We start from the raw sequence: 461,373 nt of genomic DNA, 5'->3' as shown, positions 1-461,373 counted from the left end.
CGGTCGCAACCCGCTCGGCGCCAGCATCCAGCCGAGCCGCCAGCCGGTCATCGAGAAGTATTTCGAGACCGAACCGATGACGACGGATGCGCGCGAGGTCTCCCAGGCCGATGACGTCCGGCCGACGCTGACGCCCTGGTAGGTGATGCCGTGGTAGATCTCGTCGGAGATCAACAGGGTGCCGTGTGCATCGCACCAGCGGGCCAGCGCGGCGAGCTCGTCCGGATCGATCATGGTGCCGGTCGGGTTGGCCGGACTGGCCACGATCAGGCCCGCGGGCGGTTGCGGCAGCGCCTCCATCATGGCGACCGTCGGCTGGAATCGGGTTTCCGCACCGCAATCGAGTTCGATGACACGACACCCCAGCGCGACCAGGGAGTTGCGGTAGGCCGGATAGCCAGGCCGGGCCACCACGACGGTATCCCCGGCGTCGAATGCGGCCAGGAAGATGAGGGTGAATGCACCGGAGGACCCGGTCGTCACCACGACATCGTCGGGTTCGACGGGGTATCCGTAGGTATCGCGGTGGTGTTCGGCAATCGCAGCGCGCAGCGGCAGAATGCCGAATGTCTCTGTGTAGCCGAGCAATTCGGAATCGATCGCCGCCTTCGTCGCGCGCAGCACCGGTGCGGGTGCGGGCGTCGAGGGCTGCCCGGCCGCCAGCACCAGCACATCGCCGTGCGTCCTGGCCCGTTGCGCGGCGGCTTTCCACACATCCATCACGTAGAAAGGTGCAATGGTGGACCGGCGAGATTCTGTTGACACCCGAGGTACGGTAGACGGTCCCGCATCTCGGGTGGACGGCGATCCTCAGCTTTGTCAGGTATCGAAATGCGACTGGCCGCGCGGTTCGGCAGGTGCGCGGGGTCGGGCTCGGGTTATCGTCGACCTCAATGCTTGACAGGGCTCGCCGCGTGCGGCTGGACCGAGTACCCGGGGTGGGTGACATCGGTGTCATACCCCCCGATTGGCGTGCCAAGTTACCGGAACGCCGCGAGTCCGAGTTACGCGCGCGGGCGCGCGAGGTGCTCGGCGAGTGCCGGGACGGCCTGATCTGGCTGCGGCGGCAACCGGCACCCGACCTGCGCGCGCTCTGGGAGGACCGACCCCGACCCGACTACCGCGCACTATTGCGCCAGCACCGGATCCTGATCGCCGGTGTCTGTGTCACCGCCGTCCTCGCGACCGCCGATTCCCCCTCCACCTGGGGTTTCACCGACCGCACGCCCGGCCCGGACGAGGCGCAACGCGTCGTCTTCGCCTATCCACAGCAAATGCAGTCGACGCCGCCGTCGGTGAAGCGCTATCTGAATGCCATCGCCAACGGTGAGCTCATCCGTGAGCAGGCGGTGGTCGCGGCCGCGGCCCGCGCGACGCTGGAACGCGCCAAGGCCGAGGCGGCCGCGGCCGTCTCCGGTGCGTACCAACCGTGGATAGCGGGCAGTGCACCGGTCACCACTGGGTCGGTGCTGCCCGGCATCACTGCCATGGTTCTGCCGACCCACGGCACCTTCACCTCTGGATTCGGTTCGCGCTGGGGCACTTTCCACAACGGCATCGATATCGCGGGTCCGATCGGCACCCCGATCTATGCCGTCGCCAGTGGCACCGTCATCGATGCGGGCCCCGCGCAGGGCTTCGGGCTCTGGGTGCGCATCCGGCACGACGACGGCACTATCACCGTCTACGGCCATATGTACGACTTCTTCGTTTCCGCAGGCGAGCGCGTACCGGCGGGTATGCAGATCGCCCGCATGGGCAACCGCGGTGACTCCACCGGACCGCATCTGCACTTCGAGGTCATCGTCAACGGACAGCACGTCGACCCGCAGCAGTGGTTGGCGATGCACGGACTCAGCTTGGGCTGAGTCTAATTTGCCGCGCCTTCGGCGCGGCGGGTTCGCGGCCCCCTGGTGTCTCGCGTCCGAGCCGTCGAGACTCGCGCCTGCGGCGCATGCGCTTCGACGACTCGGACGCGAGACGGGCCGCGAACGTCGCTCGTAAGACTCGCTCCATGCTGGTCGCGGATGGGCGTGCGGCACTGATGCGCGCGGGTCGGGACTCGCTCCGTGCTGGTCGCTGGTGCCGGTTTGTCCGGTCAGACCGAAATGCGGTCCTCGACGGCGGCGAGGCCGATATCGGTGCGAAAGTGGCTGCCCGGCAACTTGATCGAGGCAATGCGGTCGTAGGCGTGGGCGCGCGCCTCGGCCAGATCCGCGCCGATGCCCACGACACTGAGCACCCGGCCGCCTGCGGAGACCAGGGTCGCGTCCTCGCGCAACGCGGTTCCCGCGTGCAATACGGCGGACGAGTCGTCGATATTGCCTTCACCCGCTCCGATGATCACATCCCCGACGCGAGGTCGACCCGGATAGTTCTCGGCGGCGATCACGACCGTGACGGCCGAACCGTCTCGCCACCGCGGAGCGGCGACCTCGGCGAGGGTGCCGGTCGCGGTGGCGTTCAGCAATTCCCCGAGCGGACTCTCCAGCAGTGCGAGCACCGCCTGGGTCTCCGGATCGCCGAAGCGACAATTGAATTCGACGACGGCGGGTCCGTCCGCACCGATCGCCAGACCCGCGTAGAGCAGTCCGGAGAAGCCGCAGCCACGCCGCACCAGCTCCGCGGCGACCGGCTGCACGACATCCTCGACGATCGCGGTGACCGTCTGCGCCGGCAGCCACGGCAGCGGCGTATACGCACCCATACCGCCGGTATTCGGCCCGGTATCGCCGTCGCCGACGCGCTTGTGATCCTGCGCGGGCAGCAGCGGCACCACAGTCTCACCGTCGACCAGACAGAACAGCGAAACCTCCGGTCCATCCAGGAAGGATTCCAACAGCACCGGATGGCCCTGCTCGAGCAGTTCGGCACCGTGATCGCGCGCCGCATGCCGGTCGGCGGTCACCACTACACCCTTGCCCGCGGCCAGGCCGTCGTCCTTGACCACCCAGGTCGGACCGAACCGATCCAGCGCGGCATCGAGTTCAGCCGGGTTGTCAACGATCTCGCTGTGCGCGGTGCGGACTCCGGCCGCGGTCATGACGTCCTTGGCGAAGGCCTTCGACCCCTCGATGCGCGCGGCCGCGGCCGACGGACCGAAGCAGCCGATCCCGGCGGCCCGGACCGCATCGGCGACACCGAGCACCAGCGGCACCTCGGGTCCGATCACCACCAGGTCCACGTCCAACTCGGTCGCGAGGGCGACCACCGCCTCCGCGGAGCACGGATCGACCGCCTTGACCTGCGCATGCTGGGCGATCCCGGCATTGCCGGGCGCCGCGAACAGCGCGGTCACCGCGGGGTCCCGGCGCAGGGCCAGGACGAGGGCATGTTCACGGGCTCCGGCACCAATGACGAGTACTCGCACGGGCAACAGCTTAGGTCGTCGCCAATGGTGGCTGACCAGCAGTCCGAAGACCCGCCACCGGTGGTTCATCACCCGTACATCGACCCGCGCCGACCCGGTGGCAAATCGACTTCCGCGCCTCCCCCCGCGGCAGCGACCGGCGTGGATGATTGATGGGAGGGGGCGCGACGCCCGACCTCCAACGCGCGAAGGACGTGCTGACGATGAGTCTGATCGACGGACTGATGGGCAATGCCGGGCGAATCGATCCCGGTAAGGCGCACGAGGAATACGCGAAACTGATGGGCGGCGGCGAGCAGGTCTATGCCGCGTATCTGCTTGTCCGCGATGCGATTCTTTTCACAAACCGGCGTCTCATCCTGGTCGACAAGCAGGGTGTCACCGGCCGCAAGGTGAGCTACCACAGCATCCCCTACCGCGCCATCACCCACTTCTCGGTGGAGACCGCGGGCACCTTCGACCTCGATGCCGAACTCTGCATCTGGATCTCCGGCACACACGAACCGATACAGAAGCGATTCAACCGGCAGGTCGACATCTACGAAGTGCAGAGCATCCTGTCGCACTACGTCGCCTGATTCACCGGACCTGCGCTGCGGTTCACCGCGGGCATCCGGTCGTACCCGAACAACCGATCCGGAGCTGTCGGCGTAGCCTGCGGACATGGCTTCTGTTTTCAGCGCGATCATCGAGGGCCAGCTGCCGGGCCGATTCGTCTGGGAGGACGACGAATTCGTCGCATTCCTCACCATTGCCCCGGTGACGCAAGGGCATACGCTGGTGGTTCCCCGCAAGGAGATCGATCAGTGGCAGGACGTCGACGCCGACACCTTCGCGCGGCTCAACGGCGTCGCGCAGAAGATCGGCCAGGCGGTCCGCCACGCCTGGGACGCCCCCCGCGCCGGCCTACTCATCGCCGGCCTCGAAGTCCCCCACCTGCACGTCCACGTGTTCCCCGCCTTCACCATGGGCAACTTCGACATATCCGGCGCCAACCCGCACCCCACCCCCGAATCCCTCGACGAAGCCCAATCCAAAATCAAGTCCGCCCTGCGCACCCTCGGCCACGGAGCCAACGTTCCCGACTGAGCTGCCCGACCCCGGCGCGTCGCACCGATGCCGTGATCACGGGCGCGTCCCGCACCGCCACCGTGGCGTTCGACAGCGCGGGGGGGTTCCACAATTCCCCGCGCTCACGGTCACGTAGCCGAGGCGACAGTGGGCAAGCCGGTCCGGGTCGCGAGACTCCTTCGCCAGGCTCAGCGATTTTCGCGGGGGAGGCGGACGATGAAGGTCGTGCCTTCACCCTCGGTGCTTTCGACGCTCACGGTGCCGTTGTGCGCGTCGACGAGGGCTTGGACGATCGACAGGCCCAGGCCGGTGCCGCCGCTGGCGCGGGTGCGGGAAGTGTCGGTGCGGTAGAAGCGTTCGAAGACGCGCTCGGCCTCCTCGGGCGGTAGGCCCTGACCGGTATCGGCGACTTCCAGCAGGACCTCGTCGTCGGTGGGGGTCAGCCGGACCGTGACGTCGGCATCCGGGGGCGTATGCGTGAGTGCGTTGTTCAGCAGATTGGCCAGTACCTGACGCAGCCGCGCCTCATCGCCGATTACTTCCAATGTTCCTGTGCCCGAACGGATTTCCAGTTCGACGTTGCGCTTCGGCCCATCGTCGGCGGTGGCGGCGGTGACGGCTCGGGCATTGTGCACGGCGTCGCTGGCGACGGCGAGCAGGTCGACCGGACCCAGTTCCAACGGACGCTGCGCGTCCAATCGCGCCAGCATCAACAGGTCCCCGACCAAAAGCCCCATGCGCTGGGCCTCGTGCTCGATGCGGTCCATCAACATGGTCGGATCCGCCGTCGCGCCTTGCCGATACAGTTCGGCGAAGCCGCTGATGGTCGTGAGCGGCGTACGCAGTTCGTGGCTCGCGTCGGCGACGAAGCGGCGCATCTTCGCCTCGGAGCGCCGGGCCGCCGACTCGGAGGCCTCGGTCGCGGCGAAGGCCCGTTGGATCTGGGCCAGCATCCCATTGAGGGATTGAGACAGCCGGTCGACCTCGGTGTTGGTGCCGCGCACCGGAACTCGGCGATACAGATCACCGTCGGCAATCGCGGCGGCGGTCTTCTCGACCGCACGCAACGGCCGCAGACTGCGTCTGATCACGAAGTAGGCCAGCACCGCCAGTGCGGCGAGGACGGCCACACCGACCAAGAACTGCAGCATGATCAGTCGATTGACGGTATCGATATTCTCGGTGAGCGGTATCGCGACGGTTGTCGTCGTATCGGGCGATACCGCCGTCATGGTTCGCCATTCGACCGTCGAACCGTTCTTGGAGCCGATGGTTACCGGTTTGGTGAGGACCTTGCTGCCCGGCGCATCCGTGGTCGGCCGCACCTCGGGCGCGCGCGGCAGATCCGGTTCGGCTTCCTCATTGAACGGCCTGGTCTCGAGGTAAGTGGTGCTGTTGCCGCCCGGGGTCGGCTCGATATGGACGAAGAAGGTGCTGGATGGATGCGGCGGATTCGACTGAGTCGGCGGCCGCGGCCGCGACCACGCCATCACCGCATCGCGAAGCTGCTGATCGGTGCGGTGCAGCAGCGAATTCTCCAGTGCCGAAGTGACGACCATGCCGGATGCGAACAGGCCGAGGGCGGAGAGCAGCACGAGCGCGACTACCAGCGTGACCCGCAGCGGAACCGCCGAAGAAGCACGTGCCAGTGCACGACGGGTCTGTGCGATCCAGGCTGTGCTCATTTCTCCGACTGGCGTGTGCGATTCGGCGCGCGCATCACGTAGCCCACGCCACGAAGCGTGTGAATCAAGCGCTGATCGCCCGTGTCGACCTTCTTGCGCAGATACGAGACATACGTTTCGACAACGCCGACCTCACCCCCGAAGTCGTAGCGCCACACGTGATCCAGGATGCGCGGCTTACTCAACACCGTGCCCGCGTTGACCATGAAATACCGCAGCAGGGTGAATTCGGTGGGCGACAACGCAACCGGCTCGCCCGCCTTCCACACCTCGTGCGTATCGTCGTCGAGTTCGATGTCCTCGAATCGAATTCGCGAACTCTCACGCTGCGGTGCGGTATGCCCGAAGCGGCGCAGTACAACGCGCAGCCGGGCCACCACTTCCTCGAGGCTGAACGGTTTGGTGATGTAGTCGTCGGCGCCGAGGGTGAGTCCGGCGACCTTGTCCTGGACGTCGTCGCGCGCGGTCAGGAACAGCACCGGCGCGTCGATGCCGTCGGCGCGCAGCCGGCGCAGCAGCCCGAAGCCATCCATGCCGGGCATCATCACATCGACGATCAATGCCTGCGGCCGGAAGCTGCGCGCCTTGTCCAGCGCCTGCGCCCCGTCGACGGCAGTATCGACCGCGAACCCCTGATAGCGCAGGCTCACCGACAGCAGCTCCACGATCATGGGCTCGTCGTCCACCACCAGCACCCGAGCCTCGGGTGTGGACTCCGCAAGCGCACCACTCATTGCTTCATAGTCCGGCAATCGGCTGGGATCTGTCTGGACCTTAGCTGGGTGATTCCTGTGAGTCACCGCGAACTCCTCGCTCGTAGGACTCGCTCCGTCGGGGTCGCGTCAGCGACGGGGGGCTCGCGACTCCGGGTATACATCGTCGTCGGTGAGCAGCGCACTCCCCGCGACCTGGTCCTGAGCCAGTGCCTCCAGGAACGCCCGCGCCCAGCGGTCCACATCGTGTGCGAGCACCTGGCGCCGCAGGGAGCGCATTCGGCGGCGGCGCGTATCGCGGTCGTCCTCCAGTGCGGAGATGACGGCATCCTCCACGCTGTTCAGGTCGTGCGGGTTGCACAGATACGCCTGACGCAATTCGGCTGCGGCGCCGGTGAATTCGCTCAATACCAGCGCCCCGTTGAGACCGCTGTGACAGGCGACGTATTCCTTGGCGACCAGATTCATCCCGTCGCGCAGCGGCGTCACCAGCATAACGTCGGCGGCCACGAAGAAGGCGATGAGTTCGTCGCGCGGAATCGGGCGGTGCAGATAGTGCACGACCGGATAACCGACCCTGGCGAATTCGCCATTGATCCGGCCGACCTGACGCTCGATATCGCCGCGCATCTGGATATAGCTGTCCACCCGCTCCCGGCTCGGGGTGGCCAGCTGCACCATGACGGTATCGGCCGGATCCAGTCTGCCCTCCAGCAGCAACTCCTCCAGCGCGGCCAGCCGGATATCGATGCCTTTGGTGTAGTCCAAGCGGTCGACACCGAGCAGGATATTTTTCGGATTGCCGAGTTCGGACCGGATTTTCGCGGCCCGCTCGCGAACCGAGCGACGGCGCGAATGTTCGTCGAGTTCGGCCGAGGCGATCGAAATCGGGAACGCCCCGACTCGGACCGTGCGGAAGCCCACCTGCACCACGCCCAGCTTGGACCGCACACCGACACTGCCACGCGAAGTGGGCTGTCCGGCCAATCGGCGGGCCAGGTAGAGGAAGTTCTGTGCGCCACCGGGCAGATGGAAGCCGATCAGGTCGGCGCCGAGCAGCCCCTCGATGATCTCGGTCCGCCACGGCATCTGCATGAACAGTTCGACCGGCGGGAACGGAATATGCAGGAAAAATCCGATGGTGAGGTCGGGCCGCAGCATCCGCAGCATTTTCGGCACCAATTGCAGTTGGTAGTCCTGCACCCAGACGGTCGCGCCCTCGGCGGCGACCTTCGCGGTGGCCTCGGCGAAGCGCCGGTTCACCGTGACATAGGCGGCCCACCAGGCCCGATCGTAGACCGGGCGCACGATCACATCGTGGTACAGCGGCCACAGCGTTCCGTTGGAGAACCCCTCGTAGTAATCGGCGACCTCGTCCGCGGACAGCGGCACCGGATGCAGTTCGAGGCCATCCTCGATGATCGGTTCGATATCGACATCGGGAACGCCCGCCCAGCCGATCCACGCCCCCTTGTTATTACGGAGTACCGGCTCCAGTGCGGTGACCAAACCACCCGGACTGCGCTTCCAACGGGTGGAACCGTCGGGCAGTTTCTCCAGGTCGACCGGCAGCCGGTTGGCGACGACGACAAAGCCGGAACCTGCCGCGTTCACCTCGGCTGGGGTGGAGGGGACCACCGCGGCGCCGGGTTCGGATGGAGGCTCTGGAAGGGCGTGTTCGGAGTCCTCGGACGGCTGTTGGGTCATCTGGTCCACTCACGCATCCTTTGCGCATCGCTGTTCGGCGTTGAAGTTGTGAGATAGTCGACGGCCCCGTTGACGTCGAGGTGGTTAGTCGCCTCGTGAGTTGGGCCCGATGCCCAGCATCGACAGCAGCATCCGGCATTCGTCCGCGTCCTCGGCGTAGGCCGCGACGACGCGCTGCGCCTGACGGGCGGTCTCGTCGGCGAGTGGTTCCAGATCGTCGTCCGCGATGTCGTTCGCGCTGCTTTTCGCGGCCATCTTCTTGTCCTCCCGGCTCAGTACGCTCGTACGTGCGAATAGTCAATGGTATCTGGCCACCATGGCTGCGTGCCGCGATGGTGGCGTGCCGCAACCGCATCCTGGCGACCACGGACGCGTTCGGCGTCATACCCCTTCGCTTGTTCGCCGAGAGTGGGCGCACTATACCGTGGGACGGCCCCACCAACTCCACGAAAGGGTCGATATGCCGCTGGCCACGGTGAACGGAATTTCGCTCAACTACGAGGTGAAGGGCGACCGGACCAAAGGCACGCAAGCCAAGGGCGCGGGTCCGCTGGTCGTGATGATCATGGGCACCGGCAGTCCGGGCCGGGTCTGGGATCTGCACCAGGTTCCGGCGCTGGTCAAGGCGGGCTATCGGGTCTGCACCTTCGACAATCGCGGCATCAAACCGTCCTATGAGGCGGCCGACGGTATGACCATAGATCAGTTGGTCGGCGATACCGCCGGACTCATCGAACTACTCGACGAGGGCCCCGCACTGGTGGTCGGCACCTCGATGGGCGCGCGGGTGGCGCAGGAACTCGCGCTGGCGCGGCCGGAACTGGTGCGCAAAGCGGTATTCATGGCCGGGCACGGCCGCCTCGACCAGTTCCAGAAGACGCTCTCGCTCGGCGAGCACGAACTCGACGCCAGCGGCGTCAGCCTGCCCCCGAAGTACGAGGCCGCCATGACCGCGGTGATGAATATGTCGCCCGCGACCATGGCCGATCCGAACGCCGCCCGCGACTGGCTCGACCTGTTCGAATTCACCGGTGGCCCGGTCACGCCCGGCATTCGCGCCCAACGCCGGATGGATCACGATTTCGACCGGGTCCAGGCCTACCGTGGCATCAAGGTGCCGTGTCTGGCCGTCGGATTCGCCGACGATCGGATGATTCCGCCGTATCTGTCCCGGGAGGTTGCCGAGGCCATCCCCGGTGCGCGCTACCTGGAAGTTCCGGATGCGGGGCACTACGGCTATCTCGAGCGTCCAGAAGCGGTGAACAAGATCCTGCTCGATTTCTTCGCGGCTTGAGGTAACCGCCAACGCGTAACGTCTGCCTTGCTAGGGTCGAAACAACGCTCGTGGAGCTTCCGGCGCTCGGACAGCGCTGGATGAGCCAAGGACAGTCCCGTACACGCGCCAGTATCCAGTGAGGTGAAATTGAGCACCAACCCCTTCGATGACGAAGACGGTCGCTTCTTCGTTCTGGTCAACGATGAGGAACAGCATTCGCTGTGGCCGGCCTTTGCGGAGGTTCCGGCCGGATGGCGAGTCGTTTTCGGCGAGGAAAGCCGCGCCGCGTGCGTGGAATACGTCGAAAAGAACTGGACCGATATGCGTCCGAAGAGCCTGCGTGACGCGATGGCCGCCGACGATGCGGCCCGTCAGGGCGCCCAGTCCTGACCCGCGGTATCCGATACTGCGCCGGGCTCACTGAACCGTCACTGCGTGGCACCGCAAAGCCGGTGTCACGCAGCTGACGCGTCCGGTTATGATTAGCACCGTTTTGTTGAGCAAGACTCAGTCCGCCTCCTTAGCTCAGTGGTAGAGCACTCGCCTTGTAAGCGAGCGGTCGTCAGTTCAATCCTGACAGGGGGCTCCCTTTCAAAGGGCCTCTGACCAGACTGAAACCCTGGTCAGAGGCCCCTTTTCGTTGCGGGGTCGCCGCACTCGAACGCGTGCTGAAGAAACTCGAGGCCGAGCCGAAGAAAGCGCGCCGCGCCCGCGGTATGGCATGGTGCCCGATGACATGCCGGCGTACATGGCGAAGCCGGAGCCGATTATTCATCCCGCCGAGCGCGGCAAAGCCGGTGCGCTGTGGCTCGAAATCACCTGGGAGGTATAGACAATGCCTGATCACCCAGTCTCAGCCAGCCCACCAGCGTGCTCAGGGAAGACGATCGTGGAGGTCGTCGAAGCGTTTCAACGGAACTGGCCACACCTCAGGCCGCCGATCTTCCGCGCCGCCGATGTTCTGCCGCTGCTTCACGGCGACGACCGGGAATTCGCGGCCGCATCGGCCCTCATCGACAGCGGGCGCGTCCACTACCCGGACGGAGCCCCCGAATGAGCGAAACCCCCTGCGTCGCATGCGAACGCCCCGTGGGATCGACTCGACCGAGCTGACCGTGGATGACTGATGGTTGTTCGATGACGCGGTGCTGGCGTACACGATCTTCGAGCTGTCAGGCCGTTGGGCCGGTGGCGCAGTCACGACCGATCCTCGGCTGGTCGAGTACTGCCGAACCGTGAAAGAGCGTGTCTGGGCGCTCGCTACCCCTGGGCATGCGAGAGCCCGATCCGGAAGGGGACCGGATCGGGCTCCCAACTGGAGGTTACGCGCTCACTCCGGGATCAATGTCCATGTCTCGCAGCGTTTCGTCGAGAACGCCTTGGCTCCCGCCGCGATGCTGCGATCTGCTGTCCCCTGCCGTTCTCGCTGGCGGTGATCGCGCCCAGGCCGCCGGTCAATGCCGATAGTCGTTCCCTGTAGCAGCCGTTCCCGCCGTCAGCGCGACCTGGACCGACCGGACCGTCATCGGCGAGGACGTGGTCTCGATACTGGCGGCAACCACGGCGGTGCAGCCGACGAACAGCAGGACCAGGATCGCGAGGCCAGTCAGCACCCACGGCCACAGCGGCGGCTTTTTGCGGGGCGGCCACGGCTGCGGCGGAATCAGATAGCTCACGGGGTGATCTCCTAGCGGGAAGTCGAATAGCTCTGGTTCGGGCTTCCCCATGCGTCCCACGAGAAAACACGGCGTGCGCCAGAACACCCGCGCCGGACCGGCCAATGGCAACGCGGCCGAGACTGCCACGGCCAGCATGGGAACACTCCACCGCACGCAGCGGAGTTCAGGCGAGAGTGCCGGGCGAGGGCGGCCGACTAGATCGGGGTGACTGCGGAGACGAGCCAGTGGTCGTCGGTTTTGTCGAGGGTTACTCGGACTCGGCTGGTGCTGATGCTGGCTTGGGGTGCGTCTTTGCCGGTACTTACCTGGTTCAGGTACAGCAGGACTACTGCGTGGGCGGGTTCGGCGGAGACTACGCCGGCGGCCTGGGTGGTGGCCCGGACGTCGAGTTCCTTTTCCTTGGCGCCGGGGGCGATGGCGTCCCTGATCAGTTTCAGGTAGTCGTCGCGGAAGCTGCCACTGAGATTGTCAGCGGCCTTGGGAAGTTCGGCGTCCACCGTTGTGAAGTTGTAAGTGAACATCGCTTCGACGGTGCGTTGGGCCGCGGGAACGGCCTGGCTGCGCGCTTGTTCGCGCTCGCGGTCGTTCCAGTACTCGTATCCGGTGACTCCGCACAAGGCTGCCAGCGCGATGATGACGAGGGCGACTGCTGACGCCACCGGAATCAGACGCCTGCTCATGCGACGAACTCCACTTGTGATGCGGTGATTCCGTTATCGCCACGGGTGACGGTGACCCGGAATCGGTAGTACCGCGTCTGCGGCTCCGTCATACCCGCATTGGTCAGGGTCTGTTTGGCGGCGACCAGCACGCGGGCCGAATCTCCGTCCTCGCTTTCGATGGCGGATTCGATGATCGCACCGGTGGCTTTCACCTTGGCCTGTTCGACCACGCTCGCGTAGGCATCCTTGCGCTGGGCATATTCGGCCTTCAGTTCGCCGGAGGCCACTGCGAGGACGCGGTCGATATCGGCCTTGGCGGTATCGTCCTTGATGGTGGTGAGATTGAGAATCGCCTGCTTGGCGGTCTGCACATAGTCCGCGCGCCGAGCATCGCGGTCGGCTGCGGTGTGCAGGTTGTAGGCGAAGAATCCGGTGCTCACGACGAGCGCGATCACCACGAGTGCGGCCGCGGCGGCACCGGCGATGAGGACCCAGCGCGGTGGACCGGACTTCGGCGTGTCTTCGACGACATCCTCGACGCTGGGTATCTCCAGTGTCGTCACGGGTTCGACGTCCTCGGCCGGGCTGGGACCATGCGCCGATTCCGACTTGGTCACCGTGACCGTGACATCGACCGCGACGGCCTTGGACAGCTCGACACCTTCGGTCTCGAGCGGGAGGGTGTCTGCCAGCGGCGGACCCGCCGAGCGCACCGCTCGTCGCCTGGGTCGAGGCTCGACCACCGTGGATTCACGCTGTGACATGGTTCGTTCGCTGCGCTCGCTCACTGCTGCTCCAGAAGCATCGCCTGCCAACTCGACGGAATCGTGCCCGATCCGTCCGTTCCGATATCCCCCTGACGGTATGTGCGTCCGTCCGGTCCCATGAATGTCCGACTACTGGGATCCAATGTCGTACTGTGTGCGGCCGGGTGGGTCGAGCCCTGATCGTCGATCGGGTCACCCGAGGGTGTCACCGGCTGCGGTGCACCGAACGGCGGGTTATTGCCTTCGGGCACATAGCCGTTCGGGTCGCGGCACAGCTGCGGCGTCGGCGCGCGCTTACCCGGCACCTCCATACACGGCGTATTGCGGATACCGCGCACGGCTTCCTTGGCGTTCTGCGCGACCTTGCAGTACAGCCCGGACGGCGTATCGGGGGTGTCGAACTGGGCGGGCGAGCGACGCTGTTGCGGCGTGAGGAAACCGGTGGTGCAGCCGGGCGGATCGTTGAGTTCCAGATGGAAGTCCACGATGGCACCGTATTCGACGGGGCCGCGGATAGCGGTCAGGAACGCGGCGGTGAGCGGCGGATAAATCACCAGGATCTGTTCCAGACCGGAGTGGTAGATCACCGCAACCTGCCCAACGCTGACCAGGTTCGACAGCAGGATCGGCAGGGTCGGGCGCAGGTCTTGGAACAGCGAACTCACCTGCTGCGCCGCACTCGGCGTCTTCTCGATGACATTGCGCAAGGCCGGATCATGTGCGCGCAGTTGGTCGGTGACTGTTGCCAGGTCCCGGGTCCACGACCGGATCGCCGCATCGGACCGATTCTGGGTATCCAGCAGCGGCCCGATCTTTTCCAGCAGATCCTTGGTCGGCTCCGCATTCGCCTGGGCCTCCTGCACCAGCAGCGATGCGGAATCGATGAACTTCTGCAGATCCGGGCCGGCTCCGTTGAAGGCCTTGAACGCGTCGTCGATCACCTGCCGCAGCTTGGTATCGGCGATGCTGGCCAGCAGGCGATCGGACTGATCGAGCACCGAGCCGATGTCCTGGGGCAGCCTGGTGCGCTCCACCGGAACCACCGAACCGTCGGAAAGGTTGCCACCCTCGGCATTCGGAGCCGGTACCAGATCGACGTACTGCTCACCGATGGCCGAGACGCTGCGCACCCACGCGTCGACATCGGCGGGAATCTTGTAGTCGCTATCGATGGAGAGCTTCGCGTCCACACCGGTCGGGGTGAGTCGAACCTCTCGCACCTTGCCGACATTCGTGCCGCGGTAAGCGACATTGGCCGTCGGATACAGCCCGCCGGTGGCCTTCAGCTCGACCGTCACCTCATAGCGGCCGATGCCGAACATGGCGGGCAGCCGCGCATAGGTACTGGCCATCACCACCAGCCCGATCACCGTCAGTACCGAGAAGATGGCCAACTGGATCCTGACGAACCGCGTGAGTTTCATCGACCCGCCCCTTCCTGCCCATCGGGCGCAACCGTGCGGCCGGGAATCGCGGGCAGACCCGGAATTGGCGGCAGCCCAGGCATATTCGTCGTCGGTGCGGGCGGCGGCTGTAGCGGTGCCGTCGCCGGATCGCTATTGCCCTCCGCCGAACCGGCCAGGCTGCCGAGTGCGCCCTCGACCCCGCCGAACCGACCACCGAGCGGGGTGCCGGTCAGGAAATTCGAATCCAACCGCTTGCCCGTGAGATCGACGGTCATGATCAGGTTCATGTAATCGCCCTTGACCGCGTGATCGAGATTCTTCATCGGGAACGGGAAGGTGAAGATCAGCTTCATAACCTCGACCAAGCTGTTCCCGGTGCTGGCCAGCGTCTGCAGTACAGGTGCCAGATTCGCCAGATTCGCCTTCAGATTGTCCCCGCCCTGCGCCAGAATCCGCTGCACCACATCGCCCAGATCACCGAGGGCGGTAATGGTATGGGTGATGTTCTCGCGCCGATCGGCGAGCACGGTCAGCGCCGGATGAATCTGTTCGATCGCCGCGGCCACCCGATCCTTCTGCTTGGCCAGCGTCCCGGCGAACCGATCCAGTCCGCCCATCGCATCGATGATGTCGTTGGTCTGTGAATCCAGGGTGGCGGTCAGCTCGGTCAGCTGCGGCAGCAGATCCCGGATGGCATCCTCGCGGCCGTCGAAGACGGCGTTGAGTTCGTGGGTAATGGTTTCGAGCTGACTGATGCCGCCGCCGTTGAGCACCACCGACAGCGATGACAGGGTCTGCTCGGTGGTCGGATAGACGCCAGCGCGATCCAGCGGGATCAGATCACCATTTTTCAGCTCGCCTTGGGCCGGAACATCTTTCGGCGCGGCGAGTTCGAGATGATTGCTGCCGAGCAGACTGGTCTGCCCGATCCGGGCGGTCGCATTGGCGGGCAGCCGCACATCATGGTTCAACGACACAGTGACCAGTGCGTGCCAGCCCTGCACCTCGATCTTCGACACCGTGCCGACCGTGACATCGTTCACGCGGACCGGCGAATTCCGGGTCAGCGTGGTGACATTGGGCATCTGGATCTCGACTTCGTAAGCGTTCGGGCCACTTCCGGCCGTACCGGGCATGGGCAGCGAATTGAGCCCGTCCCACTCGCAGCCGCTGATGCCGAGTACGAAGGCCAATCCGAGTGCCGCACCCGCCATTCGCGTGTCGCGTCGACGCATCATCACCCTCCGCCCGGAATAGCCAACCCGGCAACGCCGTTCGGCACGGTCACCGGATTCGATTGCGGCGCGGAATCACTCGGCCCGCGGGCCGCCAGACTCGGCGGACTGTAGACGAGCTGGTGCGGGAACGCGGTCTGGTTGGAAACCGGATTGGCGAGCAGCGGTGGATAATTCATCATGAGCTGCTGGATCACCGGCGCCAGATATTGTCGGCACAGCGCGGCGCTGCGATCGGAACCGTTCGCGTCGTTCGCTTCGACAGCGCCGCACAGGAAGGCAAACGGATTCGCGAAGTTCGGCACAACGACGGCACCGGTAAGACTACCCTGCGCGGGATCGTAGATCTGATAGAAGTTCGCCAGAGCCGTTGGCCCGGCATGCAAGACCTGCTCGAGCTGCGGCCGCTTATCCGCGAGGAGTTGGGTGACCTCGGCCAGCCGCTGCACCCCCTCGGTCAGTGCCCCGCCGCGCTCTTCGATGAACCGATGCACATCACCGACGGCGAGGTCGAGATTGTCGAGTCCGGCACCGAGATCACCGGAAACATTGGCGAGCACCGACGAGACCGAGGCGAGCCGTCCGCCGAACTGCACGATCTGATCGTTACTCTTGGACAGCACATCCACGAATTGCTGCAGATTGCGGATGGTGCCGAACAGATCGGTGCGCCCGTCCGACAGCGTGCTCAGCGTGTGCGACAGCTCGCGCAAGGTATCGCGCAGCGCTTGCGCATTGCCATTGCCGAGATTGTCCGCCGCGGTATCGACGAACCGACCGAACGAACCCTGCTTATCGTCGCCGACGGGCCCCAATGTTGTTGCCAGCTTGGACAATTCGGCCTTGATGTCATCCCATTCGACCGGCACCGCGGTGTGTTCGATCGCAATCATGCTGCCGTCGTGCATCTTCGGCCCACCGGTGTAGGCCGGGGCCAATTGGACGAACCGCGCCGAGACCAGCGACGGCGAAATGATGACCGCCTTGGCATCCGCGGGGATGTCGATACCGCGATCGAGTGTCATCGCGACCCGCACCTGGTCCTTACCGGGATAGATGGAGTCGATCCGGCCGACCTGCACCCCGAGCACCCGCACCTCGTCACCGGCATACAGGCCATTGGTGGACGGGAAATAGGCGGTGATCGAGGTCTTTCCGATCCGCGATATCAGTGTCCACGCACCCGCGATCAGCAGCGCGGCGACGACGACCAGCGCGAGCATCCGCACCCACGGTGGTGCCGAACGAACTGTGCGCAATGCATTCATCGCGGCGGCTCCTGAATCGCGGGCTCGATCGACGGCGGCGCCGGATCGGTCAGATACGCGCGGAAGGAGTCCGGCAGATGCTCTGGCCAGACCAGCGCGTCGACCAGCATCTGCAAGGTCCGTGTGCTCGCGTTCGAGACATACGCCTGGAAGTACGGGCCGCTGCCAACCTGTTCACCGAGCGCGGCCGAGAACGGACCGAGTCCATCGAGCGCCTTCGACAGGTTGTCCTTGTTGGACTGGAGCAGGGCCAGCACCGAATTCAACCGGTCCAGGGTGGGTTTCAGCTGCGCCTCATTGTCATTGACGAAGCCGCTCAGCTGCTGGGACAGCCCGTTGACATACACGATCAACTGACTGAGCGCGCTGCGCCGCCGATCCAATTCACCGAGCAACTCGTTGCCGTCGACCAGCAGCGCGTTGATCTGATTGCCGCGATCGGCGAGCACCTTCGTGACATTCTGTGCCCGGCCGAGCAATTCGGTCAGCGCCTTGTCCCTGGCGTTCAGGCTGCGCGAAAGCCGCGTCACACCGTCGAGCGCCGAGCGCAGCGGTGCCGGGGTATTGGCGAAGGTCGCCGACAATGCGTCCAGTGTCTTGTCGACCTTGTCCATATCCAGGTCCTTGACGGTATTCGTCAGATCACCGAGCGCGTCGGTGAGCGAATACGGCGAGGTGGTGCGGTCCAGCGGAATCGTGTCGTCCGGTCGGGTCGAACCGCTGCCCGCCGGGGTCACCTCGAGCGATTTGCGGCCGAGCACCGTATTGGTCTTGATGGCGGCGCTGGTCTTATTGCCCAGCACGATTCGCTCGTCCAGGGTGAACCGTACGTAGACCTTCGCACCGTCGAGCCGCACCTGCTCGACGCGTCCCGAGCGCACCCCCGCGACCTGAACCTGGTCACCGGGGATCAGCCCGCCCGCATCGGCGAAGTACGCGGTATAGGTCGCACCGGATCGAATGAACGGCAGCCGGTCGACCTGCAATGCGGACAGCGAGACCGCGGTCGCCACGACGATGCCGATAATGCCGAGCGAGACTGCGCGTGATCGGGTTTCGGTCATGGTGTCTTCGCACACCTTCCCGTTGTCTGCATACCGGGCAGGGTGATGTGCATCGGCTTACCGTCCGGCCCATCGACAATGAAGTTCGTGCCGCACACATACATATTCAGAAACGATCCGTAGGAACCGATCCGGACCAGCTTCCTATAGGTTTCGGGCAGCCGGTCCAGCACCCACTGGATAGTGTCGGAGCCGTCGTCCAGCGTGGCGGCGAGGGTTCCGGTCTGCTCGATGGTCGTCTTCAGATCCGGTCTGGCCTGCCGCAGCAGATCGGTCAGATCCCCTGTCGCACCGGCGATCCGCGGTAGTGCCGCGCCGATCGGATCCTTATCGGCGGCCAGACCGCTGATCAGCCTCTGCAATTCCGCGAGTGTGGTGCTGAACTGTTGGTCGCGGTCATCGATCGTGGCGAGTACGGTTTTCAGATTCTCGATTACGCTGCCGATCAACGCATCTCGATCGGCGAGGGTTTTGGCGAACGATCCGGAACTGTTCAGCAGCGCGACGAGCGTACCGCCCTGCCCTTGGAAAACCTGCAGCAGCGCCTCGGTCAAATCGTTGATCTGCACCGGATCGAGGCCGCGCAGCAGCGGTTTGAAGCCACCGAGCAACATATCGAGATCGAGTGCGGGCGAGCTGCGATCGAGTCCGATGGTGCCGCCCTTGGACATCACCTGCGCGGTGCCCGGCCCTTCCAGCAGTTCGAGATACCGGTCCCCGACCAGGTTTTCGTAGCGAATGGTCGCCTTGGTGCTGGTGTAGAGCCGGTACTTGCTGTCCACGTCGAAATCGACATGCGCGAGATTGTCCTTGCCGACGCGTACCCCGGTCACCGAACCCACCGGCACACCGGCGATTCGGACCTTGGCGCCGTCCAACATGCCGGAGGAGTTGGTGAAGACCGCGTGATAGCCAGTCTCCCTGGCGAAGCGAATCTGACCGAAAACCACCACCAATCCGGCCAGCACCAGCGCCATCACCAGCGTGAAGATCGTCAGTTTGACCGTGGTCGCGCGCGGTGTGAAACTCACGACACCTCGCTGGCGCTCGGCTGCGTCGCGTGTTTCGACACGCTGTGTCTTTGGTTCACTCCCGGACGCTCCCTCACAATTGCCCCACCCCCGGCAATCCAGCGAACAACAGCTGGAACACCTTGGGCCCGTTGAGATGTGTCGTTGTCGACGGCGTCCACACATGCCCCTGAGAGGTATCGGTGACCACGAAGTTCGCATGGCTGTCGGGCACCCGGTCCAGCACGCCCTCGCAGTGCGGCCCGCCGGTGGCGTTCACTTTGGGCAGATCCTGGGGATACTCGTAGGGATCGGCGCCCGGCATGAAACCCGCGTTCAACGGCACCGCGTCGAACCGTCCGCCGAAGATGTCCTCACCGATCGGGAGCACCTTGGCCAGACCGACGACCAGGCAGTACAGCGCGGGCTTATAGTCGTTGAGCAGCTGGGTCGTCGGGCGCAGCAGATCCAGCGCCGTCACCAGCGGCCGTTCGTTCGCGCGCAGGACCGAGCCGGTGGTATCGGCCAATCCGATGAGGTTGGCCAGCATCGTATCGACATTCTCCTGCTCCTCGACGATCGTTGCGGCCGTCACCGTCGCGTTATCGGTGGTGCGCAGCAGATCCGGCACGGTATCGGCATACAGGTTGGTGACACCGGTCGTGGCATCCAGGTCCCGTTGCAGCGCAGGCAGACTCGGATTGATATCGCGCAAATAGGCATCGCTGCGGGCGAGTAGATCGCCGAGCTTCGCACCACGTCCCTGCAGTGCGGTGCCCAGCGCCGACAGGGTGGCATTGAGCTTTTCGGGCTCGATCTGCTGCAGCACCTCGGTCAGATGCTGGAACAGCGTGTTGAATTCGACGGTCACGTCTTCGGCCCGCACGGTCGCGCCCGGCTTCAGCGGGGTCGGCGAAGCCTGTTCCGGCACCGTGAAATTGACATACTTGGCGCCGAATACCGTGGTGGACTTGATATCCACGGTCGCATTGGACGGAACCATCTTCAGCAGTTCGGGATCCATCGCCAGGGTGAGCCTCGCACCGTCGGCGGTCTGCTCGAGCTCGGAGACCCGGCCGATCTCCACACCGCGGATCTTCACTTTGGCGTCGGGATCGAGGACCAGGCCGCTGCGCGGCGCGTCCAGAGTGACGGTCACCGTCTTGGTGAATCCGCCGACGAACATGACCATCGCGACGGACACGATCGCGACCAATGCGATCACCATACCGAGCCCAGCGAGCTTCAGCCCGACCCCGCCGCGCAGTGCCGCGCCGAAGCCTTTTTCCGATTGCTTGGTTGCCATACCGCGCTACCCGGAGAGATGGAAGTTGCCGGAGGTGCCGTAGATGGCCAGCGAGATCAGCAGTGTCACCGTGACCACCGCGACCAATGAGGCCCGCACCGCATTGCCGACCGCGATCCCCACACCGACCGGTCCGCCCGCGGCGTTGTAGCCGTAGTAGGTGTGAATCATCATGACCGCCAAGGCCATGAAGATCGCCTGAGCGAAGGACCAGAGGATATCGCTCGGGATCAGGAACGTGGAGAAGTAGTGGTCATAGACCCCCGCCGACTGCCCGTAGATGACCACGGTGGCGAATCGGCTGGCGAGGAACGAACAGATGACCGCGAGCGCATACAGCGGCACGATCGCGATCATGCCCGCGAGCACCCGGGTACCGACCAGATATGGCACCGGCCGGATCGCCATGGACTCCAGCGCATCGATCTCCTCGGCCACTCGCATGGCGCCGAGCTGCGCGGTCGAACCCGCGCCGATGGTTGCCGCCAAACCGATTCCGGAGATCACCGGTGCCGCGATGCGCACATTGATGAATGCCGCGAAGAAGCCCGTCAGCGCCTCGACGCCGATATTGCCGAGCGAACTGTAACCCTGCACGGCGATGGTGCCGCCGGTGAACAGGGTGAGAAATCCGACGATGACGACAGTGCCGCCGATAACGGCCAAAGCGCCTGTGCCCATACTGATTTCGGCGATCAGTCGAATGGTTTCGGTTCGATAGTGCAGCAGTGCCCGTGGGATGGAACCTAGTGTCTGCGCGTAGAACACCGCATGTTTGCCGAGCGAATCGAGCGAGTTCGACAAGCGACGCACTCGCCGCACGGTACGCGGGAAGCGGGATTGGATGACGAATGCCATCGCCTCACCGCACCGCGAACTCGAGGCCGACCGCGGTGACCACGACATTCACCACGAACAGGGCCATAAAGGCGAAGACAACGGTCTGATTCACCGCATCACCGACACTCTTGGGACCACCTTTGACATTCAGGCCGAGATAACAGGCGACCAGTCCGGCGATCAGCCCGAACAAACCGGCCTTCACTTCGGATATCACCAGCTCAGGCAGGTGGGTGAGCAGTGTGATGCCATTGACGAAAGCGCCCGGATTCACATCTTGCAGCAGCACCGAGAACAGGAAGCCGCCGACGATGCCGATGGTGCACACCAGGCCGTTCAACATCAATGCCACGAACATCGAGGCCAGCACCCGCGGTAGCACCAGTCGGTGCACCGGGTCGATACCGAGTACACGCATCGCATCGATCTCTTCGCGAATGGTTCGCGCCCCGAGGTCCGCGCAGATCGCGGTAGCGCCCGCGCCCGCCACGATCAATACGGTGACGATCGGCCCGACCTGGGTTACCGAGCCGAATGCCGCACCGGCGCCGCTGAGATCGGCGGCGCCGATTTCACGCAGCAGGATGTTGAGCGTGAAGCTCACCAGTACCGTGAACGGAATCGCCACCAGCAGAGTCGGAATGATCGAAACGCGCGCGATGAACCAAGCCTGACCAATGAACTCGCGCCCTTGGAACGGTCGTCGAATGCCGGCCCGCGCGACGTCGGCAACGAGTTCGAAGAATCCGCCGACCGCCCGCAAGGGCACAGCAAGGACCTCGTTCATGCACGATCCTCCTTGCTCATCCTGCTGATTCCGCACATCGCACGATGGCCCGCCGCAGCGACGTCAACCTAACGATTAGAACACGTTCATATCGCCACAGGAAGCTGTTTGACACATTTGAGCTGCCATTCTTCTGAAATTCGGCGCACTAATTTGTAACAGGTGTCATTTGAACACGACCCAGTCCTTATGGGGCGCCACACGCATCTACTCCCATGTCTACCAAGCAGCGCATCGGTGATCAACAACCAGCGATGGCACCTGCCATCGCAGAGCAGCCCGAGCGGCTTGGAGCGGGCCCTCGAACCGCGTCAGTTAGCGAGATCTTTCAATGCGGACGCTGAAAACGTACGCCCCGACGACCGCCGCGCGAAGTAACCGCCGAGCGTGGCGGCGAGATCATTTACCGACCAGTGATCATCGGCGGCATCGAAGCGCTGCTCGACCACCGGCGCCGCCATCAGGGCGACCATCGGCCCGTACACCACGAACAGCTGCCCGTTGACCGCATCGGCGGCGGGCGAGGCGAGGTATGCGACCAAGCGGGCCACATGATCCGGTGAAAGCGGATCGGCGCCGTGCTCCGGTGCCACACGGAAGACCGCCTCGGTCATCGCGGTGCGCGCCCGCGGCGCAATGACATTGGCGCGTACACCGAATCGGGACAGGGCGCGCGCCGCGGAGAGCGTCAGCGCCGTAATACCGGCCTTGGCCGCGCCATAGTTGGCCTGCCCCGCCGGACCCAGCAGTCCCGCCTCGGAAGAGGTGTTGACGAGCCTGCCGTATACCGGCGCGCCCGCGGCCTTGGACTTGGCCCGCCAGTAGGCGCCCGCGTTGCGGGTCAAGAGGAAATGGCCGCGCAGATGCACGGCGAGCACTGCGTCGAAGTCCTCGTCGGACATGTTGAACAGCATGCGGTCGCGGGTGATCCCCGCGTTGTTCACCACGATGTCGACGCTGCCGAAGGCCTGCTCGGCGGTGCCGATGAGCGCATCGGCGGTCGCACGCTCGGCAATGCTGCCCGCGACGAACTCGGCCTTGGCGCCCAGCGCACGGATATCGGCGAGGGTTTGGGCCACCGCATCCGACTCCGCCAGGTCGTTGACCACCACCGACGCGCCCGCTCCCGCCAAGGCCAGCGCCTCGGCGCGCCCCAGTCCGGCGCCGCCACCGGTAACGATGGCAACCCGTCCCGCAAGGCCCACATCCGTAATGTCCACATCACTCACGGCTGCATCTCGCTGTGCTCAGTTCCGCCGTGCGCGATCCACTCTGTATTTCCGGTTCGTTCGCTGCGCTCACCCACGGGCCGACTCTAGAACGTGTTCTTATCGACGGCAAGCATGGGTCACAGCAATTTCAGCGCCGCCTTCGGACACTGGGCGACCGCGTCCTCGACATCGGCGAGCCGGTCGTCGGGCACGTCGGCCGCCGCGATGTGCAGCACGTCCTCGTCATCGAGTTCGAAGACGTCGGGGGCGATTCCTACACAGATTCCGTTGGCTTCGCACTGATCCGGATCGACCGTTACCTTCATAGGAACTCCTTCCGTGCGACTCTGGTCGAAGCGTAACAACACCAGGTCGAATCGGGTACCGCCATGGTGCGAATTCAGCAGTAATACTGGAACGCGTTTTAGTTTATATGCAATGATCGGTTGACCGACATCGAACGAAGGCTTCGCTCTTCCCACCCCCGCCGACTGCGCAAGCTCCGTCGGCGATAGCCGTCCCCGAAGAGGTACCGCGATGCGCATTGCGTACACGCCGCAACAGGAACAGCTCCGCGCGCAGCTGCGTGACTACTTCGCGCGGCTGATCACCCCGCAGCGCCGAGCCGCGCTGAGCGCGACCACCGGCGAGTACGGCCACGGCAACGTCTACCGCGAGGTGGTCCAGGAAATGGGCCATGATGGCTGGCTCACCCTGGCCTGGCCCAAGGAGTTCGGCGGCCAGGACCGACCGACCATGGACCAGCTGATCTTCACCGATGAGGCGGCTATCGCGGGCGCGCCGGTGCCCTTCCTCACCATCAATTCGGTGGCGCCGACGATCATGCATTACGGCAGTACGGAGCAGAAGAAGTTCTTCCTGCCCAAGATCGCCGCGGGCGAGCTGCACTTCGCCATCGGCTACTCGGAACCGGGCGCGGGCACCGACCTGGCCAGCCTGCGCACCACCGCCGTGCGCGACGGCGAGGACTACGTGATCAACGGCCAGAAGATGTGGACCAGCCTGATCGCGTACGCCGACTATGTCTGGCTCGCGGTGCGCACCGATCCGAATGCGAAAAAGCACAAGGGCATCAGCATGCTCATCGTGCCGACCGCCGCCGAGGGCTTCTCCTGGACCCCGGTGCACACCATGGCCGGGCCGGACACCAGCGCCACCTACTACCAGGACGTACGGGTGCCGACCAGTTCGCTCGTCGGTCAGGAGAACGGCGGCTGGGCGCTGATCACCAATCAGCTCAATCATGAGCGCGTCGCACTGACCTCGGCCGGACCGCTCATGGTCGCGCTGAACCAGACCACCGAATGGGCACGCAACACCAAGGCGGGCGACGGTTCCCGGGTCATCGACCAGGAATGGGTGCGGCTCAATCTGGCCAGGGTGCATGCCAAGGTCGAATATCTGAAGCTGCTGAACTGGGAGATCGCCAGCCGGGCCGATGCGGGCGGCGATGCCACACCGCGGCCGTGGGATGCCTCGACCTGCAAGGTCTACGGCACCGAACTGTCCACCGAGGCCTACCGGCTGCTGATGGAAATCCTCGGCCCGCAGGCCTACCTGCGTCAGGACTCCCCCGGCGCCGAGCTGCGCGGACGGTTGGAGCGGTGCCACCGCGCCGCACTGATCCTCACCTTCGGTGGCGGCACCAACGAGGTCCAGCGCGACATCATCGCCATGACCGCACTGCAACAGCCGGCCGCGGCGCGCTGAATCTATGGCGGTGTTGCTCGGGGCCCTACGTGATTACGCAAGCTTCCGCCTCCGGGCCCGTCGCGCACACCGCAGAAAGCAGGTAGATCACCATGGATTTCACTCCCACCGAAGCCCAACGCGACCTGACCCGCCTGACCGCCGAGATCTGCGCCAAATTGGTCACCGCGGACCGGATCCGCGAACTCGATACCGAGGGCCGCTTCGACGAGCCGCTGTGGCGATCCCTCGCCGAGACCGGTGTATTGGCCGCCGCACTACCGGAAGCGGTGGGCGGCGGCGATTTCGGCGTGCTCGAGCAGAGCGCCGTACTGCGTGAACTCGGCAAACATGTCGCCGCGGTGCCGTACCTGTGGTCGATCGTGGTCGGTGCGGGTGCGCTGGCGCGCTTCGGCTCTGCCGCGCAACAGGATTGGGCGCGTCAGGCCGGTGCGGGTGGTGTCATTCTGACGGCCGGGCTCGCCGAGGAGCACAACTGGGAGCCGACCAAGCCGACCACCGTGGCCTATGAGGCCGACGGCGCCTGGCGACTCACCGGCACGAAGACCACAGTGCCCTACGCCGATCGTGCGGCTCGAATCCTGGTCTCGGCCAAGGTTTCCGGTGCTCCCGCACTGTTCCTGGTCGACCCTGCCGACGCGACCGTCACTGTGACCGCGCAGCGCGTGGTCGACTTCGGCGCCGAGTTCGGAGTCGAATTCCATGACACCCCAGGCGAATTGGTCGCGACCGTGGCCGAGGGCGCCGAAATCCTGGACTGGATCCTTACCCGCGCCTGGCTCGGCCTGAGCGCGCAGCAGCTCGGCACCTTGGAGCGCGCGCTCGAGCTGGTCGCCGAATATGCCAGGGAGCGTGAACAATTCGGCAAGGCCGTCGGCGGCTTCCAAGCCGTGGCCCAGCGCTTAGCCGACGCGTACATCGACGTCCAGGGCTTGCGACTGACTGTCACCCAAGCAGCATGGCGAGTCTCCGCGGAACTGGCGAGCGCCGAAGCAGTACACACAGCCAAGTTCTGGGCCGCCGACGCGGGACATCGCGTGGCACACACCGTGGTTCACGTACACGGCGGCGTCGGCATCGACCGAGACCACATCGTGCACAACTACTTCACCGCCGCGAAGCACAACGAATTCGCACTCGGCGGGGCGACCGACCATTTGCGGGCCATCGGCTCGCTCCTCGCGGAAACTCCTGCCTGACCCAGGATTGCGGCTGCTATATCGGCCCCGCCGGACCTCGCGATTGGTGTGCAGACGCGGCCGTTCTACTCATCCTATTCGCGCACAGCGCAAGCCGAATCCGCAGTATCGCTCCCGTTCGCAGAATCCCCAGCGCCCGAGTGGAACCGTTCGGGCGATTCATGCGTCCAGTACATTAGACGGACGATCAGAGCGGAGGGGGTCTGTCGATGGACGTGGGCCAGTCGACGGCGAACGCGCTATACCAACAGGCCATGAAGGGGACGTTCCGGATGGAGGCCGACGCCGCCCGACGGTGTGCCGAGGTGTACACCATGCTCATCGATACGACCTTGAATCCACAGATCGAGGAATCGAAACGCCTCCGCAAGCACGAAGGATTCGCCCGGAATTTCCCTGCCCCCACATCGGAACGCCTGACCTGGTTCGACATCGACGGCGACGGCCGCTACCCCTACCGGCACCGGCCCAACGAACTATGCCAGACAGTGTGGTGGCGTCTGCCTTATGGCGGAGCTAGCGCAAATGGGGGTTCGATGCAGATACCAGAGAAGACAACGCTGTCCGCGCCGACGGCCAGCGGTTACCGCGAGGTGCGATGATGGCCGGAGGCTACTACAACCACTACGACGACCCTGACGAATTTTGGGACGAAGAACCCCTTGAACCGGAGCCCAAAACCTTCCCTGCGGTGCAAAATCCACACCATCCCCTAAGCCCGCCTCCTTCGTTGAGTCCGGCTCCACCGGCAACGCCCGCTCATCCCGTGCCCCCACCTCGCCCATTCAACCCGCCCCCGATCGCCGCTCCTGCAGATCCCGACCTTTCGCAGACATCGAGTTTGCGAGGGTCGCCTTTTTCAACCTCCGGCACCACGCCTTCTCAAACACCAGATTCAGAAGGTCTCGACAAGCTACTTAACGACCTTGCCCAGTTCCACGGGTATACCCAGGCAATATCAGGTCTAATGCAGGAGGTCTTCGCCGCCGGGCCGTCCCACGTCACAGGTCGCGACCGCACGGGGGCAGTGGAGGTCTTTCTTACGGGCACAGGAGAACTCGCTCGAATTATCGTTTCAGACAACTGGCGACGTTACCTCGATCCAAGTGGTATCGGTACAGCCGTTGTCAATGCTGTCAAGGATGCCGAGCGAACGCGCTTCGAATCGGCCTGTACCACCGCAGTCGAAAACGGCACTATCGATAGACTCGAAACACTGAGTATGAACGATGTCGCACCGACCAAGTTCACCCCACCAGAACCCACCCCCTCCCCGGCAGTCGGCACTGAGCAACTGCTGGAGGAGACACTTCAACTGCTGAACAGTAATCCCGATGAAGCGACACTCGGCGAATTCGTGGGCACGGCCGGTTCGGAGGACGACCTCTATGCATCGATCACGTTGAGCCAAAACAGTATTGCCGACTGCGTCGTCCGCATTCCTTGGGGAATGGAGGCCGCAGGCAGCTCGATTGCGTGGGCAGTCAAGGAATCATATGACCAGGCCCACCATCGTCGGCTCGCAACTGGAAATGACAGTGCCGCAAGCACCTTCGGCACGTTGGCCAACGACGCGATCCAAACCCTTGTCAACATGCAGATTCGATCACCCGAGGAGAAATGGTGAGCACCACTGCACAGAAGTTCAAGGTTGCCCGACACCGCGCGAGCCGACTCAGATGTTCAGGTAGACAAATCAACTCGACAATAAATGGTTATATACCTTGACAAATATTTACTTCGGCCAGCGGTTCTAAACACAGTCAGGGATGGGGCTCTACTGAACATGCAAAATCAATCGACGGGAGAACCCGGTGGGTGCTGATCCGCAGAAACTCAAGGTTGCCACTGGCTCACTGCGTACCGACGCAGGTGTCTGGGAGGGCAAGTCAACGACCATGTCGGATATCAAGACAAAGATACAGAAACTGACGTTTACCCACCTTGAAGCGGGATTGTTCCAGGTAATCGTCAGCGCGAACGACAAACTCGTCACCGACTTGTCCAGCCGATCAGACGAAGCTTCCCAACGCTTCACAGAGGTGGCCAACGTTCTGCGCTTTTGCGCAGATACTTATGAGGCCGAGGACGCAGCTGGTAAGCATCGCATCGATAATATCTGGTAAACCAGGAAGCTGATAATGAGTTTTGATATTTCTCAATACAATTCAGTTCTAGATGGGTTGGAAAAGTTTTTCGACAAGGTTGACAGCGCAATTGTCAATGATGTCCCAAGCGCCAAGGATGACGCTCTCGATCTCCCCTATGTGAGATTGCTTCCCTCGCTTCAGCGGGTCATAAAGGCTTGCGCAGACAAAATCGTCGAGATTTGCAAATGGATATGGGAAAAGATTAAAGAAATATATCACGGAGTACGCGCACCGTACGAAATGTACTTGCGAAGCAAGGACTGGGCAGAAGTGCGGGATGCTGCAACCGCGGTCAAGCAGGGGCTCGACCCCAACAATGTACAAGCACTTCGAAACTGGGAAGGTGCTGCGCGACTGTCGTACATGCAGACGTGCACCAGCCAGAGTACCGCTGCAGGAACATTTTCCGACATCGCCGAGAAAGCAAGGAGCGCGATGATGGATTCCGCAGTGGGGGGCCTCGCCTTTTATGCCGGGATACTGGCGATATGTGCTGAATTCCTGCTCGGTCTCGCCAGGGCAATCGGCGAGCTACTCTCCGGTGTTGGCGCGGGTATCAGCATCGCCGATATTGCTGCGACAGCCGGTATCTCCACAGCAGCGATTTGGTCAGCAGTCACCCTGTTGACCACCTTTGCCGGAACACAGGCAAAAGCTTTTGGCGAGCTCGATAGGGCCTTCCCCGCCGGGAAATGGCCGGACTCGCAGGCATCGAGTTTTAGTGATGCATCAGTTGACGGGGACAACAAATCTGGCTGGAAGATCGCGTAATCGTGTCTAATGAAGAAATCCAGAGCCGGACCAGGTGGGAACGGCGGGTTCGCCTGTTCGGGCTCGTTGCCGTAGCTGCCCCGCCCACCCTGATCGGGTGTGGACTCATGTTCACGTTCGTCGGCGATTGGGCGGGAGTCGGTCTCGTCCAGCGATTTGCGATCGGTTCAGCATTGGCAGTTATACCGCTTGCGATCGCAATCAGCCGACGAGAGCCCCCCGAGGGGCGACTCCTGGTCGCAGTTCGCAGCGCGTTTTTCACTATATATGCGGGGATGGCGGTAGCAGCGGTTTTCGTGGCCCTGGATGAGAACGGACAATTATTGGCCATCCCGATCTACCTAGCGCTGGTCTTTTCTCTCCACGCTCTATATGAGCGCTGCGTCCAACGGTTTGAAGCGTTCGGCAAATATTGATCGCCCGGTCACGGAAAGCAAATGTCGACGACGAATCAAATCGGAGGCTCCACTGAATGACGATCCACCCAGGATTATTAACGAACGGAAGCGGCGTTCGAACCAGTTTTCGGTGCTACTGCCGTTCTTGGTTCTGAGCGGCCTTATGGCATTCACCGGTCTTCGAGACACTTTGGGTGTAGGGAGTATCGGGGCTGTCATACTGACGGCCGTCCTCTTCGTACAGATTATAGGCATCGCCATCGGTTGGCGTACCGCACCAACCAGGCAAACGCTTATAGCGATATGCAGCGCCTTCGCAGCTGCCAGTTCGGCGGTTACAGGATTGCTCGTAGCAGGCCTCTTCAGCCGGACCGATAATGGCGTGTTGTGGGTCTTTTATGCAGTCCTCATCTTCGGACTCGGCCTACAGGGCTACCACTACCTCTGGCGTGGCCGCGCCTAACTTATGCCTACGCCGATCACGCTGGGCCTGCGGCCTAGCGTGATCGTGTTCACATCAGATTGGGCATCCACTGCTGGTTGGCCGGCAAGCTCGGGTGGCTCGACCGTCGAGCGGTCGGCGAGTACCGCTATCGACCGGGTCCATGTCGACCCGCCGGACCTGCCGCCGGCGGGCCGCGATCGGTGTGCGGACGCGGCTGTCCTGCTCAGCCTATTCACGCTAGTATTACGTAATACGCGTATTACATATACCTAGGAGGCTGGCATGCTGCTCAACAGCAAAGGGCAGGTGACAATCCCGGCGCAGCTGCGTGCCAAGCACAATCTGCGCGAGGGCGACGACGTCGAAATTATCGAGGTCGATGACACCCTCCGGATCGTACGTACCGAGGGTGCCCCCACTCGTGGGCAACGACTCGTGCGGCGGCTGCGTGGGACCGCGGACAGCCGAGACATCGAAGGTATGAGCACGAACGAGATCATGGACCTACTCCGTGGTGAGTAGTCCAACTCCGATAGGCGGACCTGCGGTCCTGATCGATTCGTGTGTCCTACTCGATGTCATGACCAATGACGAACGCTGGGCGGTGTGGTCGATGGACCGAATCACTGAGGCTCTCGATTCCGGTCGAGTGGTCATCAACCCGATCATCTACGCGGAGATCTCCGTCGGATACGACACCGTCGAAGATTTGGACGATTTGCTGCCCGCCGACGAGTTCGAGCGTGAGGCCCTACCGTTCCGAGCTGGCTTCCTGGCGGGCAAGGCCTTTCAACGCTATCGCCGTAACAGCGGCGAGAAGCGCTCCCCGATGCCCGACTTCTACATCGGTGCCCACGCCGCAGTCGCCGGATATCGACTGCTGACGCGTTTCGCCACCCGGTATCGCGGCTATTTTCCGACCGTAGAACTGATCGCACCCGGGCCCTGAAACGGGGTCGCTGGTTGAACTCCACACTCGCCTGCGGCGTGCGGGCGGCCGCCTGGTGAACCCCGCCGTCGAATATCCGTCCGAGTTGATCAGGGGAGGTCGGCTCGCTCCTCATGGAAGCTCCCCGCGCGGCCATCCTGGAGCCCGCCCGTGCCCGCTTCGCCGCCGAGGGGTTTAGCAAGGTCGTCGAATGTCGCGAAAAACGCAAGGGGCCTTGCCAATTCGATGTCCTATCGCCGCAGGACCAACGACAAATGGCTAGATTTCGATGCCAGCCGGACTACTTGCTACTCGCCTCAATGCGTTCATCAGCCGGGCGCTCCTCGGTTTGTGCCTTCGCCCAACGGTAATCGGGCTTGCCCGCCGGATTGCGCTTGATCTGATCCACAAACCACACACTGCGCGGCAGCTTGTAGGGCGCGATCTCCTGCGTGAGCACAGGACGTAACTCTTCGAGCGTGGGGCGTTTATCGCCGCGACACTGCACGACCGCCGCCACCCGCTGTCCCCAGCGCTCATCGGGCACACCGACCACGAGCGCGTCGAAGACCTCGGGATGTATCTTGAGCGCGCCCTCGACCTCCTCCGGGTAGATCTTCTCGCCGCCGCTGTTGATGCTCACCGAACCACGGCCGAGCATGGTGACGGTGCCGTCCTGCTCGACCCGGGCGTAATCGCCGGGAATGGCGTAGCGAATTCCGTTGAACTCCTTGAACGTCGCCCTGGTCTTGGCCTCGTCCTTGTAGTAGCCGACCGGAATGTGGCCGCTGCGCGCAAGGAAACCAACCTGCCCGGAGCCCGGCTCCACCGGATTGCCCTGGTCGTCGAGCACCTGAGTGGCCGCATCGATCTTCACCCGCGGGCCGCCGGTGTGGTTGGCGCCTTTGGCGACAACGGCGAGACCGCCGAAACCGGTTTCGGAGGAGCCGATGGAATCGGTGATCATCCGGTTCGGCAGACGTTCCAGGAACTGGTCTTTGAGCGTCGGCGAGAACAGCGCCGCACTGCTCGCGATCAGGTAGAGGCTCGAAAGGTCGTACGGCTCACCGGTTTCCGGATTGCCCTCGGCGAGCGCGTCCATCATCGGCCGGGCCATGGCGTCACCGGTGATGAAGATGAGGTTGATCTGGTGCCGGTCGATGTGCTGCCACACGCCGTGTCCGGTGAACTCCGGAATCATCACGGCTTTACCGCCGTCGAACAGACTGTGGAAGGTCGCGGTTTGTGAGCCGCCGTGAATCATGGGCGGAATCGGGAACCGCACCATCTGCGGATTGCCCGCACCGGTTTTGGCCTGATGCCATTCGTCCTCGACGTATTCGCCGGTAAGGAAGTTGATGCCGCCGCCGAGCACCCGCCACCAGTCCTCGTGCCGCCACAGCACGCCCTTGGGCAGACCGGTGGTGCCGCCGGTGTAGAGCATGAAGATGTCATCGGCCGAACGCTCGCCGAAGTCGCGCGCACCGGAGGGCTCGGCCAGCACCGCCTCGTATTCCACCGAATCGGCTGCGGTCGCGATGGTGCCGGTCGTATCGTCGTCCACGACGATGACCGTCTTCAGCAGGGGCGTATTCGGGCGAACCCCGGCCACCCGGTCGCTGTAGCGGCGCTCGTGGATCAGCGCGACCATATCCGAATTGTCGACGATGTACTGCAACTCGTTCTCGACGTATCGGAAATTCACGTTGATCATCACGGCGCGGGCCTTGAAGACCGCGACCATGGCCTCGACGGCCTCGATCGTATTACGTGAGTAGATGCCCACCTTGTCGCCCGGTTGGACGCCCTGTTGCCGCAGGTAGTTGGCGAGTTTATTGGCTCGCTGCTCTAGTTGCGCGTAAGTCACCTCGCGGCCGTCGTCGGCCAGCGCCACGCGGTCGGGCATCAGATCGATGGCATGTTCGACCAGGTCCGCTATGTTGTAGCTCACAGAGCTAAAAATAGAACGTGTTACTGTTTATGGCAAGGATGAATGCGCCCGCCCGGCCGGCTCCGCCGACCTGCCATCCCCTGGAAAGTCAGGAGAATCTCCCCATGCCAGATTGCCTCGTCGACAAGCGCGACCACGTCCTCATCATCACCATGAATCGGCCCGAGGCGCGCAATGCCCTTTCGGCCGAGATGATGGCGATCATGCGCGCCGCCTGGGACCAGGTGGACAGCGATCCCGATATCCGGGTCGCGATCCTGACCGGTGCGGGCGGTGCGTTCTGTGCGGGCATGGACCTCAAGGCGATGACCGCGCAGCACCCCGGTGACAATGCGGGCAGCTTCGATCCGACCAAACTGGGGGCGCTGCTCAAGGGCCGCCGACTCACCAAACCGCTCATCGCCGCGGTCGAGGGCCCGGCGATCGCCGGTGGTACCGAAATCCTGCAGGGCACCGATATCCGAGTGGCCGCCGAAGGCGCGAAATTCGGTGTGTCCGAGGCGCGTTGGGGTCTGTTCCCGCTCGGCGGCTCGGCCGTTCGGCTGGTCCGCCAGATTCCCTACACCGTCGCCGCCGACCTTCTGCTGACCGGCAGGCACATCACCGCGGCCGAGGCCAAGGAAATCGGGCTGATCGGGCATGTGGTCCCGGACGGCACCGCATTGGACAAGGCACTCGAACTCGCCGCGCAGATCTCGGCCAACGGCCCCCTGGCGGTGCAGGCGATTCTGCGCACCATTCGGGAGACCGAGGCCATGCCGGAAGAAGACGCCTTCCAGATCGAGGCGAAACTCGGCATGTCGGTCTTCCGGTCGGCCGATGCCAAGGAGGGCCCGAGGGCCTTCGCCGAGAAGCGCAAGCCCACCTTCACCGGCAGCTGACGACGTTTCGCGCCGCGACGAGTGGTGGCACCCGGGTCAGTCGGCCACCATTCGACCGGCCTCGGCGTGAATCAGTCGCCGGGGTAGTCCATCCAGAAGAGCTCCCACTGGTGGCCGTCCGGATCGATGAAAGTGCGGCCGAACATGCCGACCTGGGCCTCCTGGGCCCTGCGGTCCTCGTTGATTTCCTCGGTGGCGCCCGCGGCCAGTGCGGCATTGGTGAGTACATCGACCTCGTGGGCGCTGGCCAGGGACAACGCGTAGGCGCCGCCGGTGGACGCGACCGTGTCGGCGATCGGACGCTTGCTGAATGTCGTGAAGAAGTCCCTGGTCAGCAGCATGACGCAGATATTGTCGTCGATGACGATGCAGGCAACATTGTCATCGGTGAATTCCTGATCGACCTTCCAGCCGATCGCCTCGTAGAAAGCCTTGGACCGGCCAAGATCCGCGACGGGAAGGTTGATGAAGATCATCTTGCTGGGCATGCGCGATCCCTTGCGTCGGCTGCGGCGGTCTCTATGTAGCGACGGATCGAGTGCGCGAAATTCATCGTTCCGGACGCGGTGTAGCCGGACGCATCCGGTGATGATCTCGAGCCGCAGGTGGGCGGTGGTCTCACCTTCGCTCGCCCTAGCGCACGGGACCAATGACGGACTACGTCCGGCTGCGCTCGATTGTGGCGATTCGGGTCTCGAATGTGTCGGTGGGCTGTGGCAGGGTGACCCCATGAACGACTCCGCCGGCCGCACCCCGGAGGTCCTCGAATCATTCGAAGGACACCGGCGCGAACTGTGCGCCTACGCCTATCGCATGCTCGGCTCCTCCTTCGAAGCGGAGGACGCGGTGCAGGAGACCTTCACCCGCGCGTGGAAGTCCTATAACTCGTTCGAGGGTCGCGCCAGCCTACGGTCCTGGCTGTACAAGATCACCACCAATGTCTGCCTCGATATGCTCGACGGCCCGCAGCGCCGGGCCCGGCCGATGGATCTGTCCGGTCCGTCGCGGCCGGATTCGCCGCTGCCCATGCCGCAACCGGATTACGTGTGGATCGAACCGATCCCGAATGCGCTGGCCTTCGGATCCGATCCGGCCGAGCACGCCTCGGCCAAAGACACCCTGCGGCTGGCATTCGTCGCGGCCTGTCAGCATCTACCCGCGACCCAGCGCGCCATCCTGATCATGCGCGAGGTGCTGCGGTTCTCGGCCAGCGAAACCGCCGAGGCGCTCACCATGTCCCCCGCCTCGGTGAACAGCGCACTGCAGCGGGCCAGGGCCACCATGTCGAAGGTGCAGCCGACCGAGACCGACACCTATGACGAAACCGATAGCGACCAGCGCAAACTCGTCGACGATTTCGTGCAGGCCTTCGAGGCCTACGATATGGACACGCTGACCGCCCTGCTGAAAACCGATGTGGCACTGTCCATGCCGCCGATCGAACTGTGGGTCTCGGGCCCGGAGCACGTGGCCGCCTTCATGCTCGGCCATGGCAAGGGCTGCCGCGATTCCCGCATGATTCGCTTGGAAGGCGCCAACGGCCTGCCCGCCTTCGGTCACTACAAGCCGAGCGGAACCGAACCCGGCGTCTGGCTCCCCTGGTCAATCACGGTCCTGGAGCTGGACGGCGACGCAATCGCCGGCCTCAATTTCTTCCTCGACACCGAAAAGCTGTTCCCGATCTTCGGTTTGGCACCGGAGCTGCGCGAAACGGTTGCGTAGGAGCGCTGCTCGTCCCGGTCCAGGCGCAAAGGGGCCGGGAGGGACGGGTAGGCCGGGCCAGGCGACGCGCAGACGGGTATGCGACAGCCGCCGACTATGCCGGGATGTAGCGGTCGCGGAGTTTGCGTTTGTAGAGTTTGCCGTTGGGGTCGCGGGGGAGTTCGTCGAGGTAGTCGATGGTGCGGGGCATTTTGTATTTCGCCAATTGGGTTGCGGCGAAGGACAGTAGTTCGGCGGTTAGTTCGTCGTTGCCTTCGATTCCGGCGGCAGGCTGCACGACGGCCTTGACCTCCTGGCCCCAATCCGGGTGAGGCAGGCCGAAGACCGCGACGTCTTCGACCTTCGGGTGGATGGTGAGGACGTTCTCGATTTCCGCCGGGTAGATGTTCACCCCGCCGGACAGGATCAGGTCGGAGCGGCGGTCGTGCAGGTAGAGGTAGCCGTCCTCGTCGAGGTGGCCGATATCGCCGACCGTGAAAAGGTCACCGACCCTTGACTGTTCGGTTTTCTCCTTGGCGTGGTGGTATTCGAAGCTGGACGCGCCCATCTTCATATAGACCAGACCGGGCTCCCCTGCGGGCAGTTCGGAGCCGTCCTCCGCGCTGAGCACCTTGATCACCGACCACGGCCAGGCCTTGCCCACCGAGCCCGGCTTCTTCAGCCAGTCGGTGCCGTTGATCACCGTGCCGCCCCCCTCGGTGGCCGCGTAGTACTCGGTGACCGTCGGCCCCCACCACTCCAGCATGCGCCGCTTGGTCTCGGCGGGGCAGGGGGCCGCGCCGTGCACCATGCTGCGCAGCGATGACACGTCGTATTTGGCGCGCACGTCCGCGGGCAGCGCGAGCAGACGGTGGAACTGGGTCGGCACCATATGGCTGTGGGTCACCCGATACTTGTCGATGAGCCGCAGCATCTCCTCGGGGTCCCAGCGATCCATCAGAACAAGCTTGTGCCCCAGCTGAATCGAGATGGTCGCGAAGTTCAGCACGGCCGTGTGATACAGCGGCGAACCGCAGATGTGCACGTGATCGTCATAGGGCTTCAGATCGAACAGACCGAAGAACGCGGTCGAATGCACCGCAACGACATCCGGGTCGGTGCCGGTGAGTGGACGCCGAACACCCTTGGGCCGCCCCGTGGTTCCGGAGGTGTAGAGCATCGGCGCACCGGTGGTCCGGTTATCGGGGCGACCGGTGTCGACCGCACCCAGCCACGACACCGGTTTGAAGCCTTCGATCTCGCCGACCGCGAAGCGCGCGGTGGCGGGCAGGCCGGCCGCATCGGCGGCGGCGACCGCGGCGGCGGCGAACCGATCACTGGCTATGAATGCCTTGGCCTCGCTGTCGGCGAGGATGTAGGCGACTTCCGGGCCGGTCAGATGCCAGTTCACCGCGACGATGTACAGCCCGGCTTGATAGGCCGCGAAATAGGCGGCGACCGCCTCGACGCAGTTGTGCACCATAGTGACCAGCACGTCGCCGGGCTGCAGGCCGAGCGACCGCAGTCCGGTGCCGTAACGGTTTGCGAGGGTGGCCAATTTGCGATAGGTCACTTCGCGGCCCGATGGATCCACCAGTGCGATCCGGTCGGGTTCCGCGTTCGCGATGTTCCAGAGACCGAGAATTTCTGCCGACTCTATCGGGGGATGGTGTGGAGGCGGAGCCGACGGGGCGGGTGCATCAGTCACCCCTAAAAATCTAGAACGTGTTCTACATATGTACAAGGGGTGCGAGCCGATGCAATTGCTCGACATCTGGAACCGACACCAGCATCTCGGTGATACCCGCGGCTTCCCATACCCCGAGTTGCTTACGCACCTGCTCCTCGTCGCCGATGATCGCGGTATCCACAATCAGCTCATCGGGGACCATGGCGGCGGCCTCGACTTTCTTCCCGGATTGGAACAGCCTGCCGATCTCGTCGACCTCGCGGGCATAGCCCATGCGCCGGAAGACCTGGGCATGGAAATTCAGTTCCGGTGCGCCCATGCCGCCGATGTAGAGCGCCATGATCCAGCGCATCCGCTCCAGCTCGCTCTCGGGATCGTCGGTGATCACCACCTGACAGCTCGCGGCGATCTCGAAATCATCGCGCGAACGCCGCGCGCCCGCCCTGGCGAAGCCCTCGTCGAGCCAGTCGTTGTACATCTCGGCCAGCCGCGGTGCAAAGTAGATCGCCAGCCAGCCGTCGGCGATCTCGGCCGTCAGCGCCACATTCTTCGGCCCCTCCGCACCCAGCCAGATCGGCATATCCGCTCGTAGCGGGTGCACGATCGGCGCGAGCGCCTTACCGAGTCCGGTCGAACCCGGCCCGGTGTAGGGCAGTGGGTACTGCGGCCCGTCATTGGTGACCGGCGCCTGCCGCTCCAGAATGCGGCGAATGATGCCGACGTACTCCCTGGTGCGTTGCAGCGGTTTGGCGAACGGTTGCCCGTACCAGCCCTCGACCACCTGCGGCCCGGAAACGCCGAGCCCGAGGATGGCCCGGCCGCCACTGAGATGGTCGAGCGTCAGCGCGTGCATGGCCGTCGCGGCGGGGGTGCGTGCCGACAGCTGCGCCACCGAGGTGCCCAGCCGCACCCGATTCGTCGACGAACCCCACCACATCAGCGGCCCGAAGGCATCCGACCCCCAGGATTCGGCGGTGAAGACCGCGTCGAACCCGGCCGCCTCGGCGGCGACCACCAATTCACCGGCATGCTGCGGCGGTTGCGCCATCCAGTACCCGAGTTGCAATCCGAACTTCATGGCCGACCTCTTTCTATCGCTAGCGACTGCTTGCCGGTCGCTCGAAAGAACCGGCAACTTCTTGCCACCAGAATAAGAACCTGTTCTACTCGATTTCGTGGCTGAAGAAAATACTGCGTCGCGCGGCGACTCGATGAGGGGTGGCGGTCGGGGCGCAGGCGGGCACGCCGGACCCGATGTACTCAGCGCACCCCTGCGGGTGCAATTCGACTACACGCGATCGGTCGGACCGATCATCGGCACCTTCCTGACCGAGCTGCGCGCCCGCCGGATCGTCGGTGTGCGCGGTTCGGACGGGCGGGTGCTGGTGCCGCCGCCGGAATACGATCCGGTCACCTCCGCACCGCTGACCGAATTCGTCGATGTGGCCGATACCGGCACCGTCCAGTCGTGGACCTTCGTGCGTGGGCCGCTGCCCGGTCAGCCGTTCGACCGCCCATTCGCCTGGGCCCTGATCAAGCTCGACGGGGCGGACACCACGCTGCTGCACGCCGTCGATGTCGCCGCGCCCGGGGATATCCACACCGGACTGCGCGTGGTCGCGCGCTGGGCCGACGAGACCATCGGCAGCATCAAGGACATCGCCTGCTTCGAACCGGGCGAGACCTCCACCGCACCGGCGGAATCCGGTGCGGACGGCGAGCCGATCGAGGTGATCACCACCCCGGTCGACCTGCACTACATGCACAGTGCCTCGCCGCAGGAGACGATCTACCTGCGCGGTCTGGCCGAGGGCAAACTGCTCGGCGGGCGCACCGATGCCGCGGGCAAGGTGTACTTCCCGCCACGCGGCGCCAATCCGACCGATGGCAGGCCGACCGACGAAATCATCGAACTGCCCGACCGCGGCATCGTCACCACCTTCTGCATCGTGAATGTGCCGTTCATGGGCCAGCGGATCGAGCCGCCGTACGTCGCGGCGTATGTGCTGCTCGACGGCGCGGATATCCCGGTGCTGCACCTTGTGCTCGGGTGCGACGCGAGCGAAGTGCGGATGGGCATGCGGGTGGAGGCGGTGTGGAAACCGCGCGAGGAGTGGGGCTTCGGGCTCAGCAATGTGGACCACTTCCGACCTACCGGCGAGCCGGATGCCGACTACGAGACCTATAAGCACCACCTCTGAGAGGCCACGTTGACGAACAACGCTCTGCCTACCCAGTCCGCCGTCTTCGCAGGCTCCGACGGCTACGGTCCCCCTGGCGACATCGCGGTTGTGGGCTTCGCCCACGCGCCACATGTGCCGCAGACCTTCGGCACCACCAATGGTGTCGAGATGCTGGTGCCCATTTTCCAGCAGCTCTACGCCCGGCTCGGCATCACCAAGTCCGATATCGACTTCTGGTGCTCCGGCTCCTCGGATTACCTTGCGGGCCGTGCCTTCTCGTTCATCTCGGCGATCGACGCCATCGGCGCGGTGCCCCCGATCAACGAATCGCATGTCGAAATGGACGCCGCGTGGGCGCTCTACGAGGCATTCGTCAAACTCCGTTCCGGCCAGGCGCAGACGGCACTGGTGTACGGGTTCGGCAAATCCTCCGCGGGTACGTTGCGCCAGGTTCTGACCATGCAGCTCGATCCGTATCTGGTCACTCCGCTGTGGCCGGACGCACTGTCCATCGCGGGTCTGCAGGCACAGGCCGGACTGGATGCGGGACGCTGGACCGAGCGCGATATGGCGGCGGTGGCCGCCGGTGATTGCGGCGATATCGAAAGTCTGCTCACCACACCGTATGTCGCCGATCCGCTGCGCGCCCACGATGTCGCACCGGTTACGGATGGCGCGGCCGCGATTGTGCTCGCGGTCGGCGATCGAGCGCGCGAACTGTGCCAGCGTCCAGCCTGGATCACCGGCATGGCGCATCGGGTGGACACCCCCAATCTCGGCGCCCGTGATCTGACCGTCTCCCCGTCGACCGCGGCTGCCGCACAGTCGGTTACCGGCGGCGATACCAGCGGCTTCGATATCGCCGAACTGCATGCGCAGTTCAGCCATCAGCAGCTGATCCTCACCGAGGCCATCGGCCTGCGGCCCGAGACCAAGGTGAATCCGTCGGGCGGCGCGCTCGCCGCCAATCCGATGTTCGCCGCGGGTCTGGAGCGCATCGGCTTCGCGGCCGAGGCGATTATCGCGGGTACCGCCAATCGCGCGCTCGCCCATGCCAGCAGCGGTCCAGCCCTGCAACAGAACCTGGTAGCCGTTCTGGATTCGGAGGCGAGATGAGCACAGTATCGCGCGGCGATTCGATCAGGGATGGTGGTCCGGCGACAGGCGGGCGTTTCCCCGCCGCGGTGCTCGGCACCGGACAAACCCATCACGTGACGAAACGAACCGATGTGTCCATGGCGGGCATGTGTCGCGAGGCCATCGATCGCGCACTCGTCGATGCCGGAATCACCATCGCCGATATCGATGCGGTGGTGGTCGGTAAGGCGCCGGACTTCTTCGAGGGCGTGATGATGCCCGAGCTGTATCTGGCGGATGCCTTGGGCGCCACCGGAAAACCGCTGCTCCGCGTACACACCGCCGGATCCGTCGGCGGCTCCACCGGCATCGTCGCCGCCAACCTGGTGCAGGCGGGTGTGCACAAGCGCGTACTGGCCGTTGCCTGGGAGAAGCAGTCGGAATCGAATGCCATGTGGGCGTTGTCGTTTCCGGTGCCCTTCACCATGCCGGTCGGCGCGGGCGCGGGCGGCTACTTCGCTCCGCACGTGCGTTCCTACATCCGTCGGTCGAACGCGCCGGGCCATATCGGCGCGATGGTGGCGGTGAAGGACCGCCGCAACGGGGCGAAGAATCCGCTGGCACATCTGCACCAGCCCGATATCACGCTGGAGAAGGTGCTCTCCTCTCAAATGCTGTGGGATCCGATCCGATTCGACGAAACCTGCCCGTCCTCGGACGGTGCGTGCGCACTGGTGATCGGTGACAAGGATGCCGCGAAGGCCATCGAGGCCACCGGTAAGAAGGTCGCGTGGGTGCACGGCACCGCCATGCGCACCGAGCCGACCACCTTCGCCGGACGCGATCAGGTCAATCCACAGGCCGGACAGGATGCCGCGGCCGCGCTGTGGCAGGCCGCCGGAATCACCGACCCGCTCAACGAAATCGATGTCGCCGAGATCTACGTGCCCTTCTCCTGGTTCGAGCCGATGTGGCTGGAAAACCTGGGTTTCGTCCCGCAGGGCGACGGCTGGAAGCTCACCGATAAGGGCGAGACCGAGATCAGCGGCACTCTGCCGGTCAATCCGTCCGGCGGCGTGCTCTCCTCGAATCCGATCGGCGCCTCTGGGCTGATCCGATTCGCCGAGGCCGCCAAACAGGTCATGGACCGGGCCGGGGACTACCAGGTCGCCAACGCGAAGAAGGCACTCGGGCACGCGTATGGCGGTGGGTCGCAGTACTTCTCGATGTGGGTGGTCGGCTCGGAGCAGCCCAGCTGATGACCCCGCTGAAGTTCACCGTCGGTATCGCGCCGAGCGCGCTGGAGTAGCTGCCGGAATCGGCGAAAACCGTTGAGAAATGCGACTTTTCGTCGATTATCTGGCCGGATTCGCTGTTCTACATGAAGTCGGCCTGGTCAAGATGGGCAGACATCGGATCGATGCCGAGGGCGTCTTCACGCACACGGTCGACGACTCGGGCAAAATCACCACGCTGCGCGCCTTCTGCGAAGTCGCGCGCACCATGGCGACGGCGAGACCGAGCACCTGAGCACGCTGCCTCTCCCCTCCGGGCGGCACAACAAGGGCCCCGCACCGGCTTTGGGTAAACCGGTACGGCGCCGTTGCCTGTCACCGAAGGCCGGGGACCCAGGCCGCCGACACAAGCCTGGGTCCCCCGCGCTTCAGTGCGCGACCGGGCAACTCGAGGTCTTGTAGTCGACCTGGAATTCCTTGATCCCGTTGAGCCAGCCGGAACGCAGCCGCTTGGGATCATCGAGCTTGGCGATGTCCGGCATGGCGTCGGCAATGGCGTTGAAGATCAGATCGACCTCCATGCGCGCCAGATTCGCGCCGATGCAGAAGTGCGCGCCGGTACCGCCGAAGGACAAGTGCTGGTTGTCCTTTCGCATGATGTCGAACTTCTCCGGGTGTTCGAAGACGTCCTCGTCGAAGTTGGCCGAGCGGTAGAGCATGACCACCCGCTGCCCCTTCTTGATCTGCACGCCACCGAGTTCGGTGTCCGCCAGTGCGGTCCGCTGGAATGAGGTGACCGGGGTGGCCCAGCGGATGATCTCGTCGGCGGCGGTGGCCGGACGCTCCTTCTTGAACCGCTCCCACTGGTCCGGATGCTCGAGGAAGGCCGTCATACCGTGGGTGATCGCATTGCGGGTCGTCTCATTGCCCGCGACGGCGAGCACGATCACAAAGAAGCCGAACTCCTCCGGGGTCAGCTCATCGCCATCGACATCGGCCTCGATCAGTTTGGTGACGATATCGTCGGCCGGACATTCCTTACGCGCAGCGGCCATTTGGTAGGCGTAGCCGAGTACCTCGGCGGTGGCGGCGACCGGATCGGCGGTGGTATCCGGATCATCGTAGCCGGTCATATCGTTCGACCAGGTGAAGACCTTCCTGCGGTCCTCCTGCGGGATGCCGATCAGTTCGGCGATCGTCTGCAGCGGTAGTTCGGAGGCGACCTGGGTGACAAAATCGCCGGTGCCGTTCGCCATGGCCTCCTGCACGATGGCCTCGGCCCTGGTCTCGAGTTCGGCCTCGAGGCCATTGATCACGCGCGGGGTGAAACCGCGTGAGATGATCTTGCGCAGTTTGGTGTGCTGGGGCGCGTCCATGTTCAACAGAACGAAGCGCTGTAGTTCGATCTGCTCGCGGGTGATGTCGTCGTTGAAGCGCGGGATAGCGGTGTTCTCGAACGTGGAGAACACATCGCTGCGGCGCGAGACCTCCTTGACGTCCGCGTGCTTGCTGACCACCCAGAAGCCCTCGTCATGGAAGCCGCCAACCTCGGCGGGCTGTGGATTCCACCAGATCGGTGCGGTGCGGCGCAGTTCGGCGTACTCCTCGACCGGTACACGCTCGGCATAAACGTCCGGGTCCGTGACATCGAATCCATCGGGCAGATTCGGCCGGGCATCGCGCTGGTCTACCACCAGATGTCTCCTTCGAAAAACTGAAACACGTTCTATAAACATTCAAGCATAGGTTGCATAATGAAGGAAGAATCAGGACAGATTCCATTCATAAATCCGCGAATACACGTTTCAGTTTCTGTCCCAGAGGAAAGGTTGGACATGGGCACACCCGTCATCGTCGAGGCCGCTCGCACCCCCATCGGCAAGCGCAACGGCTGGCTCGCCGGACTGCACGCGGCCGAACTACTCGGCCTCGCCCAGCGCGGACTGCTCGAGAAGGCGCATCTGGATCCCGCAGCGGTGGAGCAGGTCATCGGCGGCTGCGTCACCCAGGCCGGTGAACAGTCCAATAACGTGACCCGCGTCGCCTGGCTGCACGCCGGACTGCCGTGGCAGGTCGGCGCCACCACCATCGACGCGCAATGCGGATCGGCGCAGCAGGCCAATCATCTGATCGCCGGACTGATCGCGACCGACGCCATCGATATCGGTATGGCCTGCGGCGTGGAGGCGATGAGCCGAGTTCCCTTGGGCGCCAACGTCGGCGAGCACGCGGGCCCGCGCCGTCCAGCCTCCTGGAATATCGATCTGCCGAACCAATTCGAGGCAGCCGAGCGTATTGCCAAGCGGCGCGGCTTTACTCGTGACGATCTCGACGAACTCGGCGTCCGCTCGCAGCGGCTGGCCGCCCAAGCCTGGGCCGAGGGCCGCTTCGACCGCGAGGTGCTCGCCGTGACGGCGCCCGCCATCGACAAGGAAGGCAACCTCACCGGCGAAAAGCTGGATATAGCAAGGGATCAGGGCCTACGCGACACCACGCCCGAGGGGCTGGCCGAGCTGAAGCCGGTATTGGAGGGCGGAATCCACACCGCGGGCACCTCCTCGCAGATTTCCGACGGCGCGGCCGCCGTACTGCTGATGGACGAAAAGGCCGCGCAGCGAACGGGTTTGCGCCCACGCGCCCGGATCGTGACCCAGGCCCTCGTCGGCACGGAGCCCGAGTTCCATCTCGACGGTCCAGTGCAGGCATGCACCCGACTGCTCGAACGCTCCGGGATGGATATCGACGATATCGACCTTTTCGAAATCAATGAGGCCTTTGCGGCAGTTGCGCTTTCATGGGCCGCGGTGCACAAACCAGACATGGACCGCGTAAATGTGAACGGTGGTGCGATCGCCCTCGGACATCCGGTGGGGTCGACCGGATCTCGGCTCATCACAACGGCTTTGCACGAACTCGAGCGTTCCGGCGGTGGCACCGCGATGGTGCTCATGTGTGCAGGTGGCGCATTGGCGACAGGCACGATCATCGAGAGGTTGTAGCGGATTCAACCAATTCCGCCCCAAAGGTTGAACGTTCATCTCAGCGGGGCAAAAACGTGTCGTACGCCACACGAAGATCGACACAGACACGTAGGTGGCCGATCAGCTACCCTATCGCTACCGTGGACCCGACGGGGAAGACCCCCGCGACGGGCCAGAACCTGTTCACACCACGTTTTCTCAAGAGCCGTTGGCGCGACCCGCAAACGCAACCATCGCAGCACCTTCCTCGAAGCGGCACCTAGAAGCTTCAAGGAAATCCTGAATCAGGCGTAGGTTTTCAGTTACTGAGCCGCTAATATCAATGATACGTATCCGAGATAACGACTGTTAGTACAGCGAAGGGAATTGGGCGGCTCACAATGGCTGATTTCGCGGCGCGGCTGAACAAGCTGTTCGAAACCGTGCATCCCCCGGGGCGCAAGCCGCACACCAACGCGGAGGTTGCGGCTGCGCTGACGGCCTCCGGGCATCCGATCTCGAAACCGTACCTCTCGCAGTTGAGGTCGGGACAGCGGACCAACCCGTCGGACGAAACGGTGGCTGCACTGGCCAAGTTCTTCAAGGTCAAGCCGGACTACTTCTTCAACGACATCTATGCCGCCAAGATCGATCACGATCTGGAGTTACTGTCCCAGCTGCAGGGCTACGGACTGCGACGGTTGTCGAGTAGGGCGTTCGATCTGTCCGAAGAATCACAGAACCTCCTCACCTCCATGGCGGAGAAGTTGCGGGCCAGCGAAGGACTGCCCGAAATTCCTCCGGACGGTACCGAATAGGTTCTCCCACAGCGCAGTACGGTGCGGCCTTCCACGTCGCACCGTACTGCGTCATGGGTATGGATGCTTCTGGACTCGCATCACCCATGCATTCATGGGCTTGGCAACGAGCCCGGGTCGTGACAAAGCACGCCGCGGTAGCCGGGTTCCGATGAAATCAGTTGTGCGGATACGCCGGTAGACACATGGAATCCGGCACGGGCCATCAGCCTTCCCGGATTCGTGGCTATGTCAACCATATTGAATACCCGGAGCGAGCCCTCCGGAATGCTTCGGACTGATCGGTTTCGAAGTTGCTCGATTAATTCCGGGCAGCGGCTCCGGCACCCGCATCGTAGGCACGCGCGATTGCGTGGACCCAGCCGCGGGGACTAATGCCCTCGCGCGGAGCAATCCACCGGGCGTCGGCAACTGCATCGCCCAATGGGTTTCTCGTGCCCACTGCGCAACCCGGTCGGCACGCGTCGATACCAGGGGCGTTGGCGGCCCTGCGGCGACCAATCGACGCCGCCGCCGGATCGCAGATACAGCGCATCCGTGATCTGCGCGACCTGATCGGATGTCTCTGCGTCGAGGTGCCGCGCTGACCGTCGGCGACCGACCCGGGGCACCGGCCGATCGCGAGATGCAGAAACTCGATCTGCCGCAACAGAATTCGCGTACGAAACCACGACTACCCAACCGAAGCTAGTGGACCAGAACAGATTCACCGCCACTGCGAGCACACGCGAGGCCGTAGCTGACGAAGGCGATCTGGTGCAGATCGCGGCGCGAGACGACCGACCATGCGGCCGCGGCGACCACCGAAGTCGCGGTCGCGGTCGCGAAAGGAATCCACGCCGAAACGACGACTCCGTCGGACAGCGTGCCCGGATGCAGACCGCGCGGTAGTAGATTGTCCAGCGCCAGCGCGGTTTCGGGAACCGCGACGGTGGCCGCGAGTGCGACCGCCGCGAAACCGACGGCAGCCGAACCTACTGCGGCAGAGCTGGCATCCGCCGCCGAACCAGCGGAACCGACTGCGGCAGAACGAGTTCCGAGCACAGCCGAACCGGTCCCGACGGCCGCGGAGCCGACCGCGACGGCGCCGGTCCCGAGAATGGTGGCGACACTGGCCGAGCCCGTGCCGATGATCGCTGCGACGGTCGTTCGGCGCTACCGCGATTATTCGGCGGATCGGTCGGCGCTCAGGCGCCGTACACCGGCTCCGGCGGGACGGACGTGGCGATCAGATCGGCGACCACCGGACCGAGTTCGGCCGGATGCCAGCGGGCGCCGCGGTCCACAGCGGTGCCGTGGCGCCAGCCATCGCCCAGTGCGACCTTGCCGCCCTCGACCTCGAACATCCGGCCCGTGACCGCCGCGGACTGCGAACTGCCGAGCCAGACGACGATCGGCGAGACATTCTCCGGCGCCATGGCGTCGAAGCCGTCCTCGGGGGCGGCCATCGTCTCGGCAAAGACGGTTTCGGTCATGCGTGTGCGGGCGGACGGGGCAATGGCATTGACGGTGACGCCGTAGCGCGCGAATTCGGCGGCCGCGGTGATGGTCAGGCCCGCGATACCCGCCTTGGCGGCGCCGTAATTGCTCTGGCCGACACTGCCCTGCAGGCCCGCGCCGGAACTCGTATTGATGATGCGGGCATCGACCAGGCGGCCCGCCTTGGACTCACCCCGCCAGTACTCGATCGCATGGCGCATGGTCGCGAAGTGACCCTTGAGATGGACCCGGATCACCGCATCCCATTCGTCCTCACCCAGGTTCACCAGCATGCGGTCGCGCACGAAACCGGCGTTGTTGACCAGCACATCCAGGCCGCCGAAGGTATCGATGGCCTGGTGGATGAGATTGCGGGCGCCGTTCCAGTCCGCGACGTCGTCGCTATTGGCCACGGCCTCGCCGCCGAGCGCCTTGATCTCGGCCACGACCTGTTCGGCGGGGGTCTCACTGGTCGCCGCGCCGTCCAGCGCGGCGCCGAGGTCATTGACGACCACCCGGGCTCCGGCGCCGGCGAAGGCGAGCGCGTGCGCCCGGCCGAGACCGCGGCCGGCACCGGTAACGATGACAGTGCGCCCCGCGCAGATCTGCTCGGTGTCCATAACCTGTTGTGTCCTCTTCGTTTTCGGGTTCGATTGTTCAGGCCTGAGCGGACTGCTCGGCTGATCTTTCGAGCGACCGGCAAGCAGTGGCTAGCGGCCGTTCGCATTCGACGCCGCGAGGAATGCCGGACGCTCGCCACCACCGTGCACCAGCAGCGTCGCGCCGCTGACATAGGCGGCCAGTGATGAGGTCAGGAAGGCGGCACAGCGGCCGATGTCCTCGGGGCGGGCCATCCGACCGAGCGGGATGGTCGCGCCGACGGCGTCGACACCGTCTTGATCGCCATAGTGCAATTCGCTCAGTTCGGTCACGACCGGGCCCACGACCAGCGAATTCACCCGGACCTTCGGCGCCCATTCGACGGCGAGCGAGGAGGTCAGGCTGTCTATGCCCGCCTTGGCCGCGCCGTAGGCAGCGGTACCCGGCGACGGTCGGTGACCGCTGACGCTGGACACCATCACAATGGCGCCGCCACCCGGCTGCCGCTGCATCACCGCATTGGCGGCCTGTGAGACCAGCAGGGGCGCAAGCAGATTCAGTTCGACGATCTTGCTGTGGAAGTTCCTGCTGGCCTCGGCGGCCAGGGCGAACGGGGCACCGCCCGCATTGTTGATCAGGTGATCGAGGCGGCCGTGGCGCGCGACGATCACGTCGACCAACCCCTGTACAGCATCCGCATCGCGGATATCGCAGGGCAGGTATTCGATCGCCCGGCCCTCATGCTCCACCGGCTCGTAGCCAGGGCGTCGCGCGCAGGCCACGACAGTCGCGCCCGCGGCCAGGAAGGCCCGGCTGACGCCCGCACCTACCCCGCGCACACCGCCGGTAACCAGGACGACGTTGCCGGTGAGGTCTATTTCGAGTGCCATCATGCTAACCTACCAAGCAACTGCTTGCTTTGCCATATCGCAGCGACTGCTTGCGGGTCGCTCGACAGGGTCGGCAGCGACTGCTTGCGGGTCGCTCGACAGGGTCAGCGCTGGGGCTGTCGGACCACCTCGGCACACACGATGGGACATGCGATGGGGATCAACCGTCACGCCGATTCGACCGGCATCACCGTGGTCACGGTCGACTACCCGCCGGTCAATGCCATTCCGTCCGACGGCTGGTTCACGCTGGCGGATGAGATCCGCGCGGCCGGGCGCGATCCGGAAACGAAGGTGGTCGTGTTGCGCGCCGAGAACCGCGGCTTCAATGCCGGTGTCGATATCAAGCAGATGCAGCGCACCCAGGGACATCAAGCGCTGATCGATGCGAATCACGGCTGTTTCGAGGCCTTCGCGGCCGTTTACGACTGCCCAGTGCCGGTGATCGCCGCGGTGCAGGGCTTCTGCCTCGGCGGCGGCATCGGTCTGGTCGGCAATGCCGATGTCGTAATCGCCTCGGATGACGCGACTTTCGGGCTCCCCGAGGTCGATCGCGGCGCGCTCGGTGCCGCCACCCATCTGTCCCGGCTGGTGCCGCAGCACCTCATGCGCGCGCTGTTCTATACCGCGAGCACCATCACCGCACAGCAGTTGCAGCACTTCGGTTCGGTGTACCGGGTGGTTGCGCGCACCGAACTCGACGCCGCCGCACTGAAGGTCGCCAAGAACATCGCGGCCAAGGACGGCCGGGTCATCCGGGCAGCCAAGCGGGCGCTCAATGGCATCGACGTGCAGGACGTGCACCGCAGCTACCGCTACGAGCAGGGCTTCACCTTCGAACTGAATCTGGCCGGTGTCGCGGACGAGATCCGTGCGCGGTTCGACGACGATCTGGCCGCGCGCAGGGAAGAAGAGAGCAAGGAAAACTGATGCGGGACAAGCGAATGTCGCTCGACGAGGTTATCGGCGAACTGCGCAGCGGTATGACCATCGGCATCGGCGGCTGGGGCTCGCGGCGCAAGCCGATGGCGCTGGTGCGGGCCATCCTGCGCTCGGATATCACCGATCTGACCGTGGTCAGTTACGGCGGACCGGATCTCGGCCTGCTGTGTTCGGCGGACAAGGTGCGCAAGGCCTACTACGGCTTCGTCTCGCTGGATTCGCCGCCGTTCTACGATCCGTGGTTCGCCAAGGCTCGCACCTGCGGTGCCTTGGTGGCGCGGGAGATGGACGAAGGCATGTTGACGTGTGGACTGGAGGCGGCCGCCGCGCGACTGCCGTTCCTGCCGATCCGCGCCGGACTCGGATCCGATGTCGTGAATTTCTGGGATGGCGAGTTGAAGACCGTCACATCGCCGTATCCAGACCGGGACGGACGAACCGAAACGCTGATCGCGATGCCCGCACTGAATCTCGATGCGGCGCTGGTGCATTTGAATATCGGCGATAAGCACGGCAATGCCGCCTACACGGGTGTCGATCCCTACTTCGACGACCTGTACTGCCTGGCCGCCGAGCGTCGCTATGTATCGGTGGAGCAGGTGGTCGAGACCGAGGAGCTGGTGAAAGCTGTTCCGCTGCAGTCGCTATTGCTCAACCGAATGCTTGTCGACGGTGTGGTCGAGGCACCCGGAGGCGCGCACTTCACTCTCGCCGCCGACAGCTACGGTCGCGACGAGAAGTTCCAGAAGCACTATGTGGAGTCGGCCGAGAAGCCGGAGTCCTGGCAGCAGTTCGTCGACAAGTATCTGGCCGTCTCCGAAGACGAATACCAGGCCGCCGTTCGCGAGTTCGCACAGGAGGTGCAGAAATGACAGCGTCGCGAAGCGATTCCGCGGGGGGTCGTGCTCGAGTGACGGGTGCGTCCTCGACGGAAACTGTTACCCGCGCCGAGGTCTGCGCGATCGCCTGCGCCGAGATCTTCCGCGGCGCAGGGGAAATCATGGCCTCGCCGATGTCGCCCATGACGATCATCGGTGCGCGGCTGGCCAAGTTGACCACCGAACCGGATCTGCTGCTCTCCGATGGCGAGGCGCTGTTCATCGCCGACACTCCCCCGCTGGGCGGCAAAGCGCCGATCGAGGGGTGGATTCCGTTCCGGAAGGTGTTCGATGTGGTGGCCTCCGGTCGGCGCCATGTGGTGATGGGGGCCAATCAGCTCGATCGGTTCGGCAATCAGAATCTATCGGCCTTCGGTCCGTTGCAGCAGCCGAACCGGCAGATGTTCGGTGTGCGCGGTGCGCCGGGCAACACCATCAATCACCCGACCAGCTACTGGGTTTCGCGGCATACCCGTCGGGTGTTCGTCGATCGGGTCGATATCGTCTGCGGCGTCGGCTACGACAAAGTCGATCCGGCCGATCCGGCGTATCGGTTCCACCACCTGCACCGGGTGGTCACCAATCTTGGTGTCTTCGATTTCGAGGGACCCGGCCACACGATGCGGGCGCGTAGTCTGCATCCGGGCGTCACCGCCGACGAAGTCTGCGAGAACACCTCGTTCGAGATCACCGGACTGGCCGAGGCGGGTCAGACCCAGCTGCCGACCCCCGAAGAGCTGCGGTTGATCCGGGATGTGCTCGACCCAAAGAAGGTTCGGGAATCGGAGGTGCCGTCATGAACGCGCTGCGGACACCGCTGACCGAACTCGTCGGCATCGAACATCCGATCGTGCAGACCGGTATGGGTTGGGTGGCCGGGCCGAGTCTGGTGTCGGCGACCGCCGAGGCCGGCGGACTCGGAATTCTGGCCTCGGCCACCATGACATTCGCCGAACTGGAAGCCGCGATCGCGAAGACCAGGGCGCAGACCGATAAGCCGTTCGGGGTGAATATCCGCGCGGACGCCACAGACGCGCCCGCACGGATCGATCTGCTCATCCGCGAGAAGGTGGCCGTCGCGTCATTCGCGTTGGCGCCCGAGCAGGAACTCATCGCCAAGCTGAAAGCTGCCGGTGTGGTGGTGATTCCGTCGATCGGCGCGGCCAAACACGCGGTGAAGGTCGCGTCCTGGGGTGCCGATGCGGTGATCGTGCAGGGCGGCGAAGGTGGCGGGCATACCGGTCCGATCGCAACCACGCTGCTGCTGCCGTCGGTGCTGGACGCGGTCGATATTCCGGTGGTCGCGGCGGGCGGATTCTTCGACGGACGTGGTCTGGCGGCCGCATTGGCCTATGGCGCGGCGGGTGTCGCGATGGGTACCCGCTTCCTGCTGACCAAGGAAAGCACCGTGCCCGACGCGGTCAAACAGGAGTATCTGCGGCGTCAACTGCAGGACACCGTGGTCTCGCTCCAGATCGACGGCATGCCGCACCGGGTGCTGAATACCGAACTCGTCGATCGCTTGGAACATTCGGGGCGTCGGCGCGCTCTGGTCGCCGCGGTCTCGAATGCGGCGAAATTCAAGGGTATGACCGGCATGAAGTGGTCGACCATGGTCCGCGACGGTCTGGCCATGCGAAAGGCCAAGGACCTCAGCTGGTCTCAGGTCGTCATGGCCGCCAATACCCCGATGCTGTTGCGCGCCGGACTCGTCGAGGGCAATACGCACGCGGGCGTACTCGCGGCGGGCCAGGTCACCGGCATCATCGACGACCTGCCGACCTGTAAGGAACTCATCGACCGCATCGTCGCCGATGCCGTCGCGCGCATCGACACCATTGCCGCACTTGCCGCCGATCACAAGGCACCGCCGAACGCGACCTGACCCGAGAACCCAAGCGCCGCCCCAGTCCGGCTCTCGACCGTGGCGGCCTTTTGATTCGTGGTGCCGGCTGATCACGCGAGTACTCGGGTAACTCGTCGGGCACGCCCAACAGTCTCCCCAGCGCCCGACGCATGACCTGTCGAAAAGCCTTGCGGCTCTTACTTGTACGGACTGAGTATCGGGAGGCGGACGAGCCTGTCAGCCGAGACGTTCGATGATTGTGGCGTTGGCGGTGCCACCGCCCTCACAGATGGTGAGCAGGCCGTAGCGGCCGTTGCGGCGCTCCAGCGCGTTGAGCAGGGTGGCGAAAAGCTTTGCGCCGGTAGCGCCGAGCGGGTGGCCGAGGGCGATCGCGCCGCCGTTGACGTTCACCTTCTCCGGATCGGCGCCGGTCTCCCGCAGCCAGGCCAGCACGACCGGGGCGAAGGCCTCGTTGATCTCCACCAGATCGATATCGTCGATGGTCAGACCGGTCTTCTCCAGCGCCCACTTGGTGGCCGGAATCGGGCCGGTGAGCATCATGATCGGGTCGGCGCCACGGGCACTCACGTGGTGGATGCGGGCACGCGGGACCAATCGGTATTCCTCGACGGCCCATTCGGAGGCGAGCAGGGTGGCGCTCGCGCCGTCGGAGATCTGGCTGGCCACTGCGGCGGTCAGCGTGCTGCCCTCGGCGAGCACCGGCAGCGATGCCATTTTCTCGAGTGAGGTCTCGCGCGGACCCTGGTCGATCCAGAAATCACCGACCGGCACGATTTCGCCGTCGAAGCGGCCGTTCTTGATGGCATCGCGGGCGCGCTCATGGCTGCGCAATGCCCAGCGCTCCATCTCTTCCCGGCTGATATTCCACTTGTCGGCGATCATCTGCGCCCCGTTGAACTGCGAAACCTGGGCGGTGCCATAGCGATGGTCCCAGCCCTGCGCACCGACGAACGGTGCGTCGAATCCATATTCCTTGCCCGCCGACATGGCCGCCGAGATCGGGATGGCGCTCATGTTCTGCACACCACCCGCGACGATTACCTCGGCGGTGCCGCTCATAATGGCCTGCGCGCCGAAATTGATGGCCTGCTGGGAAGATCCGCACTGCCGGTCGACGGTGACGCCGGGAACTTCCTCCGGATACCCGGCGGCCAGCCACATGGTGCGGCCGATATTGCCCGCCTGCGGACCGACGTTGTCGACGCAGCCGACGATCACATCGTCGACCACCGCCGGATCGATCGGGCTGCGGTCCAGCAAACCACGCAGTGCGGCCGCACCGAGATCGGCTGGATGCACCGTGGCCAGCGCGCCGTTGCGCTTGCCGACCGGCGTGCGCACCGCATCGATGACAAAGGCGTCCCGCAGCGGGGCATAGGGACGGCGAGCCGATGGTGCTGACATGTGGAACTCCTACTCGGTGTTGCCCGGTGGCGCGTAGGCGACAGCTCGCGAACCCACGCGGGGCCCGCGTCGCCGATATGGCTATGGCACGGTGAGTCCGTCGAGCACGATGGTCAGGTACTGCTTGGCGAGGTTCTCGACGGTGATCGAGCCGCCGGGCTCATACCACCGCACCGCAACCCACACCGTGTCCCGCAGGAATCGGTAGGCCAATTCGACGTCGAGTTCCGGCCGGAAGCTGCCTTCCTCGACGCCATTGATCAAGACCCGGTGCCACAGCTCGCGGAATTCGCGGTTGTAATCCGCGATATAGGTGAACCGCTCCGAATCGCGCAGGCGCTTGGCCTCAGCTTGATAGATCGCCACCGCGGCGTGCGAGCGGTCGAAGGATTCGTAGGACGCGGTCACCAAGGCTTCCAAGGTATCTCGCGAACTGAGCCCGGCGGCCACGATCTCGCGATACCTCCCGAACAGATCGTCGAGGAAGCCACGCAGAATCTCATCGACCATCGACTCCTTGGAATCGAAGTGATGATAGAGGCTCCCCGAGAGAATCCCGGCCGCATCTGCGATATCACGCACAGTGGTCGCGCGGAGTCCACGGTCGGCGAACAGTTGGGCCGCGAGTGCGAGCAGTTCATTGCGCCGTGCTGATTTCGAGGCGTCTGGTGCGGTCACACGGCTCATAGTACAACCAAGCATTTGCTTGGGAAACTCACCGCATCGAATACCGCAAGGGCGAGGACACCGACAAGTCGGCCAGCAGTCGGTCGCAGATGACGACCGGGGAAATACCCGCCCGCGCCATCCGCGCCACCAGCGCGAGTCTGCGCTCACAGCTGTCCCATTCGACGGTCAGCGGGCCGCGATCCGGGCCCGCGTCGACGGTGGCCATGACGCGTGGTGGGCCGAACGGGACCGGCTCCTCGATGAGTTTCAGGATCATGCCACGCTGCCAGGCTCGATAGGTTTCCATATCCGCGCCGATAACGAGTTTGTCGGTAGCGTCGCACAGGCCCTGGGCGATCCCGTCGGCGAAGGCCACGCGATCGAAGCGGAATTTGCGGCATTTGCGAATAACGTCGAGCAGATCCGCTCGCACCTCACACAACAGTGCCGTCTGCCGCCGCCGCCTGCGGTCCTGTTCGGATCCGCTCGCTGCGGCATCGAGCCCCATGCGGCAGGAGCGTTCGTGATCGCGCGCCATATCGGCACGCAACGCACCGCGCGGATCGCGGTCGACCTCGGTCTCGTCGATCGCGTACCGCTCGAGAATCTGAGCGGCGCGAGTCGCGGTCGCATGCTCGGACGCGTGGTCCATGAGTTCGGCACCGAGGGTGAGCGCCGCGAGCACCGTGCTGTCCAGCCGTCGCCTGGCCAGCACAACCTCGCGCACCAATTCGAGTTCCAGTTGTTCGCGGGCATGTGGGCGATCCAGCCCCATAGCCATCGCCCCTTAGGGGAGTGCGGGATTCGACCACACCCAGCATGGCACACCCGGATATGCCGCGTCTCGGCCTTTTATGCCTGATCAGGCAGTTTCTGATTTGCCGCAACTGGCGGCGGCGTGTTCGCGGCCCCGAATATCGCCCATCGCGGAGCCACTCGATGAGCCGTGGTGATCGGGCGACGGGTGAGCCTCGTGTCCGAGCCATCGAGACTCGCCCCGTCGGCGTCGGCAGCGGGGCCGTTCGAACGGTGTTGGCTCGCTCAGGCGCGCTGACTGCTGATCGATACGACTTCGCCGGTGAGGTAGGTGGTGTAGTCACTGGCCAGCATGGCGATGGTGGCGGCGACTTCCCAGGGTTCGGCGGCGCGACCGAAGGCTTCACGTTCGCAGAGGCGGTCGAGCAATTCGGTCGAGCTGACCTTATCCAGGAAGGCGTGCCTGGCGATGCTCGGGGCGACGGCATTGATGCGGACGCCGAGTTCGGCGGCCTCGATGGCGCTGCAGCGGGTCAGAGCCATGACGCCGGCCTTGGCGGCGGCGTAGTGGGCCTGGCCGTATTGTGCGCGCCAGCCGAGCACGCTGGCGTTATTGACGATGACACCGCCGTGGCCCGCATCGCGGAAGTAGCCGAGGGCGGCACGGGTACAGCGGAAGGTGCCGTTGAGGCTGATGTCCAAGACGCGGTCCCACTGCTCGTCGGTCATATCGATGACCGGGGTCTCACCGCCGAGTCCGGCATTGTTGACCAGGATGTCGATGCGGCCCACTGCGGTCGCGGCACCGCGGATCAGCTCGTTGACCTGTTCGGTGCTCTGCACATCGCACACGATCGAGGCGACCCGGCGCTGCGGGAATTCGGCCTTCAGTTCGACCTCGGTTTCGGCGAGGCGGCGCTGGTGCCAGTCGGATACGACGACATCGGCGCCCTCGGCGAGCAGTCGGCGCGCGGTGGCCGAGCCGATCCCGGTGCCCGCCGCGGCAGTAACCACGGCATTGCGTCCGGTCAGCAGGGCGTGGCCCGCAATGGGCTGCGGCGCAATCGAAAACGGCCCGGCCCCACCCGTCACCCGACCACCACCGCCCATCGAATCGCTACGCGATGCGGTATTCATCGAGCCTCCCGCGGCAGGCCGAGCACACGCTCGGAGATGATATTGCGCTGCACTTCGTTCGAACCTCCGTAGATCGTGTCGGCGCGAGTGAACAGATACAGCCGCTGCCATTCGTCGAGATCGTGCTCACCGGCCACCAGACCGGCGGGACCGAGCACGGTCATGGCCAATTCGCCGAGGCCACGATGCCAATTGGCCCACAGCAGCTTCGAGACCGAGGCCTGGCCCCCGTCGGCGGCGGTGGTGGTGCTGTCGTGCATGGTGCGCAGCGCGTGGGCGCGCAGGACGCGCAGACCGACCCAGGCCTTATCGATGCGATCGGCGATCAATGGGTCCTCGGCCGCACCGGTCCGCCGGGCCAATGCCTCGATATCGGCCAGCTCGCGGGCGAAGCGGATTTGCTGGCCGAGGGTGGAGATACCGCGCTCGAAGGTGAGCGTGCCCATGGCGATGCGCCAACCGTCACCGGCTTCGCCGACGACCAGGTTCGCGGCGGTGCGGGCATTGTCGAAGAAGACCTCGTTGAATTCCGAGGTGCCGGTCAGCTGAATGATCGGGCGCACCTCGATACCCGGCTGATCCATGGGAACCAGCAGGTAGGACAGGCCCTTGTGGCGGGTCGACCCCTTTTCGGTGCGCGCGAGGACGAAGCACCAGTCCGCCACATGGGCCAGCGAGGTCCAGATCTTCTGGCCATTGATCGCCCACTCGTCGCCGTCGAGCCGGGCACTGGTGCTGATGGCCGCCAGGTCCGAGCCCGCGCCGGGTTCGGAGTAGCCCTGGCACCACAGCTCGGTCACACTCCGGACACCCGGCAGGAACCGCTGCTTCTGCGCCTGGGTACCGAAGGCCAATATCGTCGGACCGAGCAGTTCCTCACCGATATGGGAAACCCGTGCGGGCGCATTCGCTTTGGCGTATTCCGCATGGAAGATCACCTGCTGGCGCACCGGGGCCGCGCGCCCGCCCCACTGCGTGGGCCAGCCGAGGCAGGTCCACCCGGCGGCGGCCAAATGCCGGTCCCAGGCGAGACGTTCCTCGAAGGCCTCGTGTTCGCGGCCGGGCCCGCCGAGTCCGCGCAACCCGCGGAACTCGCCGTCGAGGTTCTCGGCCAACCACTCGCGCACTTCTACGGCAAATCGCGCGTCCTGCGCGGCAGTATTGCCACCCCCCTGGCCCTCGGGCCCACCCCCCGTGGGGCCGCCTTTGCCGGAATCCGACGCCTGGATCGCAACCACGTCGGTAGAATAACCTACCAAGCACTTGCTTTGTTAGAGCCCGACCGCTTTTATCGAGCGAGAGCAGCACAAGACCCCGCCGACGGTGAGGACAACCGTGACACCCCCTGCGCAAACGACACCCATGGCACTGCACGATGCCGCGCGCACCTTCGGCACCACGCCCGCCCTCGGCGACGGCGAGGTGCGGCTGGACTGGGCACAGTTGCTGCGGGCGGTGCAGCAGGTGGCGCGGGCACTGATCGCCCGCGGCGTGCGGTCGGGTGACCGGGTCGCCATATGGGCGCCGAATACCTACCACTGGGTGGTCGCCGCGTTGGGCGCCCACTACACGGGCGCGGCCCTGGTGCCGTTGAATACTCGATACGTCGCGGATGAGGCCGCCGACGTGCTGGAACGGGTCGAGGCCAAGGCACTGTTCATCGCCGGAACCTTCCTCGGCCGCGACCGGTTGGCCGAATTGCGTTCCACCGCACCGGAATTGCACATCGATACGGTGGTGGTCATTCCGATCGAGTCGGATACCGCCGATCCCAGCGCGCTGAACTGGTCGCAGCTGGCGGAAATAGCCGAATCCATCCCGTCGGCCGATGCCGTGAAACGCGCCGAAGCCGTTGACCCCGAGGATATTTCCGACATCCTGTTCACCTCCGGCACCACCGGACGCAGCAAGGGCACCCTGGTCGCGCATCGGCAGGCACTGTCGGTGGTGCGGGCGTGGGCCGAATGCACCACGCTGACCGGCTCCGATCGCTATCTGGTGGTCAGCCCGTTCTTCCACAACTTCGGATACAAAGCGGGTATTCTCGCGTGCCTGGTGACCGGCGCGATGATCATTCCGCAGGCCAGCTTCGATGTGCCGGTGACCATGCGATTGGTCGGCGAGGAGAAAGTCACGGTACTGCCCGGACCGCCGACCGTCTACCAGACGATCCTGGACTTCCCGGACCGCGACAACTACGACCTGAGCACCCTGCGGGTGGCCGTCACCGGCGCCGCGACCGTACCGGTAGTGCTGGTCGAGCGCATGCGCTCGGAACTCGATTTCGATGTCGTCATCACCGGCTACGGGCTGTCCGAGGCCGCCGGATTCGGCACCATGTGCCGGGCCGACGACGACGCCGAAACCGTCGCGGGCACCTGCGGCCGGCCGATCGCCGAATTCGAACTGCGGCTGAGTCCGGAGGGTGAGGTGCTGTTGCGCGGCACGAACGTCATGCTCGGCTACCTCGACGATCCGCAGAGCACCGCGGAAGCCATCGATACCGAGGGCTGGCTGCACACCGGCGATATCGGCACGATCGACGAGCGCGGTTATCTGAGGATCACCGATCGGCTCAAGGATATGTATATCTGCGGCGGATTCAATGTGTATCCGGCGGAGGTGGAACAGGCGCTGGCCCGGCTCGACGGGATCGCCGAATCCGCGGTCATCGGGGTGCCCGATACCCGGATGGGCGAGGTGGGCAAGGCATTCGTGGTTCGCAAGCCCGGTACGGCGCTCACCGAGGAGCAGGTGCGCGCACATGCGAGCGCCGTGCTGGCGAATTTCAAGGTGCCGCGGTTCATCGAATTCCGAAACCAATTGCCCTACAGCGCGGCCGGGAAAGTGCTGAAACGTGAACTACGTGAGGAGAAGTCGTAATGTCGGACGAAGCCGGCCCCCAGTCGAATGATTCACTGCCCTACGAGCCGGACGTCGTCACGTATGAGCGGCGCGGGCGGGTCGCCATCGTGACGCTCAACCGCCCCGACTACCGCAATGCGCAGAATTCGGTGATGACCTACGCCCTCGACGCCGCGTTCGAGCGCGCGGTCGAGGACGCCGAGGTGGGCGTAATCGTGCTGGCGGGCAACGGAAAGCACTTCAGCGCCGGGCACGATATCGGCACTCCAGGCCGTGATCACCATGTGCGCTACCAGAACAAGGCCGCACTCTGGTGGGATCACGTCGACAAGGTCGGTGGCGACCAGCGTTTCGCACGCGAGCTCGAGGTGTACCTCGGCATGTGCCGACGCTGGCGGGAAATCCCCAAGCCGACCATCGCCATGGTGCAGGGTGCCTGCATCGCGGGTGGGCTCATGCTGGCCTGGGTCTGCGATCTGATCATCGCCTCCGAAGACGCGTTCTTCTCCGATCCCGTTGTGCGCATGGGCATTCCCGGCGTGGAGTACTTCGCGCATCCGTGGGTGATGGGACCGCGCGCGGCCAAGGAATTCCTGTTCACCGGTGACCTCTTCGATGCGGCGCAGGCCAAGCAATGGGGCATGGTCAATCGCGTCGTACCGCGCGACCAGCTCGAGACCGAAACCCTGGCACTGGCCGAAAAGATCGCCACCATGCCGCGATTCGGGCTCGCGCTGACCAAAAAGGCGGTCAACCAGGCCGAGGATCTGATGGGCATGCGGGCGGGTATGGATTCGGTATTCGGCCTGCACCACTTCGCGCATGCGCACAATGCCGAGGTCGGCGCGGATTCGCTCGCTGGTATGAGCGCCGAGTCGATGAAGGCTGCCGCGACGGCGGCCACCCGATCGACCTCCGAGCAGAACGGAACAACGTAGTGGATCTGGATCTCGATCGGGCGACGCAGCAATTCCAGCGGGAAGCTCGCGAATTTCTCGCCGCCAACAAGCCCGCGAAACCGCTGCCATCAATGAATACCAAGGCCGGGTTCGAGGCGCATCGCGAATGGGAGCGCACGCTCGCCGAGGCGCTGCTGTCGGTCGTCTCCTGGCCGCGGGAGTACGGCGGACGCGACGCCTCGCTGCTGCAGTGGGTGCTCTTCGAGCAGGAGTACTACGCCGCGGCCGCGCCGGGGCGGGTCAGCCAGAACGGCATCTTCCTTTTGGCACCGACACTTTTCGAGCACGGCACGCCCGAGCAGCTCGAACGGATCATGCCGCGGATGGCGCGCGGTGACGATATCTGGGCCCAGGCCTGGTCCGAGCCGGAGGCGGGCAGCGATCTGGCCGGTATCCGCTCGACCGCGCGGCGCACCACCGGTGGCTGGCTGTTGCGCGGTCAGAAGACCTGGAGTTCGCGAGCAGCGTTCGCGGACTGGGCATTCGGGCTGTTCCGCAGCGATCCCGAGACTGTCTCCGATGCGGCCGATGCGGGGCTCTCCGTGGTCACGCAGGCTGCCGCCTCCGGGCCTGATCGCAGCCGCCGGGAGCGGCACCGCGGACTCACCTATGTGATGTTCCCGCTGTCCGCGGATGGAGTTTCGGTACGGCCGATTCCGCAGTTGGACGGGGAGCCCGGATTCGCCGAAATCTTCCTCGACGATGTCTTCGTGCCGGATCACGATGTGATCGGCGCGCCCGGCGAGGGCTGGCGGGTCGCGATGAGCACGTCCAGCAATGAGCGCGGCCTGTCGCTACGTTCCCCCGGCCGCTTCAGCGCGACCGCGCGGCGACTCATCGATCTGTGGCTCGACAGCGGCGACTCCACCAATACCGCACAGCGCAATGCCGTGGTGGACGCCTGGATCGGCAGCGAGGCCTATCGGCTGCACACCTTCGCCACAGTCACCCGGTTGAACGAGGGCGGCAAGCTCGGCGCGGAATCCTCGATCACCAAGGTGTTCTGGTCCGAACTGGATATCGCCATGCACGAGACCGCGCTGGAAGTACTCGGCGGTGCGGCCGAGCGGTCCGGGCCGTGGACCGACGGCTACCTGTTCTCACTGTCCGGCCCGATCTATGCCGGTACCAATGAGATTCAGCGCAATATCATCGCCGAGCGGCTGCTCGGACTACCGCGGGGGAGCAGCCGATGAGATTCGCCCTCAGCCCGGAACAAATCGACTTCGGCACCAGCCTGCGCAAATTGCTCGACGCCGGACGGACTCCCGCCGCCGTACGCAACTGGGCCGCGGGCGATCCGCGACCCGGCCGCACGCTCATCCGACAGTTGGCCGGTGCGGGTGCGCTGGGTCTCGCAATCGAGGAGCAGCACAGCGGGAGCGGCGCGGAGCCGATCGATCTGGTCGTCGCCTTCCAGGAGATCGGCCGGGCCGCCGCGCCCGGACCGCTGGTCGAGACGGCGGCCGCGATACCCGCACTGCTACAAGCTCTCCCGGATACCGAACCGGCCGCGCGCTGGCTGCCCGGATTCGCGGAGGGAGCGGCGCTCGGCACGCTGGCGTTCACCTCACCTGAGCACGGCTGGGTCGCATTGGATGCGGACTCCGCCGAGGTGGTGCTGATCGCGGATGGTAATCGGCTCAGCATCGGACATCGGGCGGGGCTGGTGCGATCGGTGGATCCCGCGCGGCGGCTGTTCGTCGTCGACTCCGATGCCGTTGTCGCCGAGAGCGAGCAGGTGCTCGAGGCCGTCGCGGCCGCCTTCGATACCGGTGCGCTGGCCAATGCGGCACAGTTACTCGGCGCGGGACGGGCACTGCTGGCCGCGGCGACCGAATATGCCAAGCAGCGCAAGCAGTTCGGTAAGCCGATCGGCGAATTCCAGGCCGTCGAACAGAAGTTGGCCGATGTGCTGATCGGGCTGGATCTGGCCGAGCCGCTGCTGCACCGTGCGGCCTTGACATTGAGTGCGGCCACGCGCGGCCGCGACGTTTCGGCGGCGGTGATCGCCTGCGGTGATGCGGCGTATCGGGCGGCACGGGCGGCGCTGCAAGTGCACGGTGCGATCGGGTACACCGCCGAGTGCGACTTGTCACTGTGGTTGACCAGGGTGACCGCGCTGCGGTCGGCCTGGGGCACACCGGATCTGCATCGTTGCCGGATTGCCCGCGCACTGCGCGATGAGGCGGTTCGGGACCGTGCGCTGCGGGGTACGAAATGACTGGATCTCGTAGCGATTCGATGCACAGTAGCGGTCGGGCGACGACTGGGCCCAGTACGGAGCATCAGGAATTCGTCGCCTCGGTCCGGGCGCTGCTCACCAAGCATGCCGGATCCGCCGCGGTGCGCGCGGCAATGGCTACCGAACTCGGCTATGACGAGAACCTGTGGCGGCTGCTGTGCGAACAGGTCGGCGTCGCCGCGCTCGCGATTCCGGAGGAATACGGCGGATTCGGTGCCGGCCTGGTCGAATCCCTGCTGGTGGTAACGGAATTGGGGCGCACACTCGCCGGAGTGCCGATGCTGGGTTCGGCCGTGCTCGGTGTGCAGGCAGTGCTGTTGTCCGGTGACAACGCGGCGTGTGAGCGGCTGCTGCCCGAGGCTGCCGAAGGCGCGCGCACGATCGCGGTGTGCTGGGCGGGCACCAGCGGCTGGGACGCGCCGGGTGTACAGTCCGAAGACGGGATACTGTCCGGCACAGCGCATTACGTGCTCGATGGATTGCACGCCGACACTCTTGTCGTCGTGACTTCGAACGGCCTGTTCGAGGTCGATTCGAATGCCGTGGACGTCACCCGGCGTGCCGTCCCCACCATGGACCCCACCCGCAAGCTCGCCGCAATCACGTTCACAGCGGTTCCGGCGCGACGGCTCGGTTCGGCGGATCCGGCACTCATCGCCCGCCTACGTGAAATCGCTTGGGCCGCAGTGGCAGCCGAGCAGGTGGGGGCCGCGCAACGGTGTCTGGAACTGACGGTCGAGTACACCAAATCGCGCGTGCAGTTCGGACGGCCGATCGGCAGTTTCCAAGCCCTCAAGCACCGCATGGCGGATATGTATGTGCTGGCGGAATCGGCCGAATCCGCTTCGTATATGGCGACGGTGGCCGTGGCCGAGCACAGTTCTTCGGCCGCGGAGGATGTCTGGGTGGCGCGGACGCACTGTTCGGCGGCGTTCACGACCATCGTGGCCGAGATGGTGCAGATGCACGGCGGTATCGCCATTACCTGGGAACACGACGCGCATTTGTTCTTCAAGCGCGCACACGGTGACGCGCAGTTGTTCGGACAGCCCCGCAGGCCGCTCACGCAAACCTCCTGAGAGTCGCGCACCCCGGTGGGGTCCGGCTCCCCGGTCGCTATCGTTTGCGCTGGTGACGCCCTGGCCATAAATAGTTAGCATATGTAATAATATTGTGTGCAGCAGGCTCAGGTGGCAACAGCAGATGACATCGTGGTCGACCTTCTGGTCACCGCGGGCCGGCTGGCCCGGCTGGCCGGGGTGATCAGCGGCGACGATCTGCCGCGAGCCGTGATGCGCGCACTCTCGGTGCTCGACGAACACGGCGCGGTCCGCGTCAGCGAATTCGCTCGCATCGATCGCTGTTCGCAGCCGGCGGCAACGGCGCTGATCGGTAAGCTCGTCGCGGACGGATACGCCTCCCGATGCAAGGATCCGGATGATTCCCGGGCCGTCGTCGTCGAACTCACCCCGGCCGGACGCACCCGCTTGACGCGCGCCCGCGGCGCCTTCGGCGCGGCACTGGCGGCGGGGCTCACCGGTTTCGATATCGAACGGCTGGCCCGGATGGAACGCGATATGAAGGAACTGCTGGACGCGCTGAAGAAGTCGGTGCCGCGGCATCTACCCACATCGCGATAGGCGATTCGGCTGGTCGGATCGTGCGGCGGAGTACGGTCGGAGAGTATGACCGATGAGAAGCGTGGCCGAGTCAAGGTAGCGACCAGCCAGAAGCGAGTCCGGGTCTACCTCGGCGGCCAGTTGGTCGCCGATACGGTCCGACCGGTCCTGGTATGGGAGAGTCCGCACTACCCGACCTACTATCTGCCCGTCGCGGATCTGCACGCGAAACTGGAGCCGAACGGCACCAGCGCGAAATCCCCGAGCCGTGGCACCGCGACCGGATACGACGTAGTCGTCGACGGCACCACCGCCGCCGGGGCCGCGGTGCGCTATCACGACTCACCCTTCACCGAACTGAACGACCTGGTACGTCTGGACTGGAATGCCATGGACGAATGGTTCGAAGAGGACGAGCCCGTCTATGTCCACCCGCGCGATCCGTATACTCGCGTCGACATCCTCGGCAGCTCCCGCCATATCCGCGTAGCAATCGACGGCACCACCGTCGCCGACTCGCACTCACCCCGCATCCTGTTCGAAACCGGCCTCCCCGCAAGGTATTACCTCCCCTTGACCGATGTTCGCATGGACCTACTGCAGCCGTCGCGGACCCACACCAGCTGCCCCTACAAAGGCACCGCCGACTACTGGACCGTCCATCTCGACGGCAAGGATTATCCGGACATCGTCTGGGGCTACCGCACCCCACTGCCGGAAAGCCAGAAGATCGCGGGCCTGGTCTGCTTCTACAACGAAAAGGTCGACATCTATCTCGACGGCGAACTCCAGGACCGCCCCACAACCCCCTTCAGCTGACGCCTCGAGGTCGGCTCACCGAGGATCGCTGTGCGCGACCAGCCGATCGTGGCCGACCTCGACTACCGCACACATGTCGAGCAGTCGCACGATCTCGGCCAGATGTTCGCTGAATATTTGGAGCAGAACAGCATTGGCGATGTTGCCGGTCGACACGATCAGCAGCGACCGTGGCGACTGGTCGAGTATGTGTCCGATCCAGAAGTCGCGATCCTTGGTGATGACGACTCGGCCTTCTCGATCAGCGATCGCCGCGATCTCATCGTCCGTTGTCCGGTTTCCTTGCGCGATCGTGGAGGTGTGCACGACGTCGTGCCCAGCGTTCTTCAGCAGGAGCGCCAGCTTGCGAGGCAGCTGGGCGTCGACGAGGAATTTCACGCTGCGTTGAATGGGATCGTCGACCGGCGGGCAGTCACGATCGCGGCGTATTCGAGCACCGCGAGTAGGTCGTCGGTCTCCAGATCCGGGTAGTCGGCCAGGATCTCATCGATACTCATGCCCGCTGCCAGGAGTTCTAGCAGCATCTCCACCGGATAACGCAGTCCGCGCACCACCGGCTTGCCATGGCAGATGGCGGGGTTCGAAGTGATGCGATCTAGGCGCGACATGACGACTACTCTACCTCAGTACGAGGGCCACTACCTGCGGCGATGTTCGAATTCGAGCATCTGCCGCACACCGGCGCAGCTAGGGCGCGAGGGAACAGATATCGAGGACGCCGAAAGCCGGTTCGTCATCGACGGGATTCCCATGCGTCGTCGCCGCCGATGCGGTCCTCGGTGCCGAAGAACTCATCGGCTTCCTGCCGCATCCGAGCGCCGTCTACTCGCGGCAGCCCGCGATGCCGTGCCACGAACTGGTCGTCGGCGCGGCGGTATCGGCCCGGGGCCTGGCCGTATTCGCGTTTGAAGGCCTTGGCGAAGGCGAATTCGGAGGTGTAGCCGACCTTTCGGGCGATGGCGGCGAGTGGGCTGTCGGTGTCGCGGAGCAGGCGGGCGGGCGGGCGGTGAGCATGCACCAGCGCGTGACGTAGGCCAAGGGTGGTTCACCGACAGTGACGGTGAAGCGGCGCGCCAGGGTGGCCCGGGAGACGCCCGCGATATCGCTGAGATCGGGAACCGTCCAGGTCCGGGCGGGCTCCTCGTGCACGGCGCGCAGTGCGGCCGCGACCGCCGGATCGGCGAAGACGCCCGCCCAGCCGGTGGCGGTTTCGCCGACGGCCCCTCGCCGACTTCGACATCACCTGGTACATCACGGATTAACCCCGCCGGAGGACTCTCCGCGCATCAGCGCGCCGAGGGATTCGCGATCGGTGACGTCCATCTTGATGCAGGCGCGGTAGAGGTGACCCTCCACAGTGCGCACCGAGACAGTGAGGCGGTCGGCGATCTGACGGTTGGACAACCCTGCCGCAACAAGATTCGCGATTTCCCGTTCACGGGCGGTCAGCGGCAGGGGCTGGGCCGCCTGACGCAGGGCGGGGGTGCTCGCACCGCCACAGGCCGCGGCGAGACGGTTTGCGGTGGCGGCGGATTCGAGGAGGCGGCGGCGGTCACCGGCGCGTTCGTGGGCGGATGCGGCCTGGGCGGCGGCATCGGCTGCCGAGAGCAGGGCACCGATGCGCTCGAATTCGGCTGCGGCCGCGTCGAGCCCGGGTCCGTCGTGGGCGGCGAGAGCCACCGCGTGGCGGGCCTGGACCTGCACCAGACCACCGTCGACCCGAGCAGCGAGATCGGCGAGTCGGCCGGCCACGGAATGGTCACCGAAGCGGGCGGCCGCATGCAGCGCCATAGCCTCGATGGCGTGCTGATGTGCGCGCGCCGCCGCGTCGGCGGCGCCAATAGCCAGTCGGATGGCGGGGGTTACGGTGCCTTCCGCGGCGGCGGCACAGGCGCGCGCGAGCTCCAACTGCGGGTCGTAGACCGCGCTGTGCGTGCCACCACGCGCGGCCGCCTCGGCAATGGACTCGGCCGCCTCCGCAGCCCGGCCGAGTGCCGAATACGCCTCGGCCAGACGAATTCGCGCCGGAATATGCCACGCGGCGGCACCCTCGGCGGTGAGCGCGGCCAATGCCTGTTCGAGATGTTCGATCCCGTCCAGAAAGCGACCCTGCGCCACATCGACGGTGCCCTGCAGGATCTTCGACATGCCCCACGCCAGATACTGGCCCGGCGCGGAATAGCCGAAATACCCTGAGGCGCAACGGCGGGCGGAGCCGAGATCACCGGTCCAGATCAGTGCGAGGACCTCGGCGTGCGTCGAGATGAACCGGTTGAGCCCGTCGATATACGACTCCACCTGATGTCCGCGCGCCGCGTACTGCCGCGCCGCCTCACCCTTACCCATCAGCGCCAGCGCCAAGCCGCCGCCGAAGGCGGCCCACCAAACCGCCCACGGTGGTGCGCCTTCGGCCTCCATCACCGCCTCCGCGCCGGCAAACGCGTCATCGAGCCGATTTTCATTGACGGCACACGCCGAAGCCAATCCATCGAAGGTCGCGATGATCTTCGGATGGTGCACCTTGCTCCGCAGCACCGTGAGCACCTCGTCGGCGCGCTCGGCATCGCCCATGGCCCAGAACAGATTCGACACCCGGGTAGTGCCCCAGCGGGCCAGCTGCACCTCGTTCATCTGATCCGGATCGAAGCTGGCGAGGGTGCGTTCGGCCTCGATGCGATGGCCCTGCCACAGCAGCGCGCGGGCCAGCAGATCGGCGGCCTCCACCCCGCCGCGGCGTTCCACCGCGGCCCGGGCGAACCGCTCACCGAGCGGCAGATTGGCCAGTCCGATCGCATCGGCGGCGGCCGCCTCGAAGAGTTCGAGATCGGCGGATTTGTCACTGTCCAAGGCCAATTCGGCCAGCCGGATGCGGTCCGGCGCGGAATTGACCGGCCGTTGCTTGAGCGAGGAGTACAACCGTCCGCGCAGCCGCCGGGCCGAGGCGATGCCGAGCCGACGCCGGATGACCTCGCCGAACAGCGGATGGTTGTAGCGCACGGTCAGCTGGTGGGTGTTCTCGACAACCCTGATGAGACCACGGGTTTCGGCCGCCTCCACGGCCTCCTCGCCCGCCAGTCCGGCGAGCACGTCGAGATCTATGGGCTCGCAGAAGGTGAGCAGTTCGAGCACCCGCAGCACCGGTTCGGGCAACTGCTCGACCCGATCCTCCAGTAGCGCAGCCAATTCCGAGGTCACCGCGGCCCGGCCGCGCAACTGCCAGACGCCGTTCACCTGCCGCAGCGCGCCCGCCTCCAGCGCGCCCTCCACCAAATGCCTGAGGAACAGGGCGTTCCCGCCGGAGGACTCCCACATCAGGTTGGCCGTAAAGCCTTCCAACTGGCCGCCGAGCATCGACTCCACCAGATCGACGCTCTGCTGCTGCGTGAACGGAGTGAGATCGATGCGCAGCAGATGGCCGTCTTTCCATAACGAGGTGACCGCGTCGGGCACCGGCACCCCACTGCGCACGGTCGCGACGATATGCGCGGCCTTATCGATGGCCAGCTGCAACAGCAGTGTGGCCGAGAGCTGGTCGAGCAGATGCGCGTCGTCGACACCGATGATCGCGTGCCCGTCGGCGAGCAGCGCCTCGCGTGCGGCGGACATGAACGTCACCGGATCGTGCGCCGTGTAAACGCCGACCATATGGGCGAATACGCCCAATGGGATGCTGCGGGCCGATTCCGTGCCCGCCACCCACCGGATATTGCCGCCGACGGCGACCGTCGCTTGTCTGGCCAGCGTCGTCTTCCCGACTCCGGCGTCGCCCGTCAATACCGCACCGACATATTCAGTTCCGGTGAGTGCCGCGCGGATCGCTTCGAACTCGGTCTCGCGCTCGATCATCGGCCAGTTCCGAGCCATAGCTCTTACTCTAGTTCGTCACCGATCATGATCGACGACAACGAACGATGAACGGGCGCACCGGTTCAGCTGTTTCGCCGCTCAGCCGAGCACATCGTGGCGGACAATGGTCTGGTCGCGGCCCGGTCCGACGCCGATGCAGGAGATGCGGGCACCGGAGAGCTCCTCCAGGCGCAAGACATATGCCTGGGCGTTGGCGGGCAGTTCCTCGAACGTCTTGACATGTGAAATGTCCTCCCACCAACCGGGCATCTCGTCGTAAATCGGCTTGGCGTGGTGGAATTCGGTCTGTGTGGTCGGCATCTGCTCGACCCGCTTGCCGTCGATCTCGTAGGCGACGCAGATCGGCACCCGCTCCAGACTCGATAGGACGTCCAGTTTGGTGAGGAAGTAGTCGGTGATGCCATTGACTCGGGTCGCGTAGCGCGCGATGACCGCATCGAACCAGCCGCAACGGCGGGCCCGGCCGGTGGTCACACCGACCTCACCGCCCTGCTTGGCGAGGAATTCGCCGAAGCTGTCGAATAGTTCGGTCGGGAACGGACCGGAACCGACGCGGGTGGTGTAGCACTTCAGGATGCCGAGCACCGTGGTGATCTTGTTGGGACCGACACCGGCGCCGACCGCCGCGCCACCCGAGGTCGGGTTGGACGAGGTCACATACGGGTAGGTGCCGTGGTCCACATCGAGCAGGGTGCCCTGCGAACCCTCGAGAAGTACGGTCTCGCCGCGCTCGAGCGCCAGATTCAGTTCCAGACGGGTGTCGGCGATACGGTGCTTGAAGCTGTCGGCCTGCCCGAGTACCTCATCCACCACCTGCTGCGGATCCAGTGCGCGACGGTTGTAGATCTTCACCAGGACCTGATTCTTGAACTCCAGGGCCGCCTCGACCTTCTGGGTCAAGATCTTCTCGTCGAGCACATCGGCGACGCGCACACCCACCCGGGCAACCTTGTCCTGATAGCACGGACCGATGCCGCGACCGGTGGTGCCGATCTTCTTATTGCCGAGGAAGCGTTCAGTGACCTTATCGATGGCGACGTGGTACGGCATGATCAAGTGCGCGTCGGCCGACAGCAGCAGTCCGGAGGTGTCGACGCCGCGCTCCTCCAGTCCGGCGAGCTCGGCGAGCAGGACTCCGGGGTCCACCACGACACCATTGCCGATGACGTTCGTCACGCCCGGGGTGAGGATGCCGGACGGAATCAGATGCAGTGCGAACTTGTCGCCATTGGGCAGGACGACCGTGTGACCGGCGTTATTGCCGCCTTGGTACCGGACCACCCACTGCAATCTGCCACCGAGCAGATCGGTTGCTTTGCCCTTACCCTCGTCGCCCCACTGGGCGCCGATCAGGACGATTGCCGGCATGGTCGTGTCTCCTACGGTTCGACGCGCAACAGCCATCTGTTGCAGCTACCTGCCGTATCGAGGCGGTGGCCGGAAACACAGTCTACCCAATGCCCAGTTGCGTTCCGGCGTCCGTCCGGATCGCAGGCGACAGTCGATGTTACGCACCCATATCGGAGTAAGTCTCACGAGCGACAGTTCACAGCGCGCAGGCGCTGCCAATCAAACACAGCTATGGTTGCGGGGCACTGGCAGACCAGCTGGGGTTCTGCCGACAGGTGACGAGGGTGACCGACGGGTTGTCGGCCGAACCGAGGAAGGTGTACGGCAGTTTGAGTACCCACGTTCTCCGTTGCGACGGCGCACCGGTACCCATCGCCCTCGCGTCGCTACCGCTCTCGCAGACGACCGCCATACCGGAAAACAGCGGCATCGATGAACTATTGCCCATTCTCGCCGCCGACAGCCTGCCCCGGCTGATCGTGCTCGGCGACGATGCCGCCCTGGCTTCCGTACTGACCCATCTGATGCGGACCGAGCGACTGCATGTGGAGATCGGGTACGTGCCCGTCGACAAAACCTACGGCTCAGGCGCCTACCAGACCGGCACCGGCAACGCCGCCGCCAAACGAGCGGTGAAGGGCCGGGCCGTCGCAACCCCGCTGATTCGTGACGACACCGGAACCGTGCTGGTCGGACGGGCCGAGATCACCGGCCCCGGTGGCGAGAAACTCGAGGGCGAGGCCTATGTGGATGACGCCCTGTTGTTCTCCGGCAAGGTCGACGCGATGGTCGTCTCCCCCACGTTGGATATGCCGGGGGTGCGGGCGAGCGTGCGGAAGAACATCATCCGCAGGCGCCGCTGGCTGGAAGGGCGGGCCGCGCAGCTCGGCACGCCAGGGGCCGTGGTGACCAGGGACGGCATCGCCAACGATCGGGTGCTGCCGCGGTCGTCGTTCTATCGACATCACGAAAACTGGCTGCTGGTGCGTTGACGATGCGTTTTCCGAGAGACAGCCGCCCCGGACTGGGTGTTTCGCGGCGACCGAGCCCGATATTCCTGCTGGTGATCGCGATCGCGGTGGCCGGTGGCGTGCTCGCATGGGATGCCGATGTGCAGTCGACGCGGGCGAAGGTCGGTGTATTCCTGCTCGTCGTATTCGGCTGGATCGTCACGCTGTGTCTGCACGAATTCGCGCATGCGTATACCGCGTGGCGGGCGGGCGATCGTGAGGTGGAGTTACGGGGCTATCTCACGCTGAATCCGCTGAAATACAGCCATCCGCTGCTGTCGATCGTGTTGCCGATGGTATTCATCGCGCTCGGTGGCATCGGCTTGCCGGGCGGTGCGGTGTACGTGCACACGCACAATGTCGGCGCGCGCATGCAGCGGATCATCAGCGGTGCCGGACCCTCGGTGAATGCGGTCTGCGCGGTGCTGTTGTTGGTGGTCGTGCGGTACTTCGGCAGCGACACTTCGCACCGCGCGTTCTGGTACGGCCTGAGCTTTCTGGCGTTTCTGCAAATCACCGCAACGCTTTTGAATATCCTGCCGCTGCCCGGGTTGGACGGGTACGGCGTGGTCGAGCCGTCGCTGAGCTATCAGACCCGGCGGGCGCTCGATCAGTTCAAGCCGTTCGGCATGCTGAGCCTGTTCGCGCTGCTGTTCACACCGTCGATCAACAAGGTGTTCTTCGACGCGGTGTACTCGCTGTACGGGTTATCCGGGGTGGATGCGAACTGGTCGCGCTACGGCAGCTGGCTGACGCGGTTCTGGGCCTAGCCGATCTGCCGGTCGCAGTCGGGGCGAAGCGTCCCCAACCGCGCTACCCCTCGAAACCGGGGTTGCCTCTCGAGGCTGTGACCGCTCGCGGGAACGAACACGAGTAGCGGACTACGTGAAGATCACGAACCGGGTGCCGGAGGCCGCGTTTGCTGACCCGCACCGCCGAGAAATGTCCGAAATCCGCTGAATAGTGCGACTCATACCGCCGGCGGCACATGCGGATTCGGGACCGTCGGAGGCAGCAGAGCCATCGCCGAGATGCGCTGCATACCGCAGACCTGCATGAGATCGACCAGCATGGAGCGCATCTGGGCGAAGACCACGTGGGCCGAAAGTCCCGCGCCCACAACGAGTTCCGGTCGCGCACCCTTGGCGACACCGCGCAGCACCCGGGCAGCCTCGGCCTGATCCGGCTGCTGGCCCGGATCGGCGAGCATCATCCGGCGCACCACCTCGACGGCCTGGGCCAGGCGTTCCAGTTCCTCGATCATTCGCAGATCGAGGATTTCGTCGTCCTGGACCAGCGTGAGCGAACGACGCAGCAGCACCCTCGTATTGCGGACGGCATTGTCGAGCGGGTCGGCGGTGGCGCGAATGCGGTCGAGGCGCTGGCGCGAATTCCAATAGAGCGGGGAGATCCGGCTGATCTCGCGGCCGCCCTCCAGGCTGGAGCGCAGTCCGTCGATATGGGGCTGAGTCGCACGGGCCGCGGTCAGGGAGGTGCGGATTTTCTCCATATCCTGTTCGAGGAGACCGTCGGCGCAGTCGTGCAGCGATTTCGCCATCACCGCAAGCACTTCCGCGGCTTGCTCGCGGGCCCGGCGCACCGGATGCAGCGGTATGGATGCGACCACCACAACGCCGACCAATCCGCCGACGAGTGCGTCGATCATGCGCGAGAAGCCACCGCCCGCCGACGGCGGCAGCAGCGTCGCGACCAGGACCGCCGAACCGGCGGCCTGCATGGTGATGATCGAGCCACCGTCCAGGAATACCGCGAGCGCCATGGCCACCGCGACGACCAGGGCGATCTGCCAGACGCCGGTGCCCGCGCGGGTGATGAACAGATCGCCGATGCCGATTCCGACCGCGACACCGACGACCAATTCCACCGACCTGCGCAGCCGGGCGCCGAACGAAATACCGATCGAGACCACGGCAGCGGTCGGTGCGAAAAACGGCACCGAATGCCCGACTATCTTGTGCGCGATCAACCAGGCCAGCGCCGCGCCGATCGCGCACTGCAGAATCGGCAGCGCGGACAGCCGCAATCGCGCCCATGAACCGCGCAGCTTCTCCATGCTGCTGGTGCGGGCAATGCCAATCGGGGAGTTCGGATCGAACCCACCCGTCGCCCGACCACCACCCTTCATCGAATCGCTACGCGGTGCTGCGGTCACTCAGTCGAGGCCCAACTCACCCGCGGCGCGTGGGTCGCAGTCTTCCAGCAGGTCGAGGCAGCGTGCGTATTCCTCGGTCTCGCCGACCGCTCTGGCCGCCCTGGCCAATGCGGCCACACTGCGTAGGAAGCCGCGATTGGGTTCGTGGCTCCACGGCACCGGCCCGAAACCCTTCCAGCCATTGCGCCGCAGCAGGTCCAGGCCACGGTGGTAGCCGGTGCGCGCGAACGCGTATGCGGCGACGATGTCGTGGTTGACCACCTGTGTATCGCCCTCGGCCCCGCCGCGCTCCAACGCGGCCTCCGCGAGGTATGCCCAGCCGATCGAAGCCGCCGGATGCGCGGCCGCGACCTGCACCGGATCGGCTTTGTTCAGCAGCGCCTCCTCCGCATCGGAGTCTTCGGGTAGGAGTACCGGTTGCGGTCCGAGCAAGTCACCGAACGAGGTCATGCGGTTCATTGTGCACTGCACGCGGATACCGCGCCGACACGGCGTTCCCGTAGCTAGTGCCCCGGCCCGGCTCGCCCGCCCGCCGTCATCGAGCCGAACGAGGCGGAGCACAGCGCAGGGGAATCCTCACAGTTGACCGCATTGCTGGCTAGGCTGGCCGTCGAGTTCAACTGTTCCGCCTGAGCGAGGGGTTAATTGGTGTCCGACCCGAACGACGAGAAGAGCCCGGCACAAAATCCCGGCCGCCCCGCCGAAGCGGGCGACCCGCGCCCCGCCGCGCCCACGGACCGGACACCCACATCGCCCCCCAACCCTCCCGAACCGGGTAAGTCCCCCGAGTCGGGCGCGCCCGCGCGACCTGGCCCCGCCGCAAGCTCCGGTACCGCTTCGGACCCCGATGCCGATGCGACGCTACGGATCCCCGCCTCATCCGGTCCCAACGCGCCCACCCGCCGTGGCCCAGCCGCAGGCTCCAGCACACCTTCGCGACCGGGCACCTCCTCGGGACCTGCTGCTGCGGGGGGTGACGCAGGCTCGGTCGCCGCGACCCGACCGGCGTCCGCCTCGTCGAACCCGAACGTATCGTCCGGGTCGAACACGCCGCCGGGCTCCGGAAAAGCCGCGCAAGCGCGCGGGGCAGCCGCTCCGACTCGGCCGATTCCGGCACCATCGAAGCCGATGCGGTCGTCGACCAGCGCCGGGCAACCGGGCGGGTCGGGTGTATCGACCGGTGATATCGCCGCACTCGGCAAGTCCGCCTCCCCCGGCCAGTCGGGCCGAGCAGCCGATACACCGTCATCGGCACCGGCCCCGAGCAGCGCAGCCCAGCGAAATCGCGGCACCGCCTCGCCTGTTCCCACGCCGGGCAACCCAGCCGAGCCGGGCGACGCGGCTCCACGAAATAGCGGCACATCCCAATCTGCTCCCGACCCCGGTAACGCAACCAGGCCAGGCGGCGCAACCGGACCGGGCGGCACAGGACAACGCGACAGCAGCGCGACCTCGCCCGCTCCCGCGCCAAGCGGTGCAGCCAAGCCGGGCAGCACAATTGCACCGGGCAGCGGTGGCCAACAAGATGGCGGGGCAACCTCGTCTGCGCCCGCGCCGAGCGGCCCAACCAGGCCTGGCAACGCCGGGCAACGCGATAGCGGCGCAGCCACGCCCACAGCGAGCGGCGGTGACAAGCCCGGCAACGCAACCACGCCGGGCAACGTAGCGCAGCGCAATGGCGGCGCGGCCTCGCCTGCTTCCACGACGGGCGGCGTAACCGAGCCAGGCAAGGCGACTGCGCCTGGCAGCGCTGACGAGCGAGGTAGTGGCTCGACCTCGCCTGCTCCTGGCGCGACAGCCAACAAGAGCAATGCAAGCGCGTCGGGGGGTGCTGACCGGCGGGGAGGTGACGCAGCCACGTCGGCGCCGGGGCCCGCGAAACCGGGCGCGGCGGCAGGGGCGCGGTCCGGAGGTTCCGCGGAGATCTCACGTAGAGACGTCGAGAGCAAAGACAAGTCGGACCCAGTGAAGGCGCCGGGTACTGCGACTGCGGGTAATGCGACGACCGCTACTGGGTCCCCATCCGGCGGAGCGGCCGATATTGCGTCCGGGTCGAATGCACCGACCGCCGTGATCAAACGGGAAGGTCCCGCCGCCAACTCTTCCGGTGGTGCGGCGAAGTCCGCCCCGGCTACTGGGGCCGATGGAGCTGCCACCGCGGCTGCTGCTGCGGGTGGCGCTACCGCAGCCGGAGGGGCCGCCGAAGGATCCGGCGCCCCGGCCAAAGCGGTAGGCGACAAATCCGCACCCACGGCAGGGGCGGGCGCGCCAACAGGTGCCGAATCGACGGAAGCTACACCATCGTCCGAAGGCGCTGTCCCGGTGGCAGGTGGCGCTTCCGGCTCCACAGCGGAAACCGTTGTGATAAAGCGGGATTCGGGTGCGGCCAAGGCAGCGGCGCCAGCCGAGGACAGCGCCGAAGTCGACGCTGGCGCTGGTGCGGATGCGGCGACGATGGTGATGCGGCGGGTCGATCCGAAGGCCGAGTCGACGGGCGGCAAGGGGTCGACTGTCGCTGCGAAGCAGCCGGATGAGACGGATTTGGCGGGCGCGGACGACAAGACCGTCGCCATGCCGGTGGTTTCGAAGCTGGATGCCGAGCAGACCGTCGCATTGCCGATTCAGAGGCCGGTCGACAAGGACGCCACGCACCGGATGCGGACCGATGCCGGGACCAAGCCCGGTACCGACCGGGTTGTCCCGCCCGCGGCGCGGCCCGGGCCGCTCACCAAGCCGCCGAGCACGCCACGCCCGGCCGCCGGTCCGAAACAGGCTGGCGCGCAAGGGCCTTCGCCGAGTGGGCCGGCAGTGGAGGAGACCGCGCCGTCGGCACCGCGTGGGCCCGGCCGACCGCGCCAGGTCGCGTCGGCCCCGTCACCTGCCGATTCGCAGAAGACTCGCCCCGCCCAGTCGGTCACTGGGTCGCCACAGTCGATGGCCCAGCCGCAGCGATACACGCCGCCGCCGCAACAACCGGAGGCCGCCGAGGCACCGGCCAGACCCTCGAAGCGCTGGCTGTTGCTCGGGGCGGCCGCGGCGGCGCTCGTCGCGGTTATCGGGCTCGCCGTCGTGCTCGTCGGGAACCGGGGCGACAACTCCCCGGAGGCCAAGGTGCGCGCCACGATCACCGATTACACCCAGGCTTTGAAATCCGGTGATCTCGCGGCACTGCGCAATACCACCTGCGGTCAGCTGCACGACTTCTATCAGGGCATTCCGGCGGACCAGTTCGCGAGCGTGCACCAGCTGTCGACGGATCGGAAGAACATTCCGGTGGTGGCGAGCGTCGACACGATCAAGATCACCGATAAGAAGGCGATCGCGCAGGCCACTGTGTACACCGACACGGATCCGACGAAACGCTCAGCGCGGACCTTCGATCTCGAGCAGACCGCCGATGGCTGGAAGGTCTGCGACCCGCCGAGCGCCGGTAAATCCTGACCGAAAGGGTGGCACCGAGTCCCGGAAGGACATATCCAAAACGTGAGCGCTCCAGCCGGTCGCGAACGTCACACTTACCTGGTCATTGGACCGATTCGCCAGTAGCATGGCCCGGATCATGGTCAGGGAGCAGACAATCGAAAAACCGGATGTCGAAGTGGTCGAGCAAACAGCCACGGCGGCGCGACGCCGGTTCCGGGTGCGCGAAGACTATTCGGTCGGCCGGGAGAAAGTGCGCGAATTCGCTCGTGCGACGCAGAGTCGGCACAGCGCGCACTACTCCGAACCCGATGCGCGCGAGCTCGGCTACGACGGCATCGTCGCACCGCCGACATTCGCGTCGGTCGTCGGCAGCAATGGGACCAGGGCCTTGCTGGATTCGGTACTCACCGAATACGACCTGTCCCAGATCCTGCAGACCGACCAGGTCCTCGAGCTGACTCGCCCGATCGTGGCGGGCGACCGACTCAGCACCGAGATCGTGATCGACTCGATCCGCCAGTTCGGCGAGAACGATTTCATCCTGGTGACGTTTTCGCTGATCAACCAACACGGCGAAATCGTGCAATCGGGTTCGACCACCATCGTGGCGCGCCGCGGTGTCGAGGTGGATCCGAATATCGCGGCCGAGGTCGAGAACATCATGATGCACACGCGTCCGGTCAGCGTCGGCGATATCACGGTGCCGGATCGCGGCCCGCTGGTCGCGGTGCCCGCGGATGCCCCGGCCGCCGGCCGGCCCGCGGTGCGCAGCGCATCCGTGCGCTCCCGCCCGGACTTCGACCGACTCTCCGTCGGCGATCAGCTCCCGACCGAGATCGCCCAGGTGACGCGCGGTGATCTGGCCAACTACGCGGGAGTTTCCGGCGACCCCAACCCGATTCATTTCAGCGAACGCGCGGCCCAGCTGGCCGGATTGCCGACCGTGGTGGCGCACGGCATGCTGACCATGAGTCTGGCCGGTGACTATCTGACCTGCTGGCTCGGTGATCCGACGGCCATCGAGAAGTTCAGTGTGCGGTTCGCCGGATTCGTTCCGGTGACCACCGAAGCGCCGAGCGTCGTCGAATTCAGCGGGAAGATCAAATCGCTCGATCCGCGCAATCGGACCGCGACCATTCTGCTCGCGGGTAGTTCGGAGGGCCGCAAACTCTTCGGCCGGGCCATCGCGCAGGTTCGCTTCGCCTGACGGCGCAACCTCATTCGATGGTCGCGTGCATCAGATAGACGTTGTAGTCGCTCCAGGTCGAAATATTGAAGTACAGGTCCGAGCCCGAGGACCAGGGGTGGATGAATCCCCCGTAGAGCTCCGGATACTCGCGCACCGTCACCGTCGGTGTGCTATCCGACCACACCCCTTGCGGGGAATCCGATTCGCGCACGACCAGCGCCGCCTTCGCGGTGTCCAAATAGCTCATCTGCCATACGTTTCGGGAGGTGTCGAAGCGCACCGACAACTCACCGACGGGCGCGTCGACGACCGTGCTCGCGGAACCGAATCCGCCTACCGGAGTCCAGTTTCCGTCCCGCCAGTACTGATAGGCGGTGGGGTTGAGGAGCTGATCCTTCGGTACTCGCGCGAGTCCGACCGAGCCGAGCCGGGTATTGGGCGTGCCGAACATGTACACGTAGTCGCCCTGCGGAACCATCGCGCTCACTTGGAAATTCGCGAGTCCGAAGATATTGTCCCAGCGCGCGTAGGGATCCTTGGTCCAGGTCTGACCGTGATCATCGGAATAGGCGATGCCGCCGTAATTGGTGAAGAATGTGCCCGGCATGCTGGTCCAGGTGCGAATCGACATATAGCTCAGGTACTGCCGGTCGCCGAGTGCGAATCCGGAGGTCGGAATCGTGGTGACCTCGACATTGTCGAGTTTTCGGCTGGAGAGCACCTCGGCCGCGTGGCAGCGGTCGTCGGTCACCATGCGGTCGTAGGTCATCCCGTCGGTGAGATCGCGATCGGTGCTGAATGCGAGCACATTGCTGCGCCAATCCAGGCCCGCCGCGCCCGGCGGATGGAAACCGCGTCCAACGGTGTCCCCGAAGACGGTCGCGATCTCCCCCGGCGCACTCTCCCACATGATGCCGAGATCGGTGCCGTCCACCTGCCAGCGCTTATCGGTGCGATTGATCGAATTCGCGCCGGTCTGCTTGGCCACCTCGGTGACCGCGCTGATGCGTGGCTTCGGGCGAACCGCGGATACCGGGGCGGGTTCGGTCGGCGGATCGACGCGCGGCGGAGGCGGCGGCACCTCACCGGGATCCGGGCCCGGTCCCGGAATCGCGAAGTGGAAAGGCTTGGGGCTCAGCAGTATTTCCGGAATGCCGAGTTGGTGCAACGGATTCGGGGGCGATGCGGGCGCGTCGGTCAGATCCGGACACGGATTGACGCACGGATCCGATGGCAACTCCATCTGTGTCCGAACCGGCGCGGGTTCGGGCCGATCCGGCGGCAGCACAGTGATAACGGGGTAAGGAATCGGTACGTCGAGAGTCTTCGGCACCAGCCCCTCATGCGTCGCGGGCGGATCCGTCACACACGGACCGGTTCCCGGCCCGTCCGCCTCCGGCGCGGCATCGGCCGGGCGCGCCGCGGACGTCAACGCCCCAGCCGCACATACGATCGCGCCGAATACCGCCAGCCACCGCCGAGTCATCCGCAACCCCTCGATATCTCGCGCACAATGGACACCCGTCTCCCGGCCACCACGCGGCATCGAAGCTCGACGCGATGCCGTACACCAGCGCCCGACCCTACCTGTTCCGCCCTGATTGCCCACGTAATGACCAACCGAGCCACTGATGTGCCGCCCAGACATCCCGAATCAACAGGACACTCCCACTCCGTTTTCGCAGACCGCATCCCGGCCGCCTGAAAAGCGCACTGACATCGGCGCGGAGGGCGGAGCAGGATGGATGATGTGAAAGCTTCATCGATTTATCGCCGCGCTGTACCCGCGTTCGGTGTCGCCTGTTTGATGGTCGGCGGTATCGCGACCGCGGCCGCCGATTCGTCCACTGACCAATTCGTTTCCGGGCCGGATAGTTCGCTTCCGGTGCCGAGCTATCGGCCGGGGCCGAAGGGGTCGAATGTGCCGCCACCGGAGCAGCCGAAGGAGAAATCGCCCCGGTATTACACCGATTGCGATCAGGTTCGGGCCGAAGGGAAGCTGCCGCTCTATCGTGGGCAACCCGGATACGCGCCGTATCTGGATCCGGACGGGGACGGCATCGCCTGTGACTGAGCGGTTACCGGACGGCCTGGAACACCAGATTCGTTGCGCCGATGCGGATATTGTCGCCGTCGGCGAGCAGCGCACCGCTTTCGATCGGCTCGTCATTGACGTAGACGCCGTTGGCCGAATGTAGATCCTTGATCAGCAGACCGGCCCGGCTCGGCATGATATGCGCGTGGTAGCGGCTGGCCTTCGGATCGTCGAGGACCAGATCGTTATCGGTCATGCGGCCGATTCGCATGCCGCCCTGCGCGATTGTGGTGACCCGACCGTCCGGCATGCGCAGCTGACCGCTGCGAACCGCACGCGGCATCTCGGTAACCGTCTCGGTCATCGCCGCGGCGAGCCGCTCGGTGCGCTTGAGCTCCACGGTGTTCAGCGGTTCCTGCCGCAGCACCCGCTGTTCGAGATCGACCAGGGCCGGGCCCGGATCGATACCGAGTTCATCGGCGAGCACGGTGCGCACCCGACGACACGCGTCCAGCGCATCGGCCTGCCGCCCGGATAGATACAGCGCGGTGATCAGCTGACCCCACAGCGGTTCGCGCAGCGGATGTTCGTTGGTCATCGAGACCAACTCGCCGATCACCGCCGACGCACGCCCACAGGCGATTTCGGCATCGATACGAGCGGATGCGGCCTGCAACCGCTCCTCGTCCATCGCGGTGGCGAAACCGTCGGCGAACTGCAGTCCGGCCAGATCGGCCAGTGCCCGACCGCTCCACTCGCGCAACGCATTTCCGAACAGCTGCGATGCGCCCATATGGTCGCCGACCTCGGCGGCACGCGTGCCCGCATCCCTGGCCGCCTCGAAACGGCCGACATCGCAGGCATCCTCGGAGATCTCGAGTCGATAGCCGGACGACTCGGTGCGCAGCACCAGGGCCGGATCAACACCCGAATTACGCAGTGCCTTACGGATATTCGAGACGAATACCTGCAGGCTGGCGGCGTAGGAATCGGGTGGATCCTCGTTCCAGACCATATCGGCCAGCGCAGCCGAAGCCACCGCGCGCCGACGATTGACGGTCAACGCGGCGAGCAAGGCTCGCGGCTTGGGTCCGCCGACCGCCACCGGTTCACCACCGACCAGCAGTCGCACGGGCCCGAGCACGCGCACATCCAGACTCATGTACTAAAAGCCCCTGTATCCATTTGCGCTGTACGCGGGCGCTGTATCCAATTCGCGACGCTCCCGGCGCCCTCCGTGGTTACGCTCCGCTACCTCCCCCGGGCGCGTCGCCGCGTGGTTACGCAAGCTACCGCCTCCGGGCCTGACGCGTACACCGCCGGGGAAAGGGTCAGGCGCTGATCGAGCGACCCGCGGACTTCAGATCATTGCACGCCTCGACGACACGTGCCGCCATGGCCGATTCGGCCTTCTTGAGGTAGCTGCGGGGATCGTAGGTCTTCTTGTTACCGACCTCGCCGTCGATCTTGAGCACACCGTCGTAATTGCTGAACATATGCGCGGCGACCGGCCGGGTGAACGCGTACTGGGTGTCGGTGTCGACGTTCATCTTCACCACACCGAAGCGCAGCGAATCATCGATCTCCGACTTCAGCGAACCCGAACCCCCGTGGAAGACGAAATCGAACGGCTGCGCATCCGCCGCCAGACCCAGCTTGGCCGCGGCGACCCGCTGGCCCTCGGCCAGCACCTCGGGCTTGAGCACCACATTGCCCGGCTTGTACACGCCATGCACATTGCCGAAGGTCGCTGCGAGCAGGTACCTGCCATTTTCGCCCGAGCCGAGCGCATCGATGGTCTTCTCGAAGTCCTCGGGGGAGGTGTAGAGCTTCTCGTTGATCTCGGCCTCGACACCGTCCTCTTCACCGCCGACGACGCCGATCTCCACCTCGAGGATGATGTTCGCGGCGTTGGTCGCCTTGAGCAACTCCTTGGCGATCTCCAGGTTCTCGTCGATCGGGATCGCCGAGCCGTCCCACATATGCGACTGGAACAGCGGGTTCTTGCCCGCATTCACTCGCTCCTGGGAGATGGCGAGCAGCGGCCGCACGAAGGTGTCCAGCTTGTCCTTGGGGCAGTGGTCGGTGTGCAGCGCGATGGTCACGTCATAGCGCGCGGCGACCACGTGCGCGAATTCGGCCAGCGCGACCGCGCCGACGACCATATCCTTCACACCCTGGCCCGAGCCGAACTCCGCGCCGCCGGTGGAGAACTGGATGATGCCATCGCTGCCCGCGTCGGCGAAGCCCTTGATGGCCGCATTGATGGTTTCCGAGGAGGTGCAGTTGATGGCCGGGAAGGCGAAGGAGTTCGCTTTGGCCCGACCGAGCATCTCGGCGTAGACCTCCGGAGTCGCGATGGGCACTGTGAAGACCTCCGTGTTGTGGGGCAAAAGACAATTCTGTCAGCCAATAGCGTAGGCCAGCGGGCTTTCACCCGATGTGCGGGGACTGCACCGTGCGGCGGGGCGACAATACGATCGGCCGGTCGGACGAAGCGAACTTTTCCCACAGCACGAGGTTTCTCAGTTGGACCCGGTACTGTTGGCCGCGTAATTGCGCTGGCAGCTTCCGATGCGGTGGCAAGCAATGTAGGCCAGCCGTACCCGGGACAGGAGGCCGCGTGATTCTGCTGGCAGCGACCGAATCGGTGACGAGCAACGTCGCATTGACCCAATTACTGGACCCAATGCACCTGCTCACCGAGACATGGCTCGCGAACGCGGTACTCCCCGCGATCCTGGTGATCGTCTTCATCGAGACCGGCCTGCTCTTCCCACTCCTGCCCGGCGATTCGCTGCTGTTCACCGGCGGCCTGCTGTCCGCGACGGACAATCCGCCGGTTTCGATCTGGCTGCTGTTGCCCGCCGTCATGGTGACCGCCTTCGCCGGTGATCAATGCGCGTATTGGATCGGCAGGGCGATCGGGCCCGCGCTGTTCCACAAGGAAGACACCCGGCTGTTCAAGAAGCATTACGTCACCGAGACGCACGCCTTCTTCGAAAAGCACGGTCCGAAGACGATCATCCTGGCCCGTTTCGTGCCGATCGTGCGCACATTCATGCCGGTGCTGGCCGGTGTGTCCAAAATGGACTACCGCAAGTTCGTCACTTTCGACATCGTCGGCGCCGTCCTGTGGGGCGGCGGTGTCACGGTGCTCGGCTACTTCCTCGGCAATATCGAATTCATTCGCAAGAACATCGAGCCGATCTTCCTGCTCATTGTCCTGATTTCGATCCTGCCCGGCATCATCACGGTCGCTAAGAAGGTGCTCAACCGCGGCCGCGAATCAGACACCGACGAGGCCGGTCAGCACGACGCCGCGCTGACCGCCTCGACGAACGAGCCGACCCACTGAGCCGGTGTCCACAGCGCAGTTGCCCCTAGCAGTGGGCAGTTTCGATCCGCTGACCTCGGCGGGGCCCGCGCTCGTCTGGACAGTGGTGCTGACCTTCGTCTTCCTCGAATGCGCGTTGATCATCGGGTTGTTCCTGCCCGGTGATTCGATGCTGATCACGGCGGGCATCGTGATGGCGTCCAACGCCACGGGCGAGGCCCATGTCTGGGCGCTGTCCATCGGTGCGATGCTCGCGGCCATCGCGGGCAACCAGGTCGGATACGTCGTCGGGCACCGCACCGGCCATCACCTGGTGGCCAGGAAAAACGGCCGCTACATCAACACCCGCAACCTGGCGCGCGTCACCGAACTGCTGCAGCGGCACGGTTTCCTCGCGGTGCTCGTTTCGCGCTGGATTCCCTGGGTGCGCACCCTGTGTCCGATGGTCGCGGGCGCGGCGCGGATGGATCACCGCAAGTACACCGTGGCCAGCAGCATCGGCGCCGTCATCTGGGCACCCGTGCTACTGCTCATCGGCTACTACGCGGGCAGTTTCCTGGATCGCGTGCCCTGGCTGATGCCGGGCGTCATCGGCACCCTGGTGGTCGGCCTGATCATCGGAACCGCCGTCGGCATCCGCCACTACCGCCAGGAGATCGCCAAACCCGCCGAAGATTTCGATCTCGAAACCGCACCCACGGCCATGCTGGAACCCGAATGCTGATGCCTACAGTCCGGCGGCGCTGACCTGGTAGGCCGCCTCCATCAGCAGCCAGCCCGACAGTTGCACCGACATATCACGTTCGGGCACCCGCGACGGGGTTACCGAACCGCCCGCGCTGAGATGTCCGGCGCCGGACCGGCCGCCGGGTAATTGGGCGGGTTTGCTCCAGTCGTGCCCGAACAGCGGCTCGCCCTCGACCTCGAGCCGATTCGCCCAAGCCGCCTCGGCGCTGGCGCGGACAACGGCCGCCGCGGTCTGTCGATCGGCCACCTGGTCACGCTCATCGCCGGGCAGCATCAGCGCGACCACCGCGAGATAGCGGGCCAGGATTCCGTTGAACAGGCCGCCGTCGCCGCCACCGCCGCCATTGATCACCCCATCGGTGGTCATCCGCTCCTCGACAGCGGTGAGCAGCCGGTGCACCCGTTCGCTGTGGCGCGCTTCGCCGGTGTGCACCGCGAGCTCGGTCTCCAAACCGAGCACCACGCCCTGGCAGTAGGTAAAGGCCGGGCTCTCGATCTCGCCTGAGGGCAGGTGGATGCCGTCCAGGATCAGGCCGGACTCCTTGTCGCACAACGTCGTATCGATCCAATCCGCCATTTCCTGGGCGCGGACGGGGTGGCCGAGGCGCAGCAGCGCGATCGCGGCCGGTCCGTTGGCGGGGGCATTGAAATAGTCGCAGCCGACCCGCCACGGCACGCCGCCGCCACGCGCCGGATCCCAGGCGCCGTACAGCGCTTTCTCGAGTGCGATCAGACCGCCGCGCGCCTCGGTGATGCCCTGGGTTCGCTCGGCCCGCTCCAAAGCGATTGCCAGCCAGGCCATATCGTCGTAGTAGCTATTGGTCCACCCGGTGATATTGCGCAGCCGATGTGCCCGCGCGATGTCGGCGATGCGCTTGCGGCGCATCGGCGTCGACATCCGGTTGGCGGCATCGACCGCGCAGTCGATCAGGTGCGCCTGCCACCAGTAGTGCCAGGTTGTGAAGGCCCGCTCAGGATGGGTCGCCGGCCAGCCGACGACACCCAATTCGGTTCCTGGCACCCCCCATAGCGCGCGTAGGTGCCGAGAGACGATCGCGGATTCGGCCATATCCGCGCGCTCGGACCACAGCACGGGTGTGGGGGCTGCACCGCGCCCGGTATCCGGGCTCCGCGAGGTCATGGCTCAATAGTGCCAGTTTCAACCCGATAAATACCGATCTTTTCGTTACCAAGCTGACGTCAAATCGGCATGTTGCCGGATCCATGCGTGCATCGCGATGCCGGCCGCGACTCCGGCATTGATACTGCGGGTCGAACCGAACTGCGCGATCGAAACCGTCAGCGCGGCCGCACCTTTGGCATGTTCGGTGACGCCGGGCCCCTCCTGCCCGAACAGCAGCAGGCAACGGCGTGGCAACTCGACGGTTTCCAGCGGAACCGAACCGGGCACATTGTCCACCGCGACCACGGTCAGATTTTCCCGTTCGGCGAAGGCGACCAGCGCGCCGATATCGGAGTGATGTTCGATGTGCTGGTAGCGGTCGGTGACCATGGCGCCCCGGCGATTCCAGCGCCGCCTGCCGACGATGTGCACGGCGGCCGCGGCGAAGGCGTTGGCCGTACGCACCACGGTGCCGATATTCGCATCGTGACCGAAGTTCTCGATCGCGACGTGGAACGGATGTCTGCGGCAGTCGATATCGGCGATGATCGCCTCGCGCTTCCAGTAGCGGTAGGCATCGACAACATTGCGGCGGTCACCGCTCGCGAGCAGTTCCGGGTCGTAGCGGGGATCCTCGGGCGGTGCTTCCCCGTGCTCTTGCGTCCATGGTCCGACACCGTGGGGATGCTCGCCCCATTCGGTGGGTCCTGGCTGTTCGGCCGTATCCGGCGCGGGGTGGTTCACTCCGACGATGCTAATTACGGCCGAATCCGCCACCATCGGGTGGCCGGAATCCGGCGATTTCCAGTAGGTCGAGGACGAGGACCCGAGGACGCCGATTGCGGCGAAGACCCCCATGAATGATGAACGCAGATGTCGGCGAGCACGCTATCGGCAGCCCCCGCACCGCTTCCGACTTCGCTAGCTAGTCGATGAACTGGCCGATGATCGCACCGACCGCACAGCCGATGATGGCACCCACCAGGAAGAACCAGATCCCGATGAGAATGCCGATGACACAACCGACTATCTCGCCGACCTCGCCGACGGCGAAGAATCCCTGTACCCGGTGCAGCCCGGGCACGGGGGCCGACGCCGGGGTCAGCGTCAATTCCGTGCCGGTGTTGTCCAGCACCGGCGTGAGGTTGAACGTCTGCCCGGTCTGGGCCTGCAATGTCGTCGCAATGGTGCCGACGACGGTGCCGTCGTCCGCGGTCACGGTGACCGCGTCGGGGCCGAGCGTGAATCTGCCGGATGCCAGCCGGACCAGCGCGCTGCTGTGATCGGCGGCGAGGGTGGTGGTGTAGGCGACGGGGCCGGCGTTCGCGCTGACGGTGACATCCGCGGCCACCCCGGCCTGACCGTTGGCCATGACGGTGGTTGTACCGGTGGCCGCGATGGCCAAGATCGCAGTCGCCAAGAGCTTCTTGATCTTCACCACACTTCCATTCGTTCCGATTTTCGACGTGCCCAGACGAACGGCACTGAACAGGGCCACTCCCGGCTATCTAATTGCGTACGGACAATATCTCAGATCAGAGCGAATTCTTGGCTCACATGCCGATTGATAGCAATTTTATCGCAATCATTTTCCGGTATGCGACGGCCAGGCAAGCCGGGCTACCGGCGTGAAACCGTCCCCCCACTCACGGCCATCGACGTCGGCGCCGACACCGCCTGCTCGTCGACCTTCTCATCTGTCGCAAGTGCATCCATTTTGCTCAGGAGTTACACCGCTGACCGTGCTGTCCCGGGCCGGGTGCGGCGGAAACGGGCAGGTCACGGTTGCGGTCAAGGCGCGTTCGTGCCGGAGTGGCCGGACCTATTCTTGAGGTGCAGGCACTCGGGTGGAGGCTGGCATGGACCACGCACGCATTCTGCGCACAGTGCTCGGGGTGAGCGCCGGGTATTTGATCGTGCTCGGATTCTGGCTGGGCTGGCTACTACCGTATACGCCGCCGGGAACCGAGGCATTCCAGATCGTCGCGCTGGTCGGCCTGTTCGGATCGTGTGTGGGCGTGGGCATGCTGCTGGCCGCTCGGCCGTCGCGCGCGGATCGGCGGTTGTGGCGACACGGGCTGGAGGGGTGGGCGACCATCGAGGGCGCGCATCCGCTCGAGCGCACCGATCATTACACCGAGCTGACCGAATTCGATCTGGAGCTCGTTGTGCCTGGATCCGAAAGTTACCGTGGCACTATCGTTTTCGATGTCACCCCGGCCGATAAGCCGCGGCTCGCAGTCGGCGAGACCATCTCCATCCGGGTCGATCCGGAAAACCGCGATCGGATCATTCTCGTTCTGGGACAATAGCTTTCGACCACATAAGCACCCCGGGTCGACACGCGCCGATCCCGCATTTCACCGAATCGACTGGCGCGAGATCAGTCCCGCGCATGCGCTCGCGGGTCCACGAGCAGATATTGCGCGGCCGCGTACGTAGCCAGGATGATCCCCTCGGTGACCCGCCGAGAATGCTCACTGCGCGCGAACAGCCGCCGCAGCACGATCAATCCGTCGGAAACGGTGAACAGCAAAGCACCAAGGCCGAGCCGACTACGCGGATCGGTGCTCGGAATATTAAGTCCGGCAAGTTTTTTCGCGCCCGGAGCCAATCCGGGATCGGAGGCGAGCACCGCCGCACTGCCCAGCGTCGCACCGTAGGCGGTCAGCGCAGCCGCGACCGTTGGTGCCTCGAGCCGCATCAACGCCGCGGCAGCGAGCCAAGCCAGCACCCGGGGAACCGCGATCTGCGCACGAGGCCGTCCACCGCGGCGCCACCACAGCACCGAATATCCGGTCTGCATCACCGCGAACGAGGATGCGCCCGCGATCAGGCGCCGATCCTTGTCGGGCTCGATCAGCAGCACATCACCGATGGTCGCGGCACCGAGGGAACCCAGCAGCACCATCCGATCGACCGGATCCGATACCGCTCGATCGGTCGCCACATCAGCCGCCAACAGCGGCATCAGCAGCGGCTTCGCCACCCATTGCACCCTGTCGCGGCCGGTGACCGCACCGTACACGGTCACCGCTGCGGCCGCCAGGAACGCGGCTCGCAACGGACGCCGCAGCGTGCGCGACGGGCCCGGAGGCCGAATTCGGGGCCGTCGACACAGTGCTCGAGGCGGTATACGCGCCCAGGTAGGGACCCGAGAGCGCCGCACATCAGGCACCGTCAAAAGCTCGGCTCTTTCGGGGCGGGCGGCAGCGTGACCACCTGGCCGGCATAGCTCAGACCCGCACCGAAGCCGAGCAGTAGGGCCACCTGGCCGCCCTTGGCCTTACCGGTCACCAACATCTCCTCCATCGCCAGCGGGATGGAGGCGGCGGAGGTATTGCCGGCGTTCTCGATGTCATTCGCCACCGGGACGTCATCGGCCAGCCCGAGGTTCTTCTTCATCAACTCGTTGATGCGCGCATTGGCCTGATGTGGAATGAAGACCTCGATATCGTCCTTGGAGACACCGGAAACCTCGAGAGCCGAGGCCAATGCGCGCGGCAAAGTCACCGCCGCCCAACGGAATACCCGCGGCCCCTCCATCCGCAGCGACATCCGGCCGATGGGTTCGACGGCCGGATCGGTGCCCTGCAGCCGCTGCGCCTTCTCCATGTATTCGAGGAAGTTGACGTCCTGTTCGATCGCCGAGGCATTCTCGCCGTCACTGCCCCACACCGTCGGGGAGATGCCGTTCTCCTCGCTGGGGCCGATCACCACCGCGCCCGCACCGTCGCCGAAGATCATGGCGGTGCCGCGATCGGTCGGATCGAGTCCGACCGTCATCGTCTCGGCACCGATGAGCAGCACGTATTCGGCCGATCCGGAACGGATCAGATCGGCGGCGACGCCGAGGCCGTAGCCGAAACCGCCGCAGCCGGAGGTCAGATCGAAGGCCGCGATCCCGTTCATGCCCAGGTCGTTGGCGACCTTGGGGGCACCGTGCGGGGTCAACGTCAACCAGCTCGAGGTGGCCAGGATCAGCGCATCGATCTTGGACCGGTCGATACCGCTATTGACGATCGCCCGCTCACCGGCAGCCGCTGAGATCGACTGCAGCGTTTCGTCACCGCTGATCCACCGACGATTGCGCACACCGGTGCGCTCGTAGATCCACTCCGGGGTCGAGTCGAGAACTTCGCACACCTCTTCATTGCTGACCAGGCGTTTCGGACGGTAAGCACCGATACCGAGCATCGCGACATTCGCACGGCTTCTATTGACTGCAATGCTCACCACAGGTAACTCACACGACCCTTCACTGTCTCGGACGCCTCAATGCGCCCGAAGTACGCGTCGTCCCTTTATCGGGTCGCACCGCTGTCGGCGTTTCAGCGCAAGGCAAAACGCCGACCCGGCGATTTCGGCCCCGGGACCGCATTCGCAGCTTAGTCGAGGGCCAGATCCTTCAATCCCAGGATGGACCGGTACTCCAGGCCCTCGGCGGCGATCACCTGATCCGCGCCGGTCTCCCGGTCTACCACGGTCGCGACGCCGACGACGGTCGCACCGGCCGCACGCAGTGCGCGCACGGCGGTCAGCGGCGAATTTCCGGTGGTCGTGGTGTCCTCGACGACGAGCACTCGCTTGCCGACGATATCCGGGCCCTCGATCTGGCGCTGCATACCGTGGGTCTTGGCGGCTTTACGCACCACGAAGGCGTCGATCGGACGGCCGGGTGCGTGCATGACGGCCAGCGCGACCGGATCCGCGCCCATGGTGAGCCCGCCGACTGCCTCGAAATCCCAGTCCGCCACCAGTTCGCGCAGCAGTTTGCCGATCAGCGGTCCGGCACTGTGGTGCAAGGTGGCGCGGCGCAGGTCGACGTAGTAGTCGGCCTCCTTGCCCGAGGACAGCGTGACCCGGCCGTGCACGACGGCGAGCTCGCGCACGAGAGCAGCCAACCTATCCCGGTCGTCGGTCGAAACGGCTGCCTTGTTCGCCTGGTCGATCATGTCTGTCAAGTCCTTCCCCGTGCATTGAATAGGCCGCGATTGAGTCGGGCCGCCAGGGCTCGCGGGATCATCCCGGCGGCGGTGGTGAGCACTTTGTACTGCACACCGGGCACGCTGAGCACCCGGTCCTTCTCCAGATCACGTAGCGAACCGGCGACCACCTGGTCGACGCTCAGCCACAGCTGTTTCGGCAGCGAAGACATCTCGATGCCGGCCCGCTCGTGGAATTCGGTATGTACGAATCCGGGACATAGCGCCTGGACCCGCACTCCGGTTCCGGCCAGTCCGCCCGCCAGCCCTTCGGTGAAGGATACGACGTAGGCCTTGGAGGCCGAATAGGTCGAGCCGCGTCCGGGGATCAGACCCGCGACGCTGGCCACATTGATGATCGAACCCTTCGCGGCCGCGATCATCGACGGCAGCGCGGCCCTGGTGAGCTGCACCACCGACGTGACATTGACATCGAGTTGCGCCTGGACCGCGGCCGGTGGCTGCGTCCAGAACTCCCCCGATTGGCCGAATCCTGCATTGTTGACCAGGAATTCGACGCCGTCGGCGGCGCGTGCCAGCACCCGATCCCGATCCTCGGTCTCGGCCAGATCGGCGACGAGCACCTCCGAACGAGTCGCGAACTTCCGCTCCATTTCCGCGGCCAGCGCGTTCAGCCGGTCCTTGTCGCGAGCGACGAGCACCAGATCATAGCCGAGTGTGGCCAAGCGCACGGCGAATCCGTGCCCGATACCGGAGGTCGGTCCGGTGATCAGCGCGACCGGACGGGTGGCACCGGGCAGGCGCTCAGGAGTGTTGGTCATGACAAAATCCAGGTCGAGAGGTCGCCATGCCCGCTCACTGCGGCACGGGTCCCTGATACGGGCGGAATCCCGGGTGGAACGGGCCACCCGGCGGTTGCGATGCGTGCTCGGCCGACGGCGACTCGTCCGCATCCGGCTCGGGGTCGGCGGGTTCGCGCTGGGCCGGGCGGTCCGGCGAGGGCCAGTCGTCCTCCGGTTCCGGCGCCCAACGCTCGTCGCGGGCCCGCGAGCGGGAATCTGGGACGACGGCGAGACTGGGTCGGCGCGGCGGCTCCGGATCAGCGGCCGGTTCATCCTCGTCGTAGTCGTCGTCGGAGTACTCCCGGTACTTCGGCCGGTCGAAATCGTCTTCGTCATAAGACGATTCGTCGTAGGTGGGATCCTCGTCGTCGAAATCGGCACCCTTGCGCAAATCCGACGACGCGACCCGCGCCGCGACCGGACTCTCCGACTCTTCCCGATCATCCGAGCGCGACTTGCGCGGATGCGGTCGCCCCGGATCGTGACCACCGGAATCTACCCCGCGCACATCGCTCTCCGGCGGCAGCACGTGCAGCAGACCGGACAGGCGCAGCACGGCATCGATGGCGGACTCCCAATCCTTGGCCGCCGTCCCGACATTCAGCATGCCGAGGGTCCAATTGCCCTCGCTCCACAGCATCTGCACGGTATCGGACAACGATTCGATGAAGGCGACCATGCGCTGGTCGACGGCGTGCCTGGCGATCTCCGGATTGGTCGCGAACACCACCCGATCACCGATCGCCCCGAGCAGTTCCAGATCGGCATCCTTGGGCGGGGACGCGGTCTTGAGCCGCATATCCACATCGATATCGGAACCGATCTGTCTGCGCACCGCGACCAGCGTCGCCGCGTCTTCCAGATCGAAGAGGACGAATTTCTCGCCCTTGCGGATGCCGGACACCACATCCATCGCGGATAGGTAGCCGAGCTTGGCCAACGCACCCCGGCGCCAGGTCGAGGCCAGCGCCGGTTCCACCGACACATATGTATAGCCCTGCGCCTTCGCCCACACCTGGCGCGCATGACCGGTCCGCTGTCGCTGGGCCCGATCGAAATACAGCAGCACGATCGCACCAACGAGCGCGACCGCCGCCAACCCGAACCATATTGCCGTCATCGTCGCCTACCCTATCGAGCCGATGGGGCGATTGCGCATCACTGCCCGCCGATATTTCACCGCGTGCCGCCGGGCAGTGCGGTGCTGATGATGATCTTCGCGTCGATCGAACCGTCCGCGGCCTTGTCGCCCTGCACCAGGACCGTGTCACCGACCCTGAGATCGGACGTCTTGGTCCCGGTCAACGAGATCACCTGGGTCTTATCGGTGGTGCGCACCGTGACGGGGGATCCACCCATGGTGTCGAGAGTCAATTGGCCACCAGCGTTGGCGGTGACGGTGCCCATTGTCGCGCCGAGACCATCGATGCCGCCGAGTCCCGGAATGCTCGGCAGGACGTGGGGAGACGATGGATCACCCGAGGGCGGGGTGCCGGTGGCTCGGCCCGCGGTCGGAAAGACCGAGGTGCTCGCGGCGGAGCTCGACGAGCTGTCCCTACCACCGAGGACTGCGCCCGCGACCACACTGACCGCGCCGATCAACAGGAGCACCCCGAGTCCGAGGGCGATCCACAGGCCGGTATTGCGCTTGCGCGATGGCCGCTGTTCCGGGGGTAGTGGCGCACCGGGCGGTCCGGGCGGATAGTGCGCGCCGGCCTGGGGGTACGCACCGAACTGGGTCGGCTCCTGCCAGGTGCCACCGTCCGGACCGCCCCACTGGACCTGGCTGTCGTACGGCGGGAACTCCTTGGTGGCATCGACCGGCGGCGGACCCCACCGCGCGAACTGTTCGTTGGACGGATAGACCGAGGTCGCATCGTTGTGGCCATACGCATCGGTGTATTCCGCCGTTTGCGCGGGCTGCTGAAATCCCGACTTACCCGGCGGACCGATATGTTCCGTCGGCGCATCCTCCGGTCGCTGAGCCCAGGGATCGTTGGGAGTCATGGCCTCCAGGGTAGGCTCTGTTGGTTTTGCCGCGCCTGCGGCGCGGCGCGTTCGCGGCCCCCTGGTGTCTCTCGTAAGACTCGCTCCGCCGTAGTCACCGGGCGGCCCGGCTGCGAATTGATCGCATCCGGGCCACCGAGGTCAGCCGCGGCCGACGATGAGGCCCTCACCGTTCGGGGTCACATTGACCGCGACGGTGTCGCCATCGGTGACTTCGCCCGCGAGCAGTTCCTTGGCGAGGGAGTCGCCGATGGACTGCTGGATCAGCCTGCGCAGCGGGCGGGCGCCGTAGATCGGGTCGTAGCCGCGCACGGCGAGCCAGAACCGGGCCGAATCGCTGACGTCCAGCTTCAGCCTGCGCTGCGACAGCCGCTTCTGCAGCTGGTCGAGCTGGATATCGACGATGGATTCCAGCTGCTCCTCGTCGAGGGCATGGAACATGACCACATCGTCGAGGCGGTTGAGGAACTCCGGCTTGAAGGCCGAGCGCACCGCGTTCATGACCACCTCCCGATCGCCACCCGCACCCAGATTCGAGGTCAGGATGAGGATGGTGTTGCGGAAGTCGACCGTGCGGCCCTGGCCGTCGGTCAGGCGCCCCTCGTCGAGCACGGCGAGCAGGATGTCGAAGACATCCGGATGCGCCTTCTCGATCTCGTCGAACAGCACGACCGTGTACGGCCGACGCCGCACCGCCTCGGTCAGCTGACCGCCCTGGTCGTAACCGACGTAGCCGGGCGGAGCACCGACGAGTCGTGCGACGGAGTGCTTTTCGCTGTACTCGCTCATATCGATGCGAACCATGGCGCGTTCGTCGTCGAACAGGAAGTCCGCCAATGCCTTTGCCAGCTCGGTCTTACCGACACCGGTCGGGCCGACGAACATGAACGAACCCGTCGGCCGGTTCGGGTCGGCGACACCGGCGCGTGCCCGGCGCACCGCATCGGAAACCGCTTGCACCGCCTCGGTCTGACCGACCACGCGCCTGCCCAGCTCCTGCTCCATCCGCAACAGCTTCTGGGTTTCGCCCTCCATCATGCGGCCGACCGGAATACCGGTCCAGGACGAGACCACCTCGGCGATATCGTCGGGGCCGACCTCCTCCTTGAGCATGACTTCGCCGTCACCGGCTGTCGCGGAGGTCTTTTCGGCCTCGGCGAGTTGCTTTTCCAGTGCTGGAATGCGCCCGTAGCGCAGTTCGGCGGCCTTGCCCAGATCACCGTCGCGCTCGGCACGTTCGGATGCACCACGCAGGGATTCCAACTCCTCCTTGAGGACCCGGACCTGATCGATGGCGCTCTTCTCGTTCTGCCAGCGGGTCATCAGCTGGTTGAGCTTCTCACGGTCGTCGGCGAGTTCCTGGCGCAACTTGTCCAGACGCTGCTTGGATGCCGCGTCGGTCTCCTTCTCCAGCGCGACCTCTTCGATCTCGAGCCTGCGCACCGCGCGCTCGACCTCGTCGATTTCCACCGGGCGCGAATCTATTTCCATGCGCAGTCGCGACGCCGACTCGTCGACCAGGTCGATCGCCTTATCCGGCAGGAACCGCGAGGTGATGTAGCGGTCACTCAGGGTAGCGGCGGCGACCAGTGCCGAGTCGGTGATGCGCACACCGTGGTGCACCTCGTAGCGCTCCTTGATACCGCGCAGGATGCCGATGGTGTCTTCCACCGACGGCTCGCCGACCAGCACCTGCTGGAAGCGGCGCTCCAAGGCGGCATCCTTCTCGATGAATTTGCGATATTCCTCCAGCGTGGTGGCACCGACCAGGCGCAGCTCACCGCGGGCGAGCATCGGCTTGATCATATTGCCGGCATCCATCGCCGATTCACCGGTCGCACCGGCGCCGACAATGGTGTGCAGCTCATCGATGAATGTGATGATCTGTCCCGCACTGCTTTTGATCTCCTCGAGGACAGCTTTGAGCCGCTCCTCGAATTCGCCGCGATACTTCGCACCGGCCACCATCGCGCCCAGGTCGAGCGAGACAACGGACTTGCCGCGCAACGACTCCGGCACGTCACCGGCCACGATGCGCTGGGCCAAACCCTCGACGATCGCGGTCTTGCCGACGCCGGGTTCACCGATGAGCACCGGGTTGTTCTTGGTGCGCCGACTCAAAACCTGTACGACACGGCGAATTTCGGTATCACGCCCGATGACCGGGTCGAGTTTGCCGGAGCGGGCCGCCGCGGTGAGATCGGTCGAATACTTCTCCAGCGCTTGGTAGCTGCCCTCTGGATCCGGACTGGTGACACGCGCGCTGCCGCGCACAGCGGTGAATGCCTCGCGCAGTGCGTCGGGGGTCGCGCCGTACTTGATCAGCAGCATGGTCACGTCCGAATCGCCCTCGGCCAGGCCGACCATGACGTGTTCGGTCGAGACGTATTCGTCACCGAGTTCGGTGGCCAGGCGCTGGGCGGCGGTGATCGCGGCCAGGGCCTCCCGGCCGAGTTGGGGTGTGGTGGTCGCACCGGTCGCTCGCGGCAGCCGGTCCACGATGTTCTGTGCCTCGCTGCGAATCGTCGCCGGATCTACCGCGACGGCCTTGAGCAACGGAGCGGCGATGCCGTCGGTTTGATCCAGCAACGCCACCAGCAAGTGCGCCGGACGGATCTCCGGGTTGCCCGCGGCCGAGGCGGCCTGCAGGGCGGCGGTCAGGGCCGCCTGGGTCTTGGTGGTGGGATTGAACGAGTCCACAAGTCACCTTCCTACTAGTCGATTCGTACCATCCAACGTCCGAAAGGTTGAGTCTGTTCCACTCAACTTTGATTTCTTCGGCACCTGAACAGACTCGGCTCGAACGCTACGCCGCGACACTGCCGAATGGCATCAATCGCCGGGTCTATGGCACCGCGATGCCTACGATGGCCTTGGCCGTTGGTTGATGCAGCACAATCCAGCCCGACTCGAGGAGCGATGGATGCGCGCGATCGTGGTACGAAGCTTCGGAGCAACACCTGAACTAGCCGAGATGCCGACCCCCGAGCCGGGCGTGGGCGCGGTCCGGGTCCAGGTCGAGGCGGCCGGTGTCAATCCCTTCGACCAGAAGATGGCCCGCGGCATGCTGGATGGCAAGCTGCCGCACGATTTTCCGATGATCCTGGGCGTCGACGGTGCGGGCACGGTGGCCGCGGTCGGCCCGGGCGTCACCAAATTCGCTGTCGGCGACCGCGTCGTCGGCAAGTTCCTGGTCCCGCCCGTCGGCCACGGCAGCTTCGCGCAGTACTCGGTACTGCCCGAGGACGCCACCCTGGTCCCGATCCCGGACCGGATACCCACTATCGCGGCGGCGGCCCTGCCGACCGCGGGTATGACCGCGCAGGACATCGTGGACGCCACCAAGATCGAACCGGGCCAGCGGGTATTGATCGTCGGCGCCACCGGCGGTGTCGGCTCCTTCCTGGTGCAATTGGCGAATATCGCCGGCGCGCACGTCATCGCGACGGCGCGCGGAGCGGCCGCGGACCAGATAACCAGGCTCGGCGCGGCCGAGACCGTCGATTACACCCGGGGACCGATCGTCGAACAGGTCGGCGCCGCACATCCCGACGGTATCGATGCGCTGTTCGATCTGGTGAGTCCACCCGAGGTACTGTCCGAACTGACCGCGTTGGTCCGCGACGGCGGCACGGTTTACTCCACAATTTTCTCCGCCGATCCGGATGCGTTGCGCGATCGCGGCATTCGGGGCGGCAATATCGAATCCTTCGGGCGCGGACCGGAATTGGCCCGCCTGCTCGATCGGGTCGCCGTCGGCGATGTGGTCGTGCCGATCGACGCGACCGTTCCGCTGAGCGAGGGACCGTCGGTCATCGGCGCGCGGGGTGCGCGCGGCAAAACCGTAATAGCCATCTGAGCAGACCCGCGTGAGTGAGCGTAGCGAGTACCGTCTGCTGGCCGGATTCGCCCACGGATTACCGTTGGCGCGGGCGTGATCGGCCATACTCACACGACCACGTGATTTTCAGGGATACTTGTCGGCGGAGGACCGCCGGTTACGGACATGTCCCTGGGCAGATTTTGAGGGAAAGGAAGCTCCACGTCGTGGATGCGCGTTCGGCAGCGCTGGTCCGCGCCAACTTCCGATCGGTGATCGAGTCGCCGAACGGAGCCGAGCGGTTGATCAGTGCATTTTATGGTCATCTGTTCGCGGAGAAGCCACAGCTGCGGGAATTGTTCCCGCCGGCGATGGAAATGCAGGCGAAGCGGGTGGTGACCGCCATCCATTACGTGCTCGACAATCTCGAGGACTGGGACCGCGCCCAGAAGTTCCTGGAACAGCTCGCGCGCGATCACCGCAAATACGGCGTCATCGCCGCGCACTACGACATGGCGGGCCGGGCGCTGCTGGCCGCCTTCCGGGTCTTCAACGGTCCGATGTGGAATCGCGCGCTCGAGGAGGGCTGGCGCGATATCACCATCCTCATTTCCGCCTCCATGGCCATCGGCGCCAATTCCGACAAATCGCGGCCGTACTGGGATGCGACCGTGGTCGGCCATCGCCGGGTACTCGAGGATCTGGCCATTGTGCGGCTGCAGTCCGACAGCCCGATTCCGTATCAGGCCGGACAGTACGTGCCGGTCTCGCTGCCACAGCGCCCCAAAATGTGGCGCTATCTCTCGCCCGCGATTCCAGCCAATCCGTATGGCGAGATCGAATTCCATGTCCGCAAGATCCGCGGCGGTTGGGTGAGCCCGGCCGTCGTCAACGAGACCAGCGTCGGCGACCGGTGGATGATCGCGGGTCCGCTTGGTGGTCTGCACATCGATCGCGACAGCGGCCGTGACGTGCTGTTGATCGGTGCGGGCACCGGCATCGCCCCGCTGCGCGCCCAGCTGATCGAGATGGGGCAGCGCGGCATCAATCCGCGGGTGCACTTCTTCATCGGCGGCCGCTACCCCTGCGATCTCTACGACGTGGAGAATATGTGGCAGCTCTCGCAGAGCAATCCGTGGCTCACGGTGGTCCCGGTCTGTGAACAGAAGACCAACCCGTGGTGGTATCCGCATCCACCGCAGGACGAGCCGTACGGCATGCACCGCCGCCTGATCGGAAATCTGGGCGCGGTTGTCGCCAGCTTCGGCTCATGGGCCGACCGGCAGATCCAGATCGCCGGTTCGGCCCGCATGATCGCCGAAACCCGCCGCGCCCTCATGGCGGTGGGGACCCCCGAGTCGGTAATCAGCTCAGATCCAGTGTGAGAGATGTAATGACAATTGATCCGAGCCCGCATGGCAACGGTGCGGCGCCCGAATGGAAGTCGACGGTGGTCGGTCACCACCGGCTGCGCCACGACCTCGCGGTGATCCGCCTGATCGGCGAGTACGTCCCGTTTCTCGCGGGTCAATCGGTCGAGGTCCGGGTGCCGCAGCATCCGGGTATGCGCCGCCGGCTCTCCCCCGCGTTGCCGCCATCGCTGGACGGCAAATTGGAATTCCACGTGCGCACGGTGCCGGGCGGCTGGTGCAGCGGCAGTATCGTCGCCGATACCCAACCCGGCGACGAATGGCAGATCAGCGCTCCCCGCGGCACTTTCGCGGTCGACCCGTACGGCGACGAGGTGGTGATGATCGCGGGCGGCACCGGGCTGGCCCCGATGCGTTCGCAGATTCTCGATCTGGCCCGGCACGACGATCCGCCGCCCACCTACCTGTTCGTCGGCGGCCGTTCCCCGCGCGAGCTGTACGCCGATGACATGCTGTTCCTCCTATCGAGCGAATTGCCTTGGCTCACAGTGATTCCCGTGGTCGAGAGCCCGGAGGATCCGAGCTGGGTCGACGAATGGTACGAGCAATCGCGCGTGGATATCGGCTTTCCGCTCGACGATATGCTGTTCGGTACGCTCGCCGATGTCGTCGGTTCACACGGCGCATTCGACCACCATCAGGTGCTGGTCTGCGGTTCACCGAATATGGTTCGCATGACATTGGATAGAATCGTCGAAGCCGGAACTCCCGCCGCGCGAATCCAATTCGAGGGACTGTAAGCAGCGGAGGCAGCCGCGACCGAGCGAGTCCGACGAGCGAGGAGTTCGCGGCCGTCGCACATCCGAGTCGTCGAAGCACATGCGCGGCGGGCGCGGCACATCAGACACAGCTCAGAAGAGCGGATCGTGGCGAATGTTATCGGTCTGCGTCCCGGCGGCCATCAACCGGAACTTGGTGGTCTGCACCATCGCGGGTGATCCGACGATCTGCACATCCCGGTCGGCCCAGGAGCCGTAGCTCGCGACGACTTTGCCGATCTGGCCGGTCATGCGAGCTTCCAGGCCCGGCCAGATGTGCTGCGGTTCACCGGAATCCGGGTACCACCAAGGGTTTTCATCGCTCTCGGTGACCGGTGTGACGGTAAGCCAGTTATTGGCGGTGGCCAGTTGGCTCAGGATCTCCAGATCGTAGAGGTCGCAGGGATGGTGGCCGCCGACGAATAGATGCACCTGCGGATTGACGCGCCGCTGCGCCATCGCCATGATTTGGGCGCGTAGGGGTGCGATGCCGGTACCGCAGCCGACCATCAGCATTTTGCGTTTCACATTGCGCGGAATGCCGAGTCCGCCGAGCGGTGAGCCGAGCAGCCACTGGTCACCGACATTGGTGTGGCCGACAATGGCCGGGCTGACCCAGCCGCCGAGCACCCCGCGGATGTGGAATTCGATCTCCCCGTTCGCATTCGCGGGCACCGCGGGAGACAAATAGCGCCACATGCGGGGCCGGGCCGGGATCTGCACGCTGAGGTATTGACCCGCGGCGTACTGCATCGGCTGATCCAATTGCAGCCGCACGATGGCCAGATTGCGCAGCACCTCGCAGCACTCGACGACGACCCCGGACCAGACCGGCGGCGTCGATTCCTGTTCGGCCGCGCCGATCATGGTGTCGCCGATGATCTTCAGGCCCTCATCCCAGGCCCGATCGACTTCATCGGTCCACATCTCGGTGCCCGCGAAGAGCCGCATCGCGGTCTTCAACGAGGTGGCCACAGCGGTGTAATGCGCGGCCTGCACCCCGTACTTGCGGTGATCGCGCCCGAGTTGGGCGAGGAATGGCAATAGCTTATTCGGCTCTTCCAGCCGATCCAGCGCATAGGAAATGGCCTTGACCAATCGGTCACGCTGGGAGTCCATGGCTGCGGGGAAGAAATCCCGGACGGCGGGATAGTCCGTGAACAAGATCGCATAGAACGAACGGGCTAGCTTGGCCGGACCATCCTCCTCCGCAGCAACCGCCTTGAACGTTGTTCTGATCAAAGCGACGGTCCGCGAATCCATTTGTGTCACAACCCCTTTTTGCACTCGAACACAAACCCGTGCCGGCGAGTGAAGTGCTGCGGGACACTCGACAGCAGCCGATGCGAACGAGTGTAAGCGAGGTTTGCCAGCTTCGGAATCACTCGCATAAACATCATGGATGTAATTCCTGTGAAACGAGGACCCGAACCACGAAAGCCCTTGAAAACAAACCGAAAGAACGAAAACGGCGGCGAAATCCGTCGCATACCTACCGAATTCGCAAGGCGCGGATTGCGGGATTCATCCGATTCCGACTCCGGGAGCGATCACATAGCAACCCTCGATCCGAGATCGCCCATCCGCCTCGGGCAACCGCGGACACCGGGCGACCCGGTGACCGAAGGAATCGTTAGCCCGATCCATCGCATTGTTTGCTGCGCGTAGGACATCAGCAAACTCCACATCTCGGCACACCATCGGCAACCCTGCTGGATCATATGACGACACCCGTGAGCAGTCGAACCGATTGCCGGGTAACGAAACCCGGATCCAGAGTTTTCTCGAGCACTGCGAGCAGTTATTCGGCCCAACGCCCGATTCGGCGCTGCGACCTTACGCATTCGCTTATCGACACGAAACGACAAAATGCTCCGGGTTCGGTCGAAAACCGATTCCCGGAGCCTTTGTGTTATCCGCGCTTATCGGCGCCTATTGCGCGGCTGCCACACCACCAGTGCGGTACTACGTTGCGGCGGTGCGAGATCGGGGCGATACCCCGCGCGCAGCCGGTCCAGCTCGGCCGACATCTCGGCGACGCGCTGTTGCAGTTCCTCGACCTGATTGGTGAGTTCGATGATGCGCTTGATGCCCGCCAGGTTGACGCCCTCGTCCTGGGATAGCCGCTGCACCTCGCGGAGCAGTTCGACGTCCCGTGCCGAATAACGTCGACCGCCACCCGAAGTCCGTTGCGGCGTAACCAGTCCGAGGCGGTCATACGTGCGCAGTGTCTGCGCGTGCATACCCGCCAATTGGGCCGCCACGGAGATCATGAAGAACTCCGCTCGCGACGACCCGCTAGCTGCCTGCTTCGGATTATCGGACATCACGCACCTGCCCATCCCGCCCGTGGATCGAACCCGCTGGTCTTCTCCGCCTCCGCATAGCGCTTGAGCGCTTCAGCGGCATTGTCGTCCAGCTTCTGCGGCACGGCCACCTTGACGGTGACGAGCAGATCACCCGCACCGCCGCCGGGGCCACGCTTGGGCACGCCACGGCCGCGCACCCGCAGGATGCGACCGTCCGCGGTACCCGGGGGCACCTTGACGCCGACGCGCCCTTCCAGGGTGGGCACGGAAACCGTTGTGCCCAAAACCAATTCACTGTAACTGACCGGCAGTACCAGGGTCAGATCGTCGCCGTTGCGGCCGAAGACCTTGTCCTGGCTGACGTGCACGGTCACGTAGAGATCACCCGAGGGCGCACCACGCAGTCCGGCCTCGCCCTGTCCGGCCAACCGGATCTTCTGCCCATCGCTGACACCGGGAGGAATCCGCACCGTAATGGTGCGGGTCCGGTTCTGGATGCCGCTGCCGTGGCAGTCGACGCACGGATCGTCGATGATCGAACCGGTACCACGGCATTCGTCGCACGGCTCGCTGAAGCCGAACGCGCCCTGGTTGCGGCTGATCACGCCGTTGCCATTACAGACGGGGCAGACTCGCGGACTGGTCCCCGGCTTGGCGCCGCTGCCGTGACAGGTCGTACACGGCGACGGACTCGTCATCCGCAATGGAACCGTGACGCCCTGTGCGGCCTCGCGGAAGCCGAGGGTCGTCTCGGTCTCCACATCGGCGCCGCGGCGCGGGCGGCTCGCGGTACGCGTGCCGCCCCGGTTGAACAGGCCGCCGAGCAGGTCACCGAGACCACCGTCGCCGGCATTGGCCTGGCCGAAGATGTCCCCGATATTGAAGTCCTGCGAGAAGCCCCCACCCGCACCGGGAGTGAAGCCACCACGCCCGTATCCGCCACCGGCGAACAGCTTTCGGGTCTCGTCGTATTCCTTGCGCTTGGCCGGATCCGACAGCACGGCATGCGCCTCACTGACGGATTTGAACCGCTCCTCGGCCTTGGTATCGCCGGGATTGGCATCCGGATGCAGGTCACGGGCGAGCTTGCGGTACGCCTTCTTGATCTCGTCCTGCGAGGCACTGGAGGAGACACCCAGCTCCTTGTAGAAGTCCTTTTCGATCCACTCCCGTTGGCTCACCGGGTATCTCCTCCTCTCGGGTTCCTATTGGTTGTTCGCATTGGCATCAGCATCCGATGCCTCTTCTTCGACCAGATCGGCCACGCCATCGGTTACCCCGACGAGCGCGTGCCGAAGTACCCGATCGCCGAACCGATAGCCCTTGCGCATGACAAGGCCGATCACCGGATCGTGTCCGGAGCCCTCATGCTGCACGGCCTCGTGCAGGGTCGGGTCGAAAGGCTCACCCTCCGTACCGAATTCCTGCAGACCCTGCTTGAGCAGCGCGTCGGCGAGCTTGTCCGCGACCGACTTGAGCGGTCCCGATTCGAGATCGCCGTGCGCCCGCGCACGATCGAGATCGTCGAGGACACCGAGCAATTCGGAGACCACGGCGGCCTTGGCCGAATCGATGGTGGCCTGCCGGTCCCGCTCGACCCGACGCCGGTAGTTGGCGTATTCGGCGGTCAGCCGCTGCAGATCGGCGGTGCGCTCGGCCAATTCCTTGGTGATGGTCTCGGCCAGGATCTCGGCGCCCTCATCGTTGGCGATGACAGGTTCGGTGCCGTTCCCGGCCTCCGGGCCGGGCCCGGCGGCGGATTGCGCCGCCGCCCGTTCCCGGATTTCACCTGTCTCCGGATCGATCTTGCGATTGTCGACGAAGGTGATCGGCTCCTGTTCGGAGTTTGCCTCGCTCACTTCTTCTCCGTGTCGACCGGCTCATCCACAACTTCGGCATCCACGACCTGGTCATCGCCCGCGGAGCTGGACGCGCCGTTACCGGACGCGGCCTGCTCGGCGGCCGATGCCTCGTAGATCGCCTGACCCAGCGCCTGCGATTCGGTCGCGAGCTTCTCCACCGCGGACTTCACGGCCGCGATATCGGTGCCCTTGAGCGCCTCGTTGGCCTCGGCGATGGCCGCCTCGACCTTGGTCTTGACGTCCGCGGGGACCTTGTCCTCGTTCTCCTTGATGAACTTCTCGGTCTGGTGCACCAGCGACTCGGCCTGGTTGCGGGTCTCGGCCTCCTCGCGGCGGGCCTTGTCCTCGGCGGCGTGCGCCTCGGCATCCCTGACCATCCGGTCGATCTCCTCCTTGGACAGGCCGGAGCCGTCCTGGATCTTGATCGTGTTCTCCTTGCCGGTGCCCTTGTCCTTCGCGGTCACGTGCACGATGCCGTTGGCGTCGATATCGAAGGTGACCTCGATCTGCGGCACGCCACGCGGGGCCGGTGGGATGCCGGTCAGCTCGAAGGAACCGAGCAGCTTGTTGTGCGAGGCGATCTCGCGCTCACCCTGGAACACCTGGATCTGCACCGACGGCTGGTTGTCGTCGGCGGTGGTGAAGGTCTCCGAGCGCTTGGTCGGGATGGTGGTGTTGCGCTCGATGAGCTTGGTCATCACACCGCCCTTGGTCTCGATACCCAGCGACAGCGGGGTGACATCGAGCAGCAGAACGTCCTTGACCTCGCCCTTGAGCACACCGGCCTGCAGCGCGGCGCCGACGGCGACGACCTCGTCCGGGTTCACGCCCTTGTTGGGCTCCTTGCCGCCGGTCAGCTCGCGGACCAGGTCCGAGACGGCGGGCATCCGGGTCGAGCCGCCGACGAGCACGACGTGGTCGATGTCGGCCACGTTGATGCCCGCGTCCTTGATCACGGACTGGAACGGCGCACGGGTGCGGTCGAGCAGGTCCGAGGTGATCTTCTGGAATTCGGCGCGGGTCAGCTGCTCGTCGAGGAACAGCGGGTTCTTGTCGGCGTCGACGGTGATGTAGGGCAGGTTGATCGAGGTGCTCTGCGAGGAGCTCAGTTCGATCTTGGCCTTCTCCGACGCCTCACGCAGGCGCTGCATGGCCATCTTGTCCTTGGTCAGGTCGATGCCGGCACTGGCCTTGAACTTGTCGACCAGCCAGGTCACGACGCGCTCGTCCCAGTCGTCACCACCGAGGTGGTTGTCGCCGGAGGTGGCGCGGACCTCGACGACGCCCTCGCCGATTTCCAGCAGCGAGACGTCGAAGGTACCGCCACCGAGGTCGAAGACCAGGATGGTCTGTTCCTTGTCGCCCTTGTCCAGGCCGTACGCGAGTGCGGCCGCGGTGGGCTCGTTGACGATGCGCAGCACGTTCAGACCGGCGATCTGGCCGGCTTCCTTGGTGGCCTGGCGCTGCGAGTCCTCGAAGTACGCGGGCACGGTGATGACCGCGTCGGTGATCTCCTCACCCAGGTACGCCTCGGCGTCGCGCTTGAGCTTCATCAGCACGCGGGCGCTGATTTCCTGCGCGGTGTACTTCTTGTCGTCGATGGCCACGGACCAATCGGTGCCGATGTGGCGCTTGACCGAGCGGATGGTGCGGTCGACGTTGGTGACCGCCTGGTTCTTGGCGGGCTGGCCGACCAGAACCTCGCCGTTCTTGGCGAACGCGACGATCGAGGGGGTGGTGCGCGATCCTTCAGAGTTCGCGACGACGACCGGCTCGCCGCCTTCGAGAACGGCGACGACCGAGTTCGTGGTCCCGAGGTCGATTCCGACCGCACGAGCCATGGTGGTTCCTCCTAGTTGACGTAACTACATGTGTCGGTGCTGGGGTTTCAGGCGATCTACCCGCCCTGCGACATCCGCCCGGGCCTGCCGGGTCGGGTGCCGCGAGACCTCGCCCCAAGCACCTCACGGAGCACGGTCCCAGCAACGCTGAGCGTGGTCGGCTCAATCCTGCACCCATTCGACACCGGGCGTCAACTGAAACTTGAGCCGAATACACTCAACGTTGTCGATCAGCTCAACCGATGACCCCACACGGTCTATTCCCGATCCGGGAAGAAAGGGCCGTCACCCGCCATTCTCCTCAGGTCCGAGAGCCGAGCCGGCACCGGTGACCTCTGGTGATCGGCAGTCGCTCGATCCACCCGGTTTCGCGACGACGCCCTGACGCTCAGCCGAGGTGCCGGTCGCGGTCCGGCTGCCGATCGAGCCACGAAGGCGCGACCGCCGCGGTATCCGGGTAGCCGAGCGCGGGTAGGCCGTGCTCGAGGTAAACGGCGTGGCCCTCCAGGCGGGCTCGGAAGGCCTGCCAGATGCGGCGGGCCGGCTCCGGTGCGGCGACGGTGTCCACGGTATCGACGCGGACCCACTGCCAGCGGTCCAGTTCGCCCTCCCGCAGTCGGATGGCCGATTCGTCGCCGAGTTCGCCGCAGTCGAAGATGTAGACGATCTTATCGCCCGCGAGTTTCTGCGCCCAGTCGTGCACGAGCAGCCGGTGCGGTGCGCGGTCGAGGCCGAGTTCATCGCGGATCGCGCGGCGACATGCCGCGGCTGGAGATTCGCCGGGCCCGACAGTGCAGCCCGGAATGTACCAATCACAACGCTCGGCCGAATGAACCAGCAGCACGTCCTCGTCGTGCACGAATAAGGCTCCTGCGGCCAGGCTCACCTGGGCGAATGGTTGCGTGTCACGGTCCGACATCACCTCACGACCTTCCTTCGCCGGGACCGGGAATACGCGGATTCGGCGGAGTTGCCACCGTTTGACCGTACCTGCTGCGACGATGGGCACGGTCTCTCCACTTGTACAGCAGCGCACATACGTCCTCGAACAGCTCGAGAAGGTGGGCTAAGCATGGCCGAGAAGATCTTCGACATCGTGTGGGATGCGATCGACGACATCCGCTGCGACGTCGAGAATATGCGGCTGCGGTCGCAGTTGATATTCGAACTGACCGACCGGATCGCATGCGAAGGTTGGAGTCCGGAGATCGCCGCCGAGCAGCTGGGCGTGAGCGCCGCGCGGATCTCCGATCTGCTCGGCGGCCGCACGCGGCTGTTCAGCCTGGACGCGCTGGTCAATATGATCGCCGCGGCCGGTCTTCGGGTGCGGGTGCAGATCACCTGATCCTCAGGTAGTGGCGAGCACCTGATCGGCGATCTCGCGGTCCAGTGCGACCCGGACCAATGCGGCGGCCAGGTCGGCGGTGTGGTTTTCCGGGGCCAGCTCGGCCAAGCGGTCCGGATCGGCCGGGAGTCGGACGCGTTCGGCGCCGCGCAGCGCCCGTTCGTCGAAGTGCGGTCGGACCCACGTCCATACATCCTGGACTTCGCGCAGGAAAATATCGCTGCCGGTCGGGCCGATGCCTTGGAACTGTTGCAGCAGTTCGGCGGCGCGGGCCGGGTCGTGTTCGGCTTCGTCGGCGAGTTTGCGCAGATCGCCGCCGTAGCGATCCAGCACGCGAGACGCGTTCGCACCCAAGCGCGACGCCGTACTTTCGTCATAGCGCTTGTAATGGGCACGTCCGAGTGCGTCGACGAGTTCTTGCCAATCGGCGTCCGCGACCCGGTTCGGGGTGCGATATCCGGTGCTCACCAATTCCTTGGCCGCGGCGACGGCGATATCGGCGGAGATTCGGGTGCTGAGCAATTCGGCGAGCATGAGGAGTTGGAACAGCGGAGCGGGTTTATCGGCCAAGTCGATACCGGCCTCGGCCGCATAGCCGCTGCCCGCCCGGTCCAGCAAAGCATTCACCACATCTTTTTGAGTCATCGCCTGCTCCTGGGTTCGATATCCGGGACTTACCCAAGGGCCGGGGGTCCACACCCGCGGCGGGACCTACGCGGTGTAATCCTTGGCGGCGACCGTGCGAGCGACCTGCTGCGGCTCCGCGCCGATGAGACCCCGCCACGGCAGATACGGCAGCAGCCGGACATTGAGATTGCGCATGCGGATCATCGAATTGCTCGGCGGTGCATACCATTTGCCGACACCCTCGGCGAAGGTCTGGCAGGCCCGCACCATCGGCAGCATTTTCCGCGCGGTAACGGGCGAAGGCGATGGTGTGGCTGATCGATTCGGACCACGCGCCGTCCGGTAAGGAGTTGACCGACGTGTTGCGCCGGATCACCGGATAACCGTTGTTGGCTCGCGCCGCATCACCCGATGACCACTACTGCCTCGCACCACGCCACCCGAGGACCACCGCTGCCCGTGCCACGTCATCGGTGGGCGGGGATCACTCCGGCAGGAGGCTGAGGGTGCCTTCGGCGCTGCGAGCCGCGGTGAGGCAGGCGGTGGTGGTGAACTGGTCGGCCAGGGGGTGGCGGGCACGGGCACGCCATTTCCGCACGGCGGCGAGAGCTTGGGCGCGCTGTATCGCCGGGTCGGTGCCCAAGGGCAGGCCGAGTCGCAGGTTCGGGGCCACGCCGGAGCCGCCGATCAGCCGGTGCAATTCGGCGAGATCGGCTGCGGGCAGGGCCAATTCATCGGTGCGCAGGCGACCGAGGAGGCGCAGTTCGGCGAAGCCGTGAACGTCCGCGAGCAAGGTGCGGACTCGGGGCAGCAACTGGTCGGCGGAGGTGCCCGGATAGACGGTGAGGACCCGGGCCAAGGCGGTCAGCGCCGAATGCGCCTTGAGTTGGTCGGCGCGCTGACCGAATTGGACGTCGAGTACCGAACGAAGCTCGTCCACGCCGCTGCGGTTGGTCAATTCCGCTGCCAGCGTGGCGGAGTCGCGCACGCCGAGTCGGATCAGGGTGACCGCCATGCGAATTCCGAACAGACCGAAACGTGCCGCGAGCTGGGCGCGGAGTTCGGGCGGGACCGGGAGCTGAATATCGGGACGCGCGAACCGATCCGCCGAGAGCAGTGCCGCGCTCAGCTCGTCGACCGACACCCGGGCCAGCGCCTCGAAGGCGGTGAATTCCTGCTGACGCAGGGTTGCCGCGGCGAAGGCGAGCAGACCGGCGACCGGAATAACGGCCTGGCACAGTCCCGTTCGCTCCAACTCGCCCGCGAAACGCGCCGCGACCTCACGAGCGGAGTGCAGTGCGTCTATTCGGCCCGCGCCGATCTCATCGGCGCGCGAGACCACACCGATTACTCCGAGTGGACCCGAAATACCCTGTGCGCCAGCGGTTCCGGTGCCGACCCGTTCGAGAAAACCGACATCGGCATCGTCGAGGCGGCGCAGCAGATAGACCACCGCATCCGCACCCGGAATAGATAGCGCCATACCGCGGTCGCCGTCCGCGTCAGCGGGTGTGAGCAGTCGCGCGGTCCGCAATGACACCTCCCGCGACAGCGACGATGTCCCCGGGGTGTCGATGATGGTGGTGTTCGCCAAAGCGGCGGCGGGCCACTCGACCTCGAGATGGTCGACCTCGCGCGGGCCCGGCGCGTTCCAGTTCAGTCGTTCCAGATCGAAGGTGAGTCCGTGCGTGCCGCTGCCGCGGCGCACCACCACATTCGCCGTCGAGCCATCCGGTGCGTAAGCAGTGACACTCGGGGTCGAGCCGTTGCGGTACCAGGTGACCACGCGCGTGCATTCGGTCGCGTCGGTCGGCGCGATATCCTGGCCGACCAGGGAGTTGAGCAGGGTCGACTTACCCGCCTTCAACGAACCCGCCAGCGCAACCCGCAGCGGTTGATCCAGGCGGCGGGCACAGTCGGCAAGCAGCGCACGCGGTCGCGGTTCGCGCGGAAATGCCTGCCTGGCCGCGGCGACCAGTTGATGCGCCTCGGCGACAATGCCGGGCGCCCGCCGAGCATCATGCCGGGTCACGTCTCTTCTCACGGGGTTACCGTACCGGCGCCCCCTTTCCCCGGCGCGGTGATGGCAGGCTGCATAGCGTCCGCATAGCGTCGCAGTTCCGCGACCATGTGCAACTGCCGGTCGAGTACCGCGCAGCGCTCGGTCCGGCGGGCCGTTTCCATATTCGCCGCCTCCTGCGCTGCGCGCAGTGAATCGTCGATGGAGCGCAGGCTGCGCTCGGCGACACCGGTGTAGTGATCGCGCAATGCGCGATGGATGCGGTGCAGGCGGTCCTTGGATTCCTTGCCCGCTTGGAAGGCGACATCGTCGATGAAGCGCCGGATCGCAACCTTGGCCTCGTTGCGGCGCCGGGCCAGCCTGGCCTGCTTGTCATCGCGGAATGCCTTGCCGCCCACCAGGACACCGGCACCGATGGAGATCGGATTGAGCATCGCGAGTCCGGCGAAGGTGGTCGCGAGCCCCACCATCAGCACACCACCGTAGGAGCCGCGCATGCCGACCAGAATTTTGCTACCGAAGCTGATATCGGGTTCCAGATCGGCGAGGGTGCCGCCGCCGGCGCGGCTGTCCTCGGCGTGCAGGCCGGAACTCACATCGGGCAGTTCGACCGTGCCGATCTCGGTGAAGTGCTCGGCCACCCGCTCGGCGAGTTCCACGGCCCGGGTATGCGTCCAGAGGAGGTTGTCGCCGAGCGCGGAGTCGATATCGCCGGTAAGCCATTCGGCGATCCGGTCCCAATGGCGGCCCGGATCGTGTGTATCGATCCACTCCTCACCGGTTCTGGCGATCTCGCGCAGGCGTTCGCGCAGATCGTGATCGACGTCGCCGGCCAGATCGGTAATGCCGTCGGAGAGGGTCAGCTGCCAGGCCGAAGTCCGCCGGTGCAGATCCTCGGCGGTGGTCTTCGCCAATTGCAGTTCGCGGACCGCCATCGCGCCCTGTCGGGGATCACGCAGCGCGACCAGTTCACTGCCGAGCGCCAGCGCCAAATGCTCTGCGGCGGACTGGATGTCGGCGGCCACCGCGAGCCGGGTCGCCGCCTGGTCACGGGCCACGACTTGCTCGCGGAGGAACTGGTACAGCACACCGAAGCCGGATTCGGCGCCCAACTGCTGGTCCTGCAGCAGCATCGCGTGCCGGCGCAACACCGCGGAAACCGGGATGATCGGCACCTCGACCCGCGCCCGGCTCAGATGGCCCTGATCGGCCTCGTGCACCTGGCGCCAATGCGGATACAGGTCGGTCTTGGTGAGCAACAGTGCGGTGGTCGGGCACAGTTCGCGAACCTGCCGCAGGAAGACCAATTCCGGTTCGGTGAGTTCGGTGGAGGCATCCGAAAGCACCAGAACCGCGTCGGCGGTGGCGACCAAGCCGAGCACGCCTGCCGCATAAGAACTTCCGTGCCCGCCGACACCGGGGGTGTCCACCAGGACGATGCCATCGGCGAGCAGCGGATTCGGCAGCTGGATCTCGATGCGCAGCACCCGGCGGCCGTGCGCCTGCGGGGTGCGGACGTTGATCACGCCGATCTCGTCGATCGGCATAGGAACTCGCGCCTCCTCGGCTCCGCTCGGACCGGCCAGCACGAGTCCGGCGTGTGGTTCGGGACCATGGGTGAGCAAGGTGGGGACCGCGGTGGTCGCGTCATCGCCGACGGGGCAGATCTCGAGATTCAACAGCGCGTTGATGAAACAGCTCTTGCCCTGACCGAGCTGTCCGACGATCACGATACGGCGCCGCGGATCGCGGACCCGATCGGCCGCGATTTCCAGGCGACCGACCAGATCACTGCGCCCCGCGGCGCGCGCCGCGGCGATGGTTTCACCCAATACCGTCAGCAGCGGTACCGCGGGCGGTTGAGCATTCACGGCCGGTGTCCCCATCGAACCTCTTTCGTACGAATATCCGCTGACGCAGATACCTCTTAGTGCAGGAAGGCGTCGCCGCCGAGATCGGTGCCGGCATGTCCGGCCAGATCGGTACCCGCATGAGTATCGGTGAAGAGGCTGGAATCGCTGTGTCCGGTGACCGACGTGTCCAGATGCGAACCGGCCGAACTGTCGAGTCCGGAACCGAAGGCATTCGAAACGTCCAGCGACGACCAGGTATGCGCGGTCGACCCGACGGTCGAGGCGGCGCCGCCGGTCACTGCCGAACCGGCGTGACCGCCCAGATCCGCCGTGCCGTACGCCGCGCCACCGGCACTGGAGTGCACCGTGGAATCGACGCTCGACGAGAGCCCGCCGCCGAGCCCGGCATCCGCCGAACCACCCGTGGAAAGCCCCGTCGCCAAACCGGTTCCAGCATGCGCGCCACCATCGATGGCACCGCCGAGGCTGGTTTCCAGTCCACTGCCGGCCTGGACGCCGCTGCTGATTCCACTGGAAAGACCAGTCTCCAGACCTGTTCCGAGATGCGTTCCGGCATCGACCCCACCCTGCGCCCCGCTGGACACACTGCCACCGAGCCCGGTGGCCGCGCCGACTCCGGTGGACAGCCCGGTCTCCAGACCGGTAGCGGCGTGGCCCCCGGCATCAACCGCACCACCCAGACCCGACGACAGACCCGCACCAAGATCCGAACCGACATGCGCACCAGCGCCAACCGCACCACCCAGACCCGACGACAGACCCGCACCAAGATCCGAACCGACATACGCACCAGCGCCAACCGCACCACCCAGACCCGACGACAGACCCGCACCAAGATCCGAACCGGCATGCGCACCAGCGCCAACCGCACCACCCAGACCAGATGCCAGGCTGCCGCCGAGCCCGGCAGCGGCCTGTGCACCGCCGCTGACACCTGTGGACAGACCCGCACCGGCCTGCGTTCCGGCGCCGACCGCACCCCCCAGACCGGTGGACAAACCACCGCCCAGATCACCCGCGCCACCGAAGGCACTGGAGAACCCGCCCGTGGCCTGCGTACCAGTGTCCACAGCACCACCCAGACCCGATCCGACCGACGCACCGCCACCGAGCGCCCCGCCCAGACCGCTCGACAACCCACCACCGAGCTGAGCACCAGCACCGAGCGCCGCACCGGTAGCCAAACTCGACTCCAGCCCCGTCGTCACCTGAGCACCGGTACCGATCGCCGACGAAGCCCCACTCGACACCCCACCACCGAGCCCGGCACCGGTCTCGAGCGCACCGCCCAAACCGGACTCCAGCCCACCACCGAGCTCACTACCCGTATGCGCCCCCGCATGGAAGGCCCCTTCGATCCCCGAAGTCGCCTGTGCCCCAGCATCAACAACACCATTCACCCCTGTGGACACTGCACCCCCCAGCGCCGCACCGGTCTGGGCACCAGCACCCGCCGCACCCTCGAGACCGGTCGACAAGCCAGCACCGAGTTCCGATCCCAACTGCGCACCGCCGCCGACCGCACCACCGATTCCGGAGGACAGCCCGGTTTCCAAACCACCGGCCGCCTGCGAACCAGCGTCAACGGCACCACCGAGACCAGTGGACAGATCGCCACCCAGATCGGCACCCGCCTGCGCGCCGCCTCCGACCGCGCCAGTCACACCTGTGGACAGATCCGCACCGGCCTGTGCACCGGCACCTGCCGCACCACTCAGACCGGTAGACAAGCTGCCACCCAGGTCAGCACCCGTATGCGCACCGGCATCAACAGCGCCGCCGAGACCTGTGGACAGTCCGGCACCGAGATCGGTCCCCAGATCCGCGCCGCCACCGACCGCGCCACCCACAGCTGCGGACAGACCAGCGCCCGCCTGGGCACCGGCACCCGCCGCACCACCCAGACCAGTCGGCAGACTGCCACCGAGACCGGCACCCGCGTCGACAGCACCGCCGAGACCGGTCTCCAAACCCGAAATCGCTTGTGTCCCTGCGCCGATCGTGCCACCGAGATCCCCACCAACCTGACCACCGGCACCAACGGCACCACCGAGGCCGGTAGCAGCTTGGGTACCCGCATCGAGAGCACCACCCAGACCAGCACCGAGATCCACACCGACCTGTCCGCCGGTACCAACAGCACCACCGAGGCCCGCCTCCAGACCCGTTGCGGCCTGGGTACCCGCACCGACAGCAGCGCTCAGACCGGTCGAAAGGCTCGCGCCCAGATCGGCGCCCGCTTGCGCGCCGGCACCGACGGCGCCGCCGAGGTCGGCTCCTAGTTGGGTGCCCGCTCCGATGACGCCGTTCAGCCCGGCGCCGAGGTCGGCGCCAGTGTCGACCGCGCCGCCGAGGCTTGTCTCCAAGCCCGAAATCATCTGTGTACCGCCGTTCAGGCCCGTACCGAAGGCGGTGTCCAGACCCGCGCCGACCTGTGCTCCGGAGCCGAGCACGCCTTCCAGACCACTGGCCAGATCGGCACCGGACTGCACACCGAGCGCACCACCCAACGCACCACCGAAACCTGTGACGGCCTGCACACCGGCGCCGATGGCGCCGCCGAGGCCGGCGGTCAGATCCGCGCCCGCGCCGGCGATGCTGCCGAGACCGGCGCCGAGGTCGGTGCCGGCCTGCAGGCCGGCACCGATCGCGCTGTCGAGCCCGGCACCCAGATCGAGTCCGGTGCCGACACCGAGGCCGAGGTCCGCGCCGAGGTCGGCACCCGTGTCGGCGGCCGCACCGAGTCCGACCGCGGCGGCGGTATTGGCGCTGGTGGCGGCTGCGGCATTGGCATCGGCAGCGCCCGCACCACCGCCCGCACCACCGGCCGCGACAATCGCCGACAGCTGTGAGCCGCCCGCGATCAGGGCAGATTCGGCGACCATGGGGGCGACGGCGGCGATATCCTCCGGCGTCACGGCGGGCAAACCGGCCGCTGCCAGCGCCTGTCCGGGGTTCGCGCAATAACCCACTGCGGCCTCGTGGTCGCGCAGCAGGTTGAGAATGAACTCGAGAATCGCGTTGGGTGTCATCGAAATCATCTCCTGGATGAGCGGACCCTGGCGATCCGCAGTCGTTGGAATGCATTTCACGCTAGGGAGGCCCGGCGTTACTTCGAAACGGGGCGCATCCCTAGTACGCACCACCGGTTCCGGTTAGGGGCACCCGAATCATTAGGGGAATTCCCCCGCACCGTCCCCGACTGAGTAACGGCGGATCCCCAGCAACCGACAGAAGTGTTGCGGCTGGCAGGCCCACTCCGGCTGCCCGTCTATACAGCAGCGACTACCGGGCCATACAGTTTTCGAACGGGGTTCTCGAATGACAGAGCGTCTGGCGCTCGGCATCACTGTCGGAGCGTCGAATTCGGTCGCCGTGGCGACTCCGGGGGACGGCAGCGACTACGACAGGGGCCACTCCGGCGACACGGTCATCACCCATCCGAGTGTGTTGCGCCTCGCCCCGCAGGTGCCGCCCGCATTCGGGAGCGGTGCCCGCCACACCGGCAGGCACTCGGGTGACGTAGTTCTCGACGGCTTCCTCGCCCGGGTCGGCGATCCGGTCGACATCCTCGCCGAGGATGGAACCGCCCACTCCGCAGCGGATCTCGTCGCTACAGCTGTCGGTTGCCTGATCGATGAGATCGGCGCGGGCGCCGCGTCCGCCATGGTCACCTGCCATCCGGCGTGGTGGTCGCGACACACTGTCGATGTGCAGCGGGCCGCATTGGATCGGGCCGGCCTGCGCGAGGTGACCTTGGTTCCCGAGCCCACCGCGTCGGTGCGTTGGCTGGAGGCCGCGCACGGCCCGCTCGGCGACGGCACGGTTGTCGTTTACGACCTCGGCGCATCCGGCCTCACCGTCTCGGTTGTCCGCACCGGCGCACAGGCGGCCGTGCTCGGCGCCCCATTGCGCACCACCGATGTCGCCGGCGCCGAATTCGATCTGTTGACCATTCGCTATGTCCTGGCTAATGCCCTGCGTGGAAATGATTTCGATCCGTTCGATCCGGTGGTCGAACAGGAATTGTCGGCATTGCGCGATCGCTGCCGATATGCGAAAGAAGAGCTTTCCACAAATACCGCGACAGTTGTCCCGGTCCGTTTGAACCCGGCCGATCACCATCCCGAAAACATCCGACTGGTTCGCGGCGAACTCGAAGACCTACTGCGTGCCCCGCTGCTGACCTCACTCGAGCTCATCCGCGACGCGGTACATCGCGCCGGACTCGATATCGGCGATATCGGACGCGTGCTGCTCACCGGCGGCGGCGGAGCCATTCCGCTGGTAGCCGAGTTGATCTCCACCGAATTCGGACTCCCTGTGGTCGCCGCGCCGCAGCCGCGGCTGACCAGTGCGCTCGGCGCCGCCGAACTGGCCGCGGACCTGCTGTCCGTCACCGTGGATCGCACACCGGTGGCGGCCATGGGCAGCAACGCGAAAACCGAGGAGCTGCCCACTGTGCCGCGGCCGGTCGAAAAGGCCGCGAACAGCGCCAGTGTGACCAGCAGTGCCGCGGCGAGCAGCGGCCGGTCGCGCGAGTCCGCGACCGGCAAGAGCCTGCCCGGCCCGAACAACCGACCCCGCCGCAGACTCAGCGGCCGCCAGCGCGCCGCCATCATCGCGGGCGCGGCACTGGTGCTCGGCGCACTCGCGACCGGCACGGTCGCCATCGGCACCGGCGCGCAGCCCGGCCCGAACTCACCGGCGAGCAGCGATCCGACGACCGCACCGGGCGCATCGGTCGTCGCGGCGACCAACGACGGCACGTCAACCGGCTCGGCGTCGACCTCCGCGAAGGGGTCGCCCGTCGGCAGCCCGAGACCGAAACCCGCTGCGGGACAACCCGGTTCCGCCGGATCGAGCACCACCGCGGTGGTGAGCAGCGAACCCGCGGCCGGCCAGACCGCCGACGGTCAGCCCACCCAGAGCCAATCGGTTTCCGGCCAACCGGCCACCCAGCCGTCGGCGGAATCCCCAGCACCGCAAACACAGCCCGCGCCACAAACGCAATCACAAACACAGCCCGCCCCGCAGACCCCGGTGCAGGTCCCGATCCCGACAGTGACGCTGCCGACCAATAACCCTTTCAGCGACCCCGTCGTATCCGGACTGCCCAAGATCCCCGGAGGCAGATAATGGGTGATATCGCCTTCGACACGCTGCCCTGCGCGCGTGAGATCTTCCGCGAATTGGACTCCGCGGACCGGGAACCTGTCGTCTATCTGATCCGGGGCCGCTCCGGCTCCGGCAAATCCACCCTCCTCTCGGTGATCCGGACCCGCCTGCGCGCCAACGGTATCCCGTTCCGGGACGATCCCGTGCTGCCCGAACACCTTGTGCCGCAAGCCGACTCGCTCGACCGGGCATACGCGATGACGGAGGGCCACCCGGTCGACGGGCAGCAACTCGGCCTCGGCGATCCGCGCACCAACCGAAGGCCAGCCAACGGCGCGGACCACGCGTGCGGCAACGGACACGCAACCCGAACCGCCGAGAAAGCGCACACCATCCATCGCCTCGACAACGCGACCGCAGACCGAACGATCCACCGTCCCGACGGCGTGCACCCACGCACCCCGCGCCCGGCCCTGATCATCGACAACGCGCACACCCTGAGCGAATCGGATCTCCAATCCCTCTGCGCGACTATCGAATCCGGCCGCTACACGGTCATTGTCGCGACCCAGCCGCGCCCACACGATCCGCGGCTGCGCACCCTCGCCGACGCCGTCGCCCGTCGCGGCCGGGTGGCCGATCTGCGTGCGCTCGGCGTCTCCGATATCGCACCGTTCGCCCGCGAACTTGGCATGGCGGTGCCGCGCCCGGTCGCCCAGCACATCCACCGCCAGACCGCGGGCAGCCGCGGTGGTGTGGTCGCCGCGCTGACCGCCGCCTGTTCGGCCCGCCTCGATGCCGGCATGTGCGCCGTCGATGACTCGGTCGCCGCCTGGGCCCGTGCCCTGCTGGACGATCTCGAGCCGGACCTGCTGGAAACCCTGGTCGTGGCGACCACTGGCACCGGCCTGGACTCCACCGAACTCACCGAGGTCCTCGGCGTGGATACCGCCGCGGCCCAAGACCTGATCGACCGGGCCCGGGCCAGCGCGCTGGTCACCGATGCCGATCTGCTGCTCGAGCCCGCGATCGCACCGCTGCGCACGCTGCTCGGCGATCGACGCTTCGTAGCCGTGCAGCGCCGCCTGCTCAACGCGCGACTGGACGCGGGCCTGCTGCGCGACCACACCGCGCTGCTGCTCGCCGAATCCGGCGTCCGCGATCAGAGCCTGGCCGAATTCCTCTGCGCCGCAGCCGAAAAGGCGGGAGGCGAGGCTGTGCGCTACTACGCCGCCGCGGCGGCGGCCGGTGCCGATCCCGAGGTCATCGCGCTGCGCTGGGCGGAAGCCTCGGCGCGCACCGGCGACGGCGATACGGCCATGCGATTGGCCGAGCCGTTGCTGGCCCGTCCGGGTGTCACCGGTGCGGAACTCGCTGCGGCCGTGCGGATCTGCGCGGCGGTGCTGACCCGCCGCGGTCTGGTCGGGCGTGCCGCCCAGTTGTATTCCTGGCTCGGCGCCCACCGTGTCGGGGCGGATTGGGCGGTCGGCGCGACCGTGCAATACCTCGCCGGTGCGGTGACCGCCGCTGCCGAGTTGTCCGAATCGGCGACGCAGTGGCCGCCTACCGAAGCCAACGCGCACGCCCGCCTGATCGCAACGGCACTCTCGCGCACCATTGTCGAATACGAAACTGGTACCGCCGCAGCCGTATCCGCGCTCATCCAGGCCGCGCAGGCCGATGCGAGCACCGATCGGTTCCTGCCGTGCACCGCGGTCTCCATCGCGACACTGCTGTGCCTGAGCACCGGCGAACCGCGCCGCGCCGGTGAGGCGCTGCGCCGGGCCACTACCAGCGGACTGCGCAGCCACCAGTTGCCGGTGCTCACCGCGTGGGCCGCGATGCTCGGCGGCGACGAACAGGCGGCCGCCAGCACCATCGCCGCGCTGCACATGGACTCACTCGATATCCGCGACCGCCTGCTCGCACACGGTGTCGCGGTCGGTCTGGCCCGCCGTGGCGGCGACCATGCCGTACTCACCCGCGCCTGGCAGGCGGCCTATCCGCTCTTCGACGATGTGGACGCCGATCTGCTGACCCTGCTGCCGGTCGGCGAACTGTGGCTCGCCGGCATTCGGCTACGCGACGAGCGTCGGATCACACCGCTGGTCGATGCCTGCCTCGCGCTGCTGCGCCGGCTCGACCAGCCGCCCGCCTGGGCCAACGCCTTCCACTGGTATGGCGTGCAGGCCGCGATCGCACACGAGAGCCCGCAGGAGCTGCTTCCGCACGCCCGGCTGCTCAAGACCGCGGCCGAGGCCGGTGACCGGCATGCCGCGATCCTCGCCGACGCGGGCCGCACCTGGGTGCTGGTGCTACGCGGTCAGGTCGCCGCGGCCCCGGTGCAGTCGGCGGTGGCCGGACTCACCGAGATCGGCCTGACCTGGGATGCCGCCCGGCTCGCCAGCGAGGCCGCGCTGGCCGCCGCCGATTCCGCGACCGCGACCGCACTGCTGAAGTTGGCCAGAACCGTCCGGGCCGAGGCCCGTCCGCAGGAGTCCGCGGTCCGGCCGCCCGCACCCGCCGCGGCCACCGGCGACGGGCAGGGCGCCGCCCCGGAACCGACCGCCGGCGCGGCGATTCTCAGCGATCGCGAACGCGAGGTCGCCGAACTCGTCCTACTCGGTTTGACGTACCGGGAAATCGGCGCTCGCCTCTATATTTCCGCCAAGACAGTGGAGCATCATGTCGCGCGTATCCGACGCCGGATCGGTGCTCGTTCCCGTTCGGAGTTATTGTCGATGCTCCGCGCCATGGGACACGGCTCGCTGCTGGTGTGATCTGGGTGCGGGCCGATCCGTGACGCCGAAGCGAGGTAATTGAGGATGGCCACTGGGGTGGGCCTGCACATCGCCGAGGACAACTGCACAGCGGCCATAATCGCCGATAACGGCGAACCGACGTTCATAGTGCGCGAGTCGATCCTGCACATGTCCGACGACGGCGACACCGCCCTCGGTGGACCGGTCCCGGACGGTCACACGCATTCGATCACCGGTTTCGCGGCGGCGGTCGGCGATCCGGCCGGCATCTCCGTCGACGACGGCCCGGCTTACCGGGCCGAGGACCTGGTCGCGACCGCACTGTTCTGCCTGATCAACCTGACCGCCGAACATCTGAACGGCGCCGCCGAGTTCTACGCGACCTACCCCGCGGGCTGGCCGTCGCAGTATGTGCTCTCGCTCCGCGATGCGCTGGACTACCTCGGCCTGAAATCGGTATTGCTGGTCAGCGAGGGCGACCTCCCGGGCAGTGCTGCCGTCGCACCGGAGCTGTCCTACGCCTACGACGCCGCGCGCGCCGCGTTGGCCGCGGTGCTGGCGACCCCGGCCGGCGCAACCCCGCCGGATCCGAGCAATGCCGAGAACTCGACCGTCGTCACCGATGTCATCCCGGCGATGCAGACACCCGAGGTCCAGCCGCAGGCCTATTCGGCGGCGATGCCGGTCGCCCAACCGCTGATCGCGACCGCGGTCGAGGAAACAACACCGGATCCGCCCCCGGCCGCAACCCCTAAAAAAGACCGCGGCACACCGCTGCTGATCGCAGTCGCGGTCGGCATCGGCCTGATACTCGGTGGCATCGGCGTCGCCGTATTGTTCCGTGATCCGGGCTCGACAGCAGTGCCGCCGGTGCCTGACGCCAAATCCGATCAGGTTTCGACGAGCCCGGTCCCGCTGCCGCCGGTGGCACCGACCGAGCCGGTCACCACACCGTCGACGACCACCGAACCGCCCGTCGTCATCACCAGCAGCGAACCGGAGACCACCGAGCCGCCGACCACGACTCCACCGACCACCACGCCCACACCGACCACCACGACACCGCCGAGCACCACCCGGCCGAGCCGGACCACGACCACCCGTCCCGGCTTCCCCATGTGGACGCCACCGACGTGGACACCGCTGCCGTGGCAGCAGCCTTTTACCTATGAGTTGTCGCCTCCTGGTTGAGTTCGCAGCGACCTAGCCGGGTTTGTGCCTTAAAGTGATCGGCTGACCGGTGTAGTCGGAAAATTTGCGGCCACCAGGTCTGTCGCTGACGAAGACTGTGCGCCAACGGATTCAGCCCATGGCCCACGGATGTAGCTGGCACACCCGTGCCGACGAAGGGACTTCATGCGCAAGTTGGTGGCGCGCAGCGCCGCGGTCAAGGCTGCCACGATCGGATTCGCCGCGACCGTTCTCATCGCCCCCCTGCTCGTCACCACCGCCGCCTCGGCCGAGCCGACAGCACCGGGCCAGCTGTCCGCCGAGAACCTGCCGCCCGAACTCGTGGCGGCCATCGCCCGCGATCTGAAGATGACGCCGGCGGAGTATTTGGAGCGCTCCGCGAAGGCGCAGGAGCTCAGCGAATACGCGGAGGCGTTCCGCAGCGAACGTCCCGACACCTACGCCGGCGCCTGGCTCGGCACCGACGGTAAGCCGGTCGTCGCGGTCACCTCGGTCGACGCCGCCAAGATCGCCGCGGCCGACGGCTACCAGACCCATCTGGCCCCGATCTCGGCGAACAGCCTGGAGAACTCGCTGATCCAGCTGAATCAGTGGATCAATACGCTGCCCAAGGAGATCTCCCAGTCGATCAACTCCGTGGCGATCGATTTCCTCAACAGCCAGCTGGTGCTGTCGGTCGCGAACACGCCGGTCGGCCACGCGCTGAATCTGCCGACCCTGATCGCCAACGTCAAGGTCATCCTTTCGCCCAATAGCGGCGGGCCGATCGAGCGCCGTCCGATGGGCGGCGACACCTACATCACCGCGCCGACCTCGCTCAAGGACACCTCGCTGCGCAGCGTCGATGTCTGCTCGTTCGGCTTCAACAGCGTGGACGCGGCAGGTAACGCGCTGAATATCAGCGCCGGCCACTGCGACCCGAACCTGGAAAACGACGACCAGCACGCCGCGGTCTACCTGCCCAATATCAAGGACATCCCGAACAGTATCGAGCTCGGCAACTTCGTCACGGCGCGCCTCGGCGGCCCGACCGCGCTGGACTACTCGGTCATCAAGCTCAACGAGCGCTCGGTCAATGCGGGTATGGACCAGCCGTCGGTGCGCGGCTCCAATGGCACCACTCTCACCATCACCGGTACCGCCGAACCGGTCACCGGCGCACCGATCTGCAAATCGGGCCAGTCGTCCACCTTCACCTGCGGGTTCGTGGTGGCCGACCGGGTCGAAACCCAGCTGTACACCGCCGATGGCGTGAGCAAGACCGTGCGCGGTTTCGCCAGCTCGGCCTGCACGCTCGGCGGCGACAGCGGCGGCGCGATCGTCTCGGGCACGCTGGCCCTCGGCATCACCAGCGGTTCCAATGCCGCCGACGCACCCGACTGCAACGAGGCCAATATCGCCCTCGCGCAGTACGGCGGTACCGCGACGCTCGGTGTTCCGATCCGCTCGATCCTGGCCGATATCGACGCATCGGCCGGTGGCGGCGTCGGCTCCGGAATCGCACTGCGGACCCGTCCGAACGCCGGGTGACAGGATTTGTCGGACATCGCGATTCCGATAAACCGATGGCCGGTCGATTAATGGGCAGAAGAACAACACCCCGACTCGAGTAGGCATAACCGGCCCGACACCTTAAGGTATGGACATGCTCCTGCCACGTATAGGTCAGTTCCGATCAGCTGCGCGACAGACCCGGATCCGAAAAACAGTTATCGCCGCCTCGGCGGCGATTCTGCTGTTCGGCCCAACGGCGGCAGTAGCGAATGCGCAGCCCGATCAGCCGGCCCTGCCCGCCGACCTGATCGCCGCTGTCGCGCGCGATCTGAAGATCTCCCCCGAGGAGTATCTGCACCGGGCCGATCTGGCCCAGCAGCTCGCGGCCTTCGCGACTACCGCGCAGCGCCAGTTCCCGCAGGTTTTCGCGGGTTCGTGGCTCGCCGACGGCGGCAAGGCGGTAGTGGCCTTGGCGCAGGGCCCAGGTGCCGATGAGGCCCGCAAGGCGGCCACGTCGGCCGGCTTCGAAGTACAGAATGTCGCCAAGAGCGAGGCGTCGCTGCGCGGTGAGAAGAGCGCGTTCGAGCGCTGGCTGGCGGGGCAGCCCGAGGCGGTCTCCGCGCTGGTGCGCGGCGTGGTGGTCGATCCGGTCAACAACAGCATCGCGGTCCGGGTCGATCAGGCGGGCCTGCCGATGCCGAACTTCGTCGACCCTTCGCGGGTCATCGTGACCGCCCCGCCGATCGCCGGTGAGCAGTTGCAGACCACCCCGGCCGCGGGTGCGATGCAGACCGGTCCGCTGGCTGGTGGCGACGGTTTCGCTTCGATCGCCGGGAAGTCGTCGCTGCGCTGTTCGTTGGGCTTCAACGGCACCGACCGGAACGGCAATGTCGTGAATATCACTGCGGGCCACTGCAACCCGGATATCCCGTCGGCGGGCTCCGGAAATTCGGCCGGTGTCTATGAGCTGGCCGGTGATCGGGCTGGCGCGCAGGTGGGCACGTTCCAGAAGTCGGTGCTGGGCGCCCAGGACTACTCGATCATTCGGATCAACGATCAGGCCAAGGACCGGTTCACGAACAACTTCGTGCGCCAGCCCGGACAGCCGGTCGCGGTCGAAGGCGTCGCCGTTCCGGTGGTCGGCGCTCCGGTTTGCAAGTCCGGTGCGCGCACCGGCTTCAGCTGCGGCATCGTGAACGCGGTCGACCAGACTGTGCAGGTCGGCGACCGTGAACTCACCCAGGCCTTCTCCGCCAATATCTGCGCCCTGCCCGGTGACAGTGGCGGCGCGATCGTCTCCGGCCGAATGGCGCTCGGCATCTCGAGCGCGTCGTCGGTGGCCGACTTCCCGATCTGCGAGATCCCGAATCTGATCGGCGCCCTCACCGGCAATGCGCCGCAGCTGTTCGCGCAGCCGGTCAGCGTGGTCCTTTCGGACAACCCGGGCCTGAAGGTCAACGGCGGCTGACAGTACCCCGCGAAAAGGCCGGCAGCGACGCTGTCGGCCTTTTCGCTGTCTTTGGGGCGGTCCTCTGAACTTGCGTTGCCCTGGTGCGCGCAATGCCCTGGGCGGCCCGACGACCTTCCGGCATCCTGGAATACATGTGTTTGGTGTTGATCGGTTGGCGGGTCCATCCGGAGTATCGGTTGATCGTCGCGGCCAACCGCGACGAGTTCTACTCCCGCCCGACCGAGTCGATGCGATGGTGGTCCGAGGTCCCCGGACTGCTGGCCGGACGCGATCTGGGGGCGATCGGCAAACACGCGGGCGATCCGCCCGGGACCTGGCTCGGCCTGACCCGGGAGGCAAAGGGGCGCAATCGATTCGCCACGGTTACCAATGTGCGCAACCCGAAAGCCGAACGCAGTGACGCCCGTTCACGCGGAGCGCTGCTGATGGACTTCCTGCGCGGCACCGATGCCGGCGACGATACCCCGGGTCCGGAGCAGTACGTCCTCGACGTCGCCGCCGCTCCGGACGACTACAACGGCTACAACATGCTGGTCTCGGACCTCGAATCGCTGTGGTGGCACTCCAACCGCAGCGCGGTTCCGCCGCAAGAGCTGACACCGGGCTTCCATGGCGTGTCCAACGGCACCTTCGTGACATCGGCCGCACCGGGCTCCGCGGCGGCATTGGCAGCGCCCCAACCCATGTGGCCCAAGGTGCGCAGCGGCGTCACCGATCTGCGCACGGTCGTCGAATCGGATCCGGGAAATCTGGCCCGTTACTTCGAGGTGCTGGCCGATCGCGCCGAGGCGCCCGATGATCTCCTGCCGCACACTGGAGTCCGGCTGCGCCGCGAGCGCACGCTCTCGGCCAGATTCATCGCCAGCGCACTGCACGGAACCAGGGCGAGCACGGTATTGCTAGTGCGCGAGGACGGCTCGTTCGAAATGGCCGAGCGTTCATTCGGGCGGTTCGGGCGCGGTAAGGGCGAGGAAGTCTTCAGCGGCAGTCTGGATCTGCACGAGCGCCAGGCCTAATAACACAAAACCGGCCTGCCCTCCAGAGAGGACAGGCCGGTCGCGAGTTCGGTTCGAACTAGTTCGGCTGCTGCGCCGGGGCGGGCGCCGCGGCTGCCGCTACCGGCTTCTCGGCCCACTTGGTGGTGCCGTCCGGCGCCTGCAGGGTGTTGAGCAGGTCGATGCCAGCGGCGACCAGCGTCGGACCACCGACGGCGATGGTGCCGAGGATGCCGCCGATGCCCGCACCGATCGGCAGACCGGCGATGCAGCCGACGCCGAACAGCGGAAGCCCGAAGATGCAGCCGACGACCGCACCGATCGCGGTGCCGATGAACCCGCCGACCGCGGTCGCGATGCCGAAGTTGCTGGCGAATTCATTCTGCGCGCGCTGGTTTTCGATCGGCGACGCGACTTCCTTGGCGACGACCGGCTTGGCGACGACCGGCTTGTCCGACACCGTGAGATCCGCGGGCTTCTCCGGGGTGACCTCGAGCACGGTGCCGTCGTTCTTCATATCCGCTTTGACCGGCACGAGCTTGCCGTCGACGTCCACATTCAGCGGGAAGGAGACGAGGGTGTTGCCCTTGCCGTCACGCACGTTCGCAACCGTGGTCTTCGGGTCGTCGACAGTGGCGCCGGGCTCCTCGGTCAACGAGAAGGTCCCCCCCTTGAGCACCGCCACAACGGTCTTGTCCACCAACTTGACGGAATAGTTGACGCCGGGGTCGGCCGGTGCAGCCGGATCAGCATGCGCGGTTCCCAGGCCGACCGTCATGGCGCCGATGACCATCGTGGCAGCCGCGGTGGTGCTGCGGAGATTCATTCAGTTTCCAATCCATCATGAGGTTGTCCGCGCGCCGCCTCCGTACACGCGAGAGCGCTCATCAACCCGAGGTGGTCGGACCCCCGGATTCTCCCCGAGCAGTGTGAAGACATGCACAACAAACAGAACTGCCGTGAGCGTAATCCAATCGTCATGAAGATGCGAGATCGGCACCTCATACTGTGATCCCGGCGTGACCAAGCCTGTGCTTATCGATGAATCGGCACCAGGCACTGTTTGCGGCGGTTGTCGCCCGAGCCGACACATGGATCGCACAATCTTCGTGAGATCCCTCACAGCCGGAATCCGGGGCAAGCCCCAGGAAGAGGGGGCAAGCGACCAACCGCCGATCCTACGGTAGACAATTAAGTTACCGGTGGGTAACTTGCTTCCGGTTAGGATACGAGCCAACCGGGCGGTCACATCGCCGCCCACGCTCGTGTTGCTATGAAGAAAGGTCGCGACATGAATGCCCTGACATTGACGCTGGGCACGATTGGTGTGGCGTTCAGCCTGTTGGGTTGGGCATCATTCGTCGGTGGCGTCGGCAAGATGACCCGCGCGATCATGATCGGCCAACCCGCGCCGGATCGCTGGCGACCGTTCTTCCCGCGATTCAAGACGATGATCGTCGAATTCCTGGCCCACACCCGGATGAACAAATTCCGGACGGTGGGCTGGGCGCACTGGCTGGTGATGATCGGCTTCCTCGGCGGTTTCATCCTGTACTTCGAGGCGTACGGGCAGACCTTCGATCCCGAATTCCACTGGCCGGTCATCGGCAGCTGGGGCATCTACCACCTGTGGGACGAACTGCTCGGCATCGGCACCGTAATCGGCATCCTCGTGCTGATCGCCATTCGCCAGCTCAACCACCCGCGGGTGCCCGCGCGACTGTCGCGGTTCAGCGGTTCCCGATTCGGTCCGGCTTATGTCATCGAGGCGATCGTCTTCATCGAAGGCATCGGCATGGTCTTGGTGAAGGCGGGCAAGATCGCCACCTACGGCCACTCCGAGGCGTGGACCGACTTCTTCACCATGCAGGTGGCCAAGCTACTGCCGTCCAGCGCGGCGATGGTTGTCGTCTTCGCGTTCATCAAAATGGTTTCGGGCAGCACCTTCCTGCTGCTGGTCGGTCGCAATATCAACTGGGGGGTGGCCTGGCACCGGTTCGCGGCCTTCTTCAATATCTACTTCAAGCGTGAGGACGACGGCGGCGTCGCACTGGGTGCCGCGAAGCCGATGATGTCGAAGGGCAAGCCGGTCGATATGGAGACCGCCGACCCGGATGTCGACACCTTCGGCGCGGGCCGGGTCGAAGACTTCTCCTGGAAGGGCTGGCTGGACTTCACCACCTGCACCGAATGCGGTCGCTGCCAGTCACAGTGCCCGGCCTGGAACACCGGTAAGCCGTTGTCGCCCAAGCTGCTGATCATGTCGCTGCGTGACCACGGTGTCGCGAAGGCCCCGTATCTGCTGGCCGGCGGCCGCAAGGATATGGGCGGCGAGGAGATCGGCCTGGTCGATGGTGACGGCACGCCGAATGAGAAGAAGCTGGCCAAGATCTCCGAGGCGGCCAAGGCCGAGTCGCAGCGTCCGCTGGTCGGCGGCGAGGATGTCAACGGCATCATCGATCCCGAGGTGCTGTGGAGCTGCACGACCTGTGGTGCCTGTGTCGAGCAGTGCCCGGTCGATATCGAGCATGTCGACCACATCATCGATATGCGCCGCTACCAGGTGTTGATCGAGTCGGAGTTCCCCTCCGAGCTGGCCGGGTTGTTCAAGAACCTGGAGAACAAGGGCAACCCGTGGGGCCAGAACGCCAAGGACCGGCTGAACTGGATCAATGAACTCGACTTCCAGATCCCGGTCTTCGGCCGGGACGCGGACTCCTTCGACGGGTACGAGTACCTGTTCTGGGTCGGTTGTGCGGGTGCGTATGAGGATCGCGCCAAACGCACCACCAAGGCCGTCGCGGAGCTGTTGGCCACCGCCGGCGTCAAGTTCATGGTGCTCGGCGCGGAGGAGACCTGCACCGGTGACTCCGCGCGCCGGGCCGGTAACGAATTCCTGTTCCAGCAGCTCGCACAACAAAACATCGAACTGCTGAACTCGGTATTCGCAGGTGTCGAGCAGTCGCGTAAGAAGATCGTCGTGACCTGCGCACACTGTTTTAACGCACTGAACAACGAATACCCGCAGGTCGGCGGCACCTACGAGGTGGTGCACCACACCCAGTTGCTGAACCGGCTGGTACGTACCAAGCAGCTGATCCCGGTCGCCTCGGTATCGCAGCATGTCACCTACCACGACCCGTGCTACCTGGGACGGCACAACAAGGTCTACAACGCGCCGCGGGAGTTGATGGCGGCATCCGGCTCCACCCTCGTCGAAATGCCCCGCCACGGCGAACGTTCCATGTGCTGTGGTGCCGGTGGCGCGCGGATGTGGATGGAAGAGCAGCTCGGTAAGCGCATCAATATCGATCGCGTCGACGAGGCGCTGTCCACCTTGAACGGTGGTAACGAACCGTCCAAGATCGCGACCGGCTGCCCGTTCTGCCGCGTCATGCTCACCGACGGTGTCACCGCCCGCAAGGATGGCGGCGAGGTCGGCCAGGGCGTCGAGGTTGTCGATGTCGCGCAGTTGATGCTCGACGCCATCGACCGGGTGGACCCGTCGAAGCTCACCGAAAACCTGACCGTGGTGCAGGAACCGAAGCAAGCTCCCGAGCCGGAACCGGTTGCCGCCGAGGCCGAACCGGCCCCCGCCGCAGCAGCTCCCGTCGAGCCGAAGGCGGCTCCGGCCGGTGGCGGTCTGGCGATGAAGGGCGGCGGCAAGGCACCCGGTGGTCTGGGTATGAAGGGTGCCGCGAAGGCACCCGGGGCCAAGGTAACTCCGGCTCCTGCGGAGGAAACCTCGGCCGCGGCGACCGCTGCTCCGGCCGCGCCCGTCAAGGGGCTCGCGATGAAGGGCCCCGCGAAGGCACCCGGTAAGGGGCTCGGCATGAAGGGTGGTGCGAAAGCGCCAGGAGCCAAGGCGACCCGCGACGCTACTGCACCGGCCGCGCCGCCGGTCAAGGGTCTGGCAATGAAGGGCCCGGCGAAGGCACCCGGCAAGGGGCTCGCCATGAAGGGCGCGGTGAAGGCGCCAGGAGCGAAGGCACCGGCAGCCTCGGCCGAAGCCACCCCGGCAACGGAAACCCCTGCCGCCGAATCGGTTTCAACCCCAACCGAAACCAAGCCGTCCATCCCCGCCAAGGGCCTGGCCATGAAGTCCGGCTTCAAACGCCCCGGCCCCAAGGCCCCCGGCACGGCCACCCCGGCACCATCGGCGCCCGCCGAACCGGCCCCGGCAACCCCAGCAGCCGCAACGCAACCCGCCGACGAACCGCCCCAGCCCGCCAACGGCAACGGCTCCCCCGCGGTAACACCCCCGCCCGCCAAGCCCGGGGGCCTCGGCTTCAAATCCGGCGCCAAGGCCCCTGGCCGTAAGAACTGACGGGATAGAGATCGGCCCGGGTGCGCCACATCGCTCCCGGGCCGATCTCTTTCAGTGCAGTCGTCAGACACAGCATCCTGATATCATTTTTACAGGGAATCTGATATCAGGAGGTTCGCCATGTCTCGAACACTAATTGACATCGACGACGACGCTCTAGCGCTTGCCGCCGAAGAATTGGGCACCAAGACCAAGGTCGCCACTGTCAATGCCGCATTGCGGGAGGTAGCCAACCGGCGAGCGGTCTCGAAGATGATTCAACAGCTTCGCGATAGCGCGACCGACCTGTCGCCCGAGGCGATGAAGGGAGCCTGGCGCTGAGGACGACGTTCATGTTGGCTGACAAGTCGGCGCTCGAGTGGGTGCTCCGCGACGAGATCGCTTCGGCCGACTTCATGCGCGTGACCGGCGAACCAGGTGCATTGGTCGCCGCTTGTCATCTCACAGCGTTGGAAATCGGGTACTCCGCGCGATCGCATACCGACTACGTCGCCAAGCTGGCGGGCCAGAAGTCATTGGTCTGGCTGCCGGTAACCGAGGAAGTGATGGATCGGGCGCTCGCGGTTCAAGGCCTGCTGGCCGAACGGGGCGAGCATCGTCAGCCGATCCCCGATTTGATCATCGCCGCGACAGCCGAGGTTCACGGCGCAACGGTTCTCCATGTGGACAGTGGCTATCAAACGATTGCGGCCATAACCGGACAGCCACATCACCGTCTGAAGACAAGCTGACCGCAGGCTTCCGGTCGGCCTCCGTCCGCATCCGGAGTCGGCCGACCGGCACGCCGCCAGCTTCTCGTCGAGGAATGCGCGAACCTCGTCGCGAAAGGCCAGATCGGCCGCTGACCAGTCGTAATCCATCTGACCTCCCGGAGGGGTCTGCGTCAGTGCATCGGGTCGTCCTGCGGCCCCGTGCGACGCGACGCAATGTAGGTCCGTATCACCCGGAAAATCAAACTGCTGCCACCCGCCTGCACTTGCGGCGTCAGCAATCTTCGAATACGGCCTTGACGTAGCCCGCGGACTGGTAGACGTAGTCGTAGGCCCACCGAGCGACCGAAAGACGCGGCCGCGGATCCACCATCAGCACCTCACCGTCCCAGCATTTCCCCAGGACGTAGCGGGCCCGGGAGATATGCGGCGTGAAGGTGATGACAATGACGCGACGCCAACCTTGCGACGCCGCGAGTTCGGCGAGTTCACGACCCTCACCGCGTGTGGTGCGCGGTAACGGATCGAAGCAGGTGACCTGAAAGCTGTAGCGGCTGTGGCAGATTCGATTCACCAGCGCACTGTTTTCATATGGATCCGAGAACAGCACCCGTGGCGCGTAACCCTCGCCGGCCAACCGCAGTCCCAGTTTTTCGCGCCCATCGTGCGCGCCGCCGAGCACCAGAATCGCATCAGCTTTCGCGGGCACGTCGACCTGAGGCCGAACGTAGACCGGCCACAGCCCCGCGACCAGCACCACCACCGCAGCGCCTGGTACCAACCAGGCGCTGCGGGCCCGGATCCTGCGCTGGCGTCGCACAAGATCGATCGTAACCAGGCCGTCATCGGATGAGTTTGCGCAGGTCAGCACGGCTATCGGCAGTTCACGTCGCCACCTGTACATCTGCTGTTGCCGAGGCCATTGCCTCATTGACGTGGGGCGGCCATCGGCGGGTCTTATCAATCGATCATGCGATGCACAGTCTTCGGAACCGGGTACCTCGGGGCCACGCACGCGGCGTGCATGGCCGAACTCGGACACGATGTGATCGGCGTGGATATAGATCCGGGCAAGGTCGCGAAGTTGTCCGATGGCGTGGTGCCGTTCTACGAACCCGGGCTCGAGGAGGTGCTGCGCCGAAACCTGGACGCCGGTCGGCTGCGGTTCACCACCTCGTACGCGGAGGCCGCCGACCATGCCCAGGTACATTTCCTCGGGGTCGGGACGCCGCAGAAGAAGGGCGAATACGCCGCGGACCTGAAATATGTGCACGCCGTGGTGGATACGCTCGCACCGCTGCTGCAGCGGCCGTCGGTGATCGTCGGGAAGTCGACGGTGCCGGTCGGGACCGCCGCGGCGTTGGGTGCGCGGGCCCGCGCGCTGACCGACGCCGAGGTCGAAGTGGCCTGGAATCCGGAATTCCTGCGTGAGGGGTTCGCGGTGAAGGACACGCTGCGCCCGGATCGTCTGGTGCTCGGCGTGGATCGCGAACGCGAAAAAGCGCCCTGGGTCGAGGATCTCGTGCGCGAGGTCTACGCGGACCTGATCGCGGCCGAGGTGCCGTTCCTGCTGACCGATCTGGCCACCGCCGAATTGGTCAAGGTCTCCGCGAATGCCTTTCTCGCGACCAAGATTTCGTTCATCAACGCCGTCTCGGAGGTCTGCGAGGCGACCGGTGCCGATGTGACCATGCTGGCGGACGCACTCGGCTACGACGCGCGCATCGGCCGCCGATTCCTCAATGCCGGATTGGGTTTCGGCGGCGGTTGCCTACCCAAGGATATCCGCGCATTCATGGCGCGCTCCGGCGAACTCGGCGCCGATCACGCGGTGGCCTTCCTGCGCGAGGTCGACAACATCAATATGCGCCGCCGCACCAAGATGGTCGATATGGCGGCACGGGCCTGCGGCGGATCGCTGCTCGGCGCCAATGTGGCGGTGCTCGGTGCGGCCTTCAAACCCGAATCCGACGATGTGCGTGATTCACCCGCACTCAACGTGGCCGGGATGATCCAGTTGCACGGGGCGGTGGTGACGGTGTATGACCCGAAGGCAGCGGATAATTCGCGACGGGTATTCCCCACCTTGAATTACGCGACCGCGGTGACCGAGGCATGTGATCGCGCCGATGTGGTGCTGGTGCTGACCGAGTGGGACGAATTCGTCGCATTGCGTCCGCAAGACCTCGATCCGGTGGTGCGCAATCGGTCGATCATCGACGGTCGGAATTGTCTCAATCGTGCCACCTGGAGAGCCGCCGGATGGGTGTACGCCGGACTCGGTACACCGTAGAGTTGCCTGGGACGCGGGGGCGACGCCGGGACGATCACGTCCTGCCTCCGGGTCTGTCGGACGTCGACGGTATGGTCCCGGGAGCGGGCCGATCCACCGACGGGCGGCGCAGGCTCGCATGTCGTGATGTGTGAAACGGGATGGGCAGCTGATGAGTTCGGTACTGGGAGTTTCGGTGGGGGCCGGCGCCGTACGTATGGCGCGACCACACATCGTGCGCCCCGACGGTCCCATCGCCCCGCATTCCTTCGATCTGCAGACCATTCCGGTCATCGAACACCAGGTGGAGGAGCTGGCCGCCGAGGCGATCGGCGTGACGCTGGAATCCATGCCCGGTATCGCGGCCACCGCGATCGCCTACCGCAGTGAGCGGCAGGCCAAGGCCCTGCGCGCGGCCATGGCACGTCAGCAGCTCACCAATTACGAACTGGTGCCCGAAACTGTCGCCGCGGTCGAATTCGCGCAGGCCACCGGGGATATTCGCGGCATCTCCTCACTCGCCGTCTACGACCTCGGCGGCTCCGGGCTGACGGTCAGTGTCGTCGACACCCAGACCCGTGAGATCCGGCACAGCGAGCGCACCAGCGATATCAGCGGTGACTACCTGGATTCGCTGATCCGCGAACAGCAGATCGCCTCGGGCCGGATCGCGCATCCGCCGGATTCGGCGGGGCTGGCCGCCCTGGATGCCCTGTGCCGCGAGGCCAAGGAGCAACTGTCTACGAATACCGCCGTGGCGCTGCCCAGCCAACAGGGTCTGGTGCTGCTGGCACAGGAGAATTTCGAATCCCTCATCATGCTGGCGGTCGAATCGTCGGCGCGGATGGCCCGCGATGTCGTCGTGCGCGCGGACCGTCCGGTGCACGGTGTGCTCGCGATCGGCGGTTGTGCGCGAATTCCGCTGATCGCCAAGGTACTCGAACGCTGGATGGGTGTGCCGGTCATCGTTCCGGACAGTCCGGAGACGGTGGTCACCCGCGGTGCCGCCCTGATGGCGCGTCCGGTGCGCACGATCATCCAGACCCCGCAGCAGCACGCGCCCGCGGCGGATTCGATACTCGACAACGATGAGCTCTCGACCGCTTGGCTGTCCGCACCGCCCAAAAGTCCCCGCGGCAAGCGGGAAATCAATGGTGCGGTACTGACCGTAAGCGCCCTGGCCGTCGTCGCCGCGATCGGACTCGGGCTCGGTTACGGTCCACAGGTTCTCACGCGCGATTCGCAGAGCAGTGATCCGCCCATCTCGGTCTCCCCGACCAGCCCGCCGCGCACCACCCTCGATCCGCAAATCGCCGTCGCGCCCGCCAACACCACCGAGTCCAGCGAAGCGGTGGCCGCCGCCCCACCGCCGCGCCGCGCGACAACCAGCGAAGCCCCACCCGCTCCCGGCCCGAATACCATTGTCGTACCGGGCCTTCCGCCGATCGTGGTGCCGACCATTCCGCCCGAGATCTTCCCCTTCCCGGCGCCCGCGCCGCGCTGAGCGGTCAGCTACCGGCTTCGGTCGGCGGCGCATATGTGCGTTCGACGGCACTGTCCCATCGTGCGCGATCAGTACCGAGTGCCCTCGCCGCCCCACGTGCTTCCGTATCCACGAGAGTCGGGGCGGCGGTAGCCGCGGGGGTCGGTGTCGTAATCGGGTTCGTAGTCCGGTGAATCGGCGCTGTGGTGGCCGCGGTCGCGGTCGTATGCGCGAGGATTCGAGGGCCGGTCGTTCCAGGAGACCTGTCTGTTCGAGCCGGTGCCCGACTCGTCCCGGGGTTGCTCCGAGATCCGCCGCCGCCCGGTATCTCTCGTATCGCTGGTGACCGCGCCGCTCGACGGCGTGGCCGGACGCGGCGCACCGCCCGAACTCCGGGCCGATCCGGACGACTCGGACTTCGCATGACGCGAGTGCCGAGTGGGGGCCGCGGGTTCGGGCTTATGGCCGAAGGGACGGGCGAGCATGACAGCGATCGCGGTGGTCAATGGGACCGAAAGGGCCAGCGCGATACCACCGACGGAGGAACGGGCGATTTCGATGGCGATGGCGTCACCGGTGAGCACGTCGCGGATGGAGCGGCCCGCGACGCTGAACAGCAGCAGCAGCGGAAGCGCGCCACCGGCATAGGCGAGCACCAGGGTGTAGACCGTACTCGCGATATGGTCCCGGCCGACGCGCATGGCTGCGGCGAAAACCTCACGACGCGAAGCGGATTCGTCGATTGCGGCGAGTTCGAAGGCGGCCGAGGCCTGGGTGATCGTGACATCGTTGAGCACACCGAGCGAACCGATAATGAAGCCCGCCAACAGCAGGCCGGTAATGCTGACGTGCTGAATGTAGGTGGCGACGTTGGTGTTCTGTTCCTCGGATAGTCCGGTCAAATGGGTGATATCGATGGCGATCCAGGACAGCACCGCCGCCACGATCATCGATGTCAGCGTGCCGAGCAGCGCCGAACTGGTCCGCAGATTCACGCCGTGCGCGAGATACAGCACGGCATACAGGATCATCGCACCCGCGACCAACGCGACCGGAATTGCGGGCTTACCGTCCAGCAGCGCGGGCAGCATGAACAGCACCAGCACCGCGAAGGCGAAGACCAACCCGAGCAGTGCCCGCAATCCGCGCCAGCGCGCCACGACAATGACCACGATCACGAAGGCCAACACGATCAGCGTCAGCGGCAGCCCGCGCGAATAGTCCTCGAACGAGTACAGCGGCATTCCGCTGGGATCGGTCTGCCGCACGATCCGGATGTGATCACCGGCGTGCAGATCGGGTTGTCCTGGGCCGGGCGCGATTTCGAATAGGGTGTGATTGCCCTTGTGCGGACCCGAATCGATGCTGATCAGACTGCGCTGACAGGTGTAGCCGGCGGCGCGTGGCTGCTCGGGCTTATCGATGAACACCTTGCCGATCGAACTACTGCCGCACGCCCCGACGTCCTGCAGCACCACGGTTCCGGCCTCGGTCTGCACCGCGCCACCACCCGCGTTCTGCATCGGTAGCGGGATATCGATGTGCTGGCTGCTCGGCCACAGCACGATCGCGGCGATGACGACCACCACGCCGATCGCGGCGAGCAGTCCGACGACGACCCGGGCGGCGGTCGCGCCGATCGCGATCGGGCCGGAATGGTCGTGGTGATGGTGGTGGTGATCGCTCATGACGCCGCCTCGACGCCAGGCCTCGTTGTGCGCGACGCGCGCGGTGTTGTCGGTCGCTGGCTCACCGGACTCCTACCTTTTCGTCTGTAGTCCCGGGTGCGAGCTTAAAGGATTTCATTTTCAAGATCGGCTTCGCGGACCGGCAGCGAGCGACCGGGGAGCTGGGAGCCGGGAAAAGATTCCGGATGGAAGATCGGAAGGGGGCGGCGGAGAGCAGGGGGATGTCTCCGCCGCCCACAGGTCGGCGCCCAGGGGGGTAGGCGGCCTAACCCGAAGTCAGGTTGTCCAGGGGGGGTAGACAACTTGACCGGGCACTCGAAGTGCCAAGAGACACTGTACACAAAAAGTCTCGTTTAACGCTAGCTAGTAACCAAAACTCGAGAATATCCATACGCGAAGTATGTTTTGACCCCAGAAGCGGGGCGATCCGGTAGCCCGACGCGGTTGTCAGGGGTTCGGACCGCCCGGCCGCTACTGCCGGTAACTCGACAGGAAGTTCCCGAAGCGCTCGATGGCCACCGCGAGATCTCGTGCCCACGGCAGCGTGACGATCCGCACATGATCATGATTCGGCCAATTGAACCCCGTGCCCTGCACCATCAAGATCTTCTCCTGCAGCAGCAGATCCAGGATCAACTTCGAATCATCGTGGATTTCATAAACATTCGGATCCAGCCTCGGGAACGCGTAGAGCGCACCCTTCGGCTTCACACAGGAAACGCCCGGGATCATATTCAGCCGTTCCCATGCGACATCGCGCTGCTCGAGCAGCCGCCCGCCGGGCAGGATCAGGTCCTCGATGCTCTGATGCCCGCCGAGTGCCACCTGAATCGCGTGCTGTGCAGGCACATTCGGGCAAAGCCTGGTCGAGGCGAGCAGATCGATACCTTCGAGAAAACCAGCCGCATGCTCCTTGGGGCCGGTGATCGCCAACCAGCCGGAGCGGTAGCCCGCGACCCGGTAGGCCTTGGAGAGTCCATTGAAGGTCAGGCAAAGCAGATCGGGCGCGAGCGTCGCCAGCGAAATGTGCTTGGCATCGTCGTAGAGGATCTTGTCGTAGATCTCGTCGGCGAGCAGCAGCAGCTGATGTTTGCGCGCGAGGTCAACCAGTTGCTGCAGCACCTCGGTGGAGTACACCGCGCCGGTCGGGTTGTTCGGATTGATGACCAGCAGCGCCTTGGTCTTGTCGGTGATCTTCGATTCGATATCGCCGATATCGGGCTGCCAGCCGTTGGATTCATCACAGAGATAGTGCACCGGGGTGCCGCCGGCCAGACTGGTCATGGCGGTCCACAGCGGGTAGTCGGGAGCTGGGATGAGCACCTCGTCACCATTGTCGAGCAACGCCTGCATGGTGAGGGTGATCAGCTCGGAGACACCGTTGCCCAGGTAGACATCGTCGACATCGAGTTCGGGAAAGCCGGGGACCAGCTCATAGCGGGTCACGATGGCACGCCGGGCCGAGAGGATGCCCTTCGACTCGGAGTAGCCCTGGGCATACGGCAGCGCGGCGATGATGTCGCGCATGATCACATCGGGCGCCTCGAATCCGAACGGCGCGGGATTGCCGATATTCAGCTTGAGGATGCGATGCCCCTCCGCCTCCAGCCGTGCCGCATGCGCGCCCACCGGTCCACGAATTTCGTAGAGGACGTTCTGCAGCTTCGTGGATTGCTCCAGCACGCGCGGCGGATGGTGCGGTAGATGGCTACGACTCACCCTGCCTATGGTGCCATCCCGGGCAACTGGTTAATCAGTGCCCGATGGCAGCGCCCTCCGTGGAGGTTACGTCAGTGCGAACCTCGCCCCGCAGCACTTGATGTAGTCACGACGAGTTGCCCGGCGGGATGCCTTTGGCCGCAGTGGATCCACAGAACTCTTCGATCTTTTCATCGAGCAACCGCGCCTCGACGGCGTCGCGGAACTCCGGCCCGGCGATCCGCCGACGCAGTCCGATGAGCCGTTCCTCCAGTTGGGCGATGCGCTTGTCCTCGGCGAGGCCGAGCACCGGAATCAGCGAGGCGGCCGCGCCATCGAGACTGCCGTTGATCAGATGGGCGGCGGCGCTGTCCACCCGGGCCATGGCCTCCGCGCCATAGGAACGCCGCTCGGACGGGCCGTTCGCGTACAACTCGATGGCCTCTTGCGTCGCGGCCAATGCGGGTTCGGCCTGACCGAGATGGATATAGGTCGCGCCCGCGTAGTAGTGAGCCTTGGCCTCGTTGAAGCCGAACACGCCGCCGACCTCGTCGTGTAGTGAGTCGGTATCGGCCGCCTCGCGGGCATCGTCGGCGGCCCGGATGCAGCGATCGGCATCGGCGTCACTGCCCAACCGGGACCAGATCCTGGCCTCGATATTCAAGAGTCGAACCCTGGCCGTAGCCGATTGCGCGAACTCCTGTCCGCTCTGCGCCAGCAGCACCCCGCGACGCGGCCGATCGGACCAGTATTCGATCAGCGCGTGCATGCCGCGGGTCCAGGCGCGCAACCCGTTGTGACCACACAATTCCGAATAGGCCCAGGCCGCTCTGATCTGCTCGCCCGCGGCATCGAGATGGCCGAGATCGGTGCTCGCATTGGCGAGCAAGCCCGACAGCGTGCCGGCGAGCAGGTACAGGTGGCTGGTATCGGTGGGGCGCTGATGTCCCTCCAACAGCCGGTACACCCGGCGTCGCACCCGAAGCATCTCCACCATCATCGGTACCGGCGGGACGTGCACATATTCGTTCGCGATGCGCGTGACGTCGGCATCGAGCTGTTCCAAGGTGGTGGCACCCACATTGGTGCTCTCGGCCTGGCCGGCGTGCTCGCTCGCCTCGTGGGCAGCCGCCATGATCAGATCCCTCTCCGAAATCGCCGCTAACGCATCACCTCTCATCGCACCGGCGTCTATGAGAGCCAAAAGATCCGCGTCACTCGAATAATTTGCGCGGGCCGAGGATTCGGCCCGCCTGTCCAATCCAGGCGCGGCCGGTCGATCGAATACGGGCTGATCGATCATGGCCGCGAACCGTGCCCGCACCACTTCATCCGACCTGGCCAGGGAGGTATCGAGGGCGGCTTGATTGATCGGACGCGGATGGACCCGCGCACCGCCGGCCTCCCACTTCGATACCAGCCGCTCGTGCACTCCCAGATGTGCCGCGAACTCCCGGATACTCATCCGCCTGGCATCGCGAAGGGCACGGGCCTCCCTACCTGACCACTGCCGAACCACGATGTCATCCCTTCCGAACGAACTTCTTCCCAGAGTACGAGTGGAATGTGAGTGCGGCCACATGCAGAGGCTTTCCGCTATCAGAGGCAGCGGAAAGGCAGTGGAAGGCGGGCAGGTGGGCAGGCCCCGAAACGCCGTCCGGCACAGGACCCTTGGAGACGAGGAGGCAAGGAGTTGGCCGTGAACGTGGAGAAACTCGGAACAGTCGACGATTGGGTGGCCTACTACCGGCACGAGTTCGGCTTGCCGGTCACCGAACGCGGCGGGTTTGTGATGCTACCCATCACCGGTCGGGTCCGCGTTGTCCATCTGCCGACGATTCGGGCCGAAAAGGTCAGGGCCGCACTGGAACAGCGGGGGACGAGGGGCCCCATGCTGGCCAGGCAGATTCGCTGGAGCTTCCTCGCCGACCCGGACAGTCGGCCGGGCGCACAGGTATTGGAGGTGCTGAACCGTCTCGATATAGGCATGCCGGCCGTCGGCAGTGCCGTGATGTTGCCGACCGGGCTCGGTCGGTGGACCCGGGAAGGGTGCTACTGGGTCAACCCACCGAGTTGCGGCGACACGCTCCCACCGTTATCCGTCATCATCACGACGGCACTCGCGGTGGGGGCGGGTGGCGGGGATTGAATGCGTCGTCGGTCCCCGCCGCCGCTGCGGTGCCGGGCCTACCGGGTCCGCCCCTCTACTGGCAGTCGACAGGGGCGGACGCGGTCGGGTGTTGTCGAGCGGTTCCACGCGATCCGACGTGAACGAATGGCAGTGAAAGGCACCTGCGCCGATCCGACCGCGGCACAACCAATTCCGATTCGGCCGCCGAATGTGGTTGGAGTCGACGGTATTTCCACAGGCTGCTCGCCGAGCAGGTCGGCTCACCAGCGAGGATATGCGGGCGCTGCGGTGGATTCCCGCCAGCCCTCGCCGCTACCGCTAGGTGTGCAGTGGGAAGTTGAGGTAGGACCTGGAGGGGGTTGGGCCGCGCTGGCCCTGGTACTTCGAGCCCGTGGCGGCGCTGCCGTAGGGGTTCTCGGCCGGGCTGGTCAGGCGCAGTAGGCACAGCTGGCCGATCTTCATACCGGGCCACAGGGTGATCGGCAAATTCGCCACATTCGACAGTTCCAGCGTGATGTGTCCGCTGAAGCCCGGATCGATGAATCCCGCCGTCGAATGGGTGAGCAGACCCAGCCGCCCAAGGCTCGACTTGCCCTCCAGCCGACCGGCCAGATCGTCCGGCAACGTACAGACCTCGAGCGTGGAGCCGAGTGCGAATTCCCCGGGGTGCAGCACGAACGGCTCACCCTCGGCGGGCTCGACCAAGCTGGTCAGCTCATCCTGACGCTGCGCGGGATCGATATGCGTATACCGCGTGTTGTCGAATACCCGGAACAGCCGATCCAGCCGCACATCGATACTCGACGGCTGAATGAGGTCTTCCAGGAGCGGCTCGACGCCGAGACGCCCAGCGGCGATCTCCGCACGGATGTCACGATCGGAAAGCAGCACGCCGACGAGCGTAGCCTCTGCTCGATACCGCTGCTCAGCCGCCACATGTGGATAGCCGAACCGGCATCCACCCAACCGTTCGAAATCGCAGCGATACCCTCGAGCAGGGAGGTTGGCGGAATGGAGACCGTGTGCGGCGGTCAGCCCCGGCACCACGTCGGCGTTCGAAAGCCCGACCAGGTCCGGTCCGCAGAAGTTGACCGGCATATGGCCTGGTCTGATAGAGTCGCGGACGCGCATAGCGCAGTGCCGATGTAGTTCAATGGTAGAACTTCTGCTTCCCAAGCAGACAGCGCGGGTTCGATTCCCGTCATCGGCTCAACAACAGGAACAGGCCTTGACCAGCGCGAAGCCAGTCGGGGCCTGTTCTCGTTCTCAGCGTCAGCCAGCATGAATGTCACGAGTTGTCACAACCTCACCCAAAGTCTTAGTTACCGCAGATCAATAACACGTAATCTTCAGCGTTCGTAGGTGAATTCGTTTGCGTTAGAGATGTATTCGTGTATCTCTGCGGTGGTGGTGAGGGTGGTCGGGGTCGGTTCGGGCAGGTGGCCGGTGTCGTGGAGGAGGGCGCGGGTACGTGTGATGGCTTTGGCGATGGCGGTGGGGCTGATTCCGATGAGTTCGGCGAGGACGGTCCAGGGTGTCGAGAAGCGTTGTTTCTGCAGGGTGAGGGCGACGCGGTCGGCGAGGGAGGTGGCGGGGTGCCCGGGCGCGGCGCCCGGCCTGGTCTTTTGGGCATAGTGCGGTGACGAGCTGGTCGAATTGGCCGGGTGGGAGGCCGGTGAGTTCGGGGGCGTGGAGCCAGAGCAGGTCGTCGCGTTGCCGCCCGGTCGCGGTGGTATCGGTGTCGCTGGTGGCGGTCTCGGGTGTGGTTGTGGGGATGAGGGATTCGGGCCTGATGGTGTAGTTCCATTCGCCGTGCCAGTCGTGGCGGGTGATCGGCACGACTGGCACGGCGAATGGAACTACACCATCAACCCCGAACCCATCACCCCCACAGCCGATTCCGACACCACCACCGACGACTCCGCCACCTGCGCGGTCGCGCCCCAACGCGACGACCTGCGCTGGCTGCACGCCCCCGAACTCACCGGCCTCGCCAGCGCACGATTCGACGACCTCGTCACCGCACTATGCCCAAAAGACCAGGCCAGCAATAGAACCCGAACCAATGGCCGCAAATCCGCCACCACCCTCGCCGACCGAGTCGCCCTCACCCTGCAAAAAAACCGTTTCGCCACACCCTGGACCGTGCTCGCCGAACTCGTCGGAATCAGCCCCGCCGCCATCCGCAAAGCCATCACACGTACCCGCACCCTCCTCGACGACACCGGTCACCTGGCCGAACCCACAGCAACCACCTTCACCACCGCCGCAGAAATACACGAATACATCTCTTGCACAACAGGATTCACCAAAAAACCGTAAAGATTACGTGTTATTGATCTGCGATCCCTTAGCCGCCCCCGACCTGCACAACCTCCAGATTTTCTGCCACCCCTGATTCCCAAGGTGATGCATTGGGGCCGAACCGTGACGACACGGATGACGACAACAACGACGTCACTATCGACAACGCTCTGGTCGGACCAATATATCCCCAGGTCACGGGCTCTGTCCCGGAACTCTTAATCAGGTCATTCATGATCGGGTGAATCGATACCCGGGCTTTCTTCTAATGCGGCCTCTCCAGGTAGGAATATGCCGGGCAGTAGACGTCGATCGCGTTGTAGAGAAAAGCTCGAGCTGACTCATCCGATCGGAACGCAGTGCCATGGATGGCGCGTAACGTCGCCACCAGGTCGTCCAGGTTGGTAAGCGATGTAATCGATTCGCACATCCCTCGCGCTACGCCGCGATAAGCGTCAGAATTCTCTGAAGGGACGCCGTGCTGTAGCAGAAATTGGTTCATCCTCTCGTCGGGGCTTAGCGGTACCGTCGCGCGGCATTCGGTGAAGATCTTGGTGTTGGCCGCGCGGGCCTTGTCGGCATCGGATTGGCTCATGCCGAAGTTATTGGGGTCAGCGGCCTTGGTGTCGTATTCGTCGCTGATCATCTTGCGCAGGCCCTCCTGCGAAATGCCTTGGTCCACATAGAGCTTGGCGGCGCAGTCGGCCAGGCTCTTGTCCTTGAGTCCCTTGTCCTGCAGCGATTTGGAGAGGTCGGCTTGGGTTACCGCGGGCTGGTCCGCGGCCTTATCGTTACCGCACGCCGCCAGTACCGGCAGCGTGACGAGCGCTGCGGCGATCAGGAAGGTCCGCACCTGATTCCTCTTCTCCGATTCAGTCTGTGTAAACGGCCACCGCGGTGGCGCCGCAACGATAATGCCGTACGACGTCGAGCGGTAGCCGAGCGATCGGCTTCCCAGTCCAGAAGTGGGTTACAGGTCCATGGCCGCGCGCAATGCGGTGTCCAACCGCTCCAGCGCGTCCGCCTCCATCGCATCGATGGGCTCGGCCAGCCAGCCGCGATAGATGCGGCCGATATTCCCGGCATGCAGCCAGCCATGCCGCTCGACCGGCACAGCCAGAATGTCCTGGGGATCCTCGTCGACGACCTCGGCGGCGATCAGCCATTGCCTCGGTGATTCATTGATGCCATCACTGCTGATGAGCACGACAGTACGGCGCCGCGGCGAACCGTGTGGGTGATAGGTCCACAGTTCACCCCTGCGCACGCATCGCCTCCTCGGCGGCGGCCAGCTCCGCCTCGTCGGCCGCGGCCAGAGCCGTCACATCGGGCACCGGACCGATACCGGTCCGCACCGCTTCGCGACGCGCTGCCTTCGATATCCACGCCGAAGGCGACATCCCCGCGCGGGCCGCCGCCTGTTCGGCGAAGGCCCAGGACGCCTCGTCCAGCGAAAGGGTTACCTTACGCGTTGCCATACCATTTATCGTACCGGCGTTTCGGCCGACTGCCAGCGGAGATCGGTCCTGGTTGGGGCCGGAAATCTCGGTCCGACAGCCGCGAATCGCTGTACGGTCACAGATATGACGACGTTCAACCATTACCGGGACGGCTCAGGGGAACCGCTGGTCCTGGTACATGGCGTGGGCAGCCGCTGGCAGGTGTGGGAGCCGATCATCGGCACCCTCGCCGAATCCTTCGACGTCATAGCCGTCGATCTACCCGGCTTCGGCGGGTCCGCGCCGCTCCCGCACACCACCGTCGACACCCTCACCGACGCACTCGCCGACTTCCTCGCCGAACACGGCATCGAGCGCCCGCATCTGGCGGGCAATTCGATGGGCGGACTCATCGGTCTGAACCTCGGCGCACGCGGGCTGGTCCGCTCGGTCACCGCCTTTTCCCCGATCGGATTCTGGGACACCCCCGGCCGGGTGTGGTGCCAACAGTCGCTCGGCAAATCCCGCCAGCTCGCACGGGTGCTGCGCCGGTGGCTGCCCGACGTGCTTGGCACCGCCACGGGCCGCACCATCTTCCTGACGTTGATCTTCGGCAAACCGTGGGCGATCGATCCACAGGTGGCCGTGGACACCGCCACCGGCGCGGTCGACGCACTCGGCTTCGAACCCGCCCTCGCTTCGTTCACCGATGCGAAATTGCACGAAATCGGCGCGCTGGCCGATATTCCCGTCACTATCGCCTGGGGCAACCGGGATATCCTGTTGACCTACCCCACCCAGAGCCGGCGGGCACGCGCCGTACTGCCAAATGCCCGCCACATCACGCTGCACGGCAGCGGCCACACGCCGTTCTACGACGATCCGGTCGGCTGCGCGCGGGTCCTGCTCGACACCATCAGCCCACGTCCCTGACCGGTCGCGTCCGCGTTATCGGATCCGCAACTTGCGTTCGAATTAGAGCAAAGCGGATGCTTCCGGGCAATGGACCACTAACTGACTTGCGGGTAAGATCCGCGTGTGGCCTCGAATATCGCGCTTCGGTTGGTCGACGACCGCGCCTACGTCACGCTGGACCGGCCCGATAAACACAACGGCCTGACCATCGAGATGCTGCGCGATCTCGTCACGACGGCGCATGCCGTCGCGGGGCAGAAGAAGGTCCGCGCGGTCATCCTGTCCGGTAACGGTCCGAGTTTCAGCAGCGGCCTCGATATCGCGGGGGCCAGCGGCGATCCGCTCGCCGCCATCCGCGGCTTCATCCCGCTGCCCTGGCGCGGCACCAACACCTTCCAGGAGGCCTGCTGGGCCTGGCGTCGGCTCTCGGTGCCGGTGATCGCCGCGGTCCACGGCCACTGCTACGGCGGCGGACTGCAGATCGCACTGGCCGCCGACGTCCGCTTCGCCAGCCCCGACGCCGAATTCTCGGTAATGGAGGCCAAACATGGTCTGGTCCCGGATATGACCGGCGCGGCGACACTGTCCCGGCTGATCGGTATCGACAGGGCGCTGCTGCTGACCATGACCGCCGATATCGTGGACGCCGCCTACGCCGAGCGGATCGGCCTGGTCACCGAGGTGACCGCGGACCCGGTCGCGGCGGCGGAAAGACTCGCTGATCGCATCGCACTGCGCTCACCGCACGCCGTCGCGGGAGCCAAACAACTCTTCGACCGCTCCTGGCATGCCTCGGCCCGCCGTACCTTCGCCATCGAGCGGGCCACCCAACTGCCATTGATCCTGCGGCAGGCCATATCCCGTCGTCGCTGATCACAATTCAGGTAGCGCGCCGCTTACAATTCTCCAGACGAATCACGCAACCCACCATTTTCCCCAGTTTCGCTGTTAGCATCTTGAACGATTTGCCAGCCAGCCGAAATGTGACACGGCACACGGGTGGGGGGCCTGCGTATCGTGCCGCTTCGGCCAGAACCGGAGGGCTTCGAGACTTGAACAGAACCGCGTCTGCTCTGCTCTCGGCACTGGCAGGAGCATCGGCCTTGCTCCTCGTTGCGACTACCCCAGCCACGGCGAACCCCAATGCGATAAACCCGATCCCGGTGTTGAACGGCACCAATGGATTACCCAATCTGGTCGGCCGGACCAGGGCGGTATTTCAGGTGACCGGCATGGCCAGCCCCAACAGCACCCAGGCCTATAACGTGCTGGGCACCGATCTGGGCATCATGTGGGATAACGGCAACGACGAGATGCTGACCGCATTCGGCGATACCGCCGGATTCGGTCTGCCGAATCTGCTCGCGGGCAGCGCCTGGGCGTGGCGCAGCAATATTCTTGTGCGCAGCCATACCCACGATCCGTCCAACGGCCTCTACTTCGACAGCGTCGTGCGCGATATCTTCGGTCAGGCGCGCGATCTGATTCCGAGCCCGAAGATTCCATTCGTGGAGATCAGCCGGATCCCCACCGCGGGCATTTCGGTCAACGGCGTTCAGTATATGAGCCTGATGTCGGTGCAGAGCTGGGACGATATCGGCCGGTGGACCACGAATTTCTCCGGCCTCGCGGCCTCCGGCGATAACGGTGAGACCTGGGGCGAGCTACCGGAGACCAGACGCCCGAATGACGGCGGTAACGCCAACTTCCAGATGAACGCCTTCGTCAAGAACGGCGGTTACGTCTACGAATACGGCACCAAATCCGGACGCAACCAGGCCGCGTATGTCGGGCGGGTGCGTGAAGGCGATATCGCGAATCTGGGCGAGTACGAGTACTGGGACGGCGAGCACTGGAGCAAGAAAGGCGATGTCAACGCCGCGGCGCCGATCATGGGGGGCGTCGGCGAGATGTCGGTGATGTACAACGAGTACCTCGGGCAGTTCATCTCGCTCACCACCGATCCGTTCAATTCGGTGGTCATGCGGCGGGCCGGCTCGCCCGCGGGTCCCTGGAGCGATCCCGAGGTGCTGATCGACACCCGCGAACTCCCGGCCGCGTACGCCCCGTCGATCTTCCCGTACCAAACCGGGCGTGACCTGTACTTTCTCACCACGGTCCACACGCAGTACAACGTCATCCTGATGCGCACCTCCCTCTAGTCCCCCAGCAGCACATCGCCGCGATACACCGCGGCCGTGTGCCTACATTCCGCCGACTTGACCTCAACAATACTTCAGGTACAAAGCTGGGTTGCGTTGCGGCGTCGAGCTTCGGGAGAGACCATGGACACCACATTGGAATCCAGCGAATCGGATACCGGCACTTCGGATTTGCACGAATGGCTACGCGCGCTGGCGCGGCCGATTTTCGATGCGGATTCGAATAGCACCGGATCCGATATCGCGACATTGACCGAGCACCTCGGGTCGGCGACCGTGGTCGGTCTGGGTGAGTCGACCCGGTTCTCCCGGCAGACCTTCGGACTGCGTGAGCGGATATTCCGACGACTTGTCATGGAATACGGTTTCCGCGTGCTCGCGGTGCAGGACAGTGCACGTTCCGGCGAGCGGCTCGATGCCTATGTGCAGACCGGCGCGGGTGACCCAGAATCAGTGCTGGTGGGCGCGTGGCGGCCGACCCGGACCACCGAAATGGCGGCGGCACTGGAGTGGATTCGCAAATTCAATGCCGACCATCCGAACAATCCGGTACGGATTTTCGGCGTCGAGCCACCACGCGCAGAACCGTCGGATTACGATGCGGTGCTGGATTACGTCCGGCAACAGGCGCCGGATCGATTGGCCGCCATGGAATCCCACCTCACCCCGATCCGCACGGCACATCAGATCGATGAACATGTGCAGCGCCATCAGGGAATTCACCCCGGCCGACCGTTCGTCGACAACGCACGCGATGCCTTGGCATTATTCGAAAATCTGCCGGCGACAACAGAATCGGAAAATGCGCTGACGCATCTGCGGCTCATTGTCGAATTCCACGAGAAGAGCGCCGCCGGGCAGGGCGGTTTCGCGCGCGACGAACACCCCGCCGCGGATCGGGTCATCGAATGGCAGCAGGAAACCGGCGCGAAGATCGCGTATTGGGACGGTATCGCCCACACCGCCGCCATCAGCCTCGGCGATGGTCCGGCCGAAACCTCCGAATTCCGCGGTACCGGCAGCTATCTGCGCGAAAAGTTCGGCGCCCGATACATTTCGGTGGCCATCGGTTTCCACCACGGGAATCTCGGAACGGCGGTGGCGCCGGAACCGCTGCCGGACCTGGTCGACGCGGAACTCGGCGCGGTGAATCGGCGCATCTTCTATATCGACTTGCACAGCGACGCACCGGAATCGGTGCGGCCGTGGCTGCAGGGTCCGGCGAAGCTGCGCACGATCAGCGGCGTCTACGATCCGGACAAAGACGCTACCGCGCACATCACCGTGCGATCCCTCGCGGACGCTTTCGATGTACTCGTCCATATCCGCGAAACCTCGCCGGTGCATTGGTTGCCGCAATCGAGCGCTTAGGGCTCGAGCCCGGCGCCCGCGGCAGTGGCACCGGCAGCAGCAGCGGGATCACGGGTGCGCGGCGATCGCCCGGTGCCTGGTGCAAATACACTCGCGCATATGGACGCGACCGATTGGGACACGCGGTATGCGCGGAGTGAACTGGTCTGGGGTGCGCCGCCGAACAGCACCGTGGTGGAACACGTCTATGGGCTGGAGCGGATCACCCCGTTGCTGCCGGACACCCCCGACGGCGAACCGCCCGCCCTGCCGCGTGCCCTGGATCTCGCCTGCGGCGAAGGCCGCAACGCATTGTGGCTGGCCACGCACGGCTGGCACGTGCATGCCGTCGACTATTCACAGGTGGGCATCGATAAGGGCCGCACCATCGCGACCCGGCTGTCTCGCTCGGTCCGCGGCCGAATCAGTTGGCAGTGCGCCGATGTCACCGACCTGGACGCCGCGGGCATCAGCGGCCCGTACGAACTCGTGCTGATGGTCTTCTTGCACCTGCCCGCCGAACAACGCCGTCAACTGGTGCGGCGCCTCGCCGATCTCCTCACCCCCGCCGGCACCCTGCTGATCCTCGGCCACGACACCATCAATCTCACCGAAGGGTTCGGCGGTCCGCAGGACCCGTCGGTCCTGTTCACCCCCGACGACATCATCGCCGACCTCGGCGCCGACCCCGATCGCATCCGAGTCCGCATCGCCGACCGCGTCTACCGCCCTACCGAGGGGCGCGAGGCCATCGACGCCCTGGTCGTCGCCACCAAACCCGCCGCGACCCCGCCCGCCATCGAACCCGCGTCCAGCTGAGACCGTCGCCGGGCCGCACGTGCACTACCCGGACCAGTGTTGCAGCCACGGGGTGACCGTATCGGTGATGATGTCGAATCCCGAGCGAAAAGAATGCGGCTGACCAGGGATAACCCGCACCTCGGCGGCATCGGCGGGGTCCGGGATGCCGAATGGGTCGTTCGCGCCGTTGATCACGACGACTTCGATATCGCCGGGGGCGAGCAGTTCCTCGCGACGTGTCTTCTCCGGCTTACCCGGCGGATGCAGCGGAAAAGACAGCGCGAGTACACCGCGCGCGTCGGCGGCGATGGCGGTGCGGCAGGCCACCCGGGCACCATTGCTGCGCCCACCTTGGATCAGCGGGACCTTGCGCACCCACTTGCGCAGGTCGGCGACGATCTCCAGCCAGGCCTCGTCCTGCTTGACCGCGGAACCGGGCGCGCGTCGTCCGGCGACCCGATACGGCTGCACCACCCGCGCCACCGCACCGCCCAGTTCATAGGCACGATCGCGCACGGTGAGCAGGTCTTTCGCGTCCACACCGCCACCGGATCCGTGTGTGAGCAGCAGTAGGAATGTCGCCTTGCGCGGCTTGTCGAGCTCGATCTCCGCGGGCCCGGCACTCGTCTCGATTCGCACATTTCCACGGTAATCCCGAGCTATCCGGAGCCGCCCAGCCACCCGCGGCGCACGGGACACAAGGCAATGCATCGGCAAACCTGGCTCGGGCAGCCCATACGCGAGCCGTAGACGATCGGCAACGCATTCGATTGTTGTCCGCGTCACATTGTCCACTCGAACCTTTGCGACCCTATTACCGACCGGTAATATAGCATTAAGTTACCCGCGAGTAGCATGCGGTGAACCGGCACGGCTACCCGGTTGACGAACAGCGGGCGGGAACGGCAACCAACCGACCGCACCAACTCAACGGAGAGTGAGTACACAGACATGGGCCACTACAAGAGCAACGTCCGCGACCTGGAGTTCAACCTCTTCGAGGTACTCGGCCTCGGCACCATCCTCGACAGCGACGCCTACGGCGATCTCGATACCGAGACCGTCAAGGAGATGCTCAACGAGGTACGTCGCTTGGCCGAGGGCCCGCTGGCCGATTCGTTCGTCGACGGTGACCGCAACCCGCCGACCTTCGATCCCGAAACCCACACGGTCACTCTCCCCGAATCCTTCAAGAAGTCCTACCGCGCGCTGGAAGACGCTGGCTGGGCCAAGGTCGCCGTCCGCGAGGAGCTGGGTGGCCTCGGTGCTCCGAGCGCCGTCTCCTGGGCGCTCGGCGAGATGATCCTCGGCGCCAACCCGCCTGCTCAGATGTACGCCGCCGGCGCCGGTTTCGCGCAGGTGTTCTACAACAACGGCACCGACGAACAGAAGAAGTGGGCGCAGATCATCGCCGACCGCAACTGGGGCGCCACCATGGTCCTGACCGAGCCGGATGCCGGTTCGGATGTCGGCGCCGGCCGCACCAAAGCGATTAAGCAGGAGGACGGATCCTGGCACATCGAGGGCGTCAAACGCTTCATCACCTCGGGTGACTCCGACGACCTGTTCGAAAACATCATGCACCTGGTGCTGGCCCGCCCCGAGGGCGCCGGTCCGGGCACCAAGGGCCTGTCGCTGTTCTACGTGCCGAAGTGGCACTTCGACTTCGAGACCCAGACCCTGGGCGACCGCAACGGTGTCTTGGTCACCAATGTCGAGCACAAGATGGGTATCAAGGTCTCGGCTACCTGTGAGCTCACCTTCGGCGGCCACGGCGTACCCGCCAAGGGCTGGCTGGTCGGCGAGGTGCACAACGGCATCGCGCAGATGTTCGACGTCATCGAGAACGCCCGCATGATGGTGGGCACCAAGGCCATCGCGACCCTGTCGACCGGTTACCTGAACGCTCTCGACTACGCCAAGCAGCGCGTCCAGGGCGCGGACCTGACCCAGATGACCGACAAGGCCGCCCCGCGCGTCACCATTACCCACCACCCGGATGTGCGCCGCAGCCTGGCCATGCAGAAGGCGTACGCCGAGGGTCTGCGCGCCATCTACCTCTACACCGCCGCGCACCAGGACGCGGATATCGCCGAGCTGGTCTCCGGCGCGGATGCGGATATGGCCTTCCGGGTGAACGATCTGCTGCTGCCGATCGTCAAGGGTGTCGGTTCCGAACGGGCCTACCAGTACCTGACCGAATCGCTGCAGACCTTCGGTGGCTCCGGCTTCCTGCAGGACTACCCGATCGAGCAGTACATTCGCGACGCGAAGATCGACTCGCTCTACGAGGGCACCACCGCCATCCAGGCGCAGGACTTCTTCTTCCGCAAGATCGCCCGCGACCGCGGGGTAGCGCTGGCCCATGTGACCGGCCAGGTGCAGAAGTTCATCGAGTCCGAGGCGGGCAACGGTCGCCTCAAGGCCGAGCGCAAGCTGCTGGCCATCGCGCTCGAGGATGTGCAGGCCATGACCGCCACGCTGACCGGGTACCTGATGGGCGCCCAGGAGCAGCCGACCGAGCTGTACAAGGTCGGTCTGGGTGCGGTGCGCTTGCTGCTCGCGGTCGGTGACCTGCTCATCGGCTGGCAGCTGCTGCGTCAGGCCGATGTCGCCATCCAGGCCCTCGACATTGGCGCGGCCGGTGCCGACGAAACCTTCTACCAGGGCAAGGTCGGCGTCGCGCAGTTCTTCGCACGCAATGTGCTGCCGGAGCTGACCGCGACGCGCACCATCCTGTCCAACTTGGACAACGACATTATGGAACTGGACGAAGCGGCGTTCTGATCCAAGAGATTTCGCACACAGCGGCCCCGGATTTTCCGGGGCCGCTGGTGTTATTCGATGCGGCGCACCATCTCCAGGGTGGGCTCGATGAGCTGGATCGTCGGCTGTTCCGGATCTTCGGCCAGCACAACGGTATTGCCGCCCAGCCGTTTCGCCCGATACATCGCGGCGTCAGCACACCGCAGCAGCAACCGCGGCCGTCCAGCGTCCGCGCGGCCGTCACATACCGCGACACCCACACTGGCCGTGACGGTGACGGGTATGCCGGAGGTCTCCGCGACGGCCTGGCGCAATCGCTCGCCCAGACCCAGCGCCGCCACGCGATCCAAGTGAACGACCACCGCGAATTCTTCCCCGCCCGTCCGGGCGACCACGGCATCGGAATCGGCTGCGGCGCGCAACCGCCCGGCAGTCGAGGCCAGCACCTCGTCACCGATGGTGTGGCCGAAGGTGTCGTTTACCGCCTTGAAGCTGTCGAGGTCGAGGGTGATGATGCACAGTTGCTCCTGGTACCGGGAGCGGTGCAGGTAATAGTCGAGTCCGCGGCGATTCAGCAGTGTGGTCAGCGGGTCGGAAAGCACATCGACGCGCAGCACCCAATAGCAGAATTGCAGCGCGGGCAGCACGACGACGATGGCCGCGACCATGATCAACACCATCGCACCGGCCAGCGCGAGATCGTCGCGCTGCGCATCGGCCACCAGCAATACGGCCAGCGCACCCACCGTGAGCAGCGACCACCCGGCGTGCGCGGCGAGCGCCTTCGGGCTGTGGAAGAACGTGATGTAGGCGCCGGTGACCACGAGCAGCATCGCACTCAGTGCGCCGTACACCCGATCGCTGTCGACCAGGCACGATGCCGTGATCGCGAGATCCGCCCAGATCAACATGGCGAGTGAGGTGAGGGCGCGGGGCCATGGGAAAAGCCACCAGCGGATCGTCCAGACCGCGGCGGTCGCACCGGCCGCCGCGAAGATGGTGCGGCCAGCGGGTCCACTCGGACCGGCGGGCGACATCCAGATCAGGATGTTGATCACGAGCATCAACGCACCACCCGCACCGATGATCGCCTTGATCAGGCGCAGCCCGGAATGGGATTCGAGAGTACGCACGAACCAGCTGTAATGCGCCGGATCGCGCCACCAACTACGAAGTATCGCGCGACTGTCACCCATGGAGCCACCCCCTAGCGTTCACGAAATCGTGCTGGATGTATCGAACAGCTGCCGTTACGAGCGACCGTTGAGCCATCGCCAACGCTGTTGCATTCGACGATCGGTGTGCGCCTCGCCTGCGGTGGCAGGCCAGCCCCTTGTGAAGCCCCCATCTCCTGGTGCTCCCAGTGTAGCGATGATCACACGCCGACCTCTACTACGCGGGCGCCGGACAGAGATCACGAAACCGGGCACAATGACCGGGCAGACCGCGCGCAAGAAGGGATCGTCCGGATGAACCGATCGCTGTCCGCGTTCACCAGAGCCGGTGTACTCTCCGCCGCACTCGCTATCGGGCTGGCCGGACCGGCCGCCGCCGATCCGAACCTCTTGATTCCCATTCCCGGCATCAATCCCATCCCCGGCATCAACGGACAGCCACGTGGCCTGCCGCACTTACCCGGACGGACCCAGGCGGTCTTCCAGATGACCGGTCTGGACAGCCCCAATCGCACCCAGAACGTCAACGTGCTCGGTACCGACCTCGGCGTCATGTGGGACGACGGCAACGGCCGGATGATCACCGCCTTCGGCGACAGTGCGGGCCTGGGTTTGCCCAACCTGCTCGTCGGCAGTGTCTTCGCCTGGAACAGCCAGGTGCTTTTCCACAGCTCGACCAAGGATCCGTCGCAGGGGATCTCCTTCGAGGGAGCCGTGACCAATCCGCTGCCCAGCCCGAAGATTCCGGGTATCGAGATCAGTCTCATTCCGACAGCGGGCATTTCGGTCGGCGGTGTGCAATACATGAGCCTGATGTCGGTGCGTGAATGGGGTGAGCATGGCAAATGGTCGACCAACTTCTCCACCCTCGCCGCCTCCGGTGACGGCGGGCAGACCTGGACCCCACTGACCACGACCCGGCGCGCGAATGTGGACGGACATCAGAACTTTCAGCAGAACGCGTTCCTGAAGGACGCCGGTTATGTCTACCGCTACGGCACCCCGGCCGGTCGGCTGAATCCCGGATTCATCTCGCGGGCAAAAGAATCCGATATCGCCGAGCTCGATCGCTACGAGTACTGGGACGGCAAGCAGTGGAAGCCCGAAGCCAAGGACGCCACACCGATCGTGGGAGATGTCAGCGAGCTGTCGGTGCGGTGGAACGAGCATCTCGGCAAATTCATCATGCTGACCACTGATTCCCGGAATTCGGTAGTGCTGCGCACCGCATCGGCGCCGGAAGGACCGTGGAGCGAGCCGGAGGTGCTCGTCGACGGTCCCGCACTACCGAGCGCCTACGCGCCGATGATCTTCCCGTATCAGACCGGTAGTGACCTGTACTTCTTGCTCTCGGTATGGAACCAGTACAACGTGCTGCTGATGCGAACCCCGTTGTAGGAGTTGCCTACTCGCATTTCACGACCGGCACCGGGTCGTATTTCACCGTCCGCGTGGAGCGCGAAATCTGCCGGCCGGTTTTGCGGTCGGTGATGACTCGGGTATCGGAGATGGTGAAGCCCGGTGCACCTTCGGTGGCGATGCAGTCCTTGCCTTTCGGGAGATTGATCTCGCTGGGCTCGGTGGGCTTGGTCTTCTCGCCGGTGATGGATTCGACGTTCACCGTCTTGGTGCCCCAGAGTCGGACCGTGACCTCGGCGTCGGTGGTCGATGTTTCGATGTAGACGCCGGACTGGCTGTTATTGCGGAATTTGAGGTCGATGACGCCGTCGAAGACGGTGGCCTCGCGTGCCGCCGGATAGCGGGAAATGTAGTAGCTGTGCTCGGTGTGACCGGCGTCCTCCATACCGGCGAAATAGGCGGCGTTGTAGAGGGTTGTCGCGAATTGGCTGATGCCGCCGCCGACCGCGGTGCTCGGGCGACCGTGGTCGATAATGCCGGATTCGACATACCCCTCGGCGGTGCCGCGGGGACCGGTGAAGTCGTTGAGCGAGAAGGTTTCTCCCGGCTTGACGAGCGCGCCGTTCACCTTCTCGGCGACCACGCGGATATTCACACCGGACGGACCGCTGAAGCCACTGGTGGTGAATTGACCCATCACCTCGGTGACGCCGAGTGCATTGGCGGCCTCGGTGGTGAGCTTGGGATCGACCTTTTCGTAGACGGCCTGCGCGGTGCGCACCTGCGGGGCGACGATGAGATTCGGCAACTGCTCCAGCGTCTTCGCCCAATTGATCTTGTCGCCGACCACGGCCGGAACCACCGTCGGGTTCGACCCGGTCACGGCGAAGGTCGCATCCTTGGCCTCGACCTCGGACGGCGCGAGTTGCGGGCCGAGCACCCCGAGTGCGAGATCCTGTTTGAAGGTCGCGGCGAGACCGCCGTGGCCATCGGGGGCGAAGGACATGATGGAAGCGATCTGCTCCGGCTCCAACTTACCCACGGCATTGTTCTTGCCCGCGAAGACAATCGGCGCGCTCACCGCCGGTTCGGCGATGGTGTGCAGGGCCTGCTCGACCGCTTCGGCACGCACGGCAATGGGCGCGGCGGTCTCCGGAAGATCGAGCAGCGCACCGAGATACCAGTTTTCGATGACCGCGGTGCGCGCGCTCGGCACATCGAGGATGCGACCGGGTACCGGCGGCACGGCGACCGGGCGGGCGCCGTCGAAGGCGATGGTGCCCTCGACGGTCGCGCGGTCGTGCACGCGCAGGGCGGTGAGCTGGGCATCTAGTGCGTTGTCATCGACGGTGCTCGCGACCGGCACGGTATGGGTGACGAACAGCGAAGTCAACCGGGTGATCGGATTGAGCGGCTGGCCGCCGATACGGGCCCAGGTGGCATCCCAATCCGCCGCCAGCCCAGCGGTTTTGGGGGTGAGCCTGGTCTGCACGTCGCCGATCTGCAGTGGCAGTTGCTGGTCGACGCGCGGATCCACCGCGCTGCGCAGTTCGGCCGCCGCGGCCGCGGTGTCCTTACCGCCGATATCGATTCCGGCCACAACGACGCCACGCGGGACATGACCCGACGAAAGTACCAGGTCCACAATGTAAGCCAGGCCGCATACCACGATAAACGCGCCGACGCCGACGCCCATGCGTTTGGCGATGGGCGATCTCAGCCCGCTCGGCCTGTCCGGCTGTTCGGATGCGCGAAGCCGTGGTCGGCGCCCGGTGGACTCGGTTGCCTCGGACCGCGGAGATTTCCGCAACGGCTCGGTGCGCGCGCAATCCCCGGCCCACTCCGATGACTGAGGTCCGGACAGGGTCTGCTGCGGTGTGTCCGCCGACTGATGTCGCGTCGCCGCCTGTTGCGCCGCCCGCGGCCAGGGCGGGTGCGGCGTCTGATCCGGGCCCGGCGCCTGCTGCGGGACTGTGCGCGGCGGCGGTGGCTGCCGCGGTGTGGCGGATCGCGCCGAATCGAGGAACTGTCGTAGTCCGACCTGGCCGCCTTCGTGTCGGCCAGCTCGCCCGATACTCGATTCGCTCGTCACGAACCGTCCTCCCCGTCGATTGTCAAGGAACTCCCACGGTGCGAGCCCCGCCAACGATAACGATCCGCACCGACATGGTCCGGACAGTAGATCCGGCGCATCGGACCGCGTCACACACGGAAGGGCCCCGCATAGTCGCCGGGTCGGGGGTCTGGCAACTACGCGGAGCCAACCCGTTTATCGCTGCGGTGCACCGCGTGTTACACATGCGCGGGACAATCGAGCTGAACTCCTTCCCACCACGGCTCCACGCGACTAGGGAGATGGATGGAATGCAGCTGGGAATGATCGGCCTAGGTCGGATGGGCGGCAATATCGTGCGCCGGATCGTCAAGGACGGACATACCGCCGTCGGGTACGAGCGCAGACCCAAAATGATCGGCACCCTCGCCGCCGAACTGGGCAGCGATGGTTTCCGGGGCTGCACCGACCTGCGGGACTTCGTGTCCCGACTGGAGATCCCGCGCGTGGTCTGGGTGATGATCCCGGCCGCGGTGACCGGCCAGATGATCGACCAGGTGGCCGAACTGCTCGAGCCAGGCGACATCATCATCGACGGCGGCAACAGCCGCTACCACGACGACATCGCGCGGGCCGCCGCGCTGCACCCCAAGGGCATCCACTACGTGGATATCGGTACCTCCGGCGGAGTGTTCGGACTGGACCGAGGCTTCTGCCTGATGATCGGTGGCGAGGCCGAGCCGGTGGCGCATCTGGATCCGCTGCTGAAGTCCATCGCACCCGGGGTCGAGGCGGCCGAGCGGACGCCGGGCCGCACGGGCGAGCCGTCACCAGCCGAACAGGGCTATCTGCACTGCGGGCCGGCCGGTGCGGGCCATTTCGTGAAGATGGTGCACAACGGCATCGAATACGGCGCGATGGCCGCCTACGCCGAGGGGCTCAACATTCTGCACAAGGCCGATATCGGCGCGACCCACGATGCGCGGGCTTCCGCCGAGGAGACCCCGCTCGACCATCCCGAGTGGTATCGATACGACATCGATGTGCCCGAGGTGACCGAGGTGTGGCGGCGCGGTTCGGTGGTCGCCTCGTGGTTGCTGGATCTCACCGCGAGCGAGCTCTACGCCGATCCGACCCTGCAATCCTTCGACGGCCGGGTATCGGACTCCGGTGAGGGCCGCTGGACCCTCGACGCCGCGATCGATATCGGCGTCCCCGCGCCGGTCCTCGCGGCGGCGCTGTTCGCGCGGTTCTCCTCGCGCGGCGAGGCACTGTACGCGGACAAAATGCTCTCGGCCATGCGTAAGGCGTTCGGCGGCCACCACGAGCTGCCCGCGCAGTAGGACGACGATGTCCACGCCGGCCCCGAACCGCCCGGATCCGAGAACCCGCGCCGATACGCCCCGGAACTCCTGCCGTGCAGTGAATGCCGACAGCCCGACACTCTCGGAGCTCATAGAGTACTGCACGTGAAGATGCCTGAAGACCTCGTCAAGCTGCTACAGCAGCCCGTGCTGTGCTATCTGGCCACGACTATGCGGGACGGGTCGCCGCAGGTCACTCAGACCTGGGTGGACACGGATGGTGAGCACGTGCTGATCAACAGTGTGCTCACGCACGTGAAGACGAAGAACATTCAGCGAGATCCCCGGGTGGCGCTGACGATCACCGATCCCGCGCAGCATCGGCGGTACTTCCAGGTGCGTGGGCGCGTTCAGGAGGTGCGGAAAGAGGGCGCGGCCGAGCACATCGAGGAGCTTGCCCAGCGCTATCTCGGCGGGCCGTACCCGTGGTATGGCGGCCGCGACCAGGTGCGGGTCATGTTCGTCATCAAGCCGCTGCGGATCAGCGGCATCTGAGCCGACGAAGTCCAGCTCCGCCGTATCCCAGCGGACCGGACTCCGACCAGCGAACAGACGCTACTTTGCGGCTGGGGCCAGCTTCGGAATTCCGGGGGTCTCCCGTAGATTCACCCGGATTGAAGCTGTTCCGCTGCGAACTTACGGTGTTTCAGCGGCGTCGAGTCGGAAACCGCCGCGGGCTAGAGGGTCAACCAGGTTGTGATGGTGAGGCTCGTTCAGCATGACCTCGCGGCATGACACCACGGCACAGTCCACGAGACAGGCTGCCTCTGAGGAGGAATCGCTCGACCACCCTTTGCTCACGTCCCGCGCCATTCCGACGTGATTCGGCGTAATTCATTGTTCCAGTTGATGTTAGCCATATGGCGTGGTTGGTCGAAGTGAGTTGATGGGTCGGCATTCCACCGCGACCGCACCCCTGACGTCGATCCCTCGCCCGGATCCGGCCTGGACGGTCGATCCGGCTCCGGCCGCTCGTCGTGCGCGGCATCCCGGGATACGTTGCGAGAAAGCGTCGGACATTGCCGAAAGGTAATGCCCGGCCGAACTTTCCATCGCCCCGATGGACACCCCGCGGGGACCGGTTATCGTTGGCTGGCACGTCCTCACAGCGATCCAACACCGCTTGTGAGCAATATTTCGAAAGCGTATCTTCGCCCGAATCGCCGCACTGCCCGGCGATCGGTGAACAGCGCTGCGCCCTAGGTACGACCGGAGCTGCCCATGAAATCCGCCCTGTCCCCAGACATCGAGCACCCCGCACCCTGCGCCGAAGATTCGGCTCGGCGGCTCCGCGACTGCGAAGAATTCTTTGCTCTGCCAGAACTGGCCGACACACCGCCGAGCCGCCGCCGTGAGGCCCTCGAAGAGTTGCGCCGGACCGGCACCTACACCCATACGTCGTCGGAACTGCTCCTGGGCGCACAACTCGCCTGGCGCAGCCACGCTCGCTGTGTAGGCCGGAACTTCTGGCGGGCACTGACGCTGCTGGACGTCCGGCACGCCCGGTCGGCCGCCGAGCTCGCCGAGGCGTGCTGGCAGCATCTGCGCGAGGCGACCAACGGCGGCGCCATCCGCAGCATGATCACCGTCGGCCCGGCCCGCGACGCGACCGGCCGCGAATTCCGCATCCTCAACGACCAATTGATCCGCTACGCCGGATACCGCACCGCCGCCGGCGGAGTGCTGGGTGATCCGGCCAACGCCCGGACCACCGACATCGCGCAGCGGCTCGGCTGGCGCGGGGCCGGCACGCCCTATGACGTTCTCCCACTGCTGATCCAGACCCCGGAAGGCGCGGTGCACTGGTTCGAGGTACCGTCCGAACTGGTCCACGAGGTCTCGATCGAGCACCCCGATTTCGATTGGTTCACCGATCTGAACCTGAAATGGCATGCACTACCGGCGATTTCGAATATGAACCTCGAGATCGGGGGTGTCACCTACCCTTTCGCCCCGTTCAACGGCTGGTACATGGGCGCCGAGATCGGCGCCCGCAACCTCAGCGACATCGACCGCTACGACATGCTGCCGCACATCGCCGACCGCATGAACCTCGACCGCGCCGGCGAGTACACTCTGTGGCGCGACCAGGCCCTGATCGAACTGAATCGCGCTGTACTGCACAGCTTCCGCCGGGACGGCGTGCGCATCGTGGACCACCACACCGCCGCCCGCTTGTTCTGTGAGCACGTCCGGCGCGAGGAGGCCGCCGGCCGCCGCTGCCCGACCGACTGGACCTGGATCAATCCACCCCTGTCCTCCGGTCTCACCCCCACCTTCCACCGCTACTTCGATCCCCCGGAACCCGACCTACGGCCAGGCTTCTTCCACCGCGACAAGCCGGCCGATGAGGACTGAGCCGCGCGCTCGGCATCGCGGATCAACGATGCCGAGCAGCTGGGACCGGAACTTCCTGATTACCGATTCCCGGACACACAAGAGCCTACGACCGCCGACCCGGCCGCGGATTTATACGTAGCCGGTCCCGCACGGAAACGGTGATCGGGCGCGAGGCCAACAGCCCTGCGACGACGTCTGGATGATCTTTGACGAATAAATGGCGAATCGCCGCAGGTCACCCGGCACAGTCCGGACGATGACCTGCGGCGATGCATGTGGAGGGCACGTCGGTACCTCATCGGGTACGGGCTGACCCAGCCACCACCTACCCGCCGGCCGCCAACGCCACCGTCGGCGCACTTGAAAACCTGGCGCCTGAATATCCGGAGAGGCGGGAGCGCTCAGCGTTCCAGGATCGCCACGACGCCCTGACCGCCGGCAGCACAGATGGAGATCAGCGCACGGCCGGATCCCTTCTCCGCCAACATCTTCGCGGCCGAGGCGACGATGCGCCCGCCGGTCGCGGCGAACGGATGGCCCGCGGCGAGTGAGGAACCGTTGACATTGAGCTTGCCGCGATCGATCGAACCGAGCGCGCCGTCCAGGCCGAGGCGCTCCTTGCAGTACTTATCCGACTCCCACGCCTGCAGGGTGGCCAGTACCACGGAGGCGAAGGCCTCGTGGATCTCGTAGTAGTCGAAGTCCTGCAGGGACAGGCCGTTTCGGGCCAGCAGGCGCGGCACCGCGTAGGTGGGCGCCATCAGCAGGCCGTCGGGGCCGTGGATGTAATCGACGGCGGCGACCTCGGAGTCGACCAAATGGGCGAGCACGGGCAGATTCCGCTCGGTGGCCCATTCCACACTGGACAGCAGCACGGCGGAGGCGCCGTCGGTGAGCGGGGTGGAGTTTCCGGCGGTCATGGTGGCATCGCCCAGTGTGGTGCCGAACACCGGCTTCAGTGTGGCCAGCTTCTCGATGGTCGAACCGGGACGCAGATTGTCATCGCGGGTCAGGCCGAGGAACGGGGTGACCAGATCGTCGAAGAAGCCGCGGTCGTAGGCGGCGGCCATATTCTTGTGCGACAGGTAGGCCAGTTCGTCCTGAGCCTCGCGCGCGATGCCGAATTCCTTGGCGGTGATGGCGGCATGCTCACCCATGGACAGACCGGTGCGCGGTTCGGCATTGCGCGGGATTTCGATGCCGAGCATGGCGGGGCGCAGCTGACCGACGAGCTTGAGGCGGTCCTTATTGCTCTTGGCGCGGTTGGCGTCGAGCATCCACTCGCGCATGGCCTCGCTGACCCCGATCGGGGCATCGGAGGTGGTGTCGGTGCCACCGCCGATACCGGCATCGATGCGACCGGCGGCGATCGCGTCACCGACGGTGACGATCGCCTGCAGACCGGTGCCGCAGGCCAATTGGAGGTCGTGGGCCGGGGTGTATGGGCTGAGCCTGCTGCCGAGCACGCTTTCGCGGATCAAGCCGTGCTCGCCGACGCGCTTGAGCACCGCGCCGCCGGCCACCATGCCGAGGCGCTCGCCCTGCAGGCCGAACCGGCTCACCAGACCGTCCAGCGCGGCGGTGAACATGTCCTGATTCGAGGCGTGGGCGTAGGCCTTGTCGGAGCGGGCGAAGGGAATCCGGTTGCCACCCACGATCGCAACCGGGCGTGGGCCCTTCTTCGCCGTGCTCTTCGGTGAACGGGCTGTGGTTGTCACTCGAGTCTCCAAGGTCTCGTCGGGTGCCCGGTGGGTCGCTCGGCGCGGACGTATCCGCGCAGATCGACGCCCCGTCGCGGTTGGTTTACTTTAAACTTACTCTGGAGTAAGTTTGTTGTCGACACCACACCTGGCAAGTCCGCGTAATTCGCGCCGGGGAGGTAGCGAGCGAGCAGACCATTCGGCAGCGCACGGGCCGAACCACGACATACGAGACACAGAAAAGGGTGGAACAGTGGCAGCAAGCAAGAGCAAGAGTGCGCCCAACCTCTACGGATCGTTCGTGCGCTCCGCGCCCGGCCAGTTCCTGGCCGGCAAGTTGGGACTGCCGCAGCCGGAGCACCTGCGTCGCTACCAGGCCGGTGAGCCGCCGCTGCCTGGTCCGGTACTGCTGGGCGGCAAAGGCCGGGTCGCCGAACCGGTGCGCACCCTGCTGTCGGACTACACCTTCGCCGACGCGCCCGCCTCGGGTCAGAAGTACGGCGCGCTGGTCTTCGACGCGACCGGCATCGGCACGGTCGAGGATCTCGCGCAGCTGTTCGAGTTCTTCCAGCCCGCCATGCGCAGCATCATGGCCTCCGGTCGCATCGTCGTCATCGGCACCACCCCCGAACTGACCGCGGGCGTGGACGAGCAGATCGCCCAGCGCGCACTCGAGGGCTTCACCCGCAGCGTCGCCAAGGAGCTGCGGCGCGGCGCCACCGCCCAGCTGGTCTACCTGCACCCGCAGGCCCCCGCCACCGCGTCCGGTCTGGAATCCACACTGCGCTTCCTGCTTTCGGCCAAGTCGGCATTCGTCGACGGACAGGTCATCCGGGTCGGCAAGGCCGACGCGGTGGCCCCGGCCGCCTGGGACAAGCCGCTCGACGGCAAGGTCGCCGTGGTGACCGGTGCCGCGCGCGGCATCGGCGCGACCATCGCCGAAATATTCGCCCGCGATGGCGCGACCGTGATCGTCGCCGATATCCCGGCCGCCGGTGAGGCCCTTTCGGCCACCGCCAACAAGGTCGGCGGCACCGCGCTCGCGCTCGACGTGACCGCACCGGACGCCGCGCAGAAGCTGGCGGAATTCGCCACCGAGCGCTTCGGCGGCATCGACATCATCGTGCACAACGCCGGTATCACCCGCGACAAGCTACTCGCCAATATGGACGAGGGCCGCTGGAAGTCGGTCATCAACGTCAATCTCGCCGCGCCGCACCGCATTACCGAGGGTCTGGTGGCGCATGGCGCATTGAAGGAAGGCGGTCGCGTTATCGACGTGTCCTCCATCGCGGGCATCGCGGGCAACCGCGGCCAGACCAACTATGGCGCCTCCAAGGCCGGGGTCATCGGCATGGTGCAAGCCGAGGCGCCGAAGCTGGCCGAGAAGGGCATCACCATCAATGCCGTCGCGCCCGGCTTCATCGAAACCGCCATGACCGCGGCCATTCCGCTGGCCACCCGCGAGGCGGGTCGGCTGATGAGCTCGCTGCTGCAGGGCGGACAGACCATCGACGTGGCCGAGACCATCGCCTACTTCGCCAGCCCGGCTTCGAATGCGGTGAGCGGCAATGTGGTTCGGGTCTGCGGTCAGAGCCTGATCGGGGCATGATGACCGAGACGATCACGCTCACCGAACCTCCCAAGAACAGTAGCCTTTTCGTCAAGGCCGCGCTTGGTGCGGTGCCGGTGCCGCTGGTCTCGGCACGCAAATCGACATTGCCCGACCGCGTCGTCCGGTTGACGGGCCTACGCGTGGATCCGGATCACCTGGCCGCCTACTGCCGGGCGACCGGACTGCGCTTCGGCGACTCGCTGCCGCTGACCTACCCGTTCATCCTCAGCTTCCCGCTGGCGATGCGACTCGTGGTGGCACGGGACTTTCCGTTCGTCGCGGTGGGTGCAGTGCACGCGCAGAATCTGATCGAGCGCAATCGCGAGATCTCGGTGAGCGAGCCGCTGGACTTCACCACGCATATCGAGAATCTGCGCGAACACCCGAAGGGGCTGCTGGTGGACGCGATCACCGAAGTGAAGGTCGGCCGGGAGCTGGTGTGGCGTCAGGTCACCACCTTCTTGCACCAGCAGCGCACCTCGCTCTCGGGTGAACCGAAGGGTGAGCCGAAGCCGGAAGAGGTTCCGCCGCCGCCGATGCGGACGGTTCGGGTAGATCAGCAGACGATCACCCGATATGCGGCCGCCTCCGGTGACCACAACCCGATCCACACTTCGACATTGGGCGCCAAGGCCTTCGGCTTCCCGAAGGCGATCGCGCACGGCATGTGGTCGGCCGCGAACATCCTCTCGAATGTCGAAGGGCGGATTCCCGAAAAGGCAAGCTACACGGTCAAATTCGGCAAGCCGATTCTCCTGCCGTCCACGGTGAACGTGTACGCCGACCAGATCGCCGGCGGTTGGGACCTGGCGCTGCTGCACCCGAAGAAGGGGTATCCGCATCTGACGGCCACCCTGCGCTGATTTCGGATCTCGGCCGAAACCGCACCCCGGATCGGGGTGCGGTTTCGCTGTTCACGCGGCTCATCAGGCCGATTCGGCTGCGGCGCACGAATTCTCCTCCCGCGCAGTGAATCGCCGGGCAACTCGGTCCGCGGCGCGGCAGAAGGCGCGCAGTATTGGCTGCGGGGCTGGTCGGGACTCAGCAGTCGCAACCGCAGCCGTCGCAGCAGCAGCCGTCACAGTCGCAGCAGTTGCCGCAGCAGTCGCAACCATCGCAGCAGTCGTCGCAGTCGCAGCTCTTGATCCAGGCCTCTTTGCGCTGACCGCTGCACGGGTTGGTGTGGTCGGCGCAGCAGGCGTATCCGGTGCAGTAGACGCCGAGCACCAATGCCAGTGCCTCGCCGATGCCGGGGCGACGGGGCGGCCTGTCGAATCCGGTACCCGGCGGCATCGGATACTGCATCGTCGCGGTGTGCCGGGACGTGCTACAGGCGTGACCGGACGCGCCGAGGCCGCGGCCGACTCTGCGCACCAGTACGTGCAGTGGATCGAGCAGCATCCAGCGGACGGTGGCGACCTGGTCCAGCTTCGTCTGCGCGACCGCTCGGCGCAACTGCGAATCCGATTGCCGCAGTAGATCGTAGGCCTCGGGCATGCTCGTGCCGGTGGCCGCGAGCGGATTGAAGCGGCCGCGGGTGCGGTCGGCGTCGAAGTCCTCGACGGCATCGGCGAGATGCGCGATCCGCCCGAAATGCAGGCCGGCCTCGCGTAAAGCGGCGACATTCTCCCGACGGTCGGCCAGAACCGCGGTGTGCGCGAAGAATTCCGCGGCGCAGAGCTGCGTCGGCGCGGTCAACTCATCGAGAGAGATTGCGCGAGAGGCATTTTCCGATATCTCGGGCCTACCGCCGAGCAAGCCCCGCGCTCCCGGTTCAGCCGGACCCGAGGGATCGGCACCGGCCAAGGCAAGAGCTTCCAGGTGTGACTGCGAATTGATCGCGGCGACAAGCGGTTCCACATCGAGACCGATCAGGGCAGCCTGTGATCGAGCGCGGTCGGCCCAGCGGTTCGATACCTTCGTCATCGGACGGCGGGTGAGTACCGAGCCGTCACCATCGTCGACATGATCGCGAATCTTGGCCGCTCCCAATAACAGTGACGCGGTGGCAGCCAGCACTACGCCCGGGGAATCCGCACTCGCCACCTCGGCGCGACGCATGCCGCGCAGCGCGCACGGCCCCGCCGTGGTCCGCCCGACCGGGCCGGGCAACTGGGCCTCGGTCAGCATACTCAGGAGGATCGCATCGGTATTGGTCGCCGCCCGCGCCAACTGCCCGTGCCCATCCCGCAACCCCAGACACAGCCCACACATGTGCGTACGCCATTGGCCCGGATCGATCCCGTATTTCTCGGCCCCATGCGAACACGGCCGCAACATCCCGAACAATTCCGCCCCGTTCCCCGACCACTACGCCGGTCCACTCTCTTGATCTCCCGCACTCTGGCAGCCCGTTAACACCGCCGCAAGCCGGGCCGGTCCCGCGGCGCACGGGGTCGTCCGTCACATACGAATTAGCGCGCGAACACGCATGCGAGCGAGCATTCGATGCGCGGCACCGAGCCCGACGGGGCGCGGCGGGGTCGGGCGCTACTCCACCTTCTTGCGCCCGGCGAGACCACGCCAGGCGAGGTCGTCCAGCAGGTCGACTGCCTCGCCGACTTCGATACGCCCGCTGGACACCTGGTCGGCAATGGCCTCGCCCGCACCGATAACTGCCACGGCGACAATGTCGAAGTTGGTACCGGGTTCGGCATGTTTGGCGCTGGATTCGAGGAGTTTGGCGGTCAGTTCGATGACGCGCTCGCGGGCGTTCTCGATTTCCGAGGCGAAGGCTTGCTGGCCGATCGCCTGGCGATAGAGCACCTGCCAGGAGTTGCGGTTGCGGTCGACGAATCCGAGGAAACCCTCGAGTGCCGTGCGGACCTGTTCGTGCGGGGAGAGTTGCGGATTGCCCGCGGGCGCGACCGATTCGATGAAGCGCAGTCCCTCGCGCTGGATGCAGGCCCGGAAAAGTTCATCCTTGGAGCCGTAGTACAGGTACAGCATCGGCTTGGAGATTTTCGCCTCGGCGGCGATGGCATCCATCGAGGTGTCGTGGAACCCCTTACGCGAGAACACCTCGACCGCGGCGTCGAGCATCTGCTGCTCACGAACCGCGCGAGGAAGTCGCTTCGTTCCGCCCGCCATCACTCTCCTGCCGCATGGTGAACCTCTTATATTACTCCAAGGTAAGTTCGGCGGGTCGGATTGCGCGTTCATAGGTTCAGCGAACTATCGGCGCTCCCTCGGACCGCGATGTCCTTGGATTCGCCGACCCAGCTGTTCAGCAGAGCGATACTACGGCTACCCGGCGATAAGGCGACAGCCGCTAGCGACGGCTTGCAGGTCGCCGAAAAAGGTAAACCGTCAGCATGACGGCAACGCGCCCTTGTATCGCGCCATCCGCAGCACCGATGCGTCGACCCGGTCCGCAGCCAGGCGTCCACTCGATACCGCCTGCTCGAGGCGATCCAGCACCCGCGGCACCGCATCGGTAGTGATCCACAGGGCATTATCGGCACCGGCGACCAACGCCGCCTCGACCGCGTCCTCGATGCTCATCCGGCTGGTGATGGCGGCCATACCGCCGAGATCGTCGGTGAAGATCGGCCCCTGGAACGGGGCCGCGCCGTAGCCGGTGCCATCGCGCAGCAACGCCATGGCCTGCGGGCTGATGCTGGCAGGGACATCGGGGGTGGTCAGGCCGGGCACATCGAGGTGACCGACCATGACAGCGGCACCGGAGTCGATCAGATCGCGGAACGGCACGAGATCGACCGTCTTGAGCTGGTCGAGTGGCGGGGTGCGGACCGCGCCGGTGTGCGAATCACCCGATCCGGAGCCGTGGCCCGGGAAGTGCTTCATCACCGTGCCGACGCCGACCTCGTTCATGGCGCGGATGTAGGCGCCCGCGTATTCGGTGACGACCGCGGGGTCGTCGGAGAAGGACCGGTCACCGATGACGGAGTCGTCGGGTTGACTGCTCACATCGGTGTCCGGTGCGAAGTCCACCGTGACCCCCAGATCCTTCAGCGCGCGACCGCGGGTGACGGTCGCGTCGTGGAACTGGTCCGCGGTCATGGTCTGGGCGGTCACCCGGGCCGACGGTACCGGGCCGATCAGATCCTTGGCCCGGGAGACCCGGCCACCCTCCTCATCGATGGTCACCATCAGCGGCACCTTGGCCACGGCCTTGACCTGCTTGATCAGGCCATCGGCAAGTAACGACTTATCGGTCCAGCCACCGACGAAGATCCCGCCGACCTGCGAATTGCGCACCACGTTGGTGGCGTCGTCGGCACCGGTGACACCGACGGTCAGCAGCTGGGCCAACTTCTCGCGCGTGGTGAGCTTCGCGAGAAAGTCGGCACCGCAGTCGCCCTTCACGGCTGTGGTGGCGGGAGCCACGGAACCGGTGATCGGGCCGGCAGTCGTGGAGTGCGACGGCACGGGGCTCGAATCGCCGTTCGAGCACGCCGTCGCGACGGCGGCGAGGATTGCGAGCAGGACGAGCGGCGTCTTCCGCATACCGTCCACGGTAATCGGCCAGCTCCGGCGGGTACGACTCAGGTCCGGCTAGCGACCAGACGCCGCGTCCGGCGGGCCAGGCCGGAAATGCTGCTACCGTCCTGGCCGAAGACCGCGCTGTGCAGTCTGTCGTGCAGCGGGTCGGTCCAGTGGGTCGGGATGCCGCGGTCGCCGGCCCGGATTCCCGCGACCGATCCCGCCGTCGCGCCATTGGAGTCGGTATCGCAACCGCCCTGTACGGTGAGCGCGATAGTGCGGGTGAAATCGCCTGCGCCCCAGAGTAAACCGGCGGTGACGAGGCAGGCGTTCGGAATGGCGTGCACCCAGTTGTAGTGATCGTGGCGGCGGTGAATGGCTTCGATGGCCTGCTCCCATGACATGCCGGCGTCATGGTCGGCGATCACTTCGGCCACTGCGACGCGCAGCCTCGAACGTCCCGGAATACATTGTTGGGCAATGGACAGCGCATCCGATATACCGACAGCGGTGAAGGCCGCGGCGACCAGCGCGGCAGCCCACATCGCCGCATATATACCGTTGCCGATATGCGAGAGCCCGGCATCACGGGCGGCGAGTTCGGCGGCGCCTGCCGGATTACCCGGGTTGACGTAACCGTAGATATCCGCGCGAATCATCGCACCGATCCACTCGCGGTAGGGATTTCGATACCGGGCAACCTGCGGCGGTTTCCGACCGGCGATCAGATTGCGGTAGGCGACCCGCTCCGCGGTATAGGTCTGCAGAAATGGCAGATAAGTCAGCCAGGCATTCGCGACATCGGATAGCGTGAAATTCGCTCCACACGTTTCCAATAGGTGCAACCCCAGTACCGTGTAGTCGACATCGTCATCGCGCGGTGCGCCATCTATGCGGCCCTTCGCCGAGACCGGCCAGCTCGGATTCAACGGATATTCCGGCGACGGCGGCAACAATGCGGGCACATAGTCGGTCAGCGGATAGGCACGGGCCCGTTCGAGATAGGCACGGATACGCGCGGGCGTCCAGACGAATCCGTTTTCCAGTGGCTTACCGAGTGTGCAACCGACGCAGCGCCCGAGCCAACCACCATGGATCCGCTCGAACAGCTCGGGCATCGGCGCGACCGACCGCATTACCGACGGCGGTGCCACGGTTCCGGATTCGTCATAACCCCAGCCGGGATCGCGTTCGACGCTTTCGAGTCGATCGAAAACCGCCCAGCATTCGGCCGGTTCGACCCGATCGGCGGCCGCCAATGCGCGCACCTCGGACTCGAACTCGGCTACCGGATAACCCGACTCGAGCCGCTGCCGCCATTCATAGAACAGCAGGGTCCGCGGGTCGATCTCGTGCCTGCCGAAGAACACCGGTTCGTTCGCATCCGACATATCCGCTCCTGGTCCGTGTCGCCCAGTCGGTTTTTTCCGTTCAATTCGCTCCCGCAGATTATCCGCGCGCGGCAATACGTCGGAAAGCAGCTGTCCGGAGTAATCTCGTTACATAGCCATGTGGCTCCCGAATGGAGGTCATCGTGCCGTGCGATCTCATGCTCATCGCCTATGACGGTTCCGAAAATGCCAAGCGGGCCATCGAATACGCCGGTCGATTCCTCGCGGCGAACAGAGCGGTGGTCCTCACCGCCTGGGAACCGATGGTGCGCCAGGCCGCTCGGCTGTCCGGACTCTCCGGGGTGATGCAGCCGGAATGGGTGCCCGACGAAGAGATCGAGGACGTCGCCTATGTCGACGCCCGCAATATCAATATCGAAGGCGTGCGCCTGGCCAAACTCGCCGGTCTGAATGCCGAGGCGCGCACCGCGGAATGCACGTCGACGATCTGGAACGCCATCGTCGCAACCGCCGACGATCTGGACGTCGACATCATCGTGGCGGGTACGCGCGGCGCCACCGGTATTCGAGCGCTGATGCACAGCAGTGTCGCCGATGCCGTACTCAAACATTGCCACCGTCCGGTGCTCATGGTTCCGCCTGGTAGGGAACCGCGGCGCTGAGATTTGAGTCGCTCGGGTAGCTCTGCTCCGGGTATGCGGGGTTAGGGTCGAGGGATCATGAACGGTTTCTTGCTCGCCCAGCCCGGTGGGGTGATCCGCGCGTCGGGGACCCGGGTCGCCTTCGACGAGGCGGCGCGGGCGGTGGCGGCGCTGCGGGATGCGACTGCCGAGCTGATCGTCGGGGCGCTGCCGTTCGATCCCCGCCATCCGGCCGCGCTGAGCGTGCCCGAGCAGGCACGGCGTACGGTCGGGCCGTGGCGGCCCGCGGCGCTGCCGGACCTGCCCGCCGTTCGAGTCATTGCCGAAATGCCGAGTCCAGCAGAGCATGTCGCGCGGGTGACGAAATTGGTCGAGCAGCTGAACGATCCGGCGCAGCCATTGCGCAAGGTAGTGGCGGCTCGATCGGTGCTGGCCGAAGCCGATAGCGCGCTGGAGCCGGAGGTGGTCGCGGGTCATCTGTTGACCAGGCATCCGCATGCGAATGTTTTCGCGGTCGACCTGACGGCCGCGGGTCGACCCGGTGCGACGCTGGTAGGTGCCACCCCGGAGGTACTGGTCGCGCGGCATGGCGCGACCGTCACGCTGCATCCGCTCGCCGGCACGCTGCCGCGCCTCGCCGATCCGGACGCCGATGCCGCACAGGCGCGAGAGTTGCTGGCCAGTACCAAAAATCGTGACGAGCACGCGTTCGTCATCGAGTGGATTCGGGAGGTGCTCGCGCCGGTATGCGCGGAACTCACCATCCCGGACGGCCCGCAGCTGATCAATACGCACGAGGTCTGGCATCTGGCCACCCCGATCACCGGCCGCCTGCGCGATCCCGCGACGACCGCACTCGACCTGGCGATCCGGCTGCACCCCACCCCCGCGGTCTGTGGCACGCCGACCGACCTAGCCCTCGACACAATCGCGCACAGAGAAGAGGAACGCGGCTTCTACGGCGGGGCGGTCGGCTGGTGCGATGCCTACGGCGACGGCGAATGGGTGGTCGCCATTCGCAGCGCGGAAATCGCCGCCGACGGTCGCGGGATCCGCGCCTTCGCGGGCGGCGGCATCGTGGCGGCATCGGATCCGCAGGCCGAACTGGACGAGACCACCGCCAAGTTACGCACCATACTCGGCAGTTTGCACTGCGCCATCCCGAGCTGACCGAGCCCGCCCCGCTATTCGTTTCCGCCATCGATGGCCTGAACGTAGGTGATCGCGCGCGGCCCTGCTAGGTTGGCCCAAAATATGCCTGCATCAATGTATTGGAGTGCCGCGATGAAGTTTGCTGTCCCTGGTGTTGCGAGTGCGGTCGCCGGCGCCGTGTTGGGCGCGATCGCGGTGTTCGTCGTCACGATGGCAGTGCAGCAGAACACGCGGCCGAATATCGAGCGCTCCGACTCCACGTCCTCGCTACTCAACAATGTCGAGTACGGCAGCCGCTGATCCGCCACGAGGCGAGCGCCGCCCGCGGGGGCGGTAGCGCAGCGTGACCACGCAGCGGCCTCGGAGAACCGCCGATCCATCCCAGCCCCCGGCCTCCCCTACCGGCTCGCGCGGCTCCTCCGATGCGGCGTCTGAGCACGACCGCGCCGCGCTGGGCCGCGGCTGGTTCATCGGGACCGTGGTCGCGGCGTTCCTGCTCACCTTCCTCCAGGCGCCCGGCCTGACGGTCGCCGACACCAAATACGACCTGGCGCAGAATCCGCTGGGTTTCCTCGCCCGCGCCGCTCATATGTGGAGCAGTCAGGCTCCGATGGGACAGGTGCAGAACCAGGCCTACGGGTACTTCTTTCCGCATGGCGCATTCTTCTCCGCCGGACATGTGCTCGGGTTGCCCGCATGGGTGACCCAGCGGATCTGGTGGGCATTGCTGCTGCTCGCCGGGTTCTGGGGCATCGTCCGGCTCTGCGAAACGCTCGGTATCGGCGCGCGCGGGTCCAGGATCGTGGCGGCGACCGCATTCGCGCTGTCCCCACGGGTGCTGACCACGCTCGGTTCGATCTCCTCGGAGACGCTGCCGATGGTGCTCGCGCCGTGGGTGCTACTCGCGCCCGCCGCGCTGAGCACCGCCTATCGCAGTCGGCGCGGCGGTGCGGCCTCGCCGGCCGGTAGCGCGCTGGCCTTGGCATTGATGGGTGCGGTCAATGCGGTGGCGACGGTCGCCGCATTTCTGCCCGCGCTGCTGTGGTGGGCGTCGTATCGGCCGAACCGACGCTGGTGGCGGTTCACCCGCGCCTGGATTCCGCTGCTCGTGCTGGCCACCTTCTGGTGGGCGGTGCCATTACTACTGCTCGGCAAGGTGAGTCCGCCATTCCTGGACTACATCGAATCCTCGGGGGTGACCACACAGTGGGCATCGCTGGGTGAGGTGCTACGCGGCACCGACAGTTGGACGCCGTTCGTCTCGCCGGAGCGGATCGCGGGTGCGGTACTGGTCACTCAACCCGCCGCGGTGCTGGCCACCGGATTACTCGCGGCGGCGGGTATGGCCGGTTTGGCGATGCGGTCCATGCCATATCGCGGGCGACTCACGCTGATCCTGCTCGTCGGGCTGGTCGGGATCTGTGCCGGATTCGTCGGTGAGCTGAGCGGGCCGTTCGCGGATTCGGTGCGCGTGTTCCTGGATGCCGCAGGTGCGCCGCTGCGCAATGTGCACAAGCTGGAACCGCTGATCCGAATTCCGCTGGTTCTCGGTCTCGCTCATCTGTTGCGCAAGGTGCCGTTACCCGCATCCGTCCCGATGCCGGTGTGGCGAAATGCCTTCGCACATCCCGACCGCGATAAGTCGGTCGCCGTCACCGCCTTGATACTCACCGCGCTCGCGGTGTCCACCTCATTGGCCTGGACCGCGAAGCTCGCGCCTCGCGGCGCCTATGACGAGGTGCCGGGGTACTGGAAGCAGACCGCGCAGTGGTTGTCCCAGAATGCCGCCGACACCCGAGCACTGGTTGTGCCCGGCGCACCCTTCGGCAGTCAGGTGTGGGGGCTCACCCGCGATGAGCCGCTGCAGGCGCTGGCGAGCACGCCGTGGGCGATTCGCGATGCGGTGCCGCTGAATCCGCCGGGCACCATCCGGGCCATGGATTCGGTGCAGCGGTTGATCGCCGACGGTAGACCCTCGACCGGCCTCGCCGCGACGCTGGCCGCACAGGGCATCGGAATTCTGGTGATGCGCAATGATCTCGATCCGGATACCTCGCGTTCGACGCGGCCGATGCTGGCACATCAGGCGATCGACGGATCGCCGGGATTGCACAAGGTGGCCGAATTCGGCCCCCCGATCGTGACGGCCGTCATATCCGATGATCTGGTCGCGGATGGTGATCTGCGGCCCGCGTATCCGGCGGTCGAGATCTATCGGGTCGAGGCGCAGTCGGCCGGAGTCCCCATCGAAATTCACAGCGGCACCGGGGCACCGACATCATTTCCAGGTGCCTTTACGGTGCCCATGGCGTCGGTCGCGACGGTTCAGGGTGGGCCCGACGTGCTGGAACGGTTGCGCCGCGATGGCACAACCGCACCGACGCTGCTCGCCGCCGATGCGGCGGCGGCCGGACTGCCGATCGAGCCGTTGACCGTGACGGATACGCCGATGGACCGGGAGGCCGACTTCGGTCGGGTGGACAATCACAATTCGGCGCTGCGCGCTCCCGACGATGCGCGCCGCACGCATAATCTGGTGCCCGACTATCCGGTGCCCGGTGCGGAACTGGTGCGCGGGGAATGGTCGGGGGCGACGGTCACCGCGTCGAGTTCCGCCGCCGACGCCACGCAGTTGGGCGGATCCGCTCCCGGCAGTTCGACCGCCGCGGTTGTGGACGGTGATCCGTCGACCGCGTGGATCAGCAATGGCGCCGAACACGCACTGGGACAATGGCTTCGGCTCGATCTCGACCATCCGATCAGCGCCGGGCTGCTGCAGTTGACCACCAGTGCGGCCGCGATCGGCGATCCGGTGAAATGGGTGGAGGTGCGGACCACGAACGGGAGTGTGTCCGCGCGGATTCCCGAACCCGGCAGGCCGGTATCGATTTCATTGCCCGCGGGCAAAACCGATTGGCTCACCATCACCGCCATCCGCACCGAAGACGGAACGCGCGGTGGACAATTCGGGATCAGCGAGCTGACGCTGGATGACTACACCGACCGCAGTGCGCCGGTGCGGGTCGATATTCGACATCGGACGGTGCTGCCGCCCACCCCGGCGGCCGCACAGGTGCGGGCCTGGGATCTCGGTCAGGAATTCCCCGGGCGCAGTGCCTGTTTCGATGCGCCGGACCGAGTGCGGTGCAGTAAGGGACTCGCGCTGGCACCGGAAGAGCCCGGCACATTCGAACGCACGCTGTCGGTGCCGGAGCCGTTGACTGTCACGCCCCAGCTGACCGTACGGACTCGGCAGGGTCCGGCGCTCGAGGCGCTGCTCACCGACCATACCCGTCCCGTCGCCCGGGGTAAGGCAGACGTCGGTGACCTGCGTGGTTCTGCCTTCGCGGCGACCGATGCGGATCCGCGGACGAGTTGGACCGCACCGGAGGATTCGGTACGAAATCTGGCGGGCGGCAAACCGACACTCACACTGGAATTGCCCGAACCGGCACTGGTGACGGGTCTCGATGTGACACCGTCGCTCGGTGGGCTGCCCGCCGCGCCCCTGTCGGTCGCGGTCAATCTCGGCAACGGCCCACAGGTCCGCGAACTCGAACCGGGCACATCGACCCGAATCTCTCTGCAACCCACCGTGACCGACCGCATCGAACTGAGCATCCAGACCTGGCGGCCGGTACTCGACCGCACCGCGCTCGGTTTCGCCCAGCCACAACCGCCCGGTCTCGCCGAGGTGTCGGTACTCGGCCCGGATTACCCCGCGCCAGCCGCACCGGATCGGCTGATCACGGTCCCGTGTGCGCAGGGGCCGACGATCGCGCTCGGTGGGCGTTTCGTGCATACCTCCGTCACCGCGACCGCTGATGAATTGCGTTCTGGTGCACCGGTTCCCGCTCGGGTTTGCGCGGATTCGGAACTTCCTCCCGAATCGGGCGGCAGTGCGAATGCGGGGCGCCCCGGTTCCGCCGACGCAGGCTCGGCTGCCGCCCTCGGTACACATGCGGCTCGCAACCCGGATGCGGGCGATACCGGACTCGAATCCACTGATTCGATCGCGGTGGCCGCGGGGCGCGCGGATGTGACGGTCGCACCGACAGATCTGTTCTTCGTCGACCGGCTTCGCCTGAACCGCACCGATTTCGACCTCGCCGCCGCGCCAGCGCCGACGAGATCGGGGCAGCTGCTGGTCCTGCCGCTCAGTACCAATGTCGGTTGGCAGGCGCGCACCGCCGACGGCAGCACACTCGAGCCGGTTGTAGTCAACGGTTGGCAGCAAGGCTGGCTGCTCCCGGACAACTACGCCGCTGGATCGAACCCCATCACCGTTTCGTTCCCCATCGACCGCTGGTACCGCCTCGGCATCTTCGGCGGATTGCTCCTCCTGATCCCACTGATCCTGCTCGCCATCCCCCGCCGCCGTACCTCGGCAGCCGTTGGCCCGGAGTCGAATTCACGCGTAAGCGCGGACGCCGACGCTGATTTGAACGCAGCCGATCGAACTGTCGACGGCGAATCCCTCCCGACCACCTGGGGCAACCGCATTCTCGGTGCGCTCGGAATCGCCGCTGTCGCAACAGTCATCGCCGGACCGGTCGGCGCCGTACTGACCGTGCTCGCACTCGCCACCACCCGGTTCACCACCTGGATGACACCGAAAGTCCTTGCCGCCGTCGCGGGACTCGGTACCGCGACCTCGGCCGCAGCCCTGTCCACCGGCCCATGGCGTTCCGCGAGCGGATACATGGGCGGCTCACTGTGGGTGCAAGTACCCGCACTGCTCGCGGTGATCGCCGTCGGCATTGCCGCACTGCCCGCGCGCGGCGAACCTCGTTGAGGAATTCAAGCGATTGCTAGCCTCGACCGGATCCGGTCAGCCAACGGTCTCGTGGCGCGCTTGCGTGGCAGAGGTAGCCGAGCGCGCGGCCTTCGCCCGATCCCGATCGCGCGCGAACCGACGCGCCGGTTCCTCGATGAGCGCATAGCTGGCGGCGGCGATCGGCAGGGTGATCGCGATCGTCGCGATGAGCACCTTGCCGAAATCGCCGCTGAAGGGCAGGATCCCGAAAATCGGGAACACCACCGACAGCACCGCGAGATGCCAGAGGAAGATGCCGTAGGACCAGCGGCCGATCATCGCGGCGGCCCCGGATTCCAACCAGCGATGCGGACGGGCGCCGGGCGGGCGCAGCACCAGCGGCGCGAGCAGCGCGAAACCGATGATCGCGCCGAAACCCATCTTCGCCGCGTACTGCCATGGCTCGGCCCGCGTGAGACCGGCGGGGCCGCCCAGATCGGTGGCCGACATCACGAAGGCGATCAGCGCGATACTCCACATCACCGGCTGATTGGCGAGCAGCCGAAGCCGGGGTGATGGCAGCTCTCTATTTTCGACTAGTTCGGCGAGCAATATGCCGCCCGCGAACCACGGCAGATATCCGGGCAGCCAGTTGTCGGCGTGAATGGCGTCGGGGGTCGGCACCGGAAGGAAGTTCCAGCAGAGGCTCATCACCGCGAGCGCCAGGATCGCGGGGATGCGCCAGCGCGCGGCGGCACCACGCAGCCGCACCGCCGCGAAGGCGAGCAACGGCAGCACCACATAGAAGGCCACCTCGACGGACAGACTCCACATCTGGGTGAGCCCGTCGGTGAGCGTGAGCGGCACGAATACCTGCGTCAACGCCAGATTCGACACCCATACCCGCAGGCCCGCGGTATCGGCCGCGCTCGGCACCAGGATCAGTACCGCGGCGACCACAACCCAATACGCGGGCAGAATGCGCGCCGCACGATGCCGGAAGTAATGGCCGACCGGTGGCGCGCTCCCCAGTGCGCGCGCCACCGCCGCATGGGGACGCCACAGCAGGAAGCCCGACAGCGCGAAGAACACCGCGACCGCCATATCGAACCGTTCCCAAATCCGGCCGAGCACCGGCGTATTCGCGGCGCCGGTCTGGAATGCGACGTGGGTCAGCAGCACACCGAGTGCGGCCATGCCGCGCATACCTTCCAGGGCGGGCACGAAACCGCGGGTGCGTGTGGCGGCGCCGGTGGTCGGCGCGGACAGGGTGGCGGTCATCGGACTCCAGTCTGCAGGCCTTTTCGAGCGACCTGCAAGCAATCGCTACGGATATCCCCTACCAGCTGGTAACCCGACGTTTCAGATTTCGCGCTGGACTCGCGCGATTTCTGGGTCGAATCCGGCCTCGGCACCGCGTGGTACGACGTAGGACTGTTAGTGTCGGGGCTCACGAGTGCCGCGGTGGGCCCGCTGTGCTCGCCGTACAGTCCTGCGTGCTACGACGAGGAGAGTTTGCATGGCACTGAGTGCCGGAACCAGAAGGACGGTGGCCTGCCTGCTCGTGGGTCTGGGCGCGCTGCTGATCGTCGCCGCGGTGATGATCCCGACCTACACCGTCGGCAAACTGGCCAAAACTCCACTCGACCTCGAGATCACAACCATCGCGACGAACCAGCCGGGCGAGGACAGCCTGGTTCTGGACTCCAAGTCGCTCACCGCACCGGAGGGTGCGGCCAAGATCGACACCAATGTGCCGCTGATCTCGCAGCGGTTCCTCACCGTCGAGGAGCCCTCCGACGCCACCCAGATGACCGTCCAGGCCGGTCAGACGCTGCGCCGCATCGATAAGCAAGGCGACACCGGCCTACTGAGCGCGACCGTCGACCGGGTCACCATCGACCGCGTCTCCGGCGACCCGGTGGCCAAGGACCCCAACGGCTCCATCGCCGTCACGGTGAACAAGGACCTGCAGAGCATCGCCGATCCGGTCCAGCACACCGGTCTGCAGTACCGCTTCCCGATCGGCACCGAGAAGAAGACCTACCCGTACTTCGATATCAATACGCGTAAGTCCTACGACGCCAAGTTCATGGAAGAGACCGAGATCAACAACTTGAAGGTCTACCACTTCCAGATGTCGGTCCCGGCGACCAGCTTGTGGGACGTGGTCCAGTCACCGTCCAACAAGCTGAGCCTGCCCGCCGCCAAGTGGGGCCTCGAGGGCGACGAGCCGGTCACCATGACCCGCTTCTACACCAACACCCGCGACCTGTGGGTCGAGCCGCGGACCGGCACCGTGATCAAGGGTGGCGAGCAGCTCAACCTGTACTTCGCGCGCAGCGGCGACCATCCGGACGTCACCGCGCTGAAGTCGCACCTCGTCTTCGACGAGAACACCATCGAATCGCAGATCTCGGTGGCCAAGGAGAACATCGACAAGCTGTCGCTGTACGGCCGGATCATGCCGATCGTGCTCGGTGTGCTCGGTGTCGCCGCGGTGGTCGGCGGTGTGTTCCTCGGTATCCGCGGCGGATCCGCTCCGGTCGGCGCGGGTCGGCGCAGGCCGGGTCGCGGTGGGGATGACGCTCCGACCGAGCAGATCAGGATCCAGAAAAATCCCTGACGGTCACCCCGGCACCTCGGCTCTCCGGCATTATGCCGGGGAGCCGAGTTCGTTTTCGGCGAAGGTCGATTCGAGCTCAGGACGAACTTTGCGGATAGGCGACGGGATGCGACGGCTGATACAGCAGCATCACGCCCGCGCCGGGAATCTTCATATCGATGCAGCGTCCGAAGCCCCGCGCGGCGACCTCACCCACGAATTGCGCCCCACGCTCGCCCAATTCCGCCATCGTCTGTTCGATGTCATCACACATCAGCGAAATCTCATGGCGTGGCGGCCCGTCCGCGGGATGCACGCCGAGCTCACTCGGCCCGGTCCCGAAAATGAGCCAGCCGCCGTGGGCGTCGACATTCGGCCAGCCGAGCACGTCACGGAAGAAGGCACGAGCTGCGTCCGGATCCTCCGCGTAGACCAGGGTATGCACAGCGGTGATCATGCTGGTGATGCTAGGTGAGCGGACGGCGCTGCGGGTGAGTCTCGGCGAACCGGTCGGTCTGTTGCGCCGTGCTCAGCAGGATGTGCCCGTCGATTCGGCGGTGCCGGGGTGGTCTGCGGTGCGCAATACGATCAGCGCCACGAGCGAGGTGGTAGCGGCCGCGACACCTACCGCGGTGGCGATCAGCGTTGGTACCGAGCGGGCGAAGCAGGTCATGAGGACCACCTCGATCGCCAGGCCGAGCCAGGTCACCGCGGCGAGGGCGGTGCGGTCCACCGCGATCGCCGAAAGCAGCGCACCTTGCAGGACCGCGAGTATCGCTCCCTGCAGGGCGAACAGCCACAGCAAGCCTTGGATCGGCGCGTAGTCCTGTCCCGCGAACAACGGTGCGACCGGTGCCGCAATGGCCGCGCCCAATACCGCCGCGATTCCGATGCCGGACAGCACGGCCAGCGCATCCCGGATCGCGCGCGCCGAATGCGCCGGCTGCGCCATCCTGGGATACAGCACTACGCCCACGGCCTGTGGCAGCCAGAACGCGATCTTCGCGGCGATCGCCCCGAGCGCGTACCGGCTCGCATCCGCCCCGCCCAAGACAATCCGCGCGATGATCAGATCCGCCGACGACAACGCCATCAACGCCGCCTGCACCTGTGCCGCCCGCAATACCGGCAACACACCGACGGATCGCGCACTGTCGGCGGCCTCTTCGATCCGCGATCGCGTGGACTCATCCTCGAAAACATCGTCGCCCTGCGATTGCCGCCGCTCGCTGCCGGACCGGTCGTCATCTCGAGTTCCTGCTCCGGCCGCCGCTGCACGCCCCGGTCCTTCGACCGTAAATCCGGGCAACGGTTCGGGGACGCTACCTGCTGGCCCTTCCGACCGTTGCGTCGTTGCGGTGGTAGCGGGACGAACGCGGGGCGAACCTGCGGTGTAGCGGGCGAACCCGGCAGCGACGACGATGCCTACTGCGGCGGCCCACAGTGCGGCAGCGGTGCCGCCGCCCGCTGCGAGGACTACCAACGCCGGGACCACGCGCGCCACTCCGGCCGCGCCCAGGACTACGGCCAGGGCTCGGAACCGCTTGCTGCCCTGCAGGATTCCCTGCTCACCGGATACCAGGACCAAGGCGGGGGCCGCGCCGAGGGCGGCCGCGCAGGCGAGGACGCCGACGTTCAGTACTGCCGTCATAACCGGTACCAGCGCCGCGGCGACTACCGCGACGATCACCGCACACCGCCACCGCAACCCGCGCAGCACCCCGACACTCGCACCGCGCACCAGTTCCCTGGCCACCACGTTCTGCAACGCCAGCGCGGGCACCGCACACAACAGCTGCACCGCGAGCAAGCTGGCGAATTCGCTATATCCGGTGACGCCCAACCACCTGCTCGCCAACATCTGCAGCAGATATCCCGCCACATTGGCCGTCATCGCCCCGGCCGTGACCAACGACAGATCCGCCACGACAGGGAGACGACGGACGGCAGGCACGCGGCAATCGTCCCACCCCGCCGCCGCGCACCCCACAGGCGCCTGCCACCGAAATCGTCGTGCATCGCGGCGCTCGGCAGGTGCGAACCCGTGCGGTCTGCTGAGGAACTGCGCCATCTCATCCTCGCCATTCAGCGGGAGGGAAACCGAAAACTGTTGTGTGGTACCGATCGACTCGCCTCCCGCGGATCGGCGGTGTCTGCTTCGGCCGGTGGCGGCATCGAATCGGCCGGACCGCGTGCTGCCGATCGCCGCGATGTGCCCGGCGTTTCGGTTGCGATCCGGCGCAAAGCTGCCCCGGTAGCCCGAAGCGGACAGCGTTGCGTGCGGAACGTAGGGTGCACGCGTGACTGACGGCCCGGCTCGGCGCGCACGGTGGGTACGGTTCGCACCTGCCTGCTACAGCGGGCTGCTGGCGCTGCTCATCGCCGGCCCACTACTCGGACCGGGCTATCTTTTGCTGCGCGATGCGGTAAGCACACCGCGCTCATACCTGACGGATTCGGCACTGGGTCTCGGCGATGCGGCCCCACGCGCAGTCCCGCAGGACGCGCTGCTCGCCGCCGTCTCACCATTCGTCGACGGCGGTTCGGTTGTCAAGGCAATCCTGCTCGTCGCACTGTGGACGGCGGGATCCGGCGCCGCGGTGCTGTGCCGCGAATTGCTCCGGGTATCGACCGGACCGCAACTGGTCGCCGTCACCGTCGCCATGTGGAATCCATACGTCGCCGAACGCCTTCTGCAAGGCCACTGGAGCCTCCTGACCGGATACGCGGCCCTGCCCTGGACCGCGTTGGCCGCCTACCGAATCCGCACCCGTCGCTCGGACGTACCCCGCAGGAATGCGGTGGGGTCGTGGGCGGCTCTGGCCGGATGCTTCGCGGCCGCGGGACTCACTCCGACTGGTGCGCTGCTGGCGGGCTGCACCGCCCTGGTTCTGGTCGGGCGCCGAAACCTACTCGGAACACTCGCGTTGCTCCTGGCCACCGCCGCGCCCTGGCTGACCGCGACGATGCTGTCCGGCGCGGGCTCCGAACCCTCCGACCCGGCTGGCATCGCCGCCTTCGCCGCGCGCGCCGAACCCGCCCTGGGCACCCTGGGCTCCCTGGCCGGACTCGGCGGAATCTGGAACGCCGACTCGGTTCCCGCCTCCCGCACCACCCCCCTCGCCCTGATCGCCACCGCCCTTCTCCTGGTCTTGGTAGCTGCTGGCGTCGGCACCACCGCCGGGATCAAGACCGGCGCTATCCGGCGCCGCGCCGATGACATCGAATCCGGCACCGCGCCAACCCATTCGCGGACCTGTGGTGCCGAAATCTCCGGTGACACCGCGAACTCTCGCCGCCATGCCGTAGACCTCGAGCCCGACACGGCCACAACTGATTCAACGCACCCCCGGGTCAGGGCGACCTGCGGGTCCGCAATCGGCCCTTCCGAGGACGGCGAATCCGATGTCGCCTCACCCCATTCCGAGCACCCCGCCATCACGGAAATCGCAGTAGCGATCAGCGCAGACGATGCTTGTGCCGATGGCACCGACCGCGCGGCCGTACGAGTCCGGCGCGGGCTGCTGGTACTGGCGGCTTTCGCTGTCGTGCTGCCCGCATCGGGGGCGACATCGTGGGGGATGTGCGGCATGGAATGGCTTGTCGCTCAGGTGCCGGGAGCTGGGTTGCTGCGGGATACACAGAAGTATGTGGCGCTCGCCGTGCCCGCCTACGCGCTGTGCGCCGCCGCTGGGTGCCGGGCCGTCGCGGCACGCTTCGCGGCGCAGAAGCCCGCGAGCTCGCGGACGCGCGGAATGGCTTTGACCGCAACGGTATTCATCGCACTGCTGGTTGTGCCACTGTGCGATTTGGCTTGGGGCGTCGGTAGCGCGCTGCAGCCGGTGCACTATCCGCTCGGCTGGCAGCGGGTCACACAACGGATCGATGGACCCGGGGACGTCGCGGTGTTACCCGGCGGGATGTTCCGAAAGTTTCCATACAGTGGCAAGGTGGCGGTATTGGATCCGGCGCCACGGATGCTGCCGCGCGATGTATTGCAGACCGGTGAGCTTCCAGTGCACGGCCGGACGGTGGCCGGCGAGGGAGCCAGAGCACGGGAGGTGGAAAACACACTGCTGCACGGAGATTCGGCACAGCGGCTGGGTGAGCTCGGTGTCGGCTGGGTCCTCGTCGAACGCACCACGCCCGGCCCCCTGGGCGACTCGAAAACAACACTCGCCCAGCTGGACTCGGTCTACGCCGACCCTCAACTGGCCCTGTACCGAGTCCCCGAGGTCGCAGGCCACTTCAAGGAGTCACAATCCACACACCGTGCGATCGCCTACGCCGCCCACATCCTCTGGGCGGCCCTACTGGTCGGCGGTCTGCTGTTGGCGGCCATACTGCGCCCGCGCCGAACCCGCACGGCATTCATACCGAGCGGCAGCGCACGAGGGTAAGGCCACAACCCAGCACGGCGGGCACGCTCTCGACAGGGTGCTGATCGTCTGGCCTGCGACAGCGACGTCAGCGGTACATGCCTGTTGTCCCCGGCCGGGCATCAACGCGATCCAACGAGCGAACAGGGTCGCCGGAATTTTCCGGCGGGAGCCTCCCGACGTGAACTCAGGACGGTAACCAGGTCACGCTCGCCAAGGACCATAGACATCGCGAACCTGCACGCGAGCCGACGGCGAGTTCGTCGTACAACCGCAGCCAGATCAGGGTCCAGGTGGGATGAGCCCCGAGGTGTGCTCTCCTCGCGCCGTAGCCGCCAGCACCTCGTACACACCTTTCCCGGTCTGCTCCCAAGAGAATTCACGCGCACGGGCTCGAGCCTTCTCCCCCATGACGGCGCGGACTTCGGTGTCATCGATGAGTTCACCGACGGATTCGCAGAGCTGGCCCACATCGTCGACCAGCACTCCGGTCACCCCGTCGACAATGGAATCGGTGAGTCCGCGCGAACTGCGGTAACCGATCGTCGGTACCCCGTGTTGCGCGGCCTCGATGACCGCGAGACCCCAGCCCTCCTTGCGCGATGGCAGCACGTGGACCCAAGCGCGGGCCAGCAATTCGTGTTTGCGCCGCTCCTCGACGTGGCCGTGAAAGGTGACGGCATCGGCGATGCCGAGGTCGCGAGCGTCGGACTTCAGGTTGTCCGCCCACCATCCGTCACCGATCACATCGAGCCGCAGGCCGGGAATCCGGCTCCGTAGTCGGGCGACAACCGCCAAGGCGTCTTCGATCTGCTTGTGCGGCACCAATCGCGAGAGCACCACGATGCGCGGCTCCTCGGCGCGTGTGTCCGCACAGCCGGTCGGCGCGCCTACCGGAATGGGTTCGGCGCCGTTACGAACCACGGCGATCCGGGAACCGTCCACCCCCAGCGTGGCCAATTCCTCGGCCGAGGGCAGCGAGACGGTCAGGTACTGGTTGTGCCGGTGCACCCGCGGCGAGAGCCGCGATTCGATCCACCAGCCGATCCGCCCGACGAACCGTCCGGCGACCGGCCACTGCTCCCGATGCCCGTGATGCACCAGCACCACCGACGGCGCCTTGGTCACCGCACCGGCGAAAAACGGGATCCCGTTCTGCGTATCGATCACCGCATCGGGCCGCACACCCCGCAGCGGCCCGACGCCGAGCCGTCCGAGTGCGATCGCTGCCAGCGCCCGCGGATAGACGGAGAACCGCCCGCCCGCCCGGCTGATATCGATACCGTCGATTCGCTCCCGCTTCGGCGCACCCGGATAGCGCGCGGTGCGCAGCGTGACCTTGACCCCGCGCGCGGCGAGCTGAGCGCCGACTTGTTCCAGGTACCGTTCGCTGCCGCCGCCCTGGGGGTGTCCGGTGTCACGCCAGCACAGCAGAAAGACTTCGCGCACGGTGAAGCTTCTCTCGGTCAGCAGGTCACGGATATCGCCGTACACCCTAACCCGCGCACCCGGCCGACCAGCCACCACCGCGCCCTTACCAGCAATCGCGCACCGAATGAACAACAACCGACGCCCGCGAGAATTCCCGCGCCGAGTAGGTGGGCCTGCGGTGCGGTGCCCGCGCTATGCGAGACTCTGCGCCGTGTCGACAGCTGAAACCGAGCCAGCCGAGGCCGTGGCGGCGCATGCCGCACGGCGCGGGCAAGCCATATCCCGGTTCGCGCGGCGGGCGACATTGCGGCGGTCGCTGCGGCTGCTCGGCAGCTTCCGGTTCGAGCAGACCGATCCAGCACTGTTCTACGGCGGTCTGGCCGCCGACAGCGCGGCGCTGATCGGCGATTTCTACGAAGACGTCACCGGAGACGGCCTCGATGGCGCGACCATCCTGGATGTCGGCGGCGGCCCCGGCTACTTCGCCGACGAATTCGTCAAGACCGGTGCACGCTACGTCCCCGTCGAGCCCGACCCGTCGGAGATGCACGCCGCCGGGCTTTCGGTGGCAGGCGCGGTCCGCGGATCCGGTATGGCACTGCCGTTCCGCGATAACGCGGTCGACATCTGCTTCTCCTCGAATGTCGCCGAGCATGTGCCACAGCCGTGGGTGATGGCCGACGAAATGGTGCGCGTGACCCGTCCAGGCGGCTTGATCGTGCTGTCGTATACGGTGTGGCACGGTCCGTTCGGTGGCCACGAAACAGGTCCGTGGCACTACCTGGGTGGCGAGTACGCCGCGCGCCGCTATCGTCGCAAGACCGGCCGGGAACCGAAGAACCGCTTCGGCACATCGCTGTTCGCGGTTGGTGCTGCGGACGGGTTGCGTTGGGCGGCAAGCACTTGCGCGGATGTGCGCATCGTGTTCCCCCGCTACCACCCACGCTGGGCCTGGTGGGTGGTTCGCGTACCCGCGTTACGAGAGTTGCTGGTGAGCAATCTGGTGGTCGTGGCGACCAAGCCGTAGCGCTACTTCTCCAGCCAGCCCCGGCGCCAGCTCCGGCGCCCGCACGCGTTGACCGTTGCCGCCCAGGGGGATTCCTGAATGGCCAGACCAACCGTCTCCAGGGCGGTCAGGCCGACCTGATCAGCCAGCATCCCGACCACGGCGACCGCCTCGGCGGCCTGCATCGCGGCCGTGGCCTGCTCGATGGTCAACGTCCGGCCCGGTAGGAAGGAAACCACCCACCCACCTGCGCCGACGCTTTTAGCTTGATGCTCGGTCTGATCACTGGTCATCAGCGACCGACCGATCACTTGCACCGCCATGGCTCTGACTCCCCAATTGCGTAATCGGTTCATGAATCGAGCGAGCTGATCAGTAGCTACAGCATGACCGCTGTAGCAACAGAACGCAATAGTGCGTTCTCTGAAAAGCGAACCGGGAGGTCGGAATTCGCGTCGTTCAGAATGTCGCCGAGCGAAAAAATGAAACACGTTGCAGACAATCAGCCCGCAAAACTGTAACGTGTTCTCATGAACTACGACAGCCTGTTCATCGGCGGCCGCTGGACCGCGCCCGCCGCCGCCGAGCACCTCCAGGTCATCTCGCCCGCGACGGTGGAGCCGGTGGGCAGCGTCCCGATCGTCGGTCGCGCCGATGTCGACGCCGCCGTCGCCGCCGCCCGGCACGCCTTCGACAACGGTCCGTGGCCGTCCACGCCGCCTGCGGAGCGCGCCCAGGTATTGACGCGCGCCGCCCGCCTGATCGAGGAGCGTTCGGCCGATCTGCTGACCACGCTCACCGCGGAAATGGGCGCACCGCAGATGATCGCCATGACGCTCAACCAGATTCCGGCGGTGGCCGCCCTCGACGCGCATGCCGGACTGGCCGAGTCCTTCCCCTGGCACGAGACTCGCACCGGCTTGTTCGGCACCGCGCGGGTCTCGCGGGAACCGCGCGGGGTGGTCGCGGCCGTCACCGCCTGGAATGTCCCGCTGTTCCTGGCGGCCAATAAGCTCGCGCCCGCATTGCTCGCCGGTTGCACCGTCGTACTCAAGCCCGCGCCCCTTACTCCGTTGACCGCCAACAAGATCGGGGAAATCTTCGCCGACGCGGGACTGCCCGAGGGCGTGCTGTCGATCCTGCCCGCCGAGGCGGATGCCGCGGAGTATCTGGTCTCGCATCCGGGCGTCGACAAGATCACCTTCACCGGCAGCACCGCGGTCGGCCGCAAGATCGGCGCGATCGCGACCGGACAGCTCAAGAGCGTGTCGCTCGAACTCGGCGGCAAATCTGCGGCAATTCTGTTGCCGGATATGGATATCACCAATATTCCGGTGCTGGCCTTCTCCGGTCTGATGAACAGCGGCCAGGGCTGCGTCGCGCAGACCCGCATTCTCGCGCCGCGCAGCCGCTACGACGAGATCCTGGACGCGCTGGTCGAGCATGTCAAGACACTGAAGACCGGCGATCCCACCGATCCGGCGACGACCTTCGGCCCACTGATCTCCGAACGGCAGCGCGACCGCGTCGAGGGGTATATCGCCAAGGGCAAGGAAGAGGGCGCGCGACTGGTGCTCGGCGGCGGTCGCCCGGCGGATCTGGACCGCGGTTGGTTCGTCGAACCAACCATCTTCGCCGATGTCGACAACAAGTCGACTATCGCGCAGGAGGAGATTTTCGGCCCGGTCCTGTCGGTGATCCCGTACGAGACCGAGGACGAAGCGGTGGCCATCGCGAACGATTCCGTATACGGCCTCGCCGGCTCTGTCTGGACCGCCGATATCGAGCACGGTGCGGAAATCGCGGCGCGGGTGCGCACCGGCACCTACGCGATCAACTGGTATGCCTTCGACCCGAGCTCGCCGTTCGGCGGATACAAGAACTCCGGCCTCGGCCGCGAGAACGGACCGGAAGGTCTGGACGCGTTCTGCGAGCAGAAGTCCCTGCTCATGCCGATGGGGTGGGCGGGCTAGTCAAGCCCCCTGCGTAACTACCCGGACTACCGGCTGACGGCCCGGTGCGCCGATGATCTCGACCTGCCAACCCGAGGGCAAGGCATCCTGCAGACGTCCGACAGCGCGCCGCAGCGGTGTGCTCGCGGCCGCCGCGACGAAACCGGCGGTCCGCGGCAGCGCCGACGGGCCGATTTCCAGATCGGTCATGTTTCAACCACCTCTCACGCATCGTTCTCATCGCTGGCCGCGGGTATGCGGATTCGCAATTCGAAAGGGAAGTAGCTCAGATCGATCTAATTCAAGTTAACGATTGGCAATCTGGTCGGTCATGAGACGGAAACGAGCGAAGCACAAGCCCCTCCCGGAGCTGACTCCTTATGTCACGAAGTGCGTCCGGGGCAAATAGACCGTAGCGCACCGGCGGACTCCAGATCCGGCAATCCGAAAACATCTGGCGATCGATACCACCAGGAACACGCGTTTATCGACGAGATCCGCCAGCGGCGCAACGACCGGCGACAACCAGCGGGTGTCGCACCGGTGGCCGCGCGCAGATGCACCCGCGGCGCGGTGACGCTGCCGAATCCCGATTGTGCCGCAACAACTTCGACAGGAAGTTCAGTGGTCTCCAGCAATTCTCTGGCACGCACAGTGCGCTGCGCCTCCAACCAGCGCCGCGGCGTCGTGCCCATACTTTCCGCGGGTCAGCGGCGGCAGTTGACTGCCAAGTTGGTTGCGGGAGCGCCCCGGCACGTGGCGGGACAGGTCGCGTTGGCGCTCAGTAGGCGGGGAAGCGGGCGGGTGGACTTCGCGGATCTCGGGCTGCCGGATTCGAAGCTCGCCAAGTCCGCGCGGCACGACTTCAAACAGCATGTGACCCAAGCACTTACGAACGAGGCGGCGGCGGTGCCGAGCGGCCGCGCCCGATGGCTCATCAGAACCGCGAGCTTCCGTCAGCTGATCGCCCGCGCGCCGTTCTCCGAATAGCACTCCGCCACAAACGAACCGCCCGCACCATCGTGAGACAGTGCGGGCGGTGCCGTGGGTTTCAGCGATTACTCGGCCCACGGAACGAGTCTTACGAGCGAACCGTTCACGCCCCATCTCGCGTCCGAGCCGCCGAAGCACATACACCGCAGGCACGAGACCGGCCCGTCCGGCGCGGGTACATCAGGTGCCGAACACCCCACCATCAGCGACCACAACGGAGCGAGTCTTACGAGCGACGTTCGCGGCCCGTCTCGCGTCCGAGCCGTCGAAGCGCATGCGACGAAGTCGCGAGTCTCGACGGCTCGGACGCGAGACAGCAGGGGGCCGCGAACACGCCGCGCCGAAGGCGCGGCAAATTAGACAGAGCCCAGGCGCTCCTTGAGCGCCTCGAACTCGTCGCGCACGCCGGAAGGCAGCTTGTCACCGATGAATTCGAACCACTCCTCGATGAGCGGGATCTCCTTGCGCCATTCCTCGGCGTCGACGGCGAGCGCCTCGTCGACATCGACGGGGTCGACCTTCAACCCCTCCAGGTCGAGCTGGGCCGCAGTGGGCACATTGCCGATCGCGGTCGGCTCGGCCTGCGCCGAACCCTCGATGCGGCCGACGATCCACTCCAGCACGCGGGAGTTCTCGCCGAATCCGGGCCACAGGAAGCGGCCGTCGCCACCGCGACGGAACCAGTTGACGTAGAAAATCTTCGGCAGCTTGTTCGCATCGGCGTTCTTGCCGACATTGATCCAGTGGTTCAGGTAGTCACCGACGTGGTAGCCCATGAACGGCAGCATCGCCATCGGGTCGCGGCGCACGGTGCCGACCTTGCCCTCGGCGGCGGCGGTCTGCTCGGACGACAGGGTCGCGCCCATGAAGACGCCGTGCTGCCAATCGAAGGATTCGGTCACCAGCGGAACCGTGGTCTTGCGGCGGCCGCCGAACAGAATGGCCGAGATCGGCACACCCTGCGGGTCGTCCCATTCGGGAGCCAGAATCGGGCACTGCGACATCGGCGTGCAGTACCGCGAGTTCGGATGGGCGGCAAGGGTTTCGGTCTCCCGCAGATACCAGTCGTTACCCTTCCAGTCGATCAGGTGATCGGGCTCGCCCTCCAGACCCTCCCACCAGACGTCACCATTATCGGTGAGCGCGACATTGGTGTAGACCGTATTGCCCGCCTCGACGGTCGCCATGGCGTTCGGGTTCGAGCTGCGGTTGGTGCCCGGTGCGACGCCGAAGAAGCCGTACTCTGGATTCACCGCGTACAGGCGGCCGTCCTTGCCGAAACGCATCCAAGCGATGTCATCGCCCAGGGTCTCCGCGCGCCAGCCGGGAACCGTCGGCTGGATCATCGCGAGGTTGGTCTTGCCACAGGCGCTCGGGAAGGCCGCGGCGATGTAGTACGCCTTGTTCTCCGGGGAGATCAGCTTGAGGATCAGCATGTGCTCGGCCAGCCAGCCCTCGTCGTGGGCCATGGCCGAGGCGATGCGTAGGGAGTAGCACTTCTTGCCGAGCAGCGCGTTGCCGCCGTAGCCGGAGCCGTAGCTCCAGATCTCGCGGTCCTCGGGAAAGTGGGTGATGTACTTGGTGTCATTGCAGGGCCACGGCACATCGGCCTGGCCGTCGGCCAGCGGTGCGCCGACGGAGTGCAGCGCCTTCACGAACGGCTTATCGGTGCCGAGCTTGTCCAGCGCGGCGGTGCCCATGCGGGTCATCACGCGCATCGAGACCACGACGTATTCGGAGTCGGTGATCTCGACGCCCAGCTTGGGGTCCTCGGCACCGAGCGGGCCCATGCAGAACGGCACCACGTACATGGTGCGGCCCCGCATCGAACCGCGGTACAGCTCGGTCATGGTGGCGCGCATCTCGGTGGGGTCGACCCAGTTGTTGGTCGGACCCGCGTCGGCCTCGGTCTTCGAACAGATGTAGGTGCGGGATTCGACACGCGCCACATCGGAGGGGTCGGAGAGGGCGAGGAACGAGTTCGGCTTCTTGTCCTCGTTGAGCTTCTTGAAGGTGCCCGCCGCAACGAGCTGAGTGGTCAGCCGATCCCACTCTTCGTCGGAACCGTCCGCCCAGACCACTCGCTCTGGCTGAGTGAGTTCTGCGACTTCCTGTACCCAGGCGAGTAGTTCGCTGTGCTCGGTCGGCTGCTTGCCGTCGGAATCGCGAAGACCAGGAATGGTCGCTGAGGTCATGAAAACTCTCCTGAGATGGGCGGATCACGGTGTTCCCGCCTGGGCTGACCATATCGAGCGACCAGCGAGCAGTCGCTACGGCAAGGCCCATGACCAGCGCGAACACACCGAGCGCCACCGTTGGCGGGAAGGCACCCGCTACGACCAGTCGAAAGCGCGTCATGGCTGGACCGCGTACAAGGACGAAGCGGACGCCCAGGTTCCTGCCTAAGAGGTTAACGCGATGTGACGACCAGTACGGAATCGGGTTCCCTCAGGAGTACCCACTAAGTTACCTAATCGAGAGAAGTCCGATACCGATCGAGGATGGCGATATCGCGTTCGCAGGCGGCGAGTTGCCCCGGTTGTTCGGCAGCGGCGCGGCGCAGTCTGGCCTCCAATTCGGCCACCTGACGGTCGATTTCGACGACTCGCTCGGTGCTCGCACGCATGACGCGCTCCGATAGCGCGGTCTCCGATTCGACCAGTGCGGTGGCGACGCGCTGCTCCAACTGGGCCTTCACATTCACTAGTGCGTCGGAGACCCACTGCCGAAGGTGCGCGCGGTCGGCGACCTGGCCGCGGGCCCGCACCACCCAGGCCGCCGCACCCGCTCCTAGCAGCAGCGTCACCGGAACGGTCGCGAAATCCAGGGTCGGCACGAGCGAGAGCGGGGCGACCAGTAGGCGGCCGATGCCGACCCCAGCGGATGCGCCGAGCGCGATCATGAGGTGATCTTCGACACCTCGATGCCTCGGCTCCGGATCCGGGCCGACACGCGGGGCCGGATCGCGCCGGCGCGGCGGTATACCGCAGTTGTTTTCCGGCACCGCACCGAGGCGATCGGCGAGCTCGAGCAACCGCTGATCGGTGGTTCCGTCCACGAGACCGGTCAGCTCGTGCACCGCCTGCTGCAGGCGTTCGGGATAGCCGCCGAATTCGGAGCGGCGCAGCCGATCGAGTTCGCCACGGGCGGCGGCGTGCAGCGCGCGGACCCTGGCCCCGACATCGGTCATCAGATCGACCCTGGCCAGGTGCAATTGGCTGCGCAGGGTGGACATGGCGGTGGCTCGCCCGCCGTCGCGGCCCGCGAGCAGTACCGCGCGCTCCTCGCGCCACTGGATCGGCTCCGCGCCCGAGCGCAGCACCGTGACCTGTTCGCCGACCCGTCGGCGGGTATCGGTCAGCACGCGCGCGGTGACGGCGGTGACCCGATCGTCGGAACTCGCGGCGGCCGTCGCCGCCGCGAGTTCCGCATGCAGCGCGCCGAGTCCAGACCGATCGATCAGACCCGCATTGTCGGCCGCGCGCCCCGCCACCGCGAGCCGCGCCGATACCGGCACGATCTCCAGATCGTCGATGCCCTGGGCAGCGAGCAGTTCGAGGTTGTGCGCCTGCACGGCGCGCCAGTCCTGGTAGGCGTGGATGCCGTTCATGGCGAGCAGGATCCGGGTGCCGTCGGCGCGTAGCCGTTGCACCACACGCAGGGTGTCCGCGCCGACGACGCTGCCCGCGTCCAACAGCATCAGAGCGACCGCCGAAGGCGCATTACCCGACGGCGACGTGGTCTCCACCGCCGCGCTCGCATCGGGCGCCGGATCCGACAGCGCGATCCGCGGCTCGAACCGCGCCAACTCGGTCCGCAACAAGCTCGTATTGGAATCATCCGGCCCGATCAACGTGACCGCCGCCGCCACCCCCGTCCCCCGCACAGCTCGTAGGAGCGCCATCCCCTGCGGGTTCCACCGCGCGATTACCGCCTCGACCTCCGGAGTCGGCGAGGACTTGTCGGAATCGGGCGGCGATCCCCTCGCGGCCTCGGTCGAACCCGGCACGTCCCCACCTGATGCAGTCACCGAACCGGTCGGTGGCGAGGCCGTATCAGGTGGGCAACCACTGCTGGATCCGAGTGGCGCAGCAGCGGATTCCGAGCGCTCGGGCGTATCCGAGACCGAAGACCGCGTGCGCGCGGAATCCGGTGGTTCAGAGTCCGGCACTGCTCATCCGTTCCCATAGCCGGATGTAGCCGTTGTGGACGCGGAGGGCGGCGCGACGGGCGGCGGGGGACATATCGCTGGAGACCACGGCACGCCAACGGGCGGCACGGGCGAGGGCGTCGTCGGCATCGGCGGGTGCGGGTGCGGGATATCCGGCGGCCAGGTGGGCGACCTCCGGGTAGGCCAGGCCCGCGCAGAGGCCGAGCCAGAGCGCGTCGTCGCCGAAGAGGTAGTCCTCCAACATCTCGCGCGCGTTCGCGCCGTCGACGGGTACGGCGCGGGCGGCGAGGCGGGCCAGTTCGTCGAGGAGTTCGCCGCCGCGCAGTGCCGAGACCTGTTCGTAGCGGCGGTGCAGTAGACGGTGCAGCGGATCTACACCGCTGGCCGCGTGCATGATCTGCAGCAGTGCGTGCGGACCGAGTTCGGGGTCCTGGCGCAGCGCGGACAACGCGCAGGTCACGCCGTACAGATCCCAGCGCTGCAGCAGTTCTTCGCGCTCGGCGACATCCGGTCCGGCCGATGCCGCGACGAACAGGTCGGGCGACAGCGTGAGCGCCGGATCCGCGGTGTCGGCCAGGCGGCGCAACGTGGCCAGATCGGCCTCGCTCAGCGCACCGGCCCTGGTCCGCACGGCCAGCGAGGCAACCACCGGCAGTGTGATGGTGCCCAGGTCACCGCTGTACTGCTCGGCGGCGGCGACCGCATCGCCCCAGCGCGACCCGATGGCATCGGCCTTGTTCAGCACCACGACGGTGCGCCCCGGCGGCAACTGCGACAGAATCCGCCGGTCCGCGGGCTGGGGTGCACCGGAGAGGACGTAGACGACAATGTCGGCATCGAGTTCGGGATCGGCCACACCAGGTTCATCGATCGGCGCGGTCTCCACCGCCGACATCAACGCCAGCGCGTGCAGCACGGTGCTCCGCCCGGTATGTGCCCGCCCGGTCACCTGGATGCGCGGCGGTCGCCGCCACCGCGCGATGGCGGTCCCCACCTGGCCCACGATCCGCGGATCGGCACCCGAGCGCAACGTCGCGAGCAGCTGGTCGAGTTGGTCGAGCTCCCGTGCGGGTCCGCCCGGTCGGATCCGGGGTCCGTCGGATTCGGTGGCTGTCGGCAAAGCTGCACACCCCCTTTTCGGTGCGCCATTCTTGCAGACGTGCCGCGCGTACGGGCCGCCAGCGACTGCTTGCCCGCGCTGGAAAAGGATCAGCTGCCGCTCAAGTATTTGTTCACGCTACGCACGGCCCAGTTGGGCGCGTATTTCGCGGCGGTCGCCAATACCTTTGCCTGCGCGCCGATTTCGTAGTGCACGCGCGGCAGCCGTCCGCGCTTGCGGGTCACGTCCCAGATCCCCTGCGCGACATCCGCGGCGCTCAGGTGCACGCCGAGCGATCTGCTCGAGGCGGTGTCTACGCCGCCCACCATGGCGGTGGCCACGAACAGCGGCCACACCGCGATTACCCGGATATCGTGCCGTTCCCATTCGAGATCCAGTGCCTCCGTGAGGCTTTTGACCGCGGACTTCGTCGCACCGTAGCTGGCTAGTTCGGGCTGACCGTAGATCGCTGACGCCGAGCACAGATTCACCACCTGTGCTCCCGGCGTATCACGCAGATAACCGAACGCGGCATGCGTACCCGCTATCACTCCGCCGAGGTTGACGTCGATGATCGCCTGGTGGGTGGCCAGATCGAGGGATTCGAACCGACCCGCGCGCAGGATGCCCGCATTGTTGACGAGGATGTCGAGCCGGTTCTGGTCACCGTTGAACTCCGCGAGACGCTCGGCCCAGTGCGTGTCGTTCGTCACATCCAGCACCCCGGTGCGCATACTGCCATTGGCGGCGTTGATGTCGGCCGCGAGCCTGGTCAGCCCCACTTCATCGATATCGTATGCACCGACGTGATACCCCTGTGCAGCGAAAAGTAGGGCCGTGGCCCGGCCGATCCCCGCCGCCGCACCGGTGATGAACACAGTCGGTCTGCTCATGCGCGCAGTCTAGTGCGGGACAAGCCCCCTACCTCGGGGTTCCCACAGATGCCCGGGTAACTTAATCTGACCCGATGGTCGGCACCATCGTCGGTGCGCAGCTTCGCTTCTCGAACCCGCGGCGCGAGCAACGGGACCGAAGGCGGTAGCTTGCGTAACCACGCAGGTCCCCGGGAGCGCCGCAATCGAACACCGGAGGCCGACCAGGCGGAATGCGTTCCGCCCGTGCCGGATCTCGATGAGGAGGTTGCCGTGACCGTTGATGTCATCGGTGCTACTGAGCCGGACGCGTCCGGCGCGGACAAGCCACTGCTACCCAGTAGCGATCCATTCCTCCGTCCGCCGAAAGGCTTCGCGGCTCGTCCGGCGGGGACCATCCTGCGCAGCCGTCGCGTCGAACTCGCACTGTTCGGTCTTGTGCCGCAGCAGGTCTCGGCCTGGCAGCTGCTCTACCGCAGCTGTGATATGCACGGCACGCCGGAGGCGGCGGTCACCACCGTGCTGCTGCCGCTCGATGCCGACCCGGACGAGGACCGCCCACTGCTGGCCTTCCAGACCGCCATGGACGCGATCGCCGAACGGTGTTCCCCGTCCTACGCATTGCGACGCGGTTCGCACGCACTCGGCTCGGTTACCCAGTTCGAATGGATGCTGGTGGCCAATGCACTGCGCCGGGGCTGGGCGGTGAGCATCGCCGATCATGAGGGCCCGCACGGGAATTTCGGCGCACCACGCGAGCCCGGTTACCGCGGACTCGACGGGATCCGCGCGGCGTTGCGCTTCGCACCGCTGGGTCTGCGGCCCGATACCCGGATCGCGGTCTGGGGTTATTCCGGTGGCGGTATGGCCAGTTCGTGGTTGGTCGAGATGGCGCCGACCTACGCGCCCGAACTCGATATCGTCGGCGCGGTGCTCGGCGCGCCGGTCGGCGATCCGGGCCAGGTCTTCACCCGGCTCAACGGCGGGCGCTACGCCGGACTGCCCGCCATCGTGGTCGCGGCGCTGCGCAGGCTCTATCCGGCGTTGGCCGCGGTCTTCGACAGCGATTGCGATGCCGAGGGCCACCGGCTCATCGCACGCGCCGAACGGTCGACACCGTTGGCGGCGGTGCTCGGCCTCATCAATAGAGATGTCGGCCACCATCTGTGCCGTCCGCTCGACGAGGTGCTCGCCGCGCCCGATATGCAGGCCATGCTCGATGACCTGCGCCTCGGTCACTCCATCCCGACCTGCCCGCTGCTGGTGGTGCAGCCGGTGCACGACCAGATCATCCACGTGGACGGCGTCGACGGCCAGGTCGAGCGTTATCGCCGCGGCGGCGCGCAAGTCACCTATGTGCGCGACCGGCTCAGCGAACACTTCTCGCTGCTCCCGCTGGCCACCCCGATCAGCCTGGACTGGCTCAGCGATCGACTCGCCGGAGAACCGGTCCGCGATGTCGGCGACAGCACGGTGTGGTCGGTCGCCGCCTCGCCGACCGGGGTGCGCGGACTGTGGGAAATGCTTGGCACCGCGGTCAAGGTGACACTGGGCAAGCCGCTACGTCAGCAGGGCGCGCCCGCGACTCGAATCCCCCGCGTACGCGCCGCATAACCGGGCGCGCGCCGCCGTCTCGGATGACCCGCAAGCGATCCGCTACGACCGCTTGCCGACCGCATCCTGCGATGCTGGACAATGGACCGTGTGAACGACGCCGCGAACCACACTGCCGAGTCAGTTCCCGGACCGCCGTCCACAGCCGCGGCTCCGGCGGACGGTGGATCCCGAAAGGGCTCGGGCTCTCGCCTGTACCCCCGAGTGACGAGCTTCCGCTCGCGCCGGGGCGCACTCACCGCGACCCAGCAGCAATCCTGGGATCGCACCTGGCCGAAAATCGGCCGCGATGTGGCGGATGAACCGCTCGACGCCGCAGCCTGGTTCGGCCGTGACGCCCCGCTCGTCATCGAGATCGGTTGTGGGACAGGCACCGCCACCGCCGCGATGGCACAGGCGGAACCGCGGCTGAATCTCCTCGGCATCGAGGTCTATCAGCCCGGTCTCGCGCAACTGGTGCAGCGCATCGAGCGCGAACACATCGACAACATTCGCCTGCTGCGCGGCGACGCCGTCGATGTGTTGGAAAACATGATTGCCGAGCAGTCGCTCACGGGCGTACGGGTCTTCTTTCCCGACCCGTGGCCCAAGGCGCGACACCACAAGCGGCGGCTGTTGCAGCCCGCGGCCTTCGCATTGATCGCCAGTCGCCTGCGGCCCGGCGGTGTGTTGCATGTCGCGACCGACCACGCCGATTACGCCGAGTTCATCGCCGCGGTCGGCGCCGCGGAACCGCAGCTCATCGGCCTGAACGAGACCACGGGAGGGGTCAGCGCCGAGCACCGCGACAGTGCGCCGATCGGTTTCGAAAGGCCCGTCACGAAATTCGAAGGCAAGGCACATCGCGCCGGAAGCGCCATCAACGAGTTCATATGGGGGAAGATCGAATGATGAGTGTCGGTGAAATGGCCCATGCGGTCGTGGATGTTGCCGGGGAGGTGCACGGAACCGGATCCGAGGCGATCGGCGCGGTTACGCCCGATGTGCGGCGGGTGCTGTTGGTCTGGGACGCCCCGAACCTCGACATGGGGCTGGGGGCGATCCTCGGCGGCCGCCCGACCGCCGCCTATCGACCGCGCTTCGACGCGCTCGGCCGCTGGCTGCTCGCGCGCACCGCCGAACTATCGGTAGGCAGCGTGACCAGGGTCGAACCGGAAGCGACCGTCTTCACCAATATCGCGCCCGGCACCGCGGATGTGGTGCGGCCGTGGGTGGAGGCGTTGCGCAATGTCGGCTACGCGGTCTTCGCCAAGCCCAAAATCGATGAGGACTCCGATGTCGACGCGGATATGCTCGCGCACATCGAGCTACGCAGCCGCGGCGCCGGGCTGGCCGGCATCATGGTCGCCTCCGCCGACGGCCAGGCATTCCGCGAACCGCTCGAACGATTGGCCGCCAACGGAATCCCTGTTCAGATACTCGGCTTCCGTGAGCATGCGAGTTGGGCTGTAACTTCCGATACCCTCGAGTTCATAGATCTCGAGGACATCCCGGGCGTGTTCCGTGAACCACTGCCCCGGGTCAGCCTCGACTCGCTGCCCGACGAGGGTGCCTGGCTGCAGCCGTTCCGGCCGCTGTCGGCACTGCTCACCTCTCGCCCTGCCCAAGGAGTCGCTTAGTGTTCACACGCTGGGGCGATCTGGTCTATCGGCTGCGCTTCGCCGTCATCGGCATGGTCGCGGCCGCACTCTTGGCACTCGGCGGTTACGGCCTCGGCTTGGAAGACCATCTCAGCTCCAGCGGGTGGGACGACCCGACGTCGCAATCGGCCGAGGCGGCCAAGTTGTCCGACGCGGCGTTCGGACGTGATCACACCAGTGATGTGATCGTGCTCTACACCGCACCGGACGGTAAGACGATCGATGATCCCGCATTCCGGCAGCAGGTCGTCGACAGTCTCAACAAGCTGCCGCGCGAACATCCGGATGAGATCGCCAAGGTCAACGGCGCCTACTGGCAGACCGAAACCGGCCCGGCATCACCGCTGATATTCGGTTCGAAGGATAAGAAGTACACCTTCGCCTCGATCGCCATCCAGGGCGATAACGACACCGATATGGTGCGCAACTTCCGGAAAGTGAAGGATGTCTTCGCGATTCCGGGCGTCGATGTGCAGGTCGCGGGTCTGCAGGCGGTGGCGGGCACGCTGAACGACACCATGGCCGCCGACCAGAAGCGGATGGAGATCCTGGCCATCCCAGCGGTCGCGGTGCTGCTGTTCTTCATCTTCGGTGGTGTGGTCGCGGCGGCGCTGCCGCTGATCGTCGGTGGTCTCACCGTGATCGGCGCCTGGGGCATCGTGCGGTTCGTCACCGGGTTCACCGAGGTCAACTCGTTTGTTTCGCCGGTCGTTTCGATGATCGGCCTGGGTCTGGCCATCGACTACGGCCTGTTCATCGTGAGCCGGTTCCGGGAGGAACTCGCCGAAGGCTACGACACGCGCGCGGCGGTGCGCCGTTCGGTGATGACCGCGGGTCGCACCGTCGTGTTCTCCGCGACCATGATCATCGCCAGCCTCGGCGGCATGCTGCTATTTCCGCAGGGCTTCCTCAAATCGATCGCCTACGGCTCCATCGCGACCGTTTCGCTGGCCGCGCTGACCGCCATCACCATCCTGCCCGCGATGCTGAGCCTGCTCGGGGCGCGGGTGGATATGCTCGGGCTCAAGCGATTCCGCCGGACCAAGACCGCCGAGGAAGTCGAGAACAGCCTCTGGGGCAAGTCGACCCGCTGGGTGATGCAGCATCCGCTCAAGATCGCCATCCCGATCTGCATCCTGTTGCTGCTGCTGATCATTCCGGTCAAGAATCTGGCTTTCGGCGGCATCAACGAGCGGTATCTGCCACCGGATAATGCGACTCGGCTCGCGCAGGCGAAGTTCGACTCGATCTTCCCGCTACGCAAGTCCGATCCGATCCAGCTCGTATTCGTCTCCGCCAACAGCACCGATGTCGGCAAGGTGTGGACCGCGGCCAAGCAGGCGCCCGGTTTGAACGGCACTTTCGACGTGCCGTCACGCTCGAGCTCAGACCCCAACGTCTATCGCACCAGTGCGACGCTCGCGGATTCGGAGAATCCGGATCCGACCATCGAGTATCTGAACTCCCTCGACGTTCCGGACGACGTACAGATGTACGTCGGCGGGCAGCCCGCGATCCAGAAGGACAGCATCGACGCGCTGCTGCACCGGATGCCGTTGATGATCGCGCTGGTGCTGTTCGTCACCACGCTGTTGATGTTCCTCACCTTCGGCTCCCTGGTGCTGCCGATCAAGGCCGCGCTGATGAGCGCGCTCGGATTGGGTTCCACGCTCGGCATTTTGACGTGGATCTTCATCGACGGACATGGCGCGAGCCTGTTGAATTTCACGCCGCAGCCGATCATGTCGCCGGTGCTGGTGCTGATCATCGCGGTTATCTATGGTCTTTCGACCGACTACGAGGTATTCCTGTTGTCGCGCATGGTCGAAGCGCGCACGATGGGGGCTTCGACCACCGAGGCGGTTCGCATCGGTACCGCGCAGACCGGACGCATCATCACCGCGGCGGCGCTGATCCTGCTCGTGGTGACCGGCGCGTTCGCGTTCTCCGATCTGGTCATGATGCAGTATCTGGCCTACGGCATGATCGCGGCGCTGTTCATCGACGCCACGATTCTGCGCATGCTGCTCGTCCCGGCCACCATGAAACTGCTCGGCGACGACTGCTGGTGGGCACCGACGTGGATGAAGAAGGTGCAGCAGAAGGTCGGGCTCGGCGAGCCGATCCTGGACGATGAGCGTCCCGGCGGGGGCGAGGTCGTCGACTTGGTGAAGACCACGCCGATTACCGATCCGGTGACGATGCAGATGCCCGCGCTCACCGATAACGCCACTACGCGTGCACGGTCGCCGCGGCGGCCACGCACGGTCGAAGAGATCGAGGCGGAGGCGCCGACCCGGCATTTCGCGAAGCTCCCGCCCGAGCCGACGGTGCCGCCGCGGCCGCCCGTCACGCCGCACGATCCGACTCGGCCGCGGGCGAGTTCGCCGTTGCATGCGGCACCGCCCGGGCCACTCGCGCCGCCGTCCGGGCAGACCGCGTCGGGTTTGCCGTCCGGGCAGACCGCACCGCCTGAGCCGGGGACGTCGGCTGGGCCGACCACACCGCCCGGGCAATCGACGCCGCCCGGACCCGATCCCATTCGGCCGCGGCAGATTCCGACGATTTCGGAGGCGGCCGAGCCGACTCGTCCGATACCGCCGTCGCCGACGCCACCCTCGCCGCCGGTTCAGCCGACGCAGATCCCGGACCATCCGACCCACCATGCGGCACCGCAACGGCCAGCCGCTTCGAACGATGATGCGGCGGAGGAGAACCGCAGCAGCATCGAGAACTGGATGGCCGAGCTGAGGTCCAACCGTCGCCGCATCGGCCATCCCGACGAAGGTCGCCACCACAGCGCGGACGGGCGGACGGTCAGCGTCAATGAGCTGCTGCGGCGTCGGGATCGCGAGTAACACGTTGTGCGGCACCGGCTTTCGCTGCTGAATCCCGGCTTGCGACACCGGCTTCGGCGGCGCGGTGCTGCTGCGGCACCGACGAACGGTTCGGGAAATCGACGTATGCGAGCGTACGCCCGTGACCTGGTGGATCGCGTTGATTACCGGGGATCGGGTGGTATTCGGAAGACGCCGGGGATGGTTCGCTGCTCGCAAGGCGCACCGCGAACACCCGGCCGCCGAGCTGAGCAATCGGCGCGTGCTCAGGCTTGCGCGCGCACAGCGATCCACACCCGCACTGCAGCGAGTCCGTCTCTAGCTACCCATCAGCTTGCGCCACTGAGCGCGCAGGGAGTGTTTGGCGGTGATCGAGCCGAAGCGGATCCGGCCGTGCACGACGATGTGCAGGGGGCCGAGGGGTGGGCCGGTGCGGACCTTGTTGTTGACGCTGGAGCCGATCAGGTCGACGGCATTGAGGTCGACGGTGGCCTCGGTGGGGACGATCAGCGTCAGCGAGCTGAGGTAGTCGTCGACGTGCACCTCGACGACTTGGGTGGACATGATCGCCTCGGTGAAATCGAGGGTGACGCCGGAGAGCCAGTTGTTCAGATGCAATGCGGGCGCCACCTGCCAGGGGCCACGGCGATTGACGCCGGACAGGCGGCTGCGGATCACATTACCCGGCATGACCTGCGACGGGGCCGAGAGCGGCGGGGAGACCCGCTTGGTAAAGGCGGGCGCGGCATTGACGAATGTCGAGGCCGGTGCGGCGGACTGGCCGACGAGTCGCACGCCGGGCAGGTCGATCAGTACGGCATTGAGTTCGCCGCGGGTCTTGGCGGCCAGCGCGGTATCCATCCGCTCGGTGAACTCCCCGAGGGAGAGCATGCCGAGCCCAACCGCTCGCTGCAACAGTTGACCGACATGTTCGCGTTCGACATCGGAGACGCGCAACTCACGATCGCCGACCACGTCACCGGAGCCGACACCGTTGGATACCGATTCGGGTCCACCCATGAATCCGAGATTACCGAGCCCAGCACCCCCGACGCATCAGGGCAATCCCCGAGTCCCACCTGCTCGGCCCCAGCTCACCCGATCTGATCCACCGGACACACCACGCACCACGGGCCGCGCAGAATCGCCGCGGAGACAACGGCATTGGCGACCCACAGCGTGGTCGGCGGCGTCTGATGCCCGCGATACAAAGTGCCACCGCGAGAGCATGAATGCCGACGCACCGGGCCAGACCGCCATCACCGCGATAAGCACCCAACTCAGCTGCTGATGCTGGTAATGCCGCGCCGAGGCGAGCTGCTGGCCGACCGCGTAGCGCAGCGTGACCAACCACAATGCCCGCACCGCACGCCGCAGCGGCGCGGTAGCCGCGTCATCGGCGCTCAGCTCGGCTGCGCCGACCTCAGACGGGCCCGGCCGCGTCATCCGAGCGGTCCTCCCGGGTCAGCTCCCGTTCCAATGTCGCGTCCACATCGAACCGGCCGGGCTTCGGTTCATCCGGCTCCACCGCATATCTTCGCCCCTCGTCGCTGGTGTGCAATTCCTCGAACGCCTCTTCCGGACTTTCCGCCAGCAGCGACCGGATCGCGGTATTCATCACCGCGACGAACGGCACCGCCAACAGACCGCCGGCGATCCCGCCGACCACGATGCCCGCGGCAATGGACAGCACCACCGCGAGCGGATGGATGCTCACCGCCCGCCCGAGCAGCAATGGTTGCAGCACATGGCTTTCGAGCTGCATCACCGCGATGATGATGCCGAGCACGATTACCGCGGTCACCCAGCCCTTGGTCACCAATGCGATGAATACCGCGATCGTCCCGGCCAGAAACGCACCGACGATCGGGATGAACGCGCTGATGAATACCAGCGAGGCCAATGGCAGTGCCAGCGGCACCCCGAGGATCGCCAGGCCCGCGCCGATGCCGATGGCATCGACGAGGGCCACCACCACGGTCGCGCGGACGAATCCGACCAGCGTGCCGAAGCCGAGTTGTCCCGCGGTGCGCACCTTTTCCCGGTGCGGGGTCGGCACGATCCGGGTCACGAAGTGCCAGACCTGATCGCCGCCGTAAAGGAAGAAGATAAGAATGAACAGCGTCAAGAACGCGCCGGTGAGCACATGCCCGATCACCGTCGCGGTGGTCAATGCCCCGCTGGTAAGACCTTCTCTGTTCGATTGGATCGTTTTGATGATCGTGTCGCCCGCATTCCGAATCTGCTCATTGCTCAGATGCAGCGGACCATTGATCAGCCAGTCCTGAATCTCGTGCACGCTGTGGGTGATTTCGTCGGACAGCTGCGGTACGCCCTCGATGAACTGCTCGACGACGAAGGTCATGATCCCGGCGACCACCCCGAGTGATCCGACCAGCGCGACGAAGACCCCCACAGACCTCGGCACCCCGAGCCGCTGCATCCAATCCACCAGCGGCGCCAGCAATGCGGCGGCCAGTAGGCCGATGGCCAGCGGTATCACCACCGTCGCCAACTTCTGCACCACCATCGAGAGCGCGATCAGCGCGGCGAACATCACCAGCAGCCGCCACGCCCATTCAGCGGAAACTCGGACGAATGGGTGTACAGAATCAGCAGCCGACCGCGCAGCAGTGGCTTTTCCGAGAGCACTTACCTTCTGGTCGGTCACCTCCGCGAGCCTAATGGCCACAGAGCGCCGCGAACATGCTCGGATGATCCGAACGCTAGATTGGTCATCGTGTCAGCGCCCCTGGAAGCAATACCGAACACACTTCCTACACCACGGTAAGAAGCATGGAACACGCACACCTGGAAGCGGTCAAACAGACCATGCGAACGCGCTGGCCGCTGTACCTGACATCGATGCTGTTGGCCAATGCCTTCGGCGCGGTGCTGGTGTGGGCGTTCATCCAATACGGACTCCCGGTTCCCGAAGGTGCAGCGGCCGGTGCGCGAAGCACCGGCCTGGTAATTCCCGGTCTGGTCTTCACCACCGGTGGTTTGCTGAGCCTGGCCGCTTCGGCGCTCATGCTGCGTCCGGTCATGCGCTGGCAGATGCGCGGTGGGCCGCCGAGTCATCAGGAGCAGATGGCCGCACTGCACGCACCGTTGCGCCAGGCGATCCTGCATCTGGTGCTGTGGTTGATCGGCGGCGCCATTCTGGCGGCCACCATCATCGTGGACGCGCCGGCGCTGGCGGGCGCGGTCATCGTCACCGAAATTATGGCCGCGACGATTGTCTTCGGTTTCACCTACATGCTCGGCGAACGGATTCTGCGCCCGGTCGCCGCGCAGGCCCTCGCCGAGGGCTCGTTCAACCACACGCTGACGCCGGGCGTCGGCACCAGGATGGGGATGACCTGGGGGATGGGCACCTTCGCCCCCACCATCGCCATCGTGCTGCTGTGCGTCACCCAGATCTCGTCGAACGTGAAGTTCTCCGCGCAATCGCTGGCCATTTCCATTCTGCTGCTGTGCGGCGTGGTGATCATGCAGGCGCTGGCGCTGTCGATGCTGACCGGATCCAGCATCTCCGACCCGGTGCGCCAGCTAAGCCAGGCCATTGATCGGGTGCAGGAGGGGGCGCGCGATGTGCAGGTCGAGGTGTTCGACGGCAGTGAGATCGGACTGCTGCAGGTCGGCTTCAACCGCATGATGGAAGAGGCCGCCAAGCGCCGCCAGTTGCAGGAACTCTTCGGCCAGCATGTCGGCGAGGAGGTGGCTCAGCGCGCGCTGGACTACGGCACCGAACTCGGCGGCGAGACCCGATTCGTCGCGGTGCTGTTCGTCGATATGGTCGGGTCCACCGCGACCGCCGCGGAGCGACCGCCGACCGAGGTGGTCAGCCTGCTCAATGAGTTCTTCCGCATCGTGGTCGACGTGATCGATCGGCACCACGGCTTTGTCAATAAGTTCATGGGTGATGCCGCACTGGCGATTTTCGGCGCACCGCTGGACCGCCCGGACGCGCCGACCGCCGCCCTGGCCGCCGCCCGTGAGCTGCGCGAAGTCCTGCGCGAGGTGCCCGGACTAGATATCGGCATCGGCGTTTCCGCGGGCCTGGCCGTCGCGGGGAATATCGGTGCCGCGAACCGTTTCGAATACACCGTGATCGGCGATCCGGTGAACGAGGCATCGCGCCTGACCGAACTGGCCAAGGATCGACCCGGCCGCGTACTCGCCTCGGGCAGCGCGCTGTATTTCGCCGATGCGGGCGAGCAGGACTTCTGGCTGACGGGCGACGAAGTTCAACTGCGCGGGCGGCGGCGAAAGACCAGGTTGACATGGCCGAAGGATGGTGCGCACGTCGATGCGGACAGCGAATCAGTCGGTTCGTTAGGCTGACCGCGTGACGGCCAATGGGAAATTAGCCGGCGATCCGGCGCCGCAGCCGTCCGACGACCCCACCGACAGATCGGCGAAACGTGGTCGCCGGAGCAGATTCCGGTGGGTCAAATGGGTGGCGGGCATCGCCTTGCTGGCGGTGCTGATCGGCGAGGGTTACTACCTTTGGCCGCGATTACACGATTCCTGGAATAAGCTCACCGAAATTCACTGGGGTTGGGTCAGTGCCTGTATCGGGATGCAGGCACTGTCGATGAGTGGATTCAGCCGAGTACAGAAACAATTGCTGCATGCCGGTGGTGTGGAGGTCCGCCAGCACAAATCCGCCGCCGTCGTCTACGGCGCCACCGCGATGTCGGTGACGCTGCCCGCGGGACAGGTGTTCTCCACCGCCTTCACCTATCGCCAGACCCGCCGCTGGGGCGCGAATCCGATCGTCGCCTCCTGGCAGTTGGTGATGTCCGGGGTGATCGCGACCGCCGGACTCGCACTGCTCGGCGTCGGTGGTGCGCTGCTGGTGGGCAACCGCGTCGGGCCGTTCAAGCTCATCTTGTCGCTGGTCGGTGTGATCGCGCTGGTGTGGGCGGGCAATTATCTGTCGAAGAATCCGGGCACGCTGGAGGCCGTGCTCCGCCGCGGGCTCGCGCTGCGCAACCGGATCCGCAAACGCCCGGCCGACCGGGGCTTGCACAAGATCGCCGATATGCTCGCGCAGCTGGAGTCGGTGGAACTCGGCAAACGCGATGGCGTGCTGGTCGCAGTGTGGGCGCTGGTGCACCGCTTCGCCGATGTGGCGTGTCTCGGGGCCGCGTGCTACGCGGTAGGCGCCGATCCGAAGTGGGCCGGGCTGCTGATCGCATTCACCGCGGGTAAGGCCGTCGGCTCGATCCCGTTCGCACCCGGTGGCATCGTCTACGTCGACGCCACTCTCATCTACGGCCTCACCGCGGGCGCGACCCTGCCGGCCTCCCAGGCCGTAGCCGCCGCCTTCGTCTACCGCCTGGTGAGCTTCGTCCTGGTCGCGATCATCGGCTGGATCGTCTTCGCCTTCCTCTTCCGCACCCCGCAAGCCGACGATGCCGAATTCGAGAAGGAATTCGAACAGCGCCGCACGCTGTGACCGGTCGCGACCAGAGCTCATCAGCAGATGTCGCCTACCAGCGACCAATGGGCGCACTACTACGCTGACCCAGGTGAGGAAAATGGTGCCGTTGGTGGTGGACGCGCTGCTGGTCGTCTTGTTCTGCGCGATCGGACGGCGCAGCCATGACGAGGCGATATTCACCGGACTGCTGAAGACGGTGTGGCCGTTCGCGGTGGGACTCGCGATTGGTTGGGCGCTCGCGGTCGCCGTGGCGAGCCGGACATCGGGCGAACAGGGGCGGGCGGGGTTCGACGCAACGGCGCTGTGGCCCACCGGAATTCTGGTCTGGCTCGGCACACTCTGCGGCGGCATGGTGCTGCGCGTGATCGGTGGTCAGGGCACGGCATTCAGTTTCATCATTGTCGCGGCGTGTGTGCTCGCGCTGTTCCTGCTCGGCTGGCGCGCGGCCAGCAAGGCCGTCAACTGATCACAGCTCCGGTTTGGCCAGAGATTGGAACAGTCTGGCCGCCATCCGCGCGGTCGCGTCGCCGCTGTCGGCATCGTTGATGTGGATCGCGAGGGCCAGATCCCCGGCGTTCGCGATGAGCCAACCGTCATTGCCCGCGGTGGCTATGAAACCGATGACATCGCGGTAGGGCCGCAGCGGCGCGAATTCCGGTCGGCTCGCGCCGTCGCGCAACATGGCGCGCAGCCGGTCGGTGAGTTCCGGTGACATCTCGGGGACCTGCGCGGCCGTGGTGCTGGGGTGGCCGGCCTCGATCATCGGCGGCGCCACCTGCCCGCGCGCGATGGCGGCCGCGGCGATCGCCATGCCGAACGGACTGGCCAGTACCGCATCCGTACCGCCGCCCTGGCGCACCTGCTCGGCACTGCGACCCGCCACCGCGACCCGGCCGGTCACCTCGTCCAATCCCGGCACCTTGTAATCGACTCCGACGCCGAGATTCGGCGCGGATTCGGCCGCGTCCTGGACCGAAACGTCCTGCGGTGCCTTCTTCTTCAACACCGAGGCGACATTGCGGAACAGCTCGATATTGGTGCCGACCGGATAGAGCCCCGTGAACGCGACCGAACCGTGCTCACTGGCCTGCGTATTCTGCGCGACGGCGACGACCGCGCCGCTGGACGGTTGAATCGCCACGATCGAGGCGGGTGTGCCGACGCTCACCACCGCGTCCTCGGCGGCGCGCTGCAGGCGCTGATCCATGGTGGCCGCGATATCCGGACCGGGCGGGCCCTGATAGCCGGCGATCTGGCCGACGAAACGTCCGTCCTGCTCGAAGATCTGCACACCCCAACCGGAATGCTGATCCTGGCTGTCCTGCCACACCTTGCGCAGCGCGTCCAGCAGCGGCGACCAGGTCCGGCGGTCGGCGGAGATCAGCTGCGGCTGCTTCTCCATGACCACACCGGGCACCCGCGACAGCGCGGGTTCCAGGATCGCGAAATCGGCTTCGCGCAGATTCACCGCGATGATCGGCTTGCCCTGTGCGGTCGACAGCTGCTGCATCAGCGACGGTCCGGTGATCAGCGGCGCGACCGGTTCGATGGCCTTGGCCAGCGCGTCGGTCGAGGCCACCGGATCGGTCGTCTTCGCGGGATCGAGTTCGACCACGTTGATGACTTGCTCGGTCATCAGCGCGTCGCCGAATATGTCCTTGACCCGCGGCGGTGGGGTCGGCGTGGTGCGTACGAGACGGACCGTGCGGTTGTGGTCCAGTTGCGGCATGACGACGGCGGGATCCCAGGAGATGCGCCAGCCGATCGCCAACTTGCGCACATTGCCCTGCAGGCTGTATCGCCAGGTCTTGCTCTCGCCGAAGTTCCAGGCCACATCCATGCTGAACAGCCCGGCCTCGCGGTCCAGGCCGATGAATTGGGTTTTCTGGTAGTCGACCTTGCTCGGCTGCAGTCCGGCGAACATTTGTTTCAGCGTCGCGGATGCGGCTGTGGGATAGGAAGTGAGTTCCGCGGCCTTGGCGTAGTTCTGCTCGTCGAGCAGGGCGGTGAAGCGATCGACGACGTACTCCGCTTCACTGCGCTTCACATCCGAACCACACCCACCAATTGCGATAGCCAGCGCCACCACCCCCGAGAGTGCGATTGCGCCCCGGACGCGATAGCGGCGGGATCCCCACACATCCATGTCGCCCACTCTTTACTCTTGTCACTCCAGCAACAAGACCACCGTACCTGTAATTAGCTGCCCGCCGCGCCGCGTCAGCCGGACTTTACCCATGCTCAGTATCTCCGATTGCGCCCGAAGCCTGCGCTCGGGCTGGTTGATCATGGACGTTCTCCGGTCTCGTTGCGACACCCGGCGCCGCAACCGTACCGGCCGGAACACGAACTTGTCAGAAAACGGCCCACGTCGGCGTTTCGGCGACGCGCATCCGCGTTTCACTCGCGCAGGGCCTCGTTGACCAGCGCACACCTTTATTCGGCGTACCCGCACGGCCAGCGACCGAAACCGTTCGCACAGAGCGGAACCACCAGCGCACATTGTGACGTAATCTTGTAATCAGTGAAATACAGGCACCACAGTAAGTAGGTGAATCCCAATGAGGCATGAGCATCGGGGACGCGGCTTCGGACGACCGGGCGGCTGGCAGCAGGCCGATCTACCGGATCCCGCGGATGCACCCGACTGGTTCGCTGGCAGGTTGCCAAGCGACTGGTTCGCCGGGCCGCCCGTCATCGAAATCGACCGAGACGAGATCGTGGTGGTCGGCGAACTGCGGGCTCCGGTATCGGAAAAGCAGGACACTCCCGCCGATGAGGTTCCGGCCGCGACGAAGGAGGGCGCCATCGCCCGCTTCCGCGAGACCACCCGCCCGGCCCGCATGCAGATCGCGAATGAGGCACAGCGCCGCTACGGACGCAGTGTCGCCTGGGGCGTTTCGGTGGACGGCGAACGAATCATGTTCACACACTTGGCGGTTCCGGTGATGACGCGACTGCGGCAGCCGGAGCGCAAGGTGCTCGACACGCTCGTCGATTCCGGTGTGGCGCGCTCGCGGGCGGATGCGCTGGCGTGGACGGTGAAGTTGGCGGGCAAGCATGCCGAGGACTGGCTCGAGGAGCTGCGCACCGCCATGCGGAAGGTGGACGACCTACGGTCGGAAGGTCCGCAGGGACTGTAGAACAGGGCGGGCTAGTGTCTTAGCCATGTCGACACCTGGCCCGATTCTGGTTATCAACGGCCCGAACCTCAATATGCTCGGCATCCGCCAGCCGGAGGTCTACGGGTCGGACACCCTCGACGATGTCGTCGCATTGTGTCGTCGGACCGCCGCCCGGTTCGGCCGCGAGATCGATGCGTTCCAGTCGAATTCCGAAGCGGCGCTGATCGATCGGATCCACCGGGCGCGCGGCGTCGAGTCGGGCATTGTCATCAATCCGGGTGGGCTCACGCATACTTCGGTCGCACTGCGTGATGCGCTGGTGATTCCGGAACTCCCGATTGTCGAGGTGCACATCAGCAATGTGCACGCGCGTGAGGAGTTCCGGCGTCACTCCTACATCTCCCCCATCGCCACCGCCGTGGTGGCCGGGATGGGGATCCACGGTTATGCCGCGGCCATCGAATTCCTGATCCAACGCTAGCGACTGCTTGCGGGTCGCTCGAACAGCGTGCCGAATCAGCTTGTCGCACTACGCGAGTCGGAAAACCGGGAAGCCCGGTGCGATCTCGGCCAGCTCAGCGTCGGTGGCGTCCTTGGTGAGGCCCTCGAAGAACTTGCCGACCTCCCAGCCCCACTTCTGCAGGTAGAGGCGCAGCAGCGGCACCTTGTCCGCATCGGTTACCTCGGTCGCCGTGAACGCCTCGACCTTGCGGCCCAGCCGCAGTTCACCACTGCCGGCGACGCGCAGGTTCCGCACCCACTGGGTGTGACCGCGCGGCGCGACCAGGTAGCGGGTGCCATCGGCCTCGGTCAGCAGATTGACCATGGTGGTGCGCCATTCGCCACTCTTACGTCCGCGCACCGCCAACAGCCGCGACCCCATGACGCTGATGCCGAGGCGAGGCAGCCAGTTGGCGATCTTGTTCATGATCGGTTCCATGCCGGTGGGGGCGAGATAACGGGTGCTGGCGTTCACTTCGGACTCCTTTGTGATCACTGCTCTCTATTGCGATCAGTGTTCCACAGCGATTTGCGTCAAGTCAAGAGCACTGCTCTCTTTTCTTTTGGTGCCCACCTACCGCAAGCGTCGCCCGTACGGACACCGCGCCATGTCGTGACCGATGCCCACAGCGGCGAGATCCGACAGACTCGAGCCGCCGCAAGCAACGGACCGAGCCGAGCTCGACTACTGGTTCGACACCGCGCGGATCATCCGCATATTCGACAGCTGCTGCCGCGCCCTGGATGAGAGACCTTTCGACGAGCCGCATTTCCGGCAGATCTCCACGCCCGACGCAAAAATCGTGCGCCCCAGTGGAGTATCCATGGTCCGCCCGGATAGGGGTTGGGCACGGGAACGCGCGGGTGAGACGATGCCATGGCAGGATGGTTTTCGGCGATCGACGATGAAGGTGTGACGACGCTCGGTGCGGGTAGGACCGCGGTATTGACGGCGGAGCGCATCCGGGTTGCGCGAATGGATGAGTGATCATGAAGACGAGATCGCCGGAGACGGTGAAATGCCGGGGATGTCAGTGCTGGTGGCCATTGAGCGCGCACAATGTGTGCCATTGTTCCCAATGCCATCAGACATTCACCGGTGACAAGGCCGCGACTCTGCATTTGGTTGTGGATTATCGCCACAAACCGCACGTGATCTGTCGAACGCCGCAGAGCGTCGGCCTTGTGGACGTCGGCCGCGACTACCCCTGCTGGGGCTTACCGCAGCATTAGCCAGTCTGTCGAAGCCGGCACCCGAGTATCTCGGCACCCCAATACCCCGGCACCCAGTACCGCTTGGTGAACGCTCGGTCAACGCCTGCCACAGCTTCTGGTCGGTGATCTTGATTTACTTCCGACGTCTGCGCAATCGCAAGTCGCTCGATCCGCGCGCGGTAGGCGACCAGTCCGAACCGCCCAGGCACATGTCACAGGTTGTCGACAGCTATTTGCTCGCCGACGCGAGCGAGTAAGGGTGCCGCATCGGCAATCGAGCGGGCGGGGTCCGATTCCAAATCGGCGAGGGCGTAGCAGGCGGTGAAACCTGCCACTCGAATCTCGTTGGGTGTCAATTGCGTTCGGCCGACAGCGGCCACCACTGGGATATTCGCTGCGCGCGCGGCCTCGCAGACACCGATCGGGGCCTTGCCGTGCAGGCTTTGGACGTCGAGCGCGCCTTCGCCGGTGATGACCAGGGTGGCCCCGTCGAGAAGCGTTGGAAAATCGAGGAGTTCGAGTACGACCTCGATGCCGCTGCGAACCTGTGCACCGAGCACCGCGAGTGCGCCGAATCCGGTGCCGCCCGCCGCACCCGCGCCGGGTACCTCCGCGAACTCTGGTGCGACAACGGCCGCCCACTTCGTCAGTGCCGCTTCGAGAACGGCCAGGTCCGCCGGTGTCGCGCCCTTCTGCGGCGCATATACCGCGACCGCGCCGGTCGGACCGAGTAGCGGGTTGTCGACATCGCAGGCCACGGTGAAGGTTGTCGTCGCGATCCGTGGATGCAATCCGATGCGGTCCAATCGCGCGGCATGCGCCAAGATCGCTGCGCCGGAAGATAATTCAGCGCCGTCAACGTCGAATATTCGGGCGCCGAGTGCCCGCAGCATACCCGCCCCGCCGTCGGTGGAGGCGCTGCCACCCAACCCGAGGACGATATCGGTTACTCCTCGATCCAGCGCATGTGCGATGACGACACCGAGTCCATAGGTGTGCGCGCCCAACGGATCGGGTTGTCCCCCTGGGAGTTTCGCCAGCCCGACCGCTGCGGCCAATTCGATCACCGCCGTGGTTGCCCGCACCGCGTAGGCAGCGGTGTCGGCCACTCCCGTCGGCCCCGGCGCATCGACCTCGATCCGCTCCCAGCCAGCGGCAACGAATGCGTCGACGGTTCCCTCACCACCATCCGCAACCGGCACCTGGCGGATCTCCGTGTCCGGGCAGGCGCGCGTGAGGCCTGCGGCCAGGGCGGCCGCGACCTCAGGAGCGGTCAGCGAGCCCTTGAACTTGTCCGGGGCGATCACCACCCGGGGCACGGATGTCATCCCCACATTGTCGAGGGCGGTTTCCAGGCGCGCATGTCGAGCCACCGCGCAGTGTCGGTGGTGCGCTACCGCGACGGCGCCTGGTCGGCGTGTTCGATGCTGACCTGACCGGTCATGTTTCGCACCTCCGCCGGGCCTTTTGCTGTATTCGATTGGCGGCGTTCGCAGGTCGCCCGTGGTTCCGCCTCCGAGCTCGGCGCACGCCGCTGTCGGAAGCGCTCGGCGCGACCATGAGCATTCTGGTCAGCTGGACGCCGGTAGACAAGTCGAGCGGGCGATCGGCGATTGGTATTGCGGTGCATAGCCATCCGCACCCACCGGAGTAACGTCGAGCCATGTCGACTGAGGTCCGCAACAACTTCGCGCTGGAACGCTTCGAGATCTACGTCGACGGTGCCATCGCCGGCTACGCCGAATATCAGGACGCCGGCGCAGAGCGGGCCTTCATCCGCACCGAGCTCGATCCCAGGCACGCCGGCCGAGCAGACGGCCGGGTGCTGGTGCAGGCGGCATTGAACGCCTCACGTCAGGAAGGTTTCGGCATTCTGCCGATGTGTCCCCTGGTGCGGCACTTCGTCCAGTCACAACCGGAGTACATCGCGACGGTTCCCCAGTGGGCGCGCGAGAAGTTCGGCCTGCCGCTGTAGGTGTCAGTACGCTGCGACGGCTCCGTCGAGCGCCTGCTGCAGATCCGTGCGCACCAGCCGGGCGATCTCCGCGGGCTTACCCGGCAGCTCGGTGATCGGCACCCCGAAATAGAAGCTGGCCGCCCTGGCCTGCTCCGTGGTGACCGGCACGGTCGGATCGGGTCGCGGCCCATAGCTCAAACCGAGGCTGACCAGCACCGGCCGCGCACCCAACTTCATGGCGCGGAACGCGATATGCCCGATCCCGCTGCCGACCGGCTGCACCTCGGTGTGGTCGACCTCGTTACAGGTGCCCTCCGGGAAGACCGCGATGCCGTCGCCGGCGGCCAGCCGCTGCGCGCAGACATCCATCATCTGTTGCCCGGCCGCATTCACCGCCCGCAGGCCGTGGTCCTTACCGCGGAATACCGGGATTGCGCCCATCATGTCGACCTTGCGACGCTGGCCGGGGTCGAGGAACAGTTCGTCCTTGGCCAGCACACGGACCCGCCCGATCACCCGCCGCAATTCGCTGCGCCACGCCGCGGCGGCGACGGTGTACGGGTCGGATTCGGAGAGGTGGTTGAGCGCGACAAGCAACGGCCTACGCTGGCGAATCACCTGGTGCAGCAGCTTTTGCGCACCCTCGGCATAGGTGACGCGCGGATGGTATCGACGCCCCAGAATTGCGTAGGCACCCCACGCCGAGAGCCGGTTCTGCCGGTGGTCGCGATAGAAGTCGTACACAGTGTCAGCGTTGTCGAGGAGAACCTCGGGCCGTTCCATGGCCACACCCTAGCCGGGTCCGTTTTGGGGCGATCGAGCCACCGCTGGCGACTGCGTGCAGGTCGCTCGAAAGGGTCGGCTGGCGGCCGCTCCGGAAATCCGCCACGCCGCACGAGCGACGAACCGCCCCCGCCAGTGCGATGATGTCGGGGTGGCACGCGGAGATGACCCGGACGATCGGAAAACTCGCGGCGGACACGGTGACCGTAGGCGACGCGATTTCCGGCAGGGCAAGCAGGTGGTGCGCGCGGGCACCCTGCTGGTATCGGCGACCGAACTGGTCGAGCCGACCTTCCGGCGCACCGTCGTGTACATCATCGAGCACAACGAGGCGGGCAGCCTCGGCGTGGTGCTCAACCGTCCGAGTGATACCGCGGTGCACGATGTGCTCCCGCGCTGGGCCGAGGCGGCAGCCCCACCGCGCACACTGTTCATCGGCGGCCCGGTCAAGCGGGACGCCGCACTGTGCCTGGCCACCGTGCGGGTCGGCGCGTCGATCGCCGGCGTGCGTGGGCTGCGCCGCATCGATGGCCGCGTGGTACTCGTCGATCTCGACGCGGACCCGGAGCAGATCACCCCGCTGATCGAGGGGCTGCGGATCTTCGCCGGATATGCGGGTTGGACCTTCGGTCAACTCGAGGGCGAACTGCAGAACAACGACTGGATCGTCCTGTCGGCGCTGCCCTCGGATCCGATCAGCACCGGCCGCCCTGACCTGTGGGCGCATGTGCTGCGCCGCCAGCCGCTGCCCCTATCTCTGCTCGCGACACATCCGATCGAACTCGAGCGTAATTGACATGCCGGCGAGCATTGAACCGTTTGGCCCTCCTGATTCGTGGGATGTGCGGGAGGTGACGAATGCCCGAAGAACAAGCCGAGCTCATGCGGGTTCTATATCAGGAACATGCTTCGGCGTTATGGCGGTACACGCTCGGTTTGGTTCGCGACCCCGGTCGGGCCGAGGACATCGTGCAAGAGACGTTGTTGCGGGCGTGGCAGCGCCCGAGCGTGCTCGATCAATCGACGACATCGGCGCGGGCGTGGTTGTTCACGGTCGCGCGCAATCTCGCCGTGGATGAGCACCGCAGCGCCCGCAGTCGACGCGAATTCCGCACCGATAACCCGCCGGAGCAGCCGGCACCGGATCAGGCCGACCGCGCCCTCGACGGCTGGCTGGTCGCGGACGCGCTGAACAGACTCAGCGGCGATCATCGCGAGGTGATCGTGCGGGCCTACTATCGAGGCCTTTCCACCCACCAGATCGCCGAGGAACTCGATATCCCGGCGGGCACGGTGAAATCCCGCATGCACTACGGCATGCGCGCGCTACGGCTGGCACTACAGGAGATGGGGGTGACGAATCAATGACGGATATCGCCGACGACTACTCGACGTGGGATGCACCGTACGTTCTCGGCTCCCTGACCCGCCCCGAGCGGCGCGAGTACGAAGAGCATCTGGCGGGGTGCCCGGTATGCCGTGCGGGGGTGGCCGACCTCGCCGGGCTCCCGGGTCTGCTCGCCATGGTCGAGGCCGACACCGCGCTGGCTATGATCGAGCCGCCGCAAGAGCCTGCGGCCGAGGTGAATCCCCCCGCACAGTTGCTGCCCCGGCTTGCCAATGCGGCCGAGAAGCGCCGGCGGCGCGGCCGGTGGGCGGCCGTCGGCGCGGCGATCGCGGCGGCCGCCGCGGCGGTGGCCATCGCGGTTCCGGTGGTCGCCACGATTACCACGGCGAATCAGCCGAGCAGCTCCGAACAGGTTGTGGCCGAACGCAGTATGCAACCGATCAAACCGAATCCGGTGACGGCCAGCTTCAAGGTCGTACGCGCCGATGACAAGACCCGGATCGTGATGACCTGCAGCTATGGGCCGAGCGACCTGAAGTACAGCTGGAATCTCGACCTGTACGTCATCGGCACCGATGGCAGCCAGGCCAAACTCGATCAGTGGCCGGCCGAACCCGGCACCGAGCTGACGATCGACCGGACGATCGATAAAACCCCGGATCAGATTCGGGAAGTGCAGATCCGGTTGGCCTCGACAGGCGAGACGCTGCTGTCCGGCACGGTCTGATACGACTCGATCCCCCCGCCGAATTCGGTGGGGGGATCGAAGTTTTCGGTGATTCAGCGCTGGGCCTGCTTGCGGAAGGCCGAGGTCGACCAGAAGTATCCGACCAGTGTGAGGCCGACGCACCAGGCGATGGCGATGATGCCGTTATCGCCGATCTCCGTGCCCATCAGCAGGCCGCGGATGGTTTCGGTGAGCGGGGTGAACGGCTGGTACTCGGCGAACTGACGCATCCCGACCGGCATGGTGTCGGTGCCGACCAAGCCGCTGCCGAGGAATGGCAGCATGATCAGCGGGAAGGGCATATTGCTCGCGCTCTCCGGAGTCTGCGCGACCAGCCCCATGCCGACCGCGATCCAGGTGAGTGCGAAAACGAGCATGGCGAGCAGTCCGAATGCGGCGATCCACTCGATGACATTCGCCGACGGCCGGAATCCGACGAGCACCGCGACACCAACCATGGCGGCGATACCGAGCACGCCCTGGATCAATGCGCCGACCACGTGTCCGGCAAGTACCGAGGACTGTGAAATCGCCATCGTGCGAAACCGATTCACAATGCCCTTGGTGGTATCGGTGCAGACCGAAACCGCCACGCCCGCGGTCAAATACGCCGGGATCATCAACAGCATGCCCGGGGTCAGGTAGTCGATGTAGTTACCACCGGACGATTTCTGCAATGCGCCACCGAAAACGAAGTTGAACGTGAGCAGCAGGATGATCGGCATCAGGATGATGCTGAAGGTCATGCTCGGATACCGCTTCGCATGAAGCAGATTGCGCCGCAGCATCGTTTTCGAGTCGGCGAGCGCGTAGGCCATCCCGGTCATGATTGCGCCTCGCTGTCGCTCGGCTCCGTCATGACCACGAATGTGGCTGTGCCCGTTGTTCGCTTGCTCATCGCACGGTCTCCTTTTCGGCAGTGGGATGTCCGGTGAGGGTGAGGAAAACGTCGTCGAGGGTCGGGGTGTGCACGGAAAGTCCGGCGACCTCGATCTGTTCGTAGTCGAGCCGGTCGAGTACCGCGCGCAGCGACTTGACACCGCCATCGCTCGGGACCGCGAGAGTGAACTCCTCCTCGGACGCGTCATCGACGACACGCGCGTCCGGTCCCAATGCCGTTGCCGCGCGGGCGAGCCCGAGCTGATCGGCGAATTCCAGGCGGATATGCCCGCCGGGTATGCGTCGCTTCAATTCGGCGGCCGTGCCCTCGGCGACAATCCGGCCGTGGTCGAGCACCGCGATCCGGTCGGCCAGTTGATCGGCCTCCTCGAGGTACTGGGTAGTGAGGAAGACGGTCACGCTGTAGTCATCGACCAGTGTGCGGATCATGTCCCAGATCGTGCGCCTACTGCGCGGATCCAGGCCGGTGGTCGGCTCGTCCAGGAAGATGATGCGGGGGTCGCCGACCAGCGTCATGGCCAGATCGAGCCGCCGCACCATACCGCCGGAGTAGGTGGCCGCGGTCTTGTCACCGGCTTCGACCAGATCGAAACGCTCCAGGAGCTCGGCCGCCAGACGCTTGCTCTCCCGGCGCGGCAGATGATGCAGATCGCCCATCAGGACCAGGTTTTCGCGGCCGGTCAGCAATTCGTCGACCGCGGAGAACTGGCCGGTGACACCGATCGCGATGCGCACGGCATCTGGTTCGGCGACCAGATCATGGCCGTCGACGCGTATCTCACCCGCATCGGGCCGCAGCAGTGTGGTGAGAATCTGCACGGTGGTGGTCTTGCCCGCACCGTTCGGGCCGAGGAGGGAGTAGATCGTGCCCTCCGGGACCGTGATGTCGATGCCGTCGAGCACCACCTGCTCACCGAACGATTTACGCAGGCCCTGCGCCGAAATGGCGGGGGCTCGATGACCGTTGGTCATGGTTTGCCTTTCGAGGAATTACATAAAATAGTGCTAATGACAGCATGGATTACCCGCACCGCGACCGGAGTCCGGTGCGGCGTCGAGTGAGGTGTATTCGGCTGGTCGGGTTCGACTAGATGTCGAGTTCCTCGACGGGCGGACGGTCGGCGATCTGGGCCACCCGCTCGTAGAGCTTGTCCGGAATCTTTCCCTTCAATTCGCCGAGCGAATCGACGATCTCGAAGATGAAGTCGCCCCAGTCCTGATCACCGACGCCGAGCATGCGACGCCAGTTCGTCAGATCCTTGACCCAGTTGGTGCTCTGCGGATATTCGTCCCAGTTCGAGTACTGGGCGTGCATGACGAACTTGCCTTTCCGACTGCGGTATACCCGGACGTGTTCCATGCGCTCTTCGTTCACGTCGCGGTGCTCGCCGAGCAGGGCACCGGAGAAGCGGACCTGGCGCACGCCGTTGTGACCGACCCGCAGCACTACCTCGTCGTAGCCCTCCAATCTGCCCTCCTCCAGTTCGATGAACCGCCGCAGCGCGGTGGTCACCGCCCCCGAAAGATTGCCGCCGACCAGCTCCTGCGCACGCTGGAACAGTGGCAGATCGTCATCGGCAACGTAGATCGTCTTATTGGGCATGAACTCACTATACGTAGATGTATACGTACACGCAAGCTGTGACGGCTCACACGAATCTCCCGAGCGTCTCATGCGCGGAGTACCTCTCGCGCGAGTGATTGAACCGCTGCGCAGTCCATCTCGTAGTCCAGGGTGACCGCGCCTGTGCTCGCCGCTGGCGCACAACCGGTCACCGCGAGAGGAGTGCCGATGCCGAGCAGGGTCGTAGATCATCTGGTTCGAGCGGTTTCAACCCTGGGAGTGCGGCACATCTTCGGTGTCGACGGCGCGAATATCGAGGATCTGTACGACGCGCTCTTCGATGCGCCCTGCGACGTCACGGGAATCATTGCCAAGCACGAATTTTCGGCCGCGACCATGGCCGACGGCTACGCCCGCTCGACCGGTGGACTCGGCGTCGTCGCCGCCACCTCCGGCGGTGGCGCGATGAATCTCGTTGCCGGACTTGCCGAATCGTTTGCCTCCCGGGTGCCGGTATTGGCGTTGGTCGGGCAGCCGCCGACCGCGATGGAGGGCAATGGCGCCTTCCAGGACTCCAGCGGACTCGCGGGCACCATCGACGCGGCCCGGATGTTCGGCGAGATCACCCAGTACTGCGCACGCGTGGAGTCCGCCGCCGACCTGCCCGACATGTTGTCCACGGCGGTCGACGCCGCCCGGCGCGGCGGGCCCGCGGTCCTGCTGCTGCCGAAGGACGTGCAGCAGAGCGATATCGGCGATATCCCGCCCTTCCGGTCGACCCTGCCGACACATCGGCGCGATGACAGCGGCCTGGCCCGGGTGCGCTCCGCGCTGACCGCGGCGCGCAAGGTCGGCAAGATCGTGATCATCGCGGGCGACCAGGTCGCGCGCGACGATGCCCGTGCCGAACTCGCTCGGCTGGCACGCGCATTGGATGCGTCGGTGGGTGTCGCCCCGGATGCGAAGGACACCTACGACAATGCCGACCCCGCGTTCCGCGGTGTCGCGGGCAGTATGGGACATCCGGAGTTGTCGGCGGCACTGCAATCGGCGACCCTGTGCCTGATCATCGGCACACCGATGCCGATCACCGCGCGCACCGGATTGGATGAGCTGCTGGCCGAGCGCGCCGTCGCGCATGTCGGTGTCGTCGCGCCGTATCTGTCCGCGATCCATGCCACCAGTACGGATCTTGCGCGCGATCTGGGCACGCTGGCGGACGAATTCACCGGTGGCGTCATAGGAGGATGGCAGTCGGCGGAGCCGACGGTCTGGGTGAATACCGACTCGAGTCATCCGCATCCGCCGCACGCGCTGACCCCTTTGCGGGTGCCCGAATCGAACGGTCCTGGTCTGCGCTATCGCGAATTGGTCGAGACGATCGAGGCGCTCTTGCCCGAGGGCACCGATGTTTTCGCGGATGCGGGCAATACCGGGGCCGCGGTGGTGCACCATCTGCGGGTGCCGCGCGGCGGCCGATTCGTGGTCGCGCTCGGTATGGGCGGGATGGGCTACGCGTTCGGCGCCGCGATAGGTTCCGCATTCGCGCGGCATCGCGGACCGTCCGGAACCAGACGCACCGTCGTCGTCGCGGGTGACGGCGCCTTCTTCATGCACGGCATGGAATTGCACACCGCGATCGAACATCAGCTGCCGGTCACCTTCATCGTGCTCAACAACAACGCGCACGCCATGTGCGTCACCCGGGAACAGCTCTATTACCGGGATCGATACAGCTTCAACCGGTTTCGGCCCTCACACCTGGGCGCGGGCATCGACGCCATGTTCCCTGAACTTCCCGCGTACTCCGTCCGTACTACCGCAGACCTGGCCATCGCACTGGCGCGATGCGTCGAATCCGAAGGGCCGGCATTCATCTCGATCGATGTCGACCCCGACGAAGTTCCACCCTTCATTCCGTTTCTCGCGACATTGGAGAACAAGCCGTGACAACCAGCGCCCTCCCCGCCCTCAGCGATATTCCGGAAGACGTAGTCCCCGGTGTGCTGCGGATCGAGAACTCCGATAAGGACGCAACCACGCCGATCATCATGGACATGCTGCGATCGGTGTATCCGCACGACCAGATCTTCGGCGAATTCTGCCCGGTGCAGGCGTATGTCGCCGCGCCGCCGGAACAGGTGTGGGAATACCTGGCCGATACCCGCAGCCTGGAGGAATGGAGCTATAGCCTGCGCGGCTTCGTCGAAACCGAGGAACCGGGACTGTGGCTGGCTTGGGACCGGCTCGGCCCGGCGACCAAGATCTTCACCCGTACCGTCGCCCACCGCGAGAGTATGACCGTCGACTACCACTGCGCCTGGGATCAGAGCCGGCACCTGTGGATGATCTACCTGCTGCGGGTCATCGATGCCCAGGTGGTGTTCAATAAGCCGGGTTCGGTGGTGCTGTGGGTCAACTGCCGCCACCCGTTCTACGACGAAAACCCCTATCCCGAAACAGTTCCCGATGGACGGCCGGTGTGGGTGGGCGACTTCTGGGAGATGTTCTCCGCGGGACATCAGCTCGAACTCGACAACCTCAAGGCGATCTGCGAATACCGTGCGGCACACGGTCTTCCGATCAAGCCCGACTGGATGAAGTGAGGCCGCGTCATGATCTCGAACTCCGCAGCACCCACAAATCCGGACGCGCCTGGACTGCCGCCGGTCAGCCTTGTCGATGTGGCGAGCTATCTGCCGGGTGAGCCGGTCGGCACCGAATACTTCACGCAGTACAGCCGATCCGACCGGATGGCCAAGAACGTCATGTTCCGCTCGCCCAGTGCGCGCCACCATATCGGCCGGGACGAGACCGCGGTGGATATGGTCGAGCGTGCCGTCGCGCCGCTGCGCGAGCGCCATGGCGCACAGGCGATTACCGATATCGATGTGCTCATCACGCACACTCAGCTGCCGGACAATCCGGTGATGGGTTGCGGACCCGAGGTGGCCCGTCGCCTCGGGATGAAACCGGGCTTCGTCTACGACGTGCACAACGGCGGCTGCGCGGCCTTCGTGCACATGATGGCTATGGCCAGGATGATTTTGCAGACCACCAACGCCCGCACCGCGCTCATCGCGGCAACCCAGAACTGCGCGGGCCCGGTATTCACCCAGACCGAGATCCGCAAGCTCGCCCAAGCCCCGGTGCCCGGTGACGCGTGCGGTGTCGGACTGCTCGTCAAGGACGATTCCGCGCCGATCCTCGATATCGAATGCCGAACCTATCCCGAATTCGCCGGGGACATGGAGTTCTCGACCAACGGCGCGCGCAAGTACTGGGAGCCGGGCGAGGGCCAGGGCTGCGTCAGCTTCACCGAATCGAAGATCACCAAGGTGTTCGCTCGCGGCAACCGGCTGGTGCCGGAGGTGGCATCGGCGGTGTGCGATCGGATCGGGGTGAAGGGCCGCGATATCGACACCTTCGTCACCAATCAGCCGAACCGGTTGTTCCTGCGCAACTGGCGCGACGCGCTCGAGCTGCCCCCGGAGCGCCATCCGGACACCTTCGACCAATGCGGAAATCTATTCGCCGCGGGCATTCCGGTCACACTCGATACCGAGAATCGGGCGGGTCGGCTGCGCAACGGCTCGGTCGTGCTGTTGTCGGCGTTCGCGCACGCCGGTGATTTCGCCGGGGCCGCGGCCGTGCGCTGGGGCGCGGCGCGGTGAGCGTGCGGGTGGCCGACGCATCTCGGCCCTCGCAACAGCATCGAAGCCAGCGGACCCAGGCGCGGTTCGATCTCAGTCTGAGCGAAAATCCGTTTCCGCCCTTACCTTCGGTGCTTGTCGCGGTCAACAGCGCGCTGGCGCAGGCCAATCGCTATCCGGAATTCCTGCCACGACGGCTGCCGAGGTTGATCGCGGGGCGTCTGGGGGTGCATTCGGATCAGGTGGTCGTCGGTTCCGGTGCGACCGGGGTGGCCATGCAGATCATCCAGGCGTTGACCAAACCGGGTGACGGAATCGTCTATGGGGCACCAACCTTCGACGGCTATCCGATCATGGCGGATATGGCCGATCTCGAGGTCGTACCGGTGCCCCTGGATGCCGCGGGCCATCAGGATCTCTGGGCGATGACGAAGGCCATCGATAAGCGGACCGGTTTGCTGGTGGTCTGCCGTCCGCACAATCCGACCGGCACCGTGAACGCGGCCGGCGAACTGAAAGCGTTCCTGTCCTCGGTGCCGCGTCGAGTACCGGTCATCCTGGATGAGGCGTATGCCGAATTCCTGGAGCCCGCCGATCAGGTGGACACCCTGGCACTGCTGAAACATCATCCGAATCTGCTGGTCTTGCGCACCTTTTCGAAGGCCTACGGATTGGCCGGCCTGCGCATCGGCTACACGTTCGGCCGAAGCGAGTTGATCAGCCGCGTCCGCAGGCTGCAACTGCCGTTCGGGGTGAGTTCGGCGGCGGTGGCCGCGGTCGCCGCGTCCTACGCCGCCGAACCCGAATTGGCCGCGCGCATCCTGCGCATCACCACCACACGCGAGGCCCTGCGCAGTGCGCTGCTGCGCCGACGCATCGCCGTGCCGCACAGCCACGCCAACTTCCTCTACCTGCCTGGTCCCGGCGTAGCAACGGCGCTGCGCCGGGCAGGCATCGCGGCCAAGGCGTACCCCGACGGCAGTGCGCGCGTCGCGGTCGGGGACCCCGAGGCGGACATGGCGGTGCTGAAGGCGCTGGAGTCATTGCGCTAGCCGGACCGCGCTGGGTCACCCCGGACCGGCTGGGGCTCGAGATCAGGTGGCACTGGTGGCGGTGGCTTCTCGATGCGCCATAGGTTCCACCTGATCTCGAGCGCGCGGTGGTTCGATGGGGTGATGAAGTGGCCGAAGTTGGAGGTGAATGCGGCACCGGCGCGCGGGACGGCGAGTCGGGTGCTGTTCCGGTTCACACTGGGGCGGCGGGCGGTCATCGTTCGCCAGACGGTCATCGAACCCGGTGGGACCAGCGGATGGCACTACCACGACGGCACGCTGCTCGTGCTGGTCGCCCGCGGCAGCCTCGACCACCCGGGCGCGGACTGTGTTCCGGTCACCTACCGCCGCGGCCGCATCTTCCGCGAACCCAGCGGCCCGTCCTATCCCCACGTGGCACGCAATCTCGGGACGACCCCGGTGACGCTGCTCGTGCTGTACCTGAACCGGGTCGGCAGCCCACTGTCACATCACGTCAACCCGCCGGAATGCGCCGACCGATAGCCGCTGGGGGCAAGTCCGCTCAATCTCGCGGCGGGTCTGGACGGCGTGCGGCGGCCCGAAATACCGGCCCTGGCCGGGCGGGCGAGCTCAGTTGGTCGGGGCGCAGGTGTCGCGCAACGAGCACGCGCCGCAGGCCGAACCGCAGCCGCCGATCTCTTGTGCCGGGACCAGGTCCTCGACCGTGCGGGTTGCGGCATTGGCACCCGCGCCGAGGGTGAACAGGGCCACCGTCGCCGTGACTACCGCCACGATCAGCGCCGGGAAACCGCCTGCGGCGAGGGCGACCAGGCCGCCCGCGAAGAGCAGTGCGCCCGCGGCCACGGAGGTAGGGCCGGCGACGCGATTGGCGATGCGGAAGGTCTCGTCGTCGTGCAGTGCCGCCTCGGTGTGCACCCCGACGAAGCGGTTGCGCGGGAGCCTGCCGGTCAGTCCGAGCACGCCGGTTGCGATGGCGACCAGGGCCAGCACGAACAGGGTGAGAGCGACTACGAACACCCCAGCAGGCTAGCGCACCGCCGCCGCGCCGCGACGGCCCGCTCCGCTACAGCCATCCAGCACCCAGACGCCACAAGTCGGGGAACGCGACATTCCGCATCACTTTCCGGCCAGCGGCGCGCACAGCAAACCAACCGCTCAGCACGAATTGCGCGCGGAGAGCGGAAGTCGCTGCGGCACAGCGAAGGCGAACATCGAGCGATCCGCGCCACACCCACGGTCGCGATCAGGGACCAACGCCCCCGGGGCTCGCGGACAGGCCCAACCCGGCCCGATTTCCGGTGCCTGAGCCCGGACGTTCTACCCTGATAGGCACATCTATGACGGGGATCGGCGAGAACAAGAAGGCAGGACCGTGGCGGACACTCGTGCAACCGAAAGCGATGTACCGGAGCACAGGTACAACGCCGGCCTCGCCGGCCGCATCGAGCGCCGGTGGCAGCGGACCTGGGATGAGCGCGCGACGTTCCACGCGCCGAACCCGGTAGGGCCGCTCGCGGGTGCGACGCCGACGGACAAGCTGTTCGTCCAGGATATGTTCCCGTACCCGTCCGGCGCCGGTTTGCACGTCGGGCATCCGCTCGGCTACATCGCCACCGATGTCTTCGCGCGCTATCACCGGATGCACGGCCGCAATGTGCTGCACGCGCTGGGGTACGACGCGTTCGGTCTGCCCGCCGAACAGTACGCGGTGCAGACGGGTGCGCATCCACGCCAGACCACCGAATCGAATATCGCCACCATGCAGCGTCAGCTGGACCGGCTGGGCCTCGGCCACGACCGGCGGCGCTCCTTCGCGACCACCGATCCGGAGTACTACAAGTGGACGCAGTGGATCTTCCTGCGCATTTACCACGCTTGGTACGACCGGGATCTGGACCGTGCCCGCCCGATCGCGGAACTGGAGGCACAGTTCGACGCCGGCTCCCGGCCGACCCCCGACGGCCGCGCCTGGCAGGATCTGACCGCCGCCGAACGCGCCGAGGTGCTGGACTCGTATCGCCTGGTGTACCAAACGGATTCGGTGGTCAACTGGTGTCCCGGTCTGGGCACGGTGCTGTCCAACGAAGAGGTCACCGCCGACGGTCGCAGTGAGCGCGGCAACTTCCCGGTCTTCCGCAAACGGCTGTGGCAGTGGATGATGCGCATCACCGCCTACTCCGACCGGCTGGTCGACGATCTGGATCACCTGGACTGGCCGGAGAACGTCAAGGCCATGCAGCGCAACTGGATCGGGCGATCCCGTGGCGCGCAAGTGAAATTCGACGCCGACGGTCAGCGGATCGAGGTCTTCACAACCCGGCCGGACACCCTGTTCGGTTCCACATATGTGGTGCTGGCGCCCGAGCACGAGCTGGTCGACCGGCTGACCGCGCGGGAGTGGCCCGCCGGCGTCGATCCGCGCTGGACCTTCGAGGACGCCGGTGACCCCGCGGAAGCCGTTGCGGCATACCGCAAGGCGATCGCGGCCAAATCGGATCTGGAGCGTCAGGAGAACAAGGAGAAGTCCGGCGTCTTCCTGGGTTCCTACGCGACCAACCCCGTCAACGGCGCACAGGTGCCGATCTTCATCGCCGACTATGTGCTGGCCGGTTACGGCACCGGCGCGATCATGGCGGTGCCCGGACACGATCAGCGCGACTGGGAATTCGCCTCGGTGTTCGGCCTGCCGATCGTGGAAGTCATTTCCGGCGGAGATATTTCGACCGCGGCATACTCCGGTGACGGCGCGCTGGTGAACTCCGATTACCTGAACGGCCTGCCGGTCGAGGAGGCCAAGGCGGCCGTGATCGCCCGGCTGGAGGCAGACGGCCATGGCAAGGGCACCGTCCAGTACAAGCTGCGCGACTGGCTGTTCGCCCGCCAGCGCTACTGGGGTGAACCATTCCCGATCGTCTACGACGAGGACGGCGCACCGCACGCACTGCCGGAATCCATGCTGCCGGTCGAACTTCCGGAGCTGGACGATTTCGCTCCAGTCACCTTCGATCCGAACGACGCGGACTCCGAACCGTCACCGCCGCTGGCCAAGGCCACCGATTGGGTGAATGTCGAACTGGATCTGGGCGAGGGCCCCAAACAGTACCGGCGCGATACCAATGTCATGCCGAACTGGGCGGGCAGCTCGTGGTACCAGCTGCGCTACGCGGACCCGACGAACGCGGATGCGTTCTGCGCCAAGGAGAACGAGCAGTACTGGCTGGGCCCGCGCACCGCGGAGCACGGCCCGAACGATCCGGGCGGCGTCGATCTGTACGTCGGCGGTGTCGAACATGCGGTGCTGCACTTGCTGTACGCGCGGTTCTGGCAGAAGGTGCTGTTCGATCTGGGTGATGTGAGCGGTTACGAACCGTACCGCCGCCTGTTCAACCAGGGCTACATCCAGGGGCACGCATACACCGACGCGCGCGGTGCGTATCTGCCCGCCGCCGAGATCATCGAGCGCGACGGCAAGCACTACTTCCCGGATCCCACGACCGGCATCGAGATCGAGGCGTTCCAGGAGTACGGCAAGATCGGCAAGTCGCTGAAGAACGCCATCTCGCCGGACGAGATGTGCGATATGTACGGCGCCGACACGTTCCGCTTCTACGAGATGTCGATGGGTCCGCTGGATACCTCCCGGCCGTGGGCGACCAAGGATGTCGTCGGTGCGCACCGGTTCCTGCAGCGGGTCTGGCGACTGGTCGTCGACGAGGAGTCCGGCGCGCTCCGGGTCACCGACGCGGAGCCGTCGGCGGAGACGTTGCGCCTGCTGCACAAGACGATCGCGGGTGTGGACGACGATTACGCCGCGCTGCGCGACAACACCGCGGGCGCCAAACTGATCGAGCTGACCAACCATCTGACCAAGAGCTACCCCGCGGGTGCGCCGCGCGATGTGGTGGAGCCGGTGGTGCTGATGCTGGCGCCGATGGCACCGCATATCGCCGAGGAACTGTGGGAACGGCTCGGGCACCAGGAGTCCCTGGCCCACGGTCCGTTCCCGGTGGCGGATCCGGCGCTGCTGGTCGAGGAGTCGGTGGAGTATCCGATCCAGGTGAACGGCAAGGTGCGCAGCCGAATTCAGGTGCCCGCCGATGCCGATAACGCGACCATCGAGGCGACCGCACTGGCCGATGAGAAGATCGCGGCTCTGCTCGGCGGGAAGGCACCGCGCAAGCTGATCGTGGTGCCGGGGCGGCTGATCAACATCGTCGCATAAGCGCGATCCGCCCCGGGCACGCATACACCTGCCACGCACGGATTTGCGCGCCGCGGGCGGATCCGGCCAGCACACGGATTTTCCGGGGCATTTCGTGCGTGGTGGGCAAAGCAGTGCGCAACAACCCCGGTCAGCGCGGCGGCAGCAGCACGTCGTTCAGGGTCACCATGGAGAGGTTGCGCTCTTTGATGATGTCCACGAGTTCGCCGTAGACGTGAGTCACGGCGGGGGCGTTCGCGTGCCCGATGACGATCGTCTCCGGGTTGAAGTACTTACGCGCGCACTCCAGTAGGTACTCCTCGGTGATCACACCGGAGTCCGACAGCGATCCGTACCACATGGTCGGCACGGTGTAGCCGAGATCCGCGGCGATCCGATCGACGGTGCCGTTATGGCGACCGTACGGCGGGCGGTAGTAGGGCGTGCCATCCACGCCGAAGTTGTTCCACAGGTGGGACTTCGCCCGCTCCAGCTGCGAGGAGATGCCCGAGGCGGACAGCTTGGTCAGATCGGCATGGTCCCAGGTGTGGTTGCCGAGCTGGATCTGTCCGGAATCGACCAAGGGCCGCAACGCATCTCGGTGAATCGCCCAGGAGTCGTAGTATGCGGTCACGAAGAAGGTGAACCGCGCGCCGGTGTCCTGGGCGAATTTTATGTAGGCGCCGACGACTTCCGGACTCGCACCGTCATCGATCGTGAGCGCCATATTGGTGCCCCCGCCGGGCAGTGCGGTGATCGTCTGCGCCGGAATCGGCGTCTTCGGTCCGATCGGCGGCGGCGGCAGTAGTGGCGCGGGCAGTATGGGCCCGCTCCCTGCCGAACCAGTGTTGAACGGCTCCCCCTCCGCCCGCACACAACCGGTCAATGCCACCGCGGTGCCCATTGCAAGCATTGTCAGCAGCCGACGTCTATCCACGATCCGAACCCTCTAGCTTCGCTCTATCCGCGCCGGTCGCCCCGTCGACGCAAACGCGCAGTTAACAGCCACGACTTTACCGAGCGAAACTGTCCCCGGGCTGAACCTCGGAACAACATGTCAAGAAAACGACAACATCACGGGCGTCATCTTCGGCTGAAATCACAGTGCGTCGATCAGTAGGGACGCAGCACGATCTCGGTCGGATGGCCGTCGCGCGGAGTATCGATGGCGGCGCGCACGGTCCCCGCGACAGTCTCCGGGCTCAGGAATTCCGCGCCGCGATACTCGCGCCCCTCACCCGCTATGATCTCCCGCTGCATATCGGTATCGATGCGGCCGGGATGGATCGAGGTCACCCGCAGCGCCGGCTCCTCCAACCGCAGCGCGTCACCGAAGGCGCGCAAGCCGAACTTACTCGCCGCATACGACGCCCACCCCGCATTGGCCCGCAATCCGGCGCCCGAATTGATCAGCACCACGTGACCATTGGCCGCCCGCAGCGCGGGCAGCAACAGCCTGGTCAGCTCGGCGACAGCAATTACGTTGGCTTCCAAGGTATTTCGCCACTGCTCCACCGAGGATTCGGCAACCGAACCCAGGTCGGCGATACCGGCGTTGTGTACCAACACATCCAGGCGGCGAATCGGCGAAACCGCGTGCGCCACTGCGGAATAGTTCGTCAACTCGACCGGCCATCCGGTAGCGCCGGGCAGTTCGCCTAATATCGCGCGCAGCGCCTCGGCCGAGCGGGCGCCGAGCAACAGATCGTGGGTCGGTGCGAGTTCGCGTGCGATCGCGGCGCCGAGCCCACGGCTGGCGCCGGTGATCAGCGCGGTCGGCTTCGGCGTGCTGGTGACGGCGGTGGTCATGGAGTCACCGTATCGGCCATCGATGCGGGGCTGTAGCACTACCCGCGCGGCGATGAATGCATAAAGCGAATAAATGGAATCACGGACGGGGCATGCAGAGTGAGATCCGGCGCACAACAGCTGGCCACCGGGGCGCACCAGGACGAGATGCGAGTCACTGAGCGGGCGTACTTGCCGGTGCCATCGCAAAATAGGGAGATGGCACACCCGGGATTCACCCCAACACAGCTCGCGGCGCGCGCCGCCTACCTGCTACGGGGCAATGATCTGGGCACTATGACCAGCGCCGCGCCCCGGCTGTATCCGCACATGTGGAGCTGGGACGCCGCTTTCGTCGCGGTCGGTCTCGCCCCGCTCAGCGTCGAACGCGCGGTCATCGAACTGGACACCCTGCTTTCGGCACAGTGGAAGAACGGGATGATCCCCCACATCGTCTTCGCCAATGGTGTGGACGGTTACTTCCCCGGCCCAGCCCGCTGGGAGTGCAAGAAGCTGGCCGCCAACGCCCCGGACGGCCCGGACACCTCCGGGATTACCCAGCCGCCGGTGCACGCCATCGCGGTGCAGCGCATCCTGGACCATTCGCGCCGCCACGGCCGCAGCACCAGGGCAGTGGCCGAGGAATTCCTGAATCGACGCTGGCCGGATCTGGTGCGCTGGCACCGCTGGCTGGCCCATGCCCGCGACCCCAAGGACAGCGGCCGGATCACGCTGTATCACGGCTGGGAATCCGGAATGGACAATTCGCCGCGCTGGGATCGGGCCTACGCGAATGTGACACCCGGCGATCTGCCGCCGTATCAGCGCGAGGATCTGCTGGTGGTCTCGGACCCATCGCAGCGGCCCAGCGACCGCGAATACGACCGCTATCTGTGGCTGGTCGAGCAGATGCGCCGCGCCGGATACGACGACTACCAGCTCGCCTCGACGATGAGCTTCGCGGTGGAGGATGTCTTCGTCACCGCGATTTTCGCGCTCGCGTGTGAGGTGCTCGCAAATATCGGCGAGGAGTACAAGCAGCCCAATGCCGATGTTCGCGAACTGTACTCATGGGCGGAGCGCTTCCGCGCGGGCGTGGTCGCGACCACCGATGCCCGGACGGGCGCGGCCAGGGATTTCGACGTGCGCCTCGAGCGCTGGATCAAGACCGAAACCCTGTCGATGTTCGCCCCGCTGCTGTGCGGCGGCCTGCCCCGCGACACCGAACGCAGCCTGCTGCGCCTGTTCGAGGGCCCGCGCTTCTGCGGTCATCCGGATCTGCGCTACGCCTTGCCGCCGTCCACCTCGCCGGTCTCCAAGGACTTCCGCTCCCGCGAATACTGGCGCGGCCCGGTCTGGCCGGTCATGAGCTGGCTGTTCTCCTGGGTCTTCGCCCGCCGCGGCTGGGCCGAACGCTCATTCATGCTGCGTGCCGAAGGTCTGCGCCAGGCTAGCGACGGCAGCTTCGCCGAATACTACGAACCCTTTACCGGCGAACCACTCGGCAGCATGCAGCAGTCCTGGACTGCGGCCTCGGTCTTGGACTGGCTCGGCTGACCACCTCCCCGCCGGTGGGCTGCCACCGACGTGCGCGGCGGCGGCCCGGTGTCAAGTGAACACTGCGCAACTGCATCAAATGTAACACTAGTCACATCGAGCTAGAGTCGCTATCGTCGAATAGCATGGATAGCACTCGTTGGAGATCGACTCGCGCTGCTGCGCTGTCCACAATCACCGTGGGCAGCATCCTGATGGCTACCGCGGCGGGTACGGCGGTGGCCGAACCGAGCGGGCCCGATGTGTCGTCGTGGCAGCATGTCGACGGCCGGTTGATCGACTGGTTCGCCGTGCGAAAGGCCGGGCACGATTTCGCCATGGTGAAGGCGACGGAGGGCTTGAGTTACGTCAATCCGTATTTCGTGCCGGACAGCCTGCTGATGCGGACGGCGGGCGTCGCGCGCGGGACATATCACTACGCGCGGCCGAATCTGGCGCCCGAACCGCAGGCGGCGTTGTACGCGACGGTCGTGCTCGGCCAGAACGGGCCGCTGGATCTGCCGCCGGTGCTCGATCTGGAGAATGCGGGCGGACTCGATCCGGGCAGACTGATCGACTGGACGCGCCGGTATCTGAATACTGTGCAGGCCCTGACCGGACGGGTGCCGATCGTATACACCTATCCGAATTTCTGGAAGACGGCCATGGCGAATACCAATGAATTCACCAGGTATCCGCTCTGGATCGCCGACTACCGCGGCAACGATCAACCCGAAGTACCAGGCGGCTGGCCGACATGGACGTTCTGGCAGACCACCGACAGCGGCCGCATTCCCGGTATCGCGGGCGGCACCGATGTCAACGTTTACAGCGGCGCCCAAGGCGACTTCGCCCGCTACGCCAATATGGGCTGAGCACAGCACGAAGCCGCTACTCCCTGCAGGTCCGAGTAGCGGCTTCGTGTGTTGTGCGGGGAATCGGTTAGGTGCCGATTCGCCCGCCGCCCTTCTTCCACACCGAGACAACGGCGGGCCTGGGCAGACTATCGCCACCATCGGGCCAGTGCGAGGCGGGCTTTTCCGCGGTCGCGTCATCGCGCTCGCCCGGATGCTGGACGCATACGGTGACCCGCTGTTCCGACACCGTCGGACCGCATGTCTCCGCGCCGAACGGGACGGTCAGGAATTGTTTGGTCTCACCGCGATTCGGCCCGTCGAGCACCACCGAGAACAGCCCGTCATTGGCGCCGTTTGCGCGCGAGGCATCGGTGGAGATCCACAGATTGCCGTACGCGTCGAAGGCGAGATTATCCGGTGCCGCGATCGGACTGACCTTGGCCTTGTCGAAACCGGCGAAGTAGGTGTCACTGGTCTTCGGATCACCGCACAGCATCAAAATATTCCAGGTGAATGTGGTGCCCGCGTGATCGTCGTCGAGTTCGAGCACCTGGCCGAATTTGTTGATATTGCGCGGATTCGCCTCGTCGATGGCGGGCTTGCCCTGCGCGCCGCGCTGCTCGTTGTAGGTCAGCGCGACATAGACCTTGCCGGACTGGGGATTCGCCTCGAAATCCTCGGGACGGTCCATCTTGGTCGCGCCGACCTTATCGGCCGCCAACCGGGTGAATACCGAAACCTCTTCGGCGGTAAAGCCGTCCACCTTCGAGGCAGCCTTGCCGTCCTCGCCGGTGACCAGCAGCGGGATCCATTGGCCGGTACCGGTGAAGCCCTCATTCGAGGGCACTGTGCCATTGCCGTCGATCTTGTCCGGATGGTCGCCGGTGAATTTGGCGACGTACAGCGTGCCCGCGTCCAGAATCGTCAGGTTGTGCCGCATGCTCGCCTGGCCGTTACCCGACTGCACCTTTCGCGACGAGACGAACTTGTACATGTAATCGAAGCGCTCGTCATCGCCCATATAGGCGACCACGGTGCCGTCCTTGGCGACATGAATGGTCGCGGCCTCGTGCTTGAACCGGCCGAGCGCGGTGTGCTTGATCGGCGCGGCCGCGGCATCCCACGGATTCACCTCGATGACCCAGCCGAATCGGTTGGCCTCATTGGGTTCCTTCACCAGATCGAAACGCGCCTCGTGCCGCTCCCACTTGCGCTCGGAGGCGCCGTTCGGGAATCCGTAGCGCTTGAGCCTGCTCTTGGCGGCCTCGTCGATGACCTTATCGCCGTTGGCGAAGTACTGGTTGATATTCTCTTCACCGGAAAGCACTGTGCCCCACGGCGTCAGGCCGCCGGAGCAATTGTTCAGAGTGCCGAGCACCTTGGCGCCCGACGGATCGGCGCCCGTCTTCAAGAAGGCGCTGCCAGCGGCGGGGCCGGTGACCGTGAATTCGGTGGTACCGGTAATGCGGCGGTTGTACTTGCCGAATTCCGGTGTCAGCTTGCCGGTTCCGGACTCGCCCTTGACCTGGACCACCGAAAGACCGTGCGCGGCAAGGGCAGTCTGGTAGTGCTCAAGTGCGGGCTGTTCCTTGTTGTAGCCTTTGAACATCTGCGGTTCGGTGGTGTACTCGTGATTCACCACCAGCAGGTAGGTATTCGCCTGCCCCTCGATGGGTAGTAGCGCGGCGAAGTCGTTGTTGAAGCCGAACTGCTTGGACTGCGCGGCCGCGGACTGGGCATTGGCATCGAACTTCGGTGCGTCGACGAACAGCGGGTCGCCCCAGCGGATCACGACATTGTGTTCGTAACCTTCCGGAATGACCAGTGCGTCATCGGAATTCGCCGCGACGGGTGCGAAGTTGGTGCCCACCGGCACACCGTCGACCAGCGAGCCGCCCGCCGCCGATTCGACCCTGTCGCCATCACCGCAGGCCGCGAGCGCACCGGCCGCACCGACCGCGACCACGACACCCGCGCTGCCCTTCAACATGCCGCGCCGCGTCAGCGCCGCGCGTACCACGTCGCCGAAGTATTCGTTCTCGGAAGCGTTGGGAACCTCGTGGAAGCATGCGTTACCGCACTTGTACTGACAGGTGATGGCCGAGCGTTTCGACTGACCGTCACGCTTCACGAATAGGGCAAGGGGTTTCGATATCACGTCGAACTCCTGACTTGTGCTGACCGGCGCACGGTAAGCCTCTCAGGCAATCCACAGGAAACGATTGGATGAACGTCCCACCAATTAGGTAACCCTCAATTTGCGGAGCTATCGGGCAGCTTCCGCCCGTGATCTCGCGCTGACCGGGCATTACGGCCTTTACCTGGATAAATAGCAAATATTTCGGTTGAGTCACGTAGCTCGCTACTCGTGTGCGACTCCCGTTCCAGGAGGAGGATCGGACCAAGGACATGAGTACCGAGTCAGGAGTAGTGCGATGACTTTGTCCGGAGGAAAAACCCAGCTCACCCCGCAAGCCCTGGACTATGTCGATTCGATTCTCGCGGGAGCGGTCGCCGAGGCCCGCGCCGTAGTGGTCGACCACGAACATATGGGCGAAGACGGCGACGGCGGCTGCAACCGGTGTACGCATCCCACCTGTGTCGGGTTCATCCCGGGCGACGGTGCGCTCTGTAAGCGTCCCACCTGCCATCACAGCTTGTTCAGCCACCGAATTTTCTGACGCACAAACAAATGTTGCCCCCGTTCGGTGGTGAACGAGAGCAACATTCGGTGCCGGGCCTACGCATTGGCTTGCAATGCGATCACAACCTCTTGTTCGTTCTCCGGCAGATAGTGCACCTGGAGAATGCGACCGACCTGCACCTTGGCCACGCTGGCGGGCGGCAGGAACTTATCCACGGTCGTGGTGAAAATCGTTCCATCGGGCCGGGTTACGACCAGGCCGAGTTCGATCTTGGAATGCCCGTTGCGAATTTCGCCGGGCACCGAAAGCGATTGCACGACAGCCTGAGCGGTAATGCCGCGCTCGGCGATATCGAGTTTGGCCTTGGTGGTGAAACCCTTTCGGATCATGGATTCGTTCATGGCGCGCTGCGCCGCCGACATATCGCCGGAGCGGTCGACCTCGACCCTATCGGTGCGATCGGGCAGATACCGCACCGGCAACACGACACCGGGCTGCAGCAGGGCGAGTTCGGTGAGCGGAACGATCATTTTGGCGTGCGAGTCGAAGATCTTGCCGTCGACGCCCTCGACGCTGAAGTCGATGCGGATCTGCGGCTGATCATTGACGGTCAGACCGGTCTGCCGGAAAGACCTGATGGTGCCTATGCCGACCAGACCATTGCGGAAGGCCGAGCTGTTGTTGCCGGTGAAAGCGGTCATGATGCCCTCGCCGGTGAAGGCGAAGACGATCGGGGCGATGGTCAAAGCGATGATCGGCAGCGCCATCTGCGGCCCGACCCAGGCGAGCGTGCCGTCGTCGAAGGGGCCGTGGCCGGTGTAGGTGAGGCCGTGCCAGAGGTAGTAGCCGATCGAGAGAACGAGGAAGGCGGCGGCGAGCGAGCGGGCGATGGTTTTCATGGTGTTTCCTTGGGTACGAAGAGGTTGGTTCGGGTCGGCTCGCTCACGTCCCTCGTACTCGAGGGGCGCGAGCGAGCGCCGGGAGCGAACCGAAGACTCAGTGCGCGGAGATGATCATCAGGGTCAGCCGCCGACCACGGTCGAGCAGGCGAAGGTGATATCGAATGTCGAGCTCTTCGGGCCTGCGGTCGGATTGGTGAGATCGGGCGCGCCGACGCCCTCACCGGTGACCTTGTAGGTGTTGCCGTCCTTGACGACCTTGGCCGAGCCGCCGGGCATGCCATTGCCGAAGCCGAGTGCGTAGGGCATGCCATTGCTGCCGCCCTTGCTGCCCGCGACCGCGACGGCCTGGACGTTGTCGGTGCCGGTGATGGAGGCGCTGACGCTCAGGGTGCCGTAGGTGGCGTTATTGGTGTCGCTGAGCGCAAGGGCGAGGGTGTCGCCCTGCTTGGCGCAGGTGGTCTCGAATTTGGCGTCGAGCGCCTTGCCGTCGACCGAGGCGGTCGACTTGCCCGACGTCGGTGCCGGAGCGACGGCGGCCGAGGTGCCCGGCTTCGCCGAGGTGGTCGACGAGCTGCCCGAATTGTCACTGCATCCGGTGACGAAAAGAACCAGTGCGGCGGCCGAGGCGGTGAGAGCGGCAGCGGAGATGCGGACCGGCTTGGTGTTCATAGTGTGGCTTCCTTTTGCTTTGTTCGACTCCGGTGTTGGGCCGATACGAGAAAGGTAGGAATCGAACGCGCCCTACCGATCCCAGGTTTTTCGGGGTCTGAAACAAGCAAAGTTCCGTTAGCCTGTTCGAATGCGACGGCCGCGCGCGATGGTGCTCGACGAGGTTTGGCGCCGACTCGAGGGCGTCGAACCGCTCAGTGGACCCCATGGTGGGCCGCTGCGGCGGACTGTGAAGCTGATCCTGGATCCGCTGGTCATCCGGCCGGTGCAGAATCCGCTGTGCGCGGGACCGATCCTCACCGCCGACGGCGCGGTCCTGCTCGCCACCCGAATACATGCCGCCGCCGATGTGCTGCGCGCGACGGCAGCATGGTTTTCCCTGCTCAAACAGGTCCGGCGGGCGTTGCGGATTACCGAGGGCAATCCGCAGGATCTGTATTTCCAGCGTGCCTTCGAACTCGCCACCACATCGGGAATGCCGGATCCGCAGCAAGACCGGGCCATCGCCGAGGCGACACTGCGCGATGTACACGAATTCGCGGCCGGGCGCACGACACAGGCGCTCAAGGAGTACATCACCGCGGGTGCGCGCAGCGCCGAACTCGACTCTTTGATCGATATCGCGTGGGGACGACGTCCGGTGGGCGGACCGACCGGAGATCACGCCGAACTATTCGCGGCGCTGCTCGATGCGGCCGCGGCGCGTGACGGTCGGACCGCCGATGGGCAGCCGACATTCGATCGGCTGGTTGCCACCCATGCCGGAACGCACGCAGGCATCCGACTCTGGGACAGCACCTTCCAGCCGAGCGCCCATCAGCTCGGGTTGACCGCGGTGCCGGTTCCGCAGCCGCCCGCGCTCGGTTCCTCGGCTTCGAAGGCCAGTCTGGGGCTGCCTTTCGATCGCACCATCTACGAGCGCGTATTCACCGTCCTGCAGGCATCGAGCGAACGGGCCGAACTGCCGCCCATTCCGGAATTGGTGACCACGGAGATCGCGCGAAGTTGTTCGCCTTGGGCACTTTTGGACGAATCACTGCGAGTCGCGGCGGCGGCCGGGGCCGCGCTCGCGCTCGGGTTGCGGCCGATCGCATCCGCCGACACCGATGGCGCACAGTCGACGGCAGCGCATCGGGTGATCAATGGCCGCTGGCAGCGGGAGGCATACGTCCTGCAGGCACGGCGGCTCGCGGTGCGCACCGATATCGAAATGCCCAGCGGCCCACTCGGGGCCATCGCCACCGAGCTGCGTACGCCGTGGCGCCCCTATTTGCGGCGGCTGTGGGTTCGCCTGCACGGCCGTGACGTCCGGGAGTTCGGGGTGTACGACCCCGACGAGCTGTGGGATCTACTCGATGGGGTGGCTCGCTCGGTCATGCTGGACCATCGGATGCGGGTCAAACAGGCGCTGAGTGTGGGCTCCCTGGTCGCCGAGCCGAATCCGGCGGAATCGAGGGCGAGCTGATGAGTGCGACCGTGCGGATCGAACCGGGCGGAGACGCGATCTGGATCATCGCGCCCGAGGGCGCGCCGACGGTATCGGACGATGCCGCGGCGATAGACGTGCTGGTACTCGAGGTGGTCGGCGGTCATCTGTCTTGGAGTCTGCTTGCCGGACAGACGATTCCGGCTGCGGTGATCGATGATGTCGAGCTGGCCCAGGACTGGTTGTGGGCGGTATATGGCGAGCGGATCGCCGTTGCCATTGCCGACGCCGACGCCGAGAGCGGCGAACCCGAATTCACCGATGCGGCCGAACCCGCGGTGCCGGATCTGGTGGCCGCTGCCTGGCGGCTCGGGTTCGCGTATTGGGCGGCGCGCTGGTGGCCCGCATCGACAATCGATGGCATCACTGCCCTCGACGATCGGCTGCTGGACGAAGAGATAGCGACACTGCGTACACAGTGTGAACCGCTCCTTGCTGAGCCGGCCGAGGATGAGACGGCATTCGCTGTCGAAATATCGTCTCGCGCCGAGGATTACGCGCTGGTCGCCGGCGGCGGGGCGGACCGTCCAGCCGGGGCGTTGTCGCTCGGGCGCGGCACCGGCGGATGGGATTGGCGGCGGTGCCCGCCCGGCCTCATCGACGCGTCCGAACGGGCGGTATCGTGGGAATCAACCCGCATTTCGGGTACTACGAGGGTGCGCGTAACCGCGGTAGCGGCGCCCCAATTGGGCTCGGCCGCACCGGCACACCTGCGCCCGCATGCCGTCATCACCACACCCGGCGGCACCGCCGAGACCGAGCTGGATCTGGTCGGCGAGCTCTGGATCGGCGCGACCACAACGCCGTCGGATTCCGTTTCGACGGTGGAGGTCTATGTGCCCGGTGTCGGTGCGCCCGGCGCACCCGAGTTGGGTGGTCCCGAGATCCGGCGACAGATTCGGGAGCTCGCGACCGCACGGCTGCGGCGGGCCCCCGCCGCGGATCATGCCGTCGATGCGCCGCTGCTCGCCGAAATCGCCGCCGCCGCATCGGATTCGGACTTCTGATGTCAGCCGATGACGGTCGCGAACTACTCGCCGCGGGCGCGGCCGCCTATCAGCGCGGCGATGTCGCAGAGGCCCGGCGGCTATTCGAGGAAATCGCTCGGACCAGCACAGATGGCCTGCGGGTAAGCGCGTTGGTCAATGCCGCGAGCATGTCCGATGAACTCGGCGACCACGCCCGGGCGATCGTCATGTTCGGCGAGGCGCTCGCGCAGATGCCCGCGGATGCGATCGAAAAGCGCCCTGCCGCGCTGATCAACCTCTCCCAGGCATTGCAACACGTCGGTGATCTCGACGGTGCGCAGGAGGCGCTGGAACAGGCGCGGGCGCTGCTCACCGAGCACAATGACGAAAGTATGCAGCGGGTGGCCTGCCTGCTCTCACTGACCGCGGTGGCATTCCATCGCCAGAGCTGGGCCTATGCCATCGAACTCGCCACCGAATCATTGGATGCGGCAGTGCGTTTCGCACCACACCTGGCCGGACACCCGCTCTCGACACTCGGCGGGATCTACTTCGAGACCGGACGGCGCGAGCTGGCCGTCGACTTCATGGGCCAGGCGCTGGCGGCCTTCGATACGGCCGGTGATCGCAACGCGGTCGCCGAGACGGAACAGAATCTGGCCGTCATATACGTCAGGTTGGATCGGTTCGACGAGGCGGAACCGCCACTGCGGTCCAGCCAGGAGTACTTCGAGCGCGCCGGACTCGGATATCGCGCGGGCGTCGGGCTCAAGACCATGGGGTTTCTTGCCGAGGGCCGTGGCGATATCGATGCCGCGCATCAGCTCTATCGTCGCAGCCTCGACTACTTTCAGGAATCCGGTGCGGTGCTCGATGCCGCCGATGTGCGCGTGCGCCTGGCGACCGTGGCCTACTCGAACGGGCAATATGACGAGGGCGAATCCCTCATCGGCGCGGCCTTCGCGACGTATGCCGAGCGCGGCCTCGGATTGCGCTGTGCTCAAATCGATTTCTGGCACGCCGCGCTGTTGGAGTCGGTCATCGAAGCGGCCGCGGCCCCGGATGCCGGGCTGTTGCGGCGGGCAATCGATCTCGCGGTGCCATCGGCGCTGGCCATCGACGCCGTGCGCTACACCCTGCCCAATGGCGATCAACGTGAGAAATGGAACCGACAGATCGCCGATCCAGCCATGCGGATGGCATTCCGGTTCGCCTATCTGTCCGGCAATGGTCCGCTGATCGTGGACCTCATCGAAACACAATGTGCGGGTACGACATTGGATATCGCCAAATCCGCGATCGGCGCACCACCGCGGCTGCCGCTCGAACTATTCGATCCGCCGACTGCCGCGGCACAACTCACTGTGCAGGTCGGCACCGGGCCGCAGAGCGGGTCGGCACCGCAGCTGGGCACGGCGCTGGCCGCTGTCGCAGCCAGTGCCGGGCTACCAGTGGCGCCGCCGCCGCGGGTGGCCGTCGCACCGGACGGACATATCGCGTTGGTCGCCTACATCGAGGCCGCCGAGCGGCGGTATGGCCATCCGGTGCGCGACAGCCGGGTGCTGCCCGCATGACCACCTCGGAACAGCCGACCGTCATTGTGCGGATGGCGGATGCGGGCGATCTGTATATGTCGTGGCGCTGGTTGCGCGACGACTACCCCCAGGGCGCGAGCATGCTGCCCGGGGATGTGATCACCGACGCTGTCGAGCGGTTCGCGCGGTCGCTGCCGAATCCGGCCGTGCCGGGTGGGCTCGAACCCGCCATGACCACTGGCGCTTTCGCCTCGTACGAGGCGGAATATCTTGTCGCGCAGTCACTTTCCCGCGCGTTGCTGCCCCACAGTTTGGCGGCACAGTTGTATGACCTGCATATGCGCGGCGTGCGGCCACATATTCGGCTGCAACCCTCGCCGCGGGTAGCTCAGGTCCCCTGGGAGATCATCGCTCCCGACCCGGCGCTGCGCCTGGTGGATATCGCCGATATCAGCCTGCTCGCGCCCGCCAGCATTGTGCACGGACCCGACCGCACGGCGCGCACGTGGACGCAGACGCGTGCCTTACCGGTAGTGGCCGTCCTCGACCCTCGCGTCCCCGGCTTTCGCGCCGATTCCGCGCTCGGATCCGTTCTCGGCCGCATGGATCCTCAGGCCCCACTCGCCCAACGGGTTGCCGAATATTCGGCGAAGGGCCGATTACTGCCCGCCGTCGACGATCCGATCGAGGCATTCCGCCGTACGGATATCGATCGAAACTGGTTGAGCGAGGCGCTACGCGGCGGCGCAAGCCGCCTGACCTATGTGGGACATGTGACCGCGGCCGCCCCCGAATCCGGCCAGAGCGAAGCCTCCGAACTGCATCTCGCCTGCGATGCCGAATCCGTCGGCTTCGCCACCCCCATCCGAGCCCACCGCCCCCTTTCGGCCAAGGACTTATTGCTCGGCACCCACACCCTGATCGGCGAACCCGCTGCTGGACCGCAACTGTGGCCCATTCCGAGCCGAGTCGCCCTGATCGCTTGCGAAAGCGGCGGCGATATGCGGTTCAGCGAGGCGCTCGGCCTGGTCGCCGCCATGATCAACGGCGGCGCCGAACTGGTCACCGCCAGCCGCTGGCCACTGCCCACCGATCTCGCCTTCCAGCGCCTCGCCGGTGCGCCGCCCGCCGCCCACCCCCTCCAAGACGCCATCTGCGCCATCGATGCCGCTCACGAACACCCGGACCCGGTAAGCGCACTCGCCGCCTGGCAACGAACCCGCCTCGACACCTGGCGCACCACCCACGCCATCGAACACTCCCCCCTGCTCTGGTCCGCCTTCGCCACCGTCCGCACCTGACCGGCTAGCTCCGATGAGGGCGATCAGCGGCGAGCAGGACGCGCTCGCCGAGTGCCGGGCCGGCGCAAGAGTACGCAGTCGGTTGCTTCGAAATTCCGCCCAGTCTCGGTCGTCGAGCAGCCGCGGATGAGCCGGCGGCGGATGGATCCCCATCCCGCATCCCTACCTGTCTCGCCAGCTTCCGGCGAGTCATTTCGCGTTGCCGAGCTTGCGGCGAAGGCCCTCAGTGTTCGTCGTAGTGACCGTCGTGAGGGGCGTGGTGGTGGCCATCGTGGAGGTAATCGACGTGGTCGCCGTGTTGGACGGCTTCATGGCCGCAGCCGGGGCCGTGGACGTGGTCGTGGCCGGTGTGCTCGATGTGGGCGGCGGGTTCGCATTCATCCCAGTGGCCGTTGTGTTCGCGGTGCAGGTGACCGTCGTGGGCGTAGTCGGTGTGGTCGCCGTGCGGTACCGCGGTGTGGCCGCAGCCGGGACCGTGGGTGTGCTGATGTTCGGTGTGCTCGTGATGCGCTGTGGTCATCGGACCTCCTCGTATCCCATTGCTGGACGTGTGGCGCCGAGCGCGACGACACATTAACAGGTGCGCATCTATCAGTTTACTAGAAGTGTGCTGCCGATTACAGAACTTGGGCGAGGAAGCGCTGCAGGCGCGGTGTCCGCGGGTTGTCGAAGAGGGCGTCGGGTATGCCCGTTTCGACGACCTGACCAGCATCCATGAACAGCACACTATCGGAGAAGGCTGCGCGCGAAACCCATTTCGTGGGTCACCACGATCATCGACATCCCCTGGGTAGCCAGCTCGGCCATCAGCGCGAGAATGCCCTTCACCAGTTCCGGATCCAGCGCCGAGGTCGCTTCGTCGAAGAACCCTTCTCAAGGATTCCCTCACCGTTGCCCGGGCACGGGTTCCCGCTTCATCGAGCCCAGTTCCACCACGCCGTGTGCGGACCGGCCAGCGCCGAACTCTCCACAGGCATTGCCGACCCGGCCTCCCGCTCGTCGCTGACTATGCCAGACCGCTGACCGCCTCCGGATTGACGTCGTCGCGCCAGCGAACCGCCCGCTCGACCTCACTCAGGTCGAACTCGGGCCCGCTCACCCCGATGGTGAACAGACTCACCCCGGCCTCGGCGAACCTCGCTGCGCGCTGGACACCCGGCCATTGCACCGAGCGCTCGATCTTCGCCTGATCCGTGCCCACATCCACGCAGTGGTCGGTGAGCACCTTGTTCTTGTGCGTGAGTGCCTCGATGTCGGCGAAGGTGTGCCAGATATCGGCGTACTGCGCGACCAGCCGCAGCGTCTTCTTCTCGCCCCCGCCACCGATCAGGATCGGGATATCGCGGGTCGGCTGCGGATTCAGCTTCTTCAACCGGGCGGTGAGCCGGGCCATATTCGCCTTCAGTAGCGCGAGTCGGGTTCCCGGCGTGCCGAATTCGTAGCCGTACTCGTCGTAGTCCTGCTGGAACCATCCAGCACCGATGCCGAGGATGAGCCGGCCATCGCTGATGTGATCCACCGTGCGCGCCATATCGGCGAGCAGATCGGGATTGCGGTAACCGCCGCCGGTGACCAGCGCACCGATCTCGATCCGCTCGGTCTGCTCGGCCCAGGCGCCGAGCATGGTCCAGCATTCGAAATGCGCACCGTTGTGGTCGCCGGTCAACGGATAGAAGTGATCCCAGTTGAAGGCGATATCGACGCCCGCGTCCTCCGCGCGCAAAACGGCGTCGCGTACGAGTCCGTAGTCGGAGGCGTGCTGCGGCTGTAGCTGTACGGCGATTCGAACCGGTCGGGTCATCTGCCTGCTCCTCGTCGCTCGATCTGAGTCCTCGATCGAGGCTACTACCGGCGCGATCGCTCTTCTCGATTCGTTGCGCGAACTCGAGCGCATCGTGTGCGAAGCAAGCAGATCCAGTAGTATCGCCGGTCAGCCCTTACTCGGATCGTCCGGCACGTTCCTGCCGGTGATGGGATGTGATTTGTCATGGCCACCGTGACCTTCGATAGTGCGACGCGGCTCTACCCCGGCTCGTCCAAACCCGCCGTCGACAAGCTGAATCTGGAGATCGCCGACGGGGAATTCCTCGTGCTGGTCGGTCCGTCCGGCTGCGGTAAGTCGACCTCGCTGCGGATGCTCGCCGGACTCGAGGATGTCGACGACGGGCGCATTCTGATCGGCGACAACGACGTCACCCATGCCGAACCCAAGGAACGCGATATCGCCATGGTGTTCCAGAACTACGCGCTCTACCCGCATATGACCGTCGCGGAGAATATGGGGTTCGCGCTCAAACTCGCCAAGGTCGCCAAGGCGGAGAAGGAACGCAGGGTGCTGGAAGCGGCCCAACTGCTCGACCTCGAGCCGTATCTGGACCGCAAGCCGAAGGCGTTATCCGGTGGTCAGCGTCAGCGCGTCGCCATGGGCCGCGCGATCGTGCGCCAGCCGCAGGTGTTCCTGATGGACGAGCCACTGTCGAATCTGGACGCCAAGCTGCGGGTGCAGACCCGCACGCAGATCGCCCAGCTGCAGCGTCGCCTCGGCACCACCACCGTGTACGTCACCCACGACCAGGTCGAAGCGATGACCATGGGTGATCGCGTCGCAGTACTCAAGGACGGGCTGCTGCAGCAGTGCGCCACACCGCGTGATCTGTACCGGGATCCGGCCAATGTCTTCGTCGCCGGATTCATGGGTTCACCCGCGATGAATCTGTTCACCCTGCCGGTCGCCGACGGTACGGTCGAACTCGGCGGTGCCACGCTGCAGGTGCCGCGCTCGGTCGCGGATGCCGCCGAGGGTTCGGCGGTGGTCGGCGTACGGCCCGAGCACCTGGAGATCGGTGCGGCGTCGGGCAAGTCGGGCATCCAGATGGAAGTCGACGTCGTCGAGGAACTGGGCTCGGACGCATATATCTACGGCCGCACGATCGCCGAGGGCGTAACCAGCGGCGCGGGCGAATCCATTGTGGCGCGCGCGGATTGGCGCAACCCACCGGAGAAGGGCACTCGAATCCAGTTGTCGACAACACCGGAACACACCTACTTCTTCTCCGCTGTCGACGGCCGCCGCCTGTCCTGAAACCCTTCGCCCGGTGCCGATTTCGCTGAGCGCCGAATACAAGGCGCCACGAACCGCTGTTCGTAACTCGACGGTTGACTCCGACCAGCGCGAGAAGCGGGTCATGAAGACAGCGGTGCTCGGTACCGGGCAGGTCGGACGCGGGCCGGCGGGCAAGTTGGTCGAGCTCGGGCATGCGGTGACGCTCGGTTCGCGGAGCGCCGACAATGCGGCGGCGACCGAGTGCGCGGGTGAAACCGAGTTCGACGCCAGGGGCGACGGGCCGCGCCCGGCGCTTGCATGACCTCAGTATGGTTACCCGGCTGATCGGGTATGCGCATAAGCGGGATTGAGCCTGACTCCCAGTTCCTCCAAGTCGATCTCGCGACCCGTTTCACTGCGCACCTGCACCCGAACGGGCGCGCCGGTCGACTCCTCGACCAGCAGCAAGGGCGCGGGTCCCGGCTGCAAGTAGGCATCGCCCCACTGCATGAGCGCGAGCACCACAGGCAGTAGATCGCGGCCCATATCCGTCAGCACGTACTCGTGGCGAGTCCGCTTGCCCGCGTCCTGATACGGCCGTTTGGCGAGCAGGCCCGCCTCGGTGAGCTTGCGGAGCTGGCCGGATGCCGCGGCGTCGGTGATGCCGATCCGGGCGGCGAAACCGTCGAAGCGGGTGGTGCCGTAGTAGGCCTCGCGCAGGATCAGGATCGCCGAGCGGGTGCCGATCAGGTCCATCGCCTTCGCGATCGAGCATTCCGCGGGTTTCCATGCGCTCAGATCGGCCAACGGTCCTTCCATCACGGCTGCCATGACGAACATCATAGCGATTGCTGGCTTGAGTCGACTATATCCAGACGTTAGTCTGACTATAAGCCACTAGAGCCAGGCAGAGGAGCTGGGCTCGCGGTTCGAAAGGAACCACCATGAGAGACGCGGTGATCGTCGAAGCGGTACGCACGCCGATCGGCAAGGGGAAGCCGACCGGGGCATTGCACAACGTCAACGCGGTGGATCTGCTCGCGCACAGCCTGCGTGCGGTCGTCGACCGCAGCGGCATCGATCCGGCGCTCATCGACGATGTGATCGGCGGCATCGTCACCCAGGTCGGCGAACAAGGTGCCAATATGACCCGGCGTGCGGCATTGGCCGCGGGCTATCCGGAGTCGGTGCCGGCGACCACGGTCGATCGCCAGTGCGGCAGCAGCCAGCAGGCCATTCATTTCGCCGCACAAGGCGTGATCGCCGGTGCGTACGACATCGTGGTCGCGGCGGGTGTCGAGTCCATGGGCCGGATTCCCATGGGCGCGAACCTGATCGGATCCGAAGACTTCTCCGGTGTCGGCTTCGCCGAGCGCTATCCGGACGGGCTGGTATCCCAGGGCATCAGCGCCGAACTCATCGCGGCCCGCTGGGGACTGACCCGCAACCAACTCGATGAATTCGCGCTCGGCAGCCACGAAAAGGCGGCGCTGGCCACGAAGAACGGCTCGTTCGCCGGTCAGCTCGCCCCCATCGCCGGACTGGAAACCGATGAGGGCATCCGGGTCGGCAGCACCCTGGAAACCCTCGGCGCACTGCGTCCCGCTTATTACGACGAGGCGTTGGCCGCTCGTTTCCCGGAAATCGGCTGGCAGATCACCGCCGCGAACGCGAGCCAGGTCAGCGACGGCAGTGCCGCCGTGCTGATCATGACCAGCGAACGCGCCGCCCAACTCGGGCGCAAGCCGCTGGCCCGGCTGCACAGCTTCGCGGTGGCCGGTGACGATCCGCTGCTCATGCTGACCGCCGTCATCCCGGCGACGCGAAAGGTTTTGCAGCGCGCCGGACTGCAGCTCTCCGATATCGATCTGGTCGAGATCAACGAGGCGTTCTCGCCGGTGGTGCTGGCCTGGGCGCACGACACCGGTGCGGATATGTCGCGGGTGAATGTGAACGGCGGCGCCATCGCCGTCGGTCATCCGCTCGGCGCTTCGGGCGCGCGTCTGATGACCACGCTGGTGCACGCCATGCAGGAGCGTGGCGCCCGCTACGGTCTGCAAACCATGTGTGAGGCAGGCGGTTTGGCCAACGCCACCGTTATCGAACGGCTCTGATTCGTCGAGTGCCCGGCACCGACGCGAACCACATCCGCCAGCCGCGGCTGCCACCGACCAGACCCCACACCCCCAGCATGACCCATCCCGATGCGGCTGCGCTCAGGCGCGACGCGCACGAGTGCGAACTCGCCGGCTGCGGCGGGCGTACCGGGCGGGCTAGCTAGGCTGCACGTGATGACCGAAACCTTCGTCTACGCCATTCCGATGCGGACCAGGTTCCGTGGCATTACGGTGCGCGAGGGAATGTTGCTCGAGGGGCCGCTCGGTTGGGGGGAATTCTGTCCGTTTCCCGAGTACGACGATCGGGAGGCCGCCGGATGGCTGGCGACCGCGGTGGAGCAGGTGACGGTGGGGTGGCCGGAGCCGGTGCGTGCCCGGATTCCGATCAATTGCACCGTGCCCGCTGTCGATCCGGAGCGGGCGCATGCGATTGTGGCCGGGTCCGGATGTCGCACCGCGAAGGTGAAGATCGCCGATCACCCCGGTTCGCTGGCCGAGGATCTGGCACGGGTCGAGGCGGTCCGGGATGCGCTGGGGCCGAAGGGATCGGTACGCGTCGATGCCAATGCGGTCTGGGATGTCGAGACCGCTGTGACACATATCAGGCAGATCGACCGTGCGGCCGGCGGTGTGGAGTACGTCGAGCAGCCCTGCCGCACCATCGAGGAGTTGGCCGCGGTGCGCCGCCGTGTCGATGTCCGAATCGCCGCCGACGAATCCATCCGCCGCGCCGAGGATCCCTTGCGCGTCGCGGTAGCGGGAGCCGCGGATATCGCGGTACTCAAATGCACGCCATTGGGTGGTGTCCGGCGCGCACTCCAGGTTGCCGCGGCCGCCGGACTGCCGTGCGTGGTCTCCTCCGCCCTGGAGACCAGCGTTGGTCTGGCCGCCCAACTCGCGCTCGCCGGCGCCCTCCCCGAACTCGAATTCGCCTGCGGCCTGGGCACCCTGTCCCTCTTCGAGGGCGACCTCGTCCCCGAACCACTTCGACCAGTCGATGGCTTCATGCCGGTCCCGAAAACTCCCCCCACACCCGACCCGGCCCTCCTGGAACGCTACCGCCACCCCGACCCAGCCCGAACCCGCTGGTGGGAAGACCGCCTGACCCGAGTCCGCGCCCGACCCCGGTGACCGTCCGGCAGAAGTAGTCCGCAACAACGGGCAGCGCCGGCACCGAACCCGATAGGTCAGCCCCAGAGGTCACGCCCCAGCGCGTTGAGGCGGTGCACTTCGGCTGCCGACATGGCACATGAATCGAGCGGCACGCACTGGACCGCGGCCAGGCACAGAGCCGCTGCTTCGCCGCCCGACAACACCAGCTACCGGCGCGCGGACACGGTGGCCACCGGGCGACGCGGCGACCTCAGTTCACACGGACTCCACAGCCGAGCATGCTCGACCGCAGCACCAGCCCGGCTTCCGGGCCGATAATGCCGTCGACGAGTTCCACGTATCGGCCGCAGAATTCGGGGCCGTGGGGAGCCACCGATGCGGCGGCGGGCTCGAGGTGGTGGGCCAGTTCGTGCAGGATCACCAGTTCGCGCAGGGCCCATGCGGTGGCGCCGGTGTGTAAGGGGACAGCCAGTACCGCGTCGGCGGCCTCATAGTGGGCGGCGGCGGTTCCGGCGCGGGAGCGGACCCGGACGGGGGTCGCGGCACGGTGCCATTGCGCCCGAACCCAATTGAGGTTGAGCACCTTGTCGGCGTAGGTCTGTACCGATTCGACCGAAGCGAAGCGGCGCTCGATCGGCAGCGTGAGGTGTGAACCATAGAGCTCTACCGTGCGATTGCCGTTTTCATCGGCTCGATCGAATACCCTTCGCACCACCTGTTCGGCGTCATACACCTTGGCGCGCTGGCTATCTCGCGCATTCACCGTACCGCCCCATTCGCTCGAGCCCGCCGATCCGGTATCAACTCCAAGCCCGACGATATGCCCGCGGCGCAATCCTCGTCGGCCCGCTCACTTCGCCTCGCCCCTGGGCAATTGCCCACGCGCGGCACCGAGTTCAGGGGAGGTCCCCAACCGCGCGGCTCGCCCCGCCCGATCCCCCGCCCGCCGAGCCGCAGCGGAATGTCCGGCCGAGGCCTGCGGACCGCGCCAGGTACCGCGCGCATCGGAGGTCCGCTGATAGAAGTCGGTGAGCTCGATTTCCTTATTGCGCAGGGCCAATGCCGTACCCGTCGCGACGGTTTCGGGCACCACCTCGGCTTCCACCTCCGCCTTGACCTCGGCCAGGCGCCGGCCGATCCGCGCGGCGAACGCCATCTGAAAGTTCAGCCGCGCGGTAACCGCCGCGACCGGCGCCTGCACGCGTCGCTGCACCTTTCGGCCCCAACGTTTCTCCGTGACGATCTTTTCGACCGTGGCACAACGATACTGTCCGGATTTGATGTACTGATCCGACGCCCGCACCATCTGCACCAGCAGACTCGTGTAGAGGGCTGCACACGTATCGATATCGGAATCGAAGCCGTACGCGTAGACCTGCGTCGACGTGCGCGCGACATCGCAGCGCACATCATTGGCCGCGGCGATCGCCACGAACAGTTGCACGTAGGTGCGCAACCCCTTCTTGCCGGGCTCGCCGATCGGAATCATCCGCTGCACCGGCGTCGGCCTGCGCTCACGTCCGGCGATATGCGCGCGTGCCACCGCAAGGTCGATCGAGGACCTGGTCGCCAACCGCTGGGCCGCGGCCAGGAACGCGTCGGCCTCGTATTCGTTATCGGTCGATTCGGCTTGGCGCAGCAACCCACCGATCCGGGTGAGCATCCGGTCGGGAACCGCATTCGGCGAAGTCATCGACATCCAGCGTAACGAGCGACTGTGACATCGCGGCGGTGGCGTCGGACTCGCCTGGCGACAGCCCCCTGTTACGGGCACAATCACTGCGTCACATATGACAACCATGTATCTTGCCTTGTGCACCTGCCGGGTGTGCTGCTGCTCACCTCTCGATCTTGGAGTGTTCGCGATGGCTTTGAAAAAGGTGACGTCTCTACGTTCGTCGCTCGTACCACGAGCGGTATTGGCAGCCGCCTCTGCTGCGCTGCTGACAGCGACGTTCACCAGTGCCTGCTCCAGCGATAACGGCGGCACTCCATCCAGCCAGAACCTCACCGGTCGCGGCCCGATCACCTACGTCGAGGGCAAGGACACCACTGAAACGGGCGCGGTCAAGCAGCTGATCGAGCGCTGGAACGCCGCGCACCCGGATGAGCAGGTCACCTTCAAAGAGCAGTCCAACGACGCCTCGCAGCAGTACGACGACCTGGTCGAGCACATGCGCTCCAAGCAGTCCACCTACGACGTGGTCGCCCTGGACGTGCCGTGGACCGCGGAATTCGCCGCCAAGGGCTGGATCCAGCCGCTGAAGGACACCTTCTCCATCGACACCTCGGCGCTGCTGTCTCCGACGGTCGCCAGCGCCACCTATAACAACACCCTCTACGCCGCGCCGAGAAACACCAACGGCGGCTTGCTGTTCTACCGCAAGGATCTCGTGCCGAATCCGCCCAAGACCTGGAGCGAGATGCTGGCGCAGTGCCCGATCGCCAAGCAGAACAATATCGGTTGCTACGCGGGCCAGCTGGCACCCTACGAGGGCCTGACGGTGAACGCGGCCGAGGCCATCAACGCCTACGGCGGCACCTTCGTCGGCGCGGACGGCAAGACCCCGACCGTGAACACGCCGCAGGCGCGCGCCGGACTGAAGGTACTCGTCGATGCATACCGCAATGGCGATATCCCGAAGGAAGCCATCACCTTCAAGGAGCCGGAGAGCGCCAACGCCTTCAATACCGGCAAGCTGCTCTTCATGCGCAACTGGCCGTCCACCTTCGGTGACGCGGGTGCGGAATCCTCTGCGGTCAAAGACAAATTCGGCGTCGCGCCGCTGCCCGGCGAGAACGGCGTCGGCGCCTCGACCCTGGGCGGCTACAATGCGGCCATCAGCGCGTTCTCCAAGAACAAAGCCACCGCACTGGACTTCCTGCGCTACCTGATCAGCGAGGACGCCCAGCACATCGTCGCGGCCGGTGCGCTGCCCTCGGTGCGCGCGTCGATGTACGACGATCCGGCACTGATCGCGAAGATGCCGTACCTGCCCGCGCTGAAGGATTCGATCGCCAACGCGGTGCCGCGTCCGGTGACCCCGTTCTACCCGGCGGTGTCGAAGGCCATCCAGGACAACGCTTATGCTGCGTTGAACGGAACCAAGTCCGTCGACGACGCGATCAACGGTATGCAAAAGGGCATCGAGACAGCCGGATCGTAGCGAGTAGCAGAGCGGACCCGACCACCCCGTAGGAGAGAGAAACGGTGTCGGATCCTTCGGGAACGGCCACTCGCGTGCCGAGCGACGGCGATCAGCCGACGAAGCGCGGATTCGGTGGCACTTTGGCGTTGGAGTTGCGGCGTTCCGGTAAGGCGTGGTTATTCGTCACGCCCGTGCTGATCACCCTCGCGGTGGTTGTCGGCTATCCGGTCTTGCGCGCGTTGTACATGTCGTTCCAGAAGGATCCCGGACTCGATCCGGCGACCGGCATGTTCGTCGAGGGCGGCAGCGCGGGCTTCTCGAACTACACGCACTGGCTGCTGCAGCAGTGTCAGGCGGCCGGTGCGACGGTCAGCTGCCCGACCGGCAACCTCGGTTCGCAGTTCTGGCTGGCCATCGGCGTGACGTTGTTCTTCACGGTGATCACGGTGACCCTGGAGGCCACCCTCGGCCTCGGTATGGCCATGGTCATGGGCAAGACCTTCAAGGGCCGGGCGCTGCTGCGCGCGGCGGTGCTGGTGCCGTGGGCGATTCCGACCGCGGTCACGGCCCGGCTGTGGGAGTTCATGTTCCAGTACGACGGCGTGGTGAACCGGGTCTTCGGCACCCACATTCTGTGGACCTCGCAGGCCTGGCCCGCGCGCTTCGCGGTCATCGCCGCCGATGTCTGGAAGACCACGCCGTTCATGGCGTTGCTGCTGCTGGCCGGTCTGCAGGTGATTCCGGCCGATGTGTACGAGGCGGCCAAGGTCGACGGCGCCTCGGCCTGGCAGCGCTTCACCCAGATCACGCTGCCGCTGCTCAAGCCGGCGCTGCTGGTCGCGGTGTTGTTCCGCACCATGGACGGACTGCGCCTGTACGACCTGCCCGCGATCATGACGCTCGGCAACCCGGCGACCCGCCCGATTTCGGCGCTGGTGGTCGAACAGGTCCGCCAGGGTCCCAATAGCGCGGCCGCACTGTCGACGATCACCTTCCTACTGATCTTCGCGGTGGCGTTCCTGCTGGTAAAGGTCTTGGGCGCCAATGCCGTTCGGACGCAGGAAGAACAGCGGGAGGCGCACTGATGACCACCGTGACCACCAAAAAGCTCGCGACACAGCAGAATGCGGCCCAGCAGAATGCGGCACAGGTACCTTGGACCAAGCGCCTCGGTTCGGTGCGGCTGTATCTGGGCGCGCTGATCGTGCTGGTGTGGGGTCTGGCCCCGTTCTACTGGATGGCCGTCACCGCATTCCGGGATCCGGACTACACCTTCGACAACACGCCGTGGCCCACCCACATCACCCTGGAGAACTTCCGCAACGCCTTCGACACCAGCCGCGGCAACGACTTCGGCAAGGCGCTGGTCAACAGCATCATCATCGGTGCGGTGACCACGGCGGTCGCGCTGGTACTCGGTGTGCTCGCCGCCTACGCGTTGGCGCGACTGACCTTCAAGGGCAAGTACCTGGTCTCCGGGCTCATCCTGTCCGCGTCGATGTTCCCGGTGGTTGTGCTTGTCACCCCGCTGTTCCAGCTGTTCACCAACCTCGGCTGGATCGGCGAATACCAGGCGATGATCATCCCGAACATCTCGTTCGTGCTGCCGATGACCGTCTACATCCTGGCCTCGTTCTTCGCCGAACTGCCGTGGGAACTCGAGGAGGCCGCGCGCATCGATGGCGCGACCAAGATGCAGGCCTTCCGGCTGGTCATGCTGCCGCTGGCCGCGCCGGCGGTATTCACCACCGCGATCCTGGCGTTCATCGCCTCGGTCAACGAATATCTGCTGGCCCGCCTGCTTTCCAGCGATAAGACCGAACCGGTGACCGTCGCGATCGCGCGGTTCTCCGGTAACAATCCGCTCGTCCAGCCCTACGCCGCGATCATGGCCGCAGGCACGATGGTCACGATTCCGCTGGTCATCATGGTGTTGCTGTTCCAGCGCCGCATCATCTCCGGTCTCACCGCGGGTGGCGTGAAGAGCTAGTACGCCGGTCGCACAGGTCAAATCCTCCTCGCGCCGGTAATACTCGGTGATACGATCTCGGGTCACTTCGACCAGGAGACTGTCATGCCGGTCGAGGCCCCATTTCCGATCGTGTCTGTGCAGGTGAGTTTTACCGACGCTCCGGGAGGAGATGATCGTGAGCTCGTTCGGCAAGCGGCGACGCGGGGGCAGTCGCCGGGGCAAACCGAAGTCGGCACGCTATGCCTCCATCGCGGGGTTCAACGAGCACAACACCGGCGCGCTACGACCCAGGGAAAGAAACCGACCACCCGGTTCAGTGACATCGCGTCGGCCGCAACCGACACCCACCGATCGGCCGCGGCGCAGCCGAGCCGAACGCTTCCGACGACTACTGCTCGCCCTGTTCATCACCTTCGTCGCGGTGCCGTCCCTGCTGTTCGTGCTGGTCTACTGGAGCGCCGAAATCCCGGATCCCGATTCGGTGCAGACCAATCAGATCGCCACCATCCTGGCCGCCGACGCAACCACGGTGATCGCGAAGGTCGTTCCGCCGAATGGCAATCGGATTCCGGTTCCGCTGTCGCAGGTGCCGAAACCGATACGCGAGGCGGTGCTCTCGGCCGAGGACCGCAACTTCTATACCAATCCCGGCTACTCGACCAGCGGATTCTTTCGTGCCGCCCGGGACAATCTGCTCGGCAGAGAGGATGCGGGCGGCGGCTCCACCATCACGCAGCAGTATGTGAAGAATGCCTTTCTCGGCTCCGAACGCACCCTGACCAGGAAGATGCGCGAGCTGATCATCGCCGCCAAAATGGCGCGGCAGTGGAGTAAGGACGACATCCTCGCCGCCTACCTCAACACCATCTACTACGGGCGCGGCGCCTACGGGATCTCGGCGGCCGCGAAGGCCTACTTCGACAAGTCGGTACCGGAACTGACACTCGCCGAAGGCGCGGTGCTCGCCGCGGTCATCCGCACCCCGTCGATTCTGGATCCGGAAACCCACCTCTCCGAGCTGACAGCGCGCTGGAAGTACGTGCTCGACGGCATGGTCGAAATGGGTTCGCTCGCACCGGGAGACCGTGATGCGACGGTATTTCCGCGGATCGTCCCGATTACCGAAATCCCGGATGTCAACGAGGGCCGCGGCCCGCAGGGCCTGATCCGCAGCCAGGTGCTGCGGGAACTGCGCGATGCGGGCATCAGCGAACGGGAACTGAATACCGGGGCATTACAGATCACCACCACCATCGATGCCAAGGCCCAGCAGGCCGCGCTCGACGCGATCCACGATCGCCTCGGCCCGCAGCCGCCGCAACTGCGCGGCGCGGTGGTTTCGATCGATCCGCGTTCCGGCGCGGTGCGCGCCTACTACGGCGGCGCCGACGGTGTCGGCTTCGATTTCGCCCAGGCGCCGCTGCAGACCGGCTCCGCATTCAAGGTCTTCGCGGTAATCGCGGCACTGCGGCAGAACATCCCGCTCACCCGCCCGCTCGACAGTTCCCCCGTGACCGATCGCGGCATCAGCATCACCAATGTGGACGGCGAATCATGCGGCAGATGCACCGTGGCCGAAGCATTGAAGCGCTCGCTGAACACCAGCTTCTATCGGCTGACCATGTCGATGTTCGACGGACCGAAGGCAATTGCCGATGCCGCCCATCAGGCCGGCATTCCGGAGGAGATCCCGGGCGTGGCCGGTAAGACGCTGACCGAGGACGGCGGGCAACCGCTCAACGGAATCGTATTGGGCCAGTACCTGGTTCGCCCGATCGATATGGCCTCGGCCTATGCGACGATCGCCGATTCCGGTGTCTATCACCAGCCCTACTTCGTGCAGCGGGTGGTCGCGGGCGACGGCCGGGTCCTGCTGGATCGGGGCGAACCCGACCAACATATCGGCAAACAACTCCCGCCCGGCCAGCAGCGCATTCCCCGCGGCATCGCCGACAGCACAGCCGAGGCGATGCTTCCGATCGCGGCATATTCCAACGGGCACGGCCTGTCCGGCGGTCGCCCCTCGGCCGCCAAGACGGGCACCACCCAACTCGGTGAGTCGAAAGAGAATAAAGACGCGTGGATGATCGGCTTCACCCCGTCGCTGTCGACCGCGGTGTGGGTCGGCGCCGAACAGTCACAGCCGATCGAGACCGCACGCGGCACCGACATCTACGGCTCCGGCCTGCCCGCCGATATCTGGAAGCAGGTGATGGACGGCGCGCTGGACGGCACGCCGATCGAGCAGTTCCCGGCGACCGGTTCGCAAAGCAGCCCGCCGAGTGTGAGCAAACCCTCCGGCGGCGGCTACGACATTCTGAACCCGCCGTCCAGCACCTCCCCCGCGCCGGTCGTCGTCATCCCACCCGCCCCGCAGGCACCCAGGGAGGTCGAAATCTTTCCCGGACTGAGCATTCCGATGCCCGGCTGAATCTTTGGCAGCGCCTGCGGCGCTGCGTGTTCGCGGCTCCGAATATCAGCATCGCGGAGCGATTCGATGGTGGTCGGGCGACGGGTGGGCCGCGCGCCCGAGCCGTCGGGGGTTGGGTCGAGCTGACTACCTGCTCGTGTTCGCGATGAATGTGGGCCGACCGGGGCCACGGGAACGGATGACGTGGCAACATCGTTTGCCAGAGTGAAGTGTGCACGGCGCGCCGGAACGAAACCAGGCCGACGCCGACGTCGCGAGATCGATGAGGGAGGATATGCGCTCGAGCGACGACGCGCGGCGCGAGCGTCAGGCCCGGAAGTCGCTTCCGCGACCACGGGGCCCGGGAGCGCCGCCAACTGGAGACAGACTAGACATAGGGGCACGCCGGTGGATTTCAATGTCGTTGACCGTCCCGAGACGCTCGTGGCGGGCACAGTGCTGCGCAGCCCGGCGCTGGCGGTCGAGGGACCGCGCCGCGCCAAGGTCGAGGAGGCGTGGAAACGCAATCTGGCCCGCACGCTGCCCGGACCGCCGACGACCGCGTATGTGGACCACGCGCCGGAGATCAACTCCTACCTGACACATATCGTCGGCTATCGCTGCCATACCATCGCCGATCTACTACCGGGCGATGTGTTGGCGCGGGTGCCCGCGGGACGGTTCGCACGGTTCACCCTCAGCGGCGACAATCTCGGCGACACCATCGTGACCATCTGGCGCGCGGTATGGGACGCGGAGGCCGCCGGGCGATTGGTGCGTGCCTATACCGGCGACGTCGAACATTATCCGGACGCGCGCACGGCCGAGGTATTCGTGGCGCTGGCAGACGAACCGGTCGACGGTTAGGAACAGCTGTGGACTTCGAAATTGTCACATTGGAAGCAAACCTGGTCGCCGGACTCACCGTCCCGCTGACCGGTCGCGAGGTGAGCGCCCGCGACCTGGACCTGGTGAACTTCACCTGGGACCGGTATCTGGCGCGGGAGAAGAATGTGCCGCGGGTCGCGGCCTATATCGGCCAGAACGACCACGCCGTCGCGATCCTGGGCTACGAAATCGCCGATATGGACGATATGGACGCCGGTGATGTGCTGACCCGCGTCCCATCCGGACGCTACGCGAAATTCGTTGTCTCCGATAAGCCCTACGATCTGCTGCGCACCGCATGGGCACAGGTCCGCAAGGCCGAGAGCGCGGGCACCATCACCCGCTCGCACACCGCGGAAATCGAGCGCTACACCGGGCCGACCTCGGTGGAGGTCTACGTCTCGCTCGACTGAGTCGCCGAGGTGCCGGAGCTGCCTTCCGACTCGGAGGCGGAAACAAAACAGGGCCGGGCTCACGGATTTTCCGTAGCCCGGCCCTCGACGTCTCCTACTCACCACACATCAGGTTTCGAGCAAAGCGAGATCGAGCATGTGCCGTTCGCGGCCCGGCTTGCGTCCGAGTGGCCGAAGCACATGCGACGAAGTCGCGAGTCTCGGCCGCTCGGACGCAAGCCATCAGGGGCCCGCGAACACGCAGCGCCGCAGGCGCTGCGAACTATTCAGCGCCGATGATGAACGCTTCGAGCTGCGCGCGCGCGATATCGTCTGCCAGCTGCTTCGGCGGGGACTTCATCAGGTAGGCCGAGGCCGGGAGGACGGGGCCGCCGATGCCGCGGTCCTTGGCGATCTTCGCGGCGCGCACCGCGTCGATGATGATGCCCGCCGAGTTGGGCGAATCCCACACCTCGAGCTTGTACTCCAGGTTCAGCGGCACATCACCGAAGGCGCGACCCTCGAGGCGCACGTAGGCCCACTTGCGGTCGTCGAGCCAGCCGACGTGATCGGACGGGCCGATGTGCACATCGTTGGCACCCAGTTCCTTCTTGAGGTTGCTGGTGACGGCCTGGGTCTTGGAGATCTTCTTCGACTCCAGGCGCTCGCGCTCGAGCATGTTCTTGAAGTCCATATTGCCGCCGACGTTCAGCTGCATGGTGCGGTCGAGCTGCACGCCGCGGTCCTCGAAAAGCTTGGCCATCACGCGGTGGGTAATGGTGGCGCCGACCTGGCTCTTGATGTCGTCACCAACGATGGGGACCCCTGCCTCGGTGAACTTCTCGGCCCACACCGGATCGGAGGCGATGAACACCGGCAGCGCGTTGACGAACGCGACGCCGGCGTCGATGGCGCACTGGGCGTAGAACTTGTCCGCCTCTTCCGAGCCCACGGGCAGGTAGGAGACCAGGACGTCGACCTTGTTGTCCTTCAGCACCTGCACGACGTCGACCGGCTGGGCCTCGGACAGTTCGATGGTCTCGGCGTAGTACTTGCCGATACCGTCCAGCGTCGGGCCGCGCTGCACGACAACGTCGCTCGGCGGCACATCGGAAATCTTGATGGTGTTGTTCTCGCTGGCGAAGATCGCCTCGGCCAGGTCGAAGCCGACCTTCTTGGCGTCGACGTCGAACGCGGCGACGAATTTGACGTCGCGGACGTGGTACGGGCCGAACTTGACGTGCATGAGGCCGGGGACGGTCGAGGTCTCGTCGGCGTCCCTGTAGTACTGCACGCCCTGGACCAGCGAGGAAGCGCAGTTACCGACGCCGACGATGGCGACGCGGACTTCGGTGGCTATGTCAGCCTTGTTGTCTTCACTCATGGCCGTTATTTCCCTCTTTCTGTGGTGCCGCCTTCGTCGATTGCTCCGCCGCAATCAACTCGTTGAGCCAGCGCACTTCGCGCTCGCTTGATTCCAGACCGAGCTGGTGCAGCTGGCGGGTGTAGCGATCCAGCGAGCCACTGGCCTTCTTGATCGCCTCCCGCAGCCCCTCTCGGCGCTCCTCGACCTGCCGCCGCCTGCCCTCCAGAATCCGCATCCGCGCTTCCGCGGGGGTGCGGCTGAAAAACGCCAGGTGGACGCCGAAGCCGTCGTCGGTGTAGTTCTGCGGTCCGGTATCGGCGAGCAGTTCGGTGAACCGCTCCCGCCCGGCCGGAGTCAGTTGATAGACCCGTCGCGCACGACGGGTAACGCCCGCGACATTCTCCTCGGCGATCAGCCCATCCGTCTGCATGCGACGCAGCGTCGGATAGAGCGATCCGTAGGAGAAGGCCCGAAACGGCCCGAGCAAACCGGTCAGCCGCTTGCGCAGCTCGTATCCGTGCATGGGCGCTTCGAGGAGCAGCCCGAGGATTGCCAGCTCGAGCATCGGGCTTCACCCCCTGACTGTGTATGCAGACCTAACCAATGGATGCGACTTTTCACTATATCGGAGCGATATAAACGTGCATAGTCGTCGTCGATATATAGCACTGCTTACACAGGTAGAGGAGGGTCCGGCGGTGGGACGAACCCGATCCGTCCCACCGCCGGTGCTCGGTTCGCTAGTCGATACCGAATGGTGCGGCGTAGCGGACCACACCGCTCGGCAACGGTCGCGCCGGGTCGAGCGTCAGTGCCATCAGCGCCTCGTCCGGCACCTCGATGCCGAGGCCGATGCCGTACTCGGATGCCTTCCCGAAGCCGAAGCGCGGGTAGTAGGTCGGATGCCCGAGCACGATGACGAAGGTCTCGCCCAATTGCTCAGCGGCCGCGAGCCCGGCCCGAATCGCGGCGGCACCGGCACCGGACTTCTGGTATTCGGGCAGTACCGAGCACGGTCCGAGACACAACGCGGGCGTGGTGTCGACATGGCAGCGAGTCAGCAGTGCGTAGCCGACCGGCGTGTCGTCCGGCAGTGTGCTGACGATGGACAGTCCGTCGATCCAAGCCCGGTCGGCGCGCAGTGCGTCGACCAGATCGGCCTCATCGGCTCGATCGAAGGCCGCGTGGTTGATCGCATGGATCGCGGGAATATCGGCATCGGTTTCGGCGCGCGTGCGCCAATCGATCGAGGAATTCAACTCGGATTCTCCGTATTCGTATGGTTCGGGCCCGAATTCGGACACGACGCCACCGTCACGCGGACCGAACGGCTCGCGGCACGAACGCCGGACGACGAGAGATCAGACCGGGACCCGGGACATCTGAACAGTCCAGGCGTCGTGCGGGACGGCGGTCTGCGGCGCGGTCATCGCGCCTCACCTCCTCGGGCTGAACATCGGGTCGAATACGAACAGGGAATGCTAGCGCGACCGGTCCCGAACGGGCCAGCGAATTTTCGGTCGTGGGCGGGCCGGCGAATTACGGCCGCCGCGGATCGACCCGTGCTGCCCGTCAGTGACTGGGCGGGAAGACCTGCAATGGCTCCCCGGTCACCGTCGCCGTCAGATAACCCGACGCACCCGCCTGGTTCTTCGCGTAGATCGAGACAGCGACGTCGGAATCGCTTCGGCCCGGCGGGAATTCGATCGAGGCCTGTGTGATGGCGCCACCCGGCGTCTTGATCGACTGCGGCGCACCGGCCAGCAGCCCGGCGATAGCGCGCACATCGATGCTCGCGAGATCGAAGGTGCGCACATCGGCCTTGCGGCCAGTGTTGGTGGTGTAGTCGTGGAATCTGCCGTCGTAGCGATATCGCACGGTCACGGTCGGATCGCCCGCCGCCTGCCGCTCGAAGAGCGCGTATTCGGGATAGAGGGTGACCTCGTCGATTTTCGTATCGCCGAATTGGGCGCGATATTCGCCGATGAAATACGCCAGGCCGGTTCCCGTGGTGAGCACCGGCACATGTTCGGACGGCCCGAACGGTCCGGACCCGCCCGAAGCGCAGCTCGCCATGCCGCCCGCCGCCGCACCGATGACCGCCGCACCGGCGATCCATGCCACCGGCGCGAGCCAGCGCCGCGGTCGACGACGATCGACTCGAATCACCGGGGCGTCCACCAGATTCCGCGGTATCTGCAGATCGCCGATCAGCTCGTCCAGTTCACCGAAGGCTTTGGCGCGCATGGCCCGCGCAGTGCGTTCGGCGTGTTCGTCATCGGTGAGCTGACCGTCGGCCAGCGCCGCGTCGAGCAGTCCGCAGACATCGGCCCGATCGGTATCGCGGGCCCGGATTCCGCCATAGCGTGTCGTCGCCATCGACCATCACCCTGCGAACGGCCAGGCGCGAACAACCTGCCCCGCCGGAGTGAGCAGGAGGTACCCGGATTCGTTGAATTGGTTGCCCGCGAAGATCTGCACGATCGTCGCACCCTTCGCGATGCCATAGGAGCTGTAGCTACCGGTCGCGTCGACTTCCACATCCATATGCGTGACAACTCCGTTCGGCACCTTCAATGCGGTTGGCGCGGTTGCCAACAGGTCCGACACAGCGGCGATGTTCAGCTGTGCCAGATCGGCTGTGGGTGTGTCGGTCTTGCGACTGACGGCGGCACCGCTCTGCGCGAATCCGCCGCGGTAGTCGTAGCGGACCAGCCGATTCGGCTGACCGGATACCGCACGCGCAACCGTGGCGTAATCGCCGAACAGGGTCAGCTGATCGGCCTGCAGATCACCGAACTTCTCCCGGTATTTCGTCAGGAAGTGCGTAACCCCTTCGCGGGTGAGCAGATTCGGCGTCGCGACCACTACCGGTTGCACTACACCGAGGTCGGGGACGGCAGCGCGGGCGGGCGCGACGGGGCGCGCATCCGATGTCGCGGCATCGCTGGTCAGCGCGAAAGCCGCGACGCCGGCACAGACCGACGCGGCGGTCACACCGATCACATACCAGCGTCGGCGATTCGATCGAGGTGGCGTCGGCGGCAACGGCGCATCGGTCGGCCGTTGCACATCATCGACCAGATCGGCCAGATCGCCGAGCGTCTTGGCCCCCTGCGCCAATTCGCTGAGGGTCTGATGTTCCTCTTCGGTGAGCTGACCGTCCCGACGGGCGCTGTCGAGGAGCTGCCCGGTGGTGTCGCGATCGGCATCGCGGGCTCGGGTGTGATCAGGATAACCGCCCGTGGATCCGGGGCGGCGCAAGGGGTTTCGCGTCGGTGTCGGCGCATCCGAAACCAGATCGCGTACCGCCGAAGGGACCTGGAGATCACGGGTGAGCCGGTCGAGATCGGCGATGGTCTTGGCGGTCTCGGCCTGGACCGTACGCTCGCGATATTCATCGGCGCCGAGCTGCCCTTCGGCGTAGGCCGCATCCAGCACACTGGACGCATTGGCACGGTCGAGGTCACGCGCCCGCAGACGTCCGGATGCTGCCGCCGACCGCCCGGATGTAGCGGGGGACACGGAAGAATCGTAATCCGCCGACGGCGGTAATGCCCCAGTTCAGCAATGAATACCGGTCGGTCGATCCCACACGGCCCGGCGCGGGCCGCGCACGGTCCCGCTACTCTGGTTCTCGTGCGAATTCAGCGGCAGGTGGTCGACTACGCTCTTCGGCGTCGGTCGCTGCTCGCTGACGTCTATGCGGGCCGTGTCGATGTCGCCGAGGTTTGTGATGCCAATCCCTACCTTTTACGTGCGGCGAAGTTCCACGGTCGGGGGAGCGAGGTCACATGCCCCATCTGCCGGAAAGAGCAATTGACGCTCGTATCCTGGGTCTACGGCGACGGCCTCGGCCCGATGGCGGGTTCGGCTCGCACACCAGAGGAATTGATACGCCTCGCCGAGACTCGCGAAGAGTTCTCGGTCCATGTCGTCGAGGTATGCCGAAGCTGCAGCTGGAATCATCTGGTGCAGTCCTATGTGCTCGGTACCGCCCCGTCGCCGACACGGCGACGCACCGGCGCCAGGGCCAACCGGCGCACCGCAGCCGAATGATGTGCCAGGTCATCTGCCCGCCGGGTGACACGCGGAGCCTCGACGCGTCCGCGGCGGCGATAATCGCCGCATCGCGCCCCGCAGACCCTTACGAGTTATGGAGATCTTGTCAGTGAATTCGCCCTACGAGACTTCCCCCTACGGCGATGAACCGCACGGCGGCCGGACTCAGCGAAGTTCACCTCAGCCTCCGAATCCGAATCCGTATCCCGGTCAGCGACCGGCCGGTCCCCCACCCGGCCGGCCGGGTCCCGGTGCTCCGCGGCCACCCCAGGGGACGGCAGCCGGCGGAGCCGGCGGGGTGGGTCAACACGAGCGTGGCTATCCCGGTGAGCCGCGCGGGCCGCAACCGCCGCGACGGCCGGGTCCGCCGCCGCAGGGGCGCCCGCCGCAGGGGCGGCCACTACCACCAGATAGCGCGCAGTCCACGCAGAAGATCGAGCGCCCGAATCGCCAGCCCGGTTCGCTGACCGACGCCGTCGCCGAACGCAACCGCCGCTCGGCACCGCCCAGCGGTCCGCGTCCCGCCGCCCCGCGGCCCGGGCAGGATCGCCCCGGCGCTGGGCGCCCTAATGGCTCCGGCCCCACCACCGGCGAGCGCCGGGACGCCGCGGGCGCGCCGCCCTCGGGACCGCCGCCGCGCCGCAACGGCAACAACGCTGGTCCGGGGGGACCGGGCGGCCGCCGTCCCGGTGCGAAGCGGAAATCGCCGTGGCGGATCGTGCGCCGAGCCATATACGTCCTGCTAGCGCTGGCCATCGTGTTGCCGAGTGCGGTCTTCCTGATCGCCTACACGACGGTTTCGGTACCCCAGCCCGGCGACCTCAAAACCAATCAGGTCGCGACCATCCTGGCCAGCGACGGCACCTCCGTGATCAGCAAGGTGGTGCCGCCGGAGGGCAACCGCACCGACGTCACCATCGACCAGATTCCGCCGCACGTGCGCAATGCCGTGATCGCGGCCGAAGACCGGGACTTCTACACGAACCCGGGCTTCTCGGTCTCCGGCTTCATGCGCGCCGCCAGGGATCAAGCCCTCGGCAAAGAAAGCGCGGGTGGTGGCTCGACCATTACCCAGCAGTACGTGAAAAATGCGCTGGTCGGTGACGAACACTCGCTGACCCGCAAGATGCACGAGTTGGTCATCTCGGCGAAGATGGCGCGCCAATGGAGCAAGGACGAAATCCTTGCCGCCTACCTCAACACCATCTACTTCGGTCGCGGTGCGTACGGCATCGATGCCGCCGCCAAGGCCTACTTCGCCAAGCCGGTCAAGGACTTGACCATCGCCGAGGGCGCGGTACTCGCCGCCACCATCCAGCAGCCCTCGGGCCTCGACCCGGAGAAGAATCCCGAGGGCGCCAAGTTCCGCTGGAACTATGTGCTCGATGGCATGGTCTCTGGCGGCAACCTGAAGGCCGACGTGCGCCAGACCCAGCAGTACCCGCAGGTGGTCCCGGTGTCCACCACCAAGGACAAGAGCCTGGACACCGGACCCGAGGGCCTGATCAAGACCCAGGTGCTCAAGGAGTTGTCGGCTGCGGGCATCAGCGAGCAGCAGCTCAATACCGCCGGTCTGCAGATCACCACCACGATCGATCCGAAGACCCAGCAGGCCGCAGTCGACGCCGCCCAGAAGAAGATGCAGGGCGAGCCGGAGAAACTGCGCGCGGCGGTGGTTTCGGTGGATCCGAAGACCGGTGCGGTGCGCGCCTACTACGGCGGCGAGGACGGTCAGGGCTACGACTTCGCCAATGCCGGTCTGCAGCCGGGATCCTCGTTCAAGGTGTTCGGTCTCGCGGAGAACCTGGAATTGGGCAAACCGCTGTCGGAGATGTACGACAGTTCGCCGATCACGGTGAACGGCATCAAGATCACGAACGTCGAGGGCGAACAGTGCGGTACCTGCACCATCGCCGAGGCGCTGAAGCGCTCCCTGAACACCAGCTTCTATCGCATGGAGCTGGATATGCAGAACGGACCGCAAAAGATCGCCGATATGGCGCACAAGCTCGGCATTCCGGACACCATTCCGGGCGTCGGCAAGAGCCTGGTCGAGCCGGACGGCTCCCCGCCGAACAACGGCATCGTGCTCGGTCAGTACCAGGCCAGGGTGCTCGATATGGCCTCGGCCTACGCGACACTGGCCGCCTCCGGCGTCTACCACGCACCGCACTTCGTCACCAAGGTGGTGAGCGCCGACGGGCAGGTGCTGCTCGACCGCGGCGAGGTGGCCGGTGAACGACGGGTATCGGCGGCGGTGGCCGACAATGTCACCGACGCGATGAAGCCGATCGCCGCCTGGTCGCGCAATCACAACCTGGCCAACGGCCGCGAGTCGGCGACCAAGACCGGTACCGCCCAGCTCGGCGACACCGGCGAGAACAAGGACGCCTGGATGGTCGGCTACACGCCGTCGCTGTCGACCGCAGTCTGGGTCGGCTCCATCGACAACTCGGCGCTGCGCAACTACAGCGGCGGCATGGTCTACGGCTCCGGTCTGCCCTCGGATATCTGGAAGGCCACTATGGACGGCGCGCTGGACGGCACCCCCAAGGAAACCTTCCCGAAGCCCGCCCCGATCAAGGGCCAAGCCGGTGTGCCCGCATGGTCGGCACCGTTCACCCCGCCGTCGACCACGGAGCCGTCGCCGCTGGTGCCGCCGATCCAGATCGTCCCGAACACCATCGACACCCCATTCGGGCCGATCCAGATTCCGGGCGTACAGCCGCAGACGCAGCAACGCCAGCCGCAACAGCAACAGCAACAGCAACAACCGGAGTCGACGCCGCTGCCGGGGCAGCCGACGGCGAACTCGGACGGATCGATGCCCTCCGCCACCGGGGGACCCCAATCCAGCGGCACGGGCAACGGCAACGGCAACGGCGGCCAACCGACGCGCACCCGGTAGCCTCGGGTGCCGTGACCGAACCGCAACTCGTGGACGAGCGGACGAACGGAAACCCGCCGCGGCCCGATGGGATGCCGTCCGGTGCGACGCAGTCCGGCGGCAACGCGGCACACTATGTGGCGCCCGCGCCGCTGGCACCGGATCTGCGCTCGGCCGACGGCCGAGACCGGCCGAGCCGCAACGATTCCCTGACCACGCAGCTGAGCACGGTCATCGGCGGCCCGGTCGGTGACCACGCGCTCATCGGCCGGGTCCGGTTCTGGACGCCGATGCGGGTCCTGCTCGCCTTCGCGCTGATCTTCCTCGCGCTGGGCTGGGCGAGCAAGGCGCCGTGTATCCAGCAGACGAAGGCCTCCGACGGTTCGTTCACCCTCGACTGGAACAACGGCCGCCAATATATCGCCATGTGCTACTCGGATACCGTGCCGCTCTACGGTGCGGAGCGGTTGAACGAGGGCGCCTTCCCCTACAAGAAGGAATGGATCGAACAAACCCCGGACGGCGGCCGGGAGACCAGGTACATGGAGTATCCGGTGCTGTCCGGGCTCTACCAGTACGCGGCGATGCAGGTCGCCAAGACCTGGGATGCCTCCCCGCTGCCCGGTGCGCTGCAGGTGGTCATCTACTTCGACGTGGTCGCGGTGGGTCTGGCCATCGCCTGGCTGGTCACGGTGTGGGGCTCGGCACAACTGGCGGGGCGGCGGATCTGGGATGCGGCGCTCGTCGCCTGTTCACCTCTGGTGATCGTGCACGCCTTCACCAATTTCGATGCGCTCGCAACGGCTTTCGCCGCCACCGGTCTGCTTGCCTGGGCCCGGCGACGACCCTTGCTCGCGGGTCTACTACTCGGCCTCGGCGGCGCGGCCAAACTCTATCCGCTTATGCTGCTCGCACCGATCGTGGTGCTGTGCCTGCGCGCCGACCCACTCCAGCGGGTGCCGAGCGCACGGCACGGGCTCCGGTTGAGCGATATCACCAGCTGGCGCACCGCCGTGGCATGGCTGCGCGAAACCCCGTATCGCATCCAGTTTCTCAGCGCCCGACCGCTCGGTGCGGCTGCTTTGACGGTCGCGGCGGCGACGGGCACCTGGCTCGTGGTGAATCTGCCGATCGCACTGCTGTATCCCGATGGCTGGCGCGAGTTCTTCCGGCTCAATACCACTCGGCACGCCGATCCGGATTCCATCTACAACGTCATCACCTCGTTCACCGGCTGGCCCGGATTCGACGGCGAGATCGGACATGCCGATCAGCCGACCATCCTGAATCTGGTGTCACTGCTGGTATTCGTCGCCGCCTGTGCGGCCATCGCCTATATCGCGCTCACCGCTGCGCGCCGACCGCGTCTGGCCCAGCTGTGTTTCCTGGTCGTGGCTGCCTTCCTGATCACCAACAAGGTGTGGAGCCCGCAGTATTCGCTGTGGCTGGTGCCGCTGGCCGTACTCGCGCTGCCGCATCGCCGAATCCTGTTGGCGTGGATGACCATCGATGCACTGGTCTGGGTGCCGCGAATGTTCTACTACCTCGGACTGGACCGCAAGGGTCTGCCCGAACAATGGTTCACCGGTACCGTACTGCTACGCGATTTCGCGGTACTCGCGCTGTGCGCCTTGATCATCCGGCAGATCTACCGACCGGAAGAGGATCTGGTCCGGCGCGATTTCGTCGACGATCCGATCGGCGGCATCGTCGATCGGGCACCGGACCCGTTGCTGCCCTGGCTTCCGGAGGCGCTGCGGCCCAGGGCTGCCCTGCGCTGAGGACTGCCTGCAAGTCGCTCGAGCGGGTCAGCGCGGGGTCAGCTGGTGCGCAGGTAGCGCGCCTGTCTGGCCGGTTCCCGCGGCAGCAGGTCCAGATCGAGCTGCCATGCGCTGCCGGTCCACGGATCGAACAGCGGGGTACCGTCCACCGTCGGCAGATGACGGCAGGACTGTGACAGCATCGCCACCGTGCCGTCGCTGGACTCGGATTCGTCGGTGCCGACGATCACCGTGGACAGCCCGATCAGATCGCCGCGCACCAACAGGGTCGCGATGCGCTGGGCGTCCGCGGACTGATATCCGTGCGGGAAGTCCGCGGCGAGCAGCACCCGATGCTCGGTCGGCGGCGTGAAGTTCCCACTGGAATAAGCCAATTCGGCCAAGTCGGCGGCCTCGACCAGGGTCTGCAGCCGCGCCGAGATATCGCCGAAATCGGTGATCGGCGGACCGTTCAGCACCGGCGTCAGCGGGCCGACGAGCTGGCTGAACGCACCGGTCAGATCGATCATGTCGACCAGGGTGCGCCGTCCCGGATCGGCCGCGAGCAGCCGCGCGAGCACCGCGCCGACAACCGGGGTCGCCGCGGCCGAGGATTCGGTATCGATCCACAGCGGACGCGTCAGCGGCACGGGCACACAGTACGGAATGCGCAGTGGCCCACGTTCGTTCGCGTAGAGCTCGCCGAGTCGAATGCCGTCGCTCGACGCGGGCGACCCGTCCCAGGCGGGTGAATTCCAGGATGCCAGTGACGGCGGCAATTGCCGATCAGCGTCGGCGAGTTCGCGCATGAGCGCGTCGCTATCGCGCAGGTGGTTACCCTCCGCGGTGGCGATCAGATCGTCACAGCGGCGCTGCGCGGCTTGCCTGGCCTCCTCGGCGGCCGGGGTGTTCCTGGTCGCCGGATCCGAAACCGCGGCGGAGAGTTCCTGATCCAGCCGCTGCATGGCGTAATCGCGCGCGGAGATGAGTGCGGCGGCCGAGCGCGCGGCATCTTCGAAGATCATCCACAGACGTTCGAGTCCATGCGCGACCTCGAGCGGCGCCGACCCGGCGGCCTTGGGGTCGCCGGGACCGCTGATGGTGTCCTGACCCGCAATGCCGACCGGGTCGGCGGCCCGCAGCTCGGCCGCGCTGTGGTGCCCGGACTGCGGCGGCGTCGGTTCGTCGACCTCGACACCGTGCGCGGTGAGCAGTACGGCGAGCCCACCCGCATAGCCTTGACCGACCGCGCGCAACTTCCAGTCGGTGCCGCGCCGATACACCTCCAGGCAGATGAGCGCGGTCTCCCCCGCCGACGGATTGATCGCGAATTCCGCTGCGGCGGTGTCGTTCACGGCGAGGGCTGCGGTAATCGCACCGAGTCCGCCCGCCTGCGCGGGCGCGGCCGGATCCGCACTGACCACCAGCAGCACCGCCTTGGCGTCGGCGCGTACCTCGCCGAGCCGGATGGTGACCCCGCCTTCGGACAGCATCACCCCCGCGGTCTCGATCTGGTTGTAGAACACGAAATCGCCGGTATCGAAGACCCGCAGGTTCTCCGCCACCACGAGCGCCGAAACATCCAGGGCAGCCCCGGCTTTCGCGCTGAATCGAACGATATCGCCGGTCAGCATCATATTCTGACCGGCCTTCAGCTGAATCACTTTGTCCGCCCGGTTGTTTCGCGCACTATTTCTTTCGAGCGAGCTGTGAGCAATCGCTACGCCAGCTCAATTACCCAGGAACCGCCCCAGTTGCGGCACCGCCTCACCGGGATGTTTGGCCTGGAAGCCGTCACCGAGCGCCTGCAACTTCCAATCGTTGCCGACCCGGAACACCTTGGCCATCGCCATCGCGGTGAACGGCATACCACCGGCGAGGGTATACCTGGCCAGCTCGGCATTGTTGGCGCCATCGACCAAGCGGCAGAACGCATTCTGGACTTGTTCGAAAGTGTGGCCCTTATAGGAGGTCACGATGAACACCAGCGTGCTGACATGCGCCGGGATGCGGGTCAGGTCGACCAGGATCACCTCGTCGTCGCCCTCGCCCTCACCGGTGAGATTGTCGCCCTGGTGCCGGATCGAACCGTCCTTGGAGGTCAACTGGCCGTAGTAGGCGACATCCACCACGTTCATATCGGCGAACATCACCACCGACGCGTCGAGATCGATATCGACGGTCCGGTTGCCGAACATGCCGCGGCTGCGCACCGGATCCCAGCCGAGACCCATCTTCACGAAGGTCAACGCGGTGCCGCCGTCCTTGCGCAGGGTGACCCGCTGCCCCTTGACCAGGCTGACCGGACGATCCTTGCTCAGGCTGATCTCGCTGGGCGGCTGCTGCTGAGCGGGTGGCGGATAACCCTGCCCCGGTCCGGGCTGGCCGGGCGGCGGCGGGTAACCACCGGGTGCGGGCGAGTAGCCCTGGCCGGGCGGCGGGTAGCCGGGTGCGCCTTGCGGATAGCCCTGCTGTGTCGGCGGGTACTGCGGCTGCTGCTGCGTCGGGTACCCGGGCTGAGGCGGCGGGTAGCCCAGTCCGGGCTGGGCGGGTTGGGGCTGGGCGGGTTGGGGCTGGGCGGGTTGGGGCTGGGCGGGCTGGTAGGTCGGTGGCGGCGAAACCTGCGTCGCGGCCGGAGATTCGTCGACGGTGACACCGTGATCGGTGACCAGTGCCGCGAAACCGCCCGCGTAACCCTGACCGACCGCGCGCACCTTCCACTCGCCCTGGCGCCGGTACAGCTCGAGCGCGATCACGATCGACTCGGTGTTCAAACCGTCGATGCGGTACTCGTACAACTGATTACCCGCCGAATCGGCAACGACCGCGGTAGGCGCGGGAAAGCGGCCGAAATTGCTGGTCGCGTCGTCCAGGGTGATCACCGCGCGGATCTGCGCGATATCCGCGGGCACCGCATTCAGCGATACCGCCAGCGACGCGGGCTGTCCGGCCGGGGCGGGCTGCAGATTCACCCCGGGGCCGCTGGGCTGATTGAAGAAGACGAAGTCCGCGTCGGAACGGACCTTCCCCGACTCGGTGACCAGTAGCGCGGACAGATCCGCCGGCGCGGTCAGTTGGACGGAGATCACCACGTCGTTGGCGGCCAGCGGGCCATTCTGCCCCTTGGCGAGTGTTGCGGACAAGTTCGACCCTTCGCTTGTCGGTGCGTACGGTGCCACTCTACGAGAAACGTGCCGCACACGATCCGAAGTAACCGCCCGCCGTGGCCCATCCGACCGCTCCAAGATCGGCTAGGGTGGCGAAACGCGGTCGCAATGGTGGGCGATATACCCGTGTTCCCCTACGAGACAGCAGGCAAACTCCCTATGGCGCAACTGTTCGAGCGGTCGAAAAAGGTGATCGAGGCACACCTCGCCGGATCGAGTATCCGCGCGATTTCCGGCTCGATGGTCGCCTACGAAGGAAATGTGCAGTTCAAATCGGCCGGTTTCGGCGGCGGCGACGGCGTACTCGCCGGACTGAAGCGGCGTGCCACCGGCGAGAAACTGTCGCTGATGGAATGCAGCGGCAACGGCCGGGTGTTCTTCGCGGTCAATGGTCAGCACGTCACCGTGGTGAATTTGAATAACGAGACGCTGCAGGTCGAATCGCAACAGCTGCTGTGCTTCGCCGGAAACCTGCGCACCGACGTGCGTTTCGCCGGTCTGCGCGGCGCGTCATCAGGTGCCGGACTGTTCACCACCACGGTGACCGGACAGGGCCAGGTCGCACTGCTCTCGGCGGGTGGGCCGCTGATCCATCTGGAAGTTTCGCCGCAGTATCCGCTGATCGTGGATCCGGATGCCTTCGTGGCCTGCCGGGGCAATCTCAATCAGTCGTTCGTAACCGATGTTTCGTGGCGCACCTTCGTCGGCCAGGACGCCGGAGAGGCGTTCTCACTGCGCTTCGACGGTCAGGGCCTGGTGTTGATCCAGCCGGCGGAACGGTAAGGGGGCCAGCGATGTTCGAGAAGGTCAACGGCAAGGTCGTCAAAGTCGATGTCGCGACGGCGGGCGGTGTGGTCGCGCGCAACGGCGCGATGCTGTTCTACACGGGCGATATTTCCTTTTCGCCGCACCAAATTCCGGGAGCGGCCCCCGGTATGGGCGGTGGCGGCATCATGCGGATGGCGGGCCGGATGATGGCCGGTGAGCACGAGCGCACCATGCTGGCCACCGGTAGCGGCGAGGTGCACTACGGATTCGCCGGGCTGGAAGTGCATGTGGTGCAGATGCAGCCCGGTGCCGTGCTGCGCGTCGAAGCCTCGCGGCTGCTGGCCAATACCGCGGCACTGCAGAGTTCGATTGTGTCCGTGATGAGTTCGGGCGGCGGCGGCGGCGGGCTGATGGGTGCGTTGCGCGGTGCCGCGAGTGGTGCGCTGACCGGTCAGGGCATGTTCACCACGCAATTGTCCGGACAGGGCGCGGCGGTACTGCTCGCACACGGTGGCTTCCTGGAACTGCCGGTGGGCGGCCCGCTCGGTCCAGCTGGGGCAAGTCCCCAGACCCCCGGGCAGATCGTGGTGGATCCGCAAGCCTTCGTCGCCGCCTATGGCAACGTGCAGACCGAGCTGAAGACGGCCCTGAGCTGGCGCGATGCGGTAGGTCGCGGATCCGGCGAGGCGATGCAATTGCATTGCTTCGGCCAGGGTGTCGTGTATGTGCAGGCCTCCGAAGAGAAATTGTGAGCGATGACCGATATTTTGAATCCGCTGAATCTCGGTGAGAGCGACAACATTCCGGGCAACAGCTACGCCTACTGCATCGATCTGAACAAGCCATGGTTCATGCGCAAGGGCGCGATGATCGCCTACTACGGCGATATGCGGTTCCAGTTGCTCACCCACGGATTGCAAGGCGGGCTGCTGCATATGGTCTCGCAGCAGTTCTCCGCGCCCCTGTTCACCGGCGACTATGTGATCGCCGAGGGCCACGGCAAGCTGATCATCGGCGACCGCGGTTACGACATCAATTCCTATGACCTCGAAGACAACGGCAACCTCACCATCCGCGCCGCGAATCTGCTCGCCTTCGAGCCGGGGCTGTCGCTGAAGCAGTCCATCGTCCCCGGATTTCTCACCCTCATCGGCACCGGTAAGTTCCTGGCCTCCTCCAATGGCCCGGTCATGTTCGCCGAACCGCCGCTGCGTGTCGATCCGGAAGCCCTTGTCGGCTGGGCGGATTGCCCCTCACCCAGCCATCACTACGACCAGCGTTGGGTCACCGGCTTCCTGGCGGCCGGTGCGGCGCGCTTCGGGGTGAATTCCGGTGAGGAGCGCCAATTCGACTTCACCGGTGCTGGCACGGTTCTCATTCAATCCAGTGAGAAGATCCTCAGTGATTCGGCGCTGGTCCGCACGATCGAGGGGCAATTGCAGAGCGGTATGACCGTCGGCGGCCTGCAGCGGTTGCAGGGCGTCATCGCCCAACAATTGGGCGCGCAGCAGCGCGACTACCGAACCGGATGACCTGAGGATCATCCCCGAGTCCCACCTTCGGCGGTCCCGACGCGCCGGCTCAGTGATTCGACCTCCTGCCCGACGGTCGGGGCAACGCTGAACCTTGTCGCCGGTGTCGAGCCAGGGTTGACTAGTTGTCCAGTTCCGGCGCGGCCTTGATGAACCAGTTGATGATCTCCTCGCCCGCGAGAATTCCGGAAGCGCGGGTAATGGTGAGGTTGGGGTGGGTCCAGTTGAGTTGTTCGAGTTCACCGTGGCGCGGGCGGATGGCGGAATCCGCAGTACGCAGCATTTCGGCGTCGAGCGCGCCGTCACCGGCGGCGAGAGTCATCGACCCGTCCGCGAGTTCGCCGTTTTCGACCAGGCGGCGCCGGACTTCGCGCACCGCGTGACTCTTGCAGACGACCAGCGGCATCGTGTAGATCTTGCGGCCCTGCTGGGAAACCGACCAGCCGCGCGGACGGCACCAGGAGTCCCAGTCGGCGAGGAAGCCATCCGGTACTTCTTTGGGCTTCACCACCAGGTAGGTGAACAGATGATCGGCGACCCGGAATTTGGTAACCCAGGAATCGTCGATGCGCGCCCGCAGCTCGGTATTCACCTCCGACAATGTCGCGCCACTCGCCCGCACCTGCGCATCGATATCGATGCGCCAGCGCATATCCGGCACCCCGTCGACCAGGATATTCCCCCCATTGCTGGTAATCGCGTACCGCCAGGGGGCGCCGGGCAATTGGATACGCTCGAACTGCTTGATGGTCCGGGTGGTGGTGGGGATAACGGCGGCGGGTTCGGTCAGGATCTGCATGCGCAAGGCGGCGGCGGTTGTCATGAATGACAGTGGCGCGCCCTCGAGGTGCTCCACACAGACGGTCGGTACGTCTGTGTGGGCGTGGAAAGCGTTGCGCGAGTAGATCATTGTCCGGTCTAGATCGGTAGCGATCAGTGCGTGTCTTCGTAGTTTTCGCAAATGCATTACTGCTGTACGTCCTTGATCAATCCCATACACGAATAGGCCAGGTCGGGTACGACCTCGACCGGAACGCCGCGGGCCGCGGCGAGCAGACGGATATGCGCGTGCTCTGGTGCGTCCGACGCACGCACCAGCACCCGCCACGGCAGCCGCCGCAGCAACACCCGAGTCGTCTCGCCGACACCGGGTTTCACGAAATTCACGCTGGCGATGCCGTATTCCGCGCGCACCCTGTCGACCGATTCCCAGCCGGTCCAGGTCGGTGTCCGGTCACCGGCTCGCACGGCGGCCAGTTCGGCGGGTACGCGATCGCGGATCGCGTCGAAGGCAGCGGTCACGGTGTCGAGCAGGCGGCCGGAGACATCGTCGGCCGCCAACTCGCGGTAGAACTTCGCGCCGTGGAAATCGCCGGGGCCGATCAGCGTGTCATTGAGTACCGTGCGCGAAATCAGCCCGGAAACTGTCGAATTCAGGCAGGCGGACGCGATCAGGAAGTCGTCTCGAGTGCCGTAGGTGCGCACACAATGTCCCGGATCGGCGAGCACGGCGAGTTCGTCATTGAATCGGGCACCGCCCGCTCCGTGATAGGCGTCCAGCGCTTCGGTGAGTTCGCGGGTAATGGCACCCTTGCCGGTCCAGCCGTCCACGAACACCACCGAGGCCGGATCATGGTGCCGGGCGAGATAATCCAATGCGACGGCGTCGATACCGCGATCACGCACGATGGATACCGCATAGTGCGCCACATCGAGGCGCACCGCCCGCGACCGCAACCACCGCCGCATGAGAATCCCGATCGGTGTACCCGCCCGCGCCAGCGAGACCAGCACGATATCGGTACCGCGCTCGGCGACAACCAGTTCCGACACCGTCGCAACGGCGAGCGCGAGCCGCTCGGCACTGTCGGCCAACACCTCGTCGAACAGCGAGCGGTATTGCGCATCGGGCTGATATTCGATCGGTAGCGATTCCGCGTAATGCGCCGCACCGGATTGGATCCGGCGTTCCCGCTCGACCACATCGGCCTCGAGGTCGATGTCGGACAGATCCTTCAACAGCCAGGAAACCTCTTCGGCCGCATATGATCCGAAGGCCGGGCCGTACAGTGGAACGGGCAGGTCCACAGCGGTATTCGATTCCGGCGCAGCGCTCATAACATCCTCGGTTCCGCGGACAACAGGGCATCGGTCCGTTCCGCATACAACAGGCGCGGATTCGCACCTGGCAGCACTGCCAAGACGACATCGTCGCCGGATGCGGTCAGCACATCGATCAGACCGCCCTCGACCAGCAGTTCCTCGGTATCGGCCGGGGTGTCGATGACAACGATGAGAACTGGTTCGACGCCGACTGACCGCACACCGGCTGCCCCTGTCGGCCGCGGATCATCCACCGCCTGCTCGCCCGCGCGAGCACGATCGCCCAGCACCGCGCCCGCGCCGAGTACGACGTTCTCACCCAGCGCCATGTCCCCGCTCGAGTCCGCACCAGCACTCAGCGTTACGTCCCCACCCAGCGCCGCATCCCCACCCAGCGCCGCATCCGCACTCGAGTCCGCACCGGCACCCGACGCCGCGAGTTCGGACAGTGCGTCCTCGATCCAGTGCGCGTTGTACAGATACCGCGGCTGCGTCTCACCAGGTTCGGGTGCGATGAACCGAAACCCGCGCCGCAACGGGTACCCCGGCTCATCCAGCACATACGCGGGCGAGCGGGTCGTCGTCTGGAATCGGATCGCAATCCCGGCATCGGCGAGCTCGGCCGCCAACCGCAGCGGCAGATACATCAGCTCTTCATGCCCGAGCACAATCGCGGGCCGTCCGGCGAAACCATCGGCGAGCGGTACCCGCAGCGCCTCGGCGGCTGTCGCGAGCGCAGCCTCGAACGCATCGGTATCGGAGCGCAGCATCCCGTGCCGACCGCCCTCGGGAACCGAAGCAGGCCACGGCAACTCGACTCGAACAAACGAACCACGCTGCGCCGCAGTCGGGTTCAGTACCGGATCCGGCATCGACGACACCGTCGCGACCAGGTCATCGGGCAGCAAGGTGCGCCCGGACGCCAGACATACGGTGTCGATCCGGGCACCCAACGACTCGGCCGCCGCCTCGAACCGCAGCCGATCATCCTCGGCCCGCATATCGACCAGCGACGCCAGCACGTAGTGCGAACGCGGCGAAAACGCGTGCAATGCGCGAACCGCGTCGATCGCGGTATCACCGGTGGAGATCTCGTCGTCGACGAGCACCAGCGGCAGATCGTTGACGAAGATATCCGCGGGTGCGGGCTGCAGCCGATGCGAGGTGGCGTGCGAATGCCCCTCCTCGAAGCCGGTCAACGTCGTGGCATCGGGCACCTCGCGACGGGTCGAGTGCAGATAGCATCCGGCCCCGATCCGCGCCGCCACACAATGCCCCAGACCCGTTGCGGTCTCGGCGAATCCGAGCACCACCGCCTCGCGATCGCCCAGCACCTCACGCACCAGATCGCCCAGCCGATTGCCCGCACCGAGGACCACCCGCGGATCGGTCGGCAGATGTTTCCCGAGCACGGTCGAAACCAGCAGGTGGGCACGACGTGGATTACGCCGCAGCCCCGGCTGAATCAATGTGTCGATGGGCAATTCGGCGGGCAGCACATCGACAGATCCGCCACCGTGCGACCGCTCGTGCCGCAACTCGATTCCCAAATTCTTTGTCGCCCAGGGATCAATTCTCATTCGGTCACCAACGCCGTCAACAGATCCACGAACGAAACACCCTTATTCGCGACACCGAAGACGCGGGCCCGTAGCAGGGTTTGGCGTGCCCAGCTGCGATGCGGCCGCATCTCGTTCATCTTGTTGCGATATCCCGACGCCGCCACCCCGCCGACATCGACCTGCAGAATGTCCAGCGCATCGGAGTACTCCTCGTGCGTCACCACCGATAGCGCATGTACGGCCGCGACATGCGACGGATGGATGACCGTCTTGCCCTGGATCCCATTGGCCCGGTCCAGCGTGATCTCCCGGAGTAGACCATCCAGATCGCGGCTGACCAGGTAGTGCCGGAACGGCACCGCATCGGACTCCTCGAACGGCGCGGTCCGCAGCAGCGGCCGGAACATCCGCTCATGGTCGGCGAAGTATTCCCAGACCGGTCCGGTGATCACGAAACCCGTGCCATCGGATCGCCCCAGGTAATTCACAATATCGGCGATGACATCCGCGACGACCCGCACGTCGTAGATGGTCAGATCCCGATCCCGTCGAATACCGAAGGTCGAGCACATATCCGTCGCACCGATGCGCACCGCGAGTACCCGCTCGCGGTGCTCGGCCAATAGCATCGCGATCTGGGTCAGCTCCTGATCCCGAGTCTGGCGATGGACCAGCGCGGGTGATTCGAGGACCGGCATGCCATACACCGGCCTGCTCAACCGCTCGGCGGCCGCCTCGAGTGCGGCGAGATATTTCGGACCACTCGCACTGTCGAATTTCGGAAAAACGAAGCCGGTCAGTGCCGCCACCCCGGTGCCGAGTTGTTCGACGATTTCGGTAACGGTGTCCGCATCGCGGACCCGGACGAACAGCAGCGGATTCGGATCCTCGCCCTCGGCAAGCAGATTCAGCGTCGCGACGGTCTGTCGTTTGGCCGATTCCACCTCGTGATCGGCGACCGCATCCTCGAGATCGATGACCATCGAACATACGCCGCGCGCGGCCCGCTTACTTATCGTCAAGGCGAGGTCATGGCGGGTCGCCGGCGCGTACAGCGTGGCGCCGAGCGCTGTCGCGAGAATTTCCCGGTCGGCCTCATCGCCGAACGGTTCCGGTTGTCGATAGAACAGGTGCCGCGCCTCCGGGCCCTGTAACTGGCGAAAATGGCGCAGCGGCAATTGCTTTCGCAGGGAGACCTGTTGCCGGACGGCGATGCCCGCGGTCATCTATTCGCTATCCTCATCCCTGATTTCGGTGGCCGTATAACCCCTGGCCTCATTCTCGTCGTGGTCCTACTTGTTTTCTCATTCGATCCACTACCCCGGCTACGAACTCCGCGACGGTATCCAATTCGGCCACATAGGCCCAGTAGTCGGGGTGGCGCCCCGACAAGCTTTCGGTGATTCGATCGATCCGGTCCACCTGTGCGTCGAGCACAGATCCCCATTCGCCGACGAGCCCGCGGCTCACCGCGAGCATTTGTGCGTCCCGCAACCGGAATCGTACGGCCTTCGCCTTCTCTTGCGGATTCTCCCGAACCTCGCGCAGCAGTGACAGCCGTTTGGTCACAGCATCGATCGAATGCTCGGCCTCGGTGAGGTACCCGCGTGCGGATGTGGTCAGATCAAGCGCAGACTCCGGATTGTTTTCGGCCGCCGCCGCTCGCGCCCGCACCAGGGCGGCGTCCGCGGCATCGATGGCCCGTCGACTTTCCTGCCCATTGTTAGCCAGATCCGCCGAACTCGCAGCGTTGAACTCGCGGAGCAACTCCGAGTAGGCCGGTGCCAGCCGCTCGCCACGGGTGCGCACCGCGGCCGATCTCGTGGCCACCGAGGTGATCGCGTTGGCCGCCGCCGCGGCCCGAGATGGCGCCTGCGCCAATGCTTCTGCCAGCATTTTCGTCGCCGATTCCAAGCGGTTGGCGGCCTCTCGGATACTCGCGACCGGCACCTGTGTCCCGAGCGCTTCGAGTGTGAGCAGCAACTCATCCACCGCCGCCGTGTGCTGGCGCACCGAGGGATAGCCAACGTATTCGGATTCAGCGGCCTGCCTGCGCACACCCGCCGCCGCGATCTTCACTTGCTGCGCGAATTGCGGCACCGTGCCGAGCACCGCGACGGCATTTTCGAGTTGGGACTGATTACCGTGATAGAACTCGTCGACGGCACGGGCCGCGTCGGTCAGCTGCCGTACCAGGGTGTCCACCCGCGGCTGCGCCTGCGGCATCGGCGTGTCGTCGCGTTCGGCGGTATCCAACTCCTCGGTGAATGTCAGATATGCGCCCGCGGCGTCATAGCATCTACCGCGCACCGGTTCCCATTTCGCGCCCATCCGTCGCTCCGGAAACACCTGTTCGCTGGCGTGCACCGCCGCCTCCGCCGCGCTCTGCCGCCGATCCATATCCAGAAACGCGCCCACCAGCGTCGACCGGGCCTGTGCAATCCATTCATTGTTCCCGGAAGACCGGAACCATCCACGCCTACGGCCTGTCACGCCCCGATGTTAAGCGGTGTACTCGCCTCGGCTCGCCCAAGCCGACGAGATGTTCCAGTCACCGGGGGGATACCGCAGTTCCTACGCAAGACTGCCGAAACCTACTACTGTCGTAGGGCGTACCCGGCGATTCGGACAGTGCTGGGAAACACCGACGTCTATTGAAAGGGAATCCCGCATGGGTGTCAGTTTGTCCAAGGGCGGCAATGTCTCGCTGACCAAGGCGGCGCCGAACCTTACCGCTGTCTCCGTCGGGCTCGGGTGGGATATTCGTACGACCACCGGCACCGACTTCGATCTGGATGCCAGTGCGATCGCGACGGGCGCGGACAAGAAGGTCGTCTCCGACAAGCACTTCGTCTTCTTCAACAACCTGAAGTCGCCCGAGGGCACCATCGAGCACACCGGCGACAATCTGACCGGTGAGGGCGAGGGCGACGACGAGATTATCAAGGTAGACCTGGCCAACACCCCGCCGACCATCGATAGCATCTTCTTCCCGGTTTCGATCTACGACGCGGACACCCGGCAGCAGTCCTTCGGCCAGGTGCGCAACGCCTACATCCGGGTTGTCGACCAGGCCAACGGCGCCGAGCTGGCCCGCTACGACCTGTCCGAGGACGCTTCGACCGAGACCGCCATGGTCTTCGGCGAGCTGTATCGCAACGGCGCCGAGTGGAAATTCCGCGCCATCGGGCAGGGCTACGCCTCGGGTCTGGCGGGTATCGCCCGGGACTACGGTGTGAACGTCTGAGACGCACTGTTCCGTACAGGGGGCTCGGCGACGGGCCCCCTGTACGCATGTCCGCGGAACGATTCGCCTCGCCGCTGCGTTGGACATTCGAGGGTTGCGCGGCCACGCTGGAATCATCATCGTGACCGCGGGTTGGTATTGCCCTCGGGTACATCGGTAATGGCGCGCTCGGACCGACATTCGACCGCCGCACGGAAAGGGTCTCCGCGTGGTTCTGCGTATATTCGGCATGTCCATCGTTGTCACAGTGGTATCGCTTGTCGTGGCGTTCTTGTACGGCGGGCCGACCGCGCTGGCGTTGGCCGCCATCCTCGGTGTTCTCGAGGTCTCCTTGTCGTTCGACAATGCGGTCATCAACGCCACCGTGCTCGAGCGTATGAACGAGTTCTGGCAGCGGATCTTCCTCACCGTCGGTGTGATCATCGCCGTATTCGGCATGCGATTGGTCTTCCCGTTGGCGATCGTCTGGATCACCGCGGGCCTGAACCCGGTGAAGGCGTTCGATCTGGCGCTGAACCCGCCCGCCGGTGACGCACTGGTGTTCCCGGACGGCAGCCCCAGCTACGAAAAGCTGCTCACCGACGCGCATCCGCAGATCGCAGCGTTCGGCGGCATGTTCCTGCTGCTGCTGTTCCTGAACTTCATCTTCGAGGAACGCGAAATCACCTGGCTGTCCTGGCTGGAGAAGCCGCTGGCCCAACTCGGCAAGCTGGACATGCTCTCGGTGGTCGTCGCGAGCGTCGGCCTCGTGCTCACCGCGGAAATCATCGCGGGCGACGAGGAGCGCGCCACTGTCCTGGTCGCCGGTCTGCTCGGCATGATCACCTACATCGTGGTCGATGGTCTCGGTTCGCTGTTCCACACCGAGGAGTTCGAGGAATCCGCGGACGGCGGTCCGTCCCAGCTGGTCAAGGCCGCGGGCAAGGCGGCGTTCTTTCTGTTCCTGTACCTCGAGGTGCTGGACGCGTCGTTCTCCTTCGACGGTGTCATCGGCGCCTTCGCCATCACCTCCGACCCGATCATCATCGCGCTCGGCCTCGGTCTGATCGGCGCCATGTTCGTCCGTTCGATCACCGTGTACCTGGTGCGCAAGGGCACGCTGTCGGAGTACGTGTACCTGGAGCACGGCGCGCACTGGGCGATCGGTGCGCTGGCGGTCATCCTGTTCGTCTCGATCGGCGTGCACATCAACGAGATCGTCACCGGTCTCGTCGGCGTGGCGTTCATCGGCGCGGCGTTCATCACCAGCATCATTCGGAATCGGGGCGAGGACACCGACGAAGTGGAGCGCGCGCGAGAGGTCACCCCGGTAGCCTGAATTCCGGCGGGTAGCCGAACAACTCGAGCGGTAGCGGCCTTCCAGCCGCTACCGCTTCTCTTTCCGAGGGGCAATGGCGATGTCGAATGAAACTCCGGGCGTGAACCTCGCCAAGGTGACCTTGTCGAAGGCCACGCCGAGCGTCACCCTCACCAAACCCGGTGATCAGCAGGGCACCATGCGAGTCAACCTGAACTGGTCCAGTGGTCCGAAGGGCTTGTTCCGCCGCGCTAAAGCCGTCGACCTGGATCTGGGCTGCCTGTACGAATTGGCCAGTGGCGCCAGGGGTGTGGTGCAGGCCATCGGCAATAATTTCGGCTCGCTGCAGTCCGAGCCGTTCATCCAGCTGGACGGCGACGATCGCAGCGGAGCATCGTCCGGCGGCGAGAATATGTATATCAATCTCGCTCGGCCCGCGGTGTTCCGGCGCATTCTGATCTTCGCCTTCATCTACGAGGGCGTGCCGAACTGGGCCGCGGCCGACGGTGTGGTGACGCTGTACCCGACCTCCGGTCCGCAAATCGAGGTCCGGCTGGACTCTCCGGTGAACGGTGCGCGGTCCTGCGCGATCGCCCTGCTGCAGAATCACGGCTCGGGCATCACCGTGCACCGGGAAGTGCACTACATCAACGGTGCGCAGAGCGCGATCGACGAGGCGTACAACTGGGGCATGCAATGGCACGCCGCCCGAAAGTAATTCAGCGCACTGGCACCGGCTGCCGCTGCTCGACCACGGGCGTCGGGCGACACGATGCGAAAACCACCGGCGGCGAGCGGCCGCAGCGGCTGATCGATGACCAGCCAGGCCGGCACGGCCGTGACCGCGCGAGTCGCGAAGAACAGACGCCCGACTCGCGTTACCTGCCAACGCCGCAGCATCGCATTCAGCTGCCACCATCGATATGACCGACACCATCCAGGTGAGCGACTCCGCGAATCGTGGCACACTCCGGATATGCAATTGGCCGACGCCCCAGGCCGATACGCCCGCGACCGGTGTGCTGACCGCCACATGAACCGCGCTTGATTCCCGGCACATGGGGAGCGGCTGCCCAAAGGCCGGCCCGTGCTCAGCTGCCGAGGCCGATGCGGTGTGCGTATGCGATGGCTTGGGCGCGGTCGCGGACGTGGAGCTTCGCGAACAGCGAGTTGATATGGCTCTTGACGGTGCTTACGCCGATGAACAGTTCCTTGGCGATCTCGGAGTTGTTGTAGCCCTCGGCGATCAGGGTGAGCACGTCGAGTTCGCGACTGCTTAGGCCGATTTCGGCCACGCTGGATCCTACGTCCGCAACCCGAGCAGTCACCGACGCCCGCGCGGCGGATTCGGTCGACAGCGCGGCGACGAGGCGCTGCCCGATCTCGGCGGCGAAGGTCGACTGCCCGCCCGCGACGGCCCTTATCGCCGTGGCGATCTCACGCCGACCGGCATCCTTGGTCAGATAACCGCGCGCCCCCGCACGCAACGCACTCGAGACCGACTCGTCATCGGCATAGGTGGTCAGCACCAGTACGGCGGTGCCCGGATGATCCGTGGCAATCGCGGCCGTCGCGGCGACACCGTCCAACACCGGCATGCGCAGATCCATCAGGACGACATCCGGCGCCAACCGGGCAACCAACTCGACCGCCTCGCCACCATCGCGCGCCTCACCGATCACCTCGATATCCGCCAATAGCGACAACACCGTGGTCAACCCTTCGCGCACAATGGTTTGATCATCGGCCACCACCACCGTAATCACCTCCGCGGCACCATCATCCGCACCACCCATCGCCCACCCGCCTTTCCCACCGCAACCGTTCCACCCAGCGCCCCGATCCTTTCCCGCATCCCAAGCAGTCCCGCCCCGATCCCCACCAAATCCGCAGCCACCGAATTCGAAACCGCCGCACCGGATCCCGAAATCTCCGCGGCCCGCTCCGCACCTGCCAAGTGCGGCGTCGTATCCGCTGCCGACGGCGCGGTCGCCGATAGCAGCCCTGTCCGTCGTGGCAAGGGATTGGACGCGGTCAGCTCGACTCGCTCGCTGTCGAGCAGCAGTCGCATCTCGACCTCCGTGCCCGGTGCGTGTTTGCGGGCATTGGTCAGGGATTCCTGTGCGCCGCGCAGTAGCGCCGTGCTTACCTGTTCGTCGAGATGGTCGGCGCTGCCCGCGTAGTGCAGTTGTACTCGGCCGCCCGCGGCGCGATGTTCGCGTGCCAGGCGTTCCAGTTCCGTTGACAGCACTATTCGTTCGGCTCGCAAGGCGCCGACGACTTGGCGCGCGTCGGCGAGTCCGGCAACGGCCAGTGCCCGCGAGGAGCGAACGTGGTCGGCGGCCTGCTCGATCTTTCCCGCCTCCAATAGCGCGTCCGCGGCGTCGAGTTGTAGTAGCAGCCCGCCGAGGGTGTGGGCGAGTACATCGTGCACCTCGCGCGCGATTCGGCCGCGTTCGGCGAGGGTGGCCGCGCGATCGCGTTCGGCGCGAATCTGTCTGCTCTGCTGTAACAGCAATCGATTCTGCTCGGCGGTGGCCCGAAACTGCCTGCGGCTGAATCCCATCAAGGCCACCAATGCGATCGCCGCCAGGATCCCGAGGTACGCGACCAGACGTGCGTGTGCGAGCAGATAGGAAACGCTCACCATCGCTGTCGCGCCGGCGGCGATCAGCACCCCGAACGTATTCGACAGTTGGACCAGCGCGAACCCGGCGTACACCGCGGCCAGCGTGGCGACCGCGCTGCCGCCGCACTGTGCGACCGTCAGCCCGCCGCAGACCGCCATCAGGACAAGCGCGACGTGGTTCGCCCGCACCTGGTCGCCGGGTGCCAGCGCCCAGATCAGCATGCCGCCGATCGCGAATCCGGTGCCCGCTAGCACTGGAAATCCCAGGTCCGACAGCCGGTAGCCGGGCAGGAAGGCGATCATGGCGACGACCCCGAGCAGGCGGACCAGCCTGTTCGAGAGCGTCGCCGCCGGACTCGGAGTTCCGCTGTGGAACATCGCCTCAGTGTGCCCGAATTTTCGCCCCCGAATCGGTCGATCTTTCCGCACGCGCTGCGACGACAGCGATCCGCCCGACCCGATTCACAGCGATCAGCATGATGATCACCCCGGCCGAGCCCACCGCAGCCGCACCCGCGTCGACGGCCAACACACCGATGCCGATCCGCACCGCGATCAGCACCAGCCACAGCGCCGAGGCCAGCGCGCCGGTCCGCACCAGCAGTGCGCCATCGGCATCGCGTTCGAAGCGCGACATCGCCCCCATCACCACGCCGACACCGAGCGACAACGCGCCTTCGAGTACCAGCAATGCGATGTCATGGGCGCGTACGGTGGTGATCTCGTCGGACTCGGCGAAGACGAAAGCACCGACAATTCCGAGAATCAATGGCAATCGCCACATCCGGGCCGGTTCGAAACGCCGCCATTGGTTCTGCCGGTAGATGATCCAACCGAGGACTGCCAGCGCGAGTACGGCGGTGACAATGTTTTCCGAGGTCATGGCAATAACCCTGCGCGGATCGCGGCGACCGCGGTACCACCCGCGGGTGGAGTGCGGGTGGAATTCGGTACTAGGCCACGGGAACGAGGCTGCCCGGTTCGAACCGCGGTATCCGCGGCGGTTCGGGTCGGGTTCGGCGCGGCATCGCGCGCACGAACAGGAAGAAGAACACCACGAGCAGGGCGGCACGTCCCCAGACGCCGAACTGCACTATCTTCTCCATCGAATCCACCGAGTTGCCGGATCCGATCGAATAGAAATACCGGAATACGCCGATCCCGATCGCCGCATCGGCGATCAGATACCCGCCGATCACCGCCCACGGCACCTCGAGCAAAACCAGGAACGGCACCAACCACAGCGTGTACTGCGGCGAGTGCACCTTGTGGAACAGCAGGAATCCGCACAGCATCGCGCCGCTGACCCCGATCCACGGGAAGGTGCCGGTCATCGTGAATCGCTTCCAGCCCAACCACATTGCCAGCGCGAAAGCGGTCAGCACCAGCGTCGGCGAGGCGATCGAGACCGCGTGCTGAAACGCGTACTCGCCGTCCGCATCCTGACCGAACAGCTGCCGAAGTCCCCAGTACCAAATGGAATTCGTGGTGATATCGGCCTGGCGCAACTGCTGGAAGGTGATCGATGCGCGCCAGCCGTCGTAACCGGCGAGTGCGAACGGCAGATTCACCACGATCACTGTGCCGATGGCCGCGCCGACGGTCAGCAACGCACCGCGCACATCGAATCGGGTCGGCGTCGGATCATCCATATCGCGCTGGCCACCGGTGAGTACGTAGGCCAGCAACGGCAACACGAAGATGCCCGGATACAGCTTGAGGCAGAAACCGATACCGAGCAGCACGGCGGCCAGAATTCCCCTGGTACGCAATGAATATCGAGTCATCGCGGTCACCACGTACACCGCGGCGACCGCCATGCAGACCACGGGTAACTCCCAGTTGTGGAATGCGTAGAGCACCAGCGGCGGCCCGGCCGCCCACAGCAGTGCCGCCCGCCCGGCCAGCCGGACCAGCAGCCACGCGGTCAACAAGGCGAACGGCGTCAGCAGCAAAGCCGTATGCAGCAGGAATTCCGCGTCGTTATCGGCGCCGACCGCGCCGAGCCACATCAGCACGCCGCTGAGCACGGGATATTCGACCGCGCCACCGGTCAGCGTGCCGTCATCGGTAATGCCGCCGCCGACATACGGAAAGACGTGCTGATCGATATCGCGCCCGAGCCACAGGAATTGGATATCGGAATAACAGACGTCCGAATCCTTGATCACATCGAAGACCGCGCTGCGACCGTTCGCGGCGAACGGCGCACCAGCGCAGCGCGCCTTGTTCGCATACGCGAGCGCCAGCGTGAGCCCGCACAGCAACACCACCACCACCGCGGCCAGCACTGTGGTGCGCTGCACGCGGCCCGCGATCACGCCGCCGGCGGCCGGTCGGGTCGACATGACGACCAGACTAGGTGGCCGAGGCAGAGCACGCCCGCATCCCCCGCGATTACCTCAGCAACACCTTTCGTGCGTACATGGGTAACTCGCCGGGTACGTCCAAAATTCGCCCAGCGACCGACCTGCGGCCCGCGACGCGACTATCGAAACTCCTACGACCGGCAAAGGCCCGGGGAGGGGGAGCTTTCGCTGCTCAACGGGCGTTCATGTAGCCTTGTCGGGTTGCTGACGCAACGACCCTCCTGCCACGGACCGTCCGTGGCCGTTTCCTAGTCCACAGGAGGTGATTGGTCCGTGCGTCATTACGAAGTGATGGTCATCCTCGATCCGAGCCTGGACGAGCGCACCGTTGGTCCGTCTCTGGAGAACATGCTCAGCGTGGTTCGCTCCGATGGCGGCAAGGTCGACAAGGTCGACATCTGGGGCCGCCGCCGGCTCGCCTACGAGATCGCCAAGCAAGCCGAAGGCATCTACGCGGTGGTCGATCTGACCGCCGAGCCCGCCACGGTGAGCGAGCTCGACCGCCAGCTGGGTCTCAATGAGTCGGTGCTGCGCACCAAGGTTCTGCGCCACGGCAAGTGACCCTCGATCGCGTCGGTGCCTGTCTTTAGGCTCTAGCGCATCAGGTGCACTGCAGACTGCATACCGAGCAGGAGGAACCACATGGCAGGCGACACGGTCATCACCGTCATCGGAAACTTGACGGCCGATCCCGAACTTCGATTCACGCCCGCGGGCGCTGCGGTGGCGAATTTCACCGTCGCATCGACTCCCCGCGTGTTCGACCGTAATTCGAACGAATGGAAAGACGGCGAAGCGCTTTTCCTGCGCTGCAACATCTGGCGTGAAGCTGCGGAGAATGTCGCCGAAAGCCTGACCCGAGGCGCCCGTGTGATCGTGAGCGGACGACTGAAGCAGCGCTCCTACGAAACCCGCGAGGGTGAGAAGCGCACGGTCGTCGAGCTCGAGGTCGACGAGGTCGGTCCCTCGCTGCGCTACGCCACCGCGAAGGTCGCCAAGGCCAGTCGTGGCGGTGGAGGCGGCGGCTTCGGTTCCGGTGGCGGCGGTGGCAACTTCGCTCCGGCCGGTGGTGGTGGCGGCAGCCGTTCCGGTGCCGACGACGACCCGTGGGGCAGTGCACCCGCGGCAGGCTCCTTCGGGGGCGGCCGCGTAGACGACGAACCGCCGTTCTGATGACGGCTCACATCGGCCTGAATGTGTTTCCGTAGCGAACTGCTCATAGATCGCTCGAAACGATCAGCCCATCATTTATTACGGAGTAACCATGCCTAAAGCGCCCGCGCGCGAAAAGGTGCTGAAGAAGAAGGCTTGCACCTTCTGCAAGGAAGCCAAGTCCGGCACCGTCAATATCGATTACAAGGACACCGCCCTGCTGCGGAAGTACGTCAGTGATCGCGGCAAGATCCGCGCTCGCCGGGTCACCGGCAACTGCGTGCAGCACCAGCGCGACGTCGCCGTTGCCGTGAAGAACTCACGTGAGGTGGCCCTGCTGCCCTACGTGTCGACGGCTCGCTGAGAAGGGAGACATCGCAATGAAGCTGATTCTTACTGCTGATGTGGACAACCTCGGTGCTCCCGGTGACACTGTGGAGGTCAAGGACGGCTACGGCCGCAACTACCTGCTGCCCCGCGGACTGGCGATCGTGGCCACCCGTGGCGCGCAGAAGCAGGTCGAGGGCATCCGTCGGGCACAGGACGCGCGCAAGGTGCGCGACCTGGATCACGCCAACGAGCTGAAGCAGGCCATCGAGGGCCTGGCGTCGGTTTCGCTGTCGGTCAAGACCGCGGGCACCGGCAAGCTGTTCGGCTCGGTCACCCAGTCCGACATCGCCGCCGCCATCAAGTCGGCCGGTGGTCCGGTCGTCGACAAGCGCAGCATCGAACTGCCCAAGTCGCACATCAAGTCGGTCGGTAAGCACAACATCGTGGTGCACCTGCACCCCGATGTGGTTGCGAAGTTCGACCTGCAGGTCGCCGCGAACTGAGTTCCTTCGAAGGCCACTCTTGTGTTCGGCACAAGAGTGGCCTTCGGCTGTACGGCATCGATCGAGTGTGTGATCGCGGCCTGAATGAGCTGTGCCTTCCGGAGAATAGCCAAATATTTGCGAATTGGCCGAAACGGTGATATTGACCATTCTCGGCAACCGCCGCTATCCGCTCTACCACCGGTTATTCGGCTTGTGGATCACCGAGAAAACCAACCGGACGCAATGTGATCTAAGCCATACCGGCCCAACTTGCTGTTTACCTTCAACATGCCCGGCTGTTCAACTAGACCGACACGCCGCACTTCATTCATCCACACGTGGATAGATCAAGAAGTCGATATCTATCAGCGTGTTTGAACCGTGTTACCTGGGTTTTCCCCAAGTTGTACACAGGGGGTGCACAACGGCGGGTAAACAGTCCCCAACTTATCCACAGGTGTGTACACAGCGCGGTTTGGCGACTGCCTGTCGGGTCGCCTAGGTTCGTCGCAACATCATGCACGCAGCACCCGGAACGGCATGATTCGACACCTGCCGCGGCGGTTTGCTGGAACCGCAGGTGAGGCCCGCTAGCGAGGCCTGCAGAACAGCGGTGCACGACCGAATTTGTCATAGTCCGGGAGTACAACGAGTGATCAACAGGGTCTGCGGGTAGGCGTTTCGAGCGGCCTGCAAGTGGCGAGAGAGGACGGTCGAGTCTGGTGACCACCACCGATGACCGCGGGCATACGGATTACCCGCCCGAACCGCCCGGTGAGGACTTCGGCAGACAGCCTCCGCACGATATGGCGGCCGAACAGTCCGTGCTCGGCGGCATGCTGCTGAGCAAGGACGCGATCGCCGATGTCGTCGAAGTGTTGCGCCCCGGCGATTTCTACCGCCCGGCCCACCAAGCGGTCTACGACACCATCCTCGATCTCTACGGCCGCGGCGAACCCGCCGACCCGGTCACCGTCGCCGCGGGTCTGGACCGCCGCGGCGAACTCAAGCGCATCGGCGGTGCGCCGTATCTGGTTACCCTCACCCAGACCGTCCCCACCGCCGCCAATGCCGGGTACTACGCCGAAATCGTTGCCGAGAAGGCGATTCTGCGCCGCCTCGTCGAGGCGGGCACCCGCATCGTCCAATACGGCTACGCCGGTGCCGACGGCCAGGATATCGCCGAGGTAGTCGACCGCGCCCAGGCCGAGGTCTACGAGGTCACCGAACGCCGCACCACCGAGGACTTCCTCCCCCTCGAAGAACTCCTGCAGCCGACGATGGACGAAATCGACTCCATCGCCTCCCGCGGCGGCATCTCCCTCGGCGTCCCCACCGGCTTCACCGAACTCGACGAACTCACCAACGGCCTCCACCCCGGCCAAATGATCATCGTCGCGGCACGACCCGGCGTCGGGAAGGCACTCGCCCTCGACACCCCCCTGCCTACTCCCACCGGCTGGACCACCATGGGCGAGGTCCGCGTCGGCGACGAACTCTTCGACGCCAAGGGCCGCCCCACGCGTGTCCTGGCTGCCACCGAAGTCATGACCGACCGGCCCTGCTACGAGGTCGAATTCTCCGACGGCACCGTGATCGTTGCGGACGAACAGCATCAATGGCTCACGGAAACTCGAGCATCACGGCGATCGGCGCAGCAGGCCGCAACCGGCCGCAACCGCCATCGCAATCAGCGCACGTTCGCGGCTGTCCGAACGACCGCCGACATCGCGAACACGCTGCGCTGCGACACCGCAGATCGTCGGCTCAACCATTCGGTGACCAATGCACAGCCGCTGCGACTCCCCCAACGCGACCTATTGATACCGCCATACACACTTGGCGCATGGCTCGGTGATGGAACCTCGGCTACCGAACACATCACGTCGGCGGATCCGGAGATCATCGCCCGCATCGAAGCCGAAGGCATCGTCGCCGTTCTGTCGCACTCGGCGCATCCGCGCTACCACCTGCGGCTGCCCGCCGACGTGCCGATCCCGCCTCGCGAATGCGTTATCTGTGGGAAGGAATTCGTCCCACATACCAGCGAAGTTCGTACCTGCGGCAGATCCTGCGGCGGCAAAGCACGCTTTTATTCCGCACCGGTCGGGGCGCCCACTTGCCCGCGGTGTGCCGGGCCGTCCACCGGACTGCGCCTGTGCCAGGGGTGCCGCAACAGCGTGGGCAGTGTGCACGCTCGACTCCGGACCATCGGCGTCCTCGACAACAAGCACATTCCAACTGAATATCTGCGTTCCTCCGAAGCCCAACGGCGCGCGCTTCTCGCTGGTTTGCTGGACACAGATGGCACGGTCACACATGGTGGTTCGGTTCAGCTCTGTGTGACCAGCGAAAGTCTGTTTCACGATGTACGAGAGCTGGTCGCCGGCCTCGGATACCGCTGCCGCATTTCGACCAAACGCGTCGGTGGCCGAACCGAGGCTTCGTCGATCGCGTACACATTGACATTCTCGACCGACGACGAAGTGTTCGGTCTGTACCGAAAGGCATTGCTGCACAAGGAACGACGCGCCGGCCGCAGCACTGCACGATCCGGTTCCCGGTACATCGCCGATGTCCGCAGAATCAACAGCGTGCCGGTGCGCTGTGTTGAAGTCGACAACATCGACCACCTTTATTTGGCCGGGCGTTCGATGGTTCCGACGCATAATTCCACGCTCGGTATGGATTTCATGCGCAGCTGCTCGATCAAACACGGCTTGGCGAGCGTTATCTTCTCGTTGGAAATGAGTCGCACGGAAATCGTAATGCGACTGCTCTCTGCGGAGGCGAAGATCAAGCTGGGCGACATGCGCTCGGGCCGCATGAGCGACGACGACTGGACCAAACTGGCTCGACGAATGAGCGAGATCAGTGAGGCGCCGCTATTCGTCGACGACTCGCCTAACCTGACCATGATGGAGATTCGTGCGAAGGCGCGGCGGCTCAAGCAGCGCCACGATCTGAAACTCGTTGTGGTGGACTACCTTCAGCTGATGACCTCGGGTAAGAAAGTCGAATCTCGACAGCAGGAAGTCTCGGATTTCTCGCGAAACCTGAAGCTCCTCGCCAAAGAACTCGAAGTCCCGGTAATCGCGATCAGTCAGCTGAACCGTGGTCCGGAACAGCGAACCGATAAGCGTCCGATGGTATCCGATTTGCGTGAAAGTGGCAGTTTGGAACAAGATGCCGACATGGTGATTCTTTTACATCGCCCCGACGCATTCGAACGTGATGATCCGCGTGGTGGTGAAGCCGATTTGATTGTCGGTAAACACCGTAACGGTCCGACCGCGACCATTACTGTCGCGCACCAATTACATTTGTCACGGTTTGTCGATATGGCCCGCGGTTGACCTTCGGCGTAGGGCAGGCGACGCACACTCTCGGGCGGGAACGCCCTGAGGCATGACTTTCATGCAGTTCTGCGGCATCGCTTCTTGGCCGATTTCTTCGAGCGGGTCGGGCGGGCTCCAGGTTTTGGGGCTGCTGCTGCGGGACGACCAACCGCTGGTTTTTGCTCGGCAGCATCTTCTCGATCGATGAGAGTGAAGACGAGGTGCTGCTGGGCGTATGTCCAGAGGTTGTTGCTGACCCAGTAGAGCAGGATCGCGATCATCAGGAACGGGCCCCCGACCAGGACACCGAGCGGAAAGACCCACAGCATCAGTTTGCTCATTATCGCCGCTTGCGGGTTCGTAGCAGCTTCCGCGCTTTGGCGGGCCAGCGAAGCACGGGCGTTGAAATGTGTGGCGAGGCCGGCGATGACCATCAGCGGGATGGCAACCGCGGCGATAGCGGTGACCGTCGGGATCCCGCCGTAGGGTGCGAACGAGGCCAGCAAGCTGTCGGGGGAGGTGATCGCCGCCGAGATCGGCGCACCGAACAGCCGTGCGGTAAGGAACGACTGGACGTCGGCGGCGCTGAAGAAGTAATTGGGAGTCACGGCGTTGGCTTCGGGTTTCATCCCGAGTTGCCCCCATCCCGTCCCGGTGCGGTTGAACGAATGCAGGACGTGGTAGAGGCCGAGGAAGACCGGTGCCTGCACCAAGACCGGTAGGCAGCCCATCAAAGGATTGAAGCCGTGTTCGGTCTGCAATTTCTGCATCTCGATCGCCCGGCGTTGCCGGTCACCGGCGTACTTCTTCTGCAGAGCCTTGATCTGGGGTTGTAGTTGCTGCATCTGCCGGGTAGTCCGGATCTGGTTGATCGCTGGCCGCAGTAGCAGCAGCCGAAGGGTGAATACCAGAAACACCACAGCAAGCGCCCACGCGAACCCGTTGTCGGGCCCGAGGATCACGCCGAAGGATTTGTGCCAGAACCACAGGATCGCCGAGACCGGGTAGTAGATAAAGTCGAGCATCGAGCACCTCGTAACTGCACGAACGCATCACGCGGCTTCGTGCGGGTATGGGACGACACCGGTCACCGAAAGGACCGCGTCGGAAGGGACAGAGATCGGACCGAAGCCACGCAGCGCGTCAGCTGCTACGCGGCAGTCGCAACCCGTCCGGGCGCTCGGGGGCGGCGGGGGCGTCCTGGAGTGTCAGGCGCGCTTTGTCGGCGGAAAGCGCCACGAAGACGCCGTTCATCGCGTTGGGGGCCGGACTCTGACTCCGTAGGCAGATGTAGCGGCGACCGCAACCGATGCCCAGTGAGGGCCAGCAGCAGGACCAACGCGACTGCTGCGCCGACGACCGCGGTGGGGCCCTCGGCGAACAAGGACACCGAGACGACGAGGGTCAGCACGGCCACCCAGGTCGACTGAGCAAGGCTCAGCCCCCTCGAGAGAACCGTCCAGACTTGTGCCACGCGAAGAAGCATACCGACGCGAGTTCCGCTGAAGGCTCTGAGCTAAGCCGAAAGACCCTCCCAATTCCTCACGGTTCGTGCAGTACGCGCAGACTGACAGCGAGCTACTTGCCGAATTGGTGGGCGATGAGTTCCTCGAACCCACCGCACGGCCGGACGAAACGGGACGCCGCCTGATCACCCAGACAGGTTGGCAGGAACCCGATGCCGAACCGAGTGCCGGTCGTGCCGCAGCGTCAGCGGCCGGTTCAGGTCCGATTCGCGGGTTGAGGTGGATCGGTTCTTACCTACAGGTGGTGGTTCTTCGGGATATAGCGGTTCAGCGCGCCCAGTCCGGGACCCACACGTCGTCGCTGGATGTCGTCTCATATCTGGCCTGCAGGTATTCCAGGAAGCTGGCGAGGACCGGGTGCGGATTATCCGCTCGCCAGATCATGGAGAGCGGGTAGACCGGCGTCGGGTCGACGACGGGGATTCGGGTAGGTTGTAGCTTTCCGGCCAGAGGTAGCGGGAGCCCTCGCCGACGAAGGTGGCGAGTTGGGTCGAGTCGGCGAGTTCGGCGAGGAGCGCTTCGATGCCGAACATCGGCCCGATTGTGTCGATGGTGAGTCCGAATGCCGTCGCCAGATCTTCGTATTGACTTCCTCCCGGCCGTGAACGACCGGGATTCCTCCTGAACCTTGCGGTTCTCCGGGGGGTTCCTGTTTCACCGGGGCCTGCTTCCCGCTAAGCGGAAAGGCTGACAGCCCCTCCGCAGGCGTTTCGACTCTCCGCAAGCCCTGCGGCGAGTATGTTGATGGCCGCGTTCAGATCGCGGTCGTGAACTGTTCCGCATGTGCACGTCCACTCCCGGACATGCAGCGGTTTCTTCCCGTCCAATGCGCCACACACTGAGCACATTTGGGTGGAGGGGAACCAGCGGTTCACCTTGCCGAAAGTTCGCCCGTACCGCTGGGCTTTCTCCTCCAACATGCGGGTGAACATGCTCCACCCCGCATCGTGAACCGACTTCGCCAACCTCGTGCGCGCGAGACCTTTGACGCTCAAGTCCTCCACGTACACCGCTTGGTTGTCGCGGATGATCGCCGTGGACTGTTTGTGCACCCAATCCCGGCGCGTGTCGGCCACCTTGGCGTGCGCTTTCGCTACACGCACACGGGCTTTGGCCCGGTTCTTCGAACCCTTCTCCTTGCGGGAAAGCGCCTGCTGCGCCTTGCGGAGTCTGCGTTCTGCGCGGCGCAGGAAACGAGGGTTCTCGATCACCTTCCCGTTCGACAACACCGCGAACGACGATAGGCCCACGTCGATACCGACCTCGGAATCGGACGGCCGCAGCGGCTCCTCGCCCGCCCACACCACAAACGACGCGAAATACCTGCCCGCCGCGTCCTTGATGATCGTCACCGATGACGGATCGGACGGTAGTTCCCGCGACCAGCGGACCGGGACGTCGCCGATCTTCGGCAACCGCAACTTGCCGCCGGGTGTCACGATGAACCGCGCGTTCTTCGTGAACCGGATCGACTGCCGATTGTCCTTGCGAGACCGAAACCGCGGCGGTGCGACCTTCGCGCCTTTACGTTTCCCGGATACCGACTGAAAGAAGTTCCGGTAGGCGGTGTTCAGATCGGCGAGGGCCTGTTGCAGGACCACACTGGACACCTCGGCCAGCCACTCGCGTTCCAGCGTGTTCTTTGCTTCGGTCAACCGTTTCGACAACTCGCTGTCCGGGATATACGCAAGCTTGCCGTCGAACGCGGCGCGGCGAGCCGCCAGCGCATCGTTGAACACCACCCGCGCGCAACCGAACGCCTTCGCCAACGACACCTGCTGACCCACTGTCGGGTAGAGGCGGAAGTTGTAACGAAGCTGCACCCCATGATTCTAGCATTCCTGTTGCGGCCCAATCGAATTGGTGCACGCGGTGTCGTGTGCGACAACCGTCCCGTCTAGGGCACGCTCGGGCCTTGGCGGCCCCTCCCGCGTCCGCCTTCACCACCGCCCTGAAGGGCGGCGCACTGGCGGACATTTGGTAGCAACGCTTGCCCATCGACATTCAGTCGCACACCCCTGGCGATCCGCGCGAAAAGCTGAACGCCGAGTTCTCGCTCCAGTGCGGCTACTCGCTTCGACGCCGCCTGCTGGGTGATTCCCAGCTCGTCGGCGGCGGCTTGGAACTGACCGGTCTCGGCAACTGCGACGAAGGTACGAACCGCATCGAGATCCATGAACGCAAACCTAGTCCCACAACGAAAAGTTGTGACACTCCGCATGATCCGTTGTTGGTGCCAGCGTCTATCGACCGGCTTCAATCTCCGGGACAACAGTCCGGGATGTGAAGCGGGTGCTGAATATGTGGCAGAAGGCGAACCTGGGTCGAGCGTTCGGGTGGTTGTGGGCCGCCTATGCGGTCAGCGCCTACGGGACCGGACTCGGATTCGGGGCGTTTTCGGTCGTTGCGATCACCGTCTTGAACGCCAGTTCCGCGCAAGTCGCGGCCTTGTCGGCCTCTGGGCTCGCGATCGGGGCGCTGCTGGCGGTCCCGCTCGGGCTGTGGATGGAATTTCGCGCCAAGCGGCCGGTCATGATCGCCACCGACCTGATCCGCTTCGCGGCGTTGGCATCCGTACCGATCGCCTATTGCTCGGGCGGGTTGTCCTTCGCGCAACTCTTGGTGGTCGCCATCGTCACCGCGGCGGCGAAGATCGCGTTCACCGCCGCCAGCGGCGCCTACCTTAAGACGATCGTTCCGGCCGACGGACTTTTGGTGGCCACCAGTCGTTTCGAGTCCACCACGTGGTCGGCCACGGTCCTCGGACCGCCAGTGGGTGGGGTCGCCATCGGACTCTTGGGGCCGGTGACCACCGTTGTCGTCGATGCGGTGAGTTACCTGCTCTCGGCGCTCGGCATCGTCGCGATCGGGGAGCCCGAGCGGCCGCCGAACCCGAGGAAGGCCCGAACGCGGCGGTGCAGCGACATCGTCGAGGGGTGGCGCTACATTCTCACCCACCGCACGCTGCGTCGGTTCTTCGTCAATACCATGCTGGTCAACGGGCTGATCATGGCCGCGGAGCCGCTGTTGTCGGTGCTCATGCTGGCGCACTTGGGGTTCCCGGTCTGGGAGTACGGGCTGGCATTCGCTGTCCCGTGTATCGGTGGCCTGATCGGGTCCCGACTTGCCCACCACGTCGCTTTCCGCTTCGGCGAACAGTCGGTGCTGCTGATATTCGGCATACTGCGTGCCTGCTGGCCGCTCGGGCTCGCATTCATCCGGCCCGGCCTGGCCGGGCTGGCGATCGTGATGGTCACCGAGTTCGGGCTGATCGTCTGCTCGAGCATCTTCAGCCCCGTCCTCGCCGCATATCGCTTGAATAACACCGATACCGATCGCCAGGCTCGCGTCCTTGCCGCGTGGTCGATCACCAGCAGCCTCAGCATCGCGGCGATCACCGTGACATGGGGTCTGCTAGCACAGCTCACCGGCCCGCGTGCGGCCATCGCGCTGGCCGGGCTTCTGCTCCTCGGCACGCCGTTACTGCTGCCGCGGCATATCGCCACCCCCGAACCGGCCGATCCGATTCCGTCGAATGAAGAGCCGGACCGACAACTCGATGAGTGCAACAGTGCCGACATCGCTGCTTTGCGCAGCGAATCGCATACGTGACCTGCGACTCGACGACGTCATCGCAGCGTGCATCACCTGGAGATAACGCAGCCTGAGCGTGACCATTTCTCCGCGCGCGGTAACGATCCGACCCTCGGGACCGACGTCCTTCGTGACACATGGCCTGTCGGGGGGCCTGTCCGTCCACTTGTCGGTTTTTGGATTGGGGAACGGGACATGGCTCTTCGGGAGTTCTTCGCGCGCCATCGCATGGCTTCGGCCATCGTCGCGCCCGCGTCATTGGGGGTGGCGGCGATTATCGTCGCCTCGGTGGCGCTGACATCGACGCACGAAACCGTCGATACGCGCCTGCGGGCGTCCGTCACAGAATGTCACGACATGGTGACTATTTCGGTCGCCGGCCGTCGGGACACGCCGGACGCTGCGACCACGAAGATGCTGGTCGATGCCAATGGCAACGAATTGCCCGCGGCGCTGTCCGGTGATCACAGCAGCCAATGGGTCGATCCGGTGGTCAACGCACCGGCCGACGATGTCGATCCCGGCTCTTATGCCGCCGTCTACATCGCGTATCCGGCGAATATGGACACCTACGAGGATGCTGTCAACGCCGGTGTCGCGAATACCGAACAGGTGATGCGGGATATCGCACAGGCCTGCCCGGACACCAAGTTCTCGATCGTCGGCTACAGCGAAGGCGCCGATGTGGTGCGCCGCGTCGCCATGACGGTCGGACATCAGACCGCCGACAAGGATGGCGGCTACGGCATCGTGGATCCGGCCGATGTCGTCGGTGTCGTCATCCTCGCCGACGCCGGGCGTTCGGCTGGTGAGGGTCCGTTCCCCGGTGCGAAGGATCCGTACAGCAACCCCGACGGCTTCGACCAGAAGTATCAGAACGGCACAAAGACCGCGTCGGGCCAAGGCGCATTGCCCGGTACCAGCGGCGACTTCGGTGCGCTGAACGGCAAGATCGCGTCGTTCTGCTCCGACGGCGATCTCACCTGCTCGGCGCCGCAGAACATTTCACTGCTGCAGCTGGCGGTGAATGTGGGTCGACAGTTGAATGTCGACGCACTCGAACGCGACGGGCTCACCCCGGCGACCGGGCAGGATGTCGCCGTCGTGCTCGGCCGAATCGCGATGGCCGCATTCGCGGATATCCAGTCGCAGCCGAACTGGATGCAGAGCGATGAGACCTTCCTGCAGGTGCTGCTGCGGGTTTCGGATCCGGAATACAAGCCGGGGCAGACGCCGAAGACTCCGGCCAACGCGGAGTCGATCTCGACCAATCAGATGTCGCCGCTGGCCTATCTGCCGCAGAAGGTGTTCAACGAGATCGTCGGTCTCATCGTGACGAACCAGAACACCATCCCGGTGATCATGAGTGACCCTTACCAGCTCACGCTCGGCCCCAATGCGACCGGTCACCACTTCGACTACTGGCGTGACGCCGACCCGGACAACGGTAAGCCGCTGACCTCGGCCGAGTACGCGGCCGCCTGGCTCACCCATCTGGCAAAGCAGGCCCAGGCGGGTCAACCGGTCGATACGACCGCCAAGCCGGAAACGGCCGATCTCGCCGCCGCCTACCAGGCAGCGACCTCGACGACCAAGTCGCCCGCACCAACCACGACCACGACCACCCCACCGCACACCACCACGGCCGCCCCGGCGAAAACGGAAGTCAGCAGCCAGCCGACGACCACGACGGCGCCGCCGACAACCACAACAGTGCCACCGACCACACCGGCAGTGACGACACCACCGACTTCGACCACCACGACCACTCAGCCCACCACCACGACGACGACCATCCAGCCGACCACCACCACGACAACGCAATCAGTGACACCGACGACCACGAGCGGTTCGAGCCGGCCCTGATCCGGCCACGAGCGCAGGCCCGCACGGCCGTTACCGTCGCGCGGGCCTGCGCCGCTGTCTGCGGCATCAGTGACGCCGTCTACGCGCCTCGACCGAAGAACCGCTTGGCTTTCAGGCATCCCCTGATGGGATGAATTCGGATGGCTCCGATTCGCGGAAGTGAGCAGGACCATGGCTGGTGAGATGGTGAAGCGATGACGCGGCGCAGGTGAGTCACGAGACCGCCGCCGGTTCGGTGGCGATGGCCGACCCACCGGTCTGGTCGAAACCGGCTCAGAATGGATGATCTTCGCCGAAGATGGACGGCATGAATCGGCGCGAACAAGGAGTAGCGCGATGAGACATGTTGGTATCTTGGCGCACAGTATCGAAGGCGCGTCGCTCTGCTTGCGGACACTGTCGCAGGAGGGTGCCCGCGATCTCGGACCGCACGAGCACGCCGATGTGACCCTGGATTGCATCGCGATGGGCCGCAGCATGCCCGCGTGGGAGGCCGGTGATCACGGCGCGATTCGAAAGACCTTGGCCACCAGCGTCGATCGCCTCGCCAACGCCGGCGCCGAATTCTTCGTCTGCCCAGACAACACCGCGCATATGGCGCTGGAGTCCGACGGCGAAGACTTGGCTCTGCCGGGTCTGCACATCGCCGAAATCGTCGCGGAAAAGGCGGCCGCGGCAGGTTTTCGGCGGGTCGGCGTGCTGGGCACCAAATATACGATGACCGGCCCGATCTACCCGCGCGTTTTGGCGGCCAAGGGAATCGACGCCGAGATCCCGGACTCCGACGAGCGCCGCCTGATCGACGACATCATCTTCACCGAACTGTGCGAAGGAGTGTTCACCGCCGCATCCCGGCAGCGCTATCTCGATATCATCAACCGCCTGCACGCTCTGGGCTGTGACGCCGTCGCCCTGGTTTGTACCGAGATCCCACTGTTGGTGACGCCGGAGGTATCCCCTTTGCCCACACTGGATTCCACTCGCCTGCTCGCTGCGGCCGCCCACCAGGTCGCCATCGGGGCGCGCCCGCTGCCGACCTGGTATGGCGGCGTCATCGACTGAGGTCGTTGTCCGCCAACCATTTCGGCACGCTACGACATCCGTGGCGGGCCGCTGTGCCACGGCCATTACTCGATTGGTGGTGCTCATTGATTCCTCGGCGCGCCACCAACCGAATCACGCCCCCAAACGCGGACCGCATGAAGAAAATGCCACCAGACTGAGACAAGCACCGCGCCGCATGTCGTCGGAGGCGGCCAGGCGACGGGAGGCATGATGTCCGGGTGAGAACGCACAGTCCCGCAGATGTGGCGCACACCCGCGCCGCCTACGACGATATCGCCATCCAATACACCGAATTCGTCAAGGATCATCTCGCCAGACAGCCATTCGACCGGGCCATGCTCGGCACATTCGCGGAACTGGTGCGGGCCGACGGTCGAGTGGCCGACCTCGGGTGCGGTGAAGGCCGGATAACCGCATATCTGGCCAAGCTCGGCCTCGATATCTTCGGGATCGACCTGTCACCGCGGCTACTCGAATTGGCGCGGGCACAATATCCGACACTCGAATTCGAAGAGGGTTCTCTCGAATATCTCGATACCGGCGATGCCGCGCTCGCGGGAATTCTCGTGTGGTACTCGATCATTCATCTGCCGCCGCAACGAATGCCCGCGGTGTTGGCGGAGTTTCATCGGGCACTCGAGCCGGGAGGGCACGCACTGCTCGCGTTTTTCCAAGCCTCCGCTGCCCAGGGGATAGAACCGTTCGACCACAAGGTGATAACCGCCTATCGATGGTCACCGGATCGGCTCACCACGCTGGCCGAACAGGCCGGCTTCACGGCGATCGCCCGGTTGGTCCGAGAACCGGATCCCGGCGAGCGAGGCCGCCAGGCCTATCTGCTGCTGGTCAAGGATCACTGATTCGACCGACGCGGATACCGCACCTTTAGTAAGGTTGGGCGCAGCGCAGAGGGGAGATGGCTGTGCGGCCCGTATCGACATCGTGGTCGATTTTCCCTTTCACCGAAAACCTCAGCGCCACACCGTCGTCAGGGGGCGACAGACCATGGAGCTTATTTCTCCGATCGATGCCGTATTTCTGCTCGCCGAATCCCGCGAGCACCCGATGCATGTCGGATCGTTACAACTATTCGAGGCACCGGAGGATGCGGGGCCCGATTTCGTGCGCCTGACCCATGAGAAGTTGTTGGCGGACAACGAATTCCACCCCACCTTCCGAAAGCGTCCGGCGACCTGGCTCGGCGCCCCGCAACTGGCATGGACCGAGGCCGAGGACGTCGAACTCGCCTATCACCTGCGCCGGTCGGCGCTGCCGAGTCCCGGCAGCTTCGAACAACTGCTCGCGCTGGCCTCCAACCTGCACAGCGCACTGCTCGACCGGCACCGCCCGCTATGGGAAATCCATGTGGTCGAGGGGCTCAACGACGGCCGCTTCGCGCTGTACTCGAAAATGCATCACGCGCTGATCGACGGCGTCACCGCGCAGCGCCTGCTGCAGCGAACGCTCACGAACGATCCCACCGCGAGCGAAACGCCTGTGCCGTGGAATCTGCCCAGGTCCAAGCGCAAGACCGAGCCGTCCAGCTCGCTGCTCGGCTTGCTCAAGCGAAATCTCTTGTCCGCCGCCAATTCCGGGCCCGCGGTGCTGCGGGTGGCCAGGGCCGCACTGGTGCAGCAACAGTTGACCATGCCCTTCGAGGCACCGCGTTCGATGTTCAATGTGCCGATCGGCGGTGCCCGCCGGTGCGCGGTCCGGTCCTGGCCGCTGGAGCGGGTCAAGCAGGTCAAGAAGGCGACCGGGACGACCGTCAACGATGTGGTGCTGGCAATGTCGGCCGGCGCGTTGCGCTCGTATCTGATCGAACAGAATGCGCTACCCGATAAGCCGTTGATCGCCATGGTCCCGGTCTCGCTGCGGGCCGATGAGGACGATGCCGACACCAGTGGCGTGAAGGTCGGCGCGATTCTGTGCAATCTCGGCACCGACATCGCCGATCCGATCGAACGGCTGCGCGTGGTGAGCGAATCGATGCGCCGCAGTAAAGAGGTCTACAACGCACTCTCGCCCGTCCAGACCATGGCGCTATCCGGTTTGATGCTGAGCCCGCTGGCCCTGACCCTGCTGCCCGGCATGCTGTCGTTGACGAATCCGCCGTTCAATATCGTCATCTCGAATGTTCCCGGCCCCAGGGAACCCCAGTACTGGAGCGGCGCTCGCCTGGACGCGTCCTACCCGATGTCGATTCCAATCGACGGTCAGGCCGTCAACATCACCCTCACGACCAATGTCGACAGCCTGGACTTCGGCCTGGTCGGCTGCCGCCGCAGCGTGCCGCGACTGCACAGCCTGCTCGACCACCTGGAGAATTCGCTGGCCGAACTGGAGCAGTCCGCCACCTGAGCCCTCGAATCGCCCGCCCACGGCCCCGATAAGCTGAGCCGATCGACTGGGGACGGGCAGAGACGATGGCGCTTTACGACCACACCGGGCAGAGCTACGCCCGGACCAGGCAACCGGATCCGCGCATCGCCGCGGTCGTCGATGACGCGGTGCGCGGTATGGACTCGGTCGCCAATATCGGCGCGGGCAGCGGTTCCTACGAACCGACCGGCACCGTGATCGCGATCGAGCCGAGCGAGGTGATGATCGAGCAACGCCCGCCGGGCGCCGCACCCGCGGTACAGGCGGTCGCCGAACAGCTACCGATGCACACCGACGCCGTCGATGCCGCCCTGGCCATCCTGACTGTGCACCACTGGACCGACCTTGATCGCGGCATCGCCGAAATGAAACGGATCGCCCGCCGCCGCATCGTCATCCTCACCTGGGATCACACCGTCTACCGCGAATTCTGGCTGGTCCGCGATTATCTGCCCGCCGCGGGCGATACCGATGCGCGCCTGGCTGTCGCGCCGGCGCGCCTGGCCGACCTGCTCGGTGACATATCGATAATCCCGATCCCGGTCCCGCACGATTGTGTCGACGGGTTCGGTGGCGCGTACTGGCGGCGGCCCGAGGCATATCTGGACGAAACCGTGCGCGCCGGTATGTCGATGCTGGCGATGACACCGGCGGCGCTACTCCGGGACGGACTGAGCCGACTTCGCGACGATCTGGCTACCGGCGTATGGGCCCGGCGGCACGGTGAGCTGCTCGGCGAATCCCGGCTCGACCTCGGGTACCGACTCGTCATCGCAGAACTCTGATCTCGTCGGCGGAACGGCTATCACCGGAAAAATAGAACGTGTTACATTCTAGGTCAGGTACCCGCGCCTGCCGGTGGAGTTAGCGCCGCGTCATGGCGATATCTGCGGCGAAAGGCCGAATCGGCAGCGCGGGCCCGTGACCAAATATGCAACCCGTTCCAGCACTCTTCAACCGTTGTGATCCGGCTGCTGAGCAAGTAGGGAGACCAGCACGCCATGCGTACCGAAATCTGCGACCGACTGGGGATCGAATTCCCCATCTTCGCCTTTACCCATTGCCGCGATGTGGCGGCCGCGGTCAGCAATGCCGGCGGTCTCGGCGTGCTCGGTGCGGTCGGCTTCACCGCCGAGGAATTGGCGGTCGAGCTGGCCTGGCTCGACGACCATGTGCACGGTGGGTACGGCGTCGACCTCGTCATCCCATCGAAATACGAGGGCAAGGGGATCGACGATCTGACCCCCGAACAGTTGGAAGCCAAACTGGCGGAGTTGGTTCCGCAGCGGCACCGGGACTTCGCGGAGACGCTGCTCAACGAGCACAATGTCCCGCATCTGCCCGAGGGTGAGCACCACAACCAGCTGCTCGGCTGGACCGCGACCACCGTCGCACCGCAGATCGAGGTGATCCTGCGCCATCCCAAGGCCAAGCTGGTCGCCAATGCACTCGGCACCCCGCCGCCGGATGTGGTCGAGCAGATCCAGGGGTCGGGACGGCTCATCGGCGCACTGTGCGGTTCGGTGAAGCATGCGCTCAACCACAAGCGCGCCGGTCTGGATTTCGTTGTCTGCCAGGGCACCGAGGGCGGCGGGCACTGCGGTGAGATCTCCTCGATGGTGCTGTGGCCGCAGGTGGTCGACGCCATCGGCGATATGCCGCTGCTGGCCGCCGGTGGTATCGGCAACGGCCGGCAGGTCGCCGCGGCCATGGCGATGGGCGCGGCGGGTGCGTGGACCGGGTCGCTGTGGCTGACCGTCGAAGAGGCGAATGTGCCGCCCGCGCAGATGCAGACCTATATCGATGCCTCCAGCCACGACACCGTCCGCTCACGGTCCTGGACCGGTAAGCCGTGCCGCATGCTGAAGAACGACTGGACCGAGGCCTGGGAGGCGCCGGAGAATCCGGACCCGCTGCCCATGCCGCTGCAGATGATGGTGGCTCTGGACGGCGTCAAGCGTGGGCACCGCTATCCGGAGGCGGCCAAGGATGTGAACTTCAATCCGGTCGGTCAGGTCGTCGGCATGATGAACAAAGTGGAGCGCTGCGCCGATGTGATCGCCCGGCTGATCAATGAGTACGTCGAGGCGTGCGACCGCCTGAACAAACTCAATAGCGCTCTGTAGCAACGTGACCGAAGCCGCCCCGGCCGATAGCGGGGCGGCGTTTCCGGCCTCCCGCGGCTGGGTAGCCGTCCAACAGCGCACGCGGTATACAGATGACTCGCACTGTTACAGTGCGAGTGCTCGCGTCAGTTTTGGAGGTCGGCATGTATCCCTGCACCAACCCTCGGTGCGGAAGTCGCGGACATATTGAGCCGGAGTGTCCGAATCTGATGCATGCCGATCTGCCGCAACGGCGAAATCTGGTGGTGCTGGCCGTACTTGCCGTCACGATCGTCACCTCACTCGTGCTCGCCGCTTTCGCCGCGGCACCGCATTGATATCGCTCCCGCCTAGGAATCGGTCACCGAGAAGTCGTAACGCACACCGGTCAGCCGCTCGCCGAGCTGCCACAGTGTGTGCGGTGGTAGGAAAGTGGATCGCACAGCGCCCGACGAAGATATCCGGCGATCTCCAAACTCGGTCCCGCACACGCGTTTTCAGGCACATCCGGCACGATAAGGGCATACAGCTGCGGCAATTCGGCCATGTGATCGGACTGAGCCAGCGCGAACAGGATCGCCTGCGGAATTGCCGCCAGGACACCGCTCACGCCCTTCTCACCGTTACAACCGTAGCGACGGGTCGCGGACAGTCCGGGCTGCGCGGCCACCGCGCAACTGCGATCCTACCGTGCGAGCCCGACGCTCGAGTTCGGCGGTAACAGCAGATTCGCCAGTTGTCGAAACTCGTCGGGTGTATCGGCGCGATGGCTGCGCCCGCCGTCGAACGCAGTACACGCACCTGATAAGTCTCAGACAGTTGGTAAATGTGGCGATCTTGCCCGGCGGGCCGCAAAACCACATCCCGAGCGGCGTTGAGTAACGCGGAGCCAAGAATGGCCCAGACAGCGAGTTCGGAGGAATTGACGGACGATCAAGCGGTCGCCGCGTGCTCCACATCCTCGTCGCACTCGGGCCCGACATCGAGCAATTCCTCGAATCGGGCGATGACCTTGCCGTGATACAGCCCGAACAGATCCTCGAACAATGCGAGCTGCGCATCGGACGGGCCGGAACCGGAATCCCACACCGCCACCAACGCACGCCATACCAGTACATGCAGATCGGCAGCGCCCGCGAAGTATGCCTCGACGGCCTCGGGTACCTCGAGCACCATCTCGCCGATGGAGTTCATGATCGCGCGCTGCATGCTCAGCCCCAGTGCGGTGAGCAGTCGACGGACCAAGCCGATCTCGATGGTCAGGATCTGCTGGAAGTCGGGAATATCCTGCCGGGCAAACGATTCCATGTCATCGATCGCGGTCTTGAGTTCGGCCGGATCGATCTCCTGTTCGCTGCTGGTGTAGGCGAGCAGCGCCTCCATGACGATGCCGCGCTCAACCTCGACGATGTCGTGGAACATCTCGATGGCGACATCCGGCATCGGAACCGAAAACCGAAAGAGGTGCCGATATACATCGATGCCGCCCGCCTCACGGACATCGCGGATCGTGAACCCCTTGCCGCGTCGCGCCTCGACGAATCCGTACGATTCCAGCCGACCGAGGGTCAACTGCGCAGTCGCGCGGTTCATATCGAATTCCTCCGCGACCTGACGGACCGACGGCATCAAATCCCCCGGCTGATACTCCCCTGCGGCAACCCGGCGTGCCAGTTCATCGGCAACGTCGGCGACTACCGTTTGGGATCCCATCGAGATGCCACCTTTCGACTCGGTGTCTAATACGTCCCAGACAGTCTATGCCGTCCGGTGCGAGACTGCACCTGGGTAACGCCGGTCAGGGCGCAGCGTGAGGTGCGGCAGGACAATTCAGCGCGGCGAGGGTCGATCGGCCGAGAGTTCGACGACCTCACGCACGCGCCTATTCGCGATGACGTCCAACGGTAAAACCCCGGTTCGCACCGCCGTTCGCAAGCGGAATCGGCAGCGCTGCCGGCCGCTTTCACGCGCCGCGAGACCGTAGGTGTGGGCAAGCGCGCTGGGCCGACCGAAGGTCGATCGCGAAATCCAGACGCGCACCGCACACCACATCTTCGAGGTGCTCGGCGCGGTGCAGGACGGTGCCACCGAACGCTGTCAGCCGCTTGCCATTTACGAACTCGCACGCCGCCGGATCGCGCCGAGCCCTACAAAATCGCGCTGAGCCGACTCCAGGATTGCGCGCCCACGAAGCTGCCGCGTTCGGTGCATGCGGCGATGGGCGCCAGCATGGGCGAGAAGTGGCGTTGATATTTCCGGGCCATGCGGCGATGGGCGCCAGCATGGGCGAGAAGTGGCGTTGATATTTCCGGGCCATGCGGCGATGGGCGCCAGCATGGGCGAGAAGTGGCGTTGATATTTCCGGGAATTCGCATCCGGGCAATTTCCGGGTGCTGCCGGACGGACGACTCGGCGTCGTCGACTTCGGGGCCCCTGCACACTGGCCGATCGAGGTTTCGAGGAATTCGCTTTCGGCCACTGCGATGCGCTGTTCGACGGCGGGCCAACGGAACTGGAGGCGACGGAACGGCTTCTGCGAACCGGGCCGGATGCTCGATGCCGAGGATCCGTTCCACGAATCGCGCCCGTGCATCGGACCCTTCCGGCACGCGAATTACCCGGTTCACCATGCGCTCGCCGCGCAAACAGGTACTGCGAGCGAAGAATCCGCGGCTGTCGCATGCCCTGCGTCAGGGCACCACGCCCCGCGCTTCACCCCGTTGGCGCGGTCCATGCGACCCTGATCGGTGCGATCGGTCAGTTGGAGACCGAGGGTTCGTTCGATGACGAGGTCGGGCGGTGGCATCCGAGCTTGCGCGAGTTCGTCACCCGGCCCCTCGAGGAGGGCGCGATGCCGGTCGATCTAGCGGGTGGCTCGGCGCAAGCGGGCAGAATCGGTCGCGCAAGGCATCCCAGTCCGCTGAGTACAACCGCGCTGACCTGCCCGGACGCCAGCGACCTTCTGTCTCAGACAGAACGCGCCGATCGGCAGTTGTCTGCGGCGAGCGGCTGACCGGTCGTGTAGGTCCCGGCAGCCGGGCGGCCGACCCAGCCGAGGCCCTGCGGATCGCCGACACCCGCGACGAAGGAATCGCCGATGAAGCACACACGAAGGTCGTTCCGCACCCGGTGATCTTCGCAATCGGTCATCAGGTTCTGGCCACCGCGGGTGGAGATATGTCGTTAGGATCGCCGTGGTTGTCCGGGAGGGATTTGACGTTGACAGGGGTAGCTGAGTCCACGGTGCCGCCGTGGTTCACGGATTTGTTCGCGCATCGGCGCTGGATTCGCCGGGTCGAGCCGTTTCCGCACATCTATGCCAGGGATGTGTTCGTGCCCGAATTCTATGGCCGGTTGGCCGATGAACTGGCGCGGGTGCGCCGGGAGCGGCCGGAGGCATTCGGGCCTGTGGCGGCGGATTACGGCGCGGTCGGGGCATCGCTGGCAGGGTTGCGGGACGGGCCGTTGGCGTTGTTCCTCTCGCGCGAATGGCACGACCTGATCGCCCGCGTAACAGGGGTGGCCACCAGTCGACGGCGACGTCGCGCTCGATGAGTTCGATCCCCATTTCGCACTCAATGTCGGTGTGCCGCTGCGATTGTCGGCGCGCCTGGCGCAACAGAGCTGGCTGCATACCGAGGCCGAGAACCGGGCGCGCAATCGCAATATCGTGAACGTCTCGAGCATTGCGGGTTCGCGGGTATTCCCCGGCGGACAGGCGCTCTACGCGGCATCCAAGGCGGCGCTCAACCACCTGACCCGACATATCGCGGCCGAATTCGACGAGTTCGGGGTGCGTGCGAATGCGATCGCGCCCAATGATTTTCCCGTGACCGTGGCCACCGAACAGGTGGTGCGAGCCATTGTCGAACTCGATCGAGGCGAGATGAATGGGGAAATCTTTACCGTCGGAGTGACCGCCGAAAGTGGGCCGCACGGACTCGGTGCGGACGCCCGCTGACCTACTTCGCCGAATCCGTCGTTCCGGTGAGCTCTTCGGATGAGCCTTATCGGCCCGGACGGATTCGGCAAGACCGTTTACCGACCAGTAGGTCGGAAGCAGCGTAATGCTGTGTATGGTGCGTGCGAACGCAGCAGTTGATCTAGCACGCATCGGTAACTCGCCGGAACGCCCAGAACTCAGCCATCTCGGGAACCGCCGACCCGCAGCGGTAGGTTAGTGCCCACCCACGATCGGCAAAAGGCCCGGAGCGGCGGAGGAGGGCCAGCGAATGCGAGTCGATGGGCGGGATATCCCGGTTACCGGGAGCCTGCTGCAACCGCTGATCCGTCGGACCAGCGACATCATCCGTGTCGTACTCGCGGCACTGTGGGTCGGCGTGGTGGTCGCCGCCTCGCTGATCACTCGGCCCGAGTGGCTGGCACTGGAGCGTTCGGTCTCGAATATCGTCGGTTTCCTCAATCCGGACCAGTCCAATCTGGTGTACCTGGTCTACGGCATGGCGATTCTGGCGCTGCCGTTCGCGATCCTCATCGAATTGATCATCAGCAGGCAGTGGAAGCTGCTCGCGGGGTATGCGGCCGCGGGATTGGTCGCGGGCCTGCTGCTATCGATCACCGGCACGGGATTGTCCGCGCCGCAGTGGCATCTGCAAGTGCCGGATCGGCTCGATACCTTTCTGTCGCAGTTCCTGGACGATCCGCGCTGGATCGCCATGCTCGCCGCGGTGCTGACCGTATCCAGTCCGTGGCTGCCCACCCGGCCCCGGCGCTGGCTGTGGTTCCTGCTGCTCGCATTCGCCCCCATCCATCTGGTGGTCAGCACGGTGGTGCCCGCGCGGGCCATGTTCGGCCTCGCAGTCGGGTGGTTGGTCGGCGCGGTGATCGTACTCGTGGTCGGCACACCGGCGCTCGAGGTGCCGCTGGATGCGGCGGTGCGGGTGCTGGCCAGGCGCGGACATACCGTCACCGCATTCACGGTGCTACGTCCGGCTGGACGCGGTCCGCTGGTGCTCGCCGCGGCCATCGCCGGTCCGGAGCGTGAGTTGACCGTCGAACTGTTCGGCAAGAATCAGCGCAGCTTCGGCGCGTTGCGCCAACTGTGGCGCTGGCTCACCTTCCGCACCAGCGAAACCGCCGCACTGCACGGCTCCATGCACCGCGCCGTCGAGCACCGTGCGCTGCTGGCCATCGCCGTCGGCGAATTGGGTCTGGCCGCTGTGCGACAGGTCGCCGTCGCGGCACTCGAGCGCGGCTGGATGCTGTACGCGCACACCGTGCCGCTGGGCAAGCCGCTCAACGAAACCTCCGATGACGCGCTCGCCGGCGTGTGGAAATCGCTCGCCGCACTGCACCGCGCCCAGATCTCGCACGGCGACCTGCGGCCCGCCGAAATCCGAATCGAGGACGGCGTCACGCTGTTCAACGGATTCAGCAATGCGGAATTCGGTGCCTCCGATAAGCAGCGACAGTCCGATGTCGCGCAGTTGCTGGTCTCGACCACGGCGGTCTTCGGCAAGGAAGCCGCGGTGCGCACCGCCATCGAAACGCTCGGCGAGCAGACGGTGCTCACCGCGGCGAGCCGACTCACCAAGTCCGCCATGCCCGCCGGCATCAAGAAGTCGATTCCGGATTGGGGCGAGGCGGTCTCCTCGGCGCGTGAGGAGGTGCGCAAGCAGACCGGGCAGGACAAGATCGAGGCCGAGCAGATCACCCGGTTCAGCCGCAACCGGATCATCCAGTTGGTGTTGCTCATCGGACTGGTCTATGTCGCCTATCCGTTCATCAGCGCGGTACCGACCTTCTTCTCGCAGCTTCGTACCGCCAATTGGTGGTGGGCGCTGCTCGGGCTGGCGATCTCGGCGCTGACATATATCGGTGCGGCGGCGGCGCTGTGGGCCTGTGCGTCGCGCCTGGCCAGCTTTCGCAATCTGGTGATCATGCAGATCGCCAATACCTTCGCCGCCACGACCACCCCCGCCGGGGTCGGCGGACTGGCCTTGAGCGTGCGCTTCCTGCAGAAGGGCGGACTCGGCGCGGTGCGCGCCACCGCGGCGGTCGCCCTGCAGCAGACTGTGCAGGTGATCACCCATATCGGCCTGTTGATCCTGTTCAGCGTGGCCGCGGGCACGTCGGCGGATCTTTCGCATTTCGTGCCCGACGCCACCGTGCTCTATCTGGCCGCCGGCGTGGGTGTCGGCATCATCGGCACCTTTATGTTCGTGCCGAAACTGCGTCGCTGGCTGAAAAATTCGGTGCGCCCCCAGTTGCAGGAGGTACTGGGCGAACTCGGCGATCTGGCCCGGGATCCGAAGCGCTTCTCGGTGATCGTGCTCGGCTGTGGTGCCATCACGATCGGCCAGGCACTCGCGCTGTGGGCCAGTGTCAAGGCATTCGGTGGTGGCGCGTCGTTCATCACCGTCACCATCGTCACCATGATCGGCGGCACCCTGGCCGCGGCCGCGCCGACACCGGGTGGGGTCGGCGCCGTCGAGGCCGCGCTGATCGGTGGTCTCGCCGCCTTCGGTCTGCCCGCGACTATCGCCGTGCCGTCGGTACTGCTCTACCGCGTGCTCACCTGCTGGCTGCCGGTGTTCTGCGGCTGGTTCACGATGCGCTGGTTGACAGCGAACAACATGATCTGAATTCGGTGGTGCGAAAGCCGATCTCGGAGCTCCGGTCAGCATGTGCTTAAGTGAACCGTTATACGTTTCCGGCCACGTGTCCACAATCGGACCAGATGACCGGATCGACCAGAAGCAAAAGTGCGGATATTGTGCCGTTCCGAACGGATTCGCACAATTTGTACGATAAACGCGGTATTCGCGTTCGGAGGATGCCGATGACCAGCAAAGATCGCCGGGTGCGGCGCACCAAGAGTCTGCTGCAGCGGGCGCTGATCGAGCTGATGATCGAATGCGGCTATGACCGGATCACCTTGCAGGACATTCTGAATCGCGCCGACGTCGGACGCTCCACCTTCTACGCGCACTTCCGAGACAAGGACGATCTGCTGCTGGTCAGCAGTACCGAGTACCTGCGCGCGGCGGTGGCCGATATCGAATCGGCCGCGGATGACCCGGACGCACCGCAACATTCGGATCCGCTCGCACCGCTGTACGCGCTGTTCCGACTGGCATCGGCGAATCCGGAGGTCTATCGGGCGCTACTGGGCCGCCGGGCGACCGGAGTGCTGCTGCGCTCGACGCGGCGCATGGTAGAAGAGATTCTCACCGAACAACTTTCAGGTCGCCTCGAGATGGACGACGACGAATTCGCGGTGACGATGACCTTCCTGTCCTGGGGTGTCGTCGGCCTGCTCGGTTCGATCGCGGATGCGCAACCACCGCTGCCCGCGGCCGAAACCTACCGTCGCCTCGAAGATCTGGTCGGCCCCGGCCTGACGAGCCGGGTATCGCACACCGGACGGGTCCGCCGCGCGGGCCGATGAGCGGTCGACCGCACATCACACCCGATCGGACCGTTCTACCCCCGCGATCGATTCGCTGGTTCCGTCCGAAGTGCACGCGACTCGGCACCAACTCGACGACGGCATCGACGGATTGCGCCCGCGGGCGGGTTACCGGTGCCGGGTGGCCAATGCCTCGACTGCGGCGTAGTCGTGGGCCGCGACGATCTCGATATTGTCGGGGAGGGCATGCAGGCGGTGGATGGTGGCGAAGGCGGCGTCGCGGTCGGCATCGAACAGTTCGCCGGGCATGGGTGCCTTTTCTCGGATCAGCTGGACCTGGAGTTTGTGCCACACCGCGTCACCCGCGAGCAGTACTCGGGTGCCGTCGTCGACCGCGAGCAGGACGCCGATACTACCGGGGGTATGTCCGGCGAGGTCGACGAGCAGCACCGAACCGTCGCCGAACAAGTCCAGGCTGTGCGGGAAGGTGAGCACCGGCGGGCCGTCGAGTTCGAAAGTGTCGAAGGTGCGTCCGCGCAGGGGGCCGCGGACCACGCCGGTGGGGGCATGCGGGCCGTCGAGTGCCCAGGCGCGTTCGACGGCGGGGAGTCGGATGGTCACCGAATCGGGCAGTTCCAGCAGGCCGGAGATGTGATCCCAGTGCAGGTGGGTCGGCACGACGAAATCGATGGTGTCGACGGCGATATCGCGGGCAGCCAGCGCGTCCGAGAGCCCGAGCACCGGCTTATCGGGGGCGACCAGCAACGGAATCGGGAACGGCAGCTCGGGCAGCACCCGATCGTGCACACCCGCGCACAGCGCCGGATCGACCAGGAATCGTGCCTTCGGATGTTCGATCAGATAGGCCGACATGGTCATCGGCAATTCACGCAGGCTGCGCACGCCCTCCGCGACAATCGTGGTGGGCGCGGCCATGCGAGCCTGCATCAAAACGGTGAGCCCGACGGTCACCTTCGGCGGTGGCGGCGCGAGCGGCTCCAGTCCGGCCAGCAATGCGGTATCAGGGCGACGTGGGCGCAGCAGTCGGCCCGGCGTGGCCGCCAGTGCCGTGCAGCAGCGCAGCACGGTCGCCACGGTGGGCGTCCGCTCGGTTCCGGATTCGGGCACGGTGCCACCGTAAGCGATCACGGCAAGCCGCGAAAGAGCGGGGCATGCAGGACAATTCCGGACATTTCACCCGCCTGCTCGGGCTCTGGGAACACCTTGATCGCGTCGATATCTACGGCATAATCGCAGTGGGTACCGGCGTGGGGGCACCAGCCCTCCGGCGACGGGAGGAGGACGGATGGGGCCTGGTCTTCCGGACGGGCAGGATGTTGTCCCGAGCGAGCTGCGAACAGTCGCCAACGGTGTTTCGAAAAGATCCGGTTCGCGACGTGCCGCGCTGCTCAGCGCTGCCACCGCAGCCATCGCCGACCTGCTGAATGTCGATGCCGCAACGGTCTCGACCAGTGCGCCGTTCAGCGATCTCGGGCTCGGCTCGCTGCAACTGGCGCGGCTGACGGCGCATCTGGAAGATGCCATGGGAGTCGAGGTTTCGCTCACCACCCTCTACGACCATCCGGACATCGAGCAGCTTGTCGAGTATTTCGCGGTGCGATGAGCACCGCCGGTAGCGCCTCTGTCCGGCGGTATCCGCCGGTATCGATCGTGGGCATTGGCTGCCGGGTGCCCGGCGCGTCGAATGTGGCCGAGTTCTGGGACATGCTGTGCGACGGCCGGGACGCCATCGGTGCACCACCGCCTGGTCGACCGGGTACGCGACACGCCGGATATCTCACGGACGTCGATGCGTTCGATAACGACTGGTTCGCCATCTCCGGTCGCGAGGCCGCGCTGATGGATCCGCAGCAGCGGCTTGCGCTCGAGGTCGCGGTCGAGGCGCTCGACGATGCCGGAATCGGCTATCGCACCAGGGGTTCCGGGGCTGCCGTTGTCTTCGGTGCGTGCGCCTACGACCACGGCATCGCGGTGCTGGGCTGCGACGGGCACGATGCACCATACGCGGTGACCGGCTCGGCGCTCAGCATCATCGCCAACCGGCTCTCCTATGTCCTCGACCTGCACGGACCCAGTCTGGTGCTGGACAGCGCCTGTTCGTCCTCGCTGGCCGCAGTGGATCTCGCGGTACGCCTGCTGGCCGATGACGCGGTGCCCTTCGCAATCGTCGGCGGGGTGAATCTCGCGCTGCTGCCGCATACCTCGGAGTACCTGGCCGAAGGTGGTTTCCTCGCGCCCGACGGGCGGTGCAAACCGTTCGATGCCGCGGCCGACGGCTATACCCGCGGTGACGGATGCACGGTGGTGGTGCTGCGGCGCACCGCCGATGCGCTGCGCGACGGGCACCGGGTGTATGCGGAAATCCTCGGCACGGCAGTCGGTTCGGACGGGCGCTCCAATGGACTGTACGCACCGAATGGCCGCGCCCAGCAGGACACCATTCGTACCGCGCTGGCACGGGCCGGACTCGATCCACATGATGTCGGGTATGTCGAATGCCACGGCACCGGAACACCGCTGGGTGATGCGGTGGAGGTGAGCGCGCTCGCCGCGGTGGTCGGCAGCGCCGCCGAACCGACCTGGATCGGCTCCCTCAAATCCAATATCGGACATCTGGAGGCGGCCGCTGGAATCACCGGAATGGTCAAGGCGGCGTTGTCCATTCGGCACGGTGTAATCCCGCCGACCATCAATTTCCACACCGAGAATCCACTACTGAAGCTCGCCGAGCACGGACTGCGCGTACCCACCGAACCCGTGTACTGGACCGGCACACCGCTGAGAGCGCGGCGTGCCGGAATCAGCTCATTCGGATTCGGTGGGACGAATGCGCATGTGGTGCTGGGCGGTCTGGAGCCTGAACGTCATCGGAGTTATGAACCGCCCGTACTGCTTCCGGTCAGCGGTCGCGATGATGCCCAGTTGCGGGCGCGCGCATTGCGGTGGGCGGAGTTGCTCGAGGGTGTCCGGGCGAGCGGCATGACGCGAGCCGGCACCAGCAGTTCGTTGCGGACCAGCGGGGGAGATCCCGTACCCGACAGCACCTCGCGCAACGGCCGCACGTGGGAAGGCACCGCACGAGACCACCCCAGCAGCACCTTCCACGAGTGCATACGCCTCACCTTGCCAGACGACGCCACCAGCGCCGCGCACGACCACATCACCGGCAACCCACCAGACGGTACCGGCAGCACCGCGCGGACCAGTGGGACAGACGCCCTACTCGACCGCGCCTCGCAACACGGTATGAGCGGCGTCTCGGGGGACGGTACCGACAACAGAGGAGGTGAGGGCCCCGGCAATCCTGCGCGCGCGGGCATGAGCAGCACTGCGCACGAGGGCATGGAAGTCGCAATCGACGAGATCTCGACGGGCTACTCAGGGACGGGGGATAGCGATCGCGAAGTTCTTCGGCGATTCGCGGCTGCCGCTGCGCGGTTGATTCCCGAGAATTCGTGTGCCGCAGTGGTTTCGCGTGATCTCGACGATGCGGTGGCTCAGTTGCGGGCGTTGGCGGGCGGAGACGTCGGTGCGGCAGTGATAGGGGTGAGTTCGGAGCGGCGGCGCGGTGGCGTGCTGTTCCTGTTCTCTGGGCAGGGTGGTCAGCATGCCAAGATGGGGCGGAGTCTGGCGGCCCGTTATCCGGTATTCGCGAAAACGGTGACCGCTGCCGCGGATGCGATTGCGGCGGCGGGTGGCAGGCGAGTGTGGACGCCGCGCAACGGGTTCGCGCTCAGCGGTACGGCAAGTAACCGGACCACCGCGACGGAATATGCGCAACCGGCGATCTTCGCATTCCAGGTGGCACTGGCAGAATTGCTCGCCGCGTGGGGGATCGAACCCGATGCGGTGGTGGGGCACAGTCTCGGCGAGGTGGCCGGGGCCGCGGTGAGCGGTGCGTTATCGCTTTCGGATGCGGCCCGAGTCGTGGTGCAGCGCAGCCGGATTCTGGCGCGCCTCGACGGGCACGGAGCCATGGCCGTGCTGGAGACAACAGCGGATGAGGCGGTGCGGCTGGTCGAGCCGCTGCACGCCACGGTAGCGATCGCGGCCGTCAACGGACCGCGTTCGGTGGTGATCTCCGGCGCGCCGCGCTATATCGATGCACTGGTCCGCCGGGCCAAGCGCAGACAGATTTTCGCGCAGCGGATCGCCGTCGACTTCGCCGCCCACAGTCCACAGGTCGACGCGCTGCTCCCCGAATTCATCGACGCGCTCGACGGACTCACCACCCAGGTGCCGCGCGTTCCGGTGTACTCCACAGCACGTCGACACGAAACGATCACCACCGCCGTAATGGATGCCCCTTACTGGGTCGAGAATGCCTCGAGAACCGTCGAACTGGCCGCCGCGCTCCAACAAGCCGCCGACGACGGATTCGCAACGGTTCTGGAAATCGCACCGCATCCGGTGCTCACACCCGTCATCCGGGACTTCCCCGAATTCGCCGACGCCACCCATGCGGTAACGACCCGCGACAACGAGGCCGAAGCCTTCCTGACCTGCCTCGGCAAGCTCTACCTCGAAGGCCGCCCCATAAATTGGGCCGCGAACGGCCCCTTCACCACACCCCCACCGCCGCGCCAATGGTCCCGTCGCCACTTCCCACTCATCACCACACGCGATCCCGACACCACCGACGATGCCACCACCAAGCCCGGCACCTGCACCCGAGACGACGCCGCACACAGCCGAGACGTCCAGGACGCAACCATAGGACTCGGCGCCGGTGGTGGCCGCAATATTCACGACGCGAACACCACCACCGGAACCGATGTCGGCCGCGGCCCAGATGGTTTCGATTCGAGCGCGTCAGAGGTCCTCATCGCTGAATCCGAGTTCCCCGCCGAGGATCTGCACGATCACGTCGTGCAAGGCATCCCGACCGTCCCCGCGGTGTTCTGGCTGCTCAGGCTGCTCGGTCTGGCGGGGACCGCACACGTGATCATCGATTTCGTGGTGCATGAGCGCACCGAGCTTGCCGCATTGCCCACCGTCAGCTACCGAGCCCGCGGTGCTGGAAGGTTGCAGGCGGAGGTCACAGGCGCCGGCACGCTGGCTTCGGCACGGTTGGCCGGTGACCCCACACCCGCGGATATCGTCGCATGGATGCGGGTGGTCGACGCAAATCGGGCTGCCCGTCAGCGCATGCGTGTGCTCACGCCAGGTGTTTTCTACGACTCGTTGCGCGCGCGGCAACTCGACTACGGTCCGAGCTTTCGCGCACTGCGCGATATCGCGGCCGGATCCGACTGTGCGGTGGGGTTGTTCGACTCCGCCCCGCTACCGCGTTCGGCGACCCTCGACAGCTGTCTGCAGCTGCTCGCCGCGGCGAGCTGGGACCACCTGCCTGCCGATACCATTGCGCTGCCGATCGGCATCGAATCCGCATGGCTGTCCGCCGAACCGGATCGGGTACTGCTGGAAGCGCATGCGCTCGTGCGTGATCGATCGACGACCGGTCTGACCGGTGACATCATCGGCACCGATCAGCACGGCGTCCCGGTGCTCGCACTGTCCGGTGTCCGAATAGGTTTCGCAACGGTCGAATCGACCACGCAGGCCGGCCCGTTCCGCCATGAAACGTGGATCCCGTTCCAGCACATTCGTCATTTCGCCGAGAACAATGGCTACCGAATCGCGAAGCCGCGGCGTGCCTTGGTTATCGGTGAATCCCAGCTGGCCACCCGGATCGCCAGGGAACTCGACCGCACCCTCCCCACCGAACGGGTCGCTCGGGAACCGGACGCGGCCGGTCCGATCGTCTCCGCCGTACTCGCGGGACGCACGGGCACCGCGAATACGGCAGTCATCGTGATCTGGCCCGCCGAATCCGGCGCGACCCACGCCCATGCCACCGAGTCCGCGAACAGTGTCGCCACGATCGGACGGATACTGGATTTGCTCCAACGTGTCCAATCCGAACACGCCACAGCATCTTTGACGATTGTCCTGCCCTACCCCGGTGCAACCGACCGTCGACAATCCCTTGCGAACGGTCAGCGCAGCTCGACGTCGCCGGGCAATATGATCATTCCGATGGCGGTCGCCGGTTTGGTGCGATCGATGCACCTCGAATCGGGTCGCGACATAAGACTCGTCTGGACCGATACGTCACCGACCGCGGTATCCCGACTACGTGACTTGATCGAGGCCACCATCACAGCGCGTGAGCTCCCCGATGAACTCCGCCTCACCGCCGACGCCATCACCACCCGCCGTTTCGTGCACACGCGCCCACGTTCGACCACCTCAACGCAGATCGACCCCACCGGCACCTACGTGGTCACCGGCGGACTCGGGGCGCTCGGCTCGGTCGCGGTGCGCTGGCTGCTCGATGCCGGTGCTCACGATGTCGTGGTGCTCACCCGCGCTCCTGGACCGGTGCCCGCACTCCTGGACGGACTGGAGGACCGGATCGTCGTAGTGCGCTGCGATGCCGCCGACCGCGGCGATCTCGCCAATGCGCTGAATGATGTTCGCGAATGCGGTTCCACTATCCGCGGCGTCGTCCACGCCGCGGGGGCACTCGAAGACGCCGCCTTCGACGCCGTCACCACCCGCCAACTCGCCCGGATGTTCGCGCCGAAACCCATTGCCGCCAGCAATCTCATCGAACTCACCGCCACCGATCCGACCGATTTCGTGCTGCTGTTCTCCTCGGCCACCGGTGCACTCGGCGCACCCGGACAGGCCGCTTACGCCAGCGCGAATGCCGCAATGGACGCACTCGCCCGCGCCCATCCAGGTCGGCGCGTACAGAGTATCGGCTGGGGCTTATGGGATTCGGGCCTCGCCGAGGACGCGGGCGGTGCCGCACATCTGCGGCGCGCCGGAATCTCCGCGATCGACACCTCACGCGGCATCGAACTACTCGCCCAGACCATGTATTACAACGAGCCCTACCTGCTCGCCTTGGACTACACGCCGACCACCGATCCAAACCCGGTGGCCACCCGCCTGCGCAACCTGCTCACCGACCAACCGCCGACAACCGACCCCGCACCCTCGAATCCGGTATCTCGGCAGCACTATCCGATCGAACCACTCACCGCGACCATCCGCACCGTCCTCGCCTCAACCCTCGACCTGGCCTCCGACCAGCTCGACCCGGAAGCCGACTTCAACGATTTGGGTCTGAGCTCACTGCTCGGCATAGAAATGCGCCGCCACCTCGAGTCTCGTCTCAATATCCGCATCTCGACCGCCGAACTGTTCCAATACCCGACCATTACCGCACTCGGCGCCGCTTTGGCCGACCGAGTCGCGGCCACGAGATCCGACGGTGTGCGGTGACCTCGCCGAACACGAGGCGCCAGACCGATGTCGTGGCCGCACGGGTCGCCGGTTGGGTGCGAACCAAGCCCAACGACAATGCGTACACCGAATTGCGTTATCGCGGAATGGATTGCACTCCCGTCACGTCGACCTACCAACAGCTGCACTACGCAGCGGGCGCCGAGGCGCAACGGCTCAGGGCGACCACTGATCCCGGCGACCGAGTGGCGATCCTGTGCGCGCACGGAATCGACTACGTCATAGCCTTTCTCGCTTGCCTCTACAGCAATCGCATTGCGGTGCCGCTGTTTGCGCCGACGGGTAGGAAAAACCTGGCTCGACTCGAGGGTGCACTCACCGACGCCCGACCCACCTCGAGCCTGATCTCAGCCGCCGACATCACCACCAGCGAACTCCTCGGTCCGGCCCTGGGACAGGTGCTGAAACTCACGCCCGATACCGCCCCTGCGGACGATCCGATCATCGATGCCATCCGAACCGAAACGGCCTACCTGCAGTACACCTCCGGATCGACCAGGACGCCGGCGGGCGTGGCAGTGAGCCACGCGAATCTCGCTGCGGCACTGGAACAGTTGTGGACCGCGGTGCCCGCCGTGCGCACCGGCCCCATCGTGTCCTGGCTCCCGTTCTTCCACGATATGGGCCTGATCCTGGCCTTATCATTGCCGCTCTACTCCGGCGTCCACGGCGTCACCATGGCACCGGTGGAATATGTGAAACGCCCCATCCGCTGGCTACGCGCCCTCAGCGACTACCGCGCGGGCGCCACGGGTAGCCCCAATTTCGGTCTGACCCTTGCGGTCTCGGCAACGACCCCCGAAGAACGCGCGGGACTGAACCTATCCGGCCTCGACGCACTGCTCAACGGCGCCGAACCAATCCGCGCCGAAGCCCTGACCGATTTCACTGAAACCTTTGCCCCCTACGGATTCCGGCACCACGCCCACACACCGGGCTACGGCTTGGCCGAGGCCGCACTCACGGTCACCGTATGCGATCAGTTGGATGAACCCATCGCGCATCGATTCGACCGTATCGCCTTGGCGCAGGGCCGCGCACAGACCGCGGCGGCAGGTATCCCGCTCGTCGGGTGCGGTGTACCCGCAGGCCAGCGCGTTGCGGTGGTGGAGCCGAGTGAAAACACCGAGGTCGCAGCGGGCACCGTCGGCGAGATCTGGGTCCACGGCCCCAATGTCTGCGCCGGGTACTACAACAGTCCGATCGCCACCGCGGCGACCTTCCGGGCCGGCCTGTCGGGCGGCGACGAATCCTGGCTGCGCACAGGCGATCTCGGCTTCTGGTACGAAGGCCATCTCTATATCGCGGGCAGGCTGCAGGATCTCATTGTCATCGACGGCCGCAATCACTATCCCGACGATATCGAATCCACGGTTTCGGACTGCGCGCCCGAGTTACGCGTCGGTCACGTAACCGCATTCGGCCACGATGACGGTCACCGCGAGGATCTGGTGGTCGTCGCCGAACTCGCGGATCCGGCCGCCACCGGATCAGCGGAGCTGGCCCGCCGTATCCGCAATGCCATCGCGGCCGCCCACGAGGTGACACCGGCAGCCGTCGTCCTGGTCGAGCCGGGTCGGATCCCGAAGACCTCCAGTGGGAAACTGCGCCGCGGCGAATGCCGAGCGCTCTACGGGACCGGCCACCTGACCGGGCCGTAGCGCAAACACCGCCAATCTCCCCCTGCGCAACCACATCGAGCGCGATGATGTGCGAATGACGACCGCAAGCATCCCCGTGACATGGAAAGATCTGCCGGACGAACACGATTACCCAGCGGCAGCGGATTATCTGGAGTTGCTTGCCGCACCGGATGTGATCGACACGGTGATCGCGGAACTACGCAAGGTACCGATCGTGCACAAGAAGGCCAAGGACATCCTGCGAGCGGCCGGACTCGAACTGCTGTCGGCCGATAATCCGTATGTCCGCCGCGATCTCATCAAGATCAATAACCGCAAGTCGCTCTCCCCGATCCTGCTGGTGCGCGGCGATTTCCGCACCGGTGTGCCGATGGTGATCGCCGATGGCTACCACCGGGTCTGCGCCGTCCACTGGGCCGATGAGAATATCGCCATTCCGGCGAAGATCGCCGGAATGCCGCAGTGACCTTCGCCACCCTCGCCCTGGTCATCACGCTCGGACTGTCCGGTCCGCTGCTCGCGCTGCGGCAGACCTGGCACCTACCGGTGATCCTGGGTGAACTGCTCGCGGGCATCGTCTTCGGCACCACCGGATTCGGCGTCCTGCACACCGGCGAGCCGATCTTCACCTTTCTCGCCGATATGGGTTTCGCCGTGGTCATGTTCGTCGCGGGCACCCATGTCCCAGTGCGCGATCCGGCCGTGCGCTCCGCACTCGGCAAGGGCGCGGTCCGGGCCGTGCTGGTCGGATCGCTCGCCAGCGCAGCCGGTTTCGGGCTGGCCCGCTGGTTCGGCACCGGACACGGCGCGGTCTACGCGGTGCTGATGGCGTCCTCTTCGGCGGCACTGGTGCTGCCGATCATCGATTCGCTCGGCCTGCGGGGTGAACCGGTCCTCGCCCTCACGGCTCAGGTCGCGATTGCCGATACCGCGTGCGTGGTGGCGCTGCCGCTGGTGATCGATCCAGCGAATGCGGGTCGTGCGGCACTCGGCGCCGTCGCGGTCGCGGCGGCGGGAGCGGTGCTGTTCCTGGTGTTGCGCGAGCTGGAGCGGTCGGGGCGGCGACGGCGCGTGCACCGGCTGTCCGAGAATCGCAAATTCGCTCTGGAACTGCGGGTCAGTCTCGCGGTGCTGTTCGCCTTGTGTGCGCTGGCAACCCAGACTCGTGTCTCGATCATGCTCGCCGGATTCGCCGCCGGACTCGCGGTCGCCGGCATCGGGGAGCCGCGTCGCGTGGCCCGCCAACTCTTCGCCATCAATGACGGCTTCCTCGGCCCGCTGTTCTTCGTCTGGCTGGGCGCCCGGCTCAACCTGCGCGAATTCGGCGATCACCCGCAGCTGATCGGACTCGGCTTCGCACTCGGGATCGGCGCGATGCTGGTACACCTGAGCACCCGGGTCGCCGGAGCGCCGATCGCCTTCGGCACGCTCGCGGCGGCACAGGTCGGCGTCCCGGTCGCCGCCGTCACGGTCGGCTCACAACTACACGTCCTGGTACCCGGCGAAGCATCCGCGATGATGCTCGGCGCCTTGTGCACCATCGCCGCCGCCGCACTCGCAGCCGGTCGAATCGCAGCCGCCGGCGTTCGCACGAGCGGAGCAGCGGCACGAATCCACCAAGGCGACAACTGATTTCGCGAGCACAATGGGGTAACGCCCAAACTCAGCCGCAATCCCAACGGTCAGCCCGTGACGGCCGTTGCTCGGCACCGACGACCGGCAAAATATTCGGGGAGCCGGGGGAACGCAGGCGGTCCGTCTCGCGACGTTCCCGTTTGGTGGGTCGACCGGAGCCGCGGTCGCGGCGCGGCATGGCCGCGACAATCTCTCGGGGCGGTGGCGGTGGGCTGCGGTCGATCAAGCACTGTGCGGCGATCGGAGGGCCGACGCGCTTGGTGATGACGCGCTCCACGACGACGATGCGCTCAACGCCACCAGCGCGGATGCGAACCTCGTCACCAGGACGAACCTGCTGGGCCGGCTTGGCCGCGACACCGTTCACGCGGACGTGGCCACCGCGGCAGGCTTCCGCAGCGGCGGACCTGGTCTTGAAAAGACGCACCGCCCACGTCCAGGAGTCCACGCGGGCCTGGTTCGGGGCGGTGTTCTTAGTGGTCGGTTGGGCGGGTGCCACCCTTAGACCATACGGCGTGCCGTCACAACCATGTCGGGGCGCAGGGGGGTGTAGGACACCGGCTGACCGGACTGGACCGCATTGAGCAGCTTGCCATCGCCCGCGTACAGGCCGACGTGGCCACCGCCGTTGGTCACCACGATATCGCCGGGCTGCAGGTTCTCGTACGCGACCGGCGCACCGACGTGCGACTGCTCGAAGCTGGTGCGCGGCAGTTCGATTCCGGCCTGCTTGTAGGCCCACTGAACCAGACCCGAGCAGTCGAAGCTGAACGGTCCGGACGCACCCCAGGAGTACTGCGCGCCGATCTTGGACTTGGCGGCGTCCAGCGCGATGTCACTGGCAGTGCTCTGGTGGAACATCTGCGGCATCGCCGGGGCGAGGAGACCGGGGAGCGACGGCGCGGCCTGCGGTGCGGCGGCCTCGGGCGCGGGCGCGGCGGGCATCGAGGCGAGCGCCTGGGTCAGCTGCTTACCCAGATCCTGGGCCTGCTGATCGAATTCCGGCGGAACAGGGACGTCGAAGTCGCCGACCCCTGGGATGTTGATGGTGGCTGCCATTGCGGGGATCGCGGGCATCGCACCAGTGGATGCGGCGACCGCGCCCATGACGAGCGCACCCTTGACGGAATTCGGTAGCCGCGATTCCCGCTGCAAGCTGTGTTTACCCACCGAGCCGAGTCTCCGATCTTCTGCTCTCCCGCCGACCGGGTCAGCTGTCGAGTTCGGACCGGCAGAACGGCCCCAACTCCCAGTTGAATCTCTGGGTCCCGGTACGGCAGCCGGATTTGGTGGCCCCGACAGCCGTTTTGGCGGTAACTCAGTGGCGCCGCTTCTCTTCCGAACCGACAGACTCCACTAAGTCACGAAGAGATTACGACCAGGACGCGATGTTGTCCAGCCCACAGACCAGCATCTTCGAGGATGATCGGAAACTCCCAGGACGAACGACCGGGCTGTGACACATTCGGATGGTCACGACACGGTATCGGCGTCGCAGCCGCGTGTTATCGAATCGAGTTCCGATCGGAAGCGACACCGCGCCTACCGGATTCGTGGACCGGCGGCTACTCGCCGGATCCGGCGCCCTCTTTACCGAGCGCGCGCTCCAGTTCATCGATCCGCCGCCGCGCATCGGCAAGGCCGACCTCGAGCTGACCGAGCGTCACCACCAGCGGTCCCACCGCGAGATCCGCGACGAGCTGTGGATCATCGAAACCCTGATCGATCGCGGCCAGGATATTGGAGCGGATGCGGGCGGCCGCGGTGGCGGCGGCGGGAACCTTCCAGGACTCGACGACCTCGGCCGTGGTGGGGAGTGGTTCCTCGGACATACCCCTCCATTCCGGTACTGGACGGTTCACCGAACCGCTATCAGCGTAGAGACTTTCGCGGCGATGGCAATAGTGTCAGTTCCAGCATGCGACCGTTTGCTAGCAATATCTAGGACACGCCGTATACATGGCCAGATTCAGCTGACGAGACGCGCTACGGTGTCTGGGCATGGACCCCGTGCGGAATCCGTATGCTCCCGGAGCCGGACAGCGCCCACCCGAACTCGCCGGGCGCGATAAACAACTCGAGGCGTTCGACATTGTGCTGGAGCGGATCGCGCGTGGCCGGCCGGAACGCAGCGTCATGCTCACCGGATTGCGCGGCGTCGGAAAGACCGTGCTGCTCAATCAACTTCGCTCCGCTGCGGGTTCGCGCGGTTGGGGCACCGGCAAGATCGAGGCCCGCCCGGATCAAGAACTGCGCAGGCCACTGTCGTCCGCGCTGCATATGGCCGTCCGCGCGATCGCCATGGCACACCGCAATCAGGAGCGTGTCGACGACTTCCTCGGCATACTCAAGGCTTTCGCGCTGCGCTCGACTGCTGACAAGAGCATGCGGGACCGCTGGCAGCCCGGTATCGACGTGCCCGCGGTCACCGGTCGCGCCGATTCCGGCGATATCGAGATCGACCTGATCGAACTGCTCAAGGAGGCGGCCGCACTGGCCAGCGATATCGGCGTCGGCATCGCGGTCTTCATCGACGAGATGCAGGATCTCGGTCCCGCCGACATCTCCGCAATCTGCGGCGCCTGCCACGAATTGAGCCAGGACACTGCACCTTTGATCGTGGTCGGCGCCGGACTGCCGCATCTGCCCGCAGTACTGTCCGCCTCGAAGAGCTACTCCGAGCGACTGTTCAGCTACCACCGCATCGACCGCCTCGACCGCGAATCGGCGGATCAGGCCCTCATGGCACCGGCAGAGCGCGAGGAGGTGAAGTTCACCGAGGAAGCGCTGGATGCCTTGTATCAGCGGGCGGATGGCTATCCGTACTTCGTGCAGGCCTACGGCAAAGCGGCCTGGGATCAAGCGCCGGAGAGCCCGATCACCGCCGAGGATGTCGAGGTGGCGGCACCGAGCGCCGAAGAGGAACTGGCCGTCGGATTCTTCGGTTCCCGATACGAGCGCGCGACCCCGGCCGAACGCGAATATATGCGCGCCATGGCCGATTTGGCGGGCGATGACGGCCCGGTGCCGACCGCCGCGGTGGCCAATGAACTCGGCCGCAAACCCGCCTCGCTCTCACCGGCCCGCGACGGTTTGATAAAGAAAGGCCTGATCTATTCCGCCGAGCGCGGCACCATCGGGTTCACGGTGCCGCACTTCGGTCGGTATCTGCGCAGCGTGTAGGCGAACGGCTCAGAACGACGAGGGGGAGTGGACAGCGGTAGTCGCAATTCCCCTGCACCGCGCAGGCATGACGCATCGACCGCCGGGCCGATCACGCCGTGATCGTAAATGCCGGCGCCCCGCTGGAAGTTCCGCACCGCCGCCTTGGTCTTCGGACCGAACCTACCGTCGACATCGACCCGCTATTGCCGTAGCTGAAGGTCACGAATGCGTGGACCGCCGCGACACACGGCTCCTGATTGCGCACCTCTGGCGGAGTGTCGGCTTGGCGACCAGACACTGACCGATGGGCGCGCCGGGTACTGGAACCTCGGCATGTGCGGGCGCCGCGATGGCGGCGCTTCCAGCCGCCGCGGCGACTCCGATGACCACCTGGGCAATCATCCGGCGAATCCGCTGAACGCCGGAAACGCCCTGCGTCGAGAAACTCCGACACCCCGGCGCGCGGCAGGTGTCAGCGGTGCATCCGCCCTTATATCAAGATCATTAAGAGATTGATCGATAATGCTCCACCTCGACATCTACCGGCCGGTAACAAACCCTCCTACACTCTTATGTGATCCCGATCACGTCCGAGGAGGACATCATGGCGACTACCGCGAAAGTCGACGCCACCGAAGAACAGGCCCGTGCACTGGTCGAGGAGTCTCGCGAAACCGGCTGGGCCAAACCATCGTTCGCCAAGGAGATGTTTCTGGGACGATTCCGGCTCGATCTGATCCACCCCTATCCCCAGCCCAGCGACGAGGATGCCGCGCGCACCGAGGCCTATCTGGCCCGGCTGCGGCCGTTCTGCGAATCGCTGGACGGCAGCGTCATCGAGGCGGAGTCCAAGATTCCGGACGAGTACGTCAAGGGCCTGGCCGAACTCGGCTGCTTCGGCCTCAAGATCCCGGAGGAATACGGCGGCCAAGGCCTTTCCCAGGTCGGCTACAACCGGGCCTTGATGCTGGTCGGCTCCGCGCACCCCAGCCTCGGGGTCCTGCTCTCGGCACACCAGTCGATCGGCGTACCGGAGCCGCTGAAGCTCGCGGGTACCCCTGAGCAGAAGGCCGAATTCCTGCCCCGCTGCGCGGCGGGCGCGGTCAGCGCATTCCTGCTCACCGAACCCGATGTCGGCTCCGATCCGGCCCGCATGGCCAGCACCGCGACACCGACCGAGGACGGCGAGGCCTATGAGATCAACGGTGTGAAGCTGTGGACCACCAATGGCGTGGTCGCCGAACTGCTGGTGGTCATGGCCCGGATACCCAAGAGCGAGGGTCACCGCGGCGGCATCTCGGCCTTCATCGTCGAGGCCGATTCACCCGGCATCACCGTCGAACGGCGCAATTCGTTCATGGGCCTGCGTGGCATCGAGAACGGGGTGACCCGGCTGCACAACGTCCGGGTCCCCAAGCGCAATCTGGTCGGTCGCGAGGGCGACGGCCTGAAGATCGCGCTGACCACGCTGAACGCGGGACGACTCGCCATACCGGCACTGTGTACGGCCGCCTCGAAGTGGTCGCTGAAAATCGCCAGGCAGTGGTGCACGCAGCGGGTGCAGTGGGGTCGGCCGGTCGGCGAACACGCGGCGGTCGGGGAGAAGATTTCCTTCATCGCGGCCACCACCTACGCACTCGAGGCCGCGCTCGACCTTTCGGCCACCATGTGCGACGAGGCCCGCAACGATATCCGCATCGAGGCCGCCCTGGCCAAGCTCTGGGCCAGCGAGATGAGCTGCCGAATCGCCGACGAACTCGTGCAGATCCGCGGCGGGCGCGGTTACGAGACCGCGGCTTCGCTGAGGGCCCGCGGTGAGCGCGCGGTCGGCGCCGAACAGCTGGTCCGCGATCTGCGGATCAACCGCATTTTCGAGGGCTCCAGCGAAATCATGCGGCTGCTGATCGCCAGGGAGATGGCCGATGCGCATATGGCGGCCGCAGGTGCGCTGGTCGATCGGAACGCGGAGCTCAAGGACAAGGCCAAGGCCGCGCTCGGCGCGGGTGGCTTCTATGCCAAGTGGTTCCCGCAGCTGGCCGTTGGCACGGGTACGGTGCCCGCAACCTATGCCGAATTCGGCCCGCTGGCGCGGCATTTGCGCTTCGTCGAGCGCAGCGCCCGCAAGCAGGCCAGAGCGCTGATGTACGCCATGGCGCGCTGGCAGGCGGGTCTGGAGTACCGGCAGAACTTCCTTGGTCGCATCGTCGATATCGGCGCGGAGTTGTTCGCGATTTCGGCCGCCTGCGTGCGCGCGCAGGCGCTGCGGACAGCGGGCGCGCCGGAGGCCAAGGCCGCCGAGGAACTCGCCGATACCTTCAGCAGGCAGTCGCGGATTCGGGTGAAGAAGTTGTTCGACGAACTGTGGGACAACACCGATGACGACGATCGCACCCTTACCCGCAATGTCCTGGACGGCCGCTACCAGTGGCTGGAGGAGGGCATCTTCGATCCGAGCGAGGGCACCGGGCCGTGGATCGCGGAATGGCAGATGGGTCCGTCGACCGAGACCAACCTACTTCGACCGTTCCTGCCGTCGACCCGTAGCCACGCGGGCACCTAGCTATGCGCGCAGCCACTGCGAGCCGCCACTCATTCGTGGTGGCGGCTCGTTGCGTGCGAGGTATTCGCATTTCTCGGGAAATCCCTAGACAACTAAATAATCTTGATACTCCGACGTGGTGACCCGCCCGATAACAATCTCTAGCAGATTCTAGAAAATTTGATCAATTACCCAATAGAAGGCAACGCAGCGGTCGATCATAGACATCTACCTGAATCCAGCGTCCGACTTACTCGTTCGTAGACGCACCGATCGACCAGGTCGTAGGCATGCACATGTCGATCAGTGGCGTCAGTTGGACAACGCGTACATAACGAGCGGTATGGTGCGCTAACGCCACGGGAATCCAAGTCGACAACCGGGCAAGAACGCTCCGCAAGGGTGTCCTACGAGGCACAGGAGAACCTTCATGTCCACGACCATCGCCCACCGGGCCGCCGACCACGACGGCCATCGGATCACGGTGTCGGCCGACGACGGCACCCCGATCGCGGTCCGCACCTTCGGCTCCGACAACGCCCGCCTGACCGTCGTGTTCGTGCACGGTCACTGTCTGCGCGCGCAGTCCTGGTCATTCTTGCGCGATCAGTTGTTGCGGCACTGGGGGACGGTCGTCGGCGAAGCGGACGGAGCGGGTAAGCACAGCGCGACAGTCCTCGGCGAACCCGATGGAGTGGGCATGTACAGCGCGACCGTTGTCGGCGAAGTCGTCGGAACGGGCAAGTTCAGCGGGTCGGCGGATGTGCGGATGGTCTTCTACGACCACCGTGGACACGGCGAATCCGGCGTCGCCCATCCCTCGACCTACACCATCGATCACCTCGCCCACGACCTCGACGCCGTGCTGCGGTCGGTCGCGCCGACCGGTCCGATCATCCTCATCGGACATTCGATGGGCGCGATGGTCACCCTGGCCTACTCTCGGCTGTTCCCGGCGACCATCGGCACCCGGGTGGTCGGTGTCGGGCTGATCGCCGGTGCGGCCAATGGCATCACCGAGGTTGGACTCGGCCGTTTCCTGAATCGGCATGCGGTGAACTCACTGCAGGTCGCGGCGTTGCGGGCGCCCCGGTTCATGCGGGCCTCCAAGCGGCTGTCCCGCCGGATCTTCGAGCCGATCGCCCGCGAGGCGAATATGGGTACCAAGCGGACGAATCCGCGCATGGTCGCGGTCGCCGCGGCGATGATGAACGACACGCCGCTGCTCACCATGTCCAGCTTCCTGATCTCGCTGATGACCTTCGACGAGACCGCGTCGCTGCGTCGACTCGGCAACATTCCGGCGCTGATACTGGCCGGTTCGGCCGACATCGTGGTGCCGTTCGCGCATTCGGTGGTACTCGCCTCGCAACTGGCGGGCGCCGAACTGGTCCGCCTCGAGGGTGCCGGGCACAGCGTGCATCTGGAGCGGGCCGAGGAGGTGGCGGTGTCCATCGTCGCCCTGGTCGACCGGGTTGTCGCCGCCATGCACGGTCAAGGCCCCGGGTACGCCACCGCCAGCTGACCGCACGGCTCGTCGGAACTCACAACAACCGATTGGCCGAACCCGGCAACAGACGGGTGAACAACCGAAATTGTGGGCACTACGAGCCAAAATAGAATTTCTCGCGTACTGTGTTGTAGATCACGTTGTGTGGTGAGTCACACGAATCGGTAGAGCGCGGTCCCAGGCAGGCAGACGAGGAACCACCCGCTACCCATCGAGTTCGTCTGTCCGCCAAGGAATACAGGAGGTATCGATGACACGCAGCGAAATCGCGGAACTCCGCTACGCGGTCGGCCAGCTCCGGCAATCCATCGGCACACTGCGCTCCCACTACGGCGACGCCAATTCGGTGCGGCGACTGGAGAACGACCTCGAGCGGCTCGTGATCGATGCCGATGAAATCGAGCAGTCGCCGCCGCAGGAGATCGTGCGCCGTCCACAGGAGACCATCTACGTGCCGGACAGCAAATCCGACGAAGCGGCGTGGATGGGCGCACAGGACGAGGGCCTCGGATTCCACTCCCGCCCGCGCACGAAATAAGCTCCCCACCCTTTGCCGATCGTCGGGCACGCCACAATGTCGGTCGCGGACTGCGGTCGGTAACTCGTCGGCTTTGCGCGTGCCCGACGAGTTACCCCATGTCTTCGCGAAATCAGTTGTTGCGTTGGCCGCGTCGAGTGGGGCCGACGCGCTGCCCTAGCCCGACTGCGGCGTCGTCGGCGCCGAGCTGGTGCCGGGGTCGCGCTCCAATGCTCCACCAGCGCAAGCACTTCCATAATCACAGCCGCGGCGAACACGCCCGCAGTCCGCGGCCGCGGCGGCGGTCGATACGGAATCAGGCGACCGCGGCCGGCGATCGATAGGGCTTCGTAGCCGATTCGCCACCCTGCGCGGCGACCAAACCTGGATCGAATGTGGCGGAAATCACGGTCCTCGAGGTGGGGTGGCTTTGTCGGGACACCGCTCGAGCGATAGCTGACGTGTCGTATGGTGCTCAGCATCACATTCGACTGCGGAGGTCACGGGGACCATCCGCACAGCAGATCAGCGAGGCATCCACCTGTGAGTGCCGCACCGACCGCCGCCCCGGAAACGGGCACCGGCGTCTTCAGCAAGACCAGGGCCGCCATCTCCGCGCGCACACTGCGCACCGACCGGTGGTGGGTCCCACCGCTGGGGACGGCCGTTGGACTAGCCGCTTTCGTCATCTACGCGACCATCAGATCGTATGTGCGAACGGCATATTGGGTTCCGGAGTACCACTACCTGACGCCGTTCTACTCACCGTGTGTGAGTAGCGACTGCGTCGAGGGTTCCAGCCACTTCGGCGCGTGGTTCGGCCACATCCCGGCGATCCTGCCGCTGGGCTTCCTGGTGCTGCCGTTCCTGCTCGGGTTCCGGCTCACCTGCTACTACTACCGAAAGGCCTACTACCGCGCGGTGTGGTTCTCCCCGCCCGCGTGCGCGGTCGCCGAACCGCACGCCAAATACACCGGCGAGACCAAACTGCCGCTGATCATCCAGAACGCGCACCGCTACTTCTTCTATGTGGCCGTACTCGTTTCGCTGATCAACACCTATGACGCGATCACCGCGTTCCACGGCAAGACCGGCGGCTTCGGCTTCGGTCTCGGCAATATCGTGCTGACCGGCAATGTGCTGCTGCTGTGGGCCTACACCCTGTCGTGCCATTCCTGCCGGCACATCATGGGCGGCAAGCTCAAGCACTTCTCGGCGCACCCGGTGCGGTATTGGTTCTGGACCCAGGTCTCCAAGCTCAATACCCGCCATATGGCGCTGGCCTGGACCACCCTCGGCACGCTCGTGCTGACCGACTTCTACGTGATGTTGGTTGCCAGCGACACGATTTCGGATCTGCGGTTCATCAACTGACCGCCTTCACAAACCAGGAGTTTCGCGGCCATGCCAGAAGTGGAACGGCACAAATACGACGTCGTCGTCATCGGTGCCGGTGGCGCCGGACTGCGCGCGGTGATCGAAGCACGTGAACACGGTCTTTCCGTCGCGGTGGTGTGCAAGTCGTTGTTCGGCAAGGCACACACCGTGATGGCCGAGGGCGGATGCGCCGCCTCGATGGGTAATGCCAATGAAAAGGACAATTGGCACACCCATTTCAAGGACACCATGCGCGGTGGCAAGTTCCTCAACAACTGGCGCATGGCCGAATTGCATGCCCAGGAGGCACCCGACCGGGTGTGGGAACTGGAAACCTATGGCGCGCTGTTCGATCGGACCGCAGACGGCCGGATCAGCCAGCGCAACTTCGGTGGCCACACCTACCCGCGGCTGGCGCATGTCGGTGACCGGACCGGACTGGAGATCATCCGGACCATGCAGCAGAAGATCGTTTCGCTGCAGCAGGAGGATTTCGCGGCGACCGGCGACTACGAGGCGCGCATCAAGGTTTTCGCCGAATGCACCATCACCGAATTGCTCAAGGACGGCGACCGGATCGCCGGTGCGTTCGGCTACTGGCGCGAGTCCGGACGGTTCGTGCTGTTCGAATCGCCCGCCGTGGTGGTCGCGACCGGTGGCATCGGCAAGTCCTACAAGGTCACTTCCAATTCGTGGGAGTACACCGGTGACGGCCACGCGCTGGCACTGCGGGCCGGCGCGACGCTGATCAATATGGAATTCCTGCAATTCCATCCGACCGGCATGGTCTGGCCGCCCAGTGTGAAGGGCATTCTGGTTACCGAGGGTGTGCGCGGTGACGGTGGCGTGCTGAAGAACACCGAAGGCAAGCGGTTCATGTTCGACTACATTCCGCCGGTCTTCAAAGGGCAGTACGCCGAGACCGAGGAGGAAGCCGATCAATGGCTGCGCGATAACGACTCCGCCCGCCGCACACCGGATTTGCTACCACGCGACGAGGTAGCCCGCGCCATCAACTCGGAGGTGAAGGCGGGACGCGGCACCGAACACGGCGGCGTGTATCTGGATATCGCTTCGCGGCTGCCCGCCGAGGAAATCCGGCGGCGGCTGCCCTCGATGCACCATCAGTTCAAAGAACTTGCGGACGTGGACATTACGAAGGAGCCGATGGAAGTCGGCCCGACGTGCCACTACGTGATGGGCGGAATCGAGGTCGACCCGGATACCGGTGCGGCGACCGTGCCCGGCTTGTTCGCCGCGGGTGAGTGTTCCGGCGGTATGCACGGCTCGAACCGGCTCGGCGGCAATTCGCTATCCGATCTGCTGGTATTCGGCCGGCGGGCCGGCCTCGGTGCCGCGACCTACGTCGAAGAGCTTTCCGAGCGCCCCGCGATCGCCGATGCCGATATCGATGCCGCCGCGAAAGCCACTGTGGCGCCGTTCGATCCGCCTGCGGAGGGGACCGGGGAGAACCCCTACACCCTGCACACCGAACTGCAGCAGGCCATGAACGATCTGGTCGGCATCATCCGCAAGGAACACGAATTGCGGGAGGCCATCGGTCGACTCGCCGAACTACGGACCCGCTTCAACAGTGTGACGGTGGAGGGGCATCGGCAGTTCAACCCCGGCTGGCATCTGGCCCTCGACCTGCGCAATATGCTGCTGATCAGCGAATGTGTCGCGCAGGCTGCCCTTTTGCGCACCGAGAGTCGCGGCGGGCACACCCGCGACGACTTCCCCGCCATGGATCCGGACTGGCGCGACAAGCTGCTGGTGTGCGCGATCGATCCCGCCGATGCGGACGGACCGGTGCCCGGTGTGCGGGTCACCCCGGAGGACCAGATCCCGATGCGAGCCGATCTGCTCGCGCTCTTCGATTTGAATGAGCTCGAAAAGTATTACAACCCGGCTGAACTCGCCTCCCATCCGGAAGGTTCGATTTCGGCCACGGAAGGCGGGGCGTAGGAATGGGTTACGACGCCAAATTCCGCGTGTGGCGCGGTGATATCGACGGCGGGGAACTGCGCGACTTCACCGTCCAGGTGAACGATGGCGAGGTGGTGCTCGACATCATCCACCGGCTGCAGGCCACCCAGGCGCCGGATCTCGCGGTGCGGTGGAATTGCAAAGCCGGTAAATGCGGTTCGTGTTCGGCCGAGGTGAACGGTCGGCCGCGGCTGCTGTGCATGACCCGGATGTCGACCTTCCAGCCGGACGAATTGATCACCGTTACGCCGATGCGTACCTTCCCGGTGATCCGTGATCTGGTGACCGACGTGTCGTTCAACTACCAGAAGGCGAGGGAGATACCGTCTTTCACGCCGCCGGACGATTTGAAGCCGGGCGACTACCGGATGCAGCAGGTCGATGTGGAGCGCTCTCAAGAGTTCCGCAAGTGCATCGAATGTTTCCTGTGCCAGAACACCTGTCACGTGGTCCGCGACCACGAGGACAACAAGGAGGCGTTCGCCGGTCCGCGCTTCCTGATGCGGATTGCCGAATTGGAGATGCATCCACTCGATGTGGCCGATCGCCGCGAGCTGGCTCAGCAAGAGCAGGGGCTCGGGCTCTGCAATATCACCAAATGCTGTACCGAGGTCTGCCCGGAGCATATCAAGATCACCGATAATGCCCTGATTCCGATGAAGGAACGGGTGGCGGACAAGAAGTACGATCCGCTGGTCTGGTTGGGCAACAAGCTCTTCCGGCGCTGATCAAGCACTGCGGGACCACCGGCCGGGGTAGGAATACCCGGCCGGTCGGCGCACCCTTATATCAACGCGACAACACTGACGGCAACGATCCATCCGAGCACCCCGACGAAAAGTGCCGAGAGGAATGAGCCGGTCAGGACGAATACACCGAGCGCGGACACCGCGAAAAGCAGTACCACGATCAGCCATTCCACCCAATCGCCCGGCAGCAGTTTCTTGTACCGGGGATGGGAACTCTCTAGCCCACGGTCCACAAGATGTGGGCTACCCGTAATCCTCCCCGGCAAACACGGTTTCGTTGTCGAATCTGTGCTATTTCGTGATCTTCCGGAGCACATCCGGCCATTGCGGCCAGGCCCGGCGGAGCGCCGCTGCGATTACGTGACCCGACCCGGCGAGCAGAGCCCGCCGGGTCGATCGCGCTAGGACTCCGGCCGATCGAACTCGCCATCGTGCACACCCGCTGTGAAGGCGGACCACTCACCGGGGGTAAAGACCAAGACAGGCCCGTCGGGATCTTTACCGTCGCGCAACGCGACGTGCCCGGCATCCAATAGCGCCACCTCCACGCTGTCCTTTCCCGTACCCACACCGGCCTTACGCCAGACCGCACCGGTCAGGTCCACCCGCGCGCCCTCATTGATGCTCATGCCCGCAACTCCTCAGAACTCGCCGCCCGTAACACCTGCGGTGAAAGCCTTCCATGCACCCGTCCCGAAGACGAGGGCAGGTCCACCGGGATTTTTGCTATCGCGTACGCCGACCCGGCCGCCCGTGAGAAAGGCGACCTCGACGCAGTCCTTGCCCGCACCGCTGCGGCTGCTCTTGAACCATTGCGCGCCACTCGAATCCATACTCATGCCATATACTCCTTCGCTATCTGCCGGAGCAGATGTCTACTGGGTTGAATATCCAGCGCGCAGCGCTGGAGGCACTCGTGCGCATGATCGTACCGCCGTACATCAGCATGTCTTTCGAGGTAGAGATCCCCCGTGAAACCCTCTGCGTACACCACCGGCGGCTCGACCGGCTGGCCCTTGCTATCTGTTCCGAATTGGAGAACTGTGAACGGTCCGGTGGACACTCCGAGTGGAACACCGGCCGCGAACGGCAGGATACGCAGAGAGATATTGGGTTGGGTGCTGATATCGGCAAGATGACGTAGCTGCGCCGCCATCACTTTGGCGCCACCGACCACTCGGCGCAAAACCGACTCGTGCAAGATCACGTTCACCGTCGCCGGTGCGACCTTGCGGGTGATCAAAGCCTGGCGCTGCATTCGCAATTGGACCCGGCGCTCGATTTCGGCGTCCGAATCGTCCGGGTAGCCAAGGCGGTTGAGGGCTCTCGCGTAATCGGCGGTCTGGAGCAGACCGAGCACGATTTCGGATTGGTAGGAAGTGAGTTGTCGGGCGGATGCCTCCAAACCGACATAGACGTCGAAGTTTTCGGGAATGAGATCGCCGTAGGCATGCCACCAGCTCTTCACGGCGGCCTGCTGGGCCAGCCCCTTCAGACCGTCGGACAATTCGTCCGGCATGCCGTAGATGCGGCACAGTTCTTGGATATCGATGGTGCGAATCCGGTCGGCCTGGCCTTTTTCCAAGCGCTGCAACGTACTTGCGCCCCACTCCATCAGCCTGGATGCCTCCGCTATGGTCAGACCCGCCTGCGTGCGCCAGTCCCGGAGGTATCGGCCGAGCTGGCGCCTGGGTAGAGTGGAGGTGGCGTTCTCGGGGGATAGTCGGTCCAAGGTGTCCAACTCCCGCGCGGATTTCCTGGAACTCTCCGACGCTTTTGCCGAATTCGCTGACACAGCACGCTCCGTTCTGTATTCAACTGCGACGTTCCCGGGCCCCTACGTGGTTACGCAGGCTTCCGCCTCCGGGTCCGGCGCGCACGTCCCGGGCTCGGATGCTCACCCAAGGGTTTGCTCCGGGGCGACCCCACAAGCTCGGTTCCCCGTCACTTCGCTTGGGCAGAGGGCTGTTTCATCCACTATGGAGAATCCTCCCTTCCCGGTTGGGTTTTGTGCTGGGAATTCGCCTCAAATCTTCGGATATCCGAGAAGGACGTTGTTCGGGACCTGCCACGGTGGTGTGCTGAAAGTGTGCCCGGAGCGGATCAGGCGCCTGTTCCCTCCTCCTGTGAAACCTCCGGGCGCACAGAGTATTCGATGGCGACGCTCGCGGCACGCTGCAAGGTCACGCAAGCTATCGCCTCCGGGCGCGTCGCGAATCGCAGGAATCGCACACAGGAACGAGGAGTCATGGCTGTAAGTGTCATAGCGTCGTCCTTGATGACCAGCGATTTGACCCCGCATCGCGCCCGCAGCGTCGGGCAGGAGAGCTGGGTGGTTTCCTATTTGCCCGGACGCACGCTGACCTGCGACCAAGCGGTTGCCGCACTGAAGGTTGCCGAGGTGGTGCCATCGCTGTTCGCCGCGGTCGGCGATCTCGCGGACGAGGTCGGCCTGACCGTTCTCGAGGCCGTAGGTATGGCGGTTCGACAGGCTCCGTGGGATCAGGGACCGGTCTCCCGGTACACCCGACAGGTTCGCTCCGTGCGACACCGGGCGGAGGTCGCCTGATGCAACTCACCAACCTACACATGCCTGTCGCATCGCTACTCGCCTGCGGAAACGACCCTGGTGTCCTGACAACCGAACAAGCCCACGCCGCGATGCAGTTACATATCGACTGCACCGTCGACCGATGCCGAGTTCGCCGTGCGGCGCGCACCACGCTGGTCGAGGCGGGCAAATGTGTGCTGGACGAACGCGCACTGCCATTATGAGGCCCGCTGCCGAGTCGCCGGGTGTGCCGCAGGTGCTGGCCGACTGCATTCGGGTGCTGCGCTGGGTCACCGCCGAATCCCTGGCCCATCGACGGCATGCTGTCGCGCCGACGACATACGGCCTGCCGAAACGAGTTGTCCGGCGGAGCCGCTCAGTGCCAGGTGTGATCGGTGAGCGGGGTGCGCGGGCCGAACTTCGGCTTGTGCGCGTAACCGCTGATCTCCAGCAGGCGGACGGCCCGATAGCGATGTGGCCGTAGCGGTTCCAGATATTCGACCATCGCGTCATCGTCGATGGGTTCGCCGAGCAGCGTCCAGCCGACTACGGCCGCCAGATGGTAGTCACCAACCGAGAGGGCATCCGCGTCACCGAAGGCGCGCTGCCCGATCTCGGCGGCGGTCCACATCCCGATACCCGGCACTGTACGCAGGCGACGGGCGGCCTCCGTCGGATTTTCGGCCGCCGCCCGCTCCAGCGCATCGGCCACCCGGGCCGCACGCACGATCGTCTGCGCACGCTGTGGCCCGACATTGGCGCGATGCCAGGCCCAGGACGGGATCCGGCGCCAGGTATCGGCGTCGGGCGGCAGCAGCAGTCCCACAGGTCCCGGACCGGGAGCGGGAGATCCGAACTGTCGCACCAGTTTTCGCCAGGACGTGCGGGCCGATGCGGTGTGCACCTTCTGTTCCAGCACGGCGGGTACCAACGCCTCGAATACCAGGCCGGTGCGCAGCATGCGCAGTCCGGGAAAGCGGCGGTGCGCGTCGACGAGCTTCGGATGTTCGGGAGCGAAGTCGGAGACGTCCTCGTCCAGGCACAGCATGTGGGAGAGGCCGTCGATGAATTCGGCCGCGCCCGGACCCCAGGCACGCGCGTCGACCGTATGGCGATCGGCTTGGGTCAGACGATAGGTGACGGGTCCGGTCGGCATCCGGGATGCGTGCCAGTGTGCGCCGTCCTGGGTGACCTGGTGACACGGGTCGCCGCGGCCGCGGGACAGGGGTGCGAGGGTCGATGCGAGATCGATCGGCCGCTCGGCTGTGACCGAGCGTAGCGAGGGAACCATCAGCACAGCACCATCGGTCGCAGCGGAGCCGAGCGCCAGCGAGGCGCAGCTGTGACCGAGCGTAGCGAGCCCGGAGCCGGTGCGGCCGTCTGATTTCGCACGGACTCATTGTGCCCGGTGGGCCGGCGGTGCGAGCGCGGACCCCAGCGGCATGCCGAATGTTGTCCGGCTCGCAATTGTCCCGGTCCGAATGTGCGATTATCCATACAGTTTCGACATAACCGCAGATCGTCGCAATTTTGTAACGCGCCGAATAAGTGCTGCGATATTGATGCGTTCGGTAAACAGCTGGCAGTCGCAATAGCGGAGGTACACGAATGATCACCAGCGTGCTCAACTGGTTGCTCAATGCCTGGGGTGCGGTTTCCGCGGGCAGCTCGGGCTACCAGATTCCGTCCGGCACGCTGCCATTCGGCAGCTGAGTCTCATTCGCCGAGCAGGAATTGCGCAAGGTGTAGACCCCGGCGGCCACTGAGCTGCATAGCCTGGGTTCGGCACGAGAACCCATCGGCTATCAAGATCGAGTCTTCGTCCGCATTCCGCAATGCCGGAAGCAAGCCATTCTCGGCGACAGTGACCGAAATGTCGTAATGGCCGGATTGCATTCCGAAGTTTCCAGCAAGACCGCAGCAGCCGGTGACCTCTGTCATATTTATCTGCATGCCAGCTAATAGCTGGCGATCTTGGTCGAAGCCGAGTACGGCATGGTGATGGCAATGCGGTTGGACAACTACCGACTGTCCCGGTCGCGCTGGTGGCCGCCAGTTCGGCTGGTCCGCAAGGAATTCGGCGAGTGTGCGCACGGCGGCTGCGGTCGCGGCCGCCCGTGGGTCGTCCGGTAGCAGTTCCGGCAGGTCCGAGCGTAGGACCGCGGTGCACGACGGCTCGAGGCCCACGACAAGGCCGCCACCGCGGACATGCTCATCCAGTTCGGTCAATGTCGCGCGTAGCCGGGCCCGAGCGCCGTCGAGTTGGCCGGTGCTGATCCAGGTGAGCCCGCAGCACACGCGCCGTCGCGGGATGCGGACTCGGTAGCCGAGGGATTCGATCAGTCGCACTGCGGCCTGGGCTATTTCGGGATCGAAGGCATCGGTGAAGGTGTCGATCCACAGGAGCACTTCGGATGCCCGGTCCGAATCTTCGGACTCAGAACTTCGATCGTGCCAGCTCCTGCGGAAGCTGCGGTCCGCTAGTCTCGGCACCTCGCGTCGCCGATCAATCCCGCCCGCGCGCAACGCGATTCGGCGCAGCCACCCGATTCCGGCCAGCGCATTCGCCAGGCGAGGCATGCGGCCTGCGGCACCGAGCCAGCGCGGCAGCCAACCCAGCGCGTAGTGATCGATGGGACGCGGACGGTGCCGGTAGCGGCGGTGGAGGGCCTCGGATTTATAGGTCGCCATATCGACCCCCGCCGGGCAGTCGGAGCGACATGCCTTGCAGGACAGGCACAGATCGAGCGATTCGGCGACCGCCTCGGACGACCAGGGGAGTGCGCCGCGCACCACCTCCTGCAGCACCCGCGCCCGGCCGCGGGTGCTGTCTTTCTCGTCGGCGGTGGCCAGATACGACGGGCACATGAAACCACCGGTCGCGCGCGTGTCGGCGCGGCATTTGCCGACACCGACACAGCGATGCACGGCCGTGGCGATACCACCGTTGTCCTGCGGAAACGCGAAGCCGCCCGCACCGTCGATCGGTCGCACTCCGACCAGTCTCAGATCGGTATCGATCGGCCGCGCAGCGACCAGGACACCGGGATTCAACACCTCGTCCGGATCGAAAAGTGCCTTGTAACCGGCGAATACGTCGAGTGCGCGCGGGGAGTACATCATCGAGAGCAATTCCGAGCGGGCCCGGCCATCACCGTGTTCACCGGAAAGCGAGCCGCCGTAGCGGACCACCAGCTCGGTCGCATCCTGGATGAATTTCCGAAAACGTTGCGGCGCATCGGCAATCGGTAGATCGAGCCGGACGTGGATGCAACCGTCGCCGACGTGACCGTAGAGCAGTCCGTCCACGCCGTGGTCCTTGGTCAGCGTGGCGAAATCGCGCAGATACGCACCGAGATGCTCCGGCGGGACGGCCGCATCCTCCCAGCCCGGCCAGGCCGGATGACCCGCCGGAGTGCGACCGGCCAGCCCGGCACCCTCCGCTCGAATACGCCACAGTGCCGCGGCGACACCGGGGTCTGTGACAATCCTGGAGTCCAGCGCCGCGACTGTTCGACAGAGCTTCTCGGCCGCCGCATACGCCTCGGCGGGAGTATCACCGGCGGACTCGACGAACAACCAGCCGCTTCCGCGCGGCAGTTCCGGCACCCCGCTGGTGGCCCCGCGGTGTACACGCACGATATCGACCAGTCGCGCATCGATGCCCTCTACCGCAATGGGATCGCAGGCCAGCACCGCCGCCACATCGTCCGCGGCCGTCGCGATATCGGGATAGCCGAGCACTGTGAGCACGGTGGCCGGTGGCAACGGCACCAGATCTACTGTCGCCTCGAGCAGCAAGCCACAGGTCCCCTCGGTGCCGACAAATGACTTCGCAACCGCCGAACCACGTTCCGGCAGTAGATGTTCCAGTCCGTAGCCGGAGGCCTGCCGATCGAATCGGCCGAGTTCGGTGCGGATCACCGCGAGACCGGCCCTGGTGAATTCGGGCAGCCCGGGAATCACGGACAGGTCGGCCGACAGCGTCCGCTCAGCTCCGGTCCCATCGAGAATGCGCAGCTCACGCACATTATCCGAGGTGCGCCCCCACGCCACCGCGTGCGGTCCGCACGCATTGTTGCCGATCATCCCGCCCAGCGTGCACCGGTTCTGTGTCGACGGATCGGGCCCGAATCGCAACCCGTGCACACCGGCCTTGCGCTGCAATGCGGCGAGGACGACACCGGGCTGCACGCGCGCGACCTGCCGCTCGGGGTCCAGCTCGGCGATGCCGTTCATATATCGGCTGAAGTCCAGCACGATCCCGGGACCGATGGCATTGCCCGCCACCGACGTCCCCGCACCCCGGGCCGTAACCGACAGCCCATTTCCCCTGGCGAATTCGAGCGTATGCGCCACATCCTCGGCACCCCGCGGAAATACGACGGCGACCGGAAGCACCCGATAGTTCGACGCGTCGGAGGAGTATTCGGCACGCCTGCGCGCGGACGCATCGACCTCGCCCGCAATCCCGCGCCGCAATGCCGCCGCCAATCGCTCCGTACTCACCCTGCCAGCCTATGCACGCCCTACCGCGACCACCTGTGGTTGGGCTGTTTGCTGAGCGTTCAGGCGGTCGGGCACGGGCGGCGCAGCAGCCAGGCCGGCAACGATCGACGCGGCGAGCGCGGATACTTCGCCACCACCACACCCGAACCGATCTCGCCGTCGACCCGCAGCAGTGGCGATCCGGGCAGGCCGCCCTCGGTGACCTGGTTCTTGACGGCACCGCTGTTGGCCTGAATCAGTTCTTGCGTTGTCGAGTTTGGACTCGTACACCCGTCGTACGATCGCAGCAGCCGAACAAAGGGAAGCCCTAGTTCATGCCCAGGTGGCTGCTGCACGTCGATCTCGACCAGTTCCAGGCGGCGGTGGAATTCCGTCGCCATCCGGAGCTGCGCGGCCGGCCGGTCATTGTCGGTGGCAACGGCGATCCGGATGAACCGCGCAAGGTGGTGACGTGCGCGTCGTATCCGGCCCGGGCATTCGGAGTGCGGGCCGGGATGGCATTGCGCTCGGCCAAGCGCAAATGTCCCGACGGGATCTTCCTACCACTGGATATGGCCACCTACGAGGAGGCATCCGACGAGGTCATGGCGCTGCTGCGGACCTTTCCCGGCCGCGTCGAGGTGTGGGGCTGGGACGAGGCCTTCCTCGCCGCCGATACCGACGATCCAGAGCAGCTCGCCCGCGAAATCCGCAGTGCCATCGCAGAATTGGACTTGACCTGCGCCATCGGCATCGGCGACAACAAGCTCACGGCCAAGCTCGCGACCGGCTTCGCCAAATCCGCCGGGAAGTCCTCGGCCGCGCCCGCCGATACCGATGGCGCGGCGGCCGGCGTATTCCGGCTCACCGCGGCGAACTGGGTCGAGGTAATGGCGCACCGTCCGACGAATGCGCTGTGGGGCATCGGAAATCGGATCGCCGCGCGGATGGCCGAGCTCGGTATCGAAACGGTCGCCGACCTGATGGCCGCCGATCGGCAGCGTCTGGCCGCCGAATTCGGTCCGAATACCGGCCCGTATCTCTGGGTGCTGGGCCACGGTAACGGCGACACAGATGTCACCACCGAACCGCGAATTCCGTTGGGCCGCAGTAAATCCGAGACCTTCCCGCATGATCTGACCGATGCCGGGGAGATCCGCGCCCAGGTCGCGCGACTGGCCACGGAGGTGGGCGAGGAAATGGCTGCGGCGGGCCGCGTCCCGCTGCGCGTCTCGGTGACCGTCCGCAGCAATACCTTCTTCACCCGCAGCAAACAGGAGAAACTTCCCGAGCCGACGACCGATATCGCGACCATCGTGGAAACGGCCCTGCGCATCGTCGACCGATTCGAACTGGATCGCCCGGTTCGGTTACTCGGCGTCCGCCTAGAACTCGTACCGCAATAGCCGGGACCGACGCGAAGATCCACCCCGGCACCGGCCGACGCTCGTATGCTCGTCGGCATGGAGTTCTGGGCGATGGTGGCACACCAATCGGACAGCGGGATCGCGCTCACGCGACAGCAGGTCGACGAGGACTTTCTCGGGCCTGGTGAGGTGACGATCAAGGTGCACTACTCGAGCGCGAACTACAAGGACGGGCTGGCGATCACCCCGGGCGGTGGCGTGGTCCGGAATTATCCGATCATCCCCGGCATCGATATCACCGGCGAGGTCGTCACCTCCGAGGTCGACGATTTCGCGCCCGGCGACCAGGTGGTGGCGCACGGCTACGATATCGGCGTTTCACATCACGGCGGCTTCGCCGAATACGCCAGGGTGCCCGCCGACTGGGTGGTGAAGCTCGACGGTCTCAGCACCCGGGATGCGGCCGCGCTCGGCACCGCCGGTTTCACGGCCGCACTGAGCGTGCAGGGCCTGCTCGCTCACGAACTCACCCCGGACACCGGCGCGGTGCTCGTCACCGGAGCGACGGGCGGTGTCGGCAGTGTGGCCATCGATATCCTGTCGGGCCTCGGTTTCGAGGTGATCGCGTCCACCGGTAAGACCGATGCGAACGATCGACTCGCCGAACTCGGCGCGAACGAGGTGATCGGCCGGTTGCCGGAGGATCCGGATGCGAAACTGCGTCCACTGTCGAAGGCCACCTGGGCCGGTGCGGTGGACAGTGTCGGCGGCAGATCCCTCGCCTATATCCTCAGCGCGATCGGCTACGGGGGTGCGGTCGCGGTCAGCGGCCTCACCGGCGGCACGGATCTGCCGACCACCGTCATGCCGTTCATCCTGCGCGGCGTATCACTGCTCGGCATCGACTCCGCCTACGTCCCGATCGACAAGCGGCGGGCGATGTGGGCTCGACTCGCCAATGAGCTACGGCCCCAGCACCTTTCGACCATCGAGAACTTCGCTCCGATCACCGACGCCGAGAGGATCCTGCGCGCCATTCACCACGGCAGTCACTCCGGCCGCACGGTATTCGGCGTTGCCGGCGAATTCTGACGTCGGACCAAGCAAGCCCGGCTCGATCGGATCGAACCGGGCTTCGGTGCCGAGGCCATGGTGGCAGGCAGCTTCGGTGCCCGTGCCGCGCAATCGACTGGCCACCAGTATCGGCGGCAGGGTGTTCGCGGCTCAGGCCGCGTCTTCGACCGGCTCGTCCGCGAACTGCGTGCGGTACAGCTGCGCGTAGCGTCCGTCGGCGGCCAGCAATTGAGTATGGTTGCCGCGCTCCACGATTCGGCCGTCCTCGAGCACCAGGATCTGGTCGGCGGCGCGGACGGTGGACAGGCGATGCGCGATGACCAGGGCGGTCCGCCCGTCCAGTGCCTCGGAAAGTGCCTCTTGGACAGCGGCTTCCGAGGTCGAGTCCAGCGAGGCGGTCGCCTCGTCGAGGATCACCACGCGTGGTTGTTTGAGCAGCAGCCGGGCAATGGTCAAGCGTTGGCGTTCCCCGCCGGAGAGGCGGTAGCCGCGCTCGCCGACGACAGTATCCAGGCCGTCCTGCAGCGACGTCACCAGCTCACGTAACCGCGCCCGTTGCAACGCATCCCACATCTCGGCCTCGGTCGCCTCCGGCCGGGCCAGCAGCAGGTTGGCGCGGATGGTGTCGTGGAACAGGTGGCCGTCCTGGGTGACCAGGCCGACGGTGTCCCGGATCGAGGTCGTGGTCAGCTCGCGCACATCGGTGCCGTTCAGCCGCACCGCACCGCCATCCACGTCGTAGAGCCGGGAAACGAGTTGGGCCACGGTGGATTTTCCGGCGCCCGAGGAACCGACCAATGCGACGAGCTGACCGGGCTCGGCCCGCAGCGACACATTGTGCAGCACCTCCGCCCCGCCGCGGGTATCCAGCGTCGCGACATCCTCGAGCGAGGCGAGCGAGACCTTATCGGCCGACGGGTAGCCGAAGCTGACATTGTCCAGTTCCACCGCGACCGGACCCGCGGGCACCGCGACGGCATCCGGTGCGTCCTGGATCAACGGTTTCAGATCCAGCACCTCGAAGACTCGCTCGAAGCTCACGGTCGCGGACATGATTTCCATCCGCGCGCTGGCCAGTGCGGTCAGCGGCGTATAGAGGCGGGTCAGCAGCAGCGAAAGCGACACCACCGCACCGGCATCCAGCCGGCCGCGCAGCGCGTACCATCCGCCGAGTCCGTAGACCAGGGCCAGGGCCAGCGCCGAGACCAGGGTCAGCGAGGTGACGAATACAGTCTGCAGCATCGCCGTGCGCACCCCGATATCGCGCACTCGACGCGCGCGCAGCGCGAAGTCATCCGACTCCTGGCGCGGCCGTCCGAACAACTTCACCAGCGTCGCGCCGGGTGCGGAGAAACGTTCGGTCATCTGGGTACTCATCGCGGCATTGAGTCCCGCGGCTTCCCGTTGCAATCCGGCCAGCCGATTCCCCATCCGCCGCGCCGGAACCACGAATACCGGCAGCAGTACCAGCGCGAGCAGCGTGATCTGCCAGGAGATTCGGACCATGACGGCGAGTGTGAGCGCGAGGGTCACCAGATTCGTCACGAGGCCGGAGAGCGTATCGCTGAACGCGCGCTGCGCGCCGATCACATCGCTGTTCAAGCGGCTGACCAGTGCGCCGGTACGGGTCCGGGTGAAGAACGCGACCGGCATTTTCTGCACATGATCGAAAACGGCCGTGCGCAGATCCAGGATCAGTCCCTCACCGATGCGCGAGGACAACCAGCGAATGATCACTCCGAGCGCCGCATCCGCCACCGCGAGCCCGGCGATCAGGATCGCGAGGGTGACCACGACGCGCGGCGCCGCACCACCGACGATGTCGTTGACCACCCGCCCCGCCAACACCGGCGTCGCCACCGCGAGTAGTGCGGACACGACGCTGAACAGTAAGAACGCACCGATGCGACGGCGATGCGGCCGCGCGAACCGCACAATGCGCCGCGCCGACGCCAGCCGGAACGGCCGCTGCTCCTGCGGTGCGTTCGCGCGTCGATACATCTGGCTCCAGGCCACCGATTCGATACTCACCGTGCTGCTTCCTCTCGCTCCCCGCCCATCGAATACCTGGCCACCGACACTAAGACCTCAACAGTGGTTGAGCACAAGCCCAATCCGCGCCGATTCCGTGCACAGCGCAACAGCAGTCACGGTGACCATGCCGATCGAAACGGGCCGTACCCGCTGGGCACGGCCCGTTCCAGGCGATTATCAGGCGCTCGCCGCCAAGGCGGGAGCGTCCAGGGCCGGTTCGGCGACCGGCTCGATGGCGTAGGCCAGGATGTCGGCCACATCGGCGACCGGACGCACATCCAGGGCGGCCAACACCTCCGCCGGCACATCATCCAGATCCGGCTCGTTGCGGGCCGGGATGAACACCGTCTTCAGACCTGCGCGCTGCGCGGCCATCAGCTTCTGCTTCACCCCGCCGATCGGCAGCACCCGGCCGTTCAGCGTGACCTCACCGGTCATGCCGACATCCGCGCGCACCTGCCGGCCCAGCGCCAGCGACACCAGGGCGGTGACCATGGTGACACCCGCCGACGGCCCGTCCTTCGGCACCGCACCCGCCGGGAAGTGGATGTGGATATTGCGATCCAGCACCGACGGTTCGATGCCGATCTCGGCCAGGTGCGAGCGCACGTAGGTCAGCGCGATCTGCGCCGACTCCTTCATGACATCACCGAGCTGACCGGTCAGGGTGAGCGCCCGCTCGCCCTCGGCACCGTTGGCCTCGATGTAGAGGACATCGCCGCCGAGTCCGGTGACGGCCAAACCCGTTGCCACACCGGGAACCGCGGTGCGTTCCACCGAATCCGGGGTGAAGCGCGGGCGACCCAGGTAGTCCTTCAGGTTGTCCAGATCGATGGTCAACGATCCGGATTCCACCAGCGCGTCGTAGCCCAGCTCGGTGGCGTAGCCCAGCGACACCACGGTTTCGTCGGTGGCGGAGCCGGTTGCGTCCTCGGACAGCCGAGTCGCGGCCTTGCGCAATGCCTTCGCGATCAACCGCTCCATCTGCCGCACCCCGGCTTCCCGGGTGTAGTTGGCCGCGACCTCACGCAAGGCCGCCTCGGTGATCGAAACCTCGTCCGCGGTAAGCGCATTGCGCTCCAGCTGCCGTGGCACCAGGAAGTCGCGCGCGATGGCCACCTTGTCGTCCTCGGTGTAACCGTCGACGGTGATCAGCTCCATCCGGTCCAGCAGCGGGCCCGGAATGGTTTCCATGACATTCGCGGTCGCGATGAACAGCACATCGGACAGGTCGAGATCCAGATCCAGGTAGTGGTCGCGGAACGTGTGGTTCTGCGCCGGATCCAGCACCTCGAGCAAGGCCGCGGCCGGATCGCCGCGGAAGTCCGAGCCGACCTTATCGATCTCGTCCAGCAGGACAACGGGATTCATCGAGCCCGCCTCCTTGATGGCACGCACGATCCGGCCCGGCAACGCACCGACGTAGGTGCGCCGGTGCCCGCGGATCTCCGCCTCGTCGCGTACACCGCCCAGAGCGACGCGAACGAACTTGCGGCCCATGGCCCGGGCCACCGACTCACCGAGCGAGGTCTTGCCGACTCCGGGCGGACCGACCAGCGCCAGCACCGCACCCGAACCACGTCCACCGACGACCTCGAGTCCGCGCGCGGCGCGACGGGAGCGCACAGCCAGATACTCGACCATGCGATCCTTGACCTCGTCGAGGCCGTGGTGATCGGCGTCCAGCACCGTGCGGGCGGCCGAGACATCGGTGCTGTCGGTGGTTTTCACCGTCCAGGGCAGGTCCAGAACCGTATCGAGCCAGGTCCGGATCCAGCCGGACTCCGGGCTCTGATCGCTCGCCCGCTCCAATCGACCGACCTCGCGCAGTGCCTCCGCGCGCACGTCATCGGGCAGATCGGCCTGCTCGACCCGACTGCGGTAGTCGTCGGCACCGTCGGGCTCGTCCTCGCCGAGTTCCTTACGAATGGCGTTGAGCTGCTGGCGCAGCAGGAATTCGCGCTGGCTCTTCTCCATGCCCGCGCGGACATCCTCGCTGATCTTCTCGGTGACCTCCGCCTCGGCGATATGCGCCTTGGTCCACCCGATCAGCTTGGTCAAACGCTGTGCGGTATCCGGGGTTTCGAGTAGTTCACGCTTCTCGTCGGCGGTCAGGTACGGGGCGTAGCCCGCGGTATCGGCGATCGCGGACGGATCGGTCAGCTGATTGACCGTGTCGATGATCTGCCAGGCCTCGCGGCGCTGCAGTACCGATACCACCAGCTTCTTGTATTCGGCGGCAAGCTCTGTGGTGCGACCGTCGACGGCGGGCGGCTGTACCGGTTCGGCCTCGACCCACAGCGCGGCGCCCGGCCCGGTGACCCCGTGACCGATCTTGGCGCGCCGTTCGGCCTTCAGTACCGCGGCGGGCGCGCCACCGCGCATCCGGCCCACCTGTTCGATGGTGGCGACGACGCCGTAGGAGGCGTAGCCCTCGGCCAATCGGGGTGCGAGCAACACCGCGTCGGTATTCGCGGCGCGCGCGGCGTCGATGGCGGCCTGCGCCGATTCGTCCAGTTCGATGGGCACGACCATGCCCGGCAGCACGATCGGATCGGTCAGGAACAGCACCGGCAGGTTCTGTGGTGTAGTCACGTGTTCGACCCTTCCAAAAGTTGAGCGATGTCCAGTCAACCCCGGGCATTCCACGTTTGTTCCATACCGCCGCCCCCGTTCGCTCAGAGCGATCGGCGCTCGCCGCGGCACAGGAGCTGTGTCTGCGCGCCCTCGTGACGGGCACCGCTCAGCTGACGATTTCCGCTGGTAAACGGCCCGATCGGGACAGCGGCTCGATCGCCGCGAATACAAGCACGCCTGCTTGCACTCTTTGAGCTCGCTGAAATTCTGAAGCATGATGGCGTACGCAGCCGTGCACCTGGACGTGCGCGGTAAGTGCGTCCCGACCGAAGAATTCCGGGTCGAACCCACGGCACAACATATGGCCCCGGGGTCCCGACGACGCCACCCAGCGGGTGACCGGTCCGGCGCTGGACTTCTGACTGCTGGTGACGCAGCGTCGGCATCGCGACGATCTCGCGCTGCGAACACTGGCTGCGGACGCCGCCGAATGGCTCACCATCGCACAGGCTTTCGCGGGACCGCCGGGCGGTCGGCGGGCCAGTTCACCTGACCCGCCGTACCCGAGCCGCCGCGTCCGACCGGAATGCGGGTGCGGGCGAGCGCCACACTTGGGTGCGCCGTTCGTGTCGGCCGGACGCCGTTGGCCGGGTGTCTCGATATGGCAGTCGAGAATGACGCTCGCCAGCTACGTCTATTTACCCGTCTGTCAGGTAGTAGAAACATCAACGACGCAATTCGACTCGAATTCGGTTTCGTTCCGTCCACCCTGGCTTTGCGATGCTGATCTCCCCCATGCGGTGTCACCTGCGGCCGCCACGGTAATCTGGACAATCGTACGGGTTTCAACGATGCGGGCCGTGCGGTGAGGGGATCAGGGGCGGACGGAAAGGAACGCATCGTGGCAGCACATCGGCCTGCCCAGATCTTTCGGCATGCCGCCATCGTGCTCGCCGGCGCCGCCAGCCTCAGCCTCACCGTCGCCGCCGGGTCCTACATCGTCGGTCAGATGGCCGATACCCGGCACGCCACCAATGACATCGCCACACCACCTCCGGTTCGCATCCCGGATATCGACACCGACTACGGGCCCGTGCTCTCCGATGCCAAATCGACCGGTGGCAGTCGCGACCTGCCCACACTATTCGGCCGCTTCCCCGCGGAACCCGGCGACGGCAGCGTGAAAATCTCTCAGGCGCATATCGCTTCGCCTGCCACCACCGGAATCGGCGCCAGTCTGCGCCTCGGCACCGCCTATATCGGCGCGCAGGTGGCACCCGGCCGCGCGAATTCCGTTGCCCTCACTGTGGATACCAATGCGCTGACAGTGGTGGCGGATTTCCTGTTCACCGAACCGATTCGCGAGCAACTCGGCATCCACGCCGATCCGGCCGGCGTCACCCAGTTGCGCACCGAGGTCGATACCCGCAACGGTGAGGTGACATTCACCTTCTCAGACCCGCCCCTCGGTGAACGCGGCCCGCGCCTGGACCGAAATCCCGCGCCGAGCACCGGCCACACTGCGAACGAGATGGATTCGGCCCCGGCTCAGGCAACAGTCGACGGAACCCCGAATCCGATCATGACGACGGCGAATCACACCATCGCGGTCTAGCCCGCCTACGCTGCGTGCCATGTTCGACTTCTGTGTCATCGGGGGCGGGATCGTCGGAGTCGCGACGGCGCATCGGATTCTGCGACGTCATCCGGGTTCGAGCCTGGTGCTCGTCGACAAGGCCGGCGCACTCGCGACCCATCAGACCGGGCACAACAGCGGCGTCATCCATTCCGGCATCTACTACCCGCCGGACAGTCTGAAGGCCCGCCTGTGTCGAAAGGGCGCAGCCTGGACGAAGGAATTCGCCGCCGCACAGGGCATTCCATTCGAGGTCTGCGGAAAACTGCTGGTGGCCACCGATGCCGGCGAGTACCAGCGGCTGCTCGCGCTGCACGAGCGCTCGGTCACCAACGGTGTCGATGTCGAGCTCATGGATACCGCCGGGCTGACTCGGCGCGAACCGCATGTGAGCGGTGTCGGCGCCCTGTTCGTGCCCGCCACCGGCATCATCGACTTCACCCGTGTCACCACGGCGCTCGCCGAGGAGGTTCGGGCGGCGGGTGGCGAGATCGTATTGAACGCCGAGATCACCGCACTCACCGAAACCGCCGACGCGGTCACCGCGACCGGTCCCGCGGGCTCCTGGACCGCGCGCACGTTGGTGGCCTGCGCGGGTCTGCAGGCCGACCGGATGGCCGCACTCGCGGGTCTGCGCACCGATTTCCGCATCGTGCCGTTCCGCGGCGAGTATTACCAGTTACCGCCCAGCCGATCCGGCCTGGTGCGCACGCTGATCTATCCGATTCCCGATCCGAAGCTGCCCTTCCTCGGGGTCCATCTGAGCCCGATGATCGACGGCACCCTGACTGTCGGCCCCAATGCGGTGCTCGGCCTGGCCAGGGAGGGCTACCGCAAGGGCAGCTTCGACGTCCGTGACGCCCGTGCGGTGCTCGGCTATCCCGGCTTGCTCCGGGTAGCTCGCACCCATGTCCGCACCGGACTGCGGGAATTGCGCAACTCCCTGTTCAAACGCGGTTACCTGGCCGAATGCCGACGGTACTGTCCGGAGCTCACGGTCGCGGATCTGCGACCGCGCCAGGCGGGCATCCGGGCGCAGGCGGTATTGCGCGACGGCACCCTGGTGCACGACTTCCTGATCGAACGGACACCGCGTTCGATTCATGTGCTCAACGCACCGTCACCGGCGGCGACTTCCGCCATGCCGATCGCCGAATACATCGTCGACCAACTATGACTCCGCCGCACTAGCCCGGTCGGCGTGTGTTTACCCACCCCGGCGGCCTCGCCGGCCGCCTTCCCCCAACTGGAAAGCCTGCCAACCAAATTATGGGCAATCCTCGAATAAAGAGGAGAGCTGTAGTACTTTTATCGGCAGCCAACAGGGAGGGGCCCCATGGGCCACACCAAGTACGCGAGCGATGTCGGAGCCCCGGTCGATGTGGCGTTCACCTATACGGACAACCATCTGCTCGTGCCGAACTGGATGTTCGCCGTCGCCGCGTTCGAGCCGAAAGGCGAGTTCGACCAGGGTTTCGGCGCGATCTTCACGACTCGGATCAAGCTGGGACCATGGCGTCCGACCATCGAATGCGAGATCAGCGAATACCGGCGCAATGTCGTGATCGGCTACACCCTGCGCGGGCAGCTGTCGGGCACTTTGACACTTCGCTTCGACCGGCTCGGCTATCAACGCTCGGTGCTGACCTCGGAAGCGGAGTACGCTGCACCGAGTGGACCGTCCGGTCGGCTGTGTCGGCGCGTGGTGGATTCCGCCGTCCGCTCGGCACTGGGCCGCACCGAATCCCAGTTGCGAAGGGAGATAGAGCAATTCCACGGTACCGATCTTGTCGGTCGGATTGCGTAGGGTGCCATCCATGATCATCGTGAGCACCGACGGATCCTGCCTCCGCAATCCTGGCGGCGCCATCGGCTGGGCTTGGGTCAATCATCAGGGCGGTTCACGCAGCGGGGGAGCCGCCACCGGAACCAATCAGGTCGCGGAATTGCGTGCGCTATTGGAGGCGGTGCTCGCCCATCCCGGCGACGAACCGTTGTTCATCGAGAGCGATTCGCTATACGCGATCAAATGCGCCTCGGAGTGGATCGCCGGCTGGCGGACCAATGGCTGGCGCACCGCGGGCGGCGGCGCGGTGAAGAACGTCGAACTCATCAAACAGATCGACCGGGCCATATCCTCCCGGCCGGGACCGGTCCGGTTCCGTTGGGTGCGTGGACATGTCGGCAATTACTTCAACGAAATGGCCGATACCCTCGCCGGTGAGGCGGCCAGACAGGCGGCGGCCTCCGCGGCTGTCGGTGAGGTTTCGACCGCGGAACTCCCCGAGCTGCAGCCCGTGCTCGATGACTCCTCCGATAAGACCACAAAATCCGCCCGGCCGCGGTCCGCGGGGAAGCCGGTCGCGCCAGCACCTCAGGCCTTGACCTTGTTCTGAGCGCGACCGGGCGCAAGACCGCCGGAAAGACCTCCGGGCGGGTGGTGCTGATCCCACCCGCCCGGAGGCGCCTTCGTATTCAGTTGTCGACGTGCGTGCTCAGTTGCCCATCTGCTTGAGGATCGGCAGGTCGAACTTGTCGACGAGCCACTTGCCACCGACCTCCTTCAGATCGGCGACCACCACGAGTTCGACCTTGCTCGGCGGCTTGTTCGCGGCGGCGATATTCACATTGGTGGTGGTCTGACCGATCACCACCAGCACCTTGGCGCTTTCGGTATCACCGGACTGGAAGCCGCACTGCATGTCGTAGGTGGACGAGCTGGCCTTGGCGTCGATGACCACACCCTTGAGATCCTGACCGAGCTTGGCGAACTGGTCCTTCCACTCACCGGTCGACGCGGCGTCCACCTTCTTCAGATAGTCGTCGATGGTCTGCGGATCGTAGGTGGAGATCAGCTTGCCGTACTCGCACGCGGCCGCGGTGGCCGCCTCGTGCGCGTCCAGCTCATCGCCTCGAGTACTCGCCTGCCGGTAGAACACGACAACGGTGGTCACCGCCGCGACGAGCAACACACCGGCGACGAATGCGGCGACGATGGGCACCAACGCGCCCCGATCCTTACCGCCATTCTGCGGGATCGGCTGCGCCGCGCCCGTTGCGGGCGTGTCCGTCGGCTGCTGCGGCTCGGACTGCGGGGCAGCCGGGGTCGGCGCCGCGGCTACCGCATCACCCGACTTCCCGATCTCGACGGTTTTGTCCTCGGCGGGCACGTCGGCCTTGGCGCACTCTTCGGGGGTATCCGAGTTCTGGGTCTCTGCGCCGACATCATCAGTGGACATCGATACAATCCTGCACTTTCCCGGCGCACCCGAGTGCACCGATATTGCCTTGGCGTCCGCATCCAACCGTTCGCATTCTGCGGGGGAGTATTCCCGGCCCGGAATCGCACGCGCGGGCCGGGGTAACTCACCGTCGAATACGTACCGCTCGCTGTGTCGACACACCGCAGTGTCCGGTTCACCGCAGCGGCGGCGGGGTCATTTCATTCGGGTCCGCGCCCGGCGGCATGTGCGCGCCATTGTCCGCGACATTCGGGCGCGGCGCATTCGCCGAACCGCGCACCTGCAGTCCGGGCGGCGGATTTTCGCAGTAGTTCCACTTGGGCAGCGAGCCGTCCTGGATCACCTCATTGCGAATCGGCGTGTGCTTGTACTGGCAGATCGGCCGAATCCAGATATCGGCGACAGCGTGGAACTCGTTGTCGTGCGCGGGCACACCAGCGGCGGAAAGCCCGAGGTTCAGGGAGGGGAACAGCGCCTGCAGCGCCGGAATCCGCAGCTGCGCGGCCCGGGTCATCGCCGCGAAGTTGGCCGCGAGACTGGTGATCGGATCGGCAGTCTTGTCCAGCACCGCACCGAGACTGGTCAGCTGTCCCGGCGCCTTCTCCAGCACCGCCTGCAGTTCGGCGTTCGCATTGTTGAACTGGTCGAACAGCTGACCCGAATTATGGGTCAGCGTCGCGAGATCGGGCTGCGCCATCGAGGTGGTGCTCGCGATGGTGCGCAGGTTCGAGATCAGATTCTGGGTTTGCGGCAGCAGATTGTCGAAACCGGCCATGGCCAGGCTGATGCCGTTGACCATGCCACGCAACTGATCCGGGCCACCGCTGAGCGCGGTATCCAGGTTGGCCAGGATGACGCTGAACTTATCCGGATCGATCTGGGAGATCAGCGCGCTGGAGTTGTCGAGTACCGACCAGATCGGGATCGGTGTCTTGACCTTCTCCGCATTGAACTCGATGACCGAACCGTCCTGCAGGAACGGCGCCTGCTCGGAATTCGGCTGGAAGTCGATGTACTGCTCACCGGCACCGGAGAGCGCGGCCACCGAGATCTTGGTATCGGCCGGAATCTTGTATTTCGCGTCGATTTCGGTCTTCGCGGCGATGGATTGTCCGCGATCGACCAACTCGATCGAGGTCACCTTGCCGATGCGATAACCCCGCAGGGTCACATCGTTGCCTGGTTGCAGACCACCGGAGCGGTCCAGGTCGACGGTGACGGTATAGGTCGACTTCAGCGGATTCACCCGCATGACGCTCACCAGCAGATAGCTGGCCCCGACGACGAACACCAGCACCAGACCGATCGTGGACAGCAGCATCTTGCGCTGCATCAATGCGGCGAGCCGACTCATCGGTGACCCCCCTGCAGTCGTCCTTGAATCGCCTGCAGGACGGTGATCAGACTGCCCGCGAAGTCGCTGAGATCGCGGCCATCGAAGAACTTGCCCTGCGCGGGATCCGACAACAGGCTGAAGTTGTGGATATTGGTGACGGTGGCGTAGACCGCGAGGCTATTACCGCGGAAGGAGGCGTCGAGCGGGCCGCGTATTTCGTGCAGCGCATCCAAGGCGGGACCGAAGTTCTGCTCGGTCTGCGACAGGGCGTCCATCAGCTTGCGCACATTGTCGAGTAGATCGCCCAGTTGGCCGCCGGAGGTGTTGGCATAGTCACCGAGCGCCGCACTGGTCACCGAAATCCGCTGCAACAGATCGCCGATGGCCCGGTTGTTCTCCGCGATGGCGCCGATCAGCTGCGGCAACGTATCGGCGACCCGACCCAATTCCGAGTGCCTGCCCTCGATGGTGTTGGTCAGTGCGCTGAACTGGGCGAGGACGCTGTCCACCCGGGCACTGTTGTCGTTCAAACTGCCTACCACGCCGGTCATTTCATTGATCAGATGCGCGATCTGATCGCCGCGACCACCGACGATGGAATCCATCTCCGAGGCCAACTTGGTCAACGCGGCCACGCCACCGCCGTTGAACAACATCGATACCGAGATCAGCAGCTCCTCGACGGTGGCGCCCGCCGAGGTCTTATCCCGCTCGAGAGTCTGGCCGTCGTGCAGCATCGGGGACCCCGGATCCGCCTTGGCCTTGGACACCGCGACGAACACATCGCCGAGCGGGGTGGCCTGGCGCAGTTCCGCCGTACTGCCGACCGGCAGTTCGATGTCCTTGCTGATCTTCAGATCGACAATGGCCTCGAAGTCCTTGGTCGTGATATTGGAGACCACACCGACATCGGAGCCACCGATCTTCACCTTCGCCTGATCCGGCAGGTTCAGCGCGTTCTCGAATTTCGCGTGCAGGGTGTAGGTTTCACCGGCCATGCCCGGTTTGGGCAGCGGCAGGCTCTCCACCGTGAGACCACAGCCGGAGGTGATGGCGACCCCCGATGCCGCAGCCAGCGCAATCAGCGCGCGGCGGGCTGTGCCGGTGAACCGGTCGTTCATTTGGTCATCCCCAGCAGGGCCGCCGTCACGCCGAGGTCCGGCCCGAGATCCTCCAGCTTGCCGGTCCGGCAACCATCCGAGCGCATTTGAATCCGTTCACAGAACACGCTCAGCAGTTCGCCGTTGAGGAAGGTCGGCAGGTTGCCGTGCAGCCGGACATATCCCAGCTGCCGGTTCATCGACCGGTCCAGGTTCTGCATGAGCAGCGGCGCCAGGTCGACGACCTCGGTGAGGCCACGGGCGTTGGCGCGCAGCTGATCGGTCACCTTGGTCAACCCCTCGAGCGAACTGCCCAGCTGATCCTGGTACTGCACGAACACCGAGCTCGTATTGGCCAGGAAGTCGTTGAGCTGCTGCAGCGTGGCCTGCAGGCCGGGGGCCTGATCGCTGAGCAGTCCGGACAACTGCGTCATCCGGTTGCTGAAATCGCGCACGGACTGGTCGTTTTCGGACAGCATCGTGGTGAGTTCGTTCAGCTTGATGATGATGTTGGAGACCGCGTCCTTATTGTCAACGCCGACCTTCAACGCACCGGAGAGTGCGTTGAGGGTGTCGCGCATCTTCTCGCCGTTACCGTTCAACATCGGGTAGAGCACCCGGCCCGACAGCGGGCCGATACCCTCGGTACCTGGTTCCGGCTTCAGGGCCGCGGCGAACTGATCGATCGTCGCGAGCATCGTGTCCAGTTCGACCGGCGTCTTGGTCTTCGCCATCGGCAGATGCGCGCCGTCGGACATGGTCTCGCCCTGGGTGTAGGCCGGGGTGAGTTCGACGTGCCGATCGGTCACGATGGACGGCGAAATGATCGCTGCCATCGCATCTTTCGGGATCTTGACGTCCTTGTCGATCGTCATGTGCACCTCGACCAGGGTGCCCTTGGGAATGATCTTGTCGATCTTGCCGACCTGCAGACCGAGCACCGTGACCGGATTGCCCTCGAAGACACCCGCGATGTTCTCGAAGTCCGCCGTGATCGTCATCGTGTTGCCCAAAGCCCGGTCCACCGAACTGGGCACCAGCGAGCAACTGCCGACGGCCAGGGCCGCGGCGCTGATCATCAGTGGTTTGGCCACCCGCCACAGATTCGGCCGACGCAGGCTGATTCGCATCAGTCTCATCCCTTGCACCCCTCGATCATGTGGGCGAAGCACAACCAGTTGTCGGGGAACAGCCAGGGGAGGCCGACCTCACCGTAGGGACCGTTGCCGAACGCGTTGTTGAACGTGCGCACCGACACCGGCATGATCTGCAGCATCCGGTCGAGGTTGTCCTTATTCTTCTGCAAGCCCTCCGCCATGGTGTTCAGCTGCGCGATGGTCGGGCCGAGCTGGTTGTTATTGGCCGCACCGATCTGCTGCAGCTGGCGGCTCAGCGTCGACACATTGTCGAGCAGCTGGCGCAGCAGACTCTGCCTTTCCATCACCCGGTTGGCGATGGCCTCACCCTGGGTGATCACCAAGAGCACGCTGTTGCGGTTGTCGCCGAGAATCCTGGTGACCCGGTCGAGATCCTTGAGCAGGCTGTCGACCTCCGCCTTGCGCGAATCCAGCACCTTCGCCAGCGCGCCGACGCTGTCGAGCGCCTGCGCCGTCAGCGCGGGCGAATCGCCCATCTGCTTATTGATCAGGTCGAGCGAGGTGGCCAACTGCTTGGTGTCGAGCGCCTCGAACTTCGGTGTGCCGTACTCGACCACATCGGCCAGGTTGTACGGAACCGAGGTGTTGGATAACGGAATTCGCCCGTTCTTCAGGCCGGAGCCGTCACCCGGGTCCAGATCGACATAGCGTGCGCCGAGCAGCGTCGCCATCTTGATCGAGGCCTTGGCGTCCGGTCCGAGCTCGACATCGTTGTTCACGCTGAGGGTGAGCAGGATATGCCCGTTCTCGAGCTTCGCACCGGCCACATGGCCGCTCGGGACACCGGCCACATTGACCTTGTCACCGACCTTGACCCCGGCGGTCTGCACGAACTCGGCCTCGACCGTCTTCTCCCCGACGCCGATCAGCTTGTAGACGCTCGAGCCGATCAGCAGCACGATGATGAGGATGGCACCGAGGACACCCAGCCAGAAGTAGCGGTTGCTGTCGAACCTGTCCTTGATCTTGGTCATCATGGGCGGCACACCGCCGACTGTCCGTTGCCACCGATCTGTGGGAGTAGACCGCGGGGGAGCAGGATGCCGTACAGCGAAATATCCAGCCTGCAGAAGTACGCACTCGCGTAGGCGCCGTCCTGGGTGAACTTGCCGAGGTCGGCCAGCGCCGCGGGCAGGTCGATCGCGGCTTGGTCGAGTTTGGCACCGTTGGCGATCAACAGCGTCAACGCCGCGCTCGTCGAATCCTGTGCGGTGGCCAGCTTCGGCTGGACCTTGCCCAGCATGTCGACCAGTCCGCTGGTCGCGTCCGCGATCTGCATCGTGGACGCCTGCAGTGACTGCCCCTGGTCGTACAGGCCCCCGATCAGTGCCCGGGTCTGGGTAACCAGGGTCTCCAATTCATCACCTCGCTTGGCCAAACCCGACATCACGCCGCTGAGGTTGGCGATCACATCGCTGAGAATCCCGTCTCGGCGCTGGAAATCGGTGGCCAGGGTGGCGGCCTGAGTGATGAACGCGCTCAACGAGACTCGGTCACCCTGCAAAGCCTGGATGAAGGTCTCCGAGAGCCGGTTCACCTGCTCGGGCTGCAATACCTGGAACAGTGGCTGGAATCCGTTGAGCAGTGCGGACACGTCGAACGACGGTTCGGTGCGCTCGAGCGGAATGGTGGCCTTGTTCTTCAACACCGCCGGGCTCGCCGCTTTGCCCGGAGCCAGCGCGATATAGCGCTGGCCGATCAGGTTCTGGTAGCGCACCAGCGCCTTGGTGTCGTCGTAAACCGTCTGGTTGCGCTGCACGATGAAGGTCACATCGGCGACGGACTTCTTGGTCTTGGAATCGCGGGTGAGTTCGATCTTTTCGACCTTGCCTACCCGCACGCCCGCCATCCGGACGTCATCGCCCTCGCGCAGGCCGAGCACATCGCTGAAGGTCGCGGTGTAGGTGTTGGTGTCACCCTCCACGACTCGCGCCAGCGTATTCCAGACGACGACGGTGACCAGGATCGAGACGATCGCGAAGAGACCGAAGCCGATCAATGGTTTACGAATGCTCATTCGGCGCCACCTCGGACCTGCAGGGTGCCGCCACGCATTGCCGAGCCGAGCAGCAGATATTCGGCCGCCGTCGGCCGACGACCGAGCAGCGCCACGATCGCGGCATCTCCTTCGTACGAAATCGGAGCGGCGCTTGCGGGCGCACTCGCCGGTTGCCCGGGCGCGGCCGGAGCCGCGGGCTGATCGGCGGAGGGCTGCGCACCCGGTGCGGGCGGCACCAGGTTCGGGAACAAACCCTCCAGCGGGGTACCGGCGAACGGGCTGACCGGCTTCGGCTCACTCGGGCTCGCCGCGAGCGGATCACCCGGCGAGGTCAGACCCGGGATCTGCGGGAAGCCCGCGGGCAGTGGCAGTTTCGCCAAACCCTGTGCCGTTTCCAGCGAACGCGGCTGCATCGATGGCGGCAGGTAGCCGGGATCGGAGACCGCGGGTGCGGTGGCGCAGCTCGGGCCGGCCAGGTTGCCATAGCGCGGGCAGTCCGCCTGCTCGTATGGCCGATACGGGGTGAGCGTCGCACCGGCATTCCAGACCATCTGCCGCTGCGGACCCCAGTGGAAGGTCGTACTCAACTTGCGCAGCGAGGTGTTCAGCGAGGCGATGGTGTCCGGGATCGAATTCGCGTCCGAGGCGAGCGCGCCGAACATATCGCTGGTCCCCGCCGTGATCTGCTTACCGATATCACCGTTGCGGGCGAACAGGCCGTTGACCGTATCCACCGTGCCCGCCGTGCCACTGATCAACGCGACCAGGGCGGTGCGGTGATCGGCGATGGTCTGCGCGGTCTTCACCGAACTGCCGAGCACATCGAGCAGTTCGGGCGCGGATTGCTCGAGTGCGTGGAACGAGGCCGAGAAATCATCGAGTAGCACACCGAGATTCGGAATGGATTCGTCCACCGAGGTGAGCCATCTGTCCAGCCGCTCGATGGTGGAGCCCGGCATCCGGCCGCTGCCGTCCAGCGCCTGGGACAGCGTGCCGAGCACCCGGCCGAACTGCACCGGGTCGAGCTTGGCGAGGATATTCCGCACGTTGGTGAGGGTGTCCTGCAGCGCGATGGTGGCCTGGCTGCGGTCCTGCTCGATGATCGAGCCCTCGTGCAGGTACTTGTCCGCGGGACCGTTGAAGACCAATTCCACCGAGGTGACGGCGAACAGGTTGCTCGGCACCACCCGGGCGGTCACATTCGACGGAATATCGCCGGCGAATTCCGGCTTCAGGTCGATCTGCACCTTCTGCAGCTCGCCCTTGTCGGCGACCTCGACGGCCTCGACCGCGCCGACCAGAACGCCGCGAAACTTCACATCGGCCGCGCTCGGCAGCCCGTCACCGGTGGTGGTCAGATTCGCGACCACATGCACCTTGGGTACGAAATAACCGCGGTATCTCGCCATCAGGAAGCCGAGGATCAGCGCGAAGACGACGAGTCCGCATACGCCGGCGACCAACAGTTGTCGCATGGTGGGCCCACGCCCACTGGGATCGATGATCATCTCGTCCTACCCCGAGATCCGGATGCCGGGATTGACGCCCCAGATCGCCAATGTCATGAACAGGTCCGCGAAAACCACGACGATGATGCACATCTTGATGGCCCGACCGGCCGCGACACCCACGCCCTCCGGACCGCCGGAGGCGAAGAAGCCGTAGTAGCACTGGATGAACGTGGTGATCGCGACGAACACCATCGCCTTGAGCAGCGAGTAGAGCACGTCCCCTGGTATCAGGAACTGATAGAAGTAGTGCGCGTAGGTACCGCTCGGCGTGTTGCCGATCAACTGCACCGTGAGCGAGCACGAAATGTAGGCCATGGCCAGGCCCAGGCAGTAGAGCGGGATGATGGCGATCATCGCCGCGAACATCCTGGTGCTCACCAGATAGGGCAATGGCCGGATCGCGATGGACTCGAGTGCGTCGATCTCCTCGGAGATCCGCATCGCACCGAGCTGAGCGGTGAATCGACAGCCGGCCTGGGCGGCGAAGGCGAGTGCCGCGAGCAGCGGGCCCAGCTCCCTGGTGGTGGCGAACGCCGAGATGGCACCGGTGATCGGGCTGAGGCCGAGCAGATTCAGCGAGGTGTAGCCCTGGATGCCGACCGTCATCCCGCCGAACGCACTGAGAATGAGAATGACGCCGATGGTGCCGCCACCGACGACCAGGCTGCCGTTGCCCCAGGTGACATCCGAAAGCAGCCGCCAGACTTCCTTCGGATAGTGCCGCAGCGCCAACGGGATCGAGCCCACCGACCGCAGGAAGAAGAACACCTGGTGGCCCAGGCGGGCAACCATATTCACCGGGGCCTGCGCGGACTTCTTTATGTGCTGAAGTGGCCGCAGCAGCGGCGGTACATAGGTTGATGACACCGGCTCAGACCACCTGTGGGGGGAGGAGAACGTTGTAGATCTGGGTGATGATCAAGTTCACGCCGAACAACATGATGGCGGAACTGACCACCGCGGAGTTCACCGAGTTGGCGACGCCGCCCGGACCGCCCCGGGTATTCAGCCCGGTATCACAGGCGATGATCGCCGCGAGCAACCCGAAGATCAACGATTTCACCAGTGCGACAAGCAGATCGATGGTGACGGCGAACGAGGAGAAGGTGCCGACATAGGAACCCGGGGTGCCGTTCTGCGCGAAAATATTGAAAATGTAGCCAGTCAAAAATCCGACGAATACGACGAAGCCACAGAGCAATACGCTGACCAGCATGGCAGCACCGAGCCGAGGCGCGACCAGCCGACGCAGCGGATCCACACCCATCACCCGCATCGCATCGATCTCTTCGCGGATGGTGCGCGAACCGAGATCGGCGGTGATCGCCGAACCGACCGCGCCCGCGATCATCAGCGAGGTGACCAGCGGCGCGCCCTGCTGGATGATGCCGAGACCGTTCGCCGCGCCGATGAACGAGGTCGCACCGACCTGGGTGGCGACCGCGCCGACCTGGATCGAGACGATCACGCCGATCGGGATGGCGACCAATAGCGTCGGTGCCGCGGCGACGCTGGACATGAACGCGCATTGGCGGATGAACTCACGATAGGGAAAGCGGCGTCGCAATATCGCGATGAACAACTCCGCGACCGCCGCGAATCCCATCGCAATCTGTCTACCGAACGTCTCCAGGGAGAGCTTCGGATGGTCTTCCCAGTAGGCCTTCGTCCAATCGACCGCATCACTCATCCGTGACCGCGCTGGCGGACTCTCGGTCGACTGCACTGGCTGACCCCTCTCGACGCCGGAAACCAAACCCCGACGACTTGTTTGCTTCAGGCACCCTACTACGGAGTAGTGCAGAGCACACGATCACCGTGTGATTGCAGTCATAGATTGGAGTAACTGCCTGGAAAACCCCTGTGAGCAGTGGCGCGACGCTTGGGACAGGTCCCGAAGTTAACGGCGACAATTCTAGGGCAAGTTACAGTTCTACCCGCCCCTATCAGCCCCGGATATGACCGGTTACACTATTTACGCGCACAATATTCATGCAAAATCCGTGCGCGATTCGAATGACCTCTACGGTGCTGAACAAAATACAACTAAAACGCAATCGATCGCTTTGCGATGATTACAGTAATAGAGCTTCGCTATCGCGAGAAAATGAGACGTTGCATCTGAAATGTCGAAAAGTGCGGTCCCCACCGATGCGTTCGCCATCGCGGGCCGAGCCTTTCGAGGGACCCGCGAATCTGCGGGGTATGGGACGCGCCCGGAGCCGAATACTGACACCATGGGTGCGACAGATTGATATCGTGCGGACTTCCGACGTCTGGAGGGACATGTTCAGCAAACTCGCCAAGGTGGCCAACGCCGCCTTCGCCGTAGCTCTTGGTGCGGCGCTGGTCGCGACGGGGGCCGGGACCGCGGATGCCGCGCCGGGAGCGCCCGTCATCGGCGGTGGGTCGGGAATCATCATCGATAATCAGTTCGAATGCACGGTCACGACGATCGGTCATGACGGTGACGGCAGGCTGGTCGGCTTGACCGCGGGACACTGCGGCGACCCGGGCGCCCAGGTGTACGCCGAGGCCGATCGCGGCGCAGGCGTGATCGGCCGGTTCGTCTACTCCAACCATGATCTGGACTACGCCATCATCCAGTTCGACCCGGCCAAGATCACCCCGGTGAACCGGATCGGCAATGTCACCATCACCGGGATCGGCGGCCCGGCCCAGTTCCCGATGATCGTCTGCAAGGAAGGCCGTACCACCGGCAGCACCTGCGGCATCGCCTACGGTGACCTCTTCGGTACGAATATGGAGACCTGGTCGCAGATGTGTGTGGTCGAGGGCGATTCCGGGGCACCGGTCGTCGTCGGCACCACACTGGTCGGCATGGTGAACGCCTATCTCGCCATCGCCTGCTTCGGACCCGAGGTCGGCACCAATATGAGCTCGATCATGGGCGATATCAATGCCCGCGGCAGCGTCGGGGCGGGCTTCAACCCGATCTAGCCGGATCAGTCGAATACCGAATGGGCGGGTCGAAAGACCCGCTCATTCTGTTTTGTGGAGCGGGGCCAGCGCCGGACCCGCCACCGGGCACTGCGGCATGCAGTCGACGTTGTCCAGCGTCGCCGGGTGGCGCGGCGCGCGCAGCAGTAACGCCGCGATCAGTGCACCGGTCACCAGCAGACCGGCACAGATCCACATCGCGACGCCGAAGCCGCGGTCGAATTCCACTGGGTCGCCGAGCGATCCGGAGATTCCGGCGAGGCCGGGCAGCGCCGCGACGGCCAGCAGCTGAGCGGTGCGGGCGACGGCATTGTTCACCCCCGACGCGATACCGGCCTCACTGGCGGGCACCGCACCGAGTACCGCGCCGGTGAGCGGGGCGACCAATACCGACAGGCCCAGACCGAAGACCAGCACACCCGGCAGTACATCGGTCAGATAGCTGGTGGCGGGTCCGATGCGCAGCAGCAAGATCAGGCCGAGCGCGGCGAGGAGCGGACCGACCATCATCGGAATGCGCGCACCGTGCACCTGTGCCCAACGTCCGGCGGGCGCGGACAGCGCCAGCATGATCAAGGTGACTGGAACGGTGGCCACCCCCGACATCAGCGGCGTGTACTTCGCCACCAGTTGCAGCTGCATCACCAGCAGAAAGAAGACACCGCCGAGTGCGGCGTAGACCGCGAGGGTAACCAGATTCGCGGCCGTGAAGACCCGTGACGCGAACAGCGACGGCGGCACCAGCGGATGATCGCTGCGCATTTCGATCACCACGAAGACCGTCAGCAGCAGCAGACCGGCGACCACCAGCAGCGCCATCGCATCGATCAGACCGAAGGTCAGCGCGCCGAGGGCCACCGCGACCACCACCGCACCCGGAATATCCAGGCGCGCCGAGGCATTCGGGTCATGACTGTCCGGCACATGGCGCAGCGCGACGAGTACGACGACCACGGCCAGCGGCGCGTTGATGAAGAAGATGGACCGCCAGCCGGCCAACTCGATCAACCAACCGCCGAGGAACGGACCGAGTGCGCCCGCGACACCGCCGAAACCGGACCACAGACCGATCGCCGCACCCTGATCGCGTTGATCGATAGATGAGGAGATCAGGGCCAGACTGCCGGGGGTGAGCAGCGCGCCCGCCACACCCTGCAGAATCCGCGCGACAACGAGCATCTCGATGTTCACCGCCGCACCGCAGAGCACCGAGGCCAGCGCGAAACCGATGACACCCCAGACGAACACCGTGCGACGGCCGAGACGATCGCCGAGCGAGCCGCCGAGCAGGATGAACGAGGCCAGGGTCAGCGTGTAGCCGTTGAGCGTCCACTGCAGGCCCGCGACATCGGTGTCGAGGGATTCGCCGATCCGCGGCAACGCGATATTGACGACGGTGGCATCCAGCGAGGCCACCGACGAACCGAGAATGGTGGCCAGCAGGATCCAGCGGCCGGTGGCCGAACCCAGCCGGGGTAGTTCAGCACTCACCGCCCCAACGTAACCGCTATCGGCCGGTTTTCATGGCGGTCAGAGATTCTGGACGCAGACCACGAAGTGCCGGGTCGGGTATTCGAAGCCGCTGCTGCTGCCGCAGACGCTGGCATCGTCGGCACCCTGCTGGATATTGGTCACCTTCACGCCCTGGCTGACGCGTTCGGTGCAGTCGATGCGCTTGGGATCCTCACCGCTGATATCCATACAGCCACCGACAACCCAGTCGATGTCCAAGCAGATCGCGCCCTGCTGCGCACCGTTCAGCGTTTCGAAGTAGGCCGAGTCCCGGTCGGCGACACACTGCGAACTGGTGGCCGCCTTGCCGATGACCTTGTAGTTCGAGGCCCGGCTGCCGCAGGAGGCCTTGGCGATGGTGGCGTTATCGGTGGTACCACCGAGCGTCACACAGTCACCGACATCGGCCTGGAAGTCGGTATTGCCGCCTTTGGTCGCCGGGGTGGTGGCCGTCGGCTTGCCCGAGGTCGGGCGGGCGCTGGTCGTCGGCCGCCCCGAGGTGGGCCTGGCCCCTGAGGTTTTCGGCGTATTGGTGGACGAGACCGCATCGATGGTCCCGTTACCTATTGCGGGCTGGGCGTTGCCGCTGATTTTATTGCCGCAGCCCGCTAACGAGAGCGCGGCGACGACCCCGACCGCGGCGATTGCCGCCGTCGCGAGGCGACCCCAGACCAGTTGACGAGACACTTACAGTCCTCCCGGCTGTAACGCTCCGAACTCATACCCCCGGTCGGAATCCGAAGTGATCTAGCAATGCGTGAAATACCACGCCATGCATACACCACCGAGCGCAGATGCGTCGAGTCGACAACGCTCCCATCGGAGCAGCACAGTGCCGCCCGCGGTATTGGTTCGCGCACCCCGTAACTGCCGCTCACCAGCGGAATCGGCTTGACAGCAACCGATCTGGGTATGGTGGGGTTCCGGTGTGAGAGGAGTTCGTCCGTGAAGCTGATCAGTGCGATCACCTGCACCGCCGCCGCATTCGGCGCCGTGCTGATCCTCCCGGCGGCGGCCTCGGCAACCGATGTGCATTGCGCCTCCGACGGCGGGACGGATGTCACCGTAATCGACGGAAACACTGCGTGCCGGGCCACGGCCGAAACCCTCGGCCGGGCACGGGCGGCCGGATACGACGGCATCGGCTACGCCCGTGCGAGCCTCGGTGCCGCCGCCCTCGGCGTCGGAGTGGCGGGCGGTGTCGGCGCCAGCGACGGGGTCGGCGGAATTCCGATCGCTTTCGGCTACGGCGCCGATGCCGTCGCGCTGACCTCGATCACCACTTCGACAACCGATTCCGAGACCGGTCAACCGAACCCATCGACCCCACTGTTAGCGGTATCTATCGCCTTGGACGGCTCGCGCGCACAGGTCACCACCGCCGACAGCGCGGTGGTGTGCCTCGGCACGGCGGCGTTCGCGTGGAATTCGGCCACCGGCGCGGCCTGCCTGGCGACGCCTTTCGGTCGCTGGCAAACAACACGATCCGAGCTAGGCTGAGAATTCGGCCCCAGCCAGCCCGCAGGAGGTATCACCCGTGGCTTCTGCCTTCCCCGAACCGGACCGGTGGCCAGCCGCGCCACGGGAGATGCTCGTCGATCCGAGGTTTGTTCGCCTCGCGGACCATTTCTTCCATATGTTCACCCAGCCGACGCGCGGCGGCGGCGCCCTGTCGATCTATCTCGACGGTCGCCCGGTCGTCGATATCTGGGCGGGCTGGGCGGCCAAGGATCGGCGCTGGAACGGCGACAATGTGGCGCTCACCTTCTCCACCGGCAAGGGCGTCGCCGCGACCGTGCTGCACCGACTGGCCGAGCGTGGGTTGATCGATTACAACGCGCCGGTGGCCGCCTACTGGCCGGAATTCGGCGCACACGGCAAGGCCGACATCACGGTGCGCGATGTGCTCTCGCACCGGGCCGGACTGCATCGGGTGCGCGGCCTGGTCCCCGGCCGGGAGGGCATCCTCGACTACGACGCCGTAGTAGCGGCGCTGGCCGAGAGTCCGGCCGACCCGCGTCGCATCCGCACATCGGGCTATCACGCGATCACCTTCGGCTGGCTGGTGGCCGAGATCGTGCAGCGCGTCACGGGTGATTTGTTCACCGATGTGGTGCGGCGCGAGATCGCGGAGCCGCTCGGCTACGACGAATTCTGGTTCCAGGTACCGGAATCCGAGCGCTATCGGATCGCCAAGATCTTTCCGCATCTGAATCCACCCGGAATCCGTTGGAATACCGCGTCATCGGTGTTGTCGTGGGTGCGCCCGGTGCGCGGGCTCGCCGAGGCGGGGATGCCGGAGAGCTTCGACGAACTCGTGCGCGATCCGCGCGTGCACGATGCGGTGATGCCGGGCTGGAACGGCGTTTTCTCGGCACGCGCGCTGGCCAGAATGTATGGGGCCCTTGCGAATGACGGTCGGGTGGAGGCCCTGGATCCCGAACGCGGTGGTCACGCCATCGAGGCGGTGCAGTTCCTGAAACCGGAAACGATCGTGACCATCAATGAGACCCAGCGGGCCGACAGCCGCGACTATGTGCTCGGAGTGCCGCTGAAATTCACCCTCGGCTATCACCGTCCGGTGGTGATGTCCAAGCAGCAGCCACGAAATGCCTTCGGCCACTATGGACTCGGCGGTTCGGGTGCCTACGCCGATCCCGAACTCGGCATGTCGATCGCCTTCGTCACCAACCGGCTCGGCAATGCGGTGACCGCGCTCGGGGATGCCCGGCTCGCACGCTTGGCCGCCCTGGCGAGCACTACGGTGCGCAGGGTGCGCCCGAGGGGGCCGGTCGAACCGGGACCACCGTGAATTCGTAGCTATGGATATGGGGCACGCGGGCGCAACCGATGACACGGCGCTGGACGCCGCGCCTTCGACGCCGCGCGTGCCGAGAATGGTGGTGGCGCACGCGTTGGCGGCGGGCATCGATTTCCAGCGGTACTTCCGGTGGCGCCGCGAACGCGAGGGCGATCCGTTCTATGTGCGGTTTCCCGGTTTCGGCGCGGTGTTGTTCACCGGTACGGCCGACGGTGCCCGCGAACTCTTCCGCGCGCCGATCCGGCTGCTCGAACCGCCGCGACCGAATCCGATCGAACCGCTGGTCGGTTCCGCCTCGCTCATCCTGGCCGCGGGCGAACGCCACCGACGCGATCGGGCATTGCTGGCACCCGCATTCCACGGTGCACGGATCCGCGCATACGGCGAACTCATCCGCGAATCCACCCTTGCCGAAATATGTGGCAGCACAGGCGAATCCCGCCCGGCCTGGACACCGGGCACCCGCATCGACTCGCGCGCGGCGGCCAGGGCTATCACCCTGCGGGTGATTCTGGCGGCGGTATTCGGGGTGGACGGCCACGAGCACCGCGCCGAATACACCGCGGCGGTCGCGGAATTCCTCACCACCTACTCGGGACCGCTCATGCTGGTGCCCGCACTGCGCCGCGGGCTGTTCGGCCGGGCGCCGTGGGATCGGTTCCTGACCGCGCGCGAGCGGCTGGACGAGTTGATCCTGACCGATATCGCACGGCGTCGGCCGGTCGCCGCTGGCGCCGACATTCTCGGCCTATTGCTCGCGACCAGCTATGACGATGGCACCGCGATCACCGATGACGATCTGTGCCAACAATTGCGCGCCCTGCTGGTCGCCGGACACGAGACCACCGCGACCAGTCTGGTGTGGGCGCTGTTCCATCTGCATCGGGAGCCCGCGGCGCTGCGGCGCCTGCGCGCCGAACTGCATGCGGCCGGACCCGACGCCACCGCGCTCGAGTTGGCCAAGCTGCCGTTCCTGGACGCGGTGTGCCAGGAGACATTGCGGCTGCACCCTGCGGTACCGATCGTCCTGCGCAGGCTGACCGGGCCGTTCGCATTGCGCGGTGTCGAGCTCGCGGCGGGCGACACCATGGGTCTCGCGGTGTCGCTGCTGCACTCCGATCCCGCCGTGTGGACGGATCCGGAGCTGTTCCGGCCCGAGCGGTTCATCGAGCGCACATACCGGCCGCATGAATTGGCACCATTCGGTGGCGGCCATCGACGGTGTGTCGGGGCGTCGCTGGCCGATTTCGAACTCCGGATCGTTCTCGCCACGATTCTCACTCGACTGCGGCTGCGATTGCCGCCGCGGTATGCACGCGGGCGGGCGCCGCTGTCGGTGCCACACAACATCGCGACGGGACCGCATCGGTCGATCCCATTCGACGTTATTGCGTGATTTATATCACGAAGGGGTTTGGCACTTTACGCGGCCGTCCGGGTTGACAGCCATCCCGGGACATCGAATCCCCCGACCTGACCGGCTCATTCATGAATAACGATGACCCATATGACATATGTGTCACTCGACACATTTTTCTATCAATACCTATCAATCAGAAAAGCTGGTGGCCTCCGATGGCCCTGGACGGTAGGAAGGACGCCAGGGTCGGGTGCGTCATCAATACCCGTGGGCTTGCTTCGTGTTTCCCCGCGCCGATTTTCCGTGGGCGTTTGCGCGGAATCCACGAAGAGTCTTCGCGGAACCACCCTGCGAGCTTCACACCGATGAGAAATCTCACCGCGCCATCGGCGTAGGCGAGAGATGGATTGGACGAGAAACCTATGCTTGCCGCTTTGCACACCGGGACGTCGACTGCTCCTCGTCGGGGAGCCCTGGCCCGCCGACTCCGGCAGGGCATCCTATTGTCGGCGGCGATCGCCGCGGTCGGCATCACCGCCGTCGCGCCGGCTCAGGCCGATCCGGTACTGCCGGGCAGCGGCTCCTTTTCCTCGCCTGGCACCGAGCAGGGCGTCACGGCGAACTTCGCGCCACCGAGTATCAGCCCCGGCGACGGCGAGACCGTCGGCGTCGCGCAACCGATCATCATCAACTTCCAGGATCCGGTGACCGATCACGCCACCGCCGAAAAGGCCATCAAGATCACTTCCTCGAATCCGGCGCCGGGCCACTTCTACTGGTTCAGCGACAAGCAGGTGCGCTGGCGGCCGAACGAGTTCTGGCCGGCCAATACCGATGTGACCGTGGAGGCGGGCGGCACCCGCACCGCATACCGGATCGGTGATGCCTTCATCACCACCGCCGACGACAACACCCACACCATCACGATCACCCGCAACGGCGAGGAGATCATGACGATGCCGACCTCGATGGGCAAGACCAAGCACGAAACTCCGAACGGCACCTACTTCGTCGGCGAACAGCTGCGCAAGATGACCATGGATTCATCCACCTACGGTGTGCCGACCACTGATCCCGAGGGCTACAAGGTCGAAGTCGAGTACGCCACCCGGATCTCCAACAGCGGCATCTTCGTCCACGCGGCGCCGTGGTCGGTTGCGCAGCAAGGTGTTTCGAACGCCAGCCACGGCTGCCTGAATGTCAGCACCGAGAACGCGAAGTGGTTCTTCGAGAACGCCAAGAAGGGCGACCCGGTCATCGTCCAGAACACCCAGGGCGGCACCCTGAACTCCCGCGACGGCTACGGCGACTGGAACGACTAGCAGCGGTCCCACTGGTCCGGCCCTGCTCGAACCCAACTCAGCCCAGAGCTCGCGCCCTGGGCTGAGTTCATTTATTTCACCTTTCAGTTCACTCCCGATGTTGCCGCGTTCGCCGGACGGTAGACCAGTTGCCGGATGATCTCCCGTAAGGGCGGAACGCGACAACTGATTTCGGGAAAACATGGGTAACTCGCCTGGTACGCCCAGAAACCAGCCACCGACACGACCGTCGACCCGCGACGAAATTCTCACGGCACCTCACGACCGGCAAAAGGTTCGCGGCGGCAGGGGAGCTCGCGAGAAGTTCAGCATATCGGCGTTCATCGTTAACCGGTCGCTTGCTGCGCGCCGTAAAGTCGCGGCCGTGCGAACCAGGCCTGAGCGAGTGCTGCCCCAACCGCGCGGGCGTGGACTGCGCAATCGGCCGTGGCAGGACTACGCGCTTTTCCTGGTGTTGCTCGGGCCGAATCTGGTGCTGCTGACGCTGTTCGTCTATCGCCCGCTGGCCGACAATATCCGGCTCTCGTTCACCGACTTCAATATCTCCGACAGCTTCGTGACCTACATCGGCTTCGCGAACTACCGGGAGTGGTGGAGTCGAGACGACTCCTGGCAGATCGTCACCAATACGGTGGTCTTCACCGTGGCCGCGGTGGTCGGCAGCATGGTGCTCGGTCTGGCGCTAGCCCTGCTGCTGGACCGTAAACTGTTCGGCCGCAATGTGGTTCGCTCGGCCATCTTCGCGCCGTTCGTGATCTCCGGCGCGGCCATCGGCGTTGCCTTCCAGTTCATCTTCGATCCCAGCTTCGGGCTGATCCAGGATGTGCTGCACCGCATCGGCGGCGACCGGGTACCGGACTTCTATCAGGACCCGCACTGGGCGCTGTTCATGGTGACGGTCACCTATATCTGGAAGAACCTCGGCTATACGTTCGTCATCTACCTGGCCGCGCTGCAGGGCACTCGCGCCGATCTCATGGAGGCGGCCGAGATGGACGGGGCGAGCCGCGCGACCACCTTCACCAAAGTGCTGTTGCCGCAACTGCGCCCGACCACATTCTTCCTGTCCATCACCGTACTGCTGAACTCGCTGCAGGTCTTCGACATCATCAATGTGATGACCCGCGGCGGGCCACTCGGGACCGGCACGACGACCATGGTCTACCAGGTCTACCAGGAGTCCTTCCGCAACTTCCGGGCCGGCTACGGTGCGACGGTCGCCACCATCATGTTCCTCGTGCTGCTGGTCGTCACGCTGGTCCAGGTGCGCATCATGGATCGGGGCGAGCAGTGAAACATGCCAGCCGTAGCGACGGGCGCGAAGGAGGTAGCTCGCGTAACCACGCAGCGACCCGCGAAGGCCGCGATATACGCGGCGTAGCGACACTTTCGTATCGCCGCAGACAGCACGCGGTAACCGTGCTCGGCTACGCCGCGATGGTATGCGTGCTGATCATCGTCGGTGTTCCACTGTTCTGGATCTTCATCACCTCCTTCAAGGCGCGTCCGGATATCTACACCCAGCCCGCGGTGTATTGGCCGCACAGTTGGCATCCGGCGAACTACGCGGACGCCATCACCACGCTGCCGTTCTGGACCTTCCTGCGCAATTCGCTGATCATCACCGGAATCATCGCGCTGGTGAAATTCGTGCTCGGGGTGTTCAGCGCGTACGGCCTGGTCTTCCTGCGCTTTCCGGGCAAGACCCTGGTGTTCCTGGTGATCATCGCGGCGCTGATGGTGCCCAACCAGATCACGGTGATCTCCAACTACACGCTGATCGCCCAGTTGGGCTGGCGAAATACCTTCCAGGGCATCATCGTTCCGCTCTGCGGGGTCGCCTTCGGCACCTTCTTGATGCGCAATCACTTCCTCTCGCTGCCCTCGGAGGTGATCGAGGCGGCCCGGATGGACGGTGCCAACTGGTGGCGCCTGCTCACCCGGGTGGTGCTGCCGATGTCCGGGCCGACCATGGTGGCCTTCGCGGTGGTCACGCTGGTCAACGAATGGAACGAATACCTCTGGCCGTTCCTGATGGCCGACGACACCAGGGTCGCAACGCTGCCGGTCGGCCTGACTCTCCTACAGAACACCGAGAATCCGAGCGTCACCAACTGGGGACCGGTGATGGCGGGGACGCTGCTGACCATGCTGCCGATCCTCATCGTCTTCCTGCTGCTACAGCGCCACATGATCAAGGGCCTCACCTCGGGTGCGGTGAAGGGTTGAGGCCACCCGCCACCCCGCACGGAATCGCTACGAGAGACCGAGACAAGGAGAAACCGTGTCCACTTCACCATTTCCGGCACTGCCGCGGCGCGCATTCATCGGCCTGGCGGGTGCGCTCGCGGCGGGTGCCGCACTGACCGCATGTGCGGGCAGCGGCGGAGGCGGCAAGCAGTCCGGTGACGCCAACACCATTACCTTCTGGTCGAATCACCCCGGCACCTCGAAGGAACTCGAGACCGAGCTGATCAACCGGTTCCAGGCGAAGTATCCGGATCTGAGGGTCAATCTGGTCGATGCGGGTAAGAACTACGAGGAGGTGTCGCAGAAGTTCAACGCGGCGCTCTCCGGCGGTGAACTGCCCGATGTCGTTGTGCTGTCGGATGTCTGGTGGTTCAACTACGCGCTCAACGGCACCATCGAACCGCTCGACTCGCACTTCGCCGACGCCGGAGTCACGCTCGACGACTATGTCGATTCGCTGGCCGCCGACTACGTCTTCAACGGTAAGCACTACGCACTGCCGTACGCGCGCTCGACGCCGCTGTTCTACTACAACAAGGACGTCTGGGCAAAGGCCGGTTTGCCCGACCGCGGTCCACAGAGCTGGCAGGAGTTCGACGAATGGGGCCCGAAGATCCAGTCCCTGGTCGGTGACGGCAAGCTCGCACATGGCTGGGGTGACGCCAAGAACTATCTGGCCTGGACCTTCCAGGGCCCGAACTGGACTTTCGGTGGTGCCTACTCCGATCACTGGACGCTGAAGTTCACCGACCCCAAAACCATTGCGGCGGGCCAATTCCTACGCGATATGATCCACACCAAGAAGTACGCGGGCATCAAACCGCAGATCGCCGTCGATTTCGGCACCGGCGTCATCGCCTCCACCATCGCCTCCACCGGCGATCTGAAGGGCATCCAGAAGAATGCCGAGGGCAAACTCGAATTCGGCACCGCCTTCCTGCCGCATCCCAGCGGTCCCGGCGTCACCACCGGCGGTGCCGGACTGGCGATTCCGGCGCGGATCTCGGATCAGCGGAAGGTGAACGCGCTGAAGTTCATCGAGTTCATCACCAATGCCGCCAATACCGCCTACTTCTCGCAGGGCACCGGGTACATGCCGGTACGCAAGTCCGCGGTGACCGATCCGAGCGAGGTCGACTTCCTGGCGAAGAATCCCAATTCGAAGGTTGCCATCGAGCAGCTCGCGGTCACCAAATCGCAGGATTACGCGCGGGTGTTCGTGCCGGGCGGCGACCAGATCATCGGCACCGGACTGGAGCAGATCGGTCTGCAGAATGCCGATCCGACCACGGCCTTCGCCACTGTGGCCAGTCAGCTGCAGGCCATTATCGACCGGCAGATCACGCCGAAGCTACCCAAGTAGTACTGACGAAGAGGGAGATCGACGCCGTGGCAACAGTGCACTTCGACGGGGTGACGCATCTGTATCCCGGTGCGCCGGCGCCCGCCGTCGACAACCTGGAACTCGATATCGCCGACGGGGAATTCATCGTCCTCGTCGGCCCGTCGGGCTGTGGCAAATCGACCAGTCTGCGGATGCTGGCTGGACTGGAATCCGTTGCTACGGGCCGCATCCTGATCGACGGTAAGGACGTCACCGGACTGCCGCCGCGCGCCCGCGATGTGGCGATGGTATTCCAGAGCTACGCGCTCTATCCGAATATGACCGTCGCACAGAACATGGGCTTCGCACTACGCAATGCCGGAATGAACAAGGCGGATACCGCGGTTCGGGTGCAGGAGGCGGCGCAGATGCTCGAGCTCGAGCATCTGCTCGACCGCAAACCGGCGAAACTGTCCGGCGGACAACGCCAGCGCGTCGCGATGGGGCGCGCCATCGTGCGCCGACCTCAGGTCTTCTGCATGGACGAACCGCTGTCCAATCTGGATGCGAAACTGCGGGTGAGCACCCGCTCCCAGATCGCGGCGCTGCAGAAACGGCTCGGCACCACCACCGTTTACGTCACCCACGACCAGGTCGAGGCCATGACCATGGGTGATCGGGTCGCGGTGCTGCGCGAAGGGAAACTCCAGCAGATCGCCAAACCCCGTGACCTCTATGACGATCCGGTCAATACCTTCGTCGCGGGCTTCATCGGCTCACCCGGTATGAATCTGTTCGACGCCCCGGTTCGCGATGGTGTCGCGGCGCTGGGCGAGCTGCGCATCCCCTTGCCCCGCACCGCAACCGGCGCGCGGGTCATTGTCGGCATACGTCCGGAATCCTGGAACACCACCACCGAGACCGATAACAGCCTCGCCGTGGCCGCCGAACTGCTCGAGGAACTCGGCGCCGAATCCTTCATCTACAGCCACGGCATCACCGATGAATGGAACAGCCGCTCCGGGAAGGTGGTGGCACGGGTGGACCGGCGCTTCCGAGTGGCCCTCGGCGATCGCCTGCGGCTACGTCCGAAACTCGACGAGATTTTCTTCTTCGACGGCGAAACCGAAGAACGCCTGCGCTGACGCCCGGCGTCCCTCGGCCCGCCACGGGCTTACCAGATCTTGACGCGCTGTGCGGGTTCCAGGTACAGCTCGTCACCCGGCTGCACATCGAAGGCCTCGTGGAAGCTGTCGATATTGCGAACCACCGCATTGCAGCGGAATTCGGGCGGCGAGTGCGGGTCGGTGGCCAGGCGGCGAATGGCCTCCTCGTTCCTGGCCTTGGTCCGCCACACCTGTGCCCAGCCGTAGAAGACCCGCTGCAGACCGGTGAGACCGTCGATGACCGGCGGCTGCCGGCCTTCGAGCGAAATCCGGTAGGCGGCCAACGCAATGGACAACCCGCCGAGGTCACCGATGTTCTCGCCGATGGTGAATTCGCCGTTGACGGTGTGGTCGTCGGACAACGCCTTGGGTGAGAGCACGCTGTACTGGTCGATCAAAGCCTTTGTGCGCTTGCCGAATTCGGCACGATCGGCATCGGTCCACCAGTCGACCATATTGCCGTCACCGTCGTACTTGGCGCCCTGATCGTCGAAACCGTGGCCGATCTCGTGCCCGATCACCGCACCGATGCCGCCGTAGTTCGCCGCGTCGTCGGCGTGCATATCGAAGAACGGCGGCTGCAGAATGGCTGCCGGGAAAACGATTTCGTTCATGCCCGGGTTGTAGTAGGCGTTCACCGTCTGCGGGGTCATGAACCATTCGCCACGATCGACCGGACCGCCGAGCTTGTTCAGATCACGATCGTGTTCGGCGGCGTAGCCGCGGCGGTAGTTGCCGACCAGATCGGAGGGGACGATGACGATGGCGGAGTAATCGCGCCACTTGTCCGGGTAGCCGATCTTGGGGGTGAACTTCTCCAGTTTGGCCAGCGCGGCCGCCCTGGTATCCGGCCCCATCCAATCCAGCTGGGCGATATTGCGGCGGTAGGCCTCCTGCAGATGGTCGACCAACTCGACCATTCGCGCCTTGGCCTCCGGCGGAAAGTGTTCGGCGACATACAGTTTGCCGACCGCCTCACCGAGCAGATCCTGCACCAGCGAAACACCGCGCTTCCAGCGTTCCCGGTTCTCCTGCGCCCCGGTGAGGGTGCGGCCGTAGAAGTCGAAATTCTCCTCGACGATCGGATCGGTGAGATAGGCCGCCCGCGAACGCAACAGCCGCCAGATCGCCCACGCCTGCCAATCGGCGAGCGGTTCGGCCGCCCAGGTCTGGGCGAAGGTGCGCACATAGTCCGGCTGGCGCACAACCACTTCGGCGAACAGATCGGGACCGGACTCGGCGATCCCCTCGGCGAGCGCGGCAGTCCAGGCGTGCCAATCGAATTCCGGATGCTCGGCGACCAGCGCGTCGAAAGTGGTGAGGTTGTAGCTCAACTCGGCATCGCGGCGGCGCACCACATCCCAGTGTCCGGCCGCGAGCTTGCGCTCCAATTCGAAGATCCGCTGTCCCACCGTCGACAGATCGGCCGGCAGCAGTGCGGCGATCTGCGGTTCGGCGGCGGCCAGAGTGAATATCCGGCCGATGTGGCGGATGTATTCGGCCCGGATCTCGGCGAATTCGTCCTGCCGATAGTAGGACTCGTCGGGCAGTCCGATCCCGGACTGGGTGGCGTGCACCAGATACCGGTTGGAATCCTTATCGTCGGTATCGACGTAGAAGCCGAGCGCACCGCCGACACCGGTGCGCTGCAGGCGACCGAGTAGCGCGGCGAAGGCGGTCCGGTCGGCGACCTCGTGGATCTCGGTGAGTTCCCCAGCGATGGGTGCCAGCCCGAGTGCGGCCACCGTATCGGTGTCCATGAAGCTCGAGTAAAGGTCACCGATCTTGCGCGCGTCACTGCCGTGCTCGGCCGCCGATTCCGCGGCCTGCCGGATGATCGTCTGCACATCCAGCTCCGCCTGGTCGTACAGCGTCCGGAAGGCGCCGTCGACCGCACGATCGGCCGGTATCTCATAGGTATCCAGCCACCCGCCGTTGACATGGACGAACAGATCGTCCTGCACGCGTACCGCGCGGTCGAGGTGGGACAGATCGATACCGGAGGGACTGCTCAGATCGGAAGTCACGATCTCCAGTATGCAGAGCTGGGGTGAAGGCCGCCGTCGCCGAGGTAGGCCCCGGCCGCGCGGGCTGGTCGTTTCGAGCGACCCGCAAGCAATCGCTACGGCCGGGGTGGCAGGGTCAGGCGGGCAGGATGATGCGATCGAATTCGCCGTCGCGGGCGCCGGCGATAAACGCATCCCACTCTTCGGGGGTGTAGGAGAGGGTGATATCGCCGTGGCGCAGGGTGGCGCTGCCGTCGGCGCAAGTATCTGCGATCAGCTCGTTATGCGATCGGCCGCTGTTGAGTAGGTGGATGAACGAGGCCCAAAGGCTCGCGGTGACGGTGATGACGGGCTCTTCGGCGGGGCGGTTGGCCGGGTTGCGGCGGTATTTGCTGTCACGGATGAGCACCGCGTCACCGTCGAACCGGACCTCGACACACTGATTGCCGTTGTTCGATCGACTCGACGTGAACCAGTCAGTGAAAACCGACCGGAAGGTAGCGGTGGTGGCCATGGGCAGGATTTTACACTTGTGCATACCTGCTGATCAGGGCCAATGATGCTGCACGATTCAACGATTGTTCCAGTGCGCGAACGTAAGCGAAGCTCAAATCGCGCACCTGTTCCGGGTCGTCGACCGCCCCGCCGAAGACCGCGCTCTCGGCCCACGCGAAGGTCGGCAGCTGTTCACCGGCGAAGTCGATCAGGTGGAAACTGGACCCGCCGAGCACCGCACCCGCCTGCGCCGCGAATGGGATGACGCGCACCTCGATATTGTCGAGCTGCTCGATCGACTTCGCCAGATACTCCAGCTGCCCGCGCAGCACCGCCGGCCCGCCGGTCTGCTGCAGTAGCGTGCCCTCGCCGATGACCGCGGTCAGCTCGACCGGTCTCTTACCGCGCAGCCGCTCCTGCCGCCGCATCCGGATGGCTACCAATTGCTCGACCTGAACCGGCCGGATCATCACATCGGCACTGATGAGGGCTCGCGCGTAGTCCTCGGACTGCAGCAGGCCCGGGAAAACCAAACTGTCGTAGCTGCGAATGCTCTGCGCGCCGTACTCCATGCCGTACAGCCGCTGCAGTTCCGGACCGATCAACGCCGACGATTTGGCCCACCAACCGCGCTGCTTACTCGCCTCCAGCAGGGTCAGCAATTCTCCGCGTTCCTCGGCATCCACCTCGAGCAGTTCGAGCACCGGGCCGATGGTGTTCGTGGTGAGCACCCGTCGCCCCTTTTCGACGTGCGACCAGTTGGCCGGGGTGAAGCCGACCCGCTTGGCGAAGGTTGCCGAATCGAAGCCGCGCTGTTCGCGCAATTCGCGCAGCCGCAGCACCAGCTCCCAACGAGCAACGGTTGGCGAAACGGGTGCCATGACCGGAAATAGTACGCTGGAAATTTACTTGGCGTGTGACTATTGTCAAGGAACTTGTGCCGGTCTAGGGTCGATTTCAGCGGCAACTTTGGTTTTCACGTCGATCCACTCAGAGTCGAGGCGAGGTTCGTCATGAGTACGTCGCACATGGAATCGGGTAGCTACCCGGCAGCCCAGGATTTCGCGGCGACCCAGGACGCATTGGCGCGCTGTCGCCGCTATCGCAAGGACAACGGCCTATATGGCGTCGTGGATCCAGCGCTCGGTCGAATCCTGTTGGAAGTCGGCGCGGTCGGTGCGGTCGTCATGCCCGCCGCACTCGGCAAGCGGGTGCACGCCCACCTGCTGGCCACCCACCGACGGACCGGACCGATCATCGCGCATCCGCGCTCCAGCCGATGGTCCTTCCTGACCGGACCGACCGATAACTCGTACCTGGATATGGCGCTGTTTCCGGAGCTGTTCCGGGTCTGCGCCTCGGTGGCGCTGCCGGGCACCCGGATTGTGTTGCCCTCACCGACCGATGAGCAGAGCGGCTACCGGATCTGGATCGCACCACCCGAGGGCGATTACCGCCCCGAACTCGGCGATGTCATCGCCGCCACCCGCATATGTGCGAAAAGCGGCGGCCAGTCGCTCGTCAGCGGCATCAGGGGTGTCGTCAAGGGGTTGGGCGCGGAGTGAGCGTCACGCTGAAGCTCTGCTCGATACTGTGCTGCCATTTATCCCGGCACTCGTTGAGCTTGGTTTGATCGTTGCCCGCCTTCTGCACGCAGTCCAGATAGTCCTTGCCGCCGGAGTCGACGAAGAAACTCCAGCCGACAATGCTGAGCACGATCGCCGCGACCAGCGCGAGCGCCCCCAGGATCAATCCGGTGACCGCCATACCGGCGCCACCCGCACTCCCGGAACGGATCTTGACCAGTGCGATGATGCCGAAGATCAGCGCCAAGACACCGAACAGATAGCCGCCGATCAGCGTCCAGCAACTCAGGAAGCCGAGAATGCCGAGCACCAAGGCGGTGATCGACATGCCCTTGCGCTTCGGAGATTCCTGCCAATAGTTCGGCTGCCCCTGACCCGGTGGCGGCGGGTACTGACCCGGTGGTGGATATTGACCGGGCGGCGGATATTGCGCCATGGGATTTCCTCTCAGCCGGTGCGCGTGCGTCGCGGTCGCCTTTTGATCGCACTCGCTGGGTTGTCGATGCCGCGCGCGCTATATCGAACCGAGCCGCGCGTGCATCTCCCAGACCAGAATCTCCGCGGGACCGTTGGCGACCACCCGCTGGCCACCCGACCTGGTCAGGCGGACGGCGTCACCCGCGTAGAGCGGACCGACGCCTTCCATTTCCACCTCGCCCCTGGCGACGAAAAGATGCAGATACGGCGCATCCGGCAAGTCGATCACCTGCTCGGTTTCCCCGCCGCCCGCCAGCCGCGCCACATGCAGCGCCGAATGGCTGCTGCCGATGGCGATCGCGGTCCGATCGCGATAGCGGGGCAGGCCGGAGGCCACGGTCACCAGGCCGCCGCGCGCCAATTCGTCGTCGATCTCCAACTGCTGATACCCCGGCTCCAGGCCCGGTTCGTCCGGCACCACCCACATCTGCACGAAATGGACCGGCTCGTCGTGTTCCATGCTGCGGTCCAGCCGCCAGGAGTCGTTCTTCTCCGAATGCAGGATCCCGGTGCCCGCACTCATCCGCTGCGCCAGACCGGGATAAATGACGCCACTGTGCCCGAGCGAATCCTGGTGCACCAGCGAGCCGCCGAGCACCCAGGTCACGATCTCCATATCCCGGTGCGGATGGGTTTCGAAGCCCTGACCAGGGGAAACAATATCTTCGTTATTGACGAGCAGCAGCCCGTGATGGGTGTTGTCGGGATCGTAGTGCTCGCCGAAAGAGAACGAGTGCTTCGAATCCAGCCAGGCCACGCGCGTTTTCATGCGATCGCCGCCGCGATGGACATCGATGTGTGGTGTCGTGAGTGTGGACATCCTAGTCCTCCTCTCGGGACCGTGCACCGATCACCTGTCAGGGTAGGAGCACTTACAACGCGGTACTCCGAATTCCTAGTAAATTGTCCTGCACTCGGCATTTTACGCGAGCGACCGGTAGGTGAACGGCAGGCGAGCAGTACCGACCGGTTGATCGAATCGGCGGTGGGCCTGATCCGCCACCGCTGCACGGGGGGCAAGCAGACGCGCGCAGCAGCTTCGTAACATCATGTGCCACAACGGAATCGGAGGTGACGAAGGGATGCGGACCGAGACGCTCGCACGCATCGAGCGGCAACTGCGCGATGCGGCACAGCGCGACGGGATCAGCGACTTCGTCGTCGGTGTCGCGGTATTCCGCGATCGCAAACTCCTGGTGGTGCGCCGCGTGCCGGACGACTACCGCGGCGGCATGTACGAACTGCCCGGTGGTGGCGTCGAATCCGGGGAGAGCCTGGCCGAATGCGTCGTGCGGGAACTGTTCGAGGAGACCGGGCTGCGCGTGCGCGCGATCACCGAGTTCCTCGGCGACTTCGACTACGCCACCCGGACCAAGCCCCGAGTGCGCAAGTACAGCTTCATCGTCGAGGTAGAGCCGGGCGAGGTCGCGCTGGCCCCCGGCGAACACGACGCCTTCGCCTGGATCGATGCCGCGACGGTGGCGGATCTGCCGATGACACCCGATATGCGCGAAACTATCTCCACACTGATCAATTGTGTTTGATCCCAGCCACCCACCCGCCGCCCGAGCACGACCACCCCACATCGAATCGCTGCGCGATGTCGACATTCCGGTCCGCGAACACGCCGCGCCCGCGCGGCCAAGCACACAGCCGCGCCGCAGGCGCGGCAAATCGAAACACAGTAGCCTCTGGACGTGTCCACTGGTCGCCCCGAAGGCTCGACTCCCGCGGACGAGCGGCCGGTTTCGTTACCGACCGTGCTGCGCGAGAGTCCCGGCGTATTGCGTTTGGCGCTGATCCGCTTTACCGGTCAGTTCGGCGACGGCATGTTTCAGGCGGCCCTCTCGGGTGCCATTCTGTTCAACCCGGAACGCGAGACCGATCCACTCGCCATCGCGGCCGCGTTCGCGGTATTGCTGCTGCCGTATTCGCTGATCGGGCCGTATGCCGGTGCGCTACTGGACCGCTGGGATCGGCGGGCGGTGCTGCTGGTCGCCAATGTGCTGCGGACGGTGTTGATCGCTGCGGTCAGTGTCGGGCTCTTGGCGGGCAGCAGCGCGACGCCGTTGTTGTTGCTCGCGCTCGCCGTGGTCGGGATCAGCCGATTCGTGCTTTCGGGGGTATCGGCGGCCCTGCCGAAGGTGCTCGATCAGCACTGGCTGGTGCCCGCGAACTCGGTGCTCGCGACGGTAGCGTCCGGATGTGCCGGTGTGGGTGCCGCCGCAGCGGTCGCGATCATCGGGTTGATCGGCGCCGGAGATTTCGCGTCGGCCGTCGCGGTGGCGATCAGTGCCGTGTGGTCGGTCTGCGGTGCGGTATTCGCGGCGGGATTCGGGGCCGCAGTGCTGGGTCCGGACCCGGGGATCGCGGCGCGCGGCAGTACGGTGCGCGCGATCGCGACCGGTCTGCGTCACGGCGCGGCCGCCGTCTGGGGAGCGGTCCAGGTCACCACCGCGATGGTCGGCATCGGCACACATCGGATCGTCTTCGGCACCAACACGCTGATCATGGTGCTGGTGCTGCGGCAGGCGCCCGTCGACGGCGGCGGTGCGAATACCGGGCTGACCCGGTTCGGGTTGGCCATCGGCTGTACCGCGGCGGGGATGTTGGTGGCGGCGGTCGTCGCACCGGTGCTGATTCCGCGGCTCGGCCGGTCGCGCACGGTGGTGCTCGGGCTGTTGACCGCGACTGTGGTCCAGTTGACACTGGTCACCCCGACCGCGCTCGCGACGGCGGGCACCGCGGCACATCGAGCACATCAATTGCTGCTGGTCGCGGCCTTCCTGTTCGGGCTCGCGGGGCAGACCATCAAACTGACCGGCGATGCGACCATGCAGATCGATATCGATGACACCAGACGCGGTCAGGTATTCGCATTGCAGGACACGGTATTCAACATCGCGTTCGTGCTGGCGATCGCGCTCACCGCATTGGTGATCCCGACGGATGGACGATCGATCGCGGTGGTGCTCGTCGGCGCCGGAATCTACTGCGCGGGCATAGCGGCCATTTCCGTGAACAGTCGGCGCAGGCCAGTCACTGGCTGAACGGCGTTGTCGGGTGGCCGGATTCATCGCCCGACCAAGTGCGGTGATCCCGCAGCGGGGTGACCTGTTCGATCGGTTGCTGTTGCGACCAGCGCGAATCCTGTACCGGCTCATTGTGATTCGACAAGTCCGCGCCGAATTCATCGGTGGCGAAGTGATCCGGCTCCGGCTCGATGCGCTCGATCCAGGCCAGGTGTTCGCTGCCCGCATCGGCCGGACTGCCGGTGATCTGGTGATCCCAAGTGCCGCTGCCGGTCGGATCCGTGAAGAAATGGTCGAGTACACCGTCGTCGTCGAGATCCAGCCCGACCACATCGGCAATGCCGGTGCCATGGGAATCCCACAGCACGTCATCGACCAAACCGTCGCCGTCGAAATCGAGTACCACCGCGTCGCCGACGCCTGACCCGGATACATCCCTATCCGTCGGACTGGTCCAGACGTGGACCGTGCCGTCTCCGGTCCCGAACACGTACTCGATCTGGTTCATAATCTGTTTGGACGCGACTGTGTCCCATCCGGTTCCCCCCTTCGCGCGATTCGGTCCGGTAAGTTGATCTCCCATCGACCCGAATCGACAGGGAGTCACCAACGAATGGGATTTCGGCCGAGCAGTGCGCGGATGTTCGCGGCGGCCAAGTGTCCCTGTGCGCCTGCGGTCCTCGGCGTGCTGCTGGCCGGTGCGCTGACCGTACCCACTCCCGTCGCCCAGGCCGCACAGCATCCGTGGGCCCCGCCGCCGGTGAACAGTTGTGGCGAAATCGGATTCGACCCGTTGAACCGGGAGCCGGACCCGAATGCACCGCCGCCTGCGCCGCTGCCCCCGCAGATCGATATTCCGGTGCCGATTCCCGAGATCACGCCGGTTCCGGTCCCCGATCCGCCGCCGGACAACACCCGGATAGATCCGGAGCCGCTACCCACCGACCCGTGCCGCAATCCGTGCCCGGATATTCGGGACACGCCGAAGCCGCCGGATCCGACCACCGATCCGGACCCGGAAGGCGCGCCCGACACCGGATCCGGATCAGGTTCAGGTTCGGGTTCGGGTTCGGCTGCGATCCGCATGCCGCGCATCGAGTTCCGTCCGGAGATCGAACCCATTCCGATCCCGGTGCCCGGTCAGGACGGAGTCCAACCGCAACCCGCACCACCGCCGATCGTGCATCCGGCCCAACCCGGACCGCTGACCGCCGCCGTTGCCCCGCCACTGGTGGCGTCGGTGGACCTGGTCGGTCAGGTGACCGGGCACGGTTCGGCGAATCGCACCGATATGCGCTGGCAGGTCGACGGCACCGACCTCGGCATCATGTGGGAGACCAAACCGGGTGAAATCGCCGTGGTCTTCGGCGACACCTTCGGCGAGGGCTGGGAAAGTGGCGGCGTAGGCGGGCCCGACTGGCGCAGCAATGTGCTCGGCTACAGCACCGACCACGACCTCGCCGACGGCCTCAGCATCGACACCATGGTGCAGGACAGCCGTTGCCACGCCACCGAACTGCTGTCCAGCCGCAAGATCAAGAACTGGGAGACGACCACCATCCCGACCTCCGGATTCGCGATCGGACAGCGCCAGTTCATGAGCTATATGTCGGTGAACCACTGGAGCCGCATCCCGGGTCTGTGGTCGACCAATTACGGCGGGCTCGCGTACTCCGACGACAACGGCCGCACCTGGGTCAAGGATCAGTGGACCAGGTGGGACAACTTCTTCGGGCTCGGCCGGTTCCAGGTGGCGGCCATGGTGCCGCAGGGCGATTACGTCTACATGTTCGGCACGCCCAACGGCCGGGCCGGTGTCATCGGCCTGGCCAGGGTGCCGAAGACCGAGGTGCTGAACAAATCGGCCTACCAGTACTGGGTGGGTGGGACCTGGGCACCCGCGGCCGAAAATCAGGCCACGCCTTTGGTTCTCGGTATGGCCAGCGAACTGTCGGTGCGCTTCGACAAGGGCACCGGACAGTGGCAGATGGTCTACCTGGATTCGGCGCGCGGCGCGATCGTGATGCGCGCCGCGGCCAGCCCGCAGGGCACCTGGACCGATGGCGTTGCGCTCGTCTCGACAGACGACTATCCGAAGGCTTACGGCGGCTTCATCCATCCGTGGTCGACGAGCGAGGATCTGTACTTCACCATCTCGGCGTGGGACAGCTACAACGTGTATCTCATGCACGCGAAACTCGATCCACCGCGCTGATCGGCGCTCGGATCCGCGCCGACGGTGATTCGGTATGGTGCGCATGTGATCGACCAGCGCATACGCATACCGCACGGGCGGCCCCGATGACGGGCGAGACCGTCGCGCCCGGACCGGGTTGGCAGTTCTGGATCGATCGGGGCGGCACCTTCACCGATGTGGTGGCCCGCCGACCCGACGGCAAACTCGTCACGCACAAGCTCCTCTCGGAGAATCCGGCGCGTTATGCCGACTCCGCGGTGGCGGGCATTCGCGAAATCCTCGCCGACGCGGAAAACGCCCAGATCGATGCCGTCCGGATGGGCACAACGGTCGCCACCAACGCGCTGCTCGAGCGCAAGGGGGAACGCACCGTACTGGTCATCACGCGTGGCTTCCGCGATGCGCTGCGCATCGCGTATCAGAATCGGCCACGAATCTTCGCGCGGGAGATCGTGCTGCCGGAGTTATTGCACGAGCATGTGATCGAGGTGGACGAGCGCGTCACCGCGGACGGCACCGTATTGACTCCACCGGATCTCGACGCGCTCGTGGCCGAATTGCAGCCGTTGTACGACAGCGGTATTCGCGCCATCGCGGTTGTCTGCATGCATTCGCATCTCTATCCGGAACATGAACAGGCAATCGGCCGGGTAGCTCGCGAGATCGGATTTTCGCAGATCTCGCTATCCAGCGAGGTGAGCCCGCTGATGAAACTGGTGCCGCGCGGAGATACCACGGTGGTGGACGCCTATCTCTCGCCGGTGCTGCGCCGCTACGTCCAGCAGGTCGCCGACCAGCTCACCGATGTGCGGCTGATGTTCATGCAGTCCAATGGCGGACTCACCGAGGCCCGACAGTTCCGCGGTAAGGACGCCATCCTGTCCGGTCCGGCGGGCGGCATCGTCGGCATGGTGCGAATGTCCGAACTCGCCGGATACGACCGGGTTATCGGCTTCGATATGGGTGGAACCTCCACTGACGTATCGCATTTCGCGGGTGAATACGAGCGGGTATTCATCACGCAGATCGCCGGTGTCCGGTTGCGCGCGCCGATGCTCGATATCCATACCGTCGCGGCGGGTGGTGGTTCGGTCCTGCACTTCGATGGCAGCCGCTACCGCGTCGGACCCGATTCCGCGGGCGCGGCCCCCGGACCGGCCTGTTATCGCGGCGGCGGCCCGCTGACCGTCACCGACGCCAATGTGATGCTCGGCCGCATCCAATCCGCCCATTTTCCACGGGTTTTCGGGCCCGATGGCAATGCGCCGCTCGACGATGTGCTGGTGCGCGAGCGATTCGCGGAACTCGCCGCCGAAATCGCGAAGCGCACCGGTGACGATCGCACGCCGGAGCAGGTCGCCGAGGGCTATCTCGAAATCGCGGTCGCCAATATCGCCGCCGCCATCAAGCGGATCTCGGTACAGAAGGGTCACGATGTGACCCGATACGCGTTGACTACCTTCGGCGGCGCGGGCGGCCAACTCGCCTGCAAGGTGGCCGATTCCCTCGGCATTCGCACCGTTGTGGTGCCGCCCATGGCCGGTGTGCTCTCGGCCCTGGGTATCGGTCTCGCCGATACCACCGCCATGCGCGAGCGTTCGGTGGAGTTGCCGCTGCACGATGCGTCGATGGATCGGGTCGTCGAGATCGCCGACGATCTGGAAGCCATCGCGCGCGCCGAACTGTTCGGCGAAGACGTGCCCGCGCATCGGGTGCGCGTCGTGCGGCGCGCCCAGCTGCGCTACGACGGCACCGACACCACGCTCACCGTCGAACTCACCGAACCGGCGACGATGGCAGCGGATTTCGTCGAACGCCACCGCGGCACCTACTCCTTCGTACTGGATCGCCCCATCGTGATCGAGGCGCTTTCGGTCGAGGCGACCGGACTCACCGAACCACCCGATCTCGCCGACCTGGCTGGACCGCCCGCAGCGACAGGCGAGCCGGAATCGGTGCCACTGCATACCGGTGGCGCTCGGTGCGAAGTATTCCTTTATCGGCGTGCGGAATTGGTGCCGGGTCGGACGGTGCGGGGGCCCGCGATCATCACCGAGGCCAACTCCACCACGGTGGTCGACGATGGCTGGCAGGCCGTGGTGAACGACCTCGGACATCTGATCATGGACCGGATCGCGGCGGCGGCCGGACCACAGGCGGGCACCGAGGCTGATCCGGTGCTGCTCGAGGTTTTCAACAATCTGTTCATGTCCATCGCCGAGCAGATGGGCGCACGTCTGGAGTCGACCGCACAGTCGGTCAATATCAAAGAACGCCTGGACTTCTCGTGCGCGCTGTTCGATCCGGACGGCAATCTCGTCGCCAATGCCCCCCATATTCCGGTGCATCTCGGCTCGATGGGCACCAGCGTCAAGGAGGTCATCCGGCGCAGACAGGCCGAGGGCATACGTCCCGGCGACACCTACGCGGTCAACGATCCCTATCACGGCGGCACCCATCTGCCCGATGTCACGGTGATCACGCCGGTCTTCGACACCGCGGGCGCCCAGCTCCTGTTCTACGTCGCCTCGCGCGGTCATCACGCCGAGATCGGCGGTATCGCGCCCGGTTCGATGCCCGCGAACAGCCGTCGCATCGAGGAGGAGGGCGTGATCTTCGACAACTGGCTACTCGTCGAGGACGGCCGGTTCCGGGAGGACGAGACGCTGCGACTGCTGACCGAGGCGCCGTACCCGTCCCGCAATCCCGCCACCAATCTGGCCGACCTGCGCGCCCAGATCGCCGCCAATGCCAAGGGTGTCGAGGAAGTCCGAAAGATGATCGAGCACTTCGGACTCGATGTCGTCGAGGCGTATATGCGGCATGTGCAGGACAATGCCGAGGAGTCGGTGCGGCGCGTCATCGATGCGCTCGACGACGGCGAATACGCCTATGAGACCGATCTGGGCGCGACCATCCGCGTTCGGGTTACGGTGGATCGGGAAAACCGCAGCGCCACCATCGATTTCAGCGGTACCTCAGCGCAGCTCGAAGGTAACTTCAACGCGCCCTGTGCCGTTGCGAACGCTGCGGTGCTCTATGTCTTCCGCACATTGGTCGCCGACGATATCCCGCTCAACGACGGCTGCCTGCGACCACTGCGGATCATCGTGCCGCCCGGTTCGATGCTCGCGCCCGAGCCGCCCGCCGCGGTCGTCGCGGGCAATGTCGAGACCTCCCAGGCGATTACCGGGGCCCTGTACGCGGCGCTCGGGGTACAGGCCGAGGGTTCGGGCACGATGAACAACATCACCTTCGGCAATGATCACAGTCAGTACTACGAAACCGTTGGATCCGGATCCGGTGCGGGCGACGGCTTCGACGGTGCTCCAGTGGTCCAGACCCACATGACCAACTCCCGGCTCACCGATCCGGAGGTGCTGGAGTGGCGGCTGCCCGTGCTGCTCGAGGAATTCGCGGTGCGAGCGGGTAGTGGGGGTTCCGGTCGCTGGCGTGGCGGTGACGGCGCGGTGCGTCGGCTGCGGTTCACCGAAGCGGTGACGGTCTCGACGCTGTCGAGTCACCGTCGGGTGCCGCCGTACGGCATGGCGGGCGGTGCGCCCGGAGCGCTGGGACGTAACCGGATCGAGCGCGCGGATGGCACGATGCAGGACCTGCGCGGGGCGGATTCGGCACACCTCGAACCCGGGGATGTGCTGGTCATCGAGACGCCCGGCGGTGGCGGATACGGGCTCATCGCACGGACGAACTGAGCCGATCGATCCGTATCGACGGACGAAATCGCCACCCCGCCGCGGCCGGTCACTTCCGTGGATACACACAATCGCCCACATCCGCACGGCCGCGACCGTGGTCGTGCGCGTCGGCGCCAAGTACGCTCGGATCAATCATGGCCACGTACTTCGATCCGACGTCATGGTCACCGATGCGGGCCGTCGACATAGGTAAACGCCTCTTCGATCAATCACTGGTCGAACAATGGCTCGCCTACACCACCGCCTGGGTGGATCCACTGGCCGACTTCGGCGCGGGCACCGTAACCGCACTCATGCCGGACGTGCTGATGACCGTGCTCAGCGAGGGCATTCTCAGCCGGTTCGGCGGCCAGGAGGTCAGCGCCACCCTGCTCGGCCACGATCTGCACGCGACCCTGCAGGTGCTGAAGGTGCGTAGGCGCGGCGCGCACTTCCAGACCAAGACCGTGCTGTCCCGGCTGCGCTGGGACGATTATCCAATCGAAAAGGTCACCGTGATCGCGCACGGCGTCCGGCTGGTGCCCGGAGTGCCGACCAGGGCGCGGGTGCAGCAGCTGGATCTGAACGGCACCGTCACCACCGAGACGCTCCTGGGCTGGCTCGATACCCAGCAGCGCGACTGGAAACTCGGCGTGGCCACGAGCGGACTGATCCGGGCGAAGCATCGAAAACACCCGATCAGCGCGCTGGTGCGGGCGCAGGTACGGGACAACCTGCTCACCGTCGATATCCACCGCGTGAACTGGCTGGGTATCCCGATCCCACGGAAGCTGGTGACCGCGCCGACGGTCCTGCTGGATCGGCTACCGAACGACGCGCGCATCGTGCACGCCACCCGCGAGGGTGATCTGGTCCGATTCCGCATCGAACTGACCAGGATCACCGGATCGTTCGATTTGGCCCAGATCCGCTCTGCCATTGTGGCGGGCACCACGCTGATCATCTTCTGATCGACCGGCGAATTCCCGCTCAACCCTGGGCTTTCCACCATTCCAGCAGTGCGGCCTCGGCCTCATCCCGGCTGAGCGGTCCGCGATCCAGACGCAACTCCTTCAGGAAGCGCCAGGCCTTGCCCACCTCCGGCCCCGCCGGAATACCGAGCAGTTCCATGATCGCGTTGCCGTCGAGGTCCGGCCGCACCCGATCCAGATCCTCCTGCGCCTGCAGTCCGGCGATCCGCGACTCCAACTCGTCATAGGTGGCACGCAGTGCGGCAGCGCGGCGCTTATTGCGGGTGGTGCAGTCGGCACGGACCAGTTTGTGCAGCCGCGGTAGCAGGTCACTGGCATCGGTGACGTAGCGGCGCACCGCCGAATCGGTCCACTGTCCCTTGCCATAGCCGTGAAAACGCAAGTGCAGGAACACCAGTCGGGCCACGTCCTCGGTGAACTGCTTGGGATACTTGAGGGCGCGCATCCGCTTGCGCACCATTTTCGCGCCGACCACCTCATGGTGGTGGAAGCTGACCCCGCCGCCCGGTTCATTGCGCTTGGTATCGGGCTTGCCGATATCGTGCAGCAGCGCGGCCCAGCGCAGCACCAGATCCGGATCGCCCTCTTCCAGATCGATGGCCTGCTGCAACACGGTCAGCGAATGCCAGTAGACATCCTTGTGCTGGTGGTGCTCGTCGATCTCCAGCTTCATCGCGGGCACCTCGGGCAGTACCAACTGGGCCAGACCCGTCTCGCACATGACATTGATGCCATCGATCGGATGCGCGGAGGCGATGAGCTTATCCAGTTCGGTGCGCACCCGCTCCGCGGTGATCCGCTCGAGCTCACCCGCCATCGCGACGATCGCGGCCCGCACCCGCGGCCGCAGTTCGAAGCCGAGCTGCGCGACGAAACGTGCCGCCCGCAGCATCCGCAACGGATCGTCGTGGAACGAATCCTGCGGCGCCGCAGGCGTATCCAGTATGCCGGCGAGCAGCGCGTCCATTCCGCCGAGCGGATCGACGAACTCCAGCGACCCGTCGGCCCCGATTCGCACCGCCATCGCATTGACCGTGAAATCGCGCCGCACCAGATCACCGTCGAGCGAATCACCGAAGGTGACCTCGGGGTTGCGCGATACCCGGTCGTAGGTATCGCTGCGGAAGGTGGTGATCTCCAACTGCTGATCGGCCTTCGACGCACTCACCGTGCCGAATGCCAGCCCACCGGTATCCCACAGATGATCGGCCCACCCGCGCAACAACTCCTGCACCTGCTCCGGCCTGGCATCGGTGGTGAAGTCCAGATCCGTCCCCAACCGCCCGAGCACCGCATCGCGCACACTGCCCCCGACCAGGTACAGCTCATGCCCGTGCGTGGCGAACAACTCACCCAACGGTGTCAATACATCGGACAACCGTCCCAGCGTGACCGCGGCCGCGGCCAGCAATCGGGTACGTCGATCCAACGCTGCATCCTCGGACTTGGGCGAAACCACGAAGTAGCAGCTTACCGAGCCCACACAACCGATATGCCAGCGCGACCCGCGCAGCCGCGAGCAGATATATAAGGCCAAACGCATGTCGTGCGGGTCGAGGTGCCGAGATCCAGTCCGGATTCGAACATTCAGCATCACTCGCGGATACAAACCCTCAGGTCGCGACCTCGGCATCCCAACGCAGCCCCGACGGAGCGAGACTTACGAGCACCCGTTGGGCCCGTCTCGTATCCGAGTCGTCGAAGCGCATGCGACGACGCCGCGAGTCTCGACGGCTCGGACGCGAGACAGAAGAAGGGGTGCCGCCAACCCGCCGCGCCGCAGGCGCGGCAATTCAGCACAGTAGGATTGCGTGGTGTCTCCGGCCGATCGCGCGAACAGTCGACGCCGCCAGCCCCGGCGCCGCGGTTCGGCCGCCAACCCGGCGAAACCACGCATGCGCACGGTACGGGAAACCTCGGCGGGTGGACTCGTCGTCGACGGGTTGGATGGGCCGAGCGATAAACGCTGTGCGGCGCTGATCGGGCGGACCGATCGGCGTGGCAGACTGCTCTGGTCGCTGCCCAAGGGACATATCGAAGAGGGGGAGACACCCGAGCAGACCGCGATCCGGGAGGTCGCCGAGGAGACCGGAATCAAGGGGATCGTGGTCGCCGAACTCGGCAGTATTGATTACTGGTTCGTCACCGAGGGTCGCCGGGTACACAAGACCGTGCATCATTATCTGCTGCGTTCCATCGGTGGTGAACTGTCCGACGCCGACGTCGAGGTCACGCAGGTCGCGTGGGTTCCGTTGAGCGAATTGGATTCTCGGCTCGCCTATGCCGATGAGCGGCGCCTCGCCGAGGTGGCGAACCGGATGATCGACCGGATGGAGACCGGCCAGCGATGACCCAGACTTTTCGGCATCGCGCAGCGATTCCGTGGGCGGTGGTGGCCGGGCGACGGATTGGCCTGTTCCGGATCATTGCGGCGGTGCTGACCATTCTCGGCTCGGCGACGGCGGTTCCGGTATTGCTCGCCGAGCCCGTCGCCGCCCAGCCGACGACGCCGAATAGTTCGTCGTCGCCGAAATTCCTGAAGCTGACTCTGGATTCGGTGAATCCGTCCGCGGTGACCACCACCAGCGATCCGATGCTGACGATCGCGGGCACCGTCACCAATATCGGCGATCGGGTGGTGCAGGACGTCAGCGTGCGTGTCCAGCGGGCCGCGGCGGTGGCGACACCGAGCGCGCTGCGCTCGACTCTGCGCTTGGACCAGGCCAACTATGACGTGACCGGTCCGTTCGAGGATATCGCCGAACGTTTGAGTCCCGGCCAGCGCAAACAGTTCACGATCAGCATCCCGTTTCGCTCCAACAGCGGTACGGCCGCCCTCGATATCGCCAAACCGGGCGTTTATCCGCTATTGCTGAACGTCAATGGGGAACCGGCCTACGGCACCCAGGCCCGCCTCGACGACGCGCGATTCCTGCTTCCGGTGCTCGGCGTTCCGGCCTCGGTCGACGGCAGCTCGCCGGTGCCCGCCACTTCCGACACCCCGGTGGCGACGACTCTGTTGTGGCCGCTGGCCGACCGGCCGCGGCTGGTCGCCGGTATCACCGGCCCGCTCAGCGGCAAGGCCGAGCTCACCGATGACGAGCTGGCCGCATCACTGGGTAAAGGCGGACGGCTGGATCAATTGCTCGGCGCCTTGGAATCGGTGCTCGGCACCAATCAGGCCGGTCGTGATCGGACGCTGACCTCGTCGGTCTGCGTCGCGATCGATCCTGACCTACTGATCACCGCACAGGCGATGACAAAGGGTTACCGCGTGCTGGCGAGCCCTTCCGATCCTGATGGCGCGACCAGGGCGGGCACCGGCGCCGGTCAGGCCCAGACCTGGCTGGACCGGTTGCGCGCGGTTGCCGGGTCGACCTGTACGGTCGCGCTGCCGTTCGCGCAGGTCGATGTCACGGCTCTGGCCGCGGTCAACGATCCCGAACTGTCCACGCGGGCGCTGAACGAACCCGCCGAGATCGTCGATTCGATTCTGGCCACCAAATCAGTGCGCGGGGTGAGCATCCCGGATTCCGGCAGCGTCGATGAGAGCGCGGGAATGTTGTTGCGCGGCCACGGTTTCGGAACCGCCGTAGTTGCCGGTACCGCCGCCGTACCGCTCGGCACCGCCGGTACCTCGACGGATTCGCAGCCGCTCACCACCGGACGCGGCGGCACCAGCAATCAGAGCACCGCCAACCAGAACAGCTCGACTCAGCCGGTGCCGGAGCCGAGCACGCCGGATGTGGTCCGATTCACCGAAATCGCCCCTGCGCCGGTCACTCCGGAGCCGGCACCGCAACCGCAGACCAGCGCGACTTCGAGCCCGTCCACCACCAGTACGCCGACCATGAGCACATCCGCCCCGACAACGAACGCGGCACCCACCGGCGCCCAGACGCCCGCGAATCCGCCCGCCGATCCGGCGTTGCACGCGGCGACCTTCGATATCTGGTCCGCGACCGCCCTCGCCGCCGTCGGCTCCAACCCGCCTACCCCGTCGTTCACCCCGGGACGCGTCCGCTACGACGTCACCAACGACTCCCGGATGGCCCGTCTGCAGGATGCACTCGGCGCCATCACCTGGACCGCGCTGAACCCGGAGCCGAATCACCCGCGCTCGCTGTTGCTGGTGCCGCCGCAGCAGTGGAGCGCGAACCGGGAAGAGGCCACCGCGATCCTGAAACAGGTCGACCTGCTGCTGCGCAATAACCTCGCGACCCCGCGCACCCTCGCCGAGTTGGTCGCCGAATCGCCCGACGCGCAGCCCCACGAACCCGACTACCTACCGCAGGCCGCCCTTGACGCGGTTCCGGACCGCTTCGTATCTCCGGTCCGTGACCAAGCTCGCCGGATCACCGATCTCATGCGCTCGCTCGTCGAGGTGCCCGCGGCCGAGCCGACGCCGAACCAATATCTGCCCCCGCTGCGCGACGATCTGCTGCGCGTACTCACGCTCTCGGACCGGCGCTCCGGCGATTCCGCACAGCCGGACACCTATGCCCAGCGCCGTCTCGACCAGACGACCCGCACGCTGGACCGGCTCTACGGTTCGGTCACCGTGCTGCCGCCCGGTGGGGTATACACTTTGGCCTCCGAACAGAGCCCATTGCTACTGGTCGCACGCAATGATCTGCCGGTCGCCATTCGGGTCCGGTTCCGAATCGAGGCGCCGACGGAGACGAAGATCACCGATCCGGGTGAGGAGACGCTGCCGCCCACCGGCAGCCGATCGTTCCAGATTCCGACCGAGGTCACCGATAGCCGTAACCTGGTCATTCCGATCTCCCTTACCACGTCCGACGGTATCCCACTCGGCAATCCCACCTCGGTCTCGGTGCGTTCCAACGCTTACGGTCAGACCTTGGCAATAATTACGGCGTGTGCCGGAATACTGCTGTTCCTGTTGGCCGGGCGTCGGTTGTTGCGTCGGTTCCGCGGACAGCCGGATCCGGCCGACGAGGGTTTCGATCCGGGGACCCGACGCCGGGTGAACAGGTATCGACGTGCGCGCAGGCGCGTACTACAGCAACAGGAGCAGCAGGAGGCGGGATGAGAACGACGACACCTCGCTTGTGCTCGGCTGTCGTCGCCGTGCCGTTTCGGTCGCCCGGCACGCAGTCGGGTTCCGTTGATCGGTACCGACCCCGCACCACTCATGGCATCGTGGAGGACAATCGCGTAACACCCTGGACGTCGTCGGCCAGGCTGCGGGGGGATGGCATGGCGCAGGAGGCACGATGAGCGACGATGATCTATCCGCTCATCGGCGACCACCCGTTGACCGGCTCGACGGACCCCAGGCCCGCCGGGCGCCTTCGGCCCCCTGGGAGCGGCCCCTGGCGCAGCCACCGGCAGAACCGGAGAACGCGGAGATGACTCCCGATGAACGTTACGGCGATTCACCGCGCGTACCGCAGGTGAGTCGACCGGATCAGCCGCAGCGACCGGTGCCGCGCCCGGCACCGCAGGGCTCGCAGCCACCCACTGGACCGATGGCACCGCCCTCCGGCGCATTGCCCAGGCAACCTGCGCCACAGCGACCGTTGCCGCGTCCCCAGCAATATCCGGATCCACAGCAATATCCCGCACCCCGGCCGCATCCGGGTCAGCAGTCGCACCCGGGTCAGCGGCAATATCCGCCGCCCCCGCAACAGACCGGTCCGGGCCGGCCGCGTCCGATGCCGCCTGGTCAACCGCTGCCGGGGCCGCCGGGCGCACCGCCTCGGGTCCCGCCGCAGCGTTTCGCGCCGCCGCCGAACTATCAGGCGCCGCGACCGAGTTATCAGACACCACCGCCGCAGCCTCCGGTGACGCCACAGCCCCCGGTGACGCGGCAGCCTCCGATCGAACGACAGCGGCCAGTTGAGCATCAGCAATCGGTCGAACAGCCGCATGCTGGCGCCCCGCGGGAAGCGGCCAAGCCACGGACCCAGGAATGGCCCGCCGCATCCGCATCGGGCGCGGTCGCCACCGAAACCAAACAGAACGCGAGTTCGCGCCTGCTACGTGACTCCGGCTCGATCGCGATCGCCACCCTGATCAGCCGCGTCACCGGCTTCGGTAAACAGCTGTTGCTGCTGACCGCGCTCGGTCCGGCCGTCGCGAGTGCCTACACCTCGGCCAACCTGATCCCCAATATGATCACCGAGCTCGTCCTCGGCGCGGTGTTGACCGCGATGGTGGTACCGACCTTGGTACGCGCCGAACAGGAGGACGAGGACGGCGGCGTCGCATTCGTCCGCAGGCTGGTGACCTCCGCCTTCGCGGTGCTCGCCGCCGCCACCCTGTTCGCCGCGGCGGCGACGCCGGTGCTGGCGACCCGAGTCTTCGTCTCCTCGGACGGCAAGGTCAATACCGAACTGACCACGGCGCTGACCTATCTGTTGGTGCCCGCCATCCTGTTCTACGGCATGTCGGCGCTGTTCACGGCGATCCTCAATACCCGCCAGAACTTCAAACCCGGGGCTTGGGCACCGGTGCTGAACAACCTCGTCGTGCTGGTCGTGCTGGGCCTGTATGCCTTCACCCCGGGTGAGATCACGCTGGATCCGGTCCGGATGAGCGATCCGAAACTGCTGGTCCTCGGTGGCGGCATCACACTCGGTGTGGCGACCCAGGCGCTGAGCCTTTTGCCCGCGATCAAGCGCAATCAGATCGATCTGCGTCCGCTGTGGGGTGTCGACGCGCGACTCAAGCAGTTCGGCAAGATGGGCTCGGCCATCATCCTCTATGTGGTGATCAGCCAGATCGGTCTGATCGTCTCGAATCACATCGCCTCGACGGCGGATGAGGCGGGCCCGGCGATCTATACCAACGCCTGGCTGCTGCTCCAACTGCCCTACGGCGTGCTCGGTGTCACTCTGCTCACCGCGATCATGCCGCGGCTGAGCCGCAACGCGGCCGCGAAGGACACCCCGGCCGTCGTGGACGATCTGTCCGTCGCGACCCGCCTGACGATGATCGCCCTGGTTCCGGTGGTCACCTTCCTGACCCTGGCCGGTCCGCAGGTCGGCGAGGCGCTGTTCGGCTATGCGCGGTTCACCGGTGACGCCGAACGGCTCGGCACTGCGGTGAGCTGGTCGGCCTTCACACTGATTCCGTACTCCCTGGTGCTTATCCATCTGCGCGTGTTCTATGCCAGGGAGCAAGCATGGACGCCGACCTGGATCATCCTCGCCATCACGACCATCAAGATCCTGGTCTCGGCACTGGCGCCGGCGCTGGCCGGCGACAGCGGTCAGGTCGTGATCATCCTGGGTGTCGCGACCGGACTCGGATTCCTGGCCGGTGCCGTTATCGGCGGCTATCTGCTGCACCAGAGTCTCGGTGATCTGCGCATGGTCAATGTCGGACGCACGGTGTCGCGCGTGCTGCTTTCCTCGATCGCGGGTGGCGCGGTCATGTTGATCGTGGACAAGGTGCTCGGGCTCGACCGGCTCTCCGGCGGACCCGGCTCACTGATCCGGGTGATCGTCTCGGCCATCGTGATGTTCGCGGTCGCCTTCGGGCTGATGCGCCTGGCCGGTATTCCGGAGATCGTCGCGATCACCGTCGCGATCTCCCGGCGCCTCGGCTTCACCCCGCCCGCCCCCGATCTCGACCTCGAGGGCCCGGTCGAGGACGAGTATGCGACCCAGGTGTTCCGGCGGCCCGAACCGTACGTCGCATACCCCGGTTTCGACCCGTACATGGACGCTCAAACCATGGTGCTACCCGTGGTCCGAGCCCAGACCGTTGACAGCACCGGTATGGGTGAGTTCCCGTACCCTGTTCGGCAGAGAAGCACAAGTGGCGAGTTCGCCGGAACTTCGACAAATCAGGGCGAAGGAGGAACGAGGGTGAGCGACGACGCGGCGCTGGGCGGCGTCCCAGCCGCCGAATCTGCTGCGACCAACGCAGGCGGGCTCTCCACAGATGTTCCGCCCGCCGGGGAGGCCTCCGATCCCGCATCCGCGAATCAGGGTGCCGATAGCGGTCCGCCGGAGGACGATTCGGCGCCCGAATCCGGTGAGCAACCGCAGGAAGCCCCGCAGCGGGATCCGATGTACGACACCGGGATGATCCCGATCCCGCCGCAGCTACCGCCGATGGACGACGTCGGCCGAAGAACGCCGCGCGGCCCCAAGCTGATTCCGGGCGCTTCGGTAGCGGGCGGCCGCTACCGGCTGCTCGCGAGTCACGGCGGATCCCGCGGACTCAAGTTCTGGCAGGCGCTCGATATCAAGCTCGACCGCGAGGTCGCGCTCACCTTCGTCGATGCGGATCAGAAGGCCACCGACAACTCTGGTCACGACGGTCCGCAGGCCATCCTGTCGCGCACACTGCGCCTGGGCCGGATCAACTCGCCGGGCCTGGCCCGCGTACTGGATGTGGTGCGTGGCAGCTCCGGCGGCATCGTGGTGGCCGAATGGACGCCGGGCCGGTCGCTGCGCGAAATGGCCGAAACGGTGCCCTCGCCCATCGGTGCCGCCCGCGCCATCCGGGCACTGGCCTCGGCCGCCGAACTGGCACATCGCGGCGGTGGCTCGCTGTCCATCGACCATCCGGATCGCATCCGGATCAGTGCCACCGGTGATGCGGTACTCGCATTCCCGGGCACGCTGTCCGATTCCGACGCGCAATCGGATGTGCGCGGCCTCGGCGCCATGCTCTACGCGCTGATCACCGCACGCTGGCCGATCCGCGCCGGTGGTATGACCGGTACCGCCGCGACGGTCGGCGGGTTGCGGCTCGCCGATTTCGGTTCCGACGGCACCCCCGTCGAACCGCGGCAGATCCGGCCCGAGGTGCCGTTCGAGATTTCCGCGGTGGCGGTCCGTTCGCTGGAATCGAATAAGGGTGTGCGTACCGCGGCGACCGTGCAGCATGTGCTCGAACAGGCCTCTGTGGTCGACCAGAAGACCGATTTCATTCCGGTGCTTCGCCTCGGTCAGCGTCCGCCGAGTGGAGCCGAAGAATCGCTCGCCGATCCGGAACTGCTTGCGGCGGAACGCGAACGCTCGCAACGGATGATGTGGATCATGGTCGGGCTCGGCATCCTGGCCGCCCTGGTCGTCGGCATCATCATCTGGTGGATGGTCAGTGTCTTCGCACCGAGTGCGTCGAACGCTCCGCTCAACGAGCAGCGCAATATCGGCCTCACCACGAACAGTTCGCCCGCGCCCACACCCACCTCCGGTGGTACGACTGGGACGACAGGTACGGCCGCGGGCGGGGTGCCCGTTCCGGTGACGAGTGTGTCGGTCTTCTCCCCGGAGGGCACGCCGGACAGTGTCGGCGGTACCGGTGCGGTGCTGGATCACGATCCGGGCACTGTCTGGCGCACCGATCAGTACTTCCAGCAGTTCCCGGCGCTGAAGAAGGGCGTCGGGCTGCTGGCCACCCTGCCGAGTCCGGCCAAGCTGACGAGCGTCTCGATCGAATCGCCGAGTCCGGGCACCTCGGTCGAAATCCGCACCTCGCCGACGGCCTCGCCGACCCTGGACCAGACCCAGCTGATCGGCTCGGCACGACTGGAGAACGGCATCACCGAGATCCCGGTCCACGCCGATCAGGCGGCCCGCTATGTGCTCGTATGGATCACCGGACTAGCCAATTCCGGTGGCCAGTTCCAGACCTCGATCGCTGAAATCCGCTTCGACGCCGCGGCTTGACCACGCTCCGAGTATTCAGGCCGTACCAGTAACTGCGGTGTGGGACCGCATACGGGTTCCGCATGAACTGCCCGTTGACTTTTGGGCTTGCTCGACGAGTTAGCGATGTTCTCGCGAATGTTCTCGCATCCCGCCCGCCGGTGTCGATTCCCCGGGCATTCCGCACCCATTCAGTCCTGACTGGTCTGCTTGCTGCCAAATCTTTACTGACGATATGATCAAGCCGCGCTCTCACAGCAGGGGGAGCTCCCCGGGTTCTGGTTATTCGATCCTGGATGCTGCGAAATTTCGATGGTGGTCGCACGTGTCCGTCATCGCCGTGAGAGCTGTCCAAGGGGTTGGTTTTGCCGTCCGAATTGAACGAGGATTCCCATGGGGGGAAGTCGCGCCCCGTTGCATTCCGCGAGCGTTCGTTCGTACCCGACGAACTCACCGATGTCGAATTGCTGCAAGCCCATGTGCGCGGTCAGCGGCATGCCTTCGCCGAACTGCTGCGCCGCCACAACGACCACCTCTGGCAGACCGCCCTGCGCACTTCCTACACCCGTGAGGACGCGGCGGATTCGCTGCAGGACGCCCTACTCTCCGCACACCGGACCGCGGCCACCTTCCGCGCCGAGGCCGAGGTGCGCAGCTGGCTGCACGCCATCGTGGTGAACGCCTGCCTGGATCGAATCCGGCGCAATAAGACCCGCCGAGCGGTGTCGCTGTCGCCGGAGACCATGCCGGAACCGAAGGACACCAAGGACCATATCGCCGAACTGGAGATGTCGCTCGTCATCGACCGCGCGCTGTTCACGCTGCCGGAAGAGCAGCGGTTGGCGCTTGTCGCGGTGGAACTCGAGGGGCGTAGTGTCGCGGAGACAGCGGCGCTGCTCGGCGTTCCGGAGGGCACCATCAAGAGCCGATGCGCGCGGGGTCGGCTGCGGCTGCAAGAACGTTTGGAATTTCTGCGTGATCCGGGGAACCGGAAGTAATCGAGATGCGTCAGTAATAGTGACGGACAACCAGACGACGTACAGGGTGCGCCCGCGCCGTGCGGGCTCCCGCGATAACTACTCGAGTACCCCGGAGGTGCGATGGCGACGCGATCCGTTCCGCAGCGTCCGTTCTCGCCCGAACTACTCGCCGATCTACACGCCGACAACGTGGCACCGGAGCTGAGTGAGCAGCTGTGGCCGGTGGTCCGCAACGATCCGGACGCCCTACGCTTCTTGGACTCGCTCGATGACGTCAGCGCCGCATTGCGCGCGCTGGGCCGCGACGACCGCGTCATCCACGCCATGCCCGCCGATATCGCGGCCCGGCTGGAGGAGTTCGTCGAAGACCTCGACGCGACGCAGCAGCCTACCGAGCGGGTCGCAACCGTCGATCAACTGCACTCGGCCACACCGCGGCCGACATCATCCGCCGCGGTGTGGCCCGAATCCGCCGATGACACAACGGATTCCGAACAAGCGAACCTCGCCCCCGCCACCGCTCCCATCTCGCTGACGCAACGCCGCACGCGCACGCTCCGCTGGCTCGCTGCCGCGGCCGCCGTAGTCGCGGTCGTGGCGGGTGTCACGGTCGTGGTGGACGCACTGCGCGGGCACGAGGTGGCCCCCGCCGCTCAACCGACCACCGGCAACGTCCAACTAGGTAACGAACTCGACGCCACCGTCGCACTGAGTGCCCTCGGTCGCAATGACGTCACCGGTGTACTCGGCACCCCTGCCGCCCTGAATCGCTGTGTGCACGCCAACGGCCTGGACCGCACGGTCCTCGGCTCGACCAACACCACCTTCCAGGGCAGGGACGCCGTGCTGATCCTGCTCACCGGCCCACGCCCGCACCGGATCACCGCGCTGGTCGTCGGAATCGGTTGCAGCGTCGACGATCCGCAGCAGTTGGCACTCACCGATATCGGTTGACGAGTGGGCAACGTCACGTCGCGCGGCTGTCCTATCTCAGGTCGGGAACAACACCGTTTACCCTGTTGTTGACCGACACGTCTAATGAATCTCCCTCGGAAGGGTCACATGAGCAACGCAGTTCGCGACTTGATCATCGTCGGCTCCGGACCCGCCGGCTATACCGCCGCCGTCTACGCAGCCCGCGCCGAACTCCAGCCCCTGCTGTTCGAGGGCACTCAATTCGGTGGCGCACTGATGACCACCACCGAGGTCGAAAACTTCCCCGGTTTCCGCGCCGGCATCATGGGCCCGGATCTGATGGAGGAGATGCGCGAACAGGCCAAGCGGTTCGGCGCCGATATCCGGACCGAGGATGTGGACGCGATCGATCTGAGCGGCCCGATCAAGACGGTTACCGTCGGCGACGAGACCTACCAGGCCTATGCCGTCATCCTCGCCATGGGCTCGGCCGCGCGCTATCTGAACGTCCCCGGTGAGCAGAAGCTCCTCGGCCGCGGTGTCAGCGCCTGCGCCACCTGTGACGGCTTCTTCTTCAAGGGCCAGGACATCGTCGTGGTCGGTGGCGGCGACTCCGCGATGGAGGAGGCGACCTTCCTCACCAAGTTCGCCAGCAGCGTGACCATCGTGCACCGCCGCGAGGAATTCCGCGCCTCGCGCATCATGCTGGAGCGGGCCAAGGCCAACGAGAAGATCAAGTTCGTACTCAATGCCGAGGTCGCGGCGGTCAACGGCGATACCAGCGTGACGAGTCTGACCCTGCGCGATACCCGCACCGGCGAGACTTCGGAGCTGGCCGCTACCGGGCTGTTCGTGGCGATCGGTCACGATCCGCGCAGCGAGCTGGTCAAGGATCAGGTGGAGTTGGACGACGAGGGCTATGTGCAGGTGCTGCACCCCTCGACCGCCACCAAGGTGCCCGGTGTCTTCGCCGCGGGCGATCTGGTCGACCACACCTACCGCCAGGCCATCACCGCCGCGGGCACCGGCTGCCGCGCGGCGATCGACGCCGAGCGCTGGCTGGCCGAGCAGGGTGATATCACCTCGAACACCCTGGATCACGCCGGCACCTCGGTTGCCGTGCCCACCAACTGATCTCATCTTTATTGCACTACAAGGAGATACCCATGTCCGAAAACACGGTCACCGTCACCGACGCGTCCTTCGCCGACGATGTGCTGCTCAGTGCGAAGCCGGTACTCGTCGACTTCTGGGCCGACTGGTGCGGCCCGTGCAAGATGGTCGCCCCGGTGCTGGAGGAGATCGCCGGCACGCACGCGGATAAGCTGACCGTGGCCAAGGTGGATGTGGATGCCAATCCGGGCGTCGCCCGCGATTATCAGATCCTCTCGCTGCCGACTATGCTGCTGTTCTCTGGCGGCAAGCCGGTCAAGCAGATCGTCGGAGCGAAGGGCAAAGCCGCCCTGCTGCGTGAACTCGACGGCATTATCTGACGTATTCGTCAAAGGAGCGCCGCGATTCGACGACGCGCCGTAATATGCCTGGACGCCGGGAATTGCTGAATTCCGGTCCGGGTCTGAGACAATCGACCGACCTCCGGTCGTGCGAGGGTGTGAGCCATCGCATGAGTGGGTACCCGGGTTGTCGGAAGGAAAGGGCTCTCACGCATGCACCGACTTCGTCACGGCGATACCGGTCCAGCCGTCGCCGAGGTTCGGAGCACCCTGGCAAGTCTCGGGTTTCTGCATACGCACTCCGCCGCAACAGATCACACTGATGCGCGAGAGTACTGGAAGGACACCGACGCTTCCTTCGATCGCCAGCTCGATTCGGCGGTTCGAGCCTTTCAACAGCACCGCGGACTGCTGGTCGACGGGGTCGTCGGACCGGCTACCTACCGCGCACTCAAGGAGGCCTCCTATCGCCTGGGTGCCCGCACGTTGATCTATCAGCTGTCCGCGCCGCTCTACGGCGACGATGTGGCAACCCTGCAGCGCCGGCTCCAGGACCTCGGTTTCTACGTGCACCGCGTCGACGGCTACTTCGGCCCGCACACCCATGAGGCGCTCACCGCATTCCAGCGGGAGATCGGCTTGGCCGCGGACGGCATCTGCGGTCCGGATACGCTGCGCTCGCTGGAGCTGCTCGGGGCGCGCGTCACGGGGGGCAATCCGCATCGGATCGCCGAGGAGGAGGTTGTGCATCGGGCCGGGCCGCAGCTCACCGGCAAGCGGATCGTCATCGATCCCGGCCTCGGAGGCCCGGATAAGGGCTTCTCGGTGCCGACCGAATACGGCGACGTCTACGAGTCGGAGATCCTTTGGGATCTGGCCAGCAGACTGGAGGGCCGCATGGCCGCCACCGGCATGGAAACCTTCCTGTCGCGGCCGTGGGGTGCCAATCCGACCGATGCCGAGCGTGCCGATACCTCCAACGCCTTCGACGCCGATCTGATGATCTCACTGCGTTGCGCAACCAATCCGAGCCCGTCCGCCAACGGTGTCGCGAGTTTCCACTTCGGCAACTCGCACGGATCGGTATCGATGATCGGCCAGGTGCTCGCCGGGTTCATCCAACGTGAGGTAGTCGCGCGAACTTCGTTGCAGGACTGCCGGACTCATGCGCGCACCTGGGATCTATTGCGGCTCACCAAAATGCCGACGGTCCAGGTCGATATCGGTTATCTCACAAATGAATACGATGCGTCGGTCCTCACCAACCCGCGGATGCGCGATGTGATCGCCGAGGCCATCCTCATCTCGGTGAAGCGGCTGTATCTGCTCGGCCAGGACGATCAGCCAACGGGTACATACACTTTCGCCGAGCTACTGGCGGAGGAATTGGCCGCCGCCGACCGGATGTAGCGAATCACCTTCTGGCTCAACATAGATTATGTAAACCAAATACTTCTGATACGAGTGCGCCTCTGCCGACGAAACTGTCAGCAGGGGCGCACTGTTGTTCGTGCGAAGCCTCAGGGTGCTCCGACGCGGAAAGGGACCGTCAGCGAGGCGGCCGCGAGGAGCTGATCGAGCGCGCGCTCGACGTCTTCCTTCCAGCTGTGATCGGAGTTCAGTTCCAAACGCAGCCGGGGAAAGCGGTGGTGCGGTGCGACCACTTCGAAGCCGACATCCTCCAGGAAGTCCGCCTCGATCATGCACGTCTCCGGTGAACATTCGGTCGCCTTACCCGCCGAGGCCGCATCCCGGACCGGTGACCCGATCCGCTCCATCAACCGCATCGAGCCGAGCGAACGATCCGACATCGCGGTCGTCGGGGGATCTGTGCGAATGCCGAAGGCCTCCAACGCTCGGACACCGCGACGCACCAGATCGGCCACCACGGCCGTCATGAGGCGGGTGGCTATGTCGGCATCCTGATAGGGGAATTCGGTCCGCAGCGTGGTCAGCAGGACCGCATCCGGGCTGACCGGCGATGTGGGGAAGAGACCGGCACGCGGTACCGCGCTCGGTGGCGAATACAGCGCACACCCCGCGACATTGCCGTCCACGTTCGCGACCTGACCGCACGAACCCCACTCCAACATGACCGTGGAGAGCCAGGCCTCCTTCTCGAAGACCGGATCACTGAACTCGCGGGAGGTCGCGGCGACGGCCGGATCCATCTCCCAGAATACGCAACGCCGCGCATGCGCCGGTAACTTGTCCAGTCCGCCGAGGGTTAGTGCTGTGACGCTGGTCGACACCGCTCTGCTCAGCCTCCAGCTATCCGATTCATCCACACTCACGCTGCATTCACTCGCCAGCAAGAATAAGCGATCAAAGCGAACCCGCCTCATTCCACGTCGCTGTGCTGTTGGTAAGGAGCCCCTCCGTAGGTCGTTTTTCCGCGCCGTCACAGTGACGTTTCGACGCCGAACACGTGTCTACCGGAAGCACACGGCTATTTTTGCCACTTCTGTCACTTGCCGAGTTGCTGCTGCTCCATCATGCCTACGATGCGTTCGAGGTCTTCGACCGAACCGAATTCGACGACGATCTTGCCCTTGCGCTTGCCGAGGCTCACGGTGACGCGAGTGTCGAAGGATTCCGACAGTCGCTCGGCCACGTCCTGCAAACCCGGCATATGAATCGGCTTGCGCCGGAGGGCAGGGGGAGCGGCGGTATCCGGATCCCGGTTCGCCAGGGTGACGGCTTCCTCGGTGGCCCGGACCGACAACCCCTCGGCGACGATGCGGGCGGCGAGTACCTCTTGGGCGTCGGCGCCAGCCTCGAGGCCGAGCAGCGCACGAGCGTGCCCGGCGGAAAGTACACCGGCCGCGACCCGGCGCTGCACCGGGATCGGCAGTTTCAACAGGCGAATCATATTCGTCACCACGGGCCGGGATCGACCGATTCGTGTGGCCAATTCCTCATGGGTGACATCGAATTCTTCGAGCAGCTGCTGATAGGCCGCCGCCTCTTCGAGCGGATTCAGCTGCACCCGGTGGATATTCTCCAACAGGGCGTCCCGCAGCATCGCGTCGTCCGCGGTCTCGCGGACAATGGCCGGAATCGCGGCCAGCCCGGCCTCCTGGCAAGCGCGCCAACGACGCTCGCCCATGACGATCTGATATTTGTCGGCCCCCGGCTCCAACCGACGCACCACGATGGGCTGCATCAGGCCGAATTCCTTGATGGAGTGCACCAGCTCGGCGAGCGCCTCTTCCTCGAAGACGTGGCGCGGTTGCTTGGGGTTCGGTTCTATCTGGTCCGGCGGAATTTCGCGATAGGTCGCGCCGCCATCCGAAAGCTGCTCGTCGCTGGGGTCGGGGACCCGATGCAGGAAGGCGGAGGCCGGTTGCGGTCCGATCGGATCGACGCCGATAACGACATTGGCTGCGGCACTGCCGAGTCCCGGTGTGGCACCGAGGCCAGGTGTAGCCGCCGGCCCGGTCGGAATCAACGCGGCAAGTCCGCGGCCTAGCCCGCCCTTCTTCGCCTGAGTCATCGGCTACCGACCCTTTCCTCGTTCGTCATTGCGCGCGCTCTGCCGCGCCCGGTCGGACCACCGACCGCGCCGCCATCTCACGACCGGCGTCCAGATAACTCATCGCACCCCGGGAGCCTGGATCATAATCGAGCACCGTCATGCCGTAGCCCGGCGCCTCGGAGACCTTCACACTGCGGGGGATGACCGACTTCAGCACCACATCACCGAAGTGCCCGCGCACCTCCTCGGCGACCTGGTCGGCCAGCTTGGTCCGACCGTCGTACATCGTGAGAAGCACTGTCGATACATGTAGTTCGGGATTCAGGTGCGCCTGCACCAGACCGATATTCCGAAGCAATTGCCCCACACCCTCCAGCGCGTAGTACTCGCACTGGATCGGGATCAGCACTTCCTTAGCAGCAACCATTGCGTTGACGGTGAGCAGACCGAGCGACGGAGGGCAGTCGATCATGACGTAATCGATGTCGTACCCGGCGATATTGGCCTCCTGGATGGCAGCCTTGAGCCGGCCCTCCCGCGCCACCATGGAAACCAATTCGATCTCGGCACCGGCCAGATCGATGGTTGCCGGAATGCACAGCAGGCGCTCGTTGTGCGGACTCCGCTGAATCGCTTCCAGCACCGACACCTCACCGATGAGGAGTTCATAGCTCGACGGGACACCCGAGTGATGTTCGATGCCCAGAGCGGTGCTGGCATTGCCTTGGGGATCGAGGTCGATCACGAGAACCGTCATCCCGGTATGCGCCAGGGCGGCCGCGAGATTCACGGCGGTCGTCGTCTTTCCGACGCCCCCCTTTTGATTGGCGATGGTGATGATCCGTTGCTCGTGCGGTTTCGGCACTGTCACCTTTCCTGGATGCAATATTTGGCTTGCACGTTGGGCTTCGGCCGCTATCGGGGTCTCACTGGGGGAGATGTGCCCGAACGGTGTGCTTCCAAATGCCTCCGCGTCGAAGGTGCTGGAGTCCAGCATCCCCGGCACGCGCGACGCTGTTTCCCGTGAAACATTCGCCGGACCGCTCGACATAGACAGCTCCTAACGCGAGAACCTCAGATCACGTGCGCCCGACCGAATTCGGCGCCGTGTCATCACTAGCTGTGTCGGATCGAAGTTGACGCTCGATCGGAACCGCAGCTCCCGATCGACCGAGCGGAGCTCCCACCGATGTGACATCAATATCCCTCGGTGGCACCAACGCTCACGCCCGACGCATACTAGCTTGCCAGCACTCAGCGGGATAGGAAAGTTGAATCGCGGCAACGCGCAAACGACACGCGAATCTGCGCCAAATCACGCCGCTGCTAACAAGATTGATGCGCCCGATTAGCTGTTTCACATGAAACATGAAGTCCCGGATCGACACAGAAGTTCGGTTCACGTGAAACATCGGATAGGTCTCGGCTCGACGCCCGCCATCCGGCAGCGGAATCGGGATCTCATGCCGGGCGCTCTCGCGTCCAATGAGGCTTGCGCAATGCGGATCATCAATTTCCCCATCCGGGGACACCGGATTCAAAACGTCACGTGAAGTTTCGCGTTGATGCGCGCTGCGGTCAGGGGGCCCGGCGCCCTGTTTCACATGAAACAGGGCCGCGAATCGACTACCGCTGCTTCGGCTTTCGCGTCGACCTACCGACCCGACGCGAGGGGCGCTCGGCGCGCGGCAGCCGCTCGGCGCTGATCACCAGAGTCGGGGTGGAGACGAGTCCGGCACCGCACTCCAGAACGGCCGTATTCCCGGCGCCCGCCTTCGCCAATGCCTCGCTATCGCGCTCGAGTTCCTCGGCCGCGCTGACGCCCTTCAGCGCGAGCATCCGTCCGTGATCACGCAACAGGGGGAGGGACCACTGCGCCAGCTTAGCCAGCGGGGCGACCGCGCGCGAAGTCACCACATCCGCGCCGCCCGCTTCCTTCATAACACCCGACTGCTCGGCCCGGCCGCGCACCACGGTCACATCGAGTCCGGCCGCCTCGATGAATTCGCTCAGAAAGATCGTGCGGCGCAACAGCGGCTCGACCAAGGTGATCCGGAGATCCGGGCGCGCGATCGCCAGAGGGATTCCGGGCAGTCCAGCGCCGCTGCCGATGTCGACCACAGTGGCACCATCCGCCATCAACTCACCAACCACCGCACAGTTGAGAATGTGCCGATCCCATAGCCGCGGCACCTCGCGGGGACCGATCAGCCCGCGCTCGACGCCCGCGGCGGCGAGGGCGGCACAGTACCGACGCGCGAGATCCAGCCGGTCTCCGAAGACCACCCCGGCCACGGCCGGGGGCTCCAGCTCATTCGGCAATGCGGTGATGCCACCGAGATCTCGTTCCACGTGAAACATCCTTCCGAACTCGAGTCGATCAGTGCGGCAATGGGGCCAGGGGAGAGGAGCGCATCCTAGATATGAAGAGGGCCTCCGGTCTGAAGACCGAAGGCCCTAATCCAACCACAGAGCACGATTCAGGCAGGCACCACGACAACGTGCCGGTTCGGCTCGACGCCCTCGCTCTCACTGCTGACACCGTCGACGGCGGCGACCGCGTCGTGCACGATCTTCCGCTCGAACGGAGTCATCGGCGCCAACGGCTCCGGCTTACCGGATTCCAGCACCCGCTGCGCGGCGGCGGTGCCGAGCGCACTCAACTCCGAGCGACGTTTGGCACGCCAGCCCGCCACGTCGAGCATGAGCCGACTGCGCACCCCGGTGGCCTGCTGCACGGCAAGGCGGGTCAACTCCTGCAGCGCGTCGAGCACCTCGCCGTTGCGGCCGACCAGCTTCGAGAGATCGCGGCCGCCGTCGATGCTCACGACCGCGCGGTCACCCTCGACATCCAGGTCGATATCCCCGTCGAAGTCGAGCACATCGAGCAACTGCTCGAGGTAGTCGCCCGCGATTTCGCCCTCTTCGATGAGGGCTTCCTCGGCATCGTTCGCGGCGTCGATGGATTCGGCCCCCGCATCGGCTTCGCGACCGTCCGCGTCGTTCACCATCGTCGTCGCCACAGTGGCGTCCCCTCCGTCGGTTTCAACAGTCATTTGATTTCCTTCATCTGCTCATCGCGCGCGACCGGCGACCGGCGCCGATCGGAGAACGCGAACAGGGTTGCTCAGAGATCCCGTAGGCGCGCGCGGTGTCAGCGCCGTCGCTTCTGGTTGGGCCGCCCACGGTTGCCAGATCGCTTCTGCCCGCCCGAGCGCCGCTGTCCCGCCTTGGTCGGGGACTTCGCTGTTCCGTTCGTCGACGGTGCCGCGTCGACAGCGTCCACCGCATCGGCTTTCGCGTCGACGGGTGTGGCATCGGACGGTGACTGCTTCTTCTTGATATTGACCGGCTTCGCACCGGGCTTCGGCGCGTTCTGTGCGCGCTGCTCCAGCTTCTGCTGCTTCTTGACTTCATCTTCCTTCGCCATGCGGCCGAAGACGAGGTGCTGCTGCCCGTAGGTCCAAATATTATTGGAGACCCAGTAGAGCAGGATGGCGATCGGCAGGAACGGACCACCGACGAGCACACCGAGCGGGAACACCCACAGCGCGAGCTTGTTCATCATGGCCGACTGCGGATTGGCCGCAGCCTCCGGAGTCTGCCGGGCAACCGACGCGCGCGCATTGAAGTGCGTCGCCAGACCGGCGATCACCATCAGCGGGATAGAGACCAGCGCGATACTCAGCTTGGTGGGAACGCCGCCGTAATCGGCGAAGGCCTGCAGCTGGCCCGGTTGACTGGTGATGTAGGCCGAAATGGGAGCGCCGAAGATACGCGCGCTCAGGAAGGACTGGACGTCGGCGGCACTGAAGACGTAGTTCGGCGTGTGCGCATTGTCGTAAGCCGACATGCTGAGCTGGCCGATGCCGGTACCGGTGCGGTTGAACGACCGCAGCACATGGAACAGACCAAGGAAGACCGGTACCTGCGCCAGGATCGGCAGGCAGCCCATCAGCGGGTTGAAGCCGTGATCCTTCTGCAACTTCTGCATCTCGGTCGCCATCTTCTGGCGATCGTTTTTGTACTTCTTCTGCAGCTCCTTGATCTGGGGCTGTAGCTCCTGCATCTGCTTGGTGGTGCGCACCTGCTTGACGAACGGCTTATAGAGCACCAGGCGCAGCGTGAACACCAGGAACACCACGGCCAGTGCCCAGGTAAGTCCGTTGTCCGCGCCGAACGCGAACCCGAAGACCCGATGCCAGAACCAGAGGATCCAGGACACCGGATAGTAAATGAAGTCGAGCACGGCTCTATGCACTCCCGTCGTTCGTATCGCCGATCACCGCGCGCGGTGATCCTTTACAAGCGTGTGGCGCCGACTCCTGGTGGTCGGCGGCTGACCCGTTCCGTTCGCGCTTATTGCGCTCCGGAACGGGATCCCACCCACCAGGGTGCCAGGGTGCGCATTTCGCCAATCGCACGACCGTCAATCCGAGGCCGACGAGCAGGCCGCGGGTGCGTAACGCGGTCACCGCGTACTCGCTACAGGTCGGGGTGAAACGGCACACCGGCAGGCGCATGGGGGAGACATACGTCCGGTAGAGCTCGATCAGGAAGATCACCGTGTTCGCGGGCAACCGAGCAACGGTGGAGCGCGCACTCATCCCGCACCGGCCACGGTAGCCGATGGGCGGACGATATCGAGCTTGCGCAGCGCGCCACGCAGCTGGCGGAGCAATTCCTCCGAGTCGGTGGTCGCGGCGCCAGGCAATGCGCGGATGACGATATCGGCATCGGCGGGCAGCTCGGCGATCACCTGACCGCACATATGACGCAGGCGGCGGGCGACGCGGTGTCGAATCACCGCGTTACCCACCGCCTTGCTGACAATCAATCCGAATCGCGGACCGCCCACGCGAACTAACGATCCGGCCTCAGCCGCATCGCTTCGTCGTCCACTCGCGCCCATGACTCCGTCATACCCGCGCACGAGCGCGTGTACGACCAGATCTCGCCTCCCGATTCGCTGGCCGCGGCGCACCGTCCGGGAGAAGTCGGCACGATGATGCAACCGATACGGCTCAGGCAACACCCGAGCGTCCGAGAGCGAGGATCAGGCAGTGAGGGACTTGCGGCCCTTACCGCGACGCGCGGAAACGATGGCGCGACCAGCACGGGTGCGCATCCGGAGGCGGAAGCCGTGGACCCGCGCCCGACGACGGTTGTTCGGCTGGAACGTCCGCTTGCCCTTGGCCACGGTCGACACTCCTCGAGTAGGTGGGCACCATTCGGGCGCCCAAAGCTTGTCAGTGATACGTCTTTGCGCGATGAATCACAAGGTGGTCATCATCGATGTGCGTCGGTCCTGGCGCACGAGGTCGATACGACCTGACACGGTCAGCACAAGACCGCCACCGCACCAAGGGGTGACTGTACGAGGGTACTGATCGGCAAAGTGCGGGTCAAACTCGGCCCACCTGTCCCAACTACCTGCTCGGAACCGCGGCACGGGAGTCGCACATCCTGGGCATAACCGTGAGTTCGTCCACACCCCTAGCCGTCGGCGACCGGACCGACCAGGCTGCATAGCCAGAAGATTGCTGAAGAACCGCAGGTCCAGGGCGTACAGCCGCGGAGCGCAGCGCCGTTTCACATTTCCCCAGGGTTCTCCACATCTGTGGATAATTGTGTGGAAAGACCCCTGGAGTGGCATATTCGTAGGGCCGACGGTGCCACGCCGCCGCCCGGATGGGGGACCCGGGCTGCGTCCGAACCGGTTACGGACGTACGCGGAATCACAAACATCGACTCAGCCAGGACCGATACTCCGCAGGCTCCGACCGTCTGCTCCTATCGCCTACTTCCGGGGAGGAAACTGCATGGACGACGAGCAGAACGTGTTGGCCACCGTGTGGCCGGAGGTGGTCGCCGAGCTCACCACCGGCTCGGCCGATGGTGCCATCCCGCCGGTCTCCCGGGCCCAGCAAGCCTGGCTGAAACTGGTCAAGCCGTTGACCGTGGCGCAGGGTTTCGCCTTGCTCTCGGTGCCATCGTCATTGGCCCAGGAGGCCATCGAACGCGATCTGCGCGAACCCATTCTGCGTTCCCTCGGCCGTCGTCTCGGTCCACAGGTCGAGGGCCTCGGCGTCCGGATCGCGGCACCGCCGACGCAGCCGACCGAACGTCCCGGTAACAATCCGCGCCACGCGCGCATGACGAGCCGGCCCGAACGTGGCCGCGACAGCGGTCGCGGTTCAGCAGGCTATCCCGCCCCCGACTATTCCGGACGCGGCGACTACGCACCGCCGCGCTATGCACAGCCCAACGACTACCCAGCGCCCGAATACGGGGCCGGACCCGAGTATTCCGCGGCACCCGACTACCAGCCCGCACCCGAATACGGGGGCCCACCGGAGTACCTGCCGGTGCCTGGATACGAGGTGCCGGGCGAGTACCCGAGCGACGAATACCCGACCCGCGGCGACTATCCGAGTCAGGCCAATGGCGCACGGCAGGAGTCCTCGCGCGCGCCCCGGCGCGAATCCGGACTCCCACTGCGGCGTGATTCCGTACCGCCCGGACAAGAGTCACTGTTCAATACGGAACCGACGCCGGAACCGGTACGGGCGCAGGGCCGTGCGCCGCAGCGGGAGGCGGCGCCCGCGCGGGAATCCCGGCCGAGCACCGATCCGGCCATCGCGGCCGCGCACGAGTCGGTCCGCGAGCCGATCTCGGACAACTCCCACGATGACGAACCGGTCGTCAATGTCCGCAATTCATGGCCCACCTACTTCACCAAGTCACAGGAGAACCCGGCACCCACGAATTCGTCGGCCAGCCTGAATTCGAAGTACACCTTCGAGACGTTCGTCATCGGTGCGTCCAATCGTTTCGCGCACGCCGCGGCGGTCGCGATCGCGGAGGCGCCCGCGCGGGCCTACAACCCGCTGTTCGTCTGGGGCGCCTCGGGTCTGGGCAAGACCCATCTGCTGCACGCGGCCGGACACTACGCCCAGCGGCTGTTCCCCGGCATGCGGGTGAAGTACGTATCGACCGAGGAATTCACCAACGACTTCATCAACAGTCTGCGCGACGACCGGAAGGTGGCATTCAAGCGCCGCTACCGTGAGACCGACATTCTGCTGGTCGACGACATCCAGTTCATCGAGGGCAAGGAAGGTATCCAGGAGGAGTTCTTCCACACCTTCAACACCCTGCACAACGCCAATAAGCAGATCGTGGTGTCCTCCGACCGGCCGCCCAAGCAGCTGGCCACGCTGGAGGAGCGACTGCGGACCCGGTTCGAATGGGGGCTGATCACCGATGTGCAGCCGCCGGAGTTGGAGACGCGTATCGCGATTCTGCGCAAGAAGGCGCGGATGGACCGGCTCGACGTGCCGCACGATGTGCTGGAGCTGATCGCGAGTCGAGTCGAGCGCAATATCCGTGAGTTGGAGGGCGCGCTCATTCGGGTGACGGCCTTCGCCTCGCTGAACGGCCAGGCGCTGGATCTGCCATTGGCCGAGGTCGTACTGCGCGATCTTATGCCGGATACCGCGACGCTGGAGATCAATGCGGCGACGATCATGGCCGTCACCGCCGAATACTTCAACACCACGCTCGAAGAGCTGACCGGGCCCGGTAAGGCCCGGCCGTTGGCCCAGGCCCGTCAGATCGCCATGTATCTATGCCGGGAACTGACCGATCTATCGCTTCCCAAGATCGGCCAGGCCTTCGGTCGCGACCACACCACGGTCATGTACGCGGAGAAAAAGGTGCGCAAGGAGATGACCGAGCGGCGCCGCGTCTACGACCAAGTACAAGAACTCACAGCCCGGATTAAACAGCGCTCGCGCTGACCGGCACTAACAACCTCAGCACCGCCCCTGAACTGGGGCGGTGCTTTTTTGTGACCTGTGGAGTCCTCGAGGAATTCTTGTGGAGTCCTCGAGGAAACTCCGAGTTGTCCACCGGTTCGTCCACAGGCTGTGGGCATGATCGTGAATCCGTTGCTAACAGGGGTGGAATCCACAGATTCCACAGCCCTCACCACACACAGGCTCTGACCAGCGCTGGACTTGGTCAGCGGCTTGGGGAATCCTCGAGGATTCCGTGTGGAGTCCTCGAGGATTCCACGAGCTATCCACGATTCGGTGCACACGTGTGAACAACCTAGTGAATCTGGTGGAACAACTCGAGGACCGCTCGAGGATGAATGCGGAACAAACCCGGGACGTCCACAACCCCCATCCGTTCATCCTCGAGTCACCCAGCAGTCATCCACACCGCACCACGCCCCCGGACCTGCGGATTCGGCCGCAGTCCACAGATTCCACAGTGCCTACTACTACTTCAGTTCTTCTTCTTGAAGATCTCTCTTCAAAACAGCGTGTGTGGAAAGTCGATCGGTGAGCATCGGCATCCGAGCCACTCACCGAGACAGGCAAGGAGAACAGGGACAGACGCCTTGGCGTGATTCACAGGCACCTGTTCTCCTTGCTCGATATTTCGGAGCGCGGATTGTGTTCGCCACCCAGAACAATCGGAGGGTCGGGCTAGGTTCAGCTGGTCCGGCCGAGTACGGTTCAATGTCGGTCGCCTATGCCAGACTGCAAGGCGGCAGGTACAGCACCCCCTATTTCGAGAATCAACGCTGACAAGCCGACAGAGATCACGGAACCGGGAGAGGACAGATCGGGCGATGGAGCTGGCGAGTATGAAGTTTCGGGTCGCCCGAGAGGATTTCGCCGAGTCCGTTGCATGGGTGGCACGCAGCCTCCCGTCGCGGCCTCCGGTCCCGGTTCTGGGCGGCGTACTACTTGTGGCGGGCGAGGACGGACTCACCGTCTCCGGCTTCGACTACGAGGTCTCCGCGCAGATGCGCGTCGCGGCCGAGGTCGCGGGACCCGGTGAGGTACTCGTCTCCGGCCGACTGCTCGCCGATATCACCAAGGCGCTGTCCAATAAGCCCGTCGATGTCGCCGTCGATGGCACACGTGTGCTGATCACCTGTGGCAGTGCGAAGTTCTCGCTGCCGACCATGCCGGTCGAGGATTATCCCCAGCTACCCGAGGTGCCCCAGCAGACCGGGCAACTCAGCGTCGATGTCTTCGCCGAGGCGGTCGGACAGGTCGCGGTCGCCGCAGGCCGCGACGACACCCTGCCGATGCTTACCGGTATTCGAGTCGAGATCGAGGGGCCGCAGGTCGTCCTCGCGGCCACCGACCGATTCCGGTTGGCGGTCCGACACATCGAATGGCAGCCCACTCGCACCGATATCGAGACCTCGGTGCTCATTCCGGCCCGGACACTCTCGGAGGCCGCCAAGACACTCGGCCCCTCGGATGCTCCGGTGCAGTTGTCGCTCGGCACCGGCAGCGGTGCGGACGGTCTGCTCGGCATCGTGAACGCGGGTCGGCGGACCACTACCCGGCTACTCGACGCGGAATTCCCCAAGTTCCGGCAATTGCTCCCCAAGGAGCACACCTCGATCGCCACCCTCCCGGTCGCCACGCTGACCGACGCCATCAAGCGCGTCGCGCTCGTCGCCGAGCGCGGCGCCCAGGTACGGCTGGAATTCACCGACGAGGGGCTGCTGCTCTCGGCGGGTGGCGATGACGCGGGCCGCGCCGAGGAGTGGCTGGAGGCCGAATTCCGCGGTCAGGCACTGACAATCGCGTTCAATCCGGGCTACCTCATCGACGGACTTTCCGCGCTGCACGCCGATCGGGTCACTTTTGGCTTCACCACCCCGAGCCGCCCTGCGGTGCTGCTGCCCGCGAGCGACGAGGAACCCAAGGTGACGGAGTCTGGTGCGTTCGCCGCATTGGAGAGCGCGTACATCTACCTGTTGATGCCGGTTCGGTTGCCGGGCTGAGCATCGGCGGCGATGCGATTTATCCACAGTTCGTCCACAGACAATGGATGGACCACAAGGTGTTGCGGTCTAGGTCCGATTCGTCGCCAACAGCAGCAGAAAACGGCGATGACGACGGCCGGAGCGGAGTAGACAGGTGTTCATCCGGACGCTGTCACTGCGCGACTTCCGCTCCTGGGAGCACGCCGAGCTGGAATTATCCCCAGGCCGAACGGTTTTTCTCGGGGCCAATGGCAACGGCAAAACGAACCTGCTCGAGGCGGTCGGCTACCTCGCTACCCTGGGCTCGCATCGGGTCGCGGCCGACGCGCCGCTGATCCGGATCGGCACCGAGCGCGCCAGGATCGGCGCGACGGTTGTGAATGCGGGCCGCGAACTGCGCATCGATCTCGAATTGAACCAGGGGGCCGCGAATCGCGCGCAGATCAACCGATCTCCGGTGCGCAGGCCGCGCGAAATCCTCGGCATTCTGCAGACGGTGCTCTTCGCACCGGAGGATCTCGCCCTGGTCCGCGGCGATCCTGGGGAACGGCGGCGCTTCCTCGACGAGTTGTGCACAGTCAGGTTGCCGCGGCTGGCCGCTGTGCGCGCCGACTACGACCGGGTGTTGCGACAGCGCTCGGCACTGTTGAAATCCGCTGGGCGCCAGGCTCGCTCGAAGGCGGAACTCAGCACATTGGACGTATGGGACGGACATTTGGCGACGCACGCCTCGGTGCTGCTCGCCCAGCGACTGCGCCTGGTGCACGATCTGTATCCGTATCTCGTGCAGGCGTACTCGTCGATCGCGCCCGAATCACGTCCGGCCACAATCGGCTACCGCAGCGCGAGCCTGCCGCCGGAGTTCCTGGATCCGGCGCGAGCTCCGGAGCCTGATGACGCGGCGGCGCTCGAGGCGAATATGCTGCGCGAATTGGCGGCGGCGCGGCCGAAGGAATTGGAGCGCGGGGTCTGCCTGGTCGGCCCGCACCGCGACGAACTGGATCTGATGCTCGGTACCGCCCCTGCGAAAGGCTTTGCCAGCCATGGTGAGTCGTGGTCGTTCGCGTTGGCGCTGCGGCTGGCGGCCTTCGAACTGCTGCGTGCCACCGGTACCGAACCGGTGCTACTGCTCGATGACGTATTCGCCGAACTCGATCGGCGCCGTCGCACCGCCCTCGCCGAGGTCGCGGCGGGTGCGGAACAGGTGCTGATCACCGCCGCTGTCCCAGAGGACGTGCCGGCGGAACTTTCCGCAGTTCCCCTCCGCGTGGAAACGAAAGGTGATGTGGATGGCCGGATCTCCCGGATTGCCGACCGGGAATCCGACGCCGCCACCGGTTGATCGGGTCCTGTCCGATGCTTGCCACCTCGGTAGGATCAGCCGCGATTGCAATGCGCCGCGTCGGCAACCAGCGCGCGAACGGCTGTGTAAGAGAGGCGGACCTCGTGAGCGAGCGTCAGCGAGTGAATCATCAATACAGCGCGCAATCGCGCACGACGAAGCCGAGCGCCAGCGAGGCGCAGTTGTGAGCGAGCGTCAGCGAGTGAATCATCCGTGCAACGCGCAATCGCGCACGACGAAGCCGAGCGCCAGCGAGGCGCAGTCGTGAGCGAACCAACAGCGGCGGATGCTCCTGGCCGCGAGCCGGAACCCGAGCTGCGCGGGATAGATCTGGCGCGGCGCGCACTCGAGGAGGCGCGGGCGGCCGCCAAGGCGAGTGGCAAATCGGTGGGGCAGGGCCGGGCATCGCCGCGTCGGCTGCGCACCGGTGCCCGCCGTCGCACCGGCTGGTCGGGCGCGCGGCCCGATGACCGTGACCCGCAATTGCTTTCGAGTCTGGCCGGCGCCATCGCGAAGAACCGGGGTTGGTCGGCCAAGGTTGCCGAAGGGATGGTCTTCGGTCGCTGGGCCGGTGTGGTCGGTGAGGACATCGCCGCACACGCGACTCCGATGGCGTTGAAGGATGGCGTGCTGAGCATTGCCGCCGAATCCACGGCGTGGGCCACCCAGCTGCGCATGCTGCAGGGCCAGATACTGGCGAAGATCAATGCGGCGGTGGGGCAGGGCGTCGTCACCTCCTTGAAGATCACCGGTCCGGCGGCACCGAGCTGGCGCAAGGGTGAGCGGCACATCAAAGGCCGAGGTCCGCGGGACACCTACGGATAGGCGGCCGCTACATGATCAGTTTCACGTGGAACGCTGTGGCCACCATCGAGTCAGTCCGCGCCGTAGGCTGACGTATGTAGCGGCACCCGCGGCCCGGCCGCGCTGGCGGCTCCGCCGCACAGGCAACTCTCAGGCCGAATCTGATGGACTCAAAGGGGTTGAAGGCGGAACCGACCCGTGCTCGACCGATTTCTCGCATCCACGGAGCCGTCAGGGGTGTCGTAGGTGCATTGTGGCTTGGGCCTACCAGTAGGATGGTGGGGTAACTAGCGGCGAACCTTCGGCGCGTTCCGTAGAGCCCGCGCGTGGACCCGTATCTCACGACCAGAAATCCGAGAAACGGGGTGCCACGCGTGTCGGCGATCGCTGCGCCAAGGATCAGCAAGTAAGGAGAGCTACCGACCAGTGGCTGCCAAGGACTCCAACGTATCGGGCTCGACCAACGCGACATCGGGCAAGCAGGACTACGGTGCCTCCTCCATCACGGTTCTGGAAGGCCTGGAGGCGGTTCGTAAACGCCCGGGCATGTACATCGGCTCCACCGGCGAGCGCGGCCTGCATCACCTGATCTGGGAAGTCGTCGACAACTCCGTCGATGAGGCGATGGCTGGCTATGCGAGCAAGGTCGAGGTGACTCTGCTCGCCGACGGTGGTGTCGAAGTGGTCGACGACGGTCGCGGTATCCCCGTGGCGTTGCACGCGCAGGGCGTCCCGACCATCGAGGTCGTCATGACCCAGTTGCACGCGGGCGGCAAGTTCGACTCCGACTCCTACGCGGTGTCCGGCGGTCTGCACGGCGTCGGCATCTCCGTGGTGAACGCGCTCTCCACCCGGCTCGAGGCGGAGATCGATCGCGATGGCTATCACTGGAGCCAGACCTACAAGGACGCCACACCCGGCAAGCTGATGCAGGGTGAGGCGACCAAGCGAACCGGTACCACGATCCGCTTCTGGGCCGATCCGGAGATCTTCGAGACCACCACCTACAACTTCGAGACGGTCGCGCGCCGCCTGCAGGAGATGGCATTCCTGAACAAGGGTCTCACCATCGTCCTGACCGATGAGCGCGTCACCGACGCCGATGTCACCGACGAGGTGGTCAGCGAAACCGCCGAGGCGCCCAAGCACGCCGATCCGGATGCGCCTCCCGCGCCGGTCGAGCACAAGGTGAAGACGCGCACCTACCACTACCCCGGTGGTTTGGAGGACTTCGTCCGGCACATCAACCGGACCAAGCAGGCCATCCACAACTCCGTCCTCGCGTTCACCGGCAAAGGCACCGGGCATGAGCTCGAGGTGGCCATGCAGTGGAACTCCGGCTACTCGGAGTCGGTGCACACCTTCGCCAACACCATCAATACTCATGAGGGCGGCACCCACGAAGAGGGCTTCCGCGCGGCGCTCACCACGGTGGTCAACAAGTACGCCAAGGACAAGAAGCTGCTCAAGGAGAAGGACGGCAACCTCACCGGTGACGATATCCGTGAGGGTCTGGCGGCCATCGTGAGCGTGAAGGTCTCTGAGCCGCAGTTCGAGGGCCAGACCAAGACCAAACTCGGTAATACCGAGGTCAAGTCGTTTGTGCAGCGCACCTGCAACGAGCACCTCTCGCACTGGTTCGAGGCCAATCCGGCCGATGCGAAGACCATTGTGAACAAGGCGGTTTCCTCCGCACAGGCCCGCGTCGCCGCACGTAAGGCACGCGAATTGGTACGCCGCAAGAGCGCCACCGACCTCGGCGGCCTGCCCGGCAAGCTGGCCGACTGCCGATCCAAGGATCCGAGCAAGTCCGAGATCTACATCGTGGAGGGTGACTCCGCCGGTGGCTCGGCCAAATCCGGCCGCGATTCGATGTACCAGGCGATTCTGCCGCTGCGCGGCAAGATCATCAATGTCGAGAAGGCCCGCATCGATCGCGTCCTCAAGAACAACGAGGTGCAGTCGATCATCACCGCCTTCGGCACCGGCATCCACGACGAATTCGATATCGCCAAGCTGCGCTATCACAAGATCGTGCTGATGGCAGACGCCGATGTGGACGGCCAGCACATCTCGACCCTGCTGCTCACCCTGCTGTTCCGCTTCATGCGGCCGTTGGTCGAGCACGGCCACGTGTACCTCGCGCAGCCGCCGCTGTACAAGCTCAAGTGGCAGCGGTCCGATCCGGAATTCGCCTACTCCGATCGCGAGCGCGACGGTCTGCTCGAGGCGGGTCTCGCCGCGGGCAAAAAGATCAACAAGGACGACGGTGTCCAGCGCTACAAGGGTCTCGGCGAGATGAACGCCAAGGAGCTGTGGGAGACCACCATGGATCCCTCGGTGCGGGTGTTGCGTCAGGTCACCCTGGACGATGCCGCCGCGGCCGACGAGCTGTTCTCCATCCTGATGGGTGAGGACGTCGAGGCACGTCGCAGCTTTATCACCCGCAATGCCAAGGACGTTCGCTTCCTCGACGTGTAACCGGCGTGACGCGTAATTCCACGTCCGGTGCCAAAGGAGACTTTTAGATGACTGAAACCACCCTGCCACCCAGCGGCGGAGCGGGTGACCGGATCGAGCCGGTCGATATCCAGAACGAAATGCAAAGCAGCTACATCGATTACGCGATGAGTGTGATCGTCGGCCGCGCGCTGCCCGACGTCCGCGACGGCCTCAAGCCGGTGCATCGCCGCGTGCTCTACGCGATGTACGACAACGGCTACCGGCCCGACCGCGGCTATGTGAAGTCCGCCCGTCCGGTCGCCGAGACGATGGGTAACTACCACCCGCACGGTGACGCGTCGATCTACGACACCCTGGTCCGCATGGCCCAGCCGTGGTCGCTGCGCTATCCGCTGGTCGACGGTCAGGGCAACTTCGGTTCCCGCGGCAATGACGGTGCGGCCGCCATGCGGTACACCGAGTGCCGCCTGACCCCGCTGGCCATGGAGCTGCTGCGTGAAATCGACCACGAGACGGTCGATTTCACGCCGAACTACGACGGTCGTTCACAGGAGCCGACCGTTCTCCCCAGCCGGGTGCCCAACCTGTTGATGAATGGCAGCAACGGTATCGCGGTCGGTATGGCGACCAACATCCCGCCGCACAACCTCAACGAGTTGGCCGAGGCGATCTACTGGGCGCTGGAGAACTACGATGCCGACGAAGAGGCGACTCTGGCCGCCTGTATGGAGCGCGTCAAGGGTCCGGACTTCCCGACCTACGGCCTCATCGTCGGTAGTCAGGGCATCCAGGATGCCTACACCACCGGTCGCGGTTCGATCCGGATGCGCGGTGTGGTCGAGATCGAAGAGGACAACCGCGGCCGCACCACGATCGTTATCACCGAACTGCCGTACCAGGTCAACACCGACAACTTCATCAACTCGATCGCGGAGCAGGTGAAGGACGGCAAGATCGCGGGCATCTCCGATATCCACGACGAGTCCTCGGACCGCTCGGGCATGCGCATCGTGGTCACCATCAAGCGTGACGCCGTCGCCAAGGTGGTGCTGAACAACCTCTACAAGCACACCCAGCTGCAGACCAGCTTCGGCGCGAATATGCTCTCGATCGTCGACGGCGTGCCGCGCACGCTGCGCCTGGATCAGATGATCCGGCTCTACGTCGAGCATCAGTTGGAAGTCATCATCCGGCGTACCAGGTACTTGCTGCGCAAGGCCGAGGAACGGGCGCACATCCTGCGCGGTCTGGTCAAGGCGCTGGACGCACTGGACGAGGTCATCGCGCTGATCCGGCGTTCGGCCAATACCGACACCGCGCGCACCGGCTTGATGCAGTTGCTGGATATCGACGAGATCCAGGCCACCGCCATCCTCGATATGCAGTTGCGCAGGCTGTCCGCCCTGGAGCGGCAGAAGATCATCGATGAGTTGGCCAAGATCGAGGCCGAAATCGCCGACCTCAAGGACATTCTCGAAAAGCCGCAGCGGCAGCGCGCGATCGTGCGCGACGAACTGGCCGAGATCGTCGATAAGTACGGCGACGAGCGGCGCACCAGGATCGTGGCCAATGACGGCGATATGGCCGATGAGGATCTCATCGCCCGCGAGGATGTGGTCGTCACCGTTACCGAGACCGGCTACGCCAAGCGCACCAAGACCGATCTGTACCGCAGCCAGAAGCGCGGCGGTAAGGGCGTGCAGGGTGCGGGCCTCAAACAGGACGATATAGTCAAGCACTTCTTCGTCAGCTCCACGCACGACTGGCTGCTGTTCTTCACCAATAAGGGCCGGGTATACCGGGCCAAGGCCTACGAACTGCCCGAGGCCAGCCGGACGGCGCGCGGCCAGCACGTCGCGAATCTGCTGGCGTTCCAGCCGGACGAGAAGATCGCCCAGATCATTCAGATCAGGGGTTATGAAGATGCGCCCTATCTGGTGCTCGCCACCAGGAACGGCCTGGTCAAGAAGTCGAAGCTATCCGACTTCGATTCCAACCGCAGCGGCGGCATCGTCGCGGTGAATCTGCGTGACGACGACGAATTGGTCGGCGCCGTACTGTGCTCGGCCGATGACGATCTGCTCCTGGTGTCGGCGCGGGGCCAGTCGATCCGCTTCTCCGCCACCGATGAGGCACTGCGCCCGATGGGCCGGGCCACCTCCGGTGTGCAGGGCATGCGGTTCAATGCCGACGATGAACTGTTGTCGCTCAATGTGGTTCGCGACGATACCTATCTGCTGGTCGCGACCTCCGGCGGTTATGCCAAGCGCACTGCGATCGAGGAATACACCCCGCAGGGCCGCGGTGGTAAAGGCGTATTGACTATCCAATACGACACCAAGCGTGGCACCCTGGTCGGTGCGCTCATCGTCGACGACGAGGATGAGTTGTATGCGATCACGTCCGGTGGCGGCGTTATCCGGACGGCGGCGAAGCAGGTTCGTAAGGCTGGACGACAGACCAAGGGCGTGCGATTGATGAACCTCGCCGATGGCGATACGTTGCTTGCTATCGCGCGCAATGCCGACGAACCCGATCCTGATTCGATCGTCGGCGGAAACGGCGACACCGGTTCCTCTGAGCAGTAACCCCACAGCGGCGGCAACGAACGGATCTAAGGATTCCCATTGACCACGAATCAGCCGAACGACGAGCGGCACCAGACGAACGGTGTTACCGAACGGATCGCACCGTCACCGATTCCGCCGCGGCCGATCCCACGGCCGGTCGCATCGGCCGAGAACGGCCAGCCGGGTGGCCCGCAGCGAGGCGCCCAGCCGCACGAAATGCACAGCCAGCAAGGCGAAGTCGCGTTCAAAGCGCCGGAGCCGAACTCGGGTGCGGACAAGTCGGGGGCATTCGATCAGCGGGCGGCTCGGCCGGGTAACTCCGGCGAGTCGGCCGCCCAGGACGCCGGCGACCGCTCGGCATCGAACGGCGGCGGCCAGTCGCCCTCCCAGGAGGGCTGGTCGCAGCTGCCGCAGCGGGAGCCGCAGTCGAACCTGTACCGTCCCGGGCAGTCGCCGGTGACCGGGCGCCCGAATTCCACCGGTGGTGGGCTCGGTGCAGCTGGGCTCAGCAGCGGTGGCGGCCTCGGTGGCGGCAATGCCCGTACTACCGCGGATCTCGCGGCCAAGGCGGCACGCAAGGAAGCGGCGATGGTGAAGTCCGTCGGCATCGACGGACCGACCCGCAGCATCGCGCGCCCGGAACTGATCAAGGACATGCCCGACCTATCCGAGATCCGGCACCCGCTGCCGGTCGAGACCCCGGGCCCGCAGGCCGTACCTGTCTCGCCTGCGGTTCCGGTCGCCGTCGCGACGGCCGTCGCGACAGGTGAACCCTTGCGGGCCACGGTGCAGATCCGCCGGATCGACCCGTGGTCGACCCTGAAGATCTCGCTGGTGATCAGCGTGGCCATGTTCTTCGTGTGGATGCTCGCGGTCGGTCTGCTCTACATCGTGCTGGAGGGCATGGGTGTGTGGGAGCGGCTCAACAGCACCTTCACCGATATGGTCTCCTCCGATAGCGGCTCGGTCGGGCTGGTCGACGCCGGTTCGGTATTCGGCTACGCGGGTGTCATCGGGCTGATCAATGTGGTGCTTTTCACAGCATTGGCGACGGTCGCCGTCTTCATCTACAACCAGTGCTGCGACCTCGTCGGCGGCATCCAGGTGACGCTGGCCGACCCCGACTAGAACGTGTCCACGCGGCCGGTCGTTGTCCTCGCGCAGGGCGATGACCGGCCGTTTTGGTTAACGGCGGCCGGGTAAGGTAATCTCGTGCCTCGGTTCGGGTTAGCAGCTCCGGCGGGTATCCGAACCAGAATAAGGGCCTATAGCTCAGGCGGTTAGAGCGCTTCGCTGATAACGAAGAGGTCGGAGGTTCAAGTCCTCCTAGGCCCACTCCCGAACATCACAGTAGGGTGGGAATCATGAAAATTCTTCTCACGGTCGGTGTCGTTGTCGCGGTTCTCATCGGAATTACCAAACTGCGCAAGCGCGACGATGCGGACCTGTGGCACGAAGTCACCACCCGCTGAACTGTCTTTCGGACAGTAGGGATTCGGGGCCTTAGCTCAATTGGCAGAGCACTGCCTTTGCAAGGCAGGGGTTAGGGGTTCGATTCCCCTAGGCTCCACTCTTTCTAATGCAGGTCAGACCACGTTTTCCGTGGCCTGACCTGCTCGCGTCCACGAACCGCGTCGACGAAAGTGAATGTGGCGCAGTGGTCCGCCGGGATCTGAGGAGATTTCGGCGTGCGACCCGTCGAGGATTCGCGATGCCCACCTCCACGAAGCACGCTCATACCCCCGCGTCCCCGCAAGGACGGGACCGTGGCATGGCAGGTGCCTACACCATCACCCGTGACGGTCGCTCGGTCGCAACCTCGCAGGTGTTCGACGACGAGGTCGCCGCCGCCCCCGCTGGGCCGCCCTGGTCGACCGCGTCGGCGCCGAGCGTTGCGGAGGCGATCCTGCTCGCTCGCCTCGGCGTCGAGGCGTCGGCGACGATGACCACCGCGGAATGGTTGCGCCGCTACGTCGATCGCCTCACCGGCATCGAGGCGGCCACCCGCAAGCGCTATCACCGGTACGTCGAACTCGATGTCGTCCCGTTCATGGGCGAGCCTCCCGTTGGCGCGTACACAGAAGAACTCGACGCCGCACGGGCGCTGTACCTCGCGACCGAGGTGTGCTACAAGCCCGGCAGATGGTGCGGTGTACGGCGATGGTCTTTGTCCACTCCTGGCGGTGCAGGCCCTTGGCGCTATTGCCGACGATCGTTTCCGCTGATCGTCAGTTAAGGAAGGGATGGACGCGGAGGTCTCGACGGCTGCGCTGGACAACCGGAGAAGAGTCTCTTGTGGCCATTTGTGGCATTCGCGATCATCGGACACTGGGATCGACGCGCGGCTAGTACGGTGGTTGATGCCGATACCCGCAAACGTCACGGATGCGATGACGATAGCGCTGATCAGCGGAAACCACGAGTCGTCCGCACAGGATGGCACTGGCGACAGACCGACTACGAGTGACCAGGAATGGCACTCCGAAAACTGGTAGATCCACCCCTGACTCGTCGCCGGCAGGTCATGGAGATCTCTATCCCCGCTGAAATCCAGGCCCCGAGGCCCCTGACCCCGTCCCGTCGGAACTCTTGCTCTGGCAGAGAAACGGAAGAAAATCCGCACGCATAGTCGGGCTGTCATGCCTAGTGCCTGGCGGAGCCGCGGTGGGCGTACCGCCACGCCGATACCGCACATTTGGTCTGATACCGCACTAGTGTTCCGAAACTGGTCGGAGGAGCCTGAACGCAATCGCAACCGCATGGTCCGCCGCGAGCGACGGCTTCGCCACTCACGCCATGAGTCCGGGCGCGGTGTCCGGAATCGTTGAAGATGTCGGCTCATCTTCGCCGCCAAGGGGATTCCGGTGGCCCGCTCCAAGTCGAGCGACCGATGCGTTCCAATGGGTGGAAAGGCGCGTCGCGGGCCAGGAATGCGCGCACCACAATCGCGATTCCGCGGCGGCGAGAGCGCCGGATCTGGTGTTGCTCGACCTGGCGGTAGATGTGGGCGAGCAGGTGGGAATATCGGGGACCACGATCAGGATGTCGATATCGGGCATGAATACGACGGGGCGGCGGCCGGCATAGCGCCTGCTGAAGCTCGCCAACCAACCCGGGGCGAGCGGCCAGGAGGTGAGGTATGCACTGCCGTCGTGATCGGTGCGGGTGAGGATGGCATTGGCGCGTGGATTATGGGGCTGCGCAATTGCTTCCAGATTTTCGCGGCGTTCGGTAGGTCGATCGCGACTAATCCGTCGACGAACGGGAAAGCCGGGCGGCTGACGAACCAGGTGTCGATTTCGGTGGCCTCGGGCCAGCGGTGCAGCAGATCGTCTCGCGCGGCCTGTTTTATAGGTCGTCGGACGCGGAATCGGCCGCAATAGCGGACGGACTTCGGCCCAGGTGCCGTGTGGTGCAAGTGCGGCAAGGCGATCCGGCGTTGGATCCTCGAAACTCCCCACTGCCCAACCGTCTCCGTCGCCTCGACGGCGCGTACGGGTCAGCTCGTGGTGGGCGGGCCGTGGCGGTCCAGGTGCAGGTAGGTGTAGCAGGTAGTGATCAGGCACACCACGGTGGCGGTGATGAGCATGGCCCAGCCCGCGACGATCAGGCTGAGCAATCCGCCGAGCAGCGCGCCCGTGCAGAAGGCGGCGTAGAGCAGGAAGTAGCCGAGCCAGTCGGCGTAATCGCCACCGCCGATATGGCGTTCGATGCCTTGAGCCATTTTGACGAGGGTGCCGGTGACGTAGCTGAGCGGAACCGACACTTCGCCGTTTTTGACGAATGAGGTGTTGAGCGCGCCGACGCCGAAGGCGACGAACAGGATCGGGATGAGGTCGATATTGGTGGCGTTCGTCGCCCAGTAAATGATGGCGTCCACCACGGATGCCACGGCGAGGCTGAGCGTGGTGAGCAGGGTCGGCCCGTGCGGATGGCCGGACCAGTAGTGCCTGCGGCACCAGGAGGCCACGACCACGCCGGCGAGGAACGAGATCAGCAGCAGAGTCGCGGCGATGGCGAGATGGGGTTCGTCGTGAAAATAACCGACCACGGCGCGTTCGGTATTACCGGTCATGAATGTGACGAAATAGCCCTCGGTATGCATGAAGGCGGCGCCTCCGATGAGACCGGCCAGTGCGGCGAGTACCCACGACAGCCGTGCCTCGGCGTCGTAGAGCGCCCTTCGACGCTCGAGATCTGGTTTTGTCACTGGTCAGGCTCCTCATGAGGGGATGACCAGTCAGTGATACCTGGCGATCCTGAGATTCTGCCGTTGCATCGCCGACGTTTCGGATAAGGATTGCGCGATGGTCGCGGGCTTCCTGGGTGCGAGCCGGGCGGTGGCTCTCGGTTAGCGTGCACGAGTGGACTCTGTGTTCGACCATCTGCTCACCGAGGCACTCGATCCGACGCCCCTCGCGTCGATCACCGACGCGTGGACGCGGCATCGAGCGGCCGCTGAGCGTTTCGACACCACGATCGATATCGCGATCGCCGGTGGATTCGGTGCGGACCGACTGGGTTTCGCGTTCCTGTCCGGATACCAGCAGGCCCTGCGCGCTTTTGGGCTGGTCGCGGGTGTCGCTGGAACGGCTGCTCGCGGCAGTGGCTTTCGTGCGCGGCCTCGATCTGGATCGGCCGACCTCGTCCGGCGGACATATCGCATTGGGTGGTGCGTACACGTATTTCGAGCAGGTGCTGACGGAACTGGAGCCGCTGTGGGCACAGGCCGATTCGGTGGTCCGCGAACGGTGGGAGCGGGATCGCCGGCTGCTGGCGACCGCCGGAAGGGTACGGGCCCAACGGTTGACGGCGGCCTGGCAATCGGTGGGCATGCCGGAGATTCCGGCGGTGCCGACAGATAGCTGATTGGGGCTGACCTGCCCCGGAAATGGGGAGCGGGCCTCGGCGAAGGGGGGGAGTTAGCCGAGGCCCGCGTAAGGTCGGCCCGGGGGGGAGGGGCCGACGTGAATGATCCTACGCGATGATCCGGGATTGTGCGTGCGTGGGGATCACCACTTTCCAAGATTTTTAGAGACGGCTCACCTGCGACAGACGTGGATGTCGCCGGGGTGGCCGGATCGGTCTGATCCCGGCCCGCGGCGCGATTCCCTGACTGTTGTCAAAAATGTTGTCGCGCAAGGAGTTACAGCCGGGGATCGAATTCAAACCGGGTCGCGACAGATGTGAAAACCATGCCGACCGGTTGCTGCGTGTTCGGAGTCGCTTCTCGCGTTCGGCATCCGGACGGCAGATTCGGCCGGATTTGTCGCGTGTCGTTTCCGCCGGCATGTCGGACACATAGGTACCGAGTACCGGCCCGGCCCCGAATCGGGTAGCGCGCTACGCGCGATTGGAGGGGTAGCGGGCCGGAGGATCGAATCGGTCGCATCCCGGACCGGCACCCCCGAGCACCGCCCGGAACGGGATGCGGCCGTTTTGTGTTCAGTCGCAGCTCGCGCCCCGGCAATCGTTGGTAAAGCCCAGTTCGCCGAAAAATCACCGGAAATTGTCGCCGCCCACGGCAATACTGACTGGAGTAATGGTCACCTCGCGCGAGCGAGCGAACCTCAGGAGAATCATGCCTGACTCAATCGTCGCCGAGGGTCTGGTCAAAAGATACGGCCAGCTGGTCGCCCTCGATGGACTCGACCTGGCAGTGCCCGAGGGCACCGTCACCGCATTGCTCGGACCCAACGGTGCGGGCAAGACCACCACGGTCCGGGTGTTCACCACCCTGCTCATTCCGGATGCCGGCCACGCGACTGTCGCGGGTATCGACGTGTTCCGCAATCCGCAGGCCCTGCGCGCCCGCATCGGCGCGTCCGGGCAGTATGCCGCCGTCGACGAATATCTCACCGGATTCGAAAATCTGGAGATGGTCGGTCGGCTCTATCACATGGGCGTGCAACGCAGTAAGGAGCGTGCGCGGGAGCTGCTGGAGCGCTTCCGGCTCAGCGATGCCGCCGACCGGCCGGTCAAGGGCTATTCGGGCGGTATGCGCAGACGGCTCGACCTGGCCGGTGCGCTGGTGGCGAATCCACCGGTGCTCTTCCTCGACGAGCCGACCACCGGACTCGATCCGCGTGCGCGCCTCGACCTGTGGGATGTCATCGAAGAACTAGTGGCCGGTGGCACCACCCTCCTGCTCACCACGCAGTACATGGAGGAGGCCGACCGACTCGCCGATGCGATCGCGGTGATCGACCACGGCAAGGTGATCGCCCGCGGCACCGCGGATGAACTCAAGACCCTGGTCGGCGGCGACCGGATCGAACTCACCGTCGACCACGCCGACAATCTCGCTACCGCCCAGGAGGCACTGCGGGGTTTGGCGGACGGGGAGATCCATCTCGAACCCGGATTGCGCCGGATCACCGTCCCGGTCAGCGCCGGATCGCAGGCGCTCGTCGATGCCATCGGCAGGCTGAGCACACATAATGTGCAGATCCACGATGTCGGTCTCCGGCGTCCGTCGCTCGACGATGTCTTCCTTGCGCTCACCGGTCATGAGGCCGACGAGCTGGTCAACGGCAGTGGGCGCAATGGCGACAGGCCCGCGGATCGGCTCGAGGTAATGGAAGGACACAAGCGATGACCGCGGCCACCGGAACCCGCATGCCGCTCGGCGAACGCCTCACCATCGTCTGCACCGACAGCGTGACCATTGCGAAGCGAAATGTCATCAAGATCAAGCGCGTACCCGACGTGCTGATCTTCTCGACGCTGTCGCCGATCATGTTCGTACTGCTGTTCGCCTATATCTTCGGCTCGGCGATCAAGGTGCCCGGAATGTCGGGCGGCTACCGGGAGTTCCTGATCGCGGGCATCTTCGCGCAGTCGGTGGTATTCGGCGCGACGTTTACCGGATTGGGCCTGGCCGAGGATATGCAGAAGGGCATTATCGACCGGTTCCGCTCGCTGCCGATGGCGCCCTCGGCCGTGTTGGTCGGGCGCACCATCAGCGATGTGGTGATCAATGTGGTCAGCCTGGTGGTGATGTCGCTGACCGGTTATGTCGTCGGCTGGCGGATTCGCGGCTCATTGCTCGACGCCGTGCTCGCCTATGTGCTGTTGCTGTTGTTCGCGTACGCGATCTCCTGGATCATGGCCGTGGTCGGCCTGCTGGTCCGCGCGCCCGAGGTCTTCAACAACGCCAGCTTCATGGTGATCTTCCCGCTGACATTCCTGGCCAATACCTTCGTGCCGCTGGAGAATCTGCCGAAGGCACTGCGGGTATTCGCCGAATGGAATCCGGTATCCGCGGTCACTCAGGCGACCCGCGATCTGTTCGGCAATACCAGTCCGATGGCACCGAAATCGGACGCCTGGTCCATGCAGCATCCGGTGGCAACCACGCTGGCGTGGGTGGTGATCATCCTGCTGGTGTTCATCCCGCTCGCGCTGCGGCAGTACAAGCGCACCGTCAGCCGCTGACCGGTGTCGAGCAGCCCGTCAGCGACCGTTGTCCGCGCCGGCGCCCGCCAAGGGGTTCGGTGCGGAACCGTTGCGGGAGTGCCCGATTCGCGGCGGCGCCGGTGCGGGCTCGGGCGGTTGCGGGCGCTTGCTACAGACCAACCAGGCCACGCCACCGGCCAGCGCGACGGCGACCGCGGCGATCAGTCGGTTACGAGAACGTGCGGAGATGAGTAGGCGCCCCAAGGTCATTCGACAACTGTGGCACATACCCGCGCGTCGCGCAGCAGCGCTGGTCCGCGTCTGCGCGTATTCAGGTGCCGGACTCAGGTGGCACGACAGCAGCGCGGGCGGCTGACTGCGACATCGTGGGCTGGTTGGCCCGTGCCCGGGAAGTTACCCAGGTACCCGCGAGATCAGCTGTTCGAATGCACGCGATCATGTGATCCCTGCGTGCCTAGGGACAGGTGTGACGAACATGGCTGTCTCGATCGCTAGCATTACGGGGTGACCTCACCGAACCAGACCGCCGTGGCCACGCTGCATACCAACCACGGCGATATCAAGATCTCGCTCTTCGGTAACCATGCCCCGAAGACGGTGCGGAATTTCATCGGCCTGGCCGACGGATCCGCACCGTACGAGACGGCGAACGCCAGCGGCGGCACCTCCGGTCCGTTCTACGATGGCGTGAGCTTCCACCGGGTGATCGACGGGTTCATGATTCAAGGTGGTGACCCGACCGGCACCGGACGTGGTGGACCCGGCTACGAATTCGGCGACGAATTCCATCCGGAGCTGCGCTTCGATCGCGGCTATCTGCTGGCGATGGCGAATGCGGGACCGGGCACCAATGGTTCGCAGTTCTTCATCACCGTCGGCGCGCAACCGCATCTGAATCGCAAGCACACCATCTTCGGGGAGGTCGTCGACCCCGATTCGCGCAAGGTCGTCGATGCCATCGCGACCACGCCGACCGATCGCAACGACCGCCCCAAGGAAATCGTCACCATCTCCAAGATCACTATCGAATAGTCCGATGAATGCTCAACCGCCCGCACCGACCTGCGTCCGCCACCCCAATCGCCCTACGGGCCTGGCCTGCACAAGGTGCGGGCGGCCGGCCTGTCCGGAATGTCTGCGACCCGCGGCGGTCGGACAGCACTGTGTCGACTGTGTCCGTCAGGGACAGCGTGAGGTCCGGCCGGTGCGCACCGTCGCCGGTGCGCAGATCGTGCGTACCCGGATTCCGTATGTCACCTATGCGCTGATCGTGCTGAACGCGATCGTCTTCGCGGTCACCGCGGGCCAATCGAAGAGTCTGGTGGATAACACCGGGCATTCCGCGCTATATATCGACTGGGTGCTGTATCCACCCGCGGTGGCGCACGGTCAGTATGTGCGGCTGATCGGATCCGGTTTCCTGCACTATGGTCCGATCCACCTGCTGCTCAATATGTTCGCGCTGTATGTGGTCGGCCGCAGTATCGAGCCGGTGCTCGGGCGGGTGCGCTATCTGCTGGTCTACCTGGTGTCACTGCTCGGCGGTTCGGCTGCCGTCATGGTTTTCTCGAAGGAAACCTTGACCGCGGGCGCATCGTGTGCGGTGTACGGATTGTTCGGCGCGATCACCGTGATCCTGATCCGGGTACGGCAGAATCCGAATCAGATGTTGATCCTCATCGGCATCAATGTCTTCATCAGCTTCTCGCTGCCCGGTATCTCATTGGCCGGACACCTCGGTGGACTCGCCTCGGGCACCCTCGCCGCCCTCGGTATTCTGTTCCTGCCCGAGTGGTTACGCGCGAAATCCCAAGAGGGCGTCCGACTGATCGGCTGGGCTGCGGTTGCCGTGGTTGCCGTGGCGGCAGTCGCAATCATTGTGGCCGCGGCGATATCATTGCGGTAGATGCTTCACGTGAAACGTTGCCGCCGCGCACATTCGGTGCGCGGCTACTGCGCTAGTCCGTGTGCGACAAGGGATTCGAATACCTCGTCCGGACTGGCACCGAGGTCCCAGCGGCCGAAGATCAGCAGGCGTTCGTCGCCGTGATGCTCGACATCGATTTCGAGCATCGGATTCTTGCGGCCGAGACGGCGATAGCCGACGACGCGGGCCCGCAGTATCTGATCGCGGGTGTATTCGGTCGGTCCGGTGAGGCTGCGAACGATCAGGCGCGGCTGTGCGTCCGTGGTAATGCTCAGACGCGGACGTTGCCGGAATCCGAGTCCGGCCAAGGCGAGTAGGCCGACCGCCGCCAATCCGATGAGCAGGCGACTTGGGCCGTCCTCGGCGAGGATGGCGGCTCCGGCCAGCACCACGCCACCGATGGTCACCGCGATGAGTGCGGCCATCGGCGTGGTCCAGGTGGTGCGTGGTTCAGGAAGCGGATCAGGCGAATCGGATTGATCCACGTGTCACTTGCCCCAATCGTTCCTCGAGTTGTCCACACGGTTATCCACAGGTGTGCATGAATGACATGTCTGTAATCCCACCGCTGGCGACTGCGTGCAGGCCGCTCGAAAGAGCCAGTTCGCGTGGGTCAACGCCACCGCATGGTCATGATCAGGCCGATGACCATCAAACCGAAGCCGATGAGGAAGTTCCACGCCCCGAGATCCGCCATCCAGGAGATCTTGTCATTGGCCAAGTAGTAGACGAGCAGCCAGACCAGCCCGGCCAGCATGAAGCCGAGCATGATCACGACGTACCAGACCGGGGACGGCCCGGCCTTCACCTTGACCGGCGTGCGGCTGGCGGGATTGATCGTGTAGTCGGTCTTCTTACGGACCTTGGACTTTGGCATGTCGTCCTCGTGTTCGGAGTTCAGGTCGGGTACCGGCGGGCGGTATTCGGTTGAATTATGGCCGAGCTCGCGCACCACAAGACCCGATCCGGCGAGGGCCGAGGCGGTCCGGGTACGGGCTCAGGTCCCCTCCGGTCTGTCTCTAGGCTATCCCAACTGGTAATGCGCGCGACGGTCCACTGGGTCGCCACGTAATCTCGACAGCATGCGTGTACTGGTCGTCGACAACTACGACAGCTTCGTGTTCAACCTGGTGCAGTACCTCGGCCAGTTGGGTACCGAGGCCGCGGTCTGGCGCAATGACGACCCGAAGCTGGCCGATCTGGACGCGGTCGTCACCGAATACGACGGCATTCTGATCAGCCCCGGTCCGGGTACTCCGGATCGGGCCGGTGCGAGCATAGATCTGGTGCACGCCTGCGCCCGGCACAACATCCCGCTGCTCGGGGTGTGCCTCGGTCATCAGGCCATCGGCGAGGCCTTCGGCGCTACCGTGACGCGCGCGCCGGAGCTGCTGCACGGCAAGACCAGCTCGGTATTCCATCTCGGTGCGGGTGTGCTGGCTGGTCTGCCCGACCCGTTCACCGCGACCCGATACCACTCGCTGACCGTCCTGGAGAGCACCCTGCCCGCGGATATCGAGGTGATCGGACGTACCGAGTCCGGGATCGTGATGGCCATGCGGCATCGGACCCTGCCGATCCAGGGCGTGCAGTTCCATCCCGAATCGGTACTGACCCAGGGCGGGCACCGGATGTTGGCGAACTGGCTGGAGGTATGCGGCGAGCGTCCGTCCGAGGGGCTGGTCGAGATGCTGGAGGCGGAGGTTGCGGCACTGGTGACCCAGTGATGCGACGACCCTACGTTCTGCTGTCTGTCGCGGTCAGTGTCGACGGATATATCGACGACGCGAGTCCACAGCGGCTGAAGCTGTCCAATGCCGCGGATTTCGATCGGGTGGATCAGGTGCGCGCGGACTCCGACGCGATCCTGATCGGTGCGGAGACGCTGCGCCGCGACAATCCGCGGTTGCTGGTCGACAGTGCCGACCGGCGGGCCGCGCGCATCGCGGCCGGGAAACCGGAGTATCCGTTGAAGATCGCCGTGAGCGCACGCGGCGATCTGGATCCCGAACTGCGGTTCTGGCACCACGGCGGCGAGAAACTCGTCTACACCACACACACCGGCGCGGCGAAACTCGGCGATCGGTTGGCGGGTCTGGCGGAGGTGGTCCCGCTCGGTGCCGATATCGACCTGGGTGCGCTGCTCGACGATCTCGGCCGCCGTGGCATTGCCCGGCTCATGGTCGAGGGCGGCACCCGCATACACACGCAGTTTCTCTCGGCGGACCTGGCCGATGAATTACACATGGCGGTCGCGCCGATCGTCGTCGGACATGCCGCAGCGCCACGCTTTCTCGGGCCCGCGAGTTACCCATCCCGCAGGATGCACCTGGCTGATGTCACCCGTGTCGGTGATGTCGCATTGCTGCGCTACCTGCCGCGCGAGTCCGAACAGACCGATATCCGATTCATGCGCCGGGCCATCGAATTGGCGCGGCTGTGCCCGCCCAGCCCGACCGCGTTCTCCGTCGGTGCGGTCATCGTCGCCGATGGTGTCGAGATTTCGACCGGCTATTCACGGGAGACCGACGCGAAGGTCCATGCGGAGGAGTCCGCGCTCGACAAGCTCGACGCGGATGATCCTCGGCTGGCGCGGGCGACGATCTACAGCACCCTGGAACCGTGTTCGCAGCGCGGCACCGCGACCCGGTTGCCATGCACCGAGCGGATTCTGCGGGCCGGGATTGCGCGCGTCGTCATCGCCTGGCGGGAACCAGCGACCTTCGTGACCGATTGCGTCGGGGTGGAACAACTGCGCGGGCACGGGGTCGAGGTGGTCGAACTGGCGGAGCTGGCGCAGGAGGCGATGTCGATGAATCGCCACCTGGATCTTTCCTGACCGGAGTCAGGCCTGCCGTAAGCAGCGCAGAGGCGGACCACGTGGTCCGCCTCTGCGCGTATCAAGGCCGTTGACTGGGCACGATCACGGCGGACCGAGAACGTAGGTCGTAATCGATATCGTTCCGTTCTTCGGGACCGCAGATCCGGCAGCAGGCTGCTGGCTGACGATCCGGCCGACGCTATTGGTATCGAAGGTGCCCTGGGCCGATTGGCTGATCTGTGCCGAGGTGCCGGTCCAACCGGCCTGTCGCAGCTTTTCCACCGCCTGTGCCGTGGTCAGGCCGATCAGACTCGGCATGGTGATATCGCCGCTGGAAACCTGCACGGTGACCGTCGACCCCTTGTCCGCGGTGGTACCACCCGCCGGATTCGTCGAGATCACCTCGCCCTTGGGCTTCGAGGACGCCACCTCCTGGATGGTGATCTTGAACCCGGCGCTGTCCACCAGATTGGGCTGCGCGACGCTGATGTCCTGACCGACCACATTCGGCACCCGGATCTGCTCCGGCCCGGAGCCGAGGATCACCACAATGGCCCGGTCGATGTCGACACGCGAGCCTGCCGACGGATCGGTGCCGATCACCTTGTCCGTCTCCTGTGCACTCGACGCTTTGCGCTGAACATTCGGATCCATCCGCAAACCATTGGCGTTCAGCTGCTGTTCGGCCTGCTCCTGAGTCATGCCGTCGAGCCGGGGAATCTGCACCTGCGCCGGTCCGGTGGAGACCTGCACGGTAATCGTGCTTCCCTTGTCGACCCGGGAACCGCCGAGCGGCTGGGTGGAGATGACATTGCCGGTGGCGACCTTGTTATCCGCCTTCTGCTGGATGGCCACCGTGAAGCCGAGTTTCTGCAGCGAGTCCTGGGCCTGCTGCGCCGATTTGTTCGAAAGATCCGGTATCGGTACTTGATCCGGGCGCGCGCCCGGTCCGATCAATACCCAGAACAGGGCGAAGGCCACGATAACCGCCGCGGCGGCGCCGAGCGCGATATAGAGGTTGCGGCGCGGACTCGCCGGTTCGGCGGGTTCCTGCTCGGCGGTGTCGTCATTGCGCTCGACGGTGCGGAAGTTGCGCGGCGCCGGTTCGTTCGAGCCGAGGATGGTGGTGCGGTCCTCGTCGGTCATCACCGTCGGTGCGCTGGGCTTCTGGCCACCGAGGACCCGAATCAGATCGGAGCGCATTTCGGCGGCGGTCTGGTAGCGGTTGGCCGGATTCTTGCTCATCGCCTTGAGCACAACGGAATCCAGCTCACGCGGCACCCCGTTGTGCACATGCGACGGCAGCCGCGGATCCTCGCGGACGTGCTGGTAGGCCACCGCGATCGGCGAGTCGCCGGTGAAAGGCGGTTCGCCGGTGAGGATTTCGAACAGCACACAGCCAACGGAGTACACGTCCGAGCGAGCGTCGACGGTCTCACCGCGCGCCTGCTCGGGCGAAAGATATTGCGCGGTACCGATCACGGCCGCGGTCTGGGTCATCGGATTGGAGCTGTCGGCGATAGCGCGTGCGATGCCGAAGTCCATCACCTTCACCGCACCCGCCCGGTTGATCATGATGTTCGCGGGCTTCATATCGCGGTGCACGATTCCGGCCTTATGGCTGAAATCCAGTGCCGCGCAGACGTCGGCGACGACCTCCATGGCTCGGCGCGGGGGCAACGGGCCTTTGCCGCGCACGATATCGCGCAACGTATCGCCGTCGACATACTCCATGACGATGTACGGCAACGGCCCGCCGTCCACCTCTGCCTCGCCGGTGTCGTAGACCGCGACAATGGCCGGATGGTTCAGTGCGGCGGCGTTCTGTGCCTCGCGCTTGAAGCGCAGATAGAACGTCGGGTCGCGGGCCAGGTCGGCGCGCAGCACCTTGATCGCCACGTCCCGGCTGAGCCGTAGATCGCGCGCCTTGTGGACTTCGGACATGCCGCCGAACCCGATGATCTCACCCAGCTCGTAGCGGGACGAGAGATTCTTCGGGGTCGTCATGGTTGTCCTTGCGGAGTAGCAGCGCCTGGAGTGGCCGAGGGTCCTCGGGCACCGGGACCATCCGGAAATGGTAAATCGAGCGTAGGGAACCACGAGCCTCTGGTGGTGGTGGACGGGCTCGTTGTCCTCGACGACTTCGTCGTGGTCGGCGCCGTGGTGCTCGGCGTCGTCGTCGGCGGCTGCGTCGTCGTCGTCGGTTCCAGGGTCGGCGGCGGCGGGGCCGGTCTGGTTGTGGTGACCACGGTCGTCGGCGGCTCGGTTGTTGTCGTCGTCGGCGGTGTGGTGACCGGCGGTGGTATGACCACCTTCGCGGTGGTGGTCGGGCGCACGGTATCCGGATTGGTATCGCCGCCGAAGAGCAGCCACAGAACGAGACCGACGAGCAGTACCGCGCCGACAGCGACGGCCGCGCCGACCTTCTGGCCGGTGGTGAACTTCGAGGTCTCCGGGCCTGGCCCCGGATTGGTGCGGGGGGCACCGGAACTCATCACGGTTCTGGGTGCACCGGCGGGCGTCTGTCTGGTCGAACCGGCGCCCGCCACACCCATGGGAGTGGGCGGGGTGTTGTACCGGACCGTCGGGCCCTCGTGGTCGTGCGACGGCATGATCACCGTCGGACCCGGCGGCAGCACCCGGGTCGCACCGGTCGCCATCGGTGCGCCGGTGGCGACCGGCGGTGGTGGGCGGCGCCCGGCGCGCACGGCGGCGACGGCATCGGCGAATTCGCCGCCGCTGGCGTAGCGCAGGGTTGGATCCTTGCCCATGGTGATCTCGATCAGCTCGCGCACATTGGGTGGCAGATCGGACGGCATCGGCGGCGGGGCCTCGCGCACATGTTTCATCGCGACGGTGATCGCACCGTCACCGCTGAACGGCCGCTGTCCGGCCAGTGCCTCATAGCCGACCACACCGAGCGCGTACACATCGCTGGCCGCGGTCGCGTCCTCGCCGACCGCCTGCTCCGGCGCGATGTACTGGGCGGTGCCCATCACCATGCCGGTCTTCGTCACCGGGGAGGCGTCGACCGCCTTGGCGATGCCGAAATCGGTGATCTTCACCTGACCGGTCGGCGTGACGAGGATATTGCCCGGCTTCACATCACGGTGCACTACACCGACGGCGTGCGCGACCTCGAGTGCGCGACCGGTCTGTTCCAGCATGTCCAGCCCCTGGGCCACCGACAGTCGGCCCAGCCGGTTCAGCACGGTATTGAGCGGTTCGCCCTGCACCAATTCCATGACCAGATAGGCGGTTTCCCCGCCGCTCGGATCCGTGGTCTCGCCGTAGTCGTAGATTCCGGCGATGCCCGGGTGATTCAGCTGGGCCGTGGTCTTGGCCTCACTGCGGAAACGGTGCCGGAAGGTCGGGTCGGCCGAAAACTCGGATTTGAGCACCTTCACCGCGACCCGGCGGTCCAGCCGGGTGTCGAGTGCCTCCCACACTTGGCCCATACCGCCCGTGGCGATCAGGCGTTGCAGGCGGTATCGGTCGGCGATCAACGCGCCGTTGTTCAGCATCCCGGCCCCCGTACATCCACTCGCACTCGCACGTTCATATCTCTCAGCGCCCTCGCAAACCGGCATCCAGGACCGCGCGGGCAATCGGCGCGGCCACCGAGCCACCCGTCGCGGCCAACGCCCGGTCGCCGCCGTTCTCCACGATCACCGCGATGGCGATCTTGGGGTTCTGCGCGGGCGCGAAGGCGATGTACCAGGCGTGGGGTGGCGTATTGCGCGGATTGCTTCCGTGTTCGGCGGTTCCGGTCTTAGAGGCGATTTGATACCGGGTCTGGCCGTGTCCGACGGTGTTGTCCTCCGACGCGATCATCAGGTTGGTCAGCGTTGACGCTACCTGGGCGCTGACAGCTTGGCCGACCGAGACCGGTTTATTTTTCGAGAGCTCGCTCAGATCAGGTCCCTGCAGTTGGTCGACCAGATACGGCTCCATGCGGACACCGCCGTTGGCGATGGTCGCGGCGATGACCGCATTGTCCAGTGGAGTGAGCGCGACATCGCGCTGGCCGATGCTGCTCTGCGCCAGGGCGGCATTGTCCGGAATCGTGCCGACGGTGCTCTCCGCCACCGGAATCGGAATGCCGCGGTGCGCGCCGATGCCGAATGCCGCGGCCTCGTCCTTGAGGTTCGAAGAGCCGACCTTGAGGCCGAGTTCGACGAATGCGGTATTGCAGGATCTGCGGAACGCCTCGGTGAGCGAAGCGGTGGGGCCGTTGCCGCAGGTTGTGCCGTTGTAGTTCTCCAGGGTTGTGTTGGTCCCCGGCAACGTGATGTTCGGCGCGGCGGTGAACTGATCGTCCGGTGTAGCGGTGCCGTTGGCCAACGCGGCGGCGGTGACCACCACCTTGAAGGTGGAGCCTGGCGGATAGGTCTGCGACACAGCACGATTCAACATGGGTTGGCGCTGGTCCGCACTCAGCTCTTCCCAAGATTTGGTGCCCTGGGCGCCATCGTGCCCGGACAACAGGTTCGGGTCGTAGCTCGGGGTGGACACCATGGTGAGAATCTTGCCCGTACTCGGCTCGATCGCCACCACGGAACCGGTGAAGCCCTTGGCGGTCAACTGCTCGTAGGCGACCTGCTGCATCATCGGATCCAGCGTGGTGAGCACATTGCCGCCGCGCGGATCACGACCGGAGATCATATCGATCAGGCGGCGGCCGAACAGCGAATTATCCGAACCGTTGAGCACGGTATCCTCGGCGCGCTCCAGCCCCGTGCTGCCGTACTGCATCGAGTAGAAGCCGGTCGCCGGTGCGTACGCCGCCGGATCGGTCGGGTAGGTGCGCAGGTACTTGTAGCGGTCGTCGGTGGCGACCGAACTGGCCAGCACCGTGCCGCCCGCCGAGATCTGCCCGCGCTGGCGGGCATATTCGTCGAGCAGCACGCGTGAGTTACGTGGATCGGTGCGGTAGTCGTCGGCCTTGATCACCTGCACATAGGTGGCATTGAGCAGTAGCGCGACGATCATGAGCATCACCGCCACCGCGACCCGTCGTAGCGGTGTGTTCATTCCTGCGGCCTCGCTTCCGGTTTGCGCAGAAGCTCGGTGGTCGCGTCCGCGATCGGGGCCACCGGATCCTTCTTGCGCACCGGCGCCGGGGCACGCGCCGCGTCGGAGACCTTGATCAGCAATGCCAGCAGCGCATAGTTGGCCAGCAGCGACGAACCGCCGTAGGACATGAACGGGGTGGTCAGACCGGTCAGCGGAATCAGTTTGGTGACACCGCCGACCACCACGAACAGCTGGATGGCGATGGTGAACGCCAATCCGGCGGCCAGCAGCTTACCGAAGCTGTCCCGGACGGCGAGTGCCGTCCGCAGCCCACGCATCACGAAAATCAGGAACAGCAGCAACACCGCGGCGAGTCCGAACAGGCCGAGTTCCTCGCCGATGGTGGTGATGATGAAGTCGGTCTTGGCGAAGGGCACCTGCGAGGGGCGTCCGCTACCGAGGCCGGTGCCCGCCAAACCGCCGGTCGCCAGACCGAACAGCGACTGCGAAATCTGATAGCCGGTGTTGTTGTAATCCGCAAACGGGTGCAGCCAGGTCTGGGTGCGCACCCGCACATGGCTGAAAGCCTGGTAAGCGAAGAAGAATCCGATGGTCAGCAGGACGCCGCCGATGATAAGCCAGCCGACCCGCTCGGTCGCGATGTAGAGCATCACCAACACCGTGCCGAAGATCAACAGCGAAGTGCCGAGGTCTTTTTCGAAGACGAGCACGCCGATGCAGACGATCCATACCACCAGGATCGGTCCGAGGTCGCGGGCGCGCGGGAACTCCATGCCGAGGAAATGCCGACCAGCCGCGGTGAACAGATCGCGCTTGGCGACCAGCACCGAGGCGAAGAAGATGATCAGCAGGATCTTCGCGAATTCACCCGGCTGCACACTCAATCCGGGCAGCCGGATCCAGATCTTGGAGCCGTTGGTCTCCGAATACGCCGCGGGCAACAATGCCGGAATCGCCAGCGCGACAAGGCCGATCAGCCCTAGGGTGTAGCTGTAGCGGGCCAGCGTGCGGTAATCGCGCAGCACGACCAGGAGCGCGATGAAGATGATCATCCCCAGACCGGTCCACAGGATCTGTTGATTGGCGTCAGGGGAGGGGATCGGCCACGAGTTGTAGGCGGCGGTCTGAGCATCCGCGAGATCGAGCCGATGGATCAGCACGAGGCCGAGTCCATTCAATAGCGCGGCGATCGGTAAGAGCAACGGATCGGCGAACGGTGCGAAGCGCCGCACCGCGAGATGTGCCACCGCGAACAGGGCGAGATAGGCGAGACCGTACTTGGCGATATCCCAGGTGACCGATTGCTCCTGACTCGCCTCGACCAGGAACAGCGAAACGGTGACGATGCCCGTGGCACCGGCGAGCAGGATGAGTTCGGCATTGCGCTTCGTCGACGGCGGCGGCGCGGGCGCGAATCCGCCCGGTGGACTGGGAAACGCCCCAGCGGACGGTGGTGCCGGAGCGGACATCAGTCCGTCACCCGGCAAGGCTCCCCCGCCGTCTGGGGGTTCGGCGACATCGTCGCCGGGGTCTTGGCGTCGGGGATCTTGGTCTCACCCGGTTGCGGTTCGGGGGTGGCGGGCGGACGGTTCTCGGTGGTCGGCGCGACCGTCGTCGGCACGGGGAAACCGGGCTGCATGGGCGGTTCGCTGGAGGGCACGACTCCGGGCTGCGGCACCGACGCCTTGGACCGGCAGGGCGGCAACAGCTCATTGCGCGACAGCGTCTGCATCTGCTTGCGCGCCTCGTCCAGCGAACCCGGCGGCAGTCCCTTGTCCACCTGGTCGTGTCCGGTCTGCTTGAGATCGGAAACCTCGAGCGATTTACATTTCGGCGGCAGCGTCTCGTCCGGCTGCTTCAGGGTGAGCGCGCCGGTCGGGTCGACACAGCCGATCATCTCGACCTCGTGGATCGAATAGCCCAGCACCGAGCCCGGCAGCCCGCGCATGATGACGACCTTGTCGTTATCCGCGCCCACGTAGTAGTTACTGCGAATCATCGTGTAGCCGACCAGCAATCCGACGACCGCGGCCGCCACCAGGGCGACCGCGAGCAGGATCCAGCGCAATTTATGTGATTTCCGCTGCGGCGGCGGCTCCGGTGCGGCGGCGGCTCGGCGCGGTTCGGCCCGTGGCGGACGCATCGCGGCGGCCCGGCCGGCGGCGGTATTCGGCGGCGGGGTGTCCTCGTCCTGGCCGGAGGCCGCACCCGCCACGATCGGATGGCTCTGCCCGTAGTCCAGATCGATGACATCGGCGACGACCACGGTGACGTTGTCCGGACCGCCGCTGCGCAAGGCGAGTTCGATGAGCCGGTCGGCACATTCGTCGGTGCCGCCCTCGCGCATGGTGTTGGCGATGGTCTCATCGCTGACCACATCGGAGAGTCCGTCGGAGCACAGCAGATAGCGATCGCCGGCCCGGGCCTCGCGCATGATCAGCGTCGGCTCGATCTCATTACCGGTGAGGGCGCGCATGATCAGCGAACGCTGCGGATGGGTATGCGCCTGCTCGGGCGTGATCCGGCCTTCGTCGACCAGTGACTGGACGAAGGTGTCGTCGCGGGTGATCTGGGCAAGTTCGCCGCCGCGCAGCAGATACGCGCGCGAGTCACCGATATGGACCAGGCCGAGCTTCTTACCCGCGAACAGGATCGCCGTGAGCGTGGTGCCCATGCCGTCGAGTTCGGGCTCTTCCTCGACGTGATCGGCAATGGCGGCATTGCCCTCGTGGACGGCGGTATTGAGCTTGCCGAGCAGATCGTCACCGGGCTCGTCGTCGTCCAGATGGGCGAGCGCGGCAATCATCAACTGCGACGCCACCTCGCCGGCGGCGTGGCCACCCATACCGTCGGCTAGTGCGAGCAGCCGTGCGCCCGCATAGACGGAGTCCTCGTTGTTGCCTCGGACAAGACCGCGGTCGCTGCGCGCTGCGTAGCGGAGAACAAGTGTCACGATCGCAGCTCGATCACTGTTTTGCCGACACGGACGGGGGTGCCGAGTGGAACTCGGACAGCGGTGGTGACTTTCGCGCGGTCGAGGTAAGTGCCGTTCGTCGAGCCGAGGTCTTCGACGTACCAGTCCTCACCGCGCGGTGAGAGCCGCGCATGTCTGGTCGAGGCGTAATCATCGGTGAGCACCAGCGTTGAGTCGTCCGCACGTCCGATCAGCACCGGTTGGGTGCCGAGCGAGATGCGAGTGCCGGCGAGTGAACCTTGAGTCACCACAAGAAATTTGGCGCCCTTCTGGCCTCGGCTGAAAGAAGGCAGCACCGCGGAACCGCGTGCGGCCCTGGGCTGGATCCGGATGCCGGATGCCGCGTAGATGTCGCTGCGCAGGGTGCGCAACACCGCCCACACGAATAACCACAACAGCAGCAGGAACCCCGCACGGGTCAATTGCAGGATGAGTCCCTGCACGGCGCTCCACCTCCTGTTCGACCGTGTACGTCGGTGCCCGTAGGTGCGAGTTCGCCCCCACCGGCGTGCTGGTTTCGCGAGCCCCGGTCCTGGCGACGCGCGTGTGTTGGCAGCATCATAGGGCCGTGGGTCGAGTTCGATCACGATACGGCCGCAGAATCCCTGTACGCCATGTCGTGACCTGCACCGCGAGCTTACGGGATCAGACGATACGGATCAGGATCTCGGAGTGCCCGGCGCGGATAACGTCGCCATCGGCCAGCTGCCAGTCCTGAACCGGGGAGCCGTTGACGAGGGTGCCGTTGGTCGAACCCAGATCCGAGAGCATCGCCGTCTGCCCGTCCCAGCGAACCTCGATGTGCCTGCGGGAAACCCCGGTATCCGGCAGCCGGAAGTGCGCGTCCTGACCGCGGCCGATGATGTTGCTGCCCTCGCGGAGCTGGTAGGTGCGGCCACTGCCGTCGTCGAGTTGCAGCGTCGCGGAATAGCCCGAAGCGGCTTGTGCGCCACCACCGTACGCGGGGGCCTGGTAGCCGCCGCCCTGGGCGCCGTAGCCGGGCTGTTGCGAGTAGGCCTGGCCGTAGCCACCCTGCTCCTCGGGCGCGGCGTAGCCCTGCTCGCCGTAGCCCGGTTCCGCGTAACCCTGTTCGCCGTAGCCGGACTGCGCGTAGCCCTGCTGGCCGTAACCCGGCTGCTGACCGTAACCGCCCTGGTCGGCATAGCCCTGTTCGGCGTAGCCGGACTGTCCGTAGCCCTGCTGGCCGTAACCGCCCTGCTCGCCGTAGCCCTGGCCATAGCCGGGCTCCTGGTAGCCCTGCTGGCCGTAGTCCTGGTCGGCGTAGCCACCCTGCTGCTGGCCGTAGCCGCCACGCTCACCGTAGCCGCCCTGGCCGTAACCGGGCTCCTGGTAGGCCTGCTGGCCGTAGCCCTGGCCACCCTGCTGGTAGTCGTAGCCGTTCTGGTAGTCGCCGTAACCCTGCTGCGAGTCCGGCGCCTGGTAGTCGGAGCCACCGCCGTAGGGTGCGCCGCCCCGGGCGTAGTCGTCGCGGTACGCACCGTTCGGCGGCCCAGGCCGCCCCGCAGGCGGCGGTGCGTACCCGCGGTTGCGTGGATCGGACTCCGCGGGCTCACGGCTTGGGTCGTAGCCTGAGTTCTGCGTCATGGGGCCAGCTCCTGGTTGCGGGTGTGCAGGTCGTTGTGGCATGGGTTCGGGGCTGCGAGCCGGTGTGGCTCTGCGGCCGATGTCGGGATCGACCCGACCACTCGCCCTGAACTGTCCGGTGTGCAGCGTAGGTGATGTCTCGAATGCCACGTGTACTTCGCCGTAGGTCTGCCAGCCTTGCTCGCGGATGTAGTCCTGCAGGTGTTTGGCGAACGCGCGGGTGGTGAGGTCGTGGTCGGCGTCGAGTTGTTGGTGATCAGAGGGGTTGATCGTGATCACATAACTGTTGGGCGCCAACAGATGTCCGCCACCCAGATCCTGGATATTGTCGGCGGCCTCCTGCTCGAGTGCCGCTTCCACCTCCTGGGGAACGACACTGCCCCCGAAGGCTCTGGCGAACACGTCACCGACGGCGCCTTGCAGGCGACGCTCGAATCGAGAAACGATGCCCATCTCGGCCTCCCTTCGGTGAGCGTCTGTGTTGATTCATAACAACGACACACGAATATGGCGTGTCGCGTGTCGACCACGTTCATTGCATGATATCCACGATCGTCCACACCTGTAACTCCCGGAAGCAACCCTGGGTTCCCATGTCGGTCCGGACCGCCCGCTAGCGCCGTCAACAGGCGATTTCGTGTCTCGCTGACCCGCGTGATACTGTCTCTCAGTCGCTCGGGCGAGTGGCGGAATGGCAGACGCGCTGGCTTCAGGTGCCAGTGTCCTTCGGGACGTGGGGGTTCAAGTCCCCCTTCGCCCACAACATCGACGCAGATCAGGGGCGTAACCCACGGGTTATGCCCCTTCTACGTCCACACAGCGGTCCACAGGGAATCTGAGGGGATTCGGCCTGAGTACAAGGACTGTGTCCCATGGCGACCACTCCCCGTATCCGTGTCCGCAAGGATGGCTCTACTTACTCGCAGGTTCGCTACCGTGTCGACCGTCACGGCAAAGCGGTACAGACGTCCCAAAGTTTCGACGACCACGCCGCCGCGATCCGATGGGCGAAGTTGCTCGACCGGGTCGGCCCGGCCGAGGCTGAGCGCGTCCTCGCCGCCCAGCTCGGCGCCGCCGCGGAAAAGGTCACTCTGACCGACTGGCTACACCGGTACGTCGACCGCCTCGGCAAGAGCGTCGACGACGAGACCAGGCGCAAATACAAGCGGATGATCGACCGCGACATCACCCCGTTCTTCAACGGCCGACATCTGCCCGTCGACGCCGTCACGCCCGAACTCGATGCCGCGTGGGTCGAGTGGCTCGAAACCGAATTCGACAACGCGCCCAAGACGATCCGCAACAAACACGGCCTGTTGTGCGCGGCCATGGGCGCGGCCGCCCGGCAGCGGCCGACCGCGCTCATTCCATGGAACCCGTGCGCAGAGACCCGCCTGCCGAAGCAATCGGCCCGAGAGGTCGACCACCTGAGCGAGGACGAGTACGAGCTGATCGAGCAGCTACTCGCGCCGTTCTGGCGCCCATGGTGGGAATTCGGCGTTATGAGCATGGCGCGCCCCGGCGAGCAAGGCGCGCTCACCGTCGGCGACATCGACCGGGATACCGGCGGCGTCTCGATCACGAAAGCGTGGAAGTGGGCCAACGGCCGGATGAAGCTCGGCGACCCGAAAACCGAGCGCGGCATTCGCCAGACGTTCGTCCCGCTCGAGACAGTCTCGCGGCTCAACCTCGACCGCCCGGCCGACGCCTATCTATTCGAAACGCCGAGCGGCCTGCCGGTCACCTCGGTGCGGTTCTGGCAACAGGGATGGGCGCCCGCGCTTGCCCGGCTGGAGGCGCTCGCCGCGGGCGACCGGTCCCCGTTCACCGGTACGGCCGGATGGGAAGGGCTCTCGTTCGACGAGCTGCGCCGACGGTATGGGCACCTCGTCGGCCGCCTTACGGCGAAACGCCTCACCCCGTACTGCACTCGGCACACGGGCATTTCGTGGCGCCTGCAGGACGGCGAGCCGATCTGGGTCGTGTCCCGCGACGCCGGGCACTCGTCGATCGCGATCACGGATCGGCGGTACGGGCATATCTCGGCGGCGGCATCCGCGGCGAGCGCGCAGGCCGTTGCGGGCAGGCTGCCTCGTCTCCGTGGCCGGGTCCTCGACATGGAACAGGCACGCCGACGGCGCCTCGTCCGGCTCGGCCAGCTCGGCGAAATCGAGCGCGTCGCCGCCGGTTTCGAGGCTGTGTGGATGGACGCACGCGGGCTCGTGCAATCGCAGGTGTTCGACACCTACGACGCCGCGGTCGACCACGTCGCCCAGCATGAGGCGGGCGACCCGCTCGCCGACGTGGCGTGACGGCGGATTTCATTTCATATCAGGTGCAATGAAATGAAAATCACCGCAAGTGAATGCCGTTTTCCGATAGGCCCCGACTCTGTGTGTGGTGCGCCCGTGCCGCCGCGCACCGGGCCGGGCCGCCCGGCCGCCTACTGCGCCGATCCGGGGCACAACCCGGTACGGGCACACCGCGCCGCGAAGCGCTACGCCGCTGCGGCCGAGCAGGCCGACGCCGAGCATCTGGCCGCCGAACTCGAACGGGCCCGCGCCATTATCGCCGCGGCCGAGCGCGCTCGCCACGGCGCCGAGCGCGAGGCGCACGCGGCCCGGCGGGAGCGCGACGCCGCGCTCGCGCTGCGCGATCTGGCGCGCGGGGAGGCAACCGAGGTACGCGCCGAGGCCGCCGAGACGGTGTCGCGGATGCGGCAGGAGTTCGATCGCGAGCTCGCTGCGGTCGCGGCCGTAGCCGATGCCGAGATCGGGCGCGCGGTCACCGAGCACGCCATTGGCCATCCGCGTAGGACCGCCTAGCCGCGAGCTGTCGGCGGACGGTCGCGACCGGCCCGGCCGCGCCGACCGCCGACAGCAGCAGCAACGCAGGCACCCCCCACGCCAAGACAGCGACGAGCACGTACTCATCGAGTGTTCCGGCTGCCATGAGGACGGCGCCGGTTGCCACGTAACCGAGGCCGCATACGCCGATGAGCAGCATGAACCACACCGCGGCGCGCGGCGCGCAAGGGTCGCGCAGGCCGAGGATCGCCGCTAAGACGACGAGCGTGCACATCGCGGCAAGCCATATGCAGTAGGCCAGGCCGAACATGCGACTGCCTGCGTCGGACAGCTCGAACGCATCGTTGACCTGCTGTTCGGAAACGTCCCCGATTGCCCACGTCACGATTAGCAGGACCGCGGACGCGGCGCTGCCCACCGTCCACCACCACACTGCGGCATTTCCGAGCGAGCGCCCCCGTCTGGCGAGATCGACGAGAGTGCGGGCGCGCCGATGCGCGTCGAGGGTGCGTCGGATCTGCTGATGCAGACCGCCGGCGCCGCCAATGACACGCAGCGCGACAACTCCCAGCGTCCACCACCCGATCACCTGGCACAGCACCGCCGCAACGTCGGTCACATTCGCGACGCCGAGGGCTTGGAGGGCTGTGTCAACGTTTCGGTCGACGATCGGTGCCGACAGGGCGTAGCCCGCCGAGATCGCCAGCAATCCGGCGGTGAGCAGTCCGCCGGGTTGCTTGATGGCAAGCCGGGCGAGGCCAACGAGCAGGAGGAGAAGTACCGCCGCGAGCATGACGGCGTCGTATTGAGGTGCCACGAACAGAATGTACGGATCGGAAACCGGTCGGTTACAGGCCGAGCGCGTTCCGCCATTCCTCGCCGGGGGTCGGGTGCGGATAGTCGCCGGTTTTCACGCGTCGGTCTACGCGCTCGAAAAGCGTTGTGGGCGATACATTCAGCGCCGCAGCAACGTCGTAGATATCGCCCAGCTCCACATCGCGCGTCCCGGCCTCAGTGCGTTTGTATGTGCTAAGCCCCCACCCGAGTTGTGACCTCAGCGTGTCCTTGGTGAGACCGGCAGCCTCCCGGCGTACGCGTAGCTCCCACCCGAACGCGCGATTCAGCGATCCGCGATCCATCACGCAAACATACCGACGATTTGGTTGCGCGGTCCAAATTTGAACCGTACTGTTCTGCATGTCGCCCGTTTGACAGGGCGGCAATTGGGTATATATGGCGGCCGTTCCAGGGGGTTGGGGCGACTTTGCCACCGTTTGGGGTGAGGTGGAACGTGACGATAGCGGCCAACAGCGACGTTGCTGTGAGCATCGACGACGGCCTGGGGGAACCGCCCCAATGGGATGCGCAAACCTGCTCGACCGGTACTATCGAACAGACGTTCGAGCGAGTGTCGGGACTCGCGACGATTGGCGGGTGGCGACACGATCGAGGGTGGGTAATGGGGCAGACGGCACGGAGCGGTCGACCGGCGGATGATTTGGCGGACTTGATCGCGGGCGCGAGCCGGATGCCGGCCGCGCGGTTCATCCTCGAGGTCCAAGCCCGCGGGCACGACCCTGTTCGCGTGCTGAACGATCTAACCCCCGAGTTCCTGCGCCTTTTTTAGTAGGTCCCCCAGTTCGACCCCCAGTGCGGTTGCGATCCGCAGCATCTGCGGCATACGCATGGACGACTGGCCGGTTTCGATGCGCCCGATCGTCTTCTTGCTGATACCGGTGAGCTCGGCGAGCTCGTCTTGCGTCATCTTGTCCCGCGTCGCTCGCAGAACCACTATCGCTTTGCCGAGCGCAATATCGAGCCTGCGCGCGGCCTCATCCATGTCGTCGCCCCGGTCGTCCTGATCGGCGGCTGATGTATTCATGTGTCCATTTAAGGGCCAAATCTGACCATTCCACAAGTGCCCCGGTCAGGACACGCTCACGTCCTCATGGTTGCCGAAAGGTCCCTGAATAGTCCCTGAAAGGGTCGAGTTTGGCTTGCTAAGGGACAACTCTGTCCCTAATGTGGTCAACATGCTCCCCATCAACACGGCGACCGCGGCGGCTGTTCGCGACGCGATAGCACAGGCTGACCGGACCGAGAAGTCCGTCGCCCAGGGCGCGAACATCACCCCGTCGAAGTGGCAGCGCCGCATCAACGGCCGGACCGCATTCAGCGCGAACGAGCTGAGTCGAATCTCGACCGTCCTCGGCGTGAGGATCAACGGCGTCGTGGACGCGGTCGCGGAGAGACTGCGATGACCTCGTCCGGCGAGTTGCGGCTCTACACGCTGGCCGAGACCGCCGAGCGTCTGCACGTCACCGAGGACTGGCTCATCAAGCGCGTTCGCTCGCGCCGCCTGTCCGCGCGCCGATCCGGCCGCAAATGGACGTTCTCGGCCGCCGACATCCTCGCCGCTATCGACTCGATGGCCGTTGCGGGCAACGCCGAAACCGCCGACGAGGCCACAGAAGTTAACCGAGTGGGTGCCAAGTGAGCGCCCCCGCAACGGAATTCGAGACCTTTACCCTCGAGCAGGTATGCGAGCTCACCGGCGCGCCGTCGCCCGACTGGCTGTACCGCCGCATCGCCTCGGGCGAACTCACGGCCGTACTGGCGGGCCGGTCCTGGCGGATGACACGCAGCGACATGTGCCGAGTCGTCGACCGGATGCGGGCCGCCGCCGAGCAGCAGCTCGCCGCCCGCGCCGTCGCCCGCCCCGATGAAACCCCCACTGCGCCCGCCAATCCCGCAGGGCTGTCCAAGCGCGGCGCTGCCCGCATGAAGCGGCAACGAGCCGCCGTCTGAGCTTCCCGCGGCGGCGCGCCGAACGCCGTCGCGGGCCGCGCGTCCCGGCGAGGGACCGCCGGGTGACCCCCTCACACCCAGCTCGCCGGGATGCGCACCAACCACCGACAGACAGGAGACCCCGATGGGCACCACGGCGACCATCGTTCTGATCTCGGTGGCGTGCGGTCACATCCTCGCGCCACCGCTCTACATGACCGGCTACTACGTCTGGCTGGCGCGGCGATGAGCGGCGATTTCATGGAGCTGACACCGGAACTGGCCGCCGAGATCGACTCGATGCCGTGCGCCATGTACTGCCAGGAGCCGTTCCCGTTCGCGTGGTGCGAAACCCACGACACCACATTCGCCTTGGGCGACACGTGCCCTGTGCAGGTCCCCGAACCCGAAACGTCCCCCGGCGATGTCCCGGGGATCACGACGCCCGGCGCGGATGGATCCGACCCCGCGCCGGGTGTCGCGCCAAACGCCTAACCCCGACACGTACCGCCGAGGGTCTATCTCGGCGGTCCGCTCCACACAAGAACGGAAGTGTAGACGATGACCATATTTCAGATCGGCCAGCGCGTGCGCCTGCGCAGCACTGGCGAAGAGTTGACCGTGGCCAAGCACGCGGGCTCCTCGCACCGCCCGTCTTTGGTATGCGAGGACGACAACCCTGAGTCGGACTGGCGCATCTGCGCACCGGCCGACCTCGAGCCGGTCACCGCCGCCGCACCTGTGCAGGTGACCGTCGTCGCCGAGCTGCACGAGATCGCGGGCGATCTCGATGAGCGCCGACTCCACATCCACGCCAACGCGATCCGTGCCGTGATCGCCCGGCTCGGCTGGGAGACGATAGCCGTTGACCAGCTGCTCGCCTCGGCGGCGGTCCTCGCCGCGCACGCGCCCGGCGTGCAGGTCGACGCGCGCACCACTGGCGACCGGCTGCTGTCGGTGGTGGGTGAGCAGTGCTGAACGTCGTGCTGCTGATCTGCGGGTGCCTCGGCATGTATGCCGCGCTGCGCGGCCCGCGCGAAAACAGCCGTGACTGCTCGTCGTGCCGTGGTCGTGGCTGCGAGCGCTGTGGCTGGCCCGGCGATGCCGACGACCGGGCGCGGTGATGGCGCGGTACACCAATCACGACGAAATCGCCGCCGACGCGCTCCGCCTGTGTGAGGAGCTGCGCGAGCGTGCGCCGCTGGCAATGTATAGGCGCCTTGCTGCGCACTGCGAGCGCGACCCGGAACGCATGGCGCAGGTGATCATGTGCCTCGCGGCGTTCGTCGATATCGACGAAGAGATGAGCGCGCTGACGGCGCGTGTCGAGGAGATCGTCGCGCCGCGCACGGGCCGCCGACCGGCGGTGCCAGCGTGACGGCGCCGAGTGTGCCCGGCCTGTATGCCGGTGTGCCAGAGGCCGTCTACCACGGCGACCGCGACTCGATCTCGTCGTCGCAGCTGCGCGACCTCGGCGAGATGACGCCGTACGAATTCTGGTGGCGGCGTGAGCATCACGTACGCAAGGTGACCGATGACATGGAGTTCGGCACCGCGATACACACGCTGGTTCTCGAACCGGAGACCGCCGACGAGAAGCTGATCGAGGCTCCGTCGAAAACTTGGAATCGCCCGGCCGATCAGGCGATCCGCAAGAAGGCGCGCGCCGAGGGCAAGGTCGCGTTGCTCACCGCCCGCATGGAGTCGGCGCGATGGGCGGCGCGCAATGTGCTTGCTGACCTGGACGTCGGGCACATGTTCCGCGACGGTCAGCCCGAACTGTCGGGCTACTGCCCGGATCCGGAGACCGGGACCATGCGACGCATCCGCACGGACTGTCTCTATACGCCGCCCTCCGGGGTGATCGCGCTCGACCTGAAAAAGATCAACGACAGCGCCGCCCCCGGGCACTTCGCGAAATCGGTCCGCGCCTACCGATACGACCAGCAGGAAGCGCTGTACGTCGATGTCCTGCGCGACCTGGACATCGACGTCGCTGCGTTCTGGTTCGTCGTCGTCGCCGACACCGCCCCGCACCTGGTCACCATCAACAAGATTCCGGCCGACTACGTCGAGCGAGGTCGCCGCCACAATCGCGCCTCTCTCGACCTCTACGCCAAGTGCACCGAATCCGGCGAATGGCCCCGCTACGAGCGCGGCATCCACGAAATCCCCCAGCCCGCATGGGCATACCGAGAGGACGACTACCTGTGACCGCCGAACTCGCCACCATCGACGACAGCCAACTCATGCCCACGCTGCCCGTCGACCCGTTCGACACGCTCAACCGCTATACAGACATGCTCGCGAAATCGCTCAAATTCGCGCAGGACATCTGCCGCACGTCGCTGGTTCCGAAGATCTATCAGGGCAAGCCGGGCGATGCCGCGGTCGCGATCCTGCACGGCGCCGAACTCGGCCTGCACCCGTTGCAGGCGTTGCAGAACGTGTTTCCGGTGCACGGAATGCCGTCCATCTACGCCAAGACCATGGTCGCGCTACTGCGCCAGAAGGGCTACCGGTTCAAGACCATCGAATCTGGGCCCGAGCGCGTCGTATTCCAAGGCTGGTCGCCCAACGGCGAGGAGACCGAGCCGAGCGAATGGACGATCGAGCGCGCAACCAAAGCCGGGTTCGTTCCGACGATCGACCCAGCGACCGGCAAGTACAAGACCAAGAAGTTCGACGGCCAGAACGGCCCGTACGAGAAGCTGATCGGTAACGAGAAGTACATCACTCAGCCCGAGGAAATGTTGTGGGCGAAGGCCGCGACCACCGTCTGCAAACGTCTCGCCCCGCATATCCTGCTCGGACTCGCCGTCGCCGAGGACCAGGAGGACCGGACCGACGATCTCGAACCGGTGCGCGTCGCCTCCGAGCGCGTCTCGGTCGCCGATATCGTCACTGACGGCACCGGCACCGCGGTACCGGTCACCCAATGGACACCGCCCGAACCGGAGCCGGAGGCCGTCGACAGCACACCAGATGCCGCCGAGCGTCTGCGCGATGCACGAGCCAAGGCCACCGAGGCGGCCCGCCAGGCGCAGGCCGAGACCGCCTCATCCGAAGGTGAAAAACCGGACAACGCGCAGGTAGACGACTCGGCTAAGGCCTCCCCCGAACCGGTCGCCGAGGCCTCGCCCACCGACAAGCCATCAACGCGCACCCAGCAGAAGAAAATCGCGCGACTGCTGAACGAGCAGGGCGTCGAGGACGACGGCGACAAGTTGGTCGCTATCGGCAAGTTCTTCGAGCGCGAGATCGGCTCGGCCGATGACATCACCTGGGACGAAGCAATCCGGCTGCTCGACTACCTCGAGCGCGACGACCCCGCGACCGAGGGCCAGGCCGCCGCCGTTACCGAAGGCGGTGCGCAGTGACGTACACCGAACCCGAGCCCGGCACCAACGAATACATCTGGTTCGTCGGCTACGAGCACCTCGTCGACTCGCTGCGTCGCGACACCACTGACACACCGCGCGAGCGTGCCGAGTCGGCACACACCGCCGCCCTGATGTTCGCGTCCGCTCAGGCACGTGCACTCGCGCAGCTCGCCGACCACTGCCCGCAACTGCTCGACCGCCTCGGTGAGTTGGTCGAGCAGCAGCGCATCGCGAACGCGCTCACCGGCGGCACCGGCTACATGGGTGTGCTCAACAGCGACGCCGAGCTCAGGCCCGCCCGCAACGCTGTGCGCCGCCTGCTCGGCCTGGAAGTGGAGGAGTAGGCGATGACGACAGTCACCGTCGGCACCGCCGACCTGCGCCACGCCCTCACCTCGACCAAGGTTCATGCCTGCGCAGATCCGGAAGTCTCGTCTGTGCATCGCATCCGTTTCGTGCTCGACACGGAGAACGTCGTCGTGTCGGCGACCGACATGTACACCGCCGGGCTCGCGATCGCCAGCGTCCTCGAGCACGACGACGGACCTGGCCACTATCCGTGCACGGTCGACGTCGCACCTGGAGATGTTGGCAACATCCTTCGGATCTTCAAGGCGGGCAAGGAGAAAGACGACTCACCCGAATACGAGCTGCGCCTGTCCGTCACCCCGGAACACCTGACCGTCACCGACTGCAGCGGCATGGTCGACGGGCACAGCTTCCAAGTTCCGCGCCTGCCCACCGACGGCGGCGCGCTGTGCACCATCCCCGGGATGCTGACCCGGATGCGCGCCAGTGAACTGACCGCGCTCACCGACATGTCGGTACGCGGAGAGTTCCTGTCCCGCTTCGCCGCCGCGTCCACCGCGTACGGGGAAACACTCGAGATCGAATCCCGGTCGGCGAACCGCGCCCTGTCGGTCTCCTGCGGTGAGAGCTTCCTCGGCGCGATCATGCCGCGACGGCTGTCCGACGAGGACCGTATCGAGCGGCGGGAATGGTCGGCCGGATGGGATCGACGCCTACCCGCCATCGTGGCCGCTGCCGAAGGCGAGCGCATCGCCGAGCACGCTCGCGTCGAGATCGTCGACCTCGACCACGAGGAGATCGGCGGCGACCGCGAAATGTTCCTGCACGCCGTCGATCTCGTGGTGAGCGCCCAGTTCGGATCGTCGTCGATGCTGCAACGCAAACTGCGGATCGGCTTCGCCAAGGCGGCGCGCCTGCTGGACCTGATGGAGCAGGCCGGCATCGTCGGCCCGGCAGACGGGTCGATGGCGCGCGATGTGCTCGTGCCTGCCGACCGCGCGGCCGACCTGCTGGAGGAGCTGCGCAAGCGGGGCGGTGAACGGCAGTGACCAACGTAACCAGCCGCGTCCTGACCAGCACCGTCTACGAGTGGATCGTGCCGACCGCGTCGTTCGGGTACGGCGTCATCGGCGAAGTACGCGTCGCCATCGCCATGGCCGCACGCCAGTACGTCGAACTCACTGGCGACCCGAAATCCACCGACTACGACGACTGGTTGCGCGTCACCCCGCGCGATGACGAGGTCGTGTTCTGGTTCGAGTGGCGGGAGCCGCGGACTTGAAGTCCTACGAGGAGTACGAGATGGGCGCTCGACCCGGGCGCCCATTCTCCAACTCGACCGAGTGGGAGATCTGGTCTTACAACGTGTGCCACGGCGCCGGAAACGACGCGCGGCGCTGCGTCAACGACGACGGCGAGGACTGCCCGCTGATCGCGCTCTCGCTCACCGATCGCACGCCCGCCGAATGGACGGGCCCGCGCGGGCGCTACCGCTGCACGGAAAAGACCACGCCCGCCGCCGCGCGCCGCCAGGCCGAGGCCGACGAGCGCGCCGCCGTCGAGGCCGAGCACTACCCGCTGTTCGAGGTACCGGCGGGGGTGACGTCTGCGTGACCACCGTGACCACCCGTATGCGCCGCGCCCGTAAGCGACACGTCGCCTGCGGTGGCTACTGCCCGCCGATCAAGCCGGGCGATCTGTACCTCAAGCACAAGGAATTCCCCGGTGGTGACGTCGGATATGCCGACGCCGCAGGCCATCCCGTGCGATCGGCTGAATGCCGCGCCTGCGCCGAGCAATACGGCCGCGGCGACCTGTTCCCGATCGAGGTGGGTAATGAATGAGAGGCGGTGGGCACGTCGTGGACGCGATCACCGGCGCGCAGGTGCGCGAACTGATGCCGGTCGACCGTTTCGAGTGGGAACGAATCGTGCGGCGGGTCGAGATGGCGTCGACGGCGAAGTTTCTCGCGCTCACCATGGCGACCTACGCCGAGGCGGACGGGTCGCGTATCTGGCCCGGCGTCGAGCGTCTGGCGGCCGTGATGTGCGTGTCTGTGCCGACCGTGAAACGGCAGCTTGCGGTGCTGCGAAAGCTGGGTCTGATCGAGGTGCATCGGCGCGGTCGGCGCTCGGGTCTGGCCGACGAGTACCGGCTCACGATGCCCTCGGACATTCTCGATTTGCCGATGCTCGACCCGTCCGACACCCCCGTTTCTGCGGATCACGAGTGATCCCTAGAAGCCTGTGGATAACTCGATCCACAGGAGTGGATAACTCGGTTCTACAGATCACCCATGATCCGCAGAACCGAAGGGCGAGAACAGTTCTAGGGATCATTTGGACGCGTTCTAGGGATCATTTGGACGCGTTCTACGGATCACCCATGATCCCCCACCAACCCATACCAACCACTACCAAGAACTACCCGCGTGGCTGGCTTGTGAACGCAACTCACCACCGCATCCACAGGCGGAGGTGAATCCATGTCACTCGATCGCACCGGAGAGCACCGCGACGACGACCCCGGCCGCTGCCCGTACGACTGTCGCGACGGGTGGCTGTCCGGGCCCGACGCCGACGTGATGCGGGCGTGCCCGATCCACCGACCACCAGCCCCCGGCGTAGGCGTCCGCGACTACGCCAACCGATCTCCGAGCCTGCGAGCGCAGCAGGCCATCGCAGCAGCAGACCGCAAGGAGCGCAACCGATGACCACCGAACAGACCACCCTCGAATTCACCACCACCAGGGGCCGCACCGTGCGCGTCGGCGAGCACTACCGCGACAACCGCGCCAACAACGTCCGCGACCTCATCGTCGAAACGATCGGTGTGTACACCCCACCCGAGTACGGCGGCGTACAGAAACCGCCCGTGTGCTCGGTCACCTGCACGGTCACCCGCACCACTGCAGCCGGTACCGAGATCATGAAGCCGACCGCCATGTCGGCCGATCGGATCACCGGCCGGGACTTCGTCCTCGTCTGCGACCAGGAGGCCGACCGTGGCTGACCAACCCGCCGACCGCCTGGCCGACGCCGAGGTTCGCGAGATCGCCGACGCCGACCCATGGGCGACCTACACCGCGAGCATCCCGCGCCAGCTTGCCGCCGAGCTGCGCGCCCGCGTCTCCGAGCTGGAGACCGAGCGCGACGAGGCGCGGGCCGAGGCCGCGCAAGCCGTTCGCGATGTCGAGCCGATCGACGCTGTGCGCGGTCAGCTCGACATCGCCCGCCGCGCCCTCGAGTGGGAGCGATACCTGGCCGACCTCGCGCACCGGGTCCGCAACGCCCACGGCGAAGCGCTCCGCGCTGCCTGGGACCGCATAGCCAAGCTGGAGATAGTGCACGCCGACGCCATCGACATCGCGCGCAGCAATAGCCATGCACTCGACGAGGCGCAGGGCGAGCTGAGCCGCACCCGCGCCACCCTGCGCCGAGTGCTCGCATCCCGGCGGCACTGGCAGGACCGGACGATCGCACTCACGGACGCACTCGACTGCGGGTGCCACGACGGCGAGATCTACATGCCGATCCCGATGGTTGACCGGCACCTGCCCGGCGACGCGCCAACGGAGGTGACCGCCAATGCCTGACAACAGGTTCGATACCGGATGCGAGTCCGGAAACGAGCAGGCGGCCCGGCACGGCGAGGCACACGGAACGGCCATCCTCGCGCTGCCCTGGACGTCCCCGCCGCTGTCGATGAACGACGGCGGGCAAACCGTAGGCGCGCGGATGGCGAAGTCCCGCAAGATCGCCCAGATCCGCCGTGACGTGGTCACTCTCGCCCGCAAGGCCCGACTGCCGAAAGGCATCGCGTACGCGGTGATCACGCTGCACTACCGGCCGCGCGACAACAGGCCACGCGACAGCGTGAACCTCGCGCCCACCCTCAAGGCCGTGGTCGATGGGCTCACACCGCAGAAGGCCGTGACGACCAAACGCGGGTTCAACGTGCACCCCGGCTACGGGTTCGTGCCCGACGACTCTACGCGCCACGTCTCGACACCTGAGTCCGTCATCCACCCCGCCGAGCGCGGCCGACCTGGCGCGCTCTGGCTCGAAATCACTTGGGAGGCATAGCGATGTGGGAAAACCCGTCCCTTCCGCCGGACCCGTGGCCCGAACTCGGTCCGTGGACGAGCCCCGGCCGGATCTCGCTCGCGCCCGAGCCGTCACGGGTCGATCGGATGACCTGGGATGCCGCGAGTTTCGCGGCCGTCCATCCCGAGATCCGGGTGTACGCGCCCTGGGTCCGCGACTTGCTGCTCGGGGACCTGTGGGAGTCGCTTCCGCGCGATCCGCTTAGCTCCGCGCGTCAGCCGAAGTGGTGCGGCTTTTACCCGGTTGTTGATCCCGCGCACTCGCTACGCCTGATCGTCGGCCATCTGTCATGACCGGTACCAAGTGCTTCGGCTGCTTCCGCCAGCTCGGCGACGGCGCCCCGCTGTGTCGCGACTGCGTCGGACGCCTCGTCGACGCGCTGCTGTCGGTGCCCGGGCTGCTGCACGAGCTGACGATCACGCGCGCAGGCCTCGGCCGCACTGCACCACGCGTTGGTGGTGCGCGGCCGTCCGAGCCGCCGCTGCCGGTGCGAACCGTACCGCGGAGCGAAGGCACGACCCTGCCCGGCGAACGTGTCGTGCGCGCGCTCGAGGTCAGCCTGATCGGGTGGGGCCGCGCCATCTCCGAGGACCTCGGTGTCTGCCCGGCCGTGCACACCGCCCATCTCGTCGACCTCGTGCACCGGTATCGGGCGATGCCGCTCGGCGAGACCGCCCGGCAGTGCGGAATGCGCGCCGAGGCCCGGCCCGACCTGGGCGCCATCGGCGAGACACCCGCCAGCGTCGGCGAACAGGCCGCGGTCTGGCTCGCCCGCCACCCCGAGCAGCTACGCCAGCACGAGGCCGCGCCCGAGCTGCTGGACGAGCTCACGCGGGCGATCAAGTCCCTGCAGCGCATCGTGTGGCCGCCACAACGGCGCTACCTCGGACTGTGCCCGGCCCTGCTCGACGACGGCACTACGTGCGGGCACGAACGCAGCGCCGATATCGAAGCGACGCACTCGAAATGTCCTCGGTGCGGGGACCATCGGCCGATCAGCGACCTACAGAAACTCGCTCGCCGCGCCGCCGAGGACCGGCTCTACACCATTTCCGAGCTCGAACAGGTGACCGCCAGCGTCGGCGCTCGCGTGCCACGGCGAACCCTGTTCCGCTGGCAGAAAGAACACACCATCACCCCGCGCGGCTGGCAGCACCACAGCACGGGCGGCACCCGCATCACCGACCACCCGATCGGGCCATCCGACCAGCGTGTGTACCGACTCGGCGACGTGCTCGACATCGCCAGCCGCGACCAGAAAGGGTCCGTAGCATGAACTCCACTGGCTCATCACCATTCAGTGGAACACACCGGGTGGCGGCCAGAACGTCGCGACGGAAGCCGGCGTTGCTCCCGCCGACGGCCGCACCCGCGAACAACTGTTGAGTGATCTATTCACCCAGGCGACGGCCCGGCATGGAGCTCCGTCCGCCCGGACGAGCGTGCTGTTCTTCAGCGTGGAGCCGAATACGATCGGAGCATCGGCCACATGACCGACCAGACCAACGACCACGACGAGGAGGATCGACACCATGAGCGGGAATGGTTACACCCTGGCGCAGATTCAGCAGCTCCGCGAAGAGTTGGAGATCTCGCGTCGGCTCTACATGGTCGAGCGTGAGTACAGAATGCGCCAGCTCATCGGCGACGACGTATACGACTTCGTGCGTGGCAACGACGAAGGGCGCAACCCGTGACCATCGAGGAGTTCATCGAGGCGCGGATTGCCGAGGACGAACGGATCGCGCAGGAATCAGACGCCACCATCGTTCGGTTCTGTGTCGAATTGTTGTGTAGTCACGCTTTCAAGTTTCACCGATGAGTCAAACCCACTGGTCGACAGCGCCCGGTCCGGGGTCTGCGCGGCATCCCTTCAGGACGCGTGGGACGCACTGGAGCAGCCTGCACGCGCCGCCGGAACCGACCGCTCTGCGGTCGGTTCCGCACTCATCCTGCGTTGGTTGGACGACCCGGTCGGCGCGCTCCCGGACGGCCCTAACGGTCCGTACCGGTTGAGATGCCGCTGACACGCCGCCCCGCCACGTCGCGTTAAGCGTTGCATCGCAGGAAGCGAAACGACAGCGGCGACGGGGTCGGCAGCAGGACCCGTTCATTAGTCAGCGCCCAACGGGGCTGCATGGTTCAATGAGCCATGCAGTGTGCGGGGTGGATGCGGTGACAGTCACACTTTCTCACGAGATACCTGATGGCTCACTGCCACTCAGTGCAATGAAGGAAGACCTCAGCATGTCGTACGTCCACATGCTCGCCAGCTCGTGTGGACTGACCGTTGGTACGTGGTCCCAGGACTACGACGGCCGGGATACAACCCTCAGCTCCAGTGTGGACTACTCGCCCGATATGTACATGCCGAAGATCGACATACAGCTCAAATGCTCCGGTCAGACCGCAATCCAACGAGAGGATACGATCGCGTGGGCGCTGGAGTCTCGGACTTACGACATACTCTCACGCCCCAATCGTTCGAGCCCAGCCTTGTTCTGCGTACTAGTGGTACTACCTGAAGTGGGACTCTGGCTGAGAATGGACCGGGAAGGTCTTCTTGCGCGCAGTCATATGTACTGGCAGTGGGGCCATCGTTTCCCACCGCTGAAGGAGGGGCAGGACACTCAGACGGTACACCTCCCCAAGGTGAACCTGCTGACACCGAAGGCGATGATCGAGTTAATGAAGGAGGCGAGTAAATGGCAACCGACAGTAGCGTCGTCGACGCAATAGTCGAATACGGCGACATTTTGACTCCTTCCAACGTCGCCCAATTCCTTGCGACTCGCAACTGGACCTGTCAAATGGACCGAACATTCGACCAGGTGTGGGTGCTCGAAGCCGCTCGCGGGGGGCGGCCGATCTCGGTTCTGTTGCCCCGCGAGCCATCGTTCGTGGACTACACGAAACGTTTGCGCGAGGCCGTCAGCGCCATTACAAACACATATGATCTGGCGTTGTCTGAGCTCGTCGAGCAGGTTGCGTCGATCCACGCAGACCTGTTCTTCGTCCGCGTCGACCAGAGCATGAAGGACGGGACTATTCCGCTTCGTCAAGCTACGGTTCTGCTCGATAATATCGATCAGATGATTCGCGCTGCGGCTATCTCTGCTCACAAACCGCAGTCCAGTGGGCGTGGTCGGACTCCTGAATTCGTCAACGAATTTCTTAACGACGATATTCGGATGGGGCATACCAAGAAGGGCAGCTTCATCATTACGGTCGCCGCTCGTATCGACGAGGCCAGTCCAAAGCCCTCGCAGGACAGGTCTCCGCGAGCGGGTCAAGCCGATGTAATACCAAGCTTTACTCGACAAGTAATGACCACTTTGGCCAAGAGTCTGGATGTGACGCGCAGATTCGCGGCGAACCGAGGTGAATTCACTGATGTCGACGAAGCTGTCGATCAAGGGCTCAAGTTGCAGGTCGTGCAGGCCCTGCAAGAGATGGGTGGATCTGAAGGACTCCGCGCGCTCGACTTGTCCTTCGAGTGGGCGGCTGCGGAGCCACAGCGGTTACCGGTTCCTACGCACGTGTCACTCGACCGAGGTGTCATAGATGAGTTGCCTGAGATCGAACGGCGACTGGTTCGAAGGATTGAGCCCAAGAGAGTTACCATCGTTGGCCCCGTGAAGGAGCTGAAGCTAAACAACGACAGCAGCGTGCCCGACGACGAGCAAGGCGGCGAGATCGTTGTCCATGCAGACATCGGCGACCGACTGCGTCGAATCACTATCCCGCTCGGCGCTACCGACTATGACTGGGCGATCGCAGCTCATCGAGCCCGCGTTCCATTTACCGCGACCGGTGAACTGGGTAAGCGTGGCAATGTGTGGCGCTTGAACGAACCGATCGACGTAGATCGTTCGTATCTGGAGTTCCGCCTCCAACCTGGCGACCAGCGCGAAGCGGCTGATAAGCAGAGCGCCGACGAAACTCTCGATTGACCGACACGAGCTGGGCGCAAGATCAACTAAACGCCCAGCTCGTGTACAGTGGCACTACAAACCGCTGCTGACGACGCGACCCCAAACGCGATCCGGTGGCGGTTTTTTCATGCCCAGCAGGACCTTTCCAGTAGTCCTGCGTGGCACGGAGGTAACGGCTATGGGAGATCCCACCGACCTATCCGGCAACACAGCGGGCGACGCCGAGATCATCCACGGCGAAGCGCTCGCAACCATGCGCGAGCTGACGACAGGCCAGTTCGACGCGCTGATCACCGACCCGCCCTATTGCTCGGGAGGGACGAGCAGCGCGGAACGCACATCGCGGACCGCCCGGCAGAAGTACGTCAGCACGGACTCTGCCAGCGGCCACGCCATGCCGGACTTCGGCGGCGACCAACGCGACCAGCGGTCGTTCACCCTGTGGTGCACCCTCTGGCTCGGCGAAGCCCTGCGGCTGGTCCGCCCCGGCGGCCAAGCGCTGGTGTTCACCGACTGGCGGCAACTGCCGGCCATGTCCGATGCCATCCAGGCCGCAGGCTGGCGGTGGCGCGGAATCGTCGTGTGGGCCAAACCCGGTGCCCGGCCGCAGCCCGGGTTCGCCAACGGCTGCGAGTACGTGCTCTGGGCATCGCATGGCCAGCTCGACCGTGACCACAAACCGCCGTGCCTACCCGGCGTGTACACGATCACGCGCCCGACCGGTAAACAGCGCCAGCACATCACGGCCAAGCCCGTCGAGCTGATGCGCAACCTCGCCCGCACGGTGCCCGCCGGCGGACTGATCCTTGACCCCTTCGTCGGTTCCGGCACCACCGGTGTCGCCGCCCTGGCCGAAGGCCGACGGTTCCTCGGCATCGAGGGCAGCCCGGCCTACGCCGAGATCGCAACCAAACGACTGGCCGAAGCAATCGGCCTCGACAACGCGGTGTAGCGCAGCGGTAGCGCGCCAGCTTCATGTGCTGGAGGTCGCCTGTTCGAATCAGGCCACCGCAACGGACGACTCGTCCACCAACCGGCACAAGGAGTTCGCCATGCTGTCCACCATCCTGTCCACCCTGTCCGCCGCCGGATCCGCCGCCGCCGGCGCCGTCAATTGGGGAGACGTGCTCACCGCCGTCATCCTGTCCATCTTCTGATGAGCGCGCGGGTCTGACCCGCCCCTGATCTTCGCAGCGCGTCAACTGGAAACCCCCATGCCGGAAAGCGCCCCAACGAGCACAGCTCCGCAAGCCCGCGACGAAGCGCGGGTGGTCCCGCTGCGCGCTGCGAACCCCCAACCCTCAGTAGTTCGAACCATGGAGGCGACATTGCCCGAGATTCCCAGACTGGCAGTCCTTGACCTGGCGGCGAAGAAACTGTTCATCGACGGCGCCGAGTTCCCCTGGCTCATCTCCGAGGAAGGGCCGAAGCTCGACGACCTGGCCAGCGGAAATCCTCTACGGTCGGTGACTCTCACGTTCTTCGTCGAAGACGTCCAGGTCAATCCCGAACACGGTGGGTCGGGCGCCGAAGCGCTTGCACGCGACAACATCGAGGTGTCGGTAATGGATTGCTCCCACGCCCCCGGCGGGAAGCTGATTGTCACCACCGGCGGCGTCAAGCCGCAATGGGTAGCCGACGCTACCGAGCCGGGCAAGGAGAGCGAGTAATGACCATCGGTGAAATGTTGGACGATCGGCTTCGCGTCCTCAACGAACTCACGGCCCTCGCTGGCAAGTTCCATGAGCGCGGCGACACCAAGTGCAGCGACGAGATGATGGCGATCCTCAACTCCCGCCGAGACTTCCAGGAGTCGTGATGGATCTGTACGCGATCGTGCACGCCCTGCTGTGCCACCCCATCGGCCACGCGCCCGAACTCAAGGCCATCCCGCTACGCATCCTGCTGGCGATGCCGTGGTGAGCATCCTGGATCAGGCGCTCGCGGACATGCGCGCCGGGCGCCGTGTGCTGCTGATCGCGCCGTCGGCCGTGGCCGTGACGAGACTCGTCGACAAAGCCCTGCCGCTGCTACGTGCTGGTGAATCCGCACGGCAGCGTCCGGCCACCATCACTGGCGACCGCGGCTGGATCCAGCTACGCCCGTACCCGACGTCGCGCGATTCTGGCCGCGGCCTCACGTTGGACCGCATCTACTTCGATCACAGCGAGCTGTACGAGCTCCTGGCGCCAGCACTGAGTTTTGCAACCAACGGCGACCGCATCGTTCACGGGCCGACGACCTGATGAGCCGCCGCCTCGCTGGCGTGCTGCGCAACGTCGCCGATCGGATCGACCCGCCACCGCCGCCCCATGCGTTCTACGTCCGACCGGGTACCGATCTAGAGGAACTCGCCGCAGCGATCGAGCGGATCCAGCGGCGCCGACTGATCCCGTTCTGATGGCCGCCCGCCGCACCACCACGCAGCGCGGGCTCGGCTGGAAGCACCGGCAAGAAGTCGCCGGCCTCATGGCCCGGCACGTCAACGGCACGGCCTGCTGGTGGTGCGCCCGGCCGATGTTCCGCCAGGTCGATCAGAACTGGGATCACCGGACCCTAGAGGGCGACCACAGCAATCCGCGCTCGCGAGGTGGCACCCGAGCCGACCGGCTGCTGCACTCCACATGCAACCGCCAGCGCGGTGCAGGCGACCACGACGACGAGCGGCCCGCTCTCACCGGCAAACGGCCCCAGGCACGCTCCAGCGGCGTCGATCTGGGCGTGCTGGCCATGCCCTGGCCCTGACCGCCCCCCACCCCCCAGAAATATTCGAGGGGTGGGGGTCCGTGACTCCATCCGGGGTAAGTCACGATTTTTTTTGCAGGCCGGTATCTCAGGCGCGGATATCGCGGGTTGGGGAGGTGTTCGTGCCCGATTTCGACGACCGCGGGCGCGAATTGTTCGACTCGCTGCACGATCCGGCGGATCCGCCGTCGCTGACCGCGCTCGTGGTGGAGGCCGCCCGCATCGTGGACCGGCTCGACCGCCTCGACGCGGTGCTGTCGGGTGATGTCGAGTGCTGGCTGCGCCTGGCCGAGGGCCGCGACGGCACGATCATCGTCCGGGTCGATGCCGCACTGTCGGAGTCCCGGCAACAGGCAAACGTATTGCGGCAGTTGCTGGTCGAGATCACCCGGCGCAAGGGCGACGACGGGGGCGGCGAGGACGATGACCCTCTCGACGATCTGTGAAGCCGACCTCGACGCCAAGTTCCAGGAGATCATCGAGGCCGAATGGCCGAAGCTCACCGGTCGCCAAACGCCCGATGCGCTGCTCTACACCGCCGGTGACACCACGCTCGGTGTCAAAGCGGCCGAGTTGGGGCGCCGGTCGGCGTCACGGATTCGGGCGATGCCGTGGCAGTCGTGGTCGCTCGAACAGATCCTCGCGAAGAACCCCGATGGGACGTGGACGCACCCCGAGTGCTGCCTGATCATCCCGCGCCAGGCGGGCAAGAGCACGGTGCTCATCCTGCGAGTGCTCTACGGGCTGTTCAAGCTCGGCGAGAAGATCATTTTCTCGGCGCACCAGTGGGAAACCGCGAAAGCGCTGTGGAAACGCACGTGGGCGATCATCAAGACGACCCCGTGGATGGCCAAACGCGTCGAGTCGAAGACGTGTTCGCAGGGTCGCGGCACGATCGTGTTGGCCTCCGGTGCCGAGGTTGTGTTCACCACCCGTTCGGCGCACGCCGGGCGCGGCCTGGACGAGATCGACCTCGAGATCTACGACGAGGCCTACGACCTCACCGAGGCCGACATGGCCGCGTTGTCGCCGACGAAGATGGCGGCGTCCGATCCGCAGACGATCTACACCTCGAGCGCGGTCAACCAGGACCAGCACACCAACGGGAACGTGCTCGCGGCGGTGCGTCGGCGGGGTCGCGACGGCGCCGAGACGGGCTTGTTCTTCGCCGAATGGATGACGGCGACCGGTGACCGCGCAGCCCCCGAGACTTGGCGGCTGGCGAACCCGTCGTACGGCGTGATCGCGACCGAGAAGAAGCTCGCGGCCGAGTTCCGCAAGT

The 461,373-nt window shown here is 65.5% G+C and carries 424 protein-coding genes, 6 tRNA genes and 8 pseudogenes (2 of these 438 only partly in view); 247 read left to right on the top strand and 191 right to left on the bottom strand.

Annotation, left to right across the window (positions count from 1 at the left end; all coding sequences use genetic code 11):
• Positions 1-765 carry the 5' portion of a pyridoxal phosphate-dependent aminotransferase gene (locus ACW2Q0_RS02760; RefSeq protein WP_457185692.1) on the bottom strand. It extends 402 nt beyond the left edge of the window, so only the first 765 of its 1,167 coding nucleotides appear in the window; it begins with the start codon at positions 763-765; the stop codon falls past the left edge of the window.
• Positions 766-938: 173 nt separating this feature from the next.
• Here ACW2Q0_RS02760 and ACW2Q0_RS02755 point away from each other — a divergent pair, with 173 nt between their 5' ends.
• Positions 939-1,868 carry a M23 family metallopeptidase gene (locus tag ACW2Q0_RS02755; protein WP_457185690.1) on the top strand — a complete coding sequence of 310 codons (930 nt, stop codon included), beginning with the start codon at positions 939-941 and terminating at the stop codon, positions 1,866-1,868.
• A gap of 230 nt (positions 1,869-2,098) precedes the next feature.
• Here ACW2Q0_RS02755 and purD read toward each other — a convergent pair whose 3' ends face one another.
• Positions 2,099-3,370: a phosphoribosylamine--glycine ligase gene (gene purD / locus ACW2Q0_RS02750; protein WP_457186110.1), complete on the bottom strand. Its 1,272-nt coding sequence runs from the start codon at positions 3,368-3,370 to the stop codon at positions 2,099-2,101.
• 203 nt (positions 3,371-3,573) lie between these two features.
• Here purD and ACW2Q0_RS02745 point away from each other — a divergent pair, with 203 nt between their 5' ends.
• Together ACW2Q0_RS02745 and ACW2Q0_RS02740 are read left to right on the top strand one after the other, a co-directional pair.
• Positions 3,574-3,948 carry a PH domain-containing protein gene (locus ACW2Q0_RS02745; RefSeq protein WP_457185688.1) on the top strand — a complete coding sequence of 125 codons (375 nt, stop codon included), beginning with the start codon at positions 3,574-3,576 and terminating at the stop codon, positions 3,946-3,948.
• Between the two features lie 85 nt (positions 3,949-4,033).
• On the top strand, positions 4,034-4,459 hold the full coding sequence (locus ACW2Q0_RS02740) for an HIT family protein (protein WP_457185686.1): 426 nt from the start codon (positions 4,034-4,036) through the stop codon (positions 4,457-4,459).
• Between the two features lie 170 nt (positions 4,460-4,629).
• Here ACW2Q0_RS02740 and ACW2Q0_RS02735 read toward each other — a convergent pair whose 3' ends face one another.
• The 4 genes from ACW2Q0_RS02735 to ACW2Q0_RS02720 all read right to left on the bottom strand — a co-directional run bounded on the left by ACW2Q0_RS02735 (position 4,630) and on the right by ACW2Q0_RS02720 (position 8,801).
• The gene (locus ACW2Q0_RS02735) at positions 4,630-6,126 is read right to left on the bottom strand and encodes a sensor histidine kinase (RefSeq protein ID WP_457185684.1); all 1,497 of its coding nucleotides are present in this window, start codon (positions 6,124-6,126) and stop codon (positions 4,630-4,632) included.
• Complete coding sequence (locus tag ACW2Q0_RS02730; protein ID WP_457185682.1) at positions 6,123-6,860, bottom strand: response regulator transcription factor; 738 nt, start codon at positions 6,858-6,860, stop codon at positions 6,123-6,125. The genes ACW2Q0_RS02735 and ACW2Q0_RS02730 overlap by 4 nt, the downstream gene beginning before the upstream one ends.
• Before the next feature lie 108 nt (positions 6,861-6,968).
• Entirely contained in the window at positions 6,969-8,546 is a 1,578-nt protein-coding gene (locus ACW2Q0_RS02725; RefSeq protein WP_457186108.1) for an alpha,alpha-trehalose-phosphate synthase (UDP-forming), read from the bottom strand.
• An 84-nt stretch (positions 8,547-8,630) separates the two neighbouring features.
• Positions 8,631-8,801 carry a hypothetical protein gene (locus ACW2Q0_RS02720; RefSeq protein WP_457185680.1) on the bottom strand — a complete coding sequence of 57 codons (171 nt, stop codon included), beginning with the start codon at positions 8,799-8,801 and terminating at the stop codon, positions 8,631-8,633.
• Between the two features lie 205 nt (positions 8,802-9,006).
• Between ACW2Q0_RS02720 and ACW2Q0_RS02715 the strand changes: the two genes are divergently transcribed.
• The 5 genes from ACW2Q0_RS02715 (at position 9,007) to ACW2Q0_RS02695 (ending at position 11,258) form a co-directional block, all read left to right on the top strand.
• Positions 9,007-9,840, top strand: a complete 834-nt coding sequence (locus tag ACW2Q0_RS02715) for an alpha/beta fold hydrolase (protein WP_457185678.1) — start codon at positions 9,007-9,009, stop codon at positions 9,838-9,840.
• Between the two features lie 129 nt (positions 9,841-9,969).
• Positions 9,970-10,212, top strand: coding sequence for an MbtH family protein (locus ACW2Q0_RS02710; RefSeq protein WP_067875298.1), 243 nt, complete (start codon positions 9,970-9,972; stop codon positions 10,210-10,212).
• Positions 10,213-10,336: 124 nt separating this feature from the next.
• Positions 10,337-10,408: transfer RNA gene (locus ACW2Q0_RS02705), tRNA-Thr, on the top strand.
• 303 nt (positions 10,409-10,711) lie between these two features.
• Positions 10,712-10,879 carry a hypothetical protein gene (locus tag ACW2Q0_RS02700; RefSeq protein ID WP_457185676.1) on the top strand — a complete coding sequence of 56 codons (168 nt, stop codon included), beginning with the start codon at positions 10,712-10,714 and terminating at the stop codon, positions 10,877-10,879.
• A 73-nt stretch (positions 10,880-10,952) separates the two neighbouring features.
• A complete protein-coding gene (locus ACW2Q0_RS02695) occupies positions 10,953-11,258 on the top strand; it encodes a DUF6879 family protein (RefSeq protein WP_457185674.1) in 306 nt (101 codons plus the stop codon).
• A gap of 18 nt (positions 11,259-11,276) precedes the next feature.
• On the opposite strand, the gene ACW2Q0_RS02690 is transcribed toward ACW2Q0_RS02695, so the two are convergent.
• The 13 genes from ACW2Q0_RS02690 to ACW2Q0_RS02630 form a co-directional block, all read right to left on the bottom strand.
• Positions 11,277-11,636 (bottom strand): hypothetical protein, encoded by a 360-nt coding sequence (locus ACW2Q0_RS02690; protein WP_457185672.1) that lies wholly within the window; start codon positions 11,634-11,636, stop codon positions 11,277-11,279.
• Between the two features lie 59 nt (positions 11,637-11,695).
• Entirely contained in the window at positions 11,696-12,181 is a 486-nt protein-coding gene (locus ACW2Q0_RS02685; RefSeq protein ID WP_457185670.1) for a h domain protein, read from the bottom strand.
• Positions 12,178-12,876 carry a hypothetical protein gene (locus ACW2Q0_RS02680; RefSeq protein ID WP_457185668.1) on the bottom strand — a complete coding sequence of 233 codons (699 nt, stop codon included), beginning with the start codon at positions 12,874-12,876 and terminating at the stop codon, positions 12,178-12,180. Before ACW2Q0_RS02680 ends, ACW2Q0_RS02685 begins: the two co-directional genes overlap by 4 nt.
• A 71-nt stretch (positions 12,877-12,947) precedes the next feature.
• A complete protein-coding gene (locus ACW2Q0_RS02675; RefSeq protein WP_457185666.1) occupies positions 12,948-14,354 on the bottom strand; it encodes an MCE family protein in 1,407 nt (468 codons plus the stop codon).
• Positions 14,351-15,574: an MCE family protein gene (locus ACW2Q0_RS02670; RefSeq protein WP_457185664.1), complete on the bottom strand. Its 1,224-nt coding sequence runs from the start codon at positions 15,572-15,574 to the stop codon at positions 14,351-14,353. Before ACW2Q0_RS02670 ends, ACW2Q0_RS02675 begins: the two co-directional genes overlap by 4 nt.
• Positions 15,574-16,839 (bottom strand): MCE family protein, encoded by a 1,266-nt coding sequence (locus tag ACW2Q0_RS02665; protein WP_457185662.1) that lies wholly within the window; start codon positions 16,837-16,839, stop codon positions 15,574-15,576. The genes ACW2Q0_RS02670 and ACW2Q0_RS02665 overlap by 1 nt, the downstream gene beginning before the upstream one ends.
• Positions 16,836-17,903 carry an MCE family protein gene (locus ACW2Q0_RS02660; RefSeq protein WP_457185660.1) on the bottom strand — a complete coding sequence of 356 codons (1,068 nt, stop codon included), beginning with the start codon at positions 17,901-17,903 and terminating at the stop codon, positions 16,836-16,838. Before ACW2Q0_RS02660 ends, ACW2Q0_RS02665 begins: the two co-directional genes overlap by 4 nt.
• Positions 17,900-18,934 carry an MCE family protein gene (locus ACW2Q0_RS02655; protein ID WP_457185658.1) on the bottom strand — a complete coding sequence of 345 codons (1,035 nt, stop codon included), beginning with the start codon at positions 18,932-18,934 and terminating at the stop codon, positions 17,900-17,902. The genes ACW2Q0_RS02660 and ACW2Q0_RS02655 overlap by 4 nt, the downstream gene beginning before the upstream one ends.
• Before the next feature lie 73 nt (positions 18,935-19,007).
• Positions 19,008-20,219, bottom strand: coding sequence for an MCE family protein (locus tag ACW2Q0_RS02650; RefSeq protein WP_457185656.1), 1,212 nt, complete (start codon positions 20,217-20,219; stop codon positions 19,008-19,010).
• A gap of 6 nt (positions 20,220-20,225) precedes the next feature.
• Positions 20,226-21,077, bottom strand: coding sequence for an MlaE family ABC transporter permease (locus tag ACW2Q0_RS02645; protein ID WP_457185654.1), 852 nt, complete (start codon positions 21,075-21,077; stop codon positions 20,226-20,228).
• A gap of 4 nt (positions 21,078-21,081) precedes the next feature.
• Positions 21,082-21,846 (bottom strand): MlaE family ABC transporter permease, encoded by a 765-nt coding sequence (locus ACW2Q0_RS02640; RefSeq protein WP_457185652.1) that lies wholly within the window; start codon positions 21,844-21,846, stop codon positions 21,082-21,084.
• A 311-nt stretch (positions 21,847-22,157) separates the two neighbouring features.
• Positions 22,158-23,075, bottom strand: a complete 918-nt coding sequence (locus tag ACW2Q0_RS02635; RefSeq protein WP_457185650.1) for a 3-oxoacyl-ACP reductase — start codon at positions 23,073-23,075, stop codon at positions 22,158-22,160.
• A gap of 119 nt (positions 23,076-23,194) precedes the next feature.
• The gene (locus ACW2Q0_RS02630; RefSeq protein WP_457185648.1) at positions 23,195-23,383 is read right to left on the bottom strand and encodes a ferredoxin; all 189 of its coding nucleotides are present in this window, start codon (positions 23,381-23,383) and stop codon (positions 23,195-23,197) included.
• Positions 23,384-23,594: 211 nt separating this feature from the next.
• Here ACW2Q0_RS02630 and ACW2Q0_RS02625 point away from each other — a divergent pair, with 211 nt between their 5' ends.
• From ACW2Q0_RS02625 to ACW2Q0_RS02585, 9 genes are all read left to right on the top strand, one after another.
• The gene (locus ACW2Q0_RS02625) at positions 23,595-24,788 is read left to right on the top strand and encodes an acyl-CoA dehydrogenase family protein (protein WP_457185646.1); all 1,194 of its coding nucleotides are present in this window, start codon (positions 23,595-23,597) and stop codon (positions 24,786-24,788) included.
• A 92-nt stretch (positions 24,789-24,880) separates the two neighbouring features.
• Positions 24,881-25,987, top strand: coding sequence for an acyl-CoA dehydrogenase family protein (locus ACW2Q0_RS02620; RefSeq protein ID WP_457185644.1), 1,107 nt, complete (start codon positions 24,881-24,883; stop codon positions 25,985-25,987).
• A 209-nt stretch (positions 25,988-26,196) separates the two neighbouring features.
• The gene (locus ACW2Q0_RS02615) at positions 26,197-26,589 is read left to right on the top strand and encodes a hypothetical protein (protein WP_457185642.1); all 393 of its coding nucleotides are present in this window, start codon (positions 26,197-26,199) and stop codon (positions 26,587-26,589) included.
• Positions 26,589-27,614 carry a hypothetical protein gene (locus ACW2Q0_RS02610; protein ID WP_457185640.1) on the top strand — a complete coding sequence of 342 codons (1,026 nt, stop codon included), beginning with the start codon at positions 26,589-26,591 and terminating at the stop codon, positions 27,612-27,614. Before ACW2Q0_RS02615 ends, ACW2Q0_RS02610 begins: the two co-directional genes overlap by 1 nt.
• A gap of 187 nt (positions 27,615-27,801) precedes the next feature.
• Entirely contained in the window at positions 27,802-28,113 is a 312-nt protein-coding gene (locus ACW2Q0_RS02605) for a hypothetical protein (protein ID WP_457185638.1), read from the top strand.
• Positions 28,114-28,128: 15 nt separating this feature from the next.
• Entirely contained in the window at positions 28,129-28,908 is a 780-nt protein-coding gene (locus ACW2Q0_RS02600; RefSeq protein ID WP_457185636.1) for a hypothetical protein, read from the top strand.
• Positions 28,909-29,015: 107 nt separating this feature from the next.
• Positions 29,016-29,324: a hypothetical protein gene (locus ACW2Q0_RS02595; protein ID WP_457185634.1), complete on the top strand. Its 309-nt coding sequence runs from the start codon at positions 29,016-29,018 to the stop codon at positions 29,322-29,324.
• A 709-nt stretch (positions 29,325-30,033) separates the two neighbouring features.
• Positions 30,034-30,273, top strand: coding sequence for an AbrB/MazE/SpoVT family DNA-binding domain-containing protein (locus tag ACW2Q0_RS02590; protein WP_457185632.1), 240 nt, complete (start codon positions 30,034-30,036; stop codon positions 30,271-30,273).
• Positions 30,263-30,700, top strand: coding sequence for a type II toxin-antitoxin system VapC family toxin (locus ACW2Q0_RS02585; protein WP_457185630.1), 438 nt, complete (start codon positions 30,263-30,265; stop codon positions 30,698-30,700). The genes ACW2Q0_RS02590 and ACW2Q0_RS02585 overlap by 11 nt, the downstream gene beginning before the upstream one ends.
• Before the next feature lie 280 nt (positions 30,701-30,980).
• Here the strand turns inward: ACW2Q0_RS02585 and ACW2Q0_RS02580 are convergent, their stop codons facing one another.
• A complete protein-coding gene (locus tag ACW2Q0_RS02580) occupies positions 30,981-32,630 on the bottom strand; it encodes an acyl-CoA synthetase (RefSeq protein ID WP_457185628.1) in 1,650 nt (549 codons plus the stop codon).
• Positions 32,631-32,734: 104 nt separating this feature from the next.
• Between ACW2Q0_RS02580 and ACW2Q0_RS02575 the strand changes: the two genes are divergently transcribed.
• Positions 32,735-33,511: a crotonase/enoyl-CoA hydratase family protein gene (locus ACW2Q0_RS02575; RefSeq protein WP_457185627.1), complete on the top strand. Its 777-nt coding sequence runs from the start codon at positions 32,735-32,737 to the stop codon at positions 33,509-33,511.
• A gap of 71 nt (positions 33,512-33,582) precedes the next feature.
• Here the strand turns inward: ACW2Q0_RS02575 and ACW2Q0_RS02570 are convergent, their stop codons facing one another.
• Entirely contained in the window at positions 33,583-33,999 is a 417-nt protein-coding gene (locus ACW2Q0_RS02570; RefSeq protein WP_457185625.1) for a VOC family protein, read from the bottom strand.
• Between the two features lie 241 nt (positions 34,000-34,240).
• Between ACW2Q0_RS02570 and ACW2Q0_RS02565 the strand changes: the two genes are divergently transcribed.
• Entirely contained in the window at positions 34,241-35,233 is a 993-nt protein-coding gene (locus ACW2Q0_RS02565) for a sigma-70 family RNA polymerase sigma factor (protein ID WP_457185623.1), read from the top strand.
• A 94-nt stretch (positions 35,234-35,327) separates the two neighbouring features.
• Here ACW2Q0_RS02565 and ACW2Q0_RS02560 read toward each other — a convergent pair whose 3' ends face one another.
• Together ACW2Q0_RS02560 and ACW2Q0_RS02555 are read right to left on the bottom strand one after the other, a co-directional pair.
• Complete coding sequence (locus tag ACW2Q0_RS02560) at positions 35,328-36,872, bottom strand: acyl-CoA synthetase (RefSeq protein WP_457186105.1); 1,545 nt, start codon at positions 36,870-36,872, stop codon at positions 35,328-35,330.
• A 70-nt stretch (positions 36,873-36,942) separates the two neighbouring features.
• Positions 36,943-37,980, bottom strand: coding sequence for an LLM class F420-dependent oxidoreductase (locus tag ACW2Q0_RS02555; protein ID WP_457185621.1), 1,038 nt, complete (start codon positions 37,978-37,980; stop codon positions 36,943-36,945).
• Between the two features lie 133 nt (positions 37,981-38,113).
• On the opposite strand from ACW2Q0_RS02555, the gene ACW2Q0_RS02550 reads away from it, so the two are divergent.
• The 4 genes from ACW2Q0_RS02550 to ACW2Q0_RS02535 all read left to right on the top strand — a co-directional run bounded on the left by ACW2Q0_RS02550 (position 38,114) and on the right by ACW2Q0_RS02535 (position 41,692).
• A complete protein-coding gene (locus tag ACW2Q0_RS02550) occupies positions 38,114-39,103 on the top strand; it encodes a Zn-ribbon domain-containing OB-fold protein (protein WP_457185619.1) in 990 nt (329 codons plus the stop codon).
• Between the two features lie 24 nt (positions 39,104-39,127).
• On the top strand, positions 39,128-40,201 hold the full coding sequence (locus ACW2Q0_RS02545; RefSeq protein ID WP_457186103.1) for a thiolase domain-containing protein: 1,074 nt from the start codon (positions 39,128-39,130) through the stop codon (positions 40,199-40,201).
• Positions 40,198-41,421 carry a thiolase domain-containing protein gene (locus ACW2Q0_RS02540; RefSeq protein WP_457185617.1) on the top strand — a complete coding sequence of 408 codons (1,224 nt, stop codon included), beginning with the start codon at positions 40,198-40,200 and terminating at the stop codon, positions 41,419-41,421. The genes ACW2Q0_RS02545 and ACW2Q0_RS02540 overlap by 4 nt, the downstream gene beginning before the upstream one ends.
• 79 nt (positions 41,422-41,500) lie before the next feature.
• On the top strand, positions 41,501-41,692 hold the full coding sequence (locus tag ACW2Q0_RS02535; protein ID WP_457185615.1) for a hypothetical protein: 192 nt from the start codon (positions 41,501-41,503) through the stop codon (positions 41,690-41,692).
• Between the two features lie 133 nt (positions 41,693-41,825).
• On the opposite strand, the gene ACW2Q0_RS02530 is transcribed toward ACW2Q0_RS02535, so the two are convergent.
• Positions 41,826-43,133: a cytochrome P450 gene (locus ACW2Q0_RS02530; protein WP_457185613.1), complete on the bottom strand. Its 1,308-nt coding sequence runs from the start codon at positions 43,131-43,133 to the stop codon at positions 41,826-41,828.
• Positions 43,134-43,232: 99 nt separating this feature from the next.
• Between ACW2Q0_RS02530 and ACW2Q0_RS02525 the strand changes: the two genes are divergently transcribed.
• Together ACW2Q0_RS02525 and ACW2Q0_RS02520 are read left to right on the top strand one after the other, a co-directional pair.
• On the top strand, positions 43,233-44,396 hold the full coding sequence (locus ACW2Q0_RS02525) for a steroid 3-ketoacyl-CoA thiolase (protein WP_457185611.1): 1,164 nt from the start codon (positions 43,233-43,235) through the stop codon (positions 44,394-44,396).
• A gap of 362 nt (positions 44,397-44,758) precedes the next feature.
• Positions 44,759-45,175: a helix-turn-helix domain-containing protein gene (locus ACW2Q0_RS02520; protein WP_011207048.1), complete on the top strand. Its 417-nt coding sequence runs from the start codon at positions 44,759-44,761 to the stop codon at positions 45,173-45,175.
• A 687-nt stretch (positions 45,176-45,862) separates the two neighbouring features.
• On the opposite strand, the gene ACW2Q0_RS02515 is transcribed toward ACW2Q0_RS02520, so the two are convergent.
• The 3 genes from ACW2Q0_RS02515 to ACW2Q0_RS02505 form a co-directional block, all read right to left on the bottom strand.
• Entirely contained in the window at positions 45,863-46,219 is a 357-nt protein-coding gene (locus tag ACW2Q0_RS02515) for a hypothetical protein (protein ID WP_457185608.1), read from the bottom strand.
• A gap of 143 nt (positions 46,220-46,362) precedes the next feature.
• Positions 46,363-47,274 (bottom strand): SDR family oxidoreductase, encoded by a 912-nt coding sequence (locus ACW2Q0_RS02510; RefSeq protein ID WP_457185606.1) that lies wholly within the window; start codon positions 47,272-47,274, stop codon positions 46,363-46,365.
• A 90-nt stretch (positions 47,275-47,364) separates the two neighbouring features.
• Positions 47,365-48,144: an SDR family oxidoreductase gene (locus tag ACW2Q0_RS02505; protein WP_457185604.1), complete on the bottom strand. Its 780-nt coding sequence runs from the start codon at positions 48,142-48,144 to the stop codon at positions 47,365-47,367.
• A gap of 153 nt (positions 48,145-48,297) precedes the next feature.
• Between ACW2Q0_RS02505 and ACW2Q0_RS02500 the strand changes: the two genes are divergently transcribed.
• From ACW2Q0_RS02500 to ACW2Q0_RS02485, 4 genes are read left to right on the top strand one after another with little or no spacing between them, the layout of a single operon-like run.
• Entirely contained in the window at positions 48,298-49,074 is a 777-nt protein-coding gene (locus tag ACW2Q0_RS02500) for an enoyl-CoA hydratase family protein (protein ID WP_457185602.1), read from the top strand.
• Positions 49,074-49,958, top strand: a complete 885-nt coding sequence (locus ACW2Q0_RS02495) for a CoA transferase subunit A (protein ID WP_457185600.1) — start codon at positions 49,074-49,076, stop codon at positions 49,956-49,958. Before ACW2Q0_RS02500 ends, ACW2Q0_RS02495 begins: the two co-directional genes overlap by 1 nt.
• A complete protein-coding gene (locus ACW2Q0_RS02490) occupies positions 49,955-50,764 on the top strand; it encodes a CoA-transferase subunit beta (protein ID WP_457185598.1) in 810 nt (269 codons plus the stop codon). Before ACW2Q0_RS02495 ends, ACW2Q0_RS02490 begins: the two co-directional genes overlap by 4 nt.
• The gene (locus ACW2Q0_RS02485) at positions 50,761-51,849 is read left to right on the top strand and encodes an NAD(P)H-dependent flavin oxidoreductase (RefSeq protein ID WP_457185596.1); all 1,089 of its coding nucleotides are present in this window, start codon (positions 50,761-50,763) and stop codon (positions 51,847-51,849) included. Before ACW2Q0_RS02490 ends, ACW2Q0_RS02485 begins: the two co-directional genes overlap by 4 nt.
• Positions 51,850-52,047: 198 nt before the next feature.
• On the opposite strand, the gene ACW2Q0_RS02480 is transcribed toward ACW2Q0_RS02485, so the two are convergent.
• From ACW2Q0_RS02480 to ACW2Q0_RS02460, 5 genes are all read right to left on the bottom strand, one after another.
• A complete protein-coding gene (locus tag ACW2Q0_RS02480) occupies positions 52,048-53,235 on the bottom strand; it encodes an acetyl-CoA C-acetyltransferase (protein ID WP_457185594.1) in 1,188 nt (395 codons plus the stop codon).
• Positions 53,236-53,316: 81 nt separating this feature from the next.
• On the bottom strand, positions 53,317-53,922 hold the full coding sequence (locus ACW2Q0_RS02475) for a TetR/AcrR family transcriptional regulator (RefSeq protein WP_457185592.1): 606 nt from the start codon (positions 53,920-53,922) through the stop codon (positions 53,317-53,319).
• A 28-nt stretch (positions 53,923-53,950) separates the two neighbouring features.
• The gene (locus tag ACW2Q0_RS02470; protein WP_457185590.1) at positions 53,951-54,679 is read right to left on the bottom strand and encodes a hypothetical protein; all 729 of its coding nucleotides are present in this window, start codon (positions 54,677-54,679) and stop codon (positions 53,951-53,953) included.
• 266 nt (positions 54,680-54,945) lie between these two features.
• Positions 54,946-55,770 carry an SDR family oxidoreductase gene (locus tag ACW2Q0_RS02465; RefSeq protein WP_457186101.1) on the bottom strand — a complete coding sequence of 275 codons (825 nt, stop codon included), beginning with the start codon at positions 55,768-55,770 and terminating at the stop codon, positions 54,946-54,948.
• A 23-nt stretch (positions 55,771-55,793) separates the two neighbouring features.
• Entirely contained in the window at positions 55,794-56,924 is a 1,131-nt protein-coding gene (locus ACW2Q0_RS02460; protein WP_457186099.1) for an acyl-CoA dehydrogenase family protein, read from the bottom strand.
• 208 nt (positions 56,925-57,132) lie between these two features.
• On the opposite strand from ACW2Q0_RS02460, the gene ACW2Q0_RS02455 reads away from it, so the two are divergent.
• The 7 genes from ACW2Q0_RS02455 to ACW2Q0_RS02425 all read left to right on the top strand — a co-directional run bounded on the left by ACW2Q0_RS02455 (position 57,133) and on the right by ACW2Q0_RS02425 (position 64,304).
• The gene (locus ACW2Q0_RS02455) at positions 57,133-58,680 is read left to right on the top strand and encodes a FadD3 family acyl-CoA ligase (protein WP_457185588.1); all 1,548 of its coding nucleotides are present in this window, start codon (positions 57,133-57,135) and stop codon (positions 58,678-58,680) included.
• Positions 58,680-59,600 (top strand): enoyl-CoA hydratase, encoded by a 921-nt coding sequence (locus ACW2Q0_RS02450; RefSeq protein ID WP_457185586.1) that lies wholly within the window; start codon positions 58,680-58,682, stop codon positions 59,598-59,600. The genes ACW2Q0_RS02455 and ACW2Q0_RS02450 overlap by 1 nt, the downstream gene beginning before the upstream one ends.
• Positions 59,600-60,817, top strand: coding sequence for an acyl-CoA dehydrogenase family protein (locus ACW2Q0_RS02445; RefSeq protein WP_457185584.1), 1,218 nt, complete (start codon positions 59,600-59,602; stop codon positions 60,815-60,817). The genes ACW2Q0_RS02450 and ACW2Q0_RS02445 overlap by 1 nt, the downstream gene beginning before the upstream one ends.
• Positions 60,814-61,845, top strand: a complete 1,032-nt coding sequence (locus ACW2Q0_RS02440; protein ID WP_457185582.1) for an acyl-CoA dehydrogenase family protein — start codon at positions 60,814-60,816, stop codon at positions 61,843-61,845. The genes ACW2Q0_RS02445 and ACW2Q0_RS02440 overlap by 4 nt, the downstream gene beginning before the upstream one ends.
• Before the next feature lie 20 nt (positions 61,846-61,865).
• Positions 61,866-62,945, top strand: a complete 1,080-nt coding sequence (locus ACW2Q0_RS02435) for an acyl-CoA dehydrogenase family protein (protein WP_457186097.1) — start codon at positions 61,866-61,868, stop codon at positions 62,943-62,945.
• Between the two features lie 111 nt (positions 62,946-63,056).
• Positions 63,057-63,506, top strand: coding sequence for a MarR family winged helix-turn-helix transcriptional regulator (locus ACW2Q0_RS02430; RefSeq protein ID WP_457185580.1), 450 nt, complete (start codon positions 63,057-63,059; stop codon positions 63,504-63,506).
• A 45-nt stretch (positions 63,507-63,551) separates the two neighbouring features.
• Positions 63,552-64,304 carry a DUF427 domain-containing protein gene (locus tag ACW2Q0_RS02425; RefSeq protein ID WP_457185578.1) on the top strand — a complete coding sequence of 251 codons (753 nt, stop codon included), beginning with the start codon at positions 63,552-63,554 and terminating at the stop codon, positions 64,302-64,304.
• Positions 64,305-64,319: 15 nt separating this feature from the next.
• Here the strand turns inward: ACW2Q0_RS02425 and ACW2Q0_RS02420 are convergent, their stop codons facing one another.
• The 5 genes and pseudogenes from ACW2Q0_RS02420 to ACW2Q0_RS02400 all read right to left on the bottom strand — a co-directional run bounded on the left by ACW2Q0_RS02420 (position 64,320) and on the right by ACW2Q0_RS02400 (position 69,539).
• Positions 64,320-64,682, bottom strand: a complete 363-nt coding sequence (locus ACW2Q0_RS02420; RefSeq protein WP_457185576.1) for a DUF5615 family PIN-like protein — start codon at positions 64,680-64,682, stop codon at positions 64,320-64,322.
• Positions 64,679-64,912, bottom strand: a complete 234-nt coding sequence (locus ACW2Q0_RS02415; protein WP_457185574.1) for a DUF433 domain-containing protein — start codon at positions 64,910-64,912, stop codon at positions 64,679-64,681. The genes ACW2Q0_RS02420 and ACW2Q0_RS02415 overlap by 4 nt, the downstream gene beginning before the upstream one ends.
• Positions 64,913-65,160: 248 nt before the next feature.
• Positions 65,161-65,519 (bottom strand): annotated as a pseudogene (locus ACW2Q0_RS02410) (helix-turn-helix transcriptional regulator); the annotation flags it as partial.
• A 36-nt stretch (positions 65,520-65,555) separates the two neighbouring features.
• Positions 65,556-68,168: a LuxR C-terminal-related transcriptional regulator gene (locus ACW2Q0_RS02405; protein WP_457185572.1), complete on the bottom strand. Its 2,613-nt coding sequence runs from the start codon at positions 68,166-68,168 to the stop codon at positions 65,556-65,558.
• 81 nt (positions 68,169-68,249) lie between these two features.
• Positions 68,250-69,539, bottom strand: a complete 1,290-nt coding sequence (locus ACW2Q0_RS02400) for an adenylosuccinate synthase (RefSeq protein ID WP_457185570.1) — start codon at positions 69,537-69,539, stop codon at positions 68,250-68,252.
• A 266-nt stretch (positions 69,540-69,805) separates the two neighbouring features.
• On the opposite strand from ACW2Q0_RS02400, the gene ACW2Q0_RS02395 reads away from it, so the two are divergent.
• Positions 69,806-70,513 (top strand): hypothetical protein, encoded by a 708-nt coding sequence (locus ACW2Q0_RS02395; protein WP_457185568.1) that lies wholly within the window; start codon positions 69,806-69,808, stop codon positions 70,511-70,513.
• A gap of 2 nt (positions 70,514-70,515) precedes the next feature.
• Positions 70,516-71,301 (top strand): site-2 protease family protein, encoded by a 786-nt coding sequence (locus tag ACW2Q0_RS02390; protein WP_457185566.1) that lies wholly within the window; start codon positions 70,516-70,518, stop codon positions 71,299-71,301.
• A gap of 200 nt (positions 71,302-71,501) precedes the next feature.
• Here ACW2Q0_RS02390 and ACW2Q0_RS02385 read toward each other — a convergent pair whose 3' ends face one another.
• Positions 71,502-72,605: an FUSC family protein gene (locus tag ACW2Q0_RS02385; protein WP_457186095.1), complete on the bottom strand. Its 1,104-nt coding sequence runs from the start codon at positions 72,603-72,605 to the stop codon at positions 71,502-71,504.
• Between the two features lie 99 nt (positions 72,606-72,704).
• On the bottom strand, positions 72,705-73,154 hold the full coding sequence (locus ACW2Q0_RS02380; RefSeq protein ID WP_457185564.1) for a DUF3151 domain-containing protein: 450 nt from the start codon (positions 73,152-73,154) through the stop codon (positions 72,705-72,707).
• Positions 73,155-75,026: 1,872 nt separating this feature from the next.
• Between ACW2Q0_RS02380 and ACW2Q0_RS02375 the strand changes: the two genes are divergently transcribed.
• Both ACW2Q0_RS02375 and ACW2Q0_RS02370 read left to right on the top strand, forming a co-directional pair.
• Complete coding sequence (locus tag ACW2Q0_RS02375) at positions 75,027-76,145, top strand: Rv0361 family membrane protein (protein ID WP_457185562.1); 1,119 nt, start codon at positions 75,027-75,029, stop codon at positions 76,143-76,145.
• Positions 76,146-76,263: 118 nt separating this feature from the next.
• Positions 76,264-77,334 carry a fused (3R)-hydroxyacyl-ACP dehydratase subunits HadA/HadB gene (locus ACW2Q0_RS02370; protein ID WP_457185560.1) on the top strand — a complete coding sequence of 357 codons (1,071 nt, stop codon included), beginning with the start codon at positions 76,264-76,266 and terminating at the stop codon, positions 77,332-77,334.
• A gap of 10 nt (positions 77,335-77,344) precedes the next feature.
• On the opposite strand, the gene ACW2Q0_RS02365 is transcribed toward ACW2Q0_RS02370, so the two are convergent.
• Positions 77,345-78,802 (bottom strand): DUF4185 domain-containing protein, encoded by a 1,458-nt coding sequence (locus tag ACW2Q0_RS02365; protein WP_457185558.1) that lies wholly within the window; start codon positions 78,800-78,802, stop codon positions 77,345-77,347.
• Positions 78,803-79,066: 264 nt separating this feature from the next.
• Here ACW2Q0_RS02365 and ACW2Q0_RS02360 point away from each other — a divergent pair, with 264 nt between their 5' ends.
• On the top strand, positions 79,067-79,390 hold the full coding sequence (locus tag ACW2Q0_RS02360; protein WP_457185556.1) for an excalibur calcium-binding domain-containing protein: 324 nt from the start codon (positions 79,067-79,069) through the stop codon (positions 79,388-79,390).
• A 4-nt stretch (positions 79,391-79,394) separates the two neighbouring features.
• Here ACW2Q0_RS02360 and ACW2Q0_RS02355 read toward each other — a convergent pair whose 3' ends face one another.
• A complete protein-coding gene (locus ACW2Q0_RS02355) occupies positions 79,395-80,513 on the bottom strand; it encodes a BTAD domain-containing putative transcriptional regulator (protein ID WP_457185554.1) in 1,119 nt (372 codons plus the stop codon).
• Between the two features lie 169 nt (positions 80,514-80,682).
• Positions 80,683-81,717 carry a class II fructose-bisphosphate aldolase gene (gene fbaA / locus ACW2Q0_RS02350; RefSeq protein WP_457186093.1) on the bottom strand — a complete coding sequence of 345 codons (1,035 nt, stop codon included), beginning with the start codon at positions 81,715-81,717 and terminating at the stop codon, positions 80,683-80,685.
• Positions 81,718-82,040: 323 nt separating this feature from the next.
• Between fbaA and ACW2Q0_RS02345 the strand changes: the two genes are divergently transcribed.
• Together ACW2Q0_RS02345 and ACW2Q0_RS02340 are read left to right on the top strand one after the other, a co-directional pair.
• The gene (locus tag ACW2Q0_RS02345; RefSeq protein ID WP_457186091.1) at positions 82,041-82,709 is read left to right on the top strand and encodes a DedA family protein; all 669 of its coding nucleotides are present in this window, start codon (positions 82,041-82,043) and stop codon (positions 82,707-82,709) included.
• 19 nt (positions 82,710-82,728) lie between these two features.
• The gene (locus ACW2Q0_RS02340; protein WP_457186089.1) at positions 82,729-83,412 is read left to right on the top strand and encodes a DedA family protein; all 684 of its coding nucleotides are present in this window, start codon (positions 82,729-82,731) and stop codon (positions 83,410-83,412) included.
• 3 nt (positions 83,413-83,415) lie between these two features.
• Here the strand turns inward: ACW2Q0_RS02340 and ACW2Q0_RS02335 are convergent, their stop codons facing one another.
• The 3 genes from ACW2Q0_RS02335 to ACW2Q0_RS02325 form a co-directional block, all read right to left on the bottom strand.
• A complete protein-coding gene (locus ACW2Q0_RS02335; RefSeq protein ID WP_457186087.1) occupies positions 83,416-84,504 on the bottom strand; it encodes a glycoside hydrolase family 76 protein in 1,089 nt (362 codons plus the stop codon).
• Positions 84,505-84,621: 117 nt separating this feature from the next.
• Positions 84,622-85,302 (bottom strand): TrmH family RNA methyltransferase, encoded by a 681-nt coding sequence (locus tag ACW2Q0_RS02330; protein ID WP_457185552.1) that lies wholly within the window; start codon positions 85,300-85,302, stop codon positions 84,622-84,624.
• A 181-nt stretch (positions 85,303-85,483) separates the two neighbouring features.
• Positions 85,484-85,999 (bottom strand): hypothetical protein, encoded by a 516-nt coding sequence (locus ACW2Q0_RS02325; RefSeq protein ID WP_457185550.1) that lies wholly within the window; start codon positions 85,997-85,999, stop codon positions 85,484-85,486.
• A gap of 418 nt (positions 86,000-86,417) precedes the next feature.
• Between ACW2Q0_RS02325 and ACW2Q0_RS02320 the strand changes: the two genes are divergently transcribed.
• Positions 86,418-86,870, top strand: a complete 453-nt coding sequence (locus ACW2Q0_RS02320; protein WP_457185547.1) for a hypothetical protein — start codon at positions 86,418-86,420, stop codon at positions 86,868-86,870.
• A 71-nt stretch (positions 86,871-86,941) separates the two neighbouring features.
• Here ACW2Q0_RS02320 and ACW2Q0_RS02315 read toward each other — a convergent pair whose 3' ends face one another.
• From ACW2Q0_RS02315 to clpB, 7 genes are all read right to left on the bottom strand, one after another.
• Positions 86,942-87,634, bottom strand: a complete 693-nt coding sequence (locus ACW2Q0_RS02315; protein ID WP_457186085.1) for a lysoplasmalogenase — start codon at positions 87,632-87,634, stop codon at positions 86,942-86,944.
• A 104-nt stretch (positions 87,635-87,738) separates the two neighbouring features.
• On the bottom strand, positions 87,739-88,797 hold the full coding sequence (locus tag ACW2Q0_RS02310; RefSeq protein ID WP_457185545.1) for a beta-ketoacyl-ACP synthase 3: 1,059 nt from the start codon (positions 88,795-88,797) through the stop codon (positions 87,739-87,741).
• 149 nt (positions 88,798-88,946) lie between these two features.
• A complete protein-coding gene (gene pyrE / locus ACW2Q0_RS02305; protein WP_457186083.1) occupies positions 88,947-89,513 on the bottom strand; it encodes an orotate phosphoribosyltransferase in 567 nt (188 codons plus the stop codon).
• Positions 89,514-89,518: 5 nt separating this feature from the next.
• On the bottom strand, positions 89,519-90,325 hold the full coding sequence (locus ACW2Q0_RS02300; protein WP_457185543.1) for an SDR family NAD(P)-dependent oxidoreductase: 807 nt from the start codon (positions 90,323-90,325) through the stop codon (positions 89,519-89,521).
• A gap of 34 nt (positions 90,326-90,359) precedes the next feature.
• A complete protein-coding gene (locus tag ACW2Q0_RS02295) occupies positions 90,360-91,466 on the bottom strand; it encodes a hypothetical protein (protein WP_457185541.1) in 1,107 nt (368 codons plus the stop codon).
• Positions 91,467-91,522: 56 nt separating this feature from the next.
• On the bottom strand, positions 91,523-92,353 hold the full coding sequence (locus ACW2Q0_RS02290; RefSeq protein ID WP_457185539.1) for a DUF5666 domain-containing protein: 831 nt from the start codon (positions 92,351-92,353) through the stop codon (positions 91,523-91,525).
• Between the two features lie 141 nt (positions 92,354-92,494).
• Positions 92,495-95,053, bottom strand: coding sequence for an ATP-dependent chaperone ClpB (gene clpB / locus ACW2Q0_RS02285; protein WP_457185537.1), 2,559 nt, complete (start codon positions 95,051-95,053; stop codon positions 92,495-92,497).
• A 223-nt stretch (positions 95,054-95,276) separates the two neighbouring features.
• On the opposite strand from clpB, the gene ACW2Q0_RS02280 reads away from it, so the two are divergent.
• From ACW2Q0_RS02280 to ACW2Q0_RS02270, 3 genes are all read left to right on the top strand, one after another.
• Positions 95,277-96,212, top strand: a complete 936-nt coding sequence (locus ACW2Q0_RS02280) for an NADP-dependent oxidoreductase (protein ID WP_457185535.1) — start codon at positions 95,277-95,279, stop codon at positions 96,210-96,212.
• A gap of 188 nt (positions 96,213-96,400) precedes the next feature.
• Positions 96,401-97,558 (top strand): FAD-binding oxidoreductase, encoded by a 1,158-nt coding sequence (locus ACW2Q0_RS02275; RefSeq protein WP_457185533.1) that lies wholly within the window; start codon positions 96,401-96,403, stop codon positions 97,556-97,558.
• 8 nt (positions 97,559-97,566) lie between these two features.
• On the top strand, positions 97,567-98,343 hold the full coding sequence (locus ACW2Q0_RS02270; RefSeq protein WP_457185531.1) for an FAD-binding oxidoreductase: 777 nt from the start codon (positions 97,567-97,569) through the stop codon (positions 98,341-98,343).
• Between the two features lie 111 nt (positions 98,344-98,454).
• On the opposite strand, the gene ACW2Q0_RS02265 is transcribed toward ACW2Q0_RS02270, so the two are convergent.
• From ACW2Q0_RS02265 to ACW2Q0_RS02240, 6 genes are all read right to left on the bottom strand, one after another.
• Positions 98,455-99,624: an FAD-binding oxidoreductase gene (locus ACW2Q0_RS02265; protein ID WP_457185529.1), complete on the bottom strand. Its 1,170-nt coding sequence runs from the start codon at positions 99,622-99,624 to the stop codon at positions 98,455-98,457.
• Between the two features lie 659 nt (positions 99,625-100,283).
• The gene (locus ACW2Q0_RS02260; RefSeq protein WP_457185527.1) at positions 100,284-100,688 is read right to left on the bottom strand and encodes a heat shock protein transcriptional repressor HspR; all 405 of its coding nucleotides are present in this window, start codon (positions 100,686-100,688) and stop codon (positions 100,284-100,286) included.
• Positions 100,688-101,851 (bottom strand): molecular chaperone DnaJ, encoded by a 1,164-nt coding sequence (gene dnaJ, locus ACW2Q0_RS02255; RefSeq protein ID WP_040696951.1) that lies wholly within the window; start codon positions 101,849-101,851, stop codon positions 100,688-100,690. Before dnaJ ends, ACW2Q0_RS02260 begins: the two co-directional genes overlap by 1 nt.
• A 24-nt stretch (positions 101,852-101,875) precedes the next feature.
• Positions 101,876-102,529 (bottom strand): nucleotide exchange factor GrpE, encoded by a 654-nt coding sequence (grpE, locus tag ACW2Q0_RS02250; protein ID WP_457185525.1) that lies wholly within the window; start codon positions 102,527-102,529, stop codon positions 101,876-101,878.
• Positions 102,526-104,373: a molecular chaperone DnaK gene (gene dnaK, locus ACW2Q0_RS02245; protein ID WP_457185523.1), complete on the bottom strand. Its 1,848-nt coding sequence runs from the start codon at positions 104,371-104,373 to the stop codon at positions 102,526-102,528. The genes grpE and dnaK overlap by 4 nt, the downstream gene beginning before the upstream one ends.
• Before the next feature lie 388 nt (positions 104,374-104,761).
• A complete protein-coding gene (locus tag ACW2Q0_RS02240; protein ID WP_457185521.1) occupies positions 104,762-105,382 on the bottom strand; it encodes an NUDIX domain-containing protein in 621 nt (206 codons plus the stop codon).
• Between the two features lie 63 nt (positions 105,383-105,445).
• Between ACW2Q0_RS02240 and ACW2Q0_RS02235 the strand changes: the two genes are divergently transcribed.
• Positions 105,446-105,718, top strand: a complete 273-nt coding sequence (locus ACW2Q0_RS02235; RefSeq protein WP_457185519.1) for a helix-turn-helix domain-containing protein — start codon at positions 105,446-105,448, stop codon at positions 105,716-105,718.
• A 3-nt stretch (positions 105,719-105,721) separates the two neighbouring features.
• Here ACW2Q0_RS02235 and ACW2Q0_RS02230 read toward each other — a convergent pair whose 3' ends face one another.
• The 5 genes from ACW2Q0_RS02230 to ACW2Q0_RS02210 all read right to left on the bottom strand — a co-directional run bounded on the left by ACW2Q0_RS02230 (position 105,722) and on the right by ACW2Q0_RS02210 (position 113,271).
• Positions 105,722-106,363 carry an endonuclease gene (locus tag ACW2Q0_RS02230; protein ID WP_457185517.1) on the bottom strand — a complete coding sequence of 214 codons (642 nt, stop codon included), beginning with the start codon at positions 106,361-106,363 and terminating at the stop codon, positions 105,722-105,724.
• A 66-nt stretch (positions 106,364-106,429) separates the two neighbouring features.
• Positions 106,430-106,615, bottom strand: coding sequence for a hypothetical protein (locus ACW2Q0_RS02225; RefSeq protein WP_457185515.1), 186 nt, complete (start codon positions 106,613-106,615; stop codon positions 106,430-106,432).
• Positions 106,616-106,829: 214 nt separating this feature from the next.
• Positions 106,830-108,389 carry a dynamin family protein gene (locus ACW2Q0_RS02220; protein WP_457185513.1) on the bottom strand — a complete coding sequence of 520 codons (1,560 nt, stop codon included), beginning with the start codon at positions 108,387-108,389 and terminating at the stop codon, positions 106,830-106,832.
• The gene (locus ACW2Q0_RS02215) at positions 108,386-110,251 is read right to left on the bottom strand and encodes a dynamin family protein (protein ID WP_457185511.1); all 1,866 of its coding nucleotides are present in this window, start codon (positions 110,249-110,251) and stop codon (positions 108,386-108,388) included. Before ACW2Q0_RS02215 ends, ACW2Q0_RS02220 begins: the two co-directional genes overlap by 4 nt.
• A gap of 41 nt (positions 110,252-110,292) precedes the next feature.
• Positions 110,293-113,271, bottom strand: coding sequence for an IniB N-terminal domain-containing protein (locus ACW2Q0_RS02210; RefSeq protein WP_457185509.1), 2,979 nt, complete (start codon positions 113,269-113,271; stop codon positions 110,293-110,295).
• Positions 113,272-113,560: 289 nt separating this feature from the next.
• Here ACW2Q0_RS02210 and ACW2Q0_RS02205 point away from each other — a divergent pair, with 289 nt between their 5' ends.
• The 6 genes from ACW2Q0_RS02205 (at position 113,561) to ACW2Q0_RS02180 (ending at position 123,291) form a co-directional block, all read left to right on the top strand.
• Entirely contained in the window at positions 113,561-115,378 is a 1,818-nt protein-coding gene (locus ACW2Q0_RS02205; RefSeq protein ID WP_457185507.1) for an Hsp70 family protein, read from the top strand.
• The gene (locus tag ACW2Q0_RS02200) at positions 115,378-118,137 is read left to right on the top strand and encodes a LuxR C-terminal-related transcriptional regulator (protein ID WP_457185505.1); all 2,760 of its coding nucleotides are present in this window, start codon (positions 115,378-115,380) and stop codon (positions 118,135-118,137) included. The genes ACW2Q0_RS02205 and ACW2Q0_RS02200 overlap by 1 nt, the downstream gene beginning before the upstream one ends.
• A gap of 45 nt (positions 118,138-118,182) precedes the next feature.
• Positions 118,183-119,310, top strand: a complete 1,128-nt coding sequence (locus ACW2Q0_RS02195) for a hypothetical protein (RefSeq protein ID WP_457185503.1) — start codon at positions 118,183-118,185, stop codon at positions 119,308-119,310.
• Between the two features lie 165 nt (positions 119,311-119,475).
• Positions 119,476-120,840: a S1 family peptidase gene (locus tag ACW2Q0_RS02190; protein ID WP_457185501.1), complete on the top strand. Its 1,365-nt coding sequence runs from the start codon at positions 119,476-119,478 to the stop codon at positions 120,838-120,840.
• 115 nt (positions 120,841-120,955) lie between these two features.
• Positions 120,956-122,272 (top strand): S1 family peptidase, encoded by a 1,317-nt coding sequence (locus ACW2Q0_RS02185; protein WP_457185499.1) that lies wholly within the window; start codon positions 120,956-120,958, stop codon positions 122,270-122,272.
• Positions 122,273-122,364: 92 nt separating this feature from the next.
• Entirely contained in the window at positions 122,365-123,291 is a 927-nt protein-coding gene (locus ACW2Q0_RS02180) for an NRDE family protein (protein WP_457186081.1), read from the top strand.
• Positions 123,292-123,349: 58 nt separating this feature from the next.
• On the opposite strand, the gene ACW2Q0_RS02175 is transcribed toward ACW2Q0_RS02180, so the two are convergent.
• Complete coding sequence (locus ACW2Q0_RS02175) at positions 123,350-124,096, bottom strand: hypothetical protein (RefSeq protein WP_457185498.1); 747 nt, start codon at positions 124,094-124,096, stop codon at positions 123,350-123,352.
• Between the two features lie 465 nt (positions 124,097-124,561).
• Between ACW2Q0_RS02175 and ACW2Q0_RS02170 the strand changes: the two genes are divergently transcribed.
• The 3 genes from ACW2Q0_RS02170 (at position 124,562) to ACW2Q0_RS02160 (ending at position 128,328) form a co-directional block, all read left to right on the top strand.
• A complete protein-coding gene (locus tag ACW2Q0_RS02170; RefSeq protein ID WP_457185496.1) occupies positions 124,562-127,597 on the top strand; it encodes a heterodisulfide reductase-related iron-sulfur binding cluster in 3,036 nt (1,011 codons plus the stop codon).
• Positions 127,598-127,717: 120 nt separating this feature from the next.
• Positions 127,718-127,918 (top strand): type II toxin-antitoxin system VapB family antitoxin, encoded by a 201-nt coding sequence (locus tag ACW2Q0_RS02165; protein ID WP_433712450.1) that lies wholly within the window; start codon positions 127,718-127,720, stop codon positions 127,916-127,918.
• 11 nt (positions 127,919-127,929) lie between these two features.
• Positions 127,930-128,328 (top strand): PIN domain-containing protein, encoded by a 399-nt coding sequence (locus tag ACW2Q0_RS02160; RefSeq protein WP_457185494.1) that lies wholly within the window; start codon positions 127,930-127,932, stop codon positions 128,326-128,328.
• A gap of 253 nt (positions 128,329-128,581) precedes the next feature.
• On the opposite strand, the gene ACW2Q0_RS02155 is transcribed toward ACW2Q0_RS02160, so the two are convergent.
• The gene (locus ACW2Q0_RS02155; RefSeq protein ID WP_457185492.1) at positions 128,582-129,127 is read right to left on the bottom strand and encodes a YdcF family protein; all 546 of its coding nucleotides are present in this window, start codon (positions 129,125-129,127) and stop codon (positions 128,582-128,584) included.
• A gap of 150 nt (positions 129,128-129,277) precedes the next feature.
• Here ACW2Q0_RS02155 and ACW2Q0_RS02150 point away from each other — a divergent pair, with 150 nt between their 5' ends.
• Positions 129,278-130,600 carry a UDP-glucose dehydrogenase family protein gene (locus ACW2Q0_RS02150; RefSeq protein ID WP_457185490.1) on the top strand — a complete coding sequence of 441 codons (1,323 nt, stop codon included), beginning with the start codon at positions 129,278-129,280 and terminating at the stop codon, positions 130,598-130,600.
• 151 nt (positions 130,601-130,751) lie between these two features.
• Positions 130,752-132,083: an Hsp70 family protein gene (locus ACW2Q0_RS02145; RefSeq protein ID WP_457185488.1), complete on the top strand. Its 1,332-nt coding sequence runs from the start codon at positions 130,752-130,754 to the stop codon at positions 132,081-132,083.
• Between the two features lie 395 nt (positions 132,084-132,478).
• Here ACW2Q0_RS02145 and ACW2Q0_RS02140 read toward each other — a convergent pair.
• The 3 genes and pseudogenes from ACW2Q0_RS02140 to ACW2Q0_RS02130 form a co-directional block, all read right to left on the bottom strand.
• Positions 132,479-133,750, bottom strand: a pseudogene (locus ACW2Q0_RS02140) (YibE/F family protein); the annotation flags it as partial.
• A gap of 471 nt (positions 133,751-134,221) precedes the next feature.
• Positions 134,222-135,478, bottom strand: a complete 1,257-nt coding sequence (locus ACW2Q0_RS02135) for a pyridoxal phosphate-dependent aminotransferase (RefSeq protein ID WP_457186079.1) — start codon at positions 135,476-135,478, stop codon at positions 134,222-134,224.
• A 97-nt stretch (positions 135,479-135,575) separates the two neighbouring features.
• Positions 135,576-136,913 carry a helix-turn-helix domain-containing protein gene (locus ACW2Q0_RS02130; protein ID WP_457185486.1) on the bottom strand — a complete coding sequence of 446 codons (1,338 nt, stop codon included), beginning with the start codon at positions 136,911-136,913 and terminating at the stop codon, positions 135,576-135,578.
• Positions 136,914-137,147: 234 nt separating this feature from the next.
• Between ACW2Q0_RS02130 and ACW2Q0_RS02125 the strand changes: the two genes are divergently transcribed.
• Entirely contained in the window at positions 137,148-137,597 is a 450-nt protein-coding gene (locus tag ACW2Q0_RS02125; protein ID WP_457185484.1) for a hypothetical protein, read from the top strand.
• 300 nt (positions 137,598-137,897) lie between these two features.
• Here the strand turns inward: ACW2Q0_RS02125 and dcd are convergent, their stop codons facing one another.
• On the bottom strand, positions 137,898-138,470 hold the full coding sequence (dcd, locus tag ACW2Q0_RS02120; protein ID WP_457185482.1) for a dCTP deaminase: 573 nt from the start codon (positions 138,468-138,470) through the stop codon (positions 137,898-137,900).
• Between the two features lie 248 nt (positions 138,471-138,718).
• Here dcd and ACW2Q0_RS02115 point away from each other — a divergent pair.
• Positions 138,719-138,789 (top strand) — tRNA-Gly (locus ACW2Q0_RS02115).
• Between the two features lie 602 nt (positions 138,790-139,391).
• Entirely contained in the window at positions 139,392-139,901 is a 510-nt protein-coding gene (locus ACW2Q0_RS02110) for a hypothetical protein (RefSeq protein WP_457185480.1), read from the top strand.
• A 247-nt stretch (positions 139,902-140,148) separates the two neighbouring features.
• Here ACW2Q0_RS02110 and ACW2Q0_RS02105 read toward each other — a convergent pair whose 3' ends face one another.
• The 3 genes from ACW2Q0_RS02105 to ACW2Q0_RS02095 form a co-directional block, all read right to left on the bottom strand.
• Entirely contained in the window at positions 140,149-140,736 is a 588-nt protein-coding gene (locus ACW2Q0_RS02105) for a DUF732 domain-containing protein (protein WP_457185478.1), read from the bottom strand.
• A 117-nt stretch (positions 140,737-140,853) separates the two neighbouring features.
• Positions 140,854-141,150, bottom strand: a complete 297-nt coding sequence (locus ACW2Q0_RS02100; RefSeq protein WP_457185476.1) for a hypothetical protein — start codon at positions 141,148-141,150, stop codon at positions 140,854-140,856.
• Complete coding sequence (locus ACW2Q0_RS02095) at positions 141,137-141,361, bottom strand: hypothetical protein (protein ID WP_457185474.1); 225 nt, start codon at positions 141,359-141,361, stop codon at positions 141,137-141,139. The genes ACW2Q0_RS02100 and ACW2Q0_RS02095 overlap by 14 nt, the downstream gene beginning before the upstream one ends.
• 105 nt (positions 141,362-141,466) lie before the next feature.
• On the opposite strand from ACW2Q0_RS02095, the gene ACW2Q0_RS02090 reads away from it, so the two are divergent.
• The 5 genes from ACW2Q0_RS02090 to ACW2Q0_RS02070 all read left to right on the top strand — a co-directional run bounded on the left by ACW2Q0_RS02090 (position 141,467) and on the right by ACW2Q0_RS02070 (position 146,568).
• On the top strand, positions 141,467-142,255 hold the full coding sequence (locus ACW2Q0_RS02090) for an alpha/beta fold hydrolase (RefSeq protein WP_457185472.1): 789 nt from the start codon (positions 141,467-141,469) through the stop codon (positions 142,253-142,255).
• Positions 142,256-142,360: 105 nt separating this feature from the next.
• Complete coding sequence (locus ACW2Q0_RS02085; RefSeq protein WP_457185471.1) at positions 142,361-143,110, top strand: crotonase/enoyl-CoA hydratase family protein; 750 nt, start codon at positions 142,361-142,363, stop codon at positions 143,108-143,110.
• Between the two features lie 179 nt (positions 143,111-143,289).
• Positions 143,290-144,399: a DUF4185 domain-containing protein gene (locus tag ACW2Q0_RS02080; RefSeq protein ID WP_457185469.1), complete on the top strand. Its 1,110-nt coding sequence runs from the start codon at positions 143,290-143,292 to the stop codon at positions 144,397-144,399.
• Positions 144,400-144,522: 123 nt separating this feature from the next.
• Positions 144,523-145,770: an erythromycin esterase family protein gene (locus ACW2Q0_RS02075; protein ID WP_457185467.1), complete on the top strand. Its 1,248-nt coding sequence runs from the start codon at positions 144,523-144,525 to the stop codon at positions 145,768-145,770.
• A gap of 99 nt (positions 145,771-145,869) precedes the next feature.
• On the top strand, positions 145,870-146,568 hold the full coding sequence (locus tag ACW2Q0_RS02070) for a class I SAM-dependent methyltransferase (RefSeq protein WP_457185465.1): 699 nt from the start codon (positions 145,870-145,872) through the stop codon (positions 146,566-146,568).
• Between the two features lie 24 nt (positions 146,569-146,592).
• Here the strand turns inward: ACW2Q0_RS02070 and ACW2Q0_RS02065 are convergent, their stop codons facing one another.
• On the bottom strand, positions 146,593-147,189 hold the full coding sequence (locus ACW2Q0_RS02065; protein WP_457185463.1) for an alpha/beta hydrolase family protein: 597 nt from the start codon (positions 147,187-147,189) through the stop codon (positions 146,593-146,595).
• A 312-nt stretch (positions 147,190-147,501) separates the two neighbouring features.
• Between ACW2Q0_RS02065 and ACW2Q0_RS02060 the strand changes: the two genes are divergently transcribed.
• The gene (locus ACW2Q0_RS02060) at positions 147,502-149,337 is read left to right on the top strand and encodes an acyl-CoA dehydrogenase (protein ID WP_457185461.1); all 1,836 of its coding nucleotides are present in this window, start codon (positions 147,502-147,504) and stop codon (positions 149,335-149,337) included.
• 50 nt (positions 149,338-149,387) lie between these two features.
• Here ACW2Q0_RS02060 and ACW2Q0_RS02055 read toward each other — a convergent pair whose 3' ends face one another.
• Positions 149,388-150,512, bottom strand: a complete 1,125-nt coding sequence (locus tag ACW2Q0_RS02055) for a diguanylate cyclase (protein ID WP_457185459.1) — start codon at positions 150,510-150,512, stop codon at positions 149,388-149,390.
• A gap of 273 nt (positions 150,513-150,785) precedes the next feature.
• On the opposite strand from ACW2Q0_RS02055, the gene ACW2Q0_RS02050 reads away from it, so the two are divergent.
• On the top strand, positions 150,786-151,889 hold the full coding sequence (locus ACW2Q0_RS02050) for a DUF4185 domain-containing protein (protein WP_457185457.1): 1,104 nt from the start codon (positions 150,786-150,788) through the stop codon (positions 151,887-151,889).
• 7 nt (positions 151,890-151,896) lie between these two features.
• Here the strand turns inward: ACW2Q0_RS02050 and ACW2Q0_RS02045 are convergent, their stop codons facing one another.
• Complete coding sequence (locus ACW2Q0_RS02045; protein ID WP_457185455.1) at positions 151,897-153,546, bottom strand: VanW family protein; 1,650 nt, start codon at positions 153,544-153,546, stop codon at positions 151,897-151,899.
• 668 nt (positions 153,547-154,214) lie between these two features.
• Between ACW2Q0_RS02045 and gnd the strand changes: the two genes are divergently transcribed.
• From gnd to ACW2Q0_RS02030, 3 genes are all read left to right on the top strand, one after another.
• The gene (gene gnd / locus ACW2Q0_RS02040) at positions 154,215-155,246 is read left to right on the top strand and encodes a phosphogluconate dehydrogenase (NAD(+)-dependent, decarboxylating) (protein WP_457185453.1); all 1,032 of its coding nucleotides are present in this window, start codon (positions 154,215-154,217) and stop codon (positions 155,244-155,246) included.
• Positions 155,247-155,378: 132 nt separating this feature from the next.
• Positions 155,379-155,762 carry a TIGR03618 family F420-dependent PPOX class oxidoreductase gene (locus tag ACW2Q0_RS02035; RefSeq protein ID WP_457186077.1) on the top strand — a complete coding sequence of 128 codons (384 nt, stop codon included), beginning with the start codon at positions 155,379-155,381 and terminating at the stop codon, positions 155,760-155,762.
• A gap of 726 nt (positions 155,763-156,488) precedes the next feature.
• On the top strand, positions 156,489-157,625 hold the full coding sequence (locus ACW2Q0_RS02030; protein ID WP_457185451.1) for a nitric oxide synthase oxygenase: 1,137 nt from the start codon (positions 156,489-156,491) through the stop codon (positions 157,623-157,625).
• 383 nt (positions 157,626-158,008) lie between these two features.
• Here ACW2Q0_RS02030 and ACW2Q0_RS02025 read toward each other — a convergent pair whose 3' ends face one another.
• On the bottom strand, positions 158,009-159,325 hold the full coding sequence (locus ACW2Q0_RS02025; protein WP_457185449.1) for an acetyl-CoA C-acetyltransferase: 1,317 nt from the start codon (positions 159,323-159,325) through the stop codon (positions 158,009-158,011).
• 235 nt (positions 159,326-159,560) lie between these two features.
• Between ACW2Q0_RS02025 and ACW2Q0_RS02020 the strand changes: the two genes are divergently transcribed.
• Together ACW2Q0_RS02020 and ACW2Q0_RS02015 are read left to right on the top strand one after the other, a co-directional pair.
• Positions 159,561-160,919 carry a 3-oxoacyl-ACP reductase gene (locus tag ACW2Q0_RS02020; protein ID WP_457185447.1) on the top strand — a complete coding sequence of 453 codons (1,359 nt, stop codon included), beginning with the start codon at positions 159,561-159,563 and terminating at the stop codon, positions 160,917-160,919.
• Positions 160,919-161,785: a MaoC/PaaZ C-terminal domain-containing protein gene (locus ACW2Q0_RS02015; protein ID WP_457186075.1), complete on the top strand. Its 867-nt coding sequence runs from the start codon at positions 160,919-160,921 to the stop codon at positions 161,783-161,785. Before ACW2Q0_RS02020 ends, ACW2Q0_RS02015 begins: the two co-directional genes overlap by 1 nt.
• A gap of 178 nt (positions 161,786-161,963) precedes the next feature.
• On the opposite strand, the gene ACW2Q0_RS02010 is transcribed toward ACW2Q0_RS02015, so the two are convergent.
• The 4 genes from ACW2Q0_RS02010 to ACW2Q0_RS01995 all read right to left on the bottom strand — a co-directional run bounded on the left by ACW2Q0_RS02010 (position 161,964) and on the right by ACW2Q0_RS01995 (position 166,759).
• Entirely contained in the window at positions 161,964-163,202 is a 1,239-nt protein-coding gene (locus tag ACW2Q0_RS02010) for a DUF5685 family protein (protein ID WP_457186073.1), read from the bottom strand.
• A gap of 210 nt (positions 163,203-163,412) precedes the next feature.
• Complete coding sequence (locus tag ACW2Q0_RS02005) at positions 163,413-164,012, bottom strand: TetR/AcrR family transcriptional regulator (RefSeq protein WP_457185445.1); 600 nt, start codon at positions 164,010-164,012, stop codon at positions 163,413-163,415.
• 219 nt (positions 164,013-164,231) lie between these two features.
• Complete coding sequence (locus ACW2Q0_RS02000; protein WP_457185443.1) at positions 164,232-165,392, bottom strand: glycoside hydrolase family 3 N-terminal domain-containing protein; 1,161 nt, start codon at positions 165,390-165,392, stop codon at positions 164,232-164,234.
• Positions 165,393-165,430: 38 nt separating this feature from the next.
• Positions 165,431-166,759 carry an ADP-ribosylglycohydrolase family protein gene (locus ACW2Q0_RS01995; RefSeq protein ID WP_457185441.1) on the bottom strand — a complete coding sequence of 443 codons (1,329 nt, stop codon included), beginning with the start codon at positions 166,757-166,759 and terminating at the stop codon, positions 165,431-165,433.
• 143 nt (positions 166,760-166,902) lie between these two features.
• On the opposite strand from ACW2Q0_RS01995, the gene ACW2Q0_RS01990 reads away from it, so the two are divergent.
• The 4 genes from ACW2Q0_RS01990 (at position 166,903) to ACW2Q0_RS01975 (ending at position 173,308) form a co-directional block, all read left to right on the top strand.
• The gene (locus tag ACW2Q0_RS01990) at positions 166,903-167,382 is read left to right on the top strand and encodes a universal stress protein (RefSeq protein WP_457185439.1); all 480 of its coding nucleotides are present in this window, start codon (positions 166,903-166,905) and stop codon (positions 167,380-167,382) included.
• Between the two features lie 57 nt (positions 167,383-167,439).
• A complete protein-coding gene (locus ACW2Q0_RS01985) occupies positions 167,440-168,531 on the top strand; it encodes an isochorismate synthase (RefSeq protein ID WP_457185437.1) in 1,092 nt (363 codons plus the stop codon).
• A 114-nt stretch (positions 168,532-168,645) separates the two neighbouring features.
• Positions 168,646-168,813, top strand: a complete 168-nt coding sequence (locus tag ACW2Q0_RS01980; RefSeq protein WP_457185435.1) for a DUF2613 domain-containing protein — start codon at positions 168,646-168,648, stop codon at positions 168,811-168,813.
• Positions 168,814-168,964: 151 nt separating this feature from the next.
• A complete protein-coding gene (locus ACW2Q0_RS01975; RefSeq protein WP_457186071.1) occupies positions 168,965-173,308 on the top strand; it encodes an alpha-(1->3)-arabinofuranosyltransferase domain-containing protein in 4,344 nt (1,447 codons plus the stop codon).
• A 36-nt stretch (positions 173,309-173,344) separates the two neighbouring features.
• On the opposite strand, the gene ACW2Q0_RS01970 is transcribed toward ACW2Q0_RS01975, so the two are convergent.
• Positions 173,345-174,550 (bottom strand): acyltransferase family protein, encoded by a 1,206-nt coding sequence (locus ACW2Q0_RS01970; protein ID WP_457185433.1) that lies wholly within the window; start codon positions 174,548-174,550, stop codon positions 173,345-173,347.
• Positions 174,551-174,788: 238 nt separating this feature from the next.
• Here ACW2Q0_RS01970 and ACW2Q0_RS01965 point away from each other — a divergent pair, with 238 nt between their 5' ends.
• Entirely contained in the window at positions 174,789-175,895 is a 1,107-nt protein-coding gene (locus ACW2Q0_RS01965; RefSeq protein WP_457185432.1) for a DUF3068 domain-containing protein, read from the top strand.
• A gap of 76 nt (positions 175,896-175,971) precedes the next feature.
• Here the strand turns inward: ACW2Q0_RS01965 and ACW2Q0_RS01960 are convergent, their stop codons facing one another.
• Both ACW2Q0_RS01960 and ACW2Q0_RS01955 read right to left on the bottom strand, forming a co-directional pair.
• The gene (locus tag ACW2Q0_RS01960) at positions 175,972-176,331 is read right to left on the bottom strand and encodes a VOC family protein (protein ID WP_457185430.1); all 360 of its coding nucleotides are present in this window, start codon (positions 176,329-176,331) and stop codon (positions 175,972-175,974) included.
• A 72-nt stretch (positions 176,332-176,403) separates the two neighbouring features.
• Positions 176,404-177,828, bottom strand: coding sequence for a polysaccharide biosynthesis protein (locus ACW2Q0_RS01955; protein WP_457185428.1), 1,425 nt, complete (start codon positions 177,826-177,828; stop codon positions 176,404-176,406).
• Between the two features lie 346 nt (positions 177,829-178,174).
• Between ACW2Q0_RS01955 and ACW2Q0_RS01950 the strand changes: the two genes are divergently transcribed.
• On the top strand, positions 178,175-180,274 hold the full coding sequence (locus ACW2Q0_RS01950; protein ID WP_457185426.1) for a hypothetical protein: 2,100 nt from the start codon (positions 178,175-178,177) through the stop codon (positions 180,272-180,274).
• Positions 180,275-180,535: 261 nt separating this feature from the next.
• On the opposite strand, the gene ACW2Q0_RS01945 is transcribed toward ACW2Q0_RS01950, so the two are convergent.
• Entirely contained in the window at positions 180,536-181,702 is a 1,167-nt protein-coding gene (locus tag ACW2Q0_RS01945; protein ID WP_457186069.1) for a glycosyltransferase family 4 protein, read from the bottom strand.
• 226 nt (positions 181,703-181,928) lie between these two features.
• On the opposite strand from ACW2Q0_RS01945, the gene ACW2Q0_RS01940 reads away from it, so the two are divergent.
• On the top strand, positions 181,929-182,711 hold the full coding sequence (locus ACW2Q0_RS01940) for a class I SAM-dependent methyltransferase (protein WP_457186067.1): 783 nt from the start codon (positions 181,929-181,931) through the stop codon (positions 182,709-182,711).
• Positions 182,712-182,713: 2 nt separating this feature from the next.
• Here ACW2Q0_RS01940 and ACW2Q0_RS01935 read toward each other — a convergent pair whose 3' ends face one another.
• Positions 182,714-183,013 carry a hypothetical protein gene (locus tag ACW2Q0_RS01935; RefSeq protein ID WP_457185424.1) on the bottom strand — a complete coding sequence of 100 codons (300 nt, stop codon included), beginning with the start codon at positions 183,011-183,013 and terminating at the stop codon, positions 182,714-182,716.
• 207 nt (positions 183,014-183,220) lie between these two features.
• Between ACW2Q0_RS01935 and ACW2Q0_RS01930 the strand changes: the two genes are divergently transcribed.
• Complete coding sequence (locus ACW2Q0_RS01930) at positions 183,221-184,663, top strand: aldehyde dehydrogenase (protein WP_457185422.1); 1,443 nt, start codon at positions 183,221-183,223, stop codon at positions 184,661-184,663.
• Here ACW2Q0_RS01930 and ACW2Q0_RS01925 read toward each other — a convergent pair whose 3' ends face one another.
• A complete protein-coding gene (locus ACW2Q0_RS01925) occupies positions 184,664-184,852 on the bottom strand; it encodes a hypothetical protein (RefSeq protein ID WP_457185420.1) in 189 nt (62 codons plus the stop codon).
• A gap of 173 nt (positions 184,853-185,025) precedes the next feature.
• Positions 185,026-185,337 carry a helix-turn-helix domain-containing protein gene (locus ACW2Q0_RS01920; protein ID WP_457185418.1) on the bottom strand — a complete coding sequence of 104 codons (312 nt, stop codon included), beginning with the start codon at positions 185,335-185,337 and terminating at the stop codon, positions 185,026-185,028.
• A 25-nt stretch (positions 185,338-185,362) separates the two neighbouring features.
• Here ACW2Q0_RS01920 and ACW2Q0_RS01915 point away from each other — a divergent pair, with 25 nt between their 5' ends.
• On the top strand, positions 185,363-185,632 hold the full coding sequence (locus tag ACW2Q0_RS01915) for a hypothetical protein (RefSeq protein ID WP_457185416.1): 270 nt from the start codon (positions 185,363-185,365) through the stop codon (positions 185,630-185,632).
• 359 nt (positions 185,633-185,991) lie between these two features.
• Here ACW2Q0_RS01915 and ACW2Q0_RS01910 read toward each other — a convergent pair whose 3' ends face one another.
• From ACW2Q0_RS01910 to ACW2Q0_RS01895, 4 genes are all read right to left on the bottom strand, one after another.
• The gene (locus ACW2Q0_RS01910) at positions 185,992-187,830 is read right to left on the bottom strand and encodes a phosphoenolpyruvate carboxykinase (GTP) (protein WP_457185414.1); all 1,839 of its coding nucleotides are present in this window, start codon (positions 187,828-187,830) and stop codon (positions 185,992-185,994) included.
• Between the two features lie 275 nt (positions 187,831-188,105).
• A complete protein-coding gene (locus tag ACW2Q0_RS01905) occupies positions 188,106-189,644 on the bottom strand; it encodes a hypothetical protein (protein ID WP_457185412.1) in 1,539 nt (512 codons plus the stop codon).
• 148 nt (positions 189,645-189,792) lie between these two features.
• Positions 189,793-190,926: a hypothetical protein gene (locus ACW2Q0_RS01900; protein ID WP_457185410.1), complete on the bottom strand. Its 1,134-nt coding sequence runs from the start codon at positions 190,924-190,926 to the stop codon at positions 189,793-189,795.
• Between the two features lie 89 nt (positions 190,927-191,015).
• On the bottom strand, positions 191,016-191,798 hold the full coding sequence (locus ACW2Q0_RS01895; RefSeq protein WP_457185408.1) for an SDR family oxidoreductase: 783 nt from the start codon (positions 191,796-191,798) through the stop codon (positions 191,016-191,018).
• Between the two features lie 252 nt (positions 191,799-192,050).
• Here ACW2Q0_RS01895 and ACW2Q0_RS01890 point away from each other — a divergent pair, with 252 nt between their 5' ends.
• The 4 genes from ACW2Q0_RS01890 (at position 192,051) to ACW2Q0_RS01875 (ending at position 197,889) form a co-directional block, all read left to right on the top strand.
• Positions 192,051-193,391: a lipase family protein gene (locus ACW2Q0_RS01890; protein WP_457185406.1), complete on the top strand. Its 1,341-nt coding sequence runs from the start codon at positions 192,051-192,053 to the stop codon at positions 193,389-193,391.
• An 81-nt stretch (positions 193,392-193,472) separates the two neighbouring features.
• The gene (gene trmB / locus ACW2Q0_RS01885) at positions 193,473-194,282 is read left to right on the top strand and encodes a tRNA (guanosine(46)-N7)-methyltransferase TrmB (RefSeq protein WP_457185404.1); all 810 of its coding nucleotides are present in this window, start codon (positions 193,473-193,475) and stop codon (positions 194,280-194,282) included.
• On the top strand, positions 194,282-195,010 hold the full coding sequence (locus ACW2Q0_RS01880) for an NYN domain-containing protein (protein ID WP_457185402.1): 729 nt from the start codon (positions 194,282-194,284) through the stop codon (positions 195,008-195,010). The genes trmB and ACW2Q0_RS01880 overlap by 1 nt, the downstream gene beginning before the upstream one ends.
• The gene (locus ACW2Q0_RS01875) at positions 195,010-197,889 is read left to right on the top strand and encodes an MMPL family transporter (protein WP_457185400.1); all 2,880 of its coding nucleotides are present in this window, start codon (positions 195,010-195,012) and stop codon (positions 197,887-197,889) included. Before ACW2Q0_RS01880 ends, ACW2Q0_RS01875 begins: the two co-directional genes overlap by 1 nt.
• Positions 197,890-198,186: 297 nt before the next feature.
• Here ACW2Q0_RS01875 and ACW2Q0_RS01870 read toward each other — a convergent pair whose 3' ends face one another.
• From ACW2Q0_RS01870 to ACW2Q0_RS01860, 3 genes are read right to left on the bottom strand one after another with little or no spacing between them, the layout of a single operon-like run.
• The gene (locus ACW2Q0_RS01870) at positions 198,187-198,888 is read right to left on the bottom strand and encodes a DUF1707 SHOCT-like domain-containing protein (protein ID WP_457185398.1); all 702 of its coding nucleotides are present in this window, start codon (positions 198,886-198,888) and stop codon (positions 198,187-198,189) included.
• Positions 198,889-198,924: 36 nt separating this feature from the next.
• Positions 198,925-199,314 (bottom strand): hypothetical protein, encoded by a 390-nt coding sequence (locus ACW2Q0_RS01865; RefSeq protein ID WP_457185396.1) that lies wholly within the window; start codon positions 199,312-199,314, stop codon positions 198,925-198,927.
• Entirely contained in the window at positions 199,292-200,539 is a 1,248-nt protein-coding gene (locus ACW2Q0_RS01860) for an AI-2E family transporter (RefSeq protein ID WP_457185394.1), read from the bottom strand. Before ACW2Q0_RS01860 ends, ACW2Q0_RS01865 begins: the two co-directional genes overlap by 23 nt.
• 125 nt (positions 200,540-200,664) lie before the next feature.
• On the opposite strand from ACW2Q0_RS01860, the gene ACW2Q0_RS01855 reads away from it, so the two are divergent.
• The 3 genes from ACW2Q0_RS01855 (at position 200,665) to ACW2Q0_RS01845 (ending at position 203,786) form a co-directional block, all read left to right on the top strand.
• Positions 200,665-202,215, top strand: a complete 1,551-nt coding sequence (locus ACW2Q0_RS01855) for an adenylate/guanylate cyclase domain-containing protein (protein WP_457185392.1) — start codon at positions 200,665-200,667, stop codon at positions 202,213-202,215.
• A 4-nt stretch (positions 202,216-202,219) separates the two neighbouring features.
• Positions 202,220-203,335, top strand: coding sequence for a lysylphosphatidylglycerol synthase transmembrane domain-containing protein (locus tag ACW2Q0_RS01850; protein ID WP_457185390.1), 1,116 nt, complete (start codon positions 202,220-202,222; stop codon positions 203,333-203,335).
• 73 nt (positions 203,336-203,408) lie between these two features.
• The gene (locus tag ACW2Q0_RS01845; protein WP_457185388.1) at positions 203,409-203,786 is read left to right on the top strand and encodes a DUF3054 domain-containing protein; all 378 of its coding nucleotides are present in this window, start codon (positions 203,409-203,411) and stop codon (positions 203,784-203,786) included.
• Here ACW2Q0_RS01845 and ACW2Q0_RS01840 read toward each other — a convergent pair whose 3' ends face one another.
• On the bottom strand, positions 203,787-205,367 hold the full coding sequence (locus tag ACW2Q0_RS01840) for an NTF2-like N-terminal transpeptidase domain-containing protein (RefSeq protein ID WP_457185386.1): 1,581 nt from the start codon (positions 205,365-205,367) through the stop codon (positions 203,787-203,789).
• Positions 205,368-205,881: 514 nt separating this feature from the next.
• Between ACW2Q0_RS01840 and ACW2Q0_RS01835 the strand changes: the two genes are divergently transcribed.
• Together ACW2Q0_RS01835 and aroQ are read left to right on the top strand one after the other, a co-directional pair.
• Positions 205,882-206,463, top strand: coding sequence for a hypothetical protein (locus tag ACW2Q0_RS01835; protein ID WP_457185384.1), 582 nt, complete (start codon positions 205,882-205,884; stop codon positions 206,461-206,463).
• A gap of 25 nt (positions 206,464-206,488) precedes the next feature.
• A complete protein-coding gene (gene aroQ / locus ACW2Q0_RS01830) occupies positions 206,489-206,926 on the top strand; it encodes a type II 3-dehydroquinate dehydratase (protein ID WP_457185382.1) in 438 nt (145 codons plus the stop codon).
• Positions 206,927-206,974: 48 nt separating this feature from the next.
• On the opposite strand, the gene ACW2Q0_RS01825 is transcribed toward aroQ, so the two are convergent.
• A complete protein-coding gene (locus ACW2Q0_RS01825) occupies positions 206,975-207,421 on the bottom strand; it encodes a nitroreductase family deazaflavin-dependent oxidoreductase (protein WP_457185380.1) in 447 nt (148 codons plus the stop codon).
• A 515-nt stretch (positions 207,422-207,936) separates the two neighbouring features.
• On the opposite strand from ACW2Q0_RS01825, the gene ACW2Q0_RS01820 reads away from it, so the two are divergent.
• Positions 207,937-208,179 carry an FDXHR family putative zinc-binding protein gene (locus ACW2Q0_RS01820; RefSeq protein ID WP_457186065.1) on the top strand — a complete coding sequence of 81 codons (243 nt, stop codon included), beginning with the start codon at positions 207,937-207,939 and terminating at the stop codon, positions 208,177-208,179.
• A gap of 194 nt (positions 208,180-208,373) precedes the next feature.
• On the opposite strand, the gene ACW2Q0_RS01815 is transcribed toward ACW2Q0_RS01820, so the two are convergent.
• Positions 208,374-209,489, bottom strand: coding sequence for a glycerate kinase (locus tag ACW2Q0_RS01815; protein WP_457185378.1), 1,116 nt, complete (start codon positions 209,487-209,489; stop codon positions 208,374-208,376).
• Positions 209,490-209,824: 335 nt separating this feature from the next.
• Here ACW2Q0_RS01815 and ACW2Q0_RS01810 point away from each other — a divergent pair, with 335 nt between their 5' ends.
• The gene (locus ACW2Q0_RS01810; protein ID WP_457185376.1) at positions 209,825-210,136 is read left to right on the top strand and encodes a GNAT family N-acetyltransferase; all 312 of its coding nucleotides are present in this window, start codon (positions 209,825-209,827) and stop codon (positions 210,134-210,136) included.
• A gap of 3 nt (positions 210,137-210,139) precedes the next feature.
• Here the strand turns inward: ACW2Q0_RS01810 and ACW2Q0_RS01805 are convergent, their stop codons facing one another.
• Complete coding sequence (locus ACW2Q0_RS01805) at positions 210,140-210,901, bottom strand: lysophospholipid acyltransferase family protein (RefSeq protein WP_457185374.1); 762 nt, start codon at positions 210,899-210,901, stop codon at positions 210,140-210,142.
• A 151-nt stretch (positions 210,902-211,052) separates the two neighbouring features.
• On the opposite strand from ACW2Q0_RS01805, the gene ACW2Q0_RS01800 reads away from it, so the two are divergent.
• The 3 genes from ACW2Q0_RS01800 (at position 211,053) to ACW2Q0_RS01790 (ending at position 212,976) form a co-directional block, all read left to right on the top strand.
• Entirely contained in the window at positions 211,053-211,697 is a 645-nt protein-coding gene (locus tag ACW2Q0_RS01800) for a YqgE/AlgH family protein (RefSeq protein WP_457185372.1), read from the top strand.
• A 62-nt stretch (positions 211,698-211,759) separates the two neighbouring features.
• Positions 211,760-212,269, top strand: a complete 510-nt coding sequence (locus ACW2Q0_RS01795; protein WP_457185370.1) for a sigma-70 family RNA polymerase sigma factor — start codon at positions 211,760-211,762, stop codon at positions 212,267-212,269.
• The gene (locus ACW2Q0_RS01790) at positions 212,266-212,976 is read left to right on the top strand and encodes an anti-sigma factor family protein (RefSeq protein ID WP_457185368.1); all 711 of its coding nucleotides are present in this window, start codon (positions 212,266-212,268) and stop codon (positions 212,974-212,976) included. Before ACW2Q0_RS01795 ends, ACW2Q0_RS01790 begins: the two co-directional genes overlap by 4 nt.
• Positions 212,977-213,029: 53 nt before the next feature.
• Here the strand turns inward: ACW2Q0_RS01790 and ACW2Q0_RS01785 are convergent, their stop codons facing one another.
• The 3 genes from ACW2Q0_RS01785 to ACW2Q0_RS01775 form a co-directional block, all read right to left on the bottom strand.
• Positions 213,030-213,803: an ABC transporter permease gene (locus ACW2Q0_RS01785; protein ID WP_457185366.1), complete on the bottom strand. Its 774-nt coding sequence runs from the start codon at positions 213,801-213,803 to the stop codon at positions 213,030-213,032.
• 67 nt (positions 213,804-213,870) lie between these two features.
• Positions 213,871-214,848, bottom strand: coding sequence for an ATP-binding cassette domain-containing protein (locus tag ACW2Q0_RS01780; protein ID WP_457185364.1), 978 nt, complete (start codon positions 214,846-214,848; stop codon positions 213,871-213,873).
• A 115-nt stretch (positions 214,849-214,963) separates the two neighbouring features.
• Positions 214,964-215,479 (bottom strand): EXLDI protein, encoded by a 516-nt coding sequence (locus ACW2Q0_RS01775; RefSeq protein ID WP_040697293.1) that lies wholly within the window; start codon positions 215,477-215,479, stop codon positions 214,964-214,966.
• 189 nt (positions 215,480-215,668) lie between these two features.
• Here ACW2Q0_RS01775 and ACW2Q0_RS01770 point away from each other — a divergent pair, with 189 nt between their 5' ends.
• From ACW2Q0_RS01770 to ACW2Q0_RS01750, 5 genes are all read left to right on the top strand, one after another.
• On the top strand, positions 215,669-217,390 hold the full coding sequence (locus ACW2Q0_RS01770) for a thiamine pyrophosphate-binding protein (RefSeq protein WP_457185362.1): 1,722 nt from the start codon (positions 215,669-215,671) through the stop codon (positions 217,388-217,390).
• Positions 217,387-218,046, top strand: coding sequence for an SRPBCC family protein (locus ACW2Q0_RS01765; protein ID WP_457185360.1), 660 nt, complete (start codon positions 217,387-217,389; stop codon positions 218,044-218,046). Before ACW2Q0_RS01770 ends, ACW2Q0_RS01765 begins: the two co-directional genes overlap by 4 nt.
• Before the next feature lie 9 nt (positions 218,047-218,055).
• Entirely contained in the window at positions 218,056-219,114 is a 1,059-nt protein-coding gene (locus tag ACW2Q0_RS01760; protein WP_457185358.1) for a 3-oxoacyl-ACP synthase III family protein, read from the top strand.
• A complete protein-coding gene (locus tag ACW2Q0_RS01755) occupies positions 219,111-220,145 on the top strand; it encodes an aminotransferase class I/II-fold pyridoxal phosphate-dependent enzyme (RefSeq protein WP_457185356.1) in 1,035 nt (344 codons plus the stop codon). Before ACW2Q0_RS01760 ends, ACW2Q0_RS01755 begins: the two co-directional genes overlap by 4 nt.
• Before the next feature lie 123 nt (positions 220,146-220,268).
• The gene (locus ACW2Q0_RS01750; RefSeq protein ID WP_457185354.1) at positions 220,269-220,649 is read left to right on the top strand and encodes a cupin domain-containing protein; all 381 of its coding nucleotides are present in this window, start codon (positions 220,269-220,271) and stop codon (positions 220,647-220,649) included.
• 87 nt (positions 220,650-220,736) lie between these two features.
• On the opposite strand, the gene ACW2Q0_RS01745 is transcribed toward ACW2Q0_RS01750, so the two are convergent.
• Positions 220,737-221,144 carry an SdpI family protein gene (locus ACW2Q0_RS01745; RefSeq protein ID WP_457185352.1) on the bottom strand — a complete coding sequence of 136 codons (408 nt, stop codon included), beginning with the start codon at positions 221,142-221,144 and terminating at the stop codon, positions 220,737-220,739.
• Positions 221,145-221,499: 355 nt separating this feature from the next.
• On the opposite strand from ACW2Q0_RS01745, the gene leuS reads away from it, so the two are divergent.
• Positions 221,500-224,349: a leucine--tRNA ligase gene (gene leuS, locus ACW2Q0_RS01740; RefSeq protein ID WP_457185350.1), complete on the top strand. Its 2,850-nt coding sequence runs from the start codon at positions 221,500-221,502 to the stop codon at positions 224,347-224,349.
• A 130-nt stretch (positions 224,350-224,479) separates the two neighbouring features.
• Here leuS and ACW2Q0_RS01735 read toward each other — a convergent pair whose 3' ends face one another.
• A complete protein-coding gene (locus ACW2Q0_RS01735) occupies positions 224,480-225,232 on the bottom strand; it encodes a polysaccharide deacetylase family protein (RefSeq protein ID WP_457185348.1) in 753 nt (250 codons plus the stop codon).
• Positions 225,233-225,441: 209 nt separating this feature from the next.
• Positions 225,442-226,137 (bottom strand): SDR family oxidoreductase, encoded by a 696-nt coding sequence (locus tag ACW2Q0_RS01730; RefSeq protein WP_457185346.1) that lies wholly within the window; start codon positions 226,135-226,137, stop codon positions 225,442-225,444.
• 198 nt (positions 226,138-226,335) lie between these two features.
• Here ACW2Q0_RS01730 and ggh point away from each other — a divergent pair, with 198 nt between their 5' ends.
• Positions 226,336-227,673, top strand: coding sequence for a glucosylglycerate hydrolase (ggh, locus tag ACW2Q0_RS01725; protein ID WP_457185344.1), 1,338 nt, complete (start codon positions 226,336-226,338; stop codon positions 227,671-227,673).
• 194 nt (positions 227,674-227,867) lie between these two features.
• Positions 227,868-228,527 (top strand): glycoside hydrolase family 25 protein, encoded by a 660-nt coding sequence (locus ACW2Q0_RS01720; protein ID WP_457185342.1) that lies wholly within the window; start codon positions 227,868-227,870, stop codon positions 228,525-228,527.
• A gap of 67 nt (positions 228,528-228,594) precedes the next feature.
• Here ACW2Q0_RS01720 and ACW2Q0_RS01715 read toward each other — a convergent pair whose 3' ends face one another.
• Positions 228,595-230,667 carry a PhoX family protein gene (locus ACW2Q0_RS01715; protein ID WP_457185340.1) on the bottom strand — a complete coding sequence of 691 codons (2,073 nt, stop codon included), beginning with the start codon at positions 230,665-230,667 and terminating at the stop codon, positions 228,595-228,597.
• 277 nt (positions 230,668-230,944) lie between these two features.
• Here ACW2Q0_RS01715 and ACW2Q0_RS01710 point away from each other — a divergent pair, with 277 nt between their 5' ends.
• Positions 230,945-231,190 carry a hypothetical protein gene (locus ACW2Q0_RS01710; protein ID WP_457185338.1) on the top strand — a complete coding sequence of 82 codons (246 nt, stop codon included), beginning with the start codon at positions 230,945-230,947 and terminating at the stop codon, positions 231,188-231,190.
• A gap of 59 nt (positions 231,191-231,249) precedes the next feature.
• Here the strand turns inward: ACW2Q0_RS01710 and ACW2Q0_RS01705 are convergent, their stop codons facing one another.
• Entirely contained in the window at positions 231,250-232,053 is an 804-nt protein-coding gene (locus ACW2Q0_RS01705; protein WP_457185336.1) for a hypothetical protein, read from the bottom strand.
• A 123-nt stretch (positions 232,054-232,176) separates the two neighbouring features.
• Positions 232,177-232,725 carry a lipoprotein LpqH gene (locus tag ACW2Q0_RS01700; protein ID WP_457185334.1) on the bottom strand — a complete coding sequence of 183 codons (549 nt, stop codon included), beginning with the start codon at positions 232,723-232,725 and terminating at the stop codon, positions 232,177-232,179.
• 148 nt (positions 232,726-232,873) lie between these two features.
• On the opposite strand from ACW2Q0_RS01700, the gene ACW2Q0_RS01695 reads away from it, so the two are divergent.
• From ACW2Q0_RS01695 to ACW2Q0_RS01680, 4 genes are read left to right on the top strand one after another with little or no spacing between them, the layout of a single operon-like run.
• Positions 232,874-234,190, top strand: coding sequence for a hypothetical protein (locus tag ACW2Q0_RS01695; RefSeq protein WP_457186063.1), 1,317 nt, complete (start codon positions 232,874-232,876; stop codon positions 234,188-234,190).
• Positions 234,190-235,218 (top strand): hypothetical protein, encoded by a 1,029-nt coding sequence (locus tag ACW2Q0_RS01690; protein WP_457185332.1) that lies wholly within the window; start codon positions 234,190-234,192, stop codon positions 235,216-235,218. Before ACW2Q0_RS01695 ends, ACW2Q0_RS01690 begins: the two co-directional genes overlap by 1 nt.
• Positions 235,218-236,753, top strand: a complete 1,536-nt coding sequence (locus ACW2Q0_RS01685; protein WP_457185330.1) for a tetratricopeptide repeat protein — start codon at positions 235,218-235,220, stop codon at positions 236,751-236,753. The genes ACW2Q0_RS01690 and ACW2Q0_RS01685 overlap by 1 nt, the downstream gene beginning before the upstream one ends.
• Entirely contained in the window at positions 236,750-238,015 is a 1,266-nt protein-coding gene (locus ACW2Q0_RS01680) for a CHAT domain-containing protein (protein ID WP_457185328.1), read from the top strand. Before ACW2Q0_RS01685 ends, ACW2Q0_RS01680 begins: the two co-directional genes overlap by 4 nt.
• 223 nt (positions 238,016-238,238) lie before the next feature.
• Here the strand turns inward: ACW2Q0_RS01680 and ACW2Q0_RS01675 are convergent, their stop codons facing one another.
• The 3 genes and pseudogenes from ACW2Q0_RS01675 to ACW2Q0_RS01665 all read right to left on the bottom strand — a co-directional run bounded on the left by ACW2Q0_RS01675 (position 238,239) and on the right by ACW2Q0_RS01665 (position 239,816).
• A complete protein-coding gene (locus tag ACW2Q0_RS01675; protein ID WP_457185326.1) occupies positions 238,239-238,535 on the bottom strand; it encodes a hypothetical protein in 297 nt (98 codons plus the stop codon).
• Between the two features lie 97 nt (positions 238,536-238,632).
• A pseudogene (locus ACW2Q0_RS01670) lies at positions 238,633-238,882 on the bottom strand (peptide ABC transporter ATP-binding protein); the annotation flags it as partial.
• Positions 238,883-239,021: 139 nt separating this feature from the next.
• Positions 239,022-239,816, bottom strand: a complete 795-nt coding sequence (locus ACW2Q0_RS01665; RefSeq protein ID WP_457185324.1) for an LLM class F420-dependent oxidoreductase — start codon at positions 239,814-239,816, stop codon at positions 239,022-239,024.
• 186 nt (positions 239,817-240,002) lie between these two features.
• Here ACW2Q0_RS01665 and ACW2Q0_RS01660 point away from each other — a divergent pair, with 186 nt between their 5' ends.
• Both ACW2Q0_RS01660 and ACW2Q0_RS01655 read left to right on the top strand, forming a co-directional pair.
• Positions 240,003-241,097 carry an ABC transporter ATP-binding protein gene (locus ACW2Q0_RS01660; protein WP_457185322.1) on the top strand — a complete coding sequence of 365 codons (1,095 nt, stop codon included), beginning with the start codon at positions 240,003-240,005 and terminating at the stop codon, positions 241,095-241,097.
• 103 nt (positions 241,098-241,200) lie between these two features.
• A complete protein-coding gene (locus tag ACW2Q0_RS01655) occupies positions 241,201-241,380 on the top strand; it encodes an NAD(P)-binding domain-containing protein (protein ID WP_457185320.1) in 180 nt (59 codons plus the stop codon).
• A gap of 11 nt (positions 241,381-241,391) precedes the next feature.
• Here ACW2Q0_RS01655 and ACW2Q0_RS01650 read toward each other — a convergent pair whose 3' ends face one another.
• On the bottom strand, positions 241,392-241,901 hold the full coding sequence (locus ACW2Q0_RS01650; RefSeq protein ID WP_457185318.1) for a winged helix-turn-helix transcriptional regulator: 510 nt from the start codon (positions 241,899-241,901) through the stop codon (positions 241,392-241,394).
• Between the two features lie 101 nt (positions 241,902-242,002).
• Here ACW2Q0_RS01650 and ACW2Q0_RS01645 point away from each other — a divergent pair, with 101 nt between their 5' ends.
• Positions 242,003-243,172, top strand: a complete 1,170-nt coding sequence (locus tag ACW2Q0_RS01645; RefSeq protein ID WP_457185316.1) for a thiolase family protein — start codon at positions 242,003-242,005, stop codon at positions 243,170-243,172.
• A gap of 177 nt (positions 243,173-243,349) precedes the next feature.
• Positions 243,350-244,306, top strand: coding sequence for an o-succinylbenzoate synthase (locus ACW2Q0_RS01640; RefSeq protein ID WP_457185314.1), 957 nt, complete (start codon positions 243,350-243,352; stop codon positions 244,304-244,306).
• A 232-nt stretch (positions 244,307-244,538) separates the two neighbouring features.
• Here ACW2Q0_RS01640 and ACW2Q0_RS01635 read toward each other — a convergent pair whose 3' ends face one another.
• Positions 244,539-245,051, bottom strand: coding sequence for a TIGR04338 family metallohydrolase (locus ACW2Q0_RS01635; protein WP_457185312.1), 513 nt, complete (start codon positions 245,049-245,051; stop codon positions 244,539-244,541).
• A gap of 87 nt (positions 245,052-245,138) precedes the next feature.
• On the bottom strand, positions 245,139-245,981 hold the full coding sequence (locus ACW2Q0_RS01630) for a DUF2786 domain-containing protein (protein ID WP_457185310.1): 843 nt from the start codon (positions 245,979-245,981) through the stop codon (positions 245,139-245,141).
• Between the two features lie 172 nt (positions 245,982-246,153).
• Between ACW2Q0_RS01630 and ACW2Q0_RS01625 the strand changes: the two genes are divergently transcribed.
• The 6 genes from ACW2Q0_RS01625 (at position 246,154) to ACW2Q0_RS01600 (ending at position 253,120) form a co-directional block, all read left to right on the top strand.
• Entirely contained in the window at positions 246,154-247,455 is a 1,302-nt protein-coding gene (locus ACW2Q0_RS01625; protein ID WP_457185308.1) for an ABC transporter substrate-binding protein, read from the top strand.
• Between the two features lie 44 nt (positions 247,456-247,499).
• On the top strand, positions 247,500-248,522 hold the full coding sequence (locus ACW2Q0_RS01620; protein ID WP_457185306.1) for a carbohydrate ABC transporter permease: 1,023 nt from the start codon (positions 247,500-247,502) through the stop codon (positions 248,520-248,522).
• On the top strand, positions 248,522-249,427 hold the full coding sequence (locus ACW2Q0_RS01615; protein WP_457185303.1) for a carbohydrate ABC transporter permease: 906 nt from the start codon (positions 248,522-248,524) through the stop codon (positions 249,425-249,427). Before ACW2Q0_RS01620 ends, ACW2Q0_RS01615 begins: the two co-directional genes overlap by 1 nt.
• Positions 249,428-249,578: 151 nt before the next feature.
• The gene (locus tag ACW2Q0_RS01610) at positions 249,579-251,840 is read left to right on the top strand and encodes a transglycosylase domain-containing protein (protein ID WP_457185301.1); all 2,262 of its coding nucleotides are present in this window, start codon (positions 249,579-249,581) and stop codon (positions 251,838-251,840) included.
• A gap of 387 nt (positions 251,841-252,227) precedes the next feature.
• Positions 252,228-252,686 (top strand): GyrI-like domain-containing protein, encoded by a 459-nt coding sequence (locus tag ACW2Q0_RS01605; RefSeq protein WP_457185299.1) that lies wholly within the window; start codon positions 252,228-252,230, stop codon positions 252,684-252,686.
• 8 nt (positions 252,687-252,694) lie between these two features.
• Complete coding sequence (locus ACW2Q0_RS01600; RefSeq protein WP_457185297.1) at positions 252,695-253,120, top strand: GyrI-like domain-containing protein; 426 nt, start codon at positions 252,695-252,697, stop codon at positions 253,118-253,120.
• A 262-nt stretch (positions 253,121-253,382) separates the two neighbouring features.
• Here the strand turns inward: ACW2Q0_RS01600 and ACW2Q0_RS01595 are convergent, their stop codons facing one another.
• From ACW2Q0_RS01595 to ACW2Q0_RS01575, 5 genes are all read right to left on the bottom strand, one after another.
• Entirely contained in the window at positions 253,383-254,483 is a 1,101-nt protein-coding gene (locus tag ACW2Q0_RS01595; protein WP_457185295.1) for an inositol-3-phosphate synthase, read from the bottom strand.
• On the bottom strand, positions 254,476-255,030 hold the full coding sequence (locus ACW2Q0_RS01590; protein WP_457185293.1) for a PadR family transcriptional regulator: 555 nt from the start codon (positions 255,028-255,030) through the stop codon (positions 254,476-254,478). Before ACW2Q0_RS01590 ends, ACW2Q0_RS01595 begins: the two co-directional genes overlap by 8 nt.
• A 175-nt stretch (positions 255,031-255,205) precedes the next feature.
• The gene (locus ACW2Q0_RS01585; protein WP_457186061.1) at positions 255,206-255,724 is read right to left on the bottom strand and encodes a GNAT family N-acetyltransferase; all 519 of its coding nucleotides are present in this window, start codon (positions 255,722-255,724) and stop codon (positions 255,206-255,208) included.
• Positions 255,725-256,037: 313 nt separating this feature from the next.
• Positions 256,038-256,844: a DUF1707 SHOCT-like domain-containing protein gene (locus ACW2Q0_RS01580; RefSeq protein WP_457185291.1), complete on the bottom strand. Its 807-nt coding sequence runs from the start codon at positions 256,842-256,844 to the stop codon at positions 256,038-256,040.
• Positions 256,845-256,850: 6 nt separating this feature from the next.
• Positions 256,851-257,990 carry a DUF1707 SHOCT-like domain-containing protein gene (locus ACW2Q0_RS01575; protein ID WP_457185289.1) on the bottom strand — a complete coding sequence of 380 codons (1,140 nt, stop codon included), beginning with the start codon at positions 257,988-257,990 and terminating at the stop codon, positions 256,851-256,853.
• A gap of 114 nt (positions 257,991-258,104) precedes the next feature.
• On the opposite strand from ACW2Q0_RS01575, the gene ACW2Q0_RS01570 reads away from it, so the two are divergent.
• From ACW2Q0_RS01570 to ACW2Q0_RS01560, 3 genes are all read left to right on the top strand, one after another.
• On the top strand, positions 258,105-258,524 hold the full coding sequence (locus tag ACW2Q0_RS01570; RefSeq protein ID WP_457185287.1) for a DUF5318 domain-containing protein: 420 nt from the start codon (positions 258,105-258,107) through the stop codon (positions 258,522-258,524).
• 301 nt (positions 258,525-258,825) lie between these two features.
• On the top strand, positions 258,826-261,435 hold the full coding sequence (locus ACW2Q0_RS01565; protein WP_457185285.1) for a transglycosylase domain-containing protein: 2,610 nt from the start codon (positions 258,826-258,828) through the stop codon (positions 261,433-261,435).
• A 71-nt stretch (positions 261,436-261,506) separates the two neighbouring features.
• Entirely contained in the window at positions 261,507-263,195 is a 1,689-nt protein-coding gene (locus tag ACW2Q0_RS01560) for a glycosyltransferase family 87 protein (protein WP_457186059.1), read from the top strand.
• Between the two features lie 38 nt (positions 263,196-263,233).
• Here the strand turns inward: ACW2Q0_RS01560 and ACW2Q0_RS01555 are convergent, their stop codons facing one another.
• Entirely contained in the window at positions 263,234-264,838 is a 1,605-nt protein-coding gene (locus ACW2Q0_RS01555) for a TerD family protein (protein ID WP_457185283.1), read from the bottom strand.
• A 66-nt stretch (positions 264,839-264,904) separates the two neighbouring features.
• Positions 264,905-266,317 carry a TerD family protein gene (locus tag ACW2Q0_RS01550; RefSeq protein WP_457185281.1) on the bottom strand — a complete coding sequence of 471 codons (1,413 nt, stop codon included), beginning with the start codon at positions 266,315-266,317 and terminating at the stop codon, positions 264,905-264,907.
• 183 nt (positions 266,318-266,500) lie between these two features.
• Between ACW2Q0_RS01550 and ACW2Q0_RS01545 the strand changes: the two genes are divergently transcribed.
• The 3 genes from ACW2Q0_RS01545 to ACW2Q0_RS01535 are packed head-to-tail and all read left to right on the top strand — an operon-like array spanning position 266,501 to position 268,641.
• Entirely contained in the window at positions 266,501-267,124 is a 624-nt protein-coding gene (locus tag ACW2Q0_RS01545) for an AIM24 family protein (protein WP_457186057.1), read from the top strand.
• A gap of 11 nt (positions 267,125-267,135) precedes the next feature.
• Positions 267,136-267,861 (top strand): AIM24 family protein, encoded by a 726-nt coding sequence (locus tag ACW2Q0_RS01540; RefSeq protein ID WP_457185279.1) that lies wholly within the window; start codon positions 267,136-267,138, stop codon positions 267,859-267,861.
• Between the two features lie 3 nt (positions 267,862-267,864).
• Complete coding sequence (locus ACW2Q0_RS01535) at positions 267,865-268,641, top strand: AIM24 family protein (protein ID WP_457185277.1); 777 nt, start codon at positions 267,865-267,867, stop codon at positions 268,639-268,641.
• Between the two features lie 121 nt (positions 268,642-268,762).
• On the opposite strand, the gene ACW2Q0_RS01530 is transcribed toward ACW2Q0_RS01535, so the two are convergent.
• The 5 genes and pseudogenes from ACW2Q0_RS01530 to ACW2Q0_RS01510 all read right to left on the bottom strand — a co-directional run bounded on the left by ACW2Q0_RS01530 (position 268,763) and on the right by ACW2Q0_RS01510 (position 274,706).
• Entirely contained in the window at positions 268,763-269,551 is a 789-nt protein-coding gene (locus ACW2Q0_RS01530; RefSeq protein ID WP_457185275.1) for an HAD family hydrolase, read from the bottom strand.
• Between the two features lie 56 nt (positions 269,552-269,607).
• Positions 269,608-270,723 (bottom strand): cysteine protease StiP family protein, encoded by a 1,116-nt coding sequence (locus tag ACW2Q0_RS01525; RefSeq protein ID WP_457186055.1) that lies wholly within the window; start codon positions 270,721-270,723, stop codon positions 269,608-269,610.
• 362 nt (positions 270,724-271,085) lie between these two features.
• Positions 271,086-272,324: pseudogene (locus ACW2Q0_RS01520) on the bottom strand (phosphoribosyltransferase family protein); the annotation flags it as partial.
• Positions 272,321-273,532 (bottom strand): HpcH/HpaI aldolase/citrate lyase family protein, encoded by a 1,212-nt coding sequence (locus tag ACW2Q0_RS01515; RefSeq protein ID WP_457185273.1) that lies wholly within the window; start codon positions 273,530-273,532, stop codon positions 272,321-272,323. The pseudogene ACW2Q0_RS01520 and the gene ACW2Q0_RS01515, both read right to left, overlap by 4 nt.
• Before the next feature lie 49 nt (positions 273,533-273,581).
• Positions 273,582-274,706, bottom strand: a complete 1,125-nt coding sequence (locus ACW2Q0_RS01510; protein WP_457186053.1) for a hypothetical protein — start codon at positions 274,704-274,706, stop codon at positions 273,582-273,584.
• Positions 274,707-274,977: 271 nt separating this feature from the next.
• Here ACW2Q0_RS01510 and ACW2Q0_RS01505 point away from each other — a divergent pair, with 271 nt between their 5' ends.
• From ACW2Q0_RS01505 to ACW2Q0_RS01495, 3 genes are all read left to right on the top strand, one after another.
• Positions 274,978-275,553 (top strand): TerD family protein, encoded by a 576-nt coding sequence (locus ACW2Q0_RS01505; protein ID WP_457185272.1) that lies wholly within the window; start codon positions 274,978-274,980, stop codon positions 275,551-275,553.
• Positions 275,554-275,761: 208 nt separating this feature from the next.
• The gene (locus ACW2Q0_RS01500; protein ID WP_457185270.1) at positions 275,762-276,871 is read left to right on the top strand and encodes a DUF475 domain-containing protein; all 1,110 of its coding nucleotides are present in this window, start codon (positions 275,762-275,764) and stop codon (positions 276,869-276,871) included.
• A gap of 79 nt (positions 276,872-276,950) precedes the next feature.
• The gene (locus ACW2Q0_RS01495) at positions 276,951-277,568 is read left to right on the top strand and encodes a TerD family protein (RefSeq protein ID WP_457185268.1); all 618 of its coding nucleotides are present in this window, start codon (positions 276,951-276,953) and stop codon (positions 277,566-277,568) included.
• A gap of 373 nt (positions 277,569-277,941) precedes the next feature.
• On the opposite strand, the gene ACW2Q0_RS01490 is transcribed toward ACW2Q0_RS01495, so the two are convergent.
• The 4 genes from ACW2Q0_RS01490 to ACW2Q0_RS01475 all read right to left on the bottom strand — a co-directional run bounded on the left by ACW2Q0_RS01490 (position 277,942) and on the right by ACW2Q0_RS01475 (position 281,827).
• A complete protein-coding gene (locus ACW2Q0_RS01490; protein WP_457185266.1) occupies positions 277,942-278,646 on the bottom strand; it encodes a response regulator in 705 nt (234 codons plus the stop codon).
• Positions 278,613-279,857: a sensor histidine kinase gene (locus tag ACW2Q0_RS01485; RefSeq protein ID WP_457185264.1), complete on the bottom strand. Its 1,245-nt coding sequence runs from the start codon at positions 279,855-279,857 to the stop codon at positions 278,613-278,615. Before ACW2Q0_RS01485 ends, ACW2Q0_RS01490 begins: the two co-directional genes overlap by 34 nt.
• A 4-nt stretch (positions 279,858-279,861) precedes the next feature.
• Positions 279,862-280,362: a hypothetical protein gene (locus ACW2Q0_RS01480; protein ID WP_457185262.1), complete on the bottom strand. Its 501-nt coding sequence runs from the start codon at positions 280,360-280,362 to the stop codon at positions 279,862-279,864.
• A 70-nt stretch (positions 280,363-280,432) separates the two neighbouring features.
• A complete protein-coding gene (locus ACW2Q0_RS01475) occupies positions 280,433-281,827 on the bottom strand; it encodes a glycosyltransferase family 87 protein (protein WP_457185260.1) in 1,395 nt (464 codons plus the stop codon).
• 294 nt (positions 281,828-282,121) lie between these two features.
• Here ACW2Q0_RS01475 and rpsF point away from each other — a divergent pair, with 294 nt between their 5' ends.
• From rpsF to dnaB, 5 genes are all read left to right on the top strand, one after another.
• On the top strand, positions 282,122-282,409 hold the full coding sequence (gene rpsF, locus ACW2Q0_RS01470; protein ID WP_457185258.1) for a 30S ribosomal protein S6: 288 nt from the start codon (positions 282,122-282,124) through the stop codon (positions 282,407-282,409).
• Between the two features lie 81 nt (positions 282,410-282,490).
• Positions 282,491-283,021 (top strand): single-stranded DNA-binding protein, encoded by a 531-nt coding sequence (locus ACW2Q0_RS01465; protein WP_457185256.1) that lies wholly within the window; start codon positions 282,491-282,493, stop codon positions 283,019-283,021.
• A gap of 91 nt (positions 283,022-283,112) precedes the next feature.
• A complete protein-coding gene (gene rpsR, locus ACW2Q0_RS01460) occupies positions 283,113-283,364 on the top strand; it encodes a 30S ribosomal protein S18 (protein WP_040697505.1) in 252 nt (83 codons plus the stop codon).
• A 16-nt stretch (positions 283,365-283,380) separates the two neighbouring features.
• Complete coding sequence (gene rplI / locus ACW2Q0_RS01455) at positions 283,381-283,833, top strand: 50S ribosomal protein L9 (protein ID WP_457185254.1); 453 nt, start codon at positions 283,381-283,383, stop codon at positions 283,831-283,833.
• Between the two features lie 788 nt (positions 283,834-284,621).
• Complete coding sequence (gene dnaB, locus ACW2Q0_RS01450; RefSeq protein ID WP_457186051.1) at positions 284,622-287,171, top strand: replicative DNA helicase; 2,550 nt, start codon at positions 284,622-284,624, stop codon at positions 287,169-287,171.
• A 59-nt stretch (positions 287,172-287,230) separates the two neighbouring features.
• Here the strand turns inward: dnaB and yidC (ACW2Q0_RS01445) are convergent, their stop codons facing one another.
• Complete coding sequence (gene yidC, locus ACW2Q0_RS01445; RefSeq protein ID WP_457185252.1) at positions 287,231-288,178, bottom strand: membrane protein insertase YidC; 948 nt, start codon at positions 288,176-288,178, stop codon at positions 287,231-287,233.
• A gap of 125 nt (positions 288,179-288,303) precedes the next feature.
• Positions 288,304-288,639, bottom strand: a complete 336-nt coding sequence (locus ACW2Q0_RS01440) for a DUF6412 domain-containing protein (protein WP_457185250.1) — start codon at positions 288,637-288,639, stop codon at positions 288,304-288,306.
• A 56-nt stretch (positions 288,640-288,695) separates the two neighbouring features.
• Here ACW2Q0_RS01440 and ACW2Q0_RS01435 point away from each other — a divergent pair.
• Positions 288,696-288,830, top strand: a pseudogene (locus tag ACW2Q0_RS01435) (TY-Chap domain-containing protein); the annotation flags it as partial.
• A 229-nt stretch (positions 288,831-289,059) separates the two neighbouring features.
• On the opposite strand, the gene ACW2Q0_RS01430 reads toward ACW2Q0_RS01435, so the two are convergent.
• The 3 genes from ACW2Q0_RS01430 to ACW2Q0_RS01420 form a co-directional block, all read right to left on the bottom strand.
• Positions 289,060-289,212 carry a hypothetical protein gene (locus ACW2Q0_RS01430; RefSeq protein ID WP_457185248.1) on the bottom strand — a complete coding sequence of 51 codons (153 nt, stop codon included), beginning with the start codon at positions 289,210-289,212 and terminating at the stop codon, positions 289,060-289,062.
• Positions 289,213-289,353: 141 nt separating this feature from the next.
• On the bottom strand, positions 289,354-290,502 hold the full coding sequence (locus ACW2Q0_RS01425; RefSeq protein WP_457185246.1) for an RNA-guided endonuclease InsQ/TnpB family protein: 1,149 nt from the start codon (positions 290,500-290,502) through the stop codon (positions 289,354-289,356).
• A gap of 74 nt (positions 290,503-290,576) precedes the next feature.
• Positions 290,577-290,855 carry a LysR family transcriptional regulator gene (locus ACW2Q0_RS01420; protein WP_457185244.1) on the bottom strand — a complete coding sequence of 93 codons (279 nt, stop codon included), beginning with the start codon at positions 290,853-290,855 and terminating at the stop codon, positions 290,577-290,579.
• A gap of 107 nt (positions 290,856-290,962) precedes the next feature.
• On the opposite strand from ACW2Q0_RS01420, the gene ACW2Q0_RS01415 reads away from it, so the two are divergent.
• From ACW2Q0_RS01415 to ACW2Q0_RS01385, 7 genes are all read left to right on the top strand, one after another.
• On the top strand, positions 290,963-292,291 hold the full coding sequence (locus ACW2Q0_RS01415) for an MFS transporter (protein ID WP_457185242.1): 1,329 nt from the start codon (positions 290,963-290,965) through the stop codon (positions 292,289-292,291).
• A 177-nt stretch (positions 292,292-292,468) separates the two neighbouring features.
• On the top strand, positions 292,469-294,139 hold the full coding sequence (locus ACW2Q0_RS01410) for a cutinase family protein (RefSeq protein WP_457185240.1): 1,671 nt from the start codon (positions 292,469-292,471) through the stop codon (positions 294,137-294,139).
• A 336-nt stretch (positions 294,140-294,475) separates the two neighbouring features.
• On the top strand, positions 294,476-295,201 hold the full coding sequence (locus ACW2Q0_RS01405; protein ID WP_457185238.1) for an aspartate/glutamate racemase family protein: 726 nt from the start codon (positions 294,476-294,478) through the stop codon (positions 295,199-295,201).
• A 221-nt stretch (positions 295,202-295,422) separates the two neighbouring features.
• Positions 295,423-296,064, top strand: coding sequence for a class I SAM-dependent methyltransferase (locus tag ACW2Q0_RS01400; RefSeq protein ID WP_457185236.1), 642 nt, complete (start codon positions 295,423-295,425; stop codon positions 296,062-296,064).
• Between the two features lie 145 nt (positions 296,065-296,209).
• Positions 296,210-297,565 (top strand): WS/DGAT/MGAT family O-acyltransferase, encoded by a 1,356-nt coding sequence (locus ACW2Q0_RS01395; RefSeq protein WP_457185234.1) that lies wholly within the window; start codon positions 296,210-296,212, stop codon positions 297,563-297,565.
• A 65-nt stretch (positions 297,566-297,630) separates the two neighbouring features.
• A complete protein-coding gene (locus ACW2Q0_RS01390; protein WP_457185232.1) occupies positions 297,631-298,371 on the top strand; it encodes a class I SAM-dependent methyltransferase in 741 nt (246 codons plus the stop codon).
• 216 nt (positions 298,372-298,587) lie between these two features.
• On the top strand, positions 298,588-299,712 hold the full coding sequence (locus ACW2Q0_RS01385) for an NAD(P)H-dependent flavin oxidoreductase (protein ID WP_457185230.1): 1,125 nt from the start codon (positions 298,588-298,590) through the stop codon (positions 299,710-299,712).
• A gap of 367 nt (positions 299,713-300,079) precedes the next feature.
• Here the strand turns inward: ACW2Q0_RS01385 and ACW2Q0_RS01380 are convergent, their stop codons facing one another.
• Together ACW2Q0_RS01380 and ACW2Q0_RS01375 are read right to left on the bottom strand one after the other, a co-directional pair.
• Positions 300,080-300,361: a hypothetical protein gene (locus ACW2Q0_RS01380; protein WP_457185229.1), complete on the bottom strand. Its 282-nt coding sequence runs from the start codon at positions 300,359-300,361 to the stop codon at positions 300,080-300,082.
• A 263-nt stretch (positions 300,362-300,624) separates the two neighbouring features.
• Positions 300,625-301,404, bottom strand: coding sequence for a FadR/GntR family transcriptional regulator (locus tag ACW2Q0_RS01375; RefSeq protein ID WP_457185227.1), 780 nt, complete (start codon positions 301,402-301,404; stop codon positions 300,625-300,627).
• Between the two features lie 271 nt (positions 301,405-301,675).
• Between ACW2Q0_RS01375 and ACW2Q0_RS01370 the strand changes: the two genes are divergently transcribed.
• Entirely contained in the window at positions 301,676-301,855 is a 180-nt protein-coding gene (locus ACW2Q0_RS01370) for a hypothetical protein (protein ID WP_457185225.1), read from the top strand.
• Positions 301,856-302,658: 803 nt separating this feature from the next.
• Here ACW2Q0_RS01370 and ACW2Q0_RS01365 read toward each other — a convergent pair.
• Positions 302,659-302,817: a hypothetical protein gene (locus ACW2Q0_RS01365; RefSeq protein ID WP_457185223.1), complete on the bottom strand. Its 159-nt coding sequence runs from the start codon at positions 302,815-302,817 to the stop codon at positions 302,659-302,661.
• A 93-nt stretch (positions 302,818-302,910) separates the two neighbouring features.
• On the opposite strand from ACW2Q0_RS01365, the gene ACW2Q0_RS01360 reads away from it, so the two are divergent.
• The 4 genes from ACW2Q0_RS01360 (at position 302,911) to ACW2Q0_RS01345 (ending at position 307,102) form a co-directional block, all read left to right on the top strand.
• Positions 302,911-303,246 carry a hypothetical protein gene (locus tag ACW2Q0_RS01360; RefSeq protein ID WP_457185221.1) on the top strand — a complete coding sequence of 112 codons (336 nt, stop codon included), beginning with the start codon at positions 302,911-302,913 and terminating at the stop codon, positions 303,244-303,246.
• A gap of 31 nt (positions 303,247-303,277) precedes the next feature.
• Positions 303,278-303,652: an SDR family oxidoreductase gene (locus ACW2Q0_RS01355; protein ID WP_457185219.1), complete on the top strand. Its 375-nt coding sequence runs from the start codon at positions 303,278-303,280 to the stop codon at positions 303,650-303,652.
• A gap of 271 nt (positions 303,653-303,923) precedes the next feature.
• On the top strand, positions 303,924-306,296 hold the full coding sequence (locus ACW2Q0_RS01350; protein ID WP_457185217.1) for a flippase-like domain-containing protein: 2,373 nt from the start codon (positions 303,924-303,926) through the stop codon (positions 306,294-306,296).
• 197 nt (positions 306,297-306,493) lie between these two features.
• Positions 306,494-307,102 (top strand): TetR/AcrR family transcriptional regulator, encoded by a 609-nt coding sequence (locus tag ACW2Q0_RS01345; RefSeq protein ID WP_457185215.1) that lies wholly within the window; start codon positions 306,494-306,496, stop codon positions 307,100-307,102.
• Positions 307,103-307,231: 129 nt separating this feature from the next.
• Here ACW2Q0_RS01345 and ACW2Q0_RS01340 read toward each other — a convergent pair whose 3' ends face one another.
• The gene (locus tag ACW2Q0_RS01340; RefSeq protein ID WP_457185214.1) at positions 307,232-308,191 is read right to left on the bottom strand and encodes an MBL fold metallo-hydrolase; all 960 of its coding nucleotides are present in this window, start codon (positions 308,189-308,191) and stop codon (positions 307,232-307,234) included.
• 178 nt (positions 308,192-308,369) lie between these two features.
• Here ACW2Q0_RS01340 and ACW2Q0_RS01335 point away from each other — a divergent pair, with 178 nt between their 5' ends.
• From ACW2Q0_RS01335 to ACW2Q0_RS01315, 5 genes are read left to right on the top strand one after another with little or no spacing between them, the layout of a single operon-like run.
• Entirely contained in the window at positions 308,370-308,687 is a 318-nt protein-coding gene (locus tag ACW2Q0_RS01335) for an acyl carrier protein (RefSeq protein WP_457185212.1), read from the top strand.
• A complete protein-coding gene (locus ACW2Q0_RS01330) occupies positions 308,684-314,380 on the top strand; it encodes an SDR family NAD(P)-dependent oxidoreductase (protein WP_457185210.1) in 5,697 nt (1,898 codons plus the stop codon). The genes ACW2Q0_RS01335 and ACW2Q0_RS01330 overlap by 4 nt, the downstream gene beginning before the upstream one ends.
• The gene (locus ACW2Q0_RS01325; RefSeq protein WP_457185208.1) at positions 314,377-316,062 is read left to right on the top strand and encodes a fatty acyl-AMP ligase; all 1,686 of its coding nucleotides are present in this window, start codon (positions 314,377-314,379) and stop codon (positions 316,060-316,062) included. The genes ACW2Q0_RS01330 and ACW2Q0_RS01325 overlap by 4 nt, the downstream gene beginning before the upstream one ends.
• Before the next feature lie 55 nt (positions 316,063-316,117).
• On the top strand, positions 316,118-316,510 hold the full coding sequence (locus tag ACW2Q0_RS01320) for a hypothetical protein (RefSeq protein ID WP_457185206.1): 393 nt from the start codon (positions 316,118-316,120) through the stop codon (positions 316,508-316,510).
• The gene (locus ACW2Q0_RS01315) at positions 316,507-317,676 is read left to right on the top strand and encodes a cation:proton antiporter (RefSeq protein WP_457185204.1); all 1,170 of its coding nucleotides are present in this window, start codon (positions 316,507-316,509) and stop codon (positions 317,674-317,676) included. The genes ACW2Q0_RS01320 and ACW2Q0_RS01315 overlap by 4 nt, the downstream gene beginning before the upstream one ends.
• A 31-nt stretch (positions 317,677-317,707) precedes the next feature.
• On the opposite strand, the gene ACW2Q0_RS01310 is transcribed toward ACW2Q0_RS01315, so the two are convergent.
• The 3 genes from ACW2Q0_RS01310 to ACW2Q0_RS01300 all read right to left on the bottom strand — a co-directional run bounded on the left by ACW2Q0_RS01310 (position 317,708) and on the right by ACW2Q0_RS01300 (position 319,511).
• Entirely contained in the window at positions 317,708-318,178 is a 471-nt protein-coding gene (locus tag ACW2Q0_RS01310) for an RNA-binding S4 domain-containing protein (RefSeq protein WP_457185202.1), read from the bottom strand.
• Positions 318,179-318,180: 2 nt separating this feature from the next.
• Positions 318,181-318,849, bottom strand: a complete 669-nt coding sequence (locus ACW2Q0_RS01305; protein WP_457185200.1) for a C40 family peptidase — start codon at positions 318,847-318,849, stop codon at positions 318,181-318,183.
• 395 nt (positions 318,850-319,244) lie between these two features.
• Positions 319,245-319,511 (bottom strand): hypothetical protein, encoded by a 267-nt coding sequence (locus tag ACW2Q0_RS01300; RefSeq protein ID WP_457185198.1) that lies wholly within the window; start codon positions 319,509-319,511, stop codon positions 319,245-319,247.
• Between the two features lie 169 nt (positions 319,512-319,680).
• Between ACW2Q0_RS01300 and ACW2Q0_RS01295 the strand changes: the two genes are divergently transcribed.
• A complete protein-coding gene (locus ACW2Q0_RS01295; RefSeq protein ID WP_457185196.1) occupies positions 319,681-320,862 on the top strand; it encodes an AAA family ATPase in 1,182 nt (393 codons plus the stop codon).
• On the opposite strand, the pseudogene ACW2Q0_RS01290 reads toward ACW2Q0_RS01295, so the two are convergent.
• Positions 320,793-321,026, bottom strand: a pseudogene (locus ACW2Q0_RS01290) (peptidoglycan-binding domain-containing protein); the annotation flags it as partial. The gene ACW2Q0_RS01295 and the pseudogene ACW2Q0_RS01290 overlap by 70 nt on opposite strands.
• A gap of 422 nt (positions 321,027-321,448) precedes the next feature.
• Between ACW2Q0_RS01290 and ACW2Q0_RS01285 the strand changes: the two are divergent.
• The 6 genes from ACW2Q0_RS01285 (at position 321,449) to ACW2Q0_RS01260 (ending at position 329,504) form a co-directional block, all read left to right on the top strand.
• Positions 321,449-323,404: an acyl-CoA dehydrogenase family protein gene (locus tag ACW2Q0_RS01285; RefSeq protein WP_457185194.1), complete on the top strand. Its 1,956-nt coding sequence runs from the start codon at positions 321,449-321,451 to the stop codon at positions 323,402-323,404.
• A 409-nt stretch (positions 323,405-323,813) separates the two neighbouring features.
• Positions 323,814-324,908, top strand: coding sequence for an alpha/beta fold hydrolase (locus ACW2Q0_RS01280; RefSeq protein ID WP_457185192.1), 1,095 nt, complete (start codon positions 323,814-323,816; stop codon positions 324,906-324,908).
• Positions 324,909-325,143: 235 nt separating this feature from the next.
• Complete coding sequence (locus ACW2Q0_RS01275) at positions 325,144-325,431, top strand: hypothetical protein (RefSeq protein ID WP_457185190.1); 288 nt, start codon at positions 325,144-325,146, stop codon at positions 325,429-325,431.
• Between the two features lie 522 nt (positions 325,432-325,953).
• A complete protein-coding gene (locus ACW2Q0_RS01270) occupies positions 325,954-326,784 on the top strand; it encodes a hypothetical protein (RefSeq protein WP_457185188.1) in 831 nt (276 codons plus the stop codon).
• A 30-nt stretch (positions 326,785-326,814) separates the two neighbouring features.
• The gene (locus tag ACW2Q0_RS01265; RefSeq protein WP_457185186.1) at positions 326,815-328,755 is read left to right on the top strand and encodes a fumarate reductase/succinate dehydrogenase flavoprotein subunit; all 1,941 of its coding nucleotides are present in this window, start codon (positions 326,815-326,817) and stop codon (positions 328,753-328,755) included.
• A 2-nt stretch (positions 328,756-328,757) separates the two neighbouring features.
• Positions 328,758-329,504 carry a succinate dehydrogenase/fumarate reductase iron-sulfur subunit gene (locus ACW2Q0_RS01260; RefSeq protein ID WP_457185184.1) on the top strand — a complete coding sequence of 249 codons (747 nt, stop codon included), beginning with the start codon at positions 328,758-328,760 and terminating at the stop codon, positions 329,502-329,504.
• A gap of 56 nt (positions 329,505-329,560) precedes the next feature.
• Here ACW2Q0_RS01260 and ACW2Q0_RS01255 read toward each other — a convergent pair whose 3' ends face one another.
• The 4 genes from ACW2Q0_RS01255 to ACW2Q0_RS01240 form a co-directional block, all read right to left on the bottom strand.
• A complete protein-coding gene (locus ACW2Q0_RS01255) occupies positions 329,561-329,758 on the bottom strand; it encodes a hypothetical protein (protein ID WP_457185182.1) in 198 nt (65 codons plus the stop codon).
• Between the two features lie 168 nt (positions 329,759-329,926).
• Entirely contained in the window at positions 329,927-330,154 is a 228-nt protein-coding gene (locus tag ACW2Q0_RS01250) for a DUF397 domain-containing protein (protein WP_457185180.1), read from the bottom strand.
• Positions 330,155-330,166: 12 nt separating this feature from the next.
• Positions 330,167-330,364: a DUF397 domain-containing protein gene (locus ACW2Q0_RS01245; RefSeq protein WP_457185178.1), complete on the bottom strand. Its 198-nt coding sequence runs from the start codon at positions 330,362-330,364 to the stop codon at positions 330,167-330,169.
• Complete coding sequence (locus tag ACW2Q0_RS01240) at positions 330,361-331,257, bottom strand: helix-turn-helix domain-containing protein (protein WP_457186049.1); 897 nt, start codon at positions 331,255-331,257, stop codon at positions 330,361-330,363. The genes ACW2Q0_RS01245 and ACW2Q0_RS01240 overlap by 4 nt, the downstream gene beginning before the upstream one ends.
• Before the next feature lie 546 nt (positions 331,258-331,803).
• Between ACW2Q0_RS01240 and ACW2Q0_RS01235 the strand changes: the two genes are divergently transcribed.
• Together ACW2Q0_RS01235 and ACW2Q0_RS01230 are read left to right on the top strand one after the other, a co-directional pair.
• Complete coding sequence (locus ACW2Q0_RS01235) at positions 331,804-332,094, top strand: hypothetical protein (protein ID WP_457185176.1); 291 nt, start codon at positions 331,804-331,806, stop codon at positions 332,092-332,094.
• Positions 332,094-332,300: a hypothetical protein gene (locus ACW2Q0_RS01230; RefSeq protein ID WP_040697671.1), complete on the top strand. Its 207-nt coding sequence runs from the start codon at positions 332,094-332,096 to the stop codon at positions 332,298-332,300. Before ACW2Q0_RS01235 ends, ACW2Q0_RS01230 begins: the two co-directional genes overlap by 1 nt.
• Before the next feature lie 152 nt (positions 332,301-332,452).
• On the opposite strand, the gene ACW2Q0_RS01225 is transcribed toward ACW2Q0_RS01230, so the two are convergent.
• Positions 332,453-333,367 carry a DNA-3-methyladenine glycosylase family protein gene (locus tag ACW2Q0_RS01225; protein WP_457185174.1) on the bottom strand — a complete coding sequence of 305 codons (915 nt, stop codon included), beginning with the start codon at positions 333,365-333,367 and terminating at the stop codon, positions 332,453-332,455.
• Positions 333,368-333,792: 425 nt separating this feature from the next.
• Positions 333,793-336,585, bottom strand: a complete 2,793-nt coding sequence (locus tag ACW2Q0_RS01220; RefSeq protein ID WP_457185172.1) for an FAD-binding and (Fe-S)-binding domain-containing protein — start codon at positions 336,583-336,585, stop codon at positions 333,793-333,795.
• Between the two features lie 48 nt (positions 336,586-336,633).
• On the opposite strand from ACW2Q0_RS01220, the gene ACW2Q0_RS01215 reads away from it, so the two are divergent.
• The 3 genes from ACW2Q0_RS01215 (at position 336,634) to ACW2Q0_RS01205 (ending at position 339,023) form a co-directional block, all read left to right on the top strand.
• Positions 336,634-336,819, top strand: coding sequence for a hypothetical protein (locus ACW2Q0_RS01215; protein ID WP_457185170.1), 186 nt, complete (start codon positions 336,634-336,636; stop codon positions 336,817-336,819).
• A gap of 80 nt (positions 336,820-336,899) precedes the next feature.
• Positions 336,900-337,970 (top strand): DNA polymerase IV, encoded by a 1,071-nt coding sequence (locus ACW2Q0_RS01210; RefSeq protein WP_457185169.1) that lies wholly within the window; start codon positions 336,900-336,902, stop codon positions 337,968-337,970.
• A gap of 57 nt (positions 337,971-338,027) precedes the next feature.
• Complete coding sequence (locus ACW2Q0_RS01205) at positions 338,028-339,023, top strand: oxidoreductase (protein WP_457185167.1); 996 nt, start codon at positions 338,028-338,030, stop codon at positions 339,021-339,023.
• Positions 339,024-339,155: 132 nt separating this feature from the next.
• Here the strand turns inward: ACW2Q0_RS01205 and ACW2Q0_RS01200 are convergent, their stop codons facing one another.
• Both ACW2Q0_RS01200 and lon read right to left on the bottom strand, forming a co-directional pair.
• Positions 339,156-341,036 carry an ABC transporter ATP-binding protein gene (locus ACW2Q0_RS01200; protein ID WP_457185165.1) on the bottom strand — a complete coding sequence of 627 codons (1,881 nt, stop codon included), beginning with the start codon at positions 341,034-341,036 and terminating at the stop codon, positions 339,156-339,158.
• 180 nt (positions 341,037-341,216) lie between these two features.
• Positions 341,217-343,634 (bottom strand): endopeptidase La, encoded by a 2,418-nt coding sequence (gene lon, locus ACW2Q0_RS01195; RefSeq protein WP_457185163.1) that lies wholly within the window; start codon positions 343,632-343,634, stop codon positions 341,217-341,219.
• 286 nt (positions 343,635-343,920) lie between these two features.
• Between lon and ACW2Q0_RS01190 the strand changes: the two are divergent.
• From ACW2Q0_RS01190 to ACW2Q0_RS01170, 5 genes and pseudogenes are all read left to right on the top strand, one after another.
• Positions 343,921-344,158: pseudogene (locus tag ACW2Q0_RS01190) on the top strand (wyosine base formation domain-containing protein); the annotation flags it as partial.
• A 359-nt stretch (positions 344,159-344,517) separates the two neighbouring features.
• Positions 344,518-345,231: a hypothetical protein gene (locus ACW2Q0_RS01185; RefSeq protein WP_457185161.1), complete on the top strand. Its 714-nt coding sequence runs from the start codon at positions 344,518-344,520 to the stop codon at positions 345,229-345,231.
• A 19-nt stretch (positions 345,232-345,250) separates the two neighbouring features.
• Positions 345,251-346,429, top strand: a complete 1,179-nt coding sequence (gene lhgO, locus ACW2Q0_RS01180) for an L-2-hydroxyglutarate oxidase (RefSeq protein ID WP_457185159.1) — start codon at positions 345,251-345,253, stop codon at positions 346,427-346,429.
• A gap of 159 nt (positions 346,430-346,588) precedes the next feature.
• Positions 346,589-347,059 carry an SRPBCC family protein gene (locus ACW2Q0_RS01175; protein ID WP_457185157.1) on the top strand — a complete coding sequence of 157 codons (471 nt, stop codon included), beginning with the start codon at positions 346,589-346,591 and terminating at the stop codon, positions 347,057-347,059.
• Between the two features lie 10 nt (positions 347,060-347,069).
• Positions 347,070-347,648, top strand: a complete 579-nt coding sequence (locus tag ACW2Q0_RS01170; RefSeq protein WP_457185155.1) for a ribonuclease H family protein — start codon at positions 347,070-347,072, stop codon at positions 347,646-347,648.
• 99 nt (positions 347,649-347,747) lie between these two features.
• Here ACW2Q0_RS01170 and ACW2Q0_RS01165 read toward each other — a convergent pair whose 3' ends face one another.
• The 9 genes from ACW2Q0_RS01165 to ACW2Q0_RS01125 form a co-directional block, all read right to left on the bottom strand.
• Positions 347,748-348,491 (bottom strand): hypothetical protein, encoded by a 744-nt coding sequence (locus ACW2Q0_RS01165; RefSeq protein WP_457185153.1) that lies wholly within the window; start codon positions 348,489-348,491, stop codon positions 347,748-347,750.
• A gap of 178 nt (positions 348,492-348,669) precedes the next feature.
• Positions 348,670-349,848 (bottom strand): MlaD family protein, encoded by a 1,179-nt coding sequence (locus ACW2Q0_RS01160; RefSeq protein WP_457185151.1) that lies wholly within the window; start codon positions 349,846-349,848, stop codon positions 348,670-348,672.
• The gene (locus ACW2Q0_RS01155; RefSeq protein WP_457185149.1) at positions 349,845-350,951 is read right to left on the bottom strand and encodes an MCE family protein; all 1,107 of its coding nucleotides are present in this window, start codon (positions 350,949-350,951) and stop codon (positions 349,845-349,847) included. The genes ACW2Q0_RS01160 and ACW2Q0_RS01155 overlap by 4 nt, the downstream gene beginning before the upstream one ends.
• On the bottom strand, positions 350,948-352,060 hold the full coding sequence (locus ACW2Q0_RS01150; protein ID WP_457186047.1) for an MCE family protein: 1,113 nt from the start codon (positions 352,058-352,060) through the stop codon (positions 350,948-350,950). The genes ACW2Q0_RS01155 and ACW2Q0_RS01150 overlap by 4 nt, the downstream gene beginning before the upstream one ends.
• Positions 352,061-352,065: 5 nt before the next feature.
• Positions 352,066-353,061: an MCE family protein gene (locus tag ACW2Q0_RS01145; RefSeq protein WP_457186045.1), complete on the bottom strand. Its 996-nt coding sequence runs from the start codon at positions 353,059-353,061 to the stop codon at positions 352,066-352,068.
• Positions 353,061-354,104, bottom strand: coding sequence for an MCE family protein (locus ACW2Q0_RS01140; RefSeq protein WP_457185147.1), 1,044 nt, complete (start codon positions 354,102-354,104; stop codon positions 353,061-353,063). The genes ACW2Q0_RS01145 and ACW2Q0_RS01140 overlap by 1 nt, the downstream gene beginning before the upstream one ends.
• Positions 354,101-355,594, bottom strand: a complete 1,494-nt coding sequence (locus ACW2Q0_RS01135; protein WP_457185145.1) for an MCE family protein — start codon at positions 355,592-355,594, stop codon at positions 354,101-354,103. Before ACW2Q0_RS01135 ends, ACW2Q0_RS01140 begins: the two co-directional genes overlap by 4 nt.
• A 6-nt stretch (positions 355,595-355,600) precedes the next feature.
• Entirely contained in the window at positions 355,601-356,464 is an 864-nt protein-coding gene (locus ACW2Q0_RS01130) for an MlaE family ABC transporter permease (protein ID WP_457185143.1), read from the bottom strand.
• Positions 356,465-356,468: 4 nt separating this feature from the next.
• Positions 356,469-357,287, bottom strand: coding sequence for an MlaE family ABC transporter permease (locus ACW2Q0_RS01125; RefSeq protein WP_457185141.1), 819 nt, complete (start codon positions 357,285-357,287; stop codon positions 356,469-356,471).
• A 596-nt stretch (positions 357,288-357,883) separates the two neighbouring features.
• Here ACW2Q0_RS01125 and ACW2Q0_RS01120 point away from each other — a divergent pair.
• A complete protein-coding gene (locus ACW2Q0_RS01120) occupies positions 357,884-358,558 on the top strand; it encodes a S1 family peptidase (protein WP_457186043.1) in 675 nt (224 codons plus the stop codon).
• 42 nt (positions 358,559-358,600) lie between these two features.
• Here ACW2Q0_RS01120 and ACW2Q0_RS01115 read toward each other — a convergent pair whose 3' ends face one another.
• Together ACW2Q0_RS01115 and lppU are read right to left on the bottom strand one after the other, a co-directional pair.
• Positions 358,601-360,049 carry an MFS transporter gene (locus tag ACW2Q0_RS01115; protein ID WP_457185139.1) on the bottom strand — a complete coding sequence of 483 codons (1,449 nt, stop codon included), beginning with the start codon at positions 360,047-360,049 and terminating at the stop codon, positions 358,601-358,603.
• A gap of 39 nt (positions 360,050-360,088) precedes the next feature.
• Positions 360,089-360,757 carry an LppU family putative lipoprotein gene (gene lppU / locus ACW2Q0_RS01110; RefSeq protein ID WP_457185137.1) on the bottom strand — a complete coding sequence of 223 codons (669 nt, stop codon included), beginning with the start codon at positions 360,755-360,757 and terminating at the stop codon, positions 360,089-360,091.
• Between the two features lie 258 nt (positions 360,758-361,015).
• Between lppU and ACW2Q0_RS01105 the strand changes: the two genes are divergently transcribed.
• From ACW2Q0_RS01105 to ACW2Q0_RS01070, 8 genes are all read left to right on the top strand, one after another.
• Positions 361,016-361,570 carry a DUF6764 family protein gene (locus ACW2Q0_RS01105; RefSeq protein ID WP_457185135.1) on the top strand — a complete coding sequence of 185 codons (555 nt, stop codon included), beginning with the start codon at positions 361,016-361,018 and terminating at the stop codon, positions 361,568-361,570.
• 88 nt (positions 361,571-361,658) lie between these two features.
• Entirely contained in the window at positions 361,659-362,882 is a 1,224-nt protein-coding gene (locus ACW2Q0_RS01100) for a serine hydrolase domain-containing protein (RefSeq protein WP_457186041.1), read from the top strand.
• 10 nt (positions 362,883-362,892) lie between these two features.
• Positions 362,893-364,287 carry a cytochrome P450 gene (locus ACW2Q0_RS01095; protein ID WP_457185133.1) on the top strand — a complete coding sequence of 465 codons (1,395 nt, stop codon included), beginning with the start codon at positions 362,893-362,895 and terminating at the stop codon, positions 364,285-364,287.
• Positions 364,288-364,673: 386 nt separating this feature from the next.
• A complete protein-coding gene (locus ACW2Q0_RS01090) occupies positions 364,674-365,573 on the top strand; it encodes a L,D-transpeptidase (RefSeq protein ID WP_457185131.1) in 900 nt (299 codons plus the stop codon).
• A 364-nt stretch (positions 365,574-365,937) separates the two neighbouring features.
• Complete coding sequence (locus ACW2Q0_RS01085; protein WP_457185129.1) at positions 365,938-366,867, top strand: carbohydrate ABC transporter permease; 930 nt, start codon at positions 365,938-365,940, stop codon at positions 366,865-366,867.
• Positions 366,868-367,010: 143 nt separating this feature from the next.
• Positions 367,011-367,802, top strand: coding sequence for a carbohydrate ABC transporter permease (locus ACW2Q0_RS01080; protein WP_457186039.1), 792 nt, complete (start codon positions 367,011-367,013; stop codon positions 367,800-367,802).
• Positions 367,803-367,857: 55 nt separating this feature from the next.
• Positions 367,858-369,186: an ABC transporter substrate-binding protein gene (locus tag ACW2Q0_RS01075; RefSeq protein ID WP_457185127.1), complete on the top strand. Its 1,329-nt coding sequence runs from the start codon at positions 367,858-367,860 to the stop codon at positions 369,184-369,186.
• Between the two features lie 26 nt (positions 369,187-369,212).
• Complete coding sequence (locus ACW2Q0_RS01070) at positions 369,213-370,292, top strand: ABC transporter ATP-binding protein (RefSeq protein WP_457185125.1); 1,080 nt, start codon at positions 369,213-369,215, stop codon at positions 370,290-370,292.
• Positions 370,293-370,321: 29 nt separating this feature from the next.
• Here ACW2Q0_RS01070 and ACW2Q0_RS01065 read toward each other — a convergent pair whose 3' ends face one another.
• The 3 genes from ACW2Q0_RS01065 to ACW2Q0_RS01055 all read right to left on the bottom strand — a co-directional run bounded on the left by ACW2Q0_RS01065 (position 370,322) and on the right by ACW2Q0_RS01055 (position 373,695).
• On the bottom strand, positions 370,322-372,340 hold the full coding sequence (locus ACW2Q0_RS01065) for a M13 family metallopeptidase (RefSeq protein WP_457185123.1): 2,019 nt from the start codon (positions 372,338-372,340) through the stop codon (positions 370,322-370,324).
• Between the two features lie 115 nt (positions 372,341-372,455).
• Positions 372,456-372,833 carry a DUF397 domain-containing protein gene (locus ACW2Q0_RS01060; protein ID WP_457185121.1) on the bottom strand — a complete coding sequence of 126 codons (378 nt, stop codon included), beginning with the start codon at positions 372,831-372,833 and terminating at the stop codon, positions 372,456-372,458.
• Positions 372,834-372,843: 10 nt separating this feature from the next.
• Positions 372,844-373,695: a Scr1 family TA system antitoxin-like transcriptional regulator gene (locus tag ACW2Q0_RS01055; protein ID WP_457185119.1), complete on the bottom strand. Its 852-nt coding sequence runs from the start codon at positions 373,693-373,695 to the stop codon at positions 372,844-372,846.
• Positions 373,696-373,827: 132 nt separating this feature from the next.
• Here ACW2Q0_RS01055 and ACW2Q0_RS01050 point away from each other — a divergent pair, with 132 nt between their 5' ends.
• Positions 373,828-374,379, top strand: coding sequence for a hypothetical protein (locus tag ACW2Q0_RS01050; protein WP_457185117.1), 552 nt, complete (start codon positions 373,828-373,830; stop codon positions 374,377-374,379).
• Here the strand turns inward: ACW2Q0_RS01050 and ACW2Q0_RS01045 are convergent.
• Together ACW2Q0_RS01045 and ACW2Q0_RS01040 are read right to left on the bottom strand one after the other, a co-directional pair.
• A complete protein-coding gene (locus ACW2Q0_RS01045; protein ID WP_457185115.1) occupies positions 374,357-374,836 on the bottom strand; it encodes a DUF4190 domain-containing protein in 480 nt (159 codons plus the stop codon). The genes ACW2Q0_RS01050 and ACW2Q0_RS01045 overlap by 23 nt on opposite strands.
• Positions 374,837-374,914: 78 nt before the next feature.
• On the bottom strand, positions 374,915-375,697 hold the full coding sequence (locus ACW2Q0_RS01040; RefSeq protein ID WP_457185114.1) for a pirin family protein: 783 nt from the start codon (positions 375,695-375,697) through the stop codon (positions 374,915-374,917).
• A gap of 262 nt (positions 375,698-375,959) precedes the next feature.
• Here ACW2Q0_RS01040 and ACW2Q0_RS01035 point away from each other — a divergent pair, with 262 nt between their 5' ends.
• Together ACW2Q0_RS01035 and ACW2Q0_RS01030 are read left to right on the top strand one after the other, a co-directional pair.
• Positions 375,960-376,421 carry an NUDIX hydrolase gene (locus tag ACW2Q0_RS01035; RefSeq protein ID WP_457185112.1) on the top strand — a complete coding sequence of 154 codons (462 nt, stop codon included), beginning with the start codon at positions 375,960-375,962 and terminating at the stop codon, positions 376,419-376,421.
• A gap of 153 nt (positions 376,422-376,574) precedes the next feature.
• Entirely contained in the window at positions 376,575-377,927 is a 1,353-nt protein-coding gene (locus ACW2Q0_RS01030; protein WP_457185110.1) for an MFS transporter, read from the top strand.
• On the opposite strand, the gene ACW2Q0_RS01025 is transcribed toward ACW2Q0_RS01030, so the two are convergent.
• Positions 377,917-378,417, bottom strand: a complete 501-nt coding sequence (locus tag ACW2Q0_RS01025) for a hypothetical protein (protein ID WP_457185108.1) — start codon at positions 378,415-378,417, stop codon at positions 377,917-377,919. The genes ACW2Q0_RS01030 and ACW2Q0_RS01025 overlap by 11 nt on opposite strands.
• 132 nt (positions 378,418-378,549) lie before the next feature.
• Between ACW2Q0_RS01025 and ACW2Q0_RS01020 the strand changes: the two genes are divergently transcribed.
• The 3 genes from ACW2Q0_RS01020 (at position 378,550) to ACW2Q0_RS01010 (ending at position 384,772) form a co-directional block, all read left to right on the top strand.
• Complete coding sequence (locus ACW2Q0_RS01020; RefSeq protein ID WP_457185106.1) at positions 378,550-380,124, top strand: DUF4185 domain-containing protein; 1,575 nt, start codon at positions 378,550-378,552, stop codon at positions 380,122-380,124.
• 86 nt (positions 380,125-380,210) lie between these two features.
• Complete coding sequence (locus ACW2Q0_RS01015; RefSeq protein WP_457185104.1) at positions 380,211-383,819, top strand: hydantoinase B/oxoprolinase family protein; 3,609 nt, start codon at positions 380,211-380,213, stop codon at positions 383,817-383,819.
• Between the two features lie 137 nt (positions 383,820-383,956).
• Positions 383,957-384,772 carry a hypothetical protein gene (locus ACW2Q0_RS01010; protein ID WP_457185100.1) on the top strand — a complete coding sequence of 272 codons (816 nt, stop codon included), beginning with the start codon at positions 383,957-383,959 and terminating at the stop codon, positions 384,770-384,772.
• A gap of 19 nt (positions 384,773-384,791) precedes the next feature.
• On the opposite strand, the gene ACW2Q0_RS01005 is transcribed toward ACW2Q0_RS01010, so the two are convergent.
• The gene (locus tag ACW2Q0_RS01005) at positions 384,792-386,222 is read right to left on the bottom strand and encodes a CCA tRNA nucleotidyltransferase (RefSeq protein ID WP_457185098.1); all 1,431 of its coding nucleotides are present in this window, start codon (positions 386,220-386,222) and stop codon (positions 384,792-384,794) included.
• Between the two features lie 385 nt (positions 386,223-386,607).
• Here ACW2Q0_RS01005 and ACW2Q0_RS01000 point away from each other — a divergent pair, with 385 nt between their 5' ends.
• The 8 genes from ACW2Q0_RS01000 (at position 386,608) to ACW2Q0_RS00965 (ending at position 399,187) form a co-directional block, all read left to right on the top strand.
• Positions 386,608-387,144 (top strand): NUDIX hydrolase, encoded by a 537-nt coding sequence (locus ACW2Q0_RS01000; protein ID WP_457185096.1) that lies wholly within the window; start codon positions 386,608-386,610, stop codon positions 387,142-387,144.
• The gene (locus ACW2Q0_RS00995) at positions 387,141-389,849 is read left to right on the top strand and encodes a DUF6049 family protein (RefSeq protein ID WP_457185094.1); all 2,709 of its coding nucleotides are present in this window, start codon (positions 387,141-387,143) and stop codon (positions 389,847-389,849) included. The genes ACW2Q0_RS01000 and ACW2Q0_RS00995 overlap by 4 nt, the downstream gene beginning before the upstream one ends.
• 754 nt (positions 389,850-390,603) lie before the next feature.
• Positions 390,604-394,449 (top strand): murein biosynthesis integral membrane protein MurJ, encoded by a 3,846-nt coding sequence (locus tag ACW2Q0_RS00990; protein ID WP_457185092.1) that lies wholly within the window; start codon positions 390,604-390,606, stop codon positions 394,447-394,449.
• A gap of 443 nt (positions 394,450-394,892) precedes the next feature.
• Positions 394,893-395,426, top strand: coding sequence for an RNA polymerase sigma factor SigM (gene sigM / locus ACW2Q0_RS00985; RefSeq protein ID WP_457186037.1), 534 nt, complete (start codon positions 394,893-394,895; stop codon positions 395,424-395,426).
• Between the two features lie 102 nt (positions 395,427-395,528).
• Positions 395,529-396,362 carry a hypothetical protein gene (locus ACW2Q0_RS00980; protein ID WP_457185090.1) on the top strand — a complete coding sequence of 278 codons (834 nt, stop codon included), beginning with the start codon at positions 395,529-395,531 and terminating at the stop codon, positions 396,360-396,362.
• 108 nt (positions 396,363-396,470) lie between these two features.
• A complete protein-coding gene (gene trxB / locus ACW2Q0_RS00975) occupies positions 396,471-397,457 on the top strand; it encodes a thioredoxin-disulfide reductase (RefSeq protein WP_457185088.1) in 987 nt (328 codons plus the stop codon).
• 32 nt (positions 397,458-397,489) lie between these two features.
• The gene (trxA, locus tag ACW2Q0_RS00970; RefSeq protein WP_457185086.1) at positions 397,490-397,816 is read left to right on the top strand and encodes a thioredoxin; all 327 of its coding nucleotides are present in this window, start codon (positions 397,490-397,492) and stop codon (positions 397,814-397,816) included.
• 174 nt (positions 397,817-397,990) lie between these two features.
• On the top strand, positions 397,991-399,187 hold the full coding sequence (locus ACW2Q0_RS00965; RefSeq protein ID WP_457185084.1) for an N-acetylmuramoyl-L-alanine amidase: 1,197 nt from the start codon (positions 397,991-397,993) through the stop codon (positions 399,185-399,187).
• Positions 399,188-399,297: 110 nt separating this feature from the next.
• On the opposite strand, the gene ACW2Q0_RS00960 is transcribed toward ACW2Q0_RS00965, so the two are convergent.
• The 9 genes from ACW2Q0_RS00960 to rpmH all read right to left on the bottom strand — a co-directional run bounded on the left by ACW2Q0_RS00960 (position 399,298) and on the right by rpmH (position 406,455).
• Positions 399,298-400,029 (bottom strand): GNAT family N-acetyltransferase, encoded by a 732-nt coding sequence (locus tag ACW2Q0_RS00960; RefSeq protein ID WP_457185082.1) that lies wholly within the window; start codon positions 400,027-400,029, stop codon positions 399,298-399,300.
• Between the two features lie 215 nt (positions 400,030-400,244).
• Positions 400,245-401,273: a ParB/RepB/Spo0J family partition protein gene (locus ACW2Q0_RS00955; RefSeq protein WP_457185080.1), complete on the bottom strand. Its 1,029-nt coding sequence runs from the start codon at positions 401,271-401,273 to the stop codon at positions 400,245-400,247.
• Positions 401,274-401,298: 25 nt separating this feature from the next.
• Positions 401,299-402,252, bottom strand: coding sequence for a ParA family protein (locus tag ACW2Q0_RS00950; RefSeq protein ID WP_457186035.1), 954 nt, complete (start codon positions 402,250-402,252; stop codon positions 401,299-401,301).
• A 629-nt stretch (positions 402,253-402,881) separates the two neighbouring features.
• The gene (rsmG, locus tag ACW2Q0_RS00945) at positions 402,882-403,616 is read right to left on the bottom strand and encodes a 16S rRNA (guanine(527)-N(7))-methyltransferase RsmG (protein ID WP_457185078.1); all 735 of its coding nucleotides are present in this window, start codon (positions 403,614-403,616) and stop codon (positions 402,882-402,884) included.
• A 119-nt stretch (positions 403,617-403,735) separates the two neighbouring features.
• A complete protein-coding gene (locus tag ACW2Q0_RS00940) occupies positions 403,736-404,266 on the bottom strand; it encodes a Jag family protein (protein ID WP_457186033.1) in 531 nt (176 codons plus the stop codon).
• A gap of 143 nt (positions 404,267-404,409) precedes the next feature.
• Positions 404,410-405,504 carry a membrane protein insertase YidC gene (gene yidC / locus ACW2Q0_RS00935; RefSeq protein WP_457185076.1) on the bottom strand — a complete coding sequence of 365 codons (1,095 nt, stop codon included), beginning with the start codon at positions 405,502-405,504 and terminating at the stop codon, positions 404,410-404,412.
• A gap of 4 nt (positions 405,505-405,508) precedes the next feature.
• Entirely contained in the window at positions 405,509-405,862 is a 354-nt protein-coding gene (gene yidD / locus ACW2Q0_RS00930) for a membrane protein insertion efficiency factor YidD (RefSeq protein WP_457185074.1), read from the bottom strand.
• A complete protein-coding gene (rnpA, locus tag ACW2Q0_RS00925; protein ID WP_457185072.1) occupies positions 405,859-406,290 on the bottom strand; it encodes a ribonuclease P protein component in 432 nt (143 codons plus the stop codon). Before rnpA ends, yidD begins: the two co-directional genes overlap by 4 nt.
• A 21-nt stretch (positions 406,291-406,311) precedes the next feature.
• Positions 406,312-406,455, bottom strand: a complete 144-nt coding sequence (gene rpmH, locus ACW2Q0_RS00920) for a 50S ribosomal protein L34 (RefSeq protein WP_083898281.1) — start codon at positions 406,453-406,455, stop codon at positions 406,312-406,314.
• Positions 406,456-407,077: 622 nt separating this feature from the next.
• On the opposite strand from rpmH, the gene dnaA reads away from it, so the two are divergent.
• The 12 genes and pseudogenes from dnaA to ACW2Q0_RS00860 form a co-directional block, all read left to right on the top strand.
• Positions 407,078-409,057, top strand: a complete 1,980-nt coding sequence (gene dnaA, locus ACW2Q0_RS00915) for a chromosomal replication initiator protein DnaA (protein WP_457185070.1) — start codon at positions 407,078-407,080, stop codon at positions 409,055-409,057.
• Between the two features lie 842 nt (positions 409,058-409,899).
• On the top strand, positions 409,900-411,075 hold the full coding sequence (gene dnaN / locus ACW2Q0_RS00910) for a DNA polymerase III subunit beta (RefSeq protein WP_457185068.1): 1,176 nt from the start codon (positions 409,900-409,902) through the stop codon (positions 411,073-411,075).
• A 136-nt stretch (positions 411,076-411,211) separates the two neighbouring features.
• Positions 411,212-412,399, top strand: coding sequence for a DNA replication/repair protein RecF (recF, locus tag ACW2Q0_RS00905; RefSeq protein ID WP_457185066.1), 1,188 nt, complete (start codon positions 411,212-411,214; stop codon positions 412,397-412,399).
• A 264-nt stretch (positions 412,400-412,663) separates the two neighbouring features.
• Entirely contained in the window at positions 412,664-413,224 is a 561-nt protein-coding gene (locus ACW2Q0_RS00900; protein ID WP_457185064.1) for a DUF721 family protein, read from the top strand.
• Positions 413,225-413,629: 405 nt separating this feature from the next.
• Positions 413,630-415,684 (top strand): DNA topoisomerase (ATP-hydrolyzing) subunit B, encoded by a 2,055-nt coding sequence (gene gyrB / locus ACW2Q0_RS00895; protein WP_457185062.1) that lies wholly within the window; start codon positions 413,630-413,632, stop codon positions 415,682-415,684.
• Between the two features lie 47 nt (positions 415,685-415,731).
• Complete coding sequence (gene gyrA, locus ACW2Q0_RS00890; protein WP_457185060.1) at positions 415,732-418,254, top strand: DNA gyrase subunit A; 2,523 nt, start codon at positions 415,732-415,734, stop codon at positions 418,252-418,254.
• 198 nt (positions 418,255-418,452) lie between these two features.
• Positions 418,453-419,364 carry a DUF3566 domain-containing protein gene (locus ACW2Q0_RS00885; protein WP_457186031.1) on the top strand — a complete coding sequence of 304 codons (912 nt, stop codon included), beginning with the start codon at positions 418,453-418,455 and terminating at the stop codon, positions 419,362-419,364.
• Between the two features lie 133 nt (positions 419,365-419,497).
• Positions 419,498-419,571 (top strand) — tRNA-Ile (locus ACW2Q0_RS00880).
• 29 nt (positions 419,572-419,600) lie between these two features.
• Complete coding sequence (locus ACW2Q0_RS00875; protein ID WP_218007666.1) at positions 419,601-419,708, top strand: DLW-39 family protein; 108 nt, start codon at positions 419,601-419,603, stop codon at positions 419,706-419,708.
• A gap of 25 nt (positions 419,709-419,733) precedes the next feature.
• Positions 419,734-419,806, top strand: a tRNA-Ala gene (locus ACW2Q0_RS00870).
• 141 nt (positions 419,807-419,947) lie between these two features.
• Complete coding sequence (locus ACW2Q0_RS00865) at positions 419,948-420,472, top strand: hypothetical protein (protein ID WP_457185057.1); 525 nt, start codon at positions 419,948-419,950, stop codon at positions 420,470-420,472.
• A gap of 585 nt (positions 420,473-421,057) precedes the next feature.
• A pseudogene (locus ACW2Q0_RS00860) lies at positions 421,058-421,218 on the top strand (IS3-like element ISMyma10 family transposase); the annotation flags it as partial.
• Between the two features lie 517 nt (positions 421,219-421,735).
• Here the strand turns inward: ACW2Q0_RS00860 and ACW2Q0_RS00855 are convergent.
• Positions 421,736-422,446, bottom strand: a complete 711-nt coding sequence (locus tag ACW2Q0_RS00855) for a YoaK family protein (protein WP_457185056.1) — start codon at positions 422,444-422,446, stop codon at positions 421,736-421,738.
• Between the two features lie 368 nt (positions 422,447-422,814).
• On the opposite strand from ACW2Q0_RS00855, the gene ACW2Q0_RS00850 reads away from it, so the two are divergent.
• From ACW2Q0_RS00850 to ACW2Q0_RS00840, 3 genes are all read left to right on the top strand, one after another.
• Positions 422,815-423,105, top strand: a complete 291-nt coding sequence (locus ACW2Q0_RS00850) for a hypothetical protein (protein ID WP_457185054.1) — start codon at positions 422,815-422,817, stop codon at positions 423,103-423,105.
• A gap of 712 nt (positions 423,106-423,817) precedes the next feature.
• The gene (locus ACW2Q0_RS00845) at positions 423,818-424,834 is read left to right on the top strand and encodes an ATP-binding cassette domain-containing protein (RefSeq protein WP_457185052.1); all 1,017 of its coding nucleotides are present in this window, start codon (positions 423,818-423,820) and stop codon (positions 424,832-424,834) included.
• Complete coding sequence (locus tag ACW2Q0_RS00840) at positions 424,831-425,673, top strand: ABC transporter permease (protein ID WP_457185050.1); 843 nt, start codon at positions 424,831-424,833, stop codon at positions 425,671-425,673. Before ACW2Q0_RS00845 ends, ACW2Q0_RS00840 begins: the two co-directional genes overlap by 4 nt.
• Positions 425,674-425,691: 18 nt before the next feature.
• Here ACW2Q0_RS00840 and ACW2Q0_RS00835 read toward each other — a convergent pair whose 3' ends face one another.
• Positions 425,692-425,904: a hypothetical protein gene (locus ACW2Q0_RS00835; RefSeq protein ID WP_457185048.1), complete on the bottom strand. Its 213-nt coding sequence runs from the start codon at positions 425,902-425,904 to the stop codon at positions 425,692-425,694.
• Between the two features lie 255 nt (positions 425,905-426,159).
• On the opposite strand from ACW2Q0_RS00835, the gene ACW2Q0_RS00830 reads away from it, so the two are divergent.
• Together ACW2Q0_RS00830 and ACW2Q0_RS00825 are read left to right on the top strand one after the other, a co-directional pair.
• The gene (locus ACW2Q0_RS00830) at positions 426,160-426,687 is read left to right on the top strand and encodes a peptidylprolyl isomerase (RefSeq protein WP_457185046.1); all 528 of its coding nucleotides are present in this window, start codon (positions 426,160-426,162) and stop codon (positions 426,685-426,687) included.
• A 4-nt stretch (positions 426,688-426,691) separates the two neighbouring features.
• Entirely contained in the window at positions 426,692-427,561 is an 870-nt protein-coding gene (locus tag ACW2Q0_RS00825; protein WP_457185044.1) for a rhomboid family intramembrane serine protease, read from the top strand.
• A gap of 44 nt (positions 427,562-427,605) precedes the next feature.
• On the opposite strand, the gene ACW2Q0_RS00820 is transcribed toward ACW2Q0_RS00825, so the two are convergent.
• Positions 427,606-428,007: a PH domain-containing protein gene (locus ACW2Q0_RS00820; protein WP_457186029.1), complete on the bottom strand. Its 402-nt coding sequence runs from the start codon at positions 428,005-428,007 to the stop codon at positions 427,606-427,608.
• Between the two features lie 188 nt (positions 428,008-428,195).
• A complete protein-coding gene (crgA, locus tag ACW2Q0_RS00815; RefSeq protein ID WP_063044162.1) occupies positions 428,196-428,459 on the bottom strand; it encodes a cell division protein CrgA in 264 nt (87 codons plus the stop codon).
• A 205-nt stretch (positions 428,460-428,664) separates the two neighbouring features.
• Between crgA and ACW2Q0_RS00810 the strand changes: the two genes are divergently transcribed.
• Both ACW2Q0_RS00810 and ACW2Q0_RS00805 read left to right on the top strand, forming a co-directional pair.
• Positions 428,665-429,309 (top strand): aminodeoxychorismate/anthranilate synthase component II, encoded by a 645-nt coding sequence (locus ACW2Q0_RS00810; protein WP_457185042.1) that lies wholly within the window; start codon positions 428,665-428,667, stop codon positions 429,307-429,309.
• Entirely contained in the window at positions 429,309-430,421 is a 1,113-nt protein-coding gene (locus ACW2Q0_RS00805) for a dihydrofolate reductase family protein (RefSeq protein ID WP_457185039.1), read from the top strand. The genes ACW2Q0_RS00810 and ACW2Q0_RS00805 overlap by 1 nt, the downstream gene beginning before the upstream one ends.
• 84 nt (positions 430,422-430,505) lie before the next feature.
• Here the strand turns inward: ACW2Q0_RS00805 and pknB are convergent, their stop codons facing one another.
• The 7 genes from pknB to ACW2Q0_RS00770 all read right to left on the bottom strand — a co-directional run bounded on the left by pknB (position 430,506) and on the right by ACW2Q0_RS00770 (position 440,472).
• Positions 430,506-432,410, bottom strand: coding sequence for a Stk1 family PASTA domain-containing Ser/Thr kinase (gene pknB, locus ACW2Q0_RS00800; RefSeq protein WP_457185037.1), 1,905 nt, complete (start codon positions 432,408-432,410; stop codon positions 430,506-430,508).
• Positions 432,407-433,927: a protein kinase domain-containing protein gene (locus tag ACW2Q0_RS00795; protein WP_457185036.1), complete on the bottom strand. Its 1,521-nt coding sequence runs from the start codon at positions 433,925-433,927 to the stop codon at positions 432,407-432,409. Before ACW2Q0_RS00795 ends, pknB begins: the two co-directional genes overlap by 4 nt.
• Positions 433,928-433,970: 43 nt before the next feature.
• Positions 433,971-435,437 (bottom strand): peptidoglycan D,D-transpeptidase FtsI family protein, encoded by a 1,467-nt coding sequence (locus ACW2Q0_RS00790; RefSeq protein WP_457185034.1) that lies wholly within the window; start codon positions 435,435-435,437, stop codon positions 433,971-433,973.
• Positions 435,434-436,909, bottom strand: coding sequence for an FtsW/RodA/SpoVE family cell cycle protein (locus ACW2Q0_RS00785; protein WP_457185032.1), 1,476 nt, complete (start codon positions 436,907-436,909; stop codon positions 435,434-435,436). Before ACW2Q0_RS00785 ends, ACW2Q0_RS00790 begins: the two co-directional genes overlap by 4 nt.
• Positions 436,909-438,393, bottom strand: coding sequence for a protein phosphatase 2C domain-containing protein (locus tag ACW2Q0_RS00780; protein WP_457185030.1), 1,485 nt, complete (start codon positions 438,391-438,393; stop codon positions 436,909-436,911). Before ACW2Q0_RS00780 ends, ACW2Q0_RS00785 begins: the two co-directional genes overlap by 1 nt.
• Positions 438,390-438,857 (bottom strand): FHA domain-containing protein FhaB/FipA, encoded by a 468-nt coding sequence (locus tag ACW2Q0_RS00775; protein WP_457185029.1) that lies wholly within the window; start codon positions 438,855-438,857, stop codon positions 438,390-438,392. Before ACW2Q0_RS00775 ends, ACW2Q0_RS00780 begins: the two co-directional genes overlap by 4 nt.
• A 202-nt stretch (positions 438,858-439,059) precedes the next feature.
• Positions 439,060-440,472, bottom strand: a complete 1,413-nt coding sequence (locus ACW2Q0_RS00770; RefSeq protein WP_457185027.1) for a DUF3662 and FHA domain-containing protein — start codon at positions 440,470-440,472, stop codon at positions 439,060-439,062.
• A 224-nt stretch (positions 440,473-440,696) separates the two neighbouring features.
• Between ACW2Q0_RS00770 and ACW2Q0_RS00765 the strand changes: the two genes are divergently transcribed.
• From ACW2Q0_RS00765 to ACW2Q0_RS00755, 3 genes are all read left to right on the top strand, one after another.
• Positions 440,697-440,779: transfer RNA gene (locus ACW2Q0_RS00765), tRNA-Leu, on the top strand.
• 112 nt (positions 440,780-440,891) lie between these two features.
• Entirely contained in the window at positions 440,892-442,331 is a 1,440-nt protein-coding gene (locus tag ACW2Q0_RS00760; RefSeq protein ID WP_457185025.1) for a tyrosine-type recombinase/integrase, read from the top strand.
• A 96-nt stretch (positions 442,332-442,427) separates the two neighbouring features.
• Positions 442,428-442,844, top strand: coding sequence for a hypothetical protein (locus tag ACW2Q0_RS00755; RefSeq protein WP_457185023.1), 417 nt, complete (start codon positions 442,428-442,430; stop codon positions 442,842-442,844).
• Here the strand turns inward: ACW2Q0_RS00755 and ACW2Q0_RS00750 are convergent.
• The 3 genes from ACW2Q0_RS00750 to ACW2Q0_RS00740 form a co-directional block, all read right to left on the bottom strand.
• Positions 442,804-443,643 (bottom strand): hypothetical protein, encoded by an 840-nt coding sequence (locus tag ACW2Q0_RS00750; RefSeq protein ID WP_457185021.1) that lies wholly within the window; start codon positions 443,641-443,643, stop codon positions 442,804-442,806. The two genes, ACW2Q0_RS00755 and ACW2Q0_RS00750, sit on opposite strands and share 41 nt — an antisense overlap.
• A gap of 31 nt (positions 443,644-443,674) precedes the next feature.
• A complete protein-coding gene (locus tag ACW2Q0_RS00745) occupies positions 443,675-443,965 on the bottom strand; it encodes a helix-turn-helix domain-containing protein (RefSeq protein WP_457185019.1) in 291 nt (96 codons plus the stop codon).
• A gap of 458 nt (positions 443,966-444,423) precedes the next feature.
• A complete protein-coding gene (locus ACW2Q0_RS00740) occupies positions 444,424-444,708 on the bottom strand; it encodes a helix-turn-helix domain-containing protein (protein WP_457185017.1) in 285 nt (94 codons plus the stop codon).
• 151 nt (positions 444,709-444,859) lie between these two features.
• Between ACW2Q0_RS00740 and ACW2Q0_RS00735 the strand changes: the two genes are divergently transcribed.
• From ACW2Q0_RS00735 to ACW2Q0_RS00575, 33 genes are all read left to right on the top strand, one after another.
• Positions 444,860-445,087, top strand: coding sequence for a helix-turn-helix domain-containing protein (locus tag ACW2Q0_RS00735; RefSeq protein WP_457185015.1), 228 nt, complete (start codon positions 444,860-444,862; stop codon positions 445,085-445,087).
• Positions 445,084-445,323 (top strand): helix-turn-helix domain-containing protein, encoded by a 240-nt coding sequence (locus ACW2Q0_RS00730; RefSeq protein WP_457185013.1) that lies wholly within the window; start codon positions 445,084-445,086, stop codon positions 445,321-445,323. Before ACW2Q0_RS00735 ends, ACW2Q0_RS00730 begins: the two co-directional genes overlap by 4 nt.
• Positions 445,320-445,634, top strand: a complete 315-nt coding sequence (locus tag ACW2Q0_RS00725; RefSeq protein WP_457185011.1) for a helix-turn-helix domain-containing protein — start codon at positions 445,320-445,322, stop codon at positions 445,632-445,634. The genes ACW2Q0_RS00730 and ACW2Q0_RS00725 overlap by 4 nt, the downstream gene beginning before the upstream one ends.
• A 225-nt stretch (positions 445,635-445,859) precedes the next feature.
• Positions 445,860-446,108 (top strand): hypothetical protein, encoded by a 249-nt coding sequence (locus tag ACW2Q0_RS00720; RefSeq protein ID WP_457185009.1) that lies wholly within the window; start codon positions 445,860-445,862, stop codon positions 446,106-446,108.
• A 66-nt stretch (positions 446,109-446,174) separates the two neighbouring features.
• Positions 446,175-446,591 carry a hypothetical protein gene (locus ACW2Q0_RS00715; RefSeq protein ID WP_457185007.1) on the top strand — a complete coding sequence of 139 codons (417 nt, stop codon included), beginning with the start codon at positions 446,175-446,177 and terminating at the stop codon, positions 446,589-446,591.
• Positions 446,585-446,737, top strand: a complete 153-nt coding sequence (locus ACW2Q0_RS00710) for a hypothetical protein (protein WP_457185005.1) — start codon at positions 446,585-446,587, stop codon at positions 446,735-446,737. The genes ACW2Q0_RS00715 and ACW2Q0_RS00710 overlap by 7 nt, the downstream gene beginning before the upstream one ends.
• Complete coding sequence (locus ACW2Q0_RS00705) at positions 446,737-446,991, top strand: hypothetical protein (protein WP_457185003.1); 255 nt, start codon at positions 446,737-446,739, stop codon at positions 446,989-446,991. Before ACW2Q0_RS00710 ends, ACW2Q0_RS00705 begins: the two co-directional genes overlap by 1 nt.
• Positions 446,988-447,827: a PD-(D/E)XK nuclease-like domain-containing protein gene (locus tag ACW2Q0_RS00700; RefSeq protein WP_457185001.1), complete on the top strand. Its 840-nt coding sequence runs from the start codon at positions 446,988-446,990 to the stop codon at positions 447,825-447,827. Before ACW2Q0_RS00705 ends, ACW2Q0_RS00700 begins: the two co-directional genes overlap by 4 nt.
• Complete coding sequence (locus tag ACW2Q0_RS00695; RefSeq protein WP_457184999.1) at positions 447,824-448,993, top strand: hypothetical protein; 1,170 nt, start codon at positions 447,824-447,826, stop codon at positions 448,991-448,993. Before ACW2Q0_RS00700 ends, ACW2Q0_RS00695 begins: the two co-directional genes overlap by 4 nt.
• The gene (locus ACW2Q0_RS00690; RefSeq protein ID WP_457184997.1) at positions 448,990-449,340 is read left to right on the top strand and encodes a hypothetical protein; all 351 of its coding nucleotides are present in this window, start codon (positions 448,990-448,992) and stop codon (positions 449,338-449,340) included. The genes ACW2Q0_RS00695 and ACW2Q0_RS00690 overlap by 4 nt, the downstream gene beginning before the upstream one ends.
• A 3-nt stretch (positions 449,341-449,343) precedes the next feature.
• The gene (locus ACW2Q0_RS00685; protein ID WP_457184995.1) at positions 449,344-450,354 is read left to right on the top strand and encodes a DNA translocase FtsK; all 1,011 of its coding nucleotides are present in this window, start codon (positions 449,344-449,346) and stop codon (positions 450,352-450,354) included.
• Positions 450,351-450,587, top strand: a complete 237-nt coding sequence (locus tag ACW2Q0_RS00680; protein WP_457184993.1) for a hypothetical protein — start codon at positions 450,351-450,353, stop codon at positions 450,585-450,587. Before ACW2Q0_RS00685 ends, ACW2Q0_RS00680 begins: the two co-directional genes overlap by 4 nt.
• 20 nt (positions 450,588-450,607) lie before the next feature.
• Positions 450,608-450,919 (top strand): hypothetical protein, encoded by a 312-nt coding sequence (locus ACW2Q0_RS00675; protein WP_457184991.1) that lies wholly within the window; start codon positions 450,608-450,610, stop codon positions 450,917-450,919.
• The gene (locus ACW2Q0_RS00670; protein ID WP_457184989.1) at positions 450,916-451,149 is read left to right on the top strand and encodes a hypothetical protein; all 234 of its coding nucleotides are present in this window, start codon (positions 450,916-450,918) and stop codon (positions 451,147-451,149) included. The genes ACW2Q0_RS00675 and ACW2Q0_RS00670 overlap by 4 nt, the downstream gene beginning before the upstream one ends.
• Before the next feature lie 17 nt (positions 451,150-451,166).
• Positions 451,167-451,538: a helix-turn-helix domain-containing protein gene (locus ACW2Q0_RS00665; RefSeq protein WP_457184987.1), complete on the top strand. Its 372-nt coding sequence runs from the start codon at positions 451,167-451,169 to the stop codon at positions 451,536-451,538.
• Positions 451,539-451,790: 252 nt separating this feature from the next.
• Positions 451,791-452,018 carry a hypothetical protein gene (locus tag ACW2Q0_RS00660; protein ID WP_457184985.1) on the top strand — a complete coding sequence of 76 codons (228 nt, stop codon included), beginning with the start codon at positions 451,791-451,793 and terminating at the stop codon, positions 452,016-452,018.
• Entirely contained in the window at positions 452,015-452,317 is a 303-nt protein-coding gene (locus tag ACW2Q0_RS00655) for a hypothetical protein (protein ID WP_457184983.1), read from the top strand. Before ACW2Q0_RS00660 ends, ACW2Q0_RS00655 begins: the two co-directional genes overlap by 4 nt.
• Positions 452,310-452,900, top strand: coding sequence for a hypothetical protein (locus ACW2Q0_RS00650; protein WP_457184981.1), 591 nt, complete (start codon positions 452,310-452,312; stop codon positions 452,898-452,900). The genes ACW2Q0_RS00655 and ACW2Q0_RS00650 overlap by 8 nt, the downstream gene beginning before the upstream one ends.
• Positions 452,893-453,390: a hypothetical protein gene (locus ACW2Q0_RS00645; RefSeq protein ID WP_457184979.1), complete on the top strand. Its 498-nt coding sequence runs from the start codon at positions 452,893-452,895 to the stop codon at positions 453,388-453,390. Before ACW2Q0_RS00650 ends, ACW2Q0_RS00645 begins: the two co-directional genes overlap by 8 nt.
• A 2-nt stretch (positions 453,391-453,392) precedes the next feature.
• Positions 453,393-453,704 (top strand): hypothetical protein, encoded by a 312-nt coding sequence (locus tag ACW2Q0_RS00640; protein WP_457184977.1) that lies wholly within the window; start codon positions 453,393-453,395, stop codon positions 453,702-453,704.
• A complete protein-coding gene (locus tag ACW2Q0_RS00635; RefSeq protein ID WP_457184975.1) occupies positions 453,701-454,687 on the top strand; it encodes a hypothetical protein in 987 nt (328 codons plus the stop codon). Before ACW2Q0_RS00640 ends, ACW2Q0_RS00635 begins: the two co-directional genes overlap by 4 nt.
• A 256-nt stretch (positions 454,688-454,943) precedes the next feature.
• Positions 454,944-455,108 (top strand): hypothetical protein, encoded by a 165-nt coding sequence (locus ACW2Q0_RS00630; protein WP_457184973.1) that lies wholly within the window; start codon positions 454,944-454,946, stop codon positions 455,106-455,108.
• 448 nt (positions 455,109-455,556) lie between these two features.
• The gene (locus ACW2Q0_RS00625) at positions 455,557-456,150 is read left to right on the top strand and encodes a DUF4365 domain-containing protein (RefSeq protein WP_457184971.1); all 594 of its coding nucleotides are present in this window, start codon (positions 455,557-455,559) and stop codon (positions 456,148-456,150) included.
• Complete coding sequence (locus tag ACW2Q0_RS00620) at positions 456,117-457,364, top strand: hypothetical protein (protein WP_457184969.1); 1,248 nt, start codon at positions 456,117-456,119, stop codon at positions 457,362-457,364. The genes ACW2Q0_RS00625 and ACW2Q0_RS00620 overlap by 34 nt, the downstream gene beginning before the upstream one ends.
• Before the next feature lie 160 nt (positions 457,365-457,524).
• Complete coding sequence (locus ACW2Q0_RS00615) at positions 457,525-458,298, top strand: DNA-methyltransferase (protein ID WP_457184967.1); 774 nt, start codon at positions 457,525-457,527, stop codon at positions 458,296-458,298.
• Positions 458,289-458,360 (top strand) — tRNA-Met (locus ACW2Q0_RS00610). The genes ACW2Q0_RS00615 and ACW2Q0_RS00610 overlap by 10 nt, the downstream gene beginning before the upstream one ends.
• A gap of 302 nt (positions 458,361-458,662) precedes the next feature.
• Positions 458,663-459,016, top strand: a complete 354-nt coding sequence (locus tag ACW2Q0_RS00605; RefSeq protein ID WP_457184965.1) for a hypothetical protein — start codon at positions 458,663-458,665, stop codon at positions 459,014-459,016.
• Positions 459,016-459,165, top strand: coding sequence for a hypothetical protein (locus ACW2Q0_RS00600; protein WP_457184963.1), 150 nt, complete (start codon positions 459,016-459,018; stop codon positions 459,163-459,165). Before ACW2Q0_RS00605 ends, ACW2Q0_RS00600 begins: the two co-directional genes overlap by 1 nt.
• 100 nt (positions 459,166-459,265) lie before the next feature.
• Positions 459,266-459,592, top strand: coding sequence for a hypothetical protein (locus ACW2Q0_RS00595; RefSeq protein ID WP_457184961.1), 327 nt, complete (start codon positions 459,266-459,268; stop codon positions 459,590-459,592).
• Positions 459,592-459,747: a hypothetical protein gene (locus tag ACW2Q0_RS00590; RefSeq protein ID WP_457184959.1), complete on the top strand. Its 156-nt coding sequence runs from the start codon at positions 459,592-459,594 to the stop codon at positions 459,745-459,747. The genes ACW2Q0_RS00595 and ACW2Q0_RS00590 overlap by 1 nt, the downstream gene beginning before the upstream one ends.
• Positions 459,747-460,091 carry a hypothetical protein gene (locus ACW2Q0_RS00585; protein ID WP_457184957.1) on the top strand — a complete coding sequence of 115 codons (345 nt, stop codon included), beginning with the start codon at positions 459,747-459,749 and terminating at the stop codon, positions 460,089-460,091. Before ACW2Q0_RS00590 ends, ACW2Q0_RS00585 begins: the two co-directional genes overlap by 1 nt.
• Before the next feature lie 122 nt (positions 460,092-460,213).
• Entirely contained in the window at positions 460,214-460,537 is a 324-nt protein-coding gene (locus tag ACW2Q0_RS00580; RefSeq protein ID WP_457184955.1) for a hypothetical protein, read from the top strand.
• Positions 460,515-461,373: the 5' portion of a hypothetical protein gene (locus ACW2Q0_RS00575; RefSeq protein WP_457184953.1), read on the top strand. Its footprint extends 704 nt past the window's final position; the window shows 859 of its 1,563 coding nt (coding positions 1-859); it begins with the start codon at positions 460,515-460,517; its stop codon lies off the right edge, out of view. Before ACW2Q0_RS00580 ends, ACW2Q0_RS00575 begins: the two co-directional genes overlap by 23 nt.

The organism is Nocardia citri (genome assembly GCF_054065835.1).
This window is presented reverse-complemented; position numbering and strand designations above follow the sequence as displayed.

Excerpts from the sequence above, each read along its gene's own strand:
- ACW2Q0_RS02745 (WP_457185688.1), top strand. The coding sequence starts at position 3,574 with ATGAGTCTGATCGACGGACTGATGGGCAATGCCGGGCGAATCGATCCC.
- ACW2Q0_RS02740 (WP_457185686.1), top strand. The coding sequence starts at position 4,034 with ATGGCTTCTGTTTTCAGCGCGATCATCGAGGGCCAGCTGCCGGGCCGA.
- ACW2Q0_RS02735 (WP_457185684.1), bottom strand. The coding sequence starts at position 6,126 with ATGAGCACAGCCTGGATCGCACAGACCCGTCGTGCACTGGCACGTGCT.
- ACW2Q0_RS02730 (WP_457185682.1), bottom strand. The coding sequence starts at position 6,860 with ATGAGTGGTGCGCTTGCGGAGTCCACACCCGAGGCTCGGGTGCTGGTG.
- ACW2Q0_RS02725 (WP_457186108.1), bottom strand. The coding sequence starts at position 8,546 with ATGACCCAACAGCCGTCCGAGGACTCCGAACACGCCCTTCCAGAGCCT.
- ACW2Q0_RS02720 (WP_457185680.1), bottom strand. The coding sequence starts at position 8,801 with ATGGCCGCGAAAAGCAGCGCGAACGACATCGCGGACGACGATCTGGAA.
- ACW2Q0_RS02715 (WP_457185678.1), top strand. The coding sequence starts at position 9,007 with ATGCCGCTGGCCACGGTGAACGGAATTTCGCTCAACTACGAGGTGAAG.
- ACW2Q0_RS02690 (WP_457185672.1), bottom strand. The coding sequence starts at position 11,636 with ATGCTGGCCGTGGCAGTCTCGGCCGCGTTGCCATTGGCCGGTCCGGCG.
- ACW2Q0_RS02685 (WP_457185670.1), bottom strand. The coding sequence starts at position 12,181 with ATGAGCAGGCGTCTGATTCCGGTGGCGTCAGCAGTCGCCCTCGTCATC.
- ACW2Q0_RS02675 (WP_457185666.1), bottom strand. The coding sequence starts at position 14,354 with ATGAAACTCACGCGGTTCGTCAGGATCCAGTTGGCCATCTTCTCGGTA.
- ACW2Q0_RS02670 (WP_457185664.1), bottom strand. The coding sequence starts at position 15,574 with ATGATGCGTCGACGCGACACGCGAATGGCGGGTGCGGCACTCGGATTG.
- ACW2Q0_RS02665 (WP_457185662.1), bottom strand. The coding sequence starts at position 16,839 with ATGAATGCATTGCGCACAGTTCGTTCGGCACCACCGTGGGTGCGGATG.
- ACW2Q0_RS02660 (WP_457185660.1), bottom strand. The coding sequence starts at position 17,903 with ATGACCGAAACCCGATCACGCGCAGTCTCGCTCGGCATTATCGGCATC.
- ACW2Q0_RS02650 (WP_457185656.1), bottom strand. The coding sequence starts at position 20,219 with ATGGCAACCAAGCAATCGGAAAAAGGCTTCGGCGCGGCACTGCGCGGC.
- ACW2Q0_RS02645 (WP_457185654.1), bottom strand. The coding sequence starts at position 21,077 with ATGGCATTCGTCATCCAATCCCGCTTCCCGCGTACCGTGCGGCGAGTG.
- ACW2Q0_RS02640 (WP_457185652.1), bottom strand. The coding sequence starts at position 21,846 with ATGAACGAGGTCCTTGCTGTGCCCTTGCGGGCGGTCGGCGGATTCTTC.
- ACW2Q0_RS02630 (WP_457185648.1), bottom strand. The coding sequence starts at position 23,383 with ATGAAGGTAACGGTCGATCCGGATCAGTGCGAAGCCAACGGAATCTGT.
- ACW2Q0_RS02625 (WP_457185646.1), top strand. The coding sequence starts at position 23,595 with ATGCGCATTGCGTACACGCCGCAACAGGAACAGCTCCGCGCGCAGCTG.
- ACW2Q0_RS02620 (WP_457185644.1), top strand. The coding sequence starts at position 24,881 with ATGGATTTCACTCCCACCGAAGCCCAACGCGACCTGACCCGCCTGACC.
- ACW2Q0_RS02615 (WP_457185642.1), top strand. The coding sequence starts at position 26,197 with ATGGACGTGGGCCAGTCGACGGCGAACGCGCTATACCAACAGGCCATG.
- ACW2Q0_RS02610 (WP_457185640.1), top strand. The coding sequence starts at position 26,589 with ATGGCCGGAGGCTACTACAACCACTACGACGACCCTGACGAATTTTGG.
- ACW2Q0_RS02600 (WP_457185636.1), top strand. The coding sequence starts at position 28,129 with ATGAGTTTTGATATTTCTCAATACAATTCAGTTCTAGATGGGTTGGAA.
- ACW2Q0_RS02595 (WP_457185634.1), top strand. The coding sequence starts at position 29,016 with ATGTTCACGTTCGTCGGCGATTGGGCGGGAGTCGGTCTCGTCCAGCGA.
- ACW2Q0_RS02590 (WP_457185632.1), top strand. The coding sequence starts at position 30,034 with ATGCTGCTCAACAGCAAAGGGCAGGTGACAATCCCGGCGCAGCTGCGT.
- ACW2Q0_RS02575 (WP_457185627.1), top strand. The coding sequence starts at position 32,735 with ATGCCAGATTGCCTCGTCGACAAGCGCGACCACGTCCTCATCATCACC.
- ACW2Q0_RS02570 (WP_457185625.1), bottom strand. The coding sequence starts at position 33,999 with ATGCCCAGCAAGATGATCTTCATCAACCTTCCCGTCGCGGATCTTGGC.
- ACW2Q0_RS02565 (WP_457185623.1), top strand. The coding sequence starts at position 34,241 with ATGAACGACTCCGCCGGCCGCACCCCGGAGGTCCTCGAATCATTCGAA.
- ACW2Q0_RS02555 (WP_457185621.1), bottom strand. The coding sequence starts at position 37,980 with ATGAAGTTCGGATTGCAACTCGGGTACTGGATGGCGCAACCGCCGCAG.
- ACW2Q0_RS02550 (WP_457185619.1), top strand. The coding sequence starts at position 38,114 with ATGAGGGGTGGCGGTCGGGGCGCAGGCGGGCACGCCGGACCCGATGTA.
- ACW2Q0_RS02540 (WP_457185617.1), top strand. The coding sequence starts at position 40,198 with ATGAGCACAGTATCGCGCGGCGATTCGATCAGGGATGGTGGTCCGGCG.
- ACW2Q0_RS02535 (WP_457185615.1), top strand. The coding sequence starts at position 41,501 with ATGCGACTTTTCGTCGATTATCTGGCCGGATTCGCTGTTCTACATGAA.
- ACW2Q0_RS02530 (WP_457185613.1), bottom strand. The coding sequence starts at position 43,133 with ATGTTTATAGAACGTGTTTCAGTTTTTCGAAGGAGACATCTGGTGGTA.
- ACW2Q0_RS02525 (WP_457185611.1), top strand. The coding sequence starts at position 43,233 with ATGGGCACACCCGTCATCGTCGAGGCCGCTCGCACCCCCATCGGCAAG.
- ACW2Q0_RS02520 (WP_011207048.1), top strand. The coding sequence starts at position 44,759 with ATGGCTGATTTCGCGGCGCGGCTGAACAAGCTGTTCGAAACCGTGCAT.
- ACW2Q0_RS02510 (WP_457185606.1), bottom strand. The coding sequence starts at position 47,274 with ATGGACACCGAGCAGATCTGCGCGGGGCGCACTGTCATCGTTACCGGT.
- ACW2Q0_RS02505 (WP_457185604.1), bottom strand. The coding sequence starts at position 48,144 with ATGGCACTCGAAATAGACCTCACCGGCAACGTCGTCCTGGTTACCGGC.
- ACW2Q0_RS02500 (WP_457185602.1), top strand. The coding sequence starts at position 48,298 with ATGGGGATCAACCGTCACGCCGATTCGACCGGCATCACCGTGGTCACG.
- ACW2Q0_RS02495 (WP_457185600.1), top strand. The coding sequence starts at position 49,074 with ATGCGGGACAAGCGAATGTCGCTCGACGAGGTTATCGGCGAACTGCGC.
- ACW2Q0_RS02490 (WP_457185598.1), top strand. The coding sequence starts at position 49,955 with ATGACAGCGTCGCGAAGCGATTCCGCGGGGGGTCGTGCTCGAGTGACG.
- ACW2Q0_RS02485 (WP_457185596.1), top strand. The coding sequence starts at position 50,761 with ATGAACGCGCTGCGGACACCGCTGACCGAACTCGTCGGCATCGAACAT.
- ACW2Q0_RS02480 (WP_457185594.1), bottom strand. The coding sequence starts at position 53,235 with ATGTCAGCACCATCGGCTCGCCGTCCCTATGCCCCGCTGCGGGACGCC.
- ACW2Q0_RS02475 (WP_457185592.1), bottom strand. The coding sequence starts at position 53,922 with ATGAGCCGTGTGACCGCACCAGACGCCTCGAAATCAGCACGGCGCAAT.
- ACW2Q0_RS02470 (WP_457185590.1), bottom strand. The coding sequence starts at position 54,679 with ATGGGGCTGGATCGCCCACATGCCCGCGAACAACTGGAACTCGAATTG.
- ACW2Q0_RS02465 (WP_457186101.1), bottom strand. The coding sequence starts at position 55,770 with ATGGGCGGTGGTGGTCGGGTGACGGGTGGGGCCGGGCCGTTTTCGATT.
- ACW2Q0_RS02450 (WP_457185586.1), top strand. The coding sequence starts at position 58,680 with ATGTCGGACGAAGCCGGCCCCCAGTCGAATGATTCACTGCCCTACGAG.
- ACW2Q0_RS02440 (WP_457185582.1), top strand. The coding sequence starts at position 60,814 with ATGAGATTCGCCCTCAGCCCGGAACAAATCGACTTCGGCACCAGCCTG.
- ACW2Q0_RS02435 (WP_457186097.1), top strand. The coding sequence starts at position 61,866 with ATGCACAGTAGCGGTCGGGCGACGACTGGGCCCAGTACGGAGCATCAG.
- ACW2Q0_RS02425 (WP_457185578.1), top strand. The coding sequence starts at position 63,552 with ATGACCGATGAGAAGCGTGGCCGAGTCAAGGTAGCGACCAGCCAGAAG.
- ACW2Q0_RS02415 (WP_457185574.1), bottom strand. The coding sequence starts at position 64,912 with ATGTCGCGCCTAGATCGCATCACTTCGAACCCCGCCATCTGCCATGGC.
- ACW2Q0_RS02405 (WP_457185572.1), bottom strand. The coding sequence starts at position 68,168 with ATGGCTCGGAACTGGCCGATGATCGAGCGCGAGACCGAGTTCGAAGCG.
- ACW2Q0_RS02400 (WP_457185570.1), bottom strand. The coding sequence starts at position 69,539 with ATGCCGGCAATCGTCCTGATCGGCGCCCAGTGGGGCGACGAGGGTAAG.
- ACW2Q0_RS02390 (WP_457185566.1), top strand. The coding sequence starts at position 70,516 with ATGCGTTTTCCGAGAGACAGCCGCCCCGGACTGGGTGTTTCGCGGCGA.
- ACW2Q0_RS02385 (WP_457186095.1), bottom strand. The coding sequence starts at position 72,605 with ATGGAGAAGCTGCGCGGTTCATGGGCGCGATTGCGGCTGTCCGCGCTG.
- ACW2Q0_RS02380 (WP_457185564.1), bottom strand. The coding sequence starts at position 73,154 with ATGACCTCGTTCGGTGACTTGCTCGGACCGCAACCGGTACTCCTACCC.
- ACW2Q0_RS02370 (WP_457185560.1), top strand. The coding sequence starts at position 76,264 with ATGGTCAGGGAGCAGACAATCGAAAAACCGGATGTCGAAGTGGTCGAG.
- ACW2Q0_RS02365 (WP_457185558.1), bottom strand. The coding sequence starts at position 78,802 with ATGACTCGGCGGTGGCTGGCGGTATTCGGCGCGATCGTATGTGCGGCT.
- ACW2Q0_RS02355 (WP_457185554.1), bottom strand. The coding sequence starts at position 80,513 with ATGAGTCTGGATGTGCGCGTGCTCGGGCCCGTGCGACTGCTGGTCGGT.
- ACW2Q0_RS02345 (WP_457186091.1), top strand. The coding sequence starts at position 82,041 with ATGCACCTGCTCACCGAGACATGGCTCGCGAACGCGGTACTCCCCGCG.
- ACW2Q0_RS02335 (WP_457186087.1), bottom strand. The coding sequence starts at position 84,504 with ATGGCCGAATCCGCGATCGTCTCTCGGCACCTACGCGCGCTATGGGGG.
- ACW2Q0_RS02320 (WP_457185547.1), top strand. The coding sequence starts at position 86,418 with ATGGACCACGCACGCATTCTGCGCACAGTGCTCGGGGTGAGCGCCGGG.
- pyrE (WP_457186083.1), bottom strand. The coding sequence starts at position 89,513 with ATGATCGACCAGGCGAACAAGGCAGCCGTTTCGACCGACGACCGGGAT.
- ACW2Q0_RS02300 (WP_457185543.1), bottom strand. The coding sequence starts at position 90,325 with ATGACCAACACTCCTGAGCGCCTGCCCGGTGCCACCCGTCCGGTCGCG.
- ACW2Q0_RS02295 (WP_457185541.1), bottom strand. The coding sequence starts at position 91,466 with ATGACGGCAATATGGTTCGGGTTGGCGGCGGTCGCGCTCGTTGGTGCG.
- ACW2Q0_RS02290 (WP_457185539.1), bottom strand. The coding sequence starts at position 92,353 with ATGACTCCCAACGATCCCTGGGCTCAGCGACCGGAGGATGCGCCGACG.
- ACW2Q0_RS02280 (WP_457185535.1), top strand. The coding sequence starts at position 95,277 with ATGCGCGCGATCGTGGTACGAAGCTTCGGAGCAACACCTGAACTAGCC.
- ACW2Q0_RS02270 (WP_457185531.1), top strand. The coding sequence starts at position 97,567 with ATGACAATTGATCCGAGCCCGCATGGCAACGGTGCGGCGCCCGAATGG.
- ACW2Q0_RS02265 (WP_457185529.1), bottom strand. The coding sequence starts at position 99,624 with ATGGATTCGCGGACCGTCGCTTTGATCAGAACAACGTTCAAGGCGGTT.
- ACW2Q0_RS02260 (WP_457185527.1), bottom strand. The coding sequence starts at position 100,688 with ATGTCCGATAATCCGAAGCAGGCAGCTAGCGGGTCGTCGCGAGCGGAG.
- dnaK (WP_457185523.1), bottom strand. The coding sequence starts at position 104,373 with ATGGCTCGTGCGGTCGGAATCGACCTCGGGACCACGAACTCGGTCGTC.
- ACW2Q0_RS02235 (WP_457185519.1), top strand. The coding sequence starts at position 105,446 with ATGGCCGAGAAGATCTTCGACATCGTGTGGGATGCGATCGACGACATC.
- ACW2Q0_RS02230 (WP_457185517.1), bottom strand. The coding sequence starts at position 106,363 with ATGACTCAAAAAGATGTGGTGAATGCTTTGCTGGACCGGGCGGGCAGC.
- ACW2Q0_RS02225 (WP_457185515.1), bottom strand. The coding sequence starts at position 106,615 with ATGGTGCGGGCCTGCCAGACCTTCGCCGAGGGTGTCGGCAAATGGTAT.
- ACW2Q0_RS02215 (WP_457185511.1), bottom strand. The coding sequence starts at position 110,251 with ATGGGGACACCGGCCGTGAATGCTCAACCGCCCGCGGTACCGCTGCTG.
- ACW2Q0_RS02210 (WP_457185509.1), bottom strand. The coding sequence starts at position 113,271 with ATGACACCCAACGCGATTCTCGAGTTCATTCTCAACCTGCTGCGCGAC.
- ACW2Q0_RS02205 (WP_457185507.1), top strand. The coding sequence starts at position 113,561 with ATGACAGAGCGTCTGGCGCTCGGCATCACTGTCGGAGCGTCGAATTCG.
- ACW2Q0_RS02200 (WP_457185505.1), top strand. The coding sequence starts at position 115,378 with ATGGGTGATATCGCCTTCGACACGCTGCCCTGCGCGCGTGAGATCTTC.
- ACW2Q0_RS02195 (WP_457185503.1), top strand. The coding sequence starts at position 118,183 with ATGGCCACTGGGGTGGGCCTGCACATCGCCGAGGACAACTGCACAGCG.
- ACW2Q0_RS02190 (WP_457185501.1), top strand. The coding sequence starts at position 119,476 with ATGCGCAAGTTGGTGGCGCGCAGCGCCGCGGTCAAGGCTGCCACGATC.
- ACW2Q0_RS02185 (WP_457185499.1), top strand. The coding sequence starts at position 120,956 with ATGCTCCTGCCACGTATAGGTCAGTTCCGATCAGCTGCGCGACAGACC.
- ACW2Q0_RS02180 (WP_457186081.1), top strand. The coding sequence starts at position 122,365 with ATGCCCTGGGCGGCCCGACGACCTTCCGGCATCCTGGAATACATGTGT.
- ACW2Q0_RS02175 (WP_457185498.1), bottom strand. The coding sequence starts at position 124,096 with ATGAATCTCCGCAGCACCACCGCGGCTGCCACGATGGTCATCGGCGCC.
- ACW2Q0_RS02170 (WP_457185496.1), top strand. The coding sequence starts at position 124,562 with ATGAATGCCCTGACATTGACGCTGGGCACGATTGGTGTGGCGTTCAGC.
- ACW2Q0_RS02165 (WP_433712450.1), top strand. The coding sequence starts at position 127,718 with ATGTCTCGAACACTAATTGACATCGACGACGACGCTCTAGCGCTTGCC.
- ACW2Q0_RS02160 (WP_457185494.1), top strand. The coding sequence starts at position 127,930 with ATGTTGGCTGACAAGTCGGCGCTCGAGTGGGTGCTCCGCGACGAGATC.
- ACW2Q0_RS02150 (WP_457185490.1), top strand. The coding sequence starts at position 129,278 with ATGCGATGCACAGTCTTCGGAACCGGGTACCTCGGGGCCACGCACGCG.
- ACW2Q0_RS02145 (WP_457185488.1), top strand. The coding sequence starts at position 130,752 with ATGAGTTCGGTACTGGGAGTTTCGGTGGGGGCCGGCGCCGTACGTATG.
- ACW2Q0_RS02130 (WP_457185486.1), bottom strand. The coding sequence starts at position 136,913 with ATGAGTATCCGGGAGTTCGCGGCACATCTGGGAGTGCACGAGCGGCTG.
- ACW2Q0_RS02095 (WP_457185474.1), bottom strand. The coding sequence starts at position 141,361 with ATGGCAACGCGTAAGGTAACCCTTTCGCTGGACGAGGCGTCCTGGGCC.
- ACW2Q0_RS02090 (WP_457185472.1), top strand. The coding sequence starts at position 141,467 with ATGACGACGTTCAACCATTACCGGGACGGCTCAGGGGAACCGCTGGTC.
- ACW2Q0_RS02075 (WP_457185467.1), top strand. The coding sequence starts at position 144,523 with ATGGACACCACATTGGAATCCAGCGAATCGGATACCGGCACTTCGGAT.
- ACW2Q0_RS02070 (WP_457185465.1), top strand. The coding sequence starts at position 145,870 with ATGGACGCGACCGATTGGGACACGCGGTATGCGCGGAGTGAACTGGTC.
- ACW2Q0_RS02060 (WP_457185461.1), top strand. The coding sequence starts at position 147,502 with ATGGGCCACTACAAGAGCAACGTCCGCGACCTGGAGTTCAACCTCTTC.
- ACW2Q0_RS02055 (WP_457185459.1), bottom strand. The coding sequence starts at position 150,512 with ATGGGTGACAGTCGCGCGATACTTCGTAGTTGGTGGCGCGATCCGGCG.
- ACW2Q0_RS02050 (WP_457185457.1), top strand. The coding sequence starts at position 150,786 with ATGAACCGATCGCTGTCCGCGTTCACCAGAGCCGGTGTACTCTCCGCC.
- ACW2Q0_RS02045 (WP_457185455.1), bottom strand. The coding sequence starts at position 153,546 with ATGGGCGTCGGCGTCGGCGCGTTTATCGTGGTATGCGGCCTGGCTTAC.
- gnd (WP_457185453.1), top strand. The coding sequence starts at position 154,215 with ATGCAGCTGGGAATGATCGGCCTAGGTCGGATGGGCGGCAATATCGTG.
- ACW2Q0_RS02035 (WP_457186077.1), top strand. The coding sequence starts at position 155,379 with ATGCCTGAAGACCTCGTCAAGCTGCTACAGCAGCCCGTGCTGTGCTAT.
- ACW2Q0_RS02030 (WP_457185451.1), top strand. The coding sequence starts at position 156,489 with ATGAAATCCGCCCTGTCCCCAGACATCGAGCACCCCGCACCCTGCGCC.
- ACW2Q0_RS02015 (WP_457186075.1), top strand. The coding sequence starts at position 160,919 with ATGACCGAGACGATCACGCTCACCGAACCTCCCAAGAACAGTAGCCTT.
- ACW2Q0_RS02010 (WP_457186073.1), bottom strand. The coding sequence starts at position 163,202 with ATGTTGCGGCCGTGTTCGCATGGGGCCGAGAAATACGGGATCGATCCG.
- ACW2Q0_RS02005 (WP_457185445.1), bottom strand. The coding sequence starts at position 164,012 with ATGGCGGGCGGAACGAAGCGACTTCCTCGCGCGGTTCGTGAGCAGCAG.
- ACW2Q0_RS02000 (WP_457185443.1), bottom strand. The coding sequence starts at position 165,392 with ATGCGGAAGACGCCGCTCGTCCTGCTCGCAATCCTCGCCGCCGTCGCG.
- ACW2Q0_RS01995 (WP_457185441.1), bottom strand. The coding sequence starts at position 166,759 with ATGTCGGATGCGAACGAACCGGTGTTCTTCGGCAGGCACGAGATCGAC.
- ACW2Q0_RS01985 (WP_457185437.1), top strand. The coding sequence starts at position 167,440 with ATGAACGGTTTCTTGCTCGCCCAGCCCGGTGGGGTGATCCGCGCGTCG.
- ACW2Q0_RS01980 (WP_457185435.1), top strand. The coding sequence starts at position 168,646 with ATGAAGTTTGCTGTCCCTGGTGTTGCGAGTGCGGTCGCCGGCGCCGTG.
- ACW2Q0_RS01970 (WP_457185433.1), bottom strand. The coding sequence starts at position 174,550 with ATGACCGCCACCCTGTCCGCGCCGACCACCGGCGCCGCCACACGCACC.
- ACW2Q0_RS01965 (WP_457185432.1), top strand. The coding sequence starts at position 174,789 with ATGGCACTGAGTGCCGGAACCAGAAGGACGGTGGCCTGCCTGCTCGTG.
- ACW2Q0_RS01960 (WP_457185430.1), bottom strand. The coding sequence starts at position 176,331 with ATGATCACCGCTGTGCATACCCTGGTCTACGCGGAGGATCCGGACGCA.
- ACW2Q0_RS01935 (WP_457185424.1), bottom strand. The coding sequence starts at position 183,013 with ATGGCGGTGCAAGTGATCGGTCGGTCGCTGATGACCAGTGATCAGACC.
- ACW2Q0_RS01930 (WP_457185422.1), top strand. The coding sequence starts at position 183,221 with ATGAACTACGACAGCCTGTTCATCGGCGGCCGCTGGACCGCGCCCGCC.
- ACW2Q0_RS01925 (WP_457185420.1), bottom strand. The coding sequence starts at position 184,852 with ATGACCGATCTGGAAATCGGCCCGTCGGCGCTGCCGCGGACCGCCGGT.
- ACW2Q0_RS01920 (WP_457185418.1), bottom strand. The coding sequence starts at position 185,337 with ATGGGCACGACGCCGCGGCGCTGGTTGGAGGCGCAGCGCACTGTGCGT.
- ACW2Q0_RS01910 (WP_457185414.1), bottom strand. The coding sequence starts at position 187,830 with ATGACCTCAGCGACCATTCCTGGTCTTCGCGATTCCGACGGCAAGCAG.
- ACW2Q0_RS01895 (WP_457185408.1), bottom strand. The coding sequence starts at position 191,798 with ATGAGCAGACCGACTGTGTTCATCACCGGTGCGGCGGCGGGGATCGGC.
- trmB (WP_457185404.1), top strand. The coding sequence starts at position 193,473 with ATGGACCGTGTGAACGACGCCGCGAACCACACTGCCGAGTCAGTTCCC.
- ACW2Q0_RS01880 (WP_457185402.1), top strand. The coding sequence starts at position 194,282 with ATGAGTGTCGGTGAAATGGCCCATGCGGTCGTGGATGTTGCCGGGGAG.
- ACW2Q0_RS01870 (WP_457185398.1), bottom strand. The coding sequence starts at position 198,888 with ATGGGTGGACCCGAATCGGTATCCAACGGTGTCGGCTCCGGTGACGTG.
- ACW2Q0_RS01865 (WP_457185396.1), bottom strand. The coding sequence starts at position 199,314 with ATGACGCGGCCGGGCCCGTCTGAGGTCGGCGCAGCCGAGCTGAGCGCC.
- ACW2Q0_RS01855 (WP_457185392.1), top strand. The coding sequence starts at position 200,665 with ATGGAACACGCACACCTGGAAGCGGTCAAACAGACCATGCGAACGCGC.
- ACW2Q0_RS01835 (WP_457185384.1), top strand. The coding sequence starts at position 205,882 with ATGAGGCATGAGCATCGGGGACGCGGCTTCGGACGACCGGGCGGCTGG.
- aroQ (WP_457185382.1), top strand. The coding sequence starts at position 206,489 with ATGTCGACACCTGGCCCGATTCTGGTTATCAACGGCCCGAACCTCAAT.
- ACW2Q0_RS01820 (WP_457186065.1), top strand. The coding sequence starts at position 207,937 with ATGAAGACGAGATCGCCGGAGACGGTGAAATGCCGGGGATGTCAGTGC.
- ACW2Q0_RS01815 (WP_457185378.1), bottom strand. The coding sequence starts at position 209,489 with ATGACATCCGTGCCCCGGGTGGTGATCGCCCCGGACAAGTTCAAGGGC.
- ACW2Q0_RS01810 (WP_457185376.1), top strand. The coding sequence starts at position 209,825 with ATGTCGACTGAGGTCCGCAACAACTTCGCGCTGGAACGCTTCGAGATC.
- ACW2Q0_RS01805 (WP_457185374.1), bottom strand. The coding sequence starts at position 210,901 with ATGGAACGGCCCGAGGTTCTCCTCGACAACGCTGACACTGTGTACGAC.
- ACW2Q0_RS01795 (WP_457185370.1), top strand. The coding sequence starts at position 211,760 with ATGCCCGAAGAACAAGCCGAGCTCATGCGGGTTCTATATCAGGAACAT.
- ACW2Q0_RS01790 (WP_457185368.1), top strand. The coding sequence starts at position 212,266 with ATGACGGATATCGCCGACGACTACTCGACGTGGGATGCACCGTACGTT.
- ACW2Q0_RS01785 (WP_457185366.1), bottom strand. The coding sequence starts at position 213,803 with ATGACCGGGATGGCCTACGCGCTCGCCGACTCGAAAACGATGCTGCGG.
- ACW2Q0_RS01780 (WP_457185364.1), bottom strand. The coding sequence starts at position 214,848 with ATGACCAACGGTCATCGAGCCCCCGCCATTTCGGCGCAGGGCCTGCGT.
- ACW2Q0_RS01775 (WP_040697293.1), bottom strand. The coding sequence starts at position 215,479 with ATGCCCAATAAGACGATCTACGTTGCCGATGACGATCTGCCACTGTTC.
- ACW2Q0_RS01770 (WP_457185362.1), top strand. The coding sequence starts at position 215,669 with ATGCCGAGCAGGGTCGTAGATCATCTGGTTCGAGCGGTTTCAACCCTG.
- ACW2Q0_RS01760 (WP_457185358.1), top strand. The coding sequence starts at position 218,056 with ATGATCTCGAACTCCGCAGCACCCACAAATCCGGACGCGCCTGGACTG.
- ACW2Q0_RS01750 (WP_457185354.1), top strand. The coding sequence starts at position 220,269 with ATGAAGTGGCCGAAGTTGGAGGTGAATGCGGCACCGGCGCGCGGGACG.
- ACW2Q0_RS01735 (WP_457185348.1), bottom strand. The coding sequence starts at position 225,232 with ATGGGCACCGCGGTGGCATTGACCGGTTGTGTGCGGGCGGAGGGGGAG.
- ACW2Q0_RS01730 (WP_457185346.1), bottom strand. The coding sequence starts at position 226,137 with ATGACCACCGCCGTCACCAGCACGCCGAAGCCGACCGCGCTGATCACC.
- ggh (WP_457185344.1), top strand. The coding sequence starts at position 226,336 with ATGGCACACCCGGGATTCACCCCAACACAGCTCGCGGCGCGCGCCGCC.
- ACW2Q0_RS01720 (WP_457185342.1), top strand. The coding sequence starts at position 227,868 with ATGGCTACCGCGGCGGGTACGGCGGTGGCCGAACCGAGCGGGCCCGAT.
- ACW2Q0_RS01710 (WP_457185338.1), top strand. The coding sequence starts at position 230,945 with ATGACTTTGTCCGGAGGAAAAACCCAGCTCACCCCGCAAGCCCTGGAC.
- ACW2Q0_RS01705 (WP_457185336.1), bottom strand. The coding sequence starts at position 232,053 with ATGAAAACCATCGCCCGCTCGCTCGCCGCCGCCTTCCTCGTTCTCTCG.
- ACW2Q0_RS01700 (WP_457185334.1), bottom strand. The coding sequence starts at position 232,725 with ATGAACACCAAGCCGGTCCGCATCTCCGCTGCCGCTCTCACCGCCTCG.
- ACW2Q0_RS01695 (WP_457186063.1), top strand. The coding sequence starts at position 232,874 with ATGGTGCTCGACGAGGTTTGGCGCCGACTCGAGGGCGTCGAACCGCTC.
- ACW2Q0_RS01690 (WP_457185332.1), top strand. The coding sequence starts at position 234,190 with ATGAGTGCGACCGTGCGGATCGAACCGGGCGGAGACGCGATCTGGATC.
- ACW2Q0_RS01685 (WP_457185330.1), top strand. The coding sequence starts at position 235,218 with ATGTCAGCCGATGACGGTCGCGAACTACTCGCCGCGGGCGCGGCCGCC.
- ACW2Q0_RS01680 (WP_457185328.1), top strand. The coding sequence starts at position 236,750 with ATGACCACCTCGGAACAGCCGACCGTCATTGTGCGGATGGCGGATGCG.
- ACW2Q0_RS01675 (WP_457185326.1), bottom strand. The coding sequence starts at position 238,535 with ATGACCACAGCGCATCACGAGCACACCGAACATCAGCACACCCACGGT.
- ACW2Q0_RS01665 (WP_457185324.1), bottom strand. The coding sequence starts at position 239,816 with ATGACCCGACCGGTTCGAATCGCCGTACAGCTACAGCCGCAGCACGCC.
- ACW2Q0_RS01660 (WP_457185322.1), top strand. The coding sequence starts at position 240,003 with ATGGCCACCGTGACCTTCGATAGTGCGACGCGGCTCTACCCCGGCTCG.
- ACW2Q0_RS01655 (WP_457185320.1), top strand. The coding sequence starts at position 241,201 with ATGAAGACAGCGGTGCTCGGTACCGGGCAGGTCGGACGCGGGCCGGCG.
- ACW2Q0_RS01650 (WP_457185318.1), bottom strand. The coding sequence starts at position 241,901 with ATGATGTTCGTCATGGCAGCCGTGATGGAAGGACCGTTGGCCGATCTG.
- ACW2Q0_RS01645 (WP_457185316.1), top strand. The coding sequence starts at position 242,003 with ATGAGAGACGCGGTGATCGTCGAAGCGGTACGCACGCCGATCGGCAAG.
- ACW2Q0_RS01640 (WP_457185314.1), top strand. The coding sequence starts at position 243,350 with ATGACCGAAACCTTCGTCTACGCCATTCCGATGCGGACCAGGTTCCGT.
- ACW2Q0_RS01630 (WP_457185310.1), bottom strand. The coding sequence starts at position 245,981 with ATGACTTCGCCGAATGCGGTTCCCGACCGGATGCTCACCCGGATCGGT.
- ACW2Q0_RS01625 (WP_457185308.1), top strand. The coding sequence starts at position 246,154 with ATGGCTTTGAAAAAGGTGACGTCTCTACGTTCGTCGCTCGTACCACGA.
- ACW2Q0_RS01615 (WP_457185303.1), top strand. The coding sequence starts at position 248,522 with ATGACCACCGTGACCACCAAAAAGCTCGCGACACAGCAGAATGCGGCC.
- ACW2Q0_RS01610 (WP_457185301.1), top strand. The coding sequence starts at position 249,579 with ATGATCGTGAGCTCGTTCGGCAAGCGGCGACGCGGGGGCAGTCGCCGG.
- ACW2Q0_RS01595 (WP_457185295.1), bottom strand. The coding sequence starts at position 254,483 with ATGAGTGAAGACAACAAGGCTGACATAGCCACCGAAGTCCGCGTCGCC.
- ACW2Q0_RS01590 (WP_457185293.1), bottom strand. The coding sequence starts at position 255,030 with ATGCTCGAGCTGGCAATCCTCGGGCTGCTCCTCGAAGCGCCCATGCAC.
- ACW2Q0_RS01580 (WP_457185291.1), bottom strand. The coding sequence starts at position 256,844 with ATGGCGACGACACGCTATGGCGGAATCCGGGCCCGCGATACCGATCGG.
- ACW2Q0_RS01560 (WP_457186059.1), top strand. The coding sequence starts at position 261,507 with ATGCCGTCCGGTGCGACGCAGTCCGGCGGCAACGCGGCACACTATGTG.
- ACW2Q0_RS01545 (WP_457186057.1), top strand. The coding sequence starts at position 266,501 with ATGGCGCAACTGTTCGAGCGGTCGAAAAAGGTGATCGAGGCACACCTC.
- ACW2Q0_RS01540 (WP_457185279.1), top strand. The coding sequence starts at position 267,136 with ATGTTCGAGAAGGTCAACGGCAAGGTCGTCAAAGTCGATGTCGCGACG.
- ACW2Q0_RS01535 (WP_457185277.1), top strand. The coding sequence starts at position 267,865 with ATGACCGATATTTTGAATCCGCTGAATCTCGGTGAGAGCGACAACATT.
- ACW2Q0_RS01530 (WP_457185275.1), bottom strand. The coding sequence starts at position 269,551 with ATGATCTACTCGCGCAACGCTTTCCACGCCCACACAGACGTACCGACC.
- ACW2Q0_RS01515 (WP_457185273.1), bottom strand. The coding sequence starts at position 273,532 with ATGACCGCGGGCATCGCCGTCCGGCAACAGGTCTCCCTGCGAAAGCAA.
- ACW2Q0_RS01510 (WP_457186053.1), bottom strand. The coding sequence starts at position 274,706 with ATGGATCGGCGGCAGAGCGCGGCGGAGGCGGCGGTGCACGCCAGCGAA.
- ACW2Q0_RS01505 (WP_457185272.1), top strand. The coding sequence starts at position 274,978 with ATGGGTGTCAGTTTGTCCAAGGGCGGCAATGTCTCGCTGACCAAGGCG.
- ACW2Q0_RS01495 (WP_457185268.1), top strand. The coding sequence starts at position 276,951 with ATGTCGAATGAAACTCCGGGCGTGAACCTCGCCAAGGTGACCTTGTCG.
- ACW2Q0_RS01490 (WP_457185266.1), bottom strand. The coding sequence starts at position 278,646 with ATGGGTGGTGCGGATGATGGTGCCGCGGAGGTGATTACGGTGGTGGTG.
- ACW2Q0_RS01485 (WP_457185264.1), bottom strand. The coding sequence starts at position 279,857 with ATGTTCCACAGCGGAACTCCGAGTCCGGCGGCGACGCTCTCGAACAGG.
- ACW2Q0_RS01480 (WP_457185262.1), bottom strand. The coding sequence starts at position 280,362 with ATGACCTCGGAAAACATTGTCACCGCCGTACTCGCGCTGGCAGTCCTC.
- ACW2Q0_RS01475 (WP_457185260.1), bottom strand. The coding sequence starts at position 281,827 with ATGTCGACCCGACCGGCCGCCGGCGGCGTGATCGCGGGCCGCGTGCAG.
- ACW2Q0_RS01465 (WP_457185256.1), top strand. The coding sequence starts at position 282,491 with ATGGCAGGCGACACGGTCATCACCGTCATCGGAAACTTGACGGCCGAT.
- rpsR (WP_040697505.1), top strand. The coding sequence starts at position 283,113 with ATGCCTAAAGCGCCCGCGCGCGAAAAGGTGCTGAAGAAGAAGGCTTGC.
- rplI (WP_457185254.1), top strand. The coding sequence starts at position 283,381 with ATGAAGCTGATTCTTACTGCTGATGTGGACAACCTCGGTGCTCCCGGT.
- dnaB (WP_457186051.1), top strand. The coding sequence starts at position 284,622 with ATGGCGGCCGAACAGTCCGTGCTCGGCGGCATGCTGCTGAGCAAGGAC.
- yidC (WP_457185252.1), bottom strand. The coding sequence starts at position 288,178 with ATGCTCGACTTTATCTACTACCCGGTCTCGGCGATCCTGTGGTTCTGG.
- ACW2Q0_RS01440 (WP_457185250.1), bottom strand. The coding sequence starts at position 288,639 with ATGCTTCTTCGCGTGGCACAAGTCTGGACGGTTCTCTCGAGGGGGCTG.
- ACW2Q0_RS01430 (WP_457185248.1), bottom strand. The coding sequence starts at position 289,212 with ATGTTCGGCATCGAAGCGCTCCTCGCCGAACTCGCCGACTCGACCCAA.
- ACW2Q0_RS01420 (WP_457185244.1), bottom strand. The coding sequence starts at position 290,855 with ATGGATCTCGATGCGGTTCGTACCTTCGTCGCAGTTGCCGAGACCGGT.
- ACW2Q0_RS01410 (WP_457185240.1), top strand. The coding sequence starts at position 292,469 with ATGGCTCTTCGGGAGTTCTTCGCGCGCCATCGCATGGCTTCGGCCATC.
- ACW2Q0_RS01405 (WP_457185238.1), top strand. The coding sequence starts at position 294,476 with ATGAGACATGTTGGTATCTTGGCGCACAGTATCGAAGGCGCGTCGCTC.
- ACW2Q0_RS01395 (WP_457185234.1), top strand. The coding sequence starts at position 296,210 with ATGGAGCTTATTTCTCCGATCGATGCCGTATTTCTGCTCGCCGAATCC.
- ACW2Q0_RS01390 (WP_457185232.1), top strand. The coding sequence starts at position 297,631 with ATGGCGCTTTACGACCACACCGGGCAGAGCTACGCCCGGACCAGGCAA.
- ACW2Q0_RS01385 (WP_457185230.1), top strand. The coding sequence starts at position 298,588 with ATGCGTACCGAAATCTGCGACCGACTGGGGATCGAATTCCCCATCTTC.
- ACW2Q0_RS01375 (WP_457185227.1), bottom strand. The coding sequence starts at position 301,404 with ATGGGATCCCAAACGGTAGTCGCCGACGTTGCCGATGAACTGGCACGC.
- ACW2Q0_RS01350 (WP_457185217.1), top strand. The coding sequence starts at position 303,924 with ATGCGAGTCGATGGGCGGGATATCCCGGTTACCGGGAGCCTGCTGCAA.
- ACW2Q0_RS01345 (WP_457185215.1), top strand. The coding sequence starts at position 306,494 with ATGACCAGCAAAGATCGCCGGGTGCGGCGCACCAAGAGTCTGCTGCAG.
- ACW2Q0_RS01335 (WP_457185212.1), top strand. The coding sequence starts at position 308,370 with ATGGGGCCTGGTCTTCCGGACGGGCAGGATGTTGTCCCGAGCGAGCTG.
- ACW2Q0_RS01330 (WP_457185210.1), top strand. The coding sequence starts at position 308,684 with ATGAGCACCGCCGGTAGCGCCTCTGTCCGGCGGTATCCGCCGGTATCG.
- ACW2Q0_RS01320 (WP_457185206.1), top strand. The coding sequence starts at position 316,118 with ATGACGACCGCAAGCATCCCCGTGACATGGAAAGATCTGCCGGACGAA.
- ACW2Q0_RS01300 (WP_457185198.1), bottom strand. The coding sequence starts at position 319,511 with ATGTCCGAGGAACCACTCCCCACCACGGCCGAGGTCGTCGAGTCCTGG.
- ACW2Q0_RS01295 (WP_457185196.1), top strand. The coding sequence starts at position 319,681 with ATGGACCCCGTGCGGAATCCGTATGCTCCCGGAGCCGGACAGCGCCCA.
- ACW2Q0_RS01285 (WP_457185194.1), top strand. The coding sequence starts at position 321,449 with ATGGCGACTACCGCGAAAGTCGACGCCACCGAAGAACAGGCCCGTGCA.
- ACW2Q0_RS01280 (WP_457185192.1), top strand. The coding sequence starts at position 323,814 with ATGTCCACGACCATCGCCCACCGGGCCGCCGACCACGACGGCCATCGG.
- ACW2Q0_RS01275 (WP_457185190.1), top strand. The coding sequence starts at position 325,144 with ATGACACGCAGCGAAATCGCGGAACTCCGCTACGCGGTCGGCCAGCTC.
- ACW2Q0_RS01265 (WP_457185186.1), top strand. The coding sequence starts at position 326,815 with ATGCCAGAAGTGGAACGGCACAAATACGACGTCGTCGTCATCGGTGCC.
- ACW2Q0_RS01260 (WP_457185184.1), top strand. The coding sequence starts at position 328,758 with ATGGGTTACGACGCCAAATTCCGCGTGTGGCGCGGTGATATCGACGGC.
- ACW2Q0_RS01250 (WP_457185180.1), bottom strand. The coding sequence starts at position 330,154 with ATGAGCATCAATGAGGGCGCGCGGGTGGACCTGACCGGTGCGGTCTGG.
- ACW2Q0_RS01245 (WP_457185178.1), bottom strand. The coding sequence starts at position 330,364 with ATGAGTATGGATTCGAGTGGCGCGCAATGGTTCAAGAGCAGCCGCAGC.
- ACW2Q0_RS01235 (WP_457185176.1), top strand. The coding sequence starts at position 331,804 with ATGACCAGCGATTTGACCCCGCATCGCGCCCGCAGCGTCGGGCAGGAG.
- ACW2Q0_RS01230 (WP_040697671.1), top strand. The coding sequence starts at position 332,094 with ATGCAACTCACCAACCTACACATGCCTGTCGCATCGCTACTCGCCTGC.
- ACW2Q0_RS01225 (WP_457185174.1), bottom strand. The coding sequence starts at position 333,367 with ATGGTTCCCTCGCTACGCTCGGTCACAGCCGAGCGGCCGATCGATCTC.
- ACW2Q0_RS01210 (WP_457185169.1), top strand. The coding sequence starts at position 336,900 with ATGCCCAGGTGGCTGCTGCACGTCGATCTCGACCAGTTCCAGGCGGCG.
- ACW2Q0_RS01205 (WP_457185167.1), top strand. The coding sequence starts at position 338,028 with ATGGAGTTCTGGGCGATGGTGGCACACCAATCGGACAGCGGGATCGCG.
- lhgO (WP_457185159.1), top strand. The coding sequence starts at position 345,251 with ATGTTCGACTTCTGTGTCATCGGGGGCGGGATCGTCGGAGTCGCGACG.
- ACW2Q0_RS01175 (WP_457185157.1), top strand. The coding sequence starts at position 346,589 with ATGGGCCACACCAAGTACGCGAGCGATGTCGGAGCCCCGGTCGATGTG.
- ACW2Q0_RS01170 (WP_457185155.1), top strand. The coding sequence starts at position 347,070 with ATGATCATCGTGAGCACCGACGGATCCTGCCTCCGCAATCCTGGCGGC.
- ACW2Q0_RS01165 (WP_457185153.1), bottom strand. The coding sequence starts at position 348,491 with ATGTCCACTGATGATGTCGGCGCAGAGACCCAGAACTCGGATACCCCC.
- ACW2Q0_RS01160 (WP_457185151.1), bottom strand. The coding sequence starts at position 349,848 with ATGAGTCGGCTCGCCGCATTGATGCAGCGCAAGATGCTGCTGTCCACG.
- ACW2Q0_RS01155 (WP_457185149.1), bottom strand. The coding sequence starts at position 350,951 with ATGAACGACCGGTTCACCGGCACAGCCCGCCGCGCGCTGATTGCGCTG.
- ACW2Q0_RS01150 (WP_457186047.1), bottom strand. The coding sequence starts at position 352,060 with ATGCGAATCAGCCTGCGTCGGCCGAATCTGTGGCGGGTGGCCAAACCA.
- ACW2Q0_RS01145 (WP_457186045.1), bottom strand. The coding sequence starts at position 353,061 with ATGACCAAGATCAAGGACAGGTTCGACAGCAACCGCTACTTCTGGCTG.
- ACW2Q0_RS01140 (WP_457185147.1), bottom strand. The coding sequence starts at position 354,104 with ATGAGCATTCGTAAACCATTGATCGGCTTCGGTCTCTTCGCGATCGTC.
- ACW2Q0_RS01135 (WP_457185145.1), bottom strand. The coding sequence starts at position 355,594 with ATGATCATCGATCCCAGTGGGCGTGGGCCCACCATGCGACAACTGTTG.
- ACW2Q0_RS01125 (WP_457185141.1), bottom strand. The coding sequence starts at position 357,287 with ATGAGTGATGCGGTCGATTGGACGAAGGCCTACTGGGAAGACCATCCG.
- ACW2Q0_RS01120 (WP_457186043.1), top strand. The coding sequence starts at position 357,884 with ATGTTCAGCAAACTCGCCAAGGTGGCCAACGCCGCCTTCGCCGTAGCT.
- ACW2Q0_RS01100 (WP_457186041.1), top strand. The coding sequence starts at position 361,659 with ATGCTCGTCGATCCGAGGTTTGTTCGCCTCGCGGACCATTTCTTCCAT.
- ACW2Q0_RS01095 (WP_457185133.1), top strand. The coding sequence starts at position 362,893 with ATGGATATGGGGCACGCGGGCGCAACCGATGACACGGCGCTGGACGCC.
- ACW2Q0_RS01090 (WP_457185131.1), top strand. The coding sequence starts at position 364,674 with ATGCTTGCCGCTTTGCACACCGGGACGTCGACTGCTCCTCGTCGGGGA.
- ACW2Q0_RS01080 (WP_457186039.1), top strand. The coding sequence starts at position 367,011 with ATGGTATGCGTGCTGATCATCGTCGGTGTTCCACTGTTCTGGATCTTC.
- ACW2Q0_RS01060 (WP_457185121.1), bottom strand. The coding sequence starts at position 372,833 with ATGGCCACCACCGCTACCTTCCGGTCGGTTTTCACTGACTGGTTCACG.
- ACW2Q0_RS01055 (WP_457185119.1), bottom strand. The coding sequence starts at position 373,695 with ATGGCACCCGTTTCGCCAACCGTTGCTCGTTGGGAGCTGGTGCTGCGG.
- ACW2Q0_RS01050 (WP_457185117.1), top strand. The coding sequence starts at position 373,828 with ATGAGTACGTCGCACATGGAATCGGGTAGCTACCCGGCAGCCCAGGAT.
- ACW2Q0_RS01045 (WP_457185115.1), bottom strand. The coding sequence starts at position 374,836 with ATGGCGCAATATCCGCCGCCCGGTCAATATCCACCACCGGGTCAGTAC.
- ACW2Q0_RS01040 (WP_457185114.1), bottom strand. The coding sequence starts at position 375,697 with ATGTCCACACTCACGACACCACACATCGATGTCCATCGCGGCGGCGAT.
- ACW2Q0_RS01035 (WP_457185112.1), top strand. The coding sequence starts at position 375,960 with ATGCGGACCGAGACGCTCGCACGCATCGAGCGGCAACTGCGCGATGCG.
- ACW2Q0_RS01025 (WP_457185108.1), bottom strand. The coding sequence starts at position 378,417 with ATGAACCAGATCGAGTACGTGTTCGGGACCGGAGACGGCACGGTCCAC.
- ACW2Q0_RS01020 (WP_457185106.1), top strand. The coding sequence starts at position 378,550 with ATGTTCGCGGCGGCCAAGTGTCCCTGTGCGCCTGCGGTCCTCGGCGTG.
- ACW2Q0_RS01015 (WP_457185104.1), top strand. The coding sequence starts at position 380,211 with ATGACGGGCGAGACCGTCGCGCCCGGACCGGGTTGGCAGTTCTGGATC.
- ACW2Q0_RS01010 (WP_457185100.1), top strand. The coding sequence starts at position 383,957 with ATGGCCACGTACTTCGATCCGACGTCATGGTCACCGATGCGGGCCGTC.
- ACW2Q0_RS00995 (WP_457185094.1), top strand. The coding sequence starts at position 387,141 with ATGACCCAGACTTTTCGGCATCGCGCAGCGATTCCGTGGGCGGTGGTG.
- ACW2Q0_RS00980 (WP_457185090.1), top strand. The coding sequence starts at position 395,529 with ATGGCGACGCGATCCGTTCCGCAGCGTCCGTTCTCGCCCGAACTACTC.
- trxB (WP_457185088.1), top strand. The coding sequence starts at position 396,471 with ATGAGCAACGCAGTTCGCGACTTGATCATCGTCGGCTCCGGACCCGCC.
- trxA (WP_457185086.1), top strand. The coding sequence starts at position 397,490 with ATGTCCGAAAACACGGTCACCGTCACCGACGCGTCCTTCGCCGACGAT.
- ACW2Q0_RS00965 (WP_457185084.1), top strand. The coding sequence starts at position 397,991 with ATGCACCGACTTCGTCACGGCGATACCGGTCCAGCCGTCGCCGAGGTT.
- ACW2Q0_RS00955 (WP_457185080.1), bottom strand. The coding sequence starts at position 401,273 with ATGACTCAGGCGAAGAAGGGCGGGCTAGGCCGCGGACTTGCCGCGTTG.
- ACW2Q0_RS00950 (WP_457186035.1), bottom strand. The coding sequence starts at position 402,252 with ATGCTGGACTCCAGCACCTTCGACGCGGAGGCATTTGGAAGCACACCG.
- rsmG (WP_457185078.1), bottom strand. The coding sequence starts at position 403,616 with ATGTTTCACGTGGAACGAGATCTCGGTGGCATCACCGCATTGCCGAAT.
- ACW2Q0_RS00940 (WP_457186033.1), bottom strand. The coding sequence starts at position 404,266 with ATGGTGAACGACGCGGACGGTCGCGAAGCCGATGCGGGGGCCGAATCC.
- yidD (WP_457185074.1), bottom strand. The coding sequence starts at position 405,862 with ATGAGTGCGCGCTCCACCGTTGCTCGGTTGCCCGCGAACACGGTGATC.
- dnaA (WP_457185070.1), top strand. The coding sequence starts at position 407,078 with ATGGACGACGAGCAGAACGTGTTGGCCACCGTGTGGCCGGAGGTGGTC.
- dnaN (WP_457185068.1), top strand. The coding sequence starts at position 409,900 with ATGGAGCTGGCGAGTATGAAGTTTCGGGTCGCCCGAGAGGATTTCGCC.
- gyrA (WP_457185060.1), top strand. The coding sequence starts at position 415,732 with ATGACTGAAACCACCCTGCCACCCAGCGGCGGAGCGGGTGACCGGATC.
- ACW2Q0_RS00885 (WP_457186031.1), top strand. The coding sequence starts at position 418,453 with ATGCACAGCCAGCAAGGCGAAGTCGCGTTCAAAGCGCCGGAGCCGAAC.
- ACW2Q0_RS00875 (WP_218007666.1), top strand. The coding sequence starts at position 419,601 with ATGAAAATTCTTCTCACGGTCGGTGTCGTTGTCGCGGTTCTCATCGGA.
- ACW2Q0_RS00865 (WP_457185057.1), top strand. The coding sequence starts at position 419,948 with ATGCCCACCTCCACGAAGCACGCTCATACCCCCGCGTCCCCGCAAGGA.
- ACW2Q0_RS00845 (WP_457185052.1), top strand. The coding sequence starts at position 423,818 with ATGCCTGACTCAATCGTCGCCGAGGGTCTGGTCAAAAGATACGGCCAG.
- ACW2Q0_RS00840 (WP_457185050.1), top strand. The coding sequence starts at position 424,831 with ATGACCGCGGCCACCGGAACCCGCATGCCGCTCGGCGAACGCCTCACC.
- ACW2Q0_RS00835 (WP_457185048.1), bottom strand. The coding sequence starts at position 425,904 with ATGACCTTGGGGCGCCTACTCATCTCCGCACGTTCTCGTAACCGACTG.
- ACW2Q0_RS00825 (WP_457185044.1), top strand. The coding sequence starts at position 426,692 with ATGAATGCTCAACCGCCCGCACCGACCTGCGTCCGCCACCCCAATCGC.
- ACW2Q0_RS00820 (WP_457186029.1), bottom strand. The coding sequence starts at position 428,007 with ATGGCCGCACTCATCGCGGTGACCATCGGTGGCGTGGTGCTGGCCGGA.
- crgA (WP_063044162.1), bottom strand. The coding sequence starts at position 428,459 with ATGCCAAAGTCCAAGGTCCGTAAGAAGACCGACTACACGATCAATCCC.
- ACW2Q0_RS00810 (WP_457185042.1), top strand. The coding sequence starts at position 428,665 with ATGCGTGTACTGGTCGTCGACAACTACGACAGCTTCGTGTTCAACCTG.
- ACW2Q0_RS00805 (WP_457185039.1), top strand. The coding sequence starts at position 429,309 with ATGCGACGACCCTACGTTCTGCTGTCTGTCGCGGTCAGTGTCGACGGA.
- pknB (WP_457185037.1), bottom strand. The coding sequence starts at position 432,410 with ATGACGACCCCGAAGAATCTCTCGTCCCGCTACGAGCTGGGTGAGATC.
- ACW2Q0_RS00795 (WP_457185036.1), bottom strand. The coding sequence starts at position 433,927 with ATGCTGAACAACGGCGCGTTGATCGCCGACCGATACCGCCTGCAACGC.
- ACW2Q0_RS00790 (WP_457185034.1), bottom strand. The coding sequence starts at position 435,437 with ATGAACACACCGCTACGACGGGTCGCGGTGGCGGTGATGCTCATGATC.
- ACW2Q0_RS00785 (WP_457185032.1), bottom strand. The coding sequence starts at position 436,909 with ATGTCCGCTCCGGCACCACCGTCCGCTGGGGCGTTTCCCAGTCCACCG.
- ACW2Q0_RS00770 (WP_457185027.1), bottom strand. The coding sequence starts at position 440,472 with ATGGGCATCGTTTCTCGATTCGAGCGTCGCCTGCAAGGCGCCGTCGGT.
- ACW2Q0_RS00760 (WP_457185025.1), top strand. The coding sequence starts at position 440,892 with ATGGCGACCACTCCCCGTATCCGTGTCCGCAAGGATGGCTCTACTTAC.
- ACW2Q0_RS00745 (WP_457185019.1), bottom strand. The coding sequence starts at position 443,965 with ATGGATCGCGGATCGCTGAATCGCGCGTTCGGGTGGGAGCTACGCGTA.
- ACW2Q0_RS00740 (WP_457185017.1), bottom strand. The coding sequence starts at position 444,708 with ATGAATACATCAGCCGCCGATCAGGACGACCGGGGCGACGACATGGAT.
- ACW2Q0_RS00735 (WP_457185015.1), top strand. The coding sequence starts at position 444,860 with ATGCTCCCCATCAACACGGCGACCGCGGCGGCTGTTCGCGACGCGATA.
- ACW2Q0_RS00730 (WP_457185013.1), top strand. The coding sequence starts at position 445,084 with ATGACCTCGTCCGGCGAGTTGCGGCTCTACACGCTGGCCGAGACCGCC.
- ACW2Q0_RS00720 (WP_457185009.1), top strand. The coding sequence starts at position 445,860 with ATGAGCGGCGATTTCATGGAGCTGACACCGGAACTGGCCGCCGAGATC.
- ACW2Q0_RS00715 (WP_457185007.1), top strand. The coding sequence starts at position 446,175 with ATGACCATATTTCAGATCGGCCAGCGCGTGCGCCTGCGCAGCACTGGC.
- ACW2Q0_RS00705 (WP_457185003.1), top strand. The coding sequence starts at position 446,737 with ATGGCGCGGTACACCAATCACGACGAAATCGCCGCCGACGCGCTCCGC.
- ACW2Q0_RS00685 (WP_457184995.1), top strand. The coding sequence starts at position 449,344 with ATGACGACAGTCACCGTCGGCACCGCCGACCTGCGCCACGCCCTCACC.
- ACW2Q0_RS00675 (WP_457184991.1), top strand. The coding sequence starts at position 450,608 with ATGGGCGCTCGACCCGGGCGCCCATTCTCCAACTCGACCGAGTGGGAG.
- ACW2Q0_RS00660 (WP_457184985.1), top strand. The coding sequence starts at position 451,791 with ATGTCACTCGATCGCACCGGAGAGCACCGCGACGACGACCCCGGCCGC.
- ACW2Q0_RS00655 (WP_457184983.1), top strand. The coding sequence starts at position 452,015 with ATGACCACCGAACAGACCACCCTCGAATTCACCACCACCAGGGGCCGC.
- ACW2Q0_RS00645 (WP_457184979.1), top strand. The coding sequence starts at position 452,893 with ATGCCTGACAACAGGTTCGATACCGGATGCGAGTCCGGAAACGAGCAG.
- ACW2Q0_RS00640 (WP_457184977.1), top strand. The coding sequence starts at position 453,393 with ATGTGGGAAAACCCGTCCCTTCCGCCGGACCCGTGGCCCGAACTCGGT.
- ACW2Q0_RS00635 (WP_457184975.1), top strand. The coding sequence starts at position 453,701 with ATGACCGGTACCAAGTGCTTCGGCTGCTTCCGCCAGCTCGGCGACGGC.
- ACW2Q0_RS00630 (WP_457184973.1), top strand. The coding sequence starts at position 454,944 with ATGAGCGGGAATGGTTACACCCTGGCGCAGATTCAGCAGCTCCGCGAA.
- ACW2Q0_RS00625 (WP_457184971.1), top strand. The coding sequence starts at position 455,557 with ATGAGCCATGCAGTGTGCGGGGTGGATGCGGTGACAGTCACACTTTCT.
- ACW2Q0_RS00620 (WP_457184969.1), top strand. The coding sequence starts at position 456,117 with ATGGCAACCGACAGTAGCGTCGTCGACGCAATAGTCGAATACGGCGAC.
- ACW2Q0_RS00615 (WP_457184967.1), top strand. The coding sequence starts at position 457,525 with ATGGGAGATCCCACCGACCTATCCGGCAACACAGCGGGCGACGCCGAG.
- ACW2Q0_RS00605 (WP_457184965.1), top strand. The coding sequence starts at position 458,663 with ATGGAGGCGACATTGCCCGAGATTCCCAGACTGGCAGTCCTTGACCTG.
- ACW2Q0_RS00600 (WP_457184963.1), top strand. The coding sequence starts at position 459,016 with ATGACCATCGGTGAAATGTTGGACGATCGGCTTCGCGTCCTCAACGAA.
- ACW2Q0_RS00590 (WP_457184959.1), top strand. The coding sequence starts at position 459,592 with ATGAGCCGCCGCCTCGCTGGCGTGCTGCGCAACGTCGCCGATCGGATC.
- ACW2Q0_RS00585 (WP_457184957.1), top strand. The coding sequence starts at position 459,747 with ATGGCCGCCCGCCGCACCACCACGCAGCGCGGGCTCGGCTGGAAGCAC.